Source organism: Nocardioides sp. YR527 (assembly GCF_900101045.1).
Classification (GTDB): Bacteria; Actinomycetota; Actinomycetes; order Propionibacteriales; family Nocardioidaceae; genus Nocardioides.
This window is the reverse complement of record NZ_FNFN01000004.1, coordinates 1-461373: the sequence shown is the minus strand read 5'-3', so window position 1 is coordinate 461373 and position 461373 is coordinate 1. Positions and strand designations below refer to the sequence as shown.

422 protein-coding genes, 2 tRNA genes and 3 pseudogenes (1 of these 427 only partly in view) are annotated in these 461373 nt (G+C 70.0%); 163 read left to right on the top strand and 264 right to left on the bottom strand.

Translation table 11 applies throughout. The annotated features are described in order from the left end of the window. The 5 genes from BLT25_RS14785 to BLT25_RS14765 all read right to left on the bottom strand — a co-directional run. Positions 1-1557: the 5' portion of a bifunctional acetate--CoA ligase family protein/GNAT family N-acetyltransferase gene (locus BLT25_RS14785; protein ID WP_091047211.1), read on the bottom strand. The gene continues 1083 nt to the left of window position 1, outside the view; the window shows 1557 of its 2640 coding nt (coding positions 1-1557); its start codon is at positions 1555-1557; the stop codon falls past the left edge of the window. Positions 1558-1560: 3 nt separating this feature from the next. Further along, positions 1561-3915, bottom strand: coding sequence for a phosphoenolpyruvate synthase (gene ppsA / locus BLT25_RS14780; RefSeq protein ID WP_091047208.1), 2355 nt, complete (start codon positions 3913-3915; stop codon positions 1561-1563). Between the two features lie 10 nt (positions 3916-3925). Further along, positions 3926-4513, bottom strand: a complete 588-nt coding sequence (locus tag BLT25_RS14775) for a hypothetical protein (protein ID WP_091047206.1) — start codon at positions 4511-4513, stop codon at positions 3926-3928. Positions 4514-4814: 301 nt separating this feature from the next. Then, positions 4815-5762, bottom strand: coding sequence for a universal stress protein (locus BLT25_RS14770; protein WP_091047203.1), 948 nt, complete (start codon positions 5760-5762; stop codon positions 4815-4817). 103 nt (positions 5763-5865) lie between these two features. After that, positions 5866-6573 (bottom strand): hypothetical protein, encoded by a 708-nt coding sequence (locus BLT25_RS14765; protein WP_143033754.1) that lies wholly within the window; start codon positions 6571-6573, stop codon positions 5866-5868. A gap of 161 nt (positions 6574-6734) precedes the next feature. Here BLT25_RS14765 and BLT25_RS14760 point away from each other — a divergent pair, with 161 nt between their 5' ends. Then, complete coding sequence (locus BLT25_RS14760; protein WP_091047199.1) at positions 6735-6998, top strand: SHOCT domain-containing protein; 264 nt, start codon at positions 6735-6737, stop codon at positions 6996-6998. Between the two features lie 19 nt (positions 6999-7017). Here the strand turns inward: BLT25_RS14760 and BLT25_RS14755 are convergent, their stop codons facing one another. The 7 genes from BLT25_RS14755 to BLT25_RS14730 all read right to left on the bottom strand — a co-directional run bounded on the left by BLT25_RS14755 (position 7018) and on the right by BLT25_RS14730 (position 14537). Beyond that, entirely contained in the window at positions 7018-7452 is a 435-nt protein-coding gene (locus tag BLT25_RS14755) for a hypothetical protein (RefSeq protein WP_091047198.1), read from the bottom strand. Then, a complete protein-coding gene (locus tag BLT25_RS29910) occupies positions 7449-7613 on the bottom strand; it encodes a hypothetical protein (protein WP_176883911.1) in 165 nt (54 codons plus the stop codon). The genes BLT25_RS14755 and BLT25_RS29910 overlap by 4 nt, the downstream gene beginning before the upstream one ends. A 40-nt stretch (positions 7614-7653) precedes the next feature. Next, the gene (locus BLT25_RS14750) at positions 7654-8601 is read right to left on the bottom strand and encodes a universal stress protein (RefSeq protein WP_091047195.1); all 948 of its coding nucleotides are present in this window, start codon (positions 8599-8601) and stop codon (positions 7654-7656) included. Between the two features lie 113 nt (positions 8602-8714). Then, on the bottom strand, positions 8715-10373 hold the full coding sequence (locus BLT25_RS14745; protein ID WP_091047192.1) for a SulP family inorganic anion transporter: 1659 nt from the start codon (positions 10371-10373) through the stop codon (positions 8715-8717). A 56-nt stretch (positions 10374-10429) separates the two neighbouring features. Next, entirely contained in the window at positions 10430-11548 is a 1119-nt protein-coding gene (locus BLT25_RS14740; RefSeq protein ID WP_091047191.1) for a HAMP domain-containing sensor histidine kinase, read from the bottom strand. Continuing rightward, on the bottom strand, positions 11545-12282 hold the full coding sequence (locus BLT25_RS14735) for a response regulator transcription factor (RefSeq protein ID WP_176883909.1): 738 nt from the start codon (positions 12280-12282) through the stop codon (positions 11545-11547). Before BLT25_RS14735 ends, BLT25_RS14740 begins: the two co-directional genes overlap by 4 nt. A 35-nt stretch (positions 12283-12317) precedes the next feature. Beyond that, on the bottom strand, positions 12318-14537 hold the full coding sequence (locus BLT25_RS14730) for a copper-transporting P-type ATPase (RefSeq protein ID WP_091047659.1): 2220 nt from the start codon (positions 14535-14537) through the stop codon (positions 12318-12320). A 125-nt stretch (positions 14538-14662) separates the two neighbouring features. Between BLT25_RS14730 and BLT25_RS14725 the strand changes: the two genes are divergently transcribed. The 3 genes from BLT25_RS14725 to BLT25_RS14715 all read left to right on the top strand — a co-directional run bounded on the left by BLT25_RS14725 (position 14663) and on the right by BLT25_RS14715 (position 17531). Continuing rightward, complete coding sequence (locus BLT25_RS14725) at positions 14663-14890, top strand: SHOCT domain-containing protein (protein ID WP_091047185.1); 228 nt, start codon at positions 14663-14665, stop codon at positions 14888-14890. 23 nt (positions 14891-14913) lie between these two features. Next, the gene (locus BLT25_RS14720; RefSeq protein WP_371113342.1) at positions 14914-16410 is read left to right on the top strand and encodes a multicopper oxidase family protein; all 1497 of its coding nucleotides are present in this window, start codon (positions 14914-14916) and stop codon (positions 16408-16410) included. A gap of 62 nt (positions 16411-16472) precedes the next feature. Then, complete coding sequence (locus tag BLT25_RS14715) at positions 16473-17531, top strand: alcohol dehydrogenase catalytic domain-containing protein (RefSeq protein WP_091047183.1); 1059 nt, start codon at positions 16473-16475, stop codon at positions 17529-17531. Positions 17532-17535: 4 nt separating this feature from the next. On the opposite strand, the gene BLT25_RS14710 is transcribed toward BLT25_RS14715, so the two are convergent. From BLT25_RS14710 to BLT25_RS14700, 3 genes are all read right to left on the bottom strand, one after another. Next, positions 17536-19287: a sensor histidine kinase gene (locus tag BLT25_RS14710; protein WP_091047181.1), complete on the bottom strand. Its 1752-nt coding sequence runs from the start codon at positions 19285-19287 to the stop codon at positions 17536-17538. A 42-nt stretch (positions 19288-19329) separates the two neighbouring features. After that, positions 19330-19998 (bottom strand): response regulator, encoded by a 669-nt coding sequence (locus BLT25_RS14705; protein WP_218131343.1) that lies wholly within the window; start codon positions 19996-19998, stop codon positions 19330-19332. A gap of 94 nt (positions 19999-20092) precedes the next feature. Next, the gene (locus tag BLT25_RS14700) at positions 20093-20845 is read right to left on the bottom strand and encodes a DUF4389 domain-containing protein (protein ID WP_091047178.1); all 753 of its coding nucleotides are present in this window, start codon (positions 20843-20845) and stop codon (positions 20093-20095) included. Here BLT25_RS14700 and BLT25_RS14695 point away from each other — a divergent pair. Continuing rightward, positions 20844-21518: a flavodoxin family protein gene (locus BLT25_RS14695; protein ID WP_218131342.1), complete on the top strand. Its 675-nt coding sequence runs from the start codon at positions 20844-20846 to the stop codon at positions 21516-21518. The genes BLT25_RS14700 and BLT25_RS14695 overlap by 2 nt on opposite strands. 1 nt (position 21519) lies before the next feature. Continuing rightward, positions 21520-22503, top strand: coding sequence for an Acg family FMN-binding oxidoreductase (locus tag BLT25_RS14690; RefSeq protein WP_091047175.1), 984 nt, complete (start codon positions 21520-21522; stop codon positions 22501-22503). A gap of 11 nt (positions 22504-22514) precedes the next feature. Here the strand turns inward: BLT25_RS14690 and BLT25_RS14685 are convergent, their stop codons facing one another. Beyond that, positions 22515-22937 carry an Hsp20/alpha crystallin family protein gene (locus BLT25_RS14685; RefSeq protein WP_091047173.1) on the bottom strand — a complete coding sequence of 141 codons (423 nt, stop codon included), beginning with the start codon at positions 22935-22937 and terminating at the stop codon, positions 22515-22517. Positions 22938-23116: 179 nt separating this feature from the next. On the opposite strand from BLT25_RS14685, the gene BLT25_RS14680 reads away from it, so the two are divergent. Together BLT25_RS14680 and BLT25_RS14675 are read left to right on the top strand one after the other, a co-directional pair. Then, complete coding sequence (locus tag BLT25_RS14680; protein ID WP_091047171.1) at positions 23117-24088, top strand: 1-phosphofructokinase family hexose kinase; 972 nt, start codon at positions 23117-23119, stop codon at positions 24086-24088. Between the two features lie 168 nt (positions 24089-24256). Then, positions 24257-25309, top strand: coding sequence for a DUF2157 domain-containing protein (locus tag BLT25_RS14675; RefSeq protein WP_176883907.1), 1053 nt, complete (start codon positions 24257-24259; stop codon positions 25307-25309). 69 nt (positions 25310-25378) lie between these two features. Here BLT25_RS14675 and BLT25_RS14670 read toward each other — a convergent pair whose 3' ends face one another. The 6 genes from BLT25_RS14670 to BLT25_RS14645 form a co-directional block, all read right to left on the bottom strand. Continuing rightward, on the bottom strand, positions 25379-26377 hold the full coding sequence (locus BLT25_RS14670; protein WP_256328609.1) for a zinc-dependent alcohol dehydrogenase family protein: 999 nt from the start codon (positions 26375-26377) through the stop codon (positions 25379-25381). Next, positions 26377-29094, bottom strand: a complete 2718-nt coding sequence (locus tag BLT25_RS14665; RefSeq protein WP_176883905.1) for a bifunctional acetate--CoA ligase family protein/GNAT family N-acetyltransferase — start codon at positions 29092-29094, stop codon at positions 26377-26379. The genes BLT25_RS14670 and BLT25_RS14665 overlap by 1 nt, the downstream gene beginning before the upstream one ends. 157 nt (positions 29095-29251) lie before the next feature. After that, positions 29252-30415 (bottom strand): ABC transporter permease, encoded by a 1164-nt coding sequence (locus BLT25_RS14660; RefSeq protein WP_091047164.1) that lies wholly within the window; start codon positions 30413-30415, stop codon positions 29252-29254. Beyond that, on the bottom strand, positions 30412-31587 hold the full coding sequence (locus tag BLT25_RS14655; RefSeq protein WP_091047161.1) for an ABC transporter permease: 1176 nt from the start codon (positions 31585-31587) through the stop codon (positions 30412-30414). The genes BLT25_RS14660 and BLT25_RS14655 overlap by 4 nt, the downstream gene beginning before the upstream one ends. Positions 31588-31589: 2 nt before the next feature. Then, on the bottom strand, positions 31590-32579 hold the full coding sequence (locus tag BLT25_RS14650; RefSeq protein WP_091047159.1) for an ABC transporter ATP-binding protein: 990 nt from the start codon (positions 32577-32579) through the stop codon (positions 31590-31592). Continuing rightward, positions 32576-33478, bottom strand: coding sequence for a universal stress protein (locus BLT25_RS14645; RefSeq protein WP_091047157.1), 903 nt, complete (start codon positions 33476-33478; stop codon positions 32576-32578). Before BLT25_RS14645 ends, BLT25_RS14650 begins: the two co-directional genes overlap by 4 nt. A gap of 220 nt (positions 33479-33698) precedes the next feature. On the opposite strand from BLT25_RS14645, the gene BLT25_RS14640 reads away from it, so the two are divergent. After that, positions 33699-36296 carry a cation-translocating P-type ATPase gene (locus tag BLT25_RS14640; protein WP_218131341.1) on the top strand — a complete coding sequence of 866 codons (2598 nt, stop codon included), beginning with the start codon at positions 33699-33701 and terminating at the stop codon, positions 36294-36296. Positions 36297-36394: 98 nt separating this feature from the next. On the opposite strand, the pseudogene BLT25_RS30715 reads toward BLT25_RS14640, so the two are convergent. Together BLT25_RS30715 and BLT25_RS14630 are read right to left on the bottom strand one after the other, a co-directional pair. Continuing rightward, positions 36395-36793, bottom strand: a pseudogene (locus BLT25_RS30715) (cation-transporting P-type ATPase); the annotation flags it as partial. Between the two features lie 5 nt (positions 36794-36798). Continuing rightward, the gene (locus tag BLT25_RS14630) at positions 36799-37698 is read right to left on the bottom strand and encodes a carbamate kinase (RefSeq protein WP_091047153.1); all 900 of its coding nucleotides are present in this window, start codon (positions 37696-37698) and stop codon (positions 36799-36801) included. A 283-nt stretch (positions 37699-37981) separates the two neighbouring features. On the opposite strand from BLT25_RS14630, the gene BLT25_RS14625 reads away from it, so the two are divergent. The 3 genes from BLT25_RS14625 to BLT25_RS14615 are packed head-to-tail and all read left to right on the top strand — an operon-like array spanning position 37982 to position 39715. After that, complete coding sequence (locus tag BLT25_RS14625) at positions 37982-38581, top strand: CBS domain-containing protein (protein ID WP_176883903.1); 600 nt, start codon at positions 37982-37984, stop codon at positions 38579-38581. Positions 38582-38588: 7 nt separating this feature from the next. Continuing rightward, positions 38589-38795, top strand: coding sequence for a hypothetical protein (locus BLT25_RS14620; RefSeq protein ID WP_091047149.1), 207 nt, complete (start codon positions 38589-38591; stop codon positions 38793-38795). Continuing rightward, complete coding sequence (locus BLT25_RS14615) at positions 38792-39715, top strand: universal stress protein (protein ID WP_091047146.1); 924 nt, start codon at positions 38792-38794, stop codon at positions 39713-39715. The genes BLT25_RS14620 and BLT25_RS14615 overlap by 4 nt, the downstream gene beginning before the upstream one ends. A gap of 40 nt (positions 39716-39755) precedes the next feature. Here the strand turns inward: BLT25_RS14615 and BLT25_RS14610 are convergent, their stop codons facing one another. The 5 genes from BLT25_RS14610 to BLT25_RS14590 all read right to left on the bottom strand — a co-directional run bounded on the left by BLT25_RS14610 (position 39756) and on the right by BLT25_RS14590 (position 45806). Continuing rightward, on the bottom strand, positions 39756-40625 hold the full coding sequence (locus BLT25_RS14610) for a carbohydrate ABC transporter permease (protein WP_091047144.1): 870 nt from the start codon (positions 40623-40625) through the stop codon (positions 39756-39758). Continuing rightward, on the bottom strand, positions 40625-41590 hold the full coding sequence (locus BLT25_RS14605) for a carbohydrate ABC transporter permease (protein ID WP_256328608.1): 966 nt from the start codon (positions 41588-41590) through the stop codon (positions 40625-40627). Before BLT25_RS14605 ends, BLT25_RS14610 begins: the two co-directional genes overlap by 1 nt. Before the next feature lie 2 nt (positions 41591-41592). Next, positions 41593-42960 carry an ABC transporter substrate-binding protein gene (locus BLT25_RS14600; protein WP_176883901.1) on the bottom strand — a complete coding sequence of 456 codons (1368 nt, stop codon included), beginning with the start codon at positions 42958-42960 and terminating at the stop codon, positions 41593-41595. 30 nt (positions 42961-42990) lie between these two features. Continuing rightward, a complete protein-coding gene (locus BLT25_RS14595; RefSeq protein ID WP_091047139.1) occupies positions 42991-44670 on the bottom strand; it encodes a glycoside hydrolase family 13 protein in 1680 nt (559 codons plus the stop codon). Positions 44671-44786: 116 nt separating this feature from the next. Then, positions 44787-45806, bottom strand: a complete 1020-nt coding sequence (locus BLT25_RS14590; protein ID WP_091047137.1) for a LacI family DNA-binding transcriptional regulator — start codon at positions 45804-45806, stop codon at positions 44787-44789. Positions 45807-45895: 89 nt separating this feature from the next. Between BLT25_RS14590 and BLT25_RS14585 the strand changes: the two genes are divergently transcribed. From BLT25_RS14585 to BLT25_RS14570, 4 genes are all read left to right on the top strand, one after another. Beyond that, positions 45896-46585 carry a FadR/GntR family transcriptional regulator gene (locus BLT25_RS14585; protein WP_091047134.1) on the top strand — a complete coding sequence of 230 codons (690 nt, stop codon included), beginning with the start codon at positions 45896-45898 and terminating at the stop codon, positions 46583-46585. Beyond that, positions 46582-47343 carry a creatininase family protein gene (locus BLT25_RS14580; protein WP_091047132.1) on the top strand — a complete coding sequence of 254 codons (762 nt, stop codon included), beginning with the start codon at positions 46582-46584 and terminating at the stop codon, positions 47341-47343. Before BLT25_RS14585 ends, BLT25_RS14580 begins: the two co-directional genes overlap by 4 nt. Before the next feature lie 106 nt (positions 47344-47449). Then, a complete protein-coding gene (locus tag BLT25_RS14575) occupies positions 47450-48424 on the top strand; it encodes a CE1 family esterase (RefSeq protein WP_091047129.1) in 975 nt (324 codons plus the stop codon). Positions 48425-48429: 5 nt separating this feature from the next. After that, positions 48430-49971, top strand: coding sequence for an AbgT family transporter (locus tag BLT25_RS14570; RefSeq protein ID WP_091047127.1), 1542 nt, complete (start codon positions 48430-48432; stop codon positions 49969-49971). Positions 49972-50002: 31 nt separating this feature from the next. Here BLT25_RS14570 and BLT25_RS14565 read toward each other — a convergent pair whose 3' ends face one another. The 12 genes from BLT25_RS14565 to BLT25_RS14510 all read right to left on the bottom strand — a co-directional run bounded on the left by BLT25_RS14565 (position 50003) and on the right by BLT25_RS14510 (position 61673). Then, complete coding sequence (locus BLT25_RS14565) at positions 50003-51070, bottom strand: aromatic ring-hydroxylating oxygenase subunit alpha (RefSeq protein ID WP_091047125.1); 1068 nt, start codon at positions 51068-51070, stop codon at positions 50003-50005. 3 nt (positions 51071-51073) lie between these two features. After that, complete coding sequence (locus BLT25_RS14560; RefSeq protein ID WP_091047123.1) at positions 51074-51304, bottom strand: recombinase-like helix-turn-helix domain-containing protein; 231 nt, start codon at positions 51302-51304, stop codon at positions 51074-51076. A gap of 37 nt (positions 51305-51341) precedes the next feature. Beyond that, positions 51342-52304 carry a PDR/VanB family oxidoreductase gene (locus tag BLT25_RS14555; RefSeq protein ID WP_218131340.1) on the bottom strand — a complete coding sequence of 321 codons (963 nt, stop codon included), beginning with the start codon at positions 52302-52304 and terminating at the stop codon, positions 51342-51344. After that, entirely contained in the window at positions 52301-54004 is a 1704-nt protein-coding gene (locus tag BLT25_RS14550; RefSeq protein WP_091047121.1) for a thiamine pyrophosphate-binding protein, read from the bottom strand. The genes BLT25_RS14555 and BLT25_RS14550 overlap by 4 nt, the downstream gene beginning before the upstream one ends. 10 nt (positions 54005-54014) lie before the next feature. Beyond that, complete coding sequence (locus tag BLT25_RS14545; protein WP_091047119.1) at positions 54015-54800, bottom strand: SDR family oxidoreductase; 786 nt, start codon at positions 54798-54800, stop codon at positions 54015-54017. An 11-nt stretch (positions 54801-54811) separates the two neighbouring features. Next, positions 54812-55552 carry a 3-oxoacyl-ACP reductase family protein gene (locus BLT25_RS14540; RefSeq protein ID WP_091047117.1) on the bottom strand — a complete coding sequence of 247 codons (741 nt, stop codon included), beginning with the start codon at positions 55550-55552 and terminating at the stop codon, positions 54812-54814. A 3-nt stretch (positions 55553-55555) separates the two neighbouring features. After that, entirely contained in the window at positions 55556-56080 is a 525-nt protein-coding gene (locus tag BLT25_RS14535; protein ID WP_091047114.1) for a cupin domain-containing protein, read from the bottom strand. A gap of 54 nt (positions 56081-56134) precedes the next feature. Then, a complete protein-coding gene (locus BLT25_RS14530) occupies positions 56135-56938 on the bottom strand; it encodes an alpha/beta fold hydrolase (protein WP_091047112.1) in 804 nt (267 codons plus the stop codon). 8 nt (positions 56939-56946) lie between these two features. After that, positions 56947-57741: an aspartate dehydrogenase domain-containing protein gene (locus BLT25_RS14525; protein WP_091047111.1), complete on the bottom strand. Its 795-nt coding sequence runs from the start codon at positions 57739-57741 to the stop codon at positions 56947-56949. Then, positions 57738-58703: a VOC family protein gene (locus BLT25_RS14520; RefSeq protein WP_091047108.1), complete on the bottom strand. Its 966-nt coding sequence runs from the start codon at positions 58701-58703 to the stop codon at positions 57738-57740. Before BLT25_RS14520 ends, BLT25_RS14525 begins: the two co-directional genes overlap by 4 nt. Before the next feature lie 106 nt (positions 58704-58809). After that, positions 58810-60300 carry an aldehyde dehydrogenase gene (locus BLT25_RS14515; RefSeq protein ID WP_176883898.1) on the bottom strand — a complete coding sequence of 497 codons (1491 nt, stop codon included), beginning with the start codon at positions 60298-60300 and terminating at the stop codon, positions 58810-58812. Beyond that, entirely contained in the window at positions 60297-61673 is a 1377-nt protein-coding gene (locus BLT25_RS14510) for an MFS transporter (protein WP_091047106.1), read from the bottom strand. The genes BLT25_RS14515 and BLT25_RS14510 overlap by 4 nt, the downstream gene beginning before the upstream one ends. 159 nt (positions 61674-61832) lie before the next feature. Here BLT25_RS14510 and BLT25_RS14505 point away from each other — a divergent pair, with 159 nt between their 5' ends. From BLT25_RS14505 to BLT25_RS14490, 5 genes are all read left to right on the top strand, one after another. Continuing rightward, positions 61833-62393: a MarR family winged helix-turn-helix transcriptional regulator gene (locus BLT25_RS14505; RefSeq protein ID WP_091047103.1), complete on the top strand. Its 561-nt coding sequence runs from the start codon at positions 61833-61835 to the stop codon at positions 62391-62393. 86 nt (positions 62394-62479) lie between these two features. Next, positions 62480-63298: a sulfurtransferase gene (locus BLT25_RS14500; protein ID WP_091047101.1), complete on the top strand. Its 819-nt coding sequence runs from the start codon at positions 62480-62482 to the stop codon at positions 63296-63298. Positions 63299-63383: 85 nt separating this feature from the next. Continuing rightward, on the top strand, positions 63384-63605 hold the full coding sequence (locus BLT25_RS14495; protein WP_091047098.1) for a hypothetical protein: 222 nt from the start codon (positions 63384-63386) through the stop codon (positions 63603-63605). A 10-nt stretch (positions 63606-63615) separates the two neighbouring features. After that, positions 63616-63768: a hypothetical protein gene (locus BLT25_RS29905; protein ID WP_176883896.1), complete on the top strand. Its 153-nt coding sequence runs from the start codon at positions 63616-63618 to the stop codon at positions 63766-63768. Positions 63769-63827: 59 nt separating this feature from the next. Further along, the gene (locus tag BLT25_RS14490) at positions 63828-64703 is read left to right on the top strand and encodes an NAD(P)-dependent oxidoreductase (protein WP_091047096.1); all 876 of its coding nucleotides are present in this window, start codon (positions 63828-63830) and stop codon (positions 64701-64703) included. Here the strand turns inward: BLT25_RS14490 and BLT25_RS14485 are convergent. Both BLT25_RS14485 and BLT25_RS14480 read right to left on the bottom strand, forming a co-directional pair. Continuing rightward, positions 64692-65108 (bottom strand): VOC family protein, encoded by a 417-nt coding sequence (locus BLT25_RS14485; RefSeq protein ID WP_091047094.1) that lies wholly within the window; start codon positions 65106-65108, stop codon positions 64692-64694. The two genes, BLT25_RS14490 and BLT25_RS14485, sit on opposite strands and share 12 nt — an antisense overlap. 62 nt (positions 65109-65170) lie before the next feature. Beyond that, positions 65171-65884, bottom strand: coding sequence for a TetR/AcrR family transcriptional regulator (locus tag BLT25_RS14480; protein ID WP_371113341.1), 714 nt, complete (start codon positions 65882-65884; stop codon positions 65171-65173). Positions 65885-66238: 354 nt separating this feature from the next. Between BLT25_RS14480 and BLT25_RS14475 the strand changes: the two genes are divergently transcribed. The 5 genes from BLT25_RS14475 to BLT25_RS14455 all read left to right on the top strand — a co-directional run bounded on the left by BLT25_RS14475 (position 66239) and on the right by BLT25_RS14455 (position 75255). Next, a complete protein-coding gene (locus BLT25_RS14475) occupies positions 66239-67627 on the top strand; it encodes a hypothetical protein (protein WP_091047090.1) in 1389 nt (462 codons plus the stop codon). Between the two features lie 428 nt (positions 67628-68055). Then, positions 68056-70113 carry an adenylate/guanylate cyclase domain-containing protein gene (locus tag BLT25_RS14470; RefSeq protein ID WP_176883894.1) on the top strand — a complete coding sequence of 686 codons (2058 nt, stop codon included), beginning with the start codon at positions 68056-68058 and terminating at the stop codon, positions 70111-70113. After that, the gene (locus BLT25_RS14465) at positions 70110-71522 is read left to right on the top strand and encodes a mechanosensitive ion channel domain-containing protein (RefSeq protein ID WP_091047086.1); all 1413 of its coding nucleotides are present in this window, start codon (positions 70110-70112) and stop codon (positions 71520-71522) included. The genes BLT25_RS14470 and BLT25_RS14465 overlap by 4 nt, the downstream gene beginning before the upstream one ends. Before the next feature lie 9 nt (positions 71523-71531). Beyond that, entirely contained in the window at positions 71532-73415 is a 1884-nt protein-coding gene (gene nhaA, locus BLT25_RS14460; protein ID WP_256328607.1) for a Na+/H+ antiporter NhaA, read from the top strand. A gap of 565 nt (positions 73416-73980) precedes the next feature. Then, positions 73981-75255 (top strand): HNH endonuclease signature motif containing protein, encoded by a 1275-nt coding sequence (locus BLT25_RS14455; protein ID WP_091047083.1) that lies wholly within the window; start codon positions 73981-73983, stop codon positions 75253-75255. Here the strand turns inward: BLT25_RS14455 and BLT25_RS14450 are convergent. Beyond that, on the bottom strand, positions 75252-76640 hold the full coding sequence (locus BLT25_RS14450; protein WP_218131339.1) for a hypothetical protein: 1389 nt from the start codon (positions 76638-76640) through the stop codon (positions 75252-75254). The genes BLT25_RS14455 and BLT25_RS14450 overlap by 4 nt on opposite strands. Before the next feature lie 452 nt (positions 76641-77092). Further along, the gene (locus tag BLT25_RS14445) at positions 77093-77638 is read right to left on the bottom strand and encodes a DoxX family protein (protein ID WP_091047078.1); all 546 of its coding nucleotides are present in this window, start codon (positions 77636-77638) and stop codon (positions 77093-77095) included. Between the two features lie 91 nt (positions 77639-77729). Between BLT25_RS14445 and BLT25_RS14440 the strand changes: the two genes are divergently transcribed. After that, a complete protein-coding gene (locus BLT25_RS14440; RefSeq protein ID WP_091047075.1) occupies positions 77730-78596 on the top strand; it encodes a hypothetical protein in 867 nt (288 codons plus the stop codon). A gap of 23 nt (positions 78597-78619) precedes the next feature. On the opposite strand, the gene BLT25_RS14435 is transcribed toward BLT25_RS14440, so the two are convergent. The 10 genes from BLT25_RS14435 to BLT25_RS14390 are packed head-to-tail and all read right to left on the bottom strand — an operon-like array spanning position 78620 to position 91424. After that, positions 78620-80269, bottom strand: coding sequence for a PucR family transcriptional regulator (locus tag BLT25_RS14435; RefSeq protein WP_091047074.1), 1650 nt, complete (start codon positions 80267-80269; stop codon positions 78620-78622). 42 nt (positions 80270-80311) lie between these two features. Then, positions 80312-81433 carry an o-succinylbenzoate synthase gene (menC, locus tag BLT25_RS14430; protein WP_091047637.1) on the bottom strand — a complete coding sequence of 374 codons (1122 nt, stop codon included), beginning with the start codon at positions 81431-81433 and terminating at the stop codon, positions 80312-80314. Between the two features lie 11 nt (positions 81434-81444). Then, entirely contained in the window at positions 81445-82251 is an 807-nt protein-coding gene (locus tag BLT25_RS14425) for a hypothetical protein (protein WP_091047071.1), read from the bottom strand. Beyond that, positions 82248-83396 (bottom strand): M20 family metallopeptidase, encoded by a 1149-nt coding sequence (locus BLT25_RS14420; RefSeq protein WP_091047069.1) that lies wholly within the window; start codon positions 83394-83396, stop codon positions 82248-82250. The genes BLT25_RS14425 and BLT25_RS14420 overlap by 4 nt, the downstream gene beginning before the upstream one ends. Then, the gene (locus BLT25_RS14415; RefSeq protein ID WP_091047067.1) at positions 83397-84782 is read right to left on the bottom strand and encodes a serine hydrolase domain-containing protein; all 1386 of its coding nucleotides are present in this window, start codon (positions 84780-84782) and stop codon (positions 83397-83399) included. Beyond that, a complete protein-coding gene (locus BLT25_RS14410; protein ID WP_091047065.1) occupies positions 84782-85522 on the bottom strand; it encodes an ABC transporter ATP-binding protein in 741 nt (246 codons plus the stop codon). Before BLT25_RS14410 ends, BLT25_RS14415 begins: the two co-directional genes overlap by 1 nt. Further along, positions 85519-87372, bottom strand: coding sequence for a dipeptide/oligopeptide/nickel ABC transporter permease/ATP-binding protein (locus BLT25_RS14405; RefSeq protein ID WP_091047063.1), 1854 nt, complete (start codon positions 87370-87372; stop codon positions 85519-85521). The genes BLT25_RS14410 and BLT25_RS14405 overlap by 4 nt, the downstream gene beginning before the upstream one ends. Further along, on the bottom strand, positions 87372-88379 hold the full coding sequence (locus BLT25_RS14400; RefSeq protein WP_091047060.1) for an ABC transporter permease: 1008 nt from the start codon (positions 88377-88379) through the stop codon (positions 87372-87374). The genes BLT25_RS14405 and BLT25_RS14400 overlap by 1 nt, the downstream gene beginning before the upstream one ends. Before the next feature lie 11 nt (positions 88380-88390). Then, positions 88391-89998: an ABC transporter substrate-binding protein gene (locus BLT25_RS14395; RefSeq protein ID WP_091047058.1), complete on the bottom strand. Its 1608-nt coding sequence runs from the start codon at positions 89996-89998 to the stop codon at positions 88391-88393. Positions 89999-90035: 37 nt separating this feature from the next. Continuing rightward, positions 90036-91424 (bottom strand): serine hydrolase domain-containing protein, encoded by a 1389-nt coding sequence (locus tag BLT25_RS14390; RefSeq protein WP_091047056.1) that lies wholly within the window; start codon positions 91422-91424, stop codon positions 90036-90038. A 117-nt stretch (positions 91425-91541) separates the two neighbouring features. Here BLT25_RS14390 and BLT25_RS14385 point away from each other — a divergent pair, with 117 nt between their 5' ends. Continuing rightward, positions 91542-93002, top strand: coding sequence for an amidohydrolase family protein (locus BLT25_RS14385; RefSeq protein WP_091047053.1), 1461 nt, complete (start codon positions 91542-91544; stop codon positions 93000-93002). Positions 93003-93019: 17 nt separating this feature from the next. On the opposite strand, the gene BLT25_RS14380 is transcribed toward BLT25_RS14385, so the two are convergent. After that, positions 93020-93652, bottom strand: coding sequence for a TetR/AcrR family transcriptional regulator (locus BLT25_RS14380; RefSeq protein ID WP_091047050.1), 633 nt, complete (start codon positions 93650-93652; stop codon positions 93020-93022). Between the two features lie 149 nt (positions 93653-93801). Between BLT25_RS14380 and BLT25_RS14375 the strand changes: the two genes are divergently transcribed. Genes BLT25_RS14375 through BLT25_RS14365 form a run of 3 tightly spaced genes read left to right on the top strand, consistent with a single transcriptional unit; the run spans position 93802 to position 97269 of the window. Then, positions 93802-94584 (top strand): SDR family NAD(P)-dependent oxidoreductase, encoded by a 783-nt coding sequence (locus BLT25_RS14375; protein WP_091047049.1) that lies wholly within the window; start codon positions 93802-93804, stop codon positions 94582-94584. Between the two features lie 2 nt (positions 94585-94586). After that, on the top strand, positions 94587-95720 hold the full coding sequence (locus BLT25_RS14370; RefSeq protein ID WP_091047046.1) for a DUF5938 domain-containing protein: 1134 nt from the start codon (positions 94587-94589) through the stop codon (positions 95718-95720). A gap of 10 nt (positions 95721-95730) precedes the next feature. Then, positions 95731-97269: an acyl-CoA synthetase gene (locus BLT25_RS14365; RefSeq protein ID WP_091047044.1), complete on the top strand. Its 1539-nt coding sequence runs from the start codon at positions 95731-95733 to the stop codon at positions 97267-97269. A gap of 97 nt (positions 97270-97366) precedes the next feature. Here BLT25_RS14365 and BLT25_RS14360 read toward each other — a convergent pair whose 3' ends face one another. Genes BLT25_RS14360 through BLT25_RS14345 form a run of 4 tightly spaced genes read right to left on the bottom strand, consistent with a single transcriptional unit; the run spans position 97367 to position 100723 of the window. Continuing rightward, on the bottom strand, positions 97367-97876 hold the full coding sequence (locus BLT25_RS14360; RefSeq protein ID WP_091047042.1) for a pyridoxamine 5'-phosphate oxidase family protein: 510 nt from the start codon (positions 97874-97876) through the stop codon (positions 97367-97369). Between the two features lie 50 nt (positions 97877-97926). Next, a complete protein-coding gene (locus BLT25_RS14355) occupies positions 97927-98316 on the bottom strand; it encodes an acyl-CoA thioesterase (protein WP_091047039.1) in 390 nt (129 codons plus the stop codon). Further along, positions 98313-99500 (bottom strand): fumarylacetoacetase, encoded by a 1188-nt coding sequence (gene fahA / locus BLT25_RS14350; protein ID WP_091047037.1) that lies wholly within the window; start codon positions 99498-99500, stop codon positions 98313-98315. The genes BLT25_RS14355 and fahA overlap by 4 nt, the downstream gene beginning before the upstream one ends. Continuing rightward, on the bottom strand, positions 99497-100723 hold the full coding sequence (locus tag BLT25_RS14345; RefSeq protein WP_091047034.1) for a homogentisate 1,2-dioxygenase: 1227 nt from the start codon (positions 100721-100723) through the stop codon (positions 99497-99499). Before BLT25_RS14345 ends, fahA begins: the two co-directional genes overlap by 4 nt. A 105-nt stretch (positions 100724-100828) precedes the next feature. Between BLT25_RS14345 and BLT25_RS14340 the strand changes: the two genes are divergently transcribed. Both BLT25_RS14340 and BLT25_RS14335 read left to right on the top strand, forming a co-directional pair. After that, complete coding sequence (locus tag BLT25_RS14340; RefSeq protein WP_091047031.1) at positions 100829-101224, top strand: hypothetical protein; 396 nt, start codon at positions 100829-100831, stop codon at positions 101222-101224. Between the two features lie 372 nt (positions 101225-101596). Next, on the top strand, positions 101597-102871 hold the full coding sequence (locus tag BLT25_RS14335) for an HNH endonuclease signature motif containing protein (RefSeq protein WP_091047030.1): 1275 nt from the start codon (positions 101597-101599) through the stop codon (positions 102869-102871). A gap of 59 nt (positions 102872-102930) precedes the next feature. On the opposite strand, the gene BLT25_RS14330 is transcribed toward BLT25_RS14335, so the two are convergent. Continuing rightward, on the bottom strand, positions 102931-103335 hold the full coding sequence (locus BLT25_RS14330; protein WP_143033753.1) for a hypothetical protein: 405 nt from the start codon (positions 103333-103335) through the stop codon (positions 102931-102933). 141 nt (positions 103336-103476) lie between these two features. Between BLT25_RS14330 and BLT25_RS14325 the strand changes: the two genes are divergently transcribed. After that, positions 103477-104046, top strand: coding sequence for a Uma2 family endonuclease (locus BLT25_RS14325; RefSeq protein ID WP_091047024.1), 570 nt, complete (start codon positions 103477-103479; stop codon positions 104044-104046). Here the strand turns inward: BLT25_RS14325 and betT are convergent. From betT to BLT25_RS14310, 3 genes are all read right to left on the bottom strand, one after another. Next, positions 104027-106174, bottom strand: coding sequence for a choline BCCT transporter BetT (gene betT / locus BLT25_RS14320; protein WP_091047021.1), 2148 nt, complete (start codon positions 106172-106174; stop codon positions 104027-104029). The genes BLT25_RS14325 and betT overlap by 20 nt on opposite strands. A gap of 71 nt (positions 106175-106245) precedes the next feature. Next, complete coding sequence (gene betA, locus BLT25_RS14315) at positions 106246-107982, bottom strand: choline dehydrogenase (protein WP_091047020.1); 1737 nt, start codon at positions 107980-107982, stop codon at positions 106246-106248. A 3-nt stretch (positions 107983-107985) separates the two neighbouring features. Next, complete coding sequence (locus tag BLT25_RS14310; protein ID WP_091047017.1) at positions 107986-109479, bottom strand: aldehyde dehydrogenase family protein; 1494 nt, start codon at positions 109477-109479, stop codon at positions 107986-107988. 168 nt (positions 109480-109647) lie between these two features. Here BLT25_RS14310 and BLT25_RS14305 point away from each other — a divergent pair, with 168 nt between their 5' ends. The 3 genes from BLT25_RS14305 to BLT25_RS14295 all read left to right on the top strand — a co-directional run bounded on the left by BLT25_RS14305 (position 109648) and on the right by BLT25_RS14295 (position 112529). After that, positions 109648-110220: a TetR/AcrR family transcriptional regulator gene (locus tag BLT25_RS14305; RefSeq protein ID WP_091047016.1), complete on the top strand. Its 573-nt coding sequence runs from the start codon at positions 109648-109650 to the stop codon at positions 110218-110220. A 93-nt stretch (positions 110221-110313) separates the two neighbouring features. After that, positions 110314-111492: an NAD(P)/FAD-dependent oxidoreductase gene (locus tag BLT25_RS14300; protein ID WP_256328605.1), complete on the top strand. Its 1179-nt coding sequence runs from the start codon at positions 110314-110316 to the stop codon at positions 111490-111492. A gap of 89 nt (positions 111493-111581) precedes the next feature. Next, positions 111582-112529: an RNA polymerase sigma-70 factor gene (locus BLT25_RS14295; RefSeq protein WP_256328604.1), complete on the top strand. Its 948-nt coding sequence runs from the start codon at positions 111582-111584 to the stop codon at positions 112527-112529. A gap of 184 nt (positions 112530-112713) precedes the next feature. On the opposite strand, the gene BLT25_RS14290 is transcribed toward BLT25_RS14295, so the two are convergent. The 3 genes from BLT25_RS14290 to BLT25_RS14280 form a co-directional block, all read right to left on the bottom strand. After that, the gene (locus tag BLT25_RS14290) at positions 112714-114045 is read right to left on the bottom strand and encodes an MFS transporter (RefSeq protein WP_091047009.1); all 1332 of its coding nucleotides are present in this window, start codon (positions 114043-114045) and stop codon (positions 112714-112716) included. Positions 114046-114134: 89 nt separating this feature from the next. Next, a complete protein-coding gene (locus tag BLT25_RS14285; protein WP_091047008.1) occupies positions 114135-114995 on the bottom strand; it encodes a shikimate dehydrogenase in 861 nt (286 codons plus the stop codon). Between the two features lie 132 nt (positions 114996-115127). Then, the gene (locus BLT25_RS14280) at positions 115128-115751 is read right to left on the bottom strand and encodes a TetR/AcrR family transcriptional regulator (protein ID WP_091047005.1); all 624 of its coding nucleotides are present in this window, start codon (positions 115749-115751) and stop codon (positions 115128-115130) included. 82 nt (positions 115752-115833) lie between these two features. Between BLT25_RS14280 and BLT25_RS14275 the strand changes: the two genes are divergently transcribed. Then, positions 115834-117636, top strand: coding sequence for a bifunctional sugar phosphate isomerase/epimerase/4-hydroxyphenylpyruvate dioxygenase family protein (locus BLT25_RS14275; RefSeq protein WP_091047003.1), 1803 nt, complete (start codon positions 115834-115836; stop codon positions 117634-117636). A gap of 116 nt (positions 117637-117752) precedes the next feature. Here the strand turns inward: BLT25_RS14275 and hppD are convergent, their stop codons facing one another. After that, entirely contained in the window at positions 117753-118958 is a 1206-nt protein-coding gene (hppD, locus tag BLT25_RS14270; RefSeq protein ID WP_091047000.1) for a 4-hydroxyphenylpyruvate dioxygenase, read from the bottom strand. 119 nt (positions 118959-119077) lie between these two features. Between hppD and BLT25_RS14265 the strand changes: the two genes are divergently transcribed. From BLT25_RS14265 to BLT25_RS14235, 7 genes are all read left to right on the top strand, one after another. Continuing rightward, complete coding sequence (locus BLT25_RS14265; RefSeq protein WP_091046997.1) at positions 119078-119548, top strand: Lrp/AsnC family transcriptional regulator; 471 nt, start codon at positions 119078-119080, stop codon at positions 119546-119548. Between the two features lie 65 nt (positions 119549-119613). Continuing rightward, positions 119614-120765 (top strand): 4-oxalomesaconate tautomerase, encoded by a 1152-nt coding sequence (locus BLT25_RS14260; RefSeq protein ID WP_371113340.1) that lies wholly within the window; start codon positions 119614-119616, stop codon positions 120763-120765. Continuing rightward, entirely contained in the window at positions 120762-121799 is a 1038-nt protein-coding gene (locus BLT25_RS14255; protein ID WP_091046993.1) for an amidohydrolase family protein, read from the top strand. The genes BLT25_RS14260 and BLT25_RS14255 overlap by 4 nt, the downstream gene beginning before the upstream one ends. Positions 121800-121909: 110 nt before the next feature. Beyond that, positions 121910-122593 carry a 4-carboxy-4-hydroxy-2-oxoadipate aldolase/oxaloacetate decarboxylase gene (gene ligK / locus BLT25_RS14250; protein ID WP_091046990.1) on the top strand — a complete coding sequence of 228 codons (684 nt, stop codon included), beginning with the start codon at positions 121910-121912 and terminating at the stop codon, positions 122591-122593. A gap of 3 nt (positions 122594-122596) precedes the next feature. After that, positions 122597-123508, top strand: a complete 912-nt coding sequence (locus BLT25_RS14245) for an amidohydrolase family protein (RefSeq protein ID WP_091046988.1) — start codon at positions 122597-122599, stop codon at positions 123506-123508. After that, positions 123501-124862 carry an MFS transporter gene (locus BLT25_RS14240; protein WP_091046986.1) on the top strand — a complete coding sequence of 454 codons (1362 nt, stop codon included), beginning with the start codon at positions 123501-123503 and terminating at the stop codon, positions 124860-124862. Before BLT25_RS14245 ends, BLT25_RS14240 begins: the two co-directional genes overlap by 8 nt. A gap of 14 nt (positions 124863-124876) precedes the next feature. After that, positions 124877-125899: a VOC family protein gene (locus BLT25_RS14235; protein ID WP_256328602.1), complete on the top strand. Its 1023-nt coding sequence runs from the start codon at positions 124877-124879 to the stop codon at positions 125897-125899. Positions 125900-125905: 6 nt separating this feature from the next. Here the strand turns inward: BLT25_RS14235 and BLT25_RS14230 are convergent, their stop codons facing one another. After that, a complete protein-coding gene (locus BLT25_RS14230) occupies positions 125906-126316 on the bottom strand; it encodes an ArsI/CadI family heavy metal resistance metalloenzyme (protein WP_091046983.1) in 411 nt (136 codons plus the stop codon). A gap of 82 nt (positions 126317-126398) precedes the next feature. On the opposite strand from BLT25_RS14230, the gene BLT25_RS14225 reads away from it, so the two are divergent. After that, entirely contained in the window at positions 126399-126752 is a 354-nt protein-coding gene (locus BLT25_RS14225) for an ArsR/SmtB family transcription factor (protein ID WP_091046980.1), read from the top strand. A 7-nt stretch (positions 126753-126759) separates the two neighbouring features. Here BLT25_RS14225 and BLT25_RS14220 read toward each other — a convergent pair whose 3' ends face one another. Together BLT25_RS14220 and BLT25_RS14215 are read right to left on the bottom strand one after the other, a co-directional pair. Next, the gene (locus tag BLT25_RS14220) at positions 126760-127845 is read right to left on the bottom strand and encodes a sensor histidine kinase (RefSeq protein ID WP_091046978.1); all 1086 of its coding nucleotides are present in this window, start codon (positions 127843-127845) and stop codon (positions 126760-126762) included. A 10-nt stretch (positions 127846-127855) separates the two neighbouring features. Beyond that, positions 127856-128521, bottom strand: a complete 666-nt coding sequence (locus tag BLT25_RS14215) for a response regulator transcription factor (protein WP_091046976.1) — start codon at positions 128519-128521, stop codon at positions 127856-127858. 87 nt (positions 128522-128608) lie between these two features. Between BLT25_RS14215 and BLT25_RS14210 the strand changes: the two genes are divergently transcribed. Together BLT25_RS14210 and BLT25_RS14205 are read left to right on the top strand one after the other, a co-directional pair. Beyond that, complete coding sequence (locus BLT25_RS14210; RefSeq protein WP_091046973.1) at positions 128609-129739, top strand: lipid II:glycine glycyltransferase FemX; 1131 nt, start codon at positions 128609-128611, stop codon at positions 129737-129739. A gap of 81 nt (positions 129740-129820) precedes the next feature. Continuing rightward, on the top strand, positions 129821-130393 hold the full coding sequence (locus BLT25_RS14205) for a VanZ family protein (RefSeq protein ID WP_256328601.1): 573 nt from the start codon (positions 129821-129823) through the stop codon (positions 130391-130393). Here BLT25_RS14205 and murF read toward each other — a convergent pair. Beyond that, positions 130349-131677 carry a UDP-N-acetylmuramoyl-tripeptide--D-alanyl-D-alanine ligase gene (murF, locus tag BLT25_RS14200; protein WP_256328600.1) on the bottom strand — a complete coding sequence of 443 codons (1329 nt, stop codon included), beginning with the start codon at positions 131675-131677 and terminating at the stop codon, positions 130349-130351. The genes BLT25_RS14205 and murF overlap by 45 nt on opposite strands. Positions 131678-131898: 221 nt before the next feature. On the opposite strand from murF, the gene BLT25_RS14195 reads away from it, so the two are divergent. Genes BLT25_RS14195 through vanX form a run of 3 tightly spaced genes read left to right on the top strand, consistent with a single transcriptional unit; the run spans position 131899 to position 134565 of the window. Continuing rightward, positions 131899-132894, top strand: a complete 996-nt coding sequence (locus BLT25_RS14195; protein ID WP_176883955.1) for a D-isomer specific 2-hydroxyacid dehydrogenase family protein — start codon at positions 131899-131901, stop codon at positions 132892-132894. Beyond that, on the top strand, positions 132887-133939 hold the full coding sequence (gene vanA / locus BLT25_RS14190) for a D-alanine--(R)-lactate ligase (protein WP_091046969.1): 1053 nt from the start codon (positions 132887-132889) through the stop codon (positions 133937-133939). Before BLT25_RS14195 ends, vanA begins: the two co-directional genes overlap by 8 nt. Beyond that, positions 133936-134565, top strand: coding sequence for a D-Ala-D-Ala dipeptidase VanX (gene vanX, locus BLT25_RS14185; protein WP_091046966.1), 630 nt, complete (start codon positions 133936-133938; stop codon positions 134563-134565). The genes vanA and vanX overlap by 4 nt, the downstream gene beginning before the upstream one ends. 1 nt (position 134566) lies before the next feature. Here the strand turns inward: vanX and BLT25_RS14180 are convergent, their stop codons facing one another. Continuing rightward, positions 134567-135418 carry a CHAD domain-containing protein gene (locus BLT25_RS14180; RefSeq protein WP_091046965.1) on the bottom strand — a complete coding sequence of 284 codons (852 nt, stop codon included), beginning with the start codon at positions 135416-135418 and terminating at the stop codon, positions 134567-134569. 10 nt (positions 135419-135428) lie between these two features. Beyond that, the gene (locus BLT25_RS14175) at positions 135429-136415 is read right to left on the bottom strand and encodes a hypothetical protein (protein ID WP_091046962.1); all 987 of its coding nucleotides are present in this window, start codon (positions 136413-136415) and stop codon (positions 135429-135431) included. Between the two features lie 111 nt (positions 136416-136526). Between BLT25_RS14175 and BLT25_RS14170 the strand changes: the two genes are divergently transcribed. Continuing rightward, a complete protein-coding gene (locus BLT25_RS14170) occupies positions 136527-137150 on the top strand; it encodes a TetR/AcrR family transcriptional regulator (RefSeq protein WP_176883892.1) in 624 nt (207 codons plus the stop codon). 57 nt (positions 137151-137207) lie between these two features. Here the strand turns inward: BLT25_RS14170 and BLT25_RS14165 are convergent, their stop codons facing one another. The 6 genes from BLT25_RS14165 to BLT25_RS14140 all read right to left on the bottom strand — a co-directional run bounded on the left by BLT25_RS14165 (position 137208) and on the right by BLT25_RS14140 (position 142520). Then, a complete protein-coding gene (locus BLT25_RS14165) occupies positions 137208-137702 on the bottom strand; it encodes a class III extradiol ring-cleavage dioxygenase family protein (RefSeq protein ID WP_091046957.1) in 495 nt (164 codons plus the stop codon). Continuing rightward, positions 137699-138559 carry a dihydropteroate synthase gene (gene folP, locus BLT25_RS14160; RefSeq protein ID WP_091046955.1) on the bottom strand — a complete coding sequence of 287 codons (861 nt, stop codon included), beginning with the start codon at positions 138557-138559 and terminating at the stop codon, positions 137699-137701. Before folP ends, BLT25_RS14165 begins: the two co-directional genes overlap by 4 nt. After that, positions 138559-139473 carry a glucosyl-3-phosphoglycerate synthase gene (locus BLT25_RS14155; RefSeq protein WP_091046952.1) on the bottom strand — a complete coding sequence of 305 codons (915 nt, stop codon included), beginning with the start codon at positions 139471-139473 and terminating at the stop codon, positions 138559-138561. Before BLT25_RS14155 ends, folP begins: the two co-directional genes overlap by 1 nt. Positions 139474-139567: 94 nt before the next feature. Continuing rightward, positions 139568-140080 (bottom strand): DUF3830 family protein, encoded by a 513-nt coding sequence (locus BLT25_RS14150; RefSeq protein ID WP_091046950.1) that lies wholly within the window; start codon positions 140078-140080, stop codon positions 139568-139570. Beyond that, on the bottom strand, positions 140077-141528 hold the full coding sequence (locus BLT25_RS14145) for an amidase (protein ID WP_256328599.1): 1452 nt from the start codon (positions 141526-141528) through the stop codon (positions 140077-140079). The genes BLT25_RS14150 and BLT25_RS14145 overlap by 4 nt, the downstream gene beginning before the upstream one ends. After that, a complete protein-coding gene (locus tag BLT25_RS14140; RefSeq protein ID WP_256328598.1) occupies positions 141525-142520 on the bottom strand; it encodes a D-2-hydroxyacid dehydrogenase in 996 nt (331 codons plus the stop codon). Before BLT25_RS14140 ends, BLT25_RS14145 begins: the two co-directional genes overlap by 4 nt. A gap of 95 nt (positions 142521-142615) precedes the next feature. On the opposite strand from BLT25_RS14140, the gene BLT25_RS14135 reads away from it, so the two are divergent. The 4 genes from BLT25_RS14135 (at position 142616) to BLT25_RS14120 (ending at position 146408) form a co-directional block, all read left to right on the top strand. After that, positions 142616-143326, top strand: coding sequence for a maleate cis-trans isomerase family protein (locus BLT25_RS14135; RefSeq protein WP_091046946.1), 711 nt, complete (start codon positions 142616-142618; stop codon positions 143324-143326). Then, positions 143323-144042, top strand: coding sequence for a maleate cis-trans isomerase family protein (locus tag BLT25_RS14130; protein WP_091046944.1), 720 nt, complete (start codon positions 143323-143325; stop codon positions 144040-144042). Before BLT25_RS14135 ends, BLT25_RS14130 begins: the two co-directional genes overlap by 4 nt. 169 nt (positions 144043-144211) lie before the next feature. Further along, on the top strand, positions 144212-145585 hold the full coding sequence (locus tag BLT25_RS14125; RefSeq protein ID WP_091046941.1) for an MFS transporter: 1374 nt from the start codon (positions 144212-144214) through the stop codon (positions 145583-145585). Between the two features lie 163 nt (positions 145586-145748). Next, positions 145749-146408, top strand: coding sequence for a GntR family transcriptional regulator (locus BLT25_RS14120; RefSeq protein ID WP_091046939.1), 660 nt, complete (start codon positions 145749-145751; stop codon positions 146406-146408). 14 nt (positions 146409-146422) lie between these two features. On the opposite strand, the gene BLT25_RS14115 is transcribed toward BLT25_RS14120, so the two are convergent. Further along, positions 146423-147889, bottom strand: coding sequence for an NAD-dependent succinate-semialdehyde dehydrogenase (locus BLT25_RS14115; protein WP_091046937.1), 1467 nt, complete (start codon positions 147887-147889; stop codon positions 146423-146425). A gap of 108 nt (positions 147890-147997) precedes the next feature. On the opposite strand from BLT25_RS14115, the gene BLT25_RS14110 reads away from it, so the two are divergent. Together BLT25_RS14110 and BLT25_RS14105 are read left to right on the top strand one after the other, a co-directional pair. Further along, complete coding sequence (locus tag BLT25_RS14110; protein ID WP_091046935.1) at positions 147998-149251, top strand: aspartate aminotransferase family protein; 1254 nt, start codon at positions 147998-148000, stop codon at positions 149249-149251. A 35-nt stretch (positions 149252-149286) separates the two neighbouring features. Beyond that, positions 149287-149472, top strand: coding sequence for a hypothetical protein (locus BLT25_RS14105; protein WP_091046932.1), 186 nt, complete (start codon positions 149287-149289; stop codon positions 149470-149472). Between the two features lie 30 nt (positions 149473-149502). On the opposite strand, the gene BLT25_RS14100 is transcribed toward BLT25_RS14105, so the two are convergent. After that, a complete protein-coding gene (locus BLT25_RS14100) occupies positions 149503-150249 on the bottom strand; it encodes a DoxX family protein (protein ID WP_176883890.1) in 747 nt (248 codons plus the stop codon). Between the two features lie 41 nt (positions 150250-150290). Next, entirely contained in the window at positions 150291-151400 is a 1110-nt protein-coding gene (locus BLT25_RS14095; RefSeq protein ID WP_091046927.1) for an FAD-dependent monooxygenase, read from the bottom strand. A gap of 17 nt (positions 151401-151417) precedes the next feature. On the opposite strand from BLT25_RS14095, the gene BLT25_RS14090 reads away from it, so the two are divergent. Both BLT25_RS14090 and BLT25_RS14085 read left to right on the top strand, forming a co-directional pair. Next, on the top strand, positions 151418-151888 hold the full coding sequence (locus BLT25_RS14090) for a hypothetical protein (protein ID WP_143033752.1): 471 nt from the start codon (positions 151418-151420) through the stop codon (positions 151886-151888). A gap of 35 nt (positions 151889-151923) precedes the next feature. Further along, the gene (locus tag BLT25_RS14085; RefSeq protein WP_091046921.1) at positions 151924-152310 is read left to right on the top strand and encodes a nuclear transport factor 2 family protein; all 387 of its coding nucleotides are present in this window, start codon (positions 151924-151926) and stop codon (positions 152308-152310) included. 6 nt (positions 152311-152316) lie between these two features. Here BLT25_RS14085 and BLT25_RS14080 read toward each other — a convergent pair whose 3' ends face one another. Genes BLT25_RS14080 through nhaC form a run of 3 tightly spaced genes read right to left on the bottom strand, consistent with a single transcriptional unit; the run spans position 152317 to position 155023 of the window. Continuing rightward, positions 152317-152628 (bottom strand): hypothetical protein, encoded by a 312-nt coding sequence (locus BLT25_RS14080; protein WP_256328597.1) that lies wholly within the window; start codon positions 152626-152628, stop codon positions 152317-152319. A 56-nt stretch (positions 152629-152684) separates the two neighbouring features. Next, entirely contained in the window at positions 152685-153593 is a 909-nt protein-coding gene (locus BLT25_RS14075; protein ID WP_091046918.1) for an META domain-containing protein, read from the bottom strand. After that, the gene (gene nhaC, locus BLT25_RS14070) at positions 153590-155023 is read right to left on the bottom strand and encodes a Na+/H+ antiporter NhaC (RefSeq protein WP_176883888.1); all 1434 of its coding nucleotides are present in this window, start codon (positions 155021-155023) and stop codon (positions 153590-153592) included. Before nhaC ends, BLT25_RS14075 begins: the two co-directional genes overlap by 4 nt. 331 nt (positions 155024-155354) lie before the next feature. Between nhaC and BLT25_RS14065 the strand changes: the two genes are divergently transcribed. Then, positions 155355-156314 carry a calcium/sodium antiporter gene (locus BLT25_RS14065; RefSeq protein WP_091046915.1) on the top strand — a complete coding sequence of 320 codons (960 nt, stop codon included), beginning with the start codon at positions 155355-155357 and terminating at the stop codon, positions 156312-156314. 8 nt (positions 156315-156322) lie between these two features. Here the strand turns inward: BLT25_RS14065 and BLT25_RS14060 are convergent, their stop codons facing one another. The 5 genes and pseudogenes from BLT25_RS14060 to BLT25_RS30440 all read right to left on the bottom strand — a co-directional run. Beyond that, positions 156323-157603 carry an extracellular catalytic domain type 1 short-chain-length polyhydroxyalkanoate depolymerase gene (locus BLT25_RS14060; RefSeq protein WP_091046913.1) on the bottom strand — a complete coding sequence of 427 codons (1281 nt, stop codon included), beginning with the start codon at positions 157601-157603 and terminating at the stop codon, positions 156323-156325. A 131-nt stretch (positions 157604-157734) separates the two neighbouring features. Continuing rightward, positions 157735-158358: a flavin reductase family protein gene (locus BLT25_RS14055; protein WP_091046910.1), complete on the bottom strand. Its 624-nt coding sequence runs from the start codon at positions 158356-158358 to the stop codon at positions 157735-157737. Between the two features lie 55 nt (positions 158359-158413). Further along, positions 158414-159688, bottom strand: coding sequence for an HNH endonuclease signature motif containing protein (locus BLT25_RS14050; RefSeq protein WP_091046908.1), 1275 nt, complete (start codon positions 159686-159688; stop codon positions 158414-158416). Positions 159689-160067: 379 nt separating this feature from the next. Next, the gene (locus BLT25_RS30445) at positions 160068-160364 is read right to left on the bottom strand and encodes a DUF6508 domain-containing protein (RefSeq protein WP_256328619.1); all 297 of its coding nucleotides are present in this window, start codon (positions 160362-160364) and stop codon (positions 160068-160070) included. Positions 160365-160454: 90 nt separating this feature from the next. After that, a pseudogene (locus tag BLT25_RS30440) lies at positions 160455-160958 on the bottom strand (O-acetyl-ADP-ribose deacetylase); the annotation flags it as partial. A gap of 283 nt (positions 160959-161241) precedes the next feature. On the opposite strand from BLT25_RS30440, the gene BLT25_RS14040 reads away from it, so the two are divergent. After that, positions 161242-162633: a purine-cytosine permease family protein gene (locus BLT25_RS14040; protein ID WP_091046903.1), complete on the top strand. Its 1392-nt coding sequence runs from the start codon at positions 161242-161244 to the stop codon at positions 162631-162633. A gap of 33 nt (positions 162634-162666) precedes the next feature. Here BLT25_RS14040 and BLT25_RS14035 read toward each other — a convergent pair whose 3' ends face one another. From BLT25_RS14035 to BLT25_RS14015, 5 genes are read right to left on the bottom strand one after another with little or no spacing between them, the layout of a single operon-like run. Beyond that, on the bottom strand, positions 162667-163584 hold the full coding sequence (locus BLT25_RS14035; protein WP_091046902.1) for a LysR family transcriptional regulator: 918 nt from the start codon (positions 163582-163584) through the stop codon (positions 162667-162669). A 20-nt stretch (positions 163585-163604) separates the two neighbouring features. Then, the gene (locus BLT25_RS14030; RefSeq protein ID WP_091046899.1) at positions 163605-165053 is read right to left on the bottom strand and encodes an aspartate ammonia-lyase; all 1449 of its coding nucleotides are present in this window, start codon (positions 165051-165053) and stop codon (positions 163605-163607) included. Beyond that, positions 165050-166189 carry a M20 family metallopeptidase gene (locus tag BLT25_RS14025; protein ID WP_091046898.1) on the bottom strand — a complete coding sequence of 380 codons (1140 nt, stop codon included), beginning with the start codon at positions 166187-166189 and terminating at the stop codon, positions 165050-165052. The genes BLT25_RS14030 and BLT25_RS14025 overlap by 4 nt, the downstream gene beginning before the upstream one ends. Next, positions 166189-166857 carry a DUF1028 domain-containing protein gene (locus tag BLT25_RS14020; protein WP_091046895.1) on the bottom strand — a complete coding sequence of 223 codons (669 nt, stop codon included), beginning with the start codon at positions 166855-166857 and terminating at the stop codon, positions 166189-166191. Before BLT25_RS14020 ends, BLT25_RS14025 begins: the two co-directional genes overlap by 1 nt. Beyond that, on the bottom strand, positions 166854-167306 hold the full coding sequence (locus BLT25_RS14015; protein ID WP_176883886.1) for a RidA family protein: 453 nt from the start codon (positions 167304-167306) through the stop codon (positions 166854-166856). The genes BLT25_RS14020 and BLT25_RS14015 overlap by 4 nt, the downstream gene beginning before the upstream one ends. 168 nt (positions 167307-167474) lie before the next feature. On the opposite strand from BLT25_RS14015, the gene BLT25_RS14010 reads away from it, so the two are divergent. Beyond that, positions 167475-168734: a flavin-containing monooxygenase gene (locus tag BLT25_RS14010; protein WP_091046893.1), complete on the top strand. Its 1260-nt coding sequence runs from the start codon at positions 167475-167477 to the stop codon at positions 168732-168734. A gap of 508 nt (positions 168735-169242) precedes the next feature. Here the strand turns inward: BLT25_RS14010 and BLT25_RS14005 are convergent. From BLT25_RS14005 to BLT25_RS13995, 3 genes are read right to left on the bottom strand one after another with little or no spacing between them, the layout of a single operon-like run. Next, positions 169243-171294 carry an oxidoreductase gene (locus tag BLT25_RS14005; RefSeq protein WP_091046891.1) on the bottom strand — a complete coding sequence of 684 codons (2052 nt, stop codon included), beginning with the start codon at positions 171292-171294 and terminating at the stop codon, positions 169243-169245. Further along, positions 171291-172805, bottom strand: coding sequence for an APC family permease (locus BLT25_RS14000; protein WP_091046889.1), 1515 nt, complete (start codon positions 172803-172805; stop codon positions 171291-171293). Before BLT25_RS14000 ends, BLT25_RS14005 begins: the two co-directional genes overlap by 4 nt. A 28-nt stretch (positions 172806-172833) precedes the next feature. Next, complete coding sequence (locus BLT25_RS13995) at positions 172834-174318, bottom strand: aldehyde dehydrogenase family protein (RefSeq protein ID WP_256328596.1); 1485 nt, start codon at positions 174316-174318, stop codon at positions 172834-172836. A gap of 99 nt (positions 174319-174417) precedes the next feature. Here BLT25_RS13995 and BLT25_RS13990 point away from each other — a divergent pair, with 99 nt between their 5' ends. Next, positions 174418-175071 (top strand): TetR/AcrR family transcriptional regulator, encoded by a 654-nt coding sequence (locus tag BLT25_RS13990; RefSeq protein ID WP_176883884.1) that lies wholly within the window; start codon positions 174418-174420, stop codon positions 175069-175071. A 2-nt stretch (positions 175072-175073) separates the two neighbouring features. Here BLT25_RS13990 and BLT25_RS13985 read toward each other — a convergent pair whose 3' ends face one another. The 4 genes from BLT25_RS13985 to BLT25_RS13970 all read right to left on the bottom strand — a co-directional run bounded on the left by BLT25_RS13985 (position 175074) and on the right by BLT25_RS13970 (position 177937). Then, positions 175074-175667: a GNAT family protein gene (locus BLT25_RS13985; RefSeq protein WP_091046881.1), complete on the bottom strand. Its 594-nt coding sequence runs from the start codon at positions 175665-175667 to the stop codon at positions 175074-175076. A gap of 47 nt (positions 175668-175714) precedes the next feature. Then, on the bottom strand, positions 175715-176263 hold the full coding sequence (locus BLT25_RS13980; RefSeq protein WP_176883882.1) for a PIN domain-containing protein: 549 nt from the start codon (positions 176261-176263) through the stop codon (positions 175715-175717). Positions 176264-176274: 11 nt separating this feature from the next. After that, entirely contained in the window at positions 176275-176631 is a 357-nt protein-coding gene (locus BLT25_RS13975; RefSeq protein WP_256328595.1) for an excisionase family DNA-binding protein, read from the bottom strand. Positions 176632-176734: 103 nt separating this feature from the next. Further along, positions 176735-177937 (bottom strand): MFS transporter, encoded by a 1203-nt coding sequence (locus BLT25_RS13970; protein ID WP_176883880.1) that lies wholly within the window; start codon positions 177935-177937, stop codon positions 176735-176737. Between the two features lie 48 nt (positions 177938-177985). Here BLT25_RS13970 and BLT25_RS13965 point away from each other — a divergent pair, with 48 nt between their 5' ends. The 9 genes from BLT25_RS13965 to BLT25_RS13925 all read left to right on the top strand — a co-directional run bounded on the left by BLT25_RS13965 (position 177986) and on the right by BLT25_RS13925 (position 186571). Then, entirely contained in the window at positions 177986-178642 is a 657-nt protein-coding gene (locus BLT25_RS13965) for a FadR/GntR family transcriptional regulator (RefSeq protein WP_091046872.1), read from the top strand. Between the two features lie 51 nt (positions 178643-178693). Then, positions 178694-179572 (top strand): DUF1295 domain-containing protein, encoded by an 879-nt coding sequence (locus tag BLT25_RS13960; protein ID WP_218131338.1) that lies wholly within the window; start codon positions 178694-178696, stop codon positions 179570-179572. Then, the gene (locus BLT25_RS13955; RefSeq protein ID WP_091046869.1) at positions 179569-180687 is read left to right on the top strand and encodes an FAD-dependent oxidoreductase; all 1119 of its coding nucleotides are present in this window, start codon (positions 179569-179571) and stop codon (positions 180685-180687) included. The genes BLT25_RS13960 and BLT25_RS13955 overlap by 4 nt, the downstream gene beginning before the upstream one ends. Before the next feature lie 165 nt (positions 180688-180852). Beyond that, positions 180853-181536 (top strand): sensor histidine kinase, encoded by a 684-nt coding sequence (locus BLT25_RS13950; RefSeq protein ID WP_091046867.1) that lies wholly within the window; start codon positions 180853-180855, stop codon positions 181534-181536. 65 nt (positions 181537-181601) lie between these two features. Continuing rightward, positions 181602-182369, top strand: coding sequence for a GAF and ANTAR domain-containing protein (locus BLT25_RS13945; RefSeq protein WP_218131337.1), 768 nt, complete (start codon positions 181602-181604; stop codon positions 182367-182369). A gap of 49 nt (positions 182370-182418) precedes the next feature. After that, the gene (locus BLT25_RS13940; RefSeq protein WP_091046864.1) at positions 182419-183033 is read left to right on the top strand and encodes a chemotaxis protein CheB; all 615 of its coding nucleotides are present in this window, start codon (positions 182419-182421) and stop codon (positions 183031-183033) included. Then, positions 183033-184937, top strand: coding sequence for a CheR family methyltransferase (locus BLT25_RS13935; RefSeq protein ID WP_091046862.1), 1905 nt, complete (start codon positions 183033-183035; stop codon positions 184935-184937). The genes BLT25_RS13940 and BLT25_RS13935 overlap by 1 nt, the downstream gene beginning before the upstream one ends. Before the next feature lie 28 nt (positions 184938-184965). Then, the gene (locus tag BLT25_RS13930; RefSeq protein ID WP_091046860.1) at positions 184966-185814 is read left to right on the top strand and encodes a GAF domain-containing protein; all 849 of its coding nucleotides are present in this window, start codon (positions 184966-184968) and stop codon (positions 185812-185814) included. A gap of 46 nt (positions 185815-185860) precedes the next feature. Next, positions 185861-186571: a hypothetical protein gene (locus BLT25_RS13925; protein WP_091046857.1), complete on the top strand. Its 711-nt coding sequence runs from the start codon at positions 185861-185863 to the stop codon at positions 186569-186571. On the opposite strand, the gene BLT25_RS13920 is transcribed toward BLT25_RS13925, so the two are convergent. The 8 genes from BLT25_RS13920 to BLT25_RS13885 form a co-directional block, all read right to left on the bottom strand. Further along, on the bottom strand, positions 186568-188649 hold the full coding sequence (locus BLT25_RS13920) for a DUF4185 domain-containing protein (protein ID WP_176883878.1): 2082 nt from the start codon (positions 188647-188649) through the stop codon (positions 186568-186570). The genes BLT25_RS13925 and BLT25_RS13920 overlap by 4 nt on opposite strands. Before the next feature lie 127 nt (positions 188650-188776). Next, a complete protein-coding gene (locus BLT25_RS13915) occupies positions 188777-192364 on the bottom strand; it encodes a TIM-barrel domain-containing protein (RefSeq protein WP_256328594.1) in 3588 nt (1195 codons plus the stop codon). A gap of 75 nt (positions 192365-192439) precedes the next feature. Further along, the gene (locus tag BLT25_RS13910) at positions 192440-193291 is read right to left on the bottom strand and encodes a class II fructose-bisphosphate aldolase (RefSeq protein WP_091046852.1); all 852 of its coding nucleotides are present in this window, start codon (positions 193289-193291) and stop codon (positions 192440-192442) included. Position 193292: 1 nt separating this feature from the next. Further along, the gene (locus BLT25_RS13905; protein ID WP_091046850.1) at positions 193293-194201 is read right to left on the bottom strand and encodes a 1-phosphofructokinase family hexose kinase; all 909 of its coding nucleotides are present in this window, start codon (positions 194199-194201) and stop codon (positions 193293-193295) included. Further along, positions 194198-195118, bottom strand: a complete 921-nt coding sequence (locus BLT25_RS13900; RefSeq protein ID WP_091046848.1) for an ROK family protein — start codon at positions 195116-195118, stop codon at positions 194198-194200. The genes BLT25_RS13905 and BLT25_RS13900 overlap by 4 nt, the downstream gene beginning before the upstream one ends. Then, a complete protein-coding gene (locus BLT25_RS13895) occupies positions 195118-196038 on the bottom strand; it encodes an SIS domain-containing protein (protein WP_091046846.1) in 921 nt (306 codons plus the stop codon). Before BLT25_RS13895 ends, BLT25_RS13900 begins: the two co-directional genes overlap by 1 nt. Before the next feature lie 90 nt (positions 196039-196128). Beyond that, complete coding sequence (locus BLT25_RS13890) at positions 196129-196911, bottom strand: DeoR/GlpR family DNA-binding transcription regulator (RefSeq protein WP_091046844.1); 783 nt, start codon at positions 196909-196911, stop codon at positions 196129-196131. A gap of 45 nt (positions 196912-196956) precedes the next feature. Further along, positions 196957-200766, bottom strand: a complete 3810-nt coding sequence (locus BLT25_RS13885) for an endo-alpha-N-acetylgalactosaminidase family protein (RefSeq protein ID WP_256328593.1) — start codon at positions 200764-200766, stop codon at positions 196957-196959. Positions 200767-200907: 141 nt separating this feature from the next. On the opposite strand from BLT25_RS13885, the gene BLT25_RS13880 reads away from it, so the two are divergent. After that, positions 200908-202698: a glycoside hydrolase family 35 protein gene (locus BLT25_RS13880; RefSeq protein ID WP_091046839.1), complete on the top strand. Its 1791-nt coding sequence runs from the start codon at positions 200908-200910 to the stop codon at positions 202696-202698. Positions 202699-202927: 229 nt separating this feature from the next. Next, positions 202928-204268 carry a PQQ-binding-like beta-propeller repeat protein gene (locus BLT25_RS13875; protein ID WP_176883874.1) on the top strand — a complete coding sequence of 447 codons (1341 nt, stop codon included), beginning with the start codon at positions 202928-202930 and terminating at the stop codon, positions 204266-204268. A gap of 15 nt (positions 204269-204283) precedes the next feature. Here the strand turns inward: BLT25_RS13875 and BLT25_RS13870 are convergent, their stop codons facing one another. After that, positions 204284-205099, bottom strand: coding sequence for a TIGR02452 family protein (locus BLT25_RS13870; protein ID WP_091046834.1), 816 nt, complete (start codon positions 205097-205099; stop codon positions 204284-204286). A 143-nt stretch (positions 205100-205242) separates the two neighbouring features. Here BLT25_RS13870 and BLT25_RS13865 point away from each other — a divergent pair, with 143 nt between their 5' ends. Further along, positions 205243-205617: a DUF4345 domain-containing protein gene (locus BLT25_RS13865; RefSeq protein ID WP_256328592.1), complete on the top strand. Its 375-nt coding sequence runs from the start codon at positions 205243-205245 to the stop codon at positions 205615-205617. Between the two features lie 144 nt (positions 205618-205761). After that, entirely contained in the window at positions 205762-206199 is a 438-nt protein-coding gene (locus BLT25_RS13860) for an NUDIX hydrolase (RefSeq protein ID WP_256328591.1), read from the top strand. A gap of 42 nt (positions 206200-206241) precedes the next feature. On the opposite strand, the gene BLT25_RS13855 is transcribed toward BLT25_RS13860, so the two are convergent. Together BLT25_RS13855 and BLT25_RS13850 are read right to left on the bottom strand one after the other, a co-directional pair. Continuing rightward, entirely contained in the window at positions 206242-206463 is a 222-nt protein-coding gene (locus BLT25_RS13855; RefSeq protein WP_091046830.1) for a PLDc N-terminal domain-containing protein, read from the bottom strand. 662 nt (positions 206464-207125) lie between these two features. Then, positions 207126-207863, bottom strand: coding sequence for a TetR/AcrR family transcriptional regulator (locus tag BLT25_RS13850; RefSeq protein WP_091046828.1), 738 nt, complete (start codon positions 207861-207863; stop codon positions 207126-207128). Between the two features lie 192 nt (positions 207864-208055). Here BLT25_RS13850 and BLT25_RS13845 point away from each other — a divergent pair, with 192 nt between their 5' ends. Continuing rightward, positions 208056-209318, top strand: coding sequence for a hypothetical protein (locus BLT25_RS13845; RefSeq protein ID WP_091046826.1), 1263 nt, complete (start codon positions 208056-208058; stop codon positions 209316-209318). Here the strand turns inward: BLT25_RS13845 and BLT25_RS13840 are convergent. Both BLT25_RS13840 and BLT25_RS13835 read right to left on the bottom strand, forming a co-directional pair. Continuing rightward, the gene (locus BLT25_RS13840; protein WP_091046824.1) at positions 209296-209673 is read right to left on the bottom strand and encodes a nitroreductase family deazaflavin-dependent oxidoreductase; all 378 of its coding nucleotides are present in this window, start codon (positions 209671-209673) and stop codon (positions 209296-209298) included. The two genes, BLT25_RS13845 and BLT25_RS13840, sit on opposite strands and share 23 nt — an antisense overlap. A 1-nt stretch (position 209674) precedes the next feature. After that, positions 209675-210130 carry a nitroreductase family deazaflavin-dependent oxidoreductase gene (locus BLT25_RS13835; protein WP_176883951.1) on the bottom strand — a complete coding sequence of 152 codons (456 nt, stop codon included), beginning with the start codon at positions 210128-210130 and terminating at the stop codon, positions 209675-209677. Positions 210131-210209: 79 nt separating this feature from the next. Here BLT25_RS13835 and BLT25_RS13830 point away from each other — a divergent pair, with 79 nt between their 5' ends. The 5 genes from BLT25_RS13830 (at position 210210) to BLT25_RS29495 (ending at position 216383) form a co-directional block, all read left to right on the top strand. Beyond that, a complete protein-coding gene (locus BLT25_RS13830) occupies positions 210210-210593 on the top strand; it encodes an MmcQ/YjbR family DNA-binding protein (RefSeq protein ID WP_091046818.1) in 384 nt (127 codons plus the stop codon). Between the two features lie 310 nt (positions 210594-210903). Beyond that, positions 210904-211734, top strand: coding sequence for a Hachiman antiphage defense system protein HamA (locus BLT25_RS13825; RefSeq protein WP_091046816.1), 831 nt, complete (start codon positions 210904-210906; stop codon positions 211732-211734). Beyond that, positions 211731-214700, top strand: a complete 2970-nt coding sequence (locus tag BLT25_RS13820) for a DEAD/DEAH box helicase (RefSeq protein ID WP_143033751.1) — start codon at positions 211731-211733, stop codon at positions 214698-214700. Before BLT25_RS13825 ends, BLT25_RS13820 begins: the two co-directional genes overlap by 4 nt. 622 nt (positions 214701-215322) lie before the next feature. Continuing rightward, positions 215323-215826 carry a DUF433 domain-containing protein gene (locus BLT25_RS13815; protein WP_176883872.1) on the top strand — a complete coding sequence of 168 codons (504 nt, stop codon included), beginning with the start codon at positions 215323-215325 and terminating at the stop codon, positions 215824-215826. Continuing rightward, positions 215826-216383, top strand: coding sequence for a hypothetical protein (locus BLT25_RS29495; RefSeq protein WP_143033750.1), 558 nt, complete (start codon positions 215826-215828; stop codon positions 216381-216383). Before BLT25_RS13815 ends, BLT25_RS29495 begins: the two co-directional genes overlap by 1 nt. A 537-nt stretch (positions 216384-216920) precedes the next feature. On the opposite strand, the gene BLT25_RS13805 is transcribed toward BLT25_RS29495, so the two are convergent. The 3 genes from BLT25_RS13805 to BLT25_RS13795 all read right to left on the bottom strand — a co-directional run bounded on the left by BLT25_RS13805 (position 216921) and on the right by BLT25_RS13795 (position 218795). Continuing rightward, positions 216921-217568: a hypothetical protein gene (locus tag BLT25_RS13805; protein WP_091046806.1), complete on the bottom strand. Its 648-nt coding sequence runs from the start codon at positions 217566-217568 to the stop codon at positions 216921-216923. A 261-nt stretch (positions 217569-217829) separates the two neighbouring features. After that, entirely contained in the window at positions 217830-218162 is a 333-nt protein-coding gene (locus BLT25_RS13800) for a hypothetical protein (protein ID WP_091046803.1), read from the bottom strand. 126 nt (positions 218163-218288) lie between these two features. After that, positions 218289-218795 (bottom strand): hypothetical protein, encoded by a 507-nt coding sequence (locus BLT25_RS13795; RefSeq protein WP_143033749.1) that lies wholly within the window; start codon positions 218793-218795, stop codon positions 218289-218291. Positions 218796-219026: 231 nt separating this feature from the next. On the opposite strand from BLT25_RS13795, the gene BLT25_RS13790 reads away from it, so the two are divergent. From BLT25_RS13790 to BLT25_RS13775, 4 genes are all read left to right on the top strand, one after another. After that, positions 219027-221024, top strand: coding sequence for a tachylectin-related carbohydrate-binding protein (locus BLT25_RS13790; protein ID WP_143033748.1), 1998 nt, complete (start codon positions 219027-219029; stop codon positions 221022-221024). 61 nt (positions 221025-221085) lie between these two features. Continuing rightward, positions 221086-221493, top strand: a complete 408-nt coding sequence (locus BLT25_RS13785) for a hypothetical protein (protein ID WP_091046795.1) — start codon at positions 221086-221088, stop codon at positions 221491-221493. Beyond that, entirely contained in the window at positions 221490-223373 is a 1884-nt protein-coding gene (locus BLT25_RS13780) for a caspase family protein (RefSeq protein ID WP_091046793.1), read from the top strand. Before BLT25_RS13785 ends, BLT25_RS13780 begins: the two co-directional genes overlap by 4 nt. A 127-nt stretch (positions 223374-223500) precedes the next feature. Then, positions 223501-224103 carry a hypothetical protein gene (locus BLT25_RS13775; protein ID WP_091046791.1) on the top strand — a complete coding sequence of 201 codons (603 nt, stop codon included), beginning with the start codon at positions 223501-223503 and terminating at the stop codon, positions 224101-224103. Positions 224104-224167: 64 nt separating this feature from the next. Here the strand turns inward: BLT25_RS13775 and BLT25_RS13770 are convergent, their stop codons facing one another. Both BLT25_RS13770 and BLT25_RS13765 read right to left on the bottom strand, forming a co-directional pair. Further along, entirely contained in the window at positions 224168-224929 is a 762-nt protein-coding gene (locus BLT25_RS13770; protein ID WP_143033747.1) for a hypothetical protein, read from the bottom strand. Positions 224930-224967: 38 nt separating this feature from the next. Further along, positions 224968-227859, bottom strand: a complete 2892-nt coding sequence (locus BLT25_RS13765) for a metallophosphoesterase family protein (protein WP_143033746.1) — start codon at positions 227857-227859, stop codon at positions 224968-224970. A 235-nt stretch (positions 227860-228094) separates the two neighbouring features. On the opposite strand from BLT25_RS13765, the gene BLT25_RS13760 reads away from it, so the two are divergent. Then, positions 228095-228424 carry a hypothetical protein gene (locus tag BLT25_RS13760; protein ID WP_091046784.1) on the top strand — a complete coding sequence of 110 codons (330 nt, stop codon included), beginning with the start codon at positions 228095-228097 and terminating at the stop codon, positions 228422-228424. Between the two features lie 8 nt (positions 228425-228432). Here the strand turns inward: BLT25_RS13760 and BLT25_RS13755 are convergent, their stop codons facing one another. The 4 genes from BLT25_RS13755 to BLT25_RS30620 all read right to left on the bottom strand — a co-directional run bounded on the left by BLT25_RS13755 (position 228433) and on the right by BLT25_RS30620 (position 231631). Further along, positions 228433-229281 carry a hypothetical protein gene (locus tag BLT25_RS13755; RefSeq protein WP_091046779.1) on the bottom strand — a complete coding sequence of 283 codons (849 nt, stop codon included), beginning with the start codon at positions 229279-229281 and terminating at the stop codon, positions 228433-228435. A gap of 3 nt (positions 229282-229284) precedes the next feature. Then, positions 229285-229908 (bottom strand): hypothetical protein, encoded by a 624-nt coding sequence (locus BLT25_RS13750; protein WP_143033745.1) that lies wholly within the window; start codon positions 229906-229908, stop codon positions 229285-229287. A 70-nt stretch (positions 229909-229978) separates the two neighbouring features. After that, entirely contained in the window at positions 229979-230569 is a 591-nt protein-coding gene (locus BLT25_RS13745) for a hypothetical protein (protein WP_091046774.1), read from the bottom strand. Positions 230570-230719: 150 nt separating this feature from the next. After that, positions 230720-231631, bottom strand: coding sequence for a LysR family transcriptional regulator (locus BLT25_RS30620; protein WP_091046772.1), 912 nt, complete (start codon positions 231629-231631; stop codon positions 230720-230722). Positions 231632-231746: 115 nt separating this feature from the next. Here BLT25_RS30620 and BLT25_RS13735 point away from each other — a divergent pair, with 115 nt between their 5' ends. The 3 genes from BLT25_RS13735 to BLT25_RS13725 all read left to right on the top strand — a co-directional run bounded on the left by BLT25_RS13735 (position 231747) and on the right by BLT25_RS13725 (position 235251). Further along, entirely contained in the window at positions 231747-233027 is a 1281-nt protein-coding gene (locus BLT25_RS13735) for an MFS transporter (protein WP_176883868.1), read from the top strand. Next, a complete protein-coding gene (locus BLT25_RS13730; protein WP_091046767.1) occupies positions 232985-233788 on the top strand; it encodes an alpha/beta fold hydrolase in 804 nt (267 codons plus the stop codon). The genes BLT25_RS13735 and BLT25_RS13730 overlap by 43 nt, the downstream gene beginning before the upstream one ends. A gap of 245 nt (positions 233789-234033) precedes the next feature. After that, positions 234034-235251: a tachylectin-related carbohydrate-binding protein gene (locus tag BLT25_RS13725; protein WP_091046764.1), complete on the top strand. Its 1218-nt coding sequence runs from the start codon at positions 234034-234036 to the stop codon at positions 235249-235251. 19 nt (positions 235252-235270) lie between these two features. Here BLT25_RS13725 and BLT25_RS13720 read toward each other — a convergent pair whose 3' ends face one another. After that, complete coding sequence (locus BLT25_RS13720) at positions 235271-236644, bottom strand: pyridine nucleotide-disulfide oxidoreductase (protein WP_091046762.1); 1374 nt, start codon at positions 236642-236644, stop codon at positions 235271-235273. A 50-nt stretch (positions 236645-236694) separates the two neighbouring features. After that, a complete protein-coding gene (locus BLT25_RS13715; protein ID WP_091046760.1) occupies positions 236695-237108 on the bottom strand; it encodes a DUF309 domain-containing protein in 414 nt (137 codons plus the stop codon). Positions 237109-237190: 82 nt separating this feature from the next. Between BLT25_RS13715 and BLT25_RS13710 the strand changes: the two genes are divergently transcribed. Beyond that, on the top strand, positions 237191-237736 hold the full coding sequence (locus BLT25_RS13710) for a YciI family protein (RefSeq protein WP_091046758.1): 546 nt from the start codon (positions 237191-237193) through the stop codon (positions 237734-237736). Between the two features lie 60 nt (positions 237737-237796). On the opposite strand, the gene BLT25_RS13705 is transcribed toward BLT25_RS13710, so the two are convergent. Beyond that, on the bottom strand, positions 237797-238000 hold the full coding sequence (locus tag BLT25_RS13705; protein ID WP_091046756.1) for a cold-shock protein: 204 nt from the start codon (positions 237998-238000) through the stop codon (positions 237797-237799). Between the two features lie 215 nt (positions 238001-238215). After that, a complete protein-coding gene (gene putP / locus BLT25_RS13700) occupies positions 238216-239724 on the bottom strand; it encodes a sodium/proline symporter PutP (protein WP_091046753.1) in 1509 nt (502 codons plus the stop codon). Between the two features lie 164 nt (positions 239725-239888). On the opposite strand from putP, the gene BLT25_RS13695 reads away from it, so the two are divergent. Beyond that, positions 239889-241397 carry an aminobutyraldehyde dehydrogenase gene (locus BLT25_RS13695; RefSeq protein ID WP_091046751.1) on the top strand — a complete coding sequence of 503 codons (1509 nt, stop codon included), beginning with the start codon at positions 239889-239891 and terminating at the stop codon, positions 241395-241397. Between the two features lie 30 nt (positions 241398-241427). Here the strand turns inward: BLT25_RS13695 and BLT25_RS13690 are convergent, their stop codons facing one another. From BLT25_RS13690 to BLT25_RS13650, 9 genes are all read right to left on the bottom strand, one after another. Next, positions 241428-241931 (bottom strand): flavin reductase family protein, encoded by a 504-nt coding sequence (locus BLT25_RS13690; protein ID WP_091047611.1) that lies wholly within the window; start codon positions 241929-241931, stop codon positions 241428-241430. Positions 241932-241948: 17 nt separating this feature from the next. Next, positions 241949-242701, bottom strand: coding sequence for an alpha/beta hydrolase (locus tag BLT25_RS13685; protein ID WP_091046749.1), 753 nt, complete (start codon positions 242699-242701; stop codon positions 241949-241951). A 35-nt stretch (positions 242702-242736) separates the two neighbouring features. After that, a complete protein-coding gene (locus tag BLT25_RS13680; protein WP_091046746.1) occupies positions 242737-243864 on the bottom strand; it encodes an LLM class flavin-dependent oxidoreductase in 1128 nt (375 codons plus the stop codon). 14 nt (positions 243865-243878) lie between these two features. Continuing rightward, positions 243879-244922 (bottom strand): ABC transporter ATP-binding protein, encoded by a 1044-nt coding sequence (locus tag BLT25_RS13675; protein ID WP_091046745.1) that lies wholly within the window; start codon positions 244920-244922, stop codon positions 243879-243881. After that, the gene (locus tag BLT25_RS13670; protein WP_091046742.1) at positions 244919-245974 is read right to left on the bottom strand and encodes an ABC transporter ATP-binding protein; all 1056 of its coding nucleotides are present in this window, start codon (positions 245972-245974) and stop codon (positions 244919-244921) included. The genes BLT25_RS13675 and BLT25_RS13670 overlap by 4 nt, the downstream gene beginning before the upstream one ends. Then, on the bottom strand, positions 245961-246839 hold the full coding sequence (locus BLT25_RS13665) for an ABC transporter permease (RefSeq protein ID WP_091046741.1): 879 nt from the start codon (positions 246837-246839) through the stop codon (positions 245961-245963). The genes BLT25_RS13670 and BLT25_RS13665 overlap by 14 nt, the downstream gene beginning before the upstream one ends. Then, positions 246836-247864 carry an ABC transporter permease gene (locus BLT25_RS13660; protein ID WP_218131334.1) on the bottom strand — a complete coding sequence of 343 codons (1029 nt, stop codon included), beginning with the start codon at positions 247862-247864 and terminating at the stop codon, positions 246836-246838. The genes BLT25_RS13665 and BLT25_RS13660 overlap by 4 nt, the downstream gene beginning before the upstream one ends. Beyond that, positions 247861-249432, bottom strand: coding sequence for an ABC transporter substrate-binding protein (locus BLT25_RS13655; protein WP_218131333.1), 1572 nt, complete (start codon positions 249430-249432; stop codon positions 247861-247863). Before BLT25_RS13655 ends, BLT25_RS13660 begins: the two co-directional genes overlap by 4 nt. A gap of 66 nt (positions 249433-249498) precedes the next feature. After that, entirely contained in the window at positions 249499-250845 is a 1347-nt protein-coding gene (locus BLT25_RS13650) for an NtaA/DmoA family FMN-dependent monooxygenase (protein ID WP_091046736.1), read from the bottom strand. Positions 250846-251012: 167 nt separating this feature from the next. Between BLT25_RS13650 and BLT25_RS13645 the strand changes: the two genes are divergently transcribed. Further along, positions 251013-251909, top strand: coding sequence for a LysR family transcriptional regulator (locus tag BLT25_RS13645; protein WP_091046734.1), 897 nt, complete (start codon positions 251013-251015; stop codon positions 251907-251909). Continuing rightward, the gene (locus BLT25_RS13640) at positions 251909-252442 is read left to right on the top strand and encodes a cupin domain-containing protein (protein WP_091046731.1); all 534 of its coding nucleotides are present in this window, start codon (positions 251909-251911) and stop codon (positions 252440-252442) included. The genes BLT25_RS13645 and BLT25_RS13640 overlap by 1 nt, the downstream gene beginning before the upstream one ends. Before the next feature lie 10 nt (positions 252443-252452). On the opposite strand, the gene BLT25_RS13635 is transcribed toward BLT25_RS13640, so the two are convergent. From BLT25_RS13635 to BLT25_RS13620, 4 genes are read right to left on the bottom strand one after another with little or no spacing between them, the layout of a single operon-like run. Further along, complete coding sequence (locus tag BLT25_RS13635) at positions 252453-254093, bottom strand: L-lactate permease (protein ID WP_091046729.1); 1641 nt, start codon at positions 254091-254093, stop codon at positions 252453-252455. 43 nt (positions 254094-254136) lie between these two features. Then, positions 254137-255465 (bottom strand): glycolate oxidase subunit GlcF, encoded by a 1329-nt coding sequence (gene glcF, locus BLT25_RS13630; RefSeq protein ID WP_091046727.1) that lies wholly within the window; start codon positions 255463-255465, stop codon positions 254137-254139. A gap of 5 nt (positions 255466-255470) precedes the next feature. Continuing rightward, on the bottom strand, positions 255471-256643 hold the full coding sequence (locus tag BLT25_RS13625; RefSeq protein ID WP_256328590.1) for an FAD-binding oxidoreductase: 1173 nt from the start codon (positions 256641-256643) through the stop codon (positions 255471-255473). A 56-nt stretch (positions 256644-256699) separates the two neighbouring features. Beyond that, positions 256700-258160, bottom strand: a complete 1461-nt coding sequence (locus tag BLT25_RS13620) for an FAD-linked oxidase C-terminal domain-containing protein (RefSeq protein ID WP_256328589.1) — start codon at positions 258158-258160, stop codon at positions 256700-256702. Between the two features lie 232 nt (positions 258161-258392). On the opposite strand from BLT25_RS13620, the gene BLT25_RS13615 reads away from it, so the two are divergent. Together BLT25_RS13615 and BLT25_RS13610 are read left to right on the top strand one after the other, a co-directional pair. Beyond that, positions 258393-259988 (top strand): ABC transporter transmembrane domain-containing protein, encoded by a 1596-nt coding sequence (locus BLT25_RS13615; RefSeq protein WP_091046720.1) that lies wholly within the window; start codon positions 258393-258395, stop codon positions 259986-259988. Continuing rightward, a complete protein-coding gene (locus BLT25_RS13610; protein ID WP_091046717.1) occupies positions 259985-261745 on the top strand; it encodes an ABC transporter ATP-binding protein in 1761 nt (586 codons plus the stop codon). Before BLT25_RS13615 ends, BLT25_RS13610 begins: the two co-directional genes overlap by 4 nt. Positions 261746-261867: 122 nt before the next feature. Here BLT25_RS13610 and BLT25_RS13605 read toward each other — a convergent pair whose 3' ends face one another. Further along, positions 261868-262416 (bottom strand): hypothetical protein, encoded by a 549-nt coding sequence (locus BLT25_RS13605; RefSeq protein ID WP_143033743.1) that lies wholly within the window; start codon positions 262414-262416, stop codon positions 261868-261870. Positions 262417-262641: 225 nt separating this feature from the next. On the opposite strand from BLT25_RS13605, the gene BLT25_RS30710 reads away from it, so the two are divergent. After that, positions 262642-263172: a substrate-binding domain-containing protein gene (locus tag BLT25_RS30710; protein ID WP_091046712.1), complete on the top strand. Its 531-nt coding sequence runs from the start codon at positions 262642-262644 to the stop codon at positions 263170-263172. Here BLT25_RS30710 and BLT25_RS13595 read toward each other — a convergent pair. The 6 genes from BLT25_RS13595 to BLT25_RS13570 form a co-directional block, all read right to left on the bottom strand. Beyond that, entirely contained in the window at positions 263100-263918 is an 819-nt protein-coding gene (locus BLT25_RS13595) for an SDR family oxidoreductase (RefSeq protein WP_218131332.1), read from the bottom strand. The genes BLT25_RS30710 and BLT25_RS13595 overlap by 73 nt on opposite strands. Continuing rightward, the gene (locus BLT25_RS13590; RefSeq protein WP_218131331.1) at positions 263905-265113 is read right to left on the bottom strand and encodes an NAD(P)/FAD-dependent oxidoreductase; all 1209 of its coding nucleotides are present in this window, start codon (positions 265111-265113) and stop codon (positions 263905-263907) included. Before BLT25_RS13590 ends, BLT25_RS13595 begins: the two co-directional genes overlap by 14 nt. After that, positions 265110-265313 carry a ferredoxin gene (locus tag BLT25_RS13585; protein ID WP_091046710.1) on the bottom strand — a complete coding sequence of 68 codons (204 nt, stop codon included), beginning with the start codon at positions 265311-265313 and terminating at the stop codon, positions 265110-265112. The genes BLT25_RS13590 and BLT25_RS13585 overlap by 4 nt, the downstream gene beginning before the upstream one ends. 14 nt (positions 265314-265327) lie before the next feature. Continuing rightward, positions 265328-266557, bottom strand: coding sequence for a cytochrome P450 (locus tag BLT25_RS13580; protein WP_091046708.1), 1230 nt, complete (start codon positions 266555-266557; stop codon positions 265328-265330). Positions 266558-266661: 104 nt separating this feature from the next. Beyond that, positions 266662-267345: a response regulator transcription factor gene (locus BLT25_RS13575; RefSeq protein WP_091046705.1), complete on the bottom strand. Its 684-nt coding sequence runs from the start codon at positions 267343-267345 to the stop codon at positions 266662-266664. Positions 267346-267511: 166 nt separating this feature from the next. Beyond that, positions 267512-267586 (bottom strand) — tRNA-Val (locus BLT25_RS13570). A gap of 110 nt (positions 267587-267696) precedes the next feature. Between BLT25_RS13570 and BLT25_RS13565 the strand changes: the two genes are divergently transcribed. Next, on the top strand, positions 267697-268494 hold the full coding sequence (locus BLT25_RS13565) for an alpha/beta fold hydrolase (protein WP_176883866.1): 798 nt from the start codon (positions 267697-267699) through the stop codon (positions 268492-268494). Here BLT25_RS13565 and BLT25_RS13560 read toward each other — a convergent pair. After that, entirely contained in the window at positions 268491-268844 is a 354-nt protein-coding gene (locus BLT25_RS13560) for a nuclear transport factor 2 family protein (RefSeq protein ID WP_091046700.1), read from the bottom strand. The genes BLT25_RS13565 and BLT25_RS13560 overlap by 4 nt on opposite strands. 100 nt (positions 268845-268944) lie before the next feature. On the opposite strand from BLT25_RS13560, the gene BLT25_RS13555 reads away from it, so the two are divergent. Then, entirely contained in the window at positions 268945-269814 is an 870-nt protein-coding gene (locus BLT25_RS13555; RefSeq protein WP_091046698.1) for a LysR family transcriptional regulator, read from the top strand. Here the strand turns inward: BLT25_RS13555 and BLT25_RS13550 are convergent. Further along, positions 269796-270461, bottom strand: a complete 666-nt coding sequence (locus BLT25_RS13550; RefSeq protein ID WP_091046696.1) for a DUF3159 domain-containing protein — start codon at positions 270459-270461, stop codon at positions 269796-269798. The genes BLT25_RS13555 and BLT25_RS13550 overlap by 19 nt on opposite strands. A 157-nt stretch (positions 270462-270618) precedes the next feature. Here BLT25_RS13550 and BLT25_RS13545 point away from each other — a divergent pair, with 157 nt between their 5' ends. Together BLT25_RS13545 and BLT25_RS13540 are read left to right on the top strand one after the other, a co-directional pair. After that, positions 270619-272340 carry a PHP domain-containing protein gene (locus tag BLT25_RS13545; protein WP_091046693.1) on the top strand — a complete coding sequence of 574 codons (1722 nt, stop codon included), beginning with the start codon at positions 270619-270621 and terminating at the stop codon, positions 272338-272340. Then, the gene (locus tag BLT25_RS13540; protein ID WP_091046690.1) at positions 272337-272879 is read left to right on the top strand and encodes a hypothetical protein; all 543 of its coding nucleotides are present in this window, start codon (positions 272337-272339) and stop codon (positions 272877-272879) included. Before BLT25_RS13545 ends, BLT25_RS13540 begins: the two co-directional genes overlap by 4 nt. Before the next feature lie 3 nt (positions 272880-272882). On the opposite strand, the gene BLT25_RS13535 is transcribed toward BLT25_RS13540, so the two are convergent. Beyond that, positions 272883-273512 (bottom strand): trimeric intracellular cation channel family protein, encoded by a 630-nt coding sequence (locus tag BLT25_RS13535; RefSeq protein ID WP_091046688.1) that lies wholly within the window; start codon positions 273510-273512, stop codon positions 272883-272885. Between BLT25_RS13535 and sepH the strand changes: the two genes are divergently transcribed. Continuing rightward, positions 273415-274737, top strand: coding sequence for a septation protein SepH (gene sepH, locus BLT25_RS29490; protein WP_143033742.1), 1323 nt, complete (start codon positions 273415-273417; stop codon positions 274735-274737). The two genes, BLT25_RS13535 and sepH, sit on opposite strands and share 98 nt — an antisense overlap. A gap of 158 nt (positions 274738-274895) precedes the next feature. Continuing rightward, positions 274896-276578 (top strand): alkaline phosphatase D family protein, encoded by a 1683-nt coding sequence (locus BLT25_RS13520; RefSeq protein ID WP_091046684.1) that lies wholly within the window; start codon positions 274896-274898, stop codon positions 276576-276578. A 143-nt stretch (positions 276579-276721) separates the two neighbouring features. Here BLT25_RS13520 and BLT25_RS13515 read toward each other — a convergent pair whose 3' ends face one another. From BLT25_RS13515 to BLT25_RS29900, 7 genes are all read right to left on the bottom strand, one after another. Next, positions 276722-277378: a thymidine kinase gene (locus BLT25_RS13515; protein ID WP_091046681.1), complete on the bottom strand. Its 657-nt coding sequence runs from the start codon at positions 277376-277378 to the stop codon at positions 276722-276724. Between the two features lie 10 nt (positions 277379-277388). Next, positions 277389-278012, bottom strand: coding sequence for a CGNR zinc finger domain-containing protein (locus BLT25_RS13510; protein ID WP_091046680.1), 624 nt, complete (start codon positions 278010-278012; stop codon positions 277389-277391). Positions 278013-278041: 29 nt separating this feature from the next. After that, complete coding sequence (locus BLT25_RS13505) at positions 278042-278656, bottom strand: pyridoxamine 5'-phosphate oxidase family protein (RefSeq protein WP_091046677.1); 615 nt, start codon at positions 278654-278656, stop codon at positions 278042-278044. A 110-nt stretch (positions 278657-278766) separates the two neighbouring features. Further along, positions 278767-279885, bottom strand: coding sequence for an alkaline phosphatase family protein (locus BLT25_RS13500; RefSeq protein WP_091046675.1), 1119 nt, complete (start codon positions 279883-279885; stop codon positions 278767-278769). A 7-nt stretch (positions 279886-279892) separates the two neighbouring features. After that, the gene (locus tag BLT25_RS13495) at positions 279893-280492 is read right to left on the bottom strand and encodes a DUF5998 family protein (RefSeq protein WP_091046672.1); all 600 of its coding nucleotides are present in this window, start codon (positions 280490-280492) and stop codon (positions 279893-279895) included. A 33-nt stretch (positions 280493-280525) separates the two neighbouring features. Continuing rightward, the gene (locus tag BLT25_RS13490) at positions 280526-283228 is read right to left on the bottom strand and encodes a bifunctional acetate--CoA ligase family protein/GNAT family N-acetyltransferase (protein ID WP_091046669.1); all 2703 of its coding nucleotides are present in this window, start codon (positions 283226-283228) and stop codon (positions 280526-280528) included. Between the two features lie 49 nt (positions 283229-283277). Next, a complete protein-coding gene (locus BLT25_RS29900; protein WP_176883863.1) occupies positions 283278-283505 on the bottom strand; it encodes a type II toxin-antitoxin system VapB family antitoxin in 228 nt (75 codons plus the stop codon). Between the two features lie 178 nt (positions 283506-283683). Here BLT25_RS29900 and BLT25_RS13480 point away from each other — a divergent pair, with 178 nt between their 5' ends. Next, positions 283684-286161: a DNA gyrase/topoisomerase IV subunit A gene (locus tag BLT25_RS13480; protein WP_091046666.1), complete on the top strand. Its 2478-nt coding sequence runs from the start codon at positions 283684-283686 to the stop codon at positions 286159-286161. A gap of 58 nt (positions 286162-286219) precedes the next feature. Here the strand turns inward: BLT25_RS13480 and BLT25_RS13475 are convergent, their stop codons facing one another. Genes BLT25_RS13475 through BLT25_RS13450 form a run of 6 tightly spaced genes read right to left on the bottom strand, consistent with a single transcriptional unit; the run spans position 286220 to position 292235 of the window. Beyond that, positions 286220-287206: a cyclase family protein gene (locus BLT25_RS13475; protein WP_091046663.1), complete on the bottom strand. Its 987-nt coding sequence runs from the start codon at positions 287204-287206 to the stop codon at positions 286220-286222. Continuing rightward, positions 287203-288375, bottom strand: coding sequence for an alpha/beta hydrolase family protein (locus tag BLT25_RS13470; protein ID WP_091046660.1), 1173 nt, complete (start codon positions 288373-288375; stop codon positions 287203-287205). The genes BLT25_RS13475 and BLT25_RS13470 overlap by 4 nt, the downstream gene beginning before the upstream one ends. Positions 288376-288402: 27 nt before the next feature. Continuing rightward, entirely contained in the window at positions 288403-289119 is a 717-nt protein-coding gene (locus tag BLT25_RS13465) for an SDR family NAD(P)-dependent oxidoreductase (protein ID WP_091046658.1), read from the bottom strand. Continuing rightward, on the bottom strand, positions 289116-290105 hold the full coding sequence (locus tag BLT25_RS13460; protein WP_091046656.1) for a fumarylacetoacetate hydrolase family protein: 990 nt from the start codon (positions 290103-290105) through the stop codon (positions 289116-289118). The genes BLT25_RS13465 and BLT25_RS13460 overlap by 4 nt, the downstream gene beginning before the upstream one ends. A gap of 10 nt (positions 290106-290115) precedes the next feature. Next, a complete protein-coding gene (locus tag BLT25_RS13455; protein WP_091046652.1) occupies positions 290116-291081 on the bottom strand; it encodes a VOC family protein in 966 nt (321 codons plus the stop codon). A gap of 26 nt (positions 291082-291107) precedes the next feature. Further along, a complete protein-coding gene (locus BLT25_RS13450) occupies positions 291108-292235 on the bottom strand; it encodes an FAD-dependent monooxygenase (RefSeq protein WP_091046650.1) in 1128 nt (375 codons plus the stop codon). Positions 292236-292351: 116 nt separating this feature from the next. On the opposite strand from BLT25_RS13450, the gene BLT25_RS13445 reads away from it, so the two are divergent. The 6 genes from BLT25_RS13445 to BLT25_RS13420 all read left to right on the top strand — a co-directional run bounded on the left by BLT25_RS13445 (position 292352) and on the right by BLT25_RS13420 (position 300390). Beyond that, the gene (locus tag BLT25_RS13445) at positions 292352-293278 is read left to right on the top strand and encodes a LysR family transcriptional regulator (protein WP_091046647.1); all 927 of its coding nucleotides are present in this window, start codon (positions 292352-292354) and stop codon (positions 293276-293278) included. Between the two features lie 121 nt (positions 293279-293399). Then, the gene (locus BLT25_RS13440) at positions 293400-294590 is read left to right on the top strand and encodes an MFS transporter (RefSeq protein ID WP_091046644.1); all 1191 of its coding nucleotides are present in this window, start codon (positions 293400-293402) and stop codon (positions 294588-294590) included. 17 nt (positions 294591-294607) lie between these two features. Beyond that, complete coding sequence (locus BLT25_RS13435) at positions 294608-295807, top strand: MBL fold metallo-hydrolase (RefSeq protein ID WP_091046642.1); 1200 nt, start codon at positions 294608-294610, stop codon at positions 295805-295807. Between the two features lie 43 nt (positions 295808-295850). Further along, positions 295851-297938 (top strand): glycoside hydrolase family 2 protein, encoded by a 2088-nt coding sequence (locus BLT25_RS13430; RefSeq protein WP_091046640.1) that lies wholly within the window; start codon positions 295851-295853, stop codon positions 297936-297938. Positions 297939-297967: 29 nt separating this feature from the next. After that, positions 297968-298675 (top strand): LppX_LprAFG lipoprotein, encoded by a 708-nt coding sequence (locus BLT25_RS13425; protein ID WP_091046638.1) that lies wholly within the window; start codon positions 297968-297970, stop codon positions 298673-298675. After that, positions 298672-300390: an MFS transporter gene (locus BLT25_RS13420; RefSeq protein ID WP_176883861.1), complete on the top strand. Its 1719-nt coding sequence runs from the start codon at positions 298672-298674 to the stop codon at positions 300388-300390. The genes BLT25_RS13425 and BLT25_RS13420 overlap by 4 nt, the downstream gene beginning before the upstream one ends. Before the next feature lie 3 nt (positions 300391-300393). On the opposite strand, the gene BLT25_RS13415 is transcribed toward BLT25_RS13420, so the two are convergent. Continuing rightward, positions 300394-300942 (bottom strand): DUF4188 domain-containing protein, encoded by a 549-nt coding sequence (locus BLT25_RS13415; RefSeq protein WP_091046635.1) that lies wholly within the window; start codon positions 300940-300942, stop codon positions 300394-300396. A gap of 88 nt (positions 300943-301030) precedes the next feature. On the opposite strand from BLT25_RS13415, the gene BLT25_RS13410 reads away from it, so the two are divergent. After that, positions 301031-301663 (top strand): MerR family transcriptional regulator, encoded by a 633-nt coding sequence (locus BLT25_RS13410; protein WP_091046633.1) that lies wholly within the window; start codon positions 301031-301033, stop codon positions 301661-301663. Positions 301664-301687: 24 nt separating this feature from the next. On the opposite strand, the gene BLT25_RS13405 is transcribed toward BLT25_RS13410, so the two are convergent. The 3 genes from BLT25_RS13405 to BLT25_RS13400 all read right to left on the bottom strand — a co-directional run bounded on the left by BLT25_RS13405 (position 301688) and on the right by BLT25_RS13400 (position 303231). After that, positions 301688-301936 (bottom strand): hypothetical protein, encoded by a 249-nt coding sequence (locus BLT25_RS13405; RefSeq protein ID WP_091046631.1) that lies wholly within the window; start codon positions 301934-301936, stop codon positions 301688-301690. 85 nt (positions 301937-302021) lie between these two features. Then, positions 302022-302165 (bottom strand): GPGG-motif small membrane protein, encoded by a 144-nt coding sequence (locus BLT25_RS29895; RefSeq protein ID WP_176883858.1) that lies wholly within the window; start codon positions 302163-302165, stop codon positions 302022-302024. Between the two features lie 103 nt (positions 302166-302268). Next, positions 302269-303231 carry a glycosyltransferase gene (locus BLT25_RS13400; protein WP_091046628.1) on the bottom strand — a complete coding sequence of 321 codons (963 nt, stop codon included), beginning with the start codon at positions 303229-303231 and terminating at the stop codon, positions 302269-302271. A gap of 164 nt (positions 303232-303395) precedes the next feature. Between BLT25_RS13400 and BLT25_RS13395 the strand changes: the two genes are divergently transcribed. The 3 genes from BLT25_RS13395 to BLT25_RS13385 are packed head-to-tail and all read left to right on the top strand — an operon-like array spanning position 303396 to position 304740. Further along, positions 303396-304190, top strand: coding sequence for a sigma-70 family RNA polymerase sigma factor (locus BLT25_RS13395; RefSeq protein ID WP_091046627.1), 795 nt, complete (start codon positions 303396-303398; stop codon positions 304188-304190). Between the two features lie 59 nt (positions 304191-304249). Next, positions 304250-304474, top strand: coding sequence for a hypothetical protein (locus BLT25_RS13390; protein WP_091046624.1), 225 nt, complete (start codon positions 304250-304252; stop codon positions 304472-304474). After that, a complete protein-coding gene (locus BLT25_RS13385) occupies positions 304471-304740 on the top strand; it encodes a hypothetical protein (protein ID WP_091046622.1) in 270 nt (89 codons plus the stop codon). The genes BLT25_RS13390 and BLT25_RS13385 overlap by 4 nt, the downstream gene beginning before the upstream one ends. Positions 304741-304819: 79 nt before the next feature. On the opposite strand, the gene BLT25_RS13380 is transcribed toward BLT25_RS13385, so the two are convergent. The 4 genes from BLT25_RS13380 to BLT25_RS13370 form a co-directional block, all read right to left on the bottom strand. Next, entirely contained in the window at positions 304820-305146 is a 327-nt protein-coding gene (locus tag BLT25_RS13380; RefSeq protein WP_091046619.1) for a plasmid stabilization protein, read from the bottom strand. Between the two features lies 1 nt (position 305147). Further along, a complete protein-coding gene (locus tag BLT25_RS29890; protein WP_176883856.1) occupies positions 305148-305291 on the bottom strand; it encodes a hypothetical protein in 144 nt (47 codons plus the stop codon). A 30-nt stretch (positions 305292-305321) separates the two neighbouring features. Then, entirely contained in the window at positions 305322-305861 is a 540-nt protein-coding gene (locus tag BLT25_RS13375; RefSeq protein ID WP_091046616.1) for a sigma-70 family RNA polymerase sigma factor, read from the bottom strand. Between the two features lie 195 nt (positions 305862-306056). After that, positions 306057-306677 carry a helix-turn-helix transcriptional regulator gene (locus BLT25_RS13370; protein ID WP_256328587.1) on the bottom strand — a complete coding sequence of 207 codons (621 nt, stop codon included), beginning with the start codon at positions 306675-306677 and terminating at the stop codon, positions 306057-306059. 338 nt (positions 306678-307015) lie between these two features. On the opposite strand from BLT25_RS13370, the gene BLT25_RS13365 reads away from it, so the two are divergent. After that, on the top strand, positions 307016-307216 hold the full coding sequence (locus tag BLT25_RS13365; protein WP_091046612.1) for a hypothetical protein: 201 nt from the start codon (positions 307016-307018) through the stop codon (positions 307214-307216). Positions 307217-307219: 3 nt separating this feature from the next. On the opposite strand, the gene BLT25_RS13360 is transcribed toward BLT25_RS13365, so the two are convergent. Continuing rightward, entirely contained in the window at positions 307220-309241 is a 2022-nt protein-coding gene (locus BLT25_RS13360) for a M3 family metallopeptidase (protein WP_091046610.1), read from the bottom strand. Between the two features lie 61 nt (positions 309242-309302). Between BLT25_RS13360 and BLT25_RS13355 the strand changes: the two genes are divergently transcribed. From BLT25_RS13355 to tuf, 5 genes are all read left to right on the top strand, one after another. Then, positions 309303-309800: a beta-class carbonic anhydrase gene (locus BLT25_RS13355; RefSeq protein WP_091046608.1), complete on the top strand. Its 498-nt coding sequence runs from the start codon at positions 309303-309305 to the stop codon at positions 309798-309800. Between the two features lie 133 nt (positions 309801-309933). Then, positions 309934-310719 carry an ABC transporter ATP-binding protein gene (locus BLT25_RS13350; RefSeq protein ID WP_218131330.1) on the top strand — a complete coding sequence of 262 codons (786 nt, stop codon included), beginning with the start codon at positions 309934-309936 and terminating at the stop codon, positions 310717-310719. A gap of 65 nt (positions 310720-310784) precedes the next feature. Beyond that, complete coding sequence (locus BLT25_RS13345) at positions 310785-313415, top strand: ABC transporter permease (RefSeq protein ID WP_256328586.1); 2631 nt, start codon at positions 310785-310787, stop codon at positions 313413-313415. Between the two features lie 10 nt (positions 313416-313425). After that, a complete protein-coding gene (locus BLT25_RS13340) occupies positions 313426-315705 on the top strand; it encodes an FdhF/YdeP family oxidoreductase (RefSeq protein WP_091047592.1) in 2280 nt (759 codons plus the stop codon). 360 nt (positions 315706-316065) lie between these two features. After that, entirely contained in the window at positions 316066-317253 is a 1188-nt protein-coding gene (gene tuf / locus BLT25_RS13335; RefSeq protein WP_091046605.1) for an elongation factor Tu, read from the top strand. 41 nt (positions 317254-317294) lie between these two features. Here tuf and BLT25_RS13330 read toward each other — a convergent pair whose 3' ends face one another. Both BLT25_RS13330 and BLT25_RS13325 read right to left on the bottom strand, forming a co-directional pair. Then, entirely contained in the window at positions 317295-317747 is a 453-nt protein-coding gene (locus BLT25_RS13330; protein WP_256328618.1) for a PaaI family thioesterase, read from the bottom strand. Positions 317748-317772: 25 nt separating this feature from the next. Beyond that, positions 317773-318720 carry an NAD-dependent epimerase/dehydratase family protein gene (locus BLT25_RS13325; RefSeq protein WP_091046599.1) on the bottom strand — a complete coding sequence of 316 codons (948 nt, stop codon included), beginning with the start codon at positions 318718-318720 and terminating at the stop codon, positions 317773-317775. A gap of 81 nt (positions 318721-318801) precedes the next feature. On the opposite strand from BLT25_RS13325, the gene BLT25_RS13320 reads away from it, so the two are divergent. Further along, a complete protein-coding gene (locus BLT25_RS13320) occupies positions 318802-319707 on the top strand; it encodes an RNA polymerase sigma-70 factor (protein WP_091046598.1) in 906 nt (301 codons plus the stop codon). Between the two features lie 47 nt (positions 319708-319754). On the opposite strand, the gene BLT25_RS13315 is transcribed toward BLT25_RS13320, so the two are convergent. The 3 genes from BLT25_RS13315 to BLT25_RS13305 all read right to left on the bottom strand — a co-directional run bounded on the left by BLT25_RS13315 (position 319755) and on the right by BLT25_RS13305 (position 323605). Next, complete coding sequence (locus tag BLT25_RS13315) at positions 319755-321104, bottom strand: acetamidase/formamidase family protein (RefSeq protein WP_091047589.1); 1350 nt, start codon at positions 321102-321104, stop codon at positions 319755-319757. 87 nt (positions 321105-321191) lie between these two features. Then, positions 321192-321602: a hypothetical protein gene (locus tag BLT25_RS13310; RefSeq protein WP_091046595.1), complete on the bottom strand. Its 411-nt coding sequence runs from the start codon at positions 321600-321602 to the stop codon at positions 321192-321194. A gap of 8 nt (positions 321603-321610) precedes the next feature. After that, positions 321611-323605: a DNA gyrase/topoisomerase IV subunit B gene (locus BLT25_RS13305; RefSeq protein WP_091046592.1), complete on the bottom strand. Its 1995-nt coding sequence runs from the start codon at positions 323603-323605 to the stop codon at positions 321611-321613. A gap of 449 nt (positions 323606-324054) precedes the next feature. On the opposite strand from BLT25_RS13305, the gene BLT25_RS13300 reads away from it, so the two are divergent. Then, complete coding sequence (locus tag BLT25_RS13300) at positions 324055-324261, top strand: DUF7455 domain-containing protein (RefSeq protein ID WP_091046590.1); 207 nt, start codon at positions 324055-324057, stop codon at positions 324259-324261. 87 nt (positions 324262-324348) lie between these two features. Next, entirely contained in the window at positions 324349-324834 is a 486-nt protein-coding gene (locus BLT25_RS13295; RefSeq protein ID WP_091046588.1) for a DUF456 domain-containing protein, read from the top strand. Positions 324835-324960: 126 nt separating this feature from the next. Here the strand turns inward: BLT25_RS13295 and BLT25_RS13290 are convergent, their stop codons facing one another. The 3 genes from BLT25_RS13290 to BLT25_RS13280 all read right to left on the bottom strand — a co-directional run bounded on the left by BLT25_RS13290 (position 324961) and on the right by BLT25_RS13280 (position 329361). Then, positions 324961-326928 (bottom strand): N-acetylmuramoyl-L-alanine amidase, encoded by a 1968-nt coding sequence (locus tag BLT25_RS13290; RefSeq protein ID WP_091046586.1) that lies wholly within the window; start codon positions 326926-326928, stop codon positions 324961-324963. A 140-nt stretch (positions 326929-327068) separates the two neighbouring features. Further along, the gene (locus BLT25_RS13285; protein WP_091046584.1) at positions 327069-328643 is read right to left on the bottom strand and encodes an RNA polymerase sigma factor; all 1575 of its coding nucleotides are present in this window, start codon (positions 328641-328643) and stop codon (positions 327069-327071) included. 139 nt (positions 328644-328782) lie between these two features. Continuing rightward, positions 328783-329361, bottom strand: coding sequence for an HhH-GPD-type base excision DNA repair protein (locus BLT25_RS13280; protein WP_091046582.1), 579 nt, complete (start codon positions 329359-329361; stop codon positions 328783-328785). A gap of 122 nt (positions 329362-329483) precedes the next feature. Between BLT25_RS13280 and BLT25_RS13275 the strand changes: the two genes are divergently transcribed. Both BLT25_RS13275 and BLT25_RS13270 read left to right on the top strand, forming a co-directional pair. After that, complete coding sequence (locus tag BLT25_RS13275) at positions 329484-330704, top strand: glycosyltransferase (protein ID WP_091046579.1); 1221 nt, start codon at positions 329484-329486, stop codon at positions 330702-330704. Positions 330705-330799: 95 nt separating this feature from the next. After that, positions 330800-331285 carry a hypothetical protein gene (locus BLT25_RS13270; protein WP_256328585.1) on the top strand — a complete coding sequence of 162 codons (486 nt, stop codon included), beginning with the start codon at positions 330800-330802 and terminating at the stop codon, positions 331283-331285. A 7-nt stretch (positions 331286-331292) separates the two neighbouring features. Here BLT25_RS13270 and BLT25_RS13265 read toward each other — a convergent pair whose 3' ends face one another. Beyond that, positions 331293-332216 carry a DUF4192 domain-containing protein gene (locus BLT25_RS13265; protein ID WP_176883853.1) on the bottom strand — a complete coding sequence of 308 codons (924 nt, stop codon included), beginning with the start codon at positions 332214-332216 and terminating at the stop codon, positions 331293-331295. A gap of 137 nt (positions 332217-332353) precedes the next feature. Here BLT25_RS13265 and BLT25_RS13260 point away from each other — a divergent pair, with 137 nt between their 5' ends. The 3 genes from BLT25_RS13260 (at position 332354) to BLT25_RS13250 (ending at position 337081) form a co-directional block, all read left to right on the top strand. After that, on the top strand, positions 332354-333664 hold the full coding sequence (locus BLT25_RS13260; protein ID WP_091046575.1) for a DNA polymerase IV: 1311 nt from the start codon (positions 332354-332356) through the stop codon (positions 333662-333664). A 149-nt stretch (positions 333665-333813) separates the two neighbouring features. Then, positions 333814-335928, top strand: coding sequence for a S9 family peptidase (locus BLT25_RS13255; RefSeq protein WP_091046572.1), 2115 nt, complete (start codon positions 333814-333816; stop codon positions 335926-335928). Between the two features lie 205 nt (positions 335929-336133). Beyond that, a complete protein-coding gene (locus BLT25_RS13250) occupies positions 336134-337081 on the top strand; it encodes a sigma-70 family RNA polymerase sigma factor (RefSeq protein WP_091046570.1) in 948 nt (315 codons plus the stop codon). Positions 337082-337238: 157 nt separating this feature from the next. Here the strand turns inward: BLT25_RS13250 and BLT25_RS13245 are convergent, their stop codons facing one another. The 4 genes from BLT25_RS13245 to BLT25_RS13230 are packed head-to-tail and all read right to left on the bottom strand — an operon-like array spanning position 337239 to position 341400. Next, positions 337239-338378 (bottom strand): DNA polymerase IV, encoded by a 1140-nt coding sequence (locus tag BLT25_RS13245; protein WP_091046567.1) that lies wholly within the window; start codon positions 338376-338378, stop codon positions 337239-337241. A 35-nt stretch (positions 338379-338413) separates the two neighbouring features. Continuing rightward, a complete protein-coding gene (locus tag BLT25_RS13240) occupies positions 338414-339751 on the bottom strand; it encodes a glycoside hydrolase family 3 N-terminal domain-containing protein (protein ID WP_256328584.1) in 1338 nt (445 codons plus the stop codon). A 42-nt stretch (positions 339752-339793) separates the two neighbouring features. Then, positions 339794-340384: a dephospho-CoA kinase gene (gene coaE, locus BLT25_RS13235; RefSeq protein ID WP_091046562.1), complete on the bottom strand. Its 591-nt coding sequence runs from the start codon at positions 340382-340384 to the stop codon at positions 339794-339796. Between the two features lie 41 nt (positions 340385-340425). Then, entirely contained in the window at positions 340426-341400 is a 975-nt protein-coding gene (locus tag BLT25_RS13230; protein ID WP_091046559.1) for a helix-turn-helix domain-containing protein, read from the bottom strand. A gap of 89 nt (positions 341401-341489) precedes the next feature. On the opposite strand from BLT25_RS13230, the gene BLT25_RS29885 reads away from it, so the two are divergent. After that, positions 341490-341633, top strand: coding sequence for a hypothetical protein (locus BLT25_RS29885; protein WP_176883851.1), 144 nt, complete (start codon positions 341490-341492; stop codon positions 341631-341633). Positions 341634-341699: 66 nt separating this feature from the next. On the opposite strand, the gene rpsA is transcribed toward BLT25_RS29885, so the two are convergent. Continuing rightward, on the bottom strand, positions 341700-343181 hold the full coding sequence (gene rpsA / locus BLT25_RS13225; protein WP_008361841.1) for a 30S ribosomal protein S1: 1482 nt from the start codon (positions 343179-343181) through the stop codon (positions 341700-341702). Between the two features lie 363 nt (positions 343182-343544). Between rpsA and BLT25_RS13220 the strand changes: the two genes are divergently transcribed. Next, positions 343545-344345, top strand: coding sequence for a class I SAM-dependent methyltransferase (locus BLT25_RS13220; protein WP_256328583.1), 801 nt, complete (start codon positions 343545-343547; stop codon positions 344343-344345). Between the two features lie 89 nt (positions 344346-344434). Here the strand turns inward: BLT25_RS13220 and BLT25_RS13215 are convergent, their stop codons facing one another. After that, entirely contained in the window at positions 344435-345397 is a 963-nt protein-coding gene (locus tag BLT25_RS13215) for a cell envelope lipid trafficking protein PgfA (RefSeq protein ID WP_091046557.1), read from the bottom strand. A 110-nt stretch (positions 345398-345507) separates the two neighbouring features. Here BLT25_RS13215 and BLT25_RS13210 point away from each other — a divergent pair, with 110 nt between their 5' ends. Both BLT25_RS13210 and BLT25_RS30430 read left to right on the top strand, forming a co-directional pair. Then, positions 345508-347418, top strand: coding sequence for a hypothetical protein (locus BLT25_RS13210; RefSeq protein WP_143033741.1), 1911 nt, complete (start codon positions 345508-345510; stop codon positions 347416-347418). Next, positions 347418-348473, top strand: a pseudogene (locus BLT25_RS30430) (acyltransferase family protein); the annotation flags it as partial. The gene BLT25_RS13210 and the pseudogene BLT25_RS30430, both read left to right, overlap by 1 nt. A 14-nt stretch (positions 348474-348487) precedes the next feature. On the opposite strand, the gene BLT25_RS30705 reads toward BLT25_RS30430, so the two are convergent. Further along, positions 348488-352717, bottom strand: coding sequence for an alpha-(1->3)-arabinofuranosyltransferase domain-containing protein (locus BLT25_RS30705; protein WP_091046550.1), 4230 nt, complete (start codon positions 352715-352717; stop codon positions 348488-348490). Then, on the bottom strand, positions 352684-353469 hold the full coding sequence (locus BLT25_RS13195) for a class I SAM-dependent methyltransferase (RefSeq protein ID WP_091046548.1): 786 nt from the start codon (positions 353467-353469) through the stop codon (positions 352684-352686). Before BLT25_RS13195 ends, BLT25_RS30705 begins: the two co-directional genes overlap by 34 nt. A 180-nt stretch (positions 353470-353649) precedes the next feature. Between BLT25_RS13195 and BLT25_RS13190 the strand changes: the two genes are divergently transcribed. Then, positions 353650-354762 (top strand): glycosyltransferase family 4 protein, encoded by a 1113-nt coding sequence (locus BLT25_RS13190; protein WP_256328582.1) that lies wholly within the window; start codon positions 353650-353652, stop codon positions 354760-354762. 85 nt (positions 354763-354847) lie between these two features. Here the strand turns inward: BLT25_RS13190 and BLT25_RS29880 are convergent, their stop codons facing one another. Both BLT25_RS29880 and BLT25_RS13185 read right to left on the bottom strand, forming a co-directional pair. After that, positions 354848-355003: a hypothetical protein gene (locus BLT25_RS29880; RefSeq protein WP_160024268.1), complete on the bottom strand. Its 156-nt coding sequence runs from the start codon at positions 355001-355003 to the stop codon at positions 354848-354850. A gap of 20 nt (positions 355004-355023) precedes the next feature. Then, entirely contained in the window at positions 355024-356727 is a 1704-nt protein-coding gene (locus BLT25_RS13185; RefSeq protein ID WP_143033740.1) for an MmpA family trehalose lipid delivery protein, read from the bottom strand. Between the two features lie 156 nt (positions 356728-356883). Here BLT25_RS13185 and BLT25_RS13180 point away from each other — a divergent pair, with 156 nt between their 5' ends. Further along, positions 356884-358149 (top strand): lipopolysaccharide biosynthesis protein, encoded by a 1266-nt coding sequence (locus BLT25_RS13180; RefSeq protein ID WP_091046541.1) that lies wholly within the window; start codon positions 356884-356886, stop codon positions 358147-358149. A gap of 217 nt (positions 358150-358366) precedes the next feature. Here BLT25_RS13180 and polA read toward each other — a convergent pair whose 3' ends face one another. Next, the gene (polA, locus tag BLT25_RS13175; protein ID WP_091046539.1) at positions 358367-361054 is read right to left on the bottom strand and encodes a DNA polymerase I; all 2688 of its coding nucleotides are present in this window, start codon (positions 361052-361054) and stop codon (positions 358367-358369) included. A gap of 102 nt (positions 361055-361156) precedes the next feature. On the opposite strand from polA, the gene BLT25_RS13170 reads away from it, so the two are divergent. After that, a complete protein-coding gene (locus BLT25_RS13170) occupies positions 361157-361627 on the top strand; it encodes a hotdog fold thioesterase (protein WP_091046536.1) in 471 nt (156 codons plus the stop codon). A 56-nt stretch (positions 361628-361683) separates the two neighbouring features. Here the strand turns inward: BLT25_RS13170 and BLT25_RS13165 are convergent, their stop codons facing one another. After that, on the bottom strand, positions 361684-362928 hold the full coding sequence (locus BLT25_RS13165; protein ID WP_256328581.1) for an ABC transporter substrate-binding protein: 1245 nt from the start codon (positions 362926-362928) through the stop codon (positions 361684-361686). Between the two features lie 326 nt (positions 362929-363254). Here BLT25_RS13165 and BLT25_RS13160 point away from each other — a divergent pair, with 326 nt between their 5' ends. Next, on the top strand, positions 363255-363824 hold the full coding sequence (locus BLT25_RS13160; RefSeq protein ID WP_256328580.1) for a GNAT family N-acetyltransferase: 570 nt from the start codon (positions 363255-363257) through the stop codon (positions 363822-363824). A gap of 79 nt (positions 363825-363903) precedes the next feature. On the opposite strand, the gene BLT25_RS13155 is transcribed toward BLT25_RS13160, so the two are convergent. The 5 genes from BLT25_RS13155 to BLT25_RS13135 form a co-directional block, all read right to left on the bottom strand. Further along, entirely contained in the window at positions 363904-364683 is a 780-nt protein-coding gene (locus BLT25_RS13155) for an ABC transporter ATP-binding protein (RefSeq protein WP_091046529.1), read from the bottom strand. Further along, a complete protein-coding gene (locus BLT25_RS13150; RefSeq protein WP_256328579.1) occupies positions 364680-365630 on the bottom strand; it encodes an ABC transporter ATP-binding protein in 951 nt (316 codons plus the stop codon). Before BLT25_RS13150 ends, BLT25_RS13155 begins: the two co-directional genes overlap by 4 nt. Before the next feature lies 1 nt (position 365631). After that, complete coding sequence (locus BLT25_RS13145) at positions 365632-366624, bottom strand: branched-chain amino acid ABC transporter permease (RefSeq protein WP_091046524.1); 993 nt, start codon at positions 366622-366624, stop codon at positions 365632-365634. Positions 366625-366632: 8 nt separating this feature from the next. Then, positions 366633-367973: an ABC transporter permease subunit gene (locus tag BLT25_RS13140; RefSeq protein ID WP_091046522.1), complete on the bottom strand. Its 1341-nt coding sequence runs from the start codon at positions 367971-367973 to the stop codon at positions 366633-366635. 168 nt (positions 367974-368141) lie between these two features. Next, a complete protein-coding gene (locus BLT25_RS13135) occupies positions 368142-368771 on the bottom strand; it encodes an ANTAR domain-containing response regulator (RefSeq protein WP_091046519.1) in 630 nt (209 codons plus the stop codon). A gap of 72 nt (positions 368772-368843) precedes the next feature. Between BLT25_RS13135 and BLT25_RS13130 the strand changes: the two genes are divergently transcribed. Both BLT25_RS13130 and BLT25_RS30180 read left to right on the top strand, forming a co-directional pair. Next, positions 368844-368929: transfer RNA gene (locus BLT25_RS13130), tRNA-Leu, on the top strand. Positions 368930-369150: 221 nt separating this feature from the next. Further along, positions 369151-369312 carry a hypothetical protein gene (locus BLT25_RS30180; RefSeq protein ID WP_218131328.1) on the top strand — a complete coding sequence of 54 codons (162 nt, stop codon included), beginning with the start codon at positions 369151-369153 and terminating at the stop codon, positions 369310-369312. Here the strand turns inward: BLT25_RS30180 and pyk are convergent. The 8 genes from pyk to trpC form a co-directional block, all read right to left on the bottom strand. Beyond that, the gene (gene pyk, locus BLT25_RS13120; RefSeq protein WP_091046517.1) at positions 369309-370778 is read right to left on the bottom strand and encodes a pyruvate kinase; all 1470 of its coding nucleotides are present in this window, start codon (positions 370776-370778) and stop codon (positions 369309-369311) included. The two genes, BLT25_RS30180 and pyk, sit on opposite strands and share 4 nt — an antisense overlap. A 316-nt stretch (positions 370779-371094) precedes the next feature. Continuing rightward, a complete protein-coding gene (locus BLT25_RS13115; protein ID WP_091046515.1) occupies positions 371095-372561 on the bottom strand; it encodes a glutamate synthase subunit beta in 1467 nt (488 codons plus the stop codon). Positions 372562-372629: 68 nt separating this feature from the next. Then, the gene (gene gltB, locus BLT25_RS13110) at positions 372630-377186 is read right to left on the bottom strand and encodes a glutamate synthase large subunit (RefSeq protein ID WP_091046512.1); all 4557 of its coding nucleotides are present in this window, start codon (positions 377184-377186) and stop codon (positions 372630-372632) included. A gap of 277 nt (positions 377187-377463) precedes the next feature. Beyond that, entirely contained in the window at positions 377464-378423 is a 960-nt protein-coding gene (gene lgt, locus BLT25_RS13105; protein WP_256328578.1) for a prolipoprotein diacylglyceryl transferase, read from the bottom strand. 28 nt (positions 378424-378451) lie between these two features. Further along, a complete protein-coding gene (locus tag BLT25_RS13100) occupies positions 378452-379060 on the bottom strand; it encodes an SCO family protein (protein ID WP_091046508.1) in 609 nt (202 codons plus the stop codon). After that, positions 379057-379854, bottom strand: coding sequence for a tryptophan synthase subunit alpha (gene trpA / locus BLT25_RS13095; protein ID WP_091046506.1), 798 nt, complete (start codon positions 379852-379854; stop codon positions 379057-379059). The genes BLT25_RS13100 and trpA overlap by 4 nt, the downstream gene beginning before the upstream one ends. Then, complete coding sequence (gene trpB, locus BLT25_RS13090) at positions 379851-381095, bottom strand: tryptophan synthase subunit beta (RefSeq protein WP_091046504.1); 1245 nt, start codon at positions 381093-381095, stop codon at positions 379851-379853. Before trpB ends, trpA begins: the two co-directional genes overlap by 4 nt. An 8-nt stretch (positions 381096-381103) precedes the next feature. After that, positions 381104-381886, bottom strand: a complete 783-nt coding sequence (trpC, locus tag BLT25_RS13085; protein WP_091046501.1) for an indole-3-glycerol phosphate synthase TrpC — start codon at positions 381884-381886, stop codon at positions 381104-381106. 147 nt (positions 381887-382033) lie between these two features. On the opposite strand from trpC, the gene BLT25_RS13080 reads away from it, so the two are divergent. Next, on the top strand, positions 382034-382369 hold the full coding sequence (locus BLT25_RS13080; protein ID WP_091046500.1) for a DUF4190 domain-containing protein: 336 nt from the start codon (positions 382034-382036) through the stop codon (positions 382367-382369). A 63-nt stretch (positions 382370-382432) separates the two neighbouring features. Here BLT25_RS13080 and BLT25_RS13075 read toward each other — a convergent pair whose 3' ends face one another. The 3 genes from BLT25_RS13075 to hisI are packed head-to-tail and all read right to left on the bottom strand — an operon-like array spanning position 382433 to position 383579. After that, on the bottom strand, positions 382433-382633 hold the full coding sequence (locus BLT25_RS13075; RefSeq protein ID WP_091046498.1) for an HGxxPAAW family protein: 201 nt from the start codon (positions 382631-382633) through the stop codon (positions 382433-382435). A 44-nt stretch (positions 382634-382677) separates the two neighbouring features. After that, positions 382678-383226 carry a Trp biosynthesis-associated membrane protein gene (locus BLT25_RS13070; RefSeq protein WP_176883849.1) on the bottom strand — a complete coding sequence of 183 codons (549 nt, stop codon included), beginning with the start codon at positions 383224-383226 and terminating at the stop codon, positions 382678-382680. Then, positions 383223-383579 (bottom strand): phosphoribosyl-AMP cyclohydrolase, encoded by a 357-nt coding sequence (gene hisI, locus BLT25_RS13065; protein WP_091046494.1) that lies wholly within the window; start codon positions 383577-383579, stop codon positions 383223-383225. Before hisI ends, BLT25_RS13070 begins: the two co-directional genes overlap by 4 nt. Positions 383580-383752: 173 nt before the next feature. Here hisI and BLT25_RS13060 point away from each other — a divergent pair, with 173 nt between their 5' ends. Beyond that, a complete protein-coding gene (locus BLT25_RS13060) occupies positions 383753-384010 on the top strand; it encodes a CD225/dispanin family protein (RefSeq protein ID WP_091046491.1) in 258 nt (85 codons plus the stop codon). Continuing rightward, positions 384007-384423 carry a DUF2752 domain-containing protein gene (locus BLT25_RS13055; RefSeq protein WP_143033738.1) on the top strand — a complete coding sequence of 139 codons (417 nt, stop codon included), beginning with the start codon at positions 384007-384009 and terminating at the stop codon, positions 384421-384423. The genes BLT25_RS13060 and BLT25_RS13055 overlap by 4 nt, the downstream gene beginning before the upstream one ends. An 11-nt stretch (positions 384424-384434) precedes the next feature. On the opposite strand, the gene BLT25_RS13050 is transcribed toward BLT25_RS13055, so the two are convergent. Both BLT25_RS13050 and BLT25_RS13045 read right to left on the bottom strand, forming a co-directional pair. Beyond that, positions 384435-386252 (bottom strand): ABC transporter ATP-binding protein, encoded by a 1818-nt coding sequence (locus tag BLT25_RS13050; RefSeq protein ID WP_091046487.1) that lies wholly within the window; start codon positions 386250-386252, stop codon positions 384435-384437. After that, positions 386249-388033 carry an ABC transporter ATP-binding protein gene (locus BLT25_RS13045; RefSeq protein WP_091046484.1) on the bottom strand — a complete coding sequence of 595 codons (1785 nt, stop codon included), beginning with the start codon at positions 388031-388033 and terminating at the stop codon, positions 386249-386251. The genes BLT25_RS13050 and BLT25_RS13045 overlap by 4 nt, the downstream gene beginning before the upstream one ends. Before the next feature lie 87 nt (positions 388034-388120). On the opposite strand from BLT25_RS13045, the gene BLT25_RS13040 reads away from it, so the two are divergent. Beyond that, positions 388121-388744 carry a TIGR03085 family metal-binding protein gene (locus tag BLT25_RS13040; RefSeq protein ID WP_176883848.1) on the top strand — a complete coding sequence of 208 codons (624 nt, stop codon included), beginning with the start codon at positions 388121-388123 and terminating at the stop codon, positions 388742-388744. A 94-nt stretch (positions 388745-388838) separates the two neighbouring features. After that, positions 388839-390266, top strand: coding sequence for a YncE family protein (locus BLT25_RS13035; protein WP_091046482.1), 1428 nt, complete (start codon positions 388839-388841; stop codon positions 390264-390266). 19 nt (positions 390267-390285) lie between these two features. Here the strand turns inward: BLT25_RS13035 and hisF are convergent, their stop codons facing one another. The 12 genes from hisF to hisD form a co-directional block, all read right to left on the bottom strand. Further along, positions 390286-391047: an imidazole glycerol phosphate synthase subunit HisF gene (hisF, locus tag BLT25_RS13030; RefSeq protein ID WP_091046480.1), complete on the bottom strand. Its 762-nt coding sequence runs from the start codon at positions 391045-391047 to the stop codon at positions 390286-390288. Then, positions 391044-391793: a bifunctional 1-(5-phosphoribosyl)-5-((5-phosphoribosylamino)methylideneamino)imidazole-4-carboxamide isomerase/phosphoribosylanthranilate isomerase PriA gene (priA, locus tag BLT25_RS13025; RefSeq protein WP_091046477.1), complete on the bottom strand. Its 750-nt coding sequence runs from the start codon at positions 391791-391793 to the stop codon at positions 391044-391046. Before priA ends, hisF begins: the two co-directional genes overlap by 4 nt. A gap of 79 nt (positions 391794-391872) precedes the next feature. Beyond that, entirely contained in the window at positions 391873-392592 is a 720-nt protein-coding gene (locus BLT25_RS13020; RefSeq protein WP_091046474.1) for a VOC family protein, read from the bottom strand. A 29-nt stretch (positions 392593-392621) separates the two neighbouring features. Continuing rightward, on the bottom strand, positions 392622-393092 hold the full coding sequence (locus BLT25_RS13015; RefSeq protein WP_091046472.1) for an SRPBCC family protein: 471 nt from the start codon (positions 393090-393092) through the stop codon (positions 392622-392624). Between the two features lies 1 nt (position 393093). Continuing rightward, on the bottom strand, positions 393094-394200 hold the full coding sequence (locus tag BLT25_RS13010) for an isochorismatase family protein (protein ID WP_176883846.1): 1107 nt from the start codon (positions 394198-394200) through the stop codon (positions 393094-393096). Positions 394201-394232: 32 nt separating this feature from the next. Further along, positions 394233-394736, bottom strand: coding sequence for a DinB family protein (locus BLT25_RS13005; RefSeq protein ID WP_091046468.1), 504 nt, complete (start codon positions 394734-394736; stop codon positions 394233-394235). 5 nt (positions 394737-394741) lie between these two features. Beyond that, complete coding sequence (locus tag BLT25_RS13000) at positions 394742-395176, bottom strand: DUF1801 domain-containing protein (RefSeq protein ID WP_091046466.1); 435 nt, start codon at positions 395174-395176, stop codon at positions 394742-394744. A gap of 9 nt (positions 395177-395185) precedes the next feature. Continuing rightward, positions 395186-395518, bottom strand: coding sequence for a hypothetical protein (locus tag BLT25_RS12995; RefSeq protein ID WP_091046464.1), 333 nt, complete (start codon positions 395516-395518; stop codon positions 395186-395188). After that, positions 395519-396163, bottom strand: a complete 645-nt coding sequence (gene hisH / locus BLT25_RS12990; RefSeq protein WP_091046462.1) for an imidazole glycerol phosphate synthase subunit HisH — start codon at positions 396161-396163, stop codon at positions 395519-395521. Then, positions 396160-396771 (bottom strand): imidazoleglycerol-phosphate dehydratase HisB, encoded by a 612-nt coding sequence (hisB, locus tag BLT25_RS12985; protein WP_091046460.1) that lies wholly within the window; start codon positions 396769-396771, stop codon positions 396160-396162. The genes hisH and hisB overlap by 4 nt, the downstream gene beginning before the upstream one ends. Further along, complete coding sequence (locus tag BLT25_RS12980) at positions 396768-397862, bottom strand: histidinol-phosphate transaminase (protein ID WP_091046458.1); 1095 nt, start codon at positions 397860-397862, stop codon at positions 396768-396770. Before BLT25_RS12980 ends, hisB begins: the two co-directional genes overlap by 4 nt. Next, positions 397859-399154, bottom strand: coding sequence for a histidinol dehydrogenase (hisD, locus tag BLT25_RS12975; protein ID WP_091046455.1), 1296 nt, complete (start codon positions 399152-399154; stop codon positions 397859-397861). Before hisD ends, BLT25_RS12980 begins: the two co-directional genes overlap by 4 nt. A gap of 73 nt (positions 399155-399227) precedes the next feature. Here hisD and BLT25_RS12970 point away from each other — a divergent pair, with 73 nt between their 5' ends. Beyond that, a complete protein-coding gene (locus BLT25_RS12970) occupies positions 399228-399890 on the top strand; it encodes an LON peptidase substrate-binding domain-containing protein (RefSeq protein WP_091046453.1) in 663 nt (220 codons plus the stop codon). After that, positions 399890-400414 carry a Cys-tRNA(Pro) deacylase gene (gene ybaK / locus BLT25_RS12965; RefSeq protein ID WP_091046451.1) on the top strand — a complete coding sequence of 175 codons (525 nt, stop codon included), beginning with the start codon at positions 399890-399892 and terminating at the stop codon, positions 400412-400414. The genes BLT25_RS12970 and ybaK overlap by 1 nt, the downstream gene beginning before the upstream one ends. A gap of 46 nt (positions 400415-400460) precedes the next feature. Here the strand turns inward: ybaK and BLT25_RS12960 are convergent, their stop codons facing one another. The 3 genes from BLT25_RS12960 to dnaE form a co-directional block, all read right to left on the bottom strand. Further along, entirely contained in the window at positions 400461-401981 is a 1521-nt protein-coding gene (locus tag BLT25_RS12960) for a hypothetical protein (RefSeq protein WP_143033736.1), read from the bottom strand. A gap of 88 nt (positions 401982-402069) precedes the next feature. Beyond that, positions 402070-402699 carry a hypothetical protein gene (locus BLT25_RS12955; RefSeq protein WP_143033735.1) on the bottom strand — a complete coding sequence of 210 codons (630 nt, stop codon included), beginning with the start codon at positions 402697-402699 and terminating at the stop codon, positions 402070-402072. Then, positions 402684-406268, bottom strand: coding sequence for a DNA polymerase III subunit alpha (gene dnaE, locus BLT25_RS12950; protein WP_091046445.1), 3585 nt, complete (start codon positions 406266-406268; stop codon positions 402684-402686). The genes BLT25_RS12955 and dnaE overlap by 16 nt, the downstream gene beginning before the upstream one ends. A gap of 138 nt (positions 406269-406406) precedes the next feature. On the opposite strand from dnaE, the gene mmuM reads away from it, so the two are divergent. After that, positions 406407-407291: a homocysteine S-methyltransferase gene (gene mmuM, locus BLT25_RS12945; protein WP_091046442.1), complete on the top strand. Its 885-nt coding sequence runs from the start codon at positions 406407-406409 to the stop codon at positions 407289-407291. 62 nt (positions 407292-407353) lie between these two features. On the opposite strand, the gene BLT25_RS12940 is transcribed toward mmuM, so the two are convergent. The 22 genes from BLT25_RS12940 to mraZ all read right to left on the bottom strand — a co-directional run bounded on the left by BLT25_RS12940 (position 407354) and on the right by mraZ (position 429991). Continuing rightward, on the bottom strand, positions 407354-407794 hold the full coding sequence (locus BLT25_RS12940; protein WP_176883843.1) for a GNAT family N-acetyltransferase: 441 nt from the start codon (positions 407792-407794) through the stop codon (positions 407354-407356). A 4-nt stretch (positions 407795-407798) separates the two neighbouring features. Then, positions 407799-408740, bottom strand: a complete 942-nt coding sequence (locus tag BLT25_RS12935; protein WP_091046438.1) for an RluA family pseudouridine synthase — start codon at positions 408738-408740, stop codon at positions 407799-407801. Continuing rightward, a complete protein-coding gene (lspA, locus tag BLT25_RS12930) occupies positions 408737-409324 on the bottom strand; it encodes a signal peptidase II (RefSeq protein ID WP_256328577.1) in 588 nt (195 codons plus the stop codon). Before lspA ends, BLT25_RS12935 begins: the two co-directional genes overlap by 4 nt. After that, entirely contained in the window at positions 409297-409725 is a 429-nt protein-coding gene (locus BLT25_RS12925) for a TraR/DksA family transcriptional regulator (RefSeq protein ID WP_091047579.1), read from the bottom strand. The genes lspA and BLT25_RS12925 overlap by 28 nt, the downstream gene beginning before the upstream one ends. A 465-nt stretch (positions 409726-410190) precedes the next feature. Further along, on the bottom strand, positions 410191-410958 hold the full coding sequence (locus BLT25_RS12920) for a DivIVA domain-containing protein (RefSeq protein ID WP_256328576.1): 768 nt from the start codon (positions 410956-410958) through the stop codon (positions 410191-410193). 152 nt (positions 410959-411110) lie between these two features. Next, positions 411111-411596: a cell division protein SepF gene (locus BLT25_RS12915; RefSeq protein ID WP_008363014.1), complete on the bottom strand. Its 486-nt coding sequence runs from the start codon at positions 411594-411596 to the stop codon at positions 411111-411113. Positions 411597-411635: 39 nt separating this feature from the next. Then, entirely contained in the window at positions 411636-412340 is a 705-nt protein-coding gene (locus tag BLT25_RS12910; protein WP_091046431.1) for a YggS family pyridoxal phosphate-dependent enzyme, read from the bottom strand. Then, entirely contained in the window at positions 412340-413050 is a 711-nt protein-coding gene (gene pgeF, locus BLT25_RS12905; RefSeq protein WP_091046428.1) for a peptidoglycan editing factor PgeF, read from the bottom strand. Before pgeF ends, BLT25_RS12910 begins: the two co-directional genes overlap by 1 nt. Before the next feature lie 8 nt (positions 413051-413058). After that, positions 413059-414297, bottom strand: a complete 1239-nt coding sequence (ftsZ, locus tag BLT25_RS12900) for a cell division protein FtsZ (protein WP_091046426.1) — start codon at positions 414295-414297, stop codon at positions 413059-413061. 197 nt (positions 414298-414494) lie between these two features. Next, complete coding sequence (locus BLT25_RS12895; protein WP_091046423.1) at positions 414495-415409, bottom strand: cell division protein FtsQ/DivIB; 915 nt, start codon at positions 415407-415409, stop codon at positions 414495-414497. 17 nt (positions 415410-415426) lie between these two features. Next, a complete protein-coding gene (gene murC, locus BLT25_RS12890; RefSeq protein ID WP_091046419.1) occupies positions 415427-416845 on the bottom strand; it encodes a UDP-N-acetylmuramate--L-alanine ligase in 1419 nt (472 codons plus the stop codon). Then, complete coding sequence (murG, locus tag BLT25_RS12885; protein WP_091046418.1) at positions 416842-417918, bottom strand: undecaprenyldiphospho-muramoylpentapeptide beta-N-acetylglucosaminyltransferase; 1077 nt, start codon at positions 417916-417918, stop codon at positions 416842-416844. The genes murC and murG overlap by 4 nt, the downstream gene beginning before the upstream one ends. A 13-nt stretch (positions 417919-417931) precedes the next feature. Beyond that, a complete protein-coding gene (ftsW, locus tag BLT25_RS12880) occupies positions 417932-419224 on the bottom strand; it encodes a putative lipid II flippase FtsW (RefSeq protein WP_091046415.1) in 1293 nt (430 codons plus the stop codon). A 147-nt stretch (positions 419225-419371) separates the two neighbouring features. Continuing rightward, positions 419372-420820, bottom strand: a complete 1449-nt coding sequence (gene murD / locus BLT25_RS12875; protein ID WP_218131327.1) for a UDP-N-acetylmuramoyl-L-alanine--D-glutamate ligase — start codon at positions 420818-420820, stop codon at positions 419372-419374. After that, on the bottom strand, positions 420820-421938 hold the full coding sequence (gene mraY / locus BLT25_RS12870) for a phospho-N-acetylmuramoyl-pentapeptide-transferase (RefSeq protein WP_091046410.1): 1119 nt from the start codon (positions 421936-421938) through the stop codon (positions 420820-420822). The genes murD and mraY overlap by 1 nt, the downstream gene beginning before the upstream one ends. A gap of 138 nt (positions 421939-422076) precedes the next feature. After that, on the bottom strand, positions 422077-423537 hold the full coding sequence (locus BLT25_RS12865) for a UDP-N-acetylmuramoyl-L-alanyl-D-glutamate--2,6-diaminopimelate ligase (RefSeq protein WP_256328617.1): 1461 nt from the start codon (positions 423535-423537) through the stop codon (positions 422077-422079). Positions 423538-423663: 126 nt separating this feature from the next. Continuing rightward, positions 423664-425379, bottom strand: coding sequence for an MFS transporter (locus BLT25_RS12860; protein WP_091046405.1), 1716 nt, complete (start codon positions 425377-425379; stop codon positions 423664-423666). 56 nt (positions 425380-425435) lie between these two features. Beyond that, on the bottom strand, positions 425436-425867 hold the full coding sequence (locus BLT25_RS12855) for a MarR family winged helix-turn-helix transcriptional regulator (RefSeq protein WP_256328575.1): 432 nt from the start codon (positions 425865-425867) through the stop codon (positions 425436-425438). A 75-nt stretch (positions 425868-425942) separates the two neighbouring features. Next, positions 425943-427736: a peptidoglycan D,D-transpeptidase FtsI family protein gene (locus BLT25_RS12850; RefSeq protein WP_091046401.1), complete on the bottom strand. Its 1794-nt coding sequence runs from the start codon at positions 427734-427736 to the stop codon at positions 425943-425945. Next, positions 427736-428314 (bottom strand): cell division protein FtsL, encoded by a 579-nt coding sequence (locus BLT25_RS12845; protein WP_091046398.1) that lies wholly within the window; start codon positions 428312-428314, stop codon positions 427736-427738. Before BLT25_RS12845 ends, BLT25_RS12850 begins: the two co-directional genes overlap by 1 nt. After that, positions 428311-429333, bottom strand: coding sequence for a 16S rRNA (cytosine(1402)-N(4))-methyltransferase RsmH (gene rsmH, locus BLT25_RS12840; protein ID WP_091046395.1), 1023 nt, complete (start codon positions 429331-429333; stop codon positions 428311-428313). The genes BLT25_RS12845 and rsmH overlap by 4 nt, the downstream gene beginning before the upstream one ends. A gap of 244 nt (positions 429334-429577) precedes the next feature. Then, a complete protein-coding gene (gene mraZ, locus BLT25_RS12835; protein ID WP_231380332.1) occupies positions 429578-429991 on the bottom strand; it encodes a division/cell wall cluster transcriptional repressor MraZ in 414 nt (137 codons plus the stop codon). Between the two features lie 263 nt (positions 429992-430254). Here mraZ and BLT25_RS12830 point away from each other — a divergent pair, with 263 nt between their 5' ends. Genes BLT25_RS12830 through BLT25_RS12820 form a run of 3 tightly spaced genes read left to right on the top strand, consistent with a single transcriptional unit; the run spans position 430255 to position 434846 of the window. After that, the gene (locus BLT25_RS12830; RefSeq protein WP_256328574.1) at positions 430255-431232 is read left to right on the top strand and encodes an AAA family ATPase; all 978 of its coding nucleotides are present in this window, start codon (positions 430255-430257) and stop codon (positions 431230-431232) included. Positions 431233-431253: 21 nt separating this feature from the next. Then, positions 431254-432558 carry a DUF58 domain-containing protein gene (locus BLT25_RS12825; protein WP_091046393.1) on the top strand — a complete coding sequence of 435 codons (1305 nt, stop codon included), beginning with the start codon at positions 431254-431256 and terminating at the stop codon, positions 432556-432558. Then, positions 432555-434846, top strand: a complete 2292-nt coding sequence (locus BLT25_RS12820) for a transglutaminase TgpA family protein (protein WP_091046391.1) — start codon at positions 432555-432557, stop codon at positions 434844-434846. The genes BLT25_RS12825 and BLT25_RS12820 overlap by 4 nt, the downstream gene beginning before the upstream one ends. On the opposite strand, the gene BLT25_RS12815 is transcribed toward BLT25_RS12820, so the two are convergent. The 5 genes from BLT25_RS12815 to BLT25_RS12795 all read right to left on the bottom strand — a co-directional run bounded on the left by BLT25_RS12815 (position 434843) and on the right by BLT25_RS12795 (position 438594). Next, a complete protein-coding gene (locus BLT25_RS12815; protein ID WP_091047573.1) occupies positions 434843-435211 on the bottom strand; it encodes a DUF3040 domain-containing protein in 369 nt (122 codons plus the stop codon). The genes BLT25_RS12820 and BLT25_RS12815 overlap by 4 nt on opposite strands. A 145-nt stretch (positions 435212-435356) precedes the next feature. Next, complete coding sequence (dinB, locus tag BLT25_RS12810; RefSeq protein ID WP_091046389.1) at positions 435357-436562, bottom strand: DNA polymerase IV; 1206 nt, start codon at positions 436560-436562, stop codon at positions 435357-435359. A gap of 33 nt (positions 436563-436595) precedes the next feature. Beyond that, a complete protein-coding gene (locus tag BLT25_RS12805) occupies positions 436596-437321 on the bottom strand; it encodes a methyltransferase domain-containing protein (RefSeq protein WP_091046387.1) in 726 nt (241 codons plus the stop codon). A gap of 49 nt (positions 437322-437370) precedes the next feature. Continuing rightward, on the bottom strand, positions 437371-437832 hold the full coding sequence (locus tag BLT25_RS12800) for an SAV_6107 family HEPN domain-containing protein (RefSeq protein WP_091046384.1): 462 nt from the start codon (positions 437830-437832) through the stop codon (positions 437371-437373). Between the two features lie 168 nt (positions 437833-438000). Further along, a complete protein-coding gene (locus BLT25_RS12795) occupies positions 438001-438594 on the bottom strand; it encodes a hypothetical protein (RefSeq protein ID WP_091046381.1) in 594 nt (197 codons plus the stop codon). A 268-nt stretch (positions 438595-438862) separates the two neighbouring features. On the opposite strand from BLT25_RS12795, the gene BLT25_RS12790 reads away from it, so the two are divergent. Together BLT25_RS12790 and BLT25_RS12785 are read left to right on the top strand one after the other, a co-directional pair. Beyond that, positions 438863-439498 (top strand): DUF4126 domain-containing protein, encoded by a 636-nt coding sequence (locus BLT25_RS12790; RefSeq protein ID WP_091047571.1) that lies wholly within the window; start codon positions 438863-438865, stop codon positions 439496-439498. Beyond that, positions 439495-440817: a phytoene desaturase family protein gene (locus tag BLT25_RS12785; protein WP_091046379.1), complete on the top strand. Its 1323-nt coding sequence runs from the start codon at positions 439495-439497 to the stop codon at positions 440815-440817. Before BLT25_RS12790 ends, BLT25_RS12785 begins: the two co-directional genes overlap by 4 nt. Here BLT25_RS12785 and metF read toward each other — a convergent pair. Then, entirely contained in the window at positions 440814-441704 is an 891-nt protein-coding gene (metF, locus tag BLT25_RS12780; protein WP_091046377.1) for a methylenetetrahydrofolate reductase [NAD(P)H], read from the bottom strand. The two genes, BLT25_RS12785 and metF, sit on opposite strands and share 4 nt — an antisense overlap. 34 nt (positions 441705-441738) lie before the next feature. Here metF and BLT25_RS12775 point away from each other — a divergent pair, with 34 nt between their 5' ends. Further along, entirely contained in the window at positions 441739-442824 is a 1086-nt protein-coding gene (locus BLT25_RS12775) for a polyprenyl synthetase family protein (RefSeq protein WP_091046374.1), read from the top strand. A gap of 116 nt (positions 442825-442940) precedes the next feature. On the opposite strand, the gene BLT25_RS12770 is transcribed toward BLT25_RS12775, so the two are convergent. Beyond that, on the bottom strand, positions 442941-443618 hold the full coding sequence (locus BLT25_RS12770) for an anti-sigma factor (protein WP_091047569.1): 678 nt from the start codon (positions 443616-443618) through the stop codon (positions 442941-442943). Then, positions 443608-444210 (bottom strand): ECF RNA polymerase sigma factor SigK, encoded by a 603-nt coding sequence (gene sigK, locus BLT25_RS12765; RefSeq protein ID WP_091046373.1) that lies wholly within the window; start codon positions 444208-444210, stop codon positions 443608-443610. Before sigK ends, BLT25_RS12770 begins: the two co-directional genes overlap by 11 nt. A gap of 101 nt (positions 444211-444311) precedes the next feature. On the opposite strand from sigK, the gene BLT25_RS12760 reads away from it, so the two are divergent. After that, entirely contained in the window at positions 444312-445844 is a 1533-nt protein-coding gene (locus BLT25_RS12760) for a molybdopterin-dependent oxidoreductase (protein WP_091046370.1), read from the top strand. On the opposite strand, the gene BLT25_RS12755 is transcribed toward BLT25_RS12760, so the two are convergent. Genes BLT25_RS12755 through BLT25_RS12745 form a run of 3 tightly spaced genes read right to left on the bottom strand, consistent with a single transcriptional unit; the run spans position 445845 to position 447097 of the window. Next, entirely contained in the window at positions 445845-446267 is a 423-nt protein-coding gene (locus tag BLT25_RS12755; protein WP_091046368.1) for a barstar family protein, read from the bottom strand. It abuts the gene before it with no gap. A gap of 7 nt (positions 446268-446274) precedes the next feature. Beyond that, complete coding sequence (locus BLT25_RS12750) at positions 446275-446691, bottom strand: guanyl-specific ribonuclease (protein WP_091046366.1); 417 nt, start codon at positions 446689-446691, stop codon at positions 446275-446277. 34 nt (positions 446692-446725) lie between these two features. Next, complete coding sequence (locus BLT25_RS12745) at positions 446726-447097, bottom strand: Rv2175c family DNA-binding protein (RefSeq protein WP_091046363.1); 372 nt, start codon at positions 447095-447097, stop codon at positions 446726-446728. 113 nt (positions 447098-447210) lie between these two features. Here BLT25_RS12745 and pknB point away from each other — a divergent pair, with 113 nt between their 5' ends. The 5 genes from pknB (at position 447211) to BLT25_RS12715 (ending at position 454063) form a co-directional block, all read left to right on the top strand. After that, a complete protein-coding gene (pknB, locus tag BLT25_RS12740; protein ID WP_143033734.1) occupies positions 447211-449346 on the top strand; it encodes a Stk1 family PASTA domain-containing Ser/Thr kinase in 2136 nt (711 codons plus the stop codon). Positions 449347-449348: 2 nt separating this feature from the next. Further along, the gene (locus BLT25_RS12735) at positions 449349-450254 is read left to right on the top strand and encodes a deoxyribonuclease IV (RefSeq protein ID WP_256328573.1); all 906 of its coding nucleotides are present in this window, start codon (positions 449349-449351) and stop codon (positions 450252-450254) included. 239 nt (positions 450255-450493) lie between these two features. After that, entirely contained in the window at positions 450494-451411 is a 918-nt protein-coding gene (locus BLT25_RS29875; RefSeq protein ID WP_176883841.1) for a hypothetical protein, read from the top strand. Between the two features lie 8 nt (positions 451412-451419). Further along, positions 451420-451887 carry a GNAT family N-acetyltransferase gene (locus tag BLT25_RS12720; protein WP_091046355.1) on the top strand — a complete coding sequence of 156 codons (468 nt, stop codon included), beginning with the start codon at positions 451420-451422 and terminating at the stop codon, positions 451885-451887. 133 nt (positions 451888-452020) lie between these two features. Next, positions 452021-454063, top strand: a complete 2043-nt coding sequence (locus BLT25_RS12715; protein WP_091046354.1) for a beta-N-acetylhexosaminidase — start codon at positions 452021-452023, stop codon at positions 454061-454063. A gap of 58 nt (positions 454064-454121) precedes the next feature. On the opposite strand, the gene BLT25_RS12710 is transcribed toward BLT25_RS12715, so the two are convergent. Beyond that, positions 454122-455462, bottom strand: coding sequence for a class II 3-deoxy-7-phosphoheptulonate synthase (locus BLT25_RS12710; RefSeq protein WP_091046351.1), 1341 nt, complete (start codon positions 455460-455462; stop codon positions 454122-454124). 110 nt (positions 455463-455572) lie between these two features. Continuing rightward, positions 455573-457036, bottom strand: coding sequence for an APC family permease (locus BLT25_RS12705; protein WP_091046348.1), 1464 nt, complete (start codon positions 457034-457036; stop codon positions 455573-455575). 144 nt (positions 457037-457180) lie between these two features. Here BLT25_RS12705 and BLT25_RS12700 point away from each other — a divergent pair, with 144 nt between their 5' ends. From BLT25_RS12700 to BLT25_RS12685, 4 genes are read left to right on the top strand one after another with little or no spacing between them, the layout of a single operon-like run. Next, positions 457181-458023, top strand: a complete 843-nt coding sequence (locus BLT25_RS12700; protein ID WP_091046346.1) for a DUF1028 domain-containing protein — start codon at positions 457181-457183, stop codon at positions 458021-458023. Further along, positions 458020-459489: an FGGY family carbohydrate kinase gene (locus BLT25_RS12695; protein WP_091046344.1), complete on the top strand. Its 1470-nt coding sequence runs from the start codon at positions 458020-458022 to the stop codon at positions 459487-459489. The genes BLT25_RS12700 and BLT25_RS12695 overlap by 4 nt, the downstream gene beginning before the upstream one ends. Further along, positions 459486-459968 carry a hypothetical protein gene (locus BLT25_RS12690; RefSeq protein ID WP_143033733.1) on the top strand — a complete coding sequence of 161 codons (483 nt, stop codon included), beginning with the start codon at positions 459486-459488 and terminating at the stop codon, positions 459966-459968. The genes BLT25_RS12695 and BLT25_RS12690 overlap by 4 nt, the downstream gene beginning before the upstream one ends. After that, the gene (locus tag BLT25_RS12685) at positions 459965-460837 is read left to right on the top strand and encodes a metallophosphoesterase (RefSeq protein WP_091046340.1); all 873 of its coding nucleotides are present in this window, start codon (positions 459965-459967) and stop codon (positions 460835-460837) included. The genes BLT25_RS12690 and BLT25_RS12685 overlap by 4 nt, the downstream gene beginning before the upstream one ends. Positions 460838-460845: 8 nt before the next feature. Here BLT25_RS12685 and BLT25_RS12680 read toward each other — a convergent pair. Further along, positions 460846-461373: HNH endonuclease (locus tag BLT25_RS12680; RefSeq protein WP_143033732.1), on the bottom strand; the 528-nt coding region annotated here is incomplete at its 5' end.

Sequence of the window (461373 nt, the reverse complement as noted above, 5' to 3'; positions counted from 1 at the left end):
GTTCTGTACCGACGGGGCCCCCGGGACGATCTCCCGGATCCGGGCGAGCAGCGATTCGCTCAACGTCGCCGGACGCAGCCCCTCCACCAGGCAGGCGTCGGCAGCCAGGACCGCGGGACCGCCGGCGTTGCTCACGATGCCGACCCGGCCCCCGAGCGGCAGAGGCTGGTTGGCCAGGACGCTCGAGGTCTGCAGCAGCTGCTCCAGCCCCTCGGCGCGGATCACACCGCACTGCCGGAAGAGCGCATCGACCTCGACGTCGAAGGCCGCGGCACCGCCGCTCCCCCCGATCAGCGCGACGATCGGCTTGCGGCGAGACAGCAACCGGGCGACGCGGGAGAACTTTCGCGGGTTGCCGAAGGACTCCAGACAGAGCGCGACCACCTCGGTGGCGTCGTCCTCGGCCGCGTACATGAGCAGGTCGTTGCCGCTCACGTCGGCCTTGTTCCCCGCCGAGATGAAGCACGACAGGCCGACACCGAGGTCCGCGGCTCGGCGCAGCGCGGCGATGCCGACGGCACCCGACTGGGCCATCATCGCGATCCGGCCGCGGTGCAACGGCGTGGCGGAGAAGGTCGCGTCCAGGCGTACGTCCGGGTCGGTGTTGGCGATGCCCAGACAGTTGGGGCCGACCAGGCGCATGTTCGCGGACCGGGCCGCGGCCAGCACCTCGTCCTGCAACCTGGCTCCCTCCGGGCCGGACTCGGCGAAGCCGTCGGCGAGGATCACCAGGTCTCGGACGCCGCTTCGGGCGCACTCGCGGACCACCCCGAGGACCTCGACGGTGGGCACCGCGATCACTGCCAGGTCGACCACCTCGGCGATCTCGCGGACCGAGGAGGCACACGCCAGGCCGAGCACCGTCTCGCAGTGCGGGTTGACGGGGTAGATGCTCCCGGTGAAACCCGCCTGCAGCAGGTTCTGCACGACCAGGTGTCCCGGATGGTTCTCCCGCCTGCTGGCTCCGACCACCGCCACCGACTGTGGCCTCAGCAACGCCCGGACGGAGGAGGCGTCGGCACTCATCTCCCGCGCAGTCGCCGCTGCGATCACACCCTCGATCGGCCAGACCGGGATCCGCACCTCCACGGTCTCGCGGTGCGGGGTCGAGGCGAGCACGAAGCCGGAGTGCCGCAGGACGTCGAAAGCGGAGGCGTCCTGGGCCAGGACGTGGGCCACGAACGTGGAGACGCCGGCCCGACGCGCGGCCAGCGCCAGGTGCTCGAGCACCAGGGTCTCCAGACCGCGCCCGGTGTAGCGGTCGGCGACGACGACCGCCAGCTCGGCCTCGCTGTCGCGCACGCCCAGTCCGCTGGCGAGGGCGACGGCTCGGTCCTCGACGATCGCCACCTCGGCGACCGCCTCCCCCGCGGTCAGTGCCGACATCAGGTCGTCGACGAAACGGGAGGCGTCGGTGCGGCCGAGGTGGAAGAACCGCAGATAGCGCCCACGGTCGGAGAGACCTTCGTGGAGTGCGATCAGGGCGTCGCGGTCGTTGACGTCGACATCGCGGACGTGGGCGATGGTGCCGTCGCGGAGCAGCACGTCGCCGGCCACGGCTCAGCCCTCCGCGGCCAGGACCGTCCGGGTGACGGCGAGGACCGAGTCCGGGGTGACGCTGATCGAGTCGATCCCCAGCCCGACCAGCGCACGGACGACCTCCGGGTGGTCTGAGGGGGCCTGGCCGCAGATGCCGGAGTGGATGCCGTTGCGGCGACAGCCCTCGACTGCCAGGCGGATCATCCTCTGCACCGCCGGGTCACGCTCGTCGTAGTCGAAGTCGACCAGCTCGCTGTCCCGGTCGACCCCGAGGGTCAGCTGCGTCAGGTCGTTGCTGCCGATCGAGAACCCGTCGAACCTCTGCGCGAAGTCGTCGACGAGGATGACGTTGGCCGGGATCTCGCACATCGCGTAGACCTTCAGCCCGTGCTCGCCGCGGCGCAGCCCGAGCTCGGCCATCCGGGCCAGCACGCGGTCGGCCTCGTCGAGCCGACGTACGAACGGCACCATGACGACGACGTTCTCCAGGCCCATCGTCTCGCGCACCCGGCGCAGCGCGGCGCACTCGAGGGCGAAGCCCTCGGTGTAGGCGGGGTGGGCGTAGCGGGCGGCACCCCGGAAGCCGAGCATCGGGTTGGCCTCGGCCGGCTCGAAGGCCGCGCCGCCGAGAAGTGCCGCGTACTCGTTGGTCTTGAAGTCGGAGAGCCGAACGACGACGGGCTTGGGGTGGAACGCGGCCGCGATCGTGCCGATCCCCTCGGCGAGTCTCTCGACGACGTACGCCGCGCCGTCGCCGCCGACGAGGCGCTCGACCTCGGCCCGTTGGCGGGCGTCGGCGATGCGCTCGGGGTGGAGCGCGGCGATCGGGTGCACGCGGACGTGCTCGGCGAGGACGAACTCCATCCGTGCCAGCCCGACCCCGTCGTTGGGCAGGAAGGAGGACTCGAACGCGATCCCGGGGTTGCCGAGATTGAGCATGACATGCGTACGTGGGCGCGCGGTCATGTCGCCGGCGACCTCGATCGTGCGGAAGTCCGCCCGGCCGCGGTAGACACGGCCGTCGTCCCCCTCGGCGCAGGAGACCGTGACCAACTCGTCGTCGGTGATCGTGCGGGTGGCGTCTCCGGTGCCGACCACGGCCGGGATGCCGAGCTCGCGGGCGACGATCGCGGCGTGGCAGGTGCGGCCGCCGTGCTCGGTGACGACCGCGGAGGCGATCTTCATCAGCGGCTCCCAGTCGGGGCTGGTGCTGGGTGCCACCAACACGTCGCCGGGCATGAAGCCTTCGTCCTCCCCGGCGCCGCGGACGATCCGCGCCGGTCCGGCCGCGACCTTGGCACCGACCGCGCGGCCGGTCGTGAGCAGGTCGCCGTGTGCCTCGACCACATAGCGGGTCGTCGCTGCCGGCCGTCTCCTGGCGGCGACCGTCTCGGGCCGCGCCTGGACGACGTACAGCAGCCCGTCGGTGCCGTCCTTGGCCCATTCGATGTCCATGGGTCTGCCGTAGTGGCGTTCGATGGTCATGGCCGAGCCGGCCAGCTCGAGCACCTCCTCGTCGGAGAGGCAGAAGCGGCCGCGGTCGCGCGGCGGGGTGGGCTCCTCCCGCACCGGCTCGGTCTCCCCCAGGACCATGCGCACCGCCTTGCTGCCGAGGTGTCGGCTCAGCACGGCGCGGTGGCCGGCGGCGTAGGTCGGCTTGTGCACGTAGAACTCGTCCGGCTCGACCAGGCCCTGGACGACGTTCTCCCCCAGGCCGTAGGAACCGGTCACGAACACGACGTCCCTGAATCCCGACTCCGTGTCGAGCGTGAAAGTGACTCCCGAGCAGGCGAGGTCTGACCGCACCATCTTCATCACCCCGACCGAGAGCGCCACCGAGAGCTGGTCGTAGCCGTGCCGGGCGCGGTAGTCCACTGCCCGGTCGGTGAAGAGAGAGGCGAAGCAGCGGCGTACGGCGTCGAGCAGCGCCTCCTCATCCTGGACGTGGAGGAACGTCTCGTGCTGTCCGGCGAAGCTCGCGTCCGGCAGGTCCTCGGCGGTCGCCGAGGAGCGGACGGCGAGCGCGACGTCATGGCCGTACTCCTGCTGCAGCGCCTGGTAGCCCGCCACGATCTCCTCGGCCAGGTCCCGGGGAAGCTCCCCGTCGAGCAGCAGACCCCGCGCCCGGGCCGACCGCTCGGCGAGGTTCTTGCGGTCATCGACGTCGAGATCGGCGAAGACCGTCACCAGCGAGGAGCCGATCCCCGACTCACCCAGGAAGTGGCGATAGCCGTCGGCCGTGACGGCAAACCCGTCCGGCACCCGGATATCGCGATCTCGGAGGCGTCGATACATCTCACCCAGAGAGGCGTTCTTGCCGCCGACGAGGGGAACGTCGTCGATGCCGATCTCGGCGAAGGTACGCAGGTGGCTCATGATCCGGCCGTCATCGCAGCCATCCGTGATGCATCACGACCGGTACCCGCGCCCACTGCTTGCCGAAGCCCCAGGTGTCCCCGGCGTACGTCAGCGCCAGCACGCCGACGGTCAGGGCACCGAGCAGGTGGTCGTCGATGATCGGGTTCTGCTCCAGCGGGAAGCTGGAGAACCACATCAGTGTGTACATCGCCGCGCCGGCGATGGCCCCGACCCGCATCCCGATCCCGAGCGTGAGCGTGAGGCCCACCCCCAGCAGGCCGATCATGAACAGCCAGTCGACCCACCACACACCGGCCATGTCGTTCCACATGCCCTGCAGCCAGTTGTGCTCGGGCACGTTCGACAGGTAGCCCTCGGTCGGGCTGCCCCCGTTGATCCAGGCCTGGCCCTCGGCGAAGAAGTCGATGCCGGTGCGGGTGCCCGCCTCGTTGGTGATCGCGCCGGTGTGGAAGCCCAGCGCGAGCAGCTTGTCGAAGAAGGCCCACAAGAAGGTGAGCCCGAAGGCGATCCTCAGCACCGCCAGCAACCGAGCCGCGGGCATCGGGTAGTGCCCGGGCAGCGTTGTCGCCGAGCCTGGTGTGGAGATTGAAGTCATGGTTCCTCCCACGGTCACGCCGGCCGGTCGTGGCCGGACGCCTTCAGCCAACCTCCGCCGAGGCCGTCGCGGCGAGGGAACGGGGTCCGCCCAGGGCAGGCCCTTCGTCCCCGGCGCCTCAGGACGGTCGACCTCCACGTGTGCACGAGGACGGGATCGCCGCCAACCGCTCGGCAGGGACCGATGCGTAAACAGTCCCTACCGAGCGCCTTCCCCGGGTCCGGCCCACCCCCTGTGGCCGGCTCTCCGGAGGCTCTTCGGCCACTCACATGCTCGTCATCGCCACACTCCAGGCGCCGATTCAGCCGCCTCGGTCGACCGGGTCGGAGTGACAGGGCACCACGGCGACAGGCACCTCGGCGTTGTGGATCACCTCGCGCGCGACCGGACCGAGGCCCCAGGTGCCACGCGCGTCATGGCGTCGTCCGAGCACGATCAGCTGAGCGCCGATCGACCGGTCCGAGATGATGCCGGCGGCGTCGCCACGGTCGCGCTCGATCGTGACCCGGACCTGCGGATACTCCTCTTGCAACGGCTTGATCTCCGCCTCGAGATCCATGCTGCTGCGTTCCTGTCCGTCTCGTACGAGCGGTGCGTTGACGGTCGGGTCCCACACGAGCACGGGATGCAGGTTGACCGAGTGCATCACCACCAGCTCGAGCTGGTCGCGGCGGGCGCGCTCGAACGCGGCGCGCATCACCGGCTCATGGAGACCGTCCGGGTCCACGCCGACGACGACCGGTCCTCCGACGTGGTCCGCAGGGCTCCAACCGGGTGGCACGACCACCACTGTCCCGAGGGCCCGTCCGGCGACTCTCATCGCCGTCGATCCGACCTGGAACCGATGAGAGCCCCCGAGACCACGCTTGCCGACGACCAGCAGATCCTCCACGTCCGCGTATCCGAGCAGCGCCGGCACCGGGTGGTCGAACTCGATCAGCGACACCGTCCGGACGTCGGCATGGGCAGCCTCGACCTGGCGCTCGATCCGCCCCAGCACGGGCCAGAGGCGCCCGTCAACAGCGCCGTCCTGGTGCCGCACCGGATGCCGAACGGCGCCGATCGGCACGAGCGGCCGGCCAGAAGCTGCCACCTCCGCGATCGCGTAGGACACCGCGGCCCGGTTGGCCTCGGAGCCGTCCACGCCGACCACGACCCTCGGTTCCAGCGGCAGTGGTGGATGGGCCAGTCGACCCGAGGGCTCCCCACTCACAGTGGTCGGCCAGCCCGGACTCGAGGTCGCGGTCATGTATAGGTCCCTCCATCGCGTGATCGCTCCTGTGGTCTCAAGCGAATCCCGCACGTGCGCGCGGGGCCAGGGACGTAGGTCGGGCAGGTCGGGTCGAAGGTCCTCAGGCCTGAGGCTCGGTGCGCGCTTCGTCACCACCCGGCGCCGCACGCCGGAGAAAGCGCTCCGGGCCACCCGCCGCCCGGGCACCGGAGCGGAACCACGCCTCCAGTCCTCGCGCGTCTCGCCGCTCGAGCTCGTCGAGGAGCACCTCGCGGATCTCGACCGCGCGCAGCTTCGCGCGCAGGTCCGTGACCCGGTCGAGGGCGACGTAGCTGGATCGCCAGGCCCTGCACAGGTCTGTGTCGGTCAGCCCGTCGGTGACCGCCAAGACGGCCTCCACCGGGTCGACCGCCTGGGGTCCGACGGCTTCGGCCACCGGTCCTGCCACCGGTCCTGCGCGCGACCTCCGCCCGGTGAACCGGTGGCGGCTCTTCGGCAGTCGATCGGTGCGCGGCGGCCAGCCGAGCCATCCCAGTTCCCAGGCAGAGGCCAACCCCGCCGTCATCACCAGCAGTGCGCTGGTCAGACCGAGCGCGAGGACGAGCCCTGCGGCGGCCAGCGCGGCGCTCGGCCACAGCAGGCTCCTGCTGAGCAGGGCGGGCCACGGGATCGACCTCTCCTCGGGCCCGAGGCACATCAGCATCGTGAAGGTGACGAAGCTCCCACCCGTCCACCACCCGAGGGTCATGGGCACCGACCACGCCATCAGCGCGGCCACACCGCAACCGACCACCAGGCCCAGCACAGCGGCCCACACCCAACGTCTCATGAGGTCACTTTCCCGGCAGGCCGGGGCCGGGCGGAGGGGCCACGATTCCTCCCGGTCCGGGACCAAGGCCCCGACACCGTCAGTCGTTGGCCACTCGCTGGGTCTCCCCCGCAGGGCGCACTGTCGGGGCATTCGGTTCGGAGGCGACGAAGGAGCTCGCGATGATGTACTGGTACGGCTCGGGAATGAACGGCTGGGCCTATGCCCTGATGACCATCAGCATGATCCTTTTCTGGGGATTGATCATCGCCACGGCCATCGTGGTCGGTCGTAGGCTCCTCCGCGACGAGCGGCCGCCGGCCGGAGCACCGAGCACGCCCGAGGATGTGCTCGCGATGCGCCTGGCGCGCGGCGAGATCGACGAGGACGAGTACGAACGGCGCACGGCGACACTGCGGGCACGGCAGATCGCCGGACCACGCTGACCGCCTCGACCTGGCCGGCTCAGCTCGGCGCCGGCCGGCCCGTCATGCCCGATCTCCGGGCGCTCGACCACCCGATGCCGACCAAGGACGCCGCGACGACCGCCATGACTCCCTGAAGCGGGTCTCGCCCGACGAACGGCAGCTGGACCATCAGCTCGACAGCCAGCAGTGAGCCGGCTCCGATCGCCGCGGGCCCCATCCACCTCGACCGGCGCCAAGACAGGACAGCGGTGGCGGCGCACGGAACCGCGACACTCGCCGCCAGCGCCAGTCCAGGCAGCGCCCACGAGTCCAGGCCCAGCGGTCTCAGGTCGCTGACGGGTGGTGTGAAGGTGCCGGTGAGCAGCTGGACCGATCCGACCGTCGCCGCAGCGGCGGTCAGCCCGGCGAGGACACCCGTCGTACGCCGCCACGCCGGCATCTCGACGCTCGCACCGTCGCCCGGCCCACTCACCTGTCTCGCCTCGACACCGTCGCCGCGTGCGCTCCGGCGAGATCGAGGGCGACCGCCAGGATCAGGGTGCCCGTCCACACATTGACCGGGTCGGCCTGGAGCGGCTCGTTCGCGCCCACGTTGTTCGCGATGAGCCAGATGATGAACCAGATGAACGTCATCGAGATCCCGCCATCCTGGTAACTAACACCATGGGTCTGTTCAGACGACGGAGGCCGGGTCCGCGCCGGCCCTCTCGAATCGACCCTCGCGCTCGAGGACGAGGTCCTCGACCGTCAAGACGTCGGGGGTCGGCGGCTGGACCTCCACCGGGCAGCTGCTCTCGCGGATGACCGCGCGGCCGGTGCTGCCCAGATGACCCAGAGGGAAGGAGTGGCGGCGGCGGCCGATGACCAGGAGATCGGCATTCCTGGTCTCCTCGGTGATCTCCCTGGCCGGCTGGCCGTGGCGGACCTCGATCCGGACGTCCACGTCCGCGGAGTGCGGGACCCGGCCACGGGCGCTACCCAGCGCGTCGTCCAGAGTGCGGCGGGTGGTGTCCTCCCAATCGCTCATGTCGAGGTGGGCCACGGTCATGTCGTCGTAGACCGTGTCGAGCTGCCAGGCATGGAGCACGACCAGCTCTGCGGCCCGGTCAGCCGCGTGCCTCAGTGCCTGGGCGAGCAGCCCGGCCGAGCTCCTGCAGTCCTTGACCGCGACGACCACCCTGCGAGCCGGATACTCGGCCGACCAGCCGCTGGGCACCACCACGACCGGGACCGGCGCATGGCCCGCAACCCGGTTCGTGACCGACCCGGTCATGATGCGCTCCAGGCCCTTCCGGCGATCGTCACCGAGCACCACCAGCCGGGAGGCGGCAGCGCAGTGGACCAGACCGGGGACGACCGAGCTCTGCAGGAGGGTGGCCGTCACGCGCTCGGATCCGACATAGGCGACGGCTTCATCGGTGGCCCTCTTCAGCAGCTGGTTCCCGGCCCGGCGGACCTCGTCGCCGAACATGGAGTACGGATAGACCGGCGCCGACGGGGTCGCGTGGACGAGCCAGAGATCAGCGTCGTCCAAGCCCGCCTCGGCAGCCGCGTACGCGATCGCGGCCCGTCCGCCCTCTCCCCCGTCGATGCCCACCAGGATCCGGTTGTCCTCGTTCATGTCGTCTCCTCACGGCACGACGCACCCCGCCGTCCCTCGAGCCCAGTCTCATCGGCCCCGAGGCCGCGGGGCAGGGACGTCGGAGGTCGATCCCGAGGACCTTGGTCCACCCATCACCGCTCGCGCTCCCGGAAGGCCTCGACGGCGGTGGGGAGCGTCGGGAAGAGCCGCTCCTCGCCGATCCGGTCCAGGATGCCGGAGGGGGCCAGCGAGTCGCGCAGGTCCTGCTTGATCCTGGCGATCGCCAGAACGATGCCTCGCTCGCTCAGCGAGGTGCGCAGCGCCTCCAGCGCGTCCACCGCGGTGACGTCGACCTCGGTGTTCGCCTCGGCGTTCAGCAGGAACCACTCCACCCCCTCTGCAGCCTCGACCGCGGCGAGCGCGCGGGTGCGGAAGTCCTCGGCGTTGGCGAAGAAGAGCGGCGAGTCGTAGCGGTAGACGAGCAGGCCGGGCACCTCCTCGGCGTCGGGATAGTCGTCCACGTCGTGCATCCCCGCCAACCCTGGTACGTGGCCGAGGACCGCGTCGTGCGGGTGTGCGACCCGGCGCAGCAGGTCGAGCACGGAGAGTCCGACCGCGATCAGCACGCCCCACATCACGCCGGCGACGAGCACGGCCACCGTCGTGACGAGGGCGAGGACGAGCTCGCTGCGCCGGAAACGGGCGAAACGACGCAGCTCGCCCACCTCGACCAGCTTGGTGGCGGCGTAGACCACCACGGCTCCGAGCGCGGCCTCGGGGAAAGCCTCCAGCACCGGCGCCAGGAGCAGCACCGCGGCCACAGTGGTGGCCGCGGCGACGTACGAGGTCAGCTGCGTACGCCCGCCCACGGCGTGGCCGATGGCGGTCCGGCTGCCGCTGCTGCTCACCGGGAACCCGTGCACGAGCGCCGACCCGAGGTTGGCCCCGCCCAGGGCGAGCAGCTCGCGCCGCGCGTCGACGCGTTCGCCGCGGCGGGCGAAGGCGCGGCCGGTGAGGATGTTGTCGGTGTAGCCCACGAAGGCGACGCCGAGCGCCGGGCCGAGCATCGATACGATGGCGTCCGGGTCGAGCGCCGGGAGGCCCGGGGCGGGCGGCCGGCTCGGGATCTCGCCGACCAGCCGCAACCCGGAGTCCTCGCCGAGCAGTGCCACCAGCGCGGCGGCGGCCAGCATCCCGATCAGCGCGACCGGGGCACGCGGGGCGAGCAGGGAGCCGGCGATCATCGCGGCGGCCGCGCCGCCACCGAGCAGCAGCGTGGGTATGTGGACCTGGTCGAGGTTGCCGAAGAAGCTGCCCAGCTCCGCGAGCACCCCGTCGCCGGTGACCGTGACGCCGGTGAGGTTGTCGAGCTGGGAGATGACCATGAGCACCGCGATCCCCGCCATGTAGCCCACCAGCACCGGCCGCGAGAAGAGCTCGGCCAGCACCGAGACCCGCAGGAACCAGCCCACCACGCAGATCGCGGCGACCACGAGCGCGAGCGTGGCCGCGAACGAGGCGGGGTCCTGGGCCGCGGCCGGGATGGCGCCGATCGCCGCCGCCGTCATCAGCGCGGTGGTCGACTCCGGCCCGACCGAGAGCAGCCGGGAGGTGCCCAGCAGCCCGTAGACCACCATCGCCCCGACGCACGCCCACAGCCCGGTCTCGGGAGGGAGGCCGGCCAGCTCCGCGTACGCCATCACCTGGGGCACCAGGTAGGCGGTGATCGTCACCCCGGCGAGCAGGTCGAGCCACAGCCACCGCCGCTCGTAGCCGCGGGCCCACGGCGGCATCATGCGGCGTACGTCCATGGCAGCACTGTCCCACGAGCCACCGGTCCGGCGGCGCGGTCAGGATGAAGGACCTCTCACCGGCTCCGTGAGGCGGGGAGGGTCAGGACCAGCGACGAGCCGGCGCCGGGTCCGCCGCTGGTCGCGTCCAGACTGCCGCCGTGGGCGGTGGCGATAGCTCTGCTGATGGTGAGGCCGATCCCGGAACCCTGGTGCTCACGATCGCGGGCGCTGTCGCCTCGATAGAAGCGTTCGAAGATGTGGGGCAGCTGGACGGCGGGGATGCCGTCGCCGGTGTCGGTGACGCGGATCGCGACGCGCCGGTCCGCATGCTCCCGGTCCATCTCCCAGGCGATGCTGACGCTGCCGTGCTCCGGCGTGTGCCGACGGGCGTTGTCGAGCAGGTTGGTGAGTACCTGGAGCAGTCGGGACTCGTCGGCGTCGATCACGACGGGTGGTCCGCCGGCGACGCCGAGCGCGACACCCTTCGCGGCGTACGCCCCTTGCTGGGCTCGAACGGCCGTCCGCACCAGGTCCGCGACCGCAACCGGCGCCAGGTGGAGACTCAGGCGGCCCTCCTCCGCACGAGACACCGCATCGATGTCGCCCGCCAGGCGGTCGAGGCGGTGCACCTGGTCGGCCAGCAGCGCGCGGGTCTCCTCGTTCCACGGCGTGACGCCGTCCTCGAGTCCCTCGAGGTAGGCGGCGAGCGTCGCCACGGGGGTGCGCAGCTCGTGAGCCAGGTCCGAGAGCAGCCGGCGCCGGGTGTCCTCGGTCCGGGCGAGCTCGCCGGCCATCGAGTTGAAGGCGACGGCCAAGGAGTCCATCTCGGGGCCGGCGTCCCCGACCGGGACCCGGGCGTCGTACCTGCCGCCCGCCATCGCGGTGGCGGCGCGGGTCATGTCCGTGAGCGGGGTCTGGAACCGGCGGGTGAGGTACCAGGTCACGAGCAGGGCGATGAGGAGGGCGGCGGCGACCGCGAGGCCGAGCGAGATCGCGCTGGCGGTGCGATAGGCCTCCTCGACATGCATGCGCTCGGACGGGTCGGGTGCGCGGTCGGCCCGACGCATGTGCGCGTTGAAGGTCGGCGGCCCGACGAGGGCGGCGATCACGGCCGCTGTGAGGATCGCGGCGACCAGGACGAGCGCCTGCGCCAGGAGCAGGCGCGTGCCGATCCGCCAGGTGTGCCGCTTCATCCGCCGGCCTGTCTCGACGGCTCGGCGATGAACCGGTAGCCGACGCCACGCACGGTGTCGACGTAGCGCGGTGTGGCCGGGTCGTCGTCGATCTTCCGGCGCAGGTGGGCGACGTGGACATCGACGATGTGCGCGTCGCCGCCCCACCCCTCGCCCCAGACCAGGTCGACGATCTGCTGGCGGCTGAAGACGCGACGGGGATGCTCGGCGAGGGAGGCGAGGATGTCGAACTCGGTGCGGGTCAGCGCGACCGGTACGCCTGCCCGGGTCACCTCACGGGCGGCGGTGTCGACCGTCAGCCCGTCGAAGATCCACCCGTGCTCGGCATCGGACGCGGCCGGGAGCCTGCTGGCGCGCGGTCGTCGCAGGGCGGCCTGGACGCGCGCCACCAGCTCGCGCAGGGAGAAGGGCTTGGTGAGGTAGTCGTCGGCGCCGACACCGAGACCGATCAGCTTGTCGATCTCGTCGTCGCGGGCGGTGACCATGATGATGTAGCAGTCGGAGAAGGTGCGGATCTCGCGGCAGACCTCGACGCCATCGAGTCCTGGCAGGCCCAGATCGAGGACGACGAGGTCCGGGTCGAGGGCACGGGCGGCGCTGACACCGTCGGGACCGGTGTGGACCTGGGTCGCGTCGTAGCCCGCCGCGGCGAGGTAGTCCGCGACGATCTGTGCGAGCGGGCGTTCATCCTCGACGACGAGCACCGGGCCGCCCGACGAGGCGCGAGTGTGCATGGGTCCAGTGTGGGGGGCAGTGCGGCCGGACATTCTCAGCCGATGCGCTCGGTGCGTAGGCGCAGGGCGTTGGTGATCACGCTCACCGAGGAGAGCGCCATGGCCGCCGCGGCGATGATCGGTGAGAGCAGGAGGCCCGTGAACGGGTAGAGAACGCCCGCCGCGATCGGGATCCCGGCGACGTTGTAGACGAACGCGAAGACCAGGTTCTGCCGGATGTTGCGCATCGTCCTTGCGGAGAGGCGGCGGGCTCGGGCGATCCCCATAAGGTCGCCGTTGAGCAGGGTGACCCCGGCCGACTCCAGGGCCACGTCGGTGCCCGAGCTCATCGCGAGGCCGACATCGGCGGCGGCCAGGGCCGGTGCGTCGTTGACACCGTCGCCGGCCATCGCGACGACCTTGCCCTGCGCCTGGATCCGTTGGACGACCTCGGCCTTGCGGTCCGGGAGCACACCGGCCTCGACGTGCTCGATCCCCAGCGTACGGGCGACGGCCTCGGCGGTCGTGGGGTTGTCGCCGGTCAGCATGACGACCTCCACACCCTGGCTCCCGAGATCGGCCACAGCGGCGGGCGTGGTCGCCTTCACCGGATCGGCGATCGCCAGGACGGCGGCCACCGTCTCGTCCACGGCGAGGAAGATCGCGGTCGCTCCCTGAGCGCGGAGCTGCTCGGCCGCCTCGGCGAGCGGGCCGACATCGACATGCTCGCCGCCCAGGAAGTCGGAGCTGCCGAGCCGGATCGTGCGGTTCTCGACGGTTCCGATCACGCCAAGTCCGACGGATGAGTCGAAGTCGGTCACCTCCGTCAGGGTCAGGTCGCGGGCCCGCGCGGCCTCGACGATCGCGCGGGCCAGAGGATGCTCGGAGGCGCGCTCGACCGCAGCAGCCAGACGCAGCAACTCCTCGGCCGAGGGACCGCTCGGATCGGCGACCTCGACCGCCGTCACTGCCGGCCGGCCCTCGGTGAGAGTGCCGGTCTTGTCGACCACTACGACCTCGACCTTCTCCATCCGCTCCAACGCCTCTGCGTTCTTGATGAGGACGCCGCGCTCGGCGCCACGGCCGACACCCACCTTGATGCTGATCGGGGTGGCCAGCCCCAGCGCGCATGGGCAGGCGATGATGAGGACGGCGACGGCGGCGATCATGCCGTGGGCGAACCTCGGGTCCGGTCCCACCAGGAACCACACCGCGAAGGCCAGTAGCGCGATCACGATCACCGCCGGCACGAAGATCCCAGCGACCCGGTCGGCGGTACGCTGGATCGGGGCTCGGGAGCGCTGGGCCTCCGCCACCAGGACCACGATGCGCGACAGCACCGTGTCAGCCCCGACCCGCTGGGCATCGATCAGCAGCGCACCGGTGGTGTTGATGGTGCCACCGATCACCACGTCGCCGGCCGCCTTGGTCACCGGCATCGACTCGCCGGTCACCAGCGACTCGTCCAACGCCGAACGACCCTCCAGGACTGCACCGTCGACGGGGACCTTCTCACCCGGGCGGACCCGCAGCCGGTCACCGATCTGGACCTCGCCGAGGCCGATCTCCTCGTCGGTGCCGTCGGCACGCACCCGGCGTGCGGTCTTCGGCGCCAGGTCGAGCAGAGCACGGATGGCGCCGGAGGTCTGCTCCCGTGCCCGCAGCTCCAGCACCTGTCCCACCAGGACCAGCACGGTGATGACGGCCGCCGCCTCGAAGTACACATCGACCGCACCGTCCATGCCCTCGGCCATGTCCTTGCGGAAGGAGGCGGGAAAGATGCCGGGCGCGACCGTGGCGACCACGCTGTAGAGCCAGGCCACGCCGGTGCCCATCGCGATCAGGGTGAACATGTTGAGGCTCCGGGTCCGCACCGAGGTCCAGGCGCGGACGAAGAACGGCCAGCCGCACCACAGCACCACGGGCGTCGCCAGCACGAGCTGAATCCAGTTCGACGTCTGGGGCGGGACGAGATCCCCGATGGCCGAGATGAGGTGGCCGCCCATCTCCAGCACGACCACCGGCACGCTGAGCAAGACACTGATCCACAGCCGGCGGGTCATGTCGCGCAACTCCGCGCTCGGACCGTCGTCCAGGCTCACCGTGACCGGCTCCAGCGCCATCCCGCAGATCGGGCACGCTCCCGGACCGGGCCGCCGGATCTCGGGGTGCATCGGGCAGGTCCACTCGGAGGCCTCGGCGGACGACCTCCTGATCCGTTCCGCGGCGGCAAACGGCGTCGAGCCCCCTGCGGGTCCGTGCTCGTGGCTGCTCATGAAGCCATGCTCGCGCACCGCCGACCGCCGGTCGAGTGATCCGCTGCTCGCGAGGCCAACCTTCGTCAAACCTTCATGGAACCTCCCGGAGACCTCAAGAACCCAGCGACAGGATCGAACTCGTGATGGGCATGGGCGGCATGTGGCTGTGGACGACCATCGGCCTGATCGGACTGATCGGCCTGTGGGTGCTGGTCGCGTGCGCGATCGCCTGGGTCGTCGGACCACGGCGCACCGGCGCCGCGCCGGACGCGCTCGAGGTGCTCGAGGTGCTCGAGGCCCGGCTTGCCCGCGGCGAGATCACCGCCGAGGAGTACCGCCGAATCCGCCGGCTCATCGCCACCGGCCACTGACCCGACAGGAGAGGACACCGACCATGACACCGACCATGAACGTGTCCAGGCGAACCCTGCTCCGCGGCGGCCTCGCCGTCGCCGCCGGAGGCCTCGTCGCGGCCTGCTCCGGCAGGCCCGGCGGGAACGGGATCGTGGTGCCCGCACCGACTGCGCTGACGCCGAGGCCCGGCCAGAGCGTGGTCGCCAAGACCCTGACCGCACGGCCCACCACCCTCGACCTCGGCGGGCCCACCGTTGCCACCTGGGCGTACGACGACATCGTGCCGGGACCCCTGGTGCGGGCGACCGCGGGCGACCTGGTGCGGATCACCCTCGAGAACCAGCTGCCCGACGAGACGAGTGTCCACTGGCACGGGATCGCCCTGCCCAACGCCGCCGACGGCGTGCCCGGCCTCACCCAGAAGGCCACGACCAGCGGGCAGAGGTTCACCTACGAGTTCGTCGCCCCCGATCCCGGCACGTACTTCTACCATCCGCATGTCGGCGTGCAGCTCGACCGTGGCCTCTATGCCCCGCTCATCGTCGACGACCCCCACGAGCCGGGTGCCTACGACGCGGAATGGATCGTCGTCCTCGACGACTGGATCGACGGCACCGGAACCACCCCCGACGAGGTGCTCGCCGAGCTCATCGCCTCCGGACGGTCCTCCGGCGGGATGATGCACGACATGGGCGGCATGGGTGGCATGGGCGGCTCATCCTTGGGGGACGTCGGCGACGTCACCTACCCACACTTCCTGATCAACGGTCGCCTCGGCACCGCGCCCGACGTGCTGCGGGCCGAGCCCGGGCAGCGGGTCCGGATCCGGGTCATCAACGCCGCGGCCGACACCGTCTTCGCCGTCGCGTTGGGCGATCACCGGATCACGGTGACCCACACCGACGGGTTCCCTGTCCTGGAGCAGGAGGCGGGTGCCCTCTACATCGGGATGGGTGAGCGATACGACGTCGTCGTGACCTTGGCCGACGGCGTCTTCCCGCTCGTGGCCAGGCCGATCGGCAAGGAGGGCACCGCTCTCGCCGTGGTCCGCACCGGCTCGGGCCCCGTCCCGACCCCGGAGCGCGCGGCGGCGTCGAGGGAGCTGACCGGTCCGGTGCTCCTCGGCTCCCGGCTACGGCCCGCCGACTCCTCCCGCCTCCCGGACAAGGACATCGGTCAGAGCGTCGATCTCGCCCTCAGCGGGCGGATGAGCACCTACGAGTGGGCCATCAACGGCGCGCCCTACGGCGAGAACGAGCCGATCGCGATCGAGCCCGGCAAGCGGGTTGCGGTGCAGATGACCAACATGACGATGATGACCCACCCCGTGCACCTGCACGGCCACACCTTCGCTCTGTCCAACGGCCTGCGCAAGGACACCGTCCTGCTCACACCCATGCAGCGGATGGTGGTCGAGCTCGAGGCCGACAACCCGGGCAACTGGGCCGCGCACTGCCACAACATCTACCACGCCGAGGCAGGGATGATGGCCGCTCTCGTCTATGAGGACCAAGGCCCTCTCACCGGTGGCCGATGACCACTCCTGCACAGGCCCGGTCAGGCACAGGATCGAGGCAGACCAGACCTGTGGAGGGAACCATGAAAGCACTCGTCTACGACGGCCCGGGATCCCGAAAGTGGACCGAGGTCCCCGATCCCGTCATCACGGACTCCGAGGATGCCGTCATCCGCGTCGACGCCGTGACGATCTGCGGCACCGATCTGCACATCCTCAAAGGTGACGTGCCGAGCGTCTCCCCTGGCACCGTGCTCGGCCACGAGGCCGTCGGGGTGATCGAGCAGACCGGGGCCGGCGTTCGCGACTTCGCGCCCGGTGACCGCGTGCTCATCTCCTGCATCAGCAGCTGCGGGCGCTGCCGCTACTGCCGGTCCGGCAGCTACGGCCGGTGCATAGGCGGCGGTGGCTGGGTGCTCGGACACCTGATCCACGGTACCCAGGCCGAGCGTGTCCGGGTGCCGTTCGCCGACCACTCGCTGCACCACCTGCCCCGCGAGGTCGACGACGCGACGGCTGTCCTGCTGGCCGACATCCTGCCGACGTCCTTCGAGGTCGGCGTACGCAACGGCTCGGTGGGGCCCGGTGACACCGTCCTGATCGTCGGGGCCGGTCCCATCGGGTTGGCCGCGGTCGCGACCTCACGGCTCTATGGTCCGCTGCGCATCGTCGTGGTGGACCCGGCCCCGACCCGACGCAAGACCGCCGAGGTGTACGGCGCCGAGGTGACCCTGGCCGGTGCGGAGGAGGCGCGCGCCTGGGTCCGGGACAACACTCCCGACGGCGTCGACGTCAGCATCGAGGCCGTGGGCGTTCCCGAGACCTTCGAGCTGTGCGCCGAGCTGGTCCGCCCCTGCGGACGGGTCGCGAACGTCGGTGTCCACGGCCGCAGCGCCGTCCTCAGCCTGGAATCGCTGTGGGACCGGGACGTCACGATCACCACCGGCCTGGTCGACACCAGCTCGACACCGATGCTGCTGTCCATGGTCGCCGCGGGGCGGATCACGCTGCCCGACCTGGTGACCCACCGGTTCGGGCTGGGTGAGATCCAGGAGGCGTACGACATCTTCGCCGACGCCCAGGAGACCGGTGCGATGAAGGTCGTGATGCTCGGCGACGAGGCCGACCTCAGCAGAGCGTGACCGGTCAGCCCAGCGGAACCGACCACTCCACCAAGGTCCCCTTCGGGGTCGCCGGCTCCACGGTGCACCGGCCCCCGTGGACCTCGGCTCGATGGCGCATGTTCGCCAGACCGCTCTCCATCGCGTCCTCGGGAATGCCTCGCCCATCGTCGCGCACGCGAAGCACGAGGTCGTCGGCGGCGGAGAGCGACACCTCCACCTCGCTCGCGTCCGCGTGACGCACCGTGTTCGACAGCGCTTCGCCGAGGACGGCGACGACGTCCTTGGCCAGCTCGGGTGAGGTCCGCAGCCGGATCGGACCGCGGAAGTCGAGGCGCGGGCGGAACTTGAGGGATGCCGCCGCCCGGTTGACCAGATCGGTGACCTGGGACTGGATGTCACCGCTGTGGGCGGGGGCGCCGAGCTCGAAGACCGCTCGCCGGAGATCGCGGATGGTGTCGTCGATGTCCTCGACCGCCTGGTCCAGGCGGGCGCGCAGCTTCGGGTTCTCGGCCAGGTTGAGGCCACCCTGGAGACGTAGGCCGATGACGAAGAGCCGCTGGATCACGATGTCGTGCAGGTCGCGACCGATCCGGTCACGGTCGTCGTAGACGGCCAGTCGCTGCCGCCCCTCACGGTCCTGAGCCAGTCGGATGGCCAGCGCCACCTGGCCCGCGAACGCGTCAGCGACGGCCAGGTCGATGTTCTGGGCCTGCTCGGCGTTCGCCCGCCGCCACGTCAGGGCGAGGACGCCCACCGCGTTCATCTCCTCCGACGGGTCGGTACGTCCCAGCGGCACGAGCACGCCGGGGCCCAGGTCGCTCATGTCGATGACCGCCGCGGCACTTCCACCCGCGGCGGCGCTCGCGATGTCCTCCACCACCATCGGCACGCCGTCGCTGATCGCCCGTCCCGCGACCGACTCTCGCAGCGGGGCACGCTTCAGCTCGTCGACGTCGACATCGGTGCCGGAGACCACCTCCACCCGCAGACGGTCGGCAGCGGGCCCCGTCACGATCCAGGCGACGTCGGCGCCCGAGATCTCACGAGCCCGGTCGACCACGAGCTGAAGGGCGGTGCCGCGGTCGATGTCCCCCATGAGTGCATTGGTGATCTCGGCGCGCGCATCGAGCCAGCGACTGCGGCGCGCGGCCTCCTCGGCCAGCAGGGCGTTCTCGATCGCGACGCCGGCAGCCGCTGCCAGGGCGACCACGATGCTCTCGTCCTGGTCGGTGAACTCCGCGCCGTCGGTCTTCTCGGTGAGGTAGAGGTTGCCGAACACCTTCTCACCGATGCGGACGGGTACACCCAGGAAGGAGCGCATCGGCGGATGGTGCGCGGGGAACCCGTAGGAGGCCGGATGCTCCTCGATGTCGTGCAGACGGACCGGCTCCGGATGGTCGATGAGCAGGCCGAGCAGACCGTGCCCGGTGGGCAGGTCTCCGATCCGGAGCTCCTGCTCGGGGGTGAGACCGCGGGTGATGAACAACCGCAACCGCCGCTCGCCGCCGCTCGCCAGGACCCCGAGCGCCGCGTACTTCGCCCCGGCCAGCGCCTTGGCGACTTCCACGATCCGGTTCAACAGGTCGTCGATCGACAACCCGGCGCCCATCGTGACGATAGCGTCGAGCAGCAGCCTCCACCGCACCTGCTCGTCTCGAGCGACGGTGACCCGGTCGAGCACTTCGGTCAACAGCTCGTCGAGCGGTGTGTTGCTCAGCGTCTTCTCTGCCGCGTCATCTCGTGGACGGCGTGGCCGTGGTGGCGTACGTCCCACGTCGACCCTCCACGTCCCATGAGTGGTACACCTCTTAACGTATCAGCCCTGCAACGTCTTGGTGACAAGTATCGCGGCCTGTGTTCGGCTCTCCAGACCCAGCTTGGCGAGCAGGGAGGAGACGTAGTTCTTGACCGTCTTCTCCGCCAGATGCATCTCCTTGCCGATCTGCCGGTTGGTCATGCCCTCGCCGATGAGCTCGAGGATCCGGCGCTCGTGGTTGGTCAGGTGCTCGAAGACCGAGTTGGACTTCGGCCCGCTGCGGATCCGCTCGAGGACCTGTGCGGTGACCGCAGGGTCCAACGTCGATCGGCCGGCGGCGACCTGGCGCACGGTCTCGACGAGGTCGGCGCTGCGGATCTGCTTGAGCAGGTAGCCGGCCGCGCCGGCCATGATCGCGGAGAACAGCGCGTCGTCGTCGTCGAAGGAGGTGAGGATGAGCGCGGCGATGCTGGGGTCGACCGAGCGGATGTCGCGACAGACATCGATGCCCGACCCGTCGGGAAGCCGGCCGTCGAGGATCGCGACATGGGGACGCAACGCGGGAATCCGGTGCCGGGCCTCCTCGGCGAGCCCGGACTCGCCCACGACGACGATGTCGTCCTCGTCCTCGAGGAGATCCTTGATCCCCCGGCGGATCACCTCATGGTCGTCGAGCAGGAAGACCCGGATGGGCTCTGCTGCGCTCTCGGGCTCTGCAGATTCGGTCACCTGCTCAACCTACGACCGATGACGGCGCTCGCCAATGCTCGTCTTACCCGTGCGCCGAGGACCAAGGTCCCGCGACGCACCCTCGGGAGCGCGCTCACGGCTGCCTGGTTCCGACCGGGTCATCGACGGGCTGCGACACCAGTGCCTCACCCGTCGGCGCGGACGGTTCCGGCGGGACGAGCCCGACCGGGTCGCTCCCGCCCTGGTCGAGCCGGAAGGGCGGATAGCTGTCGGTCATCAGGAAGACGTACGCCCCGACCCGGGCCGCCCACCGGTCCATCCCGAGGACGAGGTCGAAGATGCCCCGTGGGTAGCCGCGCCCGAACAGCAGCGCCACGCCGGCGAAGAGGACCAGAAGCCCGACGATCCCGCTCCCCCAGGCCCAGGTGGCGGGATCATCGCTGCCCTGCGCCACGTACAGGCCCCCGCCCAGGAAGAAGCCCAGGAGCAGCATGTGCGGGATCGCCAGCAGCCACGACTTCACCAGCACCAGACCGCGCGAGAGCCGCTCGGGGTAGGCGATGTGGAGGCGGGCCGGGTATCCGGGGACGTCCTCGAGCGTGAACGGCGGGTAGGCGTCGGTGCCGAGCGCGGCGTAGCCGTAGTAGTCCACCCGCCAGGTCCAGCGCAGGACGCCGAGGTTGAAGTCGAAGATCGCCCGCGGATAGCGGGCGGTGAACAGGATCGCGAACCAGGCGACGACGGTGAGCACGCTGAAGGCGATCCAGAGGAAGAGCAGGATGATGTAGTGCGGGATCAGCAGCAGCCACTTGACCAGCCACAGGGCTCGGCTGACCCGGGTGTCGAGCTGCCCCTCGAGCACCACCGGGGAATCGGATGAGTTCATGTCTTCAGCCTCCGCGCGGCCTGCCACGACGGCATCGGACCAAGGTCCTCTGGTCGGGGACGTGTGCCACTGCCTGCGTGCGTACGTTCGGCCGCAGCGTGGTGCCAACGGCACCGCGCAGGGGGCGCGGCGCCGACGGAAGGACGTGAACAAGATGCGAGCAGCCGTCGTCTACGAGTCGATGTTCGGCAACACCGCGACCATCGCCACCTCGGTCGCCAACGGTCTGCGCAGCGCCGGCGTGCACGTCCGGGTGATCCCGGTGACGGCGGCCGGCGACGACGTGCTCCGCACCCACGATCTGGTCGTGATCGGCGCCCCGACGCACGCGTTGGGCCTGAGCAGGCCGAGCACGCGCGCCGACGCCGTCCTGCGCGGCGCCCCCGCGGAGGTCGAGGCCCGCGGTGTCCGCGAGTGGCTCGAGGATCTCCAGGACGCGCACTCGGTACGCATCGCCGTCTTCGACACGCGGGCGCGGGCGATGCGCCACCTCCCCGGCTCGGCCGCCCGGCACGTCGCCCACCTGCTCCGCCGGCGGGGCTACGACGTCGCCCCCTCGACGAGCTTCTACGTCGGCGGCACGGAGGGACCCCTGGGCCGCCACGAGGAGGCCCGCGCCGGTGACTGGGCCACCGATCTCGGCCACCAGATGATGCGGCAGGTCGTGGTCTGAGATGTCGCCGCTCCCCGACGAGACGACCCTGCGGACGATCCTGGCGCTGGCGTGTCGCGCACCGTCGGTCCACAACACCCAGCCCTGGGCATGGGTCGTACGCGACCGGATGCTGTTGCTGCGCGCCGATCCGCATCGCAAGCTCCTCCACGCCGACCCGAACGAGCGCGATCTGGTGATGAGCTGCGGCGCTGTGCTGCACGAGCTCGTCGTGGCCGCGGCGGGCACGGGCTGGCACTGCGAGGTGCGCCGCACCCCCGAGGGGGGCCGCACCGATCTCCTCGCCGTGGTGACCTTCGCACGCCGCGAGCCCGACGTCGCCGATCTCGGCAGGCTCGCCGCCATCGAGCAGCGGCACACCGACCGTCGTCAGGTCTCGTCGTGGCCGGTGCCCCCCGAGCGCCTCGATCATCTCTCCGGTCTCGTGCGTGAGTACGGCGTCGTGGCCGGCACCGTTCCCGACTATCTGCGCCCGGTCGTCCTGGCGGCGCTGGAGAGTGCCCGTGCCCGACAGAGCACCGACGAGGCCTACCTGGCCGAGCTCTACTCTTGGACGCGCGGAGGCAGCGAGGACGGGATCCCGGAGTCCAGTCTCCTGACCGCGGACAGCGACCCAGCCTCCTTCACGCGGTTCCCGAGCGGCACCCTGGACGACGGCCACCGCGACACCGGTCCGTCCGCCGAGGAGTGGCTCGTCCTGGCGACCGCCTCGGACGACCCGGGCTCCTGGCTCCGCGCCGGTGAGGCGCTGGACGCGATCTGGCTCTCCTGCACCACCTCGGGGCTGGCCCTGGTGCCCTACACGCAGCCGATCGAGATCGGCACCACCCGGCGTACGCTGCAGCACGACCTGCTCGGTGACAACTCCTGCCCACAGGTCCTGGTGCGGATCGGCTGGCCACAGCGCCGGCAACCATCGCTGCCGCCGACCCCGCGGCGCTCGCTCGACGACGTCCTTCACCACGAGAGCGCCGCCTCTTCGTGAACGGACCCCGATCAGCTGCCGTTGTGCTCGATGGCGACGCGTGTGGTCTTCGGCTCCTCGATCGCGTACGGCACTCGGACCTCCAGCACGCCGTTGATGTAGGTGGCCCGCACCTCCTCGGGCTTGGCACCGGCCGGCAGCGGAAGCGTGCGCTCGAACGCGCCGTAGTGCAGCTCGCTCCGGTTGCGGGCGTGCTCCTCCTCCCGGCGCTCACCGCTGATCGTCAAGAGGTCACCGGCGACGTCGATCTGGATGTCCTTGTTCGGGTCGACCCCGGGCATCTCCGCGCGAATGACGTAGTTGTCGTCCTCGATGAAGTCCTCGACCCTGATGTAGGGCGTCGCACCGAATGAACGCATCGCCGCCGACTCCGACTCCAGCCAGCCCAGCAGGTCCGCGAGCGGGTTGGCCGGGCGCTTGATGATGGTGCTCATCTTCTTCTCCTCGGTCTGCGGGCGCCCGTGCGGCAGCCCGTGCGATCCCCAGTCTTGTTCCGATCGAGCCCGGCCTCACGAGACGTTGGTCATCTGTTCCGGGACCTCCGCCACCTGCCTCGTCCAGCCCGCGATGGTTGCCTGGGAAGGCAGCCCCGACGACAGCAGGAAGGTCCCTGATGCTCGCCTCATCCGACGTCGTGACCATCACCCTGAACCCGGCACTGGACGACTCCTTCTCCGTTCCCCGACTGATCCCGGGCAACAAGATGCGGTGCAGCTCACCCCGGATCGACCCCGGCGGCGGCGGCATCAACGTGGCCCGGGTGCTGCACGTGCTCGGGATCCCCACCCTGGCCGTCTTGCCGATGGCAGGCCATATCGGCCGAGCCCTGAGCGAGCTGCTCGAGATCGAGCGACTTCCGTTCGCAGGGGTCGAGGTGCCGGGCGAGACCCGGCTGAGCCACCACGTGACCGAGCTCGAGACCGGGTTGGAGTACCGATTCGTGCTACCGGGGACGGCGCTCTCCCGCACCGACCTGGATCGCTGCCTCCAGGTGGTGCGGCGCGAGGGACGCCACGCGGCGTACGTCGTCCTCAGCGGCAGCCTGCCGCCGGGAGTCTCCGCCGACGTCGTTCCTCGGGTGCGGTGCCTCAGCGATGCCCTCGGCGCCCGGCTCGTCGTGGATGCCTCCGGCGGCGCCCTCGCCCAGGCTCATGGGGCCTATCTGATCAAGCCGAGCGTGCGTGAGCTGGCGGAGCATCTCGGACGCGACCTGGACACGATCGCGGAACAGGTGGCGGGAGCACGGCAGCTGCTCGGTGCCACTGGCGCGAACGTCGTCGTTCTCTCCCGCGGTCACCTCGGGGTCGCGCTGGTGACCCCGACGGGTACGCAGCTGCTCCCCGCGGTCGCCGGAGATCTGGTCAGCGGCGTGGGTGCCGGCGACGCCCTCGTCGCCGGGATCATCGCCGGACTGACCCATGGCTGGGACCTGGCGAGGGCTGCTCGGCTCGGCCTCGCCTGCAGCGCGGCGATGATCGCGACCGCGGGCACCTCGATGTTCTCCCGCGACGATCTCACCGCGTTCACCGACGTCCTCCCGGACCAGATCGTCGGAGGGCGTCCAGCCCGGCTCGACGCGGTCTGAGCCCGGTGGCTTGATGCCCCACCTGCGGGGACCTTCGACACTGATCGGGAAGGCGTGGACGACGAAGACTGGAGGGCAAGAAAGGGGTTCGGCATGTCTCGCCACGCCGCCACACGAAGGTCCACCTCCCCTCCCCCGAGGCCCGGAGGCGACCGGCCCGGGCAGGCAGTGCCCCTGAACTCGCTGCTCGAGACGTGGGTCGCGGATCAGCTCATCACCTCCGAGCAGGCCGACAGGATCCTCGTCCGGGGTGACGTTCTCGTCCGGACACCCGCTGCGCGGCGGGAGCGCCCGCACGAGGAGCGTTCCTCGCTCGTCACCGAGGCGCTCGGCTATCTCGGCGGTGTCATCATCCTGGTCGCTGCGATCCTGATCGCGTCGCTGTACTGGGACCGGGTCGGCACGACCGCCAGGCTCCTCATCGCGGGCGGCGTCGCGGTCCTCCTGCTCGCCGCAGGGTTCGCCGTCCCTGAGCGTATCGGCGAGGTCGGGACCCGGCTTCGCTCGGTGCTGTGGCTGGTCTCCACCGGCGCGCTCGCCGGCTTCCTGGGTCTGCTCGGCACCGACGCTCTGGACCTGGCCGGCGAGCACGTGTTCCTGCTGGTCAGCTCGGGTGTCACGGCCTACGCCGCCGGCCTGTGGCTCATCAGCCGCACACTCGTCCAGCAGCTGGTCATGATGGCGGGCACCATGCTGACCGCGGCGGCGCTCACCAACGAGCTCGGGGTCGGTGACGCGCTCCCAGGTTTCGCCGTCTGGGGCGTCGGCCTGATCTGGATGGTTCTCGGCTGGGGTGGCGTACTGCGGCCGAGACAGCTCGTCATGGCGTTCGGGGCCGCCGGGGCGTTCGCCGGCGCGATGACGACGATCCCGACGTATGCCGGCATCGCCCTGGCCCTGGTGACCTCGGTCGCCGTCGTCGCGACCGCGGTCCTGTGCCGCGACCTCCTGCTGCTCGCCGTCGGCGCGCTCGGAACGCTCTTCGCGCTGCCCTCGGCGGTCATCGAGCTGTTCCCCGGCGACCTGGTGGCACCGATCGTGATGCTCGTCGTGGGCGCCCTGCTCCTCGGAGCCGGGTTGTTCATCGCGCGCCGCCGGCACACGGGGCCGCGGACGACGGCCCGGGGCCTCCCCGCAGGCACGCCCGCTGCCGCGATCAAGGCGGCCACGGTGGCCGGAGTCGTCGTGGCGGCCGTGATCGTGACCCTGGCCGTGACCTGAGACGCCGCCGCGTCCCGGCGCGCGGCCGGGCTGCTACCGGTGTCGACCGCGACGGCTCTTCGGCGTTCGTCATCGGGTCGCGTCCAGGACCGCGACGCCACGCACCCGGTCCTCGGCGAGGTCGGTCAGCGCCCGGTCGGCCTCACTCATGGCGTACGAAGTGACCTCGGCTCGCAGGTCCAGCCGGCCGGCGAGCCGGAAGAGCTCGGCCCCGTCGGCGCGTGTGTTGGAGGTGACGCTGGTGAGTGTTCGCTCGCGGAAGAGATGGCGCTGGTAGTCGAGAGGTGGGAGGTCGGAGAGGTGGATGCCGGCGACCGCGCAGGTCCCGGAGGGGCCCAGACCGGCGAGCGCCTCGCGGACGACCTCGCCCGCCGGCGCGAACACGATCGCGGAGTCGAGCGGCGGGACTGCACCGCCGGGCGCGACCGCGGAGGCCGCGCCGAGGTCGAGCGCGAGCCCGCGTGCCACCTCGCCGCGGCTGACGACGTGCACCTCGGCTCCCTGACGGATCGCGATCTGCGCGGTCAGATGTGCGCTCGCCCCGAACCCGTACAGCCCCAGGCGGCCTCCCGGTGGGAGGGCCGAGCGCCGCAGGGCCCGGTATCCGATGATCCCCGCGCACAGCAGGGGCGCCGCCTGGCTCGGTTCCAGCGAGTCCGGGATCCGGTAGAGGTACGCGGTCGGGGCGACGGCGTACTCGGCGTAGCCGCCGTCGGCGTCCCACCCGGTGTATCGGGACTGCTCGCAGAGGTTCTCCGCGCCCGTCCGGCACCAGCGGCAGTGCCCGCAGGTGGAGCGCAGCCACGGCACTCCGACCCGGGTGCCGATACGCGGCCCGCCGGCGTCATGGTCGAAGCGGACCAGCACGCGGCCCACGATCTGGTGCCCCGGCACCACCGGGCTGCGGCGCGCGGGAAGGTCGCCGTCCACGACATGGAGGTCGGTCCGGCACACACCACACGCCTCCACCCCGATCAGGACCTCGCCCGAGGTCGGCTCCGGGACGACGAGCTCACCGATCGACAGGCGGCCGTCGCCTCTCGTCCGCCACCCCCTCATCGTCGTCATCAGGTGTCCTCACCGGGACCGACGGGCGGGAGCAGGCTTCTCAGGGCGGGCTCCGAGACCGGCGGCACCGGTTGCAGCCGGACCTTCGCATCGACGACCGAGACGCCACGCTCGTGCACGATCAGGGGATTGAGGTCGATCTCGGCCACCTCGGGCAGATCGTCTGCGAGACGCCCGAGGGACACCAGGAGATGCTCGACGGCGGCGGCGTCCGCCGGCGGTGCGCCGCGGTATCCCGCCAGCAGCGGCGCGGTGCGCAGGTCCCGGAGCGCGGCAGCGGCATCGGAGCGGCTGAGCGGAGTCAGCCGGAAGCTGCGGTCGCCGATCAGCTCGGTGTAGGCGCCGCCGTATCCCACCATGACCAGCGGCCCGAAGAGCTCGTCCTGGGTGACGCCGGCGATCAGCTCGACGCCGGCGGCGACCTGGCGCTGGACGATCAGGCCCGGATGCTCGACCCGGACGCCGAGGAGCGCGTGCGCGGCGACGCGTACCTCGTCGGGACTCCTCAGACCGACGCGAACGCCACCCACATCGGTGCGATGCGCGATGGCGGGGTCGGCGACCTTGAGCACGACCGGGTAGCCCACCCACTCGGCTGCGTCGACGGCTTCCTCGGCACCGTCGGCGAGCACGCTCGGCAGGACCCCGATCCCGTACGCAGCCAGCAGCTGACGCGTGTCCGGCTCGGCCAGCCGGCCCCCTTCCGGGCTCACCCGCAGCGTCCGGGCGATCACATCGCGAGCAGTCGCGCGGCTACCAGGAGGCGCCTCGGTGACGGGGGTGTGGGGCCGGGCGCGCCAGTCCGCATACCTGACGATCGGGCCGAGGGCACGCGCGGCATCCTCCGGGAACGCGAAGACGGGTACATGGCCGCTCCCGACGCTGATGGGTCGGCCCGGACCGTGCGGGTCGAGCATGACGGCCACGGTCGCGACCGGCGGTGCGGTCTGTTCCGGATCGGCACGCACCGCGGTGCGCAGCGCACGCGTGAAGGCTGCGTACGGGAGAGCCGGCAACGGTGTACGCAAGGCGATCAGCATGTCGACCTCGCCACTGCGGGTGAGCGTCGAGAGCACCTCGGAGTAGGCCTCCCAGCCGATGCCGGAACCGAGGTCGATGGGCATCTGGACCGACGACGCGTCGGGCACGATCGCCCGGATCGCGGCCATGGTCTCCGCGCTCAGCGTGGCGAGCCGCAACCCTTCGCTCTCGCAGGCGTCGGCGGCCAGGACGCCCGGCCCGCCGGCATTTCCGACGATCCCGACCCGGCGCCCACCCGGCAGGGGCTGGTTCGCGATCACGCTGGTGGTCTGCAGCAGCTGCTCGAGGCTGTGCACGCCGATCACCCCGCACTGCCGGAAGAGCGCGTCGACCGCCTCCGCGGACGTCACCGCCGAGGCGGTGTGGCCGACCGCCGCCCGCCGGCCGGCTTGGCTGCTGCCCCCGACCAGGGCGACGACCGGCGTGTGGTCGGCCAACCGCCGGGCCAGGCGCGAGAACTTGCGCGGGTTGCCGAACGACTCCAGATAGAGCGAGACCACCTCGGTTGCCTCGTCCTCGGCGGCGTACATGAGGAGGTCGTTGCAGCTGACGTCGGCCTTGTTGCCGGCGGAGATGAACGCCGAGAGCCCCACGCCGAGCTCGTCGGCCCGTTGCAGCGCGGCGATCCCGACCGCCCCGGACTGCGCCATCATCGCCACGCTCCCGCGACCGGTCGAGGTGGGCGAGAAGGTGGCGTCCAGGCGGACGTCGGGGTCGGTGTTGGCGATCCCGAGACAGTTGGGCCCCACCACGCGCATGCCCGACTCGCGGGCGACCGCCAGGACCTCGTCCTGCAGGCGTCGCCCGTCCGGGCCCGCCTCGGCGAAGCCGCTGGAGAGGATCACCAGGTCGCGTACGCCGCTGCGGGCACACTCCTCCACGACCTTCAGCACCTCGGCCGCGGGCACCGCGACCACGGCCAGGTCCACCGGCCCGACGTCGAGCACCGACGGGTGGCAGCGCTGTCCCAGCAGGAAGTCGCAGTGAGGGTTGACGGGGTGGACGGTGCCGGCGAACCGCGCCCGCAACAGGTTGCGCACGACCTGGTGGCCGGGGTGGTCCGCGCGCCGGCTCGCGCCGATCACGGCCACCGAGCGCGGCCGCAGCAGCGCGGCGACGGAGTCGGCGTCCGTCCGCTGCTCGCGGGAGATCATCGCCTCCAGCACGCGCTCGGTGAGCCGCACCGGGAAACGTACCTCGACGGTGTCCTCGTGCGAGGTCGAGGTGAGGTCGAACCCTGCGTGCCGCAGGACGTCGAACGCGGGGGCGTTGTCAGCCATCACGTACGCCACCAGGTCCGTCACGCCCGCTCCGGTCGCCGCGACGGCCAGGTGCTCGAGGAGAAGAGTGGCCACGCCGTGATGGGCATACCGGTCGGCGACGACCAGGGCCAGCTCGGCCTCCCCGTCCGCGCCCGTCCTCGTGCCGCTCGCCAGCCCGATGATGCGGCCCTCGACGACGATCACCTTGGCGACCGCCTCGCCCGCGGCCAGCCGCGGCAGCAGATCCTCGACGAAGCGGAGGCCGTCGAGCTCCCCGACGTGGAAGAACCGCTCGTAGCGATGGCGCTCGGAGAGCAGGTCGTGGAGCTCGACCAGCTGGTCCCGGTCCCCCGCCACTGCATCGCGTACGCGCGCGATCGTGCCGTCCCGCAGGAGCACGTCCTCCCCGGTCATCCTTACCTCCTGCTGTCGTTCTCCGCGCAGTGCCATGTCGTCGGGTAGTGCCATGGGCACCAGCGAACCGCCTGAGGACCGCCCGCCGTGAGAGAACGGAGTCCGAGGGCTCGGGGCCGTACGTCCTCCGCAATGGGGACGTTCGGCCATCCGAGCCTCACCCGGTGAGGATCCGGCGGCGAAGTGCCCACGAGCCGACCCCGAACAGGACCGCCGCGAACGTGGCGAGCACCCCCAGCTCGGGCAGGACGTCGAGCACCGTTCCGTCGTGTCGCACCAGCGTCGCGAAGCCGTCGGCGGCCCAGGCGTGCGGGGTCAGATGGGCGATGGTGAGCATCGTGGGCGAGTAGAACTCGAGCGGCATCATCGAACCGCCGAGAGCCGAGATCCCGAGCCCGGCCAGTAGGCCGATCGCGACGGACTGCTGGGTGTTTGCGGCGGCCGCCCCGAGCACCAGCCCGGCTCCTCCCGCGACGGTCGCGAACGACAGCAGCATCAGCGCAGCGGCGACCGGGTCGCCCCACGAGACGCCGAACAGCACGGCGGCGCCGACCATGATGACCAGACCCTGCACGACCGCGATCGCCACCCGGCCGAGAGCCTCCCCCGCCACGATCGTGGAGACCCGGGTGGGAGTGGCGAACATCCTGCGCGCGACTCCGAGCCGCCGGGTCTCGATCAGTGACGCCGCCGTCGTCATGGACGTGACGAAGGTGAACAGCAGCAGCTGGCTGCTCGCGCCGAGGTCGAAGCGGCCGAGGTCCTCGGGGAGCGGCGCGGACCCGACCGTGGTGGTCGACACGGCCACGTCGGCGACTCGGCCCGCGAACGCGTCCCCGCGGACGAGATTCTCATCGAGCCCGCCCCCGAGCTCGCGCTGCAGGGTTCTGGCCACCCGGTACCGCCCGGCCTGGTCGTCGACGACGGCACGGACGATCATGCCGATCTGCTGGGCGTTGCGGTCTGCGCGCGAGAGGTACCGCACCGCGGTGTCCTGTCCGTCCTCGAGCCGGGTGTCGTACGTGTTCGGGATGAGGACCGCGGCCTCGAGGCCTCCGTCCTCGACCGCCTCGACCGCCTCGGCGCGGCTCTCCACGCGGCGTACGTCGATGCCCTCGGCGTCCTCGAGAGCCACGACCAGATCACCCGCGAGCGCGCCCGTCGCCGGTGACACCACCCCGACCCGGGGCTCGTACCCGCCACCGAACGCGACACCCAGGACCGTGATCATCAGCAGAGGAAAGAGCACGAAGAAGAAGGCACTGGTGCGGTCCTGCAGGGAGCGGCGGAGGTTGGTCCACGCGATCATGAGCGCGGTCACGGCGCCACCGTCCGCCCGATCCGCAGCAGCGCGACTCCCGTGGTGACCGCGGCGATGCCCAGCAGGACCGCGACCGACGGGAGCGCCCCAGCGGCCCCACCGCCGCCCGCGAGGTCGCCCAGACCGCCCAGGAACCAGGCGTGCGGCGTCACCAGGCTGAGGTTCGCGATCACCGCACCTGCCTGCCGCACCGGGAAGAACGCGCCGCCCAGGAGGCCCAGGGTCACGGCGACGACTGCCTGCCAGGTCCCGGCCTGCTCGGAGGTTCTCGCCAACGAGGCGATGACGGAGGTGATGCCGGTCCCGGCCAGCACCCCGGAGACGACCAGGAGTCCGACGCCGAGCGGGTCGCCCCAGCGGGCACCGAGCATCGCCGCGCTGGCCACCAGCAGGACCGTCAGGCTGACGATGCCGAGGACCACGCTGGTGAGCAGCTTCCCGGCGAGGATCTCCCAGCGGCGTATCGGTGCCGCCAGGAGGCGGGCCAAGGTGCCCTCGCCACGCTCGTCGATCAGCGAGGAGACGCCGAACTGGACCGTGAACAGCAGGAAGAAGACCGCCATCGCAGCCGCGAAGTAGGTCTTCGCGTCGAGCACCCGCGCGGTCGCGGAGACATCCTCGACCACCACCGGCGAGACGTCGTGCACGGTCTCCTGCGCGACCCGCTCGATCTCGGCGGGGGTCAGCGCAGGGCGCGCGGCCCGGACCGCGGCCACCGCCACCCGGGCCGCGTCGAGGCCCTCGACGTAGGACCGGGCGACCGAGCGCGCCACGACGGTCGCCGTGGGTGAGTCGGCGCTGCCGATCACCCGCAGCTCGGCGGGACGTGGGCTCGCGACGTCCGCGGCGAACCCCGGCGGCAGCACGAAGGCGGCGTCCAGGTCGCCGTCCCGAACGCCGGCCCGGGCCTCCGGCTCGTCGACCTCGCTCACCTCCGCGACGCCCTGTGCCTGCAGTGCACCGAGCACGTCGACCGTGAAGGCCCGCGACGCGGCGGTGCCGTCCAGATCGACGACGGCGTAGTCGAAGGCTCGTGGGGTGGCCGCAGGCCCGAACAGCAGGCTGAAGACCGCGGCCAGCACGAAGGGAACCACGATGGCGAGCAGGAAGGCGGACCGGTCGCGGGCGCGCTGCCTCAGGTCCTTGGCCGCGATCTGCAGGCTGGGGTGCATCGTCAGTCACGCAGCCGCTTGCCGGTCAGGCGGAGGAAGACCGTTTCCAGGTCCGGCTCGTCCACGCTGACCGAACGCACCGTGCCCTGGGCGGCGGCGACCTGGATCACCTGCGGGAGTGCCGACTCGGCGTCCGGCACGAGCACGTCGATCGCATCGTCCGTCGCGGTCGCACCGGTGACGCGCGGGAGGTCACGTAGGGCGGCGACCGCACGGGTCGAGTCACCCTCGAGGGTGAGGCGGATGTGCTCGGAGTCACCCAGCCGCGCAGTCAGCTGCCGAGGCCTCCCCTCGGCGATCAGGCGCCCGAGGTCCATGATCGCGACCCGGTCGCAGAGTCGCTCGGCCTCCTCCATGTAGTGGGTCGTGTAGAGAACCCCCATCCCCTCGGTGCTGAGCCGCTCGACGCTGCCCAGGATGGCGTTGCGGCTCTGCGGGTCGACGCCCACCGTGGGCTCGTCGAGCACCAGAAGACGGGGTCGGTGGATCAGGCCGACCGCGATGTTGAGCCGACGCTTCATTCCTCCCGAGTACGTCTCCACCCGGTCGCTCGCCCGCTCGGTCAGCCCGACGATGTCGAGGACCTCCGCGACCCTGCTCCGGGCCCGGCGGCGACCGATCCGGTACAGCGAGGCGAAGAAGAGCAGGTTCTCCCGACCGGTCAGGTCGGGGTAGAGCGCGACGTCCTGGGGCACGTACCCGATGGCCGCCTTGGCCGTGAGGGCACCGGGATGCATCTCGACACCGTCGACCAGCACCGAACCCGAGTCGGCCTCCAGTACGCCAGAGACCATCGAGATCACGGTCGTCTTGCCGGCCCCGTTCGGGCCGAGGAGGCCGTACGTCTCCCCTGCGTGTATCCGGAACGAGACGGCGTCCACCGCCTGGACCGCTCCGAAGGACCGGCGCAGATCGGTGCACCGCAGCACGTCCCCCACCGCCGTCGGCGGCGCGACCTCGGCCGCGTGCGTCGAGGAGGTCTCGACGTTCATGGTGTCGAAGAAACCGGAGGAACGACCTCGACGGGACATGCGGACTCACGCAGCAGAGCATGGCCGGTGCCGCCCAGGCGGCGCAGCGGGAACGCGTGCCCGCGTCGGCCGATGACCAGCAGGGCTGCCTTCTTCGTCGCCTCGGCGACCACCCGGGCCGGCTGACCCCGGCGTACCTCGATCCACGCGTCGACCCCGGCAGAGTTCGGAACCAGCTGCCGGGCACGTTCGAGGGTCTGCATCAGCTGATGACGCGCGTCCGCCGCCAGGCCTGCCGCATCCAGCTGCCCCAGCGTCGACTCGTAGTAGACGGCCGGGACGTCCCATCCATGGACGATCACCAGACCGCCACCACGGTCCACCGCCTCTGCGAGGGCTCGGGCGACCAGGTCCGTGGAGGTGTCGCAGTCGGCGACAGCCACGACCACCATGCGGGCGTCGCGGGCCTCGCGGGCGTCGGGCCAGGCGGCCGGCACGATCACGACGGGTACCGGTGCGCGTGAGGCGACCCGGCCGGTCACCGAGCCCGTCACGATGCGGGACAGGCCGTGGTGGCGCTCGTCGCCGAGAACGACCATCGTGGAGTCGGCCGCCGCGTGCACGAGCTCCGTCACCACTCCCCCGTCCAGGAGCGTCGTGGTCACGTTCTCCGCCCCGACGAGCTCGGCGGCTTCCTTCTCCGCGTGCTCGAGTGCGGTCGCCCCGGCCTCGCGAATCTGGTCCGCGAGGCCCGAATAGCCGTAGGGGTAGAAGACGCCCGTCGCGATGGCGAGGTCGATCACATGGACGAGCCACAGTCCGGCACCGCTTCGACCGGCTCGCTCGGCGGCATGCCGGATCGCGGCTCGGCCGCCCTCTCCCCCATCGATGCCGACCAGGATCCGGTCGTGCTCGGCCATCTTCCCTCCTGCGGGCTCAGTGTGTGCGTCGGGTGTTGCTCCCAATCTCGCCGGGCCTCTTCACGGGTGTCAGGGCCATCGGTGCCGCGAGTGCGGGACCTAGGTCCGGCAGCAGGACGGATGTCCGGCCGGCCGAGGACCAATGGACCTGCGGCAGTGCACCTGGGTCGGCAAGAGTCGGGCGGAGGGGCTCGAGCGAAGTCCCGCGGAGGAGGCGACCTTGACCGCCGGGCAGGCCGAGGGCGACGTCGTGGACGAGGAGAACGGTGGGCTGAGCTCCGCCGAGGCCGCGGCACAGCTCGACCGGTTCGGGCCGAACGAGCTCGCACGCCCGCCACGGCGCCCCTGGTGGCGGCTGCTCGTCTCCCAGCTCACGCACTTCTTCGCGCTGCTCCTGTGGGGTGCCGCGGCCCTCGCCCTGCTGGCCGGGATGCCGACCCTGGCCGTGGCCATCGCGGTCATCGTCCTGCTCAATGGCGTGTTCGCCTACGCCCAGGAGCATCGTGCCGACCGGGCCGCCCAGAAGCTGGGCTCCCTGATGCCCGCCAGCACGCGCATCCTCCGCGACGGCCGGATGCAGGAGGTCTCGGCGGCCCAGGTGGTCCCCGGCGACGTCGTGCTGCTCGAGGCGGGCGACAGGGTGCCCGCCGACGGGACCCTCCTGCGCAGCGAGGAGGTCGCCGCCGACGAGTCGATGCTCACCGGCGAGAGCGTGCCGGTGCACAAGCCCGTGGGCACCGAGATCCGTGCTGCCACGTTCCTGGTCCAGGGAAGCGGCCGCGCCCTCGTCACGGCGACGGGCGCACGGACCGAGGTGGCTTCGGTCGCAGGCCTCATCTCCAGCGCCCGAAGGCCACCGAGCCCGCTGGACCGCGAGCTCGACCGGCTCGTCAGGATCATCGCCGCCGTCGCACTGACGGTGGGAGTCGTCCTGGGCGTGATCTCGCTGCTGCTCGGCGGGACGGCGACCGGCGCGCTGCTCTTCGCAGTCGGGGTCAGCGTCGCCCTCGTCCCCGAGGGGCTGCTGCCCACCGTGACCCTGTCCCTGGCCCGAGGTGCCCAGCGGATGGCGGAGAGCAAGGCCCTGGTGCGGCACCTGGAGGCCGTCGAGACGCTCGGTTCCACCACGTTCATCTGCACCGACAAGACCGGCACGCTCACGCGCAACGAGATGACGGTGGTGGAGATCTGGACGCCGGCTGGACGCGTGGTGCCGCAGGGCGTCGGCTACGAGCCCACGGGCAGCGTGTCGGGCGAGCAGGCCGCGGTACGTACGGCAGCCGAGGCCGCAGGCGCCGCACGCGCCTGCGTCACCGGGCGTGCCGTCCTCGAGGACGGGGCGTGGCACCCCGCGGGGGACCCGATGGAGGTCGCCATCGATGTCGTTGCGGCTCGCTTGGACACCGACCGCACGGACCCGAGGATCCGGGTGCCGTTCGTCACCGAGCGGCGCTTCAGCGCCGCCGTGGTCGGCGGTCGCGGTTACTTCCTCGGGGCCCCTGAGCGGATCCTGCCCGGGTGCGGTCCCCCGGGTGAGGCCGCTGCTCCGGTCCTGACGGCCTACGCCGACGAGGGACGGCGGGTGGTCGCCGTGGCCAGGTCCGGCACCCGTCGAGAGCCCAGCACGTCCGCGGAGCTCGCCGACCTCCTGGAAGGTCCGATGGAGCTGCTCGCTCTGCTGGCCATCGAGGACCCACCGCGAGACGGCGTACGCGAGGCCCTGGAGTCGTGCCGGACGGCCGGGATCCGGGTGGCGATGATGACCGGTGACAACGCCCGTACGGCCGCAGCCATCGCCACGGAGGTCGGCCTTCTTCGACCGGGCGGTGTCGTCGTGGAGGGTGCCGGGCTTCCTGCGGAGGACGCGGCGCTGGCGGACCTCCTCGACGACGCCAGGGGCGCTGTGGTCGCCCGGGTCACGCCCGCCGACAAGCTCAGGATCGCGAACGCGCTGCGGCTGCACGGCCACGTGGTCGCGATGACCGGCGACGGCGTCAACGACGCCGCCGCCCTCCGCGGCGCGGACGTCGGCGTGGCGATGGGGCTCGGGGGCAGCGACGTCGCCCGGGACGCGGCCGACCTGGTGCTGCTCGACGACCACTTCGCCACGATCGTCAAGGCGATCGAGCTGGGCAGGGCGACGTACGCCAACATCCGCCGGTTCCTGACCTTCCACCTGACCGACAACGTGGCCGAGCTCGCGCCGTTCGCGGTGTGGGCGCTCTCGGGCGGCTCGATACCGCCCGCGCTCGGTGTGCTCCAGATCCTCGCGCTCGACATCGGAACGGACATGCTGCCCGCCCTGGCTCTGGGGGCGGAGCCTCCCAGCAGGCGGACCATGGACGGTCCTCGTCCGCGGGAGCGGGTGGCCAGTGGCTCGGTGCTGCACCGCGCGTTCCTGGTGCTCGGGCCTGTCGAGGCCGTCGCCGCCGTCGCCGCCTTCGTCTGGGTCCTGACCGGTGGCGGGTGGGAGCCCGGTGCGACACCAGGCGCCACCTTGCTCACGCAGGCCTCGGGGACCGCCTTCGCGGTGATCGCGATCAGCCAGGTCGCCAACGCGTTCGCGTGCCGCAGCGAGTCGCGACCGGCATGGCGCGTCGATCCGCGCCGCAACCCGCTGGTGCTGGCCGCCGTCGCGGTCGAGATCGTGCTGCTCGCGGCCTTCCTCGGTCTGCCGTGGCTCTCCGAGATGCTCGGCGGCAGCTGGCCCTCCGCCGAGGGCTGGTGGTGGGCGCTCGGCGCGGGGTCGGCCCTGCTGCTCGTCGACCGGGTCCACAAGGCCTGGCGCAGCATCCGCCGCCGATCGACCACGGCTTGAGGACCAGGTCGGAGATTCGGGTCAGCCGTCGTGGCGGCGGGACAGGTGTCCGATCGGCCGTCCCACAGCGATCGCGAGTCCCGGCAGGCCGGGACGGCGTCGCCCGCCTCGAGACGTACAACGTCGCCCCGCACCAGCTCGGCCGCGTCGACGTCGCTCACCCGTCCGTCCCTGAGCACCTGGGCGCGCGGAGCCGCCAGCCTGCTCAGGGCCGCCATGGCCTGCTCGGCACGCCGCTCCTGCACGACTCCGATAGCGGTGTTGACCACGACCACGACCGCGATGACGCTCGCGTCCGGCACATCTCCCAGGGCGAGGACCACCACGAATGCGGCCCCGAGCAACAGGATCATCGGGTCCCGCAGCTGCGTCACGACCCGAGCGGCCAACGTGGTCGGCGGAGCCGCAGGCACCGCATTGGGGCCGTCCCGCGCCAACCGGAGCGCCGCCTGCGCGGCCGTGAGCCCACCGGACCGAGGGTCTGCGTGTGTCGGCACCGGCCTCAGCTCCGCACCTGAGTGCCCGCCGTGCCCGCGAGCACTCCGTCGACCTCGTCGAGACCCCCGATGGCCGCGCGTCGACCGGTCCGACGGGTGAAGGCGCAGACGGCGGCCACCTTCGGTCCCATCGATCCTGCGGGGAACCGCATCGAGGACAGCTCGGCAGGACTCACCTCCCGCAGCAACGTCTCGGCGGGACCGCCGAAGTCCCGGAGCACGCCCTCGACGTCGGTGAGGACGAGCAGCAGGTCGGCATCGAGCGTCTCGGCGGCGAGGGCCGCGACGTGGTCCTTGTCGACCACCGCGTCGACGCTCTCGTATCGATGGTCACGGACCACGACAGGCACTCCGCCGCCGCCGGCGAGCACGACGGTGACGCCCGCGTCGAGAAGGCGCTCGGCCACGGGGAGCTCGACGATGCCGCAGGGAAGCGGAGACGCCACGACCCGTCGCCAGCCATCCTGGACGGCTCGGAAGGCCCAGCCGTGGCGGCCTGCGAGACCGCCGGCCGCCGACTCGTCGTAGAACTGGCCGATGAGCTTGGTCGGCTCCTGGAACGCCGGGTCCTCGGGGTCGACGACGGTCTGGGTGACCAGGGTCACCACGTCGCCCGCGCCCTCATCGACGAGTGCCTGCTGGAGCCAGAGTCCGATCAGGCCCTGGGACTCAGCGACGAGGTCGGCGAGCGGATAGGGCTCGGACAGGCTCGTATCGGCACCGCTCTGGAGCGCGAGCAGTCCGACCTGGGGTCCGTTGCCGTGAACCACCACGAGCTCGTGCTCGCGGGCGATCCCCGCGAGCGCGGCCGCAGCAGTCGCCACGTGCCGGCGCTGGGGTGCGGCGTCCGGCCGCTCACCTCGCCGCAGCAGGGCGTTGCCGCCGATGGCGACGACGATCCTCATCTCATCTCTCCTCAGCCGGCAGCATCAGCCATCACCAGGGGTCTTCCGTCATGGATCGCGACTGCTCCAGCACACTCCTGACCGCGACCCGGCAGGAGTGCCGGGTGGTCCGGACCGTGATGACGTTCGTCCGTCGGCTCGATGACGAAGGTCCTTCCGTCGGGCCGAAGGTCTTGTGCCGACGGGACCTTGCACTCATGACCGCTTTCGCCCTGCTCCACGAGGCTCTCCCCATAGCAATCGAAACCTTGCCACGGAGTTGATCATGCTGGTCCGAGAGATCATGACCTCATCGCCCGTCACCGCACGGAGAGACACTCCCGTCCGGGAGGCGCTCGCGCTTCTTCGTGACCATCACATCACCGCGATGCCGGTGGTGACCTCCTCGGGACAGGTCTGCGGCGTCGTCGCCGAGATCGACCTGATCCGCGACCGTGTCCTGCCGGACCCGCGCGCCCACCTGCTCTCACCGGATCCGGTGACCGAGCTGCCCCCCGCGTACGTCGAGCGGGTGATGAACCCGGTGACGGTCGCCGTGCGCGATGGCTCGGAGGTGTCGGTCGCCGTGGACATCATGGCCGAGCGGGCTCTGAAGAGCCTGCCGGTCCTCGATGACGACGACGTCCTGGTCGGTGTGATCAGCAGAAGCGACGTGGCGGCCGCCCTGGCCCGCGACGACGACACGCTGGATCAGGAGCTCACCACGCTCATCACCAAGCTCGGGCACCCCGACTGGCTCGTCGTGGTCGCCGACGGGAGTGTCGTGATCAGCGGGCCGAACACGCCGAAGGACCGCGCCCTGGCCGAGTCCGCCGCGGCGACGGTCGCCGGAGTCACCCGGGTGCGGATCGACCAGCCGGAAGCCTTGAACACCGAGGAGTGACCTCACCATGAGACGCCTCGCCATCGTCGTGGTAGCGGCGGCAGCCGGCACCGCTCTCCTCCTCCCGACAGCAGCCGCTGCGGCAGACGGGCGTGAGTTCGGGCAGCATGTCGTCCACTACACCCAGGCCGTCGGTTTCGACGGCACGCACAACCCGGGCATGCACCAGGGATTCCACGGCTTCACCGCCGACCACGTGTGCGTGATGACATGACCACCCCGGCCGAGCCCGTTCCCGCCGCGCCCGTCCTCGTCGGCATCCTGGACCCGTCGACACAGACCGCGCTGCTGGAGCATGCCGGTCGCCTGGCGGCGACCGGCGGACACCCGCTGCGTCTGGTGTACGTCGTCCAGGCCAATGTCCTGTTCGGGGATCCGATCCTCGGGCTCCCCGGCGCGATGGAGCCGCGGTCGATGATCATCGACGACTCCGCGGTCGGACGGCTGGCCGAGCAGCGTCTGTCCGAGGCGACCGCTCGCATCCGAGACATCGTCGACGGCGCGGTCGAGGTCACCGGCGAGCTGTTGCGCGGCCATGCGGCGCACGTCCTGATCAAGGAGTCCGAAGGCGCTCACCGGGTCATGCTCCAACGCCGGGCGATCTCCCGCGTCCGCCGGGTCTTCACCGGGTCCGTCTCCGCCCACGTCGCCGCGCACGCCCACTGTCCGGTCACCGTCGTCCCCGAGGGTTGGTCGGCCGATGGACGCACCGGCGTCGTCGTCGGCGTCGGCAACGACAAGACCGACGACCAGGTGCTGGCTCATGGCCTCGACGAAGCGAGCCGCCTGGACGAGCCGGTGACAGTTCTCCACGGTCTCGACCTGATGGCTCTCCACGGCGAGTTCGCCGACCACGTCACGACCCACGAATGGAAGACACGCGCCGAGCGATACCTGGCGGACCTCATCGAGAGAGCTCGGTCGCAGGCGCCCGAGAACGCTCGGACATCGCTCGAGGGCCGGGTCCTCGCCGAGGCACCTGCCGATGCGCTGGTGGCAGCCGGGGACGCCGCCACCCTCCTCGTCGTGGGACGCGCATCGCACCTTCTTGCCTTCCCACATCTGGGTGGCGTCACCCGGGCCCTGCTGCGTGAAGCTGCCTGCCCGGTCGACGTGCTTCCGCTGCCGGGGTGACGGACTCGACCGTCCCGAACCGCAGGCCCGATCGCTTGGCCTATCCCTTCACCGCCCCCTCGAGCCCCTCGCTGTGCAGGAAGAGCCGCTGGAAGAGGAGGAAGAAGAGGATCGGCAGCGCCGCGGAGATCGCCATCGCGGCGAGCAGGACGGAGAGGTCGGTGGTCGGGGCGATGGACGGCAGCCGGACCGCGATGGGCTGCTTGGCCGGGTCGGGCAGCACGATCAGGGGCCAGATGAAGTCCTTCCACGCGGCCAGGACGGCGAAGACCGACACCACACCGAGCACCGGCCGCGACATCGGCAGGACCACCGACCAGAAGAGCCGGTACGGCCCGGCGCCGTCGATCCGCGCGGCGTCCAGGATCTCGCGGGGCAGGCTGTCGAAGAACCGCTTCATGATCACCACGTTGAACGCCGAGGCGCCCGCGGGCAGGAAGGCGCCTGCGTACGTCCCGACCAGGGACCAGTGCACGACCGGCAGGCTCAGCACGGTGAGGTAGAGCGGGACGAGCAGCAGCACGATCGGCACGAACATGGTGGCGAGCACGGCTGCGTAGATGATCCGTCCGAACCGCGGCCGAAGCACCGAGAGCGCATAGCCCGCGGTCGTGGCGACCAGCACCTGGACGGCCCAGGACCCGGCGGCGATGACCACCGTGTTGACCAGGTAGGCCGACAGGCCGAGCTCGGTCCACGCCTGCGTCACGATCGAGAGGTCCGGCCCGTTCGGCCACAGCGAGATCGGCGAGCGCAGCGTGTCCTGGGTGGGCGTCACCGCCGACTTCGCGAGCCACAGCAGCGGCCCGAGACAGACCACCACCAGTGCGAGCAGCATCGCCGCCTGCACACCGCGGAGACCCCAGCGCACCGACGTACGCCGCCGGTCGAGGGAGGAGACGAAGCTCATCAGTCGCTCCAGCCGCGAGTCAGCCGGAAGTAGATCCACGACAGCAGCGCCAGCCCGACCGCCATCATCAGGCTCAGCGCGGTCGCCGGGCCGTAGTCGCCGCCGCCGGTGGTGCTGCCGAAGGCGTACTCGTAGATCAGGAGCAGCAGCGTCAAGGACGCGTGCGAGGGACCGCCGCCGGTGAAGAGGTAGGGCTCCAGGAAGACCTGGGCGGTGCCGATGATCTGGAGGATCAAGGTGATCAGCAGGACCGGGCGAAGGTGCGGCAGGGTGACGTGCCAGACCTTGCCGAGCACGCCCGCGCCATCGGCCGAGGCGGCGTCGTAGAGCTCCTGCGGCACCGTGGTCAGCGCCGCGAGATAGATGATCACCGTGCCGCCGGCCGCGGCCCAGGTCGCCTCCATCACCAGCGAGGGCAGCACCCAGTCGGCCGACTCCAGCCACGGCACCGGCCCGAGCCCGACCCAGCCCAGGACCGTGTTGAACACTCCCCCGGACCCGGCGTCGTAGAAGGTCTTCCACAGCAGCACCGCCACCGCCGGCGGCACCACGACCGGCAGGTAGGCCAGGCAGGCGTAGAGGCCGCGCAGCTTCCGCAGCGAGCTGAACACCACCGCCATGACCAGCGGGATCGGGTAGCCGAAGACGAACGCGATCGCCGCGAAGACGGCCGTGTTGCGCAGCGCCACCGGGAGCAGCGGGTCGCTGAGCACGGTGCGGAAGTTGTCCAGGCCCACCCATGCCGCGGGCCCGACGAGGTTGGTCTCCTGCAGGCTCATGACCACGGTCCGGGCGATCGGCCACCACGAGAACAGCCCGAAGACGAGGAGCATCGGCAGCAGGAAGACCACGGTCGCCGCGCTGCCGCGCCACCACCTCGCGAGCCCGGAGACGAAGGACGTACGCCGGCGAGCCGGCCCTCTCACGAGGGCCGGCCCACTCACGCGGGAGATGTCGACGGCCACCCTCACCCCTTGTCCAGGATCTGCTGCACCGAGGCGTCGGCGTCCTTCAGCAGCGCGGGGATGTCTGCGTTCTCGTCGCTGAGCACCTTCTGCACGACCGGGTCGAGCGCGCCGTACACGGCCTGGGTCTGGGCGGGCGGCTCGGCGACCAGGGTGAGGTCGAACATCCGCGAGGTGTAGCCGGTCATCTGGTCCAGCGGCACGTTGACGTAGTCCTTCACCCAGCCCTGGTAGGTGGTGTAGGAGGTCTCGTCGAAGATCGGGAAGGTCGGCGTCCCCACGGGCTGCTCGGCAGCGGTCTGGGTCTTCGCGTCGGCGACGGCCGCCGACTCGTCGGTGTACTTGCGGACCCGGAAGAAGTCCGCCCAGGCCACGGCCGCCTCGGCCTCCGCCTCGCTCGCCTTGGCGCTGACGACGTTGACCGAGCCGCCGCCGAGCGCGCCGGCGTCGGCCGAGTCCCCCATCGGGACCGCGGTGAGCCCGTACGACTTCGGGTCGATCGCCGCGGTGGTGACGAGGGAGTTGTAGACGTCCGAGCCGCTGATGAACATCGCGACCTTCCCCGCCGCGAACGCCTGGTTGATGCTGTTCCAGTCGTAGGCCGTGCTGCCGGAGAAGGACTTGTCGGTCCAGCGCATGTCGTGCAGCAGCTGGAGCGCCTCTTCCGTCTGCGGGTTGTCGACGGTCGCGGTGAACGTGTCCCCGTCCTGCGTCTCCATCCGGCCGCCGAGGGCGTAGGTGAGGGTCGTGAGGATCCAGCCACCGGTGTTGCCCGTGGTCATCTCGGCATAACCGGTGGCACCGGTCCGCTCGTTGATCTGCTTGGCCGCGGCCCGCAGCTCCTCCCACGTGGTCGGCGGCTTGTCGGGGTCGAGGCCGGCCTTCGTGAACAGGTCGCGGTTGTAGTGGAGCGCGTTGGCGTAGACGTCGGAGGGCAGCCCGTAGACCTTCCCGTCGGTGCCCTGCGCCGCGGCCAGCACCGTCGGGTTGAGCTGGTCGAAGTAGGGCAGCTCACGGACCTCCGCGTCGACGTCGGCGACCTGCTTGCGCTCGACGAGACCCTTGGTGTCGGTGAACGGCACCCGGAACGAGATCGGGAGCGTGCCGCCGGAGAGCTGGGCGGGGAAGGTCTGTGCGTTCCACTGCCACTCCACCGGTTTCACGGTGATGTCGGGATGCTCCTTGTTGAAGGCCGCCGCCTGCGCCTTGACGGCGTCGATCGTGGCCTGCTTGTCGCCGGGGCGCCAGCCCTCGACGGTGATGGTGACGCCGTCGCCGTCGTCCGACGTCTCGCCGCAAGCGGCGAGCGAGCCGAGCACGACAGCCGCGACCGCGGCGAGCGCGACGCTGCGCAACCGAGTGGTTCTCATGGTCTGTCTCCTGGATGTTGTGGTGGGGTCTCAGGTCGTGGGCCGCAGCCAGACCGCGGCATCGGGAAGGAGCCGGCCCGCCTCGAGCGGCGAGCTGGCGAGCCAGACGTGGTCGCTGCTCGGCAGCTCCACGGGGGTGTCGGTCAGGTTGACCACGCAGGCGAAATGGGCGCCGCGGCGGAAGGCGAGGATCCCGGGGGCGGTGTCGATCCAGCTGAAGTCGCCGGTGACGAGGTCGGGGTGCGTACGCCTGATCAGCAGCGCCATCCGGTGCAGCGAGAGCATCGAGCGCGGGTCGGCCGACTGCGCCTGCGCCGTCCGCTGCGCCCAGCCCTCGGGCTGGGGCAGCCAGGTCTTCACGCCTGCCGGGCTGAAGCCGTACGGCGGCCGGTCCCCGCTCCACGGCAGCGGCACCCGGCAGCCGTCCCGGCCGGGGTCGACGCCACCGCTGCGGAAGTGCATCGGGTCCTGGATCCGGTCGGGCGGGATGTCGGCCTCGTCCAGGCCCAGCTCCTCGCCCTGGTAGAGGTAGTACGCCCCGGGCAGCCCCATCGCCAGCATCGCCGCCGCGCGTGCCCGCCGCTCGCCGAGAGCTCGGTCGGTCGGGGTGCCGAAACGCTTGGTCTCGAAAGCGAACGCGGTGTCCGCGCGGCCGTAGCGGGTCACCGGCCGGGTGACGTCGTGGTTGGAGAGCACCCAGGTGGCCGGCGCATCGGCCTCGCCGTGCACGCGCAGCGTCGTCTCGATGGAGGTACGCAGCGCCTCGGCGTCCCACGGCGCGGTCATGAAGTCGAAGTTGAACGCCGCGTGCAGCACGTCGGGGCGCAGGTAGCGGATGAACCTGGCGGTGTCGGGGAGCCAGACCTCGCCGATCAGGGCGCGGTCGGTGCCGTACTCCTGGGCGATCCGGCGCCAGCCGCGGTAGATCTCCTGGAGCTCCTCGCGGTCGACGTAGGGGTGCTCGCCCGGTCGCGGGTCGGCGGGGACGTCGGGGAGGTCCGGGTCCTTGGCGAGCAGGGCGGCGGAGTCGATCCGGATCCCGGCGACTTCCCGGTCGAACCAGAACCGCAGGATCTCCTCGTGCTCGAGGCGTACGTCCTCGTGCTGCCAGTTGAGGTCGGGCTGCTCGGCGGAGAAGAGGTGCAGGTACCACTGCTCGGGGACGCCGTCGGGGGTCGTCAGCCGGGTCCATGGCGTGCCGCCGAACTCCGAGGTCCAGTCGTTGGGCGGCAGCTCGCCATCGGCGCCGCGGCCGTCTCGGAACCAGAACCGCTCCCGCTCGGGTGCCCCGGGCCCGGCGGCGACCGCGGCCCGGAACCATCGGTGCTGGTCCGAGACGTGGTTGGGGACGATGTCGATGATCGTGCGGATGCCGAGCTCGAGGGCGTCCCGGATCAGCGCCTCCGCCTCGGCGAGGTCGCCGAAGACCGGGTCGATCGCACGGTAGTCGGCGACGTCGTAGCCCCCGTCCGCCATCGGCGAGGGGAACCACGGGGTGAACCAGATCGCGTCGACCCCGAGGTCGCGCAGGTAGGTCAGGCGGGCCCGCACCCCGGCCAGGTCACCGGTGCCGTCGCCGTTGGCGTCGGCGAAGCTGCGCGGGTAGATCTGATAGATCGCCGCGGAGCGCCACCAGTCGGCGGGGCGCTCGGTGAAGACCGGGAGCGACGCCGGTGCCGGCTCGCTCCGTCGAGATTCCGTGGCGGTCACGGGCACTCCGTTCTCGGCAGTTCACACTCATGTGATCGCCATCACCTTGACGGCGTGCAGCGACCGTAGAGCCAGCCACAGAAGGAGCGCAAGAACTTGACAGTGCGTAATTAATTTCAGGACTTTGCGCGCCGGCTTGCGGGTCCGGTAGACCGCCGGACCACCAGCTCGCCCTCGAAGAGCAGCTCGTCGACCGGCCCGAGGGTGCCGTCGATCTGGCTCACCAGGAAGTCGACCGCCGCCCGGCCCATCGCCTCGATCGGCTGCCGGATGGTGGTCAGCGGCGGGTCGGTGAACGCCATGAACGCCGAGTCGTCGAAGCCGATCACCGACACGTCCGCAGGCGTCGAGAGCCGGGCCCGGCGCACCGCCCTGACCGCGCCCAGCGCGAGCGGGTCACTGGCGCACACGATGCCGGTCGCGCCCTGCTCGACCAGGCGCGCCGCAGAGGCCTGTCCGCTCTGGAGCGAGTAGAGGCTGCGTACGACCAGATCCTCGTCGAACGGCACCCCGGTCCGGTCGCAGACGGCGCGGAAGGCAGCCAGCTTGCGCTCGGAGGGAACGTGGTCACGCGGGCCCAGTACCAGCCCTATCCGCTCGTGCCCGAGCGCGATCAGGTGCTCGGCGGCCTGCTCCATCGCATCGGCGTCGTCACAGACCACGCGGGGAAACGGCAGGTCGTCGATGGCCGCGTTGATGAGCACGACGGGAAGGTTGCGGCCGGCGAGACGGTCGTAGTGGGCATGGCCCGCGTCCCGCTGCGCGTAGGCGCCGCCGGCGAAGACGACCCCGGCCACCTGCTGCTCCAGGAGCAGGTCGACGTACTCCGACTCGGTCACACCGCCGGCGGTCTGCGTGCACAGCACCGGGGTCAGCCCCTGCTGGGCGAGGTGGGCGCCGAGGACCTCGGCGAGCGCCGGGAAGATCGGGTTCTGCAGCTCGGGCAGCACCAGACCCACCAGCCTGGCGCGCTCACCGCGAAGCTTCACCGGCCGCTCGTAGCCGAGCACGTCGAGCGCGGTCAGCACCCGTTCGCGGGTCGCCTCCGAGACCCCCGGCTTGCCGTTGAGCACCCGGCTCACGGTCGCCTCGGAGACCTTGGCGCGGGCGGCTGCGTCGGCAAGACGTCTACTCATGAGCGCAAGAATATAACCGCTTTACGCAAGCTGTCTGCAAGCGTCGTCGCCCTTGACGCGTAATTCAATAAGTGATTTAGTCACTTCCTGTGACCAGCAACACATCATCGCTCTCTGAACGCATCGCCGACGGGATCGTCGCCATGATCGAGGCCGCGGGCCTGGAGCCGGGCGACGCCCTGGCCTCCTCCCGCGAGCTGGCCAAACGGTTCGAGGTGACCACACCGACGATCCGGGAGGCGCTGCGCCGCCTGGAGGCGACCGACGTGATCCGCTTCCGGCACGGATCGGGCACCTACGTGAGCGGCGGTGTGAACCGGCGGCTGCTGGTCAACCCGCATGTCTCGGAGTCGCGCAGCGAGTCGGTCCTCGAGCTCCTCGACGCCCGGATCGTGCTCGAGCCGCCGGTCGCGGCGGCCGCGGCCGCGCAGCGCACCGACGAGGACCTCACCGCGCTGACCCTCTCGGCCGACAACTCGCTCAAGCCGCAGTACGCCGACGAGCGGCCCGAGCTGCACTTCCACGTCGCGCTCGCCGGCGCCTCGGGCAACCTGCTGCTGCGCGAGACCGTCGAGGCGCTGCTGCAGGTGAGGGCCCGCGACCAGATCGAGATCCGGCACCGCTACACCGACCGCGACCGCGACCACGCCGACCACCTCCGGATCGTCGAGGCCGTACGCGACGGGGACGCCGACGCTGCGGCAGCTCTGACCCGCGAGCACCTGGTCGCGATCCGCGAGGCGATCGCCTCCACGCTCGGACCGGAGCAGGCCCGATGACCGCGAAGCTCGCGGAGATGACCACCCTCGAGGCCGCGGCGGCCGCCGAGAGCGGGACGGTCGTGGTCATCCCCGTCGGCGCGTTCGAGCAGCACGGTGCCGGACTACCCCTGGCCACCGACCAGATCCGCGCCGAGGCCCTCGCCGACGCGGTGGCCGAGGCCCTCCCCGGCAAGGTCGTCATCGGTCCGGGCGTACCGGTCGGCGTCTCGCCCCACCATCAGGCCTTCGCCGGCACGGTGAGCCTGCGCCCGGCGCTGTTCGCCGCCGTCGTACGTGAGTACGTCGAGTCGCTGGCCGCTCACGGCTGGCGCCGGTTCCTGGTGGTGACCGGGCACGGCGGCAACAACGCCACCCTCGGCACCCTGGCCCAGGAGCTGCTGCGCGACCGCCCCGAGCTCGAGCTCGCCTGGGCGCCGGTCACCGTCCTGGCCAGGGACGCCGTGGCCACGATGGAGCTCAGCCCGGTCTCCGGTCACAGCGGCGAGGCCGAGACCGCCCAGATGCTGCACATCGCCCCTCATCTCGTACGTCAGGAACTGCTCGCCCCGGGCACGACCGCGCCCGACCAGCTCGACCCGTTCGCCCGGCTGGCCCGCTCGGTGAGCCATCCCGCCGTGGCGCTCCCCTACGACCGGCTCTCCCCCACCGGTGTGCTCGGCGACCCGCGTCGCGCCACCGCCGAGGACGGCCGCGCGATCCTCGCCGAGGCGACCGACCGCCTCGTCGCCTTCATCAAGGAGTGGCTCGACACCTAGGCCACCCGCCCCTCCAGCTCGGGACCCGACCGGGACGCGCACCGCGTCGCCGGGCGATCCAGCACACCCTCATGCCCCCCAGATGATGCCCCGAAAGGAGCACGACATGTCCCCACGACACCTCCGCCTGCTGGCGCCGGCAGCCGCGGTCGCCGCCGTGGCCGCGCTGTCCCTGGCCCCGACCGCGACCACCGCGCTGACCTCGACCTCGGCCCCGGACCGTGCGGCCGGCGAGACGACGCGCTGTGCCAAGCCCACGGACCAAGAGCCCGACAGCAGCCAGAAGTACGAGCTGACCAGCGGAGACCTCGAGCGCAGCTACGTGCTGCGCCTGCCCGAGGGCTACGACCGCCGCGACGACTGGCCGCTGATCCTCGCCTTCCACGGCCGCGGCAGCACCGGCGTCGAGGTCGAGGGCTTCTCCGAGCTCTCCGACCTCCCGGCCGTGGTCGCCTACCCCGACGGTGCGATCGGCACCGGGTCCGGCTACCGCAAGGCCTGGCAGGGCGCACCGTACGAGGCCCCGGACGTCGACGACGTCGCCTTCACCCGCGACCTGCTCGCCGCGATCGAGGCCGACCACTGCATCGACACGACCCGCGTCTATGCCACCGGTAAGTCCAACGGCGCCGGCCTGGCCGCACTCCTCGCCTGCCAGCTGCCGGACACCTTCGCGGCCGTCGCCCCGGTCGCCCCGGCGCTCTACCCGGGCACCCGGACCGGCTGCGCAGAGGCGCCACCGACGCCGATCCTGGAGATCCACGGTGTCGCCGACGCGACCATCCCCTACGCGGGCGACGCCGACCGGGACCTGCCCGCGATCCCCGAGTGGGTGCAGGGCTGGGCCGAGCACAACGGCTGCACCACCTCCACCACCCGCACCCGCCGCGACATCGCGACCACCCGGTGGACCGGATGCGACCAGGACGCCGAGGTCCAGCACGTAGCCGTCGCCGGCGGGGGCCACGTCTGGCCGGGCGGCGACATCTACTCCGGTGGCGGCCACGTCACCCACACCATCGAGTCCGCGACGGTGATCTGGGACTTCTTCTCCCGCCACCGCCTCACCAGCGAAGGGTGACTGACATGACCAGCACCGCAACCCCCACCAGCAGCGAGAGACTGCCCTGGATCATCCGCGCCATGGGCGTCGTCGAGCGCGTCGGCAACGCCCTCCCCCACCCGTTCTGGCTCTTCTGGATCCTCGCCGCGATCCTCGCCGTGATCAGCGCGATCTGTGCCGCCGCCGGCGTCTCGGTCATCTCCCCCAGCGACGGGGAGGAGGTCGTCGTCCAGAGCCTGCTCAGCGGAGAGGGCCTGGCGATGGCGGTCTCGACGATGGTCTCCAACTTCGCCGAGTTCCCGCCGATGGCGACCATCGTCGTGGTCATCATGGGCGTCGCCGTCGCCGAGCGCACCGGTTTCCTCACCGCCGCGATGAAGACCGGCATCTCCCGGGTGCCCGTCGGCTGGGTGGTCTTCGCCGTCGCGTTCACCGGAACCGTCGCCCACGTGGCCTCGGCCGCTGCGTACATCATCCTGGTCCCGCTCGGCGGGCTCGCCTTCCGGGCCGTGGGGCGCTCGCCGATCCTCGGGATCGTGGTCGCCTACACCGCGATCGCCAGCGGGTACGACGCCAGCCCGATCCCCACGCCCAACGACGCGATCTTCGCCGGCATCACCACCGCCGCGGCCCAGATCGTCGACGAGAGTGCGTACGTCTCCCCCGTCAGCAACTGGTTCTTCAACATCGCCTCCTCGCTGCTGCTGGCCGCGGTGATCACCCTGATGACCAAGTTCGTCCTCTCCAAGCGGCCCGACCTCGACGCCGACGAGGATGCCGACGACGGCGACTTCGGCACGCTCGAGCTCGACGGCCGCGAGCGCCGGGCGCTGCGCTGGTCCCTGGTGAGCCTGCTGGTCGCGATCGTGGTCGTCGCCGCCGTCGTGATCCCGCCGTCCTCTCCCCTGCGCGGCGAGGACGGGTCGCTGACCGAGTCGCCGTTCCTCACCGGCATCGCCGCGATCGTCGCGGTGCTCTTCGGCCTCGCCGGCACCGTGTACGGCACGCTGTCCGGTTCGATCACCAAGGCCGGCGACGTACCGGCGCTGATGGGCCAGGGGATCAAGCAGATGGCGCCGGTGCTCGTGCTCTTCTTCGCGATCGCGCAGTTCCTGGCGTACTTCGAGTGGTCCCACCTCGGTGACGTGCTCGCGGTCAACTCCGCCGAGGCCCTGGAGACCAGCAACATCCCGGTGTGGGTGGTCTTCCTGCTCGTCCTGGCGCTGCTCAGCGTCGTCAACATCATGGTCACCAGCGGCTCGGCGATGTGGTCCATCGCCGCGCCGGTCCTGGTGCCGATGCTGATGCTGCTCTCGGTGCCGCCGGAGACCACCCAGGCGCTCTTCCGGATCGCCGACTCCGGCTCCACCGCGATCACCCCGATGAGCCCGTACTTCGTGATGGCCCTCGGCTTCCTGCAGCGCTACCGCAAGGACGCCGGCATCGGCACCCTCGCCTCCTACACGCTGCCGCTGGCGATCGCGATGAGCCTGGCCTGGACTGCCCTGTTCTTCCTGTGGTGGGCGCTCGGGATCCCGCTCGGGCCGGGCGCTCCGGTCCGCTGATCCCTCTCCGGCAGGGCCGGCCGGGCTCGCCTCATGCGCGCCCGGCCGGTACCGGCTCAGGTGACGGTGAAGGCGAAGGCGCGAGTGCTGCCGCCTGCTCCTCGGCGAGCTTCTTGTAGAGCCGCCGCAGCCGGACCACACCGAGGTCGTGCTGGTAGAGGTTCTCGGCCTGGTCGGCGTCCTCGGCCATCGCCTCGAGCATGACCCGGTCCTGCTCGAGCACGTGCCAGTGGCGGGCCTCGAGCTTGGTCCGGTAGAGGAAGCGCCACACGTCGCGCTCCCAGCCGCTGACCTTGCGGTAGCGCCAGAAGAACACCGCAGTGGTGCCCGCGTCGATCGGGGTGCCCATGCCGACGATGCCGAACGAGCCGCCGGGGCCGGCGGTCGGCGGGTACGGGATGGAGAGGTCGACCCAGTCGATGCCGGTACGGCAGAACTCGACCCAGTCGAAGTTCACGCCACGCTGGTCGGTCTTCTCGAAGAAGAACCCGCGGTCGGTCTCGCGGATCCGGAACCTCGCCTCGACGTCACCCCCGAACATCGAGTGCGACTCGCGGTGCAGGAAGGCCCCGTGCATCGGGTCGAGGAGGTTCTCCATGGCGTAGCGCCACGGGGTGTCCCACTCGGCGTAGCAGAGGAAGGAGGAGATCTCCTCGTCGACCAGCGGGTCGGGCAGCGCGACCGGGGCGGGGTCGGGGTGCTGCTCGTCGCCGATGTAGGCGAGGATCGCGCCGCCCAGCTCCTGCAGCGGCGGGCTGGGGACCAGCGTCTTGCCCTCCAGGTTGCAGCCGGGCAGGCCGGGCACCGAGACGACCTTGCCGGTGCCGTCGACCTGGACACCGTGGTAGGCGCAGGCGATCTTGCTACCGAGGTGCTGGCCCTGCGAGAGCGGCGCGCCGCGGTGGGGGCAGCGGTCCTCGAGCATCCGCAGGGTGCCGTCGGACTCCCGGAACAGCACCCAGTCGATCCCGAGCCGGCGCACCTTGTGGACGCCGCCCTGCGGCACCATCTCGGAGGGGCAGATCGCGTACCACTGGTTGCGCAGGCCGGTCGCGAGGATCTGCTCCGCGCTCAGCTGTCGTTTCACCATCGGTCCCATGGCTCAGTCCTCCTGCTTCCCCGCCGCGGCGAGCTCGGCGATCGCTGTCGTGAATCCCTCGGCGGTCCACTGACCGCCGCCGGGGGCCGGGATGCCGAGCTCGTTGAGCCCGTCGACGAGACCCGGCAGGTCGTGCCGTCCGCCGCCGAAGACCTCTTCGATGGCACCGGCGAGCTTGGTCTCCCACGGGGTCGTCTCGGTGACGGCCGCCTGGATCGGCGCTAGATAGCCCATTGCTGTGTTCTCCCTCGTGTGCAGTCGATGCGGCGCGTCAGATGTCGAGCGCCAGCTCGGGGGTCCGCGCCCGGGAGACGCAGATCATCATGGTGGTTCCGGCCGCCTGCTCGGTGTCACTGAGCAGGGAGTCGCGGTGGTCGGGGGTGCCGGCCAGCACCTTCGTCTCGCAGGTGCCGCAGATGCCGTCGCGACAGGAGCTCGAGACCGTGATCCCGGCGCCCTCGAGGGCGTCGATGACCGGTACGTCGGCAGGCACCTGTACGACCCGGCCCGAGCGTCGGCAGTCGACGGCGATCGGCTGCTCGCCGTCGGGGTCGACGTCGATCTGCTTGGCCTTGAAGCGCTCGACCTGGAGCGTCCCTTCGGGCCAGCCGGCGGCGTGCTCCTCGACGGCGGCCAGCAGCCCCTCGGGTCCACAGCAGTAGACCAGCGTGCCCGGGTCGGGCGTCGGCAGCGCGGCGGCGAGGTCGAGCCGGCCGTGGGTCTCCTCCGGGATGACCCGCACCCGGTCCTTGTACGCGGCCAGCTCGTCGAGGAACGCCATCGAGTCCTCGCGGCGGCCGCCGTACCACAGCTCCCAGTCGGTGCCCTGGCGCTCGGCCTCGGTCAGCATCGCGAGCAGCGGGGTGATCCCGATGCCTCCGGCGACGAAGACGTACCGCTTGGCGGGCAGGAAGTCGAAGTTGTTGCGGGGGCCGACCACCCGGAGGCGGTGGCCGGGGCGCAGGCCTTCGTGGACGTACTCGGAGCCGCCGAGGGCGGCCTGCTCGCGCAGCACCGCGACCCTGTAGCCACTCCGGTCGGCGGGGTCGCCGCACAGCGAGTACTGCCGCACCAGCGACCCCTTCAGGGTCAGGTCGACGTGGGCGCCCGGGCTCCATTCCGGCAGCTCGTGGCCGTCGGGGTGGACGAGCCGCAGCGACAGTACGCCGTCGGCCTCCAGGGTCATCTGCTTGACCAGGAGCTCCAGCTCCTGCTCCTCGGTGGCGGCACTCATGACGACCTCCTCGTGGTCGGGTCGGGAACCTTGACCGGCGGTGTGAACGGCCGCGGCATCGGGCCGAAGGAGGCCAGGTCGACCTCGACCAGCACCGGTCCGCGCCGGGCGACGGCCCGCTCGAGCTCGGTCGCGGCCTCGGCGGCGGTGCCGATCCGCTGGTAGTCGAGCCCGAGAGCGCCGGCGAGCGCGGCGAAGTCGGGCGTAGTGAGGTCGACTCCGGCCCGGTCCACGCCGCGCGCCTCCTGCATGTTGCGGAGCACGCCGTAGCCGCCGTCGTTGAAGACCAGCAGCACCAGCCACGGCCGTTCCTGGGCGAGCGTGAGCAGCTCACCGAGATGTACGGCCAGGCCGCCGTCACCGGCGATCACCACGGTCGGCTCGTCGGGACGGCCCATCGCGGCACCGAGTCCCATGCCAAGCCCCTGGCCGATGCCGCCGCCGCGCGGGAAGACGTTGTCACGGGGGTCGTAGACCTCGAAGAGTCGGTTGCCCCAGGACGAGGACGCGATGGTGACGTCGCGGGCGAGCACCGACCGGCGCGGCAGCGCGGAGCGCAGCGCGTCGGCGAGCACGGCGTGGTCGCCGAGCCCCTCGCGCTGGGTGGTGCGTACGTCCTCGCGTGCCCGCGTCACCCGGGCCCGCCACTCCCCCGCGACCGCGCCGCGGCGGCGGACCGCGGCGGTGAGGGACGGGAGCACGTCACGGGCGTCCGCGGCCACCCCGGCGGCGATCGGGAAGACGCGTCCGAGCGCGGCCGGATCGAGGTCGACCTGGACATGCACCGCGGGCAGGACGAGGTCGTAGTCGCGGGTCTCGTTGGAGCGGAAGTGGGTGCCGATGCTGAGCAGCAGGTCGGCCTCGGCGAGCAGCACACCGCCACCAGGGGTGGCGCCGTAGTTGCCCACCACGAGCAGGTGGTCCTCGGGGACCGCGCCGCGGCCGGAGTTGGAGGTCAGCAATCCCGCGCCCCAGGCGTCAATGAGCTCGGTGAGTGCCGCCCCGGCCTCGGCGACGCCGCCACCGGCCCAGATCAGCGGGCGTTCGGCGGCGACGACAAGGTCGATCAGCTCGTCGATCCCCGCGGGAGCGCCGGGGCCCGGCTCGGCAGAGGACTCCTCGACCAGGGTGACGACCTCACGCTGCGGCAGGTACTGCAGGTCGATGGGCCACTCGACGCTCACCGGGCCACCGGCCCGGCCGGGACCGCCGAGGGCCCGGTCGACGGCGGCGCGCAGGATGCCGGCCGACTCCTCGAGCGAGGGCACGCAGACCGCGTCGAGCGAGACCGCCTCGAGCATGCCGAGCTGGTCCTTGGTCTCATGGATGAAGCCGCGTCCGGAGCCGAGGTAGGCCGACTCGACCTGCCCGGTCACGTGCAGCACGGAGGTGGCCGAGCTCAGCGACTCGACCAGCGAGCCGGCCGCGTTGCCCGCGCCGGTGCCGGTGCTGGTCAGGGCGCAGCCGAGGCCGCCGGTCGCCCGGGCGTAGCCGTCGGCGGCGTTGACGGCGCTCGCCTCGTGGCGTACCGGCACGAACCGCAGCTCGCGCGAGACCGCCTCGACGAGCGGCAGGTTGTGCACGGAGATGACGCCGAAGACGGTGTCGACGCCCACCTCGCGGAGCACCGCGACGAGCAGGTCGCCGCCGTCGGCGTAGGTCACCACATCGGGTGCGGGGGCGGTGGTCAGGTTGGTCATCTCGGTCTCCTCAGGCCACATAGCGGGCAACGCCGCCACACACGTCGAGCGCCGCACCGGTGACGTACGAGGCGCGGGGGGACAGCAGGGTCACGACCATCGCGGCGACCTCCTCGGCCCGGCCGAATCGGCCCAGCGAGATGCCGCGGTCGTCGGCGAGCTCACGCTCGAAGGCCTCGTACGAGTCCGCGTGCTCGTCCGTCTCGAAGCGCCGACGCCACTGGCCGGTGTCGATCAGCCCGAGGCAGACGCTGTTGACGCGGATGTCGGGTGCGTACTCCGACGCCATCGACTTGGTCAGGTTGAGCAGCCCGGCGCGCGCGGCCGAGGTGGTGACCAGGCGCGGCTCGGGCTGGCGGGCGAGCACCGCGTTGATCGTGACGATCGCGGCGGCGTCGGAGGCACGCAGGTGCGCAAGCGCGGCGCCGGTCACGTTGAGGACACCACCGAACTTCAGGTCGAGCTCGTCGCGGAAGTCCTCGACGGTCGCCTTGTCCAGCCCGAGCATCCGGGACTGGCCGGCGTTGTTGACCAGCCCGTCGATCCCGCCGAACCGGGCCACGCCCGCCTCGACCAGCGCGTTCACCTGATCGGCGTCGCGTACGTCGCAGCCCATCGCGAGCACCCGGTCGGCCGGCGCGCCGAGGTCGGCGAGCGCCTTCTCGAGCACGTCGAGACGGCGGGCGCAGGTGATCACGTTCGCGCCCTCCTCGAGGAGGGCGGCGACGGTCGCGAGGCCGACGCCGGAGCTGCCGCCCGTGACGAGCACGGTGCGATCGGCGAGGTGGAGGTCCATGGTGTGTCCTGTCAGTGGAAGACGAAGCCGCCGTCGACGACGAGCTGCTGGCCGGTGATGTACGCGGCCTCGGGGCCGAGCAGGAAGGCCGCGGCCCCGACGACGTCGGCGGGCTCCTGGTCCCGGGTCAGCGCCCGGTTGTCGCGGTAGAGCTGGTGGCGGTGCTCGGGGATCTGCTGCGCGGCCTCGGTGGTCGTCAGACCGGCAGCGAGGGTGTTGACGGTGATCCCGTACGGGCCGAGGTCCCGGGCCATCGCCCGGGTCAGCGCCGCCAGACCGCCCTTGGAGGCGATGTAGTGGGCGAGGTTCGCCGAGCCGTAGAGCGCCGAGTCCGAGCCGATGTTGAGCACCCGGCCGCCGCCGGCCTCGATCATCCCCGGGACGACCTCGCGGCTGACCAGCCACGGGCCACGCAGGTTGACCGCCATCAGCGAGTCCCACTCGGCGGGGTCGATCTCGTGGACCGGCTTGCCACCGACCCCGTCGGCGCGGGCGGCGTTGTTGACCAGGCCGTGGACCGGCCCGGTCTCCTTCACCATCGCCCGCACCGAGGCGTGGTCGGTGACGTCGACCGGGACGGTCGAGACGTCGTGGCCCTCCTCGCGGAGGGTGGCACCGGCCGTCTCCAGCCAGTCCTCGCGGATGTCGGCGAGCCACACCCGGGCCCCGGCCTGGGCCAGGCGCCGGGAGATCGCCAGCCCGAGGCCGCGACCCGCGCCCGTGACCAGAACCGGTGCACCGTCGAGACTCATGGGTCAGTCCCGGGTGACGCCGTGCATCGCGGAGGTCTCCGGGTACGTCGGGACCTGCGGCTTCTGGGCACCGATGATGACGCAGAAGAGCGCGTCGGTGTCGCCGTTGTTCTTCAGGCTGCGCGGCACCCCGGCCGGCACCACGATCATGTCGCGGTAGCCGAGGGTGCGCTTGACGACCTGGCCGTCTCGGTGCACGCCGACCTCCACCTCGCCCTCGAGCACGAAGAAGGCCTCCTCGGCGTCGTGGTGGGTGTGCTCGGGGCCCTCGCCGCCCGGGGGCAGCAGCATGTTGGAGAAGGTGAAGCCCTGGGACTTGATGGTGCGGTTGTCGTTCTCGTGGTTGCCGGTCGCGCCGGAGCCGACGTAGCGGACCTGGGCACGCTTGAACTGGTCGCCCGCCTTGGCCTGGAAGCCGAGGGTGTCCCAGTCCTCGTGGCGCGAGGCGCGGGTCAGGATGATGGAGTCGGTGAACTCCTCCAGGCTCTCGGCCGTCTCGTACGTGAGGGGCTGCTGGGTGATCGACATGGGGTCGTTCCTTTCGTGCGGTGTTCGTTTTCGGTTCGGGGTGGGTGAGGACCGTCAGCCGTAGAGGCGCTCGACGATCCCGACGAAGGAGGAGAGCCAGGCGTTGAACGCCTCGGGCGACTCCTGGTTGGCCAGGTGGCCGGCGCCGCGCAGCGTCACCAGGACCGCGTCCGGGATACCGCCGGCGAGCGCCTGCGACTCGGTGATCCCGGTGACCTGGTCCTGGTCGCCGCAGAGCACGAGCGTCGGGGTGTCGATCGCGCCGAGCTCGGCGGTCAGGTCGGTCGCCGCCATCGACTCGGCGGCCAGGGCGTAGCCCGGGACCCGGATCGAGTCCCGCATCGTGGCGACCACCCGGTCGACCAGCTCGCCCGGGGCATCCGGACTCACCAGCCGCGGCCCGCGACCGCTCGCGAAGCCGGCGCTGCCTGCGGCATCCAGCTCGGCGGCCCGCGTACGCATCGCCGCAGCCTTCTCCGGCGACGTGCCGGAGCCGCGGCTCGCATCGGCGAGCACGAGGCTGCGGACCAGCTGCGGGTGGCGGGAGGCGAGCCGGACCGCGATAACCCCGCCCCAGGAGACACCCAGGACGTGGACCGGGCCGGCTGCTGCGTACTCCTCGATGACGGCGGCCGCCGCGTCGGCGAAGCCGTCCAGGTCGAGCGCGGTCTCGGGGTCGGCGGAGCGGGCGTAGCCGGGTGCGTCCCAGGCCAGCAGCCGGAACTCGCCGGCGAGCGCCGCGACCTGGGGTGCGAACGAGGCCGAGCTGGAGCCGATGCCGTGCAGGCACAGGATGGTCGGGCCGCTGCCGGTGTCCTCGACGTGGACCCCGGTGGCGCGGAGCGTGGTGGTGGTCATCGCGGGCCTCAGATGATGCTGACCGCGCCGACCGGGCGGCCGACGAGCATGGACAGGGACCGGACCACGGCACGCGAGACGACGCCGCTGGTACGCGGGTTGGCCGCCGAGGGGTGGTTGCGGATCTCGAAGCGGTAGCTGCCCGCGTCCGCGTCCGCCTCGATGACATGGCTGGTCAGCGAGGCGGCCGGGTCGGCGACAAGGCGCACCTCGACCAGCTCCAGATCGCCCACGGCCAGCCCGACGGTCGCCGCGACGTTGAGCGAGCGCGGGAAGTAGAGCGCCGCCTCGGCGGCGGAGCCCTCGAAGATGGTCGTCGGCCCGCTGGTGGCGCGGATCCGCTCCTGGGTCTCGTCGTCCATCCACGGCTGCAGCAGGGTCGCGGGCAGCTTGGTGGTCGTCACCGACGCCCGCTTCACGGCACCGTGGCTGGCAGCGCTGACCAGCAGGTCGATACCGCCGATCGCGCCGGAGGTGATGAACATCCGCCCCGGACCAGCAGCCTTCAGTGCGCCGACCAGCTCCTGGTCGGCCAGCGCTCCCGCCGAGGTGATCAGCAGGTCGCGACCGGCCTCGAGGATCTCGACCCCGTGCCGGGAGACGACCGCCTGACCGGCGCACTCCACGATCACGTCGCTGCTCTCGATCGCCTTGGCGAGCCTGATCTGCGGCACCGGGCACTCGCCGACCGGGGTGTCGTTGACGACTCCAACGACCTCGACGTCCTCGACCGCGCCGGCCACCAGGGCCTCGATCACGGGCCGACCGATGGCGCCGGCGCCGATGATGCTGACCTTCGTCATCGGGCCACCTCCGCCAGCTCGCGGGCCGTCGCCGGGGCGTAGGCCGCGGCCAGCTCGGGACGGTCGGCGAAGACGCCCGCGTCCTCGATGCCGGCCATGTGGCTGCGTACGTCCTTGGACGGCGGGCCCGCGGTCCCCCACAGGTCGGACAGCTCGGGGACCCGGCGCCACACCTTGCACAGCCACTGGTCCTCGACGACCTGGGCGACGTCGGAGGTGTACTCGCACACCAGCCCGGCGGGGTCGGCGAAGTAGGAGAAGGTGTTGTTGCCCGGACCGTGGCGGCCAGGACCCCACAGCGGGGTGACGCCCTGCTGCTTGAGCGAGCCGATGCCCCGCATGAAGTGGTCCATGCTCGGCATCTCGTACGCCACGTGGTTGACCGAGGTCCACGCCGCCTGGTTGAAGGCGATGCTGTGATGGTCGGTGTTGCAGCGCAGGAACGCCATCTGGTGCTCGGACCAGTCCGAGACCCGCATCCCGAGGACGTCGGTGTAGAAGGCCACCGCACGGTCGATGTCGACCGTGTTGAGCACGACGTGCGTCACCCCGATCGGGACCGGACGGTCCCGGTCGAGCGGCTTCACGGCGTGGACGTCGGCGACGAGCTCGATCACCCTGCCCTCGGGGTCGGCGAAGCGGATGCCGTAGCCGCCGCCCGCCTGGTCCAGGGCACCCGGCTCGGTGAGCATCGGGATCCCCCGGAGAGCGAGCCGGCGCGCGGCCTCGTCGACCTCGGCCGGCGTACGCACCGCGAACGAGATGGCGCCGAGGCCGTTGCGTGCTGCGCGGGTCAGCTGGAGGACGTGGTGGTTCTCCCCCGTGCCCCGCAGCCAGGTGTCGTCGTGGTCCTGCTCGATGACCGAGAGGCCCCAGACCTCGGAGTAGAAGTCCGTCGACTCGGTGAGGGTCGGCACCTGCAGCTGGACGCTGCGCAGCGAGTGCAGTGTTGCGATCGACATTCCGACTCCTTTCTCTTTGTGGTTAATATTTAAGTGCTTAGTCTTTTTCGTGTCAAGAGGAACCCATGACCCAGGTCACCTTGCGGAACCCCTTTTTGGTGCCCGGTCAGCCGGCCCAGGGGTGCGGCGCCTCGTCGAGTCCCCAGTAGAGGCTCTTTTGGCGCGTGTACTCCGCGATGCCGCGACGACCCTTCTCGGTGCCGAGGCCGCTCTCCTTCATCCCGCTGAACGGGGTGGAGATGCTGAACTGCTTGTAGGTGTTGATCCACACCGTGCCGGCGTCGATCCGACGGGCCACTCGCCAGGCGGTCCGGTAGTCACCGGTCCACAGGCCGCAGGCCAGCCCGTAGACCGAGTCGTTCGCACGGGCGACCAGGTCGTCCTCGTCGTCGTAGGTGAGCACCGAGAGCACCGGCCCGAAGATCTCCTCCTGGCAGGTCGGCGAGGAGTTGTCCAGGCCGGCGATGACGGTCGGGCGGTAGTAGGCACCGGCTTCGTACGCCTCCCCGTCGGGGACTTCACCACCGACCAGCACCTCGCCGCCGGCCGCGCGGGCACGATCGACGTGGCCGGCCACGCTGTCGCGATGCCGGTGATGGACCAGCGGCGCCACCTGGGTGAGCGGGTCGAGCCCGTGGCCGATGCGCAGGCGCGCGACGGCCTTGACCAGGCGTTCGAGGAACTCCTCGGCGCGGGCGGAGGGCAGGAAGAGCCGCGATCCGGCGATGCAGCTCTGCCCGGAGCTGGAGTAGATGCCGAACAGGATCCCCGCGATCGCGGCCTCGACGTCGGCGTCCTCGAACACGATGGTCGGGGACTTGCCGCCCAGCTCGAGCGTGACCGGCATCAGCTTCTCGGCCGCGGCGTGCGCGATGAGGCGGCCGGTCGTGGTGCCTCCGGTGAAGGAAACCTTGCCGACGCCGGGGTGGCGCACGATCGCGTCGCCGACGACCGATCCCCGGCCGGGCAGCACCGAGACCAGGCCGGAGGGAAGCCCCGACTCGGTGATGATCCGGCCCAGGGCGAGCGAGACCAGCGGGGTCCACTCGGCCGGCTTGAGCACGACCGCGTTGCCGGCGGCGAGCGCGGGCGCGATCTTCTGGGCGTCGCTGGCGATCGGCGAGTTCCACGGGGTGATCGCGCCGACCACGCCGATCGGCTCGTGGACGCTCATCGTGAGCGAGTGCCCACGCGGCGCGGTCAGCTCCTCGTCGAAGGTCTCCAGCGCGGCAGCCAGGTAGCGAAAGGTGCCCGCAGCGCTGGCGACCAGCGCCGAGGTCTCGGTCAGCGTCTTGCCGGTGTCCCTGGTCTGCAGCCGGGCGAGCCGCTCGGCCGAGCCCTCGATCCCCTCGGCGATCCGGTGCAGGTGGCGCGCCCGCTCTTGCGGGAGCAGCCTGCCCCACGCGGCGGCGGCCTCCGCTCCGCGGGTGACTGCCTCCTCGACATCGGCCTCCGAGGCGTGGTGCACGGTCGTGATCACGCCGCCGTCGGCGGGGTCGATGCTCTCCGACCCCGATCCGCCGCCGCGACGCCACTCCCCCGCGACCAGGATCTCGTCGGCCGGGACGACCGTGTCCGTCAGGTCCGGAGCACTCACTGGGAGATCTCCTCCAACGTACGCTCCCGGGTCTCGACCGCGAACACGACCGTGGTGAGCGCGCCGACGACGGCGACCGCACCCATCACGATGAACACGTCGGCGATCGAGAACCCGCGGCCGATCAGGCCGCCGACGACCAGCGGGCCGACGATGATGCCGAGACGGCCGAACGCCCCACCGACACTGACGCCCAGCGCCCGCATCCGGGTCGGATAGAGCTCTGCGGTGTAGACGTACAGCGCGAGGTTGACCGCGAAGATGAACATCGCCGAGGCCGCCGACCAGAACAGGACGGTGCTTGCGCTGGTCGCTCCGGTCGAGGCGAGCACGAACAGGGTGGCCGCACTGCCCAGCATCGCGACCGTGATCGCCGCTCGGCGACCGACGATGTCGATGGTCAGCGCGATGACGATGCAGCCGAGGATGCCGGCGACGCTGGTGGCCACGCTGTAGCGCAGCGCGGTGTCGACGTCGAGATGGAAGACCCGGCCATAGATGGTGGGCAGCCAGGCGGCGATGCCGTAGTTGACGAAGTACGCCGTGAGCCAGGCCGTCGCCAGCATCAGCGTGCGCCGCAGATAGACACCCTGGAACAGCTCCGAGAGGCGGGCCCGGCCCTGCCGGACCGCCTGCGTCGCGCTGGTCGCAGGGGCGGGCAGCTCACCCTTCTGCGCGGCGACCTCCGCCTCGATCCGGCGCGTCGCCTGGTCGGCCTCCTCCAAGCGACCGCGGGCGGCGAGCCAGCGGGGCGACTCCGGGACGCGACGCATGAACGGCACCAGGATCAGCGGGATGGCGCCGAGCGCGAACAGCCAGCGCCACCCGAAGGCAGGCACGACCCAGGCCGCCACCAGCGCCGAGGCGACCAGTCCGGCCGGGAAGATCAGCTCGTAGATCAGCACGAAGCGACCGCGGCGGTGGGCGCGGGTGATCTCACCGATGTACGTCGCCGCGACCGGGACCTCCGCACCGAGCCCGAAGCCCTGGACGAAGCGGAGCACCAGGAAGATCCACAGCGTGGAGGTGCCCGCCATGAGCAGGCTCATGACGGCGTACAGCACCAGCGAGCCGACGAGGACCGGCACCCGGCCGACCCGGTCGGCCAGCCAGCCACCTGCCAGCGCGCCGAGCAGCATGCCGATGCCGCCGATGGCGATCGTCCAGGCGATCATGCCCGGGTTCAGACCGAAGAACGGGATGAGCACCGGCAGCGCGTAGGCGATCATCAGCTGGTCGAAGCCGTCGAAGAAGGTGGCCACGCCGACGAGCACGCGGGTCTTGACGTGCCAGCGCGAGAGCGGCAACCGCTCGAGCCGGGCACTGATCTGCTCGGCCGTGACGGCCGGCGGCACCGGGGTGATGTTGACCATGTGAGGGTACTTTCGGTTCGCAGCACTCTACAGACGAATAATCCCTAAGTGCTTAATCGTTAAGTGCTTAGAGTGTGCGGTGCGTCACGATCCGCCGTCAACCCCCTTCGTGTTAACTTCCTGTCTCGCGGAGCCCGAGTCGGCTCGTACACTGCGACCATGAGTCACACCGGATCCAGCGTCGATCAGCCCTCGGGCGGCGATGACGCGGTCGACGCGATCGTCTCCCAGTGGACACACGAGCGCCCCGACCTCGACCCCTCTCCCATCGCGCTGTTCGGGAGGGTGCACCGGATCTACCTGCGCTACCAGTCGGTCCTGACCACGGTCTTCGGCCGCCATGACCTCAACTCGGCCTCGTTCGACGTCCTTGCCGCGCTGCGCCGCGCGGGCGCGCCCTACCGCAAGACCGGCCGCGAACTCGCGAACGGATCGCTGCTCTCCTCGGCAGGCGTGACCTTCCGGCTCGACCGCCTCGAGGCCGCCGGACTCATCACCCGCCAGCGCGACGCGGAGGATCGCCGCGTCGTCTACTCCCAGCTCACCGACCAGGGCCTCGAGGTGATCAACCGCGCGATCGAGGACCACCTGCGCGCGGAGAACGCACTGCTCCACCACCTGACCAGGGAGGAGCGCGACGAGCTCGCCAGGCTGCTCAGCAAGCTCGAGCGCTCCATCGTCGAGGCCGACTTCGACACCGACGGCGAGGTCGCCTCCTGAGACGTCCCCGGCCGTGAGCGAGGCCGATGCCTGCGTGGACCAGCAGGCCGGCCCGTACCTGACCGGTTTCCTGAAAGACTTCACCCGTGAACGTACTCATCAGCGCCGACGAGCTCGCGACCGCGCTCGCCTCCGACCGGCCCCCGGTCCTCCTCGACGTACGCTGGCAGCTCGGCGGCCCTCCCGGACACGAGTCCTACCTCGGGGGCCACCTCCCTGGCGCCGTCTACGTCGACCTCGACACCGAGCTGGCCCGCCACGGCGCGCCGACCGACGGCCGCCACCCGCTCCCCGAGCTCGCGGACCTGCAGGCCGCCGTCCGCCGCTGGGGCATCTCCGCAGATGACACCGTGGTCGCCTACGACGCGGTCGGGAACACCTCCGCCGCCCGCGCCTGGTGGCTGTTGCGTTGGGCGGGCGTCGCCGACGTACGCCTCCTCGACGGCGCCCTCGGCGCCTGGACCTCCGCCGGGCACCCGCTGGCCACCGACGACGTCGTGCCCGCGCCCGGCACGGTGACGCTCACTCCGGGCCACCTGCCCGTGCTGCCGTTCGAGCAGGTCGAGGCGTACCAGGGTCTGCTGCTCGACGCCCGCGCCGCCGAGCGCTACCGCGGCGAGGTCGAGCCCGTCGACCCGAAGGCGGGACACATCCCGGGTGCGGTCTCCGCCCCGACGGCCGACAACCTGGGTCCCGACGGCCGCTTCCTGCCCGCCGATGAGCTCCGGGCCCGCTTCGCGGCGCTCGGTGTCGAGGCGGACTCCCCCGTGACCGCCTACTGCGGCTCCGGCGTCACCGCCGCCCACCAGATCGCCGCACTGGCGATCGCCGGCCACGACGCCGCCCTCTTCCCCGGCTCGTGGAGCCAGTGGAGCAACCACGACCTCCCGGTCGCCACCGGCTGACCCACAGGCCCGCGCGATGCGGGTCATGGCTCGCTCACAGGTGGCGGGGCGACGGTGGGAACACCGACACCCCACAGGAGCCCCGATGCCCGACCACCTCGACACGTTCGCCCTGACCATCTCCACAGGCACCGCGCCGACGCTGATGCCGCTCGGTGCCGGCTCGGCCGACCTCACCGCGCTCACCACCGCCGTCCTCTTCTACGACGCCGGCGACCCGGCCACCGCGGCGGAGGTCGAGTGGGCGACCGCCGACGGCACCCTCCAGCACGCCGTGCTCAGCCACGACCTCGTCTCGCTCGGCTGAGGACGGCACCGTGTCCGAGGACCCCGACACCCCGGCCAGCTCGACGCCGATCACCCGACGCAGGCTCCTCGGCGTCGCCGCGCTCGCACTCGGCGCCGGTGCCTTCGCCGGCGCGATCGCGGCCAACGACGCGGAGCTCACCGAGGCGACCGAGCTCCCTTGACCTCAAGTCGGCTTCATCTTCGACCATGAAGACACACCGACGAGAGATGGAGCTGCACCATGACGGAACCCAACGACCGACCCGCCGTCACCGTGATCGGGATGGGAAACATGGGATCGGCGCTCGCCCGGGCCTACCTCGAGCGCGGCTATCGGACCACCGTCTGGAACCGGACCGCCGACAAGGCCGAGGCGCTCGCCGACGCCGGCGCCGTGGTCGCCTCGACCGCCGCGAAGGCGGTGACGGCCAGCCCGATCACGATCCTGAGCCTGCTGGACAACACCGCGGTCGAGGACGTGCTGGATTCGGTCGGCGAGGCAGCCGCGGGGCGGATCCTGGTCAGCCTGACCAGCGGGTCCCCGGCCCAGGCGCGTGCCAACGACGCCTGGGCGGCCGGGCACGGGGCGGCGTACGTCGACGGGAAGGTCATGGGTGACCCGCCCGACGTCGGCACGCCCAGGATGTCGCTGGCGTTCAGCGGGAACCGCGACGCGTACGAGATCGCCCGGCCGGCGCTGCAGGAGCTCGGCTCCGTCCTCTACCACGGCCCGGACGCGGGGTATGCCGCTGTCGAGTTCAACGCCCAGGTCGCGATGGGCTACGAGTTCCTGATCGGATACCTGCACACTCTCAGCCTGGTCGAGGCCGAGGGCATGGACCTGGAGGCGTTCACCGAGCGGCTGGCCGGGTCGCTGAACGGCTATGCCGGGCTGTTGCAGCTGATGGCCGGCGCCATCAAGAGCGGGACGTACGGCCCCGACCTCGGCGACCTCGACGTCCAGGCCGCGCTCATGGCCGACCTGATCGGGCACCGGGAGTCGACCGGCGTCGAGGCCGTACGGATGCGGGAGGTGAAGGCGCTCATGGACCGCCGGATCGGCCAGGGCCACGGCGACCAGGGGTTCTCCAGCATGTATGAGCTGCTACGCCCCTGACGTCTGTGCCTCCCAGGCGGCGACCTCCGCCTCGGAGCGCAGCACGCAGAGCTGGTTGCCCTCGGGATCGGCGAAGATCACCCAGCCGGTCCCGGGGCCGTACTTCCCGCGGTGGTCGGCGATCTGGGTCGCGCCAAGCTCGAGGAGCCGCTCGACCTCCTCGTCGCGGGTGCCGGTGCGCGGGCGCAGATCGAGATGGATCCGCTTGGCGGGCAGTTCCTCGGCGGGCACCTCGATGAACAGCAGTCGGTGGCCGGTCTCCGGGTCGAGGATCATGCACTCCTCGTGACCGGGGAGGTTCGGATCACCCTCCACGTCGACGTAGCCGAGCAGGGCCTTCCACCACTCCGAGAGCGCGTACGCGTCGTGGCAGTCGATGGTGGTGTGCGAGACGAAGAGGGTCATGCCCACATCGAAACGTACGCGCACACCCGAGTCCACCGGTTATGACGGTCACACAGGCGGGGTCAGGCGGGCTCGACGACCTTCTCGTCGATGAACTGCGGGAGCAGCTCGATGGCGATAGGCGCGGCGGCGTCGATCTTCTCCTGCGGCACGTCGCAGATCCGCAGGCAGGTGGCGGCGATCGCCCAGGCCTCGCGGCACGGGATCCGACGGGTCGGGTCCTCGGTGCGCATGTTGATCACGCCCTCGACCTGCTGGATGAGCAGGTCACCCAGTTGCTTGCGGCTGACCGTCGAGCGCACCGTCTTCGAGGCGATCTCACCGGCCAGGTGGGCGTAGTGCCCGGCCAGCTCCGCGTGCTCGTTGCGGAACTCGTCGTAGACCTCGCACTTGGCCACGTCGGGGAGCTGGTAGAGCATGCCGACGTTGTGCGGAACGTCGGCGAGGGTGCGCACGTCGACGAGGACCAGCAGGTAGAGCGCGGTCTCGTAGTCGAGCGGCGGCACCCGGTCGAGGATCTTCTCGACCTTGTCCGTGGTCGGGCGGACCGACCGGCGGAGCAGCTCGCCGAGGATCTCGTCCTTCCCCGCGAAGTGGTAGTAGAGGGATGCCTGGCGGATGCCGACCATGTCGGCGATCTCGCGGGTAGACGTCGCCGCGAAACCCTGGGAGACGAACAGCCGCGATGCGGCATCCAGGATCTGGTCGCGCGGTGAGGTCGTACCTGAATCGGGAACATGCCTAGGGCGGCCGGGCCGAGAACGCCTAGTTGTCATGTTGCCCATCTAACTCCCATCCAGACTTTCAAGGAAGACTTGAAAGGACTTTATCCTCTACAAAATATGAGCCATAAGACCTATAGGACATAGTTCGATCGGGCTATGTCCACGATGTGCGTGTTTGCGTCCGCCAACACCCGGACACATACGCCGGAAGCCCCCATGCACGGCAGGCACCGGGTCGCGCCACTCGGTTCGGCGCTGTCATCCGGCTGTTACCCACCGTCAGAGTGGCTAACGACGATGTGGGTGACAGGTCACGCATCTGTTGGACATTCGTGTAACGCCTGTGGCGACCACCACATGATCTTCGAGCGACCCGCTCGACTTACTCGTGCTTAGATCCTCAGCATGATCCGCCGGACCGCGCCCGCCACCGTCCTCTTGGCCCTCGTCGTCCTCGTGACCGGCCCCACGGCCGGTCCTGCGGCCGGCGCGGCGATGCCGCCGAACCCGTACGCCGGGCCGGACGGCACCTGGAACATGCACGGCGACGCCGGAGCCTCCGACACGACGCCGTTCGAGGGCCCGGGCGCCGACCCCTCCCCCGCGCAGCCGGTCCCGCTGCCCGCGGTGTGCCCGACGATCCTCAGCGGAGCCGACGGGATGGTGCAGGCACTGTGCACCGAGTACATCGACCGGGCGCCCAGCCTCTACCTCCTCGACCCGACCACACTCCTCCCCGTCGCCCGGCGCCATCTCTCCGCCGGCTCGCTGCTCGGTGGTGTCTATGCCTACATCGACGACGAGTCGCGACTCGTCACCGTCGACGGATCCGGCTCCCTGCTCTGGCTGGCGCACTCCAGGTCGGGCCTCGGCTGGTCGATCGACGTGGAGCGCGAGGTGCCGCTGACCCTGCCCGAGGGCGACGCGGTCACGACCGTCGGACCGGGTTACGACGCCAACGTCTGGTTCGCGACGGCCCAGGGCCGCGCCGGGTACGTCACGCCCGATGGCGACGTCGTCACCGCGAGCCTCGGGACCGGCGAGGAGAAGGTCGCCAACTCCATCTCCAGCGCCCCCAGCGGCGTCGCGGTGACGACCGACCACGCGACGTACCTCCTGCGCGCCGAAGGCGACGAGGTGCGGACCGTCTGGCGGCAGGCCTACGACCGCGGGGAGGCCCGCAAGCCGGGACAGCTCAGCCACGGCAGCGGGTCGACGCCGACGTTCTTCGGGGAGCGTACGGGCGCCGAGCTCGTGGTGATCACCGACAACGCCTCCCCGCGCGAGAGCCTTCTCGTCTACCGGGCCCGCGACGGTCGGGAGGTCTGCCGGCTGCCGATCCTCACCGAGGAGAGCAGCGGCACCGAGAACTCGCCGGTGGCCTGGGGGAACTCGGTCTACATCGCCAGCACCTACGGCTACCCCTATCCGGCGCAGGCGACCGAGGACGCAGGCGAGTCCGTGCCTGCGAAGGCGGACTTCGCGGGCGGCATGGAGCGCATCGACGTCGATGGGCGCGCCGGCACCTGCACGTCGGTCTGGCGCAACGAGGTGCCCTCGGCCGCGGTCCCCCGGCTCTCCCGCGGCGAGGACGTCCTCTACACCGTCACCCGCCGCGGCAGCGGGCTGACCTGGCGCCTGGCCCGGATCGACCCGGCCGACGGCGAGATCCTCTCCGAGACCTTCCTCGGCCTCGGACCGCTGGCCAACACCCTGCAGATGGTCGGCACGATCCTCCCCGACGGCACCCTGCTCCAGGGCACGCTCGCCGGACTGGTCGCCGTTCGACGCTGAAACCTCCGGTTCCGGTCCTGATGCTTCGCGAAACCCTCGGAAGCGACCATATCGATCGGATCGCTGCGATTTGGCTTCGGTCACATGTACGCTCGCACGAGCGGCACAGCCGGTCGTGTCGCGCAGAGGCAACAACTCCCCCACACACCGACAAGTGAAATCTCACGGTGCCTGTAGCACCCGTCTCGGGACTCCCCCGCCACGGGTGCGCACCGGCAGGGGGAACGCACATGGGGCAGAGCGACGCGGTCGTCCGGCGGATGGGCGGCCACGCGAGTGCGGCGCAGACGCAGGCGCCGCCGGCAACCGACCAAGTAGGATCCGCACTCGGCGGGAACGGTGATCCCGATGGTCCGGAGCAACCACTCTCGACCCGGAGACGCGTCAGTAGGCGGGGCTTCGGCAGCATTCAGTCCAAGCTGCTGCTGATGCTGGTGCTGACCAGCGTGCTGTCGACGATCGTGGTGGGCTACTTCGGCTATCGCAGCGGTACGCAGGCGCTCGAGGACTCCACCCGCAGCCGGCTCCAGGACGTGCTCGACGAGCGCGCCTCGCGGGTCTCGGCGATGATCAACAACGTCTCCGGCGGCGTGACTCTCGACAGCCAAGGCGTCGGACCCGAGTCGATGGCCGACTTCAGCTCGGCCTACGACGAGCTGGCGCGCGGCACGGTGAACCCGGCCGACACGGCGGCGCTGACCCGCTACTACAACGACTACTACGCACCTCATCTGCAGGAGAACCTCGGCGGTGAGATCAACGCCGAGGCGTTCATCCCGACCTCCCCCGCGCGGACCTACCTGCAGGCGCGCTACACGGTCGAGGCGACCACCGAGACCGACACCTCACGTCCAGTCTCCGACATCGACGACGCCGGTGACGGCTCGGCCTGGACCGCGGCCAACAAGAAGTGGAACCCCTACTGGCGGGCCGTACGCGACTCGCTCGGGCTCGACGACGTGATGATGATCGACACCGACGGACGCATCGTCTACACGACCGACAAGGGTTCCGACCTCGGCAGCGACGTCGATACCGGCGAGCTCCGCGACGGGGCGCTGGAGTCGCTGTGGCGCGAGGCGCTGAGGTCCAACAATCGCGACTACGTGGCGATCTCGGACTACGAGAGCTACCAGCCGGCGTTCGGCAGGCCACGGATGTTCGTCGCCTCCCCGATCGGCACCGGCGGCGACGCGACCGGCGTGCTGGTCTACGAGGTCTCCTCCAACGCGATCACCATGCTCACCACCGGGTCCGGCACCGCCGAGAAGGTCACCGGCCTCGGCGAGACCGGCGAGTCCTACATCGTCGGCACGGACGGCGTCCTGCGCACCAACTCCCGCCGGCTGCTCGCCGATCCGAAGGCGTTCGCCGGGCAGATGCGCGAGAACGGCGCCAGCGAGGAGACGGTCGACAAGATGCTCCGGATGAAGCTGGCCGTCGGGCTGCTCTCCGCGGGGCCCGACATCTCCGCGGTCGCGAAGGACGGCAGCACCGGCGTCGCTGAAGTGACCGACTACGCGGGCAAGGAGGTGCTGGCGGCGTACGAGCCCCTCGATGTCGAAGGCCTGGACTGGTCGCTGGTCGCGACCATCGAGACCGAGGAGGCGCTCGCGCCCGTGCAGGGGTTCGCCCGCAACGTACTGGTGGCCACGGCCGCGGTGATCCTGCTCGTGTGTGCCATCTCGATCCTGCTGGCGCGGGTCTTCACCCGCCCGGTCGGGCGGCTGATGCGCGGGGTCCGCGCCGTGGCCGGCGGTGATCTCGGCGCTCAGGTGGACGCCGGGTCGCGCGACGAGTTCGGCGACCTGGCGACGGCGTTCAACGACCTCAGCGCGAACCTGGCCGCCAAGCAGGAGCTCGTCGACGCCCAGCAGGCGGAGAACTCCCGCATCCTGCGGTCGCTGATGCCCGAGGCCGTCGCCGACCGCTATCAGCACGGGGAGACCACGATCTCCGCCGAACATCAGAACGCCTCGGTCGTCTACACCGAGATCGACGGCTTCGACGCGTTCGCCGGCAAACGACCCGCCGAGGAGTCGCTGGCCATGCTCAAGGAGCTCTCCGCCGGCTTCGACGCGGCCGCCCACCGCGCCGGGATCGAGAAGGTACGCAGCGTCGGCACCGGCTACATCGGCAGCAGCGGCCTCATCGTCCAGCGCGTCGACCACGTCCGTAGGGTCGCCGACTTCGCCGTCGACGTGGCGCGGATGGTCGAGCGCTTCAACGTCACCAACGGCGCCAACCTGGTCCTGCGCGCCGGGGTCCACACCGGTGACGTACGCGGTGGGCTGGTCGGTCAGGGCGACATGGTCTACAACCTGTGGGGCGAGGCGGTCGACCTCGCCTACCGGGTCCGCACCATCGCCGGCGAGGCCGGCATCTACGTGACCGACGAGGTCAAGAACCAGCTCTCCTCGGCGTACGACTTCGAGAAGGTCGGCACCATCGACGACCGGCCGGTGTGGCAGGTGGTGCTGTCATGACCCACATCGTCGACGTCGGCGGCACGTCCTGGTTCGGGTGGGCGATGGCGCTCATCGTCGGGCTGCCGATCCTGCTGCTGGTCCTCTCCGAGGTCCACCTGCGCCTGGTGCGCCGCGGCAGCGGGCTCGCGGCCCCTGTGAACCGGCTGCGGCTATGGCTGCTGCCCGGAGCCGGGCTGCTGGTGCTGCTCACCCAGGTGGGCAGCCTGCCGGCCGACAACAACGGCGTACGCATCGTGGCGACGGTCGTCGGGGTGCTGGCGGTGAGCATCGCGCTCGGCGCCCTCAACGCGCTCCTGTTCGACAACGCCGACCGGGGCAGCTGGCGCGAGCGGCTGCCGGGGATCTTCGTCGACCTCGCCCGGCTCGTCCTGGTCGTAGCCGGCGCCGCGATCGTGGCCTCGATGGTGTGGGGCTTCGACGTCGGCGGGCTGTGGGCGACTTTGGGTGTCGGGTCGATCGTGATCGGCCTCGCGCTGCAGAACGCGATCGGCAGCGTCGTCTCCGGGCTTTTGCTCCTCTTCGAGCAGCCCTTCCGGCTCGGCGACACCCTCGACGTCGCCGGCGCCAGGGGCCGGGTCGTCGAGATGAACTGGCGCTCCACCCACCTCGACACCGGCAGCGGGGTCCAGGTCATCCCCAACTCCGCGCTGGCCGCGGCCTCGTTCACCAACGACAGCCGTCCCACCCGCGCTCACGACCACACCTTCAGCCTGGACTTCGGGGCGGCCGACCCTCCGCACGAGGTCGTGGAGACGGTGACGACGACCGCCGCGGCGCTGCCGTCGCTCCGGCCCGGGTCCGTCGCGACGGTGCGCGCCACCGGTGGCGGCGCCTATGACGTGACCCTGCCGCTGGCCAGCGCCTCCGAGGCCGGCATCGCGAGCTCGACGCTTCGCACGCAGCTCTGGTACGCGGCCCGCCGGGCCGGCCTCACCCTCGACGGCGTCACCCCGGTGACCCGCCCGACGGCCGATGTCGAGGCGGCGCTCCGGTCGGTCTCGACCACGCTCGAGCTCACGGATGAGGAGGTCGAGGCGCTCGCGCCGCAGTGCCGCCTGAACACGTTCGGCGCCGGCGAGCACATCGTCCGCCCGGGACGAGTGCCGACGACGTACGGGTTCGTGGCCAGCGGCGTGGTCGAGGTGACCGCTCCCGCCGGCTCCTCGGGTGGCTCCGGCGGCACGGTCGTCGTGGCGCGCCTCGACCGGGGCCAGGTCGTCACCGCCGAGGCGCTCCTGGGCGAGAGCGCCATCCTGACCGCGACGGCGCTCACCCTGACCGAGGTCCTGGAGCTGCCGCTCGTGGTGGTCGACCAGCTCGTCGTGGCCAAGCACGGCGTCGCCCGGCGGCTCAGCGAGGTGGCCGAAGCGCGGCGCGCCAACACGGCGGATGGTCAACGCGCCTAGGATCCCCCTGTGGGGAAACAGCAGACGAAGTGCCGGCGTGACGACGACCTGACCGGGCAGCTCGGCACCAGGCTGCGGCACTTCATGCATCTGGAGTCGACCAGCGCCACGCTGCTGGTCATCGCCTCGCTGCTGGCGCTGGCCTGGGCCAACTCGCCGTGGTCGCACGGCTACGAGCACCTGTGGGAGACAGTGGTCTCGGTCCGGTTCGGCGACGTCGGCCTCTCGATGAGCCTGCACCACTGGGTCAACGACGGCCTGATGGTGGTCTTCTTCTTCGTCGTCGGCCTGGAGGTACGCCGCGAGCTCGCCGTCGGCGAGCTCACCGACCGTCGCCGCATGGTGGTCCCGCTGATCGCAGGCGCGGGCGGCCTGCTCCTGCCGGCGCTGATCTACGTGCTGCTGAACCCCTCCGGTGAGGCGGCCCGCGGGTGGGGCATCGTGATCGGCACCGACACCGCGTTCCTGCTCGGCATGCTCGCGCTGGTCGGGCCGGCGGTCTCCACCCAGCTGCGGATCTTCCTGCTCACGCTGACCGTCATCGACGACATCGTCGCGGTCAGCGTGATCGGCGTCGCCTACACCGAGCAGCTCGAGATCGGGCCGCTGGTGGTGGCCGGGCTGGCCCTCGTCGGGATCTTCGTGCTCGACCGGGTGAAGGTATGGCGGGCCGGGCCCTACGTACTGCTCGTCCTGATCGCCTGGGTGGCCACCCTCGGCGCCGGCCTGCATGCCTCGATCGCCGGGATGCTGGCCGGTCTGCTGGTGCCGGCGGCGGAGCCGACCCGGGCCCAGATGGAGGTCGCGACCTCGCGGTTCCGGGCCTTCCGGCAGTCGCCGCTGCCCACGCTGCAGCGGGAGACCCGCGACGAGCTGACCCGCACGATCTCGGTCAACGAGCGGCTCCAGGAGACGCTGCACGTACCGACGAGCTATTTCATCGTGCCGGTCTTCGCGCTCGCCAACGCAGGCGTCGACCTGCGCGACGGCGTGCTCGGGGAGGCGCTGAGCTCGCCGGTGACCTGGGGCGTCGTGGCCGGCCTGGTCCTGGGCAAGACGCTCGGGATCGGCGGCGGCGCACTCGTGGCCACGCGGCTGCGGCTCGGGCAGCTGCCCCAGGGCGTCGGCGGCGGCCATGTTCTCGGCGGCGCGGCGCTGTCGGGGATCGGCTTCACCGTCGCGCTGCTGATCACCACCCTCGCCTTCGACTCCGAGACGCTTCAGCGCGATGCGATCGTCGGCGTACTCCTCTCCGTGGTGCTCGCCTCCGCGCTGGGCTGGGTGATCTTCCAGCTCTCCGCGCGCTTCCTCGGCCAGCGCGACGCGGCGCTGCCGAAGGTGCTCTCGACTCCGGTCGACCCGGAGCGCGACCACATCTACGGGGCCGAGGACGCCGAGATCACCCTGCTCGAGTACCTCGACTACGAGTGCCCCTTCTGCGCCCGCGCCACCGGCACCGCCAACGAGGTCCGCGACTACTTCGGGCCGCGGATCCGCTACGTCGTACGCCACCTGCCCCTCCCCCAGCATCCGCACGCCGAACTGGCCGCGGTCGCCGCCGAGGCCGCGGGACGGCAGGGTCGGTTCTGGGAGATGCACAAGCACCTCTTCGACCACCAGAACGAGCTCGAGCACCAGGACCTGGCCGGCTACGCCGGAGCCCTCGGGCTCGACGTCGAACAGTTCCTCCGCGACCTCGAGGACCCGGACCTGGCCGAGCACGTCCGCGAGGACATGGCCTCGGCCAACGACAGCGGCGCCCGCGGCACGCCGACGTTCTTCGTCGGTACGCACCGCCACGAGGGTCGCTACGACGCCCGCACTCTCATCGCCGAGCTCGAGCGCTCAGCTACCGGCGAGACCGCTCGGCTCGGGATCCGCTCGCGCCGCTGAGGTTCTGCCTCGCTCCCTCGCTGGTCTCGCCGCGCTCCATCGCTGGTTGAGCGGCGCTCCATCGCTGGTCGAGCCGCCCGCCCCGCTGGTCGAGCCGCGAGCGCCAGCGAGCGTGTCGAGACCAACACGGTCGCTTCCGGGTCTGGTCGGGGTGTTTCGACCTTGTTGAGTTCGTTCTGGCAGTTGTCGGGGACTGTTTCTTCGGGGGACCGTGGGCCGCCGACCCTTTCTGGAGGGTGTTCTCGATCTGGTCCGGCGTCAAGGACGCCCTGCGGGCGCCGGCTTCGCCGGCCGCTTCGCGGTCCTGGACTCCGGACCAGATCGAGAAAAGATTTGGCTGGCTATCGGGGCGGCGGCCCGGGTGTGGCGCGGAAGATTCTTGATGGGATTGGTGGGGCTTGTAGGGGTGGAGGGGTGGCCCTTCGGGCCACTTACCATCCACAGAAACGAGGCCGTTCGCTCACCGCGAAACTGGCATCTGACCTGCACCTATAGGTGGCTAGGTATCCCCTCGCGGGCGTAGACTCAGACCCATCACAACACACCTCTGAAGGGAGGGATCACGATGAGTCTCGAGCACGACCTCGACCACTGGGGCAGCCACCCCGGTGATGCGATTGACGCTGCTCTGGCTGTCATTGAGTCCTCCCTCCGCGACCTGCTCGCCACCGACCCCACCTACTGGCGAACCTCGACCAAGAAGGACCTGCTGGCCCGGCTGGAGACCATCCAGACCCAACAGGCCGCGCTGAAGCTCCGGGTGTTGGCCACGGCCGGCGATATCGCCCAGGAGACCGGCGACAAGGACGCCTCCGCCTGGATGCGCGCCGAACTCTTGGTCGACAAAGCCGTGGCCCGATCCCAGATCAAACTCGCCACCAAGATCGCCAAATACGAGCTCGTCGCCGACGGTCTCGCGGCCGGTGTCGTCTCCCCGGACAAGGCCCGGGTGATCACGACGGCCCTGGACAAGATCGAGGCCGACCCGGTCGCCAGCGCCGAAGACTTGGTCCTGGCCGAGAAGCTGCTGGTCGACTACGCCACCCGGCTCACCGCGAACGAACTGGCGATCGTGGGCCGGAAGATCCTGGCCGAGATCGACCCGGCCCGGTTCGAGAACGCCGAAGCCCAAGCCCTCCTCGCCGAGGAAGAACGCGCCCAGCAGAAGACCGCGCTCCGGGTGTGGGACAACCACGACGGAACCGTCGGGTTCGACGGGGTGCTGCCGGTCTCGATGGGGTTGAGGTTCAAGCGGCTGGTCGAGGCCTACGCCCAGCCCCGCAAGCAACAGCTTGTCGAGAAGGGCGCGGGACTGCCGCCCTGGGAACGGTTGATGGGGCAGGGGTTCTCCCGCCTGTTGGAGACCCTCGACCCCGCCGCGCTGCCCCGCCACGGCGGCGACGCCACCACCCTCAATGTGGTGATCTCGCTCGAGGAGCTCCGCAAAGACCTCGGGATCGCCAGCCTGGGCTACGACGAGGCCAACGGCACCGCCATCAGCGCCGCAGAAGCCCGGCGGATGGCGTGTAACGCCACCATCATTCCCTGGGTGTTGGGCAGCGAGGGCGAGGTCCTCGACGCCGGCCGAGCCAGCAGATTCTTCCAACCCATCCAACGCAAAGCGCTGCGGCTGCAGGCCAAGTGCTGCCAAGCCGAAGGGTGTGACATGCCACCCGAATGGTGCGACGCCCACCATCTCAACCCGTGGGCGGCCGGCGGCAAGACAGACCTCAAAGACGGCGCACTGCTCTGTCTCCATCATCACCGCCTAGCCCACGCCCCGGCGTACCTCCATGAACGCCTACCGGACGGCACCATCAGATTCACCCGCCGCCCCTAACCAGCCGGCAGAGCGGTGCGCTCCGCAGGCGGGGCCATAGCAGTACGACCCCGCAGGGCGAGCCATCCCGCGAGCGCGACGACGAGGAGCATGGACACGTTGTGGGCGTACTTCGGGCCTACCGCGACATCACCGATGAGGGGGAAGTAGGTGAACGCCAGCAACCCCCGCTCGAGCAGGAACGCAGCACCGACCGCCGCGGTGTGCCGGATCGTCCAGGCTCGCGTCTGGGCGGCAAGAAGGAGCAGCACTCCGACCGTCGCCGTCGCGGTCGCCGCGCCGATCACGCCCAACCAGGTCGCAGGCATGAGATCAGGAATGAGCGCGAGGACGAACGCGACACCGAGGACCAACCAGATCGAGACGCCAGGCTTCCCGGGACCGGCGTGGTCCTCCTGGTGGCGCCGACCGACGATGACGGCGAGGATCACCAGAGCACCGACCAGCCCTGCCATGGCGAGCAGCTGAGCCTTGCTCCCCGACCGTGACTCCGGGTCGGTCACGATCAGCACGGCGGCGACGGCGTACGCGATCGCGGCAAAGGTGATGCCGACCGGACCCAGCCACGGCTTCCTGGCCCGTGCGGGCACCCATGCCTCAGCCAGTGCAACAGGCGCGGCGAAGCTGAAGATCACGTGCCCGACGATGAAGGAGTAGGCGTTGTAGCCGCTGAGCCCGACGGCCGGGATGAGGGTCGGCTCACGGTTCTCCTCCCAGCCCTCGTAACCGCCGTAGTCGACGCTGAACAGCGACTGGTCGATGAGGCCGGCCTGTGCCGTGCCCAGAGCTGCGAAGATCAGCAGCAGGCTCGGCCAGCCCCAGCCGAGGCGGCGCACCAGGTCTCGGGCGAGCAGCGCCGGCGCTCCGTAGAGCGCGCCGAAGAAGACCAGCGCGAAGGCGATCCCTCCCGGGTCCCCCGTGCTGTCCCCGTACGCTGCCAGCAGCTCGGCTCCGATCCCGCACAGCACCAGCAGACCCGTGACCTGGAGTACTTTGCTCCGGTCACGGCGAGGTCGCTCACCGGCTGTCCCCACCGGCGACCGTCCTGCCACCAGCCGCCGGACCAAGGCGTACGTCGCGGCAGCCAGCCCCACCACCTGGACCCAGCGTGCCACGGCAACCGGCAGCCCGCGGTCACCGACCAGGTCCGACCCGAGTCCGGCGCCGATCGAGGCTACCGTCACGACGGCGACCGCGACCACACCGAGGACGGCGCCGGCACTCCCCCGCCACCACCAGCTCACCCCTGCCGCGACCAGCAGGATCGGCAACCCTGGCGTGATCCGGATGCCGCCATCCGCCGTCGGCGGGCCGACGACACCCAGTCCGAGCAGACCGACCGCGGCGACCAGGAGCGCTACCGGGACCATCTGTTGCCGACGCATGAATCCAGGCTAGGAACGAGCCGGCGTCGCGGCATCGTCCTTCCGTCGCGACCTCGCTCGACTTTGGTCGCGCCGAGTCGGCTCATCCTGACCGACTCCCCCGCCGAGTCGGCTCATCCTGACCGACTCCCCCGCCGAGTCGGCTCATCCTGACCGACTCCCCCGCCGAGTCGGCGCGTCATGACGAGCCGACTCGGCGTCGGACCTCGTCAGTTTGCGCCGACTCGGCGTCGGGCCTCGTCAGTTTGCGCCGACTCGGCGTCGGACCTCGTCAGTTTGCGCCGACTCGGCGTCGGGCCTCGTCAGTTTGCGCCGACTCGGCGTCGGACCTCGTCAGTTTGCGCCGACTCGGCGTCGGACCTCGTCAGTTTGCGCCGACTCGGCGACGGGCCTCGTCAGTTTGCGCCGACTCGGCGTCGGACCTCGTCAGTTTGCGCCGACTCGGCGACGGGTCAGGCGTCGTCGGCGGGGGCTTCGTCGGCGGGGGCTTCTTCGGCGGGGGTGTCCTCGCGCTGCGGGCGCCAGAAAGCGGCGAGGAGCAGGGCGGTGCCGGCGACGCCGCCGCCTAGCGCTACCGCGCCGCCAACCCAGCCGTCGTAGACGATGTCGAGGGACGCATCGAGCGAGATCGTCCCGGGTCCTGTGACGCCGAGCACGACTGCGACGACGGCCAGGATCATGACGTACTCCCAGCCGTCCTTGAAGACGAAGAACCCGTTGGGGCGGTGCGCCAGCAGCGCGGCCACGAGCATCACCGCGACGACGGCGGCTGCGGCCAGCGGCGTGATCAGGCCCAGGATCAGGAGTACGCCGGCCCCGATCTCGGTCACCACGCTGGCCCACGCCTGCAGGGTGCCGTGGCGAAGGCCGAGGCTCTCGAACCAGCCTGCGGTGCCGGCGATCTTGCCGCCTCCGCGCCAATGGTTGACGCCGTGGGCGATCATCGTGCCACCCACCGCGAGCCGGAGAAGCATCAGAGCCAGGTCGACGGGGTCCATCACAGAGTTCCTCGGTGTTGTGGGGTTGGAGTGGCCCACCCTAGGAGTAGTCCGGTCATGATCCGCGCAGCGACGCCGTAGGCTCACCCGAATGCTGCTGCTCGGAGTCGTTCTCGCCCTGGGCTCGGCGATCGCCCACGCAGCCTGGAACACGGCGTCGAAGACCATCGCCCCCGCGGGGAGACCGGCGCTGTGGGCGGTTGCGATCGTGGAGAGCTGCCTGGTCGTCACGGTCACCTCGGTGGTGATGATCGTGCGCGGGCACGGCATCGCGGTGTCCTGGGAGCTCCTCCTGCTCTCGCTCGGCAGCACCGCGATGCACGCGCTGACCATGGGCCTGGTCCAGGTCGCCTACCAGGACTTCGACGTGAGCCAGATCTACCCGCTCTCCCGCGGCCTGGCCCCGGTCGTGGTGGCGCTCACCGGCATGGTGGTGCTCGGGCAGTGGCTGAGCTGGGCGCAGTGGGGTGGCGTACTCCTGATGGCGGCGGCGGTCGGGGCGCTGCTGTTCGAGACCGTCCGCACCAGGGGCTCACTGCAGGCGAAGCCGCTGCTGTGGTCGGGCTGCATCGCCGTATCGATCGCCGGCTACACGACCTACGACGGCTGGGTGGTCGTCGAGCGCGGCCTCGACCCGATCGCCTACTACGCGGTCGGCACGGTCATCCAGGTGGTGCTGTGGAGCGTGATCGTGCGCGGCAAGTACGCCGAGGGGCTGCGCCAGGCGAGGATCCATGCCCGGACCGTGGCCGTGCTCGCGGTGCTGATCCCTACCTCGTACGTCCTCAGCCTCTACGCCACCTTGCACGCGCCGGTCTCGCTGGTGGCGGCCGTCCGCAGCTCGAGCCTGATCTGGGTCGCGCTCTCGGCAGCGTTGGTGCTGCACGAGCCGATCGGGAAGGTACGCATCGCCGCCACGGTCCTCGCCGCGGCGGCCGTGGTCGCGATGGTGGTCTGAGCGGGACCCGTCGGTGCGGAGCCTCAGCGCAGCGCCAGGAGTCGCAGCTGGAGCGCCGCCCCGAAACGTTGCTCGGGGTCGGCGAGGTCCAGGCCGCTGACCTGCTCGAGCCGGCGCAGCCTGTAGCGCAGCGTGTTGGGGTGGATGAAGAGGGCGGCGGCAGCGGCGCGTACGTCGCCGTTCGCGTCCAGCCACGCGTCCAGGGTCTCGGCAAGACCGGAGTCGTTGCGCTCGTCGTAGTCGAGGAGCAGCGCGATCGGGCCGACCGGACGCTCGTCCCGGGCGGCGGCGAGGTCGCGGAGCTCGAGGAGCAACGACTGGGTGTAGACGTCGGCGAGCCGCGCCACCGAGCGCGTCTCGCCGCCCGGGGCGACGCCGTCGCGAAGCACCCGCATGGCCCGGGTCGCGGCCTCGCGGGAGGCGACGATGGCGCTGATGTCCGAGCCGGCACCACCGACGCCGACGACGACCGGCAGCCGCGTGCCGAGACGCTCGCAGAACTCCCCGGCCAGCCGGGCGGCCCGTTCCTCGGGCTCGGAGCCGTCGCCGGGGAGCGGGACCAGGGCATGGACGATGCCGCCGACGACCGCGACCGCCGAGGCCGGCACGGCGGCCGAGAGGTGCACCGCCAGCGCGTCGGCGGCACGCTCGAGCGTGCTGGCGCCGCCCGGGTCGGGTTCGTGATCGTGCTCGGCCGACGGCTCGTGCCGCAGGGCCAGGGCGAGCACGACGACCGGCCGCCCGGCGAGGCCGAGCCGGCCCAGCGCGTCTCGAGCACCGGCCGCGCCCTCGAGGACCGAGCTGACCAGATCCGTACGCAACCGCCGGTGCACATCGGCGCCGGCCCGCACGCGCAGCATGTGGAGCGCGACCAGGCTGGCGGCGTCGCGCAGCGCCGCGCTCCGCTCGGGCGTGACCTCACCGTCCATCGCCGCCCAGATCGAGCCGAGGACCTCGTCGCCGGCACGGACCGCGATCGCGACACGCTGCTTGCTGATCCTGTCCTCGTCGAGCCGGGCCGGGTCGACGACGACGGGGCGGTGCTCGCGGTAGAGCTCGCGGAAGACGCCTAGGTCGGTGAGCATCCGGGCGTAGCGTTCGGGAACCTGGCGGCCGATGACCGTCTCGACCCGCGAGGCGTCGGCCTCGTCCTGACGGCCGGAGAAGGCCAGCACCCGCGAGCTGCGGTCCTCGATCGTCACCGGCGCGTCCAGCAGCGCGCCGATCGCGTTGGCGACCGCGAACAGGTCGCCGGAGGGCAGACCACCGAGCGTCTCCGCCTCAGCCGGGCCGATGTCGCCCTCGGCGAGGAGCGAGCGCAGCAGTGCGGTCAGCTGCGCCCAGGTCGCGCCGCGGCGCAGGCCGAGCAGGGCGGTCCGGCTCTCCTCGACCGCGGCAGCCAGGGCATCGGTCAGCACGACGGGGGCGCGGACGACCAGCCCGACCGCCCCGCGGCGGCCCACCTCGCGAACGAGCTCGGGCAGCTCGCCCGACCGCACCCCGACGGCCAGCACCAGCGCCCCGGCGGGGTGCACCGGCTCGTCGTCGGGATCGTGGATCACCACGCCGCCGATCTCACCGTCGTGGGCCGGGTCGCCGGCCAGCAGCTCCAGCAGGGTGTCGCCCAGGTCGTCGAGAACGCGGCCCAGACTCGCGCGCGGACGCTGGCTCACGCCCGGAATACTAGTGCCGGATCCCAACACGACGCATCAGGGCTACGCACCGAGCGGGATCCATTCGGTCGAGGTGGTGAACGACTCCAGGACCTCCGGGATCGGAGTGACTCCCAGCCCCGGTCCGGTCGGGACGCTCATATGGCCGTCCTCGATGGTGAGCGGCTCGGTGATGTCGGTGCGATAGAACCGGTCGGAGGCGGAGATGTCCCCGGGCAGGGTGAACCCCGGCAGCGCGCCCAGGGCAGCGTTGGCGGCGCGCCCCAGCCCGGTCTCGACCATGCCACCGCACCAGACCGCGAGTCCGTGCGCGGCGGCGAGGTCGTGGATGCGTACGGCCTCCAGGTAGCCGCCCACGCGGCCGGGCTTGATGTTGATGATCGAGCAGGCACCGAGCGAGATCGCGGCGGCGGCCGTCTGTGCGGAGACGATCGACTCGTCCAGGCACACCGGGGTGCGGATCTCGCGGGCCAGCTTCGCGTGGCCGAGGACGTCCTCCTCGTCCAGCGGCTGCTCGATGAGGAGCAGGTCGAACGGATCCAGCTTCGCCAGGTGGCGGGCGTCGCGCAGCGTGTAGGCGGTGTTGGCGTCGACCTGCAGCGGGATGTCGCCGAACCGCTCCCGGACCGCGGCCACCGGCTCGATGTCCCAGCCCGGCTCGATCTTGAGCTTGATCCGCACGTAGCCCTCGTCCAGGTAGCCGCCGACCACGTCCAGCAGGTGGGGTACGGAGTCGAAGATGCCGACCGAGACACCGCTCGGCACCCGGTCGTGCACGGCGCCCAGCTCGCGGGCCCAGGACCTCCCGGCCGCGCGCAGCTCCGCGTCGAGCAGCGCCATCTCCAGCGCCGCCTTCGCCATCCGGTGTCCCTTGAACGGGTGCAGCACCTTTCCCACCGCGCACGCCCCGTGCCGCTCCAGCTCACCGCCGGCCGCGGCCAGCGCGGGGAGCAGGAACCGACGGAGCACGTCCGCGGTCGCCTCGACGTACTCGGAGGAGTAGAGCGGGTCGGCCATCGCGACGCACTCGCCCCACCCCTCGCTCTGCGAGGTCACCGCGCGCAGCAGCAGGATGTCGCGCTCGTTCTGGGTGCCGAAGGACGTCCGGAAGGGCGACACCAGTGGCATCGACACCCGTCGCAGCTCCATCCCTTCCAGCTTCATCCCTTCCAGCTTCATTCGGTTCCTTCCTTCGGGGCTGTGCCGGTGAGCAGATATCCGTGGTCGCGGTCGAAGCCGGCGACCCGGCCCGACTCCAGCCCGCTCAGAAGCTGGTCACGGACCTTGGTACGCCACGCCCTGGCCTCGCCGGGGTCGGAGAGGCGCATCGCCTCGATGTCGCGGGGCACCTCGACCCAGGACGCACCCGGCCCGGCGGCGGCCGCAGCGACCTCGGCGATCTCGACCGGGCTGCCGTCGCACGCGGACGCGACCTGTGGCGAGTCCAGGTCCCAGTGCACCAGGATCCGGTCGCTGGCGTCCTCGGCGTCGTTGATGCCGTCGCCCATCGAGCCGTAGAAGTCGGGGAGATACTCCGCGACCCGGGTGCCGAGCTTGGCCAGGTTGAAGTAGGCGTTGCGGGCCACGAGCGGGTCGAAGGTCCACTCCATCAGCGTGATCCCACGTTCCAGGCACCAGGCCCGCTGGTGGAGCTTGAGCGCGAAACCCGCATGCCGACCGGCCATCTCCGGGACCACGCCGGCGATATGGCTGTGCATCGTGCGGGCGGCCGGCACCGAGTGGAACCCGACGCAGACGCCGACCATCTCCCCGCCGGCATCGTCGAACGCGCCGGCGACGTAGCCCTCGGCCTTGCGCATCGCGCGCATCAGCTCGGACCCGAGCGGCGGATTGTCCGGAACACCCCAGATCCCGCCGAGCACCTTCTCGGCCCGCTGCAGCTCGGCGATCCCGTCGAGCTCGCGGACGGTGACCCGGGCGGCCTCGGCGGCCCGGACGTACGCCCCCCATGCCCGCGTCACGGCCGGCCTCTCGATCCGTCGGCCGGACCGCCGGCCACCTGCTCCTCGAGCAGGTCGTGCAACAGCCCGTGCAACAGCAGCGTCCGGTCGATCAGCCGGTCGACGAGCACGTGCTCGTCCTCGGCGTGCGCCCCGCCGCCGACCGCGCCGAGCCCGTCGAGCGTCGGGGTGCCGACCCCGGCGGCGAAATTGCCGTCGGAGGCCCCGCCGACCGCGGCCTGACCCGGCACCGGCAGCCCGAGCCGGGTCGCGACGGCGACCGCCCGGTCGAACAGCCGCGCCGACATGGACTCCTCCAGCGGCGGCCGGTTGATCCCGCCGTGCACGACCAGCTTCGCGCCGTCGAGCGCCGGCTCCAGAGCACGCATCCCGGCGTCGACCCGTTCCTGCTCGGCCGCGCTCCAGGCGCGTACGTCGACCGTGAACCGGGCCGCGCCCGGGACGGTGTTGAGCGTGGTGCCTGCGGATGCGGACGTCGGGGTCACCGTCGTGCCCGCGGACGGGTCGGCGAGTGCGGCCACCGCGGGCACCTGGTGGGCCAGCTCGATGGTGGCGTTGACGCCCTTGTCGGGCTCCAGGCCGGCATGGGCGGCACGTCCGACGACCTCGACCTCGTACATCGAGGTGCCTTTCCGGGCCGTCTTGAGGTCTCCGTCGCCCACCGATGCCTCCAGCACGAGGACCGCGGACGCCTCTCGGGCCTCGGCCTCGATCAGCGCGCGCGAGGACGGCGAGCCGAGCTCCTCGTCGCCGGTGACCAGGAGGCAGATCCCGTCGGGAGCCGGCAGTGCGGCGACCGCGTGCAGTGCCATGACCAGACCGGCGAGCATGTCGAAGCAGCCGGGGCCGCGCAGGACACCGTCGGTGACGGCGTACGGCATCCTCTCCAGCGTGCCGTGCGGCCACACCGTGTCGTGGTGGCCGAGCAGCAGGACGTGGGGTCCGGGCCCGAAGCGCCAGCGCAGATGGGTGACCCCGTCGACGACGATGCGCTCCGGGGGGACGCCGAGATGGGCGGCGCCGAGGCGGGCCACGACCTCGGCCGAGCGCGCCACGGCGCCCAGGTCGGTGGAGGGCGACTCGGTCTCGACCAGCTCCCGGATGTCGTCCAGGAGCCGGTGGAGATCGATCTGAGGTCGACGCATTCAGGCCTTCTTCGGGGTCGCGCGGGCGCCGAAGTGGAGGTATCGCTCGCCGGTCGGCAACGTGTAGAAGCGTACGGGGAAGTAGGCCGCGGACTTGTCGGGCTTGACCGCGAAGATCGCCTCCGCGACCGGCACCAGCTCGTGCACCTCGGGCTCGGAGGCACCTTCGAGCTCGGCGACGGGTCCGGAGACGGTCGTCCGCATCACCGGCTTGCCGTCGAGGACCAGGACCTCCTCCAGCACCGACTCGCGCGAGTACTCGCCGAGGAAGGGGGTGATGTCGACCTCGGGCGCGTCGTCGGGGATCTCGAAGCGGTCAGGGAGGCGGACGTCGGCGAGCTCGGCGAAGATCTCCTCGAAGAGGTCCTGGTAGAGCGCGATGGCGCTGGCGACGTTGGTGTTGAGCGAGACCGCGATGCCGGCCTCGGGAAGCAGCCTCAGGAACGCGGCCTGCCCGATGGTGTTGCCGTCGTGGCCGATCGCACGCGCCCCGTGCCAGTCGCAGCGGAACCAGCCCAGGCCCCACGAGTCGCCGAGCAGGTCCTTCTCCGGACAGTCGACCTGGAAGTCGGCCATCGCCGCCACCGACTCGGCGGAGAGCACCCGGGTGCCGTCCTTCGCCACTCCATCGCTCAGGTGCATCCGGGCGAAGGCGAGCACGTCGGCAGCGGTCGCGGTGATCAGACCGGCCGGGCCGCACGAGCGGGGCAGCCCCCATACCGGCGCCGGAGCGATCTCGTCGCCGGTGCCGAGGTGGCCCATCGCCAGCGCGTGGAGCATCGCCTCCTCGGGCAGGGTGCCGGTGTGGGTGAGGCCGAGCGGCGTGAAGAGCCGCTCACGCATCGCCTGGTCCCAGGTCTGACCGGTGACGACCTCGATGACCCGTCCGAGCAGCACGTAGCCGGAGTTGCAGTAGGACCAGGTCGCGCCCAGCGGGTGGTTCTGGGCGGCCTCGCCGAGTCGGGCGACGTACTTCTCCAGTACGTCGTCGCCGCGTCCGGTGTCGGTGAAGACGTCACCGTCGATGCCGCTGGTGTGGGTGAGCAGGTGGTGGATCGTGACCTTCTCGGTGACCTCGGGGTCACGCAGATCGAGATCACCGATGATCTCCTTGACCGGGGTGTCGAGGGCGAGCCTGCCCTCATCGACCAGCTGCATCACCACGGTCGCGGTCCAGACCTTGGAGATCGAGCCGATCTGCCACACGGAGTCGGTCGTCGCGGGCTGGCCGGTGCCGAGGTGGAGCACGCCGGTGGCGAGCGTGACCTGCTCGTCCTCAGCGCCGTCGCGGCCGACCCGGAGGATGCCGAGCTGGGCCCCGGGGACGCCGTGCTTCTTCGTCAGCTCGGCGAGCCGGGTCTGCCAGTGAGCGGAATCGATGGTCATCAGGTCTCCTTGGTGAGGGTGTTCGAGGTGCCACCGGGGACGGCGGCGAGAAGCTCTTGGGTATAGCGATGACTCGGGTTCTCCAGTACGTCGGCCGCCGGCCCGTGCTCGACGATGTGTCCGTGGCTCATCACCGCGACCGTGTCGGCCACGTAGCGCACCACGGCCAGGTTGTGGGAGATGAACAGCATCGAGAGGCCGAGCTCGCGCTGCATCTCGCGGACGAGGTTGAGGACGGCGCCCTGGACGGAGACGTCGAGCGCCGAGGTGATCTCGTCGGCGATGAGCACCTGGGGCCGGCCGGCCAGCGCGCGGGCCAGGGCGACCCGTTGCCGCTGGCCGCCCGAGAGGCTCCCCGGGCGCTGGCCGGCGCGGCCCGGGTCGAGATGGACCAGCCGGAGGAGGCGGGCGACCTCGCCGGCCCGTTCTGACTTCGAGGTCCGTCCGGGGATCGCCTCGGCGATGCTCTCGCCGATGCTCATCCGCGGGTCGAGGGAGGAGTAGGGATCCTGGAAGACCATCTGGACCCCGGATCGCCGTCCGGCCGGGACGCCGTCGACCAGGACGCGACCGGTGCTGACCGGCACCAGCCCGACGGCGGCCCGGGCGAGCGTCGACTTGCCCGAACCGGACTCCCCCACCAAGCCCATGATCGAGCCGTCGGGCACTTCCAGACTCACCTCGTGGAGCACCTGGGTGCGCCCGAACCGGACGCTGACCTGCTCGAACCGCATGCTCATACGCTCACCTGCTTCGTCTGCTCCATCGGGAGCGGGTCACCCGCACGCCAGCACGCGACCCCGTCGAGGAGCGCGGGCTCCTCGCTCAGGCACTGGTCGGTCGCGAGCGGGCACCTGGCGGCGTACGCACAGCCCGGGGGAAGCGCGGCGGGGTCGACCGGCTGGCCGGGGATGGTGGCCAGCGGCTCGTCCCGCGATGTGCTCATCGACGGAACCGCCGCGACCAGTGCCCGGGTGTAGGGGTGCCGGGCGTCGCCGTGGAGGTCGCCGGCGGCGATCTCCTCGACGATGCGCCCGGCGTACATCACCAGCACCCGGTCGCAGATCTCGCCGATGACGGACACGTCGTGGGAGATCAGCAGGATCGCGGTGCCGTGCTCGCGGCGTACGTCCTCCAGGAGCGCCAGGACCTGCTTCTGGACGGTGACGTCCAGGGCGGTCGTGGGCTCGTCGGCGATGATCAGCCGCGGCGTGCCCATCAGGCCCATCCCGATCATGGCGCGCTGACGCATGCCGCCGGAGAGCTCGAACGGGTACGCTTGGGCCGCCCGCTCCGGGTCACGCAGCCGCACCGCGCGCAGGCGGTCGACGGCGCGGGCCAGCGCCGCACGCCGGCCGAGGCTCTGGTGGAAGCGGCTCACCTCGGCGAGCTGCGGGCCGACCCGCATGGCCGGGTTGAGCGAGGTCATCGGGTCCTGGAAGACGACCGCGAGCGAGGTGCCGAGCAGGTCCTCGTGGTGGCCGCCGTCGTTCAGGTCGGTGCCGCAGAGGGTGACCTCGCCGGTGACCCGGCCGGGTTCCTCGACGAGCTGGGCGATCGCGAGCGCGGTGAGCGACTTGCCCGACCCCGACTCCCCCACGATCCCCACGGCCTCACCGGAACGCAGCGAGAGGGAGACGCCACGGACCGGGGTGACCGGGGCCGACGGGCCGGGGAAGGCGACAGCGAGATCGCGTACGTCGAGCACCAGGTCCTCTCCCTGCGCCGGCGACCTCGCCGGAGTCGAGCGAGCCGGCACCGACCAGGCCCGTGGCCCGACGACCGGCGTCACGCCCAAGGCACCGGCGACCGCCTCGCCGGTGAGGTTGAAGGCCAGGCCGGCGATGACGACCGCGATCCCCGGCGCGAGCGCGGCGAGCGGGTGGAGGTAGACCCCGGCCAGACCGTCCTGCATCAGCCGCCCCCAGTCGTAGGCGGGCGCCTGGACGCCGAGGCCGAGGAAGGAGAGGCCGGCGAAGGCGAGCAGCGCGCTCCCGGCGCCGATGGTGGCGTTGACGACGAGCGGCTCCGCGACGTTGGGCAGCACGTGCCGCACCAGGATCCGGATCCGGCCGAGGCCGGCGATCTCGGCCGCGGCGACATAGTCGCGAGCGGCGATCCCGGCGATCAGCGTCTGGCAGAGGCGGGCGAACGTGGGCGCACCGGCGAACCCGATCGCCAGCACGGCCCCGCGGGCACCGACTCCGAACACGGTGGCCAGGGAGAGGACCAGGAGCAGTCCGGGGAAGGCGACCAGGATGTTGACCAGCGCCGTCACCGGTCGCCCGAGCCGTGGGCCGAGCAGCCACGGCAGCGAGCCGAGCACCAGCCCGGTGAGCACCGCGATCGCGGTCGCCAGCAGCGCCAGGGTGATCGAGAGCCTGGTGGCGACCAGGACCCGCAGGAACAGGTCGCGGCCGGCGTTGTCGGTGCCGAACCAGTGCTCCGCCGAGGGCCCGGCGAGCAGGTTGTCGGTGTCGACGGCGGCCGCCCCGTCGCCGAACGCGACCGGAGCCAGGACGGCCAGCAGCAGCACCGTGGCGAGCAGGCCCGCGCCGGTCGCCCCCACCGGCGTACGCAGCGCCCTCATCACGCCTCCCCCACCGTCGAGCGGGGATCGAGCACGGCGAGCGCGACGTCGACGAGCGTGTTGACCAGCAGCACGATCACCCCGTAGACGAGCACGGTGCCCTGCACGACCGGATAGTCCTTGGTGACGATCGAGGAGACGATGGTGCTGCCGAGCCCGGGCCAGGCGAAGACGTTCTCGACCAGCACCGTGCCGGCGACCATCGAGGCCAGCAGCATCCCACCGAGGGTCAGCGTGGCGGTGACCGCGTTCGGCAGGGCGTGCACCAGGTGGATCCGGCGTGCCGGGAGCCGCTTGGCCCGTGCGGTGCGGATGTAGTCGGACTCCAGCACGGAGATCATCTCGACGCGGACGATCCGGGCGAGCATCGCGGCCGGGCCGATCGCCAGGGCGAGGACCGGCAGGACGTAGGACGCGGCCCCGTCCTCGCGGCCCGCGACCGGGAGCCAGCCGAGGCCGACCGCGAAGACCGCGACCAGCACCACGCCGATCAGGAAGTCGGGGATCGAGCCGATCACCACGCTGCCGGAGGCGAACCCCAGCGACGTACGTTGGCGGCGCCCGCGGCGCGTCGCGACCGCGACGCAGACGCCGAGCGGTACGGCGATCAGGAGAGCGAGGACGAAGGCGATCAGGCCGAGCGAGACGGTGGCGCCCAGGCGCCGGCCGATGGTCTCCCCGACAGGCAGCTGGGTCTGGATCGACTCGCCGAGGTCACCGCGGAACAGGCCGCCGAGATAGTCCAGGTACTGGGTCAGGAGCGGGTCGTCGAGGCCGAGCGCGTGCCGCCGCGCCTCGACGAGCTCGGTCGGCGCGGTCATCCCGAGCGCGGCCCGCACCGGGTCGCCGGGCACCAGATGGATCATCAGGAACGATGCGGTGACCAGCACGAACAGCGACACCAGCAGCCGGCCACCGCGGCGCAGGGCGAACTGGGTCCACCGCCCGCCCAGGGTGCCCGGCGCCCCCGTCGTCGGAGGCGCAGGCGCCGCTGGTGTCGCTGTCATCGACGCCTGCCTCAACCCAGCATCCGGATGCTGGTCGGGACGACACCGCCGACGACCTCGAGCTCGGCACCCTGGGAGAAGAACGGCAGCAGGTTGTTGGCGAACGGCACCACGTCGTACGACTCGAACAGGCTTGCCTCCGCGGCCAGCCAGTCGGCGCAGCCCTCGGCGCCGTTCTCGGCCATCGCGGTCTTCACCGCTGCGTCGTAGCCGGTGTTGGCGATGCCGGCGAAGTTGTTGCCGCCCTCGGCGGGCGCCGGCCCGGAGAGGAACGGGACGATCTGGTCGGGGGTGTTGATGTTGACCGGCTCCCAGGCGACGTCCCAGTCCCCCGTGCCGAACATCGCGGTCTGGATGGCGGTCTGGTCCAGGGACGTGGCCTTGGCCTCGATGCCGACCTTCTTCCACGCCGCGACGGCCAGCTCGGCGGCGGCGGTGCCGGGCGCGCCGAGCGAGGAGTCGTAGACGAACTCGACCACGAGCGGCTTGCCGGCCTTGGTGCGAACGCCGTCGGCACCTGCGGCCCAGCCGGCATCCTCGAGCGCCTTCTCGGCGGCAGCGGTGTCGTTGTCGGCGAGGTTGCCTTCGACGGAGGAGCCGGTGCAGCCGGCGGGCTCGACGACGGCGAGCTGGGTCGCCGGACCACCCTTGTCGGCGGTGATCACCTTCTGCAGCTCGGCCAGGTCGAGCGCCTGGGTCAGCGCGGCACGTACCGCGGGATCAGCGGTCGGGTGGCCCTCGTTGTGGTTGAACCACTGCTCGCCGACCACGGCCTGCGCGTCGACCCGGTTGAGCTTCGCGGCGTCCAGCCGGGCGGCGTCCTGACCCATGATCGAGGCGGCGTTGAGCTCCCCGGAGAGCAGCTGGTTCGCGACCGTGGTGTCGTTGGCGACGATCTTGGCCTCGATGGTGGCCGGGGTGCCCTCCGCCGCGGTGGTGGCGCCGTCGGGGCCCCAGGTGTAGTCCTCGCGGACCTCGTAGGTGTAGCGGTCGCCGGGAACGGCGTCCTTCAGCACGTACGGGCCGGTGCCGGCGGTCCCGGCCTTCAGGACGGCCCGGTCCGCGAGGCCGCTGTCACAGATCATCGGCAGGCTGGAGAAGGAGGACAGCACGAAGGGCGCGGGCGCAGCCAAGGTGACCGTCACGGTCTGTCCGGACGCCGTCGCGGTGGCGCCGGCCGGGATGAAGACGCCCAGGTAGGGGCTCTTGTTCTTCGGGTCCTCGACCCAGCTGATGTTGTCGACGACGGTCTGCGCGGTGAACTCCGAGCCGTCCGAGCAGGTCACGTCGTCCTTGATGTCGAAGGTGACAGTGGTGCCGTCCACGCTCCACTTCTCCGCGAGCTGCGCCTGCACCTCGCCGTCGCGGTCGACGCTGACCAAGGAGTCGTACGCGAACCGGCTCAGCTGCAGCAGGGTGCTCGTCACGCCGCCGTGCGGGTCGAGGGCACCGGGGTCGGAGGCGATCGCCATCGTGAAGGACTCACCGTCGACGTACGCCTCGGACCCGGTGCCGCCGCCCGATCCGGAGCCGCACGCGGCCAGGCCCGCGGCGGCCAGGGGAAGGGTCAGCGCCGCGAGGGCGGGTCTCAGGGCTGCTCTGGCTCGGCGCTGGTTCATGGGACGTACCTCTCTCGGCAAGGTTCTGGGGGGATGGTCAGTCGGCGCGCGCGACGACGCGGCCGTAGTGGACGTACTTCGCCGGGGCGTCCGCCTCGCCGAGGAAGGCGAAGACGACGTGGATGCCGCGGACGGGCTCGGTGGCGATGAAGGAGTCGCCGTCGAGGTGGACGAGGGAGAACCGCATCGGCTGCTCGCCGATCTCGGCGATGACGTCCTTGGGGGTGCGGTCGAGGACGAGCCCACCGGCGCCGTCGGCGGTGACCTCGATGTCGTAGATCGTGTCCGCGTAGTGCCCCAGGAACCTGTCGACGTCGACCGTCGCCGGCGCGACCGGTGGCGTGGGCCGTTCGGGAAGGCGTACGCCGCCGAGCTCCTCGAGCAAGCGTGCGACGGCCGCGTTGAAGAGCCCGAATACCTCGCCACCGTTGGTGAGGAGCGCGACGGCCAGCCCGTGCTCGGGTACGACCCGGAGGAACGCTGCCTGGCCGATGGTGCCGCCGTCGTGCGCGATGACCGTGCCCTGCGGGGTGTCGATGAGCTCCCAGCCCAGGCCCCAGGCGCTGCCCATCCCAGAGAGCAGCGGCAGCTCGACCTGGCGCTCCCGCATCGCCGCGACGGCCGCGGCGGAGAGGACCTGGGTCCCGTCGGGTGCGGTGCCGCCGCTCAGGTGCATCCGCACGAAACCGAGCAGGTCGCTCGCCGTCATCGCGAGCATCGAGCCGGCCGGCGCGTTGGACCTGGCCAGCGCCCAGGTCGGCGCCGCCTCCGGGGCACCGTCCGCCCCCGGCATGTGACCGGTGGCGGCACGGTGCAGGATCGCCTCGTACGGACTCGGGGAGACGCTGGCGAGGCCGAGCGGTCCCGCGATCCGGTCGAGGAGCACCCGGTCGAACGGAGCCTCTCGCAGCACCTCGACGAGGCGACCGAGCACGACGAAGCCGGTGTTGTTGTAGGAGAACGTCTCACCGGGGGCGAACAGCTGCGGCAGGTCGGTGAGGGTCGCGACGTAGCGTTCGACCGCGTCATCGCCGCGTCCGGTGTCGGTGAAGATGTCACCCTCGAACCCGGCCGTGTGGCACAGCAGCTGGCGGGTCGTGATCCTCTCGCCTGCCGCGCGGTCGCCGATGACGAGCTCGGGCAGGTAGTCACGCACCGGCCGGTCCAGATCGAGGAGACCGTCGTCGACCAGCTGCATCACCAGCGTCGTGGTCCAGATCTTGGTGATCGAGCCGATCTGGAAGACCGTCTCGGTGTCGACCTCGACCCCGGTGGCCAGGCTGGTCGTGCCGGCGGCGGCGGTGATCACCTGGTCGCCGGTGAGGACGGCGATCGACGCACCGGGCACGCCGTGCTCGGCGACGAGGTCGGCGAAGCTCTCCTGCAGGAACCGGGCGGCGTCCGGGCGGGTCTGGTCGTGGGGCATGCCGAAACCGTAGGGAGTCCCGACGGGGTCCGTGTTCGTCGTATCGGACAGTCAACAGGCCGTGCTGTTGTCCGATCGGACAATGGCCCGCCATGGCCGGGACGGTTTGATGGCGGGATGCTGATTCTCCGTGGTGGCCTGGTCGTCGACCCCCGAGCAGGGACGGAGCAGGTGGCCGACGTCGCCGTCTCCGACGGGTCCGTGGTGGCCGTCGGGAGCGTGCCCGACGATCCGGCCGCCGAGGTGATCGACGTGACCGGGCTCGTCGTCGGCCCCGGGTTCGTCGACCTGCACAGCCACGTCCACTCGATCGCCGGCCAGCGACTCCAGGCGATGGACGGGGTCACCACTACCCTCGACCTGGAGTCCGGGCTGCTCCCCCTCGACCTCGCCTACGAGCGAGCCGCGGCCGACGGCCGGGTGCTCCACTACGGCTTCTCGGCGTCGTGGGGCGATGCCCGTGCCGTCGCGCATCTCGGGATCACGCCGGCCGCCGACCTCGAGACCTCGTTGTCGATGCTCGGCGACCCGGCGTGGCAACGTACGTCCTCGGCCGCGGAGCGGCACGCCTGGCTCGAGCTGCTCGAGTCCGAGCTGGCCGCGGGGGCGCTCGGGATCGGGGTGCTGATGGGCTACGCCCCACGCTCGGACCCCGCCGAGTTCCTCGACGTCGCCCGGCTCGCTGCCCGCAGCGGAACCGCGACCTTCACCCACGTACGCGAGATCGTCGAGGCCGACCCCACCACCCCGGTCGACGGCTCGGAGGAGATCACCCGCGCGGCCGCCGAGACGGGCGCACGGATGCACCACTGCCACGTCAACAGCACCTCTCGCCGCCACGTCGACCGCGTCCTCGGCCTGCTCGACGATGCCCGCACGGCCGGGTCCGACGTCACCGTCGAGGCCTATCCGTACGGCGCCGGATCCACGGCCGTCGGCGCCTTCTTCCTGGCACCGGAGCGGCTCGGCGCCTGGGGCCTGACGCCGTCCTCGATCACGATGGTGACCACCGGCGAGCGGATCGCGTCGGTCGCGCGCCTGGCCGAGCTGCGGGCCACCGACCCCGGCGCCGTCTGCGTGGTCCACTTCCTCGAGGAGGACTCCCCCACCGACGACGCGATGCTGCAGCGCGCCCTCGCCTTCCCCGACGCGATCGTGGCCAGCGACGCGATGCCGGTGGAGTGGACAGGCGGGGTCACCGACACCCGGGAATGGCCGCTGCCGCCCGGCGGCCAGACCCACCCGCGGACGTCAGGCACCTACGCCCGCTCGCTGCGCCGCATGGTCAGCGAGACCGGCGCCTGGACCTGGCCGGAGGCCTTCCGCCGCTGCTCCTACCTTCCGGCTCAGGTGCTCGCCCCGTTCACCCCGGCCATGCGCAGCAAGGGCTACCTCGCGCCCGGCGCCGACGCCGACCTGGTCGTCCTCTCCCCCGACCGGATCACCGACCGGGCCACCTACCTCGACCCCACCCGGCCCTCGACCGGAGTCGTCCACCTACTGGTCGACGGCACCTTCGTCGTACGCGACGGCAGCCTCGACCCGGCGGCGTACCCCGGCCGGCCGATCCGCCGCTGACAGGGGCCGACCGGGCTCTACCGCTTGGGCGCCAGCAGCATCGGCATCAGCCCGACGACCTGGTCGCGCAGGTCGTCCAGTGCCCCGTCACGGCCGTTGAGGTAGCCCAGCAGGGCCTGCTGGAAGACGCCGTCGAACATCCCGTAGGCGACCGGCGCCGGGATCGCGGGCTCGGTGTCGGCGAGCTCGGCATAGCGGTTCACGACCCGCGCGATCATGTCCTCCAGGCTCTGGTCGATCTGGGTGACCGCCTCGCGCAGGCTCTCCTCGAACATGGACTGTGAGCGCAGGTCGTACCAGAGTCGGTGCATCGGCGCTTCCTCGACGATCGTCTCGACGAGCTTGTCGCCGAACCGGGTGACGAGGTCGTCCGGGGAGGTCGCCTCGGCGACGACGCCGTCGTAGCGGTGGACGCAGGTCTGCTTGTAGTAGCGCACGCAGTAGACGATCAGCTCGAGCTTGTCGTTGAAGTAGTAGTGCACGACGCCGTGGCTGAACTCGGAGTTGTTGGCGATCTCACGCAGGCTTGCCCGCGCGTAGCCCAGCTCCCCCAGAGTGCGCAGCGCCGACTCGGCGAGCGCCTTGCGGCGTTCGTCGTGCTTGTCGGCGGGCGTGCGGCGGGGCGACTTGGGTGCGGCGACCTGGGTCATGGGCGGCACGATACCCCCTCCCGTGCGTCGGCCGATGCCATCCATGCCAATTTCTGGTCAATCGTCAAGAAAACTCTTGACACTCGTCAAGATTCGCGATTGCCTGTGAGCCGGATCACAGCGACATCACAGCGACGAAGGAGTCACAGATGACCGATCTGAGCGGACGTACGGCACTCGTCACCGGCGGGGCCCAAGGCTTGGGCGAGGGGATGGCCAGAGCGCTCGCGGCAGCCGGCGCCAAGGTGGCCGTTGCTGACCTGAAGGACGACCAGGGTGTGAAGGTGGCCGAGTCCATCGGCGGCACCTTCGTGCACCTCGACGTCACCGACGACGCCTCCTGGGAGGCCGGCGTCGCCGCCTCGGTCGACGCACTCGGCGGCCTCGACATCCTGGTCAACAACGCCGGTGTCGAGATCACGAGCCTCGTCACCGAGCTCGACCCGAACGACGTGAAGAACATGCTCGAGGTCAACGTGCTCGGCACCGCCCTCGGCCTCAAGCACGGGCTGCGTACGATGCGGCCCGACGGCGCCGCGGGCAACGGTGGCGTGATCGTCAACGTCGCCTCGGTCGCGGCCACGATCGCTTTCCCCGGCATCTCGGTCTACTCGGCCACCAAGAGCGCCGTCGACCGGCTGACCCGCGTGGCGGCGATGGAGAGCGGCAAGCTCGGCTACGGCGTACGCGTCAACTGCGTCTACCCCGGTCTGGTACCGACCGAGATGGGCGCCGGCCTGGCCAACGACGTGGCCCAGCTCGGTCTCTTCGAGTCTCCGGAGGCGGCGGTCGGCGGGGTCGTCGAGCTGACCCCGTCGGGCCGGCTCGGCACCGTCGAGGACATGTCCGACGCGGTCGTCTTCCTCGCCTCCGACCAGGCGAGGTTCATCAACGGAGTCGGCCTGCCGGTCGACGGCGGAATGGGGATGTGAGCATGAGCGAGAACAAGCCTGTCGTCGTCTACGGTGCCTCCGGCTACACCGGCCGGCTGGTCTGTGAATACCTGCGCGAGCTCGGGGTGCCGTTCGTGGCCGCCGGCCGCTCCAAGGACAAGCTGGTCGCCTCGATGGCCGCCCACGTACCCGGCATCGAGACCGCCGACTACGAGATCGCCGAGGTCGAGCACACCGTCGAGGCGCTGACCGAGCTGCTCACCGGCGCCCGTGTCGTCCTAAACACCGTCGGCCCGTTCTCCCAGTACGGTCCCGAGGTCGTGGAGGCCGCGCTGGCCGCCGGCGTCCACTACACCGACACCACCGGTGAGCAGGACTGGCTGATCACCTGCGACGAGAAGTACGGCGCCGACTACGCGGCCAAAGGGCTGCTGCTCGCACCGGGCATCGCGCAGATGTACACCACCGGCGAGATCGCGGCCGAGATCTGCCTCGAGCAGCCCGGCCTCGACACCCTCGACATCGCGGTCTTCTGGGGTGGCTCCCCCACGATCGCCTCGACCCGCACGATCCTGGTCAACGCCGCGACCTCGAAGGCGCACTACCTCGAGCAGAACGCGTACGTCGAGTTCGACCCCACCGCCGGGCTGGTCCCGCTCGTGGTGCCGGGCCAGCACGAGCTGGCGCTCTCGCTGCCATGGGGCGGCACCTCGCACCCGGTCTGGTACCGCCGCGACCCGAAGGTGGCCACCTGCAAGGCCCAGGGCGGCGTCTTCAACGCCGCGCTGATGAACGGCGTGCCGCAGATCGTGGCGGCTGCGCTGGAGGCGACCAAGGACATGGACGCCGAGCAGCGCGACGAGGCGCTGACCGCCACGGCGGCCCAGGTGATGAACCAGATGCCGCCGCGCGAGAACCCGCGCCTGAACAAGTCGCTCGACTCGGTCCACGCCTCCGGCCCGCTGGGGCGTGCACACTGCGTCATCCACGGCAACCAGAACTACAAGCAGACCGGGCTGATGCAGGCGTACGTCGCGTACTCGCTGCTGCAGCAGCCGCCTCGCCGGGTGGGCTTCGCCTCGGGCTGCCAGGCGTTCGGTCACCGCGAGCTCCTCGGCCAGCTGCAGGCCTTCGGGCTGGTCTCGGAGCCGGTCGTGACCCGGCAGCGCGGCTGAGGGCGGCCCGATGCAGCTCGTCGACTATCTGGACAAGGGTGCCTCGCTGGGGGGCGACGCGCCCTGTCTCGTCTGCGGCGAGGACACCTGGTCCTACGCCGAGGTCGTCGATCTCTCGGTGCGTGTCGCCGCGGGCCTCCGGGCCCGCGGCGTCGCCCCGGGCGACAAGGTCGCCATCCTCTCGGCCAACGACCCGGTCGCCTTCGCCTCCGTCTTCGGGATCAGCCGCGCGGGGGGCGTCTGGTGCCCGATCAACCCGCGCAGCGAGGCCGCCGAGAACCGTGAGCTGCTGGACCTGTTCGGCTGCTCGGCGCTGATCTTCCAGTCGGCCTTCGCCGGCCTGGTCGACCAGATCCGTGGGGATCTGCCGGAGCTGACCACCTTGGTCTGCCTCGACGCGACCTATGAGTGGGCGATCGGCTGGGACGACTTCCTCGGCTCCGCCGAGGAGGTGTTCGAGCCCGTCGAGGTCGTGGACGACCTGGCCATGGTCGTCGGCACCGGCGGGACCACGGGGCGTCCCAAGGGCGTCATGCTCACCGGGACCAACCTGGAGACGATGTCGGCGATCACCCTGATGGCCTACCCGTGGCCGGGGGCGCCGGAGCGCCCGACCTACCTCGCGCTGGCCCCGCTGACCCATGCCGCCGGGGTGCTCTGCTTCCCGGTGCTGTGCCTGGGCGGCACGATCGTGGTGATGCGTACGCCCGACGTGGGTGCGTTCCTCGAGCACATCGAGCGCCACCAGGTCACCCACACGTTCCTGCCGCCTACGCTGATCTACCTGGTGCTGGACCACCCGGCGCTGAAGTCGACCGATCTCGACTCGCTGCGCTGCTTCTGGTACGGCGCGGCACCGATGTCGGCGACGCGCCTCGAGGAGGCGCTGACCCGGATCGGCCCGGTGATGGCGCAGCTGTTCGGGCAGACCGAGGCGCCGATGATGATCGCCACCATGGCGCCCGCCGACCACTTCCACGAGGACGGCACCGTCGCCGCCGAACGGCTCTCCTCGGCCGGTCGTCCGGCGCCGCTGGTGACCGTGTCGATCATGGGCGAGCGTGGCGCGATGCTCGGCTCCGGTGAGCGTGGCGAGATCGTCGTACGCAGCTCCCTGGTCATGCGCGGTTACCTCGACAACCCCGAGGCGACCGCCGAGGCGAGCGCGCACGGCTGGCACCACACCGGCGACATCGGCTTCCTCGACGAGGAAGGCTTCCTGCACATCGTCGACCGCGCGAAGGACATGGTGATCACCGGTGGTTTCAACGTGTACTCGACCGAGGTCGAGCAGGCGCTGATGACCCATCCGTCCATCGCCGACTGCGCCGTCGTCGGCCTGCCCGACGAGAAGTGGGGCGAACGCGTCACCGCCGTCGTCCTCCCCCGACCCGGCGCCTCGGTCGACGTCGCCGACCTCAAGGCGTACGTCAAGGAGCGGATCGGCGCGGTCAAGACCCCCAAGCAGATCGAGGTCTGGCCGGACCTGCCGCGCTCGAAGGTCGGCAAAGTGCTCAAGACCGAGATCAAGAAGACGCTGACTGACTAGTCAGCCTCGTGGTGCCGAGTCGGCGGATCTGCCCCCGTGCCTCGCGAAGCGAAGCGAGCGAGAGGGGGCGGATGCGCCGACTCGGCAGTAAGTATGTTCAGCCCACCGGGAACAAGGCTGCGTCCGCGGCGTACGCGACCATCCAGCTCGGCTCGATGGTCGCGTAGACCACGCCCGGCCCTTCCCAGGTCTGCGGGTCCGAGCCGTAGAACTCGGTGAAGTAGGCGTTGTGGGCGTCGAACTCGGGTCCTTCGGAGACCACGTGCGCGGCGCCATGGGTGAAGAAGCCGATGCGCTCCCCGTCGACGTGGGTCGCGCTGACGGCCGGGCGGGCGAGCATGTGCTTGGCCTTGACGGCGGTAGGAGAGGTCCCGAACAGCCAGCGACCGTGTACGAAGTGGCCGTCGACGCAGCTCGTGCGCGGCTCGCCGCGGGCGGTCACGGTGGCCAGCACCAGCACCTTCATGCCCGTCAGCTCGGTGACGAGCTGACGGGCGTTCAGGCGGTGTTCGTCGTTGACGATGCCGGTCAGATGGCCGCTCGCGCGCCCGATCGAGGCGTCCAGGAGGCGTTGCAGGTCGGCGATCTCTTCGTCAGTCTCGAGCACCCGACGAGTCTCACACCCGAGATCCCCCGCTCGCTTGACCGTTCTTGCGGCTATCCGAGCGCAGCGGCGATCTCCGACGGGACGGCGGTCGAGCCCGAGCCGTCGGCGGCGACGACCACGTAGACGACCGAGACGGCGCAGGTGACCTCCTCGCCCCGACGGAACTCGAACTCGAGGGTGAAGCTCTTGGTGCCGATCCGGGTGGTGCGCACCGGCACCTGGACCCGGTCGCCGAAGCCGATGCCGGCCTTCCAGTCCAGGTCCGCGTGGACGAGCTGGACGTCGATGCCGAGCTCCTCCCAGCGCGGGTAGGGCACCCCGCACGCATCGATGAAGTGGTTCATCGCCTCGTCGACGTAGGCGAGATACCAGCCGTTGAACATCACCCCCTGCATGTCGACCTCGAGGTAGCGGGGCGTGAACTCGTAGACCGTCGTCATCGGCGCTCCTTCGCGGGCAGGATCCGTCCGCTGACCTCGCCGAGCGCGATCCGGCCGCCGCCCGGCGCCGGCGCCGTCGCGGTGATGGTGACCTCGTCGCCGTCCTCCAGGAAGGTACGGGTGGAGCCGTCGTCGAGCTTGAACGGCTCGGCCCCGGACCAGCTGAGCTCGAGGAACGAGCCGCGCTGACCCGGATCGGGTCCACTGATCGTGCCGCTGGCGAACAGGTCGCCCACACGGAGCGAGGCGCCGTTGGCGGTCATGTGCGCGAGCATCTGCGGGGCGGTCCAGTACATCGTGGCGTAGGGCGGCTCGGAGACCAGCGAGCCGTTGAGCCTGACCTCGAGGGCGAGGTCGAGCGCCCAGGGTTCGAGCGCCGAGTCGTCGAGGTAGCCGGTCAGCGGAACGTCACGTTCCGGCGGGCTCACCCGGGCCGCCTCGAGCGCCGCGAGCGGAAGAACCCACGGCGAGATCGAGGTGGCGAACGACTTGCCGAGGAACGGGCCCAACGGGACGTACTCCCAGGCCTGGATGTCACGCGCCGACCAGTCGTTGAGGAGCGTGATCCCGAAGATGTGGTCGGCGGCCTCGGTGAGCGGGACCGGAGTGCCCCGGTCCGAGCCGACCCCGACCACGAAACCCATCTCGGCCTCGATGTCGAGCCGGATCGAGGGACCGTCGACGATCCCGTCCGGCGTCTTCCGCAGCCCGGTCGGCCGGACCACCTCGGTGCCGGAGACGACCACCGTGCCGGAGCGGCCGTGGTAGCCGATCGGCAGGTGCTTCCAGTTGGGCGTCAGCGGCTCGGAGTCGGGGCGGAACATCTTCCCGACGTTGGAGGCGTGGTGCTCGGAGGCGTAGAAGTCGACGTAGTCGGCCACCGTGAACGGCAGCAGCAGCTCGGCCTCCTCGATCGGCACCAGGTGCGGTCGCACGTCGGCCTCGCTCGCGGGGTCGCTGAGCAGCCGGGTCAGCTGGGCGCGTACGTCCTTCCAGACCGCCGGCCCGGCGGCGAGCAGCGCGTCGAGGCCGCCTTCGCCGACACCGGTGACCGCGGCGACGTCGAGCACCAGGTCACCGATCCGCGCCCCGAGCCGCGGCGCGGGGTCCGCGGCGGTGCGGAAGGTGGCGTACGGAAGCGCCTCGAGGCCGAACTGACTGTCCTTGATGTCCAGCCAGGTCACTGGCGACCTCCCGCCCAGGTCCAGGCGTACTTGCCATCGTCGACCGCGGCACCCGCCTCGCCGACCTCGAGCGGCCGGAAGGTGTCGACCATGACCGCTAGCTCGTCGAAGAACTCCGCGCCCAGGCTGCGCTCCGTCGCGCCGGGCTGTGGGCCGTGGGCGTGGCCACCAGGGTGGAGCGTGATCGAGCCGATGCCGATCCCGGAGCCCTTGCGGGCCTCGTAGTCGCCGCCGACGTAGAACATGACCTCGTCGGAGTCGACGTTGGAGTGGTAGTAGGGCACCGGCACCGCGAGCGGGTGGTAGTCCACCTTGCGGGGCACGAAGTTGCAGATCACGAAGTTGTTGCCCTCGAAGACCTGATGGGCAGGCGGCGGCTGGTGCACCTTGCCGGTGATCGGCATGTAGTCGGCGATGTTGAAGACGTAGGGGTAGAGGCAGCCGTCCCAGCCGACGACGTCGAACGGGTGGTGCGGGAGGACGTGGACCGAGCCGGCGATCCCGCCGGCGCCCGGGCCCCGGTGCTTGATAAGGACCTCAAATCCTTGGGCCTCCGCCTCGCTCTCGTCGACCGTCCGCGGATCGGTCGGGAGCCGGAGGTCCCGCTCGCAGTAGGGGGCGTGCTCGAGGAACTGGCCGAACCGGGAGAGATAGCGCTTCGGCGGGGCGATGTGGGAGTTCGCCTCGATCGCGTAGACGCGCAGCGGAGCCGTGTCATCCGACGAGCCCCTCGGCACCCATCGGTGGGTGGTGGACCGCGGGATCACCACGTAGTCGCCCTCTCCGACCTCCAGGTCGCCGAAGACCGTCTCGACGACCCCACTGCCGGACTCGACGTAGACACACTCGTCGCCGATCGCGTTGCGGTAGAGCGGCGAGGCCTCCCCCGCGACCGCGTAGTGAAGACGTACGTCGCTGTTGCCGAGAACCAGCCGGCGACCGGTCACCGCGTCGTGGCTCTTCCATTCTTCGGCTTCAAAAAGATCGTGAAGCCCCAGGTGCATCGGGCGCAGCGGATGGTTGGGGGTGGTGCCGTGGTCGGGCAGCTCCCAGACGCGTACGTCCTTCACCGCCGAGGGGATATGGCGGTGGTAGAGCAGGGACGAGTCCGAGGAGAACCCCTCCTCGCCCATGAGCTCTTCGTAGTAGAGATTCCCTTCTCCGTCGCGGTGTTGGGTGTGCCGCTTGGGCGGGATGTGCCCGCGCTTTTGGTAATGCGCCATACCTCGGATCGTACGTGACCTGGACCACACCGATCACTGGGGCCGAACGTCCTGACTTTGTCTCAGATACCGGGTAGGGCATGCTTCCTCCCCTAGGCTCCGGAGATGCCCTCCGACACCCCCGAGACCCTCTTCGTCGCGCACGCGACGGGTCGTCTCCTGCATGTCCGGGCCTGCCCCCAGCTCCTCGGTCTCGACGCCCCGATCAGGGCCACCGCCGAGCAGATCGACTCCTTGGGCATGTGTGCCTGGTGCGCGAAGGAGCTCTCCGAAGACGGCCGAAGATACTTCGACTCCGTCGAGCAGGCCGTACGCACTCTCGACCCCTCCGACGATGCCGTTCGTGCCACGGAGGTGGCCTTGGGTGGTGTCCCCTATGACCTCGTCTGGGTGCCGCCGAGCTACTCGTACATCGCTGTCGGGGACAAGGAGCATGCTGTTGCCTGGATCGGGCGAGGGTGTGTCATGCATGCGGATGGGCGGCTTGTGGACTTCGCCTGACGGTTCTTCGTGGTTGGGGTGGGCCGCCGACCCTTGCTTGAGGGTCTTCTCGACGGGCCCCGGAGTAAAGGACGGCCTTCGGCCGCCGGCTTCGCCGGCCGCCTTCGGCGGTCCTTGACACCGGGGACCGTCGAGAAAGATTTGGCTGGCTATCGGGGCGGCGGCCCGGGTGTGGCGCAGCGGAATCCTGCCGGGATCAGTGGGGGTTGGTGGGGCGGAAGGGTGGCCCTTCGGGCCACTTACCATCCACAGAAGCGACGCCGTTCGCTCGCCGCGAAACTTGCCTCTGACCTGCACCTATAGGTGGCTAGGTATCCGTTCGAGGCGTAGAATCAGACCCATCACGGCACACCTCTGAGGGGAGGGATCACGATGAGTCTCGAGCATGACGTCGACCACTGGGGCAGCCACCCCGGCGACCCGATCGACGCTGCTCTGGCTGCCATCGAATCCTCCCTCCACGACCTGCTCGCGAGTGACCCCGCCTATTGGCGCACCGGCCAGAAGAAGGACCTGCTCACCAGGTTGGAAGCCATCCAGACCCAACAGGCCGCGTTGAAGCTCCGAGTATTGGCCACGGCCGGTGACATCGCCGCAGAAAGCGGCGACAAGGACGCCTCCGCCTGGATGCGCGCCGAGCTCTTGGTCGACAAAGCCGTGGCCCGGTCGCAGATCAAGCTCGCCACCCAGGTCGCGAAGCACGAGCTCGTCGCCGAGGGTCTTGCCGCCGGTGTCGTCTCCCACGACAAGGCCCGCGTGATCACCAAAGCGCTGGACAAGATCGAGGCCGACCCGGTCGCGAGCGTCGAGGACCTGACCTTGGCCGAGAAACTCCTGGTCGACTACGCCACCCGGCTCACCGCCAACGAACTGGCGATCGTCGGGCGGAAGATCCTGGCCGAGATCGACCCCGCCCGGTTCGAAGAGGCCGAAGCCCAAGCCCTCCTCGCCGAGGAAGAACGGGCCCAGCAGAGGACGGCGTTGCGGGTGTGGGACAACCACGACGGCACAGTCGGGTTCGACGGGGTCCTGCCGGTCTCGGTCGGGATGAGGTTCAAGCGACTGGTCGAGGCCTATGCCCAACCCCGCAAACAACAACTGGTCGAGAAGGGTCCGCCGCTGCCGCCGTGGGAGCGGTTGATGGGCCAGGGGTTCTCCCGCCTGGTGGAGACCATCGACCCTGCCAGCCTGCCCCGCCACGGTGGGGATGCGACCACCCTCAACGTGGTGATCTCGCTGGAGGAGCTCCGCAAGGACCTCGGCACCGCCACGTTGGGCTATGACGAGACCAACGGCACCACGATCACCGCAGCCGAGGCCCGTCGGATGGCCTGCAACGCCACCATCATCCCCTGGGTCCTCGGCGGAGACGGCGAGGTCCTCGACGCCGGCCGCGCGAGTAGGTTCTTCCAGCCCATCCAACGCAAAGCACTCCGGCTGCAGGCCAAATGCTGCCAAGCCGAAGGGTGTGACATGCCACCTGAATGGTGCGACGCCCACCACCTCAACCCCTGGGCCGCCGGCGGCAAGACAGACCTCAAAGACGGCGCACTGCTCTGTCTCCACCATCACCGCCTGGCCCACACCCCGGCGTACATCCATGAACGACTACCGGACGGCACCATCCGGTTCACCCGCCGCCCCTAGACCCAGCGGGTCACGACCACGTCACCAGAGTCAGCCATCGCAGCGCGCGGCGGCCTGCGCTACTCCTCGGTCAACGACGGTATCTGTGCGTGCCGCTGCTGACCCCAACCGACCGAGGTCTCACAGAACCAGTCTTCGACCCACCCGCCCAAGTCGAACGCTGCCTGCCTGACGACGTCCAGGTCGTCGAGTTCCCCGGCCGCGCACAGTCGCCACTGCGCAACCTCGCCACTCGGACGCAGCTTGAACTTCACCCATACCCACCACAGCGTCCCGTCCCGGCGCGCGGTCTCCTCCCAGGCTCCGCCGTCGCCGGCTCGCAACTCCAAACCCCAGATGAGCGACACACACAGGCCCCTGCGCTCCTCCTCGGTGAACACGCTGCTCACGATCGGCTCGACAACCCGGTCGCCGACCCAGTCGAGATCTCGTTCACCCATGACACAGATCATGCCCGTCAGCAACGACCAGGCCTCAGGGTCTTCGCAAGGTGTCATCGGCTTGTGTTGCGACGTGACCAGACCCCAAGCCCGTACCCAACCAAAGCCTCCGCGCGCCCTAACGAGACCAAGCCAGCCCCAGCGATCAGGCGGTATCCTCGAAACATGACCGCGTTGCCCGACTGGATGCACCCTCCCCGCGAGGAGGGTTGGTACTCCGAAGACCTCGACATGCTCGTCGAGGCGCCGCGTCATACCGAACTCATCGACGGAGCCCTGGTCTTCAATATGTCACCGCAGCGCCGCTGGCACAGTCGGCTCGTCACGGCCCTGACCAACGCGCTGACGGCGCAGGCGCCCGACGGGTTCGAGGTCGATCGGGAGCTGACGGTGGTGCTCGACAGGCGCAACCGGCCGGAGCCGGACGTGCTGGTGAGCACGACCCGGATCTCCGACCAGGCCTCCTTCTACGATGCGAGCTCGGTGGCACTCGTGGTCGAGGTGGTCTCGCCGGAGTCCGAGCACCGCGACCGGGCGGTGAAGCCGCAGAAGTACGCAGAGGCGGGCATCGCCCACTACTGGCGCATCGAGAACGAGGACGGCGCGCCCGCGATCCATGTCTACGAGCGCGACGACCTCACCAACACCTATGTCCCGATCGGGATCTTCCGCGACCGGCTCGACGTCCCGGTGCCGTTCCCGGTCAAGATCGATCTCACCGATCTGCTTCGCTGAGGTTCGCCACCGGCACCTCGGGCACCTCAGCCGGCTGCTGCTCCTGCTGGACGAGGTGGAGGTAAGAGAGGTGGCGCTCGTACTGGTCGAGGACGTCACCCGTCAACTGCTCGCGTGAGTAGCCGTTGACGTCGTAGCCCTGGGTGCCCTCGGCGAGGTGGACCTCGGTGCGGAAGTAGAACTCGCCGGTGACGCGGCCGACGGCGAACGTCGGGGCGGGGCAGGGCTGCGGGGTGAGCTTGTAGACGAACGCCGGGGCATCCTCGAGCTCGGTGTGCAGCTGGACGCCGTGGACACCGCGTACGGCCTTGGTCTCCGAAACCACCGAGGAGAGCCCGTGGGAGCAGAGCTCGGCGGCGACCTCCTCCAGGACCGGCGTCGCGACAGTTTCGATGAACCGCTCGGTGTCCCGTGCGGTCGGGTAGGTGACCGAGCGGCGCAGCCGCTGCGACAGCGAGGGACGTACGCCGCCGTCGGCCGCCCCGGCCAGGCGCGCCGAAGAGATGGCGGCAGGCAGGGAGTACCGCGCGCTGTCGGTCTTGAACGACTCCAGCCGTAGCGAGCGGTGGAGTCCGACGGCGACCAACGCCAGCACGATCGAGAACGGCAGTCCCATGATGATCGTGGCGTTGGTCAGTGTGGTGAGCCACGCGTCTCCGCCGGCGAACATCAGGGCGAGGGTCAGGGCGCCGATCGCGAACGACCAGAAGATGCGTACCGGGATCGAGCAGTCCGCCATCGGGTGCGGCAGGCGCGAGGTGAAGTTGCCCATCACCAGGGCGCCGGAGTCGGCGGAGGTGACGTAGTAGAGGAAGCCGGTCAGCGTCGCGAGCGCGGCCAGTGCGATCGCGCCCGGATAGTTGTCGAGGAAGGCGTAGAAACCCTGTGCGTAGTTGGCGTTGGTCATCTCGCCGAACTCGGCGTCGCCGCCACGGATCCGACCGATCGCGCTGTTGCCGAAGATCGAGACCCACAGCAGGATGAAGCCGAACGGAATCATCATCACCCCGACCAGGAACTGCCGGATCGTCCGCCCGCGCGAGATCCGCGCCAGGAACAGCCCGACGAACGGCGACCAGGCCACCCACCAGGCCCAGAAGAAGAGCGTCCACAGGTTCTTCCAGACCCCCACGTCGGGGTTCTCCACGGTGTCGTACGGCATCGTGTCGAAGCTCATCCCCGGCAGATGCACCAGGTAGTCGCCGAGGTTCATCACCAGCGAGTTGAGCAGGAACGCGGTGTTGTCGGAGAAGAGCACGTAGAGCATCAGCGCCAGGGACAGCAGCACGTTGAGCTCGGAGAGCCGGCGGATCCCCTTGTCGACCCCGGAGACCGCCGAGGCGGTGCCGAGCAGCACGGCGACCACGACCAGGCCGACCTGCGCCCCGCGGCCCTCGGGGATGTCGAAGAGGACGTTGAGCCCCGCGTTGAGCAGGGCGATCGAGATGCCGAGCGAGGTGGCGATGCCGAAGATCGTGCCGAGCACCGCGGCCATGTCGATGCCGTCACCGATCCGCCCGTGGACCCGCTTGCCGAAGATCGGGTACAGCGCCGAGCGGATCGAGAGCGGCATCCCGTGACGGAAGGAGAAGTAGCCCAGCGCCATGCCCATCACGGCGTACATCGCCCAGCCGGAGAGGCCGTAGTGGAACAGCGTCCAGGTCACCGCCTGCTCGGCGGCGGCGACGGTGCCGCCCTCGCCGGTCGGCGGGGTGAGGTACTGCGAGACCGGTTCGGCCACCGAGTAGAACATCAGGTCGGCGCCGATCCCGGCCGCGAAGAGCATCGCGGTCCAGGTGAACATCGAGTACTCCGGCCGGGACTCCTCCGGGCCGAGCCGGATCCGCCCGTGGCGGGAGAGGCAGATGAAGAGCACGAAGGCGATCAGTGCCGCGGCAAGCGCGAAGTACCACCAGCCGAAGTACTTCGAGATCCACCCGACCACGTGCCCGATCGCGGTCCCGGCGGTATCCGGCGCGAGCAGGGCGAAGAGAGTGAACGCGACGACCACTCCGGCGGATCCGAAGAAGACGGTCTTGTTCAGCTCCGGTTTCGTCGAGGGAATCTCGTTGGGGGCCGCGGCAGGTTCGCCCAAGGGCGTACGCGACGGATCGATGGTCTCCGGCATGAGCTGTCTCCTCCGGTTGGGGTGCCCGGCAGGCTAGTCCGCCCGGCGCCGGTGTGGGTCACGATCGGGTTTCAGAGCAGGTTGCGCGGATCTCCGGGCGGCCACAGCGGCGAGTCGTCGCGATGGCGGTAGTAGGGAGCGTCGGAGGGCGCCAGCGGGGTGTTGCCCGCGATCAGGTCGGCCGCCTTCTCGGCGACCATCATCACCGGCGCGTAGATGTTGCCGTTGGTGACGTACGGGAAGACGCTGGCGTCCACCACCCGCAGTCCCTCGGTGCCGTGCACCTTCATCGAGGCCGGGTCGGTCACCGACATCTCCCCGGTGCCCATCGCCGCGGTGCAGGACGGGTGCAGCGCGGTCTCGGCGTCCTTGCGGACCCACTCGAGGATCTCCTCGTCGGTCTCCACCGACGGCCCCGGCGACATCTCGCCGGCGTTGAACGGCGCGAAGGCGGGCTGGTTGAGGATGTTGCGCGCCACCCGGACCGCCTCCACCCACTCCTTGCGGTCGGTCGGTGTGGAGAGGTAGTTGAACAGCATCGAGGGGTGCTCGAAGGGGTCCTCGGACCTGATCCGAACGTGGCCGCGGGTGTCGGCGTACATCGGGCCGATGTGCACCTGGTAGCCGTGCTGGCCCTTCTCCTGCCCGGGCGCCATCGAGCCGTCGTAACGGATCGCGATCGGCAGGAAGTGGAACATCAGGTTCGGCCAGTCCACGTCCTCGTTGGACCGGGCGAACCCGCCGCCCTCGAAGTGGTTGGTCGCGCCCAGGCCCTTCTTGCCGAAGAGCCACTGCCAGGCGATCTTCGGCCGCTGGTGCCACACCAGACCGGGCGCGATGGAGACCGGCTGCTTGGAGGCGTACTGGATGTAGACCTCGAGGTGGTCCTGGAGGTTCTCCCCCACCCCGGGCAGATGGTGCACGACGTCGACGCCGTGCGAGCGCAGCAGGGACTCCTCGCCCACACCGGATAGCTGGAGCAGCTGGGGCGTGTTGATCGCGCCGCCGCAGCAGATGATCTCTTTCGCCTTGACGGAGTGTGGCTTGCGGGCCCGGCCGACGCCGCGTACGTAGTCCACACCGGTTGCTCGCGGGACGTCGCCGGAGGTGTCGAAGCGGATCTTCGTCGCATGTGCGAAGGTCTCGACGGTGAGATTGGGACGATCCATCACAGGGTGCAGGTACGCCCGGGCGGCCGACCAGCGACGGCCGTTGTTCACGTTGCGGTCGAAGGGCGCGAAACCCTCCTGGCGGTAGCCGTTGACGTCGTCGGTGAGCGGGTAGCCGGCCTCCTGAGCGGCCTCGAAGAACGCCGAGAAGAGGGGGTTGGAGGCCGGTCCGCGCTCGAGGTGGAGCGGGCCGGAGCCGCCGCGCCACCGGTCGGCGCCGGAGGTGCCGTCCTCGAGGAAGCGGCTCTCCATGCGCTTGAAGTAGGGCAGGCAGTGGCGGTAGTCCCAGCTCTCCATGCCGGGGTCGGCCGCCCAACGCTCGTAGTCCATCGGGTTGCCGCGCTGGAAGATCATCCCGTTGATCGAACTCGAGCCGCCGAGCACCTTGCCGCGGGCGTGGTAGACCTTCCTGCCGCCCAGGTGGGGCTCGGGATCGGTCTCGTAGCCCCAGTCGTAGAACTTCGACCCGATCGGGAACGGCAGCGCGGCCGGCATGTGGATGAACGGGTCGATCTTGAAGTCGCTGTGGCCGGCCTCCAGCACCAGGACCTTCGTGGACGGGTCGGCGCTGAGCCGGTTCGCCAGCGCTGAGCCGGCCGATCCACCGCCGATGATGACGAAGTCGTACGTCGCGGGCATCGCTCACTTCTCCTTCGGGCTGGTCTCGCCGGGCGCGAACCAGTGCTGGGGGCTCGGGTCGATGTTGTGCCAGATGTGCTTCGTCTCGCGGTACTCCTCCAGCCCGGCCCGGCCAAGCTCGCGCCCGATGCCGGACTGCTTGTAGCCGCCCCACTCGGCCTGGGCCACGTAGGGGTGGTAGTCGTTGATCCAGACCGTGCCCATCCGCAGCCGGGCGGCGACCCGCTCGGCGCGGCCGGCGTCGCGGGTCCAGAGGGCGCCGGCGAGCCCGTAGATGGAGTCGTTGGCGATGCGGACGGCGTCGTCCTCGTCGGTGAAGGTCTCCACGGTGAGGACCGGACCGAAGGACTCGTCCTGGGTGACCGACATGTCGGTGGTGCAGTCGTCGAGGATCGTGGGCAGGTAGTAAAAGCCCTCGGCGAGGGCGGGGTCGTCGGGGCGCCTGCCGCCGGTGCGGAGGGTCGCGCCCTCGGCGATGCCCTTCGCGACGTACGCCTCGACCTTGTCGCGGTGGGTGCTGCTGGTCAGCGGGCCGGTCTCGGCATTCTCGTCGAAGGGACCGCCGAGCCGGATCTGCTCGGCACGCGCGACCAGCTCGTCGACGAAGCGGTCCTTGATCGACTCCTCGATGATCAGCCGTGCGCCGGCCGAGCAGACCTGGCCGGAGTGCAGGAAGACCGCGGTCAGCGCGAAGTCGAGCGCCGTCTCCAGGTCGGAGTCGGCGAAGATGATGTTGGGGTTCTTCCCACCGAGCTCGAGGGCGACCTTCTTCACCGTCGTGGCGGCGTTGGCCATCAACCGCTTGCCGGTGGCGAGACCACCGGTGAAGGAGACCAGGTCGATGCGGGGATCCTCGGACAGCGGTGCACCCGCGGTCGGACCCTCACCGAGGACCAGGTTGCCGACACCCGCCGGGAGCCCCGCCTCCTCGAGCACCTTCATCAGGTGGATCGCACTGTGCGGCGTGATCTCGCTGGGCTTGAGCACGAAGGTGTTGCCCGCGGCCAGACACGGCGCGACCTTCCACGCCACCTGGAGCAGCGGGTAGTTCCACGGGGTGATCAGGCCGCAGACCCCGACCGGCTCGTGCACGATCCGGCTCTTCACGGCGGCGTTCCCGGTGTCGATCACGCGGCCGGCGTCCTCGGTGGCGACGTGTCCGAAGTGGCGGAACACCGAGACCACGTCGGCGACGTCGTACTCGCTCTCGACCAGACGCTTGCCGGTGTCGAGCGACTCCGCCCTGGCGATGATCGCGGTGTCGCGCTCGAGCAGGTCGGCGACCTTCAGCAGCAGGTCGCCCCGCTCCCGCGCGGGCGTCGCCGGCCACTCGCCGCTGTCGAAGGCGTTCCGTGCTGCGGCGATCGCGGCCCGGGTGTCGTCGGCTCCAGCCTCCGCAACGGTTCCGACCACCGCGCCGTCGGCGGGACAGCGGATCTCCCGCTGTTCGCCCGACCGGGCGGGCAACCAGCGCCCGTCGATGTAGATCTGGCTCATGCAACCTCCAGCGTCGGATTGCTCAACAGGCAACCGCGGATGAATTGCAGATGATCCTGCGCGGACATAAAGGGCCAGGTCAAGGGCTTCGAGGACAAAATTGTTGCAAGTGGTACAAATTTGTTCCAGCTGGTACAACTGACGTCAGCCAGTTGTTACAGTCACCGCATGACGATCGCGAGTGCCGCGCCCGCCAAAGATCCGCAGCGCCGTGCTGCCTGGGCCGAGCTGGCGACCGACTATGTCCACGACCACGGCCTGATCGGCCTGAGCCTGCGCCCGCTGGCGGCCGAGCTGGGCACCAGCAACCGGGTCCTGCTCTACCACTTCGGCACCAAGGACCAACTGGTCGCCGACGTACTCCGCACCTCCAACCAGCGGTCGGTCGCCGAGGTCGCCGCGCTCGAGCCCTCCAAGGACCTGCGTTCCGCGGTCCATGACCTCTGGGCGGTGATGGAGGGCGACCGGTGCAGCAGGATCTATGTGGAGGCGGCTGCGCTCGGCCTCTTCGGCAGGGAGCCGTACGTCGCGGCGGTCCAGGAAGCCAATACGCTGTGGATCGCCGGGCTCATCGCGCATCTGGACAAGTCCGGCGTGGATCCCGCCGTCGCCGAGCGGGCAGCCCATGTCATCGACGCCGCCTTCATGGGGTTCCAGCTCAGCCAGGGTCCCGACGGCCACTTCCCCGAGCGTGCCCGGTCCGTCGATGATCTGGCGGACGCCGTCGCCGCGCTGGCCTGACCCACGCGGTTCCCGTTCGGCTCCACCGACCTGTCACGGATCGGCGACCGCCGGTGTCCCATGGGTATGAACCTCGACAAGCAGGAGGAACCCATGAGCAAGCCCCGCGTGGTGGTCGTCGGTGGCGGGTACGCCGGCGTGATGGCGGCCAACCGGCTCACCAAGCGCGACGACATCGCGATCACCCTGGTCAACCCGCGCGAGCACTTCGTCGAGCGGATCCGGCTGCACGAGCTGGTCGCGGGGTCCTCGGAGGCCGTGGTGGCCTACTCGGACGTCCTGGCCGAGCGGGTGGGTCTGGTCGTCGACACGGTGAGTGCCATCGACGCGGGCGCACGGACGATCGCGCTCGGGAGCGGGCAGGAGATGGCGTACGACTACCTGGTCTACGCCGTCGGCAGTGCCGGCACGACCCGCGCCGCGGGGGCGGCGGAGCACGCCTTCGGGATCTCGACCTACGAGGAGGCGACCAGGCTGAAGGCCGCGCTGGAGACGGCTCCCGCCGACGCTCCGGTGGTCGTCGTCGGTGGTGGCCCGACCGGGATCGAGGTCTCCTCCGAGCTCGCTGAAGCCGGCCGCAACGTCTCGCTGATCTGCGGAGACCGTCTCGGACCGTGGCTGCACGAGAAGGGTCGGGCCGTCGCCGAGCGCGACCTGCGCCGCCTGGGCGTCGGCATCATCGAGGGCGCCCGGGTCGACGAGGTGCTGGACGGTCGCGTACGCCTCGACAACGGCCGGGAGCTGACCAGCTCGGTGACGATCTGGACCGCCGGGTTCACCACGCCGGACCTGGCGCGCCGCAGCGGGCTGTCCACCGACGACCTCGGCCGGCTGATCACCGACGAGACGCTGACCAGCGTCGACGACGACCGGATCGTCGCGACCGGCGATGCCGCGGCGCCGTCGGGGCTGGCGTACCGGATGAGCTGCCAGGCCGCCAACCAGCTCGGGCCGCTGGCCGGGGAGACGGTGCTGGCCCGGCTCGCGGGCGAGACCCCGGAGCCGGTCAGCATCGGGTTCGTCGGCCAGTGCATCAGCATCGGCCGCGGCCTGGGGCTGGTGAACCTCGCCCGCCGTGACGACTCCGCGGTCGCCGGGCGCATCCGGGGCGTGCCGGCGGCGAAGGTCAAGGAGCTGGTCTGCCGCAGCACGGTATGGGTGCTGAGGATGGAAGCACGTCGCCCGGGATCCGCTTTCGGCCTCAAGGACCGCTCGCGCGCCGCACGAGTCCAGGCGGCGGCCACGCCGCTGGTCCGGGAACCCAGCCGGTGAGCCTCGGCTGAGGTCGCGATGTCACACTCCCGGGCGCTGTCTCGTCCCAAGATGGAAGATGTCTACCGAGCCTGGAAATGAGGACGACCGTGACGCCTGAGAACGAGATCGAGTTCGAGGAGCTGCGCCCGCTGCTGTTCTCGATCGCCTACCGGATCCTCGGCAGCGTGACCGAGGCCGAGGACGCGGTGCAGGAGACCTGGATCCGGCTGGAGGGGGCCTCGACCGAGCCCGAATCGCTCAAGGCCTACCTCTCGACCGTGGTCACCCGGATCTCCCTCGACGTGCTGCGCTCCGCACGCGTGCGGCGGGAGACGTACGTCGGGCCGTGGTTCCCCGAGCCGCTGCCGACCGACACCCACACCGCCGAACGTGACGACATCTATGCCAGCCCGGAGCGCGCGCTGGAGCTGGCCGACTCGGTGTCGATGGCGGCACTGCTGCTGCTCGAGCGGCTCAGCCCGCTGGAGCGGGCGGTCTTCGTGCTGCGCGAGGTCTTCCACTTCGGCTTCGCCGACATCGCCGCGGCGGTCGATCGCTCCGAGGCGGCCTGCCGTCAGCTCGCCTCGCGGGCCCGTCGCCACATGGACGACGGCAAGCCGCGGTTCGAGGCCGATCGCCACAAGCGGGTCGAGCTGTCGGACCGGTTCTTCGAGGCGTTGCGCGACGGCGACGTCGACCGGCTCCAGGCGCTGCTGGCCGCGGACGTGGAGACCGTCAACGACGGTGGTGGAATGGCTGGTGGCGTGGGCGGCCGGTTCGGTGCGGCGAAGGCCGCGCGCATCCTGATCGCGGCCGTGCCGCCGTTGCTCGCCATCGGCGCCCGCCTGGAGCAGCGCGAGCTCAACGGCGAGCCGGGAGCCATCCTGCGGGACGCCGACGACGCCATCCTCGGCACCTGGACCCTCGACATCCTCGACGGCCAGATCCAGCGGATCCGCTCGGTCACCAACCCCGAGAAGCTGGGCCACCTGGGCCCGGTCGCCGACCTGAAGGACGTCGTCCGCCGCCGCAACCGCCACCGCCGCGGGCACTGACACCGCTGACCGATCCGCGCCGAGTCGGCTCCTCCTAACCAAAACCGACGCCGAGTCGGCTCCTCCTAACCAAAACCGACGCCGAGTCGGCTCCTCCTGACCAAAACCGACGCCGAGTCGGCGCGTCATGACGCGCCGACTCGGCAGGTTTCAATGTCAGGATGCGCCGACTCGGCGGATCGGGTCAGGCGACGGCGCTCTGCGGGGTCGGTGACGGGCGCAGACCGAGGTCGGCGGTGCGTACGTCCTTGGTCTCGCGGGCGGTCAGGGCAGCGATCGACGCGACGAGGCAGACGACCGCGGTGTAGCCCGAGGTGACGACCCACCCGCCCTCCTGCACGCCACCCAGAGCGGTGACGATCGACGGCGTGAACCCGGCCAGCAGGAAGCCGATCTGGGTGCCGATCGCGACGCCGGAGAACCGCACCGGGGTCGAGAACATCTCGCCGTAGAACGACGGCCAGGTCGCGTTCGCGGCCGCGTAGCCGAACGAGAAGGTCACGATCGCGAGCGCGAAGACGAGCAGCTCGCTGCCCTGGCTCATCGAGAGCAGGTAGAACGGCATCATCACCGCGCTGGCCACGGCCCCGTAGATGAAGACGGGCTTGCGTCCGATCCGGTCCGCGAGCCGGCCGAACATCGGCTGGGTGAACAGCGCGACGACGTTGGCCGCGACGACCAGCCACAGCGTGATCGAGTCGACCATGCCGACCGCGACACCGTAGGCGATGGCCAGGTTGCCGAAGACCGTCGAGACGGCCGCGATGAAGGCGCAGCAGATGACCCGCAACACATCGGTCCAGTGGTCACGCAGCAGCACCGCGAGCGGCAGCTTGGCGACCTCGTTGTTGGCCTTGGCCTCCTCGAACTCCGGGGTCTCGTTGAGGCGGCTGCGGATGAAGAACGCCACCATGACCACGATCGCGGAGAGCCAGAACGGGATCCGCCAGCCGATGCTGTACTTGATGTCGTCCGGCAGCGCGACGACCGGAATGAAGACGAGCGCGGCCAGGATCTGACCACCCTGGGTGCCGGTGAGCGTCCAGGAGGTGTAGAACGAGCGCTTGTCGTCGGGGGCGTGCTCGAGCGTGAGCGAGCTGGCGCCGGCCTGCTCGCCGGCGGCCGAGAGCCCCTGGAGCAGACGGCAGAACACCAGCAGCGCGGGCGCGAGCCAGCCGACCTGGTCGTAGGACGGCAGGCAGCCGATCAGGAACGTGCCGCCACCCATCAGCAGCAGGGTGAACAGCAGCACCTTCCGGCGGCCGATCCGGTCGCCGAAGTGACCGACGAAGACCGCGCCGACGGGCCGGGCGACGTACGCGAAGGCGAAGGTCGCGAACGACATCACCAGGGCTGCGTCGCCGGCCGTGGGGAAGAAGACGTGCGGAAAGATCAGCGCCGCGGCAGAGCCGAAGATGAAGAAGTCGTAGTACTCGACGGCACTGCCCATGAAGCTGGCCAGCGCGGCCCGGACCGGGGTCTTGCCTTCTTGGTTCTCGGTGTCAGGTCCCGCCATCGGGTCCTCCTCGGGTAGGCCCGCGGTTCCTGACCGCGGACGGGTGGGGGGGTGGAGTTTGTCTGGCTCTTCGATTTCTTGGGGAGAGGTCAGCCGGCCGCGGCCAGCTCGCGCAGGTGGGCGAGCATCCGCTCGGCATCGGGGTCGATGCCGGTGATCAGCCGGAAGGCGTCGACGGCCTGGTAGACCGCCATGTGACCTCCGTGGAGGGTCCGGCAGCCGACCTCACGCGCTGCCTGCAGCAGCGCGGTGTCCAGAGGCCTGTAGACGATGTCCGCCACCCACAGCTCGGGGCGGAGGAGGCTCGTCTCCAGCGGCGTACCGGGGTGGTCGGCCATGCCGACCGGGGTGCAGTTGACCAGTCCGTCGGCGTCGGGGACGAGCGCCGCCAGCTTGTCGACGTGGCTCGCCTCGACGGTGCTCTCCGGGTGGTGACGCCGGATCTCCTCCACGCGCGCCTGGGCGCGGTCGAGGTCCATGTCGGCGATGACCAGCCTGTCGACGCCCTGGCTCACGAGCGCGTGAGCGACGGCCGAGCCCGCCCCGCCCGCGCCGAGCTGCACGACGGTGTCAAGCTTGGCATCCGGCATCCCGGTACGCAGTGCGTGCCCGAACCCGGTCGTGTCGGTGTTGTGGCCGACCGCCTCGTCGCCCTCGAAGACCACGGTGTTGACCGCACCGAGCCGGGCCGCGGTCTCGTCGAGCCGGTCGAGGTGCTCGATCACGAGCTCCTTGCACGGGTGGGTGATGTTGAGCGCGTCGAAGCCGAGCCGCCGGGCGTCCCTCATCAGGTCGCCCACACCCTCGGCGGGGATCCCCAGATCGGTGATGTCGAGCGTCTTGTAGACGTAGGACAACCCGTGCTCGAAACCTTCGCGCATGTGCAGCGCCGGACTCAGCGAGGGTCCGACGCCCGCGCCGATCAGGCCGACAAGAAACGAAGACTTCATCTGGGTGATCCTTAATGTACGAACTAGTACGTTACGAGAGTGAAGGGGATCACATCCCGCCCCGGCCCGTCAACCCCCAGACGGCAAAGAGCCCGTCCCCGCGGCGCGGGGACGGGCTCTTCGGTGGCTGTGTCAGCGAGCGGTGAGCCAGCCGACGACGATGTCGCCGAGGATGCGGCGGTGACGCTCGCGAACCTCGGGGGCGAGCATGTCGCGGCCGAACAGGAAGCCGAAGGTGGCACTGTTGGCGACCTGGAAGACGCAGTAGGCGCTGATCATCATGTGCACGTCGACCGCGTCGACGTCGGCGCGGAGCTCACCGGACGCGCGACCGCGGGCGAGGACCTCGTCGAGAACGCTGGCGGCCGGGGCGCCGAGCTCGCGCAGCGACTCGACCTTCTCCATGTGCCGGCCACGGTGGATGTTCTCGACCGAGACGAGGCGGATGAAGTCGGGGTGGTTGACGTGGTGGTCGAAGGTGAGCTCGGCGATACGACGGATCGCGTCAACCGGCTCGAGATCACCAGCGTGCAGGCTCTGCTCGAGCTCGCGGATCCGGCGGTAGGCAGCCTCGAGCACAGCCAGGAACAGCCCCTCCTTGCCGCCGAAGTAGTAGTAGATCATCCGCTTCGTGGTGCGGGTGCGCTCGGCGATCTCGTCGACCCGGGCGCCCGAGTAGCCCTGCTCCGAGAACACCTCGGTGGCAACCTCGAGCAGCTCGGACCGGGTGCGTTCGGCATCACGCGACTGAACCATGCCCCGAGCCTAGAGCACGATCCACTTCCCAACACGCGACAATGTATGTACCGTTTCGTACATTAGCCACGAACGGAGAACCATGCGCACCTCGATCGCCACCGTCTGCCTCAGCGGCGGCCTGGTCCAGAAGATGTACGCCGCGGCCGAGGCGGGATTCGACGCGATCGAGATCTTCGAGCCCGACCTCATCGCCGCACCCCAGTCCCCCGAGGAGATCCGGGCGCTGGCCGACCGGCTCGGGCTCACCCTCGACCTCTACCAGCCCTTCCGCGACGCCGAGGGCGTCGACGAGTCCACCTTCGGCGACGTGCTGCACCGGGCCGAGGCGAAGTTCCGGCTGATGCGCCGGCTCGGCATCGACCTGATGCTGGTGTGCAGCAACGTCGGCACCGCGACCGTCGACGACGACGAGGTCTCCGCGGGGCAGCTGCGGCGGCTGGGCGATCTCGCGGCGACGTACGACATCCGGCTCGCCTACGAGGCGCTCGCCTGGGGACGGTTCGTCGACGACTACCGGCGTTCGTGGCGCATCGTGGAGCTCGCCGACCACCCCAACGTCGGGATCTGCCTGGACAGCTTCCACATCCTCTCCCGTGGCCACGACCCCAAGCAGATCGAGGACATCGCGGCCGAGAAGATCTTCTTCCTCCAGCTCGCCGACGCGCCGGCGCTCAGCATGGACGTGCTCTCCTGGAGCCGTCACCACCGGCTCTTCCCCGGCGAGGGCAGCTTCGACCTGCCGGCCTTCCTCGGCCACGTGCTCCGTGCCGGCTACGACGGACCGCTCTCGCTGGAGGTCTTCAACGACACCTTCCGCCAGACCGACCCGGTCCGCACCGCGCGCCAGGCGCAGCGCTCGCTGCGCTGGCTCGCCGACCGCACCGCCGACCTGCTCGGCGAGGAGGCCGGCCACCAGGTCGGCCCGCTCCCCCGGCTGCCGGAGGTGGCCGCGCCGGAGGCCTTCGACTTCGTGGAGATCAAGGCGCCGGACACCTCCGGCGTCGAGGTGCTGCTCGAGCAGCTCGGCTTCGACTTCGGCGGCCGCCACCGCAGCAAGCAGGTGCGGCTGTGGACCTGGGGCTCGGCCCGGATCGTGTGCAACGACGTGCCGAGCGCCTCCCCCGAGCCCAGGATCGCCGCGGTCGGCTTCGACGTCGCCGACTCGGACCCGGCCGCCGAGCGCGCAGCGCGACTGATGGCGCCGCCGGTCCACCGCAGGACGTACGCCGGCGAGCAGGCGCTGCGCGCCTTCACCTCCCCCGACGACACCGAGGTCTTCCTCTCGCACGCCGAGGACTGGATCGGCGAGTTCGACGGCGGGGCCTCGAGCAGCGACCGGCATGGCGCCCACATCGACCACGTCAACCTGGTCCAGCCCTGGCACAGCTTCGACGAGGCGGTCCTCTTCTACACCAGCGTGCTGTCACTGACCCCGCAGCCGACCCAGGAGGTCGCCGGCCCGTCCGGCCTCGTCCGCAGCCAGGTGATGAGCTCGCCGGCCGGCGGCGTACGTCTTCCGCTCAACCTGCTCCCGACCGGGCAGCTCCCCCACGACCAGCAGGGCCCTGCCCAGCACGTCGCGCTCGCCTGCCACGACATCATCGGGGTCGTCGCGGCCGCCCGCGAGCGCGGTCTGCGGCCGCTGAAGGTGCCGGGCAACTACTACGACGACCTCGTCGCCCGCTTCGGCCTCGCCGACGACCTCGTCGCCACCCTGCGCGGGCTCGACCTGCTCTACGACCGCGACGCCGAGGGTGAATACCTGCACTGCTACACCGAGACCGTCGGCGAAGTCTTCTTCGAGCTCGTCGAGCGCCGCGAGCGCTACGACGGCTACGGCGCCGGCAACGCCCCCGTACGTCTGGTCAGCCAAGCCAGCTGACCCAAGACCCGCCGAGTCGGCTCGTTCTGACCAGAAATGCCGCCGAGTCGGCGCGTCATAACGCGCCGACTCGGCGTGGAGTTCGGTCAGGACGAGCCGACTCGACGAGCGATGGCTCAGAAGTTGCCGCGGCGCTCCTGCTCGCGCTCGATGGCCTCGAAGAGGGCCTTGAAGTTGCCCTTGCCGAAGCCGAGGGAGCCGTGGCGCTCGATCAGCTCGAAGAAGACCGTGGGGCGGTCGCCGATCGGCTTGGTGAAGATCTGCAGCAGGTAGCCGTCCTCGTCGCGGTCGACCAGGATGCCGCGCTTCTGCAGCTCCTCGATCGGCACGCGCACCTCACCGATCCGGGCGCGCAGCTCGGGGTCCTCGTAGTAGGAGTCGGGGGTGTTGAGGAACTCGATCCCGGCGTCGCGCAGCGCGTCGACGGTGGCCAGGATGTCGCCGGTGGCCAGCGCGAGGTGCTGGGCGCCGGGGCCGCGGTAGAACTCCAGGTATTCGTCGATCTGCGACTTCTTCTTGGCGATGGCCGGCTCGTTGAGCGGGAACTTCACCCGGTGGTTGCCGTTGGCGACGACCTTCGACATCAGCGCGGAGTAGTCCGTGGCGATGTCGTCACCGATGAACTCGGCCATGTTGGTGAAGCCCATGACGCGGCCGTAGAAGTCGACCCACTCGTCCATCTTGCCCAGCTCGACGTTGCCGACGACGTGGTCGAGGGCCTGGAACAGGCGCTTCGGGGCGCCCTCGGGCTTCTTCAGCGTCGAGGTGCGGGTGACGTAGCCGGGCAGGTAGGGACCGTCGTACGCCTTGCGGTCGACGAGCGTGTGGCGGGTCTCGCCGTAGGTGGCGATGGCGGCGATGCGTACGGTGCCGTGCTCGTCGCTCACGTCGTGGGGCTCCTCCACGACGCGGGCGCCCTGCTTGCGGGCGTGCTCGATGCAGCGGTCGACGTCGGGCACCTCGAGGGCGATGTCGACGACGCCGTCACCGTGGCGGGCGTGGTGGGCGATGATCTCGCTCTCCGGCGCGACGCCGCCCTTGATCACGAACCGCACTCCCCCGCTGCGCAGCACGTAGGAGTGGTGGTCGCGGTTGCCGGTCTCGGGACCGGAGTAGGCGACCAGCTCCATGCCGAAGGCGCTCTGGAAGAAGTGGGCGGTCTGGGTGGCGTTGCCGACAGCCCACACGACCGCGTCCCAGCCGGTGACCGGGAAGGGGTCGGAGGTGTCGTCGTAGGCCACCAGGCCGACGAGCTGCTCCAGCTCGGCCAGCCCGAGTCCGGCGAGCTTCTCTTGGTTGGTCAGGGTGTCTGCAAGCGTCATGCGGGCAAGTCAAGTGTGCCGAGTCACACCAAACAAGTTGACCACTGGGCACTGGTCAATCTGTCAGATCGGACCAGCATTAACCGAAGACGGATAGACAATCTGACTACTATCGATGCATGAACCTCGATGACCTCGACGTCACTCTCCTGGAGACCCTGCACGCCCACCCGCGAGTCGGCGACCTCGAGCTCTCCCGGGTCGCCGGCGTCGCGCGCGCGACCGTGCAGAGCCGGCTGCGCAAGCTGGCCGAGGCGGGCGTGATCCGCGACTGGGCGCCGACGATCGACCCGGCCGCCGCCGGCCACACGGTGCAGGCATTCGTGACCCTGGAGATCTCCCAGGGAGCCCTCGAGGACGTACGCCGCGACCTCGCCGAGATCCCCGAGGTGCTGGAGGCGTACGTCACGACCGGCTCCTTCGACGTCTTCTGCAAAGTCGCGACCGGGTCGCACGCGAAGCTCCAGGAGGTGCTCGTGCGCATCGACCAGTCTCATGCCGTCGTCCGCTCGACCAGCGTGGTCACCCTCTCCACCCTCATCGAGCCGCGCACGCTCGACCTGCTGCGCACGGGAGCCACGCCGCGCTGACCACCCGCTGAGACTTTTGTCGACGAGATTGCTAACAATCTTGTTGATGATCTATCGTCTGTGACGTGCGTCATGCCCCACACCCCCGAACCCAGACACCCGTGCGGTGTCTCCTCATGCGCGGCGGGACCTCCCGCGGCCCGTTCTTCGACGCCCGCGACCTGCCGGCCGACACCGCACAGCGCGACGCGGTGCTGCTGGCGGTGATGGGCTCGCCCGACCCGCTCCAGGTGGACGGGCTAGGTGGCGGTCACCCGCTGACCAGCAAGGCGGGCATCGTCGCGCCGGGGAGCGATGGCATCGATGTGGAGTGGACCTTCGCCCAGCTGCAGCCCGACTCGGACCGGGTCGACACGACGCCCAACTGCGGCAACATGCTGGCCGCGGTGCTGCCGTTCGCGATCGAGACCGGCATGGTGATCCCCGACAGCGACACCACCACGGCCCGAGTCCTCACCCGCAACACCGGCGCGGTCGCCGAGATCACCGTGCAGACGCCTGCCGGCCCGGACGGGCAGCGCTTCGTACGCTACGACGGCGAGGCCCGCATCGACGGCGTCCCCGGCACGGCGGCGCCGGTGCGGATCGGGTTCCTCGACACGGCCGGCTCGGTGGCCGGGAGCCTGCTGCCGACCGGCAACGTACGCGACACCCTCGACGTCCCCGGCCTCGGCGCGATCGACGTCACCCTGATCGACAACGGCCAGCCGCTGGTGGTCGTCGACGCCCGAGACCTCGGCGCGACCGGCGCCGAGAGCCCCGAGAAGATCGACGCCGACGACGCGCTCCGGGCGCGGATCGAGGCGCTGCGGATCGTCGCCGGCCACGCGATGGGCCTGGGCGACGTCACCGAGAAGAGCTATCCCAAGATGACGCTCGTCTCCGCCCCGAGGCACGGCGGCGCGATCGGCACCCGCAGCCTGATCCCCCACCGCACCCATCGCTCGATCGGCGTCCTGGCCGCCGTCACCGCCGCGACCGCGGCTGTGCTGCCTGGCTCCGTGGCCCATGACCTCGCGGAACTGCCGGAGATCACCGGCGACGAGACGACGCTCAGCGTCGAGCACCCCACCGGCGAGTTCAGCGTGACGCTGGGGCTCGACCCGGACGACCCGACCCGCGTGACCCGATCCGCCCTGCTGCGTACGGCTCGGCTGATCATGGCCGGCCGGGCCATGGTCCCGAGCTTCCTCTGGACCCAGGAGACCCCCGCATGATCATCGACGTCCACGGCCACTACACGACCGCGCCGGCTCCGCTGGGCGAGTGGCGCGACGCGCAGGTCGCGGCCCTGACCGACCCCAGCGCCACCCCGGACCCGGCCGGACCGCGGATCTCGGACGACCAGATCCGCGAGACCATCGAGGCCAACCAGCTGCGCCAGATGGACGAGCGCGGCATCGACGTGACCGTCTTCTCCCCGCGGGCCTCGTTCATGGCCCATCACATCGGCGACCTGGAGACCTCCACGGCGTGGGCACGGATCTGCAACGACCTGTGCGCCCGGGTGGCCGATCTCTATCCGGACCGGTTCGCGGCGGGCGCCATGCTCCCGCAGTCGCCCGGTGTCGACCCGGCCACGACGGTCGCCGAGATCGAGCGCGCCGTCACCGAGCTCGGTGCCGTCGCGGTCAACGTCAACCCCGACCCGTCCGGCGGCCACTGGACGGCGCCGCCCCTGACCGACAGATCCTGGTACCCGATCTGGGAGAAGCTCTCCGAGCTCGACGTACCGGCGATGATCCACGTCTCCACCAGCTGCAACCCGGCCTTCCACACCACCGGCGCCCATTACCTCAACGCCGACACGACCGCGTTCATGCAGCTGCTGACCGGCGACCTCTTCGCCGACTTCCGCGACCTGCGCCTGGTGATCCCGCACGGCGGCGGTGCGGTCCCCTACCACTGGGGCCGCTTCCGCGGTCTCGCCCAGGCTCTCGGCCGCCCGGATCCGCGGGAGACCCTGATGCGGAACGTCTTCTTCGACACCTGCGTCTACCACCAGCCGGGGATCGACCTCCTCCTCGACGTCGTCCCGCACAGCAGCGTCCTGTTCGCCTCGGAGATGATCGGCGCCGTCCGCGGCATCGACCCGGACACCGGCCACCACTTCGACGACACCCGCCGCTACGTCGAGACGTACGCCGCCGATCACGGCCTCCCCGAGGCCGACCTGGCCGCCCTGACCGAGACCAACGCCCGCCGCGTCTACCCGCTCTTGGACCGGCGACTCGCCGACCAGGGCCGCTGACGCCTCCCCTGTAACACGTCGTTCGTAGGACTACTCGCCCTATCTGAACGACCGGATAGTCCTACGAACAGCGTGTTACACCGCGCGAACCCAGCAAGGAGATCAACACCGTGCACGAGCTCGGAGTAGTTCACACCAACATCAAGCGCGCCGACCGCGCGGCGGTCGACGCCCTGGCGCAGTTCGGCGTCGCCACCATCCACGAGGCGATGGGACGGCTCGGGCTGCTGCGGCCGTACATCCGACCGGTCTATGAGGGCGCGAGGCTGTGCGGCACGGCCGTGACCGTACTGCTCCAGCCCGGTGACAACTGGATGCTGCACGTCGCCGCCGAGCAGGTCCAGGAGGGCGATGTCGTCGTGGCCGGCTGCGTGACCGAGTCCGAGGACGGCTTCTTCGGCGAGCTGCTGGCCACCTCGCTCCGCAGCCGCGGCGCCCGCGGGCTGGTCATCGACGGCGGCTGCCGCGACGTCGACGAGCTGCGCGAGATGGACTTCCCGGTCTTCTCCCGCGCGATCAACGCGAAGGGCACCGTCAAGGCGACCCTCGGCTCGGTCAACGTCCCGGTCGTCGTCGCGAACGCGCTGGTCAACCCCGGAGACGTCGTCGTCGCCGATGCCGACGGCGTGGTCGTCGTGCCGGCCGCCCTCGCCGCCGAGGTCGCCGAAGCCGCCGGCCGCCGCGAGGACGCCGAGGCCGGCAAACGCACCCGCTTCCAGGCCGGAGAGCTCGGCCTCGACATCTACGACATGCGCCCGAAGCTCGCCGAGCTCGGCCTCACCTACAAGGACTGATCGATGGTCACCCCCGGCTGGCTGCACTGGTTCGAAGGACCCACCGAGCCCACCTTCACCCTCCCCGAGGGCGCGGTCGACGCGCACTGTCATGTCTTCGGCCCGGCCGACGAGTTCCCGTTCGCGCCGGAGCGCAAGTACACCCCGGTCGACGCCTCCAAGGACCAGCTCTTCGCGCTCCGCGACCACCTCGGCCTGGCCCGCAACGTCCTCGTCCAGGCGACCTGCCACGGCGCCGACGACAGCGCCCTCGTCGACGCGCTCGCACACTCCGCTGGACGAGCCCGCGGGGTGGCGACGGTCCGCGCCGACATCACCGACGAGGAGCTGGACCGGCTCCACGAAGCGGGCGTGCGCGGCGTACGTTTCAACTTCGTCAAGCGCCTCGTCGACGTCACCCCGACCAAGACGCTGGAGACGATCGCGGCCCGGATCGCCCCGCGAGGCTGGCACGTCGTCATCTACTTCGAGGCCGCCGACCTGCCGGACCTGAAGGACTTCTTCGCCGGTCTCCCGGTGCCGCTGGTCGTCGACCACATGGGCCGTCCCGACGTGACCAAGGACCCCGACGGACCCGAGTTCGCGGAGTTCCTCGACTTCGTCGCGGCCAACGACGTGTGGGTCAAGGTCTCCTGCCCCGAGCGCCTCACGGTGACCGGCCCCGCAGCCCTCGACGGGCAACGACACGCCTATGCAGACGTCGTCCCGTTCGCCCGCAAGGTCGTCGAGCGCTTCCCCGACCGCGTGCTGTGGGGCACCGACTGGCCCCACCCCAACCTGAAGGACCACATGCCCGACGACGGGCTGCTGGTCGACCACATCCCGCACATCGCCCCCACCCCCGAGCTGCAGCAGGCGCTGCTCGTGGACAACCCCATGCGCCTGTACTGGCCCGAAGGAGAGCACAGTGCCTGACCTCACCCCCACCAACGCAGCCAACCGGCTCGACCGGCTGCCCATCTCCAGGTTCCACAAGCTCGCCACCGTCGCGCTCGCGTTCGCCTACTTCTTCGAGTTCGCCGACATCAACACCTTCGCCACGACGGCTCCGGTGATGCGCGAGCAGTGGGGCGTGACGATCAACCACATCGCGTACGTCACCTCGCTCTCGTTCGTCGGCATGTTCCTAGGGTCCGTGGTGGCCGGCGGCCTGGCCGACCGGCTCGGCCGGAAACGTACGCTCGTGGCGACCACCATCTGGTTCTCGGTCTGGTCCTTCGCCAGCGTCTTCGCCTGGGACATCGTCTCGATGGGCGCGTTCCGGGTGATGACCAGCGCCGGGCTCTCCGCGATGACCGTGGTGGCCGTGGTCTACATGAACGAGCTCTTCCCGCGCGCCAAGCGCGGCAAGTTCCAGGCGTACGTCATCATGATCGGCATCTGCGGCACGCCCGCGACCAACCTGATCGCCTCCGCGGTCGTGCCGATCGCCGACTGGACCTGGCGCCTGGTCTTCCTCTGGGGTGCCTTCGGTGTGCTCTTCCTCTTCTTCGTACGCCGTCTGGTGGAGTCGCCGCAGTGGCTGGAGTCGCGCGGTCGCCATGCGGAGGCCGAGGAGATCCTGGTCGGCCTGGAGCGCGACGCGGCCGCCGAGCACGGCCCGCTCCCCGCGGCGCTGGCACCGGTCGAGGGTGGGCCCGTCACCAGGGCCGGGCTGGCGATGCTGAAGGACAAGCGGTTCCTCTACCCGACGATCCTGCTCTCGGTGCTGTGGATCTCTCAGACGATCGGCTTCTTCGGCTTCTCGTCCTGGGCGCCCACCCTGCTCGCGGCCGAGGGCGTCAGCGTCGAGGACTCGATCTTCTACGTCGCACTGACCACCATCGGCGCCCCGCTCGGCTCCTTCCTGGCCTCGCTGGTCACCGACCGCTACGAGCGCAAGTGGTGCCTGGTCGTCTTCGGCCTGATCATCGCCGGTTCCGGTCTGCTCTACGGGCTGACCTTCACGCCGCTGCTGATCGTCGCCTTCGGGTTCCTGGTGAACCTGTTCGAGCGTGGCTACACCGCGCTGGCCTACGCCTACTCCCCCGAGCTCTACGACACCAGGGGCCGCTCGCTCGGCACCTCGCTCTCCTACGGTCTCGGCCGGCTCTCCAACGCCGCCGGCCCGCTGATCATCGCCGGCCTCTACAGCGGGCTGGGCTACCAGGCCGTCTTCTACTTCATCGCCGGCACCTGGGTGGTCGGGGCGCTCGCCCTGGCGATCTTCGGCCCGGCGACCCGCAAGGCCCGCCTGGCCGCCGAGGCCGGCGCCGTCCCGGTGCGCTGACGGAAGGACCGATCATGCCCAACCCTGTTCCGGAGAACCTGACCTCGCTCAAGCAGATGGTCGCCGACACCCCCACCCGCCCACCGCTGGGCGACGTGGCGCACATCGGCCACGCGCAGCTCTTCACCCCGACGCCGGCCGAGACCGTCGGATTCTTCACCGACTTCCTCGGCCTGACCGTCTCGGCCCAGGAGGGCGACCACACCTACCTGCGCACCTGGGACGACTACGAGCACCACAGCATCGTGGTCACCCGGCGGGACACACCCGGCATCGGACGTACGGCGCTGCGCTGCTCCTCCCCCGAGGCGCTCGAGCGCCGGATCGCCGCGGTCGAGGCGACCGGCGCGATCGGCGAGTGGACGAACGACGAGCCGGGCATCGGGCCGCTGTGGGTGACCCAGGACCCCGACGGGCACGAGTTCGCGCTCTACCACGAGACCGAGTACTGGGAGGCGCCGGACGAGCTCCGCCCGGGCCTGAAGAACCAGCCCCAGGCCAAGCCCGGCCACGGCGTCGCGGTGCGGCGCCTGGACCACATCAACTACCTGGCCCGCGAGGTCGAGACGACCACCGGCTTCGTGATCGACGCCCTCGGTGCCCGCCCCACCGAGCAGATCCGGCTCGACGACGGCCACATCGGTGCCCGCTGGTCGACCTTCACCCAGAAGTCGTACGACCTCGTCTACACCGAGGACTGGACCGGCTCGACCGGCCGGCTGCATCACCTGGCCTTCGCCACCGACACCCGCGAGGACATCCTGCGGGCCGCCGACCTCGCCCTGGACACCGGCGTGTTCATCGAGACCGGGCCGCACAAGCACGCGATCCAGCAGACGTTCTTCCTGTACGTCTACGAGCCCGGCGGCAACCGGATCGAGCTGTGCAACCCGCTGACCCGACTGGTGCTCGCCCCCGACTGGCCGCTGATCACCTGGACCGAGGCCGAGCGGGCCAAGGGCCAGGCATGGGGACTGAGGACGATCTCGTCCTTCCACACCCACGGCACCCCGGTCGTCGACGCCCCGGTCGACTGACCCGTTCTAGGCGCAACAGGGCGATGCCCCGGTGCTGTCGCACATCACCGGGGCGTCGCCGAGGACGGTGTAGACCTCCCAGCGCTCCCCGTTCGGGGTCCCCTCGACCCAGAACTTGTCCTGCTTGGCGTAGCAGCACTCGGTGCCGCGCTCGTCGATCGAGGCGAAGCCGGCTTCGGCGAGCCGGGTCTGCTCGGCGTCGACGGTGTCGGTGTCGGAGACCTCGACCCCGAGGTGGTTGAGCGAGCCGCCCTTGCCCGGGTTCTCCATCAGGACGAGCTTGAGCGGCGGCTCGGCGACGGCGAAGTTCGCATAGCCGGGACGGATCTTCGCCGGCTCGGTGGCGAAGAGCTTGGTGTAGAAGGCGATCGACTCCTCGAGGTCGTCGACGTTGAGGGCGAGCTGGATACGTGACATCGGGTGCCTCCTCAGGCTTTACATAGACGAATGTCTATATCTGCAGATTGCCACTCGCATCGATATCCGTCAATATAGATACATGTCGAAATCCGAGGCGGTCCTGGAGCTCACCCCCGTCGGCGAGGCGCCCTGCTGCCCGCCGCTGACCAAGCAGCCCCTCACCGCCGACCAGGCCGCGTCCGCGGCCCCGATGCTCAAGGCGCTCGCCGATCCCGTACGCCTCCGGCTGCTCTCGCTCGTCGCTGCCCACCAGGACGGCGAGGCCTGCGTGTGCGATCTCAACGACGCCTTCGAGCTCTCCCAGCCGACGATCAGCCACCACCTCAAGGTGCTCCACGGCGCCGGTCTGCTCGACCGCGACAAGCGCGGGACCTGGGTCTACTACCGCGTCCGCCGCGACGCGCTCGCCGGCGTGGCCGCCTTGCTCGGCTGAGCGAGGGTCAGGAGGCGCGGGGCAGCTCGACCGAGACGCGTAACCCGCCGCTGGGGCGGGCCAGGACGGCGAGGTTGCCGTCGTGGGCGCGGGTGATGCTCTTGACGATCGCCAGGCCGAGGCCGACACCGGCCTGGTCACCGTGGATGCGCTGGGTGCCTCGTTGGAACGGCTCGGTGAGCGTGGCGACCAGCTCGCGGGAGAGCACCTCGCCGGTGTTGGCGACGGCGAGGACCACGCTGCGCTCGTTGGCGGCGATGGTGACCGACACCGACCCGTCCTCGGGCAGGTTGTGGACGATCGCGTTGTGGATCAGGTTGGTCGCGACCTGCAGCAGCAGGGCGGGCGAGCCGTTGACCGACGCCTGATCGCCGGAGGTCTCGATCCGCACGCCACGCTGCTCGGCCAGCGGCAGGAGTGCCTCGACCGCCTCCTCGGCGACCAGCGACAGGTCGACCGGCTCCCGGACGAAGGAGCGCTGGTCGGCGCGGCTGAGCACGAGGAGCGCCTCGGTGAGGTCGATCGCCCGGGAGTTGATCAGGCGCAGCCGGTCGAGGAGCTGGTCGACATCGCGGTTCGGGTCCTTGCTCGCGACGTCGAGGAGCGTCTGCGTGATGGCGAGCGGGGTGCGCAGCTCGTGGGACGCGTTGGCCGCGAACCGCTGCTGCTCGGCGACCTGCGACTCGAGCTTCGTCAGCATGTCGTCGAAGCCGTCGGCGAGCTCACGGAACTCGTCCCCGGGGCCCGCGAGCTCGATCCGGTGCGAGAGCGACCCGTCCGCGGCCGTACGTGTGGCCTCGGTGATCTTCGTCAGCGGCGCCAGCATCCGGCCGGCGAGGATCCAGCCTCCCACCAGGCCGAACACGAGGAGGAACCCCATCATCGTGGCCGCCCGTGGGACGAAGGCACGCTCCAGGTCCGAGCGGTTCGGGACGAAGGGCGCACTCGGCCGCCCCGGCTGCTGCGGCCACTCCATCCACACCCCGTCGGGGACGTAGCGCAGCAGGAAGACCCACACGACGGCGAGCAGCAGCACCCCCGTGACCACGATGACCCCGGCATAGCTGAGCGTCAGCTTGAGCCGGACACTCATCCCGGGACGTCTAGGAATCGACATCGATCCGGTATCCGACGCCCGGCACGGTGGCGATGATCGCGGGCTCGCCCAGGCGTTTGCGCAGGGCGGAGACGGTGATGCGTACGGCATTGGTGAAGGGGTCGGCGTTCTCGTCCCAGGCCCGCTCCAGCAGCTCCTCGGCGCTGACCACGCCGCCCTCGGCGGCGGCGAGCACCTCGAGCACCGCGAACTGCTTGCGGGTCAGCGCCACGTAGCGGCCCTCGCGGTAGACCTCGCGCCGGAACGGGTCGACCCGCAGGCCGGCGATCTCCCGCACCGGGGGCCGGTTGTGGGCGCGCCGCCGGTCGAGAGCCCGCAGCCGCAGCACCAGCTCACGCAGCTCGAACGGCTTGGTCAGGTAGTCGTCGGCGCCGAGCTCGAACCCGGAGGCCTTGTCATCGAGGCGATCGGCCGCGGTGAGCATCAGGATCGGCATCCCGGTACCAGAGGCGACGATGCGCTTGGCGACCTCGTCCCCCGAGGGCCCCGGGATGTCGCGGTCGAGCACGGCGATGTCATAGGCGTTGATGCTCAACAGCTCCAATGCCGTGTCGCCGTCGCCGGCGATGTCGGCGGCGATCGCCTCCAGCCGCAACCCGTCCCGGATCGCTCCAGCCATCAACGGCTCGTCCTCGACCACCAGCACCCGCATGCCCTGATCCTAGGCGTCGTCGACATATCGCCGACGTATCCGAAAGGCCATACGCCCTGACGACATCGGCGCGGGTTGACTGGCACGGTGACCTTCACTGTCCGACCGATCAGCCCCGCCGAGCACCTCGACCACGTCCGGTCGCAGCGATCGGTCAGCTTCCTGCAGACCCCGGCCTGGGCCGAGGTGAAGACCGAGTGGCGCAGCGAGTCGCTGGGTTGGTACGCCGGCGGCCGGCTCGCCGGGACCGGGCTGGTACTGCACCGGCCGGTCCCGCGGCTGGGCTACACGCTGGCCTACCTGCCGTGGGGCCCCGACATCGACTGGGCCGGTGCGCTCACCGTCTGGTTCCCGCCGCTGGTCTCCTACCTGCGCTCGCAGGGCGCGTTCGCGATCCGGGTCGCTCCACCGGTGCCCACCCACACCTGGGACGCGGCCCAGGTCAAGGAGGGCGTCGCCGACCCCGACGTCCTGCGGCTCACCGACCTCCCGGGGCAGCCCGATCCGGTCGGCACCGAGGTGACCCGCTTCCTGCGCGAGTCCGGCTGGATCCCGCAGAACCCCGAGGACGGGTTCGGGGCGGGACAGCCGCAGTTCACCTACGAGATCCCGCTGCGGCACCCGGACGGGACCGCCCGGTCCGAGGACGACGTGCTCGCCGGGATGAACCAGCTCTGGCGGCGCAACATCAAGAGGGCCGCCAAGGCCGGCGTCGAGGTCACCACCTCCGCCGGCGGCGAGGACCTGAAGGCGTTCCACGACCTCTACGTCCACACCGCCGAACGCGACCACTTCACGCCACGGCCCTTGGCCTACTTCGACAAGATGTTCGCCGCGCTGTCCGCCGAGGACCCGGGACGGATCACCCTCTACCTCGCCCGCCACGACGGCGACCTCGTGGCCGCGACGATCTATGTCCGTGTCGGCACCCACGCCTGGTACGTCTACGGCGCCTCCTCGACCGAGAAGCGGGACGTACGCGGCTCCAACGCTCTCCAATGGGCGATGATCCGCGACTCGCTGGCCGCCGGGTGCGACGTCTACGACCTGCGCGGCATCACCCCGACCCTGTCCGCCGACGACCCGCACGTCGGGCTGATCCAGTTCAAGGTCGGCACCGGCGGGCAGGCGGTCCGGTACGTGGGCGAGTGGGACCTGCCGCTGCGACCGATCCTCTACCGGGCGTTCGACCTCTACATGACGCGGCGCGGACGCTGACACAGCGCGAGCACAGCGCGTACTCACGGAACGGCCGGCTCCGGCGGCTACGTTCCACACCACGAAGGAATGGGGAAACGGATGATCGTGAACGAATCGGGCACGCTGACCGAGACGGGCGTCGTCCTGCTGACGATGCTGGCGTTTCCGGTCGCTGTGCTGGCAGTCCCGGTGCTGGCGGCGCTGCGCCGGATCTTCGGGGTCGCATGGCGCAGGGCCTGGCGCCACTCGTTGGCGGAGGTCGCCATCGTCTACGGCACCGTGCCGGGTGTGCTGCTGACCCTGTTGCCCGGAAACAACGGCATCCTGTCGGGCAACGTGAGTCTGGTGCCCTTCGAAGACATGTCGACGATGGGCCCCATCGGGCTGTACGGCAACCTGCTGATCTTCGCCGCGCTGGGCTTCTTCGGCCCCATCCGCTTCCCGGCCCTGCGCTCGGTGTGGCGGGTACTGGTGCTGGCGACCGCCGCCTCGGTGTCGATCGAGGTCCTGCAGCACCTGCTGCCGATCGGCCGGGTCTCCTCGGTCGATGACGTGATCCTCAACGCCGGTGGCGCCACCGTGGCCGCGGTCCTGTCGTGGCCCTGGTGGCGCCGTCGCCGCCAGATCTCAGCCGAGCGCCCCCGCGACCTGGTCGAGGCGGGCTCCGCGTGAGGCCTTGACGAGCACGACGTCGCCGGGAGCGAGGTGGCTGCGGAGCCACTCGATCGCGGCGGCGTTGTCGGGCAGGGCCACGGCCCGCTGTCCCGCGCCGTCCGCGATGACAGCAGCGGCCTCGCCGACGGTGATGACCAGGTCGGCCCGGGCGGCGGCGTACGTCCCGATCTCGTGGTGCGCGGCGCGGCTCGTCTCGCCGAGCTCGAGCATCTCGCCGAGCACGGCGATGCGGCGTCCGGCCTCGATCGAGGCGAGCGCGTCCAGACCGGCGCGGGTCGACTCGGGGTTGGCGTTGTAGGAGTCGTTGAGCAGGGTCGCGCCGTTGGACAGGGCGCGCAGCTCCATGCGCCACTTCGAGATCGAGGCGGTGTTCAGCGCGGTCGCGGCCTGCTCCAGCGGAACCCCGGCGGCCAGGCCGGCCGCTGCCGCGGCCGCGGCGTTGAGCGTCCAGTGGGCACCGACGAACGGGAGCGCGACGACGGCCTTCTCCTCGTCGTGCTGCAGGGTGAACGTGGGCCGGCCGAGCCGGTCCAGGGCGAGGTCGCGCACGCGTACGCTCGCCCGCTCGCCGGCACCGAAGGCCAGCACCGGACCGTCGGTGAGCTCGCCCATCGCGAGCACCCTCTGGTCGTCGGCATGGAGCACCGCCGAGCCGCCCGGTGCCAGGCCCCGCACGAGCTCGCTCTTGGCCACGGCGATGGCCTCGCGCGACCCGAACTCACCCAGGTGGGCCTGGCCGACGTTGGTCACCACGGCGACGTCCGGCGCGACCAGACCGGTCAGCTCGGCGATGTCGCCGATGTGGCGGGCGCCCATCTCCAGGACCAGGAATCTGGTGGTGGCCTCGGCGCGCAGCATCGTGAGCGGTACGCCGAGCTCGTTGTTGAACGAGCCGGAGGTCGCGACGGTCGGTGCCGCGCTCGCCAGCACCGCGGCGATCATGTCCTTGGTGCTGGTCTTGCCCTGGGAGCCGGTGACCGCGACTACGGTCATGTCGTCGCGCAGCAGCGCGACGACATGGGCGGCCAGCCGCTGCAGCGCGGCCCGCGCGTCGTCGACGACGACGGTCGGGAGCGCGGTCGGGCGAGAGCCGAGCACGGCGACGGCACCGGCCTCGGCCGCCTGGGGTGCGTACTCGTGGCCGTCGGTGTGCTCGCCCGCGAACGCGACGAAGAGGCCGCCCGGGTCGGCCTCACGGCCGTCGATCACGGCAGGGGCGTTCACGGTCACCGAGCCGTCGCCGACGACCTTCCCGCCGACCAACGAGGCGATTTCGTCCAAGCTGAGGGGAATCATCCCCTCAGTCTTCGAAATCCCACGTTGCCGGCGTGTATCCGCTAATCGATATGCGGACGATAACTCTGCCCGAAACGGCCAAGCGATTCAACGCAGCCACCTATCGTCGGCATATCGGAAATTCCATACGGGACCGCAACCGCTTCTGGGGTTTGCTGGCCGAGATGATCTACCACGAGCCTTCCCTGACGGCACCGACCGAGCCGATGGAGCAGACCGCGATCTCGCCGACCACCGGGATCACGGTCTACGGCTGCGCCCCTGATGAGAGCCGCATTTTCGACTCCTTGGCGCCCGCTCTCGGGGTCTCGCTGAGGACCACGGCCGAGCCCGTCTCCGAGGAGAACGCCGCCCTCGCGGCCGGAGACCGGTGCATCAGCGTCAGCCATAAGTCGCCGATATCGAACGAGACGCTTCTCGCTCTGCAGAGAAGTGGTGTCCGCTATATCTCGACGCGAAGCGTCGGTTTCAACCACATCGACGTCGACTTCGCGACAAGCATCGGGATAACGGTCGGAAACGTCTCCTATTCACCCGACTCCGTGGCCGACTACACCTTGATGCTGATGCTGATGTCGCTGCGCCGGGCGAAGTCGACGATCCGGCGCACGGATGCCCACGACTACCGTCCGGCGGCCACGCGTGGCCGCGAACTGCGCGACCTGACCGTCGGCGTGGTCGGGACCGGACGGATCGGCGCTGCGGTCATCGACCGGCTGCGGGGCTTCGGCTGCGACGTACTCGCCTACGACATCCGGCCCCGCCCGGCGGCCGAGGGGGCGGAGCACGTCGATCTGGACACGCTGGTCGAGCGCAGCGACATCGTCACGCTGCACGCGCCGCTCAGCCAGGAGTCGCACCATCTCCTCGACCGGCGGCGCATCGACCGGATGCGCCCCGGTGCGTACGTCGTCAACACCGGTCGCGGCGCGCTCGTCGAGACGCCGGCGCTCATCAGCGCGCTCGAGGAGGGCCGGCTTGGCGGTGCGGCGCTGGACGTCATCGAGGGTGAGGAGGGCATCTTCTATGCCGACCTCCGGGGACGCGAGCTCCCCAACCGCTGGCTGGAACGGCTCCAGGAGATGCCGAATGTGCTGGTCAGCCCACATATCGCCTACTTCACCGACCATGCCCTCATGGACACGGTCGAGAACTCCATCATGAACTGTCGCGAATTCGAAAGCAGGTTTCCGCATGTCTGAGCTCAAGGTCGGCATCATCTTCGGTGGCGTCTTCGAGGAGCACCCCGTCTCGGTGAAGTCGGCACAGGAGGTCGCCAAGAACCTCGACGCCGACAAGTACGAGGCCTACTGGATCGGCATCACCAAGAGCGGTGACTGGCGCCTGTGCGACGGCCCCGAGGCGAGCTGGGAGGACGGTGCGCACCGCCCGGTCGTGCTCTCCCCCGACCGCAGCGTCCATGGGCTGCTCGTCCTCGACGAGGGCAACGAGGGAGGCAGCTACGAGACGATCCGGCTCGACGTCGTGCTCCCGGTCCTGCACGGCAAGCTCGGCGAGGACGGCGCGATCCAGGGGCTTCTGGAGCTCTCCGGGATCCCGTACGTCGGCTGCGACGTGCAGAGCTCGGCGCTGTGCATGGACAAGTCGCTGGCCTACACGGTCGTCGGCGAGGCCGGGATCCCGACGCCGAACTTCTGGATCCTCGGCCCCGGCGAGTCGGTCGACCCCGACGTACTCCCCTATCCGGTCTTCGTGAAGCCGGCCCGCTCCGGGTCCTCGTTCGGTGTCAGCAAGGTGACCTCGGCCGCGGAGCTGGCAGAGGCGGTGGCGACGGCGCGGCAGTACGACGACAAGGTGCTCGTCGAGGAGGGGGTCGTCGCCGAGGAGATCGGCTGCGCGATCCTCGGTAACGGTGCCGAGCTGGTCACCGGCGAGGTCGACCACGTCGCGCTCTCGCACGGTTTCTTCAAGATCCACCAGGAGGACGCCCCCGAGACCGGCTCGGAGAACGCGACCTTCATCGTGCCCGCCGACATCCCGGCCGAGGCGCAGGAGCTGGTCAAGACCGAGGCGCAGCGGGTCTACCGCGCACTGGGCTGCCGCGGTCTGGCTCGCGTCGACATGTTCCTCCAGGCCGACGGCACCGTGGTGCTCAACGAGGTCAACACCCTGCCCGGGCTCACCTCCTACAGCCGCTACCCGCGGATGATGGCCGCGGCCGGGATCTCGATGACCGAGTTCCTCGACCGCGCGGTCACGCTCGCGCTCGAAGAGTCCCCGCGATGAGGGACGGCTTCGGCTTCGTCGACGAGCTGGCGCCGGGCATCCGCTGGGATGCCAAGTACGCCACCTGGGACAACTTCACCGGCAAGCCGGTCGACGGCTATCTGGTCAACCGCATCGTCGGGACCCGCGAGCTGTGCGCCGCGCTCGCCGAGGCGCGGGACAAGGCCGCCGCCCTCGGGTTCGGCATCCTGCTGTGGGACGGCTACCGCCCCCAGCGCGCCGTCGACGCGTTCCTCCGCTGGGCCGAGGAGCCCGCGCCGGACGACGACGGGCGCAAGCGCGTGCACTATCCCGCGATCACCCGCCCGGAGATGTTCGAGAAGGGGTACGTCGCGACCAAGTCCGGCCACAGCCGCGGCAGCACCGTGGATCTGACCCTCTTCTCCCTGGCCTCGGGGGAACTGCTGGACATGGGTGGCGACCACGACCTCATGGACGAGATCTCCCACCACGGCGCGGCCGGGGTCTCCGAGGTCGCGGCGCGCAACCGGTCGCACCTGTGCTCGGTGATGGAGTCGTGCGGGTTCAGCCGCTACGAGAACGAGTGGTGGCACTACTCGCTGATCGAGGAGCCCTACCCGGACACCTACTTCGACTTTCCGGTCGGACAGGGCCCGATCGGCTGACTCAGGGGCCCAGCCAGCCGTGGACCTTCGAGCGGTTCGTCTTCTTCCACACGGAGGCGAACCGCTCCTCGGCGTCTGAAGCCGTGGCTTCCTCGGCTTCACGGAGCATGCCGAGCGCCTCGTCGCGGGCCGGGATCTCATCGACCGTCCGGATCATGACGGCGGCGTCGTTGAGGTCGCCGAGGGTCGTCTGGATCGACTTCGCGGCTGCCGCGAGACGCTCGGCGTCGTTGCCGAAGATCTCTCGCAGCGACTCGGCCGCGTAGCGGGTGCGCTTGGCCTTCTTGCGGACCTCGTGGAGCCGGCGGCGACGCTCGTCGGGAGCACCAGCCTGCTCGGCGGTGGCGACCGCAGCCGCCAGCCGTCGCCAGTCGCGGCGGACCCGCTTGCGCAGCGCCTTCTTGCCCGGCTCACCTCCTGACCAGGGGAGATCGTCGGTGGCGGCGAGAGCGGCGGTCAGGGCGCGGTAGCGCTCACCCTCCAGCTCCGGCAGCAGCCGGGCACGCGCCTCGGCCTGGCGCTCCGCGAGCGTGGCGCGGAGCGCGTCGACACCCGACGGGCCCGGACCGTGCTCGGCCGCCCAGCGGCGGAGTCGTCTGCGGAGCACCTCTGCGTCGCGTACGTCTCCCAGCAGGGCGCCCAGCCACGCCAGCTCCTCCCGGAGCGGCTCGGTCCGCGAGGAGTCGAGAAGCGGGCGGTAGGTCGCCAGGACGCTGCGCAGCCTGCGTACGGTCACTCGCATCTGGTGGACCGAGCCGTCCTCGTCACGCAGCACGAGCCGGCCCCAACGGTGGAGCGCGGCCACCTGGCCGCGCCACCACTCGCCGACCGGCTCGTGCGAGGAATGACTCATCCCCACAGTTCTACCGTGCGACGGGCTCGAGGTCACCCGCCTTGTGCTCGACCTCGGAGTCGGCCTTCTCACGGTGCGGGAGCAGCGTCAGGAGCAGACCGGCACCGGCCCAGCAGGCGAGCACGATCAGCGGGGTCGTGGTGCCGGCGCCGTCGAAGAAGGACAGGCCACGAAGCGCCGATCCGGTCGCCCCCGGGGGCAGGAGCTGGCCGAGCCAGCCGAGCGGGATCATCTCCGGGGCCGAGGAGATGCCGGAGAGCGGGTTGCCGACCAGCATGACCAGCAGGGCGATGATCCCGACGCCGGCCATGCCGATGAAGTGGCGCAGGCCGATGATCGGGAGCGCGACCGCGAGGATGCCGAGCGCGACGACGCCCGCGTTGACGAGGTAGTTGCCCTCGAGCGCGCCGAGCCAGCCCTGGATGACTCCGGTCATCGCCAGGCCGCCTCCGATCGCGATCAGGAACGCGGCGGCTACGCGGTCACGGGTGCGCTTGAGCGCCAGCGAGGTGATCGCGCCGGCCATGATGCCGCCGAGCGCGAGCGGCAGCGCCGCGGTGCCGAAGACCAGTCCGCGGGGGTCGTCCTCGGGGGCGGCCACGACGTCGGTCACCGTCGGCGCGGTGCCGGTCTCGGCGCCCATCGCCGTTGCCATCGCGGTGAGCTGCTGGGCGACGTTGGCGCTGGCGGCAGACGCGGTCAGCACCTCCTGGCCCTCGGGGCCGACGACGATCGCGCCGTACACATCACGGTCCTCGATCGCCTCGACCGCCGCGTCCCGGTCGGCGACGGCGGTGATCTCGAAGGCGTCCTCCCCCGCGGTGGCGGCGAGCTGGGTCTCGATCTGGGCGACTGCCTGCTCCGGGCCGGCGACGGCCAACGGCAGGGCGCGTGGCTCGATCTCGCTGGAGGGCCAGGCGAATGCGGTGATGAGCAGGGTGAGCAGGGTGACCAGACCGAGGCTGACCCCGATCACGGCTTTCACTGACTTGGACATGTCGGTTCCTTCTTGAAAAACGAATGTTCATTCTCTTTGAGAGAAGACTCCTCCTTCCTCCGGGATTTATCAAGAATGAATATTCGTTTTCTTTTGAGGTATGCTTCGGGAATGCCGAAGATCAGCGACGAGCACCGCGCCGAGAAACGCCAGCAGATCATCGCGGCCATGCTCCGCTGCGTGGAGCGCGACGGCTTCCACAAGACCACGATGGCAGCGGTCGTCGAGGAGTCCGGCCTCTCCGCCGGCTCGGTCTACACCTACTTCCGCGGCAAGAACGACATCATCCGGGCGATCGCCGAGTCGGGCCTGACCGGCATCTCCGCCGCGATCCAGCGGCTCATCCCCGAGAAGGGCTCGGACCAGACCGCTCCCCCGCCCGAGCAGGCGATCGAGGCGGCCACCCAGCACCTCCTCGACCTCGCCGAACACCTCGGTGTCGACCTCCCCCGGATCGCCATGCAGACCTGGGCCGAGGCCGCCCGCGACCCGGAGATCCACGCGGTCATGGCACCGGAGGCCCGCCGCATCCGCGCCTCGTGGCGGACCTACGCGGAGAGCGCCATCGACTCCGGCCTCGTCCGCAGCGACGCGGACCCCGAGCGGATCGCGATGGTCCTCACCGGCCTGCTGCCCGGCTTCATCCTGCAGCGGATCATGCTGGGAGACGTCACCCCGAAGGTCTACGCGGCCGGACTCGCCGACCTGCTCAGCGGACCCGGGGTAGTCCGGTAGCGAACTGCCTATTATCCGCCAGTAAATGGGCAGTTCGCTACCGGACTACCCCGCCCCTCACTCCCAGCGAGCCACCCAGTAACGCACGCCGTAGGGGTCGTCGTCGTAGTCGACCGCGACCGTCGCCACCCGGCTCAGCAGGTCGGCCGCCTCCACGATCGGGCCGACGTCGGCCCACAACTCACCAGCGAGCCCGAGATCGAGCGCACGGAGGGCATCGGGGTCGGGCTTCTCCAGGGATCTGCCCAGCGCCTCGTCGAACTCGGCGGCACGTGGGTCGAGGTGACCCGGCGCCTTCTCGGTGCGGCGGGCCGAGCCGTTGCCGACGATGAGGTAGGCCGCCTCGCCGCTGGTCACCGGAGCGGTGCCGACCTCGGCCAGCAGCGAGGCGGCCACCCGGGCTCCCTGCGCACCGGCGATGACGCGTACGTCCTCACCCAGCCAGGCCACGGCGGCCAGGCAGGCGGAGCGAAGCTCGTCGACGGGGTCGTCGAGCGAGGCGTGCTCCGGCAGCAGGGCCAGACATCCCGGAACCAGCGCCACTCGAGTCACTGCAGCCCCCTGATCGCTCGCTTCGGACGCCGCCGGCCGGCGATCGTCCAGGCCATGTCGACGGTCTGCCGGGTCTCCGGCACCTGGTGGACCCGGTAGATCCGGGCGCCGGCCATCGCGCAGACGGTCGTCGCGGCCAGGGTGCCGAGGAGACGCTCTCCGACCGGCAGGTCGAGCGTCTCCCCCACGAAGTCCTTGTTGGAGAGCGAGACCAGCACCGGCCACCCGGTCGCGACCATCTCTCCGAGCCGGCGGGTGATCTCGAGGGAGTGGAAGGTGTTCTTCCCGAAGTCGTGGGCCGGGTCGATCACGATCGATTCCTTGGCGACGCCGGCGTCCAGGGCGCGCTGGGCGTAGCCCAGGGTGTCGTCGATCGCGGCACGGACCACGTCGTCGTACTCGATCCGGTAGGGCCGTGTCCGTGGCGTCACGCCTCCGGTGTGGGTGCACACGATCGCGGCGCCATGGGCCGCGGCCACGTCGACCAGCTCCGGGTCGGCCCCGCCCCAGGCGTCGTTGAGGAGGTCGGCGCCGGCCGCGCACGCCGCGTCGCCGACCTCGGCGCGCCAGGTGTCGACCGAGATCACCAGCGCCGGGAACTCCTCGCGCACGCGGGCGACGAAGTCCACCACGCGGGCCTTCTCCTCCGAGGCACCGATCTCGGCTCCGGGAGCCGCCTTGATCCCGCCGATGTCGACGATCTCCGCGCCCTGGGAGGCCACCAGGCGTACGCGCTCGAAGGCCGCGTCCTCGGCCCAGGTCGCTCCCTTGTCGAAGAACGAGTCCGGGGTGCGGTTGACGATCGCCATCATCAGCGCGTCGTCGTCACCGAAGGCATGTCGTCCCAGGCGCAGCATCAGGCGACCCTATCGTCCGAGCCGCCGCGCAGCGGCGGCCGCTCCACAAGGCTCACGGACCGGTCGACGACCTTGGTCGACCCGTCGATCGGGATGTACTGCCGCAGCTCGACGTCGTCGCCCGCCGGGCCGGTGCCGAGGCGACGCGACATCATGCCCACGATCTGGGTCGCCATCAGGCCGAGGTCGAAGAGGTCCTGGTGGCTGTGGTCACGCCGGCCGAGGTCGACCTGGGCGATCGCGTCCATCCCGCGCATGTCCAGCGTGTCGACGAGGGCGGCGAGCTCCACGCCGTAGCCGGTCGGGACCGACAGCCGCTCGAACAGCGAGCGCCGGATCGACCACTCCCCCGCAAGCGGCTGGATCAGGTCGCGCAGCGGCGTGCGGTGGAGGGCCAGCAGCGGTCGGGCGACGAGCTCGGTGACCCGGCCGCCGTCGAGACCGTGCTCCCCCGGGCGCCGGTAGAAGCCCTTGACCAGCTCGATCGTCGGATTGTTGACAAGGGGGCCGACCAGGCCGCGTACGAAATGGGTGTCCCAGTCGGTCAGGTCGGCGTCCATGAAGACGATCAGCTCGCCGGTGGTCACGAACTGCGACTTCCACATCGCCTCGCCCTTGCCGGGGTAGGAGCCGAGCTCGGGCCGGATCGCCGCCGAGGCGTAGACGTCGGCTCCGGCGTCGGCGGCTATCCGCGCGGTGTCGTCGGAGGAGTCCGAGTCGATGACGACGAGCTCGTCGACCAGATCCGAGGTCTCCATCAGGCTGGTACGCAGCTTGTCGACCAGGCCTCCGACAGTCGCTGCCTCGTTGCGCGCGGGCACCACGAGGCTCACCCGCTGCCCCTGCTTGGCCGCGACGAGGTCGGCGAGCGACCAGTCGTCCCAGTGATGGGTGTTGCTCTGCGACCACGACATGCCCAAACCCTATCGACGGCGTCCTCGAACACCGGATCGATACCCGGTCCGTACGGCTGATCCGTACGGCTGATCCGTACGGCTGGGCCGTCGGCTACCGCGCGTCCTCGTGCGAGCGCGCGAAGGTGAGGGTCTCGTCGGTGGCGCCGTTCATCCAGACGTCCTGGCAGGCCTGCGCCATCTCCTCGAGGCCGTCGACGACGGTGCCGAAGACATTTCCCGGCACCCACCCCTGGTCGCCGTTGATGAGGAGGTTGTTGCGGCCGTAGAAGAGGGCGAGGTCGACGATCTCGGTCATCGCGCCCGGCCCGCGGTCCTCCGGGTAGCCGTAGGAGGGGTTGCCGAGGTCGTCGGAGGAGAAGGCGAAGTAGCACAGGTCGCCGGGGATCGGGGTGACCGTCGTGTTCTCCTTGCCGGGCTCCTTCGCGGCGAAGGCGGGCACGAGGTTGTAGATCTCGTTGCGGGCGTACTTGCCGTGGAAGACCTGGCCACCGAGCGGCAGTGCGTCCCACACGGCGCCGGCGGTGCGTGGTGCCTCTTCGTCGAGCAGGCGGGCGAGGCAGGAGACACCGCGGCGCTCGAGGGTGACGGTGATGTAGCGGCTCATCGGTCTCCTCGTGGATTGTCGACAGGTCGGACGAACAGCTCACCGCTGGCCCGCTCGTATGCCCGCGCCGCCCGCAGCACCCGGGCGTCGTCGTGGCGGGCACCGACGATCTGGAGGCCGACGGGCAGTCCTGCCTCGGTCGTGCCGCAGGGCACGCTCGCCGCCGGCTGCTGGGTCATGTTGAAGGGGTAGGTGTAGGGCGTCCAGCTCGGCCACCACTGCGAGGGCCAGCCCTCGGGCGCCTGCAGCCCGCGCTCGAAGGCGGTGATCGGCATGGTCGGGGTGACCAGCAGGTCGTACGTCTCGTGGAACCGCCCCATCAGCCGGCCGAGCTCCATCCGGACCGCGGTGGCGTCCAGGTAGTCGGCAGCGGAGCCGCGGCCCTTGGTCTCGATGCCTTCGCGCAGCAGGGGGTCGATCCTGTCGATCGCTCCGGACGGATAGGCGTCGATCACCTTCGCCGCGCCGCAGAACCAGAGCACCTCGAATGCCTCGACCGGGTCGGCGAAGCCGGGGTCGACCTCGTCGACCCGGGCGCCCTCGGACTCGAGCACCGCGACCGCCTCGCGGACCAGCCGCTCGACCTCCGGGTCGCTCTCGACGTATCCGAGGGTGGGCGAGAACCCGATCCTCAGCCCTGCGACCCCGTCGTCCAGGCCGGCCAGGAAGGAGACCTCGGGTGTCGGCATCGCCGACCAGTCGCGGGAGTCGAAGCCGGCGACCACGTCGAGCAGCGCCGCCGCGTCGGCCACGGTCCGGGTCATCGGACCGGCGTGCGAGAGGGTCCCGAAGGGGCTGGCGGGATAGAGCGGGATCAGTCCGTAGGTCGGTTTGATGGTCACCGTGCCGGTGAACGAGGCCGGGATCCTGACCGAGCCCCCGCCGTCGGTGCCGAGCGCCCACGGGCCCATGCCGAGACCGACCGCCGCGGCGGCACCGCCGCTGGAACCGCCCGAGGTCAGACCGGGGTCCCAGGGGTTGCCGGTGGAGCCGTACCGGAGCGAGTCGGTGACGCCCTTCCAGGCGAACTCGGGAGTCGTCGTCTTGCCGGTGATCACGGCACCGGCCTCGCGCAGCCGTGCGACCGCGGGAGCATCCTCCGGCCAGGGCCCGGCCTCGTCGATGAGCCAGGTGCCGCGGATCGTCGACAATCCTGCGGTCCACAGGATGTCCTTGACCGAGGTCGGTACGCCGTCAGCGCTGCTCAGCGGATGCCCGGCCCGCCATCTCTCGGTGGACGCGGTCGCCTGAGCCAGCGCGCCATCGGGGTCGACCCGGACGAACGCGTTCACCACGGGGTTGCGCTCCTCGATCGTGTCGAGCACCGACCGCGTCACCTCGAGCGGTGTGAAGGCGCCCGAGCGATAGCCGGCCACCAGCTCGGCGGCAGTCAAGGCGCTCAGCTCGGGCTCGGACGCGGCCCTTGGGTCGGCCATCGGGTCGGTCATGGCCTCTCCCCCCGCTCCGCGACGACGAAGCCGCGCCGCTTGTCGACGACGTTCAGCAGCGGCCGGCCGCTCAGCCAGCGCCGGGCGTTGTCGACGAACTGCTCCGCCAGCGCCTCTCGCCAGCCCTCGTAGTCACCGGACATGTGTGCCGAGACCGCGACGCCCGGCATCGTCCACAACGGGCTCTCGGCCGGAAGCGGCTCGACCTCGAAGACGTCCAGGGACGCCGCCTCGACCGGGCCGTCGCGGAGCGCGGCGACGAGCGCGCCCTCGTCGACGATCTGCCCGCGCCCGACGTTGACCAGGTGGCTGCCCGGCTTCATCGCCGCGAGCACGTCCTCGCTGATCAGGCCACGGGTCTCGGCGGTCAGCGGGGCCGTGATGACGACATGGTCGGCCCAGCCGACGTGTGCGGCCAGATCGGTGCTCGCGAGGACCTCGCCGAAGTCGGGATCACCGGTGCGGGCGGTGCGGCCGGCGCCGCGTACGTCCATCCCGGCCGCGCGCAGCAGCCGGGCCGTCTCGCGACCGATCGCGCCGGTGCCGACCACCAGCGCGGTCTCGGCGCTGATCAGCCGGGTCTCACGGCGCAACCACTTCCGGGCCGACTGCAGGTCGTGGCTGAGGTGGATGTCCTTGGCCACGGCCAGGATCGAGCCGAGCACGAACTCCGCCATCGCCCGGTCGAAGATGCCGCGGGCGTTGGTGACGACCACGTCGGAGGCGACCAGCTCCGGGAACAGCAGCTTGTCGACCCCCGCGGCGGCGACATGGATCCAGCGCAGCGAGCCGGTGCTCGGCCAGGCGTCACGGACGGCCTCGGAGAAGAAGTCCCACAGCAGCAGCGCCTCGGCTCCGCGAAGCGCGTCGGCCAGGCCCGCGGCATCGGTGAAGACGAGCTCGGCATCCGCCTCCAGGCGCTCCACGTCGGCGGGTCTGCCGCCGGCGGACGGACAGAGGATCGTGATCACGGGGCGCCGGGACGTCTCCAAGAAGAATCCTCCGTCGCATCGACACACCTCCGCAATAATCCGAGACTACGCTAGGAGCGCAGGTTGAAGATTGTCAACAATCCTAGCGAGGTGCGATGTCTCCGACAGTACGCATCGCCGTGGTCGTTCCCCATGACATGGTGCTCGACCACGAGCTGTGGCGGTGGGCGCCGCCTGACACCAGCCTGCTCTTCAACCGGACGCCCTACACCGACCGTGCGGTCACCCTCGAGATGGCCGAGGAGATCAGCGAGACCGCGGTCCTCGAGCAGGCGGTGCGCGACCTCTCGGCCGCCGATCCGCACGCCTACGTCTACGCCTGCACCTCCGGCAGCTTCGTCCACGGCCGGCACGGCGAGCGCCGGTTGGCGGCGGCGATGAGCCGTGCCGGCGGCGCTCCCGCGATCACCACCTCCGGCGCCTTGCTGGAGTCGCTCTCCACGCTCGGTGTCTCCCGGGTCGCGGTCGCCACGCCCTACGACGTCGCGCTCGCCGCCCGGTTCGGCAGCTTCCTTGCCGAGGCCGGGGTCACCGTGGTGAGCACCGGCGACCTCGGGCTGGGCCACCACATCTGGGAGGTTCCCTACGAGACCACGCTCGAGCTGGTGCGGGCGGCCGACGACGACGCTGCCGAGGCGGTCGTCGTCTCGTGCACGAACCTCGCGACGTACGACATCATCGGCCGGCTCGAGGCAGAGCTCGGGAAGCCGGTGATCTCCGCGAACCGGGCGACCATGGAGGCCGCGCTCCGGATGGTCGGGCGCACCCCGCCGGCCGCCGAGGACCTGTTGGGGCATGCCTCATGACCCGGCCACCGGTCGTCGGACTGCTCTATCCCGGCTACGCGGCCGAGGACGACTTCCCGGCGCTCGAGAACGCGCTCGGCGGTGCGATCTGGCTGCCCCTGGTCCATACCTCCTTGGGTCGTGACGAGCACACCGTCGAGGCTCTCCTCGACACCGGCTCAGCGACCCGGCTCGCGCAGGGTGCCGACGCGATCGCGGCCCACTCCCCCGACGCGGTGATGTGGGCGTGCACGTCGGGCAGCTTCGTATACGGCCAGGACGGCGCCGCGGCACAGGCGGCCGCGATCAGCGAGCGCCTGGGCGTACCCGCCTCGTCGACCTCGATCGCGTTCGTCGAGGCGGCCCGCGCGCTCGATCTCGCGAAGGTCGCCGTCGCCGCCTCCTACCCCGAGGAGCTGGCCGTACACTTCAGCTCCTTCCTCGATGCCGGCGGGATCGACGTCGTCTCCTTCGGCGCCAGTGGGATCTTCTCCGCCGTCGACGCCGGCCGCCTGGGCCCGGACGCGGTCTTGGAGATGACCCTGGCCGTCGACGTCCCCGAGGCCGAGGCCGTCTTCGTCCCCGACACCGCGCTGCACACGCTGACCTGTATCGATACGTTGGAGAAAGCCCTCGGGAAACCCGTGCTGACTGCCAACCAGGTGACCGTGTGGGAGGGCCTGCGACTCGCCGGGAGCCCCCTCCCCCTGCCCGGGCTCGGAGCCCTCTTCAGGTAGCGTCGCGGCTTTACCTAAACCTTCCGTCACACCCCGCGCCACCTTCAGCGCGCCTAGCCAGGGCGCGCAGAGAGCGCTAACGTGGCGCGAATTGTTGACAAACCTACTGTCGACACTGCGGGTCAAACGCGGTCCCCAGCCATCAATCACACCGAATAGGTGAGAAGAAATGTCCGGAACCCCAACCATCCCCTCCGACGAGGCACAACCCGACAAATCGAAGCTTCGAAGAGCCATCACCGGCTCAGCGGTCGGCAATGCGACCGAATGGTTCGACTACGGCGCCTTCGCCTACGTCGCCACCGAGATCACCGCCAACTTCTTCCCGGAGACGGGCTTCGCCGGCACGGCTCTGACGTTCGCGATCTCGTTCATCCTGCGACCGCTCGGCGGCATCTTCTGGGGCCCGCTCGGCGACCGCATCGGGCGCCAACGCGTCCTTGCGATGACGATCATCCTGATGGCCGGCGCGACCTTCCTGGTCGGCTGCCTGCCGACGTACGACTCGGTCGGCATCTGGGCCGTGGTCCTGCTGGTGCTGCTCCGGGTGATCCAAGGATTCTCGACCGGCGGCGAGTACGGCGGCGCCGCGACGTACATGGCCGAGTGCGCACCCGACAAGAAGCGCGGGTTCTACGGCAGCTTCCTGGAGTTCGGCACCATCGTCGGCTTCACCGCCGCCATCGCCGTCGTCTTCACCACCGAGTCGATCATCGGTGACGCGGCGATGACCGAGTGGGGCTGGCGCATCCCGTTCCTGATCGGTGGTCCGATCGGCCTCATCGGCCTCTACATCCGGACCAAGCTCGAGGAGACGCCGGTCTTCCAGGAGCTCGAGACGCAGGACGCCATCGAGGGCGGCGCCGGGGCAGCACTGAAGGATCTCTTCGCGCTGTTCTGGAAGCCGATCCTCACCCTGATCGGCCTGGTCGCCGCGCTCAACATCGCCAACTACACCCTGCTGGCCTACATGGCGACCTACCTGCAGGAGGAAGCCGGCTTCAGCAGCTCCGATGCCGACCTGCTGGTCATCTTCGGACAGATCGCGATGCTGGTCTTCCTGCCGATCGCCGGATCGCTCTCGGACAAGGTCGGCCGCAAGCCGATGTGGGGCGGTTCCTTCATCGGGCTGATCGTGCTGTCGGTCCCGATGTTCCTCCTGATCGGCCAGGGATTCTGGCCGGCGGTCCTCGGGTTCACCGTGCTGGGCATCGTCTACGTCGCCCAGCTCGCGACGATCTCGGCGACCTTCCCGGCGATGTTCCCCTCGCAGGTGCGCTACGGCGGCATGGCGATCGGCTACAACATCTCCACCGCCGCCTTCGGCGGCACGGCCCTGTACGTCAACAACGCGCTGATCGATGCCACCGGCGACGTGCTGATGCCGGCCTACTACATGATCGCCGGATCCGTGGTCGGCCTGATCGCGCTGTTCTTCGTCGTCGAGACCGCGGGCAAGTCGATCCGGGGCACCGAGATCCCGGGTACGCCGGAGTCCGAGGCGGAGCTCGCCGAGCTCGACAGTCTCGACAAGACCGTCTGACCGGCGGCCGCGAACAAGCGGGCCGGGAGCATCTCACGCCCGGCCCGCTCGCGGTCCATCCGCTCGCCGCCGACCCGGCCACATGCAATGATTGTCAACAATCAAACTCTTTCTCGGTGACCCATCGGAGACCACGTTGACAGTGACATCGAGCTTCGAACCCGTGCACAGGGAGTCGACGGCCTCGGTCATCGCTCGCCAGCTGCGTACGGCGATCATGGAGCGCACCCTGCAGCCCGGTGCACAGCTGAGCGAGACCGCGCTCTCGGCCCAGTTCGGCGTCAGCCGCGGCCCGCTGCGCGAGGCGATGCAGCGCCTGGTCCAGGAGGGCCTGCTCCGCAGCGAGCCCAACCGCGGGCTCTTCGTGATCGAGCTGGACGAGGCCGACATCCGTGACATCTACGTGGCGAGGACAGCCGTCGAGGGTGCCGCCGCCACGATGATCGCCAGGGCACGGGTCCCCGCGGCGCTGCGCGAGCTCCGCGCCGCCTGCGATGCGATGACCACGTCGCTCGAGCTCGGCGACCCGGCCGCGCTCAGCGATGCCGACTTCCACTTCCACGACGTGCTCGTGCAGTGCTCCGGCAGCAGGCGCCTGGTCCGGATGCACCAGACCCTGATCGTCGAGACGAGGATGTGCCTGACCGCGCTGGAGGGCACCTACCAGCAGCCGCTGGAACTGGTCGAGGAGCACAACCAGATCGTCGCCGCCATCGAGGCGGGCGACGTGAAGCTGACCCTCAAGCGCGTCGAGCTGCACATGGACGAGGCGCTGCGGCGCCTCATCCACGCCGAGGACGACGACAACCAGGCCTACATCTAGGCCGACCTCTGGGCCTACATCGCGATCCCGACGTACTTGGTCTCGAGGAACTCCTCGATCCCCGTACGCCCGCCCTCCCGCCCCAGTCCCGAGGCCTTGACGCCGCCGAAGGGCGCCGCGGGGTTGGAGACCACGCCCTGGTTGAGCCCGACCATGCCGGACTCGAGCGCCTCGGCGACCCGGAGGCCACGGCGCAGGTCGTTGGTGAAGAGGTAGTTGACCAGGCCGTACTCGGTGTCGTTGACCGCCGCTACCACCTCGTCCTCGGTGTCGAACGGGGTCAGCGGCGCGACCGGCCCGAAGATCTCCTCGCTGCCCATCTTCGCCGACGCGGGGACCCCGGTGAGCACGGTCGGTGGGTAGAAGTAGCCCGGCCCGCCGGGAGCCGTGCCGCCGGTGAGCACTCGGGCGCCGCCGGCCACCGCGTCGTCGACGAGGGTCTGCACCTTCTCCCTGGCCGCCTCGTCGATGAGCGGCCCGACGCGTACGCCCTCCTCGACGCCACGGCCGACAGGCAGCTCGGACATCGCCTTGGCGAGCCGGTCACCGAACTCCTCGATGACCGAGCGCTGCACGTAGATCCGGTTGGCGGCCGTGCACGCCTCGCCCGTATTGCGCATCTTCGCGGCCATCGCGCCCGCGACCGCCTCGTCGATGTCGGCGTCGTCGAAGACGACGAAGCCGGCGTTGCCGCCGAGCTCCATGGACGTACGCAGCACCTTCTCCGCGCTCTGGGCGAGCAGTACGCGCCCGACTGCCGTGGAGCCGGTGAAGGAGAGCTTGCGGATCACGCCGGAGCGCAGCAGCGGCTCGGTCAGCTCCCCCGGCCTGGTGGTCGGCAGAATGTTGACAACCCCCTCGGGCACGCCTGCCTCGCGCAGGATCTCGCCCAGCGCCAGCATCGAGAGCGGCGTCTGCTGGGCGGGCTTGACGATGCTCGTGCAGCCGGCTGCGATCGCCGGCCCGATCTTGCGAGTGCCCATCGCCATCGGGAAGTTCCACGGCGTGATCAGCAGCGCTGGACCGACCGGCTGCTTGGTGATCAGGAAGCGGGCGCCGCCGGCGGGCGCGGTCTGATAGCCACCCTCGACCCGCACGGCCTCCTCGGCGAAGTGTCGGAAGAACTCCGCGGCGTAGGCGATCTCGCCCTTCGCCTCGGCCAGCGGCTTGCCCATCTCGAGCGTCATCAGCAGCGCGAGGTCGTCGATCCGCTCGTGGAGGAGGTCGAAGGCTGCCATCAGCATGTCCGCCCGGGCCCTCGGCGCGGTCGCGGCGAACTCCTTCTGGGCTCCCGCCGCGGCATCGAGCGCTCGCCGCCCGTCCTCGGGGGTGGCATCGGCGACGGCGCAGAGCACTTCCCCCGTCGACGGGTCGAGCACGTCGAAGGTCTCGCCCCCGCTCGCATCCACCCACTGACCCGCGACGAGGAGGCTCTTCGGCACCCCTGCCACGACCCGTGCCTCGTTCGGTTCTCCACCCATGCCGTATCACCCTCCAAGGGTCAGCATCCGGCCGTCCGGCTGACAGCCAGCCAACGCTGGCCTAGTGTAGTAGCGGGTCAGATTGTCAACAATCGACAGGAGTCCACGGTGGCCAAGCTCTCCCCGATCCTCAAGCAGGCAACTCCGGTCGTGGCGGCTCGCGGCGAGGGCGTCCAGCTCTTCGACGAGGACGACCGCCGCTATCTCGACTTCACCGCCGGCATCGGCGTGACCAGCACCGGCCACAGCCACCCGAAGGTCGTCGAGGCGACCCAGCGTCAGATCGCCAACCTGATCCACGGGCAGTACACGACGGTCAGACACCGCCCGCTCCTCGAGCTGGTCGACCGCCTCGGCCCCGTCCTCCCGGCCGGCCTCGACAGTCTCTTCTTCGCCAACTCCGGCTCGGAGGCCGCCGAGGCGGCGATCCGGCTGGCCCGCCAGGCCACCGGCCGGCCCAACATCGTCGTGTTCCACGGCGGCTTCCACGGCCGGACCGTCGCGGCCGCCTCGATGACCACCTCGGGCACCAAGTTCCGCGCAGGCTTCAGCCCGCTGATGGCCGGCGTCGTGGTCTCCCCCTTCCCCGACGCACCCCACTTCGGCTGGCCGCAGGAGCAGGCCACCGAGTTCGCGCTGCGCCAGCTCGACTACACGCTGCAGACCCAGAGCGCCCCGGCCGACACCGCCGCGTTCCTCGTCGAGCCGGTCCTCGGCGAGGGTGGCTACGTGCCCGCGGACAAGTCCTTCCTCGACGGCCTGCGCGAGCGCGCCGACCGGCACGGCATCCTGCTCATCATCGACGAGGTACAGACCGGCTTCGGCCGCACCGGCGAGTTCTGGGGACACGACCACTTCGGCTCCCGGCCCGACATCATCATGAGCGCCAAGGGCCTGGCCTCCGGGTTCCCGCTGTCCGCGATCGCGGCGAGCGAGGAGCTGATGTCGAAGGCCTGGCCCGGCTCGCAGGGCGGCACCTACGGCGCCAACGCCGTCGCCTGCGCCGCAGCCCTGGCCACCCTCGACGTCATCGAGGAGGAGGGCCTGGTGAAGAACGCCGCCGAGCGCGGCGCCGAGCTCCGCTCCGCCCTGGAGCAGGTCGCCAGCAAGCACGAGGCGATCACCGACGTACGCGGCCTCGGGCTCATGCTCGGCAACGAGTTCCGCACCCCCGACGGTGAACCCGACGGCGCCACCGCCACCGCGGCCCAGCAGGAGGCCGCCAAGCGGGGCCTGCTGCTGCTCACCTGCGGGGCCTGGGGTCAGGTCGTGCGGTTCATCCCCGCCCTCGTCGTGGACTCCGCGGCCGTCGACGAGGCCGCCGGACTCTGGGCCCAGTCCGTCGACGCCGTCCTCGGCTGAGCGCACGGACCACACGGGCCACCCGGACCCACCCGATGACGTACGACCTCGAGCGTCTGCTCCGCTGGGAGCAGGCCGGCGCGACCTGGGAGGCGATCTGGCCGCGCGCCGGCGAAGTGACGATCGTGCTGTGCACCTGCGACAGCGGCGAGGAGGTCGACCGCTACACCTCGGCAGCGGCCGACCTGCTCGACCACGTCAGGAGTCACTCCGAGGAGTGACATCGGGTCCGCCGCCCGGCGTGACCCGGCTCAGCGCAGGAAGCAGAAGACGAAGACGGCCACGCACATGACCAGTGACAACGTGGCGTTGAGGGCGAGGTTGCGGCCGAAGTCGCGGGCCCGGACGTGCGCCGAGACGGCGCAGACGAAGTAGACCACCAGCGCCGCGCTGGTCAGCGCCCCGACGTACGGCACCCACAGCCCGGCGACCAGGCCGGCGGTGGCGGCGACCTTGACCCACGGCATGACCGGCCACAGCGCCCGCGGCAGCCCGACGTCGGTGAAGCACTGGGCGATGAAGCCGACCGGCTTGAAGCACATCGCCGCGTCACCGATCTGGATCACCGCGAGCACTACGACCGGCCACCACGGGTCCGGCAGATCGTTGACGTACGCGGACACGACCCCGCCGAGATCGTCCCGCCCCGCCGCCCACGTGGCGGTGACGAGGAGCGTCGCCGACGCCAGCGCGAGACCGGCCACGGCACGCCCCAGGCTACGGTCCCCCACCCGCACGTGCGCCCCGATCGCGAGCACGAAGAGGGCCACGAAACCCGCGGCGGCGACGATCCCGACCGCCGGCACCGCCACCCCGACAAGCAGACCGAGGAGGCCCAGGGCGTACGCCACCCCGATCGGGAACCTCAACCATTCCATCGGCACCGAGAGCCGTTGGGCCTCGGTCACCGGTATCCGGTGACCGGTCAGGTTGAGCACCGCCCCGCCGAGCGCGGCGATCGAGGCGATCAGGGTCACAGTGAGATAGGTGGTCGTCATGGCCATCAAGACACCGGTGGCCCCACCGCTGTGACGCGGACCTACCTGCTCAGCAGCCCCGCGATCGCGCCGAGGCCCGCGATGCCGGCATCACGCACCGCCACCACCGGGCCGTTCTCGACCTGACCGAGCACCCCGACGAGCCGGGATGCCCGCACCAGCCGCTGGGTCGCGGGCCGCCGGGTGCGGTCGTAGGCCACCAACGCACTTTCGATGCGGGCGTGGCCGGCGAGCTGCGCGGCCAGCACCGCGGCATCCTCGATCGCGGCGCAGGCACCCTGGCCGAGGTTGGGGGTCGTGGCGTGCGCGGCATCACCGAGGAGCACGACCCGCCCGTGGTCGAACCGCCTCAGCGGCAGCCGAAGATCGCAGATGTCTCCGCGGAGCACGGCGCTCGGCGGAGTCGTCGCCAACAGCTGCGGGATCGGCTCGTGCCAGTCGCCGACCAGCGCGGTGACGTCGGCGTGGTGGTCCCCGCTCGTCTCCCCCGCCGGCCGGTTGGCGGTCACGAACCAGTAGGTCCGGCCATCCACCAGCGGGACATGGCCGACGCGCACCCCGGTCCCCCAGGTCTCCCCGCCCGTGGTCGAGGCCTCTCCCGGAACCGGCTCCGCGGTCACGCCGCGGTAGGCGGTGTAGCCGGCATAACGTACGTCATCGCGCTGGTGCAGCTCGTTCCTGATCGTGCTGCGGATCCCGTCGGCGGCGACCACCACGTCGGCCGGGCCGCGGGCGTCGATGTCGTCGAGATCAGCCAGACAGGTGACCGTCACCCCGGTGCGTACCTCTATCCCGTCGCGCGTCCCCAGCTCGGCCACCAGTGCCTCGTGCAGCCGGGCCCGGTGCACCATCACCGGGGTCCGCTCGGCGGCGTCGGCACCCACCTTCGCCAGCCAGCGCCCGTCGGGCCGCCGCAACCCCGCCTGGATCGCCGGCCGGGTCCCGTCCACGAGGCGATCCGCGACCCCGAGATCGGCGAGGATCTTCCACGCCCGCGGCCAGATCGAGAGGCCGGCCCCGACCTCGCCGAGCTCCGGCGCGCGCTCCAGCACGCTCACCTGCCACCCCACCCGCGACATCGCGAGCGCCGCGGTGAGCCCGCCGATCCCCGCACCGACCACCAGAGCACGCCGACCCGCTGAGCTGTTCACGCCTCGAATCTAACCGGATGAGTATTCGCACTCATGCGCCCGGCGTCTCGATCGGGGAGGCTGGAGACATGAAGCTCCTCGTACGTCTCGCCGCGATCCTCGGCGCCAGCCTCCTCTACTCGATCGTGATGACCAACTTCTTCCCGACCGAGGACGCCGACATCGGTGCCGGCCTGATCTACTTCGCGGCCCTGATCGTCGTCTCCGGGGCCTGGGGTCTGTGGGACGGCTACCACTCGACCGTCCTGCCGCCCGTGTTCGTGCGCTGGGCCGTGGTCGCCCTCGTGGTCGGCCTCAGCGGCCCGCTCAAGATCTGGTTCGAGGAGGGCCGAGACGCCGGCGTCCTGTTGAGCGACCTGCGGTACCTGACTCCGTTCGTCGCCGGCCTGGTCCTCGCTCCCGCGGCGGTCGGGATCGCGCTCGGCTACGCCCTAGACGGCCGGGACCGGAGCCTGCCGCAGAGCACCTCGCGCCACCCGTCCCTCTAGGCTCTCCTCCATCACCCGACCCAGGAGGAGCCCAGATGACCACCTTCCGCGAGGCGATCGAGGCCAAGGACATGGACGCCGTGGAGGCGATGCTCGCCGACGACGTCGTGTTCACCAGCCCGGTCGCGTTCAAGCCCTACCCCGGCCGGGCGATCACCGCAGCGATCCTGCGTGCCGTGGTGAAGGTGTTCGAGGACTTCACCTATGTCCGCGAGATCCACGACGGGGCCCACCACGCCTACGAGTTCACCGCCAAGGTCGACGGTCTCGACCTCAACGGCTGCGACTTCCTCACCTACGACGAGGAGGGCCGGATCGTCGACTTCAAGGTGATGGTCCGCCCGCTGCGTGCCGCCGAGGCCCTCGCCGCCCGGATGGGTGAGCAGTTCGAGGAGATCAAGGCCGCCGCGATGCGGGGCTGAGACCAGCTACTCGGCCGATCGGCCCTCGCGCCGCTCCTGCTGCCTCTGCTGTGCCTCGGGCAGGAACTTCAGGCACGGCGCGTCCGCCTCGGGATGCTTCTGTGTCAGGTGGAAGATCCAGCGGTCCATCGCCGCCATGAAGCCGTTGTCCTCGCCGGCGCGATAGGTCGCCCACTTGATCCTGTCCCTGACGACGCACTCGGTGCAGGTGATCTTGTAGACGAACTGCTCCTGCGCGTCGAGGTCGATCTTCACGGTGGCCAGGGGCCCGGCCTGCGCGGCTGCCTTCCGCTCTCGAGCGGACCTGCTCGCCGTCATGCTGCACCTCGTTCTCGTCGGGAGATGAAGCGTACGTCAGCTACGCCGGACAGGCGTCAGCGGATCTGGAAGACGAGCCCCTTGTCGCCGACGGTCACGATCAGCACGTTCCCGTTGAACTCGACGTGGTCGGTGGTCTGGTCGTCGACGACCGCGAGGACGGCCTCCTCGTTGAGTCGCGCGGCCCCTTGGCACCTGCCGCGTGTCACGGTGGCGGGGCCGAAGGCGATCTGGTCGTCCACGACCCGCACTGTCGTGCGTCCGCTGTTGCATCCGGTGAAGAGGCGGGAGAGCCCATCCCCACCGACGGTCAGCCACGGGCGGCGCGTGTTCACCGGGAGTCGCGCGGTGGCACCGTCGGCGATCGTGCCGACGACCGTCCAGACCTTGCCGAGCAGGGTGTCGAGCGGTGGGGCGGAGGTGCTGGCGAGCTGGATCGTGACGGTTCCGCTGGTCAGGGTCAGGGTGGGCCCCTCGCCCGTGCCCTGCATCCCGTTGGTGAACAGGTCGGTCAGCCAACGATCCTGCTCGTCAAGCTCCGGTGAACAGGCCATCATCGAGCTGGCTGGTGGCTCGGTCCAGGCGAGCGTCCCGTCGGTCGCGGCGTACGGGCCGAACAGGGTGTTGCACCCGGCCGAAACCGACATCGTGTCGTCCTCGAACGCCACCTGGATGGTCGACCCCTCGACCAGGTCGTGGCCCTCGACCGAAGTGGACTCGTATGTCTCTCCCTCGAGGGCCGCTGCGTCCACGGCCGCCGGCGACGACTCGCTCGCCGTAGTCGGATCGTCGCCCGACGTGTCACCGGAGCCCCCGCAGCCGGTGAGCACGCCGAGAACGAGGACGAGGACGGCCCCGAGCACCAGGACGTCCATGCTCCGCCGGCCGGCCATCTGAACGTCACCGGGTCGCGGACGGCTCATCTTCGCGACGGCCGTCGGCGCCGTGTCAGTCTTCGTGCTCATTCCTTCTCCTCGAGTTGTGTCGGATCGGTCTTCTCGACGCGGAAGCCAGTCACGCCGTACAGCACGCTCAGCGCGGGACTGGCGTAGCAGAAGACGGCGTACGGGAGGTACAGCAGCGTGGAGACTCCGAGAGTTGCGCCCATGAAGGCGCCGCAGGAGTTCCACGGGACGAGTGGAGAGGTGACGGTGCCGCTGTCAGCGGCGAGCCGGGACAGGTTCGTCGGCGCGAGCCCACGGCGGGCGAACTCGGCACGGAAGATCCGGCTGGGCAGCACCAGCGCGATGTACTGGTCACCGGCGACCACGTTCAACCCGAAGGCGCAGGCGAACACGGTGAGGAACAGGCGCCCGGTCGACCGCGCGGCCCGGATCATGGGCTGCACCAGTCGGTCGATCAGTCCGAACTCCTCCAGCAACGCCCCGAACGTGACCGCCCCGAGAATCAGCCAGATCGTCAGCAGCATGCTGTCCATGCCGCCGCGCGAGAGCAGCCGGTCGACGTCGGGAATGCCGGTGGCGATCGAAAAGCCGTTTGCCATCGCCAGCCAGACCGCCTTGACCGACTCCACGACGACGTTCCCGGCGCCGGCAACGAAGTCGGCGTACACGTCGGGCTGGAGGAAGGCGCCGAGCACTCCGGCGAAGAGGGTGGACGCGAGCAGGGCCATCGAGGCCGGCACCTTCCGGATCGACAGATACCCCAGCAACACCATGGGCAGCAGCGCGAGCGGCGTGATCCAGAAGACCTCGTCGAGGCGGGACAGGTCGGAGTCGGTCTCGGCCTGGCTGACCGTGTCTGATCCGGTGATACCGAGAACCGCGAACACGACGAGCGCGATGAGGAACGCCGGCACCGACGTCCAGACCTGGCGGCGGATGTGCTCGTGTACGTCGACACCGACGATCTGCGCGGTCAGGATCGTCGTCTCCGACAGCGGTGAGGTCTTGTCGCCGAGGTAGGCGCCGGAGATCACCGCGCCGGCGGTGATCTCCGGGGACACCCCGATCAGGCCGGCGATGCCGACCAGTCCGACGCCGATCGTGGCCGCGGTGGTCCACGAACTGCCGATGCACAGCGCCACCACGCCGCAGATGACGGCGGTGGCGACGTAGTACCAGCCCGGGGAGAGGATCTGGATCCCGTAGTAGACCAGCGTCGGGATGGTGCCGCTGAGGTTCCACACGCCGATCAGGGCGCCCACCGCCAGCAGGATGAAGATCGCGCTGGTCACCGAGGCCAGTGCGCCTCGGCCGGTCTCCTGGACGGCGGCGAAGTCGTGTCCGTTCTTCATCGCGATCAACGCAGCGATCGCGCAACAGAGCATCAGCGCCACCTGGATCGGCCCGTCAAGGGCGTCGAGGCCGAACAGCGTGAGCGCTCCGCCGATCAGGAGCGCCAGGGCCGCCAAGGGCAGAAGCGAATCGATCAAGGAGGGCTGGCGACCACCGACGACGCGTTCCTTCGACACTGAGCTCACCCCCAGGGATCCCAGACTGTGCCCGGCGGCGCGGTCTCGTGGGTGTGGATGCAAGCCTCACCAGAGTCGAGGACTTGACGTGCCGCGCTGATGCTGTATGAGCATAAACCAGGTCGCACTGAAAATTGAGGAAGACGACTTTCGCCCATTCGGTCGCAGAACTCGGCCCCAATAGTTGAGTTCGACGGTCACGACGCCGGGCTGGAGTGGCGGCGCAGCACGGTCGCGGTGTGCTAAGGATTGTTCATGGCGAACTGTTCCAGACGCACTCGCTGGCCCGTCAATGTCTGACGCCCTGCTGGTCATCGGTGGGCTCCTCGCCCTTCTCGGAGGTGCAGAGCTCGTCGTCCGTGCCGGGACCGGTCTGGCCACCAGGCTCTCAGTTCGCCCGATCATCATCGGGCTGACTGTCGTGTCGGTCGGCACGAGCGTGCCCGAACTCGCCATCGGGATCGACGCGGCGGTGAACGACAGCCCCAACCTCGCGGTTGGCAACATCGTCGGCACCAACCTCCTCAACTTTCTGTTCATCCTCGGACTCAGCGCCCTACTCATCCCGATCGCGATCGACCGGAGGACGCTCAAGTTCGACCTGCCCGCGATGATCGCCTCGACGCTCGTCCTCTACCTCATGTCCCTCGACGGCATTCTCACTCGTCTCGACGGCGCCCTCCTCGTGGCGGGCGCAGTCGCCTACACCTTGGGTCTGCTGCATGTCAGCCGCCGTGAGACAACCGAGGTCCAGGAGGACTACACAGACACTGTGTCGGCGTCCTCGGAGCATCGGCTGACACGCATCGGTCTGTCACTCGTGCTCGGGCTCGCGTTGGTCGTCCTCGGTGCCGAACTGCTCGTCGAAGGGGCCGTGTCCGCTGCCCATGCGTTAGGCATCAGCGACGCGGTCGTCGGACTCACGATCATCGCGATAGGCACGTCTGCACCCGAACTCATCACCACCATCATGTCGACCGTTCGGGGTAACCGGGATATCGCGATCGGCAACCTCCTTGGGTCAAGCATCTATAACATCGCGGCCGTACTGGGTCTGACCGTCCTGATCGCACCCAACGGCGTTCCAGTCTCCGAGGAGGTGCTCAACGCCGATCTCGTCCTCCTCGTGGCCGCCATGGCGGCCGCGTTGCCAGTTCTCGTGAGCGGCGCCCGGATCACTCGAGTAGAGGGCGGGCTGTTCGTCGCCACCTACGTCGGTTACCTGGCGTGGCTACTCCTGACACGTACCTGATAGGTACGTCAGCACCCCGTGATCACGTCGAAGCGGCCGCCGGCCGACTCCTGGAGGGTCGTGACGGTCGCGTCGCCCTGACCCAGGTAGTCCTCCGAGACCTCGGCGTAGAAGGGGTTGTAGGGGTTGGTGCCGTACGAGTGGGCGCGCCCGGCCGCCTCGTGCTGGGCGTTGGTCGCCGAGCCGCAGTAGAGGCCCGGCTCGGTCGGTGGGTCGGTCGGCTCCTCCGTCGGCGGATCCGTCGGCGGGTCGGTCGGCTCGGTGCCCCGCTCGACCCGGCGGTTGTTGTCGAAGAAGAAGTCGGTGACGTACGCCGGGTAGTCGATCGAGTTCGTCGTGACGTACGAGCCACCGGGGCCGCCGCCGGCCGGCCAGTTGTGTCCCATCCCGGTGTTCTGGACCAGCGAGACGCGCGGGCCGCTGCCGTCCGACCAGAGCGTGCCGGAGCCTGCCTTGTTGTTGCCGGCCAGGCCGGACAGGGAGAAGGACGACTGCGACCCGGCGCCGTAGATCCCGGCCATGACCTGCGCGTTCAGGGTGTTGTAACCGGGCGCGACGGTGGTGTCGTTGGAGCCGTAGATCACCGAGGTGAGCTGGCTGCCGAACCCCGAGGAGGCGGAGCCGGCGAAGGTCCGGCAGGTGTTGGTCACCTGCGACTGGGTCACCGCCACGGACCCGATCTGCCCCGAGGTCGTCCCGACCGAGGGGCCCGCATTGATCCCGATCCCGGCGAACACGTCGGGCGCGAGGCAGCCCATCACCATCGTCTCGCCGCCGCCCGAGGACAGCCCGGACAGATAGACCTGGTCGGGGTCGATGTCGAGCGCCGGGTCGGCCAGCAGGTCGCTGACCAGCTGGAGGAGGTTGTCGTCGTGACGCCCCGGCGAGGTCCGGGAGTGGTTGCCGTCGTAGTAGTCCCAGCACCCGAGGAGTACGCCGCCGTTCGGTGCCGCAGGGATCGCCACGACCATGCCGCGCGCCTCCGCGGTCGCTGCCCAGTTGCCGCCGTCGCGCAGGGCCGCCGAGGTCTGGACGCAGCCGTGGAGATTGACCATGAGCGCACGCCCGTTGCCGAGCGTCGGCGCGGTGCCGGGGACGTACAGCTGGGTCGTCATCCCACCTGCTGTCCGAGCCGACCACGTGCCCGCCGCGGCCGTCGAGCTCTCGGCCGAGGCGACCGCCACGACCGCTCCGCCCGCCAGCACCAGTCCGAGGCCCGCGATCGCGGCGCCGATCCGTTGCTGCCGTAGCTGCCGAAACCTGGACGAGATCCGTGACCCGAGACGCATGACCGATCCTCCTGTGGGAGCCCCGCCCGCCGCCTCCCGGCAGGCAGATCGACGGTAGATGTGACGGTCACCACAGGTCTATGTCGACCCGCACCACATTCCTGCGCTCGGACGTGTCGGTCCGGCGCCGGTCACCGGTAGAGCTCCTCGTCGATGCTCGCCAGCCGCGACGGATGGACCCGCTCCCCCAGCCCGTAGAACTGCTGAAAGCTCATCACCAGCGGCCGCCAGCGATCCGGGTCGATCCGGTGGGGATGACCCTCGAGGCGCAGATCGGGCGCAACCCGCACCGCGGTCACCGCGACCTCCACCGCCAGCAACTTCGGCTCCCCGAGCTCGTGCAGCGCTCGCACCGTCCCCTCGATGTGCACCGGACACTCCGCGACCGACGTCGGCAGCACGGTGTCCGAGCCGTACGCGGTCAGCCCGGCGTGTGCGTACTTGTCCGACACGTGCACGTATCCCCGCTCCGCCTTAGCCGCCGACATCGCTGCGTTGCCCGTGCTCAGCGCGAGCCGGTCGACCTCGGTGACCAGGTCGACGCTCGGGAGGTTGAGCACGATCTCCGGCCGCTCCCGCACGTTGAGCGCCGTCTGCGACGACGCCCCGATCCCGAGCACCGCCGTACGTCCCAGCCAGAAGACCGACGACATCGGCATCAGGTTCGTGGTGCCGTCCTCGTTGAGAGTCGAGAGCACCACCACCGGCGTGCCGAAGTAGAGGATGGCCGGATCGATGTCGACGTGCGTACTCATGCCTCGAACCTAGGGCGCGACGCGGACGACTTCCGGCGGGTATCCGACGGCGCAGTCAGGGGCGACGCGTGAACCGGATCGTGCCATCCGGCAACCGCTCATGGACGTACGCCGGGGCGTGCGCCAGACGGTGATGATGCGAACACAACAACGCCCCGTCCTTGAGATCGGTCTTCCCGCCTGCAGCCCACGGATCCAGATGGTGGGCGTCGCACCACTCGGGTGGCACGTCACAGCCCTCGGCCTGGCAACACTTGGCCCGCAGCCGCAGCGCCTTGCGCTGGATCGGCTGGAAAAACCTGCTGCCTCGGCCGGCATCGAGGACCTCGCCCTCGCTGCCCAACACCCAGGGAATGATGGTCGCGTTACACGCCATCCGCCGGGCCTCCGCGGCGCTGATGGCGGTGCCGTTGGCCTCGTCGTAGCCCAGGGTCGCGATCCCGAGGTCTTTGCGGAGCTCCTCCAGGGAGATCACCACGTTCACGGTGGTCGCATCGCCGCCGTGGCGGGGCAGCGCGGCGGGATCGATGGTCTCCAACAGCCGCGAGAACCCCTGCCCCATCAACCGCTCCCAGGGCGGCAGTCCCGCGCCCTTCTCGACAAGCTGTTGCTTGCGGGGCTGGGCGTAGGCCTCGACCAGCCGCTTGAACCGCATCCCGATCGAGGTCGGGATGACCCCGTCGAACCCGACGGTGCCGTCGTGGTTGTCCCAGACCCGGAGTGCGGTCTTCTGCTGGGCGCGTTCCTCTTCGGCGAGGAGGGCTTGGGCTTCGGCGTCGTCGAACCGGGCTGGGTCGATCTCGGCCAGGATCTTCCTGCCGACGATGGCCAACTCGTTGGCGGTGAGCCTGCTGGCGTAGTCGACCAGGAGCTTCTCGGCCAGGGCCAGGTCCTCTGTGGTGGCGACCGGGTCGGCCTCGATCTTGTCCAGGGCCGTCGTGATCACCCGGGCCTTGTCCGGGGAGACCACACCGGCCGCGAGACCGTCGGCGACGAGCTCGTACGTGGCGATCTTGGTGGCGAGCTTGATCTGCGACCTGGCTACCGCTTTGTCGAGGAGGAGTTCGGCGCGCATCCAGGCCGAGGCGTCCTTGTCGCCCGTCTCCTCGGCGATATCACCGGACGAGGCCAGCACCCGCAACCGCAGGGCGGCCTGCTGGGCCTGGATCGCCTCCAACCGGGCCAGCAGATCCTTCTTCGTCGAGGTCCGCCAATAGTCAGGGTCGCTGGCGAGCAGGTCGTGGAGGGAGGACTCGATGGCCGCAAGAGCGGTGTCGATCGCATCACCAGGGTTGGCGCCCCGGTGGTCAACGTCATGCTCGAGACTCATCGTGATCCCTCCCCTCAGAGGTGTGCCGTGATGGGTCTGATTCTACGCCTCGAACGGATACCTAACCACCCATAGATGCAGGTCAAACGGCGTTTTCGCAGTGAGCGAACAGCATCGCTTCTGTGGATGGTAAGTGGCCCGAATGGCCACCCCTCCACCCCCACAAGCCCCACCAATCCCATCAAGAATCTTCCGCGCCACACCCGGGCCGCCGCCCCGATAGCCAGCCAAATCTTTTCTCGACGGACCCCGGTGTCAAGGACCGCGATAGCGGCCGGCGAAGCCGGCGGCCGAAGGCCGTCCTTGACTCCGGGGACCGTCGAGAACACCCTCAGAAACGGGTCGGCGGCCCACCCCAACCACGAAACAACAGTCCACCTCAACAGCCACCCTGACCAACCCACACCCGCAACCGACGGACGATCGCGTCAACAGAACCATCCTGAACCGCCCGCCCGAACACACCATCGTTGAACCTCTCACCCCGGACGTACACCGTCGCCAACCGAGCAGCATCAGCAACCGGCGCGCCGGCAAGCAACGAAGGATCGGAGACCAGCGGATTCCCGCGCATCCACTTCATCCAGTCGACCGACGCCCCCGGAAGCGATCGGTAGAGCCTGCGGACGCGGTCGGGGTAGACAGGCCGGGCGACGTCACGGTCCTCGTCCGTCAGCGCATCAGCAGCGTCGAAGAGCTCGAGCCACGTCGCGTCGGGCAGGCTCCGCAGCCAGGCCTCGACCTGAGCGTCCGAGGGATCGAGGGCCTCGCGGGCGCGGTCGAAGGTGTCGTACGCCTTCTGGTCGAAGAGCACCAGGCGAACCTCCTCGACAGACGTCGGTGTCCGGGCGAGGGTCCACAAGGAGACGCAGGCGGCCTCCTCGAGCGGGTAGCGGTAGACGCCGGTCGAGATCGCCGGGAACGCCACCGTACGCGCCCCGAGCTCGTCGGCCACCCGGAGCGATTCGCGAAAGCACGAGGCCAGCGGGCCGATGTTGTCCTGGCCGTCGGTGTGGACCGGGCCGACCGTGTGGATGACCCACCGCGCGGGCAGGTCACCGGCGGTCGTCGCGACGGCCTCGCCGACCGGCAGCCCACCACCGAGGTGCCCCGCCCGTAGCCGTCGACACTCCTCGAGGATCGCCGGGCCGCCTCGCCGGTGGATCGCCCCGTCGACCCCTCCCCCGCCCAGCAGGGAGGAGTTGGCGGCATTCACGACCGCGTCGACCTGCTGCTCGGTGATGTCGCCGCGTACGACCGTGATCCTCACTCCGTCAATCTAGATGACGGCGGCCGGTCCAGTCGGCGGCTGTCTGTGCGCTGCCACCGCAAGCGACGAAGGTGTGCGATAGCGCTTTGGCCTAGTGGTTGTCGCACAATTGGCGCTCCTCCGGTAACCAGGAGTTCGGGGCACCGGAGCGATGCAGCCGGCCACCTCGTTCCGGCAGTCATCGATTCTGCCGATGCATTACGCCAAAAGGATTCGTTTGCCAGAGGAACCCGAGGGTCACGACCATTGGTGGTGCGCCTCACACCCTTTGGAGAATGAAAACATGCCAGACCAGCCAGTCGTCGAGAAGCACACCATCGGCTACGTCCCACCCGAGGACCGCCATGGCAAGGTACGCGACCTCTTCACCCTGTGGTTCGGGACGAACATCGCTCCCCTGCCCGTCGTCACCGGTGCCGCCGGCGTCACCGTCTTCGGGCTCGATCTGTTCTGGTGCGTCGTCGCCATCGTGGTCGGCCACCTCGTGGGCGGCGTCTTCATGGCGCTGCACTCGGCCCAGGGCCCGCAGATGGGCATCCCGCAGATGATCCAGAGCCGCGGCCAGTTCGGCTCCTACGGGGCATTGATCGTCGTGGTGATCGCGGCCGTGATGTACCTGGCCTTCTTCGCCTCCAACATCGTCCTCGCGGGCCAGTCTCTGCACGGCATCGCCGACCCGATCCCGGTCGAGGCGGGCATCGTCCTGGGGGCGCTCGGCTCAGGCCTGATCGCGGTGATCGGCTACAAGGTGATCCACTCGCTCAACAAGGTCGCCACCTGGGTCCTCGGCATCGGCATCGTGCTCGGCACCGCCGCTATCTTCGTCGCCGGCGTGCCCGCGGGCTTCTGGACGCAGGGCGGCTACAGCACCGCCGGGTTCCTCGCGACGGTGTCGCTGGGTGCCCTGTGGCAGATCGCGTTCGCGCCGTACGTCTCGGACTACTCGCGCTACCTGCCGGCCAGCGTCGGGGTGAAGGCGACCTTCACCGCCACCTACCTCGGCTGCACCCTCGGCTCGATCCTGCCGTTCGTCTTCGGCGCGATCGTGGCGCTGGCGATGAAGCCGGGCGTCGAGGTGATGACCGGGGTCCGCGACACCACCGGTGCGTTCGGTACGCCGCTGCTCATCCTGTTCCTGCTCTCGGTGATCAGCCACAACGCGCTCAACCTCTACGGCACTGTGCTCTCGATGATCACCTGCGTACAGACCTTCCTCGCCAGCTGGATCCCGACCGCGCGCAGCCGCGTGGTGCTGTCGCTGCTGGTGATGGCCGCCTCGACGTACTTCGCCATCGGGGTCTCCGGCAACTTCATCTCGCACTTCGTCGACATCGTGCTCGCGCTGCTCGTCGTGCTGGTCCCGTGGACCGCGATCAACCTGATCGACTTCTACCTGATCCACCGCGGCAACTACGACCTCGACTCGATCTTCGCGGCCGACGGCGGCATCTACGGCCGCTTCAACGGCCAGGCGATCCTCGCCTACGTGATCGGCATCGTCGTCCAGATCCCGTTCATGGCGACGCCGCTCTACACCGGCCCGGTCGCTGACAAGCTCGACGGCGCCGACCTGAGCTGGATCATCGGACTGGTCGCCACCGCGCCGATCTACTACCTGCTCGCGCGCGGCCGCAAGCTCGCCCCGAGCGAGCTGGCGCTCGCCTCGCACGCCTGAGGCACCCAGCACTCCCACGGCGGGGAGGTCGCGTCAGCGGCCTTCCCGCCGTCGTGCTGCCCGGCCCGAGGAGCGGACGAACGCCTGGGCGCGGGCGGTGAGGCGTACGCCCTTCATCGAGGCCAGCACGACCTCGAGCGGCTCGACCGGATCGCTGATCTCGAGGGTCACGATCTGCGCACCGTCGTACGTGGTCTCGCTGGCCGGGCGCTGGTTGAGGACCGACCACCCCTGGCCGTTGGCGACCATCGCCCGGACGGTCTCGAAGCCGGCGCTGCGGTGGCGGATCTGCGGGCGGAAGCCGGTGGACTCGACGAGCCGCTCGAAGTACTGGCCGCTGTGCGGCAGGTCCAGGAGCACCATCGGCTCCTCCTCGAGCTCGGCGAGGGCAACCTTCTTGCGGCGCGCCAGCCGGTGGCCCTTGCCGACGAGGACGTACGGCGCCGCGAGGCCGACCTGGACGTGGTCGATGTCGTCGTCGAGGTCGTAGCCGTACATGAGCGCCAGCTCGCAGCTGCCCGAGCGCAGCGCGTTCTTGAGCGCCGCGTGCTCGTCCTCGACCACGGAGACGTGGATGCCGGGGTGGTCGGCCTCGCAGGCGGCCAGCAGCCGCGGCAGCTCGAACGGGCCCAGAGTGGTGAAGCAGCCGATCGTGAGGTCGCCGACGAGCGCCTGGCCGGCGGAGCGCGCCACCTCGACCAGCTCGCTGGTGTGCACGAGGTAGCTGCGCAGCTCGCGGTAGAACTCCTCGCCGGCCGCCGTCAGGGTCAGCCCGCGCGCGTGGTGGCGGAGAAGGAGCTGGACACCCAGCTCCTTCTCCAGCTGCGCGACAGCCGTCGAGACGGCCGATTGCGAGACCACGAGCTGCCGTGACGCGGCGGTCATGGAGCCCAGCTCCGCAGCCGCGGCGAAGTAGCGCAGCTGTGTCAGGGTGAAGGACGGCTCGGCCATGCGAGCCATCCTGCCCGAAGTCACTCCCGTTTCGCCCCGTTCGCCCCGTCGGCACCGGAGGCGTCGAGGTTGGCGAGCGTCTCGGGACGCAGCAGCGCGTCGAGGACCGCGGGGTCGAGACCACCGGCCGCGAGCGCGAGATCCCGTACGGCGCCGGCACCGCTGAGCGCGGCCTTGGCGATCTCCGCGGACTTGGCATAGCCGAGCAGCGGGGTCAGGGCGGTGGCGAGGCCGGCGTTGCCGGCGGCAGCGGCGGCGAGCTTGGCGGCGTCGACGGTGATCCCCTCGACGCACATCTCCCGCAGCGAGTCGAAGGCCGCGGCGGTCCAGGTGAAGCCCTGGAGCAGGCCGTGGGCCATCACCGGCTCGAACGCGTTGAGCTGGAGCTGGCCGCCCTCGGCCGCCATCGTGACGGTGAGGTCGTTGCCGATCACCCAGAAGGCGACCTGGTTGACCATCTCCGGGATGACCGGGTTGACCTTGCCGGGCATGATGCTGGACCCGGCCTGGCGGGCGGGGAGCTGGAGCTCGGCGAGCCCGGCCTGCGGACCCGAGCTGAGCAGCCGGAGGTCGTTGCAGATCTTGGAGGCCTTGACGACGATCCGCTTCAGCACGCTGGAGACCTGCACGAACGCACCGGTGTCGCTGGTCGCCTCGACGAGGTCTCCGGCGCCGACGACCGGCAGCCCGGTGATCTCGGCGAGGTGCTGGACGGCCAGGCGGCGGTAGTCGGGGTGGGCGGTGATCCCGGTGCCGATCGCGGTGGCACCGAGGTTGATCTCGCACAGCAGCACGCGCGAGTCGGCCAGCCGGGCCAGCTCCTCGCGCAGCGTGATGGCGAAGGCGCCGAGCTCTTGGCCGACCGTCATCGGGACGGCGTCCTGGAGCTGCGTACGGCCGATCTTGGGGACCGCGCGGAACTCGGCCGCCTTGCGGGCGAACGAGTCGGCGAGGGCCTCGGTGGCCTCGACCAGGCGGTCGATCGCGCCGACCAGGGCGAGCCGGACCGCGGTCGGGTAGACGTCGTTCGTCGACTGGCAGCGGTTCACGTGGTCGAGCGGGTGGATCTCGTCGTAGCTGCCGAACGGCAGACCGAGGATCTCGAGGGCCCGGTTGGCGACGACCTCGTTGGCGTTCATGTTGGTCGAGGTGCCGGCGCCGCCCTGGATCACATCGACGACGAACTGGTCGTCGAGGGCGCCGTCGCGGACCTCCTGCGCGGCGGCCACGATGGCGTCGTGGCGGCGGTCGTCGAGGAGGCCGAGCTCGTGGTTGGCGCGCGCGGCGGCGACCTTGACCGCACCGAGGGCGGCGACGAGCGAGCGGTGGCGCCCGACGGTGGTGCCGCTGATCGGGAAGTTCTGCAGCGCGCGGGCGGTGTGCACGCCCCAGTACGCGGTCGCCGGGACCTCGAACGGGCCGAGCGAGTCGTGCTCGGTGCGGGTCGGTGGGGCGTCGAGGGTGGTCATCGTGCGGTCGCCTCCTCGGCGACGTCGAGCGCGGTCCAGGCCAACGCGGTCGCAGCGTCGAGGAGCGCCTTCTCGGCGTCCCCGCCCACGCAGTGCGCGGCGAACTCGGGCTGGTGGTTGAGGGCGGTCCCGGAGTTGATGCCGACGTAGGGGTGGATCGCGTTCACGACCTGGGAGACGTTGCCCATGTCGGTGGAGGCCCGGTTCATCCGGCGAGCGGGGGTGCCCGGGTCGAAGACCCGGCCGATCTCCTCGGCATTGCGCCGGTACGCCGCAAGCGCGGGTGTGAAGGTGCGGAACTCGGCGTACGGCTTGCTCTCCGGTTCGACGGTGAGCTTCGCGCCGGTGGCGAGCGCACCGGCCTCGAAGCAGCGCCAGACCTTCTCCTCGGTCTCGGCGAGCTGGGCCAGGCTCTCGGCGCGGACGTACCAGCGGCCCTCGGTCCGCGCGGGGATGGCGTTGGGCGCCTCTCCCCCGTTGGTCATCACGCCGTGCACGCGCACGGTCGGCGGCAGCTGCTGGCGGAGCAGACCGATCGCGACCTGGGCAATGGTGAAGGCGTCGGCGGCATTGACGCCCTGCTCGGGATAGGCGGCCGCGTGAGCGGCCTTGCCGCGGTACTCGACGTGGGAGTGCGACACCGCGAACGGCTCCGCCTCGGCGACGTCGACCGGCGCCGGGTGGGCCATCATCGCCAGGTCGAGCCCGGCGAAGGCACCCCGCTCGAGCAGCTCGATCTTGCCGCCCCCGCCCTCCTCGGCGGGGGTTCCGTAGACCTCGATGGTCAGGCCGGCGGCGTCGGCCAGCGGCGCGAGCGCTCGGGCGGCGCCGACCGTGATCGCCGAGATCAGGTTGTGGCCGCAGGCGTGGCCGAGACCGGGGAGGGCGTCGTACTCGGCGCAGAGACCGAGCCGGAACGGGCCACTGCCGAAGGTCGCCAGGAACGCGGTCTCCAGGCCGAGATAGGCCGGGGTCAAGGTGAACCCGGCCTCCTCGAGGGACTCCGCGACCCAGCGGGAAGAGTTGTGCTCCTCCCAGCCGGTCTCGGGGTTCGCGTGCAGCTGCTCGGAGAGCCGGATCAGGCGCTCGGCGTCGCCGCGGACGGTTGTTGCTGCGTACTGCTTCGAGGTGGTCATCACTCGTCCCCGGGGACCCCGTAGGACGGGGCGGCGGTGGGGTCGAGGCCGCGGGTGACGTAGTCGTCGCGCTGCGGCAGCCAGACCTTCAGCAGGTCGCGGAGCTCCTCGACCGGGCGCTCGCTCCAGTCGACGCGGAGGTCGGTGACCCGCCAGGCGACGTCGCGTACGACGGACAGGCCCGCCGAGTGCAGCGGTCCGGCCTCGCCGCCCGCGGCCAGCCCGGCCTCGAGCGCGGCGAGCAGCCGCTCCTCGAGGTCGCCGGTGGCGGCCTGGAAACCCGCGACGACGGCGTCGACGACCTCGGTGCCGGCCAGCATGTTGCCGGCGGCGACGACCTGGGGTGCGACGGCGTGGTGGTGGATGCCGAGCGACCCGGACCCGCTGTACGCAGCACCGGCGCCGTCGAGCGACAGCACCGTCAGCTGGCGGTGCTCGATCAGGTCGCGGCCCTGGGTGACCGACGCGAGCGCTGCCCGGGCGTCGAGGCCCGAGGCGAGAGCGTCGAGCAGCTCGGTGCCCAGGCGCGGGTCGGTGATGTTCTGCGAGGAGGCGCCGCCGACGCCGGGACGCAGGTGGATGCAGCGCGCGGCGACGGCCGGGCTGGAGGAGGTCACGGCGATGCCGACGGCGCCGTTGCCGTCGGTGGCGAGGACGGAGAAGGTCACTTCGTCACCTCGGGGATGACGGCGATCGCGTCGACCTCGACCAGCCACTCCGGGCGGGCCAGGGCGGAGATCACCAGACCGGTGGAGATCGGGTGCACGCCCTTCGTCCAGCGGCCGATCGTCCGGTAGACCGTCTCGCGGTAGCGCGGGTCGACGATGTAGATGGTGAGCTTGACCAGGTGCTCCATCTCGGCACCGGACTCCTCGAGCAGCATCTTGATGTTGGCCATCGCCTGCTCGGTCTGCGCCTCGACATCGCCGATGCCGACCGACTCGCTGGTGTCCAGGTCCTGCCCGATCTGACCGCGCACGTAGACGGTGTTGCCGGCGACGACGGCCTGGCACAGGTCGTTGTCGAGGTTCTGCTCGGGGTAGGTGACGCTGGTGTTGAACGGGCGGATCCGGGTGTGTCCGCCGACGACGATGCTGCTGGGTTTGTTGGTCTCCACGACGACCAGTCCACCTCGTCGCCGAGCATGTGTCCAACAGATGTTTCCGCGGACTACCGTCAATGAAACAGATGCAATGGCGGCGACGACGATTGCATCGGTTGATCCGATCGGTAAGGCCAACAACATCTGTTGGACACGAGCAACGTGGCGGCTCAGGATCTGAGTATGTCCAACGAACAGATCGAGGTCCTCGTCGTCGGCGCCGGTCAGGCCGGCGTGGCGATGAGCGAGCACCTGAGCGACAACGGCGTACCCCATCTCGTGCTGGAGCGCGACCGGATCGCCGAGCGCTGGCGCACGATGCGCTGGGACTCGCTCGTCGCCAACGGCCCCGCCTGGCACGACCGGTTCCCGGGCCTGGAGTTCCAGGACGTCGACGCGGAGGCGTTTGCCACCAAGGACCAGGTCGCGGCCTACTTCGAGGCGTACGCCGAGAAGATCGCCGCTCCGATCCGGACCGGCGTCGAGGTCACCTCGGTGACCCGCCACGAGGGCCGTCCGGGCTTCCGGGTCGAGACCTCCGACGGCGTCATCGACGCGCGGTTCGTGGTCGCCGCGACCGGCCCGTTCCAGCGGCCGGTCTACCCGCCGATCGTCCCCGACGGCGCGGTCGCCCTCCAGATGCACTCGAGCGACTACCGCAACCCCGACCAGCTTCCCGAGGGCAACGTCCTGGTCGTCGGCGCCGGTTCCTCCGGCGTCCAGATCGCCGACGAGCTGCAGCGCTCGGGCCGCCAGGTCCACCTCTCGGTCGGCCCCCACGACCGGCCCCCGCGCAGCTACCGCGGCCGCGACTTCTGCTGGTGGCTCGGCGTCCTGGGCCTGTGGGACCTCGAGACCCCGGCCGCCGGCGCTGAGCACGTCACGATCGCCGTCAGCGGCGCTCGCGGTGGCCACACCGTCGACTTCCGCGCCCTCGAGGCGCTTGGGATCCAGCTCGTCGGGATGACCGACCGGTTCGACGCCGGCACGCTCACCTTCCGTGAGGACCTGGCCGAGAACATCGCCCAGGGCGACGCCAACTACCTCGCCCTCCTCGACGCCGCCGACGAGTACGTCACCCGCAACGGCATCGACCTGCCCGAGGAGCCCTCGGCCCGTGACCTCGGCCCCAGCCCTTCAGCCGCGACCACGCCGCTGCTCTCCGTCGATCTGGCCGAGGCCGGCATCACCACGGTGATCTGGGCGACCGGCTTCGCGACCGACTACGGCTGGCTCCAGGTCGACGCGCTCGACGAGAACGGCCGCCCCGCCCACCGCCGCGGCGTCTCCACCGAGCCCGGCGTCTACTTCGTCGGCCTCCCCTGGCTCTCCCGCCGAGGCTCGTCCTTCATCTGGGGTGTCTGGCACGACGCCAAGCACGTCGCCGGCCACATCGCGACGCAGCGCAGCTACGCGGCGTACGACCGCCAAGCGCACTCCTGACCGACCTCGGCTGACCAACGACGCTCAGCCGGCGTCACCCCGATGGCCCGGATCCCGCCAGGGATCCGGGCCATCGTGCATCGCGTCCCACCCCACGCCGAGTCGGCCCGTTCTAACGCGCCGACTCGGCGCTTGGAGTGGATAGAACGAGCCGACTCGGCACGGGACCGGCGACGACCAAGCCAACCCACATCGCGCCTGACTCGCCCGCGCCGAGAGGTCGCCCCCGTCGGCCGACACGTCACGTAGGTCGGTCGAGACGTCACATACGTCGGTCGAAACGTCATCTCGTGCCAACTCGGCCGACGCAAGCGCCAACTCGGCCGACCCAAGCGCCAACTCAGCCGACCGCAGCGACGTCTCGGCCGGCGCCGAGTCGGCTCGTTCTAACGAGCCGACTCGGCGCTTGAACCGGTCAGGACGAGCCGACTCGGCGGGGCATGCACCGCACCCCGGGCTCACGAGGAGACCGGGGTGCGGATCTGTGCCCAGCTGACGTGGTTGCGCCTCAGGCCAGCTGGGTGACCTCGCGCCGGAACGGCACCTCGTCGTTGGAGGGCAGGACGGCGTCGAACTCCTCGGCGGCGCGGCGACCGGACCAGACCGCGGCGGCGATCGTGGCGGGGGCCCAGGAGTCGCCGATGCCGCGTACGGAGGCGATCTCGCCGGCGTCACGGCGGGCCACCAGGTCGAGGTAGAGCTCCTCCTTCGGCAGGCGGGCGGTGACCATGACGACCGCGTCGCAGTCGAGCTCACGCTCGATGCCCGCGTAGGTGTCGCGTACGGTCACGCCGCCGAGGCCGACGGCCGTCACCGCGTGGTCGGTGACCCGGGTGATGCCGTTCTCGATCAGGCGACGCTGGATCCGGTTGACCTCGAAGGTGTTGTTGGTCCACGACGAGACCTGCGAGCCGGTGGTGACGATCGAGACGTCGTAGCCCTTCTGCGCGAGCAGCTCGGCGAGGACACCGCCGAGGTAGTAGTGGTCGTCGTCGTAGACGACGACCTTCTTGCCGTCGGGCAGCCGGCCGGCGAAGAGGTCGTCCGGTCCGAGCACCTGGGCGCCCTCCGCAATCGGCATCGGCGTCGTGTGGAACCGCGCGACGCCATCGGTGCGCCAGGTGGCCCCGGTCGCGGTGATGACGTGCTCGAAGCCGAACTCGACGATGTCCGCAGCCGCCATCGGGCTCTCGCGGTAGATCTCGACGTTGGGGAGCTCGGCGAGGACGGCCTCGCGGTACTCCTTGACGCGACCCCACGCGGAGAGACCCGGGAGCCTCGACTCCGCGGTCACCCGGCCGCCCAGGTCGCGGCCGGCCTCGGCCAGCACGACGTCGTAGCCCCGGACCCCGAGCGCCCGCGCCGCCTCCAGGCCGGATGGACCGGCACCGACGACGAGGATGCGGGAGTCGCTCTCCTTGGCGCGGATCTTCTCCGGGTGCCAGCCGCGGCGCCACTCCTCCCCCATGCTCGGGTTCTGGGTGCAGCGGATCGGCGACATGGTGAGGTCACCGGAGACGCAGATGTTGCAGCCGATGCACTCGCGGATCAGGTTGAGCCGGCCATCACGGATCTTGTTCGGCAGGAACGGGTCGGCGATCGAGGGACGCGCGGCACCGATCAGGTCGAGGATGCCGGCCTTGACCTGGCGCACCATCGCGTCGGGCGAGGTGAACCGGCCGACGCCGACGACGGGCTTGGAGGTCAGCTTCTTCAGGCCGGCGACGAACTCCTCCTGGCGCCCCTCGGGCGCGAACCGGGAGGTGACCGAGTCGCCCTCCCAGCTTCCCATCGCGAAGTCCCACAGGTCCGGCAGCTCACCGAGCTCGCGCAGCACACCCTCGATGTCCTCGCGGGTGATACCGCCGTCGATCTCCTCCTCGACCGTGATCCGGCAGGCCACCGCTGCCCGGCCGGCGACCTCCTCGATGGTGTCCTCGAGCAGCTCGCGCAGCAGCCGCATCCGGTTCTCCAGCGAGCCACCGTACGCGTCGGTGCGGTTGTTGTAGCGCCGGGAGAGGAAGTGGTGCGGAGTGCCGTAGCCGTGGGCCCCGTAGACGTAGACGACGTCGTAGCCGGCCTCGAGCGAGCGGCGTACGGCGTTGCGGTGCCAGCGCCGCAGGTCCTCGATGTCCTGCAGCGACATCGCCCGGGCCTGGACCGGCGCGATGGTGTCGGGCGCGACCGGGAGGTGCGCGGGCCCGAGCGGGGTCTCGCGGCTGAGCTGGTTCGGCGCGTTCATCCCGTTGTGGGCGAGCTCGATGCCGGCCAGGCCGCCGCCCTCGTGGATCGCGTCGGCGATCCGCTTGAGCGCGGGCAGGTCCTGGTCGTCCCAGATCCGCAGCTCGATGAAGGGCGCGATGTCGGAGGTCGCGTGGATCTCGACCTGCTCGGTGCACACCACCGACCAGCCGCCCTCGGCCTTGATCTTGCGCATCGCCGCCTGGGCGCTGGGGTCGCGGTAGCCCATGCCGTTGCAGTGGGGCACCTGGTAGAAGCGGTTCTTCGTGGTGAACGGCCCGATCTGCACGGGCTCGAACAGGATGTCGTACGAGCTCATCGGGTGGTCTCCTCGGTGGGAACGGACGGGACGGGGGCGCCGACCTCGGCGCGGACGCGGGCGCCGCGGACGTACCCGACGGCGCAGAGCAGCAGCAGGCAGGCGAGGGTGCCGAGCGTGAAGACCTCGAAGGTCAGCTGGCTCACGCCCCAGATCTCCTTGAACGGGTACGCCTCGCCGAACAGCCGCTCGAGGGTGCCGGGGAACACCGCGACCCACGACCCGAGCAGGACCCAGGCGAAGGCCAGCCAGCCGAGCACCGCGAAGCCGCGGTCGGAGACCGGCACACGGAAGGGGCGCGGGCGGTCGGGGTAGCGGGTGCGCAGCCGGATCGCGGCCGGGATGACCAGCAGGTAGCTGAGCAGGAAGGTCGAGATCGAGATGGTCAGGACGACGCCGAAGATCGAGGCGCCGTCGCCGGTCACCTGCATGGCGACGAGCAGGAAGACGGTCGCCACGACGCCGGAGAGCATGTTGACCCGCACCGGCGTACCGAGGCCCTCGTGGAAGCGGCCGAAGAACCCGCCGAAGAACGCCCCGTCGGCCGCGGTCATCGCCTGCATCCGGTCGGAGATGATCATCCACGCCGCGCCCTGGCTCATCAGGATGTAGACGAAGACGACGGCGGTGAGCGTGAGCAGCGGCTCGGCCGCGGCCCCGTAGACGGAGTAGACGGTGCCGACGGCGTCGAGGAGGCCGCCGATGCCGGTGATGTCGTCGCTGGGGACGACGAGCAGGATCGCGAAGATCGGCACCAGGTAGCAGACCGCGGCGGTCGCACACGAGCGGAAGATCGAGACCGGTACGTCGCGGGCCGGGTTCTCCATCTCGCCGGCGGCGCTGTTGGAGGACTCGAAGCCGAGGTAGGCGAAGAGCAGGATCGGAACCGACCCGAACAGGCCGAGCAGGGTCGGGCTGAAGTCGCCGCCGCTGAGGTCGACGACGCCGTTGTGGGTGGCGTAGATGATCGTGGTCAGCACGAAGAACGCGAGCAGTCCGACCTTGAGGATGGCGCCGCTGGTCGGCAGCCACTTGCCCTTGGCCAGGCTGGCGATCGCCGCGACCACGGTGATCCAGATGAACACGATCTTGAAGAGGTAGTCACCGATCGAGCCGTGCTCGAGCGGGGTGATGTAGGTGCTCACCGTCTCGGCGGCGAGAAAGGCCATCGAGCCGCCGACCCACACCGGCTGGGTGATCCAGGTCAGGATCGCGGCGACCGCGGCGGCCGGGCGCCCGAAGGCGTCCCGGACCCAGGTGTAGGCCCCGCCCTCCTCGCTGAACGCGGCGCCGGTCTCGGCGAAGATCAGGCCGTACGGCACGAGGAAGAAGACCGCGAGCACGAGAGCCCACGTGAACGCCTCGGCGCCGTAGAGCGAGACCTGCCCGAGGGTCTCGAGGCCGACGACGGCGGCGATGAGCAGGAAGACGATGTCGAAGCGCCGAAGCGTCTTGCGGAGATGTGACTGTTGCTCGGCCGCGAGGGCGGTCGGCTGGTTGGTCTGCGTCATGGTTGATGTCCCTGTTGGTGCGGGCAGGTCAGTGGTTGATCCAGACGGTCTTGAGACCGACGTACTTGTCGAGGGCGTGCAGCGAGAGGTCGCGCCCGAAGCCGGAGCCCTTGAACCCGCCGAACGGGGTCCAGGCGCTGAAGGCGTCGACGCCGTTCACGGTCACGGTGCCGGCGTGGATCCGCTCGGCGAGCCGGTGCGCGCGGCTCAGGCTGCCGGTCGAGACGGAGGCAGCCAGGCCGTACGCGGTGTCGTTGGCGAGCGCGACGGCCTCGTCCTCGGTGTCGAAGGCAGTGACGGCCAGGACCGGCCCGAAGACCTCCTCGCGGGCGAGGGTGGAGGCCGGGTCGACGCCGTCGAAGACGGTGGGCTGGACGTAGCAGTCGCTGCCGTCGCGGGTGACCCGCTCGCCGCCGGTGACCAGGCGCGCTCCGGAGTCGCGGGCGCCGTCGACGAACTCCATGATCCGGTCGGTCTGCTCGGGCGAGACGATCGCGCCCATCCCGGCGGCCGGGTCGAGCGGGTCCCCGGGGGCGTACGCTGCGGACTCCTTGGCGACGAGGTCGACGAACTCCTCGTGGACCTCGCGCTGGACCAGGACGCGGGAGTGCGCCGAGCAGACCGCGCCCTGGTTGAACCAGATGCCGAAGGCGGTCTGTCTGGCGGTGGTGGCGAGGTCCTCGGCGTCGGCGAAGACGACGTGCGGGCTCTTGCCGCCGCACTCGAGCCAGACCTGCTTGAGGTTCGACTGGCCGGCGTACTGCAGGAAGTACGCACCGACCTCGGTCGAGCCGGTGAAGGCGAGCACGTCGACGTCGGGGTGGAGGCCGAGCGCCTTCCCGGTGGTCTCGCCGAGCCCGGGGACGACGTTGAGGACACCGTCGGGGATCCCGGCCTCGACGGCGAGCTCGGCGATCCGCAGGGCGGAGGACGGCGACTGCTCGGCAGGCTTGAGCACGACACTGTTGCCGGCGGCCATCGCCGGGGCGACCTTCCACGCGAGCATGTCGACGGGATAGTTCCACGGGACGACCGCGCCGACGACACCGAGCGGGACACGGCGGATCAGCGCCGTGGTGCCCGGCGGGGTCGGTGCCACCTCGTCGTTGATCTTGTCGATGGCCTCGGCGTAGTAGCGGAACAGGTTCACCGAGAACGGCAGGTCGAGGTCGTACGCATCCACGACCCGCTTGCCCATGTCGAGCGCGTCCAGGACGGCCAGCTCGGCCGCGTGGTCGGCGAGGAGGTCGGCGAAGCGGAGCATCCGCTCGCGACGGAATCCGACCCCCGCCCGCGACCACCCGCCGTCGTCGTACGCAGACCGCGCGGCACGCACGGCCGCGTCGACACCCGCGGCGCCGGCGTCGGCGACCTCGGCGAGCAGGGTGCCGTTGGCGGGGTTGCGGTTCTCGAAGGAGCCCTCCGCGGTGTCGACGGAACGGCCCCCGACGAACGGTTGTGTCCGAGGGCGGACCTCGGCGGCTAGATCGAGCCAGTCCTGGTGGGTTCGCACGTGCAAGTCCTTTCTTTGCGCTTCACCGCAAATATGAGCCCCGCCACACCAGGTGTCAATCATCCGCCCGCAGATTTCACATACGCGTTACGGTTGAGCATGGCTCGACGCAAGGACCAGGCCGCTCGGCGCGAACACCTGACCGCGGCAACGCTCACCGTGATCGGCACCCACGGCCTGGCCGGCGCCACGATGAAGAACATCGCCGCCGAGGCCGGCATCTCGCCGCGCCTGATCGCCTACTACTACCCCGAGCTCGACGGCCTCATCGAGGCCGCCCACCAGGCCGCGACCGACCGCTACTACTGGTCGCGGCAGCGAGCGATCGAGGGCGACCTCTCCCCCGCCGAGAAGCTCGGCAGGCTGATGTACTCGGGTCTTCCCCGAGGTGAGGACCTGCTGCTAAGCCAGGTTCTCGACGAGATCTCGGTCAACGCGAGCCGCAGCCCGATGCACGCCACCTTGATGACGCTGCTCTTCGACCGCGAGGTCTCGCTCTACGTCGCCGTGCTCGAGGTCGGACACGCGACCGGCGTCTTCACGCTCACCGACTCGGCCGAGGCGATCGCCCGCAACTTCGTCGCCCTCGAGGACGCCTTCGGCCTCCACCTGCTCGCCCACAACTCGTCGCTGACCCTGGAGCGGGCCGAGCAGCAGCTGGCCAGCTACGCCCACTCCGCGCTCGGCGTCAGAGTCACGCCGATCGACCCTGAGTTGCCCAAGAACGCAAAGAATCCTGGCGTACGACCCTGACCTCAGGCAGGCTCGACGGTCTTCACCATGACACAGTTCTTCAAGCCCTTGGGCCGGTCGTAGGTGAACCCGAGCCGCTCGTAGAGCCGACGGGTGCCGTTGTAGAGGAACGACGACGACATCTTCTTGGTCTGCTCGGTCAGGTCGTGCGGATAGCTCTCGACCCGCCCGCCACCAGCCTGGGCGATCTGCTCGAGCGCACCGTTGATCGCCAGCTCCGTCACGCCCTGTCGCCGGTGCCGCTTGTCGACGAAGACACAGGTGATCCGGTAGTCGGGCTCCGAGGTCTTCGTGGCGTCGTACTGCTTGAGGTGGTGGAGCGTGGGCAGTTCCACCGGGGTCCCGTACTCGGCCCAGGCGATGGCCTCCTCGCCGTCCATCACCAGCGCGGCGTGCGCCTCGCCCTTCTCGACGTAGGCCTTCTTCAGCGCGCGGTTCGCCTCCGCGCCCTGGCCACGCTCCGGTCCGTCCGGATGGAACCAGATGCACCAGCAGCCGCCGAAGATCCCGTTGTGACGCTGCACCAGCGCATCGAACGCCGGCCAGGTCTCAGGACCGAGTGGCTCGATGGTGTACGACGACAGCCCGGTAGCCATGCCACCCACGGTATTCGATCCCGGCCGGTCGATCCTCGAAACGGCGATCAGTCCTCGGCGAGCGCCCGACGGACCGCCATAGCCGCAGAAGGTCCAGCGCATCGCGCCAGCGTGTCGAGCAGGTCCTCCTGGTCCTTCTTCGAGTGCCGCAGCGTCATCTCGTGCGCTGATCGAATCTTGCCAGGCATCGATTCAGCGAGATGGATGATCAGATCCCCGGACCCGATCAGCTCGATGCCACGCTCGTCCATCCACGCCTTCGGAAAGTGCCGGATGTTGTCGGTGAGCAAGATGTCGGCGTCCGCCGAGAGCGCGGCAGCCAGGACGTGTCGATCCTTCGCGTCCATCTCGACCTCTGCGGCCTCACTCTCCGCTTCGTCACTCACATCCACGAGGGCGAACTCCAGGTAGGCGTTCATCAGCCGTTCGAGGCGGTCGGTGTCCTCGATCTCGAGTCCGATGCTCGCGCGCAGGTTACGTGACATCTCATCCAGGATCTCCTGAGACCAGTGGAGTTCGATGGCGCCCAGATCCGCGGCGTACAGGAAGTAGTCCCGCAGCGTTCGAGAAAAGAGGATGTTGGCATCCGCGAGCACAACGCTGAGAGTCAATCGACGAAGCCGATCTCGTTGGAGAAGTCAGCCAGCGCCTCTGCTGCCTTCGCCCGCCGAGCCCGTCTCGCCCGCTCGAACGCCACCAGCGGCTCAGCTGGGATCCGATGATGGGAGCCAACCATGACGTGCTCGACGTCGCCGGCGGCGATCAGCTTCATCAGGGTGGGACGCGAGACCCCGAGGAAGCTGGCTGCCTCGGTCGTCGTGAACGCCTCCTTGATCGGCACGACGACCGCGCCGGACGTACGCTCCGCATCCAGGAGGGCGAGCACCTTCTCAGCGCTGGCTCGCGGCAGGCTCAACGAGACATGCACCGTCTCGTCCGCGTCGTCGAGTGCAGCACGAAGCATCCGAACGTCGTCATTCAGCATCTCTGACATCTCAGCGTCTCCCTACGCACATCTGAAGCCAACTGAAGCAAGTGTAACCCGAATATCGAGCGCTGCCGAGAGTTCAGTCCTCGGCGCCGGCTCCGATGGCGACCGGGCGGCCCGCGACGTACCCGGCACAGATCTGGACGACCGCGAGGCCGAGCAGGAGCGCGATCGGGACCGACCAGGAGCCGGTGGACTCACGCAGCAGGCCGACGAGGAACGGGCCGCCGGCGGCGAGCAGGTAGCCGATGCTCTGCGCCATCGAGGACAGTGCGGTGGTGCCGGCGGTGGTCGCGGTGCGGATGCTGAACAGGGTCAGCACTACCGGGAAGACCGCGCCGCCGATGCCGATCAGCACCGCCCAGAGCCAGGCGCCGGTGACCGGAGCGAGCCAGAGCCCGGCGAACCCGATCGCCAGCAGCGCGGTCAGGACCGCGACCAGGTGGCCCTGCTGGGGCGACCGGATCGCGAGCGTCGGCGCCAGGAAGAACACGGGTACGCCGACCAGGATGCTCACCGCGAGCAGCAGCCCCGCCGTCGCGTGGCTGAAGCCGGCGTCGGCGTAGATGCTCGGCAGCCAGCTCATCACGACGTAGGCGAACAGCGACTGGGTGCCGAAGACGACGGTCACGGCCCACGCGACCGGCTCCCGCCACAGCGACACCCGGGCTCCGCCGTCGCGGCGCCGGCCGTGGTCGCGCAGGTGCGGCACCCACGCCAGCAGGGCCAGGACAGCGAGCAGCGCCCAGACGCCGAGACCGACCCGCCAGCTCCCGGCAGCGTGGGCGATCGGCACCGTGACCCCGGCCGCGATCGCCGCACCCAGGGACATCACCGCGCTGTAGGCACCGGTGACCGCGCCGACCCGGTTCGGGAAGCCCTCCTTGACCACGGCGGGAAGCAGCACGTTGGCCAGCGCGATGCCGGCACAGGCGACGAACGTGCCGAACAGGAGCAGCCAGGGGTCACCGATCACCCGGACCAGCAGACCGGCCACCAGCAGGCCGAGCGCGACGCCGATGCCACGGTGCACGCCGAGCCGGCGCGCGAGCGTCATCCCGGTCGCGCCGACGACCGCGAAGCACAGGACCGGCAGCGAGGTCAGGAAGGATCTGGTGCCGGCCGAGAGCCCGTCGAGACTGTCGAGCAGGGCACCGAGGGACGTGATGCCCCCGCGCAGGTTCGCGGCCACCAGCAGGACCGCGATCAGCAGCCACATCGTCGACCGAACGGCGGTGTTCGACGGCGGTGACTCGGGGCGGGACTGGAGACGCGACTTCACGCCCACTAGGATGCCAGACATCGGATGATTGGATGAAAGGACGGCATCGTGCCGCTCTCCACCACCACGCCTCGCTCCCTGGTCGACCAGGCGATCGACGGCATGCGCGAGCTCCTCGCCGACGGCGAGTGGGCCGTCGGCACCCGCATCCCGCCCGAGCCGGAGCTCGCCGCCGCGCTCGGCGTCAGCCGCAACACGGTCCGCGAGGCCGTAAGGGCACTGGCCCACACCGGGGTGCTGGAGGTGCGGCGCGGGGACGGGACGTACGTCGCCGCCTCGAACGAGGTCGCCGCGATGATGCGACGCCAGGTCGGCCGGGTCGACCTGGCGCACGTCCTCGAGGTCCGTCATGCGATCGAGACCCGCGCCGCGGCGCTTGCCGCCGAGCGTCGCTCCGAGGACGACCTGCGATCCCTGACCGCCATCATGGAACGCCGCGCAGCCTCCGTCACAGCAGGGGACGCCGACGCCTTCGCGGACGCCGACGCGGAGTTCCACCTCGGTGTGGTCACCGCGACCCACAACCCGCTCCTCATCGAGCTCTACGCCGGCTTCGAGGACACCCTTCGCGCGACCATCCACCTCGACGACGAGACCGCCGAGATCGCCGACGAGCACCTCGCCGTCTTCGACGCGATCCGCGCCCAGGATGCCGCGGCCGCCGCGACCGCGGTCACCGGCCTCCTCCACACGCTCGCTCACTGACACCAGCTAGAACATGTTCCAATTCTTCGAAAGGTCCACTACCTTCGAGCGGTGAGCAAGAGAGAGTCTCTCGTCCGCGTCGCCGCGGCGTACGTCATCGCCCTCGCTGTGGCTTCGGCTTGGCTGATCTGGGGACCCGACACGCCTCACCTGTGGCTCGACGCCCTGATCGCAGACGTCCTCGCGACGCTTGTCATCTTCGCTGCAAGCCGGTTGCACAAGAACTCCAGCTTCTACGACGCCTACTGGAGCGTCGTTCCTCCACTTCTCCTTCTCTATTGGTGGGCCTCGGCCGGCGAGGACGTCCCCGACGCCCGCGTCATCCTCGTAGCTGTGGTGGTCCTCGGTTGGTCGATCCGGCTGACCGGCAACTGGGTGTACTCGTTCCCCGGGCTCCATCACGAGGACTGGCGCTACCCGCTGTTTCGCGAACGTGCCGGCAGATTCGCGTTGATCGTGGACCTCGTCGCGATCCACCTCGTCCCGACCCTCCAGGTCTTCTTGGGATCCTTGCCGATCTACCTCGCGGTCACCCACACCGGTCAGGACGTCGGCTGGCTCGACATCGCCGCCTGCGCGCTGGGCCTTGGTGCCGTGGCCCTGGAGTTCGGCGCAGACCTTCAGATGCACCGGTTCACCCGCGAAAGCCAACCGGGCCAGGTGATGGACCGCGGACTCTGGGGCTGGTCGCGGCACCCGAACTACTTCGGAGAGATCGGCTTCTGGTTCTCCCTCGCTCTGTTCGGCCTGGCCGCCTCGCCCGACGACTGGTGGTGGCTCTTCGCCGGCACCGTCGCGATGACGGCGATGTTCCTGGGTGCGAGCATCCCGATGATGGAGAAGCGCAGTCTCGCGCGGCGGCCCGCCTACCAGGACGTCATCGACCGGGTGCCCCGCCTCGTGCCGAGACCACCCAAGGCGGCAGGGTGAGGCGCAAGCGGGTCGTCATCGCGGGGCTCGGCGACACGGGTGTCCTGACAGCGGTACGCCTCTCGAAGCACGCCGACGTCGTCGGGATCTCCACCAAGCCAGGGCTGATCAGCGGCCAAGAGCTCGGCGCTCGAATCAGCAGACCGGCCGAGTGGGAGCGCGACTACCGGATCTCGTTCGACCGGTTCCGCGGACTTGATCGGGCCGATGCCATTCACGGCACTCTCGTCGGTCTCGACCTTGCGCACCGGGCCGTCCATGTCGAGCGGCCGGACGGCACGACCTGCCCTGAACCGTACGACCTGCTGGTGATCTCGACGGGGGTCACCAACGGGTTCTGGAGAAAGCCGGGCTTCCAGACGGACGACCAGATCGATGCCGACCTGCAGCATGTCCACCAACAGCTGCGGAGAGCGGCCTCGGTGATCGTCGTCGGCGGTGGCGCAGCGGCTGTCAGCAGTGCGGCGAACATCAGCGGCACGTGGCCCGACAAGCAGGTCGACCTCTACTACCCGGGCGAGCGCGCCCTCCCCCAGCACCATCGAAAGACGTGGCAGAGCGTGGAGAGACGTCTTGTCGAGAGAGGCGTCGGGCTGCACCCGGGCCATCGCGCCGAGCTTCCGCGCGGCTTCGTCGGGGACGAGATCACCAGCGCCGCGGTCACGTGGAGCACCGGCCAACCACCGTCGAAGGCCGACGCGGTCCTCTGGGCCATCGGCCGCGTGCACCCCAACACCGGCTGGCTTCCCGCGGAGATCCTCGACGACCGCGGATTCGTCGTGGTGGATCCGAATCTCCAGGTCAAGGGCCAGAACGGCGTCTTCGCGGTGGGCGATGTCGCGGCCACCGACGAGCTGAGATCCTCCGCGAGGAACCGCGCCGACCGGCTCCTCGCTCGCAACATCAAGGCAGTTCTCGACGGGAGGCCGCTCGACAGCTACCAGCCACCCCGTCGCCGCTGGGGATCGGTGATCGGCGTTCAGCGAGACGGGCTCCAGATCTTCGCGCCCAACGGACGCCCGTTCCGCATCCCCGCGTGGACGATCAACGCCGTCCTGCAGCCTTGGATCGTGCGTTGGGGCATCTACAAGGGAGTACGCCGCGGCCGCGGCTGAGTCACCGGGCTGCTCCACACGCTCGCGCACTAGTCACCGTGTCTGTGTCCATGGCGTCGCCCGACTGATAGCCTGCTGTTGACCTCGTGATTCCGCCGTGACCACGAGTAATGCCCCTGACCCCGGTAGTCGATCCGTCATGTCTCGGCTCTCAGGGGAGCAGCGATGTCAGCAATCACCGCGGCCAGCGGTGCTGGCCGAGACCTTCTGCAAGAGCGCGAGCGCATCGCCGACGAGCTTCGGGATGTCGCGATGGCGCGTCTACTCACCCTCGGCTTCAAGCTCGTCTCGATCAACACCTCGGTCCAGGGACCCGCCGGGGACCGGCTCAGAGACGCTGTCGGCGACATCGACGACATCATCCGGGGTCTTCGCAGGCTGGCGTTCGGACTCGACCGACGCGACAACTACGAGGACCACGAGGCGAACGGACTCATCCTGCAGACACTGCTCGACGCGAGCACCGACCTGGCGGCGCCCGGCGCGAGCGTCTCGGTGCACGGCGACCTCGCCCGGCTTCCGGCGACCGTCGCCCGAGGCCTGGGCGAGCTCCTCGGGGGTGTGGTCGTCTCGGCGGCCGCGAACTCGGGCCGGAGCCGGCCCGACATCACGATCGCGATCGGCGAGCACGCCATCGACGTGATGGTCTCCGACGGCGGCGCCTGGCAGCGCCGTGACGGTGCCGGTCTCGACCTCGTCGGAATGCTCGACCGCGCCCAGCACCTCGGTGGACGCTGCACCTTCACGCTCGACCCGGACGGCGCCTCCGTCGCGCACTGGGATATCCCGTTCACCCCGGTGGACCCCACCTCGATGCCTGCTCCGCGTGCCGACCACCCGGCCCGGTGATCACGTAGCGGGTAGCGCGACGCGTCCTGACGGGGCATGATCAGGGCGAGGGGAGGGACACGAGAGTGAGCACCCCGGAGATGCCCTGGCCAGACCTGAGCGACCTTGTCACCGTGCTCGCTGCCGGCGAGTCACCGTCCAGCGACCTGGACGTGATCACCGCAGCGACGTGCCGTCTCCTCTCCGTCGACGGGGCGGTGCTCAGCGACGCCCACGACGCCGTGCTCTCTCGGGCCACACCCCGGCTCAGCTCGCTGGGAGACCTCCCTGTCCCACCGCTGCTCGGCGACCGCCTCCTGGCGATAGCCGACACCCGCACGGCCACCGTCGCCGTGGTGCAAGACCTGCGCGACGTTTCCGTCACCGACGCGGTGGTGACCGCCGAGCTCGAGGTCGCAGACCGTCTCGGCATCCGCACCATGGCGCACGTCGTCCTCCCCCTCGGCCAGGAGGACGGCGAAGGCAGCCTCACCCTCTACTCCGGACAGCCGCATCACTGGAACGAAGAGGATCTCGGTCTCGCCGGCTTCATCGGTGCGCTGACGTCGGCGTGCCTGACCTCGGCGACGCGGTTGGCCCAGGAGAAGGACACCGTCGGCCAGCTCCAGCACGCACTCGACTCCCGGGTCGTCATCGAACAGGCGAAGGGGGTCCTGGTCGCCAGCGAGTCGATCGGCGCCGACGAGGCCTTCGGCAGGCTCCGCGACCAGGCGCGCCGCCGGGGAGTCACGGTGAGAAGCATCGCTGAAGCAGTCGTGAACAACGGATATCGGCCAGGCCCACAGCGGTCGCCGATACCCCCTCGGCCACGCTCCCCGCGTACGCCAGAATAGATGTTCCGGACACCATGCCGGAGGCCCTCTATCACACGGCTCCTCGGCTATGCTCGATAACGTGTCTGCGGCAGCCCCAGCGCGATCCACAGCGTTCGATGTCATCGCGATTGGCTCCTCAGCGGGCGGGGTCACCGCATTGGGTACGCTGCTCGCTGGTCTCGCTGCGGACCTACCCGTCCCGCTCCTCGTCGTCGAGCACCTCGACCGGCGCCACAAGACCGTCATCGCCGACGTTCTGCAACGCCGGTCCCGGCTGCACGTCAAGCTCGCCGAGGATGGCGAGAGCGCAGCACCGGGGATCGTCTACATCGCGCCGCCCGACCGCCACCTCCTGGTCCGCGAAGGCGGCGTGCTGACCCTGACCGAGAGCGAGCTGGTCCACTTCGTGCGTCCCTCGGCCGACCTCTTGTTCGAGTCGGTCGCCGCGACGTACGGCGACCGCGCGATCGCCTGTGTGCTGACGGGCACCGGAGTCGACGGCTCGATGGGGGTGACAGCGGTCAGCGACCGTGGCGGTACGGTGATCGTCGAGGACCCGCGGACGGCTGAGTTCAACGGGATGCCCGAGGCCGCAGCGACCACCGGGGCGGGCGACTTCGTCCTCCCGCTCGACGAGATCGCCAGCGTCCTCGACGGGCTGGTCAGGCAGCGGGGAGCATGATGACAGACGACCAGGACCCCAAGGACCAGGATCCCCAAGACCGGGGCCTACGCGCCGAGTCACCGATCGATGAACAGCTCGAGGAGCTGCTGGTGTTCATCCGTGACGCGCGCGGGTTCGACTTCACCGGTTACAAGAGGTCCTCGCTTGCGCGGCGGATCCAGAAGCGAATGGCTGACGTCGGCGTCGGGAGCTGGACCGACTATCGCGACCGGCTCGAGATCGACGCCGACGAGTTCAGCTTCCTCTTCAACACCATTCTCATCAACGTCACCAGCTTCTTCCGTGATGCCGAGGCTTGGACGTACCTCCAGGATGAGATCATCCCGAAGATCCTCGCCTCGGTCGAGGGGGACGAAGAGATCCGGATCTGGAGCGCCGGCTGCTCCAGCGGCGAGGAACCGTACTCGCTCGCGATCGCGTTCGCCGAGGCCATGGGCCTCCAGGAATGTCTCGACCGGGTGAAGATCTACGCCACCGACCTCGACGGGGAGGAGCTGCAGCGGGCGCGGGCGGGTATCTACGGTGCGCGAGCGCTGAAGAATCTGCCCGAGGAACTGCGGGACCGCTACTTCGAGCACAACGGCACCAGCTACGGCTTCCGCGCGGACCTTCGTCGCAGAGTGATCTTCGGGCGCCACGACATCACTCGGGATGCGCCCATCTCCCGGCTCGACCTGCTGGTGTGCCGCAACACGCTGATGTATTTCAACGTCGAGGCCCAGCGCGACATCATCGACCGGTTCAACTTCGCTCTGAGCGAGGGTGGCTTCCTCTTCCTCGGCAAGGCCGAGATGCTCACCTCGAGCGACCGGTTCAGTGCCGTGAACATCCGTCAGCGGATCTTCCGACGCACCAGCCGCCACGCCGGGGGAAGGTCGCCGTCGGTACGGCAACGAACCGATTCCGCTCACGCCGAGGTCAGCACTGGAGCCACCAGCCGAAAGCGACAGCTGCGTGACATCCTGATCGACGTCGCGCCGTACGCCGTTCTCGGCATCGACCACGACGGCATCCTGGTCTCGGCGAGCAGCGCCGCACGGACCCAGTTCGGGATCGGGGTGCACGACATCGGCCGGCCGTTCCGCGATCTCGAGATCTCCTACCGACCGGTGGAGGTGCGCTCGGTCATCGAGCTGGCGACCAACGAACGTCGAATGATCCGGCTCACCGGGGTGGAGCGCCGCAACGCCGACTCCACCGAGTCCCAGTTCTACGACGTCGTCGTGCAGCCGTTGATCACCGGCGGCGGCGAGCTGCTCGGCGCCTCGATCTCGTTCATCGACTGTTCCACTCTGGTGCTGCTCCAGCAGGAGGTCAAGCGCGTACGCGAGGACCTCGAGACGGCCTACGAGGAGCTGCAGTCCACCAACGAGGAGCTCGAGACCACCAACGAGGAGCTCCAGTCCGGGATGGAGGAGCTGGAGACCACCAACGAAGAGCTCCAGTCCACCAACGAGGAGCTCGAGACCACCAACGAAGAGCTCCAGTCCGGCAACGAGGAGCTCGAGACGATGAACGAGGAGCTCCAGATCCGCTCGAGCGAGCTCGATGAGACGCGCACCTTCTTGCAGAGTGTGCTCTCGAGCATCGGGCTCGCGGTGGTCGTGCTCGACGACCGGTTGACCGTACGCAGCTGGAACACCGCCGCTGAGAACATGTGGGGGCTGCGCGCGGACGAGGTGCGGGACGAGGCGTTCTTCAGTCTGGACTTCGGGCTGCCTCTCGCCGAGATCCGCAGCATCGTCGAGCAGGCCCGCGCGGACGACGTCCGCACCGGCCCGGTCGAGGTGCCGGCGATCGACCGCAAGGGCCGCGCCCTGGGCTGTCAGATCACCTGCTCCCCGCTCGTGGGCGAGGCCGGCGGCGTCGTCATCATCATGGAGCCGATCGACCGGTCCTGACCCGCCGGCAAGGGCGTACCCTGGACGGGTGGCCCGCTCCGGTCGATGGGATGTCAACCTGCTGCTGACGCGTGCGACCGCCGAGGACACCCGAGCCGACACGGCGGCTGCACACGCCGCCGAAGCCGAGCTGCGCGCCACGAGGTGCACTCCGGAGATGCACGAGCTCCACGTCGCGGCCGCGAGCGTCCACCGTCGCAACGAGGCGCTCCACCGCGCCACCGCCCGGCTCCACCGGTCGCTTGCACGCCGAGTCACCACCCAGGCCGTCGGCGCGTCTGTCGTCATGGCCATCTCGGAGGAGACGGAGGCACCCGACGTCGCACTGCTGCTCCTCACCAGCGACGGGGCAGCGGCGGGTTCTCAGGCCACCGACGGACTCGGCGAGACGGCGCAGGACCTGGAGCTCGTGCACGGGGAGGGCCCGTCGCGCTCGGCCTGGAGCTCGCGGCAGCCGGTCCAGAACGAGGGCGACGAGATCGTCCATCACTGGCGCCACCTCGGACCGCCGCTGCGCGGTCTTGGGATCAGCACGGTCCTCGCCGTCCCGATCCGCGCTCGCCACGGGGTGCTCGGCGCGCTCACGCTCTACAACCCTCCCGCCCGGATGCTCGGCGGCAGCGCACTGCAAGGGACCGCCGACGCCTTCGCACTCCTCCTGGCCCGCACGATCGATGTCGGCCAGACCCCGGACTCCATCGACCTGGCCGACATCGATGGCGTCAGCCGGCTCCACCGAGCGGCCGGCGTCGTCGCGGTCGACTGCGACTGCAGCATCGACGACGCGCTGGCACTGATCCGCGCGCGTTCCTTCGTCGAGGACTGCGCCACCGGCACCATCGTCACACGCGTCCTGAGCGGCGACCTGCGACTCTGACCCGATAGCCCAGGAACGAGTGCCTCCGGCGCTCTAGGATCGCCGCATGATCGAGTTCGTCAAGCTCATCGTCGACGTGGTCCTCAAGGCCGTTCCGGGGATCGTGAGCAGGAACGAACGCGACAAGGCGGCCTACCTGGGGGCTGACCTGTTCCTCATCTACGTACAGATCAACGACGTGCTGGTGCGGGCCGAGCAGATCGTCACCCAGATGGAGCGCTACGACCGGGCCTCGGACCACGAGGCGGCCACCGCGCGCGGAGATCTGCTCCAGCTGGTGCCGGAGCAGATCTCCGACATCAAGGCGATCACCGAGCGTCTCCAGGCGCTGAGCTGGGAGCTCCAGGTGCTCGACGGCCAGTCAGTCGTCGCCCTCGACTTCCTCCTCGGCATCAAGAGCTCGGCGTTGGACGCGCTCTCCTATGCGCTCACGCTCGACCATCTTCCACTCGGAACGACGAGCGTCGAGGTGGGCGAGGAGGGAGTCCGGTGGCCGGATATCCGGCCTGCGTGGGACGCACGCTGGATGGTGCTCCACAGCTTGCGCGAAGAGCTCGGCGGGGACAACCCCACCCGAGAAGACGAGGCACGCCGCATCCGCGCCTATCTCGAGCACCGGCAGCCGCGGGAGGAGATGCGGGCGATCCGGGAGAACCTGGAGAGGCTGCGCGAGGCGATCGCAGCCAACTTCACCATCCAGGACATCCTGATCCGGGCGGGCGACCCACGCCTCGAACGCAGGCGTGGGCGGCGCTAGCGGCCGGGGAGGTCGACCCGGATGAACTTCGGCCGGTAGAGCAGCGGGTCGCGCAGGACCGCACCGAGGTCGGTGCTGTTGCGGCTGTAGGAGACGATCACCGAGCCGGGTTGCTCGAGGATGTCGGGATGGGCCAGTGGCATGTAGCGCAGCTCTCCACGTGCCACCCCGGAGGGAAGGGTGCCGACCGGAGGCTGTGCCCGGAACGGTCCCGTCGGTGACGAGGAGGTCCAGAAGACCAGGTCGTCACCGAGGAACTCGTTGCTCTTGCTGAAGGCGTACCAGCGTCCGTCGCGCTCGAAGACGCTCAGTGTCTGGGAGACGCCGTCGGTCGCGGGGATCAGCTCGGCCGAGGCCGCTGCCCGCTTGGTCCAGGCGGTGCCGTCCCAGTAGGTCCAGCGGTCGGGGTCCGCGACGTGGTCCGGGGCCACCCGGGCGACGTGGAGCGCGAAGCCGGTGCCGAGCTCCGGGTCGGGCTCGCGCGCGGTGCCGTAGAGGTAGAGCCACTCCCCCGAGACCGCTGCCGCGGCGCCCCACATCGGCCGCCTCGTGTCGGCGTCGTCGGCCCCGATGTCGGTGACGGCGATCAGCTGCGGGACTCCCCCGTCCGGGACCACGAACTGGGCGATGGCCGGCCCGAGCGCCTCGAAGCCGAACACGTCGTCGGAGTCGGTGGTACGCACCCGCTGCGCGGCCACGACGACGAGCGCGTAACCCGGCTTGTCGAGCGAGGTCACCGACATCGGCCAGTAGCCCACGCCGTCCTCCCGGTCGGGGATGACGGCACCGCCGGACTCCGGGAGCACGACCTGCAGGCAGTCGGGCTCGACGAGCAGCATCGAGTTGCGTACGAAACCGGCGCCGGGAAGCTTCTTGTCGCGCAAGGTGTCGCCGAACATCCAGATGCTCCGCCCGTCCCCCAGCGTGGCGCTGACCCCCACGTCACCGCCCTGGAGGGCCGGCTCGGCGCGCAGCCTGGTGATCCGGTTGAGGTCGTCGACGTCCTCGACCGGACCCGAAGGTACGCACTGGGTCGTCGAGGCGAGACTGGCCAGCGGTCGTGGCACGGCCTCGCCGTGCAGCGCGGAGGTCAGCGCGGTCGCAAGCACCGTGAGGCAGGTGGCCGAGACCAGCACCAGGCCGAGGGCCCTGCGCCACCCTCCCACTGAGACCTGAGCGTCCTCGGGTGCGGCGAGACCTCGCACCAGCCATCGGGTCGCCACCAGCACGACCAGACCGAGCAGCGCCGAGCCGGCGATGGTCACGATCGGCTGGACGATGCCGTCGCGACCGGCTCCGGACGCGGCCCAGAGCAGAGCCTCCGCGGCCCCCGCGATCGTCCATCCGGCGCCGGTCGACCACGGCTCGGAGAGGAGCAGCCGATCACCGGCGAGGACGAGGGGCAGCGGCCCGGCGAGGATCAGCGCCGCTGCGAACAGCAGGCCCGGCAGTCCGCCGACGATCTCGCAGGCGAAGGTGAGGGCACCCGCGGCGACCACCGTGGCAGCGAGGACCAACCCGACCGGCACCGACCCGGCGAGCAGCCAGCCGAGGACGCCCGCACCCACCGCCAGCGCGGCGAGGGCGGTCAGTCGCGCCAGTAGCCGAGGAAGCGTACGTGCCAGCGGTCCCCACACGAGCGAGACCACACACACCAGCAGGAAGCCGGCCAGGGCCGTCGCGAAGGTGATCGGCGAGAAGGACCGCGCCTCGTGTCGGTCAGCGGAGGAGGAGACGAGCGCGACGCTCCTCCCCCGCGTCTTCTCGATCCGCGCGACCTCCGCCCGGATCGCACGAGCGAGCGCCGGCCGATGAGCGGTGGCCAGCCGCAGCTGGTCCTGCGTGCCGGAGAGATCGAGCTCGAGCACCGCGACGACGTCTCCGCTCGCCAGCAGCTCCGCCGCCTCGGCCGGGTCCTCGACCGCGCCGGCCGAGAACGGCCGCCCCGGCACCGCGCTGGCCTGCTTCACGAGCGGCGCCGTGACGACGTCGGGACCGACCAGCACCACCGGAGCCTCGTGCAGCTCGCCGGAGTCGGCGCGGAGCCCGGTGAGGATCCACCCGAGGGCGATCAGCACGAGGACAGCGCAGAGCGCCACCTCACGACGACTCCCCGGCCGCACCTCTCACCACCCTCCCCGCTCACCGCACGACGCGGTGCCTGAGGGTCATGTAAGCAGTGCGACCGGGGTGCCCGCCACCGCCCTAGTTCGGCGTGGCGCGCCAGCGCTGGGACCCGGTCGCGCTGTCGGTCTGCTGGATCACCAGCCCCTCGGCGCCGGCGGTCAGGCTGAGGCCGCTGTGCTTTGCCGCGATCTTCAGTGCCGCGCCGTCGGCCGCGATCACCCAGCGTTGGTTGGGCGTGCCGGTGCAGGTGTACTCCACGACCGGGTCGCCGCTCGTCGTCGAGCTGTAGGCGACGTCGGCACACAGACCCGTGCCGGCGTTCTTCAGCTGATAGCTGCCGTCGTCCTCGTTCCGGGTGACCACCCACTTCTGCGAGGCCGCCGCCCCGACGGCCGACGTGGTCAGCTGGCCTTCGGTGGTCGCACCGGCGGCATCGAGCGCGAGCCCGGAGGCGACGTTGCCGAGCGAGTACTGGCCGTCGGCCAGGGCCGGCGGAACGACCTCCTCGTCGCCGACGGTCATCGCGAACACGTGCACGGCGGCGTTGGCGGGCAGGGTGACCGCGGCGATCTCCTTGGCCGGGTCGGTGCGCAGGGTCTTGGTGAACAGGCGGTAGGAGACCGTCGGGTACGCCGGTCCGTTCGGGGTGTTCTTCCCGAGCGTGGTGACGGCCACCTCGGCGCCGTAGCTGTCGGTCGCCGCACAGCACCAGTTGGGGAAGCCGAGCGTCCCGGTGCCGGAGGTGCCGTCGGTGTAGTGGACGGTCGCCTTCGCGGAGGCCGAGAGGCTGGTGCCGGTCCCCAGGAAGGCCAGCGCGTTGCCCCGGCCGTTGATCCGGATGGTCTCGCCACCGGAGGCGACGTTGTCCTGGGTGCCGGGCTCCGAGTCCGGCCAGGTGAAGTCGAAGCCGTTGGCGCTCACCGTCGCGCCGGGAGTGACCCCCTTCTCGGCGAGCTTGTCGGCGAGGAAGCTGCTGCCGCCGCCGTCGATGTCGCCGGGTCCGGGATCCTCGGCCCTGGTGACACCCACGTTGTTGAACGCCGAGGCCAGGTCCGGGTGGGCGAGCGTGGTCGTGGCCGAGTCGGTCACGGCATACGTCCGGTCGTGGGCCACGTAGGTCGCGGTCGTGTCGATCTTCACCCGGCCGGGTGAGGCGTCCGCCGGGGGCGTGACGCTGAACGTCGCGGTGCGGGAGGCACCGGGCGCGAGCGACCCCGACACCGCGGCACCCGGGCGTACGTCCCAGCCCTCGGGGGCCGTGGCCGTGATCGACTGGAGCTTCACGCGGGAGCCGGTGTCGTTGGTGAAGGTGGCGCTGACCTCTCCGGCCTCACCGGCGACCGCGATCGCGGAGGTCGCTGCGTCGAGGCTCACGTCGCGGTCGCCCGGGTGGGCACCGCCGACCGCCGAGGACCCGTTCAGCGCGACCACGGCCGCTGAGGACGTGGGCAGCTTCCCGGTCTTCACCGACGTGATGCCGGTCGTGGAGTCGTGGAACCATCCGGTCGCCGCGCCCTCGAGCTCCTCCTTCGAGGCCCGCTGCGGCAGCTCGTCTCCGCCCAGCTCCACGCTGCCCGGCTCGGCATCGGCGTGCACGCTGAGTCCGTACGCACGCGAGGCGGGCTTGCCGGCGTAGGAGCCGTCGACCTCGCCCAGCCGCACCACGACGCGGCCGCGGCCCTGCTCGGGGGCGTCGACCTCGAACTCCTGGGTGGCGGACTCGCCCGAGGCGTGCGCCTGGCTGCGCCCGTCGTCCTCGTAGTTCACGAACGAGGAGGATCCCTGCGGGTAGATGTCCAGATCGAGCCGGCCCGACTTCTTGCCCTGCTGCCAGTCGAGCGTGCCCTCGGGGAACTGCGGCACGACCGCGCCGGCGCGTACGAACAGCGGCAGCGTGTCGAGAGGGGCCTTGTAGCCGTCGATCGTGGTCGGTCCCTGGTGGACCCGGCCGCTCCAGTAGTCGACCCAGGTGCCCTCGGGGAGGTAGATCCCGTCGCGGGTCGTGGCGTCCTCGTAGACCGGGGCGACCAGGAAGTCGTCACCGGCGAGAAACTCGTACTTGACCTCGTCGCCCCAGGTCTTCGGGTCCTCGGGGTAGTTGAGGTAGAGCGGCTTGACGGCACCGACACCGTTGCGGTTGGCCCGCATCGTGTGCGTGTAGAAGTAGGGCAGCAGCCGCTCGTGGAGGCTCAGGTACTTCCGGTTGATCGACGTGTACGGCTCGCCGTAGCGCCACGGCTGCTTGTCGGAGGCCGCCCAGCCGCTCATCAGGTAGGTCATCGGCAGGAACATCTTCCACTGCATGTCGCGGACGTACGTCTCCGCGCTGCCGCCGAAGATGCCGTCGACGTCGCCGGTGGCCAGGTGCTGGCCGGACATGGTGGAGCCGGCGTACGTCGGGATCTGCCAGCGGATGTAGTCCCAGCTTCCGGACTGGTCGCCGCTCCACACCGCGGCGCAGCGCTGGGTGCCGGCCCAGCCCTCGACGGTGAGGACGGTCGAGCGGTCGGCGCTGTTGGTCTCGATGCCGTCGCGGGCCTGCTCGCAGGCGTCCAGCGCGAAGCGGTAGCCCGGGCCGACCCAGGCGACGTCGGTCTTGCGAACCCGGACGCCGGCCTTGACCTCGGTCTCCTGCTCGGTCAGGTCGTCCTCGGTCCACAGCCCCAGCTCGGCGCCGTGGTCGTTCAGCATGTCGCCGGTCTCGGCCAGGTCCTCGTAGCCGCAGCCGTAGCCGTCGTTGACGAGCATCCAGCCCAGCGGCAGGTCGTGCTCGGCGTAGCCCTCGGCGATCGCGGTCGAGTCGCGCAGGGTCTCGCGCTCGCCGCGGTTGGCGTTGTGGAGGTAGCAGTCGGCGTCGCCGACCTCCAGGGCGTACATCGGGACCGCGACCGGGCGGCCGGTCAGCTCGGTGTAGGAGTCGATGACCCGCTCGGCGTCACCGACGAAGTAGTAGGCGTCGAAGCGCTGCTCGTCGTGGGTGGTGGTGGTCGGCGCCCCGAAGTCGTAGCTGCCGGCCGCGAAGGTGTTGCGCAGGACCCCGTAGCCACGGGAAGAGAGGTAGAACGGCACCGCGTTCGGGTTGCCGCCGTCGTTCCAGTTGAAGTCGCGCGAGATCTTGATCGTCTCGCCACGGTGGCTGAACCGCCCGTTCTGCATGCCGCCGCCGAAGAACTGCTCCTCGGCGCCGCGTTCCAGGTGCTGGGCGGTGCCCTGGTCGTCCCAGGTCAGCGGTGAGGCCTCCGCCATCAGCACCTTCCCGGCCGGATCGGTCAGGCGCAGGGTGATCGGCTGCTTGGTCACGGTCAGCACGGCCTTGGCGGTGCTGATGACGTACGCCGCGCCGCTCTCCTTCACCTCCGACCGCCCACCGGGATAGTCGCGCTTGACGACGATGTCGGCGTCCGGAGCCCCGGGCTCGGTGGGGTCGTCGTTGGCCGGGTCGTCGAACTCGCCGTTCGGGGCCAGGCGTACGCGCACCATGTCGGCGTCCTCGAAGGTCACGCGCAGCGCGGCCTCGCCGGACTCGAAGGTGTAGCTGTCGCCGTCGCGCTCGAAGCCGGTGACGCCGCCGAGCTCGCTCGTCGCCTCGGCGGCCACGGAGCTGACCGGGCTGAGTGCGACCAGGCCCGCAGTCAGCGCGACTCCCGCGACCAGCGCCCGTCTCAATGATTGATTGAACATGATCACATCACGCCCTAATTAGTCAGAATCAATCGAAGTCGAGGGCGACTGTAACGTAGGTCACACAGCCCGGTCCACCCTTGGTCCACCGATGAGCGCGAGCAGTCGCGCAGCCTCGCCGGCGACCGCGTCGCGGCCGACGCCGAGGTACTTGCGCGGGTCGACCAACGCCCCGTCGCTCAGCGCCGCGCGGACGGCACGGGTGAAGGTCGCGTTGAGATGGGTCGCGATGTTGACCTTGGTCATCCCCGCGGCGATCGCCGCGACGATGCCTTCGTCGGGGACCCCGGAGGAGCCGTGCAGCACGAGGGGCACCTCGACGGCAGCGGCGAGCCGGGCGATGAGGTCGTTGTCGAGCGAGGCCGTACGCGTCGTCATCGCGTGCGAGGAGCCGACCGCGACCGCGAGCGCGTCGACCCCGGTGGCCTCGACGTACGCCGCGGCCTCGGCCGGCTGGGTGCGGACCCCTGGCGCGTGCACACCGTCCTTGCCGCCGACCTCGCCGAGCTCGGACTCGATGGAGGCGCCGCGCTCGTGGCACCAGGCGGCGACCTTGGCGGTAGCGGCCACGTTCGAGTCGTAGTCGAGCTTGGAGGCGTCGAACATCACCGAGGGACAGCCCAGCTCGACGGCCTCTTCGACGAGCTCGACCCGGGTCGCGTGGTCCAGGTGCACGCACACCGGGACCGTGGCGCGCTCCGCGATCGCGATGGTGGCGCGCAGCAGCGGCGCGAGGGCGCCGCGGTAGTCGGCGGTGTTCTCGGAGATCTGCAGGACGACGGGACGGCCGGCCTGCTCGGCGCCGGCCACGATCGCCTCGGCCAGCTCGAGCTGGATGACGTTCATCGCGCCCAGCCCACGTCCGGTCCCGCGGGCGTCGTCGAGCAGGAGGGACATCGGTACCAGGGGCATGTCAGGGCTCCTTGCGGTCGATTCGTCTGACCCTGACCTCCGCCAGGAACGACGGGTACGCATCGGGGTCGATCTCTCCGGCCACCGGCGCGACCACCGCGCCGGCACCCAGGGCAGCGGCGTCGCGCAGGATCTCGGGCCACGGCCGGCCCCGGGCCAGACCGCGGGCGATCCCGGCGGCGGTCGCGTCGCCTGCGCCGGTCGGGTTCCCGCTCACCCCGGCGGGCGGGCGCACCTGCCAGCAGCCGCCGTCGGCGTAGGCGACCAGCCCGTGGTGGCCGCGGGTCAGCACGACCGGGCCACCGTGGCGGGCGGCGAGCTCGGTGACCGCGGCGGCGGGGTCCTCGAGGGCATGCCCGAGCAGGCGCGCGGCCTCGTCCTCGTTGGGGGTCAGGACGGCGCCGGTGCCGACCGCGGCGGCCAGCGCCGCGTCGTCGAGATCCAGGAGAACCGGTACGCCGGCGGCGGCCGCGATCCTCGCGATCCGTGCCGGGAGGTCGGCGGGCACACCGGGTGCCAGGCTGCCGGAGACGACGACGGCCGTCGCGGCCGGGATCCGGTCGGCCAGGAGGTCGAGCAGCCTGCCGTCGGCACCGGCGGCCGCCTGTTGGCCCGGCTCCCACAGCGAGGTCGTCGACTCTGCGACGACGACCAGGGTGCGGCGTACGTCCTCCAGCTCGGGCAGGAAGGTCGAGGGCAGCTCCTTCGCGAGGGCGTCGGCGAAGGCCTCGTCGGCGAGGCCGACGGCGTGGGTCGGCTCGCCCAGCTGGTGGAGCACCCGGGCGACGTTCACGCCCTTGCCCCCGAGCCGGGTGCTGACCTCGGCGACCCGGTGGACCTCGCCAACGGTCAGCCGTGGGAGCCGGTAGGTCACGTCGATCGCCGGGTTGAGGGTGACCGTGATGATCATGCGCGCTTCCCCCGGGACTCCGGCCCCGTCGCGGCGAGTGCCAGTCTGGCGGCGCCGATCAGGCCGGCCCGGCCGCCGAGCGAGGAGAGGCGCACCGGCGGGACCGCGGTCACGCCGGCGCGCTCGCGCATCCGGTCCCGCAGCGGGTCGAGCAGGTCTCCCCCGGCCTCGGCGACGCCGCCACCCAGGATGATCTCGCCGGGCGCGAGCAGCGCTCCTACGGCGAGGAAGCCGTCGGCGAGGGCGGTGATCGCCTCGGACCAGACCTGGGCGGCGAGCGGGTCGTGCCGAGTCCGCGCGACCAGGTCGGCGACGCCGGTGACCCCGGTGTCACCGCCCCGCGATGCGTACGTCTCCAGCATGGCGCGGGCGCCCGCGCGCGTCTCCACGCAGCCGCGCAGCCCGCAGACGCACGGCGGCCCGGCCGGGTCGACCACCAGGTGGCCGAGCTCTCCGGCCTGCCCCGAGACACCGACGACCGCCCTCCCCTCGACGTACGTCACCGCGGCGACGCCCGTCCCGAGCACGGCGACGAGCGCGGAGGCCGGTGACCCGGCGTCCGCCCAGATCGCGGCCGCGGCGGCGGCCGTGTCGTGCGCGACCGTGACCGGGAGGCCCAGGCGCTCGGCGAGCGGGGCCGCCACGAGGGTGTCGACGAGACCGAGGTTGACGGCCCTGCGGGAGATACCGGCGTCGGTGTCGACGAGACCGGGGAAGGCGATTCCGACCCCAGCGACCCCGGCCCGGGCCGTGGGGCTCAAGCCGGCGAGCAGTTCCTCGCCCATCCGCCCGATGTCGTCGAGGACTGCTGGACCGGGTCGGGTGGCGACCCGCGACTCGGCCAGCACCACGTCGGCGGCGCCCACCACGGCTCCGCGCACCGAGGTGCCGCCGACATCGAAAGCGAGGGCGAGCATCACGCGGGCGGGGCGTCAGCCGGGCTGAGGATGATCGAGCGGGTGAGGTTGCGCGGCGCGTCGGGGTCGAGGCCGGCGCGACGGGCCCGCGCCAGGCAGAGCAGGTGGACGCGCACCAGGTCGGCGAGCGGGTCGATGTCGGCGTGCATCAGATCGGCGCCGGTGACCGCGACGTCCTCGGCGAAGCCGGGCACCAGGTCGCCGAAGGCCCACACGACCCGGCCGGGGGCGCTGATCGAGAGCGGACCGTGGCGGTATTCCATCATCGGGTAGGACTCGGTCCACAGCTGTGCGGACTCCCGGAGCTTGAGCGCCGCCTCCTGTGCCACCCCGTTGGTCCAGCCTCTGCCGACGAAGGTGAACTGGTCGGCGCTCAGCGCCGGACCGAACGCGCTCTCGCCGGCCTCGATGATCCGCTGGGCATGCTCGGCGGCCCGGCTCAGGTCCTCACCGAGGTGCCAGCGCAACAGCGCGAGCGTCGTGGTCGCGAAGCGGGTCTGGACCACCGACTTCTCGTCCACCTCGGGCATGAGGATCGGCTCGGCGACCTCGAGCGCCGGAGTGCCGGGCGAGGAGGAGATCACCGTCGCCGGGATCCGGCCCGCCACCTGGGTGAGCAGGTCGACGACCTCGGTCGTGGTCCCGGAGCGGGTGATCGCGAGCAGCCGGTCGTAGCCGCGGCCGATCCGGGCCTCGGTGGGCGTCCAGGCGTCGGTGATGCCGTGGCCCTGCTCCTCGCGCAGCGCGGCGTAGGCCTGCGCCATGTAGAGCGAGGTGCCACAGCCGACGACCGCGACCTTCTCCCCCGCCTGCGGCAGGGAGGCGGTGAAGCGCTCGGCGGTCTCCCGGGCGGCCAGCCAGTTGGCAGGCTGGCTCGCCACCTCGGTGGCGAGATGCGTCGTCGGTGCGGATGCGGTCATGCGTCGGGTCACTCTCCGATGTGTTGCCGGCTGGAGCCGAATCATCCAACGTGCTGCGCGTTTTTGTCAATAAAGCGTGTCAAATGATCATTATCGCTCACTTGCGATCACGATCTCCGCCCCACCGTCGGCCAGCGCCTTCGCGAGCGGCTCGGGCACGGCTCGGTCGGTGACGAGCATGGAGACGGCGGAGAGGTCGCGGATGCGCGCGAAGGTCGGATGCTCGAGCTTGGTGCTGTCGGCCACGACGATGGTGCGCTGGGCGGCCGCGATGAAGTCGGCGCTGATCTTGGCCTCGGCCGGGTGGATCGTGGTGAGTCCGGCCCGGGTGCTGATGCCGTCGACGCCGAGGATCGCGGTGTCGATGTGGATCTTCGACAGCACCCCCTCGCTCAGCGGACCCACCAGCTCGTAGGACTGCGTGCGAGCGGCCCCGCCGGTCACCACGATGTTGACGTTGGGCCGGATCGAGAGCTCGTAGGCGATGTTGAGCGCGTTGGTGACCACGGTGATGCTGTCGTCCTCGGCCAGGTCGGGGTGGCGCCCGATCGCGCGGGCCACCTCGCTGGTGGTCGTCCCGCCGTTGAGCGCGACCGTCTCGCCCGGCACGAGCAGGTCGGCCACCGCGGTCGCGATCGCCCGCTTCGCGTCGGCCTGGCGACCGATCTTGTACTGCAACGGCAGCTCGTACGCCGAGCCGAGCGCGGTCGCGCCGCCATGTGTCCGGGTGACCAGCCGCTGGTCGGCGAGGTGCCCGATGTCGCGGCGGGCGGTCGCCGCCGAGACACCGAGCGCGCTCTCCACCTCCGCGATCGACACGTGCCCGTGCTCGCTGATCAGCTCGAGCAGCTGGTTGAGTCGCTGTTGCCTCATGGGCCCCCTTCCTGGGTCCCGGACAGCCTACGCAGTTCCGGCCCCTCAGGACCCGCAGTGGAAGGTCGCGTCGGCCCAGTCGGCATGGTCGTTGCCGTTTCCGTCGCCGGCATCGCCGACCACCAGGTCGACATAGTCGGCACCGGTGACGTCGGCGGTGATCGTCTCGGTGGCGCTGGTGGGCCCCAGGGTGCCGGTCTCGGTGACCGTGGTCCCGTCCGCGACGACGGAGAACCTCACCGAGCCCCGCGAGGTCTGCACATCGTCCACCCCGACGTCGGCCGTGAAGCTGGTGCAGTTGCCGGCCAGGTAGTAGCGCACCTTCGCGACCGCGTGCGTGCCCAGCCCCTTGGCGTAGACCTTGCCGGCGAGCGTGATCGGCCCACCGTCACCGGCACCGCTCTCCCCCACGCTGGTGTCGCGCTCCACCGGTCCCCAGCCGTTGGTGGCCGAGATCCAGCCGAGGTCGCTGGCGTAGGTGTCCGCGGTCGGCGGGGGCGGCGCGGTCTGCACCGTGACCGAGCGGGTCACCGTGCGGGTCTCACCGCCGAAGTCGTACGTCGCCGAGCCGGTGAGCGGATAGCTCGACTCGGCCGCGTCGGCCGGCGGCGTGACCTTCCAGGTCACCGAGTGGCTCTTCCCGGGGGCGAGCGATTCGAAGGTCTCCGGCGTGGTGGGCTCGGCCGTCCAGCCCTCCGGCACCTCGAGACCGACCGTCCCGGCGCCGGTCTCCGACGCCTCGTCGCTGGTCAGCGTGGTGGTGACCTCGCCGGCCGCGCCCGGCAGCAGCTTCTCCTCGCCGGCGTCGACGGCGAGGGTCGCGCAGGCCGGCAGGTCGCCGGCCGCACCGAGGTCCTCGACGGTGAGGTCGTCAATGCTGATGTCGCCGTTCGCGCCATTGTCGTCGGCGGTCCGCAGACCGACCCAGTAGTCGCCGCAGCCGCCGGCCACGAACTCCTCGCTGAACCGGTCCGTCTCGACCTGCTTGCCGATCGGGCGGGCACCGACCTCGACCGAGCGCGGGTCGCCACTCGCGACCGAGTCGTAGCCGGTGACCCACTCGTAGTCGTCGGCCCGCTCGGTCTGGTGATCGAAGGAGACCCGGTAGCGGTGGCCGGGCTCGAAACGTACGGTCTGCGGGACGGTGCGGTAGACGAGGCCGCCGTTCTCGGCATGCGACTTGAGCGACCAGTCGCCGCTGATCACGTCGTCGGTGACCTTGCCGTTCCAGCCGCTCTGCGTGTACGGCTGGTGCCGCTCGGCCAGATGGGTGCGCGGGTCGGTGACGCCGCCCGAGGTGCCCTTGACGAAGGGCGACCAGCCCTGGACGACCTCCTCGAAGTCCTCCTGCGCGATGACCTTCGCACCGGGCGCGGCCGGCAGGTCGCGCTTGACCGCGACGACGCGTACGTCATCGAGACGGACCTTCGCCGCGCCTGCCGCGGCGGAGACCTTCACGGTCGCGGTCCCGTCGCCGCCGGCGTCGAAGGGGACCTCGACGCGCTGGAAGTAGGTGCTGTGCAGCTCGTCGGCGGCGACCATGTTCTTCGCGGTCGAGCGCTCGACGCGGTTGGTGTAGGTCTTGCCGCCGGAGGTGACGGAGACCGTGGTGGCGCGACTGCGGCCGGGTTCGACCTCCACCCAGATCCCCAGCGCGTTGCGCCCGCTCCGCAGGCCGCTCAGTCGCTGGCTGATCGTGGCCCGCCCGCCGGCACCGAGGACGGCGACCTGCTGACCGGTCGAGGTCCGACCGGTCGTCGCCGGGCCGCTCGGGTGCCACGCGTCGAGGTCGCCGGCGTTGAAGCCGGGGTCGGCGACGTGGCTGCCCTGACCCCACTGCGGCGCGGCCGACCTGCCGGGAGCCTTGGTCAGGACGTACGCCGTTCCGGCCTTCGCATCGAGGGTGACCTTGCCGCTACGAACCGGGACGCTGCCCGCCGCGACCCGGCCCTGCTCGGTGAGCTCGTAGACGTTGAGCCGCGTGCTGGTGCTCCACGCGTCGGTCAGGTCCCAGGTGGTCCGGCCGCCGTCGGTGTTGTGGTGGTAGAGCTTCGTGTCGTCCTTCCACGGGAGGAGGTACGCGTCCCCGTCGAGGACGAGGTCACCGTCCTGGTAGATCTTCCGGGTCGTCTCGGTGGTGCCCGTGTTGACCACGCGGACGCCGCCGTCCTGGACGATCTCGTCCGCGCTCCAGCGCAGGATCGGGTTCTGCTGCAGATACTTGGTCGGCAGGTTCGTGCGCCAGATGTTGTCGTAGAAGGCGTCGACGTCGTTCTCGCCGGTCCACCCCTCGAACTCGACGATCTCGGTGTGCCCGAGCAGCTTGTCGGGATTCCAGGTGTCCTTCTGCCCGTTGCGTACGAACCGGATCAGCTGGCTGTTGAGGCCCTTGTTGGTGGCACCGCCGTAGGACTCGTCGTTGGCCCAGTGGGACCAGAGCGCGTCCTCCTCGAAGTGGTAGGACCACTCGGTGCCGATGTTCCAGCCCTGGCCGCGCAGCTCGTGGGCGAGGCGTTCCTGGAGCCAGCCGTAGGAGTAGTAGACGTCGATGTAGAGGAAGTCGAGGTTCGGGTGCGTCTCGCGGCGCAGCTGGGCGAAGCGGTCGACGATGTTCTTGGTCGCGAGGTCGGTGCGCTGGTCGATGTAGTAGGACTGGTCGATCCAGTCCCAGCCGGGGCTGTCCTCGTCGACGAGCGTCTCGTCGAAGGTCTTGGCCTCGGGGTACGCCTCGGTCGCGTTGACGTGGACGCCGAAGTCGGCGCCCCACTTCTCGCCCTCACGGGCCAGCGTGTTGAGGTCCTCGAGCCCGCCGGCGCGGGTGTTGTAGTTGCCGCCGTAGTCGGGGTGCGCGGAGTCGTGGCCCTCGGAGCCGTACCCCTTCAGCACCGCCAGCTGCCCCAGCCCGTCGGTGGCCAGCGAGACCCGCTTGACGTCGTCGAGCGTACGCAGGAACGGATGCGTCGCCTGGCTGGCGAAGTTGAACGGGATGTGGGTGACCACCCGCTCGGGGGTCTCCTCCGCGCCGTTCATCGGCCGCTGGATGTCGCGCAGCGCGATCGCGCCGTCCTGCCAGTCGACGGTCTGGTCACCGTTGGCGTCGGGGGTGATGGTGACCTTCGCCCACGGGAGCTCCTCGGTGTAGGGCGAGCCCGTGGCCCGGTAGGTCCACTGGCCGCTCCACAGCCCGACCCGGCGGCCGTTGTCGGTGGCGCTCACGCGGCGCCAGATGCGGCCGCGCTCGTTGGTCGCGTCGCCGCCGCTCTGGTCGTAGACCGAGTTGGTCTCGATCGCGGCCGCCACCTGGTCGGTGTCGACGATGGCGTACGCGGATCCGACCGGCGTCTCGGTCGTGGCCAGGTCGGGAGTGACCTCGGTGTGGGTGTCGCCGCTCTTGGTGCGGTCCGCGCTGACGACGGCGGTGTTCACCGTCGCCCCGGCCTGGTCCGAGCTGACCGAGAGGAGATCGTGACCGGGGATGTCGAGAGTGCCGACCCGGTGCTCGGCGGTGTCGGTCACCTTGGTGACCGCGAAGGTGACGACGTCGCCGGCCACCTCCAGCTTCGCGTCGAGCTCGATGCCGGGCAGGTCGGCGAAGGTCAGCCGGTAGGTCGCGGTGTCGGCGTCGACCTGGCTGCCGGTCACGGTCGCCGTGTGCGCCGTGCCGTTGATCCGCACGGCGGTCGGTGTTGTCGCGGCGCCGCCGATCTCGCCGCCGGCGGTGTGCCGGTAGCCGAGCACGGCGGGGAAGTCGTCGGCCACCCGCACGCTCAGCACGGGCGAGGTCAAGGTGAAGCCGCCCGCGGGGGCGGCATGGCTTTCGGGCGCGATGGCAACCATGCCGGCAAAGGCCGTCACGGACGCGAGGAGGGCTGTGGGGAAACGTTTCGGCATCGTGACTCCCGAGGGTGGGGGTGGGCCTGACGAGGTCCGACCATCATGCAGAGTTTTGCGCGAATTGGCTACGTTGTGAGCAAAAGTTGTCATACCCTTCGGCGAGTGACTCCCACCTTGGCCTGGCGTGACGGCGAGTTCCTGAAGCACGGCGTCCCCCACCGGATCCTGTCCGGATCCATCCACTACTTCCGCATCCACCCGGACCTGTGGGAGGACCGGCTGCGCCGGGTCGTCGCCACCGGGTTCAACACCGTCGACACCTACGTCGCCTGGAACTTCCACGAGCCGGACGAGGGGTCCCCGGACTTCACCGGACCGCGCGACCTGGCCCGCTTCGTCGCCATCGCCGGCGACCTCGGGCTCGACGTGATCGTCCGCCCCGGCCCCTACATCTGCGCCGAGTGGACCAACGGCGGGCTGCCGTCGTGGTTGACCGCGCGCACCCGGGCACCGCGCAGCAGCGATCCGGTCTATCAGGACGCTGTCTCGCGCTGGCTCGACATGCTGCTCCCCCAGATCGTCCCGCTCCAGGCAGGTCACGGTGGGCCGGTCGTGGCCGTGCAGGTGGAGAACGAGTACGGCTCCTACGGCGACGACGCCGCCCATCTCGCCTGGCTCCGGCAGGGACTCCTCGACCGCGGTGTCACCGAGCTGCTCTACACCGCCGACGGCCCGACCGAGGTCATGCTCGACGCCGGGATGCTCGAGGGCACGCTCGCCGCGGCGACCTTCGGGAGCCGCGCTTCGGAAGCCCAGACGATGCTGCAGTCACGACGGCCCGGCGAGCCCTTCCTGTGCGCCGAGTTCTGGAACGGCTGGTTCGACCACTGGGGCGAGAACCACCACGTACGCTCCCCCGAGAGCGCCGCCGCGACGCTGCGCGAGATCGTCGACCTCGGTGGCTCGGTCAGCGTCTACATGGCCCACGGCGGCACCAACTTCGGACTCTGGGCGGGCGCCAACCACGACGGCCGCCGCATCCAGCCCACCGTCACCAGCTACGACTCCGACGCCCCGGTCGGCGAGGACGGCCGGGTCTCGGAGAAGTTCCGGCTCTACCGCGAGATCCTGGCGCCCGCCACGGGGCGCACGGTCGACGAGCTCCCCGCGCTGCCGCCCGCTCCTGCTCGCCTCGGGTTCTCCTCGGCGCCGATCTCGCCCGGCATCGACCTGCTGTCGCTGGTGACCCGCGGGGCGGCGACCCGCGCCGCTCAGCCGCTGAGCTTCGAGGAGCTCGGCATCGAGGCCGGGCTGGTGACGTACCGGTCCTCGGTCACTCTCCCCGGCCACGACGTCCATCTCACCGTGCGCGGGCTGCACGACAGGGCGTACGTCTTCCTCGACGGGGACGCGCTCGGCATGCTCGAGCGCGACGACGCCAAGGCTTCGGTGCTGACGCTTCCCGGCCTCGACACGGTCGCCGAGCTGACCCTGGTCGTGGAGGCGCTCGGCCGGGTCAACTACGGCCCGCTGCTCGGCGAGCACAAGGGGATCCTCGGCGGCGTCCAGGTCGACCGGCGCCTCGTCCACGGCTGGGACCACCACCCCGCTCCCCTCGACCGCTGGGACGCCCTCGACGGCCTCCCCCGCGCCACCTTCGACATCGACGCCCCCGCCGACGGCTGGCTCGCGGTCCCCGGCGGCGGCGACCGGTTCGTCTGGCTCAACGGCACCCTGCTCGGCCGCTTGTGGGCCCGCGGCCCCCAACGACGCCTGTACGCCCCCGCTCCCCTGTGGCGCCCCGGCGCCAACCACGTCGCAGTCCTAGACCTCACCGCCCCCGCGACGCACGTCGAGGTCCACCCGGACCCCGACTTCGGGCCGACCGAGGAGTACGTCGAGACGCTGCCGACCGGCGTCGACGATGTGGGCGAGGCCGCACCAACGGACTGACGCGCGCCCGCGTCGCCGAGAAGCCCGTGAACCTGGGGAGGGTTGTCCGAGCCGGGTTCGGACAACCCTCCCCAGGTTCACTGGGATGCCACCGCCCAGCTGGCTTGACCATCCCGGGTCGACCCTTTACGTTGCGCCAGGGGCACGCTGGATGCCTACGGTTACGTTCTCGGGGGATCAGATGCGTGGGTTGGCTTTCAAGATCGGCGGAGGTCTTGCCGCACTGGCGATGGCGGTCAGCGCCTGCGGTTCGACCGGTTCCGGCGACTCCAGCGGCGACGAGGCGTCGGCATCGAAGCAGGCCAAGCCACGCGAGTCGCCGGAGTACGAGGAGGTCGCGGATCTCGCGGCCATGAAGGTGGTCAAACAGCAGTACGTCTTCGGCGACACGCTCTACCTCGACGACTCGCTACTGCTGATCCAGGCCCGGCCACATCCCAAGATCAACTACCTCAGCGTGGTCACCGGCATCGACCCGACGAACGGGAAAGTCAAGTGGGAGATCGACGAGAGGGACCTCCCCACCTCGGTCGTAGAGTCAGGCGTCTTCATGGGACGCGGTCGTCTGCTTGCCTCGGACGGGATGGCGTACGTACCTCTCAGCTCCTCGGCCGGCACCGAGAGCTACTACGGCTTCGTGGCGCTCGACGGCGAGACCGGCGAAGCAAAGTGGGTTGCGCGGCACCCTGTCTGGGAGCCGAAAGGGACCGGACCTGACGGCCGAAGCGCCAGAACGGTCGTCGACATCGTGGGCGCCGTAGGCGACACGGTCGTCTACTCGGCGCACAGCTATTGGTCCGACGGCGACCTCTCGGGGCTCAACGATCCGAACGACAGGATGAAGCCGAACATCCTTCACCGTGCCGAGACAGTGGCGCTGGACGCCGAGACCGGCAAGGTGCGCTGGAAGAAGAACGGCTTCCTCGGCAGGTACGTCACCCGGAGTCACGTGATCGGGACCATCCCGGCCAAGCAGGAGGCGCGCCGCAACAAGCCTTTGGCGGCAGTCGAGGCGGGCACCGGCAACGACGCGTGGAAGACAACCTGGAAGTCCAACGTCGCGGACCTTTCCAAGGACTGGCTGCTCGTTCGCCAGTCGGCCTCTCCGGACATCGGCCCTCACGACGGCGTCTACGAGGCAGCCACCGGCCGACTGGTCGCGAAACTGGATGCCGATACCCCACCCCTCCTGGGCGCGGCCTGGGTCAACGAGATGCCGGAGGCCAAGGGCCATGGCGTCGCCTGGATCGTCACCGAACAGGACAAAGACGGCCCTCAGACGCTGTACGTCGCCAAGGACGGTGAGTCCGAGCCGCGCAAGGTCGCCTTCCTACCGAACGACAGGCTCGAGATCGGCCACCCGATGGTCACGGAGGACGATTACGTGATGGTCCAGTCGGCGGCGATCGATCCCATCGGTCAGCAGTTTGCAGACCTGGAGAATGGCGAACTCGACTTTCCGGTCGATGCGACCGAGGACGACCGCGAGCCGATCACGTACTCCGATAGCTACCTCATCACCGGCGGACTCCACGTAGAGGAGACCATCCTCTACAAGCGCGTGCCCTGACGCCCTGTCGAAGTCCTACAGCAGGTCCGTCAAGGCATCCTCGAACGCCTGCCGGACGCCTGCTCCCGGCGTACGGTCCAGGATCCCGAACACCACCTGCTCGAAGGTCCCCTCGAACCGGCCGCCCGGGCCGAGCAGGTCCCGGAACGACCCGGCGACCATGGCGGGGTCGTTCTGGAACACCCCGCATCCCCAGGCGCCGAGGACGAGGCTGCGATAGCTGTTGGCGGCCGCGGTCTCCAGGACCCGGGCCGCCCGGCCTGCGAGCACGGCCGGGATCTCGTCCATGCGCTCGGGAGCCTTCCTGCGGATGACGCCTGCGTTCGGCGCCGGCGAGGTCAGGAAGCCGACCTCGGCCGGCTCGTCGAGAAGCTGGCCGCGGTCGTCGCGAAAGACCGGCACGCCCGGCGAGTGGATGACGCGGTCGCTGTAGAACGGGTCACGCATCGCGCGATGATGCACGTAGTAGGCGGGCGCCTCCAGCAGGCAGGTGTAGAGCGCCGATGCCCGGCACAGCGCCTCCTCCTGCGCCTGGGCTCCGTTGACGTACCCGCCGCCGGGGTTCCTCGCCGAGGCGAAGTTCAGCACCGCCACCGATCCCGGCAGCCGCCGCGCCTCCCACAGGCTGCTCCCGCCGGTGACCGCGAACCGGGTCTTCACCGGCTCGGTCGCAGGCACCTCGACCGGCTCCGGCCCATAAAGCCGGGTTCCTTCTCGCGCCGCCCGGACGGCCTCGCCGATGACCGCCTTCGTGCCATCCGTACGCCGGTAGTACCCGGCCTCGATGAGGTGCTGGTTCTCCCGCGCGAGCGCGCGCAGCCGCGCGCTCATCCGGTCACGCTCGTGGTGACCGCCGTCGCCCCTGCTACGGAGCGTTCGATCTTCTTCACGGTACGCATCGTCCGACCCTCGAGGTTTCCATCGCAACCAGGTTAATTCGACGGCGCGGTCGCCAGGCACGTCATGATCGTTCGGTGAACACCGTGGCCACCCCGACCATCGCCGTCATCGGCGTCTTCTTCCTCGCTATGGGGACGTACGCACTGATCTCCCCGGGCGCCCTCGTCGCCCCGTTCCGCCTCTCGGCTCAGGCGCCCGAGTCCCGGTCGGAGGTCCGCGCCGTCTACGGCGGGTTCGGCATCGCGATGGCCGGCGTGCTCGGCGCCGCCGCGCTCGACATCGGCGACATCCGGTCCGGCGCCGTCATCACCGTCGGCCTCGCTCTGATCGGGATGGCCGGCGGCCGACTCGTCTCGCGACTGCTCGATACCCCCGTAGGTTTCTATCCGATCTGGTTCTACTTCTGGATCGAACTGGCGGCCGGGACAGCCCTGTTTCTTTGCGCTTGACCCCGACTGTTTTCGGCTATGCTCGCCACCGTGGGATCTCGGCCGACACTAGACGCGTCTGTATATCCGCCGCGCCCTCGCTCCCCTGAGGTGAGCAGCACGGGCCGACGAGTCGACTGGCACAACGATCCCTCGGCGCCCGAGGTGAACACCATCAGGCCGAGCGCCGGCGTCTTCGTACTCGACGACCCGGGCCGGATCCTGCTGGTACGCCGCGACGACACCGGCAACTGGACCATGCCCGGCGGCGCGATGGATCCGGGCGAGTCACTCACCGCCTGCGCGGTCCGCGGGACGCTCAAGGAAACCGGCATCACCACCGAGGTGATCGGCCTGGTCGGCATCTGGACCGACCCCCGCCATCGCATCGAATACACCGCCAACGGCGAAGTACGCCAGGAGTTCAGCATCATCTACGCCGGCCGCTACCTCGCCGGCGAGCCCACCCCCTCGGCCGAGAACACCCACGCCGAGTGGCTCTATCCCGAGATGGTGCCCAGCCTCCAGATGGACCGCAGCCAGCGCGTACGGATCGACTGGGCCCTCAACCGCAACTTCCCCCACCTCGACCCCAACCCCTGAGCACGTCAGGGCAGGGTCACCGTCGGAGCAGGTCGGCCAGGACTACGGGGCCGCTCGCCGCCCCCAAAGGAAATAGATCACCGGTCCCACGAAGTTCACCGCGATGACCGCAGCCCACTTGCCCTTGTTCCCGTTGACCAGCTCCGGTTTCCGAACTGCCAGGTCGGTCCACGCTGTCGCAGCCAACGACAGTTGAATCGAGGCCAGAACCAGGACGGCTGCCTGCTGGCGATTGCTCAGCTCGCTCCACCGTTTCAACTCCATCACTTCCTTCCGAACGCAGGGGGCGCTCCTCGATGTGGTTCAGCCGACGTGGCGGGTCGCGCTGTTGACGTAGGCGTGGGTGGCGCACAAGGCGCCGAGGGCGGTGTTGAGGGCCGCAGGCAGGTGGAGCTTGGCGTAGTTCTCCTTGCCCTTTCGGCGGGTGGTGCGTGGTTCATGGGGTCTCTCCGCGATGGTGCTGGTGGCCCGGGCAGGCTGGCGGTGAAACGACCGCGCCCGGTCGACGACTCACCACCAGCCTGCCGACCGTCGGCCGAGCGGTCGTAAGGTCGTTGTGCCCGACCTGCAAGTCCTTGGTCACACTGATCGACGCGACCCATCGCAAGCCCGACGGGGGCCGAGAACCACGGAGCTTGGGTATGGCGTGCCCGCCCCCAGATGAGTAGACAGGGAACAACCGGCGGTGCCGGTCCGGGGCGAGTGCTTCCGAGTCAACTGCAGGGTGACCTCGACGCCATGGCGGAGACCTTCCAGGTCGGGATCTGGCCGAACCGCGAGCGACGCCAGCGGCGAGATCGTCGACGTGCACGAGTTCGACCTCGCGTGCGCGCACCTGCATGTCCCCGAGATGGCCTGAGGTCCACATCTCTTCGCCGAGCCCGCCCAGGCCGGCTCGGCGAGCATGAGGGGTCTCCGCGCCAGGTTCAGCGTGCGTCGCTTCGCCGCATAAGGTCGGCACCCACGCCCCATGCGTTCCATAAGAGGTCGTCGGCCGTGGTCGTTGCGCGTACAACCCTCTCCTGAGGTGCACCACATATCCGCAGACAGGTCGCCGCGATCGCTCGCGTCTGCGCAGGTGTGACATCCTCACCGCGAGACCGGATCCGGATCACCACCTCGACCACCTGGATCAGTAGGCCACCCAGCTGGTCCATGCTCACCGTGGCAGCGACAGGGCCGCTGACGACGCCAGCACCCAACCGACCGTACGCATCAGTCAGCTCCTGCAGTGCAGGCTGGAACTCCTCGAAGACCTCGCTGTTCCTGACATCGGGCATCCGGTAGAGCTTGCCGATGTTGTGCGGCACGGTCGCAAGGGTGTCCGCGTCGACCAGCGCGAGCAGGTAGAGCGCCGCCTCCGGGACGTCGGCCGGGCACCCCAACTCGATCCTCTCGACCTTCTCGAGACTGGGCCGCACCGAGAGCTCCAGGAGCTCGGCGAGGATCCCGGGCTTGCCCGCGAAGTGGTAATAGAGCGACGCCTGCCGGATCCCGACCTTCTCCGCGATATCCCGGGTCGAGGTCGCCGCGAACCCACGGTTGACGAAGAGCTCGGCCGCCACGTTGAGGATCTCGTCGCGGGGCGCTGCTGCGCTCGCCGCGCGCGGGATCACCCGAGGCCGGCCTGGCCGGGTTGCGGTAGCGAGCGCGTACTGGCTCATCGCGATCCTTTCGTCCGGAGTCCTGTCTCGTTCACGATCGCCGCGGACGGGCACGGGCAGGAGAGAGCAACTAGGGAGCATCGCCGTTGATCCCAGTGGTCCCCCGCTCTGCGGACTTCGTTGTTAGGTTTGTGCGAGTCGTCCCGTCGCCTCGGCACGCGCGACGAGACACCGAACGCATCGGGAGGCCGGATGGCTGAGCAGTGGCACGAGAGGCTGGTACGTCTTCAGGCCGCCAAGGGCTGGAGCAACCGGGAGACGGCGATGCACTACATCGCGCTCTCGCCGTTCCACGAGGAGACTCAGCTGGACTCGGTCATCGCGACGTTCAAGCGCTACCGGCGTGGGGAGATCGCCAACCCCTCGCCCGAGACTCAGCAGGCCATCGCAGCGATGTTCGACCTGCCGGTCGCAGACTTCTTCGCCCAGCGCCCGCTCGCGAACCAGAACGTCCCGGACCGGTTGAGCCCGACCGAGTTCACCGACCTGGTGGCCGCGCTGCGCATGCCGAAGGTGGGCGAGGCTCATCTAGCGCAGGCCGAGGCGGAGGTCGAGCGCCTGTGCACCGCCTACTCCGCCCAGGACGCCCGATCGCTGACCGTCGAGGTCGACGACTGGCTCAAGGAGCTCGCCTCTCTCGTACACGAAGGGCGGGTGTCCCTCGCCGGCCACGAGCGCGTCATCCACCTCACCGGCTGGCTCTCGCTGCTCCGGGCGTGCCTGATGTGGGATCAGGGCGACGAGCAGGCCACCCACCAGGCCCGCGTCGCGGCCGAAGGCTTCGCTGCCGACTTGGGCGACAACGTGATGGCCGCCTGGACGTGGGAGATCCGCGCCTGGATGGCGCTCACCCAAGGCGACATGCCCAACGTGATCGCGGCCGCCGACGCCGGCATCCGCTGCGCCCCCAATGCGTCGGTCGCCGCGCAGCTTCACGCGCAGAAGGCCAAGGCGTACGCCCGGATGAAGGACAGCCACAAGACCGAGGTTGCGCTCGATCGAGTCCGCGAGGTCCTCGATAGCAACGACCTGCCGTCGAACGTACGCAACCACTTCAACGTCGACCCGACCAAGGCCTCCTTCTACGCGATGGACGCCTACCGCACCCTGCACGGCCGCGAACGCATGGCCGACGCCATGGCCGACACCGTCATCGCCACCAGCGTCCGCCCCGACGGCGCCGTCATCAGCCCGATGCGACTCGCCGAGGCGCAGCTGACCAAGGCCGTCCTCGCCGCCCGCGACGGGCAGCCCAGTAACTGCACTCGAGCTCGCCGAAGCGGCGCTCAACCACGAGCGGCGATCGCAACCCAGCCTGTTGCTCGTCGCCGGCGAGGTCGCCCACGAGCTCGAGTACCGCTCCCCCGCCGACGGCGCCGACTTCCGCAACCACCTCCGCGCCCTCAGCGCATCCGGCAGCTCGCCCAGCTGATCAGGACGTACGCAGCAACCTGAACTCGTGGCGCTGCAGCACCTGCAGAACCAGCTTGGCCGGATAGCCGAAAGCGTCCCGGCCTGCGTCGGACGGATAGGGCTCGATCGCGGACACCTGATGCCACTGGCCGTCGACCAGCACCTCACAGCCGCCGGCGGCGACGATGTTGCGGTACCAGTTGACGTCCTCGCCGTAGGTCAGCTCCGCGATGAACCCTTCGGGCACCCGCGCGACCATGATCGGCGTCTCGTACGTCTTCCCCGACTTCCGCCCCACGTGACGCACGAGCGAGAACGGGCCGTGGCCCGAGCGGGCCACCCGGGTCGTCACCCGGTTGAGCGTGTTCTTGATCAACCACAGCCACCTGCGACGCATCTCAGTCTCCTTCGAGCTTCAGGTTCACCGTCGGCAGTCCCTCGACCTCGTGGCCGACCGCCGCCTCGATCGCGCCGCGCAGTCGCTGCCAGGCCTTCGGGTGTGCCTGCTGATAGCGACCCAGCGCAGCGGCAGACTCCTCCTCCGTGAGGAACCGCGCCCTCGCCGCGACGCCGTTCCGCGTCCCGATACTGACGCGACAGGCGGGGTCGGCGCGAAGGTTCTGGTACCACTGCGCGCCGGTGCCGAAGCCGCTCACCACCACGATCTCGTCCGCGCTCGGCCGCTCGACGACCTCGAGGCACACGTACCGCGGCGCCCCTGACCGGCGGCCAATGTGTTCGAGCATCAGCATCCGGGAGCCGAAGAGCCACCCGGCGTGGTGTCGATAGAGCCAGATCGGCGCACGTACGACGGCGCGCGTCCGCAGCAGCCGGGATGCGATCGAGTCGATCATCGACGTCACGCCAGGGACCTTACTCACCCACTCGGCCGATCCGGTTCAAACCAGCAGATCCAAGAGCTACGCTCCGAAGATGGCAACCCTCGAAGACCTCGCCCGGGTCATCGGCGAACTGCCGGAGGTCACCGAGGGCGAGCGCCACGGACACCAGACCTGGTCCGTACGCGGCAAGGGCATCGCCTGGCTGCGACCGTTCAGCAAGGCCGACCTCAAACGCTTCGGCGACCAAACTCCCCCGGACCCTCCGATCCTCGCAGTCAACACAGCCGACTTGCACGAGAAGGAAGGCGTCCTCGCCGCCGGCATCGACGGCGTCTTCACCATCGAGCACTTCAACAACTACCCCGCCGTACTCATCGAGCTCAACGTCATCGCGCCAGGAGACCTCCGCGACCTGCTGGTCGACGCCTGGCTGGCCGTCGCTCCAGCCGACCTAATCGCGGCGTTCGACGGCTGAGGCACTGGCTCCTCTCGCTGAGATTGCGGCGAACCAGGCGCGACATACCGCCCACATTGACGCGGTCCCTGTTACGAGACGGAACGCGTTTGTCAGGTCATCAGCGCCACCGGCTTCCGCCCAGCAAGTCGGTGGTTGGGACACGCGCAGTGACGGTCTTACGTTCGCCCGCGGGAACTTGGTTCGTTCAGACTGACGGTGAAGTAGCGCTGGCAGCAAGAGAAGCGAAAACTCCAAACGCTGAGCGCCGCAGTCGGTACTCTCTCCTCGTCGGAGTTGAACGGACCGCAGTCAAGCGGGGGCGGAGGCCATGGAAGTGCTTGGCCTTGACCTCGCAGAAATGTCCACGCTCCTGGTCGAGACAGCTCAGGAACACCACCTGCTCGTCGAGGTCTCGACCGACAGCGTCGATGCGTGGGCGACCCGCCTGGGCGTGCCGGTGCGAAGATGCTACTTCGCCGACGAACACCTTGAGGCTCGTGCCGCAGCAGGCATCGATGCCGGCGCATTGGCCGGTACTTACGTCCCAGACAACCCGTCGGTGATGTCTGGAGACTTTGGCGAGATGCTCGCCGCGTTCTACCTGGCGTCGAAGCAAGCCGAAGCAATCGATCCCCTCAAGTGGAGGTTCAAGAACGATCGAAACCAGTCGGCTCCCAAGTCCGACGTTGTCAGGTTCTCCCTACCGACCTGGCCGGCCGCCTCGGGCGAGGACAGAATCGAGTGCGCTGAGGTCAAGTCTAAGGCCAGTCGCGGGAACTCGAAGCCGATTGCATCAGCGCTCAAGGACTCCGCAACCGACCGTGGCGGACGTCTCGACAAGACACTCAACTGGCTGAAGGAACTGGCCATCAAGGGAGAGTTGACGCAGTTGACCGTCGAGCAGCTCGAACGTTTCATCACTCCGACCGACTCTGTCCACGGGCCGTACAGCAGGGACTTCAAGGCGATCGCTGTAATCGACGCCAAGTACGTCGCAACGGAAACGGAGAACATCCCCGGAGTTCCGGATCAATGCACCCTGATCGTTCTGTCCGTGACTGACCTCATGCAGATCTACACCGCGACCTTCACCGAGGTAGTCACCAGTGCCGAGACGCATGTCTCGGCTCTTGGCGCCACTCAAGGCGGGGCGTCGTGAGAGACGAATTGCGCCATTGGATCGCGGACGCGGATACCCGAGGAAACGCCGAGATCTTCGCTCTCAGCGAGCTGATGCCTGACCTCGCGTACCAGGAAGGCCGGGACTCGGATCTGCAGTCCTCCTTGACGGGCGAACTCTTCGACCTAATTCGCACCGGCCCCGCTGACTCCAGGGACTGGGGAACGGTGGCCAATGGATTCACCCGACTCGGGCGCAGACTGCAGGGACCAGGTCGATCTGACCTGCTGCTCTACGCTGCGGCTGCCTTCTACCTCGGAGGCTTCTCCGCATCTGCGTATCTAACGATGCGTCAAGCCACCCGAGATCACCTTGAGACCGACGTCTACGATGCGTGTTACGACCTCCTGGCCCGACCAACAGCTGTGCGGTCCGAGCAGGTCGCCGAACTACTCGACGCGCTGCGCTCGGGAGACCAGCTCACTATCTTGCAAGCACGGGACGCCGCTGCCGAGGCCGTCGCGGACGCACGTGCCACCGGGCCGGATGCCTGGGTTTCCTCAGTCCTGCTTGCAGCACTGCTGCAGACGTTCGTCGCAACGAACGTGCGGGCTGTCCTGCCCAACGGCGAAGACCGGTCTTGGGACCCGCTGGTCGAATCGTTCATCAGCAGGCGACCACCGGTATGGGACTTTTTTCCCTCTCAGCGGGTCGCGATCGAAGCCGGCCTTCTCAACCATCAAGAGACCTACTCGCTGCAGATGCCCACCGGGGCGGGGAAGACAGCCCTAACTGAAACGCTCATCTTCAGCCACTTGAACCGGCAGGAGGGGCACGACCTTGCGGTCGTGCTGGTCCCGTTCCGGTCGCTAGGCACTGAGCTACGGACATCGCTTGGCGAGAACCTTACCTCTCTCGGCTACCCGACCCGGACGATCTACGGCGGCATCGTGCCCTCGCCAGAGGAGACGGATGACCTCGATGCTGTACGAGTCATCATCGCGACCCCGGAGTCTCTGACGGGGCTCCTTGATAACACCCCGGAACTTTCCGATCGGCTTAGCATGTTGGTTTGCGACGAGGGCCACCTGCTGGACTCCAAGGGCGGCCGAGGCGTCGGTCTTGAACTACTGCTTGCGCGGTTCCGCGCCCGCGAAGAGCCGCCGCGCATCGTGTTCGTCTCCGCGATCGTTCCCAACATCGACGAGATCAATGCCTGGCTTGGCGGCACCGACGAGACCGTCGTACGCAGCGACTTCCGGCCTGCCGACGCCGAGTACGCAGTCCTGCGCCCCAGCAAGAAGACAGGTCGGTCATTACGAATCAACCTACGGATGCATGCCCCGAGCGACACCAACCTACCCTCACGGGTCCTTCCGGGGTTCCTGACCGCAGATGACTTCGACTACGTGAACCCAGCGAACGGACGACACAGGATCTGGCCCAACGCCTCGATCAAGGCCCACGCAGTCGCGGCCGCCAGAAAGTCGCTGCTGCTCGGCTCGGTCGCCGTGTTCGCCACAGCGAAGACTGGCAACCAGGGAGTCCTCAGCCTCGCTGAGGAACTCATTGCGCAGCGGGCCGCCGGCCTGCAGTTGCCGGACCCGGCCGACCTGATGCCTGAAGAATCGCAGACCCGCGTCTCTGAAGTCGTCGAATACCTCACCCAGGAGTATGGGCCAACCTGGACGGGCACCCTGGCCGTTGAGAATGGCGCTGTCGTACATCACGGCGACATCCCGCAGGAGACACGTGAAGTTCTGGAAGGGCTCCTGCGCGGCAAGCACATTCGACTCGTGTTCTGTACGAGCACGCTCGCGGAAGGAGTGAACCTGCCCATCCGCACACTGGTGCTCTACTCGACGGAGCGCATGGAGGGCAGAACCCGCGTGCGCATGCTGACGCGAGAGATCAAGAACTTGGTCGGCCGAGCCGGCCGAGCCGGAACGGAGACCAAGGGCCTCGTGATCTGTGCCAACCCCGACAGCTGGGCCGCCGTAAAGGCGGTTGCTGACGGGGCGTCCGGGGAACGCGTCAACGGCGCTCTTCTTACGCTCATCCAGGAGGCGAATCGGAGTACCGGAACTCGTCTCGACAACCAGCTGCTCGAAACCGAGGAGTCCTGGTTGGCCGTAACCGACGGCATCGACGCCACGCTTCTCGAACTCCTCAGCGACGAGCTTGGTCGTGACGAGTTCATCGAGCTCGCGCGGGAACTTGCCGACAGCACCTTCGCTTACCAGTTGGCGAACAACCATGCCCGGGACAACCTCGAGCAGGTCTTCACTCTGCGAGCCCAGCGTCTCATAGCCCTGCGCGCTAATGGCAGACTATCGCTCTCGACCGGGACCGGTGCCCGCGCACGGCTTCTCGACAGTGTCTTGGACGACCTTCTCCCGCGGTACGACTGGACAGCAGCCGAGGCCGCCATCGACGGGCCCCTCCTTCGTGCGATCCTGGAGTGGGCTTGGACGCAGAGCGAGATGCGCCGGTCCCTGATTATGAGCTACCCACAACCGGGACGCGACCCGGTGCTCCCGCCCGTCGATGATCTTTACGACCAACTCGTCCCCTGGTTGAGCGGCGACACATTCGCGGAGATCGCGCGAAGACACAAGTATGATCTCGATCGCATCCTGCGGATTCACGCTGGCGTCGTGTCTTTCACACTGGCGACCCTCGTCGAGCAAGCCATCGCCGTGCTGGTCAGGTACTTCGAGCAGACTGGCGAGGAGATCGCGCCAATAATGACTCTCCTGCCGGACTTCCTCCGGTACGGAACATCTGATACCGACGCCCGAGACCTCCTGGCAAACGGCATGCGCCACAGGCGAGCCGCGGTCCTGCTCGGGGCCGAGTTTGTCCATGACCTCGACACCTTCCTGCTCACGCCGACCGAACAGGCAGCGCGAATCATCGAGGCCGATTCTGACCGCTGGCACGAGACTCTCGGCTCGTTCGTATTTGCCAGGACTGTGAACGATGTTGGCGCCGTTCTGGCGTAGGTATGCCGCGGGCAGAGTGGAGACAGTGCTCGACTTGATCCGTGCCATCTGCGCTTGCCGGCGCCACACGCGACTCCGCCAGAGCACTTCGATACGGCTGAACGAGATTGTTCAGGTCGTGACTGTGCAGCGTGACAGTTCGGAGCATGGTCGTGCGGCTCCGCCTGTCGGCGCGACCTCGAAGCGAGCGCCCGCGTTCGGGGCAACTTCACGATTCTGTCGAGAATCGTGCGACGTCGCCACGGAACTGAACTAGGCCTGCGAGTCGGGCCACCCTGCTGAAGGTCGGCAACCGAACTACCGGGAAGCTCCCGAGCCCCTTTCGGTATCGCCGGGACGTGTCGCTGCTAGCGGGTAAGCCTGGAGTTGCGCACCGCGAACATGCTTCGGAACACGCTGGAGGTGAACTCCGTACATGCCAAAGGAGAACTGGGGCATACTCGGGACCATGTCTCGCTTCCCTGTCGGCTTAGCCGCCGCGTCGGCTGGTTGCTATGAAGCGTCTCGTGCCGCTGCACTGTCTGGGGTTCCGACGCGGACCGTTTACGACTGGGCGAGCAAAGGGATCGTTGTGCCTAGCGTGTCTCCGGTACAGGAGAAGCTTTGGTCATTCGCTGACCTCATGTCGCTGCGGATAGTGGCGTGGCTCCGCAAGCCCAAGGGCAGTGAGGACGATCGGCTGCCCGCGAGTCCGATGACGCAGGTGAGGTTGGCGCTAACGCAGCTCGCACAGATGAACATCGACTTGTGGAGCGAACACGAGCCAGGAAACGCGTCCCTCGTTGTCGATCAGCGAGGCGACATTTTCCTTCGCATGCCGACTGGCTTCGCCGACACGAGGGGCAATCACGCACTGCCCCACGACAAGCACTTCGGACTTCTCGATCCATTCGAGTTCGAGGGGCACACCGGCCCCGACCTCGTACGCCCTCGATCACACTTGCGGATCGTCCCCGAACGTGTGGCCGGCGAGCCGCACGTGGAGAACACGCGGCTCACGACTCAGACGCTCGCCGGTCTAGCTGCGCGCGGGTACAGCATCGCGAAGGTCGCAAGCATGTATGAGGTGACCGAGGACGCGGTCTGCGAGGCAGTCGACCTAGAGACGACACTCGGCGCCGCCTGATGTCAGAGTCAGTGCTAAGGCTGGTACTGGACCAGAACTTCCCTCAGCCCCTGCTCAGAGACGTAAGGGAATGGATCCCCCCGGAGGTCGAGATCGTCCACCTCGGCAATCTTGATGATCGGCTCCGCACAGTAAGCGACCGCGAACTCTTCATCGCACTGCACCAACTCGGGTATGACGGGCTGATCACGAGCAATTGGAAGATGCTCAACATTCCCATGGAGGTGGCCGCGATCATCGCCACAAAAGCAGTTGTGATCGCGATGAGGAGCATGGGCCATGACCCGATTAGAGCAGCCGGAGCCCTCCTGCTCGAGCTACCGGGATTGGTTGATCGAATACGCCCAAATCGCGCCAACGTCTTCTTACTTCACTACGAGCGCCGCCGACCCGAGGACGCCTGGGAGTACCTCAAGCGAATAGCAGATCGCGAATCTCTCTCCGCTCAGGATCTGCTCGAGCGTGTCCGGGTAACCAGCGATGAACTCGCGAACCCAATCCTCCAGCGACCCCGATCAACAGCAGCATCAGGAGTTCCTCGAATCGGCGCCGACTAGCACGCGGCATGGCGTTCAAGTCGGGAGCGACCAATGACCAGGGCAAGCACAGCAAGACAACCAGCGACAACTACCGTGAAAGCCAAACCCAGCGTCACTACATGCAGTACGCATTAGAGACCGTATGGACGGCCGCAGCGGGAGCAGCAGGCGGGCGCTGGCTCTCCTGAACCAACGAGGCGCCGCCCAGTGGTCCTGCACTTTTCGCCGCGTGCTGGCGGTCAACTCGAACTGACGACGGCAAGGATCGTACCGAGCGCGCCCGCGGACGCACCGAGGATCACCAAGGTCAGACCCCACCGAGAGTGGCGCTCAGACGTGGAGATGGAGAAGGTGCCCGGATCGGGCTCCTCAGATAGCTTCGCGGCCCCATGATGCACGAGGATTGCGCCCAGTACACTGGTCAACCAGCCTGCGGCGGCCAGGATGAGCAAGGTTGTCTCTAGCACGTCCCAGTTCTACATCCTGTGCGATTTCTGCCGTCGGGCAGGGTGGCGCATCATCGCTCGCAGGCTGGTTGCTGGCCATCCGCGCAGGCTATTCGTCGTTGGCGATGCGGAGCCGATCTCGGTTCTTGAAGTCGCGCCTGATCCATTCTTCTTGGGCGTCGTCCGCTTCGGCGATCTCTTGCGCGAAGTCGCTGCGCCGTTCGTCAAAGTCGTCCTCAAGGGCAAGCTCGTACTGTTCCGCGATGGGTGACAGGTTTGGACTTGGGCGGCCGCGTAGGAACGCGGAAAGCTGCATCTCGAGTTCGATCTTGCAGTTCTGAAGGATCGTCGGCTGGCTTTGCCAGTGGTGACCTGTACCGAGTCGGCCGGGGGCGAGTTCATCTGCGTGGTATGCGACGTCGGCCAATAAGCGCACGTGGCCGGCGAGATCATTGGGCAGATACAACGCCTTCTGTTTCAGCTGGTTGTACAGGTCGTATCGTTGCTCGGCAGGCGATGGGGAGATGTCCTCGGTCATCAGTCGTGTTGCCTCGATGGCTTCGATGAACCGCGAGAACAGAGTGAGGATCTGTTCGGCCACTCCGTGTTGGCGGTCGCGTTCCGATCTGGTTTTCTCGCGCGTTTCGGCGCGTGCTTCTTCACGGGACTTGAAGTAGTTGGTGACCACGGCACCGACTATGCCTGTGACCACGGAGATCGCGCCGCCGGCGAGGACCAGCCACACTTCCTTGCTCACTAGCTTGCTCCTCACACGACGCGGGCTGTTTACACCAACCTATCTGCTGCTGGGGGCTCGCATGGCGGGAAGCCAAGCCTCCAGCGGAGCATCGGGCTCAGCCTCGCCGCACACACACTGGAGTACGCCTCCAGGGATCTCACTGCGACATCCATGTAGCTAGCGTCTGAGCCCGAACCAGGATCGCGTTGCGTCGCGAGCGCGCGCGGTACATCGCCATGGGCCGCCCAAAAAGGGGCGGGCTGTCGAGGTGCCCCTTTCCTATGGCGTCGTCGTGGCGAGGAGACGTCGTGCACGACGGCCCAGGTCGCTCAGATCCACCCGACCCTCCTCAGCCGCGGCCGCCAGACGCGCGGCGAGGTCCATTGCCACGTCGAGCTCGGGTGCGGTGACCGCGGATTCCTGGCCCATATCGCGAAGGATTGTGATCTCGGTTCTGGAGGCGATCAAGGGGTCGGTGACCCCGTCGATCCAGACTCGAGTGCGGCGGCCATCGCCGCGTTCCTCTCCGGTGATGCGCTCCAGGGCGAAGATGCGGTCAGCGCGCGCGAACTTTCCGAAACCCAATGCCACCATCCGGGAGTCCGATGCCATGTAGTCATCTTGCCATTACGCATCGAACTTTGATCTGGCGTGCAACCCCGGCTGAGAGAAGGCGTCCCGCGTCATACCGCGCGAGCGGGACACGCTGGAGTGGGTGCGTACGCCCATGCCTGAAACCTACGACGAACTGGGGTCGACCCTGTCGATCAATGCTGTCCATCCGAGAACAATCCAGGCCACGCCAAGACAGGTGAGCGGAACCTCCAGCAGCCGCTCGTCGAGCTCGGGCAGGATCCCTCCGACCAACAGTGCGGGCACCGTGACCGCGCCGATCCACCACGCGAGGGGAGCCGGCGGGTGGCCGCGCCGTGGGAGCAGCAGCAGGCCGATCAGCAACGCGATGGAAGAGATCGCCAGCGCCATACCAGCCACCTCGCCGACCAGCTCGCTGACAAGCGCCACGAGGCCGGCGATAACTGAGACTGCAGCGAGCCCCAAAGCGGCCGTGCGCCGTCGGCTCGGCGGCAGTGTCGAGTACGCGATGCTCAGCAATGCGACGCCGAACAGCATGGGAGCGACCTCGAAGAGCAGCGGCGGCTGGTCACCTCCGCCAAGGATCACCGTGCCCTTCACCGCCCATGCCAACCCACCCACGAGCGCCGCCACCCCTCCGAGGCGGGCCACGTTCCTCCGTCCAACGTCGTCGGCTGCCGTACGCTCTGGCACGCTTCCAGGATCCCACCGACGACATCCAGGTAGCCAGCGTCCAAGTTCCCACCTCCATCGCCGGCGTCCGACCGCTGAGCAGGGACACGTCCACTTCGCCCAGATAGGGCATGACTCCGCACATCAGCGGCAGTTCCATGGGTTATGGCCTTCTTTCCTGCGTCTTTGGCCGACTTCGGCCACGGCTCCATGACTCTGGGCGACGGGACGAAGGCTCTGGGCAGTCGTCCGCTGATGGCCCTTCTTGTCGACTGGGACAGCAATCCGAGCAAGATCGCGAGTTTCCATGGGCTCGGCTACTACGAGCAGTTGGCATTCGGCAACCCGGCGCCGCCGTTCTCGACGGCCAACCCGGTCAACCCGGCCAGCCTCTCCGACTACTTTCGGGAGAACAGCCTGGGCCGCTTCGGCTACACCCGGGTGGGCCTGTTCGAGGTCACGATGGGATCAACGATTCCGGACGGGGTGCCGTCCAAACGCTGCAGGCAGGTGCTGGAGAAGTTTCCGCCCAACATGCTTGCGCAGCACAACGTCGACGCTGACGCCATGCTCGAGGAGAGCGAGCTGAGCATCGTGATGGTGGAGAACTTCGCCGGCGCCTTGCCGGGCATCGCCTTCAACGAGGTCTTCACCCTGACCGGCAGCACCACCCCTTTCCTCCCTGACGGCATCCAGGTTCGGATCCGATTGGCGGGAGGCGGCCCCCTGACACCCTTCTATCAACTGGCCCACGAAACTTCCCACCTGCTGCGCACGATCGACATGTACAACATGGGCCAGCAGCCCAACAACGGCAACGTGCTGATGACGCTGATGAGCTCCTTCTCGTTCACCAGTGACGATCAGGTCATCGTGCACCTCGACATGTGGCACAAGATGCAGCTCGGCTGGGCGGAACCACGCCGGTTCGCGCTCAAGAGCCAACGGTCCGAGGACGTACGCGACGACACCGCCGACGGGGCCTTCATCCTCTGGGACGAGACCCGGCAGGACAGTGAGTACTTCCTGGTCGAGCGCCGCAGGTCCGCCGGGCCGGCCCGGCGCTACGACGCTGACTTCCCCGGTGACGGTGTCTGCGTCTGGCGAGTGCAGAAGTCGACCCCGAACGGACCCATCGTCCAGAACCTGCGCCCGCCGGACCTGCTGGCCGGCGTCCAGGGAGTCTGGCAGGTGGGCCAGGAGACGCCCCCACTTGCCTGGTCCGACGGGACGACGACAAACGTGACCCTCAAGTTCGCCGCGGCCCCGGACGGCCGCGTGCGCGTCTCCTGGGGTGAGGCGCTGACCCACACCAGCTCGGTACGGCACCTACGGCTGTTCCACGGAGGCAACGGCTCCGACGGCGTCGGTGGTCTCACCCGGCAAGGGGTCTTCTTCGGGGTGACGACCGAAGGCAACCTGGAGTGGAACCGCTACAACGGCCAGGGCGAGCAGGCCGGTGACCCGCTGGCTCTGCAGTCGTGGTCCCCCAACACCGGGAACCTGATCGGCCGCGGGTTCACTCACCTGAAGCAGGTCGTTGGCGCCGGGAACGGGGTGATCCTGGTGGTCCACCCCGACGGGACGCTGCGCTGGTTCGGCTACGACGGCAACGGCGAGCCCGACATCACCGGCGCGGCGGGGTTCGTACCGAACTCCGGCAACACCATCCGCAGCGGGTTCGAGAACGTGACCAAGATGTTCGTCGCCCCGCGCATCGGCATCGGCATCCACGGAATGAACGTCTTCACCGTCGAGACCGATGGCTTCCTGCGCTGGTACCGGTACACGGGCAACGGCGAGCACGACCCGGGCGGCACGATGGGCTGGCACCCCAACTCGGGAAACATCGTCGGGCAGGGCTGGCAGGGCGTACGCCTGGTGTACGCCTCGGCGAACGTGTTCTTCGTCGTCACCGAGGACAACCTGCTGCGTTGGTACTCCTACTCCGGCAACGGTGAGGAGGACCCATCCGGCGTACTGGGCTGGGCCTCGAACACCAGCAACCCGATCGGCCGCGGGTTCGGTGATGTGGTGCACCTCTTCGGCGGAGTCACCAATCAGGGTGGCTTCGGGCACAGCATGTTCGCAGTCAACCGGGCCGGGGACCTCCGCTGGTTCCACTACCGAGGTCAGGGCGAGCGGGACGAGACCGGCGCGAGCGGGTTCATCGCTCGCTCGGGAAACGTCATCGGCACCGGCTGGTGACGAGCCCCCGGTCTAGGAGGACACTGACCATAAGGGAGTCCTTTGAAGCGAGGAGCCGAGGATGAGTCGCCAGATGACCATCACGATCCACGATCCTGATGTGGAGCGTCTCGATGAGCTCAGTTCGGTCTTGCGCCGGGAGCTGCTGGACCTCGGCGTCGATGATGTCGAGCGCGCGAGCGCGGGCGAGGCGCCTGCTGGCGCCCGTGGCATCGACGTCGGGGCGATCGGAGTTCTGCTCGTGGCCTTCCACGAGCCGCTGGTCGCCGTGACCGCCATCGTGGGGGTGATCCGGGGGTGGGTGTCCTCTACTCGCGGGGCCCGCGCGGTCGAGCTCACCATCGGCGACCAAACACTCAAGATCGACTCGGCGTCGCTGGAGCAGCAGGATCGACTCATCGATGAGTTCGTCGCGGCCCTGCACGCTTCAGGGGAGCCGGACCCACCTGCTTCCTCACCGGTGTCATGACTGCGGGGCGGCGCAGCGCCCTGGTGGTGGCCAACGACACGTACCACGACCAGCGGTTGAGCAGGCTTCGCGCGCCCGCCAGCGACGCCGAGCAACTGGCAGGCGTGCTCCGGAACGCCGAGATCGGGGGCTTTGATGTCGAGGTGTCACTCAACGAGCCGGAGCATGTGGTCCGACGCAAGGTCTCGACCTTCTTCGATGACCGCGGGCCTGACGATCTCCTCCTGCTGCATCTTTCGTGCCACGGGGTGAAGGATGAGGACGGGAGGCTCTACTTCGCTACGCCGGACACCGAGATCGATCACCTCGACGCCACGTCCCTGCCCGCCGACTACGTGAACAGGCAGATGACGAGGAGTCGATCCCGGCGCATCGTGCTGTTCCTGGACTGCTGCTACAGCGGCGCGTTCGCGCGTGGGATGATGAATCGCGGCGACGAGCGCATGGACATCATGGAGCGTTTCGATGGCCGCGGGCGGATCGTGCTGACGGCGTCGAGCGCGATGGAGTACTCATTCGAGGGCGACCAGCTTGCCGGCCAGGGCAAGCCGTCGGTGTTCACCTCGGCTCTGGTCGAGGGTCTGGCCACTGGCGAGGCGGACCTGGATCGTGACGGTCTTGTGTCAGTCGACGAGCTGTACGAATTCGCCTTCGACCGGGTGCGGACCGTCACGCCGTCGCAGACTCCGGGCAAGTGGGTCTTCGACGTCCAAGGAGACTTCTACATCGCCCGTAGCAACCGCCCACCTGAACCGGTGGACCTGTTGGCCGATCTGCGTGGTGCCATCTCGAGCCCCTTCACCAACGTACGTCTCGGTGCGGTGGAGGAGCTGGCCGCGTTGCTGGACGACGCGGACTCGGCTCGCGCCGCCGCGGCCCGCATGGCGCTGGACGACATGGCTGAGCACGACACCGAGCGTCTCGTACGAGGGTCGGCCGAACGAGCTCGCCGACCCGCCGAGCCGCCGCCTCCACCGCCGCCGCCACCCGACACACCCCCACCGGCGGCCGAAGCCGCTGTCGCGCGCGAACCCGCGCGCGAGCCCGAGCCCCGCCCGCGGCCGGTGGCGGCTACCGAGCCCCAGCCCGCCGCGTGGGTTCCCGCCGTCGCGTCACTCGCTGCCGTGGGGCTGCTGGCCGCGATTCCGTTGCCGTTGCTGGCCGAGGCCCCGACGTCCTGGAACTCGTTCGCGGTCGTCACGCCGTTCGAGGTCGCGCTTGCTGCCCTTGCTCTCCTCGTCGCTGCGAGTCAGCTCCGCCGTCAGCGGCTGGCCGCCGCCAACGCAGCGGGACTGTTCATCGTGGTCGGGATCCTCCTGGGCGCCGCCGGGATCGGACTGGTGAAGTTCTCCCTCGAGGACATCGGCGCCGTCGGTGTCGTACTGAGTCTCCTTGTCGTGTGCGGCGCAGCGGGGGCTGTCGTGGCAGGCCGGGCGTGCCTGAGCGTGTCGTCGAGGGATCGCGACCTCGGTCTCGTCGAGCCCGTCTGGCTGGTCGTGGCCTTGGCGGGCGCCGGACTGGCCATCGTCGCGCTGTTCATCCCGTACGACGGCTTCAGTTCGTACTGGACCGAGGTCGAGGAAGGCGCAAGCGCCGAGTACATCTTCGAGCCAGCGGCAGTGGTCGGTTGCCTGGCCGTCGGCATGCTGTCGCTCTCCTCCCGTCGTCGGTTCGCCACCGCCGTCCTGATCTCTACCGGCGCCCTCACCGCAGTCCACTACGTCGGGGTCGTCATCGCGTCCTGGCAGGCGATCGGCGAGGAAGGCGAGGTGGGTTCCGCCGGGTGGGCCGGCATCGCCGGAGGCCTGCTGGCCGCCTTCGCCGCATGGCAGATCCAGCAGTCGTTGACACGGGGCGGCGCGGGGTCTGGCACGACCTGACCCGGATTCGCCGAGGTGGGGCCGGGGACCGACGAACGGGCTATTGCATCCTCGCGTCGGAGGGCGTAGGCAGGGAGTAACCGGCAGTGCCGGACCGGGCGCTGCCCCGTTCCGAGAGGAGTGGGCCGTGTACGCGCGTTCCACCACATTCCAAGGCAGGCCCGCCAACATCGACGCGGGCATCACGTTCGTCAACTCCGAGGCCGGGCCGATGCTCGACCAGACCGAGGGCTGTCGCGGTCTCTCGATGCTGGTCGACCGCGAGACCGGGCAGTGCATCGCAACGAGTTCCTGGGACGACGAGGCGACCATGCGCGCCAGCGACGAGCGGCTTCGCCCGCTCCGCGACCGCGGCCGAGACATCCTGGGCGGCACCATGCAGGTCGACGAGTGGGAGATCGAGGTCATGCACCGCACCCACCACGGCGAGTGCTGCCGAGTCAGCTGGGTTCAGGGCGACCTCGACGCCATGACGGAGACCTTCCGTGTCGGCATCCTTCCCGAGCTCGAGCAGACTCCCGGATTCTGCAGCGCCAGCCTGCTCCTGAACCGGTCGACCGGCCTGGGTTGTGCGACCACGGCCTGGGAGACCCGCGCCGCGATGGAGGCCAGCCGTTCGGCGACCGACGAGATGCGCAAGCGGGCCGCCAGCGACGCCGGCGGCGAGATCGTCGACGTGCACGAGTTCGACCTCGCCTACGCGCACCTGCACGTCCCCGAGATGGCTTGAGGACGACCGCCGGCTGACCTACCGCAGCAAAGCTGAGCGGTAGGTCCGAGGCGTCACAATTTCGCTAGCGGAAGACCGATCGAACGTGGTCAGGAAGCCCACTGGCGGCCTGGATCGCGGATGTGAGTGCCTGGGGAGTGAGATTGTTCTGCGCGAGTCCTTGGAGCCCTCCTCCCACATCTGCGACTCCGCCGATCAGTCCGGCAAGCCCCCGGAGCCGGCGCGTGGTCAGGTCGGGGCCGAGCTCGAGAGTCCCCGGCAGCTTGGTGAACCAGTCGAAGGTGCGCACGGCCACCGATAGAGCAGTGACGATCAGGTCCTCGACCTGCGCCGGCGCGATGTCGTGCCGAGCTTCACCGGCCACGACGTCCGCGACCATCCACTGTCGGCTGTCGCCGACGTCCACCGCGAGAAGGAGCCTTCGGCTGAGATCGCCCGACGTACTCGCTTCGAACATCGAGTAGATGTCAGCCCAGTCTCTCCTCAGGATGTCGGCGAGGGCATCGCCGTAGTCGCGTCCCGAGCGCACCTGAAACAGAGACTCCGGAGCGTCATTGATGCATGCCGCCAACAGTTCGAAGTCCGTGCCGACGACCGGCATGCGGTTGATGCACCACCAGGTGTCGATCGGTTGGCCTTGGCGATCGGAGTAGCGTCCGACGATCTCAGCGAACCAGGGAAATGAATGCAGGTTGATGCCATCTTCGACGTGGGTGACGTCGCCCCGCGGTGTGTATGCGTCCAGGGCGACGAACTGGAACCGAGGCATGCCCGGCTCATCTGGAGACAACACGATGGGATTGCATACGCTGTCGCGTCGGTTCACGTCGACCTCCTGAACGTTGAGTGGTGACACTCGTCGGGCTACATATCCGATGTGCGCGTCTCGCGCGGCTGGGAGCGATCAGTCACGTGCGGGGCCATATCCGTGAGACTGATCCTCGCTACCTCCTCGATCTCGACCGGCTGGTCTCCGCGTACGCGGTGGATGTTCACCACGACCTCGGTGGGTGAGGTCTCGAACTCGAGGAAGTGCTTGAAGAACGGCGGCTCGTCCAGCGAGTAGATCTCGGAGACGAATCTCTGGATCGGCCCGAAGGGCGGGTTCAGGCCGGGGAAAGCGATCTGCGCGCGCCGTCTGGTGCGCCGATCGACGCCCTCGACGACGGCGGGTTCGCCACCCATCTCCTCCTGCTCTGCCTCGATGATGGACGTCGCGTCCGCCTCGCTGATGAAGTCGAACGGAGTCGGGCCACCCGGGCGGTAGCGGGGACTCACCCACGCCTTGGGGTCCGCGATCAGCAAGTAGGCGCCGACGAACACCAGGTGAGCGAGGAGGACAGCCGCGCCGACCGCGACGACGGTGAAGAGGGCGCCGCCGACCGCCACGGCCGGCCACCACGTCCTGAGGTCGTCGGCGAGGCGGCCCGGATCCTCGAAGCCCAGAACGTCGAGCAGGCCCGGCTCCGCCGCTCCCAGCAGAAAGCCCCCGAGGGCCAGGACGGCGACGATCATCAGCGGTGCGTACAGGAGCTCGTGCTCCCGGCGTACCCAGTCGATGACCAGGAGGCCGATCGCTGTCACCGTGATGAGCGTCGGCAGGGCGAAGGCGGCTCGCATCCAGTCCGAGTCGAGGGCGCCGGCGGCCCACGCCCAGAGCACCAGCGTCACGGGCGCGGCAAGGAACACCAGGGGCTGAACCATCCAACGCCGCCAGCTGAGCCAGGCCTGCGCACGGCGTACGGGATCGTCTCGCAGGTGGCGGGTCAGGAGATCCGGGGCCAGAAGCGCTGCGAGCACCACCACCGCGATCACCGCCAGCGGCACGAGTCCGAGCAGGCCGCTGAAGAACAGCAGGGTCCGGCCCTCGCCGCTGAGCACGCGCAACATCTCGCCGAACACGACGGCCGCCTGCGCGAGCACGGCCCACGCGACCGATCGCTCGAGCCAGCTCGCCGCTCTCGCGCCGTTCACGGTGGTGACGATCCGTCTGCGCCACCCGACGATCCCCACGATGGCGTAGATGCCGACCGCGACGACCAGGAGCCAGGGCACCGTACGTCCGTCGTCCGAGCCTCGTCCCGCCAAGGCCCACGGCACCAGAGCCAGGACCACGAGAGCCGCCAGTACGCACCCGAACGCGACGTGATGCCAACGGGAGACCGTCTCGACAGGGCTCCACCATCTCGACCAGCGCATGCACCAGGCGTTCAGGCAGATCCACAGGGTGCACGACCCGTACAGCGCCAGCAGCGCTCCGGACGCATCAGGCAGGTACTGGTGCAGGAACAGCGAGGCCAACACCCCGATGACCAGCGCTTCAAGACACACGAGCAGGCGGCGTACGAAGCGGCTGCGGCCGGGACGTTGCGGCAGCTGGTGCAGCAGCATCAGCACCATCATCGCGGCGATGGCCACTCCCCCGGCGCCGGCGAGCCACGGGCCCAAAGCCACGCCAGCTCCGAACAGCACGACGGTCAGCAGCAGCCGCCAGATGCTGGGGACCAGCTGCTGGGCGAAGTACGACAGCGACTCCGCCGACCGTGGGAAGAGCTTGGTCGGCCGGAATCGTAGATCGGCTCGCGCGTCCGCGGCGGCCGTCCGGATGGGATGGGTGGCGTGCGTGTACGCGCCGCCGCCACCACTGACGAAGTGCCACAGGCCGTCGCGCGAGCTGCCCTCGCTCTGCGGGTCGTACAGCTGGAAGTTGTGCGTGTCACCGCCCAGCGTCGCGACGTAGCGGCGCTTGGTCTCGGCTACCACGTCGTAGACGGTCTTGCCGGGTCGTCCGGAGACATCACGCTTGTGGCGCTCACCGTTGACGAGCAGCGGCTTGCCGGTCATCAGGATCTTCGGGATCTCACCACGCAGCGAGCTCAGCCAGTCGAACTGCGGCCCGTCGATCATCCCGTCGATACCGGTGTCGATGCACACCAGGTCCACATGCTCGGTCTCGATGACGAAGTACGGCCCTGGCTGCAGCCGAGCCTCTTGTGCCGGGCGGCCCTCGTCGGCCGGCTCTCCCCATCGCGCCGGCGCGGTGGTGCCGGCCGGTTCGCTGGGCGTACGCCACATGCTCCGGCCGAACCGGTCCCGGATCAGGCGCCGCGGCCCGAGGGTGTCGTCGAACGACGGCGCCAGGAGATCGCTGGGCCAGGTCGGAGGTTCGTTCGCCGCGTACAGGAACTGGTGGGCGAAGCCGTAGAGGCCGTCGTACCAATCGTGGTTGCCCGGAATCGCGTAGATCGGAACGCTCTCGGGAAGCGCGAACCTGTCCCGCACGTCGACGGGCGCCCGCAGGCCCTGCACCCGGTTCGCCCGGTACGGCTTGTAGAAACCGTCCACGTAGTCGTTGACGTTGCCCGACGGGTAGATCACGTCGCTCAGGACGAGCACGAAGCCGGCTTGTCGCTGTTCCACGCGCCCATGCCGGTCCACGCGCTCGGCCGCGGCTCGGGCCAGGGCGGGCGCGACCACGTACTGGGACGGGTCCTGCTCGCCGGTGTCGCCGATGACCAGGAACCTCGAGACCCCCGGGCGACGTATCGTCAGGTCCTCGTCGTTCTTCGTCCAGTGCGCACGCAGGTTCTCGACGAGCCCTTGCGTACCTCGCCCCAAGATGTCGTTGACCGAGTCGACGAGGGAGCGTGCAGTGATCCAGGAGAGGCTGTTCCACTTGGTCGGGTCGCTCTGCAGATAGGCCTTCGTAAGCCCCCAGTCCGTGGTTCCGGTCTCGGTGTCATCGCCCTGAGCCATGGACATCCCTTCCGTAGGACGGAACTGGTCGGTGTGGACCCCGCGCGACCGCATGCAACAGGTGTAGACAGATCGCCACCCGGCAGATCGGTAGCGCGTGGGACTCCCCCAGATTGGCGTATGACAACACGTAGACGCCGGACAGATGATGAAAATCCAACCCCCGAACGCCAACCGAATCTCGGTGCCACGGCAGGTCAGGGTCAGGGGCACCGAAGACGGAAGGACAGAGGTCATGAAGCTGTTGATGAAGAGCTGTGCCATCGCGGCGGGGCTCGTGCTGGCAGGGGCCGGGGCCGCGAGCGCGGCAGAAGTGAACGGCAACGGCGAGGACATCCCCGCGCCGGAGCGCGCCTCCTCGGAGTGCGTCTTCTCGGGTCAGGACACCGCAGACTCCATCGAGGGCAACCCGCCGGGCTTCGACGACGACGCCCTGGCCGTACGAGGCAACCAGAGCCCCGCCGGCGTCGACCGCTACAACGGGGTGCAGAGCTACGGCATCTTCGTGCGCGCCGGACTCAAGGAGTTCGTGCCGTCGCCCGGCGAGGCATGCAGGGGCCACTGACGCTCACCTCAGTCCGGTGGGGAGTTGCGGAACTGGAACTGGACCCGTACATCATCGTCCAGTCGGACCATGATGGTGGTGCCGCCTGCGCTCCAGGTGTCGGGCACGAGGAACATCCGGTCCTCGCCCTGGATCAGGAGTCTCAGTCGCCAGTAGCGGAAGCGGTACTCGTCCTCACCGGCTTCGGCTCGGACGGCCTCCTGGACGCCGGCGCCGGCCGGGATGTAGAGCCGCTCCTTGGTGTCGAGGACGACGCTGGGCAGGCTGCGTAGGTTGCGGGCCTGCTCCATCGCCAGGCCACGACCGGTCCACTGCGCGGTCGTGGCCGTCGCCCAGATCACGCAGGCGGCCACGCCCACCCAGAGCAGCACGATGCGAGGTTCGAGCCTGCCGCCCAGCCGCAACCGCAGGGCGTACGCCACCAGGGCCGCGCCACCACCGAGCAGGACCGGCGTCACCAGCGAGTAGTAGGCCCAGCCGCCGACGAGGGTGAACCCCGCCAGCAGCACCGTCCCCGCCGCCAGCAGGACCAGCCCGGCGCCGAGGACGGCCGTGACCAGCCGGCGGAACCACCCCTTCGTGGCATGTCCGCGGACCCAGCGGTGAAGGGCCACGACCGCGACGCCACCCAGCACCAGGACCAGCATCGGGGTCAGCAGCGGCTGCGGGCTGCGCATGACGTAGGCGCGGGTGCTGAGCCCGATGACGTCGACGTCGAGGCCGAAGTAGTCGTACTGGGCGCGGGCGGCGACGTACCCGAAGTAGAAGAGGACGGCGCTGATCACGGTCACCGGCGCGACGAAGCTCGTCGCCAGGCTCACCCAGCGATCGACCCCTGACGGCGGCGTCTCGGACATGACTCAGCCGGATTCGGGCGAGTCCGTGGCGTCCGTCGACTCCGACTCGGTGGACTCGGTGTCGACCTCCGGCGCATCCAGGAACACCTCGGTGTCGCCGCCCTCGGCGTCCTCGAGCACACACGGCACGGCATCGCAGGTCATCTCACCGCTGAGCCGGAGCACGGCGTCCTCGCCCTCCTGCTCATCGGTCCACGGAACCAGGGAGAGCATCGCGACCTGACAGCTGAGCGAGTCGGCGGTGAAGACGAATCCGTCCAGGCAGGACGCGCCGTCGCAGGCCGCGTCGGCAGGCTCGAAGACCTCCGGGTCGACGACGTAGCCGGTGACCAGGACCGAGACGCCCTCGGGGACCGCCGGGTCGTCGCTCGGCCAGAGCCAGCTGACGTCGGCGCAGACCACGCCGGGAGTGCCGTCGAGCGGGTAGGACCCGCCACCGATCGGGAGCGTCGGCACGGCCACCACCGGGTCGTCGGGATCGGTCGGGTCGTCGGGATCAGGATCGACCTGCCCGTTCGTCGCAGAGCTCGCGTCCGTGACGTCCACCTCCGACCCTTCGTCGGTCGAACCACAGGCGGAGAGGAGCAGCAGTGTGCTGGCGATGACAGCGAGGAGTGAACGACTCATCCACATGATCAACACCTCCTGAGAGTTAGGAGGTGTTGCCGCCGACCGCTGATACGGCCGGGCAGGGCGCTCATGACGGCCCGATCGGGCACCACCAGTCGGGGGCCGAGGTGCCGGCTTCGAGCAGGCCGGGATCCGCGAGGACCTCGTCGCGCCGCAGCCCGGGCACGACTCGGAAGTCGATCGATCCCGGCTCGCTCACCAGCGCGAGCACCCTCCACAGAGACCGGGCGTAGTGCTCGGCGCGGTCGGCTCCGTCCCACTCGTAGATGCCGCGGTAGCGGCCCTGCTCGTCGGCGGCGAGCCAGAGCTTGGAGACGAATCCCGGAAACCCCACGAACAGCGGGGTGTTGAGCCAGCTCTCCCACCGGAACAGGACGTGCCCGCGGCCGCGGACCAGGCGGAGCCGGAAGCACACGACCAGCAGGCACGCCTCGTGAGGTGCCCGTGAGACCGCGGTCTCTCGATACACCTCACCGGTGGTCCCGTCCGCGAACCGCAGTCGGCGGCCGACGTTGATGCGTGGCCAGTGCACCGCCCGAGAGGTCAGCATCCGCACCGACTCGACGACGCAGCGAGCCACTGCGCGCCACGCGGTCGAGTGCGGCAGCGGACCTGATCGTGCGCCGACGGGGGTCGAGCTCGGACTGTCCGTGTTCATCGGCGGATCCTCTCGTCCGGCGGGTGGGACGTACTGCTTCCAACACAACGCCACGACGACGTGGCCGACGAGGGGCCTTCGTCCCCTCGGTGTGTGACCGACGCCCGTCACGCCGCTCGCTTGGTCGAGGCGACCGGTCCCTCCGGCAGATCAGGAGCTCAGGAGCAAGGCCCCGTCGGGCACCGTGGTCCAGCCCTGCGCCTCGGACAGCGCGCGTGCGCAGCGCCTCAGCACGTCGAGACCGGGGTGGTCCAGATCCGCACGCCAGCGCATCGTCCAGGGGAACAGCGCGACGGGCTCGACGAGCGGACGCATGACGAGGCCCTCGACCGGCGGCTGGCTCTCCAGGGCCAGGCCCGGCGCACCGTGCAGCCGCAGGTGCGCGCCCAGCTCGGCGCCGCCGAGGACATGGGGATGCCCGTCGGTCGGGTCCACGCCGAACGGCGCGAGCAGCTGACCCATCGCGCGGGCCCATGCCGGAGTCACGTGGTCGCCGGAGCGCGTGCACACCTGGGCCGTCCGGAGGGCCTCGAGCGGGACCGCGTCGAGCGCGGTGAGCTCGTGGTCCTCGGGCAGCAGCACGATGATCCGCTCGTGACATACCGCCTGCCGGCGCGGGGCCGAGGCGCCCTGCGGGGTGGCGCCGAAGCCGACGTCGGCCCCGACCACCGTGTCCGCGGATCCGCCGCCGTAGCGGACGATGAACTCGATGTCGGGGGCTGCTCGCCGAGCCGCGTCCAGTACGCGGGCAGGCGTCGTTCCCGGCGCGACGGCGTCGACGACGAGGCTGCCGGTATCGGCACGCAGGTCGCGTACGGCACGGTCGTGCAGCGCGATGAGCTCGCGCGCCCGGTCCAGGAGACGACGGCCCTCCGGCGTGAGTGCGACCCGGCGCGAGGAGCGGTCGAGGAGGCGGACACCTGCGGCGTCCTCGAGCCGGCGTACGTCTCGACTGAGCGCCTGCTGGGCGATGAAGAGCCGGTCGGCGGCACGCCCGAAGTGCAGCTCCTCCGCGACCGCCACGAAGCGGCGCAGGAGCCTGATCTCGAGGTCGCCCGCCACGGGCCCATTCTGTCCGGTCGGCCGTCCGGGCGAGAGCGGATCGACAACAGAAGTGCGTCGATCCGCGCTTCGCCGGTGTTGGACGCGCGTCCGGAGCCGCGAGCAACCTGGAGGCATGTCCTCGTCGAGCCCCGCGCCGGAAAGCCCTCGCGTGATCACCGCGCTGCACGGTGGGGTGGGCATGCTCGTCGCGGTCTGGGGCGCGGGGCTTCCCGTCCTCGACGCCCGCGTCGATCTCGGCCCCACGCGACTCGGTTTCCTGCTCCTCGCCCTCGCGCTGGGCGCGGCGATCGCGATGCCGTTGGCCGGACATCTCGCCCACCGCTGGAGCGACGCCGCCGTGCTCCGCGTCGCCCTCCCCACCGCCGCGCTCCTCCTCGCCGCGATCGGCGCGATGCGTGCGGCCGAGCCGATCATCGCGCTCGCCGGCGTCTTCGGCCTCTGCTGCGGCGCCATCAACGTCGGGCTCACCTCGCGAGCCACGGCCGCCGAGCGCGCAGCGGGCCGACCCGTGATCGCCCGGATGCACGGATTCTGGACGCTCGGCGCCGTCCTGGGTTCCTCGGCACTGGCAACGGCGCTGCGCGCCGGCGGGGCCAGCCTCCTGCTCCTGCCCGCCGCCGCGCTGAGCGCCGGCGCCATCCTCACTCTGCTGGCGCTGCGGCTTCCGGTCGGCCGCACCGGCACCGATCCGGGCGACACCGCCGACCAAGACGCTTCTCCGGGGCCGACCCGCGCGGCCAACCCGGTCCTCCTCGGCGCCGGCGCCGTGGCTGCCGCTGCCTTCGTGGTCGAAGGTGCCGCCACCGACTGGGCGGGGATCCACACCACTCGCGTCCTCGGCGCGGAACCGGCCGCCGGAGCGACGATGTACGCCGTCTTCTTCGCCGCGATGACCGCGGTCCGCTTCGCCGGAGACCGTCTGCGCGACATCGTCGCCGCACCGATCCTCGTGGCCGCGGCCGCCGGAGTGACGATGCTCGGATTCGTACTCGTCCTCCTCTCCCCCGTCGTCCCCGAGGAGTCGCGGGTCGTGGTCGCGACCGGCGGATGGGCGCTCGCCGGCGCGGGCACGGCCCTCGTCTGGCCGATCGTGATCGGCAGCCTGGGCGCCACCCGGATCGACCCGCGGCGACTCTCGCTCGTCACCACGATCGGCTATCTGGGCGGGTTCGTAGGCCCCGTTCTCATCGGCGGACTCGCCGCCGGGGTGGGGCTGGCCGGCGCGATGGTGCTCCCTGCGGTGCTCACGGTCCTGCTCGCGGTCGCCGCGCCGCCGCTCGTCTCCCGGCTCCTGCGCCCAGCCCAGACCCGCCCACTGTCATCACCGATAGCGACACCGAGGAGAACGCCATGCACGCACCCGTCCAGATCGACCTGCCCGAAACACGCCTGAGCTACCAGCTCCGCGGATCCGGGCCTGCCATCGCGCTCGTCGGATCGCCGATGACCGCCGAGGAGTTCGCGCCGCTCGCCGAGGCGCTGGCCACCGGCCACACCGTCCTCACCCACGACCCCCGAGGCCACGGCGGGAGCGTCCTGGCCGACCGGTCCGTCGGCTCCACTCCCGAGCAGCGCGCGGACGATCTCGCCGAGCTCGTACGCCGCACGGGCCTCGGACCCGTCGCGATCCTCGGGTCCAGCGGCGGTGCCGTGACGGCCCTCGCCTTCGCCCAGCGGCACCCCGAGCTCGCCACGACGGTCGTGGCGCACGAGCCCCCGCTGCTGGAGCTTCTCGACGACCGGGAGCAGCAGCGCACGCTGACGGACGCGATGAGGCGTCGTCACGCCGACGGCGACGTGATCGGCGCGTGGGGCATGTTCTTCGAGCAGGCGAACATCGTCGTGCCGGACGGCATGCTCGAGGCCATGTTCGGCGGCGAGCGCAGCTCGCGCGCCCTGGCGGAGGAGGCGTTCTGGTACGCCGACGAGCTGCCCGCGTCGGTGCGGTGGGAGCCGGACGAGGAAGCGCTGCGCCGCGCCCCGCGGATCGTCCTCGGCATCGGCGAGGAGTCGGCCGGTCAGCTGTGCGAGCGTACGACCGAGGCGCTCGCCGCTCGGCTCGGGCTCACCGCGACGCGGTTCCCCGGCGACCACACCGGTTTCGTGGACCATCCGGAGGCCTTTGCCGCGCGGCTGAAGGACGCGCTCGTCTGACCGAGCGGCGTCCCGGCGTCGTTCGGTGGTGTGGGCGGCCGCCGCCAACCCTGGCGGCCCCGCCACCGTGACCTCGCGCCCGTGCTCGGCGAGGCGCTTCAACCAGGGCTTCATCGGGTTGAAGTGGCCGGCAAGGGTCTTGACCTCGCCGGAGCGACACTTCCTCGATCTGAGCGATGCCGACGAGCGCCGCCACTGACACGCTGACGAACGAGCGAAGGCAGCGGGCGATCGGAGGCCGACCCATGCGACACATCTTCTACACCGGTAACGGCACCGCGCCCCCGGGCGTCGCGCGCCCCCACGTCGGCCGCTTCTTCACGGTCGAGGACGATGGTGCTCTGCGCTACTTCCGATACGACGGGTTCGGCGAGCTGGACCCGACGGGCGCGAACGGCTTCGTGGGAAACGGCTCGGGCAACCAGATCGGCCGAGGCTTCGACCACTTCCTCCACGTCCTGGGCGGCGGCAACGGCATCATCCTCGCGGTCGCGCCGAACGGAGACCTCACCTGGTTCAGGTACACCGGAGCGGGCGAGCACGACCCGTCCGGAACGAACGGCTTCGTGGAGAACAACCCCGCCAACGTGATCGGCAACGGCTTCCACAGCTTCCGCCACCTGTTCGTCTCTCCCCGTGAAGGACAGAACATGGCGACGACCATCTTCGCCGTCGCCGAGAACGGTGATCTGCTCTGGTTCCGGTACGAGGGCCACGGCGAGCACGACCCCACCGGGGTTCGCGGATTCCCCGGACCCAACCAGGGCAACCAGATCGGCAACGGCTTCCTCGGCTTCCGCCGCATCGTGGGCGTCGGCGACGGCGCGTTCATCGCGGTCCGGGACAACGGCGACCTGATCTGGTTCCGTTACACAGGCAACGGTGAACTCGATCCGTCCGGGACGAACGGGTTCGCGGAGAACAACTCGGGCAATCAGATCGGCAACGGCTTCGGCACGGTGCGCCACCTGTTCGGCGGGCTGACCGACCGCCCCGGCCTCGAGGGTCAGGCAGCGCCTGCGCGCGTCTTCTACTTCGTCGACGCGAACGGCGACCTGCGCTGGCTCCGCTACGGCGGCAACGGCGAGCAGGACCCAACCGGGTCGTTGGGATTCGACGGACCCCATCAAGGCAACCAGATCGGCAACGGCTTCTCCGCCAGCAGGATGGACACGACCAACATCCCGCGCGACCCGGTGGATCGCCTGGGATCAGCCATCGAGTCCGCCAACCAGAAGTGGGAGGCGTTGCCGGAGGAGGAACGGCACGAGCCCGAGTCGCTGCCCGCGCCCCAACCGCTGGCAGTCCTGTGCTCGCAGTACAAGGAGTCGGCCGCCCTCATGCACGCCGAGGCCCGCAGCGCCAGCCAGGCCGGGTTCGCTCAGCTCGCGGAGGTCGCCACCGAGCTCGCGCACGAGTACGACGAGTTCGTACGCATCGCCTGTCCCCCACCGGTCGAGTGACCCGAGCCCTCCCGTCGGCTCAGATCGAGCCGGCCAGCTCAGCGAGCCGGGCGAGCGCGGGCTTGGTGTGCCTCGCCAGGCGCTCGCGCGCGTCGTCGAGGGCCGGGGATCCGGGATGTCCGGGCGGGATCCGAGCCGGGTTGAGCGCGACCCCGTCCGACCAGGCCTTGATGTCCGGCTCGGACGAGAACGACATGGCCGCCTGGGTGCCCAGGAGGTTCATCAGCGCCCAGGTCGCCATCGAGTCCGGGAACGGACTCGGCGGGCAGAGCCGGTTCTTCTGGGCGTCGGTGTCGCGGGTGGCCTCGACGTAGCCGGTGACCGCGGCGCCGAAGCAGGGGAAGCCGGCACGGATCGGCTGCAGCGTGATCGCCTCGGGGCGCCAGACCGGGAGCAGGGGCGGATACTTCAGGCCGTCCGCGGCACAGTGCACGACGAGGGCGTCCTCGGCGACGGCGACGGATCCGTCGACGAAGGTGAGGGACCCGCGGTCGACCTGCTGGATGTGGCCGCGGCGTACGACGTTCTCGACCGTACGCAGCTTCTCGAGCTCCCACGTCGCCAGCGTCGGCGCCTTGGCCATCGTCGGCATGACCGACCGGTCGATGCGGAGCATGATGCCGGCGTCCTCGAGCCCGAGGAACAGGTCCTCGGGCGAGGTCGACTTCTCGGCGACCTGCATGGTGTCGGCGGCCATGCCGAGGAAGATCGCGGGATCCGGCTGGATGAGGGCACGGTTGAGCATCCACGGGTCACGTGGCCGCACCCAGCAGATCGCGTCGGGGTCGACGCCATGCGCCAGCAGCCAGATGCACGCGTCGGTCGCGGTCTTGCCGGAGCCGACGACGACATACTGGCTCGGCGTCTCCTCGAGCCGAGCGAGATCGTTGACCGGCAGCACACGGGCGCCGTCGGCGACCCCGAACGGCGTCGGCTTCTCGGCCGGGATGCTGGGGGCCAGGTAGCGGGCATCGACGATCCGGGCGCCGGGCATCTCGAGCCGCTCGCCGGAGATGCGCGAGACGACGGTGCCGTCACCGACGTAGTCGCTGTTGGAGAAGAACTCGACGTTGCCCGACTCCACCATCCGCTCGAGGATCCGCGCGTAGTAGGCGCAGATCTCCGGCTGGTTGGCCCGCTCCTGAAGGCCCTCCTCGGGTCCGCGCTGCTGCAGCTGCCCGCCACCGAGCAGGGTCGAGGCGACGCCGTAGAAGGCGGAGGCCTGATGCAGACGGACGAACGGGTACGCCTCCAGCCAGTGCCCGCTGACACCGTGGCGCCGGTCGACCAGCGCCACCCGCACGTCGGCGTGGTCGATCAGAGCGTCCGTGAACGCCATCCCCATGGCGCCGGCACCCACCACGAGATAGTCGACCTCGACCGTGCGGCTCATATCTCCACCCAAGCACGGCGCCGAGGTTCAGGGTCAATAGGCAGATGGAGCTATACCCGGTCTCGGGCACACGCGACGAGCGCTCCGAGGTCGAGCCCGTACGTCGGGCCATCGCCCCGCTCGTACGTCTCCAGCCGCCGCGCCGCCCGCTCGATCAGTCGCGCGGCACCGACGGCGTTGCCGCGCTCGTGATGGGTCAGGCCGACGCACAGCTGGGCGAGGCCCTGCCACAGCTCGCGCTCCTCCTCCGGGCACGACTTCCACCGGACCTCGAGGGCCTCGTGGGCGGCGAAGGGGCGCCCCTCGTCCAGCAGCCTGCGGGCGTACGCCAGGGTCTCCGCCGGCGGGAGCGGCTCCTCGGAGATGGGCCCGACACCGACCTCGCCGTACGGCAGCGGGCGGCCGAGCGCGTCGCGGGGTCGTGCCTGCTGTGCCCGTCCCTGCTCGTTCCGGTCGCGATCCATGTCAGCCCTCCTCGGCTCCCACCCTACGGACCCGCCGAGATATCCGATTGCGCGGGACGGCGGGGCCGGTGAGTCTCAGCCCATGGAGTTCTTCTGCTACCACCGCGACCGCCCGGGGTCGACACCGTTGCGCACCCAGATGGTGGAGGAGCATTGGAGCTACATGGACCGGTTCGCGGCGACGATGATCGCCCGAGGACCGACGTTCACCGACGACGAGACCCTGACCGGGAGCGTGCACATCCTCGACCTTCCCGACACCACCGCGGCTCGCGCGTTCGCCTTCGAGGAACCCGGCTACCAGGCCGGCGCCTACCGCGACGTGCTGCTGCGGCGGTGGCGCAACACGCTCGGTCGCACCATGTGGGACTTCGGCGACAGCCGGCCGGACGACACCCGCTACCTCGTCCTCGGCTTCTGCGAACCGACGACGGACGACATCGATCTGCCCGACGGCGAGGAGCTGATCGCCTGCGGACCGCTCCTGTCCGACGACGGAGCCGTGGTGGTCGGAGCGGCAGTGCTGCTCGCGGCCGCTTCGGCGGACGACGCACACAGAGCCCTCTCCCCCGCTCGCTTCACGACGATCGAGGTCCACCAGTGGGACTTCGGCGGGCGCCCCGCATAAGCGGCCCCACACGCACGAAGTGCCCCGACCGCAGCTGCGGTCGGGGCACTTCGTGGTCAATCAGGAGACGCGGACGTTCTCAGCCTGCGGGCCCTTGGGGCCGGCGGTGACGTCGAACTCGACCTTCTGGTTCTCGTCGAGCGACTTGTAGCCGTTGCCCTGGATGGCGGAGAAGTGAACGAACACGTCCTCACCGCCGCCGTCCTGCGCGATGAAGCCGAAGCCCTTGTCAGCGTTGAACCACTTGACGGTTCCCTGAGCCATGATCTTTTCCTCTGTTCGGTGCTAGGGACACCGTGCCCCTAGCCGCTGAAGACATCCATCTGTGCTGATGTCCAGCGAACCGAAAACCAGATAAGAGATACAAGCCGCAACGTGGTGTGCGGCCAGGACGGCTTACAGAGCCGTCCCTTCAACGAGACCAACCTTAAGCCATCGGGCCCGGGATCATGGTTTCCCGAGATCCCGGGTCCGTCGGATCAGACCCGCGCCGGCTCCTCGCGCGATCCGGCAGGGTCCAGCAGCCGGATCGCCTCGTCGAACTCGGCCTCGATGTCCGGGTTCTCCTTGTAGGTGGCGAGGCTGACCACCACCGCGACGATCGCGTTCAGAGCGAAGCCCGGCACGATCTCGTACATCTGCGAGCTGAGCGCGTCGATGTTGCCCCACACCACGACGGTGACGGCACCGACGACCAGACCAGCCAGCGCGCCGGCCGCGGTGAGCTTCCGCCACCACAGCGCCAGCAGGATGATCGGGCCGAAGGAGGCACCGAAGCCGGCCCAGGCGTACGCGACCAGGTCGAGCACCGTGCCGCTCTTCGGCCACGCCAGGACGGCAGCCACGATCGCGATCCCGAGCACCGCGAGCCGGCCGAACAGGACCAGCTGGCGGTCGGAGGCGTCGTTCTTGAAGACCGCCTTGTAGAGGTCCTCGACCAGCGCCGAGGAGGTCACCAGGAGCTGGGAGGAGATGGTGCTCATGATCGCGGCGAGCACCGCGGCCAGCATGATGCCCGCCACCAGCGGGTGGAAGAAGATCTGGCCCAGGACGATGAAGACCGCCTCCGGGTCGTCGAGCTTCTCGCCGGGGTTCTGCTGGTAGTAGGCGATGCCGACCAGGGCGGTGCCGACCGCGCCGAAGAGGCTCAGCAGCATCCAGCCGATGCCGATCCGCCGCGCGGAGGCGGCCTCCCCCGCCGTACGCAGGGCCATGAACCGGACGATGATGTGCGGCTGGCCGAAGTAGCCCAGGCCCCACGCGACCGCCGAGATGACGCCGAGGGCGGTGGCGCCCTCGGTCATGCTCAGCCGCGAGGGGTCGACGGCGCGGATGCTGTCCAGGGTCTCGGCGGGGCCACCGGTCACGAAGACACCCACGACGGGCACCAGTACCAGCGCGAGCAGCATGATCGCACCCTGCACGAAGTCGGTGTAGGAGACCGCGAGGAAGCCGCCGAAGAGCGTGTACGCCACCACGACCCCGGCGACCACGAGCATGCCGGTGTGGAAGTCCGTGCCGAAGGAGCTCTCGAAGAAGACGCCGCCGGCGACCATGCCCGAGGAGACGTAGAAGGTGAAGAACACCAGGATGACGGCCCCGGAGGCCATCCGCAGCAGCCGCGAGGTGTCCTTGAGCCGGTTCTCCAGGAAGCTGGGCACGGTGATCGAGTCGCCCGAGACCTCGGTGTAGGTCCGCAGTCGCGGCGCCACGACCTTCCAGTTGAGCCAGGCGCCGACGGTCAGACCGACAGCGATCCAGCCCTCCATCAGCCCGGTCGCGTAGATCGCGCCGGGCAGGCCCATGAGCAACCACCCCGACATGTCGGAGGCACCCGCGCTCAACGCACTCACCATCGGGCCGAGATCGCGCCCGCCCAGCATGTAGTCGTCGAGGTTCGAGGTGCGCCGGTACGCCCAGGCGCCGATGCCGAGCATGGCGACCATATAGGCCACCAACGCCAGCATTTGATAGGTCAGGTCTGACATCGAGAGAACTCCAAGATCGGGGAAATGCCGCCGCAGAACCTAACCCGTAGACCGCGTTTGCCTGCGATCGCCGCCCGCTCGGAGGTTGGACACCCGATTGTGTGATCTGTGATCACAATCTACGGTGTGATCAGCCCCACTCTTCCGACGACGAAAGCGATCCGATGACCCTGACCGACCTGAAGCCCGCCACCGTCCAGCGCGCCACCGGCGACAGCCTGCTCACTCCCGCAGATCTCCCGCCGGCCGGACACTTCATCGACGGCTCGTTCGTGACGTCGGAGGCGGCCGACACGACCGAGGTCGTGGACCCCTCGACCGAGCGTGTCATCACCCAGGTGGCGAACGGCACCGCGGACGACGTAGACCGCGCGGTGACCGCCGCGCGGGCCGCCCAGCCGGCGTGGGGTGCGCTCCTGCCCAAGGCCCGCTCGGAGCTGCTCCACCGGGTCGCCGACCGGATCGCCGAGCACGCCGAGGTCCTCGTACGCCTCGAGTCCGCCAACACCGGCAAGCCACTCTCGGTCGCCCAGGACGACGTCGACGGCACCGTCGACACCTTCCGCTTCATGGCGGGCGCGCTGCGGGCGACGACGTCGATGGCCGCCGGAGAGTACGCCGAGGACCACCTCTCCCTGATCCTGCGCGAGCCGCTCGGTGTGGTCGGGGTGGTGACGCCGTGGAACTACCCGCTGCTCATGGCGGCCTGGAAGATCGCCCCGATCCTGGCCGCGGGCAACACGCTGGTCATCAAGCCCTCGGAGCAGACCCCGCTGTCCACGCTGAAGCTCGCCGAACTGCTGGCCGACATCGTCCCCGCAGGCGTCCTCAACGTCGTCACCGGCCTCGGCCCCGTCGTCGGAGCCGGCCTGACCGCCCACCCGGAGGTCGACATGGTCGCCCTGACCGGATCGGTCAACAGCGGACGCGCGGTGGCACGCGGGGCGGCCGAGAGCCTCAAGCGCGTACACCTCGAACTCGGCGGCAAGGCACCCGTCGTCGTCTTCGCCGACGCCAACCTGAAGGCGACCGCCGAGGCGCTGCGCGTCGCCGGCTTCTACAACTCCGGACAGGAGTGCGGCGCGGCGTGCCGGGTCCTGGTCGAGGAGTCGGTCGCCGACGAGTTCGTCGCCCTCTTCACCGCGCAGGTGCAGCAGATCGTCGTCGGCCAGCCCGGCGCGGGCGACGACGTCGAGGTCGGTCCGCTGGTCTCCAGGGCGCACTACGACCGGGTCACCGGCTTCCTCTCGCGTGCCGCGGAAGCCGGTGTCCGCGCCACCGTGGGCGGCGCCGCCCTCGAAGGGACCGGCTACTTCATCGCCCCGACGGTCCTCGTCGACGTACCGGAGGGTGCCGAATGCGCCCGGGACGAGATCTTCGGGCCCGTCGTGACCGTCGAGACCTTCTCCACCGAGGACGAGGCGATCCGCCGCGCGAACGACACCCCGCTCGGCCTCTCCGCCTCCGTCTGGACCGAGAGCGGCCGCCGCGGCCACGACGTCGTCCGCAGGCTCGACGCCGGAACGGTGTGGGTCAACGCCCACCTCGTCCTCGCCAACGAGGTCCCCTGGGGCGGCTTCAAGGGGTCCGGCTACGGCCGCGACCTCTCCCTCTACGCCCTCGACGACTACTCCCGCACCAAGCACGTCATGCACAACCACGCCCGCTCCTGACACCGGCCGCGGCCGGCATTGCACCCCGGATCAGGCGGTGTCTGCGAGTCTCCCGAAGCCGCTGCGGTGAAAGATGAGGGGGTTGCCGGTGCCGGGGTCGGTGACGGCGTGCAGCTGCAGGAGCACGATGATGTGGTCACCTGCCTCGACCTCGCGGTAGACGGTGCAGTCGAACTGCGCGACCCCCTCGTCCAGGCCGACCGCGCCGTTCTCGGAGATGCTCACGGCGATCCCGTCGAAGCGGTGATCGACCGGCCCGGCGAGCTGACGGCAGACCTCGTCGTGATGGTCGGCGAGCACGCTGACCCCCAGGTGCGAGGAGCGACGCAGGTCGGGCCAGGTCTTCGATGTCGTGGCGACCGAGAACGAGACCAGCGGCGGATCGAGACTCACGCTGGTGAACGAGCTGGCGGCCAGGCCCGTCAGCGCTCCGTCGACCTCGGCGGCGACGGCGACCACCCCGGTGGGGAAGACGCCGAACGCCTGACGAAGGGCGGCAGGGTCCAGGTCCTGGTTCGTCCGCAGGGTCGTCATGACGCCTTCCGGCGTGGTCACGGTGCGTCCGATCGGGTCGGTTCGTCGGCCGCGTAGACGATGGCGGGCAGGTCGCTGCCGAGCTTGAGGGACTCGAGGAAGAGGATGATCGTGGCAGCGACCGACCGGTGCGAGAGGTCGTTGAGGATGTCGTGGCGCCCACCGGCGACGAGACGGCGGCGCACGCCGGGCGCGTCGGCGTACGCCTTGGTGACCTGCTCGACCGGAGTGACCGGATCCGCATCACCGTGCACGACCAGCACCGGCTTGTCGGGGACCGGGAGGGTCAGGTCGGACCATTCGCCACCGAGGCCGCTGGACAAGGTCCCTCGGCCGAAGGCCCTGTCTTGTCCGATCACCTGGCGGTGTACGGGACATGCGCTCCTGGCGTCGATCTCCTCCTCCCAGCCATCGATGGCGGCGGACTCGGGCAGCACGATGCCGGCGATGACCGCGGCATCGGCGGCAACCTGGTCGACCAGCGTCGCGGCGAGGGTGGCACCCGTGTCGCTGCCGACCAGGACCTTCGGTGCGGGCAGGGCCGCATCGGCCAGGTGCTGTTCGATCTCGGCGCGCGCCGCGGTCACGTCGTCCAGGTCGGCCTCGACGAGACGTACCTTGTAGGCGTCCGCGGAGATCCGCCTGCCGAAGCGCTGGTAGGTGGCCGCGGTCTCACCGCGTCCGGTCAGCAGGATCAGGGTGCCGCGTGGCGTACCGCCGGGCGGCTCGTCCCAGCCGCTCGCCGTGCTCGCCTCGGAGGTGATGGTCATGTGTGCTCCAATCGGTGGTACGGGTCGGACTCGGATCAGACCGCGACGCTCGGCCGGGCCGCGGCGCGGTGGGCGAGTTCCTGGCGGACCAGCGGGAGCAGGTCGCGGCCGTAGTCGATGGCGTCCTGGAGCGGGTCGTAGCCGCGGATGAGGACGGTGTTGACCCCGATCTCGACGTAGTCGAGGATCGCGGCGGCCACGGTCTCCGGTGAGCCCACCAGGGCGGTGGAGTTGCCGCCGCCACCGACCGCTGTGGTGGTGGGGGTCCACAGGCAGCGGTCGTGCAGGTCGCCTGTTTCGGCGACGGCGAGCAGGCGCTGGGACCCGGCGTTCTCCGGGGCCGAACCCTGGGGGTGAAGTTTGTTGACCTTCTGCTTGAACTGGGCGCCGACCTCGCCGTTGATCGTGTCGAGGATGCGGTGAGCGCGCTCCCAGGCCTCCTCGTCGGTCCTGCCGAGGATCGGCCGGAAGGAGACCGAGACCCTGGGGCGCTGCGTACGTCCGGCGGCGGTGGCCCTCTCGGTGATGGTGGCGATCTGCTCGCCGGTCTGCTTCAGCGGCTCGCCCCAGAGCATGTAGGTGTCGGCGTGCTTGGCCCCGACGCCGTACGCCGCGGGTGAGCTGCCTCCGAAGAAGAGCTCGAGGTGGCGGTCGGCGTAGGGGAAGACCTGCGGGGTGAATCCCTCGAAGCGGTAGTAGGTGCCGTCGAAGTCCCGTGGACCCTGGGTGTCCCAGGAGGCCCGCAGGATCTGGAGGTACTCGTCGGTGCGGGCGTACCGCTCGTCGTGGGGAACGTAGTCGCCCTCGCGCCGCTGCTCGACATTGCTGCTCCCGGTCACGATGTTGAGCGCCACCCTGCCCTGGGTGAACTGGTCCAGCGTGGTGAAGGTGCGCGAGGCGAGGGTGGGGTGGACGACCCCGGGCCGGTGGGCGATGAGCAGGCCCAGGCGCTCGGTGTGAGCGGCCGCGTACGCGGCCACCTGGGTCCCCTCGGACCAGCCGGAGCCATAGCCGATGAGTACGCGGTCGAAGCCGCCGTCCTCGTGTGCCTTGGCGAAGCGGGCGGTGTAGTCGGGGTCGATGACGGTCCCGTCGGACGGGCGGATCTCGGAGGCGTCGGCGGTGCCGATCATGCCGAGGATCTCGACGTCGTCGTAGGTCATGCTCGGTCCTTTCGTCAGCCGGCAGCTGCCGGTTGGTCTGCGGCGGTGGAGGTGGAGGTGGTTGCGATCTGGCTGGGCCATGTGGTGGCGGCGTGGCAGGCGGCGGTGCGGTCGGCGGTGCCGGGAAGCGGCGTCGTGAGCGGCTGCTGGTGGCAGGCCTCGTGCGCGAACCGGCATCGGGCCAGGAACACGCAGCTGTCAGGACCGCCCTTCGGCGGCTCGGCGCCCTGTTCGAGGCGGAGATCGGCCGGCCGGAGCCGGTCCTCGTGGGCGACCGAGGGAGCGGACGCGGTCAGCAGCCCGGTGTAGGGGTGCGCCGGCCTGGTCAGGACCTCCTCGACCGGTCCGCTCTCGACCAGACGGCTGCGGTAGAACACCGCGATCCGGTCCGCGACGCCGGCCAGCGAGGACAGGTCGTGAGCGATGATCACGACCGCGAGGCCGAGCTCGCGGCGAAGCCGGTCGAGCAGGCTGAGGACGAGGTTCCGGTTGGAGACGTCCAGGGCACTGACCGGTTCGTCGCAGAAGAGCAGCTGGGGGCGGGTGACGATCGCGCGGGCGAGCGCGATGCGTTGCCGCTGGCCGCCGGAGAGCTGGCGTGGGAGCCGGTCGTGGATGGTGCTCGGGTCGAGGCCGACGAGCCCGATGGCCTCCTCGACCCTGACGCGCTGCTCGCTGCGGGGCACCCCGGCGATCGCGAGCGGCTCGGAGACGAGCTGGCCGACGGTGAGATCGGGGTCGAGAGAACGCAGCGGGTCCTGGAAGACGAGCTGGACCTGCCCACGTCGGCGGAACCCACGCAGCGCGGATCCTTGGAGGCCGCCGATGTCGACACCGTCGAACGTGATGGTGCCGGTGGCGGGGGTGACCAGGCCGACCGTGGCTCTGGCCAGGGTGGTCTTGCCGGATCCGGTCTCCCCCACGATCCCGAGGATCTCGCCGGCGCGTACGTCGAGACTGACCTCGCGCAGCGCGGCCCCGGTGCCGAGTCCGGTGCCTCGACGTGGGAGCGCGTAGCTGACCGAGAGGTCGGTGATGCGCAGCAGCGGTGTGCTCATGCGGTGGCCTCGATCCGGTCCTGGACGAGAACGGCACCGGGCTCGGTGTCCAGCTCGTCGAGACGTACGCAGCGAGCGCTGCGCCCCGGGCCGATCTCGGTCGTCACGACCGGGGCGCTGACGCACGCCTGGGTGGCGTAGCGGCAACGCGGCGCGAACCGGCAGCCGGGCATCTCCTCCCCCGCCGAGGGCGGCTGGCCGGGGATGACGTCGAGGGTGCGGCGCGTCCAGTCCCCGATGGTGGCGACCGCGAGCAGCGCACGGGTGTAGGGGTGCCGCGGGTCGGTGAGCACCTGCTCGGTCGGGCCGGACTCGACGATCTCGCCGCCGTACATGACCAGGATCCGGTCGCAGGTCTCGGCGACCACGGCGAGGTCGTGCGTGACCAGCAGCAGGGAGAGCTCGTGATCGCGACGCAGCCGGGCGACGAGCTCGAGGATCTCGGCCTGGATCACGACGTCGAGGGCGGTCGTGGCCTCATCGGCGATGAGCAGCTCGGGCTCGCAGGAGATCGCGATGGCGATCAGGACGCGTTGGAGCATGCCGCCCGAGAGCTGGTGGGGGTAGAGCTGGAAGACGCCGGCGGGATCGTGGAGACCGACCTCCGTGAACAGGCCGACCGCTCGCTCACGGGCCTCGGTCCTGCCGAGACCTCCGCGTACGCGGAGCTGCTCGACGAGCTGGCGGCCGACGGTGATGCCGGGATTGAGGTAGGAGCCGGGGTCCTGGAAGACGGCGCCGATCCGGGACCCGCGGACGCGGTCCCAGACGGTGCGCCCTGCCGCGATGAGGTCGACACGGTCATCGCTCTCACCGAGCACGATGGACCCGCGGTCGACCTCGCCGGTCTCCGGCAGCAGCCCGAGGACGGCTCGGCAGGTGAGGGTCTTGCCGCTACCTGACTCACCGACCAGGCCGACGGCCTCGCCACGGCGGAGCTGGAAGGAGACGCCACTCACGGCGACGAGATGGTCACCGACGCTGACGTGCAGGTCCTCGACCTCGAGGGTGCGGGGGCTGGCGGCGTACGCGTCGTGCTCAGGCTGCGACATCGATGGTCTCCTTCCGGTGGAGCCTGGCGACAAGGCCGGGCCGGCGGCGGCGCGGGGATCCGGCGTCGCGGATGCCGTCGGCCAGGATGTTGAGGGAGCCGACGGTCGCCATCATGAGCAGCGCCGGGAAGATCGGAGCCCAGCTCTGCTGGGCGAGGTAGCCGAGGTCGGCCGAGAGCATCCCGCCCCAGGTCGGCGTAGGTGGCTGCACTCCGATCCCGAGGAACGAGAGCGACGCGACCACGAGCAGGCTGGCGCCGGTGGCCTGCGCCGCGGCCACGGCGACGTTGGGAAGCACCTTGCTCCAGATGTGCTTGCGCAGGGTCCACCACTGGGTGGCGCCCATCAGCTCGGCCGCCTCGACGTACTGCGTCCTTCTCAGACCGAGCGCCACCGCCCGGGTGACCCTGAAGAACATCGGGCTGATCAGCACCCCGACCGCGACCATGGCCTGCTGCAGGCCGTTGCCGATGGTGCCGGCGACGGCGATCGCGAAGACGGTGAACGGCAGGATGATCAGGGTGTCGGCGATCCGCAGCGAGACCCACTCGCCGATCCGGCCCATCCATGCCGAGGCCAGCCCGGACGGGACGCCCAGGACCGCGGCGATCACCACCGCTTCCAGGGCTCCGACCACGGAGAGCCGGGTCCCGGCGAGGAGCCGGGAGAGGACGTCGCGACCGACGTAGTCGGTGCCGAGCAGGTGCTTGGCCGACGGTCCTTGGAGGACCTCGTCGCTGAACTGCCGCAGTGGGTCGTACGGAGCGACGGCACCACCGAAGACGACCAGGAACGCGATCACGCTCAGGATGGCGAAGGCGAAGCGGCTGGCGGGCTGCGCCCACAGAGCCTTCAGGGTCCTCATCCGAGACCACCCTTCGCCGGCTCACGGCGGGAGGCCGGGTCGAGAGCGGTCTGGGCGACGTTGACGACCAGGCTCGCCAGGACCACCACGACGGCGGTGACCAGGAGAGTGCCGAGAACGACCGGGACGTCCCCCTTCTCCGAGGCCTGCAACGCCAGCTGGGCGATCCCCGGCAGCCCGAAGAGCTTCTCGGTCATCACGGCGCCGCCGATGACCAGCGGGATCGCGAGGCCGATGACGGCCAGGGCGGGAGCAGCGGCGTTGCGGAGAACGTGGCCGAAGAGGACTCGCCTGCGGCTGAAGCCGCGCATCTGCGCACCGATCGCGTAGTTCTCCCGCAGCGCACCGACCAGCGAGGTACGCAGCTGCCGGGCGATCGAGGCGGCCACGTCGAGACTGAGCGCGAAGGAGGGAAGAATGGCGAAGCGCAGCCATTCGGCGGGGTCCTCCTGGATCGGGACGTACCCGCCGGCCGGGAGCAGGTCGGCCTTCACCGCGAAGACCACGATCAGAGCCATCCCGATCACGAACGGCGGCAAGGTGCCGAGCAGCGAGCAGACGATGGTGACCGTCCGGTCGAAGATGCCGCCGTTGCTCAAGGCCGCGCCGATCCCGGCGGCTCCTCCGATCAGGATCGCCAGCACGATCGCGAGCAGCGCGATGGACAGGTCGACGGGGAGCGCCTGGGCGATGCTGTCGGAGACCGGGACGGTGGTGAACCAGGAGACCCCGAGATCACCTCGCACCGCGGAGCCGAGCCAGTCGGCATACTGGACCACGAGCGGCCGGTCCAGACCGAACTGGCGGTCGAGCCTGGCGATGTCGGCCTCGGTCGCGGTCTCACCGAGCACCGCGGCAGCCGGGTTGGTCTTCGCCATCGCCCCGAGCGCGAAGGTGATGACCGAGGCCAGCAGCAGAACCGCCGCGGTGATCGCCACCAGGTTGAGGATCCGCCGCACCCAGCTTCCGACGGCATCGGCCGACGGCCGTGCCACGACCGGATTCGTGGCCTGAGCCACGCTCACGAGGTCGTCACTCCCTCGAACCGCTGCAGGCTGGGCGAGGCGGGCAGCTCGGAGACCTTCTTGCGGACGATGATCCGCGGAGCGTTGTAGAGGAAGGTGTTGGGGAAGCTGGTGATCGCGATCTTCGTCGCCTCCTGCAGGATCGCCGGGTAGGCGGGGTCGTCGGTCGGCGTCGCCCGGACCTTCTTGAGCTGCGCCTCCAGGGCGGGGTCGGTGCGGCGGCCGGGGTTCATCAGCCCTTCCTTGCCGAAGAGGACCTGGAACGCCTGCACCGGCGACTCGCGACCGGCGAAGCCGTCGTAGGTGAGCGCCTGGGAGTGCTCGATGTAGACCAGCTGGGTGTGCTGGGTCGCCGGGATCGACTTGATCGTGAGCTCGATCCCGACCTCCTTGAGCTGGGCCTGGATGAGCTCGACGGCGGCCACGGGCTGTGCGCTGGTGAACTCGCCCTTGACGGTGCCGGTGTGGCCGGCCTCGGCGAGGACCTGCTTGGCCTTCTCCGGGTCGTAGTCGTAGATGCCCTCGAGCTCGGGGTTGTAGCCGACGTACCCCTTCGGGAAGGGCTGGTAGTTGACGTCACCGATGTCGAAGTTGGCGACCTTCTTGATCTTCTCGCGGTCGATGCCGTACTTGAGCGCCTCGACGACGGCGGGGTCGTCGAAGGGCTTCATCCCGGCATGAACGTCGAGGCACGAGACGAACATCGAGTCGAGGATCTGGACGTCGAGGCCGGCCTGCTCGGCCTGCTCGACCTGGGCACCGGAGATGCGGGCGACGTTGTACTGGCCGGACTGGACCGAGGCGACGGCGGTGGCCGGGTCGGGCTGGGGGTAGAGGTGGAACTCGTCGACCTGGATGTCCTCGGCGAGCTGGAAGTGCGAGTTCTTCACCAGCTCGGCGTGGTCGTTCTCGACGAAGGTGGTCAGGCTGAACGGACCCGACCCGGCCGGTGCGGTGGCCAAGGACGCGGGGTCCTTCTCGAAGGCGGCCGGGTTGACGACCATCCCGGTCTTGCCCGCGAACAGCGCGGGGATCTGGTAGTCGACCTCGGCCAGGTCGAGCACGACGTCGAGGTCGCCGGAGGCGGTCACCGTGGTGATCCCGATCATCTGCGGTGCGATCAGCGACCCGTCCGCGGTCCGGCCGCGCTCGATCGACTTGGCCACCGCGGTGGCGTCCAGCGGGGTGCCGTCGCTGAACCTCAGGTCCTTCTTCAGCGTGAAGGTCACCTGGGTGCCGGCTGGGTCGTACGTCCACTTCTCGGCCAGCCACGGCACCGGGTTCCCCTTCTCGTCCAACCCGGTGATGCCTTCGTAGACGAGAGCCAGCATCTGTACGTCGGAGCCGGCCGAGGAGGTCACCGGGTCCCAGGTGGTGGGCAGCTGCCAGGCCCAGGTGATCCGGCCGCCGGCGGCGCTGGCACCGCTCTCGGACCCGCAGGCCGCCAGCGCGAAGGCGGCCGCGGCGCCGAGGCTGATCCCGAGCAGGCCCCGCCGGGTCATGGCCACAGCGGGGGTCGGGGACGATGCGGTCGGGTTGTCGGTCCGGGTGAGTGCCTTGTTGGCCATGGGGTGATCGATCTTCCTGTGTGTCTGACGGTCAGGTACGTGTCGTGGCGCCCGAGCGCGTCGGGGTCAGCTCGGCTGAGCGCGGCGAGCGACCGTGTGGCGGTTCTCCGGGATCGGCAGGCCGAGATTCCCGCGCAGGGTGGTGGCTTCGTACTCGCGACGGAAGACGCCCCGCTCGGTGAGGATCGGGATGACCTCCTCCACGATCCGCCGGAAGTTGGCGGGGTGATCGACGCCGATGTTGAAGCCGTCGCAGGCTCGCGCCTCCCACCACTCCTGCAGCTTCGTGGCGACGGTCGCGGGGCTGCCGACGAACTCGGACTTGCGGAAGACCCGGGCGGCCTCCACGGTCTGCCGAAGCGTCCAACCGTTCGCGACCGCACGCTCGGTGATCCTCGTGGCCTGGGTGAAGAAGGACCGCTCGCCGTGCGCGAGCGCCTGGGCCGGGAACGGCGCGTCGAGGTCGTACTGGCCGAAGTCGTGCCACCCGAAGGGCCGGCCGAACTCGGCCAGCGCCTCCTCGAAGCCGTGGTCACGCTCGTGGTTCGCGGCCTCGATCTCCCGGGCCTCCTCGTCGGTGTCGCCGACGACCACCTTCACGCCCGGCATGATCACCAGCTCCTCCGGATCGCGGCCGAAGCTCTTCGCCCGCGTCTTGAGGTCGTCGTAGAAGGCCTTCCCGCTGGGGACGTCGGGGGCGTGGGTGAAGATCCCCTCCCCCACCGAGGCGCCCAGGTTGCGTCCTTGGTCGGAGTCGCCGGCCTGGAAGATGACCGGATGACCCTGCGGGCTGCGCTGCAGGTTGAGCGGGCCGGCGACGTCGAAGTAGGTGCCCTCGTGGTTGAGGGCGTGCTGCCTGGCCGGGTCCAGGAAGGTCGCGGTCTCACGGTCGCGTACGAACGCGTCGTCCTCGTAGGAGTCCCACAGTGCCCGGGCGAGCTCGACGTACTCCTGGGCGCGGCCGTACCGGGTGTCGTAGTCGTAGTGCTCCTCGAGCCCGTAGTTGGTCGCGGTGCCGGCGTCACCGGTGGTGACCACGTTCCAGCCGGCGCGACCGTGGCTGATCAGGTCGAGGGACCCGAAGCGGCGCACGAGGTTGAACGGGCTGTTGAAGCTCGTGGTCGCGGTGCCGACCATGCCGAGGTGGCTGGTGTGGGTGGCGACGGCGGAGAGCAGGGTGAGAGGTTCGAGCCGGTTGAGGTAGTGGGGCGGGCTGTGCGGGGTGATGAACTGGCTGTCCACGATGAACATCAAGTCGAAGCGGCCCTGCTCCGCGAGCTTCGCGGTCTGGATGAACCAGTCGATGTTGACACTCGCGTCACCGGGGATCTCCGGGTCGAGCCAGAGCCGGTGCTGGCCCGGACCGCCGGTGCCGTACGGAACGGCGCCGAGCTTGATCGTCCGTCGCGACATGCTGCCTCCCTGATGGTCGACCGCGGCCTGATGCCGGCCACGGCAGCCCTCCGTTTCAGAGAGCCTTATGTCTATGAGTTTGATAGACAAAACGTGCTCGGTCCAACGACGTTCCACGATGTTGAACCATCACGAACGCTCATCAATTGTGTATTAGTCTGATCGACATGAGTCAGAATCTGGATATCGCCCCGCTGCGCAGCCTCGTCGCTGTCGCAGACTTCGGCGGATTCCAGCGCGCCGCCACCGCCCTGCACCTGACCCAGAGCGCCGTCAGCCAGCACGTACGCCGCCTGGAGTCCGTGATCGGCCGCCCACTGGTCGAGCGACACGGCCGCGGCTCACGGTTCACCGCCGACGGCGAGCTGCTGCTCACCCAGGCACGCCGGATCATCACCCTGCACGACGAGACCGTCGCGGGATTCCTGCCCGATGGCGTCAGCGGCCCGACGACCATCAGCATCGGGTCGACCGAGCATGCCGCCGCCCAGCTGCTCCCCAGCCTGTCCAACGCTCTGACGCAGTCGGTGCCGAAGCGGGACTTCCGGTTCCGGATCGACCGGGGCAACAAGCTGCGCGACGGCCTCGCCTCCGGGAGCGTCGACCTGGCCCTCCTTCTCCAGCAGGCCGACGACTCCAAGGCCCTCTACGTGGGCGACCTGACCCTCGCCTGGTTCGCCTCCCCCCTCTGGCGGCGCCCCACACCCTCCGAGCCGGTCCCCGTCGTCGCGTTCGACGAACCGTGCGCGCTCCGGAGCCGAGCGCTCGACACCCTCGCCGAGCACTCGATCCCGGCAGCCATCGGCGCCGAGGCCTTCCAGCTGGCAGGCGTTCAGGCGGCGGTCGGCGCGGGCCTCGGGGTGGCGCTCATGGCTACGCTCGGAGAGGTTCCCGACGGCCTGGCACCGGTAACGGACCTGCCACCGCCGGACCCGCTCCCCCTCTACGTCTGCGCCCGCCCGGGCCTGCCCAAGGAGACGGCGACGCAGGTCGCCTCCGTCCTACGGCCACTGCTCACCACACCCAGAAACGACACCGTCCTCACACTCGCAAAGGGAGCCTGATGCCCGCGATTCACATCCCCGCCGGATCCTCGGACGGCGAGCACATCCGGACCCCCAGCGGCGTCCTGGTCCCCGCCGAGATCGACCCGTTCCACCGGCACCTCCACCACATCGCCCCCGCCGGTCTGGTCGACCAGACCGGGCAGACCTCGGGGATGAGACGCCTCGAGGCGGTCAGCGGCAACACCGTCGGCGCGAAGAACCTGTGGATGGGCCAGACCCACGTCCCGGCCTCGACCGCCTCGGCCAACCACCACCACGGCGCCTCCGAGACCGCGATCTACATCGTCTCCGGAAACCCGGTCTTCGTCTTCCTCGACGTCGAGGGCGAGGAGCCCGTCGAGACCCGCGTGGAGACCAACCCCGGCGACTACATCTTCGTCCCCCCGTGGGTCCCCCACCGTGAGGAGAACCCCGACCCGGACTCCGAGGCCGTCGTCGTGATCGCCCGGACCACCCAGGAGGCGATCGTCGTCAATCTCGACGGGCTCGACTGGTCCGAGGTACGCCTCACCGAGGACGCGCAGCCCTAGAACCCCGTCCTCAGGGGACCATCCAGCCGAGCACCGGGGTGGACTGCAGGGCGACCAGGACGCACATGAAGGCCAGCATGGCGATGCTCCAGCCGAAGACCTTGCGGAAGATCTCGCCCTCCTTGCCGGCCATGCCCACCGCCGCCGCGGCGATGGCGAGGTTCTGCGGGCTGACCATCTTGCCGAGCACGCCGCCGGACGAGTTCGAGGCGGCCATCAGGACCTGGTCGAGCCCGGCCTCCTTGGCGGTGGTCACCTGGAGGAGGCCGAAGAGAGCGTTGGAGGAGGTGTCGGAGCCGGTCACCGCCACGCCGAGCCAGCCGAGGATCGGCGAGAGGATGGCGAACGCGCTGCCGGCGCCGGCCAGCCAGGCGCCGATCGAGCCGGTCTGCCCGGAGAAGTTCATGACGTACGCCAGGCCGAGGACCGCCATCACGGTGACGATGGCGGTGGCGAGCTGCCGATAGGTGTCCCGGTAGATCGCCGCGACCGCACCGAGCCGGATCCTCAGGCAGATCGCGGTGATGATGCCCGAGAGCAGCAGCATCGTGCCGGCGGCCGGGAACCAGTCGAACTTGATGCCGCCCTGGGCGCCGGCGACATCGCCGAGCCCCGGGAAGACCACCGTCGGGGTGTAGTCCGTCCCGGAGAGGGTGAACGGCCGGTGGGCCAGCGCGTCCTTGACCGCGGGGATGCTGACGATCACGAAGATCACGATGATGATCGCGTACGGCAGGAAGGCCTTGAAGATCTCGCTGCTGCTGTCCCGCACCTCATGCGCCTCGGCGCCCGGTCCCGAGCCGGCGCCGACCAGCGACTCGGCACGGATCTTCTCGCTCGGCTGCCACACCCGCAGCAGGCCCACGATCACCACGGCCGAGAAGAGCGAGGCGACGATGTCGGCCAGCGGGACGGAGATGTAGTTCGAGGCCACGAACTGCGCGATGCCGAAGCTGACGCCGCAGAGCAGCGCCGGGATCCAGGTCTGCCGGAGACCACGCTTGCCGTCGACCACGAAGACCAGGATGAGCGGCACCACGACCGCCAGGATCGGGGTCTGGCGACCCACCATCGCACCCAGCGTGTCGACGTCGAAGCCGGTCTGGGTCGAGAGCGCGTTGATCGGAGAGGCCATCGCGCCGTACGCCACCGGGGCGGTGTTGGCGATCAGCGCGACCGCGGCCGCCTTGACCGGCTTGAAGCCCATCGCCATCAGCATCACGACGGTGATCGCGACGGGCGTACCGAACCCGGCCAGCGCCTCCAGCAGCGCTCCGAAGGAGAAGGCGATGATCAGGGCCTGGATCCGCTGGTCGTCGCTGACCTTGCTGAACGCCCGGCGCAGCACGTCGAAGTGGCCGGTGTGCACGGTCAGGTTGTAGACGAAGACCGCGTTGATGACGATCCACATGATCGGGAAGAAGCCCGAGAACAGGGCACCTTGGGCGCTGGACAGGATCGCGTCGTCGACCGGCATCTCGAAGAGGGCGACGGCGACGACCAGGGCGACGCCCAGGGAGATGAGGCCGGCCAGCCAGGCCCTCATCTTGAGGCCGCCGAGAAGGACGAACATGGTGATCAGCGGTAGGGCGCCGCACAGGGCGCTCAGGACGAGCGAACCGCCGACCTGGTCGGGTACTGGCTCAAACATGGCGACTCCGAGAGTGTGGGGGATTGTTGAGCTGTCGGGTGGATCAGATGGTGCGGTGGCGCAGCCCCTCGGGTGAGGAGCCGCTGATCGAGGCGTCGAGCACCTCGACGAGATGGGCCATGCCGAGCTGGTGCCCCTGTGCGGTGATCGCGGAGGCGACCTGGAGCAGACAGCCCGGGTTGGCGGTGACGAGCACGTCGGCGCCGGTGGCGACGATGTTGCGCGCCTTGCGCTCGCCCAGCTCGCGGGCGGGCTCTGGGTTGAGGATGTTGTAGATGCCGGCCGAGCCGCAGCAGATCTCGCCCTCGGCGATCTCGCGCAGCTCGATGCCGGGGACGGCCTTCAGCAGGGCCCGCGGCTGGGTGCGTACGCCTTGTGCGTGGGCCAGGTGGCAGGCGTCGTGGTAGGCGACGGTGAGGTCGAGCGGGTGGCGCTCGGCGACCGGGCCGAGCTCGTCGAGGATCTCGGCGATGTCGCGGACCTTGCCCTCGAACTCCTCGGCCTTCGCGGCGTAGAGCGGGTCGTCGGCGAGCAGCCGAGCGTAGTCCTTGAGCGTCGAGCCGCAGCCGGCGGCGTTGATGACGACGTGCTCGACACCGGCGTGCTCGAACGCGTCGATGATCCGGCGAGCGTAGGTCTGGGCCTCCTTCTCGCGGCCGTTGTGCACCGAGAGCGCGCCGCAGCAGCCCTGGCCGGGCGGGATGACCACGTCACAGCCCTCGGCGGCGAGCACCCGGGCGGTGGCGGCGTTGACGCCCGGGAAGAACGCCCCCTGGACGCAGCCGGTGAGCATGCCGACCACCGCACGCCGCTCCCCCGCCGCGGGCACGAGCTCGGGCAGCGGGGCCGCCTCGGTGATGGTCGGGGTGAGCCGCTCCATCGCGGCCAGGTGCGGCGCCATCCTCTCGAGCAGGCCGGTCTGCCGCAGGCGCCGGTCCAGGCCGGTGCGCTGAAGCAGCCTGAGCGGACCGCGCATCGCCCGGAGGCGTTTGGGGTGCGGGAAGATCGCGAAGATCAGGCTCCGCAGCGCCTTCTCCCGGGGCGTACGCGGATGGTTGCGCTCGACCTGGGCGCGGGTCTGCTCGATGAGGGTGTCGTAGCGGACGCCGGAGGGGCACGCGGTCACGCACGACATGCAGCCCAGGCAGTTGTCCCAGTGCTGCACCATCGAGTCCGACATCGGCTCGCCCTCCAGGCCCTCCTTCATCAGGTAGAGCCGCCCGCGCGGGGAGTCCATCTCCTCACCCCACAGCAGGTAGGTCGGGCAGGTCGGCAGGCAGAAGCCGCAGTGCACGCAGTCGTCGAGCAGCTGCTGGTCGGGTGGGTGCTGCTCGTCGAAGGCACCCAACTGCCGGATGTCGATGTCTGCCATGTCGGCTAGATCCCTCCTACGAAGCGGCCCGGGCTGAGCCGGTGGTCGGGGTCGAACTCGTCCTTCACCCGGCGCATGAGATCCACGGCCGGGACCGGTCCCCACAGGTCCAGCTGCTGCTTGACCGCGCCGGGAGCGTCGAGGACGACGGCGCTGCCGCCGTGTCGTCCGGCCGTCTCGCGGAGCCTCGCGAGCGTCGCCCGGATCTCGGTGATGTCGCGATCGGCCGGGACGGCGACGTACGCGACTCCGACGCCGGCCGAGCCGCGCAGCCCGTGCTCGCCGGCGGCCTCGACGACGTCGGCCAGGCCGGAGAGCCGGAAGGTCACCTTGATCCCGAGGTGCTCGTCGGCGGTGTCCTCCCATGGATATCGACCCCAGCCGGCGGGTGCCCGCTCGTCGACCTCGGAGCCCGGGAGCAGGTCGGTCAGGACGGCCGTACGTCCCGCCACGCCCTCCGGGCGTCCCTCGACCAGGACATCGACCCGCACCCCGCCGGCGGTGACGTCCACCTCGAGGCCTGAGGGCACCGTCTGGGAGTGCAGGACCGCCTGGGTGAGCTCGGCGGCGTGCGCGGCATCGCGCGCGTCAAGACTGACCCAGCGAGAGGTCTGCGGGACCGGGTGGAGCCGGAACGTCGCCTCGGTGACCACCGCGAGGGTGCCCATCGAGCCGACCAGGAGCTTGCCGACGTCGTAGCCGGCGACGTTCTTGACGACCTTGCCGCCGGCCTTGGCGACCACCCCGTCGGCGCGCACCATCGTCACGCCGATGAGCAGGTCGCGCATGGTGCCGGCGAGCATCCGCAACGGGCCGCTGGTGTTGGTGGCCAGGGTGCCGCCGACGGTCGCGCCGGAGATCGTCTCGTCGAGCGCGAGGCGCTGGCCGGCGGCGGCGACGTGGTCCTTCAGCCGGGCCAGGGGCGTCCCCGCCCCCACGGTGGCGATCAGGTCACCGGAGGCGTGCTCGCTGACCTGGTCGAGTGCGGCGAGGTCGAGCAGGATGTCGGCGGAGGTGGGCGGGTTTCCCCAGCCCAGCTTGGTGCCCGCTCCGGTCGGGACGACCGACTCCCCCGCGGCCGCCGCCGCGCGCATGACCTCGGCGACCTCGGCGGTGCTCGTCGGGCGCTCGATGCGGCCGGGGCGTACGCCGGAGATGGACTGTGTTGGTCTCGACACGCTCGCTTCGCGAGGGTCTGAACGGAGTGGCCCTCGACCAGCGAAGGAATCGCTCATCAGAAGACCTCCGCCACGCCGGCCTGCTGCAACGGGTGCGCTCCCTGCCGCCGCCCCGGTCGCTCGCCGCACAGCCGCGGGGTCGGGAAGATCTTGCCCGGGTTCGAGATCCGGTCCGGGTCGAAGGCGCAGCGGACCAGCTGCATCGTGTCGAGGTCGTCGGGGGCGTACATCTTCGGCATGTGGGCGGCCTTGTCGGCGCCGACCCCGTGCTCGCCGGTGATCGAGCCGCCGTGGCGCAGGCAGAGGTCGAGGATCCCGCGGCTGACCTCCTCGGCGGCCTCCCCCGCCCCGGGGACGGCGTCGTCGAAGAGCACCAGCGGATGCAGGTTGCCGTCGCCGGCGTGGAAGACATTGGCGACGCGTACGCCGGAGCGATCGGAGAGCTCCGCGATCGCGCGCAGCACCTCGGGCAGGGCGGTGCGCGGGATGACTCCGTCCTGGACGATGTAGTCAGGGCTGATCCGGCCGACGGCGGCGAAGGCGGACTTGCGGCCCTTCCAGATGAGGACCCGCTCCTCGGGGGTCTTGGCGGTGCGGATCTCGAAGGCGCCGGTCTCCTCGCAGAACCGGACCACGTCGGCGTACTCCGCGTCGACCTCGGTGGCCGGGCCGTCCAGCTCGATGACCAGCACCGCGCCCGCGCCCGCCGGGTAGTCGCAGTGCACCGCGGCCTCGGCCGCCTCGATCGCGAGCGCGTCCATCATCTCGATCGCCGCCGGTACGATGCCGGCCGCGATGATCGCGGACACGGCGGCACCGGCGCGGTCGGTGGAGTCGAAGCCCACCAGCAGGGTGACCACCTTCTCCGGCAGCCGGACCAGCCGCACCGTCACCTCGGTGACGATCCCGAGGGTGCCCTCGGAGCCGACGACGGCGCCGAGCAGGTCGTAGCCGGGGCTGTCGGGCGCGTCCCCGCCGAGGCGTACGCGGTCGCCGGCGGCGGTGACGAACTCGGCGGCGAGCACGTGGTTGGTCGTGAAGCCGTACTTGAGGCAGTGGGCGCCACCGGAGTTCTCCGCGACGTTGCCGCCGATCGAGCAGACCTGCTGGCTGGAGGGGTCCGGCGCGTAGTAGTAGCCCTCCGGCGTCGCCGCGCGGGTCACGTCGAGGTTGATGACCCCGGGCTCAACGACGGCACGCTGGTCCGCCCGCCGGACCTCCTTGATCGCCCGCAGCCGCGAGGTGACCACCAGCACGCCCTCGGCATGGGGCAGGCTGCCGCCGGAGAGCCCCGTGCCGGAGCCTCGCGCGACGTACGGGATCCGCTGCTCGGCGCAGCACCGCACGATCTCGGCCAGCTGCTCGGCGGTCTCCGGGATCACGACCAGCGCCGGCGTCACCCGGTAGTGGGCCAGCCCGTCGCACTCGTACGTCCGCAGCCGGGCGCGGTCGGTGATCACGCCCTCGTCGGGGAGGAGCGCCCGCGCCCGCCGGATCAGAGTCTCCAGTGGTGCCACACCGGCCCCCGTATTCCGTATCGTGGAAGCGATCTTCTACCCCCTGGAACTTTAGAGGACAGGGTCGCGAAGGGCAATGGATTCGTGTGACTCAGGTCACCGAAATTCCGCGCGCGTCGCTCGCGTTCGAGGCGGGCCGTGCCACCCGGCGCTCGGCCTGATCGCCGCCGAGGCACGCGCACTACTTAGGTGAGGCTAACCTGGACCCGCGTCCTCCCCCAGAAAGGCCCCGATGGTCACGTCCGTCCCCGTCCCCGGCAGTACGAAACGGGAGCCACTGCGCCGCGAGATCCTCCGGCGGCAGCGGCCCCGGGTCGTCGGCTCGGCCCTGTGTCTCGTCGGGCACCAGTCGTGCGAGGCCCTCGTGCCGGTCGCCATCGGTCTGGCCATCGACGCGGCCGTGGTCAGCGGGAGCGTGCCGCTGCTGACGCTCAGCCTGGCCGGCATCGCCCTGCTCTTCACGGTCCTCACGATGTGCTACCGCTGGTTCGCGCGGCTCGCGCAGGGGGCGGTGATCGACGAGAGCCACGCGCTGCGCGCCGAGCTCGCCAGGAAGGTCCTGACTCCTGGCGCGAGCCGGCGCAAGCACGGGGAGCTGCTGGTGATCGCCTCCTCCGACGCCGACCAGTCGGCGGACAGCATCATCTGGGTCTCCGGGCTCGTCGGCGCGAGCGCAGCGCTCGCCGTCAGCTGCGGCGTACTGCTGAGCATCGACCTGCGGCTCGGCGCCATCCTGATCGCCACCGCGGTCGTGGTCACCCTCGCGCTCAACGCGCTCTCGCCGCTGATCTCGCGTCGGGTCGGAGACCAGCAGGAGAGCCTGGCCGGTGCCTCCGCGCTGGCGACCGACCTGATGGCAGGACTGCGGGTCCTGCACGGCCTCGGAGCCCAGGACAACGCGACCGCCCGCTACCGGACGGTCAGCCACGCGGCCGAGGTCGCGGGGATCCGCGCCGGCATGGCGAAGTCGCTGCAGCAGGGTGCGAGCGTGCTCGCCGGGACGATCGTCCTCGCCGTCTCCGTCGGCGTCGCCGGCCTGCTCGCGCTCGACGGGGCGATCACGGTCGGCGCGTTCGTGGCCGCCGTCGGCGCCGCCCAGTTCATCGCCGAGCCGTTGACGGCGATCGGTCTCTACCTGCAGGTGGGCGCCTCGGCCAAGGCGAGCGCGGGCCGGATGGGCGCGGTGCTGGCCGAGTCACCGGCACCCGCGGTCGAGCAGCCCTCGGAGGACAGCCGGATCGACCTCAAGCCCGGTGAGTTCGTCGGGATCGTCGCCGAGCCGGGCGACCTGGACCGGGTCGCGGCGGCGCTGCGTTCCCCCGACGGGGCCCGGATGCACGTCGAGCCGCACCGGGCCGACCTCTTCGCGGGATCCATCGCGGAGAACCTCGCCCTCGGCCGCGCGGACACCGACCCCAGCGACCCCAGCGACGCCGTCGACGCTGCCGGGGCCCGCGAGTTCATCGACGCCCAGCCCGCGGGTCTCGACGAACGTCTCCGCGACCGCGGGCTGACCCTCTCGGGCGGCCAGCGTCAGCGGCTCGCGCTCGCTCGGGCCCTGCACACCGACCCCGAGGTGCTCGTGCTGGTCGAGCCGACGACCGCGGTCGACTCGATGACCGAGAACCTGATCGCCGACGGGATCCGAGAGCTGCGCCACGGCGAAGCTCGGCCGGAGCGCACGACCGTGGTGGTCACCAGCAGCCCGGTGCTGCTGGCGAGGACCGACCGCGTGATCATCCTCCGCGCCGACGACGACCCGATCGACGGCACCCACCACGAACTGCTCGCGAGCCACGACAGCTACCGCACGAGGATCCTCGGATGACCGCCACCGAACCGCAGCACGTACGCCTGCCCCTGGCCACCGCGGGCGAGGTACGCCAGGCCCTGCGGCACTACGTCCGATCCCATCGGGTGCTCACCGCCACGACGATCGTGCTGGCCGCGGCCGCCGCGCTCTCCGGCCTGGTCGCCCCGTGGGCGATCGGGCTCATGGTCGACGCGGTCCTGAGCGGCGGCGAACGGAGCGAGATCATCACTCTCGCGGCCTGGGTCGCCGGGGCCGGCGCGCTCAGCGCCGTGCTCACCGCGGTCAGTGCCGCGCTCGTCGCCCGAGTCGGTCAGCGGGTCCTCGCCCGGATGCGCGAGGACGTCGTGTCCACCGCACTACGGCTGCCACCCGGACAGCTCGAGGAGGCCGGGCGCGGCGACCTCGCCAGCCGTGTCGGCGACGACGTCGGCGTCGTCAGCGAGGTCATCGCGAGCCTGCTGGCGCCGTGGGTCGGCGCGGCCCTGACGGTCGTCCTGACGATCGCCGGTCTCGGTGCGCTCAACCCGTGGCTGGCGCTGGCCGGCCTGGCCTCGATCCCGGTCTACGTACTGTCCCTGCGCTGGTACCTCCCCCGCGCCGCCCCGCGCTACAGCGCCGAGCGCGCCGCCTTCGGCGACCGCGCCGAGGCGCTCGTATCGTCCCTGGACGGCCGCCAGACCGTACACGCCTACGGCGCCGAGGACGCCCACGTCGCCACGATCACCGCCGCCTCCGACCGCGCGCGGAAGCTGTCGCGCGACGTACTCTGGTTCGCCACCGGCTGGGGCAAGTGGATGAACATCGCCGAGGCCGTCGGGCTCGGCGCGATCATCGCCACCGGCTTCGTGCTGGTCTCGACCGAGGCGGCGACCGTGGGTGCGGTGACCGCCGCCGCGCTCTACTTCCACCGGCTCTTCAACCCGCTCGGCCTGATCATCTTCAGCTTCGACGAGATGCAGTCCGCCGCCGCCAGCCTGCAGCGGATGATCGGCGTCATCGAGGCCGGCCGGTCCCTGGAAGCCGTCCCTCCGGTCGCCGAGAAGCCGTCCGGCACGATCGAGGGCCGCCGGATCACCCATCGCTACGGCGACCACGAGGTCCTCCACGAGGTCTCCATCGAGGTCGCCCCCGGCGAGCAGATCGCGCTCGTCGGCCCCAGCGGCGCCGGAAAGTCGACGCTCGCCACGATCCTCGCGGGCCTGACCGACCCCGACGAGGGCGCCGTCTCCGTCGGCGGAAGCCCGATCGAGCGGTACGCCCGCACGCACCCCCGCCCGGTCGTGCTCGTCTCGCAGGAGGTGCACGTCTTCGCCGGGCCGCTCGTCGACGACGTACGCCTCGGCCGCGCCGACGCCACCGACGAGGACGTCTCGAAGGCGTTGACGTTGGTCGGCGCGGACGGGTGGGTCGCGGCGCTGCCCGAGGGCATCCACACCCCCGTCGGCGAGCTCGGCCACGCGCTCACCGCCGAGCAGGTCGCGCACGTGGCGCTCGCCCGCGCCGCCCTCGCCGATCCCGCCGTACTCCTTCTCGACGAAGCCACCGCCGAGTCCGGCAGCCGCGGCGCCTCCCGCCTCGAGTCCGCCGCAGCCGCCGTCCTCGCCGGCCGCACAGGACTCGTCATCGCCCACCGCCTCCAGCAGGCGCAGCACGCCGACCGTGTGCTGGTCATGGCCGACGGAGCGATCACCGAGACCGGCACGCACGAGGAGCTGCTGGAGGCCGACGGCGTCTACGCCCAGATGTGGAGCGCCTACGACTCCGGCCGCTGAGGCATCCGCCGAGATAGTCCCAGACGTTCCAGCCCCTCTACCGAGCGGTAATGGGCCGGACCGTCTGGGACTACTCGATCCCTATCCCTGCAGCGAAGCCATGTGCCGACGGATCCCCGCCGTCACTGCTTCTTCACTCGCAGCGTCGCGAACACGTCGTTCGCCAGCTTCGCGCACTTCTTCTCTGAAAAGAACTCGCCCCGGCACTCGACGACCGTGTTGATGCCGGCGGCCTCGTTGCCGCCCTTTCGCATGACAACCCCGACGTACTCCCATCGCCAGGTGTCGATCTTGCCTCGCTCGTCTTTCCACGACGACTCCTGGCCCGAAGCGATGACGTCGTAGACCACACCGTCCTTGGTGATCGACGGCTTCTGAGCCACCGGGCCTCCACCCTCCCGGATGTCCAAGGCGATCTTGACGACCTCGCGACGCATGTAGTCGACGTCGAGGTCATTGCCCTCGGCGTGCGGGTCGTAGCTGTGGATCTCCAGACTGACCGTCGCCTTGCTCTTGCGGCGGTCGGGATCGCTGTCGTCGTAGACGAGGGCGGCGCTCTTGGAGATCCTTTCGTCCAAGGCTCCTGCCGGCATCACCGCCATGTCCTCGCCCTCCGGCACCGCCGTCCACCCCTTCCCCGGCAGTCTGACGGCGGCGGACTTGTAGGACAACGTGGACAGCGCCGGCCATACGTCGGGCGTGGGCGACCCCGACGGTCCCCGAGAACAGGGCACCGACCAGGAGAGGCATCCCTCCTCCGACGGACTACTCGACGGGCTGCTCGTTGGCCCGCCCTTGCCGGCCGCGGCCTCCTCGCCCCCTTGGCATGCCGTCGCGAACAAGGAGAGCGTGACAATCGTCGCCGCTACTCGCCATGACTTGAACTTGGCCACCCGATTGACCCCTTCACAAGCGCTCATGTATGTAAAGCCGATTCAATCCGCGGTCGAACTGATGGTCAAGCACAGACCTGCACCTGCCCGCCCTCGAGGTCCTCGGCGACGACCGTCCTTCGACTCGGCATCGACCTCGACGAGGCGACGGCAGCACTCGACGACCTCGGCTCCACCGGATTCGCAGTCGCCTCCTACAACAACGACGTCGCCACCGCGCTGCTGTCTGCGGCGACCCTGCGGACCTGGCGGGTGCCCGAGGACCTGGCACTCATCGGCATGGACCACACACCACTCGGCCAGGTCACGGTGCCGCCCCTGATCACGATCTCCTACGACCGTGCAGCGACCGCGCGATCCTCGACCGCGCACGTGCTCGCCGATCTCGGGCTCCGCGACCCCGAGAACACCCCGCGCCGCCGGAGTTCACGATCGTGCAGGGCGGCACCACCTGACCTGACCTATCCCGCCATGTGCCAGCGGATCCAGGCGGCTTGGCCGCCGTCGATGAGCAGGTCGGTGCCGGTGACGTAGCGCGACCCGGCGCCGGCGAGATAGGCGACCGCCTCGGCGAGCTCGCCGGTGGAGCCCATCCGGCCGATGCCGCAGGCGTCCAGCATGCCGAGCATGTGGCCGCCGGATCTCGAGGCAGCCTCGGCGCGGGCCATCGCGGTGGAGATGACGCCGGGGCTGACGGTGTTGATCCGCGCTCCCCGCCTGTTCCAGGCCAGAGCAGCGGCCTGGACGCGGAGCTGGTTGGCCCGCTTGGCCAGGATGTAGGCCTGGGTGGGGTCGGCGAGCGCGCGGACGAACGGAAGGGTGGCGAGCTCCTCGGTGGGCGCGGTCGCCAGCTGCCGTTCCTCCTCCGCGCTCAGCTGCGCGTAGTGGCCGGCCATGCTCGCCACGCACACCAGCGACGTGCCTGGGGTGGCGACCGGCTCGAAGGCGTCGATCACGTGGGCGGTGCCGACCAGGTCGACGGCGACCATCTGGTCGACCCCGGCAGTGGCCGCGGACACGCCGGCCGTGTGCACCACGGCGGCGATCCGTCCCCGCTCCTCGGCAGCTCGGGCGAGCTCGTCCAGCGCCGCTCGGTCGGAGACGTCGGTGACTCTGCCGTCAACGGCGTACCCCTGGTCCCGCAGGCCTGCGACCACGCGGTCGAGGGCCTCCTGGGAGTAGTCGGCGAGGAGTACGTCGCGACCGCTGCCGATGCGGCGTACGACCGCCTCTCCCATCCCGCCCGCTCCGGTGACGACCAGCACCTCATCGTGTGCCACTGCTGACTCCCTCCTCGACGACGTCCGTCAACGCCTGCTCCCAGGTCGCCGCGTCGGCCACCTTCTTGCGCCACTCGCGCAGCGTGCGCGGCGTCGTTCCGATCCCGAGCACACCGACGAGCCGATCGCCGGTACGGTAGGCCGCGACGAAGCGACGCTCGTCGAGATTCCCGTCGACGATCCTGACCTCGTCGTGGCCACGCAGATAGCCGTAGGCCTGGATCCTCATGTCGTACTGGTCGGACCAGAAGTACGGCACGGGTGCGAACGGGCGGCGCCGGTCGGGGTCGAGGATGGCGCGGGCCACGGCCAGGCCCTGCTCGGCGGCATGGGTACGGTGCTCGATGCGCATCGAGGTGCCGAACAGGTCGTTGTGCCAGCGGGCGACGTCGCCGACACCGTAGACGCCGGGCGCGGCCTCGCAGTAGCGGTCGCAGACCAGGCCGTCGTCGACCGGGAGGCCACCGGCCGCGAGCCAGCCGGCGTTCGGGACCGACCCGATCGCGACCAGGACCTCGTCGGCCTCGACCTCGGTCCCGTCGGCCAGCGTCAGGCCGCCATCGTGCACGGCGCTCACCCCGGTGCCCGTACGCAGATCCACCCCGTGATCGATGTGGGCACGTGTCAACATCGCGCCGATCTCGGTGCCGACCGCATGGGCCAGCGGCACCGGGGCGGGCTCGATCATGGTGACCTCGCACCCCAGCCTCCGCGCGACCGCGGCCACCTCGGCACCGAGGAACCCGGCGCCGACGACGGCCAGGCGCGTCCCGGGACGCAGCCGGTCCCGCAGCGCGACGGCGTCCTCGAGGGTGCGGAGCACATGTCCCTGACCGCCCGGCAGCCGCCGGGCCCTCACCCCGGTCGCCGCGACCAGGGCGTCGAACCCGATCTCCTCGCCGGAGTCCAGCACCACCACCCGACGCCCCAGATCGACGCCGGTGGCCGTGGCGCCGAGCCGGAGGTCGAGCGAGAGCGCCTCGATGTCGGCCGATGGCCGCAGCGGAAGCCGGTCGAGGTCCCACTCCCCCGCCAGGAGCTCCTTGGAGAGCGGCGGCCGGTCATAGGGAAGGTGCGGCTCGTCACCGACGAGCGTGATCGTCCCGTCGAACCCACCGCGACGCAGCGCCTCGCCGGTCGCCAGCCCGCCGGCGGAGGCACCGACGATCACCACCTGCCGCAACGACGACGTCACGAGCGGACCACCCGCAGCGCAGCGGCCGGACACACGGCTGCCGCCTCCTCCACCTCGTCGAGCAGGTCCTCGGACGGCGTCTCGTCCAGCACGATCGCGACCCCGTCCTCGTCGCGCTGGTCGAAGACGTCCGGCGCGACCATCACGCACTGACCGGCCGCGACACACTTCGGCTCGTCGAACTCGATGCGATACGTCATCACAGCCTCCCCGTTCACCAGGTCACCGGAAGCGAGCGCAGCCCGTAGGCGACGCCCTCGAACGCGAACTCCACCTCCGCGGCCGGCACCGCGAGCGCCAGATCGGGTACCCGGGTCACCAGCGCCCGGAAGGCCTCCTGGAGCTCGACCCTGGCCAGGGTCTGGCCGAGGCACTGATGGGCGCCGTACCCGAAGGCGTGATGGGTCCGCGCATTGCCGCGGGCCAGGTCCAACCGCTCGGGCACCGCGAACCGGGCGGCGTCCCAGTTCGCCGCGGCGACGTCGAGGACGACCCCGTCCCCGGCCTTGATCACGGTGCCACCGACCTCGATGTCCTCGCTCGCGATCCGGCGTACGCCGGTGTGCACGATCGTCAGATAGCGCAGCAGCTCCTCGACGGCGACCGCCACCTTCTTCGGCTCGTCGGCGACCGAGCGCAGGTAGTCGAGCTGGTCGGGGTTCTGCAGCAGTGCGAGGGCGCCGAGCCCGATCATGCTCGCGGAGGTCTCGTGGCCGGCGATGAGGATCGCGGTCGACATCGTCAGCGCCTCGTGCGGCGACATCTCCCCCGCCTTGACCAGCGCAGCGAGCTCCGACATCACATCGTCGGCAGGCTCGGCCAACTTGGCCTGCATCGCGGCCCCGATGTGGCCGCCCAGGACCGCACCGGCGGCCGCGGACTCGTCCGGGGTCGCGTCGTGGCTGACCAGCGTGTGGCTGGCGTGCTGGAAGTCCTCGCGGTTGTCGTAGGAGACGCCGAGCATGTCGGTGATGACGATGGTCGGCACCGGCAGCGCGAAGGCCTGCACCAGATCCACGGGGCGCGGCCCGGCGAGCATCTCGTCGAGCAGCTCACCGACGAGCGACTGGATCCGCGGCCGGAGCGCCTCGATCCGCTTGACCGTGAACGGCAGGTTCACCATCCGGCGCAGCCGGGTGTGCTCGGGGGCGTCGGTGTTCGTGATCAGCGGTGGGGTGTGCTTGGCCGACTCGCTCCGCCCGCGCGTCATGTGGGGATAGCCCTCGCGTGTTTCGTCGATCGAGAGACGCGGGTCGGTCAGCAGCGCGTGCTGGTCGGCGTACTTCGAAACCAGCCACGGCGTGGACCCGTCCCAGATGCGGACCTTGCCGAGCGGAGCGTCCTCACGCGTTGTCGAGAGTACGTTCTCGGGCTGGGCGAACGGACAGCTCAGGTCGCGCGGCGAGGGATAGAGCGGATAGTCGTCGAGGATCGTGTCGGTCACGAACGGCCTCCTGTGATCGGGTGTCCCCCATCACAGCAGCCGGTTCTGACACCACCCGGACACGAACCTGACGGCAACCTGACAGTTGCCCCTGCCGCCGGAGATCACCCTCTGACCAGCGAGTATCCGAACCCGCGCTGCGTACGGATCAGGGCCGGATCCTCTCGGTCGACCTTGCTCCGCAACCGGGAGACGAGCCGCTCGATGGCGTTGTCGTCGCGCGAGTTGCCCCACACCCGGGCCGCGATCTGCTCCTTGGAGAGCACCAGACCGGGGTTACGGGCGAACTCACGCAGCAGGCGGTACTCGGCGGGGCTCAGGCCGAGCTCGCGATCCCCTCGCCAAGCCCGGTAGGAGCTGTCATCGATCCGCAGCTCACCACGCTCGAGCACCGACCGGCGCGCGGCCGCGACCCCGTCGCGCACCAGGAGATGGACCCGGGCGAGGAGGTCGGAGACCCGGAACGGTCTCAGCAGATAGTCCTCGCCACTGAAGCCGACTTCGTCGAGGAGGCCCGTGAACCTCTCCTCGGTGGCCAGGAACAGGATCGCCGCCTCCCGCTCGGCGGACTTGAGCCGCGGGATGTGCACGAGCCCGGGCGTGGAGATGTCGACCACCAGCAGGTCGATCGCCTCGGCCCGCATCCGGGCGACGGCCGCCTGGCCGGACGGCTCGTGCGAGGCGTCGTACCCGGCCAGAGTGAGCGTGCTCAGCAGCAGGTCGACGAGCTCTTCGTCGGCCGCGACGACAAGAACCCGTCCTTCCCCGCGCGCCAACTCTGCTGCCATGCCCGTCCTCCCGAGAACCGTCGCCCGAGTGTAGCCAGCCAGACAGGGCGAAGGCGCCCAGGAGAGCAGTCGGAAGCCTGGCCCAGCGGACACGTGGTTGGCGCAGGAGGAACTAGACAACTATCGCCTCTGACCTGTTATTCCAGGTCAGAGGCGATATCTGAGGTGGTGCGTGATACTGGGTTCGAACCAGTGACCCCTTCGGTGTGAACGAAGTGCGCTACCACTGCGCCAATCACGCGTTGCGGGTGAAACATTAGCGCATGCGCTTGCCGGACCCACATTCGGGACATGCCGGGACGTAGGCTCGCGGCCACCGGGCGACACCCGGATGCGACCGAAGGAGCGAGGATGCTCGCGTACGAACGGACCGGCAGCGGGGAGCCACTGCTCCTGATCCACGGCATCGCACACCGCAGGCAGGCGTGGGCACCGGTGGTGGAGCGGCTGGCCGGGGAGTTCGAGGTGATCACGGTCGATCTGCCGGGGCATGGTGAGTCGCCGGCGTTCGAGCTGGCGGGGCGTACGGTGCGGGAGGCGGTGACCCACGAGCTGAACGCGCTCCGAGAGGAGCTCGGGATCGAGCGGCCGCACGTCGTGGGCAACAGCCTCGGCGGGCTGCTCGCGCTGGAGATGGCCGACGCGGGGCACGCGCGGTCGGTGACGGCCCTCTCCCCCGCCGGCTTCTGGGTGAACGATCTCGACTACCTCTACGTCCGGGGTCTGTTCGCCGGGATCCAGGCGGTCGCGCGGCCGCTGGCGCCGGTGGCGGGGACGGTGCTGCGGTCGAAGGTGGCGCGTACGGTCGCGATGGGCTGCTTCTTCGCCCACCCGGACCGGATCGACCCGGCGACGGCAGCCGCCGACACGGCCAACATGGTCGCCTCGCGGGAGGGGATCAAGACGTTCTTCACCAGCGCCTACCGCTACCCGGGGGCGACGCGGCGCGACGTACCTACCACCGTCGCCTGGGCCTCCCGCGACCTCACCCTCCTCCCCTACCAGGCCATCGTGGCCGAGCGGCGGCTACCGCACGCGACCCACCGGTGGCTGGCGGGCTGCGGCCACGTACCGATGAACGATGACCCCGACCTGGTGGCCGGGGTCATCCGCGAGACGGCAGGGGCTCAGCAGGCCCGCCAGGACTAACCGCGCGCGGCGAGGATGCCGCGCGGGTCGAAGGCGACCCGGATCTCGGTGATCAACCCGTCCTCGACGCGCATCCAGTTGGCGGTCGGGGCGGGCTCGGCGACGGTGGTGTGCAGGTCGAACCAGGTGATCACGCTCGGCCCGTCGGCGAGCCGCTCCTTCACCTCGATCTTGTCGAGCACCTGCGCCATTCCCTCCAGGCCGGCGACGCAGCCATCGGCGCCCTCGATCGTGGCGAGCGGGCCGGCGAAGCTCACATCCTCGTCCAGCAGGGTGCGCAGGTGGGCGAAGTCGCGCTCCTGCCAAGCAGTGAAGTACGCCTCGGCGAGCTCGGCTGCGGTTGCGGTCATCGGGATCTCCTCAGGTCTGTCGGGCTTTCACCGTCCAGCCTGACTCCGATCGACTGAACACTCAAACAGATAGTTCTGCTGGTTGCTAGCATCAGAGATTATGGAGATCGGACAGCTCCGCTATTTCGTCGCCGTCGTCGACCACGGCTCGTTCACCGCCGCCGCGCAGCGGCTCCACGTCAGCCAGTCGGGCATCAGCGCCCAGATGGCCAAGCTCGAGCGCGAGCTCGGCCACGACATGCTCGTCCGGGGTCCCCGCAGCGTTCGGCTCACGCACGCCGGCGAGACGCTTCTTCCCCGTGCACGCGACGCGCTCCGAGCGATCGAGGGAGTGCGCCAGAGCGCGGACGAGCTCAGCGACCTGATCCGCGGTCACGTACGCCTCGGGATGATCGCCGGCTGCACCATCCCCGGCTTCCTCGACGCCGTCGCAGCCTTCCACCGGGAGCATCCCGGCGTCACCGTCGAGCTGGTCGAGGACACCTCCGACCGTCTCCAGCAACGTACGCTGGCCGGCGAGCTCGACCTGGCGCTGATCTCTCACGCGGGTCCGGTCCTCGACGGCCTGGCCACCGAGTCCGTCAGCGACGAGCGGCTCGCGGTGATCGCGCCAGCCGATCACCGGCTCACCGGCACCCGGCCGCGGCTCGCCGACCTCCAGGAGGAGACGGTGCTGTGCATCCCGCCGGGGACCGGCGTACGGACGGCTCTGGAGCAGTCGTGCGCCCGGGCGGGAGTTGCACCGAAGGTCGACCTCTCCGGATCCAACCCGGAGACCCTGCTCGGGCTCACCGCCCGTGGGCTGGGGGTCTGCGTGCTGGCCGAGTCGATGGCGGCCGGGACCGACCTGGTCGCGACGCCGATCGTGGATGCCGACGTGCGCGCTGGGCTGGCGCTGGTGATCCGGGATGGCGACCAGCAGCGCGCCACGCGCCGGCTCCACGACCTGCTTCAGGCCGCGCTGACCTGAGGGCTGACCTGAGGATGCCGCAGCCCGGGATGATCCTCGGGCAGCGAGCGCCGCAGGACGACCCAGCTCACCAGCAGGCACAGCGCGACCAGCGGCCAGCTGAGCGCGACCCGCGCGATCGCCAGTGCGAGCACGTCGCCGGACCACCACAGCGGACCGAAGATCGCCACCCGGATGACGTACTGGCAGACCCAGACCCAGCTCGCCAGCGAGTAGCCGCGCAGCAGCGCCGGGTCGCGTCGCCAGGCGCCGCGCTGGCGCAGGATGAGGCCGACCACGACCCCCAGCAGCGGCCGGCGGAAGGCGATGCTGACGACCCAGACCAGGGCGCTGGCCGCGTTGGCGGCGAGCTGGACCACGAAGAAGTCCTCCGCCCGGCCCGTACGCAGCGCGATCATCGCCGCGACCGCGACCCCGGCCACGCCCAGCAGCACGGCGCGCGGCTTGCGGCCCTTGCGCCACTGCCAGAGCGCGACGATCGCGGCCAGCCCGAGCGCCACCACGGTCGCGACCCACAGCTCTCCGCTGACCAGCCAGCCGGCCACGAACGCGACGGGCGGGACGGTGGCGTCGATCGCACCTCGCGCGCCTCCGAGGAGGTCGGCGAGGGTCTCGGCGTCGTCGTTGCGGCGGTCCGTGGTGGTCACGTGAGTAAGGCTAGCCTTACTTCGGTTACGACGTCAGCCCGCCTCCGTTCACCTGTCGGGCGACCTCGTGACGTACCCCGGCCACCCGGTGCCGATTGGCTCGGAGCGCCGCTGCTCGGGCACGCGGAGACGCCTTATCTCACGCGGAGGTTTCAACGTGTCACACGAGCACCACCCCCACTCGCACGCTCATCCCCACACTCACTCCCATGAGGTCGACGAGATCACCCTCGCCGCCTCCTCGGACGCGTCCGACAGCGACCTGCGTCCCGCCGAGGTCACCCGGCGCAACCTGCTCCGCGCCGCCGGCATCGCCGGCGCCGTGACCGCCGGGATGGCCGGCATGACCGGCGTGACCCCGGCGATGGCCGAGACCGCCACCACGGCCACCGCGAAGAGCGGCAACCGGGCCACGATCCGGCACTGGCTCGCCGGCGACCACCACATCCACACCCAGCACAGCTCGGACGCGATGTACCGGGTCATCGACCAGGCGCAGCACGGCGCCGCGTACGGCCTGGACTGGCTGGTCATCACCGACCACGGCGGCGCGACCCACGCCAAGCTCGGCGTGGACCTGGTCAACCCCGACATCGTGGCCGCGCGCAAGGTCCTCCGCGACACCCTGATCTTCCAGGGTCTGGAATGGAACATCCCGGCCGCCGAGCACGGCACCGTCTTCGTCGCCCCCGGCGCCAACGAGGTCGCGGTGCTCAAGCAGTTCGAGAACGACTACGACGGCTCGGTCAAGGGGGCCAGCGGGAACTCCCCGGAGAACGAGGCGCTCGCGGTCGCCGGCATCCAGTGGCTCGGCAAGCAGGTCGACAAGCGCCGCGTCGCGGACGCGCTCTTCCTGGCCAACCACCCCGCGCGCAACGGCATCGACAGCCCCCATGAGGTACGCGCCTGGCGCGACGCCGACCCGCGGATCGCGATCGGCTGGGAGGGCGCTCCCGGACACCAGGCGGCGGGGCTGCCCGCCGGCTACGGACCCGGCAGCGCCCGCGGCTACTACGGCAACTCCGCCGGTCCGAACTCCTTCCCCGGCTATCCCGCCGAGTCCTACCGCTCCTGGGGCGGCTTCGACTGGTTCACCTCGACCGTCGGCGGCCTGTGGGACTCGCTCCTCGCCGAGGGCAAGCCGTGGTCGATCAGCGCCAACTCCGACTCCCACGTCAACTGGGGCACCACCTCGCGACGCCCGGACGGATCGGACTCGGCCTACTTCAACGCCAACGGCCGCTACAGCGACCCGGTCTACGCCGGCTCCCTCAACACCACCGCCGGCGACTTCTGGCCGGGCTACTACAGCCGCACCCACGTCGGCGCCTCCGAGCGCAGCTACGGCGCGGTCATGAAGGGCCTGCGCAACGGTCGCGTCTGGGTGGACCACGGAGCCCTGGTGAAGTCGGTCGACGTACGCGTCGTCTCCTCCGACGGCGGCTCGGAGAGCCTCGGCGGCACCCTGAAGGCGAAGAAGGGCAGCCGGATCTCGCTGGTCGTCACCATCGCCGCCCAGGACGTCCCGAACTGGTCGCAGTTCCTCCCGAGCCTCAACCGGGTCGACGTGATCCGGGGCGCGGTCGACCCGACGTACGTCTCCGACCGCGACACCTGGAAGGCGCCCGACACGAAGGTGATCGAGCAGACCGACACCTCGGGCCGCACCGGCACCTTCCAGCTGCGCTACGACCTCGGTCGCGTCGAGGAGGCGTTCTACGTGCGTGTCCGCGGCACCGACGCCAACCGGTCCCAGCCCGGCTACCTCGGCGCGGGCATCGACCCGGCCGGTCCGGCCATCGACGTCGTCGGCGACGCCGACCCGTGGGTCGACCTGTGGTTCTACACCAACCCGGTCTGGGTCGTCCCGACTCGATGACCACCGCACGCCTGGCCGTCGATGCCGACGCCCGGGACCTCGCCGCCGCCGAGCACCTCGTCCACCGACTGGACGAGGTGCTCGGCGCGGGCCAGCCCGAGGATGCGTACGTCATCAGCACCCACGTCGTCCGCGAGCCGACCGCCCGCTTCGTCGCCGTGCTGGACTGGCCCGGCGGCCCGGCGGTCGAGGAGCTGACCGCACTCCTCGCCGACCGGCTCTCCCACGCGTACGTCTCCCACGACTCGCCCGCGATCGAGGAGGCCGCCGACCGCACGGCCGGGCGGCTGGCCCGTTATCCGGGACGCACCAGGATCGAGACCGTGACCACGGTGGCGGCGGTCGAGGCGGACAGCGTCGTCGACGACGTCGAGGGCCTGGCCGGGATCGAGCTCGAGCCGGGCGACACCCTCGATCTCACCGGGTTCGCGCGGCCGGTGTGGCGCGCAGGGCGCTGCGTACTCCTGGTCCAGCGCTCCGCCACCGGTCTGGTGCCGTTCGAGGTGCGCAACCAGATCCGGTGCTGCTCGGACCACTGAGGTTCAGACCGACGCGGAACCCCGCGGTAGCGGCGCCTCCCAGTGCTGCCACATCGCCAGCAGTCGCCAGCCGGCACAGACGGCGAAGGCGGCAGCCATCACCAGCGGCTGCGGCAGCGTGAGGAACAGACCGAACGCCACGATCGCCGCACCTGCGAAGGCGGGGATGGCGTAGAAGACGCTGCGGCGCAGGATGATCGGCACCTGGCCTGCGAGCACGTCGCGGATCACGCCGCCGCCCACGCCGGTAGCCAGCCCCATGACCGCGGCCGCCAGCGGGGAGAGTCCGAAGTCGAGGGCCTTGACCGCCCCGGCGATGACGAACAGGCCGAGGCCGAGGGCGTCGAAGACGTTGATCATCGGCCCGAGCCGGCCGAGCGCGGGATGGAAGTAGAAGGCCAGCAGACCGGCCGCCATCGGCACCACGAGATAGCGCCAGTCGGAGAGCGCGGCGACCGGCGTCGCACCGATGGCCATGTCACGCAGGAAGCCGCCGCCGAGACCGGTGACGCAGGCGAGGACGATCACGCCGAAGATGTCGAGCTCCTTGCGGACCGCCATCAGTCCGCCGGAGATCGCGAAGACGAAGCACCCGACCAGGTCGAGCACGAGGAGTGTCAGCGTCTGTTCCACGGCCAAATGGTCGCCTCGTTCGTCCCGAAAACCCCAAATGCCACGGCCACGCCGCACGGCCACCCAATACGATGCAGGTCTGTGGCGTAGGGTCGTCACAACCGTATCTAGAATTGAGAAGAGGATGTCAGCCGAAGGATTGCCCCTGACTCCGGGCCAGCTCGAAGAGCAGGCACCGGATGAGGCTGGTCCCGTCCTTCTGCGGCTCATCTCGGTCAGTGACGATGGTTTACGCATGCTTCTCGTCGATGACGAGGACCGTGAATACACCGCCGACATCGACGACCGTCTCCGTGCAGCACTCGAGGCTGTGTCGACCCGCCGATCGGAGCAAACCGTGAACAAGACCCCGAGCAGCAGCCTGCGGCCCCGTGACATTCAGACCCGTATCCGTTCGGGCGAGAGTGCCGAGGAGGTCGCCGCTGTCGCCGGCACCACGGTCGAGAAGATCTTGGCCTTCGCCGGTCCCGTCCTCGCCGAGCGCGAGCACATGGCACAGCGCGCCCAGCAGGCTTCCGTGCGCCGTCGGCCCGGTGAGGCCGCCAGCACCGCCCGCACCCTGGGCGAGGCGGTCAGCGCCCATTTCCAGACGATGTACGTCGACCCCGAGTCGGTCAACTGGGACTCCTACCGGCGTCCCGACGGGCGCTGGAAGCTCACCGGCGAGTACGAGACCCCCGAGCGCTCCGGCATCGCCGAGCTGACCTACGACGCCCCCGGCAACTTCGTCGAGATCGACAACGACGACGCCCGCTGGCTGACCGGCGAGAAGCTCGAGGCCCCGGTGCCCGAGCCCGAGCCGATCACCGACGACATGCTCGCCGCCCGGCGTCGTCGCGCACAGAGCTCGACCCCGTCGACCCCGGCTGCGCAGGCTCCGGCAGCGCCGGCCCCGCCCGTCGAGGCGCCGGCTCCGGTCACTCCTCCCCCGGCTCCCAAGCCGGTCAAGGAGGCCAAGGCTGCCACGACGGCTCACGTCGATGTCGACACCCCGCTCGAGGCGTTCCTGGGCGACGAGTCCCCGACCGGCAAGCAGGCACCGGTCCCGGCAGAGCCCGAGCCCGAGCCAGCGGTCGTCGAGCCCGCGGCCGCCGAGGCACCTGCCGAGCCCGAGCAGCCCGACGAGGCTCAGCCGAAGCCGGCCAAGAAGTCGTCCGCGCGCCGCAAGCGCGCCTCGGTCCCGAGCTGGGACGAGATCATGTTCGGCGGCGGCAAGTCGGAGTGAACCAACTGGTGTGAACCCGTTCACGGACCGGCCATCGGCCGGTCCGTGATACGTCGGCGACCCGACCCGACAGAGTCGGTAGCGGGTCAGGCGCAGTTCACGCGCCCCCGATGAAGTGAGTGGTGGCAAGCACTTCCACCCTTCTCGGAGGCCCCCCGATGCTCCTGCCCGACTCGCTGAGCCGACGCTCCCTCCTCTCCAGCACAGCCACGACCGGCTTCGCCGCATCCGCAGCCATGCTGCTCGGCACCGGCTCGATCCCCGCCGACGCGGTTTCCGTCAAGGGCGCCACGTCGCTCTCCGGATACCCGTTCACCATGGGCGTCGCCTCCGGCGACCCGCTCCCCAACTCCGTCGTCCTCTGGACCCGTCTCGCCCCCGAACCGCTGGCCGCCGACGGTCTGGGCGGCATGCCGCAGGAGCCGGTCAAGGTCCGCTGGCAGATCGCGGAGGACCCCGGCTTCCGCAAGGTCGTGAAGTCCGGAACCGTCACCGCGACCCCGAACTTCGGCCACTCCGTCCACCCCGAGGTCTGGGGCCTGCGTCCCGGCCGCGACTACTGGTACCGCTTCCTGGCCGCCGGCGAGGTCAGCCAGACCGGCCACACCCGGACCGCCCCGGCGTACGGCTCCTCGCTCTCGCAGATGAGCTTCGCCTTCGCCTCCTGCGCGCTCTACAGCCACGGCTTCTACACCGCCTACCGGCATCTGGCCGACGAGGACGTCGACGTCGTCTTCCACCTGGGCGACTACCTGTACGAGTCCGGCGTCACTCCCGAGAACAACTGGCGCAACACCACGGTCTCCCCCGCCGTCGCCGGGGAGACGCTCGACCTGGCGCGCTATCGCCTGCAGTACGGCCTCTACAAGTCCGACCCGGACCTGATGGCCGCCCACCAGTCCCACGCGTTCGTGGTCGCACCCGACGACCACGAGGTCGAGAACAACTGGGCCGACGAGACCCCCGAGGAGCGGAGCCAGTCCCAGGGCGAGCTGTGGATGCCGCGACGTACGGCCGCCTTCCAGGCCTACTACGAGCACCTGCCGTTCCGGGCGAGCGCGCTGCCGGAGGGGCCGGACATGCAGATCTACCGGCACCTGCGCTACGGCGACCTGGTCGACGCACATGTGCTCGACACCCGGCAGTACCGCGACGACCAGGCCTACGGCGACGGGTCCGACCCCGCCTCCCCGGAGCTGACGCCGGACATCTACGACCCGTCGCGCTCGATGATGGGCTTCGACCAGGAGAGGTGGCTCCAGCGCAACTGGCGCCGGTCGACCGCCCGCTGGCAGGTGCTCGCCAACCAGGCGCCGATGGCCGAGACCGACCTCGACGAGACCGAGAAGAAGACCCTCTACATGGACCCGTGGGACGGCTACGTCGCCAACCGCAACCGGCTCCTCGAGGGCGCCCGGACCAGCGGGATCGAGAACCTCGTCGTCATCACCGGCGACCGGCACCACAACTACGCCAGCAACCTGCTGGCCGACTACGACGACCCCGAGTCGGCCGTCGTCGGTAGCGAGTTCGTCGGCACCTCCGTGGCCAGCGGCGGCGACGGCGCCGACATGACCACCGGCGGCGAATCCCTGCTCCGCGCCAACGACCACCTGAAGTTCTTCAACAGCCAGCGCGGCTACGTCCGGGTCACGGTCACCCCCGAGGAGCTCTCCAGCGACTTCCGGGTCGTGCCGTACGTCCAGCGTCCAGGCGCCCCGATCTCCACCCGCGCGACCTATGTCGTCGAGAACGGCCGCCCCGGCGTCCAGCTCGACACCCAGAGCACGCCCGTCGGAACGAGGTACGCCGACGTGCCGATGCCCTCGCTCAACCGCTGACCCCCGTCGGTCGAGCCGCCGGAGCCGCTAGGCGAAGGCGTGTCGAGACCAACACGGTCCCAATCCCATCGAGCGCCGACGGGACCGTGTTGGTCTCGACACGCTCGGCCGCAGGCGGCCTCGCGGCTCGACCGACGAGCGAGTCAGCCGAACGGCAGCGGCTCGGGCACCAGTGAGACCGACTGGGCCCGGGCCGCGGTCAGCCGGCGGCGGTGGTGCTGGCGGCAGAGGACCTCGTAGGAGACCGCGCTGGGTGCTGTGTCGGATTCACGGTCGGTGTCGCCGACGACGACCTGGTCACCCTCGGTGACCATGACCCCGTCCTCGACCCGGGCGTTGTGGGTGGCCCGCTTGCCGCACCAGCACAGCGCCTCGACCTGCAGCACCTCGGTCCGGTCGGCGAGCTCGACCAGACGAGCGGCGCCGGGAAAGAGCCGGGTGCGGAAGTCGGTGAGGATGCCGAAGCAGAAGACGTCGATCTGCAGCTCGTCGGTGATCTTGGCCAGCGCCTCGATCTGCTCGGGCGTGTAGAACTGCGCCTCGTCACAGATGAGGTAGTCGATCCGGGCGCCGTGGGTCAGCGCGTCGACGGCGTGACGCCAGAAGTCGAAGTCGTCGGTGACCTCGATCGCGTCGTGGGTCAGACCCAGCCGCGAGGTGACCACCGCCTCCCCGCCGCGGTCGTGGACGGTGAAGATCAGCCCCACCCTGCCGCGCGCGGCGTGGTTGTGGTTGGTCTGCAGCGCGAGGGTCGACTTCCCCGCGTCCATCGTCCCGGTCCAGAAGGTCAGCTCAGCCACTCACGGAAGCCTAGTGGTCCGCGTCGCGGCTCGTGGCGGGACCCTCGTGGCTGGACTTGTTCCGCCGATGGTGGCGCGCGACCCGTGCCCGGTTGCCGCAGCCCGCCGAGCACCACTCGCGACGGGGATGGTCGCGGACGAAGTAGAGGACACAGCCCGGGCCGCCGCACGCCTTCAGCTCCTGGGTCAGCACCTCGGCACCCTCCAATGCGACCAGATTCAACTCCCGCTGCAGGCCGGAGCAGTCGGTCAGCCACTCGCGTGCATAGCCGCCGCCCCGGCGGTGGCGCAGGACCGGCGTGCAGCGGGAAGCGAACTCGTTGAGCACCGCCAGCGCCATCTCGGCGCTGATCCCCTCCGGGATGCTGTGCGGCCTGCTGTCGCCGGTCACGTCCGCGGCAAGCCGGCGCAGAGCGTCCCGGAGGGCCCGAGCCCTGGCCAGGTCGTGGTCGTCGACGTCCTGGTGTCGCCCGAGACCCGCTTCCTCGGCCCAGGCCCGCAGGTGCGCCACGCTCCCCAGGGAGTCGTGGACGGACCTCCGGTCGGCCCAGATCGTGTTCATGAGGCGTACGGCCCGAGGCTGGGTCGGGTACAGCACCGGCACCTGCAGCTCCACGGGCATCTCCTCCGTCATCGATCTAATGGCAGTCTAGGTCTCGGTCGTTACATGGCCTCGCGCGCGGCGGCCAGCTGGGCCTCGAGCTCGCTGATCCGCTCGGTCAGCTCCGCGACGGTGTGCCGGGCAACCGCCAGGGGCACCAGCTGCGGGATGTGCTGCTTGCAGTTCCAGTCGTACGCCTCGACGTCGATCAGGATCGCCCGCTCGACCCGCACCGGATGGCCGACCGGCGCGAGCGAGTCGACCAGCTCGGGATCGTCCTCGGGCTCGACGACCCGCGCGCGTCCGAAGATCTTCATCCTGGCCTGCAGCTGGTAGTCGATCAGGAAGAGCGAGACCCGCTCGTCGTGGTCGAGGTTGCCGCGGGTGATGTACTGCCGGTTGCCGCGGAAGTCAGCGAAACCCAGCGTGGTCTCGTCGATGACCTTCAGGAATCCGGGCGGCCCGCCGCGGTGCTGGACGTAGGGCCATCCGGTCTCGCTGACCGTGGCCAGGAAGAAGCTGTCCCGCGACGAGATGAACGCGGCCTCGGCCCTGCCGATCCGGTCCGGCACGCCGTCGACGTCCGCCATGCGCGCGTACGCCGCCGCGCTCCCGTGAATCGACTGCTGCTCCGCCACCAGCGGCGTGAACGCGACCTGTCCGTAGTGCCCGGTCATCGCCGGCCCTCGACCCTGTGCTCACCCATGACAACCCCTTCCCGCCAGACTCGGCGAGTCTCTAATGGTTATAGAGGTTCTAACCGTTAGAGCCGGGAATCATTCCCCGATCAGGAGACAAGCAGGGGGATCAGCATCTCGTCCGGTGTCAGAGAACCGTGCAACCCGACCAGAGTCGTCTCGTACTGGAACAGGCTCGTCGAGACGACCGCGTGCTCGCCGTGGGAGGCGACGATGACGTCGCCGAGCCGCGGCAGCACCGACGGGGTGACCGGCCCGAACCAGCCGCGGCGGATCGCGGTCTCCCGGGTCATCACCTCAGCCTTGTCGCCCAGGGTCTCCGACCAGGTCGCGACCACGTCCTCGACCGCGCCGCGCGAGCAGTAGAGATGCCGGAAGCGGGCCTCGCCGCCGACCAGGGCGACCCCGTCGCGCAGCTCGGGGAAGTCGTCGATGTCGGTGCGGGAGGTGGCGGGCGAGTCGACCATGCCGTGGTCGGCGAGCACCAGCAGCCGTACGGACGGATCCAGGGCGTCACGCAGCTGCTCGGCCTCGGCGTCGATCATCGAGAGCTGCTGCAGCCAGGGCGAGGAGGCGACACCGTACTTGTGGCCGGTCCAGTCCAGGTCGCCGTCGTAGAGGTAGGTCAGCGACCCCGGCACCCGCGAGAGCGCGACCGCCGAGGCGATCCGCTCCCCGACCCGGTCGGCGCCGACGAACTCCGCACCCCGGTGGGCGGCGATGGTCAGGCCCGAGCCGCCGAAGGCCCGCTTGTTGATCACCGTGACCGGCACCCCGGCCTCGCCCAGCCGCTGGAAGACGGTCTGGTTGGGCTGCCACTCGACCGGGTCGACGTCCTTGCGCCACTGCAGCGCGTTGAGCAGGTGCTCGGTGCCGGGGATCCGGGAGGTGTAGCCGACCAGCCCGTGCCCACCGGGCGTGAGCCCGGTGCCGAAAGAGGTCAGGCTGGTCGCAGTCGTCGAAGGGACCCCGGCCGTACCGTCCTTCTGGTTCTCGCTCAACGAGGCCAGGAACGGCGCCGCGTGAGCGTAGCGGCGCAGCAGGTTGGTGCCCATCCCGTCGACCAGGAAGACGACGTACGCCGCAGCCGAGGGCAGCTCGAGACCAGGTCGCCCGTTGCCCAGCGGGATGTCCATGGCAGCCGCGACCGCCGGCAGGACATCACCCAGTGAGCGCTCCCCGTAGGCGGGGGCGAGAAACCCGGTCACCGCTCCGTCACCGGTTATGGGTGCGAGCCGAGAGCGATTCCGCGAAGGAGAGCAGGCGGGCGACCGAGTCGTGACCGTCGGCGGCGGCCGAGACGCGCAGCGAGAAGTCGTCGGGGGTGAGCACCCCGGTGTAGCCGTGGTCGGCGTCGCAGTTGGGGTCGGAGCAGCCCGCGGGCTCGAGGTCGACGCGGTTGACGCCGCCCCAGCCGATGGTCATGACCACCTCGGCCGGCTTGCTCGAACCCTTGGTCGGGTTGGTGATCATCCGGGTCACCACCACGGAGTTGACCGAGTCGATGCGTACGGCCTCGGTCGAGGTCGAGGTGTAGGGCTCGGGCAGCAGGTCGTCGCCGGCGTGCTCGTCGGTGTGGGCCAGGATCAGCCGCGTCGGGGTCAGCACCAGCACGGAGAGGTGGCGGCGCACCTCGTCACGGTCGAAGGTCGGCTCGTGGTGCAGGAAGAAGGAGGACACCTTCTCCCCCGCCACTGCGGAGGCGACGCAGTCGGCCACCACCTCGGGGTAGTAGCCGGTGCGGTCGATCTCGGCGCGCAGGTCGTCGGCGCGGTCGGCCGAGTCCGAAATAGACGGATCGGTGCGGGTGCTCATGGCGCCCATCCTTCCATGGGGTTCCACGGTGGCCTAGCCGGGCAGGGTGTCGCCCACCGCAGGGTTGAGGCGGCGTACGAACCAGTCCGAGCGCGGATCGGCGACCAGGTCGACCCTGGCGCCGGCGGTGAGGACGGCGGATCCCTCGAGCCCGACGAGGACCAGCGAGAGGTCGAGGGAGGAGATCTGCGGCAGATCGTTCTGCAGCTGGGCGACCCTGAGCACGAGCCGCTCGATCTCGTCGACGTCGACCATGTCGCCGCCGCGGTAGCCGAAGAGCATCGGCGCGGCCTTGATCTCACGCACCATCGAGGCGGCGTCGCGCTCGGACAGCGGCGGGATCCGGTAGGCCTTGTCGGCCACCAGCTCGGTGATCGGGCCGGCGATGCCGAAGGAGACCACGGGGCCGAACAGCGGGTCCTCCATCGAGCGGATCGCGACCGGCACGCCCGGGGGCGCGGTGCGCTGCACCGTGAACCCACCGGTCTCGGGCGGGATCCGGCTGGTGATCAGCTCCCAGGCCTCGGTCATCTCGTCGACGTCGTCGATGTTGCGTACGACATGGGCCTGGTCGGGGCGCTCCCGGACGCTCTCGACGGTCGCCTTGAGGACGACACCCCAGCCGAGGTCCTCCGCGGCGGCGGTCGCCTCCTCGAGGGTGCTGACGCTATGGGTGTTCCACAGCTTGATGCCGTAGGCGGCCAGGACCATGCCCAGGTCCTCGCGGCTCAGGTCGCCCCCGGCCGGGCGCGCGGCGAGCACGTCGGTCACGATCTTGCGCGCCGTGCGCGAGTCGCACTCGTCGGTGCTGAACCACGGGGTCTCGCCGTCGGCGGAGCGCAGCCACACGGCGTACTCCACGACCTTGGCCAGAGCGCGTACGGCCGACTCCACCGAGGAGTAGGACGGCACCGAGCCGCGACCGGCGGTCGAGCCGGCGACGTCGGGGACGCGGAGCAGCTCGGGGACACCCTCGGCACCCAGGAAGCTGGTGACCAGCGGCTTGTCGGACTGCTCCCCCACCGCGGCGAGCACGTTGGCGATCTCCTCGCCGGAGACGTTGAGCGGCGGGATGTAGACCGAGATCACCGCGTCGACCTCTGGGTCGTCGATGGCCGCGTCGAGCGCGTCCTCGAAGTCCTCGGCACTCGGCTCGGTGGGGAGCGGGACCTGCTTGTTGACCTGCAGCCCCGCCGAGACGGCGGCGTCGGCGGCCAGCAGGCCCAGGGCGTCGGAGTTGCCGACGATGGCCACCCGACGGCCGCGCGGAAGCGGCTGGTGGGCGAGGAGCTGGGCGACGTCGAACATCTCGTCGAGGGTGTCGACCTGGATGATCCCGGCCTGGCGGAACATCGCGTCGACGGCCGCCGGCGGGGCGCTGATCTTGCGGACCGCGTGACCCATCGGCACACCCTGGGTGGTGCGGCCCGAACGGACCGCGACGATCGGCTTGCGCAGCGAGACGCGGCGGGCGATGCGGGAGAACTTCCGCGGGTTACCGATCGACTCGAGATACATCATCACGACCTCGGTCGAGACGTCCTCCTCCCAGTACTGCAGGAGGTCGTTGCCGGAGACGTCGGCGCGGTTTCCGGCGCTCACGAAGGTCGACAGGCCCAGGCCCCGGTTGTTGACCTTCTCCAGGATCGCGGAGCCGAGCGCACCGGACTGGCAGAAGAAGCCGGCGCGGCCGCGCGGCGGCATCGTCGGGGCGAGGCTGGCGTTGATCTTGACCTGCGGGTCGGTGTTGATGACACCGAGCGCGTTGGGCCCGATCAGCCGCAGCCCGTAGGAGCGCGACAGGTTCACCAGGCGCCGCTGCCGCTGCCGGCCCTCCTCACCGGTCTCGGCGAAGCCGCTGGAGATGACCACGAGCCCGTGCACACCCTTGGCGGCACAGTCGAGCACGACGTCCTGGACCGCATCGGCGGGCACCGCGACGATCGCCACGTCGACGTCGTCGGGGATGTCCTGGACGCTCTTGTACGCCGGCATCCCGCTGACCGCGGTGGAGCTGGGGTTGACCATGTAGACCCGGCCGGTGAAGTCACCGATCACCAGGTTGCGGACCAGCGCCTGGCCGATGGTCTCCTGTCTCCGGCTGGCGCCGATGACCGCGACCGAGCGCGGGTTGAAGAAGCGGTGGATCGAGGCGGACTCGGCCTCGTGCTCGCGCAGGGCGAGGCGGCCGACCGCGGTGTCGGTGACGTCGATCCCGAACTGCAGCGAGATGACCCCGTCCTCGTAGACGCTGGCGACCTTGTAGCCGGCGTCTCGGAAGGTCTGGATCATCCGCGCGTTGTCGGGGAGCACGTCCGCGGTGAACTTGGTGACCCCACGCTCACGCCCGGCCTGGGCGAGGTGCTCGAGCAGGATCTGCGCGATCCCCCGGCCCTGGTAGTCGTCCTCGACGAGGAAGGCGACCTCGGCCTCTCCGGGCTTGACCACGTCGTAGCGCCCGACCGCGATCATCCGGCCCCGCAGGGTCAGGATGAACGCCACCCGGTCCTTGTGGTCGACCTCGGTGAAGCGCGCGACATCACGCGCGGACAGGTGCGGCATCGGCGAGAAGAAGCGGTAGTACTTCGACTCGTCGCTGACCCGGTGGTCGTAGAAGTCGACCAGCAGGTCCTTGTCCGCCGACCGGATCGGCCGGATGTGTGCCGTCCGCCCGTCGCGCAGCAGCACGTCCGCCTCCCAGTGGGAGGGGTACGGCGGGGTCTGCTGCGCGGTCACGAGAGAAATCTAGCGGGAGACGCCAGCCCCTCGCGCGCAGCAGCCGCCGTCAGTGACGTACGACGTTGGCGCGGTCGCGCTCGTTGAGCACCCGCCAGCCGTCATAGTCCCAGTTCCGAGCCAGCTTCTGGGCGTGCTTGGGAGCGTCGCCCTCATGGTTGCGGAGGACGAGTTCGCGCACGGCGAACTCCACCGCCTCCTGGGGCGTGGTCGCGCCGGAGATCCGCTGGATCTCGGCGAGCAGCTCGTCGTCGATCTCGATCTGGGTGACAGCCATCTTCAAGCACCTCCATGTGCGTTGAACCGGTGACTCCTGGACGGTTTGTTCTCTACAGCCAATGTACGCGGATGTGCGGCGTACGGAAGACCGACCGGGCTCGGATCCGATCCCAGAATTCGGCACAGTCGGCGAGCCCGATGTCGCACTCGCACAGGGATTCGAGACAATGCCCCTTATGGCACGCGGCAAGACCACCCAGGACGTACCCGACGACTTCGAGGAGCACATCCTCGACACCGACATCGGGGACGAGATGCGGTCCTCATTCCTGGAGTACTCCTACTCCGTCATCTACTCCCGGGCACTGCCCGACGCCCGCGACGGCCTCAAGCCCGTGCAGCGCCGGATCCTCTACACGATGAACGACATGGGCGTACGTCCCGACCGCGGCCACGTGAAGTGTGCCCGCATCGTCGGTGAGGTGATGGGCAAGCTGCACCCGCACGGCGACGGCGCGATCTACGACGCCCTGGTCCGGATGGCGCAGCCGTGGGCGATGCGGCTGCCGATGATCGACGGGCACGGCAACTTCGGCTCCCCCGGCGGCGACGACCCGGCGGCAGCGATGCGATACACCGAGGCCCGGATGGGTCCGGCGGCGCAGGCGATGACCGATGACATCAAGGAAGACACCGTCGACTTCCGGCCCAACTACGACTCGCGGGAGATGGAGCCGAGCGTGCTCCCCGCGGCGATCCCCAACCTGCTGGTCAACGGCGCCACCGGTATCGCGGTCGGCATGGCCACCAACATGGCCCCGCACAACCTGATCGAGGTCATCTCCGCCGCGCGTCACCTGATCAAGCACCCCGGCGCCGAGCTCGACACGCTGATGAAGTTCATCCCCGGCCCCGACCTCCCCACCGGCGGCACCATCGTCGGCCTGGACGGGATCCGGGATGCGTACGAGACCGGCCGCGGCTCCTTCAAGATCCGCGCCACCACGCGGATCGAGCCGTTCGGGCGCCGCAAGGGCATCGTGATCACCGAGCTGCCGTTCAACATCGGCACCGAGAAGATCATCGAGCGGGTCAAGACGCTGGTGCAGTCCAAGAAGATCCAGGGCATCGCCGACCTCAAGGACCTCACCGACCGCGAGCACGGCACCCGCCTCGTCATCGAGGTCAAGAACGGGTTCGTGCCCGAGGCCGTCCTCGAGCAGCTCTACAAGATGACGCCGCTGGAGGACTCCTTCGGGATCAACAACGTCGCGCTCGTCGACGGACAGCCGCGCACGCTCGGCCTCAAGGAGCTGCTCGAGGTCTTCCTCGGACACCGCTACGACGTCGTCCGCCGCCGCAGCCAGTTCCGCCGCGACCGGGCCGCCGAGAGGCTCCACCTGGTCGACGGGCTGCTGATCGCGATCCTCGACATCGACGAGGTCATCCAGCTGATCCGGTCCTCCGACAACGCCGGCGAGGCCAAGGAGCGGCTGATGTCGGTCTTCGACCTGAGCCAGCCGCAGGCGGAGTACATCCTCGACATGGCGCTGCGCCGGCTGACGAAGTTCTCCAAGATCGAGCTGGAGAAGGAGCGCGACGACCTGCGCTCGACGATCGAGTACCTCGACTCGATCCTCGGCGACGACGAGATGCTGCGGAAGGTCGTCTCCGACGAGCTGGGCGAGGTGTCCAAGACGTTCGGCACCCCGCGGCGCACCGTGCTGCTGGCCTCCGCCGGCACCCCGGCGCTCGAGGCGATGAGCCTCGAGGTCGCCGACGACCCGTGCTTCGCGCTGCTCTCCTCGACCGGACTGCTGGCCCGCTCCTCGGACGCCGAGCCCTTCTCGACCAGCTCTGCTGGTTCTGGGGGGAGCCGCGCCAACCACGACGTGATCGCCTCGGTGGTCCCGGCGACCGCCCGCGGCCAGATCGGTGTGCTCACCTCCCGCGGCCGTCTCGTACGCCTCGGGGTGCTCGACCTGCCGGCGCTGCCGCCGACCCACGGCGACCCGAACCTGTCCGGCGGCCTGCCGCTGTCCGCGCTGCTCTCGCTGGAGTCCGACGAGCGTGCGCTGGCGCTGACGACGCTGGCCACCGACGGTCCCGGCATCGCGCTCGGCACCAGGCTCGGCGTCGTCAAGCGGGTCAACCCCGAGGTGCTGCTCAACAAGGACGAGTGGGAGGTCATCAAGCTCGCCGACGGCGACGAGGTGGTCGGCGCGGCCCAGCTGCGCACCGGCACCGAGTCGCTGGTCTTCGTCACCTCCGACGCCCAGCTCCTGCACTTCCCGGCCGATGTCGTACGTCCCCAGGGCCGCAGCGCCGGCGGGATGGCCGGCGTCCGGATGGCGCACGGGTCCAAGGTCGTCTTCTTCGGCGTCGTCTCCCCCGACGCGCCCGAAGGGGCCGCGGTCGTGACCGTTGCCGGGTCCTCGAGCGCTCTGCCCGGGACCGAGACCGGCTCGGTGAAGACCACGCCGTTCAGCGAGTACCCGGCCAAGGGCCGGGCCACCGGCGGCGTACGCGCGCACCGGTATCTCAAGGGCGAGGACTCGATCGTCTTCGCCTGGGTCGGTGCCGCTCCCGCGATGGCGGCTGCGGCCTCCGGGGCGCCCATCGACCTGCCCGAGATCGACCCGCGCCGCGACGGCTCCGGGATCCCCCTCGAGCAGCCGATCGACGCCGTCGCCGGGCCGGTGGCCAACAGATAGCCATCGCTGGTCGAGCCGGATTCGTGAGGAACGAACGAATCCGGCTCGACCAGCGGGGTCAGCGCAGCGCGATGGGGTTGACCGGCGCGCCGACAGCTCCGGTGACACGCAGTGGTGCCGCGGTGAGCAGGAAGTCGTAGCGACCGTCCTCCGCGCACGCTGAGGCGAGGCCGTCGAGGTCCCACATCTCACCCAGGAAGAGCCCGAGGTGCGGGATGGCGACCTGATGGAGCGGCTGGAAGGCGTCGTCGAACTCGTTGGGCCGGACCTCGAAGCCCCAGGTGTCGGTGGCGATGGCGGCGATCTCGGTGCGGTGCAGCCAGTCTGCGGTGGTGAACGACAGACCGGGAGCCGAGCCTCCGGCATAACCGCCCCAGCCCTCCCCCGCGGCGACGCCGCGGCGGGCACGGGCGAGCTGCCCGGTGCGTACCACCACGATGTCGCCCCGTCCGACGGCTGCGCTGGCGCCTTGCGCAGCGATGGTGCGCTCGAGGTGCTCCTCGGTGATCGCGAAGCCGTCGGGGAGCTCGCCGTCGGTCCCGACCGCGCGGCCGACGTCGAGCAGCACGCCCCGACCGCAGACCACGTCGGCGACCGTCTCGATGCCGGTGACACCGTCGCCAAGCGAGGTGACGACCGACTCGGCCGGGCGGCCGTTCCAGGCGCGCCCGTGGTCGAAGATGTGGCCGAGCCCGTCCCACTGGGTCGAGCACTGCAGCGGCATCGCGATGACGTCGTCGGCTCCGCCGATCCCGTGCGGGAAGCCCTGGATGCCGGTGACCGCGTCGGTGCCGGTGTCGAGCATGGTGTGCACCGGGTTCGTACGCCGCCGCCAGCCGTTCTGCGGCCCGTCCATGTCGAAGGGCAGCGAGAGGGAGTAGGACCGACCGGTCCGCACCAGACCCGCGGCCGCGACCCGGCTCGCGTCGGTGAGGAAGTTCATCGTCCCGCGGACGTCGTCCTCGCCCCAGCGCCCCCAGTTGGAGACCCGGGCGACCGTCTTCGCGATCTCGCCTTCGGGGTCGGTGCGATCCAGGGTCGTCACGAGGCGTCCAGCTCGGCGAAGGTGTCGGCGACCCAGTCGGCGATGAAGCCGATGACGTGCGGGAAGTGGTCCAGACCGATGTGCTCGGTGGCGCCCTCCTCGGGCGTGAAGATCCGCAGCTCGCGCTTGGGGCTGTTGACCGCCTGGTCGTAGGAACGATGCGCGTAGGCGAGCGGGATCTGGCGGTCGTTCTCACCGTGGGCGATGAGGAACGGCACGGTGATCTCCTCGACCACGCCGTCGAGATTCACGTCCTCGGCGAAGTCGATGAAGGTGTCGATGTCGGGCTGCCCCCAGACCCACAGCACGTGGTCCCAGTAGTGCGGCACCGGGTTCTCGCCCTCACGCTGCAGCCGGCGCTTCTGCACCGCACCCCAGTCGTGGTTCGCACCCCAGGCCACACACAGCGCCAGCCGCTTCTCGTACGCCGCGGCGCGAGGCGCGTAGTAGCCACCCAGCGACCAGCCCACCAGCCCGATCCGGTCGGCACGGACGTCCGAGCGCGTCTCGAGCCAGTCGACACAGGCCGCGGCCCAGGCCTCGGTGTCGACGCGCGCGGTGAGCCCGTCGAGACGCAGCGCCTCGCCGGCACCGCCGCAGTCGACCATCAGCGTCGAGATGCCGCGAGCGGCGAGCTCGGTGTGGACACCGGCGCCGACCATCATCTCCTTGGTCGAGTCGAGCCCGTTCCACACGATCATGACCGGCGTCGCCTCGCCGTCCCGACCAGCCGGGTGGAAGTAGGCGGGCAGGCTGGTCTCGCGGCCGTTCTCGACGTACGGGATCGCGACCTTGACCGTCGGCTGGTCGAGCAGCTCGAAGGAGCGGACCAGCAGGTCGACGCTGCGCTGGTACTCGGCGTTGCGGCCCGGGTCCTTCGCGCTCTGCATCCGCTCGGCCTGGGAGACGTAGACCGAAGCACGGAAGAGCTTCTGCCCCGCCGTACGCCGGTGGCCGGCCTTCTCGGCCTCGCCCGCCTGCTCCTCCAGCTGATCGGCGACACCGCGCCAGGCGGCCATGAACTCGGCGGTGCCCACGTCAGAACCCTGCGCGGCCAGTTCCTTCAGCGGCCGGCAGGCACGGTCGACCTCGTCGATCAGGCCGCCGGAGTTGAGCGTGGCGACCACGCCCAGGTTCCACACGTAGTTGCCGGGAAAGTACTCGAACATCTCTTGTCCTCTTCTGATGGATGGATCTCAGCGCAGCGCGTCGGAGACGGCTTTGGCGCCGGCGTGCGAGGCGACGCCTCCGTCGACGGGGATCTCGGCGCCGGTGACGTACGCCGCTTCGTCACCGAGCAGGAAGACCACGACCGACGCGACCTCCTCGGGCGTGCCGACGCGGCCGAGCGGGGTCGAGGCCACCGAGGCCGCCCGGAACGCATCCGGCGCGGAGGCGGTCATCGCGGTCTCGATGAAGCCCGGGTGGACGGCGTTGACGCGGATCCCCCGCTCCCCCAGCTCGAGCGCCGCGGTGTGGGTGAGTCCGCGGACGGCCCACTTGCTGGTGGTATAGGCCACCGGGTAGTGCCCCTGCAGTGCAGCGAGCGACCCGATGGTGACGATCGACCCGCCGGCCGGCATCAGCGGCGCCAGCGCCTGGATCCCGAGCAGCGGCCCGAGCACGTTGACGTCGTGGGCGTCGCGCATGTCGGCGACGCTCACCGCGCCGACGCGGGCCCGGCGGGTCACACCGGCACAGCTCACCAGCCCGTGCACCGGGCCACCGAGCTCGCCGACCAGCGCGGCCCAGGCATCCTGGTCGCGGACGTCGAGCGTCCGCACGCCGGGCGCCGGCTCTCGGTCGACGCCGACCACGGTCCCGCCCGCGGCGGTGACGGCGGCAGCGACCGCCGCCCCGATGCCCGAGGCGGCGCCGGTCACGACGACCGTACGTCCGGCCAGCGAGCTCATCGGGACACATCCCGGGCGGCTGCCCGGGCGGCACCGTCGCGGCGGCGTACCGGCGGCAGCTCGGGGGCGGGCGGCGCGACGCCGACGGTGTTGGTGAGGGTGCCGATGCCCTCGACCTCGAGGGTGACCACATCACCGGGCTGCAGCGGCTTCGGCTCCTGCGAGCCATGACGGCCCCACAGCTCGGCCAGGCACCCACCGTTGCCGACGGTGCCCGAGCCGAGGACGTCGCCGGCGACCACGCAGGAGTCGCGGGAGGCGTACGCGATCATCGTCTCGAAGGTCCAGCCGACGTTCGAGAGCCGGTCGCGGCCGACCTCGACGCCGTTGACCGACACCGTGCACAGCAGGTCGAGGAAGCCATCCTCGTCGCGGTGGGGCTCCAGCTCGTCGGCCGTCACGATCCACGGCCCGAGCGTGGACGCGAAGTCCTTGCCCTTGGCCGGCCCGAGGCCGACCTGCATCTCGCGGCCCTGCAGGTCACGCGCGGACCAGTCGTTGAGGATCGTGTAGCCGAAGACGTACGCCCCGGCCTCCTCCGGCGGGACCGACCGGCCCTCGGCCCCGACGACCGCGGCGACCTCCAGCTCGAAGTCACGAGCCGCGCAGGCCGCCGGGAACGGGACCTCCGCCCCCGGCCCGAGGATCGCGTGCGGGTTGGTGAAGTAGAAGGTCGGGGCGTCGTACCAGGCGTCGGGGACCCCGCTGACGCCGTCGACCGAGCGGCGTACGCCCTCGACGTGCTCCTCGAAGGCGACGAAGTCGCGCACCGAGGCCGGCTCCAGCGGCGCCAGCAGCTCGACCTCCGCGAGGTCGATGGCCGCCGCTGCCCGGGCATGGTCGGCGGCACGGTCGAGCACGTCCCGACCGCCGGCGATGAGCGAGCGCATCGAGTGCCGGACGGCGAACGGATGCAGACCTTCGTCGGTGACCAGACCGACGCGCGGCGCCCGCAGGTCGCGGTCGAGATAGGTGGCGAGCTTCATCGAGTCCTCCTCAGACCGGCGGGGCGACGAAGACGCCCTTGTCCGGGTCGTTGAACGACTTGCCGGCGACCAGCTCGTCCATCGGGTTGGCGGTGCCCCACTGGTCGGTGACGTTCGGGTCACTGAAGTCGTGCAGGTGCGGGTGCCAGCTGTCCTCCTCGAGCTCCTCGAGCTCGGTGGTGTACTCGATGGTGTTGCCGTGCGGGTCGAGGAAGTAGCTGAAGGTGTTGTTGCCGGCGAGGTGGCGACCGGGCCCCCAGATCTTCTCGACGCCGGCGCGCATCAGCCGCCCGGTGCCGCGCATGTACTCGTCCAGCCCGCGCATCTCGAAGGAGGCGTGGTGCAGCGCGACGTGCGGACCGCGGGCGATCGCGAGGCTGTGGTGGAACCGGTTCGTACGCAGGAACCACATCATCGAGCCCATCCGCGGGTGCATCAGGGTGTCGGAGAGCGCGAAGCCGAGGTGGCGCTGGTAGAACGCCACGGTCTGCTCGGGGTTGGGCGAGTTGATGACGACGTGGGAGAGCTTGACCGGGACCGACTCGCCCTCCTCGATCTTGCGATGCTGCCGCACGGCGACGTCGCAGGAGACCTCGACCGTACGTCCGTCGTTGTCGAAGAAGCGGAAGCCGTAGCCGCCACCGGGCGTCAGGACCGGGCCCGGCTCGCTGACGAGCTTCACCCCGGCCCGGCCGAGCCGCTCGGCCATCGCGTCCACGTCGGCCGGGCTGGCCGCACCGAACGCGATCAGGTCCAGGCGCTTGTCGTCGGCGCGGCGCAGGCGGACGGAGTAGTGCTCCGGGGAGCCCTCCGCGGCCAGGAACGCCAGCCCGCTGTCGGTCGTCTCGGCCTTGAGCTTCCAGGTGTTCGTGTAGAACTCCAGCTGCCGCTCGTAGTCCGGCACGGCCAGGTCGACGTGGCGCAGGTGGGTGATCAGCCGCTCGGCGGGCGGGGTCTCGATGATGGTCTCGGTCACGGTGTTCTCCTCGTGAGTTGGGGTGGTCAGGCGGGCTGGGTGACGAGGGCGGCGACGCGGGCCATCAGCCCGGGTACGTCACCGCGCTCGTGCGCCTTCAGCCAGGTGCAGAGTTGGAGCGAGGCCTCGACGACGGCCCGCGCGCGGGGCAGCCGGCGCTCGGTCAGCGCAGGCCAGACGGCGGCCAGATCGTCGGCAGCGGCGAGCAGCTCGGCGAGCACCGCTGCGTCCTCGAGCGCCTGGGCGGCGCCCTGGGCGAGGGTCGGCGGGCAGCTGTGCGCGGCGTCGCCGATGATCACGACCCGGCCGCGGTTCCAGGGGCCGTCGACGACATGGCTCTCGAAGTGGGTGTGGTTGACCCTCGTCGGGTCGGTCAGCGATCCACGGATCTCGTCCCAGGGCCCGTGATAGGCCTCCGCGAGCTCACGCATCACCGCGAGTCCCTCCTCGGCCGACAGCCCGGACCGGTCCTGGGCGGGCTCGACGATGTAGGCGTAGAGGCTCTCCTCCGAGGTCGGGCAGTAGCCGGCGATGTAGGACGGTCCGCCGTAGATCAGGTCGGTGCGGGTGACCGAGGCGGGCCGGCCGGTGAAGGCGCGCCAGATGCCCATGCCGACCGGCTCGGGCTCGACGTCGATACCGATCGCCCGGCGCGTCCAGGACCGCACCCCGTCGGCGCCGACGACGACGTCGTAGCGCCCGCTCGACCCGTCCGCGAAGGTGACCTCGACGCCGCCGTCGTCCTGCGAGAGCGCGGTCGGGACGACCCCGAAGCGCACCTTGGCGCCGGACTCGACCGCTCTCTCGAGGAGGATCCGGGCGAGGGTCGGGCGGTACATACCCATCGTCGCGGGCAGGTCCGGGCCGCCGGTGCGATGGTCCTCGAGCTCGACCAGCAGCGTGCCGGCCGGGTCGGGAGCGCGCAGCCCGAGGGTGTCGTAGCCGTAGCCCTCCGCGCGCACCTGCTCCCACACGCCGAGGTCGCGCAGCACCCGCAGCGCGTTGCCCTGCAGGGTGATCCCGGAGCCGAGGGCGGAGATGTCCGGCTTGGCCTCGACGAGGTCGACCGAGACGCCGCGCTCGGCGAGCAGGATCGCGGTCGCCGTCCCGGCGGTTCCGGCACCTATGACGAGAACCGAGGTGATGGCGGGCATGAGGTCTCCCTGATGTGCGAGGTGGTGGAGTGACGAGCACCACTCTGACTCGCGCCCAACTATTCGGGAAGAGCAGATTTCCTATCCCGCTTATACACCACGTTTATACTTGGACCATGGCGACCGATCCGCTCCGCAACCTCGATCTCAACCTGCTGCTCTCCCTGGACGCGCTGCTCGAGGAGCGCAACGTGACCCGGGCGGCGGAGCGGCTCGGGCTGAGCCAGCCCGCGGTCTCGGCCGCGCTGCGGCGCCTTCGGCGTCACTTCGGCGACGAGCTTCTCGTCCGCACCGGCAACCGCTACGACCTCACTCCGCTGGCCACACAGCTGCGCGGGACCACCACGACAGCACTGGCCGGCGTACGCCGCGTCTTCGAGGCCGAGCCGAGCTTCGACCCGGCGACCTCGACCCGGGAGTTCACCGTGGTCGCCTCCGACTACTCCACGACCGTGCTCGGCGACCACCTCGCCACCGAGCTGGCCCGCGAGGCCCCCGGCGTACGCCTCCGGTTCCAGATGCAGACCCACGACGACGTCGACCAGGCACCCGAGTCGCTGCGACACGTGGACGGGATGGTGCTCCCCCACGGGTTCCTGCAGGATCTGCCGGCCGTCGAGCTCCACACCGACGGCTGGGTGCTGGTCGTCTCGGCCGACAACGAGGCCGTCGGGGACACGATCACGATGGCAGAGCTCGCCGAGATGCCCTGGGTCGTCACCCACCACGCCCCGACGGCCTTCACCCCGGCCGTACGCCAGCTCAGCATGATCGGGGTCGAGCCCGACGTCCACGTCGTGACCGAGAGCTTCCTCCCGGTCCCGTTCCTGGTCGCCGGGACCCCTCGGGTCGCCCTCCTGCAGCGGCAGCTCGCCAACCGGCTGGCGGGAGCCGCCGGCGTACGCACGCTGGAGTGCCCCTGGGACGTCGTCCCGCTGAAGGAGGCGTTCTGGTGGCACCCCGCCCATCGCGCGGATCCGGCGCACGGCTGGCTGCGCGGGATGATGACGCGCGCGGCCGCGCGACTGGAGCAGTCGGACTGACGTCTGACTATCGACGGGGCTGATACCCGGCAGAAGCAAGTTTGGCTTCCGCAATACCTCCTGGATCTCCCACGATGCTGTGACTGCTGTCACACCCTCTCGGCCCGACCATGGAGAACCCATGCCCGACACCCTCTCGCCCGTCCGGCGAGCCGGACGCCCTCAGGGCTTCCTGCTGATGTTCATGAGCTGCCTGCCGATCCTCGGCGCGGTGCTGCTCGCCCCGGTCCTGCCACGCATGCAGGACCACTTCGGGGACGGCGGCGCGGCCACCGCGCTCGTCCCGCTCTCCCTCACGGTCCCGGCGTTGATGATCGCGCTGCTGGCACCGTTCGCCGGCCGCATCGTGGACAGGTTCGGGCGCAAGCGGTTGCTGCTGACCGGCCTGGCGGTCTACGCCGTGTTCGGCACCGCGCCGCTGTGGCTGGACGGACTGGCCGCGATCGTGCTCAGCCGGGCGGGTGTCGGAGTCGCCGAGGCGGCGATCATGACCTGCTGCACCACGCTGATCTCCGACTACTTCTCCGGCACCGAGCGCGACCGCTGGCTCGGCATGCAGACCGTGTTCGCGTCGTTGTCGGCCACGGTGTTCTTCGCCCTCGGCGGGGCGCTGGGCGCCCAGGACTGGCGCACCCCGTTCTGGCTCTACGCCTCCAGCCTGGTCTTCCTCGTCCTCGCCGCAGCCCTCATCTGGCAGCCCGCCGGCGAGACCGCCACGACCGAGGAGCACGCCCCGCTCCCGCCGCTGCCCACCCGCGCCCTCGCACTGCCGTGCGCGGTCACGGTCGTCGGCGGCATCGTCTTCTACACCCCGATCGTGGAGCTCCCCTACATGCTCGACTCGGCCGGGATCACCGCCGTCCCCACCATCGGCGCGTTCACCGCGCTCGCCTCGCTGGCCACGGCCGGCGGTGCGTACGCCTTCGGCCGGGTCTCCCGCCGCGGCACCGCCACGCTGCTGCCCATCGCCTTCGGGCTGGCCGGGACCGGTCTGGTCGTGCTCGGCGCCACGTCCCTGGTGCCGGTCATCGTGCTCGGCGCGGTCATCGCCTCGGCCGGCACCGGCCTGATGCTGCCCACCCTGCTCGTCTGGGCCCAGTCCGGCCTCACCTTCGAGCAGCGCGGTCGCGGCACCGGCCTGTGGACCGCCGCGCTGTTCCTCGGCGAGTTCGTCTGCCCGCTCCTGGTCGTCGCCTTCACCGGTGCGCTCGGTGGTCTCGGTGCCGCCGTCGTCCTCGTCGGCGTCATCGCCGTCGTCCTCGCCCTGCTCACCCGCCGCGTCCTCACCAGTGACGCAGCCGTCACCGCCTGACCCAGGAGCCGATCCACATGTGTCATGTCCTCAACGAGGCTGTCGCCTCGATCCCCTCGACCGACCGGCGCCGGCTGCTGTCGATGATCGGCCTCGGAGCCGCCGGCGCGGTGACGGCGACCGCCGTGGGTTCGCCGGCGGCGGCAGCCACGCTCGCTGCCGGGACCGCGCGCCGCTCCAAGGCACGGACCCGTGTCGTGCTGCTCGGCACATCAGGTGGCCCGGCCGTGCTCGACGGCGGCCGGCACGGGGTGTCGACCGCGATCGCGTTCGAGGACAAGGTGTACGTCGTCGACCTCGGGGTGGGCGCCTTCGGCCGCCTGCAGCAGAGCGGCCTTGCCCCGGACACCGGCCTGGGGTCCGCCCTCTCCTGGGTGCGCGGCATCTTCTTCACCCACCTCCACAGCGACCACACTGTCGACTGGCCCACGACGTACGCGATCGGGTCGATGAACATCGTCGGGCGCTCCGGCGGGCCGGTGCAGGTGTTCGGCCCGGCTCCCCGGGACACCCTCAGCCGGGTCTTCCCGCCCACCCGGCCAGCACCCGCCGTGGTCAACCCGGACGAGCCGATGCCCGGCATCTCCTCGATGACCAGGCATCTGCGCAACGCGTTCGCCCAGGACTTCAACGACCGACTGCGGGACAGCAACTTCCCCGACCCGGACACGCTCTTCGACGTCCACGACATCGACCACTCGGCGGTGTGGTCGATCGATCCCGAAGGCGTCCCGCCGCGGCTCGAGGCCCCGATCCAGGTCTGGAAGGACGGCGAGGTCACCGTGACCGCGACGCTGGTCGATCACCACCCCACCGCTCCGGCCTACGGCTATCGCTTCGACACCCCCGACGGGTCGGTCGTGGTCTCCGGCGACACCTGCGTGAGCCCGAACCTCATCGATCTGGCGCGCGGCGCGGATGTCCTCGTCCACGAGGTGATCGACCCCGAGTTCGTCGATCGGCTCACCGCGGCGCTACCGTCCGACACCGCCGAGGCGCTCCGCAAACACCTGCTCGAGTCGCACACCACCATCGAGCAGGTCGGCCGCGACGTCGCCGAGCCTGCCGGCGTCAGCACGCTCGCCCTCTCCCATCTGGTGCCCGGCAACAACCCCTCCGCACGCTGGCGCAAGGCCCAGCGAGGCTTCTCGGGAGAGCTCGTCGTCGGCGAGGACCTGATGGTGATCCCCGTCGGCCGTGCGCACCGAAACCGCTGACCGTCTGCCCCTGCCCAGCACGTCCGACCCGAGAGAAGCCATCATGCACTCATCCGACCGTCTGCTGCCGAACGTCACCGCCGACCGCCGCCGATTCCTCACCATGGCCGGCGCTGGTGCCGCCGCGGCCGCTGCCCTGCCGGCTCTCGGGCCCGTACCTGCCGAGGCCACGCCTGCTGCCGCGTCGGCGCGACGTAGCGTCGAGGTCTCGTCAGGGTGGTCCTTCCACCTCGGGGAGGATGCCGAGGGGGTGAGGTGGGAGCGGGTCGATCTGCCGCACACCTGGAACGCGCTCGATGCCCAAGACGGCGGTGGGAACTACCACCGCGGCACCGGCTGGTATCGCCGCCACGTGCGGGTGCCCGCGGAGATGCGCGGCCAAGAGCTGTTCCTCGAGTTCGGCGGGGCGAGCCAGGTGGCCGAGGTATACGTCGACGGCACCCTGGTCGGGACGCACGCCGGAGCGTTCGGCAGGTTCCGGCTCGACGTCACTGAGGCGCTCCGGGACGGTGGGACGGTGGCGGTGAAGGTCGACAACGCGTTGCGCGCGGATGTGGCTCCGCTGGCCGGCGACTTCAACGTCTACGGCGGCCTCTACCGCGGCGTACGCCTCATCGGGACCGCCCGATCCCACCTCGATCTGCTGGACTCGGGCGGGCCCGGGGTGATCATCCGGCAGCGCTCTCTGACCGATGCCCTCGCCACCGTCGAGGTCACCTCGCGGGTCGTGAACCCGGTAGGCACCGAGGTCATCACCCGCGTGGTCGACCGACGCGGGCGCACCGTTGCGACGAGCAGGAAGTCCGCAGCAGCGACGGTCCAGCAGATCGTGGACATCCCGAGGCCGCACCGCTGGGACGGTCCGGCGGATCCGTATCTCTATACGGTCGACGTGTCCATAGTGCGTGGTGGGAAGGTGCTCGATGCCGTCGCGGAGCCGTTGGGACTGCGTACGATCGATGTCGACGCCAACCTCGGCCTGCTCCTCAACGGCCGCCCGTACCGGATCTACGGCGTCAACCGCCATCAGGACCGGGCCGACCAGGGCTGGGCGATCTCGCAGGAGCAGACCGTCGAGGATTTCGCGCTGATGCGGGAGATGGGCGTCACCGCGGTACGCCTCGCCCACTATCCCCAGGACGACTTCGCCTACGCCCTCGCCGACCGGTACGGGATCCTGCTCTACTCCGAGGTGCCTTATGTCGGGGGTGTACCGAGTCCGACTGGATCGAACGACAGCCCGGAGCTCACCGCCAACCTGGTCGCCCAGGCGCGGGAGATGGTGCGCGGCCTCGGCAACCATCCCTCCGTCGCCTGGTGGAGCATCGGTAACGAGCTGGGCGACACCGCCGACGTCAACGCCAACCTCGCCGCGATCCAGGAGACGATCAAGGCCGAGGACCCGAGCCGACACACCTCCTACGCTCACCTCAGCGGCCTCTACCCCGACGAGTCCGGCGTCCTCGACCACGCGGATCTGTCCGGCTACAACCGCTACGACGGCTGGTACGCCGGCACAACAGCCGACTTCGGCCGCTGGGCAGACGAGCTGCACGCCACCGATCCGGCCCGCCGCCTCGGCATCACCGAGTACGGCGCCGGCGCGAGCGTGCGGCAGCACCAGGAGTGGCCCGGCGTGGCAGGCGGCCTGGACACCAGGGCGCCACACCCGGAGGAGTATCAGGCCTACCACCACTCGCAGCTGTGGCCGCAGATCGCGGCGCGGCCCTTTCTGTGGGGCGCGTTCGTGTGGGCCATGTTCGACTTCGCCAGCGACGCCCGGCACGAGGGCGACGCCCATGGTCTCAACGACAAGGGCCTGGTGACGTATGACCGTGGCACTCGCAAGGCGGCCTTCTACTACTTCCGCTCGGCCTGGACCCGCACACCCACGCTGCGGCTGGTCGAGCGCGGGTGGACCGAGCGGTCCGAGGCGGCGACGACCGTGCATGTCTTCTCCAACGCCGATGAGGTGACACTGCGCCTGAACGGCAGGGTCATGGGCACCACGAAGGTCGAGAACCACACCGCCGCGTTCCCCCTCAACCTGCGTCCTGGCGCCAACCGGGTCGTCGCCACCGCGGTAACCAACGGCCGGAGAATCAGCGACGCAGCGACCTGGACACTGTGAGGGTTGCGGGGCGTGGCATTCTGACCCGCATGCCCATGAGCCTGCCACGCCTCGCCTTCGCTCTCCTCGCCCTTCTGGCCGCGCTTCTCGTGATGACCTCCTGCGGGGACGAGGACCCGGCCAAGGGACGTACGCCGCAGCAGGTGCTCGCGGCGGCACAGAAGAACCTCGACGAGACGAGCGGGATCAACTTCTCGATCGCCTCCGACGACCTGCCCGAGGGCATCACGACGCTGAAGGCCGCGACCGGGACGCTCACCCGCGAGCCCGCGTTCCAGGGCAAGCTGACCGTCCCGGTGATGGGCGCGGAGGCCCAGGTCGAGGTGGTCTCGGTCGGTGGCGTCGTCTACGCGAAGCTGCCGTTCACGACCGCGTTCCAGGAGCTCGACCCGGCCGACTACGGCGTGCCCGACCCGGCCGCGCTGATCGCGCCGGAGACCGGCATCTCCTCGCTGCTCTCGGCGACCCAGGACGTGAAGATCGGCAAGTCGGTGCGCGGCGGCGCCGACAACGACGAGATCCTCTCGACCTACACCGGCACGCTCCCGGACACCGCGGTCCAGAAGATCCTCGCCGGCGCGACCGGCGACTTCGACGTCACCTACATCATCAACGACTCCGACGAGCTCACCGAGGCCACCATCGAGGGCAACTTCAGCGGTGAGGGCGAGGCGGCGTACTCCTACACGATCGACGTGACCGAGTACGGCGTCGAGAAGGAGATCACCAAGCCGTGAGGGCCGTCCTGTGGTTGGCGGCCGTCGCGGTGGCGTTCGCCGCCGCGGACACCTATGTCGTCGTGCTGGCGCTGCCGGACATGATGGCGGGCGTCGGGCTCTCGATCGAGGAGCTGCAACGGGCCGCCCCGCTGATCTCGGGCTTCCTGCTGGGGTACGTCGCGGTGCTCCCGCTGATCGGACGCCTCGCCGACCTCCTCGGGCACCTGCCGGTGCTCGTCGGGGGTCTCGTCGTCTTCGCGTTCGGCTCGTTCCTGACGGCGCTGTCGTGGGACCTGGCCGCGATGGTGGTCGGCCGGTTCTTCCAGGGACTGGGCGGCGGTGCGCTCGTGCCGGCGACCCTCGCGCTCGTCGCGGCGCTCTATCCCGCCGAGCGCCGTGGGGTCCCGCTCGGGCTGGTCTCGGCGGTCCAGGAGCTCGGCTCGGTGCTCGGGCCGCTCATCGGTGCGGCCGTGCTCGCCGTCGCGGACTGGCGCGCGATCTTCGCGCTCAACCTCGTGGTGGGCCTCGTGCTGGCGGTGGCGATCCGGCGTCTGGGCCGCTCTGACGCCGCGCGGGATCGCCCACGACGGCCGGACCTGATCGCGCTGCTGCTGTTGCTGGTCGCCGGCGCCGCGTTCGTGCTGCTGGCGATCGAGCCGACCGCCCTGGTCCAGGACCTGACCTGGGGCGCGCTCTACGTGCCCGGGGCCGGGTCGACCCGCTGGCTGACCCCGCTGGGCCTGGTCACGATCATCGCCACGCTCGGGTTCCTGGTGAAGTGCGGCCTGCGGCCGGGCGTACGCCGTGTGCTCGGCCGGATCGCCGACGAGGTCGACCTCCTCGGGGCGCTGCTGCTCTCGTTCGCCCTGGCCGGGGTGATCCTGGCCTTCGCGACCGCCGACCCCGAGGTGGCGGTCTTCTCCGAGCAGGGCACCTGGTACCTGGTCGCCGGCGGGCTGGCGCTGCTCGGCTTCGTCTTCCACCTGCGCCGGGCGCACGACCCGATCGTGCCCCGCGGCGCGTTCGCCCGGACGCCGGCGTGGGGCTCGGTGCTGATCTCGTTCTTCGTCGGTGCCGCGCTGGTTGCGGCGCTGATCGACGTGCCGCTATTCGCCCGCACCACGATCTACGGCGACAGCCAGCTGAAGGCCGCGCTGGTGCTGCTGGAGTTCCTGGTCGCGCTACCGGTGGGTGCCGTCGCGGGCGGCTTCCTCACCCGGCGGCTGCCGGCGGGGGTGATCGCGGGTGGCGGGATGCTGCTGGCCGCGGTGGCGTTCGTGTTCATGGCGCGCTGGGACGCCGACGCGCTGCGCTCGCTGTCGGCGACCGTCGTGCTCGTCGCAGGCGGCCTCGGCTTCGGTCTCGCCCTGGCGCCGGTCAACGCGGCGATCCTGGCCACGACCGAGCAGTCGATGCACGGCCTGACCACGTCCTTCACCGTGGTGGCCCGCATGGTCGGGATGCTTGTCGGCATCTCGGCGCTGACCACGATCGGCCTGCGCAGCTACTACGCCGCCCAGGCCGACCTGCCGTCGCTGTCGTCGGTGTGCACCGGCGGCGGCATGTGCGAGGACTATCAGGACCTGCTCATCGGCGCCGCCATCGCCCAGGAGCACACCGTCTTCGCCGGCGCCGCGGTCTGCGCCGGGATCGCCGCACTGCTCTCGGTGGTGCTGCTGTGGGGCGCTCCGACACGCGCGCTGTCGCCGAGCGCGACGGTCACCGCGCTGTAGGGGTCACGTCTCCACGTACTCCGGGCGGGTGGATCCCATCCGCGCGTGGGTCTTGTTGCGCCGGCCGGCGGACCGCTCGACGACGCCGAGCGCTGCCCCGAGGCCGAAGGCGGGCATGTTGCCGTAGAGGGTCTCGACCTGGTCGGCGGGGACCCGGTAGGTCTCGTGCCAGATCCCGATGTCGCCGGTGGACGCCGCGCGCCGGTTGAAGGCGGCCCACGCCGGGGCGTGCGAGAGCGCCGGGTCCTTGGCGAACCTGCCGAGGTCCTCCACGCTGCGCCAGTACTGCACCGTCAGCAGCGACCGTCCCGACCAGTAGCTCCGCGCCGAGAGCAGGCCGAGGTCGGGGTTCTTGGCGAGCTCGGCGAGCATCCGCGGCATCGCGACGAACGTCGGGAACCAGCTGCGCACCTTGTGCCAGCGGTGGATGTGCATACCGATCAGGAACACGACGACCTCGTCCGTTCCGACATCGGCGACGCTGTGCCCGGGCGTGACGCCGTCCGGCACGTTCTTCGGGGCCTCCCGATAGGCCCGGGCGATCTTCGACATTCCCGTCCCCCTAACTGGATAGCGATAGTATCTAGGATAGGATAGTGCTCCTATCCAGCACTGCTGTCAACCAGTCCACGGAGGAACGATGCGGATCTCCGAGCTCGCCGACTCGACCGGCGTGAGCGTCGCGACCATCAAGTACTACGTCCGCGAGGGCCTCCTCTCCCCCGGCAGAAAGCTCTCCGAGCGCCTGGCCGACTACGACGACCAGCACGTACGCCGCCTGCGCCTGCTCCGCGTCCTGCGCGATGTCGGCGCCGTCCCCGTCGGAGCGCTCAAGGCGCTCGTCGACGCGACCCAGGACCGGAGCGCGTCGGTGCACGACATGTTCGGCGAGGCCTGCGACGCGCTCCGCACCGAGACGACCATCCCCGGAGTCCGCGACGACCACACCCGACACCTCGCCGACCAGATCGTCGACCAGGCGGGGTGGACGAACGTGCGGCCGGACGCCCCCGAGCGGAACCACCTGGCCGGCATCATCAAGGTCATCCTCGACAGCGGACTCCCCACCGACCCCGAGGGGGCGGCGACCTACCTCCCCCTCGTGGACGCGATCGCCGGCTACGAGCTCGCTCAGATCGACGACACCCAGGACCGCGAGGCGATGATGGAGCAGATGGTCCTGGGTCAGGTGGTTCTCGGGGAGTTCCTGCTCTGCCTGCGCCGGCTGGCCCACGAGCACCACAGCGCTCTGCGATTCGCCGAGCGCAGCTGAGCGATCCGGCCGGGGCGTACGCGCTCAGGAGCCGCTGGTGACCCGGTCGCGCACGCCCGTCACGCCGAACGAGTGAGCACAGTGGGCACAGCAGAACATGTGCTCCTCGTTCTGCACCCCGTGCCCGAGGATGCGGCTGCCGCAGTTGACGCACACGGGCGCGATCACCGACACGGCGCACTCGATCGAGTCGAAGACATGATGCTCGCCCGAGGCCGTCGTCACCTCGAAGCTCTCGTCGTAGTCGTTGCCGCACGTGGCGCACTTACCCATGGTTCGTTCCCTTCCTTCGCTTCGTACCGGACTTCGACCCGGACGCCATGCGGCCCGGGCCTCGAAGGCCCGGGCCGCATGGTGTCTAGGTGAAGATGCTCACCCCACCGGGGCCGACCAGCAGGCCGACCACGATGAGGACTGCTCCCCACAGGATTTGGCCTCGAATCAGCGCCAGGATGCCGCCGATGACCAGGACTGCCGCGATCAGCCAGAGAAGTAATGCCATATGGATCTCACCTCGGTGTGTGTAGTTGTTCCTGCACTCGGTACCCATCAGGCGCCGGTTCAAACCTCCGAGATGCGCTGAGCTCGTCCGGGATCGTCCGAGATCACGGTGCGGTCCCCGCGACGACCGTGCGGAGCACGTCATCCCACTCATCGAGGAACCGGTCCAGGCCGTAGCGTCTTCTCGCGTGCCGGCGCCCGATCAGCCCGGCCTCCTCGGCGACGTCGGGATCCTTCATCAGATGGCGTACGGCCGGGACGATCTCGTCGCGTCGGGTGGTGACGTAACCGGCCTCGTGCGGCACCGCGAGCGGAGTCTCGGCGGTCGCCAGCGCGACCACCGGCATACCGAGATGCATCGCCTCGATCAGCGAGAGGTCGAGCGAGGTCCAGCGGTTGAGGTGGACATAGACCCGGCGTCGCGGGAGGTGGTCGTGCAGGTCGGGCTGCGGCAGGTTCTCGTACGTCCGTAGGCCCCGGTACGCGGGCAGGTGCCCGACGCGCATGCCGAAGACGTCGGCGCCGACGCCCTCGGCCAGCGGCGGGATCAGGTCGGCGCCGACCGAGCGGCCGCGGCGTACCGGATCGTTGACGACCATCCCGGCACGCTCGATGTCACCGGTGTAGCGGCGACCCGGGTCGAGGATGCCGTGCTCGATCACGGTGGTCGGGGAGCCGGAGCAATCCCAGAGAAGGTCGTTGAAGCCGGTGACGTGCACGATCAGGACATCGTCGTCCGCCATCGGGTGGCGAGTCTCAGGGACAGCACCGGCCGGGGTGTCGTGCTCCAGGTAGACCGCGGGTACGTCACGCCCCGGACGGCGGCCGCCGAGCCACTTCTCGGCCAGCTCGACCTCGTGCGGCCGCTGCAGGAGAACGACGTCGACCTCCTCGTCCGCCAGGGCCTCGGGAGAGACCTCGCGCGCTGCCGCGGGCCACTCGCAGGTGCGGGCGCGTCCTCGCCCGTCGGGGCCCCGGTCCGCAGTGGTCGGGAGGAGGTAGTCATGGCGACCGTGCACGAACGCCGTCGTCCAGGCCGCGCGCACGTGCCAGATCAGGATTCTCATTCCCTCTCGGTGCCCGGAAGGGCCCGCCAGGATGCGGAATCGCCGGACAAAACTCTTCTGACATTCACCCGAAGGGGTGGTTGCGGCTACGAAGTCGCACACCCGCAGGGGTGAAGTTCGCTCTGGAGCCGTTGGAAGGCGGTCGAGACCGGCACTACCTACACATGACGACGACAACTTTCGAGACAGACCTACCCCGAGCCGAGCGACAGCGTCTGACCTCGGAGCTGTTGGCGAAGGCACACAGTGCCGAAGGAGAGGAGCAGGACCGGATCCTCGAGGAGGTGATTTTGCTCAACGCCGCGGTCGCCCGCTCGATCGCGCACCGCTACACCGGCCGAGGCATCCCCCGTGCGGACCTCGAGCAGGTGGCGTACACCGCCTTGGTCCGGGCCGCGAAGAGCTTCCATCCCGATCGCGCCGATGATTTCCTCACCTATGCGGTGCCGACGATCCGCGGTGAGGTGAAGCGCTGGTTCCGCGACCACGGCTGGACGGTGCGGCCGCCGCGCCCCATCCAGGAGCTGCAGAGCACACTGCTGCGGATCGGGTCGGAGCGAGGCACCCTGCCCACCTCCGAGCTGGCCGAGATCGCCCAGGTGCCGGAGCAGAAGGTACGCGAGGCGCTCGATGCCCGTGGCTGCTTCACCCCCTCCTCGCTGGACGCCCCGCTGCGCCCCGGCGAGGCCCCGTCCTCGGCCGCGGCGACCATCGGCGACATGCTGCCCGGCACCGACGGCGGGATGGCCGACTGCGAGACCCGACTGGCACTGGAGCAGGCGATCGAGTCCCTGTGCCCGCGCGATCAGATCGTGGTGAGGCTGCGCTTCGTCGAGGACCGTAGCCAGGCTGAGATCGGCGAGGCCATCGGAGTCACCCAGACCCAGGTCTCCCGGATCCTGACCCGGGTCATCGATGAGCTGCGTGGGCAGCTCGAAGGCGTAGGAATCGCCGCATGACCTGCACCCTCGACGGGTACGGGACGAGAAGAGCCGACCCCGACACAAGGAGATCTGGCATGACGTACTCAACGATCACCGGCGAACGCACCGACACCGCCCAGCGCTCGCTGTGGAACGGCACGACGCCCAAGACCACGTGGCAGGAGTCGTCCTGGGGCAAGCGGATCGCGGCTATCGCCGCGTTCGCGGTCCCGATCGTGATGGCCGTCGCCACCACCGTCATCCGCAAGAAGGGCACCGATGCCGTGCTGCGACGGATCAAGGGAGGCAAGAAGAAGTGAGGACCAAACGGAACCTCTTCACCTTCGCGCTGGGTGGGGTGGCCGGCTACCTCGTCGGCCGCTACCCCCGCGAGACCCTGGAGAAGGTACGCGGCGGTGCCGGCATGACCGTTGGCCTGGCCCGTGAGCGGATCGGCATGATGTCCCAGGCCCTCCCGTTCGCACGGGCCGGCGACCACCGCGCCGTCACCACGCAGCCCCCGGAGACCGGCGACGACGTCGTCGATCGCACCTCGACCGCGTACGTCTCTCGACCTCACCCCTGATTCCGCAGACAAAATGTGCCGCCGACCCTGTCCTTGACGGGGTCGGCGGCCCACTCCCCCACGGGGAGCCAGGTGGGAACTAGCGCCCCACGGCCTTCTCGAGCTCGGCCTTGTTCATCTTCGAACGCCCCTTGACGCCCTTGTCCTTGGCCTCTTCGTACAGCTGGGCCCTGGTACGCCCGCCCGGGCCGCGGTGACTGCGCAAGCCACCGCGGCGGCCTGAGGAGATGTCGTTGGTCGAGGTGCGGCTGCGTTCGCGGGACTCTCCCCCGCGGGCGCGCTCCTTGTTCACCGTACGAGCCGCGATCTCCTCGGCGGTGTCCTCGTTCTCACCGCGCTCGAGCAGGCCTTCCTTGATGTGCTCGTACTGTCGTTCTCGCTTCTTGCTCCAGGCGCGCTGCGGCATCTCAACTCTCCCTTCTCGGCTGGTCGAGACGTTCATCGTCCTCGGCCACGTGCTTGTTGCGGCGGGCGTCGAGCGCCCAAGCCGCGATACCGACCATGACGACGACCAACCCGATCACACTGAAGATGACAACTTGGGTGCTCATGGTCTCTGCGGTACCCAGAACGCCTCCGGCCTACGCGGCAACGACCACGCGCATCCGGCGGATGATCCGGGCGAGGGCGCGGGAGACCTGGGCCTGCGTGGCGCCTATCCGCTCACCGATCTCGGCCTGGCTGAGGCCGTCGACGAAGCGCAGTCGCACGATCGTCCGGTCTGCCTCGTCGAGCCGGTCGATCGCCTCCTCGACCATCACCCGCGCCTCTGCGTGCTCGAAGCCCGGGTCGGGCGCACCCAGCTGCTCGGCGAGCGGCCCCTGGGTGTCGTCGTCGAGGTGCTGCGTACGCACGCCGCGGGCCAGGTCACGGAAGCAGTGACGCATCTCGCCGTTGGCCATCGGGACGGCATAGCTCAGGAACTCGCCCTGCGAGGGGTCGTAGCGGCGCGCGGCCTTCACCAGGCCCATTCTCGCGGCCTGGCGAAGGTCGTCGATCTCGATGCCGCGGCCCGCGTAGCGGGCGGCCAGGGAGCGCGCCACCGGGAGGTGGCGTACAACCAGCTCCTCCTGCCGTTGCAGCGGCACCTGAACGGCTGCTGGGTCCTGTGTCGTGTCCATGACCCGAGTCTGCCGAACGAACCGGTCAGAAGCTCCGTCTCAGAGAAGAATTGGCCCCCAGGGGTGAGCTCAACCCCCAACAGCACCGGCACGCTCACCCCTGAGGGTTAGAACCGCGGTCCCGGGTCCGTTGCCGAGACCGCGGCACCGACAGCGCGCATCGTGGTGTCAGCCCGCTGCCGTGGCAGACGGAAGTCACCCAGACTGCTCTGTCGATACGGCATCGGTAACCATCCGGGCGCCGACCGATGCGCCCGACTCCACGGAATTCTCGTCGGGCGGCGCGAATCCGTGCGTGATCGCCCAGCTGACCGCCTGGCTGCGGGTGGTGACCTCGAGCTTGCGGTAGGCCTGCCGGATGTGGCTCTTGAGCGTGTTGACGCTCACGACGAGCTTGGCGGCGATCTCGTTGTTGGAGAGCCCTTGGGCGATCAGCGCGATCACCTCGACCTCCCGGGTGGTGAGCCCGGCGACCGTCCCCAACCGGTCCTGCTGCTCGCCGATCGGCTCGCCCGCGGCGGTGAGCTCGATGCTGCGTACGAGCTCTCCGGCGTGCACGCTCATCGAGACCCAGGCCTTCGCCCCGAGCGAGTAGGCCTTGGCCCGAAGGTCGGGGCGCATGTCACGGCTGAAGATCAGCACCTTGGCGTCGGTCTCGTGCAGCAGGTGCTTGAGATCGGACCCGTCGGTCAGGTGCAGTCCGAGGGTGTCGTAGAGGATCACGTCGACACCGGATGCCCGGCTGCGTACGGACGGAAGAGCGGTCACGACCAGGCGGTCCGGATAGTCGGCGAGCATCGTCGTGAGCCCGCGCATGACAACCTCCTGTGGGCTGACCACCGCTACCTGCAACACCCCCACCCTCATCATGCTTGAACCTTCTCAGATCGGTGGTCGGTTGGACAGGTGTACGGGGATGACACACCCCGGGTACCAGGGGTCCACACAGATCTCTGAGACGGGAGCAACCCATGTCCCACGTGACCGAAGCCCTCACGAGGGCTCCACCGGATCCGTGCCCAGCAGCTGGCCACCATGCCGTTCCACTCCATCGTCGACCGGGTCAAGGACGCACTGAGCCGAACGTGACGTGGCACAGTGGATGCCGAACGGCATCGACGACAGCACCGAAGTCCTCAGATGGGAGTGGAACCATGGAAAACAACAACACCCGGGATGACGACGTGACCGGCGCGGACGAGAACGCCGAAGGCACCATCCCTGCCCCGACCCCGGAGTTCGTCAAGGAAGCGGCCTCCGACTACGACCCGCAGGACGAGACCGAGGAAGAGACCTTCCCCGCCAGCGACCCGCAGTCCAGCTGGGCCGGCCCTGCGGACCCTCGGGACCGTTGAGGCTCAGGCCAGGCCCCGGCGCTCCAGCAGCGGAGCGATCGGGGCCGGTCGACCGCGCCACTCCGCATAGGACTCCAGCGGATCCCGGGTGCCGCCGATGCCGATCACATAGCGTACGTACGTCTCGCCGTTCTCCCTGGTCAGGCCGCCGTTCTCCTTGAACCACGCGACCGTGTCGGCGTCGAGCACCTCGGACCAGATGTAGGAGTAGTAGGCCGAGGCGTAGCCGCCGAAGATGTGCTTGAAGTACGCCGTGTAGTAACGCGCCCGCACCGCCGGGTTGTCCAGGCCGACCGCCGCGAGCGTGGCCGCCTCGAACTCCTCGACCGCCTCGGGCGAGGTCGGCACATCGGCCGGACCGAGCTCGTGCCACGCCAGATCGATCAAGGTGGCGGCGAGGTACTCGGAGGTCGCGAACCCCTCGTTGAACGTGGCGGAGGCCTCGAGCTTGCCGAGCACGTCGGCCGGGATCGGCTCACCGGTCTCGTGATGCACCGCGTAGTTGGCGAGCACCTCGGGCCAGAGCATCCACATCTCGTTGACCTGGGAGGGGTATTCGACGAAGTCGCGGTAGACCGAGGTCGCCGCGAACCGCGGGTACGTCGCCCGGGCCAGCAGCCCGTGCAGCGCATGCCCGAACTCGTGGAAGAGCGTGTTGACCTGGTCGAAGGTGAGCAGGGTCGGCTCCCCCGGCGCCGGCTTGGGCACGTTGAGGTTGTTGGTCACGATCGCCGACGGCTCGCCCAGCAGCGTGTTGGCGGTGACGTAGGAGTTCATCCAGGCACCACCCTTCTTCGAGTCCCGGGTGTAGAGGTCGAGCAGGAAGAGCCCGATCGGCTCGCCGTCGCGGGAGACCTCGAAGACGCGTACCTCGGGGTGGTAGCCCTGCAGGTCGGGGCGCTCCTCGAAGCTCAGCCCGTAGAGCCGGCCGGCAGCGAAGAAGACTCCGTCGCGCAGCACCCGGTCGGCCTCGAACCACGGCCGCAGGACGGCCAGGTCGACGTCGTACTCCGAGACCCGGACCTTCTCCGCGTAGTAGGGCCAGTCCCAGGCTTCGATGCTGGTCCCGGCGGAGGCCTCGAGCGCGGTCTGCTCGGCGCGGGCGTTGCGAGCCGCCGGCGCGGCCAGCCGCTCCAGCATGTCGCGTACGGCCTTCGGCGTGCCGGCGGTGTTGTCGGCGGTCACCAGACCGGCGTAGCTGTCGAACCCGAGCAGCTGTGCCTTCTCGGCCCGCAGCCGCAGCGCGTCGAGTGCGATGCCGCGGGTGTCGTTGGCGTTGCCGCGCGAGCCGCGGGCGAGCTGCGCCTCGAACAGCCGCCGGCGAAGCTCTCGGTTCTCCAGCACCGACAGGTAGGGGTGGGCAGTGAACAGGGTCAGCGTGATCAGGAACTTGCCCGCCAGCCCCCGGCCCTCGGCGGCCGCCGCGGCCGCGGAGATCTCGCCCGGCGTCAGCCCGGCGAGCTCCTCGACGGTGTCGACGACCACGGCGAGGTCGTTGGAGTCGGCCTGCGCCGCCTGCCCGAAGGCCGCCTCCAGGCCGGAGATCTCCTGGTTGAGCTCGCGCAGACGCGCCTTCTGCTCCGCGCCCAGCGCGGCGCCGGCGAGGACGAAGTCGCGGTGGTAGCGCTCGACCAGATAGCGGTCCTCCCCCTCGAGGTCCTCCCTCTTCTCGTAGACCGCGTTCACCCGGGCGAAGAGGGTGTCGTCGAGGAGCAGCGCGTCGTGGTGGGCCGCCAACCGCGGAGCGTACGCAGCATCGAGCTCGTCCAGATCGTCGTCGGAGTCCGCGGAGAGCAGCGAGAAGAAGACCCGCAGGACGCGGTCCAGCCGCTCGCCGGACCGCTCCAGGGCGACCAGGGTGTTCTCGAAGGTGGGCTCCTCGGTCGAGGAGGTGATCGCGGCCAGCGCCGCCAGCTGCTCGGCCATCCCCTGCTCGATCGCCGGGCCGTAGTCCTCGATCGAGATGTCCGCGAAACGCGGCAGACGGTGGGGCAGGTCGCTGGGCTCGAGTAGGGCATCGATCACATCGCGCACGCTATCTGACACAGGTCGAGGTCGTCGTCGCGATATCGGATACCTTGGCGTCATGGCCGATTTCGATGACCTGCTTGCTGCGAACCGCGACTATGCCGAGAAGTTCGACGACGGAGGCTTCGACGGCGTCGCCCACGCCGGGGTCGCCATCGTGACCTGCATGGACTCGCGCATCGAGCCGCTCGCCCTGCTTGGCCTGAGCCTCGGCGACGCCAAGATCTTCCGCAACCCCGGCGGCCGGGTGACCCCGCAGGCGATGGAGGCGCTGGTGCTCGGCGTGCATCTCCTCAACGTCAAGCGCATCCTGGTCGTGCCCCACACCCGCTGTGCGGTCGCCTCCAACTCCGAGGCCGAGCTGCGCGCCAAGCTCGCCGAGTCGGCCGGCCAGGACGCCTCCTGGCTCGACCTGACCGTCGTCGTCGACGACCAGGTCCGCGCGCTCGCCGAGGACGTCGCCAAGGTCCGCTCGCACCCGTTCGTCCCCGAGGACGTCAAGGTCGGCGGGTTCATCTACGACGTCGACACGGGTCTGCTCAACCAGAAGATCTGAGTCCGAGCCTGCGACCCTGCGAGCGAAGCGAGCAGGGTCGGAACGCGAGGAGATCGAGCGAACCCGCGAAGCGGGTCGAGATCCACGCCCGAAATGCCATGCGCCCCAACCACCCATAGGCAAGAGTTGAGGCGTGAGCCTCACAGACCCGGCACAGCGCGAGATCGCCGCCCAGGCGATCGACCTGCACAAGACCTACGGCAAGGGCGCCGCGGAGGTCCGCGCGCTCGACGGCGTGAGCGTGGACCTCTACGCGGGTCAGTTCACCGCCATCATGGGCCCCTCGGGCTCGGGCAAGTCGACGCTGATGCACTGCCTGGCCGCGCTCGACAAACCCACGACGGGCGAGGTGATCGTCGGCGGCCGCAAGCTCGGCAAGCTGCGCGACCGCCGCCTGACGTCGCTGCGGCGCGACAAGATCGGGTTCGTCTTCCAGGCGTTCAACCTGGTGCCGACGCTGACCGCGCAGGAGAACATCCTGCTGCCGCTCTCCCTGGCCCGGAAGAAGCCGGACCCGGGGTGGTTCGACCAGGTCATCGACACGGTCGGCCTGCGGCCTCGGCTCTCGCACAAGCCGAGCGAGCTCTCCGGCGGTCAGCAGCAGCGGGTCGCCTGTGCCCGGGCGTTGGTCTCCAAGCCCGACATCGTCTTCGCCGACGAGCCGACCGGCAACCTCGACTCCACCTCGGCCGCCCAGGTGCTCGACTTCCTGCGCCACAGCGTCGACGACCTGGGCCAGACCATCGTCATGGTCTCCCACGACCCGGTGGCCGCCTCCTACTGCGACCGGGTGATCTTCCTGGCCGACGGCCGGATCGTCGACGAGCTGGCCAAGCCGAGCCGCGAGGAGATCCTGGCCCACATGGCCGACCTGCAGGCTCGGGCGATGGGCCTGGCTCCGATCGGTGACGGTGCCTGAAAAGTGGACGAGCGTCAGCGAGTGAACCCAACGATCGGCACGCCGCCACGTCCTAACTCTGGCGCTTGCGCAACGGGGGTGGCGGCGTGCTCCGGCTGACGCTGCGCAACCTCGCCGCGCACAAGGTGCGCCTGCTCATGTCGACGCTCGCGATCGTCCTGGGGGTGGCGTTCCTGGCCGGCGTACTCACCTTCTCGCACGGGCTCGACCGCACCTTCTCCGGAATCATCAACGGCTCCACGCCCGACGGCCAGGTACGCCCGACCAACAGCGCCAGCTCGGCCGAGGCCAGCCGTCCCGGAGCCGGCGGCGCGGCCACGCTGGAGCCGGAGGCCATCGAGAGGCTGCGTACGCTGCCGGAGGTCGCTCGCGCCGACGGGGTGGTCCAGGGTGCGGGGCTCTATGTGCTCGACACCGACGACAAGCTGGTCAGCAGCTCGGGTGCGCCGACGCTGGCCTTCAACCACACCGGAACCCCCAACCTGCTCGGCGAGCCGTCGCTCGAGCTCATCGAGGGAAGCTGGCCGACCGGGGAGAAGGAGCTCGTCCTCGACGAGGCGACCGCGGAGAAGGCCGGCTACCGGGTGGGCGACTCCGTCACCCTGATCGCGCCCCAGGGCGAGACCCGCCGCAAGGTCACCCTCACCGGTACCGCCTCCTTCAACGGCGGTGGCACGGCCGGCGCGCAGCTGCTGATCTTCAGCACCGCCGGCGCCCAGAGCCTGTTCACCGAAGGCAAGGACGTCTACTCCGGGATCTCGTTGACCGCCGCCCCCGGAGTCAGCCAGAAGGAGCTCGTCGCGGCGGCGAACACGGTGGTACCGAAGGGTTTCGAGGCCGTCACCGGCGACAAGATGGTCGAGGAGTCCGAGGACGCGATCGGTGAGTTCCTCGACGTGATCTCGGTCTTCCTGATCGTCTTCGCGGTGATCGCGGTCATCGTCGGCGCCTTCATCATCGTCAACACCTTCTCGATCCTGATCGCGCAGCGCTCCCGCCAGCTGGCGCTGCTGCGCGCTCTGGGCGCCTCTCGCCGCCAGGTCACCACCTCGGTGCTCTTCGAGGCGCTGGTGATGTCGCTGGTCGCGGCCACCATCGGCGTCCTCGCCGGCTGGGGGCTCGCCCATGCCCTGGCCGCCGCCTTCCGTCAGGCCGGTCTGGAGATCGCCTCCGACGTCCTCGTCCTCACCCCGCGCACCATCTGGATCTCCTACGCCGTGGGCGTCCTCGTCACCCTCGCCGCGGCGCTGCTCCCCTCCCGCCGGGCCGGGAAGGTCCCGCCGGTGGCGGCGATGCGCGAGGACACCCAGCCTCCGGCCAGATCCACCATCCTGCGTACGTCGGTGGGGCTCGTCCTGCTGGCCGCCGGGCTCGCGATCGCCGCGGTGCCACGGATCGGGGTTCCGGAGATCAGTCTTCCCGGCGGGTTCGACGTGCCGACGAGCCCAGCGCTGTGGGTGGGTGTCGGGGCCGGGATCTCGATCCTCTCGGTCGCCTGGATCAGCGCGTTCCTCGGCCGCCCGGTCCTGGCGGCGCTGCGTACGGTCTCGGGGGCGCTCTTCGGGATGACCGGCAAGCTGGCCGGCCAGAACGCGATGCGCGACCCACGGCGCACCGGCGCCACCGCGTCGGCGCTGATGATCGGGCTGGCGCTGGTCTCGCTGATCGGCGTGCTCGCCGCCTCGATGAACGCCTCGATATCGGACGTGGTCGAGGAGCAGTTCAAGCCCGACCTGGTCGTGCAGAGCCCGACCTTCACCCCGTTCCCGACCTCGATCGGCGACGAGATGGAGAAGGTCGAGGGCGTGGCCACCGTCTCGCGTTCGCAGATAGCCCAAGCCGTCGTCGGCGAGGTGGACCTGCAGAACCCGAAGAAGAACGAGGTCGCGTTCCTCTTCGGCGTCGACGAGCACCTGTCGCAGGTCTACGACCTGGACGTGCTCGAGGGCAGCGAGGACCTCAAGCCCGGCCAGGTGCTGGTCACCGACGAGGCCGCGAAGGAGCACGACTGGCGCCTCGGCGACCGCATCGACCTCACCTTTGTCAGCGGCCGCCAGCAGCACCCGCAGATCAGCGGGATCATCGCCCGCACCCAGGTCACCGGCGACATCACGATGCGCATCGAGGACCTCGTCACGGCCAAGGTGCCGCGCGAGGACGCCTCGCTGAGCATCATGCTCGCCCGCGGAGCCGACCCCGCCGTCGTCCACGAGCGTCTCGACAAGCTCGTCGAGGATCGCCCGGTGGTCGCGGTGCAGGACAAGGACGAGTTCGCCGAGTCGATCAAGGGGCAGGTCAACCAGCTGCTCTACATGATCTACGGCCTGCTCGCGCTGGCGATCGTGATCGCCGTGATCGGCATCGTCAACACCCTCGGCCTCAGCGTGATCGAGCGCACCCGCGAGATCGGGCTGCTGCGCGCCATCGGCCTCTCCCGGGGCCAGCTGCGCCGGATGATCACCCTGGAGTCGGTGACGATCGCGGTCCTCGGCGCGGTCCTCGGGCTCGTCCTCGGGGTGCTCTTCGGGGTGCTGCTGCGCGACGCGCTGCGCGAGGACCTCACCAGCCTGTGGGTGCCGCTCGACCAGCTGGCCGTCTTCTTGGCGATCGCCGTCGTCGTCGGCGTCCTGGCCGCGCTCCTACCCGCCATCCGCGCAGGAAGGGAAGACGTCCTCAAGGCCATCGCCTCGGAGTAGTGTGCTTCGGGTGAGCACCGAGCACACCACAGACCTGCCCGAACCCACCCTCCGCGTCCACGAGCCGGAGACGGCCGCGGTGGGGATTCCCGGGGTGGCCCACTCGATGGAGTACGCGCTGCGCGAGATGGGCCCCAGGCGCAGCCTGCAGACGCTGCTCCAGGTCAACCAGGTCGGCGGCTTCGACTGTCCCTCGTGCGCCTGGCCGGACCCCGACCACCGCAAGGCGGCCGAGTTCTGCGAGAACGGCGCCAAGGCGGTGGCGTGGGAGGCGACCCGCAAGCGGGTCGGCCGCGACTTCTTCGCGGCCAACTCGGTCTCCTCGCTCAACGAGCGCGACGACCACTGGCTGGAGTCGCAGGGCCGGCTGACCGAGCCGATGTACATCGCCCCCGGCGAGACCCACTACTCCCCCATCACCTGGTCCGAGGCGATCTCGCTGATCGCCGATCGCATGCGCGCGGCCGACCCCGACCGTTCGGTCTTCTACACGTCGGGCCGCGCGTCCAACGAGGCCGCGTTCGTCTACCAGCTGCTCGCCCGCCAGCTCGGCACCAACAACCTGCCCGACTGCTCCAACATGTGCCACGAGTCCAGCGGCACCGCGCTCGGCGAGGTGATCGGCATCGGCAAGGGCACGGTCACCTACGACGACCTCGCCGAACACTCCGACCTGATCTTCGTGGTCGGCCAGAACCCCGGCACCAACCACCCACGGATGCTGACCGCGCTGGAGTCCGCCAAGGAGAACGGCGCCAAGATCGTCTCGATCAACCCGCTGCGCGAGGCCGGGATGGGGCGGTTCCGCAACCCCCAGACCGTACGTGGCGTCAGCGGCGTCGGCACCCAGCTCGCCGACGTCCACGTGCCCGTGCAGGTCAACGGCGACCTCGCGCTGTTCGCCGGGATCAACAAGCTGCTCGTCGAGCGCGACGCCGTCGCGCACCCGTTCCTCGAGGAGCACACCGACGGGTTCGAGGTCGCGGCGCAGGCCTGGGCGGCGATGGAGTGGGACGAGATCACCCGGCTCAGCGGCATCTCACGGGAGGAGATCGAGTCCCTCACCGACCTGGTCGAGTCCCGCGAGCGCGTCATCGTGTGCTGGGCGATGGGCCTGACGCAGCACAAGAACTCGGTTGCCACGATCCGCGAGATCGCCTCGTTCCTGCTGCTGCGGGGCAACATCGGCAAGCCCGGCGCGGGCGCCTGCCCGGTCCGTGGCCACTCCAACGTGCAGGGCGACCGCACCATGGGCATCTGGGAGAAGCCGCCGGCGCGGTTCCTGGACGCGATCGGTGACGAGTTCGGCATCACGCCGCCGCGCGAGGACGGTTTCGACGTCGTCGCCGCCATCGAGGCGATGCGCGACGGCGCCGTCGACGTCTTCCTCGCCCTGGGCGGCAACTTCGCCGCCGCGACCCCCGACACCGCCGTCACCACGGCGGCCCTGGCCAACGTCGGCCTCACCGTCCAGGTCTCGACCAAGCTCAACCGCAGCCACCTCCACCACGGCCGCGAGGGCCTGATCCTCCCTTGTTTGGGCCGCACCGAGCGCGACGAGACCGGCGGCCGCGAGCAGTACGTCACCGTCGAGGACTCGATGGGCATGGTCCACGCCTCCCGCGGCCGCCTGCTTCCGGGCTCCAAGGAGCTGCGCAGCGAGGTCGGCATCGTCTGCGCCATCGGCGAGGCGCTGTTCGGCTCGGCCCAGGGCATCGACTGGGCCACGATGGGCGTGGACTACTCCCGGATCCGCTGGCACATCTCCGCGGTGGTCCCCGGGTTCGAGGACTTCGAGACACGGCTGAAGTCGCCCGGAGGCTTCGCGCTTCCGAACGGCCCGCGCGACTCGCGCACCTTCGACACCGCGACCGGACGAGCCCGGGTCACCGCCAATCCGCTGACCGCGGTCTCGGCTCCCCCGGGCCACCTGCTGCTGCAGACGCTGCGCTCCCACGACCAGTTCAACACCACGGTCTACGGCTACAACGACCGCTACCGAGGCATCAAGGGCGGGCGCCACGTCGTCTTCGTCAACCCCGAGGACCTCCGCGAGCTCGGCATCGCCGACGGCGACACCGTCGACATCGTCTCGGTCTGGACCGACGGCGAGCGCCGCGCCGAGGGCTTCCGCGTCGTCGCCTACGCCACCCCTCGAGGCTCGACCGCGGCGTACTTCCCCGAGACGAACGTCCTCATCCCGCTCGACTCCTACGCCGACGGCAGCCGCACCCCGACCTCGAAGTCGGTCGTGGTTCGCCTAGCCCCGCGCCGAGTCGGCTCATCCTGACAACAAACCCCGTCGAGTCGGCGCGTCATGACGCGCCGACTCGGCGATGAATCACGTCAGTTCGCGCCGACTCGGCCGACAGGAATTACTTTGCCGCGGCCGACGTTGATGCCTATCGTGATCCGCATGTTCCGCGTGGTTTCCGAGTTCGACCTGTCAGGCAAGAGCCTGACGGGCGCTCCCACGTGGGCTCCGTCAGTCGATTGCACCGGCGCTCGAAGCTGACCCTCCTCCTGCCTCGCAGGACCCGCGGAGGAGGGTGGCCCGCACCGGCCCCCTCACCGCGGTGACAGCGCTGTGAGGGCTTGCCGGAGGGTCCTGGCTCACCCCGAAACCAATTGATCAGACAAAGGAACACTCATGGCCAAGGGCCAGTTCGTGCGGACCAAGCCGCACCTCAACATCGGGACGATGGGTCACGTCGACCACGGCAAGACCACCCTGACCGCCGCGATCACCAAGGTGCTCGCGGAGCGCGACCCGAGCGTGAACCGCTTCATCGCCTTCGACGGCATCGACCGTGCTCCGGAGGAGCTGCAGCGCGGGATCACGATCAACATCTCGCACGTCGAATACGAGACCGCGACCCGGCACTACGCGCACGTCGACATGCCTGGGCACGCCGACTACGTGAAGAACATGATCACCGGCGCCGCCCAGGTGGACGCCGCCATCCTGGTCGTCTCCGCGCAGGACGGCGCCATGCCGCAGACGCGTGAGCACGTGCTGCTCGCGCGCCGGGTGGGTGTGCCGTACCTCGTGGTCGCGCTCAACAAGGCCGACACCGTCGACGACCCCGAGCTGCTCGACCTGGTCGAGCTGGAGGTCCGTGACCTCCTCTCCGAGTACGGGTTCCCCGGCGAGGACGTACCTGTCGTCCGGGTCTCCGGACTGAAGGCGCTGGAGGGCGACCCGGAGTGGACGGCCGCGATCGGTGACCTGCTGGACGCGGTCGACGGCTACGTGCCGGTGCCGGAGCGCGAGCTCGGTGAGCCGTTCCTGATGCCCATCGAGAACGTCGTCACCATCACCGGTCGCGGGACGGTGGTCACCGGTGCCGTCGAGCGCGGGTCGCTGAAGGTCGGCGACGCGGTCGAGGTCGTGGGCCTCGGCGCGACGCTCACCAGCACGGCGATCGGCCTCGAGACGTTCGGCAAGTCGCTGGAGTCCGCGGACGCGGGCGACAACGCAGCGGTGCTGCTGCGTGGCGTCAAGCGCGACGAGGTCCGTCGCGGCCAGGTGGTGGCGTTGCCGGGCAGCGTACGTCCGCACCGGAAGTTCCGGGCGAACCTGCACGCGCTGTCCACCGCCGAGGGTGGCCGGCACACCCCGTTCGCCGCGGACTACCGGCCGCAGTTCTACTTCCGGACCACGGACGTGCCCGGCGGGATCGACCTGGGTGAGATCGCCCTGGTCATGCCCGGCGACACGATCGAGCTCGGAGTGGAGCTGGAGAAGCCGATCGCGATGAACGTCGGACTCGGCTTCGCGGTCCGCGAAGGCGGTCAGACCGTCGCCGCCGGCACCGTGACCGAGCTTCTCGACTAGAAGATGGGACGGCCCTCACCTGGTGGGGGCCGTCTCCCATTTCAGCTGCGAGGGCGCCAGCGCTTCCACAGCGCCTCGCCCTCGGCGCGGACCTTCCCGTCCCACTCCAGCCGCACCAGCGAGGTGATCTGGTCCTCGCTGGCGTCCTTCGTGGACGCGACGAGCGTGACCGGCTCCCGCAGCGGTGCCGGCCGTCGGTAGCGTACGTCGATCCCGGCGGTGACGTAGGCCAGGGATTCCCCCTCGGCAGGCATCCAGCCGTTGAGGAACGCCTCTTGGTGCACCGCTGCGGCGCTGTGGCAGTCGAGCACGGTCGCGATGATCCCGCCGTTGAGGAACCCGCCGCCGTTGTCGTGCTGCGGCCACGGCTGGAAGGTCGCGGTCACGCTCCCGTCCAGCTGCGGATAGCTCTTCAGCTGGAGCCCCTGGGCGTTGGCCGGCCCGCACCCGAAGCAGGTCATCGTCGGCCACCACTCGTCCTGCAACGCGATCATCTTCACCGCGCCACCATAACCACGATCAGCCGATCCCGGTCCGGAAGCCCTCGCGCCAGGTGGCGTAGGACGGCGTCCAGCCGAGCTCCCGCTTCGCCTTGGCGTTCGAGGAGCCGCGCACCGAGGTCATCAGCGCGACCCCGAACTCGCCGATCAGCGGCCGGGCGAGCCAGGCGGGAAGGCGCATCGGGTTCCGGCCGCCGACCTGCTCGGCCAGGAACGGCATCCACTGGTTCACCGGTGCCGGCTCGTCGTCGACGATGTTGTAGATGCCCGGGGCGCCGCGTTCGATCGCCGCGGCGGTCGCGGCGCCGACGTCGTCGATGTGGACGAACGACCACACCCCGGTACCGCCGCCGACCACCGGCATCTTGCCCGCACGCAGGAGCTCGCCGATGGCGCCCTCGCGCGAGGCGGCGTTGCCGGGGCCATAGAAGTTCCCGTAGCGCAGCACCAGCCCCTCGAGGTCCGACGCCGACGTCACTGCGTCCTCCAGGTGACGGATCGCCGCGAGGCTGCTCCGCGCCTCCTTTCCGGGGTCGCCGATGAGCGGGGTGGTCTCGTCCTTGACCCAGCCACCGGTGCGCTCGTAGGTCCAGCCACCACCGAAGCTCTGCGCGACGAACCGCCGCACCCCGGCGGCTCGGGCCGCCGACAGCAGGTGGTCGGTGCCCTCGGTACGCAACCGGTTGGTCATCGCGAACTCCTGGTCCCACTTCTTCAGGTTGCCGGTGAGACCGGCCAGCGCGGTGAGCTGGTGCACGATCACCTCGGGCTCGACCTTGGCGACGGCGTCGTGGACGCTCTGCGCGTTCAGCGGGTCCATCACGATCCCGGTCGCGCCCATCCCGGCCAGCGCCTCGCACCCGGTCTCGTGGCGGGTCGAGCCGTAGACCTCGTGCCCGGCAGCCACCAGCAGCGGCACCATCCGGATCCCGACCGCGCCGGTTCCGCCTGCGATGAAGATTCGCATTTCCTTGTCCTCTCCTCGTTGTTGCCCCCACCGACGAAACAACCTGCGCTCCTGTGACAGCTGGCGTAAGGTCCTGCGATCGTGGACCTCGCAACCGCCCATGACGGGCTCCGCCCGCTGATGTTCTCGATCGCCTACCGGATGCTCGGCAGCGTCGCCGAGGCGGAGGACGTCGTGCAGGAGGCGTTCCTGCGGATGCACCGCAGCACGCAGGTGACCGGGGACGTCGAGAACCTCGATGCGTACGCCACCACCGTCACCACCCGGATCGCGATCGACACGCTGCGCTCCGCCCGCCACCGCCGCGAGCAGTACGTCGGACCGTGGCTGCCCGAGCCGATCCTGGTCTCCGACGAGGACCCCGCGCACCGCTTCGAGCTCGACGAGACCGTCAGCACCGCGTTCCTGGTCCTGCTGGAGTCGCTGACACCGGTCGAGCGTGCGGTGTTCGTGCTGCGCGAGGTGCTGGGCTACGACTACGAGGACATCGCGCCCGTCGTCGACAAGAGCGCGACCAACTGCCGCCAGATCTTCACCCGTGCCCGCAAGCGGATCGCCGACGGCACGCCTCGCTTCGACCCGTCCCGCGAGCGCCGCGACCAGCTCGCCTCGCAGTTCGTCGCCGCGCTGTCAGCGAGCGACATCGCCGGCCTGGAGCGGCTGCTCGCCGACGACGTCGTGTTCGTCGCCGACGGCGGTGGCCGGGCTCCTGCCATCCAGAAGCCGATGCTGGGCGCCGTCGCCGTCGCCCGCTTCCTGCTCGGGCTCATGCGCCAGGGCGAGCGCTTCGGCGTACGTCTGGAGCTCTCCTACGCCAACGGTCAGCCGGCGATGCTCACCCGCGGTGCCGACGGCGCCCTGCTGGGCGTCATCGCGCTCGACGTCGACGGTGGCCGGATCGTGCGCATGCACAACGTCCTCAACCCCGACAAGCTCGGCCACCTGGGTGAGGTCGGCGACCTCTTCGCCCTGCTGGCCGAGCGCTGACCGACGAGGTCACCCGTCCCCACTGCCGAAGCGTTGTGACGCCTCGGTCAAGAGATGTCGGCCTTGCTGATGATCCCGTGCACCCCGACCGTGCGGTCGACGACCTGCGAGACCACGAAGTCAGAGGCGGCGGAGAGGTAGGCGTACGCGATCGCCCGGTCCAGACCCATGTCGTGCTCGAGGAAGTCGAGGGCGTTGACGACCGCTCGCCTCATCGCGACATCGAGATCGCTACCCTGGCCGCCGACCGACCCGTCAGGGTCGGAGAGGCCGATCGGGATGTAGGCGCTGTCCGTCTCGGCGAACGGGTAGTCGTAGGCCACCGATGGAGCCTCACCCGACCCGGGCTTGCACACCGTCAGCCGGAACGTGCCCCGAAGGGAGCCCTCCAGCGCCGTGAGCGCGACCTCGCCGTTGCCCATGGCCATGTGCGGGTCGCCGACGTAGAACAGCGCTCCCTCGGCCTTGACCGGGAGGTAGAACGTCGAGCCCACCCCGAGCAGGTTGATGTCGATGTTGCCGCCGCCGAGCGTCGGCGGGATCGAGTTCGCCTCCGGAGCGGTCAGCTCGGTCGTCTCGGCGTAGGCCACGCCCATCGTTCCGAAGAAGGTGTTCACCGGAAAGCTCACCCGGGACCTACCGGCGCCCATCCTCACCTTGTCGCCATGGAGCTCGGCGAAGACCGACACGTTTCCGTACGCCGTGGGCTCCCCGGTACCGCGACCGTCGGTCGCCACCGGCGGCATCACCTCGTCCAGCGTGATCCCCGCGGGCGCAACTCCGTCCTTGGTGAGCGCGAGCGCGCCCTTGCCGTGACGCGAGGAGACGATCCCGTACGGCACCCGCGGCGCCGCCTCGAGCGTCTCGATCTTGAGCACGTCGCCGGGCTCGGCGCCCTCGACGAAGACCGGCCCGGTGATGACATGAGGCCCGTCGACGTCGAAGTTGCGCCGGGTACGGTCATAGGAGGCGGCGACCTCTACCGCGTCGCGGAGCACGTCTTTGCTGCGTACTCCGTGCTCACCGAACCACGCGACCGGGTCGCGGCCCTGATCCTCGAGAATGCCCTCGTGGGAGATGGAGTCGATCGTCACCGTACGCCCGGACCGCACCCGCGCCACCGCCGTGGCGTGCACCGAAGGGACGTAGCCCCACAGCACGTCGTCCGGCTCCGAAGGCAGATAGACGTCGCCTGCGATCCGGCCCTCTCCCGGCTGCAGGATGCCGCCGAAACGTCCTGGCTTCCGCGGGGCCGCGGAACCATGGGCGTGAGCCGCGGCCGGAGCACCGACCGCTGCCGCACCGGCACCGGCGACGCCCAGCGCCGCCTGCACGAGCCTCCGTCGTCCCAGACCCGCTGCCAAGTGCTCGGCAGCTCTGCGTCCATCATGGGTCATCATCGTCTCCTCAACGTCGGCTACAGCGAGCCTGACGCTAAGGAAGCCGCATTTCGGACCTGTGACACCCGCGGGTCAGCGACGTGTCTACTCCTCCAGGAAGGTGCGCAGCGACTGGTCGACCAATGGACGACCCAGCTCGCCCGAGGTCAGCGCCGCCCCGAGGGCACTGACCGAGTCGAGGCGACCGACGAGCTCGACCAGCTCGCCGACCTCGTCGGCCAGCTCGGTGGGTGTGGCCGCACCCAGCGGCCGGTCGAGCAGCAAGGGACAGTCGACCGGACCGCCCTCGGGCTCCGGGTGGCCGAGGGCGGCGACCCAGCAGCCGATCTCGAACTTCAGCGGGGCGCTCGGTCCGGCACCCTGGGCGCGTAGGTCGACGTACCAGACGATGTCGTCCTTCTTCGGGTCACCGAGCCGGTGGTGGCCTTTGCGCAGCGGCATGCCACCGGCCTTGAACGCCTTCGTCGCCGCTGTCCGTGCTGCCTTCTGATCCACCGTGGCGCCTAGAAGTCGAGGTCGGTCTCGGAGAGCTGACCGCCTCCGGCGACGATGAACTCCTTGCGCGGAGCGACGTCGGAGCCCATCAGCAGGTCGAAGACCGCAGCGGCCTCGTCGGCGTCGTCCAGCGTCAGCCGGCGCAGCGTCCGGTGGCGCGGGTCCATGGTCGTCTCGGCCAGCTGGTCGGCGTCCATCTCACCCAGACCCTTATAGCGCTGCACCGGGTCCTTCCAGCTGACGTTCTTCTTCTTCAGCTCGGCGAGCTTCCGCTGCAGCTCCGGGTCGGAGTAGGTGTAGATGTACTTCTCCATCCCCTTCTTGGGGTTGGAGATCTCGATCCGGTGCAGCGGCGGGACCGCGGTGTAGACCTTGCCGGCGGCGATCAGCTCGGGCATGTACTTGAAGAACAGGGTCGCCAGCAGCGTACGGATGTGGGCGCCGTCGGAGTCGGCGTCGGCCATGAAGATGATCTTGCCGTAGCGCGCCGCGTCCAGGTCGAAGCCCCGACCGGTGCCCGTCCCCACGACCTGGATGATCGAGGAGCACTCGGTGTTCTTCAGCATGTCGCCGACCGAGGCCTTCTGGACGTTGAGGATCTTGCCGCGGATCGGCAGCAGCGCCTGGAACTCGGAGTTGCGGGCCACCTTGGCGGTGCCGAGCGCGGAGTCACCCTCGACGATGAACAGCTCGGCGCGGTCGTCGGTGGTGCGGCAGTCGGCAAGCTTGGAGGGCAACGCGGAGGACTCCAGAGCGTTCTTGCGCCGCTGGTTCTCCTTCTGCTGGCGCAGCGAGAGCCGGGTCTTGGAGGCGGCGTACACCTTCTCCATCACCAGCTTGGCCTGCTGCTTCTGGGCTCCGCGGGACTCGGTGAGGAACGCCTTCATCTCCGCGGCGACGACCTTGCGCACCACGCTGCGAGCCGCCGGGGTGCCGAGGATCTCCTTGGTCTGACCCTCGAACTGCGGCTCGGCCAGGCGCACCGTCACCACCGAGGTCAGCCCCTCGAGGACGTCCTCCTTGACGATGTCCTTGTCGTTGACCTTGAGCACCTTGGCAGCGCGCATGGCGTCGTTGAACGTCTTGGTCAGCGCGTTCTCGAAACCGCTGACGTGGGTGCCGCCCTTCGGGGTGGCGATCACGTTGACGAACGAGCGGATCTCGGTGTCGTAGCCGCTGCCCCACCGCACCGCGATGTCGACGCCGAGCTCACGCTCGACGTCCTGCGGGGTCATGTGGCCCGCGTCGTCGAGCATCGGCACGGTCTCGGTGAAGGTGTCCGAACCCTGCAGACGGAGTACGCCGCTGACCGGCTCGTCCTTGGCCAGGAAGTCGACGAACTCGGCGATGCCGCCGTCGTGGCGGAACTTCTCCTCGACCGGGCCCTCGGCGCCGGTGCCGGACTGATCGCGGATGACCAGCTCGAGCCCCGGGACGATGAAGCTCGTCTGCCGGGCCCGGCCGAGCAGCCCCTCGAGCTCGAAGCGGGCGTCCTTGGTGAAGATCTGCCGGTCCGGCCAGAACCTGACCCGGGTGCCGGTCTTGCCCTTGGCGACCCGCTTGCCCTTGCGGGTCAGACCGCTCTGCGGCGTGAAGCCGGCCGTCGGGCCGTCGCCGTCGAACACACCGGGCACACCACGGCGGAACGACATCCCCTGCTGGGCCGGCGAGCGGTCCACGTCGATGTCCATCCGGCTCGAGAGCGCGTTGACGACCGAGAGGCCGACACCGTGCAGACCGCCGGTCGCGTTGTAGGAGCCACCGCCGAACTTGCCGCCCGCGTGCAGCTTGGTCGCGACCACCTCGACGCCGGGCAGCCCGGTGCGGGGCTCCTTGTCGGTCGGGATACCGCGGCCGTCGTCGTAGACCTCCACCGAGCCGTCGGGGTGCATCGTCACCTCGACGTGGCCGGCGACTCCGGCCAGCGCCTCGTCGACGCCGTTGTCGATGATCTCCCACAGGCAGTGCATGAGGCCGCGGGTGTCGGTCGAGCCGATGTACATACCGGGACGCTTGCGCACCGCCTCCAAGCCCTCGAGGACGAGGAGGTGCGCGGCGTTGTAGGTGTTGTCAGAGATGATCGGCTCCTGCGTTACTGCGTTGTTCGCGGGGGTGTTGCGTGGGGGGTGTTGCTCGGATGAAATCTACCGTGCGACACGCCCGGGTCTCACGCAGGCACGCGGCAACCGGCCATGCGCCATCGGGCGGCACATGTACGTCGTGATCGGTCCGTTACGTGGAACTTGCGGGTTTCGATGCACGAAATGGTCGGTCGACAGGTAAGAATGTCTGTCACGGACAGCGATGTCCCGCGGGGTAGGTCCGACCCGGATCCCCAACCCGGAGCGACAACTGCAAGGATTAGAGGTGCGACCGCGGTAAGAGGCCAGGGAATCTTCTTGGACTCACGTACGTTATCCCGGCGCAATCATGATTCAGAAATGAGGCCGATGTGACCACTGCCGTTGCCACCAGCTCGCCGCTCACGTCCGAGGACCGTTGCGACCGGTGCGGAGCGCAGGCCTACGTACGTGCGGAGCTCCACTCCGGCGGCGAACTGCTGTTCTGCGCCCACCACGCCCGCGAGCACGGTGAGAAGCTCAAGGAGATCGCGAGCTCGATCACCGACGAGACCCACAAGCTCACCGAGAAGAGCTGACCCCACCCATCTACTCCCCGAAGGCCCGGACCCCGACGGTCCGGGCCTTCGGCATGTCTGCGGGATCACAGGGCTAGGGTTCGCTCCGTGAGTCTCGTCGAAGTCCTCGTCGCGCTGGTCATCGCCTTCGGCATCGCCGGCATCATCGTCCCTGTCCTCCCCGGCGGCGCGCTGCTAGTCGCCGGCGCGATCCTCGGCTGGGCCATCTGGCTGGGAGAGTCCACCGGATGGGTGATCTTCGGCATCTCAGCCGTCTTCATCGCCATCGGGCTGATCACCAAGTACGCCATCCCCGGCAAGCGCCTCAAGGACTCCGGGATGCCGCTGTCCACCCAGATCGTCGGCGCGATCCTGGCCATCATCGGCTTCTTCGTGATCCCCGTCGTCGGCGTCTTCGTCGGCTTCCCCATCGGCGTCTTCCTCGCCGAGCTCCGCCGTCACGGCGGTGACGTGGGTGAGGCCTGGACCTCCACCTGGACCGCCCTGAAGGCGATGGGCCTGTTCATCCTGATCGACGCCATCGCCGCCACCCTCGCCACCATCACCTGGGTCGTCGGGCTCATCCTCACCTGACCCCGACCCCGCCCGGCCGAATCGGCAGTTGTGGCGAGCCGAGAATGTAGTTGTGGGCGACGAAGCTCGAATTTCGTCGCCCACAACCACATTCTCGGCCGCCGTTTCTGCGGTCTCGGCCGAGGGTCAGCCGTCGGTCACCGTGACGTCGTCGGCCTTGACGTACGCGATCCGATGGTTGAACCAGATCTGGTAGTAGGTCGTCTCGCCGCTGATCACGATGCAGTCGGGGACGCCGTCGACGGTGGCGCAGTTGAAGTTGTTCGCCTTGTAGTAGTCGGTCGGGATCCTGGCGTCGGCCAGGACGTACTTCTGACCTGCGGGGATGGTGTACTGCAGCGGCGCGATCGTCCGCGGCGTCACGCCGGCGGGGTAGTCGCTCGCCTCCGTGGGATAGGCCGTCCCGTAGATCTTGGCGGTGGTGCCGGCCTTCGGCGTGACGACCTTGCCGTCGGAGGGCAGGAGTACGTCACGGGGGTTCTGGATCCAGCCCTGCTTGCCGCCGAACCAGACCCCCCACCACGTCGGGCGGGTCCGGTCGTTGACGACGACCTTCTGCCCGGCCGCCAGGCGCGGGCCCCAGTTGGAGACCTTGGCGGAGCCGCCGACGACGGTGTCCGGCAGCAGCGGAGCGTCGGTGGAGGGCTCGGCATAGACGTTGACGAAGTTGGTGCCCCGGTCGCTCGGGCACGGGACGCCCGCCTCCGTGCAGCCGGTCATCACGTTGCCGGTGTTGGTGTCGAAGTCGGGGTTGACCGTCCAGATCTCGCTGCGTGAGTGCCGGTCGGGCTTGATCGGCGACCGCAGCAGGTCGAAGTAGTGGCTCCAGTCCCAGTAGGGGCCCGGGTCCCAGTGCATCCCGGCGACATTGGCCGGCGCGACGCCCTGGACCTGGTCGTGGCCGATGATGTGCGCCCGGTCCAGCGGGACCTCGTAGCTCGCGGCCAGGTAGCGGACCAGGGTGGCCGAGGTCTGGTACATGGCTTCCGTGTACCACGCGCCGTCGGCGGCGTAGCCCTCGTGCTCCAGCCCGATCGAGTGGCTGTTGACGTACCAGTTGCCGGCGTGCCAGCCGACGTCCTTGCCGGGGATGTGGTGCGCGACGTGGCCGTCGACCGAGCGCAGCGTGTAGTGCCAGCCGAGGTAGGTCGGGTCCTGGACCAGCCTCACGGTGCCGTCGTAGGAGGTCTCGGTGTCGTGGATGACGATGTAGTCGACCGAACCTTCCTCGGGCCGGCTGCCGAGGTCGTGGTTGCCGTAGTCGCCCACCGTGTCGCCGGTCTGTTCGTAGGGCGCCGGCAGCGACTCACATCCGAGCACCGCCGGGCACTCGACCGTCCCCGCCCCCGCCGTCGCGGCCTCGGCGAGGTCGAGCCGTCCGATCGCCTCCTCGCTGGCGGTGACCGGCTTCGCGGCCAGGGTGACCCGGTGGCCGTCGTTGGTCGTACGCGACTCCCCCGCGCTCAGCGTCGCGAACACCTGCCGCGCGAACTTGAGCGCGGTCGCCTCGTCGGCGGCTCCGCTGTAGCGACCGACTGCCGCAGTCCAGTCCGCGAGGCTCTCCGCCCCGCCGGCAGCCTCCTGGTAGTCGGCCAGCACGGCGGCGCCACCACAGATGTTGGCGACCGCGTCCTCGCGCAGATCGGCGACCGGGATCCCCGTGATGTCATTGGCCGTACGCAGCGTCTCGACCTCACCCAGCCTGACCGACTCCTCGCGCTGGCGAGTGGTGCGGGCCTGGTTGGAGCCGTCGCCCTTGCCGAGCGGGTCGGGATGAGCCTCGGTGTCCTTCGCCAGGGCCGGCAGGTCGGTCAGATGCATCGGTCCGTAGCCGCCGGACGTGCTCGGCGCCTCCCCGTGGGCATCCCAGCGCGACTCCATGTAGGAGACCGCGAGCAGCACGTCGGCCGGCACCCCGCTGGTCTCGGCTGCCCGATCGAAGACCGCCTCTCGGTCGGTCGTGCCCTCCAGGCAGGCGCTCCAGTCGGGCTCCGACGCGGAGGCAACCGCCGTGATCGGCACCGCGACGAGCAGACCGCCGAGCAGTGCTCCGGCCGCGGCCAGAGCCGGCCGGTGTGGACGTGAGAGACGCATAGGCACGAGAAACCTCCCGGGACGCGGAAAACCGACCCGTGCAACCTAGCCGACTCTGCAGTTGTGGCGGGCGAGTCTGCAGAAATGGCGAACGCCCTCCCAGAGATCCGGGAAGGCGTTCGGGGTGATCTTAGCCAGGTTCAGTCGAGATAGTCGCGCAGAACCTGCGATCGGGACGGGTGTCGCAGCTTCGACATCGTCTTGGACTCGATCTGGCGGATTCGCTCGCGGGTGACCCCGTAGACCTTGCCGATCTCGTCTAAAGTCTTCGGCTGACCATCGGTCAGGCCGAAACGCATGCTCACGACGCCGGCCTCACGCTCGGAGAGCGTGTCGAGCACCGCGTGCAGCTGCTCCTGGAGGAGCGTGAAGGAGACCGCGTCGGCCGGGACGATCGCCTCGGAGTCCTCGATCAGGTCGCCGAACTCGGAGTCGCCGTCCTCACCCAGCGGGGTGTGGAGCGAGATCGGCTCGCGGCCGTACTTCTGGACCTCGATGACCTTCTCCGGGGTCATGTCGAGCTCCTTGGCCAGCTCCTCCGGGGTGGGCTCGCGGCCGAGGTCCTGGAGCATCTGGCGCTGGACGCGCGCGAGCTTGTTGATGACCTCGACCATGTGCACCGGGATACGGATGGTGCGGGCCTGGTCGGCCATGGCGCGGGTGATCGCCTGACGGATCCACCAGGTGGCGTACGTAGAGAACTTGTAGCCCTTGGTGTAGTCGAACTTCTCGACCGCACGGATCAGACCCAGGTTGCCCTCCTGGATCAGGTCCAGGAAGAGCATGCCGCGGCCGGTGTAGCGCTTGGCCAGCGAGACCACCAGTCGGAGGTTGGCCTCGAGGAGGTGGTTCTTGGCGCGCTTGCCGTCCTCGGCGATCCACTCGAGCTCGTCGAGGATCTTCGGGGTGATCTTGCCGCCCTTGCCGAGCTTCTCCTCCGCGAAGAGACCAGCCTCGATCCGCTTGGCGAGCTCGACCTCCATCTCGGCGTTGAGCAGCGGGACCTTGCCGATCTGCTTGAGGTAGTCCTTGACCGGGTCGGCGGTCGCGCCGGCGACCATGACGGTCTGCTCGGGCTCGTCGGTGTCGTCGGAGGTGGAGACGACGAAGCTCTGCTTCGAGGCCTCTTTCTCGTCCTCCTTGATCGTGGGATCGGCGGCGACATCCTTCTCGAACTGCTCGTCGGGGATGTCGGGCAGGACCTTCTTGCCGTCGGGACCGAGCTGGATGACCGGGGTCTCCTCGTCGGTGTCGTTGTCCGAGTCGTCGTCCTCGATGTCGTCGACATCGACCTCGACGTCCTCGAGGACGATCTCCTCGCCGTCCTCGTCGATCTCGGTCGTCTTCTTCGGCTGGGGCTCGTCGGCCTTCTTCGCCGCGACCTCGGTGGCCGGCTTCGCGGGCTCAGCCGCCGCCTTCTTGGCGGCGGCCTTCTTCGCCGGCGCCTTGGCCGTGGTCGTCTTGCGGGTCGAGGTCGTCGCCGCCGCGGCACGGCCGGTGACGGCGGTGCCGAGGTCCACCGAGATGCCGAGCGTGCTCAGGTGACCGAGCAGTGCCTTGAGGTGCCTGGGCTCGACCGCAGCATCCTCGCTGGCCTGGCGGACCTGGTCGGGACTGACCCGTCCGGTTGGCTTGGCCTGGTCGATCAGTGCCTTCACGGCAGGGTGGGCGAGTACCTCAGCGGGTATCTTGCGCGCGTTCGAGGACACGAACACCTCTCCGTCGAACTTGGTCGAGACTTAACAAAAACTGAGTTTGGGCGCGGCAGGGCCCGGGGTCGTCAAGAGCCGCAGATTCATTCTGCCACGATGGTGGTGAACATTCCCCATCCGGGGCATCATGTCCCCCAGCAACTCATCCGGCTGCTTTGGCTGCGGCTTTCTTCTGCTGTTTGTAGTCGCGTACCTTCTGCAACGACGCAACGTCGACGACGTCAGCCACAGAACGGTAACCATCGAGTGCGTAGTCGCCGACGGCCTCCTGCCAGCCCTCGGGCCGCACTCCGAGTTGCTTGGCCAGCAGCGAGACGAAGATCTGCGCCTTCTGCTTTCCGAAGCCCGGGAGCGCCTGGATCCGCTTGAGCAGTTCCTTGCCGCTGGTGGCCTCGGTCCACAGCCGGGTGACGTCGCCGCCGTACTCGTTGGTGACGATCGTCGCGATGCCCTGCACCTTCGCCGACATCGAGCCGGGGAACCGGTGGATCGCCGGCGGCGTCGAGGCGATCGCCTTGAACTCCTCGGGGTCCATCTCGGCGATCTTGGCGGGATCCAGATGGCCGAGGCGGGTCACCAGCTTGTGACCTCCCTTGAACGCATCCTCCATCCGATACTGCTGATCCAGGGCCATACCCAGCAGCAGCGCGAACGGATCCTCGGAGAGCAGCTTGTCGGCGGCCTCGTCGCCGGTGATGTGGAGAGAAGGCATAAGGGACATCCTGCCTCATCCGGGGAAGCAACACGCGGTCGAAGCCGAAGGCAGCAGTCGGGGAGGCGATACGGTTTCGCGCAGGCGGCACAACGGACGTGAGACCACCTGCGTCCAGGAAGGACGTTTCGATGGCGACCGTGCTGTTCTGTCCGGTGACCTTCAACCTCGCCGAGACCACGCGAATGATCCAGGTCGCTCGCGCGTTGAGTACGAGCCACCGTGCCGTGTTCATGGGCTATGAGGATGACTACGTCGACCTCATCCGCGATGCCGGCTTCGAATACATCTCGCAAGCTCCTGCGTTCACGCGCCGGGAGCGCGAGCAGCTGATCGCGTTCGATCAGGGCAAGACGTTGAAGAACCCCTTCACCGAGCGGGTGGTGGCCGACCGCGTCTCGATCGAGCGCCAGGTCATCCGCGAGCAGAGCGCTTCGGCCGTCGCGACCGGATCGAACCTGACGTCCTACATCTCCGCCCGTGCCGAAGGCGTACCGCTCTACTATCCGGTCCCGTTCGCACTGACCGAGCCGCAGGTGAGGCAGGCACGGCACCTGTTCCTCGTGGCGAGGAGAGGGCGCGCGGCGCGATTCGCGGATCGGTTGGCCACGGCCGCGTTTCGGTGGATCTACACCAAGGCACCGCTCGCCCCACGCTCGTTCACGACCGTAGCGGTCGCGAACGGCGTGTCTCCGATGCGGACCATCTCCTCGCTCCTGACCGCTGATCGCAACCTGATCACCGAGATGCCGTGGGAGCTCGACGGCTTCACGCTGCCGGAAGGCTTCGAGCGCGTCGGGCCGATATTCGCCCACATCGAGGTGCCGATGCCGTCGATCGTCGAGGAGCTGGCGGCCGCATCGCGGCCGCTGGTCTACCTCGGCCTGGGCTCCTCGGCCAACCGTCGGCTCGCCGTCGCCGCGGCGCACGCACTCGGCACACTTCCGGTGAACGTGATCGCCTCGATCTCCCACTACCTGGACGGTGGGGAGAGCCTTCCACCGAATGTTCACGTGACCGGACTGCTGCCCGCGCACCGGCTCGGTGGCCTGGTAGACGCGGCTGTGCTGCATGGCGGACAAGGCACGATCCAGACGGCCTGTGCCACCGGTATCCCTTTCGTCGGAATGGGGTTGCAGCCGGAGCAGACCTGGCACGTGCGTATGTGCGAACAGCGCGGAAACGCAATCGCGGTATCGCCGAAGCGCGTCGGGTCACCTGAGTTCGTCAGGGCCGTACGTCGCATTCTCGCCGACCCGGGCATCCGCGCCGCCGCCTCGGAGGTTCAGCGGGCGTACGTCGGGGCGGATGGTGCCGCGGCGTCCGCCCGGATCATCGAAGCCGGGCTCTGAGCCGGCCGGGCGAACCCAAGGACGTCACGCGTCTGTGGTCCGGACCCTGTGGAAAGACGGTCGCGGGAATCCGGCATCCGTTGCACGCTGGGCCCATGGCCTCCATGCCCACTCTGTCCGAGACGTCCGTCGAAGGGCTGCACGAGCCGCTCTCGCCAGTGCTCGAGAAGCGGCTGCGACGTGCTGTGCTCGACCACACCGCCACTGAGCACCGGCGCTCGTTCCTTGCGCTCGTCCATCTCGGCATCCCCGGCGGCAAGGAGGTCGCGCACGCGCATCGCGAGGACGAGCCCACCGACCAGTGGCTGCGAACCGACATCATCCACAGCATGCGCCGCCGAGTCGGCGTGCCCGACCCGATCGTGTGGCTGACTCGCTCGACCGCGGCGACGCCCGAGGAGATCGGTGCCGGCCACCTGGAGATCGAGGACGTCGACCTCCGCTGGCTCTCCGCCGCCCGGCAGGCGTTCCGGGAGATCGGGGCACCCCTGACGTACGTCGTGGTGACCCGCAACGCGTGGCTCGACCCGCGCTCGGGGCTGAGTCGCCGGTGGAAGCGGCTGCGCTACCGCAACGGCTAGGCAACGACTAGGCGGGACGGTCCGACCGGAGCGCCTCCTCCCAGGCCGTCGGAGGAACGGCACCTTCGAGCATCTGCGCGACCAGCACCCCGAGGCCGTGGTGACGCTCGCTCGCGAAGCACCTGTCGAGGGCACACCAGGCGAGCGCGCCGTCACCGCCCAGCCAGGCGGCGAAGGCCAGCACCGCGGCCGGGTGGGCGACGTGGTCCTCGGGGCTGCGGCGTACGACATCGGTCCACAGACGTACCTGAGCCCTGGCCTCCTCCCGGGTCATCCCACCCCAGGCGGCGTCGCGCCGCTGCGGGTCGCGCAGTGCGAGCAGCAGCGAGGCGATCTGGCCGGCCGACAGCACCGTCCCGGCGACCGCGTCGTCGACCAGCCGGCCGACCTCGTAGATCTTCATCGACGCCGCCTGCCCCAGCGCGGCGTCGGTCTCGGCGACGGCCGTTGGGACTGCCGCGATCGAGGCGGCCAGCTCGGTGCGCGAGCGGCGCACCAGATGGCCGTCGTAGACCGCCTGGGCGCGGAACGGATGCGCACCGACGTCGAAGGGCACGCCGTCGTCGGGAACGCCGTGGAACCCGAGCGGGTCGAACCATCGGCCGTCCTGCACGCGCAGGCACCCGATCAGGTCGATCTCGCACTCGGCGAGCCTTTCGGCCAGACGGCGGGCGAGCTTCATCCCGAAGCGCGGGCCACTGTCGTAGAGGACGAGCAGGACACCGCGAACCTGGTGGCGGACGGCGGGCAGCAGCAGGCTGTCCAGGCAGCCCTCGACCTCGTCCGGCGGAGGTAGGTCGATCCTGCCGTGGACCTGATGCTCACCGCCGAAGGTCAGCATGACGAGCGACTTCTCGGGCTGGAAGCCGAGCAGGACGGGGACTGCCGCCAAGACGTCCTCGGGACGGGCGATGGAGAGTTTCGTGGTCATGCGGACCACGATCGCCGCGACCCACCGACAGTTTCGGCGCCAATAACCGTGCCTGTGAACAACCGCCTCCCCAACCATTGCTGTGGATGGTCAACGGCCCGAAACAGACTGTCCCCGCCGCCAGATAGGTTGCCACCATGAGAGCGCACGCGTCGGTGATGCATCTCGACCTGGACGCGTTCTTCGCCTCGGTCGAGCAGCGCGACAAGCCGTCCCTGCGCGGCAAGCCGGTGGTCGTGGGCGGCATCGGCGGACGCGGCGTGGTCAGCACCGCCTCCTACGAGGCCAGGACATTCGGCGTCCGCTCGGCGATGTCGACCCGCGAGGCCCGTGCGCTGTGCGGCCATGCCGCCTTCCTCTACCCGCGCTTCCACGCCTATAAGAAGGTCAGCGAGCAGGTCTTCGGGATCCTGCGCGACCTGTCCCCGCTGGTCGAGCCGCTCTCGCTCGACGAGGCCTTCGTCGACCTCGCCGCTGCCGACCTCCCCGACCTCGAGGTCGAGACCGTGACCGAGACCGCCTCGAGGATCCGCGAGGCGGTCGCCGAGGTCACCGGTGGCCTGAGCGCCAGCGTCGGTCTGGCCAGCTCGAAGTTCATCGCGAAGATCGCCAGCGACCTCGACAAGCCCGACGGCCTGGTCGTGGTGGCGCCCGGCACCGAGCTCGACCTGCTCCGCCCGATGAACGTCAAGGTGATCCCCGGCGTCGGCCCCGCCACCGCCGAGCGCCTGCGCCGCGCGGGCATCCACACGGTGGCCGATCTGGAGCAGGTCAGCGTCGAGGAGCTCGTACGCCTGGTGGGCAGGTCGCACGGCACCAACCTCTACCAGCTGGCCAGGGCCCAGGACGACCGCCGCATCGAGCCCGAGCGCGAGACCAAGTCGGTCAGCGTGGAGGGCACCTACGACACCGACCTGACCGACCGGCCGCTGATGGAGCAGATCCTCACCCGGCAGTCCGGCGAGGTCGCCGCCCGGCTGAAGAAGAACGGTCTCTCCGGTCGCACGATCACGATCAAGGTGCGGCTCTACGACTTCACCACGATCAACCGCTCCTCGACCCTGCCGGCCCCGACCGACCAGGCCGGCACCATCGCCCGCCTGGCCAGGACCCTGCTCGGCGAGCTCTTCACCGCGGGCGAGACGGCCGGGGGCGTACGCCTGCTCGGGGTCGGCGTCTCCGGGCTCGCCGACTGGATCCAGGAAGACCTCTTCGGCGACGACACCGACGAGGACGCCGAGCCCGACCTCCCCCTGCCCGAGCCGGTGCGGCGGCCGACCTGGGCGGCCGGGATGGACGTCGTCCACGCCGAGATGGGCCGCGGCTGGGTCTGGGGCTCGGGGCGCGGCGTCGTGACCGTGCGCTTCGAGACGGCCGAGACTCCCGCCGGGCCGGTGCGGTCCTACGCGGCCGACGACCCCGATCTGCAGCCGTTCACCGAGTCCTGAGGCCCGCCCCCCAGCTCGATGGTGCCGTCGCCGCGTGCGGGTGCGGTATCGCGCCAGGCGGCGAAGGTGTGCGATAGCGCGCACCGATGCACCCGGCGCGTCCCTCCTGTGCTCGGGGCTTCGAGGGTGGCGGGGATAGGGTCTCGTTCATGTCTGCCGCCCTTCCCTCGACGCCCTGGCCGATCGCCCCCAAGAAGCCCTCGTCCAAGCAGTTCCACGGCCTGACCCGGGCCGATGACTACGAGTGGCTCCGGGAGAAGGAGAACCCCGAGGTCATCGCCTACATCGAGGCCGAGAACGCCTACACCAAGGAGCAGACCGACCACCTCGCCGACCTGCGCACGCAGATCTTCGAGGAGATCAAGGCGCGCACGCTCGAGACCGATCTGAGCGTCCCGACGCGGTCGCGTGGCTACTGGTACTACGGCCGCAGCTTCGAGGGGAAGCAGTACGGCGCCAGCTGCCGGGTGAAGGCCACCGACCCCGACGACTGGACCCCGCCGAACCCCGACGAGGTGACCGGCGAGGAGGTGCTCCTCGACCTCGACGCGCTCGCCGAGGGCCACGACTTCTTCAGTCTCGGCGGCTCCTCCGTCAGCCCGTCGACCACCCTCCTCGCCTATGCGACCGACGTCGCCGGCGACGAGCGCTACACCGTACGCGTCAAGGACCTCACCACCGGCGAGCTCCTCGAGGACGAGCTCACCAACGTCCACGGTGGCGCGACCTGGGACCGCGACTCCTCGGCGCTCTACTACACGACCGCCGACGAGTCCTGGCGCGCCGACAAGATCTGGTGCCACCGCCTCGGCACCGGCCAGGACCAGGACGAGCTGGTCTTCCACGAGACCGACGACCGGTTCTGGGTCGGCGTGGGACGGACCAAGTCCGACCGGTTCATGTTCATCGGCACCGCCGCGAAGATCACCGCCGAGTACCGCTTCCTCGACCTCGACGACCCCGACGCCGGCTGGCAGATCTTCGCCGCCCGCGAGGAGGGCGTCGAATACTCCGTGGAGCACGCCACCATCGCCGGCGAGGACGTCTTCCTGGTCACCCACAACGCCTCTGGCCCCGACTTCGAGATCGCCACCGCGCCGATCGCACCGACCCCGCGGACCGAGTGGCAGCCGCTCCTCCCCCACACCCAGGGCGTACGCCTGGAAGACGTCGATGCCTTCGCCGGCCACCTGGTCGTGCACCAGCGCAGCGACGGCCTGACCCAGGTCCGCATCCTCGAGCTCGGCGAGGACGGGGTGGCCGACGACTACCTGGTGAAGTTCGACGACGAGCTCTACACCATCGGATCCGGCTCCAACCCCACCTTCGAGAGCCCGGTCGTGCGGCTCGGCTACACCACGATGCGCACCCCGGCCTCCGTCTACGACTACGACGTACGCAGCCGCGAGCTGACCCTGCTCAAGCAGGCCCCGGTCCTCGGTGGCTACGACCGCGACGACTACGAGGAGCACCGGCTGTGGGCGACGGCCGGGGACGGCGTACGGGTGCCGATCTCGATCGTGGCGAAGAAGGGGCTCCACGAGTCGGGGCCGATCCCGGTGCTGCTCTACGCCTACGGCTCCTACGAGGCCAGCATGGACCCCTACTTCTCCATCGCCCGGCTGAGCCTGCTGGACCGAGGGATCGGGTTCGCGATCGCCCACATCCGCGGCGGCGGCGAGATGGGCCGGGCCTGGTACGACGACGGGAAGATGCTGAAGAAGCAGAACACCTTCTCCGACTACATCGCCTGCGCCCGCCACCTGGTCGAGTCGGGCTGGTCGACCCCGTCCACGATCATCGCGGAGGGCGGCAGCGCCGGCGGCCTGCTGATGGGCGCGGTCGCCAACCAGGCGCCGGACGCCGTGGGCGCGGTCGTCGCCGCGGTGCCGTTCGTGGACGCGCTGACCACGATGCTCGATGCGACGCTGCCGCTGACCGTCACCGAGTACGACGAGTGGGGCAACCCGGAGGCCGACAAGGAGACCTACGACTACATGTCCTCCTACGACCCCTACACGAACGTCACCGCCCAGCACTATCCGCCGATCCTGGCCGAGACCAGCATCAACGACACCCGCGTCCTCTACGTGGAGCCGGCGAAATGGGTCGCCAAGCTGCGCGCGACGGCAGAGAATCCTGGTGACGTACTCCTGAAGACGGAGATGGCGGCCGGACACGGAGGAGTCTCGGGACGCTACAAGGCGTGGGAGGACCGGGCGTTCAGCCTTGCCTGGATGATCGACCAGGTGAGCTCTTCGTAGGGCATATCTGCGGGAATCTCGGGGTACTCCATGAGAAACCCCTGAGATTCGCCTCATGATGCAACTTATCGCCCGCGGCGTACGTCGAACCGGACAAGAGATCGAAGACGGATTCGATGACAAGGCGCTCTACCAGGGAACACCTGGGAGGGGCGAAGCGTTGAAACCACCGTGAGGCCACAAACCTCACCGTGAGGAGGTTCCCATGGCGACACGCACCGCCACTGCCACCCGAGAGATCGAGGGCCGTGACAGCGTCGGGCTGTATCTCGACGAGATCGCCCGCAACGAGCTCCTGGATGCTGCCAAAGAGGTTGAGCTGTCCAAGGCGATCGAGGCCGGCCTGATGGCCGAGCACCTCCTTGCCGAGGGCCGCGTCGGCCGCAAGAAGGCACCCGGTGGAGCCACCCGAGCCGAGTTGGAGTGGCTGGCCGAAGAAGGCCACCGCGCGACCCGTCAGTTCATCAACGCCAACCTGCGACTGGTGGTGTCCATCGCGCGGAAGTACGGCCGCGCGCAGATGCCGATGCTCGACCTGATCCAGGAAGGAAACACCGGCCTGATCCGGGCCGTTGAGAAGTTCGACTACACCAAGGGCTACAAGTTCTCGACGTACGCGACGTGGTGGGTGCGCCAGGCGATCACCCGTGGCATCGCCCAGCAGGCGCGTGTGGTCCGGCTCCCGGTCCACGTCGTCGAGGAGCTCAACCAGGTCGGCGGCGCCCGCCGCACCCTGGAGCGTCAGCTCGGCCGCGACCCGGAGCCGGAGGAGATCGCCACCGAGCTCGGCATGGACATCGACCGCGTCCTCGACCTCCTCTCCTGGGGCCGTGACCACGTCTCGCTCGACACGCCGATCGACGAGGACGGCGACACCTCGCTGGGTGACCTGATGGCTCAGGAGTCCTCACCGTCGCCCGACATGGACGTCATCGACGTCGAGTCGCGCGAGCGGCTCAACTCGCTGGTCGGTCAGCTCGACGAGCGTTCCGCCGACATTGTCCGCTCCCGCTACGGCCTCACCGACGGTCGTCAGCACAAGCTCGCCGACATCGGCGTCAAGCACGGCATCTCCGCCGAGCGCGTACGCCAGCTCGAGCGCGAGGCCCTGCAGAAGCTGCGCCGCTTCGCCGACCCGGATCTCGCGGCGTAGCCGCTAGATCCCGGTCGCGTCCCGGTCAGCGATCCCAACCGATGACTCGGCGCCCCTCCTGGAGGGGCGCCGAGTCTTTTTCTGCCGAGACGTCACTTGCGTCGGCCGAGTTGGCACCGCGGTGCCAACTCGGCCGACGCAAGTGACGTCTCGGCGGTCAGTAGCCTTCCGGCGGCGGAGCCATCTCCAGGCGTACGCCGATGAGGCGGACCGGGCGGTCCTTCTCGACCCGCTCCAGGAGCGCCTCGGCCTCGTCGGCGAGGCGGTCGGGGTCGAGGGTGGGCTCGGGGAGCTTGTGGCCACGGGTGACGGTGAAGAACGGTTTGAGCCGCACCTTGATCTCGACCCTGGTCACCGGGCGGCCCTCCTTCACCACGTCCACCAGGCACTCGCCGCACAGGCGGCGGGTCGCGGCGACGATGTCGGACCACTCGACGAGGTCCTGCTGGAAGGTCTCCTCGTGGCCGTGGCCGCGAGCGACCCACGGCGAGGGGTCGACGGGGCTGGTGTCGGCGCCACGGCCCAGACGGCGCAGCCAGGGGCCGGTCGTCGGGCCGATCTCGGCGGCCAGACGCTCCGCAGAGGCCGCTCCCAGGTCGGCGACCGTCTCGATCCCGAGCCCGCCGAGCCGCTTCGCGGTCTTCGCCCCGATCCCCCACAGCGCGTCGGTCGGGCGATGGCCCATCTCGGCGTGCCAGCTCTCGTGGGTGATCCAGTAGACGCCGGTCCCCCGCGGCTGACCGTCCGGACCGGGCTCGTGCCCGCCCGCCCCGGCCTCACGCGCGAGGGCACCGTCGACCCGCTGCTTGGCGAACCCCGTGGCGAGCTTCGCCTGCAGCTTGTTGTCACCGACACCGACGCCGCTGCGCAGCCGGGTGCGTTCGAGCACGAGGTCGCGTACGTCCTGGGCGAAGGCCACCGGATCACCGAGGTCGCCGTGGTCGGGGCCGGGTCCGAGGAACGCCTCGTCCCAGCCGAGGACCTCGACCAGGACCGGTGGGCCGCCCCACTCCAGCGATCGCAGGGTGTCCATGACGCCCGCGGAGGCCTCGTCGTAGGCCACGTGGTCGACCGGCAGCAGCACGGCGTCGGGACACTTCCGTACCGCCAGCCGCAGCGGCATCCCCGAACCCACCCCGTGCGCCCGCGCCTCGTAGGAGGCGGTCGAGACCACCGCCCGCTCGGTCGGGTCTCCGCGTCCACCGACGATCACCGGCTTCCCGGCCAGCTCGGGCCGGCGTAGTACCTCCACCGCCGCGATGAACTGGTCCAGGTCGACGTGCAGCACCACGCTCATGCCCCGATGGTGCCACGAACAGGCGCGGCGAGGGGTCAGCCCTCGGAGGCGGCCTCCGAGAGAGCCGCGGAGGCCTGCTCGGCCTGCTCGCGTACGTCACCGGGAACCGGCACCTCACCGGCGGTGCGCTGCTGCCACATCTGCATGGCCACGACCTTCGCGGCGGCGTCCTCGACAACAGCGCGGTCCAGGCGACCGGAGCGCATGGCCTTGACGACGCTGCGGTGCGCGGCCCTGGAGTTGGCCGGCATCAGCAGCAGGTCGGCGCCGGCCTCGAGGGCGGCCACCGAGGGCTTCTTGGTGGTGGTCGTGACCGCACCCATGCCGAGCGAGTCGGTGACGGCCACGCCCTCGAAGCCGAGGTCGTCGCGGAGCAGGTCGTAGATCGGGGCGGCCATGCTGGCGGGCTTGCCGGGAGCCACCGCCTTGACGTCGACGTGGCTGATCATGACGGCCGGCGCGCCGGCGTCGACCGCGGCGTCGAACGGAACCAGGTCACGCCGCTTCAGCTTCTTCATCCTGAAGTCGAGCTCCTGGAGCCCGAGGTGGGTGTCACCGGTGACCGCGCCGTGGCCCGGGAAGTGCTTGGTGGTGGAGACCAGGCCGGCGGCGTTGTAGCCCTGCACGGCCGCGGAGACCGCCGTCGCGGCGATCCTCGGGTCCTGACTCGGGGAACGCGAGCCGATCGTCGGATCGGCCGCGCCGACGGTCACGTCGGCCACCGGCGCGAACGCCCAGGTGAAGCCCAGATCGCGCAGCTCGAGCGCCGTCGTCCGCGCCGCCTCGGTCGTCGCCGCGACGCCCTTGCGCGGCTTCGCCTCGATGGCGTCCCCCGTGCGCTCGAACTCCGGGAACTCGGTGGCCACGCCGCGCAGGTGGGAGACGACGCCACCCTCCTGGTCGACGCCGATCACCGCGGGGAACGAGCGGCCGTCAGCCGCCACGGCACGGGAGACCGCGGCGGTCGTCTCGCGCACCTGGGCCTCGTCGACGACGTTCTCGCCGGTCACGCTGACCCCGGCGAGGTGGAGCTTGCGCACCATCTTGGCCGCCTTGGCCGGGTCGGTGCCGTGGTATCGGCCGACGATCACCTGTCCGGCGAGCTGCTTCTCGTTCCAGCCCGCCACCAGCTCGCGGGCGGTCGCCAGCTCTCCGCGCGTCGGCCCCCAGGCCAGCGGCGTGGTGTCCTTCTTCGGGTCGGTCCTCGTGGTGGCGGCTGCCGGCTGGTTCGGCTCTTCCTCGGCCCTCGTCGGCATTCCGACGGTCACCGCCGCCGCACCCGCGCCGGCCGCCAGGGCCAGCACGGCCCCGGCGATCACCGGTCGCATCCAACGCCTCGGACGACGCTGCTGGTCCTCTGAATCGGTGTGCATGCCCCCAGTCACGCGGCCGAGTATGTCAGCAACCCCCGCCCATCACCGCGTTCCGGCGAGTGCGTCGTAGATCTCCCGCACCCGCTTGCGCAGGTCGTCGAGGGTGCCGGTGTTGTCGATGACGTACGTCGCCGCGGCGAGCCGATCCTCGCGACTGGCCTGCGCGGCGATCCGGGCGCGGGCGTCGATCTCGGTCATCCCGCGTGTGATCGCCCGCTCGACCTGGGTCTCGACCGGTACGTCGACGACGATGACCTCGTCGAAGAAGGGCGCGTAGCCCACCTCGACCAGCAGCGGGATGTCGTTGACGACCAGCTTGCCGGCCGCCCGGCCGGCCTCCTCGAGCTCCGTGGAGCGCGCCCCGACCAACGGGTGCACGATCGCGTTGAGCCGCCCGCGGGCACCCTCGTCGGCGAAGACGATCTCCCCCACCTTCGCCCGGTCGAGCGCACCGGACTCGGTCAGCACCGTCGGCCCGAACTCCGCCACGACGTGGGCGAGCCCCGGCGTACCCGGCTCGACGACCTCCCGGGCGATCTTGTCCGAGTCCACGATCACCGCCCCGAACCCGGCCAGCAGCTCCGACACCGTGCTCTTCCCCGAGGCGATCCCGCCGGTGAGTCCTACGCGCATGGCCCCAACTTAGTGGGGCCGCTGTCGGCGCCCGGCGCCGCCTAGGCCGGCATGGCCGAGTCGAGGCTGTCGCTGCAGGCGAACCGGCGCCGGTAGGCCTGCGGGGAGAGCCCCCGCACCCGGGTGAAGTGGTGGCGCAGGGCCGCTGCGTTGCCGAAGCCGACCTCGCCCGCGATCCACTCCACCGACCGGTCGGTGCGCTCCAACAGCTCCTCGGCCCGGCGTACCCGCTGTGCGGTGATCCAGGCATAGGGTGTCGCCCCGGTCTCGGCGCGGAACCTGCGAGCGAACGTACGCGAGGACATCAGCACTCGATGGGCCAGCGAGTCCACGTCGAGGTCTTCGTGGAGGTTCTCCACGATCCAGGCCAGCAGCGGGCCGAGCGTCTCGGCGTCGACCTCCGGCACGGGGTGGGAGATGAACTGCGCCTGGCCACCGTCACGCTGGGGCGGCACGACCATGCGGCGGGCCACGGCGGAGGCGACCGCCGCGCCGTACTCCTGGCGCCAGATGTGCAGGCACGCGTCGAGCCCGGCAGCGGTGCCGGCGCTGGTGATGATCTGCCCGGTGTCGACGTAGAGCACCTCGGGCACCACCTTCGCCTCGGGGAACCTCGCCGCGAGCTCGTCGGTGTACTTCCAGTGGGTGGTGCACTCACGCCCGTCGAGCAGACCCGCCGCACCCAGCGCGAACGCCCCGCCGCAGACGGTCAGGATCCGGGCACCACGCTGATAGGCGCGCAGCAGCGTCTCGGCCACCTGAGGCGGCACGGGATCGCCCCGGCGCATGGCCGGCACACACACCAGGTCGGCCTCGTCGGCCCGCTCGAGACCGTACGTCGCCTCGATCCCGAAGCCCAGGTTCGTGCGCACCAGGCCGGGCTCGAGCGAGCAGACACCGAAGTCCAGCAACGGCACCCCGTCGTCGCGCCGATCGAGCCCGAAAGCCTCGCACACGACCCCGAACTCGAAGGGGGCGACACCGTCCCAGATCACCGCAGCGACGTTCCTAAGCACCTCAGAAGGGTGCCAGTTGGCAGGAAATCACGCAACTTAGGCATTTCTGCCAATGTGGCAGGAATACCTGGTAGCGAAGAATTACTGCCATGACCACAGCACTGATCCTCATCGCACTGTTCGCCCTCGTCACCTACGCCACGCTCGCCACCGTCCACGGCGACCGCCCCAAGGCCGCTCCCCGGTCCCACGACGTCGACCCCGACTTCTTGCCAGCGGTCAGACTGCCCTAGACGCCGAATGCCCGGCCCCTCGAAAGGGGCCGGGCATTCGTGCGTTTCAGAGCATCAGCTCCGCGTTCACTGACCGCCGGTCAGCTTCTCGCGCAGAGCCTGCAGCGCCTCGTCGGAGGCGAGGGAGCCGCCCTCGTCCTCGGAGACGGTCTCGTCGACCGAGCCACCCGAGGAGTAGGAGGTGGCCTCGCCGGCCTCGGCAGCCTTCTCGGCGGCCTCCTGCTGCTGCTTGATGTGGGCCTCCCAGCGGGCGTGGGCCTGAGCGTACTGCTCCTCCCACTTCGCGCGCTGCTCGTCGTAGCCCTCGAGCCACTCGCCCGTCTCCGGGTCGAAGCCCTCGGGGTAGATGTAGTTGCCCTGGTCGTCGTAGGTCGCCGGCATGCCGTAGAGCGTCGGGTCGAACTCCTCGACGTCGGTCGAGGTGACCGTCTCGTTGGCCTGCTTGAGCGAGAGCGAGATGCGACGACGCTCGAGGTCGATGTCGATGATCTTGACCATGACGTCGTCGTTGACCTGGACGACCTGCTCGGGGATCTCCACGTGGCGCTCGGCCAGCTCGGAGATGTGCACCAGGCCCTCGATGCCCTCCTCGACACGGACGAACGAACCGAACGGCACCAGCTTGGTGACCTTACCCGGGACGATCTGGCCGATCTGGTGGGTGCGGGCGAAGTGCTGCCACGGGTCCTCCTGGGTCGCCTTCAGCGACAGGGAGACACGCTCGCGGTCCATGTCCACGTCGAGAACCTCGACGGTGACCTCGTCACCGACGGTGACGACCTCGGACGGGTGGTCGATGTGCTTCCAGGACAGCTCCGAGACGTGGACGAGACCGTCGACGCCGCCGAGGTCCACGAACGCACCGAAGTTGACGATCGAGGAGACGACACCCTTGCGGATCTGACCCTTCTGGAGCTGGGTCAGGAAGCCGTGGCGAACCTCGGACTGGGTCTGCTCGAGCCAGGCACGGCGCGAGAGGACCACGTTGTTGCGGTTCTTGTCGAGCTCGATGATCTTGGCCTCGAGGGTCTGACCCACGTAGGGCTGCAGGTCGCGGACGCGACGCATCTCGACGAGGGAGGCCGGGAGGAAGCCACGCAGGCCGATGTCCAGGATGAGACCACCCTTGACGACCTCGATGACCGCGCCCTCGACGACGCCGTCCTCCTCCTTGACCTGCTCGATCGTGCCCCAGGCGCGCTCGTACTGCGCGCGCTTCTTGGACAGGATCAGGCGGCCTTCCTTGTCCTCCTTCTGGAGCACCAGGGCCTCGACCTTGTCGCCGACCTCGACAACCTCGGACGGGTCGACGTCGTGCTTGATCGAGAGCTCGCGCGACGGGATGACACCTTCGGTCTTGTAACCGATGTCGAGCAGGACCTCGTCCCGGTCGACCTTGACGATGACACCGTCCACGATGTCGCCGTCGTTGAAGTACTTGATGGTCTCGTCGATCGCGGCGAGGAAGTCCTCTTCCGACCCGATGTCGTTGATCGCGACCTGAGGCGCGTCGTAGTCGGGAAGAGGAATGTTGAGCGTGCTCGTCATAAGGGAGGTGGTTTCCTTGGGTGGACAGATATCGTCGGGTCACACACGGCTCAAGTCTCGGGTCGGCAGCCCCTCACCGGCACCAGCACAAACAGGCTTCGTCGCCCGGCGTGAACCGGCGGTCGAGGTAGCAAGCCAAGGTCCACTAGGTCTGGGACCCGGGCAGACTTCAGACGCAGTTTCTTAGCCTACGCTCCCGCCACAGGCTCCGTCCAACTGTCGACGTCACCGCGCTGGGCCTACGCTGTAGGGGTGGACCAAGCCATCAGCCCGGTCGTTCGACCGGAGGCGCCCATCGATCCCCCTTCGACAGGCTCAGGACATCGCTTCGGCGCGATCGAGACCTTCGAAACGTCCGGCCCCGTGGTCAGAGCCGAGCGGCGTACGGTCGGTGAAGCCGAGTCGCGCCACGCGAACGGCCCCGACTGGGACCGCTATGCCGACGAGTACCAGGCGACCCACGGACCGTTTCTCGGCGAGGCCGGGTTCGTCTGGGGCCCGGAGGGCCTGACCGAGGCCGATCTCGGCATCCTCGGCGACGTCGACGGCTCAGACGTGCTCGAGCTCGGCTCCGGGGCGTGTCAGTGCTCCCGCTGGGTGAACACCCAGGGCGGGCGCGCGATCGGCCTGGACCTCTCGGGCCGCCAGCTCCAGCACTCCCGGCGCCTCGACGAGCAGACCGGCGTGGTCGTCCCCGCGGTCCAGGCCACCGCGACCGACCTGCCGTTCGCGGACGGCTCCTTCGACGTGGTCTTCTGCTCCTTCGGCGCGCTGCAGTTCGTCAGCGACATCGCCCACGCGATCGCCGAGACCGCCCGCGTCCTGCGGCCCGGCGGCCGCTTCGCGTTCTCGATCACCCACCCGACGCGGTGGATGTTCCCCGACGACCCCGGCCCCGAGGGCCTGATCGCCGCGCAGTCCTACTGGGACCGCACCCCCTACGTCGAGGTCGACGACGAGACCGGCAAGGTGTCCTACGTCGAGCACCACCGCACCCTCGGGGACTGGGTCTCGCTGCTGGCCGGTGCCGGGTTCACGATCACCGACCTGGTCGAGCCCGAGTGGCCCGAGGACCACGAGCGGGTCTGGGGCGGCTGGTCGCGCACCCGGGGACTGTTGACCCCCGGGACCGCGATCTTCGGCGCCGACCTGACGCGCAGCTAGGCAGAGCCGGCTCCGACGAAAAGCCGAGCGCGGACCCGGGGGCTGTCAGCCTCCGGGTCCGCGAACGTCTATGCCTGTGTGATTGACCGTCAGGCGTCAACCAGCGTCTTGTCGTCCGCGGCGGCGTGGGAGCCACCGTTGGGCTTGCGGCCGCGCAGGACCAGCCAGAGGCCGATCAGCAGGAAGATCAGCCCGGCGACGAGGCCGACGACGGGAATCCAGACCCCGATCAGGTTGAGCTGGGCGATGTTGCCCTTCGCGTCCTCGGCGTTGTTGGAGACGGTCTCGTCGGAGTAGCTCATGTCGGCGTCGATCAGCACCATGCCGGTGCTGGTGACCATCTTCTGGGTCGCGCTCTGGTCGATGTAGGAACCGGTGGTCGGCTCGACGTAGATCGTCTGGGTGGCCTCGTAGGTGCCCCGGATGTCGTCCTCGGTGTCCTTGACCCCGTCGTCTCCCGCCGAGAGCGACGCGTCGTCCTCGGAGGCCGAGACCTCGAACTGGTAGGTCTTGACGCCCTTGACGTCGACGTCGTCGACGTAGGTGGCGATGACGGTCGTGCCGAGCGTGTCGTCCCAGTACTCGTAGTCGTGACGCTCGGTCTCGAACGGGAACTTGCCGGCCAGGCCGGTCATTCCCTCGACGGCGCGGTCCTCACCGACGTACTTGGCCTGGTCCTCGACGACCTCGGAGGTCTTGCGGTCCATGGCGTAGGCGCGCTCGGTCGTGGTCACCACCCGGTCGTCGTCCTCGGCGCGGGCACACGGGGGCGTGTCGCCCTCCTGGATCATGATGCAGCCGGCCTCGACGAAGACGACGACGTCGTCGGTCGACTCCTTCGGAGCCGCCTCGGTGGTCCGGGTGTATTTCACCGGAACTGGGGTATCCGACTTGGCCAGCGCACCGCTGGCGGTGCCGTCCAGCACGGTCGTGGTGTTGACGTTGAGCGGCACGGTCGCCGCGGCGTCCCGGCCCCAGAAGCCCGCTACCGCGGCAGCGACCAGCGCAAACGCGCCGACCAGCAAGAAGACGTAACCAATCACTCTTCGCATGTTTTTGCCCCTCCCAAGGCCTCGGGTCCCCCCTCGATCCGCGAACCGTAGCAGCAATACCGGGAGAGGTGTGCAACGGGTCACAAACCACTGTGCGACACTTCCTCTTCGTGTCACACCCCCACACCACCTCCACCGCTGCCGAGCCCGCCGACGGGCCGGCCGGCGACGGCATCCTGGCCACGCCGGGCAAGGTCGTCGCGGTAGCGCTGGCGATGATCGCCGCCCAGCTCGGCTTCCGCGCCTGGGCGCTGAGCGGATCGTGGTACCGCTTCGACGACGCCAACTTCATGTCGAAGCTGATGTCCGACGGGCTCTCTGCCGACCTGCTCTTCCACGGCTTCGCCGGACACCTGATGCCGGGTGCGTTCGCGCTGACGTCCTACAACTTCAGCCTCGACCCGTACGCCTGGGTCTACCCGGCCGCCGAGCTCCTCGTGCTGCAGGCGATCGCGAACCTGGGCGCACTGGTCTTCCTTTGCTCCGCGTTCGGGAAGCGGGCCGGGATCCTGCCGCCGCTGGCGCTGTTCCTGTTCAGCTCGATCAGCCTGCCGGCGTTCCTGTCCTGGGGTCCCGGGATCACCCAGCTGCCGTTCCTCGCCGCGATCTTCTGGGGGTCGTGGGCGCACCTCAACTACCTGCGTACGCGGCGGTTCGGCTGGGCGCTGCTGACGATGCTCATCACGCTGGCCGCCATCGCCTTCGGCGAGAAGGCCATGCTGCTGTTCTGGCCCTACGCCGTGCTGGCGCTGGGCTGGTTCGCCAGCGGTGACATCCTGACCCGGCTGCGGACGATCCTGGGCCGCTATCTGCCCGGTGTGCTCCTCTACGGGGTCGTCTCGATCGGCTCCGTGGTCGCCTACCTGACGCTGGGCGCGGGATCGTCGAAGGCGTCGGGCAGCTCCGACGCCAACGGGTTCGCGCTGGTCGCGCAGCGGTTCCTCCTGGAGTCGTGGGCGCCGGGCGTGGTCGGCGGGCCGCTGCGCTGGAAGTGGATCGAGGGCAACTCTGCCGGCTGGGCCGAGCCGGGCGCGGTGGTCTCGGTGCTCGCCGTCGGCGTGCTGGCACTGCTGAGCTACGAGCTCGCGCGCACCCGCTCGATCGCGCTGCGGGCCTGGTGGCTGGTCGGCGGGATCCTCGTCATCGACATCGCCCTGATCACCGCCATCCGGGCCGGCGGGGTCGGTGCCGACATCGCACTCGCCTACCGCTACCTCACCGACACGATCGCGGTCACCGCGATGGCGCTCGCGCTGGCCACGCTGCCGCTGCGCGGGGCGGTGGAGACGCTCACCCCGACGCGTACCTCGCCCTTCCTCGACGTCCCCCAGCGGGTCGCGGTGGCGACCGCGGTCGTCACCGCGCTAGGGCTCTTCTCGTCCTACTCCTACGCCCAGGGCTGGCACGAGGACGACAACACCCGGCGCTACGTCGACACCGTCCGCGCCGACCTGGCCGACGTCTCAGAGCCGCTGCCGATGGCCGACGGGCCGGTGCCCGAGTGGATGGTCTGGGGCGCGTCCTACCCCTACAACCAGGTGAGTCGGGTGCTCCGGCCGCTGTCGGACAAGATGGCGTTCCCCAAGGCCAGCACCGACAATCTCTACCTGGTCGACAAGGACGGTCACATCCGGCCGGCGCTGGTGGACCCCGAGCGACGCTCGGTCGGCGCCGTCGACCCGACGCCGAGCCTGGACAAGTGCCCGCTGCGGGTGCGGCAGACACCGCTCGAGGTGAGCCTCGACGGTGGCGTCGACGGCGCCGGGTGGTGGATCCGGGTCGCCTACGTGGCTGCGGCCAAGGACTCGGGCCGGATGCGGGTGACCGCCGGCGACCATTCCTACGATGTCGAGGTCGAGCCCGGGTTCCGCAGTCTCTACCTGCGTACGGGCGAGGGACGTTTCGACACTGTCGGCTTCCAGAGCCTGACTCCGGGATCGAAGCCGTGCCTGGGTGGCATCGAGGTCGGCAGCGTGGTGCCGTTCGGCGACCCGATCTCAGGGCCTGAGGAGGATGGCTGATGGCTGACCAGAGCTACCTGGACCGCCGGTTCCTCACGCTCGACGCGCTGCGCGCCGTCGGGGCGCTGATGGTGGTGCTGACCCACGTCGCGTTCCACACCGGCCGCTACCCGCGGGGCTGGACCGGGGCGATGCTCGCCCACTTCGACCTCGGCGTTGCGCTCTTCTTCGTGGTCTCCGGGTTCCTGCTGGCCAGGCCGTGGTTCGCCGCCAGCGCCGCCGGAGCTCGGCCGCCGAGCACCGGTCGCTACCTGTGGAAGCGGGCCCTGCGGATCCTGCCGCTCTACTGGGTGGTCGTGGCCGTATGCCTGATCGCCGCGCCCGCGAACTCGGATGTGGGTGTCGGGGGCTGGATCGCCAACCTGACCCTGACCCAGATCTACACCCAGGACACCCACGCCTACGGCCTGGCGCACATGTGGAGCCTGTGCACCGAGGTCGCCTTCTACCTCGCGCTGCCGCTGGTGGTGCGGCTGCTGACGCCGCGGGACCGCCTGGATCTGCGCCGCGTGCTGGTGCTCTGCCTGCTGCTCTCGATCGGCGGCGTGGTCTTCGCAGCCGGCGCCCGGACCTGGTTCGACCAGCCGTTCGCGGCCGAGTGGCTGCCGGCGTACCTGCCGTGGTTCCTGGCCGGCACCGCGCTCGCGGCCTGCTCGGTCGACGCCCGGATGCGGGCACGGTTGGACGCGGCCGCGCGCGACCTGGCCGGCTGGTGGCTGCTGGCGCTGGGTCTCTTCGTGGCGGCCTGCACGCCGATCACCGGCCCGACCGGGCTGGTGGACGCCCCGACGCCGGCCGAGTCCGCGCTCAAGTGCGTGCTCTACGGTGCGGTCGCAGTGTGCGTCATCTTCCCGCTGGTCTTCGGGCCCGAGCTCGAAGGACCCGTACGCCGGTGGCTGGCCCGTCCGGTGCCCAGCGCGCTGGGCGAGATCTCCTACGGCGTCTTCTCGATCCACATGTTCGTGCTGCTCATGGGCATGGAGCTGCTCGGGTTCGGCACCTTCAACGACCGTTTCTGGACGGTGCTGGGGATGACGCTCGCGGTCACCATTCCGATCGCGGCGCTGTCCTACGTCCTCTTCGAGCGCCGGGTGATGCGGCTGCGCAGCTGGCGTCCTTCCGGGCGCCGGCCGAAGCGGCGGCCCGAGGCCGCGCCTGCTTCTGAGTCCGCTCCTGAGTCCGCCTCCGAGCCCGGTGTCACCGAGGCGGCCGCGGCAACCAGCACGATCGCGACCAGCGAGAGCGCCTGAGCCGTCCAGGCGGGCGGGTCCCAGGGCAGGTCCCAGGCGGTCGGGAGGATCTCGACGGCCAGGGCGCCGGCGAGCAGCGCTGCTCCCGACCCGGCGGCCAGGAGGCGTACGAGACCCGGCCGGCGGCCGGTCAGGCGTGGCAGCAGCCAGGCGACCACGGCCGCCAGCGCGCCCCACCAGCCGGCCAGCAGGCCGGCCACGAGGACCAGCAGCCCGGCGTCGTACCACCGCCACGGCGCGGCCACCGGGAACAGCTCCAGGCTGTGCGGCGTGCCGCGGCGGCGCCATGAGGTCACCAGCGCGAGCGCCAGGACCAGCGCCACGCCGCCCGCACCGGCGATCAGCCCGGCACGGTAGGTGCCTTCGGGCGCGAAGCCGAAACGTACCTCTCCCCCGGCGCCGGCGGGCACGATCCAGCCCTGCTGCCAGCCGTCGACCCGCTGGGCGCGCAGGACCTTGCCGTCCAGGGTCGCGGTGGCGCCGGTGTTGATGTTCTGCGGGAGCACGAGGACCCGGTCGTAGGCCTCGGCGGAGACCGTCGCCGAGACCGCCGCGTCGCGCTCGTCGCGGTCCACCTCGACCGCCTCCGGGGACTCCGCGTCCGCGATCACCTCCGCACTGAGCTCGAGGCTGTCGACACGGAGGGCACCCACGGGATCTGCCAGCAGCGTGTTCTCACCGGCGCTCAGGTTGATCGGGGCCGTACCGCAGACTCTCAGAGGCACCTCGCCGCCGCGCAGCAGGTCGGAGAGCGACCCAGTGACCGACGTACGCAGCACCCGCTCGCCCACGCGGATGTGGGGCCCCTCGGCGCAGCCGGCGCGGAGCGTCCCGTCGCCGAGCGGACGGCCGTTGACCTCCAGCTCGGAGATGCCGGCGGGCAGCTCGGTCGCGTCGGCCCTGCTGGAAGGCTGGTCGTAGGCGGCGTCGGTCTCGGTGATCCGGATCCGGAGCCGGTCGGTGCGCCAGCCGCTGGGCACCGCGACGTCGCCGTCGGCGTCGACCTCGCGGGTCACCGTGCGCTTGGGGCGGCGCAGGTCGGTGATCTCGACCTCGGTGGGGATGCTGACCGGGGCGGCCTCGTTGACCGCGAGCCGTAGCGACCTGATCCGCTGCCGCTCGGGCAGCCGGAGGCTCACCGTGGCCGGCTCGGTCGACGGCGCCCGCCAGGAGGTGCCCTCGTCACCGTCGGCCATCGCGAGCGCCGACTGGGCGATGTCTCCGCTGCTCGGTGCGGTGATGTCCACGCCGGCGAGCTCGGCGGCGGCCGCGGCGTAGGCGTGGTCGCGGCGCAGCGACACGGTCCCGGTGACGTCGAACGTCTGCCCGCGGGTGAGGGTGATGAGCCGGTCCAGGTCGTCTCCGTCGTCGCCGGTGCCGGCCAGGAACGGCTCGCAGTAGAGCACCCCGTCCTGGCTGATGCAACCGCTGCGATCGGCGTCGCGACCGAGCCGGATCTTGCGGATCGTGGCGTCCTCCGGTGGCACGGGGAGCGCGACCAGGCGCTGGGCGTCCACGCCCTCGATGGAGAGCTCGCTGATCCCCCAGGGGCCGTAGGCGGTGGCTCCGCGGGCGGTGATCGTCAGGTTGCGCGCACTGAACCCGGTCAGGTCGTACGTCGCCTCCTCCCCCGGCTGCGGGGCGTAGACCTTGCGCATCTGGGCGCCGGCGACGAGCTCGAGCCGCTCGACCCCGACGACGTTGCTCGGGAGCGAGATCGTGATCTTGCCGAGGTCGGTCTCGTCCTCGAACCTCACCCGGAACCAGGCGCCCTCGGGGTTCTGGTCCCATCCGGTCTCGGTGCGCCACGCGGTGTCGGGGTCGCCGTCCAGGGCCGCCGAGGGCGCCCGGCCGCGATCGACCGGGACCTCCTCCGGGGTCGCCGCCGAGCTGGAGGCCTCCACGGCCTCGACCCCGCGCCAGACCATCGTGCTCTGCCACCGCTCCTGGTCGGCCAGGTAGCGGTGGAAGTTCTCGGGCTGGTCGGAGTCGACGCCCTCCTCGGCGGTGCGGGTCGCGGAGGAGTTGGCGCGGACGCCGGAGAAGAGGGTCGTCCGCCGCCGCTGGCCGTCGGTCAGGATGACGTCGGTCGACTCCTCGGAGGCTCGGGTGTCGTCGGCGGTCAGCACCGCCGGCGCCCCGCTGGCGGGCTCGCCCGGGTCGCCCATCACGGTCGTCTTCGCCGGGATGAGGGTCCCGTCGGAGGTGGCGTCGTCGACCTCGTAGATCTCGATCGGCGGGTACTCCCCCGCCAGTCCCCCGTCGACGAGGACACGGGTGCCCTTCTCGCGGTGGTAGGTGGTGTTGCCGAACTCGGTGCCGAAGCTCGCCTCCCGGGTCAGGCCCGGTGACTGGGCGAGGGTGGCGTGCACCAGGGAAGGCGGCGGGGCGCCGGTGGTGCCCCAGTGCAGGTCGTTGCGTACCAGCAGCCGGGTCACGCCCGCCTTGGCCAGCATCGGCGCGAGGTCCGCGCTGGGCGTGCCACGCTCGATCTCCTCGGTGACCCGGTCGAGCCAGACGACGTTGCCGGGCTCGGCCAGCGGCACCACGCCGCGTACGGCCCAGCGGGAGTCGGCGTAGGGCTGCAGGACCTCGTCGTGGGTGCTGCCCCACAGGTAGTCGCCGAAGCGGGCGGCCGGGACCACGAGCGTGACACCGCCGTCGTCGTTCTCGGAGAGGTAGTCGGCGGCGTCGGTCCAGAAGCCCGGCACGTTCTCGATCGACCCGGGCGGCGGCACCTGGCCGCGCACCCAGGGCACCGCGAGGCCGGCCAGCGCGGCCACCACAGCGATGACGAACACCCTCCTGAGCCACTGGGCGGCCTTCGTGGCCGTCCCGGAGGTGCGCGCCAGCTCGGCGCGGAAGAGGATGGTCTCGACGGTGAGCACGACGCCGGCGGCGAGACCGAGGCGGAGCACGGCGTCATACTTGTGGCTGTTGCGCACCGCGGCCAGCGCGCCGTCGACGAGGTCCTGACGGGCCTCGGCTCCCCAGCCGGCCAGCGCGCCGGTGTAGCCGATCCCGACCAGGACGGCGCCGGCCAGCACGCAGCCGATCAGGAACCGGGTCTCGGGGTGGCGCCGCGCGCGGCCCACCCCGGCCAGACCGGCGAGCCCGATCGCGACGACGGCGGCCGCGTCGAGGACCAGGTAGGGCGTGGCGTGCAGGCTCTGCCCGGCCGGGTAGTAGAGCGGGTCGGCGTAGGCGACCCAGTCGGAGGTGCCGAGCAGCGTCGGAAGCAGGCCGGTGGTCGAGGCGGTCACCGCGGCGGTCTCGATGTAGTCGAGGAAGGGCGGGATGTAGCGGCCCTGGAGCACCAGCGGGATGGTCCACCACAGGGTGGCGAGGACGGTGAACACGCCCCACAGCGCCAGCGCGGCGAACCGCCGGGCGCCGGTCCTGGTCAGCAGGAAGACCACGCCCGGGACCAGCACCGCCGAGACCGCCGTCGCGTTGACGCCGCCCGCGCAGGCGACCGCGAGGGCGGCCACGGCACACCAGCGCGCCAGGTCCTTCGTCGTGGTGGTGCCGCTGGCGCGGATGACGGCGAGCAGCACCCACGGCGCGATCGCGGTCGGCCACAGCTCGGCCGAGTTGGCGCCGAGGATGGTCATCACGCGTGGCGTCAGGACGTACGCCGCCGCACCCGCGACCTGCGCCCACGGCCGCCCCAGCTGCAGCTCCCGGGCGACCATCAGGACTCCCAGGAACGCCAGGTTGAGCAGCAGCGCCCACCACAGCCGCTGGATCACCCACTCCGGCAGCTGGGCCAGCTGGCCCAGCCCGTAGAAGGGACCCATCGGCCACAGGTAGCCGATCGCCTGGTTCTGCACCTGGCCGAAGGCGCCCTGGGCGTCCCACATGTTCAGCGACCGGGCCAGGAAGGCCCACGGGTCGGCGCTCAGGTCGAACTTGGTGTCCGCGACGATCCGGCCCGGGGCCTGGGTGAACGTGATCGCGGTCAGGATCGCGACGTACGCGATGAGCCTGAGCTTGGAGGTGGCGGAGGGTGGGGTCACGTCTTGCGCAGCACGAGCAGGAGGTTCCATGAGAGCACCTCCCTCACCACCGGGACCCGCATCAGCCACGCCGCCCACGCAGGGTGGTAGCGCGGAACCGCAGCCAGGATCTCGGCGTTGCCGGCCCTGCGCTGAGCACGCGCCCAGCGCAGCCCCGCGGATGCGGTCGCTGCGTACATCGACTCGCCGAACTTGTTCTTGGGCTCGTGGCCGTGCTTGCGCTGGTAGCGGCGGCGCGCGAACCGGCCGCCGAGCAGGTGCCACGGGCTGGTCTCATGGCCGCCCCACGGACCCCACCACAGTGTGTAGGAGCAGAAGACGACGCCGCCGGGCTTGGTCACCCGGAGCATCTCGTCGAGCATCGCGGTCGGGGTCGGGACGTGCTCGAGGACGTTGGAGGAGTAGCAGGCGTCGACACTTCCGGTGCGGACCGGAAGCCGCATCCCGTCGCCGAGCATGCTCCCCTCGGCGACGATCCCGGCTCCCTGCATCTCGCCGGCGTCGGCGTCCAGTGCCAGGTAGGTCGCGCCGGCCTTCATGAAGGCGTCGCGGAAGTAGCCAGGGCCACCGCCGACGTCGAGCAGGACGGTGCCTTCGAGGGTCTCTCCGTCGGTGTAGTGGGCCAGCTGGCCGACCGAGTCGGCCGCCAGGGCGGTGTAGAAGCGCGCCGGATCGGTCTGCTCGACCCGGAAGTCGCTGAAGAGACGTACGGAGCGCCGCAGCGTCGCGCTCCAGCCGCCGCCGGTCGGGGCGTCGCGCTGGGAGTCGAGGAGGTTCGGCACGGCGGGAACCCTAACCGATTACCCCAACGGGTGTGCATTCCATCACGAAATGTCCTACTCTCCAGTAACTGCGTGACCCTGGGGAGGGAGCGCTCAGCAGCGGGGAACTGCGAGATTGCAGGGGAGCACTCTATTTTGCGCGCTACGGAGGGAGCGCAGCTGAACGGCAGCCATGTGGCCGTGTTCAGCTGGCGCGATTCTGACAACCCTGAAGCCGGTGGTGCCGAGCACTACCTCCATCAGATCACCGCCGGTCTGGTGGGCGCGGGAGCGCGGGTCACCGTGTTCACGGCCGCCTATCCCGGTGCGCCTGCCCGCGAGGAGCGCGACAACATCCGCTACGTACGCCGCGGCGGCAAGCTCAGCATCTACCTGTGGGGCGTGCTGCTGCTGGCGCTGGGGCGGCTGGGTCCGATCGGCCGCGTCGACGCGGTCATCGACGTGCAGAACGGGCTCCCGTTCTTCTGCCCGCTCGGCACCAGGGCACCGGTCACGGTGCTCGTCCACCACGTCCACCGCGAACAGTGGCCGGTGGTCTACCCCGGCCTGTCCGGGCGGGTCGGCTGGTGGGTCGAGTCGTGGCTCGCGCCGCGGCTCTACCGCCACAAGCAGTACGTCGCGGTCTCCCGCGCCACCCGGGCCGAACTGGCCACCCTCGGCGTCGACCCCGCCCGGGTCGCGGTCGTGCACAACGGCGCCGCGCCGGCGCTGAGCGACCGGCCGGCGAAGACCGAGCACCCCTCCATCTGTGTCGTCGGGCGGCTGGTGCCGCACAAGCGGGTCGAGCTCGCCGTCGACGCCGCGGTGGCGCTGCGGGCCTCCTACCCGGACCTGAGGCTGAGCATCGTGGGCGGCGGCTGGTGGGCCGACGAGCTGGCTGCGTACATCTCCCGGGTGGGGGCCGAGGACTTCGTCGAGATGCTCGGGCATGTCTCGGAAGAGACCAAGGAGGCCGTCTACGAGCGGTCCTGGCTGATGGCGCTGCCGTCGCTGAAGGAGGGCTGGGGGCTGGTCGTCACCGAGGCCGCCCAGCACGGCACCCCCACCGTTGCCTTCCGCGACGCGGGCGGGACGACCGAGTCGATCGACGACGGCGAGTCCGGGGTGCTGGTCGACGACCAGCCCGGCTTCGTGGCCGCGCTCGACCACCTGCTCGGCGACGAGATCCGCCGCAAGGAGCTGGCCGAGGGTGCCCGGTGGCACGCCCGCAAGCACACCTGGGAGCAGAGCCAGCTGAACTTCAACGCCGTGCTCGCCTCGGCGCTTCAGGGGCACGTGGTCAGCGCGGACTGACTGCTCTGCACGGTCGTAGAACTGTCGTAGAGACGGAGAAGAGGCCCGGCGGATCACCGCCGGGCCTCTTTCAGCTTTGTCTGGCTCAGTCGTTGGTGCCGTACTGAACCGTCGACTCAGAGACGCTCGGAGGATTCTCGACGGTGTTGTCCGTGCTGCTGGTGACGACTCCGACGATGGTCGCTGCGGCGACTCCGCCGCCGACAAGAATGCTGGCGACGATGGCAATGATGTTGCCCATGGATATGTGACCTCCCTCTCCTAGTCGCGAACATTAGCAGCCGGCCGGCGAACAATACTGATCAGTAGCAGAACTGTTGATGTTGTGGCTCCCAGCCAGGCCACGCCGTACGCCACCCATGCCACGGCCATCGCCGTCAGCCTCACCGGACCCATGGTGTAGGCCGCCGGCCGGGTCGCCTCTTCCGGCAATCGCTGCAGGAGCAGGTCGCCGCTGTCGTGGACCGTCTCCCCCGCCAACGGCGGCGCCTCGCCCGCAGTGCGGTCGGTGATGACGTACCCGATCCCGAGGCGGCTCAGCTCGGCTGCCCGTGCGCTGGGCTCCGGTGCGGCGAGAGCCTCGGCGGCCGCTGCCGCGCGCGGGTCCTCGCCCGCGATCTCGGTGCCGCCGATGACGAGGTCGCCGTTGATGACGCTCGCCCTGGGCAGCATCCTCGGCAGTGGGTCGAGGACGGGACGACGTCCGTTCCACGCCGGGGCTCGGTAGGCGGACCAGGGCAGGACGAGTACGTCGCCCGGTGCCGTCTCCTCGGCGAGCGCCGCGCCGGCCTGATGCCATGACGCCGGGTAGTCGGCCGTGCCGATGCCGCCGGCGAGACCCCAGGCCGCGTCGGGAAGGACGGCGATCGGGGCGAGGGCCAGGACGACCGCAGCGGCCCATCGGGGCGCGGTGCCGCGAAGCCGCTCGCGCAGGGCGTCGACCCCGGCCGCGACGGTCAGGACGAGCAGCGGCAGGCACAGCGGTAGCAGGCGGCTGCTGTCCCGCATCAGCGCTAGACCGGGGATGTTCTGGGCGAGGCCGTCGAGGGTCTGTGGTGCGGCCCAGCCGAGGATCGCGATCGCCATCCCCGCGACCCACAAGCCCAGGATCGCGATCCGTTGGCTGTCGCCGACCCACCATCGCCGGAGTCCGGCCCCGACCAGCCCCACCAGGAGCGCCAGAGCCGCCCAGGCCTGCCAGCCCTCGCGGCTGGCGGGGATGACCGAGGTGTTCCAGATCCCGCCGAGGGTGAGGGCTGCCAGCGGGGCGGGCAGGGCGTCGCCGCGCAGCGCGAAGACCTCGAACCCGGTGGCCGACGCCGCCTCCCCCGCATGGGTCAGGCCGGCGACCACCCAGGGCGCGTTGACCGCGGCGACCATCGCGAGCAGCAGGACCGGACGTCGGCCCCGGCGCAGACCGGTCGCGAGGACCACCGCTGCCGACACGATCCCCGCACTGGCGCTCAGGCTCCCGACGAGCAGGATCGGGAGCATCCACACCGGGCCACGCCCCACCGGCCCGCGCTCGACCGGACCGGGTCCGGCCGCGGCCCACCGGCGGCCGGCCAGCACCAGCCAGGGCACCGCGGCATAGGCCAGCAGCATCGGCCAGTGGCCCATCCACAGCCGCTCTGCGACGTACGGGCTCCAGACGGTCAGGCTCACCACCACCAACCGCGCGGCGAGCGAGCGCTCACGCACCAACTCCGCGGCACCCGCACCGGCGAGCACGAGCGCTCCCACCAGCACGAGCTTCTGCAGCACGAGCCCCGGCACGACCTCGTCCAGCACCGCGATCACGGCGTCCGAGGGCACCGCCCGCGGCAGCCCCGACCCCAGACCGAGCACATCCCGGGTCAGCGCGAGATCCGGCACCCACACCATGTCGTAGCTGAGCACGAACCCAGCCCCCAGCGCCGGCCCCAGCATCAGCACCGCGAGCACGCCCGCCCACACGGTAGGCACCACCCGATCCCTCACCCGGCCACCCTAGAACCCCGCCCCGCCGTGAAGGCACTTACGTCGGCCGAGACGGCAGTTGTGGCGAACGAGTTTCGATCCTGGGCGGATGCCGGTGCCGGCATGTGACCCGCCGCGCCCTAGGCTTTCCAAGTGCCCACGATGACCGCCAGCCCGATCAGCGCCCGCCGGCGCAGGCTGTCCGCGCTCATCCGCAGCAGCGGCTTCCTGGCCCTCTGCATCATGGTCACCAACATCGCGACCTACGGCTTCCAGATCATCGCCGCGCGGATCCTCGGACCCGGACAGTACGGCGGCGTCGCCGCGATGATGTCGCTGCTCCTCGTGGTCGGCGTCGTCCAGCTCGGGATGCAGGCGACGGCGTCGCGCCGGGTGACCGGGAGCCCCGGGCAGGAGCGGCCCATCGAGCGGACCGTGCTGCGAGTGACCTACCGGGCGGCCATCTTCGTCGGTGTGGTGATGCTCGCCGCCTCGCCGCTCGTATGGCGGGTGTTGCGGCTGGACTCGATCTATCCCGCGCTGCTGGTCGCGGTGTGTGCCGTGCCGCTGACGATCATGGGCGGTCAGGCCGGGGTGCTGCAGGGCGAACGCCGTTGGCTCGCCCTGGCGTTGGTCTACCTCGCGCTCGGCATCCCCCGCGTCATCGTCACCACGGCCGCGATGTGGATCCGCCCCACCGAGGGCGCCGCCATGGCCGGGGTCGCCCTGGCCCAGTTCGCGCCGGCTGTCGTCGGGTGGTGGGTGCTGCGACGGCGTACGTCTGCGGTCGATGCGGCGCCCCGGAGACACGGCGCAGGGGTCGACCGAATGCGTCCGGTCGTCGTCGAGATGCTGCACGGCTCGTTCGCGCTGCTCGGCTTCTTCGCACTCTCCAACGTCGACATCCTGATCGCGCGCAACGTGCTCTCCGACCACGTCTCCGGCCTGTACGCAGGGGGCCTGATCCTCACCAAGGCGGTGCTGTTCCTGCCACAGTTCGTGGTGATCATCGCCTTCCCGTCGATGTCGGCCGAGGCGAGCCGTCGCTCCGCGCTGATCAAGTCCCTGGCCTTGGTCGGCGGGCTCGGCGTCTGCGCGATCCTCGGCTCCTGGCTGCTGTCGGGGCTCGCGGTGGTCTTCATCGGCGGTGACAAGTACACCGAGATCCAGGACCTCCTCTGGGTCTTCGCGATCCTCGGCATGGTGCTGTCCGTGCTCCAGCTGCTGGTCTACTCGGTCCTGGCCCGGCGCAGCCGGCTCTCGGCGTACCTTCTCTGGATCGCCGTCGCCGCCGCCCTCGCCCTCGGCGCGATGCAGACCACCGTCGAAGGCCTCGTCTGGGCCGTCCTCAGCGTCGACGCCGTCCTCGCCGCCGTCCTCCTGGCAGTCACCTTCTGGCGACTCAACCAGACCCCTCACCGCAGCTGACCCCAGCCGAGGCGTCAGCCGCGTCGGCCGAAACGTCACTTCTGGCGGTCGAGACGTCACTTACGTCAGCCGAAACGGCAGGTATGGACGACGAAGGTGGAGTTTCGTCGCCCACAACGACCGATTCGGCCTTCCAGAACTGCCATCTCGTACGCCACAACTGCCGCCTCGGCCGACGCGAGTGACGTCTCGACCGACGTACGTGACGCCTCGGCGATCAGTGGGCGGCTTCGTGCCAGGACAGGCCGGTGCCGACGGAGACGTCGAGGGGGACGTTGAGGTCGGCGGCGGAGCCCATCTGCTCGCGTACGAGCGCCTCCAAAGCCTCCCGCTCCCCCGCGGCGACCTCGAAGACGAGCTCGTCGTGGACCTGGAGGAGCATCCGGGAGGAGAGGCCGGCCTCGTCGATGGCGGCCTGGACGCGGAGCATGGCAACCTTGATCAGGTCGGCGGCCGAGCCCTGGATGGGGGCGTTGAGCGCCATCCGCTCGGCGGTCTCACGCCGCTGACGGTTGTCGGAGAGCAGGTCGGGCAGGTAGCGGCGGCGGCCCATGATGGTCTCGGTGTAACCGGTGCGCCGCGCCTCCTCGACCAGGCTGCGCAGGTAGTCGCGGATGCCGCCGAAGGTCTCGAAGTACTCCTCCATCAGCCCGCGCGCCTCGCTCGGCTCGATCCCGAGCTGCTGGGAGAGGCCGAAGGCGGACAGGCCGTAGGCCAGGCCATAGTTCATCGCCTTGATCTTGGCCCGCTGCTCCACCGAGACCGCGTCGGGGTCGACGCCGAAGACCCGCGCGGCGGTGATCGAATGGAAGTCGCGTCCGGAGCGGAACGCCTCGATGAGCAGCTCGTCCTCGGACAGGTGAGCCATGATCCGCATCTCGATCTGCGAATAGTCAGCCGTCATCAGCGACTCGAAGCCGTCGCCGACGATGAAGCCCTTGCGGATCCCGCGACCCTCTTCTGTGCGCACCGGGATGTTCTGCAGGTTGGGCTCGGTCGAGGAGAGCCGCCCGGTGGCCGCGATGGTCTGGTTGAAGGTGGTGTGGATCCGGCCGTCGTCCTGCACGGTCTTCAGCAGTCCCTCGATGGTGACCCGCAGCCGGGTCACGTCGCGGTGGCGCAGCAAGGCGAGGAGGAACGGGTGCTCGGTCTTCACGTAGAGCTGCTGCAACGCGTCGGCATCGGTGGTCCAGCCGGTCTTGGTGCGCTTCGTCTTCGGCATGTCGAGCTCGTCGAAGAGCACCACCTGCAGCTGCTTGGGCGAACCGAGGTTGATCTCCTTCCCGATCACGCCGTACGCCTCGTCGGCCGCCTGTTTCATCTGGCCGGCGAAGTGTCGCTCCAGGGCGTCGAGGTGCTCGGTGTCGACCGCGATGCCGGTCTTCTCCATCCGCGCCAGCAGATGCAGCAACGGAAGCTCGACCTCGGAGAGCAGCCGGTGTCCGCCGGCGGCCTCGACCGCCGAGTCGAGCTCGACGGCGAGGTCGATCACGGCCCGGGCGTAGAGCATCGAGGTCCTGGCCACGCCGTCGCCGCCGACCTCGTCGTCGCCGAAGAGCGACTCCTGGCCGCCGTCGTCCTCCTGCTTGAGCTCACGCTTGAGATAGCGCAGGGTCAGGTCGGCGAGGTCGTAGGAGCGCTGGTCGGGCGCCACGATGTAGGCCGACAGCGCCGTGTCGGTCACCAGCCCGCCCAAGGTCCAGCCGTGGGCGTCGATCGCCAGCTCGGGCCCCTTGGCGTCGTGCATGATCTTCGGCCGCGAGGGGTCCGCGAGCCAGGCCGCCAGCGCCGCCTCGTCCTCGGGGGTGAGCTCCTCCACCCCCACGTACGCAGCCCGCTCCTGCGTCGCGAAGCCGAACCCGTCCACGCGGCCGGTGCCGGAACCCCAGGTCCCGCGCACATGCACCCCGACAGGCGTGGCGCCGAGCTCCTCGAGGAAGGCCGCGACGGCACCTGGAGCCAGCGTCGCGCCCTCCAGCGCGAACCCGCTCTCGTCGACCGGGACGTCGTCCTCGGGAGCGAGCACGTCGGTGATCCGGGTGCGGATCTCGCCACGGAACTCGAGCTCGTCGAGGAGCTCCAGCGCGGCTGCCCGATCCCACTCGACCCGCCCGAAGTCCGCCGGCCCGACCTCCAGGCTCAGGTCCCGGACCAGCGCGTTGAGCCGCCGGTTGCGCATCACGTCGCCGAGGTGGGCGCGCAGGTTGTCGCCGGCCTTGCCCTTGACCTGGTCGGCGTGGGTGATCAGGTTGTCGAGGCCGTCGTAGGTGTTGATCCACTTCGCCGCGGTCTTCGGGCCGACGCCCGGGATGCCGGGCAGGTTGTCGGAGTCCTCCCCCACCAGCGCGGCGAGCTCCGGATAGCGGTGCGGCGGGACCCCGTACTTCGTCTCGACGGCCTCCGGCGTCATCCGCGCCAGGTCGGAGACACCACGCATCGGATAGAGCACCGTCGAGGACTCGGTGACCAGCTGCAGCGAGTCGCGGTCACCTGTCAGGATCAGCACCTCCATCCCGGCCTCGAGCCCCTGGGTCACCAGGGTCGCGATGATGTCGTCGGCCTCGTAGCCCGCCAGGGACAGATGGCGGATGTGCAGCACGTCGAGCAGTCGCTGGATCAGCGGCAGCTGCGACTTGAACTCGTCGGGGGTCTTGTTGCGCTTGGCCTTGTACTCGGAGTACTCCTCCAGCCGGAACGTCTGCCGCGACAGGTCGAAGGCGACCGCCACATGGGTCGGGGTCTCGTCGCGCAGCACGTTGACCAGCATCGAGGTGAAGCCGTAGACGGCATTGGTGTTCTGCCCCGTGACGGTCGAGAAGTTCTCCACCGGCAGGGCGAAGAAGGCCCGGTAGGCCAGCGAGTGTCCATCGAGAAGGAGCAGTCGGTCACGCGTCACGTCAGGCACGGTCCGACTCTATCCACGACCACCGACAACAGCGCGACCGCGGGTCGAGACCCGCGCGTCCCCTGTGCTCAGACCCCGCGCAGCACATGCGACGATGCATCTATGACCGATGCATCGACCACCGACCAGCCCGTCTCGCCGACCGACAAGACGGCAGGCGAGACGTTCTTCGCCTCGCTCCCCCACGGCATGGGTGGCCTCAACGACAAGATGGGCGTCAAGATCCTGGAGATCTCCGCCGAGAAGGTCGTCGGCACCATGCCGGTCGAGGGCAACACCCAGCCGTACGGGCTGCTCCACGGCGGCGCCTCGGTCGCGCTCGCCGAGACGCTCGGATCCACCGGCTCCGGCATGCACGCCGCGTCCTTGGGCAAGATCGCCGTCGGCGTCGACATCAACGCCACCCACCACCGGTCCGCGACCTCCGGCATCGTCACCGGCACCGCGACGGCCATCCACCTCGGCCGCAGCTCGGCGGCCTACGAGGTCGTGATCACCGACGAGCGCGGCAAGCGGGTCTGCACCTCGCGGATCACCTGCTCGCTCATCGACGCCGACCGGATCTCGATGTAGGAACGTACGTAGAAGGGCCCCGGAGCGTGTCGCTCCGGGGCCCTTCACTGGGTGGATCAGACTTCCCCAGCGATGTACTTGACAGGGGCGTAGGTCGCCTTGTCGTTGTACTGGTAGATACCGATGGACGCGGCCGTCGGGCTACCGGTCTCGCCGAGCTCGATCGGACCGGACTTGCCGTCGTAGTCGATGTCCTTGCCGTCCTCGATGAGCTTGACGCAGTCCGCGTACGTCTCGCACTTCTCACCACCGGTGGTGATGTCGACGATCTCCTCGGCGATGGCCTCGCCGGCGTCGCTGTCGGCCTGCACCGCGGCCAGCGCGGAGACGATGGTGGCGTCGTAGGACTCGGCGGCGTAGGAGTAGTCGGCCAGCTTCGGGTCGACCTTCAGCAGCTGCTCCTTGAAGTCACCAGTGGTCTCGGCGCCCGGGAGGGTGCCCTTGACACCCTTGAGCTCACCCTTGGTGAAGTCCTTGGAGTAGTCCGACAGGTTGCCGTCGACGAAGTACGTCGGCAGCTTGGCCGGACCGGCACCCGCGGCGATGAGCTGCGGGATGAGCTTCTTGGTCTCCTCGAAGGCCACGACGACGACGGCGTCGGCACCCGAGCCGGCGACCTCGTTGATCTGGGCGTCGAACGAGGTGGCGTCCTCGGAGTAGAACGCCGTGGTGGCGACCTTGGAGCCGGCACCCTCGAGGTTGGCCTTGATCTCCTCGGCAAGCGTCTCGCCGTAGGCGTCCTGGCGGGCCAGGATCGCCACGTTGGTGCGCTTGTCCTCGAGCAGCAGGTTGGCCATGACGGCGCCCTGCAGGATGTCGGACGGAGCCGTGCGGAAGTAGAGGTCCGCCTTCGCGAAGTCACCTTCGTCGAACTCGGTCGAGGTGTTGGCCGGGGAGAACATCACGGTGCCCGACGACATGATCTTGTCGATCACGGTCATCGACACGCCCGAGGACGCGGTGCCGACGATGACGTCGGACTTGGCGTCGATGAGCTTGTCGGCCTCGGTGGGGGCGATCGCGGAGGTGGTGTCACCGGAGTCCGCTACGACAGGCACGACGTCCTTGCCGAGCACACCGCCAGCGGCGTTGATGTCCTGGATCGCCAGGTCGGATCCGGCGAACTCGGGCGGGCCGAGGAACGCGAGGCTGCCGGTCTGCGGGAGGAGCTGCCCGATGGTGAGAGTGCCGTCGCCCTTGGCGGCAGCCTTCTTCTCCGGCTCCTCGGAAGCGGTCTCGCCACCACAGGCGGCGAGGGTGAAGCTGAGCGCCAAGGCGCCGGCGCCTGCGGTCAGCTTCATCCAGGTAGAGGATGATGAGTTCACTGCTTTAGTCCCTCTTTCGTATGGGCTGGCCCGGCTCACGTCGGACCTTGCGGAGACACATTAGAGACGCTCGGAGGGCGAATCACCCGAGGGACCTGTCTTTTCACCAATCCGTTACATCTCCCCCATGGCATCATTGCCTGGGTTGCCGCCATCATCGGCTCCGTAAAGTCGGGGCCGTGGTGACATGATCACTCGGGAAACCCGATTCCGCCCGGGAACAGCCACGATCGTGGAGGAATTGTGATGATCTGTACGCACGGCACCCTTGGAGGACGGACTCGATGAGGGTGCCGGTGACGATGCGAGAGGCACGAGCCGATGACGCGCTCTTCCTCCTCGGCATCTGGCAGGACGCGCTGCGGATGGCGGACGCCCAGGAGCAGCTGGGCGACCTGGAGACGATCATCGGCGCCGCCGACGCCTCCCCCGACCAGCGCCTCCTGGTCGCCGAGTGCGGCAGCGAGCCCGTCGGAGCGGTCTACGTGCGCGCGACCACCTTCGGTCCGCTCAACCTGGAGCCGACGGTGCAGATCTTCGCGCCCCACGTCGTTCCCAGCTTCCGCCGCCGAGGTGTGGGCCGGATGCTGATGGAGGCGGCCGTCGCCTTCGCCGAGGAGCGCGGGATCAGGACGATCGCGGCCGCGGCCTCCGCCGGTGGCCGTGACGGCAACCGGTTCCTCGCCAGGATCGGCCTCGGCGCCCAGGCCGTCATGCGCGTGGCCCCGACCGCGGTCGTACGCTCCCGGCTCAACGTCTTGGGCCGGGCCCTGCCCCACGCCCGCCTGCAGCGCGGCCCGAAGCAGTCCAGCGCCGTCGGCGAGCTGCTCGCCGCCCGGCGCTCCCAACGACGCTCGCACACCGTCGCCTGACCACCGACGGCCAGGGCCCCGGAGCATGCTGCTCCGGGGCCCTGGCCGTTTCAGGACGTACGCCCGGTCTTGGCGCTCCTCAGTCCTCCTTGGCACCCAGGGTGCCGAGGTAGAGCTCGATCACCTTCGGGTCGTCGGCGAGCTCACGCCCTGCCCCGGTGTAGGCGTTACGACCCTGGTCGAGCACGTAGCCGCGATCGCAGATCTGCAGGCAGCGACGGGCATTCTGCTCGACCATCACGACCGAGACACCCGCCTGGTTGATCTTGCGGGTCTGCACGAAGACCTCGTCCTGCATGACCGGCGAGAGCCCCGCGGAGGGCTCGTCGAGCAGCAGGACCGACGGCTCCATCATCAGCGCCCGGCCCATCGCGACCATCTGACGCTCACCGCCGGAGAGGCCACCGGCGCGCTGCTTGCGACGCTCGCCGAGGGCCGGGAAGATCCCGGTGACGAACTCGAACCGCTCCGCGAACTTCTTCGGCGCCTGGTAGCAGCCCATCTCGAGGTTCTCCTCGATGGTCAGGCTCGGGAACACGTTGTTGTTCTGCGGAACGAACCCGATACCCCGCGAGACCAGCTCGTCGGCACGCTTGCCGGTGATGTCCTCACCCTTCAGCTTGACCGTGCCCTCGTGGATCTTCACCAGACCGAACAGAGCCTTGAGCAGGGTCGACTTGCCGGCGCCGTTGGGGCCGATGATGCCGACCAGCTCGCCGGGCTGGCAGTAGAGGTCGGTGTCGTTGAGGATGTTGACCCCGGGAAGGTAGCCGGCGATGAGCCCGTCGGCGCGGAGCACCGCACCCTCGGCCTCGCTCAGGTGCTTCTCGCGGAACTCCTCCGCTTCGGTGGAAGTCACTTCGAGTCCTCCTCTTGGACGATGTCGCCCTCGAGCTCCGCCTCGACCTCGGCCTCGAGGACCTCTTCGTCGAGCTCGCTCAGGTCGGTGTCGTGGTGGGCCCCGAGATAGGCGTCGATGACACGCTGGTCGGCCATGACCGAATCAGCAGTGCCCTCCGCGACGATCTTGCCCTGGGCCATCACGATGACCCAGTCGGAGATGTCGCGGACCATGTCCATGTCGTGCTCGACGAAGAGGACCGTGCGGCCCTCGTCGCGCAGCGACTTCACATGGCCGAGCAGCGACTGCTTCAGAGCGGGGTTCACACCCGCCATCGGCTCGTCGAGCATGACGACCTCCGGGTCGACCATCAGCGCGCGGGCCATCTCGAGCAGCTTGCGCTGGCCGCCGGAGAGCGACCCGGCGAAGTCCTCGCGCTTCTTGTCGAGCAGGAACCGGGCCAGCAGGTCGTCGGCCTTCTTGGTGACCTCGTCCTCCTGCTTGCCCCACAGGAACTTGAACGGCGCGGCCCAGAACCGCTCACCCTTCTGTCCCGTGGCGCCCAGCCGCATGTTCTCGATCACGGTGAGCTTGGCCAGCACCTTGGTGAGCTGGAAGGTGCGCACCATCCCGAGGCGGGCGACCTTGTAGGGGGCGACGCCCTTGAGCGACTTGCCCTCCAGGCTCCACGATCCGGTGTTGGGCTGGTCGAAGCCGGTCAGCAGGTTGAAGAACGTCGTCTTCCCGGCTCCGTTGGGGCCGATCAGCGCGGTGATCGCACCACGCTGGATCTCGACGTGGTCGACGTCGACGGCGGTGAGTCCTCCGAACGTACGCGTGATCTTGTCGGCGACGATGATCGGGTCGGACTTCTTGCTGCCCGGCTCCGTGCTCGCCCCGACCAGGCCCGCGGGGCCGGTCTTGCTCGCAACGGCGTTCGTCTCGGTGCTCGTCTGGTCTGTCATGTCAGCGTCCATCGATCGCGATCTCCCTACGGTCGCCGATGATCCCCTGGGGTCGGAAGATCATCAGCAGCATGATGGCCAGCCCCAGCATGATGTAGCGGATCACACTGGCCTGGGTGTCGGTCATGATCACCGTCGGGATCCATCCGCCCTTACCAGCTGACTGGCTGAAGAACGAGCCTAGCCCCGCGATCAGGAACCAGAACAGGACCGAGCCGATGACCGGGCCCATCACCCGGCCCGCGCCGCCGAGAAGCAGAGCGGCGAAGGCGTAGAACGTCATCAGCGTGGAGTAGTCGCTCGGCACGACCGAGGCCTGCTTGAGCGCCAGGAACATGCCGCCCAGACCACCGATGACACCACCGAGGGCAAGCGCCTGCATCTTGTACGCGAACACGTTCTTGCCCAGTGAGCGCACCGCGTCCTCGTCCTCACGGATGGAGCGGAGCACACGGCCCCACGGGCTGCGCATGAGCGCCCACACCAGCAGGCAGCACAGCGCGACCAGGACCCAGCCGACGGTCAGCGACCACAGGTCGTTGCGCCCGAAGGAGATGAACCCCAGATCGATGCCGCTGCTGTAGGGGTTGGCGTCCTGGAACGGCCCGGCGTACCCGTTGAGGCCGTTGGAGCCACCGAAGGTGTCCTTCATCTCCACCGAGCCGAAGACGAACCGCAGCACCTCGGCAGCGGCGATGGTGACGATCGCCAGATAGTCGGCGCGCAGACGCAGCGTCGGCACACCCAGGATCACGGCGAGCACCAGCGGGGCCACGATCGCCATGGTGATACCGAGCCAGAACGGCGCCCCGAAGGTGACCACGGAGACGGCCAGACCATAGGCGCCCACCGCGACGAAGCCGGCCTGGCCGAAGTTCAGCAGCCCGGTGTAGCCGAAGTGGATGTTGAGGCCGATGGCGGCCAGGGCGAAGACGATTGCCTGCGGGCCCAGTGCCTGCTGCAACGCCGCCCGGAGAATGTCGAGAATATCCATTGTCTCTCCTACCCGAGCCGCTCTTTGCGACCCAGGATGCCCTGGGGCCGTACCAGCAGGATCACGATCATGATCAGCAGCGGGCCGATCTCCTTGATCGAGGTGGGTACGCCGAACAGCGGCCCGAGCTCGTAGACGAGCCCGATCACCAGCGAGCCGACGAGAGCACCCCAGATCGTGCCGAGACCACCGAGGGTGACCGCGGCGAGGATGACCAGCAGGATCCGCATGCCCATGAAGGCGTTGACCTGCAGCTGCATCGCGTAGAGCACACCGGACAGCGCGGTCAGCGCTCCACCGATGACCCACGCGTTGGTGATGACGCCGTCGACCCGCAGGCCCGAGGAGGCGGCCAGTGCCGGGTTGTCCGAGACCGCACGCATCGCCTTGCCCATCCGGCTCTTGGCCAGCCACAGGCAGACCGCGGTGATGGTGACGATCGAGATGAGCACGATGATCGCCTCGCGGTCGGCGAGCGAGAGCCACAGGTAGTACCAGTGCTGCTCGCGCTGCTGGCCGTTGTACTGCGACAGCGACCGCGTCGAGGAGCCGTAGAAGTACTGGAACAGGTAGCGCAGGAAGATCGCCAGGCCGATCGAGACGATCATCATCGCGATCAGGCCGGTGCCGCGCCGGCGCAACGGACCCCACAGGATCTTCTCCTGCGCGAAGCCACCCAGGCCACCGAGAAGGACCGCGATGATGCCGGCGAGGAGCACCGAGACCGAGGCCAGGGCACCGGTCTTGAAGACCTGGTCGAAGGTCCAGGCCATCAGCGCACCGAAGGTGAGCATCTCACCGTGGGCGAAGTTGGACAGGCCGGTCGTGCCGAAGATCAGCGAGAACCCGAGGGCGGCCAGGCACAGGACCAGGGAGAAGACGATGCCCGCACGCAGGTTCTGGGCGAGGTCCTTGCCGAAGTTCGACTCCTCACCGGCGGTGACCCCGATCGGGAAGATCGCCCGGTTGTTGGGTCCCTGGAAACGTACCTGGACCGTTGCCTCGCCCTTGGTGTTCTCGTCGAGGACCGTCCCTTCGGGGAGCGTCTTCTCGTCGAGGGTCACGGTGTACTTCCCGAGCTCATCGACGACGATGATCGCCACACCCTTGTCGTCGGTGACGCCCTCGCCGGCCTTCTCGCCGTCCTTGCTGACCTCGAGGGTCACTCCCGGGATCGGTTTCGGATTGCCTTCGGCATCCTTGTTGGCCTCGTCCTGAAGCGTCACCTGGATCGCGGTGGCGTCCGGCGGTGGGGTCTCGGTTGCCTGTGCGGCACCCGGGCTCCCAACCAACAGCACCATCAGCGCACCGATGAGCGCGACGAGGACTCTGTAGAGCCGCTTGCGCACGTGGGTACTCCTGCCTGTGTGTCCTAAAAGACGGGTCCTGACACCAGCTGAATACGCTGGTCAGCCGGATCCGCGCGGGCAGTCTAGGCCGACATCACCCACGAACAAGCCACAGGTTGACCCTCATCAGAGACCGCAACCGATCTGTGACGTGCCGTTTACACGGATTCAGGTACGCGGGCCGCTCACGCCGTGCTCGATAACGCCCTCGGCGACCTGGCGCATCGAGAGTCGCAGGTCCATCGCGGTCTTCTGGATCCACCGGAAAGCCTCGGGCTCGCTCAGCGTGAGACCCTCCTGCAGGATGCCCTTGGCCCGGTCGACCGCCTTGCGGGTCTCCAGCCGGTCGGTCAGACCGGCGACCTCCCGCTCGAGCTGGGCGAGCTCTTGGAAACGGCTCACCGCCAGCTCGATCGCGGGCACCAGGTCGGTGATGTTGAACGGCTTGACGAGGTAGGCCATCGCACCCGCGTCGCGGGCCCGCTCGACCAGGTCGCGCTGGGAGAACGCGGTCAGCATGACCACCGGGGCGATCCGGTCGCGCGCGATCGCCTCCGCAGCGGCGATCCCGTCGAGCACCGGCATCTTCACGTCGAGGATCACCAGGTCGGGTCTGTGCTCGGTGGCGAGCTCGATCGCGGCCTTGCCGTCGCCCGCCTCGCCGACGACGTGGTAGCCCTCCTCGGTGAGCATCTCCTTGAGGTCCATCCTGATCAGGACCTCGTCCTCCGCGATGACGACGGTACGCCGCGCCTGGCTCTCCGGGGTGCTGCTGGGGTTGCTCTCCGTCACGAGCACAGACTAGGCCATCGAAGGTACGTCCCGGTGCAGTGATTCCGCCCACGGTCCGGTAGATTTTCTTCCGATCCAGCCGGATTGGCGGAACGGCATACGCGGCGGTCTCAAACACCGCTGCCCGAAAGGGCTTGTGGGTTCGAATCCCACATCCGGCACCAAGATTGTCGGTGGTCGCGCGCATGATGCTCGCATGCCGCACGTACGTCCTCAGTCGGTCGTCGATGGCGCCGGCTCTACCAACGTCGCGGGATCGTCCGAGGCCAGACCCATCTCGCGCCGCCATGTCCACGATGCGACGGAGCGGACCTTGACGAGGCGGCGTACGCAGAGCTTCGTGGCTGGTATCTCGGGGACGGACACATCAGCGAAGGCCGCCGCAGTGTGTTCAATCTGCACATCCTCCGACGACATCCGCGGTCTGTGCACCTGGGCACTCGACCTGGTCGGGATCCCATGGCGTCAGTCCAGCTGGAAGACGATCAGCGCCTCGCGCCGCGAGGCGGTCGCGGCGCTCGAGGCGCTGATCGGACCGAAGACCTAAGCCTTGCGCTCGTAGGCGGGCGCGACCTCGTTGATCGCGTCGCCGATGCGGTGGATGCGCAGGGCGTTGGTGGAGCCGGGGATGCCGGGAGGCGAGCCGGCGATGATGACGACGAGCTCGCCCTCCTCGACGCGACCGAGCTTGAGCAGGTTCTCGTCGACCTGGCGGACCATCTCGTCGGTGTGCTCGACCTCGTCGGTGCGGAAGGTCTCGGTGCCCCAGCTGAGCGCGAGCTGGCTGCGTACGGCATCGGAGGGGGTGAAGGCGAGCAACGGGATCGCGCCGCGCAGCCGCGAGAGGCGGCGGGCGGAGTCGCCGGAGGTGGTGAAGGCGACCAGGTATTTCGCACCGACCCGGTCGGCGACCTCGGCGGCGGCCTTGGCGATGACGCCGGAGCGGGTGTGCGGGTCCCAGTCGATGCGGGTGAGCTCGGCGGCGGCGGAGCTGTCCCGGGAGAGGGCGTGGCGCTCGGTGGCGGCGATGATGCGGGCCATCGTCTCGACGGTGTGGATCGGATACTCCCCCACGCTCGTCTCGGCGGAGAGCATCACCGCGTCGGCGCCGTCGAGGACGGCGTTGGCGACGTCGTTGGCCTCGGCGCGGGTGGGCGCCGGGTTGGAGATCATCGAGTCGAGCATCTGGGTGGCGACGATGACCGGCTTGGCGTTGAGGCGGGCCAGCTCGATGATCCGCTTCTGCAGGAACGGCACCTCCTCGAGCGGGCACTCCACACCGAGGTCACCACGGGCCACCATGAACATGTCGAAGGCGGCGATGACCTCGTCGAGGTTGTCGATCGCCTGCGGCTTCTCGATCTTGGCGATGACCGGGACGACGCGCCCCTCCTCGTCCATGATCTTGCGGACGTCCTCGTAGTCCTTCGCGTTGCGCACGAAGCTGAGCGCGATCATGTCGACGCCGAGCCTGAGCGCGAACCGGAGGTCCTCCTCGTCCTTCTCGGACAGGGCCGGCACGGAGACGGCGACGCCGGGCAGGTTGATGCCCTTGTTGTTCGAGACCGGCCCGCCGACCAGCACCTCGGTGTGGACGTCGGTGTCGTCGACCGCGGTGACCCGCAGGCGCAGCTTGCCGTCGTCGATCAGGATCGGGTCGCCGACCTTCACGTCACCGGGAAGCCCCTTGTAGGTCGTCCCGCAGATCTCGTCGTCACCCTGCACATCGCGCGTGGTGATCGTCCAGGCCTGGCCGCGACGCAGGGTCGCGGAGCCTTCCTTGAACCGCTCCAGGCGGATCTTGGGCCCCTGCAGATCAGCGAAGATGCCGACGCTGTGACCGCTCGCAGCGGCCGCCTCGCGCACCAGCGCGTAGTTGCCGGAGTGGTCGTCGTGGGACCCATGGCTCATGTTCATCCGGGCCACGTCCATGCCTGCGTAGACGAGCTCGCGGATGCGACGCTCCGTCCCGACGGCGGGTCCCAGGGTGCAGACGATCTTCGCTCTTCTCACGGGAGCCCAGACTACCCCTCTGGAACGTTCAAACCAGCACCCGGCCGCGTCCTGATCAGGCCGTTCATCCAAGGTTTGCGCCGTGGTCCGGGTCAGATGCGGTCACTCCGCGCTGGGCCCGGCGTGAGGTCGCCGTCGGCTAGCCTCCCGCCGCACGCTCGGGCAATGGACGTGTGCCACAAACTCCGCGCCACAAGTGTGTACGAACACCGTCGGATCCTACGATCCGATGGCTGAGACCCGACTGGCCCGACACCTCCGGGATGGAGGTGCCGGGCCAGTGGTCGGCACGCCGTTGTGCCTCAGCCTGTAGGCCTCAGACCATCAGCTGCCGGTCCGTCGGGCGGATCGGCGCGGGCAGGTTGGTCGAGCCGGTGAGGAAGGTGTCGACGGCGGCCGCGGCGGCGCGACCCTCGGCGATCGCCCACACGATCAGCGACTGTCCGCGACCCGCGTCACCGGCGACGTACACGCCGGGGACGGAGGTGGCGAAGGAGTCGTCGCGGGCGACGTTGCCGCGAGCGTCGTACTCCACACCCAGCTGGGTGAGGAGGCCGTCCTTCTCCGGGCCGGTGAAGCCCATCGCCAGCAGCACCAGGTCGGCGGGGATCTCCTTCTCGGTCCCCTCCTTCTCGGTGAGCTTGCCGTCGATGAACTCGACCTCGACGAGCTTCAGAGCGCGTACGCGGCCGTCCTCGGTGCCGAGGAACTCCTTGGTGGAGACGGCGTAGACCCGCTCGCCACCCTCCTCGTGCGCGGAGGCGACCCGGTAGGTCATCGGGTAGGTCGGCCACGGCTGAGCGTCGGGGCGCTCCTCCGGCGGACGCGGCATGATCTCGAGCTGGGTGATCGACTCGGCGCCCTGGCGGATCGCGGTGCCGAGGCAGTCGGCGCCGGTGTCACCGCCACCGATGATGACCACGTGCTTGCCCTCGGCCAGGATCTGGTCCTCCACGGCCTCGCCGATCGAGGACCGGTTGGACTGGGGCAGGTACTCCATCGCCTGGTGGATCCCGGCGAGCTCGCGCCCGGGGACCGGCAGGTCGCGGCCGACGGTCGAGCCGTTGGCCAGCACGATGGCGTCGTAGCGGTCCCGGAGCTGCGCGCCGGTGATGTCGGTGCCGACGTCGACGCCCGGGCGGAAGACCGTGCCCTCGCGGCGCATCTGCGCCAGGCGCTGGTCGACCTGCGACTTCTCCATCTTGAACTCGGGGATGCCGTAGCGAAGCAGCCCGCCGATCTTGTCGGCCCGCTCGTAGACGGCCACGGTGTGGCCCGAGCGGGTGAGCTGCTGGGCGGCAGCCAGGCCAGCGGGGCCGGAGCCGATGACGGCGACCGCCTTGCCGGAGAGCCACTCGGGCGGCTGCGGCTTGACGTGGCCCGCGTCCCAGGCCTTGTCGATGATCGCGACCTCGATGTTCTTGATGGTCACCGCGGGCTGGTTGATGCCCAGCACGCAGGCGGCCTCGCACGGAGCCGGGCAGAGGCGACCGGTGAACTCGGGGAAGTTGTTGGTCGCGTGCAGGCGCTCCGAGGCACCCTCCCAGTCGTTGCGCCAGACCAGGTCGTTCCACTCGGGGATGATGTTGCCGAGCGGGCAACCCTGGTGGCAGAACGGGATGCCGCAGTCCATGCAGCGCGAGGCCTGGGTGTTGATGATCGGCAGCAGAGCCTTGCCGATCTTGCCCGGGTAGACCTCGTGCCAGTCCTTGACCCGCTCATCGACAGGACGACGGGTCGCGACCTCGCGACCGTTCTTCAAAAAGCCCTTGGGGTCAGCCACAGTAGGCCTCCTTCTTCACCTCAGCAGGGTCAGCCATGCTGTGTTGGATGTTCATGGACTTCGCAAGCTCATCCATGAAGTACCTCCATAATCCGAGCGGCTGCCTCGTCCTCGTCGAGACCCTCCTCGAGGGCCTCCTCCTGGGCTTCGAGCACGCGCTTGTAGTCACTGGGCATGACCTGCGTGAAGCGGGTCAGTGAGTTCGGCCAGTCGGCCAGGAGCGCCTCGGCGACGGCCGAGCCGGTCTCCTCGAGATGGTCGCGGACCAGCTGCTCGAGCTCGGCGGCGTACTTCTCCTCCACCGCGGTGGCATCGTCCAGCTCGCTGTTGAGGCGCTGCTCCTCGAAGTCGAGGACCCAGGCGACCCCACCGGACATGCCGGCTGCGAAGTTGCGCCCGGTCGGGCCGAGCACGACGACACGACCGCCGGTCATGTATTCGCAGCCGTGGTCGCCGACACCTTCGGTGACGATGCTGGCGCCGGAGTTGCGGACCGCGGCCCGCTCCCCCACGCCACCGCGGATGTGGATCCGTCCGCTGGTGGCGCCGTAGGCCAGCGTGTTGCCGGCGATGATGTGCTCCTCGGCCTTGAACCCGGCCGTACGCTCCGGGCGGATGACCACCCGGCCGCCGGAGAGGCCCTTGCCGACGTAGTCGTTGGCGTCGCCCTCCAGGCGCAGCGTCAGGCCGCGCGGGATGAACGCGCCGAAGGACTGGCCCGCCGACCCGGTGAAGGTGATGTCGATCGTGCCCTCGGGCAGGCCCTCACCGCGGTAGCGCTTGGTGATCTCGTGACCGAGGATCGTGCCGACGGTGCGGTTGACGTTGCGGATCGGCAGCTGGGCGCGTACGGGCTCGCCGCGCTCGAGCGCCGGGGCCGCGAGCGGCACCAGCTCGTTGATGTCGAGCGACTTCTCCAGACCGTGGTCCTGGCCCTTGGTGTTGAAGAGGGCCTGGTCGGCGAACTGCTGCGGCGACTCCACGCGGGTGAAGATCGGCGAGAGGTCGAGCCCGGAGGCCTTCCAGTGGTCGATCGCGTCGCGGGCGTCGAGCGCCTCGGCGTGGCCGACGGCCTCGTCGATGCTCCGGAAGCCGAGCTCGGCGAGGAGCTCGCGGACCTCCTCGGCGATGTAGCGCATGAAGTTGACGACGTACTCCGCCTTGCCGGTGAACCGCTCGCGCAGGACCGGGTTCTGGGTGGCGACGCCGACCGGGCAGGTGTCGAGGTGGCACACGCGCATCATCACGCAGCCGGAGACGACCAGCGGCGCGGTGGCGAAGCCGAACTCCTCCGCACCGAGCAGCGCGGCGATGACCACGTCACGGCCGGTCTTGAGCTGACCGTCGGTCTGCACCACGATCCGGTCGCGCAGGCCGTTGAGGAGCAGCGTCTGCTGCGCCTCGGCGAGGCCGAGCTCCCAGGGACCGCCGGCGTGCTTGAGCGAGGTCAGCGGGGAGGCACCGGTGCCTCCGTCGTGACCGGAGATCAGGACCACGTCGGCGTGGGCCTTGGAGACACCCGCGGCGACGGTGCCGACACCGACCTCGGCCACGAGCTTCACGTGGACACGAGCGCTCGGGTTGGCGTTCTTGAGGTCGTGGATCAGCTGAGCCAGGTCCTCGATGGAGTAGATGTCGTGGTGCGGCGGCGGTGAGATGAGGCCCACGCCCGGCGTCGAGTGACGCGTCTTGGCCACCCATGGGTAGACCTTGTGGCCGGGCAGCTGGCCGCCCTCACCGGGCTTGGCGCCCTGGGCCATCTTGATCTGGATGTCGTCTGCGTTGGTGAGGTATTCGCTGGTGACACCGAAGCGTCCCGAGGCCACCTGCTTGATCGACGAGCGTCGCTCGGGGTCGTAGAGGCGCTCGGGGTCCTCCCCGCCCTCGCCGGTGTTGGACTTGCCGCCGAGGATGTTCATCGCGATTGCGAGCGTCTCGTGAGCCTCCTTGGAGATCGAGCCGTACGACATCGCGCCGGTCGAGAAGCGCTTGACGATCGCCTCGACGGGCTCGACCTCGTCGATCGAGATCTTCTGGCGGCCCAGCTCCTCGGCGCCCTTGAGCTTGAAGAGTCCGCGCAGGGTCATCAGTCGCTCGGACTGCTCGTTGACGCGGTCGGTGTACTGCTTGAAGACGTCGTAGCGGCCGCTGCGGGTGGCGTGCTGGAGCCGGAAGACCGTCTCCGGGTCGAACAGGTGCGGCTCGCCCTCGCGGCGCCACTGGTACTCGCCACCGATGGGCAGCGCACGGTGGGCGTTGGCGACGCCGTCGCGCGGGTAGGCGGTGGCGTGTCGCTTCGCGACCTCCTCGGCGATCACGTCGAGGCCGATGCCGCCGAGCTTGGAGGTGGTGCCGGTGAAGTAGCGCTCCACGACCTCCTTCGAGAGGCCGACGGCCTCGAAGATCTGCGCGCCGGTGTAGGAGGCGACCGTGGAGACGCCGATCTTCGACATCACCTTGAGGACACCCTTGCCGAGCGCCTTGATCGTGTTGGCCATCGCCTTCTCGGCATCGGCCTTCACGTAGTAGCCCTCGTAGGCGAGGTCCTCGACGGACTCCACCGCCAGGTAGGGGTTGACCGCGGCGGCGCCGTAGCCGATCAGCAGGGCGACGTGGTGGACCTCGCGTACGTCTCCGGCCTCGATCAGCAGGCCGACCTGCGAGCGGGTGCGCTCGCGGACCAGGTGGTGGTGGACGGCGCCGGTGAGCAGCAGCGACGGGATCGGCGCCATCTCCTGGGTGGAGTGGCGGTCGGAGAGGACGATGATGCGAGCGCCGTCCTCGATCGCCTGGGAGACCTCGGCGGAGATCTCGTCCAGGCGCGCCTGCAGAGCCTCGGCTCCTCCGTCGACCTCGTAGAGGCCACGGACGATGTGGACCTCGAAGCCCGGCATGTCGCCGTCACGGTTGATGTGACGGATCTTGGCCAGGTCGTCGTTGGAGATGACCGGGAACGGCAGCACGATCTGGCGACACGAGGCCGGCCCCGGGTTGAGCAGGTTGGACTCGGCGCCGATGGTGCCGTTGAGGCTGGTGACCAGCTCCTCGCGGATCGCGTCCAGCGGCGGGTTGGTGACCTGGGCGAAGAGCTGGGCGAAGTAGTCGAACAGCATCCGCGGCTTGTCGCTCAACGCCGCGATCGGGCTGTCGGTGCCCATCGAGCCGATCGGCTCGGCGCCGGTGTTGGCCATCGGCGCGAGCAGGATCCGAAGCTCCTCCTCGGTGTAGCCGAAGACCTGCTGGCGGCGGGTCACGCTCGCGTGGGTGTGGACGATGTGCTCACGCTCGGGGATGTCCTCGAGGCGTACGAGACCGGCGTGGAGCCACTCGTCGTAGGGGTGCTCGGCGGCGAGCTCGGACTTGATCTCGTCGTCCTCGATGATGCGGTGCTCCGCGGTGTCGACGAGGAACATCTTGCCCGGCTGGACCCGGCCCTTGCGGACCACGGTGGCGGGGTCGATGTCGTCGAGCACACCGGCCTCGGAGCCGAGCACGACCAGGCCGTCCTCGGTGACCCAGTAACGGGAGGGGCGCAGACCGTTGCGGTCGAGGACCGCGCCGATCTGGGTGCCGTCGGTGAACACGACGCTCGCCGGACCGTCCCAGGGCTCCATCAGCGAGGAGTGGAACTCGTAGAACGCCTTGCGGGCGGAGTCCATCTCCTCGTGCTTCTCCCACGCCTCCGGGATCATCATCAGCATGGCGTGCGGCAGGCTGCGGCCGGCCAGGTGGAGGAGCTCGAGGACCTCGTCGAAGGAGGCCGAGTCGGAGGCGCCTTCGGTGCAGATCGGGAAGAGCCGCTCGAGGTCGCCGGGGATCAGCTCGGACTCGAGCAGCGACTCGCGCGCCTTCATCCAGTTGCGGTTGCCCATCACGGTGTTGATCTCGCCGTTGTGGGCGATGAACCGGAACGGGTGGCTCAGCGGCCAGCTCGGGAACGTGTTCGTCGAGAACCGGCTGTGGACGACGGCGATCGCGGAGGCGACGCGCTCGTCGACCAGGTCGGGGAACACCTCGGCCAGCTGGGGCGTGGTGAGCATGCCCTTGTAGACGATGGTGCGGCTCGACAGCGACGGGAAGTAGACGTCGGTCTCCTTCTCCGCGCGCTTGCGCAGGCAGAAGGCGAGCCGCTCCAGGGCCAGGCCGGTCACGCGCTGCTTGCCGCCGGCGACGAAGAGCTGGCGGAAGGTCGGCATGACCGCCTTGGCGGTGGCGCCGAGGGAGTCGGGGTTGACCGGTACGTCGCGCCAGCCGAGGACGTCGAGGCCCTCCTCGGTCGCAATGTCCTCGACCAGCTTGATGGTGCGCTCGACCTGGTCGACATCGCCCGGGATGAAGGCGGTGCCGACGGCGTAGGCACGCTCGGCCGGTAGGTCGAAGTCGACGACCTCACGCAGGAAGGCATCGGGGACCTGGAGCAGGATCCCGGCGCCGTCGCCAGAGTTGGTCTCGGCGCCGGCGGCGCCGCGGTGGTCGAGATTCACCAGGGCACGGATGCCCTGCTTCACGATGTCGTGGCTGGCGACGCCGGTCAGTGTTGCGACCATGGCGACGCCGCAGGCGTCCTTCTCGAACCTAGGGTCGTAGAGGCCCTGGGGGGATGGATACGAGTGCTCGTACGGCACCGGGATCTCCCGTCTGTCCGGGCTCAGGCACGCACCGACCGACGCAGCCCGATAGCCCCGGATTTCCGACTCTGCTTCGAGTCGGGTCCGGAGTGAGGGATGTCTGCGACGAGTGCGCGCGCCCTTGCGGGGATGAAACTGGCAATCTGCAGGGGACAGCGTTGGCCCGCGCGAGTGCGGCTAGGTTACCACTGTGTCACGCGTAGGTTGCGAACGAGGGTCGATCGGCGGACACCCTCCCGGCAGGCGCTACGTTGCGCCTAAAATCTGCTCCTGATCAGGCCTTTGTCGAGGATTCCTCGTCGCCGGTCCCGTTCTCGGCTGCGTCGCCGTCGGTGTCGCTCGCGGGCTCGTTCTCGATGTCGTTCTCGGTGTCGTCGACGTCGTTCGCCGGGGCCTTGGCAGGATCGCTGTAGACCTCCTCCTCGACACTACCCCGGCCGGTGACGGTGGCGTACGTCCACCACGCTGCCGCCAGGACGAACAGGATGATCGACATCCACTCGCTCCAGCGCAGACCGAGCACGTTGACCAGCTGCACGTTGTCGATGCGCAGGGTCTCGATCATGCCGCGGCCCAGGCAGTAGGCCATCACGTAGAGAGCGACGACGCGGCCACCACCCAGACGCAGCTTCTTCTGCAGGTAGACGATCACGAAGAAGGCGAGGATGTCCCAGCAGAACTCGTAGAGGAAGGTCGGGTGGAACGTGGTGCCGACCGGGAACTGGCTGGGACCGTCGGGGAAGCGCGAGGGATCGATCTCCAGACCCCAGGGCAGGTCGGTGGGCCTGCCGAAGAGCTCCTGGTTGAACCAGTTGCCCCAGCGGCCGATGCCCATCGCGAGCAGGCAGGTCGGGGCGATGGTGTCCAGCAGCGGGATGATCTTGATGCCCTTGGTCTTCGCGCCGATGATCGCGCCCACGGCGCCGAGCGCGATCGCGCCCCACACACCGAGCCCGCCGCGCCAGATGTAGAGCGCCTCGATCGGGCTGCCGCCGTCGCCGAAGTAGAGCTGCCAGTCGGTCATGACGTGGTAGATCCGGCCGCCGACCAGACCGAACGGCACCGCCCACAGCGCGATGTCCTGGATGTCCCCGGCCCGTCCGCCGCGGGCCTGCCAGCGCCGCTCGGAGACCCAGACGGCGACGATGATGCCGAGGATGATCGCGAAGGCGTAGCCGCGCAACGGGACCGGCCCGAGCCAGAGCACACCTTCGGCCGGGCTGGGGATGGACATCGGGAGGATCATGCGGGGCCCTTCTTGGCTACTTCTGAGTGAGAAGGCGGTGGATGTCGTCGGCGAACTGCTTGGGAGAGGTGTTCATCGACCACACCACGCTGGCCTGTCCCTGGGAGACGGCCGAGACATGGGTGTCGTGGACCCCGAGATCGTAGCCCCCACTGGGTAGCCGGTCGGCCTCCCCCATGTAGAGCCGCATCGACTCGGCCAGGGTGACGACGTCCTTCATGTCACCGGTCAGGCCGATGAAGTCCTCGTCGTAGCGGTCCAGGTACTTGCGCAGAACCTTCTGCGAGTCACGCGCGGGGTCGGTGGTGACGAACACGACCTCGACCTTGTCCCGGTCCGCGTCGTCGAGGCGGGTCAGTGCCGCGGTCAGGCTCGACATCACCAGCGGGCACTCGTCAGGGCAGCTGGTGTAGCCGTAGAAGACCAGCGTCAGCGGCTTGTCGGCATCGGTGGCCAGCGAGAACGGCTCGCCCTCGGTGTCGGTCAGCGCGGTGTCGGAGAGCTGGTAGGGAGTGTGCTCCTGGCCGGTCATCGCCGAGGCCGGCGCCTGGCCGGTGCCGGCAGCACCGCAGCCGGTGAGCACTGCGACGAGGACGAGCAGGACAGGAAGAGCCAGGAACCTCAACGCGAGCGGACTCCCGCGGCCAGGTCCTCGGTCAGGCTCGCCAGCGCCTTGAGCGCCGCCTGCTCGTCGGAGCGGTTGTCCAGCAGCGTACGCACGAAGGCGGAGCCGACGATGACCCCGTCGGCGTAGGCAGCCATCTCGGCGGCCTGGGCACCGTTGCTGACCCCGAGGCCGACGCCGACGGGCAGGTCCGTGGTCTGTTTCGTCCGGGCGACCAGCGGTGCGGCCAGGTCGGAGGTCTTGGCGCGGGCGCCGGTGACGCCCATGACCGCGGTGGCGTAGACGAAGCCGCGGCAGGCGGCCGTGGTCATCGCGATCCGCTCGTCGGTGCTGCTCGGCGCGACCAGGAAGACCTTGTCGAGGTCACGGGCATCGGCGGCCTCGATCCACTCCGGCGCGAAGTCCGGGGTGATGTCGGGCGTGATCAGCCCCGCGCCGCCCGCGTCCTGCAGCTGCTGGGCGAAGCGGTCCACGCCGCGGCGCTCGATCGGGTTCCAGCTGGTCATCACCAGGGTCGGCACCCCGGTCGCGGCCACGGCCTCGACGACGCGGAACACGTCGTCGACACGTACGCCGCCGTCGAGCGACTGCTGCACGGCATCCTGGATGGTGGGGCCGTCCATGACCGGGTCGGAGTAGGGCAGCCCGATCTCGATGATGTCGCAGCCGGCCTCGACCATCGTGGTCAGCGCCTCGATCGAACCGTCGACCGTGGGAAAGCCCGCCGGGAGGTAGCCGACCAGGGCGGCGCGGCCCTCGGCCTTCGCCTTCTCGAACGCAACCGACGTACTCACTTCTCGTCTCCCAACCCGAAATACTCGATGGCCGTGCCCATGTCCTTGTCGCCGCGACCGGACAGGTTGATCAGGATCGTGGCGCCCTCGCCGTGGCGCTCCTTGATCTGCGGAGCGATCTTGATGGCACCGGCGATCGCGTGGGCCGACTCGATCGCCGGGATGATGCCCTCGCTGCGCGAGAGCAGCGCGAAGGCGTCCATCGCCTCCTTGTCGGTGACCGAGGTGTAGGAGGCGCGGCCGGACTTGGCCAGCCAGGCGTGCTGCGGGCCGACCCCGGGGTAGTCGAGACCGGCGGAGATCGAGTGGGACTCGATGGTCTGGCCGTCCTCGTCCTGGAGCACGTAGGTGCGGGCGCCGTGGAGCACGCCCGGGTCGTTGGCCTGGATGGTCGCGGCGTGGCGACCGGTCTCGAAGCCGTCTCCCCCGGCCTCGAAGCCGTGGATCTCGACGTCCTCGTCGTCCAGGAACGCGGTGAAGAGACCGATGGCGTTCGAGCCACCTCCGACCGCGGCGAGAACGGCGTTCGGGAGGCCGCCGAACTGCTCGAGGGACTGCGCCCGGGCCTCGTCGCCGATGCCGCGCACGATGTCCCGGACCAGCGTCGGGAACGGGTGGGGCCCGGCGGCGGTGCCGAACAGGTAGGCGGTGTGGTCGACGCTGGCGACCCAGTCGCGCAGCGCCTCGTTGATCGCGTCCTTGAGGGTGCCGCTGCCGGAGGGCACCGGAACGACCTCGGCACCGAGCAGCCGCATCCGGGCCACGTTGAGCGCCTGGCGGTCGGTGTCGACCTTGCCCATGTAGACGGTGCAGTCGAGACCGAAGTAGGCGGCCGCGGTCGCGGAGGCCACCCCGTGCTGGCCCGCGCCGGTCTCGGCGATGACCCGGGTCTTGCCCATCCGCTTGGTCAGCAGCGCCTGGCCGAGGACGTTGCGGATCTTGTGGGCGCCGGTGTGGTTGAGGTCCTCGCGCTTGAGGAGGACGCGGCAGCCGAGCTGCTCGGAGAGCCTCGTGGCGTGGTAGAGCGGGCTCGGCAGGTTGGCGTAGTCGCGCAGGATCGCGTCGAACTCGGCCACGAACTCCGGGTCGGCCTTCGCCTTCTGCCAGGCGTCGTCGAGCTCGATGAGCGCCTTCATCAGCGCCTCGGGCATGAAGCGGCCGCCGAATCCCTCGGCCTCGCCGCCGAACCAGCCGAACTCGTCGGCGTCGTAGCTCGTCGTCTCGTGGATGTGAGTTGTCATGGCTGGTCCTAGCCTTGGATTCCGGTGAACTCGGCGACCGTGCCTTGCGGGTCGCCATGCTTGACCAGCGCCTCGCCGACCAGGACCGCGCGGGCCCCTTCAACGACGTGGCGCTTGACGTCGGTGGCGGTGAAGATGCCCGACTCGGCGACCTTCACCCGGTCCTCGGGGATGAGCCGCGCGAGCCGTCCGAAGACGTCCTGGTCGATCTCCAGGGTCTTCAGGTTGCGGGCGTTGACGCCGATCAGCTCGGCACCGAGGTCGACCGCCCGGGCGACCTCGGCCTCGTCGTGAGTCTCGACCAGCACGGTCAGCCCGAGCTCACGAGCCTGGTCGTAGAGGCTGCGCAGCGTGTCGTCGTCCAGCGCGGCCACGATCAGCAGCGCCAGGTCGGCGCCGGCCGCCCGGGCCTCCAGCAGCTGGTAGGGCTCGACGATGAAGTCCTTGCGCAGCACCGGGGTGTCGACGGCCGCGCGGACGGCGCGCAGGTCGGCGAGGGAACCGCCGAAGCGGCGCTCCTCGGTGAGCACCGAGATCGCGGCGGCACCGCCGGCGGCGTACTTCTGGGCCAGCTCGGCCGGGTCCGGGATGTCGGCCAGGGCACCCTTGGAAGGGCTCTTCCGCTTCACCTCGGCGATCACGCTGCTGCCCGGCGCACGGAAGTGCGGCATCGGGTCGCGAGGCGCGTCGACGTCGGCGAGCCGGGCCCGCAGATCCGCCTCGGACACCGTCGCCTGGCGCTGCGCCAGGTCCAGACGTACGCCGTCGATGATCTTTTCGAGCACCGACATGTTTAAACCTCTCGTTTCCGGGTAAGACCCACGTGCAAAGCCTCTCACCCGAACCGTGACACGCCCGATTTGGCGCCACAGTGCGGGCGGGAAACGTTAAGTTTCTCCCATCTCAACCCAACTCGCCTGACTTTGGAGGTCAGACACATGAGCTACGGAACTCCGCCGCCGCCGCCCCCGTACGGTTCGCCGGCACCCGGGCAGCCCGGCCAGCCTGCGGGCAACAACAAGAAGGCGATCTGGGCACTTGTCCTCGGCATTCTCGGTTGTGTCTGCTGTGGTTTCTTCACCGGTATCCCGGCGATCATCCTCGGCAAGATGGCCCAGAACGAGATCGACGCCTCCGGCGGCGCGCAGAGCGGGCGTGGCATGGCCACCGCCGGTTTCATCCTCGGCATCGTCGCGGTCGTCTTCGGCATCATCGGGATCATCCTGAACCTGTCCGGTGCGCTCGACTTCAGCGGCAGCGCCACCACCTACTGAGCCCGGCTCAGAAATCAGCGAGGCCCCCGGCGGATCCGCCGGGGGCCTCGCTGTCTCACAGGCTCAGTGTGACTCGACGTTGAAGCCGAGCTTGGAGAGCACGATGAAGAGCAGGCCGCCCACGACGGTGACGGCGACGCCGATCCAGAAGACGAACCAGCTGATCGGGTCGAGCATCATGGCGACGCTGCCGATGAGGAAGCCGAGGAGACCGACCGCGACTGCGATCCAGGCTGCCGGGGTGTTGCCGTGGCTGGCGGACATGCGATGACTCCTCTACGAGTTCTTTGTGCTTGGCTGCAGTGTATTCATTGGTCGCCCGTTGTCGGGTCCCGACCCTCGTCCAACGACTTCCAGACATCGATCGTGGACTGCTCCTCCAGCGGCTTCTGCTCCGGCGACGCTGCCGCCGGGGCGTCGTACCGGCGTCCCATCTCGGGCCACGAAGGAGCAAGGCGTACGGCCGCGACGGCCGCCGCGACGGTCAGGACCGCGCCGAGCAGCGCGAGGTAGGGCCAGGGGGTGGTGGCGTGTTCGGTCTCACCCCACACGACCTCGGAGTCGATCGCCCGGCCGAGCGCGTCGATCCCGGCATGGCCGAAGAAGGTGACGATCACGCCGATCCCGGCCAGGCCCGCGAGGGCGGCCACCAGGCGACGTACGAGGCCACGGGTGACCAGGACCACGCCCCAGGCGGCGAGGGCGACCAGGGCCAGGCCCGTGGTGGCCGGGGAGTCGTTGAGGTCGGTCGGCATCTGGGCGGGGGCGGTCACCTTCACCCACTCGTTGGAACCTGCCCAGGCGGCCAGAGCCGCTCCGGCGAGACCGGCGGTGACGGTCGGTCCGAAGGTCTTCACGAGATCAGGCCGGCGTCGAAGCAGGTGTGGTCGCCGGTGTGGCAGGCCGGGCCCTCCTGGTCGACCTTGAGCAGGATCGTGTCGCCGTCGCAGTCGAGGCGGACCTCCTTGACGTACTGGTGGTGGCCGGAGGTCTCCCCCTTCACCCAGTACTCCTGCCGGCTGCGGGACCAGTAGGTCGCCCGGCCCGTGGCGAGCGTGCGCGCCAAGGCCTCGTCGTCCATGTAGCCGAGCATCAGCACCTCGCCGGTGTCATGCTGCTGCGCCACCGCGGGCACCAGCCCGTCGGGGTTGCGCTTGAGCCGGTCTGCGATGGCGGGGTCCAGTCCCTCGCTCGTGGGTCCAGTAGTCACGGCTCCAGTATCCCGCTGGGCAACAGTACGGACACAACTGGCATGTCGCGGCGATATTCCGGGGCTGCCGAAGCACCGGGCTGGCACACTCGCCCGGTCATCTGGGCCGGTCTCGGTACGGCCCTGTCAGCCGACCCCACAGGTCGACTATTCAAACTGGAGAACACCGCACCATGGCTAACCCCACCCCGCAGCCGGCACCGGCGAAGCAGACCGACACCGGCGCCCTCGTGATCGGCATCCTGGTCACGATCTTCTGCTGCCTGCCCTTCGGCATCGTCTCGATCGTCAAGGCCGTCCAGGGCGACGCCGCGGGCGCCAAGAAGTGGGGCATCATCGGTGCCGTCACCGGCGTCGTCGTGATCGTCATCTACATCATCGCCTCGGTCGTCCTCGGCCTCGGCATGGCCGCCCAGTCGGGGACCATGTGACCACACCCTCACGGGTGCGCGCGGGGCTCGTCCCACTGGCCGTCGTGGCCGGAGGGGCGGGCCTCGCGGCCGTCTTCACCACTTCTCCCGGGCTCGTCGCCTACGTTCCGCCCTGCCCGATCCACGCCCTCACGGGCATCGACTGCCCCGGCTGCGGGATGACCCGCGGCACGATGTCGCTCCTCTCGGGCGACCTCGTCGGCGCGATCGGCCACAACGCGCTGATGTTCCTGCTCGGGCTGCCGCTGCTCGGGCTACTCTGGTTCTTCTGGCTCCGCGACCGCGTCGGCGGCCGCCCCGCCCCCGGCTGGGCCCGTTCCCGCGCCGCGCTCTACACCTGGCTGGCGCTGACCGTCGTCTTCACGGTCGTCCGCAACCTCCCCTGGGCGCCGTTCACCGCTCTCGCGGCCTGAGACCGCTTCGCTCAGCTGCCCTGTTGGGCGACCCAGGAGGCATGCAGGCGGGCGTAGGTGGATCCTGCCTGGGCCACCAGCTCGCTGTGCGGTCCGCGCTGGGCGAGGTGACCGGCATCGACGACGATCACCTCGTCGGCGGCCTCGGCGGTGGAGAGGCGGTGGGCGATGGTGACCGAGGTGCGTCCGCTCATCAGGCGCTCCAGCGCCCGGTTGATCCGCATCTCCAGGCGCGGGTCGACGGCGGAGGTGGCCTCGTCGAGTACCAGCAGGTCAGGGTCGGCGAGCTGGGCGCGCAACAGCGCCACGAGCTGGCGCTCCCCCGCCGAGAGCGACTCGCCGCGCTGCCCGACGCTCGTGCGTACGCCATCGGGGAGACCGGCGAGCCAGTCGCCCAGGCCGAGCACCCGGGCAGCCTCCTCGATCTCCTCGTCGGTCGCGTCCAGCCGGCCGTAACGGACGTTGTCGGCCAGCGTGGAGTCGAAGAGGAAGCCCTCCTGCGGGACGAGGACGACGCTGGTGCGCAGCGAGGCGTTGCCGATCTCGCGTACATCGACGCCGTCGAGGCGCACCCTGCCCTCGGTCACGTCCATCACCCGGGTGAGCAGCTTCGCGATCGTCGACTTCCCCGACCCGGTCTCGCCGACCACGGCGACCCGGCGGCCAGGGGCGATCTCGAAGGAGATGTCGTGGAGGACCGGACGGCCGCCGGGGTAGGCGAAGGTGACCGCGTCGAACTCGATCGAGAGCGGGCCTCGGGGCAGAGCCGTGCCCGCGGCGCCCGGGTCGACGAGGTCCGCGGGCGTGTCCAGGATCCCGATCGTGCGCCGCCAGGAGGCGATCGCGTTCTGCGCGTCGGTGAGGATCTGCGTACCCATCTGCACGGGACCCACGAAGAGCGTCACCAGGAACGCGAAGGCCAGGATCTCGCCGACGGTCAGTGCGCCGCCGGTGCCCCGGTAGGCGAGCGCCAGCAGGACGCCGCCGACGATCACGCCGGCGTTGGCGAGGCCGCCCGAGAGGCCACCGAGGCTGAAGAAGACCGAGGTGTAGGCCTGCGCCTTGATCTGGGCGGCGCTGGTCGCATCGATCTCGCGGTCGATGCGCTCCTGGGTGCGGTCCTCGACCGCGTACGCCTTCACCACGGCTGCGCCGACGACCGGCTCGGAGACGGCGGAGAGCATCTTGGCGACCTGGCGGCGGGAGAGGGTGTAGGCCGCGGACAGCTTGCGCTGGAAGAACCGCAGGCTCAGGAAGAGCGGGCCGAAGCAGAGCCAGACCAGGATCGCGAGCTGCCAGGAGTAGATCACCATCACGACGGTGGCGATCAGCATCTGCCCGATGCTGACGATGAAGAGCAGACCGCCGAAGACGATGAACTGGCTGACCTGGTCGACGTCGCTGGTCACCCGTGAGACCAGCGCCCCGCGGTGTTCGGTCGACTGGGTGAGCATCGGCAGGTCGTGGACGTGCCGGAAGGCTTTCGTACGCAGCGTCGCCAGGCCCCGCTCGGCGGCGGTGAAGAGCCGGCTCGTCATCAGGAACGACGCCACGCCCGTGACGGCGATGGCGACCACCGCGATGAGACCGGCGCGCAGGACGTAGCCGAGGTCGGGGCCGTCCGGACCGCTCAGGCCGTTGTCGAGGGTCTGCTGGACGACGACAGGAACGACGACCTGCCCGACGCTCGCGATCACGGCCAGCGCGAAGGTGCCGCGGATGCCCTCGACCAGCTCCGGGGAGTGCTTGATGCCCCGGCGGATGGTCTCGATCGCGCCGAGCTCCTCGCCGCTGTCGACCCGGGTCTGGGGTTCTAGGGTCGCCGTCACTGGATGGCCTCCGGGGTCTCGTAGGCGTTCACCAGGCGGGCGTAGGACTCATCGCGAGCGAGCAGCTCGGTGTGGGTGCCGCGGTCGCGGATGCGGCCGTCCTCGAGGTGCACGACCTCGTCGGCGAGCGCGATCGTGGCCTTGCGGTAGGCGACCACGACGAGGCTGGTGTCACCGCCTCCGTCACGCAGCGCGGCGAGGATGCGCTGCTCGACCTCGGGGTCGACCGCGGAAGTGGCGTCGTCGAGGATCAGGAGTCGTGGGCGGCGTACGAGTGCCCTTGCCAGCGCCAGGCGCTGGCGCTGCCCACCGGAGAGGCTCGCACCGCGCTCGCCGAGGGTGGTGTCGAGGCCGTTGGGCAGTGCGGTGACGAAGCCGTCGGCCTGAGCCGCCTTGAGCGCTGACCAGACCTCGTCGTCGGTGAGGTCTGCGCCGAGGGTGACGTTGCCGCGTACGGAGTCGTCGAAGACGAAGGCCGTCTGCGGCACCAGCGCCGCGACCCGGGCCCACTCCCCCACGTCCAGGTCGCGCAGGTCGGTGCCGTCCAGGGTGATCCGGCCGGACTCCGGGTCGACGAGCCGCGCGAGCAGCATGGTCAGGGTGCTCTTGCCGGCGGCCGTCTCGCCGACGATCGCGACTGTACGCCCCGGCTCGACCTCGAAGTCGACGCCGTCGAGAAGCGGCGGACCGTCGGCGTAGGCGTAGGCGACGCCGTCGACCCGGACGCGAGCGCCGGCCGGTTCGCGGCTGGTCTTCGCGGTGCCGTAGGCCAGGCGTCCGGTCGCGTCCAGGACCCGCTGGACCCGCCGGTAGCCGACCACGCTGCGCGGGAACTCCCCCAGAAGCCAGCCGAAGGAACGGATCGGGAAGGCGACGATGGTGAGCAGGAAGGCGATCTGGACGACGTCACCGGGCGCGGCGGATCCGCTGGATACGCGGCCGACGCCGACGGCCAGGACGGCGAGGACCCCGACGTTGGGCAGCGCGGCCAGGATCGGGTCGAAGGCGGCGCGGAGGCGGCCGGCGCGGATGTTGACGTCGCGCAGCTCCTGGGCCTTGTCCTGGAAGCGGGTGGTCTCCTCCGCCTCGCGGCCCAGGGTCTTGACGACCAGGGCGCCGTCGAAGGACTCGTGGGCGATCCCGGAGAGCTCCGCGCGCAGCTGCTGGGCGCGGGTCATCAGCGGCGAGGAGAAGCGCTGGAAGACCAGGTTGGCGACGACGACCGCTGGAAAGACGAGGATCGCGACCGAGGCCAGGACGACGTCGGTCCAGAACATCTGCCCGATCGCGATCACCATCATCGCGAGGGTGCCGACGGCCATCGGCAGCGGCGCGATCGGCGCCCAGGACGCCTCGACGTCGGAGTTGGCGTTGGAGAGCAGCTGGCCGGTCGGGTGCCGGTGGTGCCAGGCGAGGGGAAGCGCCAGGTACTGCCGGGTGACCGCGCGGCGCGAATGGGCCTGCATGCGGTACTGCATCACCCCGGCGCCGAGCCGCCGTGCCACCACCCCGACGGCCCGCAGGATCGCGACGCCGACGAAGAGCCCCACCACGGCCCACAGCCAGCCGGCGCCGATCTCGCCGTCGCGCAGCGCCGGCACCAGCACGTGGTCGGTGGACCAGCCCAGCACCCAGGCGTCGGCGACGGTCAGCGCACCGAAGAGCGCGGAACCGAGGGTCGAGAGCGTGAAGACCGCCCACTCGCGCCGGATCGCGACTCCGAGAACCTTGAACCCGTCGGTCGTCGTGGCCCGCTGGGGTATCAGATCCTCGTCGCTCATCTCGAGGTAAAGCCTAGGTCAGCGCCGTTCCTGCGACGAATTTTTTTGGAACCACCCAGCGCCCGACGGCTCGATAGAGTGCAAGCCGTGGCTTCCTTCGCGCGCTCCGAGCGCATCGCCCTGTGCGACACCGCCGTCTCTCTCGGGCCGACGGCCCCCACGCTCTGCGAAGGCTGGGAGGTCAAGGACCTGCTGGTGCACCTGCTCGTCCGCGAGCGCCGCCCCTGGGCAGCGGCGGGCAACTTCCTCACACCGCTCGCGCCCGTGCTGAGGAAGGCGGAGGCCGCCTACGCCGCCCAGCCGCTCGAGGCTCTCGCCGACCGCCTCCGCGACCCGAAGGGCACCCCGTTCGCGCTCGGACCGATCGACAAGGCGGTCAACACCGTGGAGTTCTTCGTCCACCACGAGGACCTCCGCCGCGCCCAGCCGGGCTGGGCGCCGCGTACGCTCCCCGCGGCTGCCGAGCGCGAGCTCTGGCGCACCCTGAAGCTGTTCGGCAGGAGCCTGGTCCGGTCCGCCGACACCCCGCTCGTGGTCAGCAACGGCACCGACACCGCCACCCTCCGGGCCGGCGAGGAGCCGGTCACCATCACCGGCCCCGTCAGCGAGCTTCTGCTCTTCTGCTTCGGGCGTCACCAGGTGCGGGGGCTCTCCTTCGACGGGCCGGCCGAGCAGATCACGCTGTTGGAGAACGCGAGCCTCGGCTTCTGACCACGCCGACCCACCACGCCACGTACTGCCCGTAACCTCCCCGGGTCTCGAGACGTTGTGTCTCAGATAACCGAATCCCCCAGGAGGTCCCGCGATGCGTCGTGCGGCAGCAGTCACCGTCGCCATGCTCTTCGTCTTCTCGCTCACCGCAGCCGCGCCGGCGATCAGCGCGAGCGCGACCCCGGAGCTGCGGGACGTGATGGTCGTGGGCAACAACTGGGACGGGACGGCCTCGATCGTCGACGCCCGCAGCCTCGAGGTGCTGCGCAAGGACATCGACCTGGTGCCCGACAAGAAGCAGGAGATCGCCGAGATCCACCAGGATCCCGAGCGGCTGGCGATGTACTACCTGGTCCGCTACGGCCCCGGTGAGGGCAACGACCAGCTCGTGGACGACATGTTCACCACCCGGGACGGCAAGCTGCTGGCGGTCTCGCGGCCCAGCCTCGCCGACGTGGTCTGGATCGACATCGAGAAGGCGCTCGCGGGCGCGCCGGACTCCGTCGTGGTCGAGCAGCAGATGGACGGCCACCGCACCGACCACATGGGCCTCTCCCCCGACGGCACCAAGCTGCTGGTCTCGGACTCGACCTCGCGCTCGGTGCACGAGTACTGGATGGGCGGTGCGGGCGACCCGCGGACGGGTGAGCGGCTGCGTACGTTCGAGTCGGGCGAGACGCCCCACGAGAACAACTACTCCGAGGACGGCTCGCGCATCTTCCACGCCTCCATCGGCCGCGTCTACCTGCCCGGCGACCAGAAGGAGATCTCCCTCGAATCGCTGCCGCTGATCAACCTCGACCAGCTCGGACTCGGCACCATCCCCGGCACCGACCTGCTCCCGCCGATCAAGATCGGCCCGATCCACGACGCGATCAAGGGCGACCGCTGGTTCGAGATCGTCGAGGAGGCCTCGTTCGGGATCGAGAAGCGCTGGGAGATGGGCAAGGAGCTGGAGGAGGCCGGCTACCCCTCGATCTCCTCAGCCGTACGCCCCATGGCGGTCGCGCCCGGCGAACGGTTCATCTACTTCCAGATGTCGTTCCTGCACGGCATCGTCGAGTTCGACACCCAGGCCGCCGACATCGACGGGAAGGTCGGCTACTCCACCGGCGCCTTCGAGGAGCCCCGCACCGGCGCCGTCACCCGCGTCATCCAGCTTCCCAAGCACACCCAGCTGCCCCGCGAGCTCTACGTCAACGACTCCGCCCACCACGGTCTCTCGATCGACTCCAAGGGCGAGACCCTGTGCGCGGCGGGCACGATGGACGACTACGTCGCGATGGTCGACCGCTCCAGCGGCGAGCACACCATCCTCGACGAGGAGACCACCGGCCACTACTACGGCAAGCCCTACTGGACCACCGAAGGCCTCGGCAACACCTGCTGGGCATCACTCTCGGGCGCCGACGCGGTCGCCGTGATCGACTTCCGCACCGGCGAGGAGCTCGCCTACCTCGACGTCGGCAACCACCCCCAGCGCGTACGCCACGGGCAGATCCCGAGCTCGCTGCTGAGCTAGCGGGCGGCGCCCGGGGGCGTCAGCGAACGGGCGCGCCGGCGCCGGAGAGCGCCTGCTTGACCTCGCCGATCCGCACCTTGCCGAAGTGGAAGATGGTGGCCGCCAGGACGGCATCCGCGCCGGCGTCGACCGCGGGCGGGAAGTGGTCGGCCCTGCCGGCGCCACCGGAGGCGATGACCGGGACGGTGACCTCGCTGCGTACGGCCTTGATCAGGTCGATGTCGAAGCCGTCCTCGGTGCCGTCGGCGTCCATGGCGTTGAGCAGGATCTCACCGGCACCGAGCTCGACGGCCCTCGCCGCCCACTCGATCGCATCCAACCCGGCGGACTTGCGGCCGCCGTGGGTCGTGACTTCGAAACCGGAGTCGGTCCCCGGCGCCCGGCGGGCGTCGACGGAGAGCACGAGCACCTGGTTGCCGAACCGGTCGGCGATCTCGGCGATCAGCTCGGGGCGGTCGATGGCCGCGGTGTTGACCGCGATCTTGTCCGCACCGGCACGAAGCATCCGGTCCACGTCGTCGACGCTGCGGATGCCGCCGCCGACCGTGAGCGGGATGAAGACCTGCTCGGCGGTGCGGGTGACGATCTCGAGCGTGGTCGCCCGCCCCTCATGCGAGGCGGAGATGTCGAGGAAGGTGAGCTCGTCGGCGCCTTCCTTGTCGTACGTCGCGGCCAGCTCCACCGGGTCGCCGGCGTCGCGAAGCTCCTTGAAGTTGATCCCCTTGACGACGCGACCTGCGTCGACGTCGAGGCAGGGGATGACGCGTACGGCCAAGGTCATGACTGGTCCCCGCGCGGTCGCCCCAGGGTGAGGTCGAGTGCCTCGGCGAGGTTCAACGAGCCGGTGTAGAGCGCCGTCCCGGCGATCGCACCCTCCACGCCGACCTCGACCAGGCCCATCAGCGCCTCGATGTCGTCGATCGTGGTCACTCCCCCGCTCGCCACGACCGGTCGGTCGGTGGCCTCGCAGACCGCGCGGAGCAGGTCGAGGTTGGGGCCCTGGAGCATGCCGTCCTTGTTGACGTCGGTGACGACGTAGCGCGCGCAGCCCTCGGAGTCGAGGCGAGCGAGGGTCTCGTAGAGGTCGCCGCCGTCCTTGGTCCAGCCGCGCGCGGCGAGGGTTCGGCCGCGTACGTCCAGGCCCACCGCGACCCGGTCGCCGTACTCCGCGATCGCGGCACGGGTCCACTCCGGGTTCTCGAGCGCGGCGGTGCCGATGTTGACGCGACGGCAGCCGGTCGCCATCGCGGCCGCGAGGGACTCGTCGTCGCGGATCCCGCCGCTCATCTCGACCTTGATGTCGAGCTTGCCGACGATCCCGGCGAGGATCTCGCGGTTGTTGCCGTGGCCGAACGCCGCGTCGAGGTCGACCAGATGGATCCACTCGGCGCCGGTCTCCTGCCACCTCAGCGCGGCCTCGAACGGATCTCCGAACCGCTTCTCCGACCCGTCCACGCCCTGGACCAGCTGCACCGCCTGCCCGCCCTTCACGTCGACGGCCGGCAGGAGCTCGAGGTAGTCACCCATGGGGACGATCCTATGTTCTGTACGCCGCCACTCCTGCCCCGCCGTCCGGCTGCGAGACGGTTCCTCCGTCAAGACACGCTCAGCGAGGCGCCAGCAACGTGAACTCGTACGCGTCCGGGTCGGTCATCCTCGCCCACCGCCCGTCCCCGTACGTCTCCTCGACAACGGTCGCACCGAGACCGACGAGGCGGCTGATCTCGGCGGCGGGACCGGTGTCCTCGGGCGCGATCAGGTCGAAGCGGAACCGGTCCCGCGGCCCGCGCGGCACCGGCGGCGGCCCGCCCCAGGCGATCTTGGCGCTGCCCGACGGCGTCGCGACCGCGGTCTCGCCGTCCTGGTCCCAGACCAGCGGCCAGCCGAGCGCCGCGCTCCAGAACACGCCGGTCTCGCGCGACCCGTCCGCGGCGACCTCACCCAGCAAGCCGGTCCCGGCGAGCCAGCTGTTGCCGGCCGGGATCACGCACAGCTCGTTGCCCTCCGGGTCACCGAGCACGATGTGGTCCTCCTCGGGCAGCTGGCCCACATCGAGGTGGGTGGCGCCGAGGCCGAGCAACCGGTCGACGGTCCGCTGCTGGTCGTCCGGAAGCGTGCTGGTCAGGTGGAGGTGGTGCGGGTTCTCCAGCGACTTCGGCGCGTCCGTGGCCAGGAACCGCATCCGGATGTCGTTATCCGTCCGTGGCAGCAGCCGCACCTCCTCGCCGACGGCCTCGATCTCCCGGCCGAGCACCGCCGCCCAGAATCTCGCGACCCGCTCCGGGTCGTTGGCGTCGATGCAGATCCCGAACCGCCGAGGTGTCATGCCCGGCAACCTAGGTCGCGCCGGGCTTCCTACGCAATCGGATTCGGGCCCGCTGTCGCGGTCGCCAGGTTGGCGAGCCCCTTCTCCATGTCGGGCGCGATCGCCTTCTCCATCGAGTAGAACCTGGCCATTACGCCCATCACGCCGCTCACGGACCCGGCATGGGTCCAGGTCAGCCGGGTGCCGTCGACGACGGTGGCCAGGTCGAAGCTCACCGTGCTGCGGCTCTTGAACGGCTTGAGGAACTCCAGCGCGACCTCGATGTGCTCGGGCGTCGACTCGGTGATCTCCATCGCACCGGCCCCCGCGCGCTTGTTGCCGGACCAGGCATAGCGCGCGCCGACACCGGAATCGGCACCCGAGTAGGTGCGCGACATGTCCGGGTCGAGCCCCTCCCAGGGTGACCAGGAGGGCCACTCGCGGAAGTCGTCGATCAACGCGTGGACGCGCCCGATGTCACCCGGCAGGACTGCGGACCTGGAGACCTCGTAGTCGGTCATGTCACGACAGTACGCCTGCGGCGAGGAGTTCGAGGACGTCTTCGGTGCTGCGTACGTCCCCGAAGGTGCGATAGATCGTCGTCAGCGTCGCATTGTGGGACTCGTCGTCGCGGCCCGCGGTCGCGTCAGCGACCAGGAGCGTGCGATATCCCAGCGTGGCCGCGTCGCGCGCCGTGCCGGCGACGCAGACCTCGGTGAGCGTGCCGGTGACGACGACGGTCTCGATGCCTCGGTCCTGGAGCTGTTCGTGCAGCGTCGAGCTGCCCGGGAAGAGCGCACTGGTCGCGGTCTTCTCGACGAGGAGGTCACCATCGCGCGCCTCGAGACCAGGCCCGAGCCGACCCGCGACCGGCCCGGTCCCACCGCTACCCCGGAACATCTCCGCCACCTCCTCCCCGCGGAACTCCCGCGCCCACTTCATCGGCCCGGGGTCGCCCGGAACGACCCACGCGACCACGCCGCCCGCCTCACGAAGCGCAGCCGCCAGCAGGCCTACGTTCGGGGTGATCGCGAAGCAGGTCGCATTCGCCTCATAGAAGAACGGGACCAGGTCGACGACCAGCAGCGCCGTCCTGGCCGGGTCGAGGGACTCGTACGCATGGCGCCTACCGCGCCGAGCCTCCTGCCGCGCGTACTCCCGCTCGGGGATCGCCCACCTGTGCACCGCAGGTGCCGACAGTCGCATCTGGGTGGATCTGCTGCGTTCCTCGTCGACCTCGAAACCGAGCCGTTCATAGAGGCTCCGTGCGCGGGGATTGATGTGGAGGACCCGGAGCACAACGTCCTGGCCGGCCAACGCAGCACGCGCGGCGACCAATGCGACGGCCGCGCTGCCGAGACCACGACCCTGCTGGTCCGGTTCGATGGCGAGGTCTCGGAGGGTCAATGCCGTGCCGTCGTCGGTGACGCGGATGAAGCCGACCCGTTGGCCGTCATCGTCGACCAGGGCGGAGAACGATCCGGACTCAAGCCCGGCGACCTGTGCCGCGTACAGCTCGCTCTCGGGACGCCCGGTGACCTCGACCTGATCGGGCAGGAGAGTCGTCCGATAGAGGTCCCAGACCCAGTCGATGTCGTCCGTCGTCAGCGAAGAAGCGCGGAGGGCCACCGTCGCGACGCTACACGTGAGACGCGACTCGGCTAAGTGGCGCTCCCGGGATTGACGCCCACGGAGCCGTCGATGCTCTCGCGGAGGATGTCGGCGTGGCCGGCGTGACGGGTGGCGTCGCAGAGGCGGGCGGCCATGACGTTGAAGAGCATGACCTCCTCGTCCCACCACGGTACGTAGCCGGGGGCGTCGATCGGGAGCGCCTCGATGGTGGCGTCGACGTGGGACCAGACGCGGTCGGCGAGGTCGAGAACGTCGCTGCGGCTCTCGTGCTCGCCGGCCCGGTGGGTGGCGTCCCACCAGCCGGCGGTGTCCCACGGCGGTAGGTCGAGCGGCGGCGTACGACCGAAGACCTCGCCGAAGTAGCGGGCGTCGGAGAGGGCGTTGTGCTTGACCAGCCCGAGCAGGTTGGTGCCGGTCGGGGTCATCGGACGACGGACGTCATCGTCCGAGAGCCCCTCGAGCTTCCACACCAGCGCGTCGCGGACCCCGCGGAGCTTGTCGTGCAGGTGGGCCTTGGCGAAGTCGTCGATCACGACGCTCATCCCTCTGCGGCGCGGTTGCCGTAGGTGCCGCTGGTCAGGGTGGCGTACGAGCGTCGGACGATCTCTTCGAGGATCTCCAGGTCGACCGCGTCCAGATCCTTGAGATAGAGGCAGCCGACGCCGTTGGTGTGTGGGCCGAGGCGGGCGAGGAGGTTCTCGTGGGCCGAGATGCCGTCGTTGAGGTAGACGACCGAGGCGGCCTTGCGCGGCGAGAAGCCGGCCGCCGGGGCATCGCCCTCGGTGCCACTGGCGTACTTGTAGTGGTACTCGCCGAAGCCCACGATCGCGGTGCCGAACATCCGCGGCTCCGCACCGGTGACGCGTCGCATCAGCTCCAGCAGCACAACCGCGTCCAGGCGACGCTTCTGTGGCGAGACAGCCTCGATGAAACCCACCGGATCGGCGTCGGTCCAGGTCGTCTTGGCTGCCATCGGGCCACTCTAGCGGCGGAACAGCAGCGTGTAGACCACAGGCGCGACCAGCACCGACGCGATGGCCGCGAAGACGACCGTGCCGACGTCCTCGGTGACCAGGTAGACGAGCGCGTTGAGGAGGAGAAGGACGACGATCAAGATCCGTACGTTGCGCCGCCGGCGCTCCGCGAGCGCACTGACCGGCCGGGACCGGCGAGCCGGAACCCACCTGGCCAACCGCTCACGGCGCGCTCGGCGCTCGGCGGACCTGGCCGCCCGGGCGGCCCGCTGCTCGGCGGCCTCAGCCGCCAGCCGCTCGCGCTCGGCACGGGCCTTCGCCCGGGCTCCGGTCTGGGCCACCTACGCCGCCTTCAAGGAGAGCACCCAGTTGCGCAGGACCGCGGCGCCGGCGTCGCCGGACTTCTCCGGGTGGAACTGGGTGGCGCTCAGCGGGCCGTTCTCCACGGCGGCCACGAAGCGGTCGCCACCGTGCTCGGCCCAGGTGACCAGCGGCGCGACGGTGCGGTCGTTGGTGACCAGGGTCCAGTCACGCACGCCGTAGGAGTGCACGAAGTAGAACCGCTCCTTCTCGACACCCGCGAACAGGGACGTCCCGGACGGTACGTCGAGAGTGTTCCAGCCCATGTGCGGCACGATCGGCGCCTGCAGACGCTCGACGACACCGGGCCACTCACCGCAGCCCTCGGTCTCGACACCGTGCTCGATGCCGGTCTCGAAGAGGATCTGCATGCCGACGCAGATCCCCATGACCGGACGGCCGCCGGCGAGCCTGCGGGCGATGATCCGCTCGCCGCGGATCGCCCGAAGCCCCTTCATGCAGGCCTCGAACGCGCCCACGCCCGGCACCAGCAGCCCGTCGGCCGCCATCGCGGCGTCGAGGTCACCGGTCAGCTCGACCGAGGCACCGGCACGCTCGACGGCGCGGACGGCGGAGCGTACGTTCCCGGATCCGTAGTCGAGCACCACCACCGACGGCCCAGTCACAGGGCACCCTTCGTCGACGGGATCCCGGTCTCGCGCGGGTCGTAGGCGATCGCGTCGCGGAAGGCCCGCGCGAACGCCTTGAACTGGGTCTCCACGATGTGGTGCGGCTCGCGCCCGGCGAGCACGTTGACGTGCATCGTCAGGTGGGCGTGGTGGGCGATCGAGTCGAAGACGTGCTGGGTCAGGGAGCCGAGGTAGGGCACCCCGGAGCCGCCGAGCAGCACGTACTGCTGGCCCTCGGGCTCGCCGGTGTGAACCGAGTAGGGGCGCCCGGAGACGTCCACGACGCATCGCACCAGGGCCTCGTCGAGCGGGACGGTGGCATCGCCGTAGCGGCGGATGCCCTTCTTGTCCCCCAGCGCCTCGCGCAGCGCCTGGCCGAGCACGATCGCGGTGTCCTCGACGGTGTGGTGGGCGTCGATGTGCACGTCGCCCTCGGAGTGCACGGTCAGGTCGACCAGCGAGTGCCGGCCGAAGGCGGTCAGCATGTGGTCGTAGAACCCGACGCCGGTCGCGACGTCCACCCGTCCGGTGCCGTCGAGGTTCACCTCGACGACGACCTTCGACTCCGAGGTCTCCCGCTCGATCCGCGCGGTGCGTGCGGTCATGCTCGTTCTCCATTCACATCGGTCAACGCTTGCTTGAAGGCGGCCATCTCCTCGGGGGTCCCGACCGAGACCCGAAGCCAGCCGTCGGGGCCGGTCTCGCGGATGAGCACGCCGTGGTCGAGCAGCCCCTGCCACACGGCGTGCCGGTCGGCGTAGCGGCCGAAGAGCACGAAGTTGGCGTCCGAGTCGGCCACCTCGAGACCTTCTCCGCGCAGCCAGGTGACGAGGGAGTCCCGCTCCCGGCGAAGCGAGGCCACGTAGCCGAGCAGCTCCGGCGCGTGCCGCAGGGCCACGCTCGCCGCCGCCTGGGTCACCGCGGAGAGGTGGTAGGGCAGGCGTACGACGCGGATCGCGTCACAGATCGCCGGGTCGGCAGCCAGGTAGCCGAGCCGCAGCCCGGCCCCGGCGAACGCCTTCGACATCGTGCGGGTGACCACCAGGTTGCGGTGCTCGGAGAGCAGCTCCAGCGCCGAGGGCACCCCGGTCCGCCGGAACTCGCCGTAGGCCTCGTCGACCACGACGATCCCGCCGTCACCGACCGCCTCGCACAGCACCGTGACCGCCTCCAGCGGCAGCGCGGTGCCGGTCGGGTTGTTGGGGCTCGGCAGGAGCACGACGTGCGGCCGGGTCTCCTCGACCAGCGCCCGCGCCTTGTCGAGGTCGATCGCGAAGTCCTGCTCGCGGTGGCCCACCAGCCACTCGGTGTTGGTGTCGCGGGCGTACTCCGGATACATCGAGTACGTCGGCGCGAAGCTGATCGCGGTGCGCCCCGGGCCACCGAAGGCCTGCAGCAGCTGCAGCATCACCTCGTTGGACCCGTTGGCCGCCCACACCTGCTCCGGCGTGATCTGCGCCTCCACATCCGAGGAGAGGTACGCAGCCAGCCCCTCCCGCAGCGCGACGAACTCGCGGTCGGGATAGCGGTTGAGCGTTCGTGCCGCCTGGCCGACGCTGGCCGCGATGTCGGCGATCGTCTCGGCGGAGGGCTGGTAGGGGTTCTCGTTGACGTTGAGCTGGACCGGGACGTCCAGCTGCGGAGCGCCGTAGGGCTCGATCCCGGCGAGCTCGGCACGGATCGGCGGCCAGCTCACGGGAACCTCACCGACACGGCCGCGCCGTGGCCCGGCAGGTCCTCGGCCTCAGCGAGGGTGACCACGTGGTCCTTGACCGCGGCCAGCCCCTCACGGGAGTAGTCGACGACGTGGATCGACTTGGTGAAGGCCCGCACCGAGAGACCCGAGGAGTGGCAGGCACAGCCGCCGGTGGGCAGCACGTGGTTGGAGCCGGCGCAGTAGTCACCCAGCGACACCGGAGCGTAGGAGCCCACGAAGATCGCGCCGGCGTTGCGGATCCGGCCGGCCACCCGTGCGGCATCGGCGGTGTGGATCTCGAGGTGCTCGGCCGCGTACGCGTTCACGACCTCGACGCCCTGGTCGACGTCGTCGACGAGCACGATGCCCGACTGCGCACCGGTCAGTGAGGTACGGATCCGCTCGACGTGCTTGGTCACGGCGACCTGCTTGTCGAGCTCGGCCTCCACGTCGGCGGCGAGGGTCTCGGAGTCGGTGACCAGCACCGAGGCCGCGAGGGGGTCGTGCTCGGCCTGGGAGATCAGGTCGGCGGCGACGTAGGCGGCCTCGGCCGTCTCGTCGGCGAGGATCGCGATCTCCGTCGGGCCGGCCTCCGAGTCGATCCCGACCTGGCCCTTGAGCAGGCGCTTGGCGGTGACGACGTAGATGTTGCCGGGTCCGGTGACCATGTCGACGCGCTCGCACGGCTCGACGCCGTAGGCGAACATCGCGATCGCCTGGGCACCACCGACGGCATAGACCTCCTCCACGCCCAGCAGCGCGCACGCGGCCAGGATGGTCGGCTGCGGGAGCCCACCGAACTCCTTCTGCGGCGGCGAGGCCAGCGCGATCGAGGGCACCCCGGCGACCTGGGCGGGGACGACGTTCATCAGGACCGAGGAGACCAGCGGAGCCAGACCACCGGGCACATAGAGCCCCACACGCCCCACCGGCACCTTGCGGTGCGTCACCCGGGCGCCGGGCGCCAGGTCGGTGACCGCGTCCTGCTCGAGCTCGGCGGCACAGGTCGTACGCAGCCGCGCGATCGACTCCTCGAGCCCGGCCCGGATCGCCGGGTCCAGCTCGTCGAGCGCCTTGGTCAGCGCCGCGGCCGGAACCCGGATGTCGTCGACACGCACGCCGTCGAACTTCTCGGAGAACTCCGCGATCGCCTCCTGGCCGCGCTCACGCACGGCCTCGATGATCGGCTGCACCGCATGCGTGGCCGCCTCGATGTCGAACTCGGCGCGCGGCACGGCGGCGCGGTAGTCAACGGTGGGGTCGGCACCCCTGAGGTCGATGCGGCGAATCATGATCGCAATTCTAGGCGCGTCGATGACCAGACCCCGACTCGCGACGAGTGCCGGACCGGTATGGTCTGGCCTGATGACAGACCGGCTGCCGATGTTCCCGCTCAACGCGGTCCTGTTTCCCGGCGTGACGCTTCCGCTGCGCGTCTTCGAGGACCGCTACCGGGCGATGGTGCACCACCTGCTCCGCCAGGAAGAGGAGGACCGCCACTTCGGCTCCGTCGCGATCCGCGAGGGCTACGAGGTCGGTGAGACCGGCGCCCAGTCGCTCTACCGCGTCGGGGTCAAGCTGCTGATCACCGAGGTGGAGCGGCACGACGACGACTCCTTCGACCTCGAGGTGCTCGCGGTCGACCGGATCCGGATGGACAGCCTGGTCAGCTCGGGCGACTTCCCCGTCGCCGATGTCGAGGACCTTCCCGAGGACCACGTCTCGGTCCCGAACGCCATCGTCGACACCGCACGCGCGACCTTCACCGCCTACCGGGCCGCGCTGCTGGAGTTCCGCGACGACCCGTTCACCGGCGCGCTCCCCAAGGACCCGGAGTTCCTCTCCTGGACCATCTCGGCCACCACTCCCCTGCCCATGCCCGACCGGCAGGCGCTCCTGGAGGCACCCGACGCCGGCGTGCGCCTCGGCATGGTCACCGACCTGCTCCGCTCCGAGCTCAAGGCGATGAACGTCATCCCCTCGCTGCCCGCGACCGAGGTCGCCCGCACCAAGTGGTCCCCCAACTGATGGCGAAGAGACAGCCCGGAAAGCAGCCCGGAAAGCAGGCCGGGAAGCGGGCCGGCGGCGGCACGCCGGCGACCGTCGCGCTGACCCAGGCCGGCATCGACTTCACCCTGCACCCCTACGAGCACGACCCGCGTGCGGAGTCCTACGGCCTCGAGGCCGCCGAGGCCCTCGGCGTCGAGCCGGAACGGGTCTTCAAGACGCTGATGGCCTCCCTCGACGGCAAGCTCGTCGTCGGCATCGTCCCGGTCACCGGCCAGCTCGACCTCAAGGCACTCGCCCGTGCGCTGGGGGGCTCGAAGGCGCAGATGGCCGAGGTGACCGCGGCCGAGCGTGCGACCGGCTACGTCGCCGGCGGGATCTCACCCGTCGGCCAGAAGCGTCCCCACCCGACCGTGGTCGACGAGTCCGCGACGGCGTACGACTCCGTCTACGTCTCCGGCGGGCGACGCGGTCTGGACATCGAGCTCTCCCCCGCCGACCTGATCGAGATCACCTACGCCACCGCGGCCCCGATCGCCCGCTGACCCCGCCGAGTCGGCGCGTCATGACGCGCCGACTCGGCTCGGCAGGTCAGTCGACGGTGATACGAGCCAGGGCTCGCGAGGTGTCGCCGTCCTGGTAGGCGCTGAAGCCGAGCTGACCGAGCGCCTCGATGTCGTCGGCGACCTCGGGAGCCTCGGCCGTCACCAGCTCGTCGAGACCGTCGAAGTCGACGTAGACCACCCCGGAGGCATCCTCCGCGTTGGGGACCGCGTTCTTGAACTTGTCGGTCTCCGCCAGGCCACCGTCGGCGAGCAGCTCCTTGCCGTAGTCGCCGATCCCGACGGAGGTCACCTCGCCCTCGCTGTCGACGCTGACGATGCCCTCGGCACCGAAGCCCGCAGTGAGGCCCTCGACGAACTTCTCGACGTCGGCCGAGTCGGCACCATCGAGCTTGATGCCGATGTCCAGGGAGTCCGGAGCGCTCAGGTCGATCTCGCCGGCCGCGATCGCGAAGCTGTCACCGAGGAGCTTCTCGAGGTCACCGGGAGCCATTCCGAGCATCTGGTCGAGCTGGTCGCCCGCACCACTTCCGGCCAAGCCGGTCGTGAGCCAGCCCTCGGCCGGGTTGGCCGCGATCACCGCGGTGGTGTCCTTCGGCAGCGTGCCGGCGAGGGTGCCGGCCTCCATGGACTCGGCCTGCTCGCCCATCGAGGAGGCGGCCTCGAGCTCGAAGGCGTTCTCCTCGGCGCGCACGGTGAAGGCGGCGCCACCGAAGTCCTTCGTCGCCGACCGGATCGTCTCGGCCAGCGCGGCCGGGTCGGGCAGCGGCGCGATCCCACCCATCGGGTTCTCGGCAAAGTCACCCTCGGCCTTGTCGAACGCGCCGTTCTCAGCGGCCTCGGCGATGGCGTCCGGCAGCTCCTTGGCGGCGTACGCCGTGATGAACCCGGTCCCGCCGACGTCACCGGTCCACTTCTCGAAGCCGGCGTCTTCGGCCAGGGTGCCGGCGGCCACCGCCTTCTCGATCACGGCGAGGTCGTCCTCGGTCTCCGCGATGAGCGCCCACCCGTCGCCGACCGACCAGGCGGACTCCGACCCGCCACACTCGGCGAGCTTGGGAAGGCCGGCCTCGGCGTCGGACTCGTCGGTGACCTGCAGGGCGAACGCGAGCACCGGCTCCGCGTCCGCGGGGACTGCGCCGACGGCGGCCTTGTAGCCGATCCAGGGCTCGATGTCCTTGGCGAAGTCGAGGTCGTCACAGGCGTCGGCGAACAGCGCCTCGCGCGGGTCCTCGCCCTCCTCGAGGCCGAGTTCCTTCTCGATCGAAGGCAGCTTGCGCAGCGTCGGCAGGGCGTCCTTGGCCTCGGTCAGGTCGATCTCGGCGTACGCGAGGGTCGAGGCGGGGAATGCCTCTGCCGGGGACCCGCCGGCGTTGCTCAGCGCGACTGCGGTGAGGGTGCCTGCGGTCGCCAGCGCAGCGACGCCCACGACGGCTGCCGCCCCGATGATCAGCGGCTTCCTGCTCTTTGTGGCAGAGTCCCCGCCGAGTTCGAGGATCTCTGTCGCCTCCGGTCCGGACGGGTTCTGACCGGGAGTGATTTCTGACATCAGTGACTTTCAGGTTCTGTCGGTCAGCACCGCGCCGACCGTCCAACCTGTTGAATCTACGCCGACCAGGGACGACTGTCCGCCGAATTTACCTTTCGGTCGCGACCTGCTGACCGTCGAGCTCGTGCTCCTCGCGAGGGTGCGGGGCCCACATCAAGAAGATCACCATCAGCGCCAGCATCGCCGAGCCCGGGACGAGCAGGACCAGCCATGGCGACGCCAGCTGGAAGCTGTCTTGCAGGACGGTGCCGTCGGCGGCGCCCTTGGCGAGCGGGTTGGGGTCCTCGGGTGAGAGCAGCGAGGTGACCAGCAGCATCAGACCGCCACCGATCGCACCACCGATGATCACCGCGCCGAGGGTGACCAGCTCGGAGCGGTTGAGCCAGACCGCGGCGGCGATGCCGACCAGCAGGCCGAGCACGATCGCGCAGACCGAGAACCAGGCGGTCGCGGCGAAGACGCCCTGGTCGATGTTCTGCCCGATGGCGGGCGGGTCGATCGAGATGAGCCCCCGGTACCACTTGTCCTCGAGGACCATCCCGGTCGGCGGGGTCCACAGCGTCGCCGCGGCGAGACCCGCCGCGAGGCCGCCGACGATGAAGGCGGCCACGATGATGGCCACCTGGACCAGCACCGGTCGGGACAGGTCGGGGCGGGCGGAGCGGTGGCCGGTCGCGTAGAGGCTGGGCGGCGGCGGCACGATCAGATTGTCAGGCATCCTGGTCCGAGGAGTTGTTTGAGGTCGGCGAACAGCTCGGGAGTCGGTGCCACCCGCAGCCGGTCATCGAGCTTCATGACCCGGGTCGCGTCCCGTGTCATCAACCGTAGCCTGACCTCGGCTACTCCGGGATAGGTGGTCAGTACGTCACGCAGCGATGCGATCACCTGCGGCGTGCACCGCGTCGACGGCAGCGAGATCACCACCGGCCCCCCGGCGGCACCCGGACCACCGGTCAGGTCGGGGACGGTGACCTCCTGGCCGCGCAGCTCGGGCTGGTCCTTGTCGCGGGAGAGCTGGCCCTTGACCCGGATGATCGAGTCCTCGACCAGATGCGGCGCGGCCAGCTGGTAGGACGACGGGAAGAGCAGCACCTCGACCGAGCCCTCGAGGTCCTCCAGGGTCACCGTCGCCCAGGCGTCGCCCTTCTTGGTGATGCGCCGGTTGACGTTGGTGACCAGCCCGGAGACCGTGACGGTGGTGTTGTGGGGCCGCGTCTCATCGGTCATCAGCTGTCCGATGGTGCAGTCGGTGCCGTTGGCCAAGACGTGCTCCAGGCCCATGAGCGGGTGGTCGGAGACGTAGAGGCCGAGCATCTCCCGCTCGTGGCCGAGCAGGGTCATCTTGTCCCACTCGTCCATGTCGGGGATGGCCACCGAGACGCCGAAGCCGTCTCCGCCGTCCTCGTCGAGGCCGCCGAAGAGCGAGTCCTGGCCGATCGCCTCGTTGCGCTTGATGTCGATGTACTGGTCCACCGCGGTCTCGTGGATCGCCACCAGCGCGCGGCGGCGGTGCTTCATGTCATCGAAGGCACCGGCCTTGATCAGCGACTCGATCACGCGCTTGTTGCAGGCCCGCTCGGGCACCTTGGAGAGATAGTCGTTGAAGTCCTCGAACCGGCTCTTGGCCGTGCGGGCCTCGACGATGCCGTCGACCACCTGGGCGCCGACGTTGCGCACGGCGGTCAGACCGAAGCGGATGTCGCTGCCGACGGCGGTGAAGTCGTGGGCGGACTCGTTGACGTCGGGGGGCAGCACCGCGATCTTCATCCGGCGACACTCGTTGAGGTAGATCGCCATCTTGTCCTTGTCGTTCTTGACCGAGGTCAAGAGCGCGGCCATGTACTCCGTCGGGTAGTTGGCCTTGAGGTAGGCGGTCCAGTAGGTGACCACGCCGTAGGCCGCCGAGTGCGACTTGTTGAAGGCGTAGTCGGAGAACGGCAGCAGGATCTCCCAGATCGTGTCGATCGCCTTCTGGGAGTAGCCGCGCTCGAGCATGCCGGCCTGGAACCCGGCGTACTGCTTGTCGAGCTCGGCCTTCTTCTTCTTGCCCATCGCGCGCCGCAGGTTGTCGGCCTGTCCGAGCGAGAACCCCGCCAGGACCTGGGCGATCGACATCACCTGCTCCTGGTAGACGATCAGGCCGTAGGTCTCCCCCAGCACATCCTCGAGCGGCTTCTCGAGCTCGGGGTGGATCGGCACGATCGGCTCGCGGCCGTTCTTGCGGTGGGCGTACTTGTTGTGGGAGTCGGCACCCATCGGGCCCGGCCGGTAGAGCGCGGAGACCGCGGTGATGTCGGCGAACCGGTCGGGCAGCATCGAGCGCAGCAGCGCCCGCATGCCACCACCATCGAGCTGGAAGACGCCGAGCGTGTCGCCGCGCTGCATCAGCTCGTAGGTCGGCTTGTCGTCGAAGGGGACGTCCTCGAGCACCAGGTCGATGTCTCGGTTGGCGCGGATGTTGCCCAGCGCGTCCTCGAGGGTGTGCAGGTTGGAGAGGCCCAGGAAGTCCATCTTGACCAGGCCGAGCGACTCACAGGTCGGGTACTCGAACTGGGTGACGACCTGACCGTCCTGCTTGGGCTCCATCAGCGGGACGACGTCGATGATCGGCTCGGAGGCCATGATCACACCCGCGGCGTGGATGCCGGTCTGCCGGATCTGGCCCTCGAGACCGAGCGCGGTCTCATAGATCTTGCGGACGTCGGGGTCGGTGTCGTGCAGGGCGCGGAAGTCGCCGCCCTCGCCGTAGCGCTTGTGGTCGGGGTTGAACAGCTCCTTGAGCGGAACCCCCTTGCCCATCACGTCGGGCGGCAGCGCCTTGGTGATCCGGTCGCCGATCGCGAAGCCGTGGTCGAGGATGCGGGCGGCGTCCTTGATCGCCTGCTTGGCCTTGATCCGCCCGAAGGTGGCGATCTGGGCGACCTTCTCCGCGCCGTACTTCTCCGTGACGTACTTGATCGTCTCGCCGCGGCGGTGGTCGTCGAAGTCGATGTCGAAGTCGGGCATCGAGGGACGCTCGGGGTTGAGGAACCGCTCGAAGAAGAGTCCGTGCTCGAGCGGGTCGAGGTCGGTGATCTTCAACGCGTACGCCACGATCGACCCGGCACCCGAACCACGACCCGGGCCGATCCGGATGCCGTTGTTCTTCGACCACTGGATGAAGTCGGCGACCACGAGGAAGTAGCCCGGGTAGCCCTTCTGCAAGATGACGTCGATCTCGAACTCGACGCGGTCGCGGACCTCCTGGGTCGTCTTCTCCCCGGGGTAGCGGATCTCGATGCCGCGCCAGGTCTCCTTGCGCAGCCAGGACTCCTCGGTCTCCCCCTCGGGGATGTCGGCGAGCGCCATGTAGCCACCGGTCGACTCGGTGAACTGCACGTCGCAGCGCTCGGCGATCAGGAGGGTGTTGTCGCAGGCCTCGATCAGGTCTTGTCGACCCCACAGCTCGCGCATCTCGGCAGCGGTCTTGATGTAGTAGCCGCTGCCCTCGAACGCGAACCGCTTGCCGCCCTTGGAGTAGGGCGGCTCGTTCATCCGGCTGCCCGACTGCACACACAGCAGCGCCTCGTGGGCGCTGGCGTCCTCGGGGTTGTTGTAGTGGGAGTCGTTGGTCGCCACCGGCGGGATGTTCATCGCCTTGCCGAGCTTGAGCAGGTCGTCGCGGACCCGCTTCTCGATCGAGATGCCGTGGTCCATCAGCTCCAGGAAGACGTTCTCCTTGCCGAAGATGTCCTGCAGCTCGCCAGCCTCCTTGAGCGCCTCGTCCCACTGGCCCAGCCGCAGCCGCGTCTGGATCGCGCCACTGGGGCAGCCGGTGGAGACGATGATCCCCTTGGAGTGCTCGGCGAGGATCTCCTTGTCCATCCGCGGCTTGAAGTAGTAGCCCTCGAGGCTGGAGCGGCTGGAGAGCCGGAAGAGGTTGTGCATCCCCTCGGTGCTCTGGGCCCACATCGTCATGTGGGTGTAGGCGCCACCACCAGAGACGTCGTCGCCGCCCTCCTGCGCCGCGTCGCCCTTGCCCCACCGCACCCGTTTGCGCTCGCCGCGTGGGGTGTTCGGCGTGATGTAGGCCTCGATGCCGATGATCGGCTTCACGTCGTGGGCCCGCGCCTTCTTCCAGAAGTCGTAGGCCCCGTGCATGTTGCCGTGGTCGGTCATCGCGATCGCCGGCATCTCGAGCTCGCTGGTCCGTTTGAACAGACCGTCGAGGAGCGAGGCACCGTCCAGCATCGAGTATTCGGTGTGGACGTGCAGGTGGACGAAAGAGTCCTTGGAGCCGGCCGCCATTGGCGTGGAGCCCTCCTCGAGGTCGAACGGATGGAGCGGGCGCAGGGGCCCGCGCAAACGGACGACCTGGGGGAAGGACTACAGACTATCTGGCGCCACCGACAGTTTTTCGGGCGGCTGGCCGTACAGTCTTGAGTTGTGGTGACGATCATCGACGGCGGCCTGTCCAACGCGCTGGAAGCCCGCGGCCACGACGTCTCCGGCGCCCTGTGGACGGCCCGGCTGCTGGACGAGTCCCCCGCGGAGATCGCCGCCGTCCACCGCGCGTACTACGCCGCCGGCGCCGATGTCGCCACGACCGCGAGCTACCAGGCCAGCGTGCCCGGTTTCGTGGCGGCCGGGATGACCGAGACGTACGCCACCGAGCTCCTGCGCCGCAGCGTCCGCGTCGCGCGCGAGGTCGCCGAGGAGGCTCCCGGGCGCCTGGTCGCCGCCTCGGTCGGACCCTACGGCGCCTATCTGGCCGACGGGTCCGAGTACCGCGGCCGCTACGGGGTCTCCGCAGCCGTCCTGCGTGACTTCCACGCGCCCCGGCTGGCGCTGCTCGAGACCGAGGACCCCGACCTCATCGCGGTCGAGACCATCCCCGACATCGAGGAGGCCGAGGTGCTCGTCGACCTCCTCGACGACATCGGCCTACCGGTGTGGTTCTCCTACTCCTGCGCCGGCACCCGCACCCGTGCCGACCAGCCCCTGGCCGACGCGCTGGCGCTGGCCGCGGGCATCCGCTCGGTGGTCGCGGTCGGCGTCAACTGCTGCGACCCGGCCGACGTACCCGCCGCCGTCCAGCTCGCCACCGCCACCGGCGAGCCCGCCGTCGTCTACCCCAACACCGGGGAGGTCTACGCCGACGGCGCCTGGACCGGCACCCCTCACTTCCGCCCCGGCGAGGCCCTCTCCTGGATCCGTTCCGGAGCCGCGTACGTCGGTGGCTGCTGCCGCGTCGGCCCGCGCGAGATCGCCCTCATCGCCGCCGAGGCGTCACGTACGTCGGTCGAAGCGTCACTGCCGTCGGCCGAGTAGGCATCGACGCGCCATCTCGGCCGACGCGAGTGACGTCTCGGCCGACGCGGCCGAAGGCTCGGCTAGGGCCAGGCCATCCGTACGTCGGGAGTCTTCTCCTGGTTGGCGGAGCCGTCGGTGCGCTCGACCTCGCGCAGCCCGTGGCGGGCGTAGAAGGCCCGCGCGGGGGTGTTCATCTCGAAGACCCAGAGGCCGAAGCCGTCGGGGGCCAGCGACTTCACCAGATCGAGCAGCATGGTGCCGAGGCCGGTGCCCTGGGCGCGGGGGTGGACGAAGAGGTCGTCGAGCCAGGTCGGGGTGAAGGCGACGAAGGCCGAGACGGCGCCGGCGACCTCCGTGACCCAGACCTGCGACCCCTGCTGAGGCGCCAGGACCTTGACCGCGAGCCACTCCCGGATGTCCGACTCCGGGTAGATCGGCGCCGGCATCGGCGCGGCTGCACGGGCCTCGACGTAGGTGCGGACGATCTCGGCGATGTCCTCGGGCTCCGCGGGACGGAGCACCGCCTCAGTCGGAGTCGCGGATGACATCGAGCGCGTGCTGGAGGTCGTCGGGGTAGGTCGACTCGAAGGTGACGTACTCGCCGGTCTCCGGGTGCTCGAAGCCGAGCTGCACCGCGTGCAACCACTGCCGCTCGACCCCGACGCGCCGCGCCAGGGCGGGGTCGGCGCCGTAGGTGAGGTCGCCGACGCAGGGGTGCTTCAGCGCCGACATGTGGACGCGGATCTGGTGGGTGCGCCCGGTCTCGAGGTGGATCTTGAGCAGCGAGGCGAACCGATGCGCCTCCAGCGTCTCGTAGTGGGTGATCGAGTGACGCCCGTCCGCGCGGACCGCGAACTTGTAGTCGTACTTCGGGTTGCGCCCGATCGGTGCGTCGATCGTCCCCTCGAGCGGGTCGGGGTGGCCCTGGACCAGCGCGTGGTAGGTCTTGTCGACCGTACGCTGCCGGAACGCGTTCTTGAGGACGGAGTAGGCGTGCTCGGACTTGGCGATCACCATCACGCCGGAGGTGCCGACGTCGAGGCGCTGGACGATGCCCTCGCGCTCCTTGGCCCCTGAGGTCGAGATCCGGAAGCCGGCCGCGGCCAGGTGGCCGACGACGGTCTGCCCCTGCCAGCCCGGCGAGGGGTGGACGGCCACGCCGACGGGCTTGTCGATCACCACGAAGGCGTCGTCGTCGTAGATGATCTTGATGCCCTCGACGATCTCGGGCTTGATCTCCAGCGGGTCCGCCTGCGACGGGATCGTCGCGTCGAGCATCGACCCGGCGCTGACCCGGTCGCTCTTGGCCACCACCGAGCCGTCCACGGTCACCAGGCCATCGGCGATCAGCTCCGCCGCGCGGGTGCGGGAGAGGCCGAACAGCCGCGCCATGGCGGCATCGACCCGCTCCCCCTCCAGGCCGTCCGGGACGTGCAGCGTGCGCTGGTCGGCGTGACCGAAGTTCACTTCTTCTCGCCCTCGGACTCGCCGTCGGACTCGTCCGCAGCGCCGCCGTCGATCGACCCGTCCAGCCCGATGCCCTTGAAAGAGAAGATCACGATCAGCACCGCGGCCACGTTGATGCACATGTCGGCGACGTTGAAGATCGGCCAGTTGGGCAGCTGGAAGAAGTCGACCACGTGCCCGACGTAGAAGCCCGGCTCACGCAGCAGCCGGTCGACCAGATTGCCGCTGATGCCGGCGATCAGGATGCCGAGCGCGATCGCCCAGCCCCGGTGGCGCACCCGGCGAGCGAACCAGAGCACACCGATCGTGGCCACGATCGAGAGCGTCGTGAAGACCCAGGTGTGGCCGGTCCCCGTCGAGAAGGCCGCTCCCGGGTTGCGGATGATGTTGAGCTGGAGCACCGAGCCGATCAGCTCCTGCGGCTGCCCAGGAACGAGCGTCGCGACCGCCCAGAGCTTCGTGATCTGGTCGATGACCAGCAGAAACACTGCGACGGTCGCGAACTCTGCCCACCGAACAGGGCGCACGTCGGACTCAGGACCGGTATGTGCGTCGCTCAGCGACGCTCCTCGCGCTGCTTGCATGTCATGCACAGTGTGGCACGCGGGAACGCCATGAGCCGCATCTTGCCGATCGGCTCCCCGCACGACTCACAGATGCCGTACGAGCCATCCTCGAGGTATCCCAGGACGCGCTCGATCTGGGCGAGCTTGTCCTTCTCGCTGTTGACCACGGTCAGCTCGTGGTCACGCTCGAAGCTGGTCGCCCCCATGTCCGCCTGGTCCTGGCCGGCGCCGTCGCCGGAATCCTTCATCAGGCCGGAGAGCTCGGTCTCGAGAGCGGTGAGCACCTCGAGGCTGTGAGCCCTCATCTCGTGAAGCTCGTCGATGACCTCGTTGAGCTCATCCTTGGTCCACGGGTCCTCGCCGTCCTTGACCTTCAGCTGGTCAGGAGAGACGACGGTCTTGGTTGCTTTCTTAGGCACGGCACTCGCTTTCTGGTGTGTGACACGGCCCCCCGGGCCGCAGGGTGGTCAGGTTTGGCTAGGCGCTCGCCATGGCGCTTCGGACAGCCATGACGTAGGAGCTGGTATTCCCAGAAAGCTCGGGCGTCGTCACCTGGACGCGCCCGACTGCCGCGCTGGCGCGACACCTCATCGGTACAGACATGGAGTCCCCTTTCTCCTGCCGTCACTTCGCGCCGCCGAGTCGGTGCGGAGTGCGTGCCCGGAATGTAGCCCGGGAATCGGCTCCGCTCAACTAACACACCGAAACTGAACGCATATTGGTCCGCAGCGCGGAAAAACTCCGAAATCCTCTTACAGGACCCGTCTCACCTGCTACAACGCGTTTCTGCCTCAGCCGGCGGACCGGGACAGGAAGCAGCGGACATACGCATCGGCCGGCCCCGCGATGCGGGACCGGCCGACGGAAGCCTGACTACGAGGGCCTCAGCCCTCGTCCTCCCCCAGGATGGAGCGCAGACGCTTGGGCGCCGGGCCCGACTCGTTGACGGCGGCCGCCATCACGGGCGCCTGTGACTCAGCCGAGTTGTTGAGCGCGTCGAGCTGCTGCGTGAAGTAGCTCTTCAAGCGGGAGCGGTACTCACGCTCGAAGTTGCGCAGGGTGTCGACCTCGGTGGTCAGGTTGTCCTTCTCGCGCTCGAGCTCGCCGAAGAGCTGCTGGCGACGCTCGGCGGTCTCGCTGTCGAGCATCTGCGCACGAGTGCGCGCATCGGCCTCCATGCGGTCGGCCTTCGACTTCGACTCGCCCTCGAGGCGCTCGGCCTTGGTGCGGGCCTCGCCGACGATCTTGTCGGCGTCGTTCTTGGCCGTGTCGATGAGCGCGTCGTGGTTGCGCGTGGCCAGCTCGAGCAGGCGCGCGGCGGCGTTGGACGCCTCCGGCACGGTCTCGACCCGGATCGTCTCGATACCGCCGGTCTGCGGTGGCTCCTGATACATCGGCATCTGGTGCGAGACCGGCTCAGGAGCCGGCATCGGCTCAGGAGCAGGCGGCTCGGGAGCCATCGGGAAGGACGGACCCCCACCCGACTGCGCAGATGCCAACTTCCCGCGAAGGTCGTCGTTCTCCCGGGTGAGACGTGCCAGTTCGGCCTCGACCTCGTCGAGGAACTGGTCCACCTCGCCCATGTCGTAGCCCTCGCGGAGCCGGACGGGAGTAAAGCGCTTGTTGCTCACGTCCTCTGGCGTCAGCGGCATGACCTCACCCATTCATTACTCGGTTGACTCAGACGTACGGACTGCACCGCCGGGGGGCGGCATCAGGTAATGCTGTCGAAACTCTAGCGCCTGTCCGTAGACATGCCAGATGCGGACCGCATCCAGGCACCCACGAGCAGGTGTCGAAGGCCTCAGCTCTGGTTGAAGAAGCCGCCCTCAACGATCCTCTGCTTGGCCTCAGCCGTGACCGAAACGTTCGCAGGTGAGATAAGAAACACCTTGTTGGTGACCCTCTCGATGTTCCCATAGGTAGCAAAGATCAGGCCCGCGGCAAAGTCGACAAGCCGTTTCGCGTCGGCATCGTTCATCTCGGTGAGGTTCATGATCACCGGCGTGCCGTCGCGGTAGTTCTCGCCGACTTGACGCGCTTCGTTGTAGGACGTCGGGGTCAGCGTGATGATCTTGGAAAGCTCGGCCACCGCAGGCACCACCGTTGCTCGTCGCCGCTCGGAAAGGTCGGCCACCGGGGCCGGACGCGACTGCTTCGACCGCACCGGCGCCTTGACGGCCTGGTGGGAGCGGGTCTCGTCGTCGTCGCCCTCGTAGACATCGTCGTCGTACCCGGTGTCCTCGAGCAGGCCGAGGTATTCACCGAACCTGCGCATCGCGCCGCTCATGTGTGTCCCACCTTCCCCAAAGTATTGCTGTCCGAGACATTACTTGACAGTTGGCCTCTGTCCGAGGACCGCAGACCCGACACGTACGTGTGTCGCGCCATGGGCAATCGCCTGCTCCAGGTCGCCGCTCATCCCCGCCGACAGCACCGTCGCCTCGGGATACTCGACCAGGAAGTCCTCGCGGATCCGCGCCAGCCGGACGAACGCCTGCTCCGGCTCCTCACCCAGCGGCGCGACCGCCATCAGGCCCCGCAGCCGGAGCCCGTCGGTCGCCTCGACCTCGGCAGCCAGGTCGCGTACGTCACCGGGATCCGCCCCGGCACGACCCTCGCGACCGGGCGGGTCGAGGGAGACCTGCAGGAGCACGTCGAGGATCTGGCCGCGCTCCCCCGCGCCACGGCTGAGCCGGGGCAGCAGGGAGGAGCGGTCGACGGACTCGACCACGTCGGCGTATCCGGCCACGGCCGCCGCCTTGTTGGACTGCAGCCCGCCGACGTAGTGCCAGCGCAGCCCGAGGTCGGCGCACTCGGCCGCCTTGGCCGCCGCCTCCTGGTGGCGGTTCTCGCCGACGTCGGTGACGCCGAGACCGGCCAGGATGCGTACGTCGGAGGCGGGGAAGAACTTGGTGACCACGACCAGGTGGACGTCGTCGGCGGGGCGACCGGCGGCCTTGGCTGCCACCGCGATCCGCTCGCGGGTCTCGGCGAGCCCCGCGGCGATCTCATCGGCGCGATCGGTGGCCATCAGGCACCACGCAGCCGGATCAGGGCACCCAGCGACATGCCGGCGCCGTCACGGCGGTAGGAGTAGAGGTCCTCGGACTCGCGGGTGCAGCGGCTGGCGTCGACCGTCTCGACGCCCTCACGGGCGAGCTGGGCGAGCACTCCGGCGCCGACGTCGAGGCTCGGGGTGCCCCAGCTCGTGGTGGCACGCGTGGCCGGCTCGACCGCGGCGATCTCCTCCTGCATCTCGGCAGGCACCTCGTAGCACTTGCCGCACACGTGCGGTCCGACCCAGGCGGTGATCCGCGTCGCGCCGAGCGCGCGCATCCGGGCGATGGTCTCGGGCACGACCCCGACCGCCATCCCCTTGCGTCCGGCGTGCGCCGCGCCGATGACCCCGGCCGCCTCGTCGGCGAACAGCACGGGTACGCAGTCGGCGGTGCGGACCAGGAGCACCAGGTCACGCTCGGTGGTGACGATCCCGTCCGCCTCGGGGCGGGTGCCGCACGCCGCGTCGACGACCGCGTTGCCGTGGACCTGGTAGAGGTCGGCGTAGGGCGCACCGTCGGCGAAGTCGGCCAACAGCAGCCGATGGTTCTCGGCCTTCGCGTCGGCCGAGTCCGAGCCGCTGACCGCCAGGTTGAGCTCGGCGTACGGAGCGAGGCTGACCCCGCCGTACCTGTCGGTGAACGCCAGGTCGACGAGGCCTGCTGAGGCTCGGAACGAATACAACCGGGGACCTACTTCAAGAAATCGGGAACGTCGAGCTCATCATCGCTGAACTGGACGCTGGGAGCGGGCTTCTTGGCGACCGGGGCGGGCTCGGCCGGCGGAGCCGCGGGCGGAGGCGTGGCCGGGGCCGGCTGGGCGGGCTTGGCCGGCGCAGCGGCAGGGGTCTCCTCGGGCTCCTCGGCGCGACGGGTCGCGACCGCGGTGGCCACGGCGGCGGTCTCGCCGTTGCCGGCGGACTGGGCGCCGCTGGAGCGGCCCTGCACGCTGCCGAGCGCCGAGGCGCCCTCGCGGCGCTTGGGCATGCCGCCGTCGAAGCCGGCGGCGATCACCGTGACCCGGACCTCGTCACCGAGCGCGTCATCGATGGTCGCGCCGAAGATGATGTTGGCCTCCTGGTGGACCGCGTCGGCGACCAGCGCAGCAGCCTCGTTGATCTCGAAGAGGCCGAGGTCGGAGCCACCCGCGATCGAGAGCAGGACCCCGTGGGCGCCGTCGATCGACGCCTCCAGCAGCGGCGAGGAGACGGCCATCTCGGCAGCCTCGACGCTGCGGTTGTCGCCGCGCGCCGAGCCGATGCCCATCAGCGCCGAGCCGGCGTTGGACATGACCGACTTCACGTCGGCGAAGTCGAGGTTGATCAGGCCGGGCGTGGTGATCAGGTCGGTGATGCCTGAGACACCCTGCAGCAGCACCTGGTCGGCCTGGCGGAACGCGTCCATCACCGACACGTTGCGGTCCGAGATCGACAGCAGCCGGTCGTTGGGGATGACGATGAGGGTGTCGACCTCCTCGCGGAGCTTGCTGATCCCCTCCTCGGCGGAGTTGGCGCGACGACGGCCCTCGAAGGCGAACGGGCGGGTCACCACACCGATGGTCAGGGCGCCGAGGGAGCGGGCGATGCGGGCCACGACCGGAGCACCGCCGGTGCCGGTGCCGCCACCCTCGCCGGCGGTCACGAAGACCATGTCGGCGCCCTTGATGACCTCTTCGATCTCGTCGGCGTGGTCCTCGGCGGCGCTCTCCCCCACGCTCGGGTTGGCGCCGGCACCGAGACCGCGGGTCAGCTCGCGACCGATGTCGAGCTTGACGTCGGCGTCGCTCATCAGCAGCGCCTGGGCGTCGGTGTTGATGGCGATGAACTCGACCCCCTTGAGGCCGACCTCGATCATCCGGTTGACAGCGTTGACGCCGCCGCCACCGATGCCGACGACCTTGATGATCGCCAGATAGTTCTGTGCAGCTCCCACGGTGGTCGCCCCTTCGATCGCTGGTTGGTCCTACGGTGGTTCTTAACCCTTACCCTCAACCTGAGGGTTATAGTTATGTCAACCTCGCCGTTCTCAGAACAGTAGGCAGACGTACGTCCTCAAACTGGCGCGACACGCGGACGCGGATCAGTTGTGCCCATCCGTTGCCGTCCGGTAGGGGAGATCCCTACGCAGGATCAGCCGACGGTCTTGCTGGTGACCGGCTGGCCGGGCACGGAGACGTCGTAGCGGGCCACGTCGGGCTCCGCCTTCATCAGCGCGACCAGCACCTCAGCCTTGGTGTCGGACTGGGCGCTGCTCCCCCACACCACCCGCTTGTCGTTGCGCAGCTCCAGGGAGATCGAGTCGACGGTGGTCACCTCGACGTGGTCGACCCTCTTGGCCAGGTCGGCCGGGAGCGCCGAGGCCACCGCGGCGGCCTCGCGGAGCGCGTCGGAGTTGGTGCCGGTCACGGTGTTCACCATCGGTAGGCCCGAGGGCGCCTTCTTGTAGTCCCAGAAGACGGTGCCGGTCTCGTCGAGCGCGCGGAGCCGGCCGCCGATGGAGACGACGGCCACCGGCGTACGCTCGGTGACGTCGACCCGGATCTTGTCGGGCCACTCGCGCGAGACGTTGACCGAGCGCACCATCGGCAGCCCGTTGAGCACCCGCACCTGCACCGCCTCGAGGTCGGCGGTGGCCAGCGGCTCGCCGACCGGGACCGCCGCGAACTCGACGACCTGCTTGGCGCTGGTCATCTTCATCGAGCCGTGCACCGAGGTGCCCTTGACCTGCAGCCAGGTGGAGAAGTAGACCGCCCAGATCCCGCCGAGCAGGAGGGCGATGACCAGGGTGCCGACGATGAGGTAGCGCCAGGCGAGCCAGCGCCGACGCCACTGGCGCCGGGCGAAGGCCTTGCGGCTCTTCAACGTCGCCGGATCGACCGCGGCAGGCTCGTCACCAGACTCCTCCGGCTCCGGTTCGGTGCTCGACTCCGCCCCGGCCTTGGCCTCCTCCGACGCAAGGTCGATCTCGCGCTCCGCGGACGCCGACCGGGCGATCTCCAGAGCCTCGGCGATCTCGGCGTCCGCGCCCGGCCCCTTCTCCGCCATGCTCGCCTCCCCCAGCGTTACTGCTCTGCCTTACGTAGCCTGGCGAGCACCATCGGGCCCACCTCGGTCACGGTACCCGCCCCGAGGGTGAGAACCAGGTCACCCGGTCGGGCGCGGCGGGCCAGCTCGGCGGCGGCCTCCTCGAGCCCGGCGACGCTGACGACCCGGTCGGGCGGCAGCGGCACCGCGTCGGCGACCAGCTTGCCGGTGACCTCGGGGTCGTAGTCCTCGCGGGCGAGGTAGACGTCGAGGACGACCACCTCGTCGGCGGCGCCGAGCACGCGGCCCATCTCCTCACCGAAGATCCGGGTGCGGGAGACCATGTGCGGCTGGAAGGCGACGATGAGCCGCCCCTGCCCCGCCACGGACCGGCCGGAGACGAGGTCGCCGGCGATCTCGGAGGGGTGGTGGGCGTAGGAGTCGTAGACGCGTACGCCTGCGGCCTCGCCCTTGCGCTCCATCCGCCGCCGGGTGCCGGTGAACGACTCCAGCCCCGCCTTGAGCAGGTCGAAGGAGTGACCCAGGCGCAGGCCGACCGTCAACGCGGCCAACGCGTCGGCGACGTAGTGGCGCCCGGGGATCTGCAGGGTGATCCGGCCGAGCTCGTCGAGTCCGTCGACGACGGTGAAGGAGGAGGTGGTGCCCTCCAGGACGACGTCGACGGCGCGTACGTCGGCCAGCTCCGACTCACCGACGCCGATGAAGCGGCGGCCGAGCGAGTGGGCGACGTGGCGCAGGTCGGCGGCGCCGGGGTCGTCGATGACCGCGACCAGGAACCCGTCGGGAGCCAGCCGCCCCACGAACTGGGCGAACCCCTCCCGGTAGGCCTCCTCGGTCCCCCACTGGTCGAGGTGGTCGGCCTCGACGTTGGTGACGACCGCGGCGTAGGGCTTGTAGACCAGGAAGGCGCCGTCGGACTCGTCGGCCTCGGCCACGAACAGGTCGCCCGAACCCTCGGCGGCGTTGGTGCCCGAGGCGGCCAGCTCGCCACCGACGGTGTAGGTCGGCGCGGCGCCCGCGGCCTGCAGGGAGACGGTCAGCAGCGAGGTGGTGGTGGTCTTGCCGTGGGTGCCGGCGACGGCGAGGACGCGGCGGCCCTCCATCACCGAGGCCAGGCCGGCCGAGCGCGGGTAGATCCGCAGACCCTTCTCGACGGCCGCGACGTACTCGGGGTTGTCCTCGCGGATCGCCGTGGAGACGATCAGCGTGTCGACACCCTCGACCTGCTCGGCCGCGTGGCCGACGTGGACGGTCGCACCCTCCTCGCGCAACGCGGCGACCATCGAGGAGTCGGCGCCGTCGCTGCCGGAGACCTGGATCCCGCGGGCCAGCATCACCCGGGCGATCGCCGAGAGGCCCGCCCCACCGATGCCGATGAAATGGACCCTGCCCAGCTGCTCGGCGGGAAGGATGTGCTCGGGAACCGGAACTCTCATCGGGAACCTCCTTGCGCGGTCTCCATCACGATCCGTGCCAGCCGCTCGTCCGCATCCCGCGGCACCAGGTCGCTGGCGGCCTTGGACATCGCCTCCAGCCGGGCGCGGTCGGTGACGATCGGGGGTACGTGGCTGCTGACCCACGCGGCGCTCATGTCGGCGTCGGAGACCAGCATCGCGCCGCCGGCGTCGACGACGGCGCGCGCGTTGAGCGACTGCTCGCCGTTGCCGATCGGGAGAGGTACGTAGACGGCCGGGACCCCGACGGCACTGGCCTCGATCACCGAGTTGGCGCCGGAGCGGCAGATCATCAGGTCGGCCGCGGCCAGCGCGAGGTCCATCCGGTCGACGTAGTTGAGCACGTGGTAGCCGGGGCCGGGCGAGGCCAGCTCGTTCTTCGGGCCGATCACGTGGAGCACCTGGATCCCGTTGCGGGCCAGGGCCGGGTAGGCGCCGGAGACCGACTCGTTGATCGTCCGGGCGCCCTGCGAGCCGCCGGTGACCACGATCGTGGGGCGGTGCTGGTCGAGCCCGAAGAAGCTGCGCGCCTCAGCGCGCAGCGCCCAGCGGTCCAGCGTCGAGATCATCCGGCGGATCGGCAGCCCGATGTATTCGGCCTTGGGCAGCTTGGTGTCCGGGAAGCTCACCGCGACCCGGTCGGCGACCCGGGCTCCCGCCTTGTTGGCGAGACCCGGCATGGCGTTGCCCTCGTGCACGACGATCGGGATGTGGCGCCGCTTCGCGGCCAGGTAGGCCGGCATCGAGACGTACCCGCCGTAGCCGACGACCACGTCGGGCTTGACCCGGTCGAGCACCTCGTAGGTCGCGTCGACCGCGCCCTTGAGGTTGGCCGGCACTTTCAGCAGGTCGCTGCTGAGCTGGCGCGGCATCGGGACCGGCGGGATCAGCTCGAGCGGGTAGCCGGCGGCGGGAACCACCTGGTTCTCCAGGCCGCGAGGCGTACCGAGGCAGGTCACCTCCACGCTGGGATCCAGACGGCGCAGGGCATCAGCCGTGGCGAGCAGGGGGGATGTGTGTCCGGCGGTGCCACCACCGGCGAGGAGGGCCTTCATGATGCGTCCGAACTTATCGGTTGCGTTGAGCGGACCGGTAAGCGGCTGCCTGACGTGCCCGATCCTTTGCCAAGGCTTTACGCTGCTTCAGCGCCGCGGCTGCCGCCGGTTCACGACGGGCGAAGCCGATCACGACGCCCAGCGCCACCATCGACGGGATCAGCGCGGAGCCGCCGTAGGAGACCAGCGGCAGCGGGATGCCGATGACCGGCAGCAGCGCGAGCACCATGCCCACGTTGATGATCATCTGGCCCAGCAGCCAGACCAGCACGCCGAAGCTGAAGTAGCGTACGAACGGCCGGTCGGTCTGGCGCGCGACCTTGACCAGGGCGAAGGCGAGGGTCAGGAAGAGGCCGACGACGAGCAGGGTGCCGACCAGGCCGAGCTCCTCGCCCAGCACCGCGAAGATGTAGTCGGTGTGGGCCTCGGGCAGGTCGCCCCACTTCTGCTGCGACGCCCCGATCCCCTGCCCCAGGACACCGCCGGAGCTGAGTGCGTAGAGACCGTGGGAGGGCTGCCAGCCCTGTCCGTGGTAGTCCTTGAACGGGTCCACGAAGCTGGTCAGCCGGGCTAGCCGCTCGGTGTCGGTGCTGATCAGGAACAGCACCGAGACGCCGATGATCGAGATCGCGATCCCGAAGAGCCGCCCGGGCGCCCCGACCACCCACAGCATCCCGAGCACGATCGCGAAGAAGACCAGGGCGGTGCCGAGATCGCGGCCGGCGAGGACGAGCCCGGTGGCCAGCGCGATGCCGGGCAGGACCGGCATCAGCACCTCGTGGAGACTGTCGAGCCGGCGCTCCTTGAGCGCGTAGACGTGGGCCGCCCACAGCACGATCCCCAGCTTGGCGATCTCGCTCGGCTGGATCTTGACCGGGCCGGCCCCGATCCAGTTCTGCTGGCCGTTGACGTCGTGGCCCAAGAAGATGGTCAAGAAGAGCAGCACGCAGGCGATGACGTACCCCGGCCAGGCCAGCCGTCGCAGGTGCTTGGGTCGGATCCTGGAGGCGATGAACGCGCACGGGATGCCGATGAGCACCCAGAGCACCTGCCGCCCGACGATCGCATAGGAGTTGCCCATCTGGGTGTAGGCCCACACGCTCGAGGCGCTCAGCACCATGATCAGCCCGATGGTCAGCAGCAGCGCTGTGCTGGTGAGCAGCAGGTAGTAGGCGGCCAGCGGCCGGTTCAGCGCAACCCGGAGCGCGTGGAACCAGGCCTTGAGGTAGCCGAGGACCGACTTCGGGTACGCCTTGGCCTGCTCGGCCGAGCCGGTACCGGTCTGGTCGGGGCTGGTGGTCGTCACTGCCTACCTCCCAGTTGCGGTGCGACGTACGTCGATTACATTCTCGCCGCCGCCTCGGCGATCGCCGCGCATCTCCCCCGCGCGTGTCGCCCTCACGCTGGTCGAGCCGCCGGAGCCGCTAGGCGGAGGCGTGTCGAGACCAGCGAATCACAGCTGGCGGCGTACGGCGTCGGCGAAGGCGTCGCCGCGGGCCTTGTAGTCGCGGAACTGGTCCTGGCTGGCACAGCCGGGGGCCAGCAGCACGGTGTCGCCGGGCTTGGCCAGCGCGGCGGCGATCTCGACCGCCTCCGCGAGCGCGGACACGCCGTCGGGGTCGTCGAGCTCGACGACCTCCAGGTCACCCGCGTGGGCGGCGAGGGCGGAGGCGATGACGTCGCGGTCCTGGCCGATCAGGACGACGGCCCGCAGCCGGTCGTGGATGGAGGCGACCAGGTCATCGAACCGGGCGCCCTTGGCCAGCCCGCCGGCGATCCAGATCACCGGGTCATAGGCCTGCAGCGAGGCCTGGGCGGCGTGCGGGTTGGTCGCCTTGGAGTCGTCGATCCAGGTGACGCCGTCGGCCTCGGCGACGACCTCGATGCGGTGGCCGTCGGGGCGGAACGACTTCAGCCCGTCACGTACGGCGGCCTGGGAGACCCCGTGGGCCCTGGCGAGCGCGGCCGCGGCCAGCGCGTTCTGGACGTAGTGGGGCGCGGCGGAGGCGAGGTCGGAGATCTGGCACAGCTCCGCGGCCGAGGTCTGGCGCTCCTCGATGAAGGCCCGGTCGACCAGGATGTCCTCGACGACCCCGAGCTGACCCACCGCCGGGGTGCCGAGGGTGAAGCCGATGGCGCGGGCGCCCTCGACGACGTCGGCCTCCTCGACCAGGTGCATCGTGGCCTCGTCGGCGACGTTGTAGACGCAGGCCCGCTCGACGTGCTCATAGACGCGGCCCTTGTCGGCGGCGTACTCGGTCATCGAGGGGTACCAGTCGAGGTGGTCCTCGGCGATGTTGAGGACGACGGCGGCCTCGGCGCCCATCGAGGAGGTGTAGTGGAGCTGGAAGGAGGAGAGCTCCACGGCCAGGACGTCGTAGGGCTCGGGGTCCATCACGGCCTCGACGATCGGCAGGCCGACGTTGCCGACGGCGACGGACCGGAGCCCGGCCGTACGCAGGATGTTGTCGAGCATCTGCACGGTCGTGGTCTTGCCGTTGGTGCCGGTGACCGCCAGCCAGGGAGCGGCGTTGTCGGGGTCGCGCAGCCGCCAGGCGAGCTCGACCTCGCCCCAGATCGGGATCCCCCGCTCGCGCGCCTGGGCGAGCAGCGGCGCGGTCGGGCGCCAGCCGGGAGAGGTGACCACCACGTCGACGTCGTCGGGCAGCACGTGGGTGGCGCCCTCGCCGAGGCGTACGTCGGCACCCAGGATGCCGAGGAGCTTGGCCTTCTCCTGGCGCTCCTCGTCGCCCGGGGACTCATCGAGCGCGATCACGCTCGCACCGAGGTGCGTCAGGTTGTCGGCGGCGGCGAAACCGGAGACGCCGAAGCCGGCCACGACCGCCTTCACGCCTTCCCAGGAGTCGTTGCGGCCGAGCTCGTCGAGCTGCTCAGGAGACATCAGATCGTCGCCACCCATTCGGCGTAGAAGATTCCGAGGCCGGCCGCGACGCAGAGGCCCGTGATGATCCAGAACCGGATCACCACGGTGACCTGCTCCCAACCGAGAAGCTCGAAGTGGTGATGGATCGGTGTCATCCGGAAGATGCGTTTCGGGGTGCCGGTCAGGCGGCGAGAGAGCTTGAACCAGCTGACCTGCAGCATCACCGCGGAGGTCTCCATCACGAACAGACCACCGAGGATGATCAGCAGGAACTCGGTGTGCGACAGGATCGCGAACCCGGCCAGCACGGAGCCGAGGGCGAGCGAGCCGGTGTCGCCCATGAAGATCCGCGCCGGGCTCGCGTTCCACCACAGGAAGCCGATGCACGCGCCGCTGATCGCGGCGCCGAGGATCGCCATGTCGAGCGGGTCGCGCACCTCGTAGCAGGTGCCGATCTCCACGCTCGGGCGGCCGCAGCGCTGGTTGTTCTGCCAGATCGAGATGATCGTGTAGGCGGCGAAGACGATCGCGGCGGAGGCCGCCAGCAGTCCGTCGAGACCATCGGTGAGGTTGGTGGCGTTGGAGGTGCCGGTGACCATGATCCAGAAGACGGCCAGCAGCAGGGCGCCACCGAGCCAGTAGAGGATCCCGTCGCCGCCGAGGAAGTGCGGCCCGAAGTCGCGGATGAAGGAGAGCTGGTCCGCCGCCGGCGTGATGCCGTCGGCGTTGGCCAGGCCCGGATGGATCGCCACCACGCCGAAGCCGACCGCGACCAGTGTCTGCCCGACCATCTTGGACCAGGCACGCAGACCCAGGTTCCGCTGCATGAAGACCTTGATGTAGTCGTCCACGAAGCCGACGGCCGCCATGCCGACGAAGAGGAAGAGCAGCAGGTAAGCCGTCGCGCTCGGTGCGTCGCCGGTGAGCAGCTTGGCCACGACGTAGCCGACGATGACCGAGATCACGATCGCGACACCACCCATCGTGGGCGTGCCGCGCTTGGTGCGGTGGGTCGTCGGACCGTCCTCGCGGATCTCCTGGCCGAAGCCCAGCTTCGTGAACTGGAGGATCGCAAATCGAGTGCCGAGCAGCGAGAACAGAAGCGCAATCGCTCCGCTCAGCAAGATCGCTCTCATGTCAGCCGGGTGCCTTCCTTGCCATGCCGTTCCATGTCCTTGCCCCCGGGCCGGTGTGCATAGCGAAGACACCGGCCCCCGGCATTCTTCCCTACGGGTTCGCCGGCTCTGCGGCACCCCGCCGTATCAGCACATCGATCACTGTGACGCCAACGCCGCACGCACGACCTCGCGGTCGTCGAACGGGTGGGTGATGCCGTTGATCTCCTGGCCCGTCTCATGGCCCTTACCTGCGACAACGACGATATCCCCGGGTTCGGCGAGGTCGATCGCCCGGGCGATCGCGGCACGCCTGTCGCCGATCTCCTCGACGCTCGCGCTCCCGCCCTCGGTGCCTTCGAGGACCTGGCGCCGGATGCTCGCCGGGTCCTCGGTGCGGGGGTTGTCGTCGGTGACGATCACGTGGTCGGCCAGGCGTGCGCTGATCTCCCCCATGATCGGCCGCTTCCCGGTGTCGCGGTCTCCCCCGGCCCCGATCACGACGATCAGCCGGGACTCGGTCAGCGGGCGGAGCGTGCCGAGCGCGGCCTCGACCGCGTCCGGCTTGTGCGCGTAGTCGACCACGACGGTGAACGGCTGGCCCTCGTCGATCCGCTCGAGGCGTCCGGGGACGCCGGAGCCTTTGGCCAGGGCCGTCGCCACATCGCGTACGACGGACTCGTCCTCGTACGCCTGGTGGATGCTCGCCAGCGCGGCCAGGGTGTTGCTGACGTTGTAGTCGCCGGCCAGCGGGCTGGCGGCCGGGAAGACGAGCCCGTCGGGGCCGTGGACGGTGAAGCTGGAGCCGTCGGGGCGCAGCTCGACGTCGGTGGCGCGCCAGTCGGCGGTGTCGTCGTGCAGCGCGTAGGTGAGGATCGGGATCCTCGCCTCCGCGGCGAGTCGGCGGCCGTGCTCGTCGTCGATGTTGACGATGCCCAGCTTCGCCCGCTCCGGGGTGAACAGGTCGGCCTTCGCCGCGTAGTAGTCCTCGACCGTCTCGTGGAAGTCGAGGTGGTCGCGGCCCAAGTTGAGGAAGACGGCGACGTCGAAGACGACCCCGTCGACACGGCCCATCACCAGTGCGTGGGAGGAGACCTCCATGGCGCACGCCTCGGTTCCCTCCTCGACCATCCGGGCGAAGAGGCCGTGCAGGTCGGGAGCCTCGGGCGTGGTCAGCGGCGTCTTCACGTCGCGTCCGCCGATCCGGGTGCCGACGGTGCCGATGACGCCGGCGCGGTGGCCGGCGTCGAGCAGCGCGCTCTCGGCCAGCCGGGTGGTCGTCGTCTTGCCCTGGGTGCCGGTCACGCCGATCAGCCGCAGACGCCCCGAGGGGTTGCCGTAGACGCGGGCCGAGAGCGAGCCGAGCACCTTGCGGGGCTTCTCGACGAGCAGCACGGGCACGTCGGCGAGGCCCTGGGCCTCCAGCTCGGCGGCGCCGGCGGCATCGGTGAGCACCGCGACCGCTCCTGCCTCGACGGCACCGGCGGCGTAGCCGGCCCCGTGCGCCCGGCTGCCGGGCAGGGCGGCGTAGAGGTCACCGGGCAGCACCCGTTGGGAGCTCAGCGTGACCCCGGTGACGCGGGCCTCGCCGCGCACGTCCAGACCGAACTCGCCGGCCAGCTCGGCCAGCGTCACCGGCTCGGTCACTCGCGGGCGGGTCGGACTCTTCGGCTCCGCCGTCTCGTACGCACTGCTCACCAGGCGAAGGTTATCCGCCCGGCGGGACCAGGTCCCGCCGGGCCGACATCAGGCGTGGCGCAGCTGGGTCAGCGCCGCGGCGCTGAGCTCGTGCGGCTCCTGGCCGGGAACGACGAGCACGACGGGTACGCCGGCGTTCCGCACGACCGCTGAGGTGATCGAGCCGTCGGCGAGCTGCACGGCACGGCCCCGGGGCGAGGAGCCGATCGCGATCGTGCGGACCCGGGCCTCGTTGGCGTACCTGGCCAGCACCATCCCGGCGCTGGCGTGGTCGCCGACGCTGTGCAGCACCAGACCGGTGGCGGTCACCCCGCGGGCGGCGAGGCGGTCCAGGTGGGCACGTACGGTCGCGGCGGCCATCTCCGGCTCCTCCGCGTCGATGGCCAGCTCCTCGACGACCTCGGTCTCGCGGACGTGGACCACCTCCAGCGGCGCTCCCTCGGCGGCGGCCATCTCGGCGGCCCGGTCGACGACCTCGTCGGCGTCGAGCGTGGCGCCGACGGCGACGAGCACCGGCCGGCCCTCACCGCGAACCGGCCCGATGGGCTCGAGCGTCGGCGCGACGGGCTCGGCGGTCTGCGCCGACTCGGCGGCCGTGATCAGCTTGTGGCCGCTGGCCAGGACAGGGATCGCGATCAGGAACGCCGCGGCGCCGACGTAGAAGGCCACCGACTGGTCGGTCGCCTCGGCGATCTTGCCCGCGGCGAACGGGGCGAGGCCGCCGCCGATGAAGCGTACGAACCCGTAGGCCGAGGATGCGATCGGCCGTTCCACCGGGGAGACCAGCATGACCGCCTGGGTGGTCAGCGTGTTGTTGAGACCGACGAAGATCCCGGACAGGATCACGGCCACGATGACCACGGTCGGCGAGGAGACGCCCAGGCCGATGATGGCGAGCAGGGCGCCGAGACCGAGCAGGTTGACGTAGAGGGTCGGCGCGGTGCCGAAGCGGCGCTGCGCCCACGGCGCGCCCCACACGGCGAAGACGGCGACCAGGATGCCCCAGGCGAAGAAGACCCAGCCGAGCTGGAGCGGGTCGTGCAGCCCCATCGGGTAGGGCGCGTAGCCGAGGAGGGTGAAGAAGCCCCAGTTGTAGAGCAGCGCCATGATGCCCATCGTCAGCAGCCCGCGGTGGCGCAGCGCGGCGAGCGGTGCGAGCAGGGTGACCTTCTTCTCCGGCTTGGGCGTCGGTGGCAGGAAGACCAGGGTGGCGACCAGCGCGATCGCCATCAGCGCGGAGACGCCGAAGAACGGGCCGCGCCAGGAGATGCCACCGAGGACGCCGCCGAGGAGCGGGCCGACCGCGATGCCGAGACCGAGCGCAGTCTCGTAGAGGATGATCGCGCCCGCGAACCCTCCGGTCGCCGAGCCGACGATGACGGCGAGGCTGGTGGAGATGAACAGCGCGTTGCCGAGGCCCCAGCCCGCACGGAAGCCGACGATGCCGTCGACACCGTCGACGGTCCCGGCCATCCCGGCGAACACGACGATCAGGACCAGGCCGAGGATCAGCGTCCACTTCGCGCCGATCCGGCTGGAGACCCAGCCGACACCGATCATCGCCACGGCGGTCACCACGAGGTAGCTGGTGAACAGCAGCGACACCTGCGCCGGGGTCGCCTCCAGCTCCTCGGCGAGCACCGGCAGGATCGGGTCGACGAGCCCGATCCCCATGAACGACACCACGCATGCGAACGCGACCGCCCACACGGCACGTGGCTGCTTGAACGGACTCGCGGTAGCTGCCCTGTGTTGGGAGCTCATTCTTCTTGCCTCTTCTCAGACGTTTGTTTCGTACGCGTCGCCGGCAGGCCGGCGCGTCAGGAATCGAGCACGGCGTCGACGAGCCGGTCGAGAGCGGGCAGGGCCGCCGCGATGGCGGTCCGGTCGGCTCCGTCGAGGCGCTCCAGCGCCGCCTCGAGCACCTCGGCCCGCTGCGTACGCCTCGCGGTGGTGACCTCGCGACCGCGGTCGGTGGTCTCGACGAGGACTCCCCGGCGGTCGGCCGAGTCAGACGTACGCAGCACCAACCCGTCCTGCTCGAGCCGGTTGACCAGCTGGGTCATCGCCGGCTGGGACACCCCCTCGGCCCGGGCGAGGTCGGTGATCCGCTGCCCACCGAGGCGACCCAGCCGCGCGAGCACCGCGGCCCCGGTCGTGGAGACCTCTCCGGCCGTCGACACCTCTCGCACGAGTCGCACCAGTCGCTCCATGGTCGGTGCCAGATCTCGGCCGGTGACTTCTGCGCTCACCCCAACAACATAACACACTTATGTATTGGTTGCCAATTGAAATCTGGGTCCGCAGCGCGCGACGGCGCGGCGTACTCACCAACCAGTCGGCATCTTCGACGGCTCGGTGCCGGTCGGCGGGACGCCGTAGCGGCGCAGGGCGAAGGACATGATCTGGGAGAACACCGGACCGGTCACGGTGCCACCGCCACCACCGTTGCCGGGGTTGTGGATGGCCACGTAGACGGTGAACCGCGGGTCGTCGGTCGGGGCGAAACCGCCGAAGGAGACCGTGGTGGTGCCGTCGTAGCACTTGCACTCGGAGTTGACCCGCTGGGCCGTTCCGGTCTTCCCGGAGGCACGGTAGCCGTCCACTGCGGCCTGCGGGGCGACACCGTTGACCGGGTCGTTGATGACCCGCTCCATCATCTCCGCGGTCTGGGAGGCGGCCTCCTCGGAGACGACGCGTGTGCGCTGCGCGGTGTCGGTGCCGACCTCGGCGCCGGAGTTGTTGGTGGCGCTCCCGGCGATGAGGCTGGGGTCGATGCGTACGCCGCCGTTGGCGATCGTGTTGAGCGCCGCGGTCATCTGCACGGCGTTGACCGAGATCGACTGACCGAAGTCGATGCGGTCCTCGTCGGCCGGGTTCCAGCTCTCCGGCGAGGCGAGCAGGCCGGCCGACTCGGTGTCCAGGCCGAGGCCGGTGCGCCGGCCCTGGCCGAAGGCGGAGAGGTAGTCGCGCAGCTGGCCGTCCTCGTACTTGTCCGCGGCCATCACGGTTCCGATGTTGGAGGACTTCGCGATCACCCCGGCCAGGGTGAACCTCTCCGTGCCGTGCTCGTACCAGTCGTGGATGTCCGCGTCGCCCGAGCGGTAGGACCCCGGCACCTTGAGCCGGGTCGAGGGCGAGACGAGCCCCTGGTCGAGCAGGCCGGCGACCGTCAGCACCTTCTGCACCGAGCCCGGCTCGTAGACGTTGGACAGCGCGGCACTCCCACGCAGAGTCTTCGGCGAGGCCGCCGGGTCGCGTGCATCGAAGGTCGGGTAGTCGGCCAGGCTCAGGATCTCGCCGGTCCGGGTGTCCATGACCACGGCCATCCCCGACTCCGCGCGCGACTTCTGCACGGCGTCCATCAGGGTCTGCTGCACGTAGTACTGCAGGTCGCGGTCGATCGTGAGGGTCAGGTCGTGGCCGTCGACCGGGTCGACGCGGTTGTTGGTGCCCAGCGGCATCCGGGTGCCGCTGACCTGGCTGGTCGCGTCGTACTCGGCACGGCCGTCCTTGCCGGCCAGGTGCTTGTCGAAGGCAGCCTCGAGGCCCGCGAGGGGACCATCGTTGCCGACCCAGCCGACGAGGTTGGCCGCGACGTCGCCGTTGGGGTAGTTGCGCAGCGGGTCGCGGCTGGTCCACAGGCCCTGGTAGCCCTTGGCCTTCGCGCGCTCCACCACATCGGTGGCCTTCGTCGCGACGACCTGACGGTCGATGTACTGGAACCGGCTGCCGTCCTTGCGGAGCTTGGCGAGCGCGGAGGCGTAGTCGACCCCGAGCTCCTTGGCCAGGAACGCGGCGATCGCCGGGGCGTCCTTCTTCGTCTGCTTCGGGTCGGCCAGCACCATCAGCCCGTCGGAGGAGTCGGCCAGCGCCTCGCCGTCACGGTCGAGGATCTCGCCGCGCTCGGCCGGCAGCACGACATCGACGACGTTCTCCGCGGCCGCCATCGCGGCGTACGAGTGCGGGTCGATGCCCTGCAGCTGCACCAGCCGGCCACCGAAGACCGAGAGCACCATCGCCACCAGGATGAAGCCGACGCGGAGCCGGATGTGCACCGGCCCGCGGCTCCGCTCCTTCTGAGCGGGCCGCCGGGTCCGGCGCACACTCCGCTGAGCCATCAGCGAGCCTCACCCGAAGGCGTACGCTGCTGCTCCTCGGCCTCCTGCTTCTCTGCCATTTCTTGGGCGCGCGCCTCCTGGGCCTTCTTCTTCTCGGCGAGCTCGGCGGCCTTCTGCTCGGCGACCAGCACGCTGTAGGGCTTGGCGACCTTCGGGTGCAGCGGCGGGGTCGCGGAGCGGTCGGCCGGGGCCGCCTCGCCCTCGACCTTCGCCGCGGGGACCCGGAGCATGGCCGCGTTCTGCGGGACGACCATGCCGAGCTCCTTCGCCTTGGCGGCGATCTTGTGCGGGTCCTCCATCGTCTTCAGCTCGCCGTCGAGCGCCTGCTCGCGGGCGGCCAGGGTGGTCGCCTGCTCCTGGAGCTTCTGCTCCTGGAAGGCCGACTGCTGCATGGAGGTGTTGAAGACGAGCAGACCCACGACGCCACCGACGAGCAGCATCGAGACGAGCACGACGAACGGCAGCCGCGGAGCCGTCGGGCCCGGCAGCGGCGCCGGGACGGCGGTCAGGCGCGTCTGGGTCTCGGGGGCCCGGTCCGGGCTGCGCCCGGGCGCCTGTGGCGCGGCGGCGATGCTCATCTGGTTGCTCCAGGGTTCGGCTTGGCTGTGGTGGCTCTTGGGTGGTCTCTTGGGCTGTTTCGGCGCTTGACGCGCTCCACTGCGCGCAGTCGCACCGAGGCGGCGCGCGGGTTCTCCTCGATCTCTGCTTCGTTGGCCTGCTCGGCACCACGGGTGAGCAGGCGGAACGCCGGCTCGGCCTCGGGCGGCACGAACGGCATGTCCGGAGGTACGTCCAGCTTGGTCACCTCGGCGAAGGCCCGCTTGGTGAGCCGGTCCTCGAGCGAGTGGTAGGACTCGACCACCACCCGGCCACCGACGCCGACGGCCTCGAGCGAGTCCGGCAGTGCCTGCCGCAGCGCCCCCAGCTCGTCGTTGACCTCCATCCGCAGCGCCTGGAAGGTGCGCTTGGCCGGGTGTCCGCCGGTCCGACGGGCAGGTGCCGGGATCTCTGCGTAGAGGAGCTCCACCAGGGGCCCGCTCGTCGTGAACGGGACGTTCTCGCGGCGCTTGACGATGGCGTAGGCGATCTTCTTGGCGAACTTCTCCTCGCCGTAGTCCCGCAGGATCCGGGTCAGGTCCGCCGCGGAGTAGTTGTTGAGGACGTCCGCCGCGGTCTGACCCCGGGTGGCGTCCATCCGCATGTCGAGCGGCGCGTCCTCCGCGTAGGCGAAGCCCCGCTCGCGCTGGTCGAGCTGCATCGAGGAGACGCCGAGGTCGAAGAGCACCGCCTGGACCTCGTCCAGACCCTGCCCGGCCACCACGTCGAGGATCTCGTCGTAGACCGCATGGACGCCTGTCCACCGGTCGCCGAAACGGGCCAGCCGCTCCCCCGCGATGCCGAGGGCGTAGGTGTCTCGGTCGATGCCGATCACGCGTGATCCCGGGATCCGCTCGAGGACGGCCTCGGTGTGACCGCCGTGACCCGTCGTGCAGTCGACCAGGACGCCACCATCGGCGAGCGCCGGGGCGAGCAGGTCGACGATGCGGTCGAGCATCACCGGCACGTGCTTCTGGTTCGTCACCGCCTCGACCCCCATCGCACGGCTTCGTCTGGTGTGTGTTCTCCCGTGTCTCTGTGGCAGGGCCACGGGCTGACAACGCCACGGATCCGCAGAGCCAGGTCTCATGCCCGCTCCCTCACCACCGAGCGCCGTCCGGAACCGGGGAAGGTGCCCCGGATGGCTGGATGGGTGGAGCGGGACTGAGACCTCGTCCTGCGGATCCGCTGTTGACTTGTCTTGTTTCTGATCAGCTCTGTCGGTTTGTCGATCTGTCCCTTTATCAGTCCGTCGACTCGTCGAGGTCTGCGAACTTGGCCTGTGCACCCGCGGAGTACTCCGCCCACTTGGCCGGGTCCCAGATCTCGATCCGGTCCATCACACCGATCACGACCACGTCCTTGACGATCCCGGCGTAGTCGCGCAGGAGCGGCGGGATGCCGATCCGGCCCTGCTTGTCGGGTGTCGTCTGCTCGGCCCCCGCAAAGAGGACACGGGCGTAGTCGCGTGCGTCCCGAGAGGTGAGCGGCGTCTGCTGGGCCCGCTGTGCCTCCTGCATGAAGACGTCCTCGGGCCACACCACGAGGCAGTTCTCCTGACCTTGCGTCACGACAACCCCCTCAGCCAGTCGATCTCGGAACTTTGCGGGGAGGAAGATCCGGCCCTTCTCGTCGAGCTTCGGCGTGTACGTGCCCATGAAGAACATGTGCTCGCCCCCGCGGTCAGCTCAACGTGGATCGTTCCTCCACTTTGCCCCACCGTACCCCACAATCCCCCACATTCAAACCACCTTCCTCCCCCACGCGACGATTTCCCACCACTCCCCGCTCCCCCGTCCTGCGTGCGGCGGAAGCCGGCGACATACCGTTTGCAGGTCACAGTCGGGTCAATGCCACAGACGCCCGTAGGCGCTACCCCGTACGGTGTTCCCATAAGCAGGTTGAGTCGGAAGGACGCGACGTGACGACGCCGTTGGAGGCCTCATCGAATGGGGCAGAGATCGAGACATTGGTGCGGGTCGCGGGCCGCATTCGCGACAGCATCGAGAAGGTGATCGAGGGGAAGACCGACGTCGTCGACTCCACGCTGACCGTGCTGCTCGCCGAGGGACACCTCCTGATCGAGGATGTGCCCGGGGTCGGCAAGACCCAGCTCGCGAAGGCGCTCGCGCGCTCGATCGACTGCTCGGTCCGCCGCATCCAGTTCACGCCCGACCTGCTCCCGAGCGATGTCACCGGGGTGTCGATCTTCAACCAGAACACCCGGGAGTTCGAGTTCCGCCCGGGCGGCATCTTCGCCAACATCGTGGTCGGCGACGAGATCAACCGTGCCTCCCCCAAGACCCAGTCGGCGCTGCTGGAGTGCATGGAGGAGCACCAGGTCACCGTCGACAACGTGACCTACCAGCTGGAGTCGCCGTTCATGGTGATCGCGACCCAGAACCCGATCGAGATGGAGGGGACCTACGCCCTCCCCGAGGCGCAGCGCGACCGGTTCATGGCGCGGGTCTCGGTCGGCTATCCGCCGGTCGGCTCCGAGATCGCGATGCTGGCCAACCACAGCGCGGCCAACCCGCTCGACGACCTCGACCCGGTCACCGACGCCGTGGAGATCCGCAAGCTCGTCGGCGTCGTCAACCAGGTCTACGTCTCGGAGGCGGTCCGCCGCTACACCGTGGCCCTGACCGCGGCGACCCGCACCAACAACGAGCTCGCCCTGGGCGCCTCGCCGCGAGCGAGCCTCCACCTGCTGCGGGCCGCCAAGGCCCATGCCGCCCTGCACGGACGCGAGTTCGTCCTCCCCGATGACGTACGTAGGCTGACCGGTCCGGTCCTTGCCCACCGTCTCCTCCCCAGCGCCTCCGCGGCGATGCACGGCCGGTCGGTCACCGACATCCTCGAGGCCGTCGTGTCCGCCGTGCCGGTGCCACAGACCTGATCCACGAGGGAACCGTCCGATATGCGTGAGGCACTGTCCGGACTGACCGTGCGGGGCCGGGCCTTCCTGGCCGCCGGGATCACCGCGATCGTCTGCGGGGTCCTGCTGGACCAGTCCACGCTGTCCCGGATCGGGATGCTGCTGGTCGCGCTGCCGCTGGTCACCGCGGTGGTCGCCGCCTGGGGTCGCTACCGGCTCGCGCTCGTCCGCCACATCGAGCCGCACCTGACCGAGGCCGGCCAGCCCGCCAAGGTCGAGCTCACCATCGCCAACGAGGGCCGGATCCCCACCGGGACCCTGCTGCTGGAGGAGACGGTCCCCTACGCCCTGGGTGGGCGCCCGCGCTTCGTGGTCGACCGGATCGGGTTCGGGTGGCGCCACAAGCTCGGCTACCAGATCCGATCCGAGATCCGGGGCCGCTTCGACATCGGCCCGATGCGCGTGACCGTGGCAGACCCGTTCGGCCTGGTCGAGCTCAATCGCGCCTTCCAGTCCACCGTCCCGTTCACGGTCACGCCGAGAGTGATCGCGCTGCCCCCGACTCCCCTGACCGGCAACGCGACCTCGTCGGGAGACTCCCGGCCGAGGGCGTTCCTCGGTGGCAGCGCGGAGGACGTCACCGTGCGTGAGTACCGCCGCGGCGACGAGCTGCGGCGGGTGCACTGGCGCAGCTCGGCCCGCCTCGGCGAGCTGATGGTGCGCCGCGAGGAGCAGCCCTGGCAGGCCCGGGCCACCGTCTTCCTCGACAACCGGCGCTCGGTCCACCGCGGCCAGGGAGCGAGCTCCTCGTTCGAGCACGCCGTCGTGGTCGCCGCCTCGGTGGCGGTGCACCTGGTCGAGGCCGGCTACTCCGTGCGCCTGGTGACCTCCGGTGGCAGCACCCCCGGCGCCGCTTCGGCAGGTGGCGGTGAGCTCAACGCCGGCTGGCACGACCGCGAGGGCCAGGCCGACGCGGCCGCCCTGCTGGAGGCGCTCGCCGTGGTCGAGACCGTCCAGCACCACCGCATCGACGCCTCCTGGATCGGCGAGGCCGGACAGGGCGGGGTCACCGTTGCGGTGCTCGGCTCCCTCGACGAGGAGGACGCCGGAGTGCTTCGCCGGGTACGTCATCGCACCGGGGCCGCGCTCGCCTTCTCGCTCGCCGTCGACGGCTGGAGCGCGGTGCACCTGGCGCCCGAGCAGCGGCGGCCCAGCGGCGTACCACTGCTCATCCAGCACGGCTGGAAGGCGGTCGAGCTCGGCGTCGGTGACTCGGTGGCCGCGCGCTGGCGCGAGCTCGGCACCCGCGGCACGGCATCGGGCGCGGCGGCAGGAGCGGCGCGATGATGACGTCCCGAGACGCGCGCGGCGTCGTGCCCGCCATGGCGGTCCCGCTGACCTGCTTCGCGACCGTCCTGTTCGCGCTGTCGTCGTGGGGTTCGTTCACGAGCACCCGGTTTCCCTACCTCGGCCCGATCCTGGTCGCCGGCCTGCTCGTGGTCGGCACCGGGATCTCGGCGCGGCTGCTGCGCGTGCACGCCTCGGTCGTGGTCCTGCTTCAGGTGCTTCTCGGCACCATCGCGACCAGCCTCCTGGTCGTGCAGCACCCCTTCCCCGTCACCGGCGGCGGCCGGGCACTGGTCGCCGCCGAGATGGCCGAGGCGTACGTCGCGTTCAACCCGTTCGACCTGCCGATGTCCGGGGCGGGGGTGGCGCCCTACCTCATCCCGGGCGGTGTCGCGGCGGTGCTGCTGGCCGACATCCTGGCCGTCTCGCTGCGCCGGCCGCCGATGATGGGGCTCGTGGTGCTGGGGGTCTTCACGGTGCCGTTCAGCATCATCGGCGCCGGTGGCTGGGGCGGCGTCTCCTGGGTCGTCTTCGCGCTCACCGCGACCTCGTTCCTGGTCATGCTGCGCCTCGACCGTGCCCAACAGCTCGGCCGTTGGGGCCGTCGCCTCGATGACGATCTACCGGTGGTGCCCGCGGCCGGGCCGGCGGTCATCGGGGTCTCCGCGGTCGTGATCGCCCTGCTCACCCCGGCGTGGCTGCCCAGCCCGAACGTCTCTCTTCCCGGCCTGGGTCCGGGCGACGGCGACGGCCCGCTGCGAGTGATCAACCCGACCGTCGGGCTCTACGACGACCTGCGCCGGCAGAGCGACCAGGTGATGGTGTCCGTCACCCCCGTCTACGGCGACACCGAGACTCCCCCGTCCTATCTGCGGGTTGGGGCTCTGACCAAGTTCACCGGCACGGAGTGGACCTCGGGCAACCGTGACGTACCCTCCGACCACAGCGGGGTGGCCACCTTCGAGCCGCCGATGTCCGACCCGACCCTGCTGGGCGAACCCACGACCTACCAGCTGCGGGCGAGCGCCAAGTTCCAGTCGACCTGGCTACCGATCTTCACGCACCCTCTCGACGTCACTGCCAGGGGGCCGTGGCGCTACGACGACGACACCCTCGACTTCATGTCCACCGAGGGCAGGGACCAGACCGTGGCCGGGCAGAGCTGGCGGATGACCGCCGCCCCCGTCGAGCCGTCCCAGGAACGCCTCCTCGCCGCCGGCGACCCCGGCGTCGGTGCCCCGCCGGGCATGACCGACCTGCCGCTGCTCCCCGACGAGATCGAGGAGATCGCCCTGGAGCGGACCGCCGGCCAGGACCGGCCGTTCGCCAAGGCGGTCGCCCTGCAGAACTGGTTCCGCCACAGCGGCGAGTTCACCTACAGCCTGGAGCGTGACGTCGGCTCCGACAGCGCGGCCCTGCTGGACTTCCTGACCGACAACAAGATCGGCTACTGCCAGCAGTACGCCACGGCCATGGCCGTGCTCGCCCGCGAGCTCGGCATCCCGGCCCGGGTCGCCTTCGGCTTCCTGGGCGGCGACCAGGACGAGGACGGCGTGTGGCAGTTCCGCGGCCGCGACCTGCACGCCTGGCCCGAGCTGTGGTTCGAGGACATCGGCTGGATCCGCTTCGAGCCGACCCCGTCGGCCGCCGACACCAGCGAACCCGGCTACACCACGGGTGCGCTGAGCAATGCCAGCAACGAGCCGGACGCCCCTGTTCCCAGCGCCGGCACGAGCGTCGCGCCGGTGCCCAACCGGCCGCAGCGCGAGGAGCCGGACACGCCGGAGGTTGCCGACACCGGCACCGAGGAGTCCAACGCCGGCGCCGTCTGGACCGGTCTGGGGATCGTGACCCTGGTCGGCCTGATCGCGCTAGCAGCGCCGGCCGTCATCCGGCGCCGGCGGCGTACGACTCGGCTCGCGGGCGACGCCGAGGCCGGCTGGACCGAGCTGGGCGACACCGCGATCGACCTCGGTCTGCCCTGGTCCGGGACCCGTTCACCACGGGAGGAGGCCACCAGCCTGGCCCCGCATCTGCAGGGTCGCGAACCGATGCTCGCGCTGCAGCGGATCGTGACGGCCGTCGAGCGCAACCGCTACGCCGAGCATCGCGACGCCGCGGCGGTCGGGGACGACGTACGCCTGGTCTCGGCCACGCTCAGGGAGCACGCCGACCGGCGTGCCCGGCGCCGGGCACGCCTGTGGCCGGCGTCGGTCTTCCGCCGCCGGCCGGTGCCAGCCACCGACGGACCGGTTGCCCGGTCCGAGCGGGAGCTGATCTCCTCTTAGAGGTCGTTGTCGCGGCGGCGCTGCTTCCAGCGCTCGCTGGCCCGGTCGAGGAACGAGCTGCGGGGCGTGTGGTCCCCGTCGTCCTCCTCGACCGCGGCAGCACCACGAAGAGCGGTGAGCAGCACGGAGGTCGAGGCCAGCATCACCAGGAAGCCGACCACCCCGACGATCCACATCCGTGAGATCACACCGGTCATCAGCAACGCGACTCCACCGGCGAGCACGATGCCCGCGATGACCGCGTGTCGACGTTGGGCACGGCGCAGAGCCGTGCCTCGGAGGGCGGAGGCGAACTTCGGGTCCTCCGCCGAGAGCGCGCGCTCCATCTGCTCGAGCAGGCGAAGCTCCTCTTCCGAGAGTGGCACCGTACCTCCCATGTCCTGTTGGGGTGTCTCCAAGTCTAGGCTGGCCACCCTGAAGGCGGTAGTAAGCCCAGAAAATTCTTGCCCCTTGACGTTCTGCCCCATGGCACAACCAAGTCCGATTGTGTCAACCGAACAGGCAGGTGCGTCAACCCCGCCCCTGATCGAGCAGGCTCGCGCGGCGCACGAGGCTGGATCCGAAGCGTTCGGCGACCTGGTCGATGGCACGGTCGGCCTCGGACCAGCCGCGCTCGCGTTGGCCGAGCACCAGCTGCCGGTCGGTGCCTTCGCGGGCAACCAGATGCTCGACCCGGACCCCGACCAGCCGTAGGGCCCGACCCCTGAGGTCGAGCTCGTCGTAGAGGCGGACGGCGGTGGCATGCACCTCCTGGGTGACGTCGGTCGGATCGGGCAGCGTGCGGGAGCGCGAGATGGTCTTGAAGTCGGTGAACCGCACCGTCAGCGCGATGGTGCGGCCGACCGTGCCGGCGCGCCGCATCCGCCGGGTGACGCGGGCCGAGAGGCGCAGCAGCTCGCGGACGATGTCCTCACGGTCGCACAGGTCGTGGCCGAAGGTCTCCTGGGCGCCGGTGGACCGGTCCGGCAGGTCCGGGCCCAGCCGCCCGGTCAGCTCGCGCCGGTCGGTGCCGGTGGCGAGGCGGTGCAGGTGGCCACCGAGGCGCGGGCCGAGGATCTGGTGGAGGGTCGGCACCGGGGTGCGGGCGATGTCCCCCACCGTCTCGAAGCCGAGCCGCCGCAGCCGGGTCCTGGTGCTCGGGCCGACGCCGTAGAGCTCACCGACGTCGAGCGGGTGGAGGAAGCCGGGGACGTCCTCCGGCCGGACGACCACGATGCCGTCGGGTTTTGCCTTGCGGCTGCCGACCTTGGCCACGCTCGGGGTGGGCGCGACGCCGACCGAGCAGGTGATGCTCAGCTCCTCGGCGATCTGGCGGCGGATCCGCTGGGCGATCGCCTCGGGGCTCCCGAAGAGCCTGGTCGCTCCCCGCACGTCGAGGAACGCCTCGTCGACGCTGACCACCTCCACCAGCGGGGTGGCACGGCGGAAGATCTCACGGACCTGATGAGAGACCTCGGAGACCTCACCGAAGTCGAGTCGGACCGAGACGAGCTGAGGACACAGCCGTCTCGCCATCGAACCCGGCATCGCGGCCCGCACGCCGTAGGCCCGCGCCGGATAGTTGGCGCAGGTCACCACGCCTCGTGCATGACCCCCGACGACGACCGGCTGGTCCCACAGCTCGGGCTGGTGCCGGATAGCCACCGAAACGAAGAAGGCGTCCATGTCGACATGGAGGATCGGGGTGACCTCCGGAGCGCCAGCGGAGGAGGTCACCCCGATCCTCCAAGGACGCGGACCAGCGCGCCGTCAGCGAAGCGAAGCGAGCAAGTGCAGCTGCGAAGCGAACGGCAGGTAGTCCGGCCGCGTGGAAGCAGCTTGCTCGAGCTCGACCAGCGCCGAGGTAGCCGCCGGGTCGACATCGAGCAGCGACCCGGGAACGTGATCCACGAAGACACGTACGCCACGAACGTCCGTGACCTCGAAACCGGCCACGCCCAGCAGCCCGGTGACCTCGTCGAGGGCGAAGCGGCGACCGGAGCGTCCCTGCGGGGCGGTGTCGTCGAGGAGCTCGGCGGCCTGCGCGAAGTGGCCGGCGAGGGCACGGGAGAGGACCGCGGCGGTGCGCTGGGCGACCAGCAGGCTGAGCGTGCCACCGGGACGGAGGACCTCGCGGATCCCCGCCAGTGCGGCAGCTGGGTCGGGAACGACCTCGAGGACGCCGTGGCAGAGCACCACGTCGGCACCACTGGGGTCGGCGACGTCGGAGAGTGCGGACAGGTCGCCCTGGCGCGCGTCGACGGAGACACCGGCCTCACGGGCCCGGCGGTCGAGCGCGGCCAGCGCGTCGGGGCTGGGGTCGACGACGGTGACCCGGTGGCCGAGCGCGGCGATGCGTACGGCTGAGGTGCCGGTGCCGCCGCCGATGTCGAGGACGTCGCGCGGGCCGGAGGCCAGGACCGGGTCGAGCGCGTCCCAGACGGCGACGGTCCGGGCGCCTGCCCGGCGACTGGTGGAAGCGGAGCCAGCTGACATGAGGCCAAGCGTAGGCCCTGCTTCCCACCCTGCGTACGCCACACCTGAATCAGCCCACGAGGCGGTCGTGTCGCAGCCGGGTGGCCTGAGTGGTGTGGGCCATCAGCCCGAGCGACTCCTCGACGACGGCGAGGAACCGGTCGGCGTCCCGCACCTGCTCATCGGCCTCCTCCGCGGTGACCGCCCGGATCGAGCCGGCCTCCGCGGCGGCACGCTTGGCGGCGCCGGCGGCGAAGTAGTCGGCCCATTCGGAGAGCTCCGGCGCGACCTTCTTGAGCCGGACCCAGGCGTTCCACGGACGACGGCGCCCGGCGCGGCTCGCGGCCTCGACGGGGTCGGTGCGGGCGGCGATCAGCGCGGCGGCGGCCTGGAGGGCGGCGACATGAGCGATGGCGTACCTGCTCGGCACGTCGTCGGCCACGATCGCCTCCGCGAGGGTCTCGGTGGCTCGGAAGAGGTAGCTGTGCGTCGTGGCCGGCAGCAGATGCATCGGGTCGTCCTTCTCGCTCACGGTCGACCCCGCAGTGGACGGCTCCGACGGGCGTCGGGGGTCGAGGACGACGCCCGCCAGAGCCTGGTTGTTCGAACATCTGTTCGAACACGTGATCAAACTACACCCCGCCACCGACAGTCACAAGACGTTTCGGTGACGGGGCGTGTCGAGCCCTGCCGGGGTCGCTCAGTCGTCGGCGACGGCGCCGCGGATGAGGTGCGGCGGGTGGATGTAGCGGGTGTTGGCCGGCAGCCACATGACCACCAGCAGCCCCGCGGCGATGACGATCGCGATCGTCGTCAGCACACTGATGATCACCGGCGGGCCGGTCAGGATGCCACCGACGCTGGCCACCGCGGAGATGAAGACCAGGAACGTGATCACGATGCGGGCCCACTCGAAGCCGTTGCGGAGGAAGACCGTGAGCACGCCGAGCATGATGGCCATCACGCCGAACAGGGTGATCGCGGGGGCGATGAACGCCGGCGCGCTGACCCGGTTGTCGGTGGGCGGGTTGATGAGGGCCTCGAGCCCCTCGGTCTCCAGGATGCGCTTGGCCGAGGCGTTGCCCTCCGCCCACGCGCGCACCAGGTCATCGGAACGCAGCACCATCACCACGACCACGACGGCGCTGAACGCGATCAGACCGACGATCAGCCGAACCGCCCACGTCATCTCCCGCGGCACGGGCTCAGCAGCGAGGGCAGCCACCTCGACGGTGGTCTCCAGGTCCTCGTTCACGACCACACCTTCGTTCTCGTCGGGTGTCGTCATGGTCATCCGGTCTCCTTGCGACGTGGGGGAACTCTGCGTTGATCAGCCCATTCTGCCGCACGGGGCACAACGGAGGTAAATACGGGATCGCGTGCGCTTGGTCTCGGGCCGACGCGACTCGGTCTCGACCCGCTTCGCGGCTTCGCAAGCTCAGTCGCTGCGCTCGCTCGACCTCCTCCCGTGTGCGGCCGCGCTCGTTCCCTTCGACAAGCTCAGGACATCGCCTCGCGCGGTCGCAGGCTCGGATGTCGGTGCCGTACGCCAAGATGTCCCCATGGAATCTCTAGCGCTGACCTTCTCCAGCGGGTGGGCCAGTGGCATCAACGCCTATCTGGTCGTGCTGGTGCTCGGCATCGTGCAGCGCACGACCGGGGCCGAGGAGATCCCCGACGTGCTCGGCACCTGGCCGGTGCTGGCGGCAGCGGGGGCGATGTTCGCGATCGAGTTCGTCGCCGACAAGGTGCCCTACGTCGACTCCACCTGGGACTCGATCTCCACGGTGATCCGGCCCACGATCGGCGCGGTGATCGGCGTTCTGCTCGCCGGTGAGGCCGACTCGCTCAGCGCGGCCGTCGGCGGCGTCGTGGGCGGCACCTCGGCGCTGATGTCCCACCTGGTCAAGGCGAGCGAGCGGCTGGCGGTCAACTCCTCCCCCGAGCCGGTCTCCAACTCGGTGGTCAGCCTGGCCGAGGACGGCCTCGTCCTCGGCGTGGTCTGGTTCGCGACCGAGCACCCGTTGGCCGCCGCCGGCATCGCCGCGGTCCTGCTGGCGGCCGGTCTGGTGCTGATGTATCTCCTCCTCCGCGCCGTTCGCGGGGGCTGGCGCAGGCTGACCCGGCGCGGAAGACGGGGCGCGCCACCGTCGCAGGGCCCCTCCGACGGCACCACCAAGCCCTACCCCGTCCAGTGACGGGCGTCGTCGTCCTCGGGGGCGGGTACGCCGGGATGGCCAGCGCCGCCAGGCTGGCCAAGCTCGGCCACTCGGTGACCCTGCTCGAGGCCTCCGGTGAGCTCGGCGGCGCTCTGGTGCCGGTGCGTGAGGAGGGGTTCACCTGGGACGCCTCGGCGACCTCGACGCTGCTGCCCGCGGTGATGCGCGACCTGTTCCGCAAGTCCGGGCGGCCCGCGGAGCGTGAGCTCGAGCTGGTGCCGATGGACGTCGTCCGCGAGCACCGGTTCGCCGACAAGACCTCGGTCGCGGTGCCCGGTGGCACCCGCGGGGCGCAGCTGGCGGCCTTCGACGAGCTGGGCCCGGGCATGGGCCAGCACTGGACCGACTACGTCGCCAGGTTCAGCGAGGACTGGGAGGTGCTGCGCCAGCACTACTTCGAGGTCCCGTGGGAGCCCTCGGCACTGCCCTCGGCTGTCGCGGAGCGGTTCCGGTCGCGCGAGACCCTCCACAAGCGGCTGCGCAAGACCTTCAAGGACGAGCGGCTCCGGCTGGTCGCGGCGCACCCGTTCGTCGCGGCGGGGCAGGAGCTGCGTGACGTACCTGCCTGGGCGGGGCTCACCGCCTACCTCGAGCAGCGCTTCGGCGCCTGGCGGGTCGAGGGCGGGATGGGGGTGGTCGCGGAGGTGCTCGCCGCCCGGATGACCACCCGCCGGGTCTCGGTGCAGACCGCGACCCGGGTGGAGGACATCGTCGTACGCGAAGGACGAGCGGTCGCGGTCAGCACCACCTCCGGCGAGATCGATCTCGGCGCCGACGGAGCGGTCGTGGTCGCCTTCGACCCGCGCTCGCTGCCGGCCCTGCGGCCGCTGGTGGACCGCACGTTGCCGGCGATCCCGCCGATGACGTTCCACCTCGGGCTCTCCTCGCTGCCCGAGCATCTGGTCGATCTTCCCGACGAGCTGGTGCTCCACGGCGAGCCCACCCTGGTCGTACGCACCCGCGGGCTCGCCCCCGAGGGACAGCACGCCTGGACGATCCACTCCTACGGCAAGCTGATGGAGGACGTCCTGCTGGCGCTGGCGCGCCACAAGATCGACCTGCGCGAGCACGTCGTGCACCGCGTCGACCTGGGCGCCGCCGAGCTCGTACGCCGCTGGCGCGGGTCGCCGCTGGGTGTGAAGTGGGCGGGGCGCGGGACGGTGTTCCAGCGTCTCGGGCCGCGCACCCCGCTCCCCAACGTCTACGCCGCCGGCGCGCACGCCACCCCGGGCTCCGGGCTGCCGTACGCCGGCCTCTCCTCGGCGCTGGTCGCGCAGTCGATCGGGCCTGCTCGTTAGACCGTCACGTTGAGCTTGGCGAAGATCTCCAGCGTCGCCTTGGAACGGTTGAGCGTGTAGAAGTGCAGCCCGGGAGCGCCGCCGTCGAGGAGCTCCTGGCACAGCTCGGCGGCCACGACGATGCCCTCGGCACGGATGTCGGCCGCCTCGGGGCCGGCAGCACCGAGGCGCTCGACGATCTCCTCGGGGACCTCGGCGCCGATCAGCTCGCTCTGGCGCCGGATGGCGGCGAGGTTCAGGATCGGCATGATCCCCGGCAGGATCGGGATGTCGACGCCGCGGGCGCGGACGCGGTCGACGAGGCCGAAGTAGTCGGCCGCGCGGAAGAACATCTGGGTGACCGCGAACTCGGCGCCGGCTTTCGCCTTGGCGACCAGCACGTCGGCGTCGGCCTCGAGCGACTCCGCGCTCGGGTGGCCCTCGGGGAAGGCTGCGACGCCGATGCGGAAGTCGCCGCGCTCGCGGGCCAGCTTCACCACATCGATCGCGTAGTCGAGCCCGCCCGCGGTCGGGGTCCACTCGGCGCGCGGCCCCTCGGCGGGGTCGCCGCGCAGCGCCATCACGTGCGCGACTCCCTTCGCCGCGTAGGAGTCCAGGATCCCGGCGACCTCGTCGCGGGTGTGACCGACGCAGGTCAGGTGGGCGACCGGCAGCAGCTCGGTCTCCGCGGCGATCCGGCCGGTGATGGCGACCGTCTTGTCACGGGTCGAGCCGCCGGCACCGTAGGTGACGCTCACGAAGGTGGGGCGGTAGGGCTCCAGGGCGCGCACCGCGTTCCACAACTGCTCCTCGCCGGCCTCGTCCTTCGGCGGGAAGAACTCGAAGGAGAAGGAGCGCTCGCCTTGGTTGATCAGCTCCGCGAGGGAGCGTCCACGTCCAGTCACCATCGGGCCATCGTAGTGAGTGCCCTAGGCTCGGAGAGTGAATGAAACGTGGGACGCCGATGAATTCCGCCGTCGCGTCCAGGGGGCGCTGGACACCTTTCTCGAGACCCAGTCCGAGCGGCTGGTTCCGCTCGGCGACGAGGTCGAGCCGCTGCTGCGCCGGGCTCGGGAGTCGATGTCCGGCGGCAAGCGGCTGCGGGCGGCGTTCTGCTACTGGGGCTTCCACGCGGTCCGCCCCTCACCCTCGCCGGGAGAGGAGGAGTCGCTCGTGCGGGCGGCTGCCGCGCTCGAGCTGCTCCAGGCCTCGGCGCTCGTCCACGACGACGTGATCGACGACTCCGACACCCGGCGCGGAGCGCCGGCCGCCCACCGCGCGTTCGAGGCCGACCACGCCGCCGCGGGCTGGCCGGGCCGGTCCCGCGCCTACGGCGATGCCGCTGCTGTGCTCCTCGGGGACCTGCTGCTGACGTGGGCCGATGAGCTGCTGCGTACCGCTGGGTTCGGGGCACCCGAGACCGCCGCCGCGCTGTCGGTCTTCGACCACACCCGCAGCGAGGTCATCGCCGGGCAGTTCCTCGACATCACCGTCCAGGCGCGCGGCGCGGCGGACGTGGAGGCCGCGATGAAGGTGGTGCGCTACAAGGCGGCCAAGTACTCCGTCGAGCGCCCGCTCCACGTCGGCGCCGCCCTGGCCGGAGCCTCCCCGGAGCAGATCGAGGCGCTCTCGGGCTACGGCCTCCCCGTCGGCGAGGCCTTCCAGCTCCGCGACGACCTCCTCGGCGTCTTCGGCGACCCCTCGGTCACCGGCAAACCCGCCGGCGACGACCTCGTCGAGGGCAAGCGCACCGTCCTGGTGGCCCTCGCCCTGGCCGGGTCGACCCCTGAGGACGCCGACCTGTTGGACCAGGCCCTCGGCCAACCGCTCAACGCGGACCAGGTCGCGGCGCTCCGTGCGCTCATCACCTTCTCCGGCGCCGAGCAGCAGGTCGAGAAGACCATCACCGAGCTCGCCGCCCAGGGTCTCACCGCCCTCGACGACGCCAAGGCGTCAGGTGTCCTCGACGCGAACGCCGCCGAAGTCCTCCGCGCCCTCGCCACCGCCGCCACCCAGCGAACGGTCTGAGGCCGAGCCGTCACCCCCGTCGGCCGAAGCGTCACCTACGTCGGCCGAGTTGGCGCACTGATGCCAACTCGGCCGACGTAGGTGACGTCTCGGCCGACCTAGCTGACGTCTCGGCGTCAGAGGCTCTCGGCGGGCATCTGAAAGATGACGTTCGCCGACGGTTCGTCGGAGCCGCCCATGGGTTCCATGGTGACCATGAGATCCCCGTCCTCGACGGGTACGGCGACCGACATCTCCTCGTCGAGGACGCCGGCGGACTCCATGCCGGCCTCGGTGTGCCACCAGACCTGGTAGGTCATCCCGGCGGGGCGGTCGAGATCGGCGGTGTCGACGGCGACCATGCGCATCTCGTTAGACATCGCGACCATCAGCTCGCCGTCGGAGGTCTCCTCCTTGTGCATCCGCGCATCGGGGGCCGACATCACCTCGGCGGCGGTCATCGCGGGCGGGTCGTCATCGCCTACGACGACGCCGACCGTCACGCCGACACCGACGACCAGGGCCGCGACCGCGGCGATCACGCCCGCGATCCGGCGACGACGGGGGCGGCCCGCGGCGACGGCGGGCGGGAGCTGCGGAGTCTCCGAGGCCGTACGCATCACCCGGGCGCGCAGCGATGCCGGCGGCGTCTCGGCGACCTGACCGGCCAGCGAGGCGGTCGCCGACCGCAGCGAGTCGACCTCCTCCCGGCAGTCGGGGCAGGCAGCCAGGTGCGCCTCCACCTCCGCGCGCTCCTCGTCCTCCAAAGAGTTGAGCAGGTAGGCCCCGACCAGGCCATGCACGTCAGGCGCCATCCTGCACCTCCAGGCAGTCTCGAAGACGGATCAGCCCGTCCCGCATCCGCGACTTGACCGTCGGCAGCGGCCGGCCGAGCAGCTCGGCGACCTCGGGATAGGTGAAGCCCTGGTAGTAGGCCAGCCGCACGGCCTGGGACTGCAGGGGCGTGAGGGAGTCCAGGCAGCGGCGTACGCCCTCGTGCTCCGACGCCGTGACGACGGCGTCCTCCGGGCCGGCGACGTCGGTCGGCTCACGCCGGGCGGCGTGCTCCTCCCGAGCCCGCGAGGCCTGCGTGGAGCGCACGGTGTCGACCGCGCGACGGTGGGCGATCGTCAGCACCCACGTCCGGACGGAGCCGCGCGAGGGGTCGAAGCGGGCCGCCTGGCGCCACATCTCGGTGAACACCTCCTGGGTCACCTCCTCCGCCCGCGAGGGGTCGCGAACGACCCGCCGGGCGACGCCGAAGACGAGCGGAGCCAGGTCGTCGTAGAGCCGGCCGAAGGCATCGAGGTCGCCACCGGCGACCGCGGCGAGCACCGCCGCCGGGTCCAGGGCGTCATCGGGGTCCGGCGACGACTCCTCGCCCACGACCCGCAGCGCTCTTCGCATGCGCACCCCTTTCGACAGATGACCGATCTCGTCACGGGTTCGCAGCCGAAGAGTGGGAGGATTGGTCCCATCCGACCATCGATCGGCCACGAACCCACAGCATGACATCTCGCAATGTCCTCGGACGTCCTCCCTACGCCCCCCTCGCGGGGATCGCCGCCGGTGTGCTCGGCCTCGGCGTCGCCGAGCTCATCGCCGCCCTCGCCGGTGGTGCCTCGCCCCTGCTCGCGCTCGGCGACCGGGTCATCGACCTCACCCCGCGCTGGCTCAAGGAGGCGGCGGTCGCCACCTTCGGCACCGCCGACAAGCCGATCCTGCTCGCCTGCGTCGGACTGGTCACGCTGGTCCTGCTCGGGGTCGCCGGCGCCCTGGCCGTACGCCGCCCCGCCCTCGGCGTGGGCATGCTGCTGCTCCTCGGGGCCATCGACATCGCCGCCCTCCTGGCCGACCGGGCCGACAACGGGAGGACCGGGGTCATCGCGCTGGTGATCGGCCTCGCGGTCGGCATCACCGCACTGATCCTCCTCACCCGGACGCTGCGCGACACCGACGGTCCGGCCACCGAGGCAGAGGCACCCGAGGGCTTCGACCGTCGCAGGTTCCTGGTCGCCGCGGCGGCCGTGACCGCTGCGGGCGCGGCCGGCGGCGTCGGCGCCAAGGTGGTCACCGGACGCCGGCTCCCGGTGACGAACGTGGCCATCCCGGCAGCCGTCTCCCCCGCCGCGCCCCTCCCGGCAGGCGCGGAGCTCCGGATCGACGGGCTGACGCCCCACCTGACCCCCGTCGACGACTTCTACCGCATCGACATCGCCCTGCTCACCCCACGCGTCGACGTCACCGACTACCGCCTCAAGATCCACGGCCTGGTCGACAGACCGATCGAGCTCACCTACGAGGACCTGCTCGCGATGCCGCTCTACGAGCGCCGCGTGACGATCTGCTGCGTCTCCAACGAGGTCGGCGGCGACCTGATCGGCAACGCGACCTGGACCGGCGTACGCATCCGCGACGTCCTCAAGCGCGCCGGCCTCTCCCCCGACGCCGACGCGGTGAAGTCCACCGGTGCCGACGGCATCACCATCGGCACCCCGCTCGAGGCACTCACCGACGGCCGCGACGCCCTGCTCGCGATCGCCCAGGACGGCGAGCCGCTGACCCGGGACCACGGCTTCCCGGTACGCATGGTCGTCCCCGGCCTCTACGGCTACGTCTCGGCGACCAAGTGGCTCACCGACCTCGAGGTCACCCGCTTCGCCGACTTCCGTGCCTACTGGACCGACCGCGGCTGGTCCGCCGAGGGCCCGATCAAGACCGAGTCCCGCATCGACCTCCCGGGCGAGGACACGATGCCCGGCGAGGTGACCGTCGCCGGGGTCGCGTGGGCGCAGCACCGCGGCGTGAGCAAGGTCGAGGTACGCATCGACGACGGCCCCTGGCAGCCCGCCACGCTCGCCGCCGAGGACAGCATCGACACCTGGCGCCAGTGGACCTACCGCTGGGACGCGACCGAGGGCGAGCACCGGATCCAGGCGAGGGCGTACGACCGCACCGGGACTCCGCAGACCGCCGACGAGGCGCCGCCCGCTCCCGACGGAGCCACCGGCTACCCCACCCGCACGGTCAACGTCGGGTGATCAGCCCAGGTCGGTCAGGTCGGTGTCCGGACCGTCCCCGCGCAGCAGCACGGTGAACGCCGGCCGGCTCTCGGAGATCTCCGCCGACCGGTCCTGGAGCACCCGGACGATCTTGTCGAAGCCGGCACGATCCGCGTACGCAGCGCACCCCCACGTCTCCCACAGCAGCACCGTGGGCGCGGCGAGGTCACGAAGCGAGTCCCAGAGCGCGTCGAGGTTGCGGCCGAAGTGGGCCGGGAACCCCAGCGCGGCGCCGATGGCGCCGAGCACCTCGTCCTTGGTCTCGGCCACGTCGGCGATCTGCGCCAGCGACCAGCCGGCGCCGGTCACCGACTCGGAGAGGTCGGCCGCGGCCAGCTCGGTGTGCCAGCGATACACGCCGGGATCGACCTTGCCGGCCAGAAGCCCTGCCAGTCCACTCATGTCTCCATCACCCCCGGTCGATCCGTGAGAACGACTCGTAGTGGTCCTCGGTGAAGTAGAACTCCCCACCCTCGCCTGTGACGATACGCCGTGCGCCGCGGTCATCGGAGCCGGGCGTCGGCACGGTGTACTCCGCGTAGTAGCCCGACGCCTCCTGCGGCAGGATCCCTTCGCGGTTGCCGAAGGTGCTGCCGTCCTTGCCCGGGTAGGGGAACGGGCCGCCGGCGTCGATCAGCTCGAGCGTCTCCACGCCCTCCGGCGGCAGGTCGGCCTCCGCGATCCAGGCGAGCCCACTCTCGGGGTCGGTGCCGGTCCTGCCGCCACCTCCCGAGCCGGAGTCACCCCCGGAGCCGCCTCCGCATCCGGCGACCAGCGCCATCAGGACGGCGAGCAGCAGACCAACCAGGGCAGACTTCGACCTCACGAGGTTCCTCCGAGACGTACGGAACAGGCGGCCTTCAGAGTGCCATGGCCTGGGCCCGGCGCTTGACCTCCGACCCGCGGTTCTCCCGAAGCGCGTCGATCGGGCGACCGGGAAGGTCGTCGTCGAGGAAGAGCCAGGCGATGATCTCGCGGTCGTCGTAGCGTCCGTCGTGGAGCACGTGCAGCAGCCCGCTCAGGCCCTTGACCGGCAGTCCGTCCTGGATGAACAGGGCCGGGATGTGCTGGCCCTTCACCCCCGGAGGCACCGCCGCGGCGAGCTCGTGCTCGCGGATCATGGTGCGCACCTTCCCCACCGTCACACCGAGCTGCGACGCGGCCGTGGCCCAGTCGATCCACTCGTCCACCAAGACCCCAAGATCCTGCTCTGCCAGCCGCAACTCGCTCATAACGATCACATTACCGGCCCGGGTAGCCGGTCCGGAAAGTCGTGAGTGGGACCCGCTGGTCCGTACCATTGCCCGGTCCGGAATACTTCTCCGACCGGAGACAGGAGGATCGCGTGGCTAGTGAGGCGGACCCCCGTGACGACGTCATCGGGCGCCACGGCGGAGGCTCGGCTACCGCATCCGACCCCCTTCTGGGCAAGGTCTTGGGGATGCGTTACCGGATCGTCGAGAAGGTCGCGAAGGGCGGTATGGCGACGGTCTACGTCGCCCACGACATGCGGCTGGACCGCATCGTCGCCGTCAAGGTCATGCACCAGGACCTCGACGAGGAGGGCAACTTCGCCGAGCGGTTCGTACGCGAGGGCAGGTCGGCCGCGAAGCTCTCCCACCCCAACGTGGTCGCCGTCTACGACCAGGACGAGGACGACGGCGTCGCCTTCCTCGCGATGGAGTACATCGAGGGCCACACGCTTCGCGACACCATCGCCTCGCAGGCTCCGCTGGGCGCGGCGAAGGCGCTGGCCTACATCGAGCCGATCCTGAGCGCGATGACCGCCGCCCATGCGATCGGGATCGTGCACCGCGACATCAAGCCCGAGAACGTGCTCATCACCACCGGCGCCGCCTCGATCTCGCAGCGGGTCAAGGTCGCCGACTTCGGTCTGGCCCGGGTGATGAACAACAACTCCAACGACGCCACCACCGGCAACCTGGTCGGCACCGTCTCCTATCTCGCGCCCGAGCTCGTCACCGAGTCCAGGTCCGGGCCGCGCACCGATGTCTACGCCGCCGGCGTCGTCCTCTACGAGCTGCTCACCGGCCGCAAGCCGCACAGCGGCCCCTCGCCCGTCGAGGTCGCCTACAAGCACGTCCACGAGGACGTCCCACCGCCGTCGAAGGCCGCTCCCGGCATCCCGCGCTACGTCGACGCCCTCGTCGCCCGCGCGACCGCCCGTGACCCCGAGCTGCGCCCGGCCGACGCCGGCGTGCTGCTGCGCATGGTCAACCGCGTCATGGCCACCCTGTCCGCGGGCATCTTCGACGACCCCGACCTCACCGCCGACCTGGCACTCCCCAGGGCCGGCGCACCCGATCAGGGCGCCCAGGCCGGCGCCGACTCCCCGGCACGGTTCCACGACGAGTCCGGCTCCGAGACGACCGCGGTGCTGCCCGCGCTCGGCCTCAGCCCGTCAGGACCCTCAGGGCCTGCCGGACCGTCCGGTCCGCCGCCGGGTCGTCCCCCGGGTCCGCAGGGACCGCCCCCGGGCGTCGGACTCCCCGCGGGCGCTCGGCTCTCGCTGAGCGAGCCCGAGGAGAACGTACGCATCGCCCCGACCCCCACGCAGCCGAAGCAGCGCTGGAGCATGCCGGCGACGTGGAGGGGCCCGATCGCGATCGGCGCCGCCGTGGTGGCCGTCGCGCTGGTGGCGGGCGGGCTGTGGTGGTTCATCGACGGCCGTTACGAGCGGGTGCCGTCGGTGGCGGGCCTGAGCAAGGCCGCCGCGACCACGCAGCTGCAGGACGCCGGCTTCGAGGTCTCGGCCAACACCGAGTTCTCCGACACCGTCGAGAAGGGCGTGGTGATCGACTCCGACCCCGGCCGCGACGACAAGGCGCTGCCCGGATCGACGGTCGAGATCAGCGTGAGCAGGGGCGTGGAGGAATACTCGGTGCCCAAGGTCAAGGGCATGCTCGCCGACGAAGCCCAGGACGAGATCCGCGACATGGGTCTCAGCGTCGGCGACCCGATCGAGAAGTTCAACGACAACGTCCCCGAGGGCCACGTCATCAACTCCCAGCCGCGCCCCGGCACCCTGGTGCGGCCCGGCAAGGCGATCGTGCTCGTGATCAGCAAGGGCCCGGCCCCGGTCGCCATCGTCGACTGGACCGGCCGCAGCGCCGACCGCGCCAAGAAGTCGCTGGAGGCCGACGGTCTCAAGGTCGAGATCGAGGAGGAGGAGAGCCAGGAGATCCAGCCGGGCACCGTGCTCAGCCAGAGCCCCAACTCCGGCACCCTCCCCCGCGGCGAGACCGTGACCCTCGTGGTCGCCAAGGGCCCCGACTCCGTCCCGGTTCCCAACGTCGTCGGCAGCCACAAGGACGCCGCGAAGCAGGCACTCGAGGCCGCCGGGTTCAAGGTCAAGGAGGAGCAGGAGGATCTCTCGCTCGGCCTCGGCTACGTGACCCGTCAGGAGCCCGCCGAGGGCGAGGCGCCGTACGGCTCCGAGATCACGATCTGGCTGAACTGACCTTGACCCCTGCCACACGCAATCCGATCGGCACCCACGTACAGGTCGGCAAGGGCCTGGTCGCCGGTGCCCTCGCCAACACCGACGCGGTCGGCGGCGAGACCCTGCAGATCTTCGTCGGCAACCCACGCGGCTGGGCGCTCTCGGCCGGGAAACCGGCCGAGGACAAGGCGTTCCGGGCGGAGATCGAGCGACGCGGCATGCGTGCCTTCGTCCACGCTCCCTACCTGGTCAACCTCGGCTCGCCGACCCCGGCGACGTACGAGAAGTCGGCTGCCCTGGTCGCCCACAACCTCCGCCGCGCCGCCGACATCGGCGCCGAGGGGGTCGTCGTCCACACCGGCTCGTTCGTCTCGCCCGACGGCGATGCGAGCGAGAAGTACGCCGTCGCGATGAAGCAGGTGCGCGAGGCGCTGCTGCCGGTGCTCGACGACATCGAGGCCGAGACCGCGCCGTGGCTGCTGCTGGAGCCGACCGCCGGCCAGGGGCGCTCGCTGTGTGCGGGTGTCGAGGACCTGCCGGCCTACCTGGCGGCCGTCGACTTCCACCCCAAGGCCGGGATCTGCCTGGACACCTGCCACGTCTTCGCCGCCGGAGCCCCGCTGGACGAGCCCGGTGGCGCCACCGCGTGCGTCGAGCGGATCGTCGAGATCGGCGGCCCGGGCCGGCTCCGGCTGATCCACGCCAACGACTCCAAGGACGTACGTGGCAAGCACCTCGACCGCCACGAGCAGATCGGCCGCGGCCACATCGGCACGACGGCTTTCGAGGAGCTCTTCGCGCATCCGGCGACTGACGGAGTCCCCTTCATCCTGGAGACTCCCGGCTCTCGCGACGCCGACAACCCCGATATCCCCCTGCTCCGTGATCTGCGGGCATCAGCCCAAGGTCAAGGGCGGGTGACCTAGGCTTGGGAACGCACGGGAGTGATCTTCGACGCCATGGGGGTGGCATGAGCAGCTGCGCACAGTGTGGACACCGACTGTCCGATGAGGCGGCGTGCCCGATGTGTGGTCTCGAGGTTGCCGCGGAGCCCGACCGAACAGCCGAGGCTGACTCCACCGATGTAGAGGAAAGGACGCCACCCGTGTCCGCTGCTGAAGCGAAGCCCGAAGCCATCAACTCTGCTGAAGCGAAGCCCGAAGCCATGAGCTCTGCTGAAGACGAGCCCAACGAGGCCACCGTGATCCGGAAGCCCGTCGAGTCGACCGCCCCGGAGGCCGTCGAGGACGTGCCTGACGCGGAGCAGACCTCACTGAGCCTGCCTCGGATCAGCGCCTACGGCGACGACGACTTGCCGGGTCCGGCATCCTCGGCGGCCTCCACGGCCCCGAACGACGAGCCCACCGAACGCACCTCGCGGCGCCAGGCGCCCTCCGTCGAGGAGAAGCTCGACACCGACGACGAGCCCGACGGGACCACCGCGGTCCGCCCGGCGTACGCACCGCCGACCGCCCCGCCGCCGACCACTCCCCCGCCGGCACACGAGCCGGCCGTCGCGGAGCAGGCCGTGATCCCCGACCCCGAGCCCTCGCCCGTCCCGGACCCCTCGCCCTTCCCGGAACCGACCCCGGTCCCGGAGCCCGAGCCGGTCCCCGACCCGACCCCGGAGCCGGGTCCCCTTCCCGGGCCCGAGCCCGTCCCCGAGCCCGAGCCGGTCTCCGAGGCCACCGCCGAGGCGGCGTACCAGCCGTTCGTCCAGCCCTCCGGGATGCTCGTCCAGGAGTCGCCCAACGGGCGGGCCCGCCACTGGGCCCCGCCCGAGGAGCAGGAGACTGCGGCCGGGCAGATCTACGAGACCGAGCCCGCCTACGCGACCGGCTATGCGGAGGACGCCTACGCAGGCGAGGACGCCGGCGACTGGCAGACCGGTTACGGCTACGTCGGCGAGCAGGAGCCGATCGAGCAGGACTTCGGCGACTACGGCGCGCAGCAGGAGTACGTCTCCTCGCTGATGGCCGCCGAGGCCGAGGACAACCCCTCGACCTGGATCGTGCTGCTGTGGGTGGGCGCGATCTTCATGATCGTGATGCTCGTGCTCGGCATCTGGCTGATGACGCTGTAGCCGCCTAGATGCCGAGAATCATCGTCGCCGAGATCGACAGCGACGAGCAGCGCGCTCTTGCGCTCGACGTCTGGCAGGCAGCCAACGCCGCCCGCCGACGCACCGCCACCGAGGCCCGGATCCGCCGGGTCCGCGAGAAGCTGGACGCCGCCGAGCTGGCACTGCTCGCCCACTACGGCACCCGTCCGGCAGGGATGCTGGTGGCCGAGACCTACCTGGTCGAGGGCGTACCCCTGCCGGGCTACGGTCACATCTCGATGGTCTTCGTCGACCCCGCCGTCTGGGGCTCCCACGTCGGCACCGAGATGATCCGCGACCTCCAGTCACGCGGCTGGGAGGGCCTCAGCGTCTGGACCCGCACCGACAACCGGCGCGCCCAGCGCCTCTACGAGCGCACCGGCTTCACCGACACCAGCAACCGCAGCACCCTCCACGACGGCGACGAGATCATGCAGCTCGCCTGGGCACGGGGCTGAGTGCCGGGCAAGAATTAATTTGTTGAGCGAATTTACGAAAACCCTGTCGAGGGGCCGGCGCGTCACTACGCTCGCCCGGAGCAGCACAACTTCTTGATACTCGCCGCGTCGCCGCGGCAGAGAGGAATGTTGAATGTCTCGCTCGATACTCGCCGCAGCTGCCGCTCTGAGCCTCGCCGGCTGCCTGGTCGCCATGGCCCCGGTGGCCACCGCATCCACCCCCACCTCCGCCCCCGACTCCCCCGTCCCCGGCCTGGTCCCGCTCCCGGTGCAGGTGGCCGAGCAGTCCGGCCCCGACTTCGTCCTCACCCCCGGCACGCGCATCCTCGCCCGCGGGGAGGCCGCAGCGGTCGGGCGCCTGCTCGCCACCACGCTCCGTACGTCGACCGGCTATGCCCTGCCGGTCGTCTCCACGCGCCCGAAGCCCACCGATCTGCAGCTGGTCATCGACCCCGGTGCCGACTACGGCCAGGTGGCGGGAAACCCCGAGGCGTACGCCCTCTCCTCCGGCCGCTCGGGTCTGCGGATCAGCGGGGCGACCCGGCACGGGCTCTTCAACGGCACCCAGACGCTGCGCCAGCTGCTCCCGGCCTTCGCCAGTTCGCCCGTACGCGTGCACCAGAGGTGGAGCGTGCCGGCCGTGAAGATCCTCGACGCGCCCCGGTTCGGCTACCGCGGGATCATGATCGACGTCGCCCGGTCGTTCCAGACCGTCGACGAGGTCAAGCAGATCATCGACGCCGCCGCCTCCGCAAAGCTGTCGGTCCTGCACATCCACCTGGCCGATGACCAGGGTTGGCGCATCCAGATCACCAACGACGGGCGCGCGGCCGGCGACGACATCGACTACACGGCGCTGACACGGGAGTCGGGCGGCACGGCGGTCACCTCCAACCCCTACCAGGCCCTGGACGGCCACACCGGCTACTACACCCAGTCCCAGTACCGCGACCTGGTCGCCTACGCCGCCGAGCGCGAGATCGAGATGGTCCCCGAGGTCGACATCCCGGGCCACACCAACGCGGCGCTGCACGCGATCCCGCAGCTCAACACCGCGGGCTCGAGCCACACCGGCACGGCCGCGGAGCCGGTGGCGCCGGTCAACAGCACGATCGACGTCGGCTACTCCTATCTCGACCCGTACGCCGAGGTCAGCTACACCTTCGTCCAGCACGTCTTCGCGCAACTGGCCGAGATGACCCCCGGCGACTACCTGCACATCGGTGGCGACGAGTCGCATGCCATGACCGCCCGCTACGGCCACCAGGGCTATGTCGACTTCGAGAAGCGGGCCGTGGAGATCGTGCACGACCTCGGGAAGAAGACGCTGGGCTGGAACGAGTACTCGGAGACGACCCTCACGCCCGGCGACGGGGTGCAGTACTGGGCCGGCTCGACCGACTTCGCCAAGCGCGCCATCACCGAGGACGGCGCCAAGCTGCTGGTCTCACCGGGCAACAAGTCGTACCTCGACATGAAGTACAACCCCAAGACGCCGATCGGGCTGTCCTGGGCGTGCTCGGGCTCGTGCGACTTCCCGGACTACTACGCCTGGAGCCCCGAGAACGTCATCCCGGGGGTCGGTGACGACGACATCCTGGGCACCGAGGCGCCGCTGTGGTCGGAGACCGTCCGTGGCGTGAGCGATGCGGAGTTCATGATGTTCCCGCGCGCCCTCGCGCACGGGGAGGTCGGCTGGACCCAGGAGTCGCTGCGCGACGGGGCCGACTTCGCCCGCCGAGTCGCCGACGTCGGCACCCGACTCAACACCGCCGGCACCAACTTCTACGACGGCCCCCACGCCGCCTGGTCCACCGCCGTGACCGGCACCGATGCAGTCGTACGCCACGGCTCCCCGGCCACGATCGCGGCAGGTCTGCTCGCCGCACCGGGCACGAAGACGGACGGATCCACGGTCGCCGTCGACGCGGTCGACGACGCCGACGGCCTGGGCGGCTCCGCGCTCACGGGCGCGCTCGACGCGACGGTCCGCTTCGGTGACGGCACCCCCGGCGTACCCGCGACCTTCACCACGACCGCCCCGCGCGACGGGCTCCACGCCGCGGGCGTCTACCGGATCAGCGCCTCGCACCGCTACGCGCGACCGGGCACCTATCGCGGCACGGTGACGACCTCGGACGGTCGCACGGCCACCTTCACGGTCAGGGTCCGCTGACAGATCCCCGCAGCCGGCGCGTCCTGTCTCGCAGGACGCGCCGGCTCGGCGTGCGGGGCTACTTGTTGCGGAGCATCTCCGCGACCTGGAACGCCATCTCCAGCGACTGGACCCGGTTGAGACGCGGGTCGACGACGGACTCGTAGCGGTGCACGAGACCGGCCTCGTCGAGCTCCTCGCCGCCACCGATGATCTCGGTGACGTCGTCGCCGGTGTTCTCGACGAGGATGCCGCCGGGGACGGTGCCGAGGGCGTGGTGGACGTCGAAGAAGCCCTGGACCTCGTCGAGGACGTCCTCGAAGCGGCGGGTCTTGTAGCCGTTGGAGGTGGAGAAGGTGTTGCCGTGCATCGGGTCGGAGATCCAGGTGACGTTGACGCCTTCGGCGGTGATCTTCTCGACCAGCCCGGGCAGCCCGTCGCGCACCTTCCCCGCGCCGAAGCGGGTGATGAAGGTGAGCCGGCCCTCCTCGTTCTTCGGGTTGAGCTTGGCGGCCAGCGCGAGCGCGTCGTCGGGGGTCGCGGTGGGGCCGAGCTTGCAGCCGATCGGGTTGTTGAGGTGGCGGAAGTACTCCACATGGGCACCGTCGAGCTGACGGGTGCGCTCGCCGATCCAGACGAAGTGGCCCGAGACGTTGTAGGGCGTCTCGGTGCGGGAGTCGATGCGGGTCATCGCGTGCTCGTACTCGAGCAGCAGCGCCTCGTGGGAGGAGTAGAAGTCGACCCGGTGGAACTCCTCCGGGTCGGCGCCGATGGCCTCCATGAACGCGATCGCGCGCTCGATCTCGGAGCCCATCGCCTCGTACTTCGCGCCGACGGGCGAGTTGCGCACGAACTCGGAGTTCCAGGTGTGCACCTGACGCAGGTCGGCGTAGCCACCGGTGGTGAAGGCCCGCACGAGGTTCAGCGTCGAGGAAGAGGCGTGGTAGACGTCCAGCAGCCGCTGGGGGTCGGGGATGCGGGACTCCTCGGTGAACTCGAAGCCGTTGACGGCGTCACCGCGGTAGGCCGGCAGGGTCACGCCGTCGCGGGTCTCCATGTCGGAGGAGCGCGGCTTGGCGTACTGCCCCGCGAGCCGGCCGATCTTCACGACCGGGACCGAGGCGGCGTACGTCAGGACGACGGCCATCTGCAGCAGCACGCGCAGCTTGTTGCGGGTGTTGTCGGCGGTCGCCTCGGCGAAGACCTCGGCGCAGTCGCCGCCCTGCAGGATAAACGCCTCGCCGCGGCCGGCGGCGGCGATCGAGCTCTTGAGCTGGTCGCACTCCCCCGCAAAGACGAGCGGCGGCTGGTTCCTCAGCTTCTCGACCGCCGCAGCCAGCGCGGCCGGGTCGGAATAGGTCGGCTGCTGAAGGGCTCCGATGGCGTGCAGCTGCTCGAGGGAGGGGAAGGCGTCGTTCACGAGCCTCAGGGTACGCGGCTCACCCGGTTGTTACGAAGTCATCTCAGACACGACAGGGCCGGCGTACGTCCTCAGCAGAACGTAGGCCGGCCCTGATCGAGGTCACCCGGTTACTTGTCGTCCTCGGGGTTGACGTCCATGTGCTCGATGTCGCTGAAGTGCGGCGGCTCGTCGTCCTTGTTGGCGAACTTGTTGACGAGCCACGTGATCGCCCACAGGATCACGCCGATGACCATCAGGCCGCCGGCGATCTCGTAGACGATCCCGTCGCGGTCGACCCACGGGCCGGCCAGGTAGATGCACAGGATCGCGGCGATGGGCGGCAGCCACCTCGGCGCGGTGAAGAACGCCTTTTCGGTGTCGGCACGTCGGTTGCGCAGGACCACGCAGGCGATGTTGACGATCGCGAAGACGCACAGCAGGAGCAGCGCGGTCGTCGAGCCGAGGTTGGAGACGATGTTGCTGTCCGGGTCGCTGGAGACGTACCAGATCAGGCCGAGCGCCAGCACCGTGGTGAAGATGATGGCGATGTAGGGCGTGCGGCGGCCGGGTAGGACCGCGCCCAGCTGCTTGGGCAGAACCCGCTGCTTCGCCATGCCGTAGACGAGCCGGCTGGCCATCAACATGTTGATCAGCGCCGTGTTGGCGACGGCGAAGACCGCCAGGAACGGGAACACCTTGTCGATCGGGAAGTCGGGAGCACCCTTGGCGACCACCTCGAGCAGAGCCCGGCCCTCGGACTCACGGATGGTCTCGAGCTCTCCGGGGGTCAGGACGCTGACGACGGAGACCGCGACCAGGATGTAGAGGAGCGCGGCGGCACCCAGGCCCATGAACATGGTGCGCGGGAAGATCCTCTCCGGCTCCTTGGTCTCCTCGACCATGTTGACCGCGTCCTCGAAGCCGACCATCGCGAAGAAGGCGACCGAGGTCGCAGCGGTGACCGCGAAGACGACGCCCATGTTGGAGTAGTCGTCGAAGGAGATCAGCTCCGACATCTCCGCCTCGCCCTGGGCGATCACGTAGAAGCCGACGCCGATGACGATGCACAGGGCGACCATCTCGACGAGGGTGAGGACGATGTTGAACTTCACGCTCTCACCCACGCCACGCAGGTTGATCAGCGCGAGCAGGACCATGAAGCCCAACGCGACCAGAGTGACGACGCCCTCGCTGGGCGCATCCATCCAGCCGTTGATCTCCAGACCGCCGAAGAAGTTCTGCGCCAGCGTGTTGGCCGAGGTCGACGCGCTGGTGATGCCCGAACAGGCGACCGCGAAGGTCACCATGAAGGTGAGGAAGTGGATGCCGAACGCCTTGTGCGTGTAGAGCGCGGCACCGGCGGCGCTGGGATACTTCGTCACCAGCTCGAGGTAGGAGAACGCGGTCATGGTGGCCACCACGAAGGCGAGCAGGAACGGCAGCCACAGGATGCCGCCCACGTAGCCGGCCATGGTCCCGGTGACGGCATAGACGCCGGCTCCCAGGATGTCACCGACGATGAAGAGCAGAAGGAGCCAGGGCCCCATCACTCTCTTCAGCTCGGGTGCTTCTTCTTTCGCCAGGGTTGTCATGATGTCCTTCCTGGTCACGTTCGAAACTCAGTTCCGAAATTGGGATGAAGGGATCCCTCAATCAAAGCCCAAGCTCGCCGTCAGGTGTACGACAATTCGTCAACACGCCGTAACCGGACGAAATTTCGCGGATAGGGTCGCGCCATGACCTTCTCCATCGTCGCCAGAGCAGTTGATCCAGGCACCGGGGAGCCCACCTGGGGTGTGGCCGTCGCTTCGAAGTTCCTCGCCGTCGGATCGGCCGTTCCGGCCGCTGTCGCGGGGGTCGGAGCCATCGCCACCCAGGCCGAGGCCAACGTCGCCTACAAGGGTCTTGCGCTCGCCCACCTCGACGAGGGTGCGACCGCTTCGGTCGCCCTCGAGAGGCTGCTGGAGGAGGACGAGCGACGGGACCACCGTCAGGTCGGCATCGTCGACGTCGACGGCAACGCCGCGTCCCACACCGGATCCTCCTGCTTCGACTGGGCGGGCGGCCGGACCGGATCCACCGAGGATGGGGCGTACGCGATCCAGGGCAACATCCTCACCGGCCCCGAGGTGGTCGAGGCGATGGAGGCCGCCTGGCTGGCCTCCTCCCCCGAGGAGCCGCTGCAGCACCGGCTGCTGGCGGCCCTGGCCGCGGGCGACGAAGCGGGCGGCGACAGCCGCGGGCGGCAGAGCGCGGCTCTCCTGGTGGTGCGCGAGGAGGCCGGCTACGGCGGCAACGACGACATCGCGGCCGACCTCCGGGTCGACGACCACGCGGCGCCGATAACCGAGCTCAAGCGGCTCCTGGACCTCAGCGACTTCTACCTGACCGCCTCGACCGAGGCCGAGAAGGTGCAGGTCACCCCCGAGATCGAGGCCGAGGTGGAGACGTACGCCGCGGCGAACGGCGCTTCGGGCTTCCTCGCCTGGGTCGCCACCGAGAACTACGAGATGCGGGTGGCGGAGGACCTGTCCTGGATCGACCGGCGCATCCTCGACATCGTCAGGACGCCGAAGTGAGTGCGATCCTCGCCATCGACGCCGGCACCACCGGTGTCACCGCCCTGATCGTGACCGAGAAGGGCGAGGTCGCGGCCCGGGGCTATGAGGAGTTCGACCAGCTCTTCCCGAGCCCGGGCCGCGTCGAGCACGTGCCCGAGGGGATCTGGCAGGCGACCCTGGAGGCGTGCCGTACGGTCCTCGCGGCCCACGGCAAGGACGACCTCGTCGGCATCGGGATCACCAACCAGCGCGAGACGGTCGTGCTGTGGGACCGGGAGACGCTCGGCTCGCCGCGGCGGGCGATCGTGTGGCAGGACCGGCGCACGACCGCGATGTGCTCCTCGATGGCGGACCACGACGCTCGTGTCCGGGAGCTGACCGGGCTCCGTCTGGACCCCTACTTCAGCGCGACGAAGCTGGTCTGGATCCGTGAGAACGAGCCGCACACCTGGACGCACGTGGAGTCGGGGCGCTACGCGATCGGCACCGTCGACTCCTACCTCATCGCCCGGATGACGCGCGGCCTGCACCACGTCTCCGACGTCTCGAACGCGTCGCGGACGCTGCTGTTCGACATCAACACCAACGACTGGTCCGACGAGCTGTGCGACCTGTTCGGGGTGCCGCGCGACGCGCTGCCCGAGATCGGCCCCAACTGGGGCGAGGGCGTGGTCACCGACCCGCGCTCCTTCCTGGATCTCTCGCTGCCGATCGCCGGGGTGGCCGGGGACCAGCAGGCGGCGCTGTTCGGGCAGGCCGCGTTCGAGGTGGGCGACTCCAAGTGCACCTACGGCACCGGCTCGTTCGTGCTGACCAACACCGGCACCACGCCGCAGCGATCGGACTCCGGCCTGCTCACCTCCCCGGGTTGGATGTCGCCGTCCGGTGAGGTGACCTACGTCCTGGAAGGCTCGATCTTCGTGACCGGCGCCGCGGTGCAGTGGCTGCGCGACGGCCTGCAGATCATCGGCTCGGCCGCGGAGACCGAGGCCCTGGCGCGCACCGTCACCTCGTCCGAGGGCGTCGTGTTCGTGCCCGCTCTGACCGGTCTGGGCGCTCCGCACTGGGACCCCGACGCCCGCGGCACGATCATCGGCATCACCCGCGGCACCACCCGCGCCCACGTCGTGCGGGCGACCCTGGAGGCGATCACCTTCGAGGTACGCGACGTGATGGCCACCATGCCGACACCCGTCGCCTCGCTCAACGTCGACGGGGGTGCGGCCGCCAACGACCTGCTGTGCCAGCTGCAGGCCGACCAGCTCGGCGTCGACGTCTCCCGGCCCCGCTACGTCGAGACCACGGGTCTGGGCGCGGCCTTCCTCGCCGGCCTCGGGGTCGGCGTGTGGTCCTCCTTCGACGAGATCCGCGAGACCTGGGCCCTGGACCGCACCTTCTCCCCCGACGCCTCGCGTCGCGAGGCGGCCGATGAGGCGTACGCCTCCTGGACCAGGGCCGTCGAGCGCTCCCGGCAGTGGGCGTGAGCACATCACGGCGCACGCTCCCGTGGTGGGGGTGGGCGCTCGTGGCGGTCGCCGTGTTCGTGGTGATCACGGTGATCGGGCTCATCGGACTCGTCGGGCTGCTCGCCACGTTCGACTCGGACGTCCGCTCCTCGGCCGAGCCGACGAAGGCCGACTGTGCCGATCTCGCGCAGTCGGTCGGTCAGTCCGGCCTGCCGACCGGGACGTCGGCCGCGACCTGCACCTACCTCGGCTTCCAGGACTGGCGGATCGAGGGCACGATGACCGTCTCCCGCGCCGATCTCGACGCCTGGCTCTCGCAGCTTCCTGGCGCCCCGGTGCTGGGCGAGGCCGGCTCCATCGACGCCGACGCGGTCGCGTGCGTCCAGGTCGACCTCACCCAGGTCGGGGACGAGGTCGACGCTCACTACCTGGACGTCGCCGTTCTGAGCCAGAACGACGGCGTCGCCGAGGTCCTCATGGCAGCCTTCACCACGTGACCCGGATCCTGCATCTCTCCGACACCCATGTCTCCGCGAGCGGCGTCGACATGGATGGTGTCGATGCCCTCGCCGCTCTCGACGCCATCCTGCGCGACGCCCGCCACGTACCCGGCCTGGACGCCGTCGTCGTCAGCGGTGACATCGCCGACGATGGCTCGGCCGCCGGATGCGGCGCGGTGCTGGAGCGGGTGGGCGCGTTCGCGGCCGAGCGCGGCATCCCCCACCTCTACTCGACGGGCAACCACGATGCCCGCGGCCCGTTCCGCGAGGTGCTCGGCAGCGGACACCGGGACCCGGACGGGAGCGACCGCGGTCGCCTGCTGGACCCGGACTCGGACCTGTGCGCGGCGGTCAGCTTCCTGGGCGACCTCAGGGTCATCACCATCGACAGCCTGGTCCCCGGCAAGACCCACGGCTTCCTCGACGAGCACCAGCTGGCCTGCCTCACGAACGAGCTGGCCACTCCGACACGCGACGGAACCGTTCTCGTCCTCCACCATCCGCCCCTCCATCTCGCCTCGCTCCCCTACGTCGCCGATGTCGTCCTCCGAAACATCTCCGCCCTCGGCCGAGTGGTGCGCAGCAGCGACGTACGCGCCATCCTCACCGGACACCTGCACTTCCAGGTCAGCGGATTCCTCGCCGGCGTACCCGTCTGGGTGACCCCCGGCATCGTCACCCGCATCGACACCACCGCTCCCCCACATCTCGTACGCGGCGTGCTCGGTGCCGGCGCGAGCGTCGTCGACCTCGCCGACCCGGCCTCCCCCACCTTCCACGTGCTCTCCGCCCGCGACCCCCGTGCGGGTGAACAGGTCTACCTCTACGACCCCGCCTCCGGAGAGGACGTCGCCGACGAGCTCTGAGCGCTCGCTCAGGCCGCGGCCTCGTAGTCGAGCAGCAGGTCACGCAGCCCGAACTCTGCCCGGGACAGGGGTGGTGGGGATTGTGCCCAGGTGTCTGGTGGCGGGCTCGTATAGGTGTGGCCCGTGGGTGTGACGGTGGTGATGCTGCCGTCGGGTCCTGGTCTGGCCTGCCAGCCGAGGGCTTCCTTGGCTTGGTTGCACCTTTCGCACAGGCCCTGCAGGTTCTGGGCGCTGGTTTCGCCACCGTCGGCATGGCGTTCGATGTGGTCGATGTTGCGGATCGGGGCATCACAGCCGTTGGTGCGACAGATCCCGCCGTCACGGGTGGTGATGAACTCGGCCAGTCCGTCGGGTGCCTTCCTCGACTTCGACTCCATGGCGACCAGTTGCCCGGCCGGGTCGGCGAACAGACGCCGGACGAACACCTCGGCATCGGTGAGCGCGTCGCGGGCCCAGGCGGCGGGGACGGGTCCGTAGCCCTCGACCACGGCGGGCTGGTCGGCGTCGTTGGTGAGGGAGTCGGCGGTCATCACGAT

Coding starts and splice junctions, on each gene's coding strand:
- BLT25_RS14620 (WP_091047149.1), top strand. CDS start 38,589: ATGAGACGCCTCGCCATCGTCGTGGTAGCGGCGGCAGCCGGCACCGCT.
- BLT25_RS14600 (WP_176883901.1), bottom strand. CDS start 42,960: ATGAGAACCACTCGGTTGCGCAGCGTCGCGCTCGCCGCGGTCGCGGCT.
- betA (WP_091047020.1), bottom strand. CDS start 107,982: ATGCCCGCGACGTACGACTTCGTCATCATCGGCGGTGGATCGGCCGGC.
- BLT25_RS12700 (WP_091046346.1), top strand. CDS start 457,181: ATGACCTTCTCCATCGTCGCCAGAGCAGTTGATCCAGGCACCGGGGAG.
- BLT25_RS14115 (WP_091046937.1), bottom strand. CDS start 147,889: ATGGGTGGAGAACCGAACGAGGCACGGGTCGTGGCAGGGGTGCCGAAG.
- BLT25_RS14035 (WP_091046902.1), bottom strand. CDS start 163,584: ATGGCCGAGCCGTCCTTCACCCTGACACAGCTGCGCTACTTCGCCGCG.
- BLT25_RS13015 (WP_091046472.1), bottom strand. CDS start 393,092: ATGACCGACTACGAGGTCTCCAGGTCCGCAGTCCTGCCGGGTGACATC.
- BLT25_RS14415 (WP_091047067.1), bottom strand. CDS start 84,782: ATGACCATCGATTCCGCTCACTGGCAGACCCGGCTCGCCGAGCTGACG.
- BLT25_RS14155 (WP_091046952.1), bottom strand. CDS start 139,473: ATGTCGTGGTCGCAGAGCAACACCCATCACTGGGACGACTGGTCGCTC.
- BLT25_RS14485 (WP_091047094.1), bottom strand. CDS start 65,108: ATGACCCTCTTCGTCTCGCACACCACCATCGACTGCCACGACGCGTAC.
- BLT25_RS14455 (WP_091047083.1), top strand. CDS start 73,981: ATGAGTCTCGAGCACGACCTCGACCACTGGGGCAGCCACCCCGGTGAT.
- BLT25_RS14580 (WP_091047132.1), top strand. CDS start 46,582: ATGACCGCGAAGCTCGCGGAGATGACCACCCTCGAGGCCGCGGCGGCC.
- BLT25_RS14395 (WP_091047058.1), bottom strand. CDS start 89,998: ATGAACCAGCGCCGAGCCAGAGCAGCCCTGAGACCCGCCCTCGCGGCG.
- BLT25_RS14465 (WP_091047086.1), top strand. CDS start 70,110: ATGACCCACATCGTCGACGTCGGCGGCACGTCCTGGTTCGGGTGGGCG.
- BLT25_RS13905 (WP_091046850.1), bottom strand. CDS start 194,201: ATGATCATCACGGTCACCCTCAACCCGGCGATCGACGTGACCTACCGG.
- BLT25_RS13975 (WP_256328595.1), bottom strand. CDS start 176,631: ATGCTTCGTGCTGCACTCGACGACGCGGACGAGACGGTGCATGTCTCG.
- BLT25_RS14125 (WP_091046941.1), top strand. CDS start 144,212: ATGTCCGGAACCCCAACCATCCCCTCCGACGAGGCACAACCCGACAAA.
- BLT25_RS14525 (WP_091047111.1), bottom strand. CDS start 57,741: ATGACGAAGGTCAGCATCATCGGCGCCGGCGCCATCGGTCGGCCCGTG.
- BLT25_RS13555 (WP_091046698.1), top strand. CDS start 268,945: ATGGAGATCGGACAGCTCCGCTATTTCGTCGCCGTCGTCGACCACGGC.
- BLT25_RS14565 (WP_091047125.1), bottom strand. CDS start 51,070: ATGGGACCGATGGTGAAACGACAGCTGAGCGCGGAGCAGATCCTCGCG.
- rpsA (WP_008361841.1), bottom strand. CDS start 343,181: ATGACGAGCACGCTCAACATTCCTCTTCCCGACTACGACGCGCCTCAG.
- sigK (WP_091046373.1), bottom strand. CDS start 444,210: ATGCGAAGAGCGCTGCGGGTCGTGGGCGAGGAGTCGTCGCCGGACCCC.
- BLT25_RS13675 (WP_091046745.1), bottom strand. CDS start 244,922: ATGAGCACACCGCTGCTGCGCATCACCGACCTCTCGGTCAGCTACGCG.
- BLT25_RS13510 (WP_091046680.1), bottom strand. CDS start 278,012: ATGACGGAGGAGATGCCCGTGGAGCTGCAGGTGCCGGTGCTGTACCCG.
- BLT25_RS12920 (WP_256328576.1), bottom strand. CDS start 410,958: ATGCCGCTGACGCCAGAGGACGTGAGCAACAAGCGCTTTACTCCCGTC.
- lspA (WP_256328577.1), bottom strand. CDS start 409,324: ATGCAAGCAGCGCGAGGAGCGTCGCTGAGCGACGCACATACCGGTCCT.
- BLT25_RS14255 (WP_091046993.1), top strand. CDS start 120,762: ATGATCATCGACGTCCACGGCCACTACACGACCGCGCCGGCTCCGCTG.
- BLT25_RS14105 (WP_091046932.1), top strand. CDS start 149,287: ATGACGTACGACCTCGAGCGTCTGCTCCGCTGGGAGCAGGCCGGCGCG.
- BLT25_RS12960 (WP_143033736.1), bottom strand. CDS start 401,981: ATGTCAGAAATCACTCCCGGTCAGAACCCGTCCGGACCGGAGGCGACA.
- BLT25_RS14180 (WP_091046965.1), bottom strand. CDS start 135,418: ATGAGTCATTCCTCGCACGAGCCGGTCGGCGAGTGGTGGCGCGGCCAG.
- BLT25_RS13615 (WP_091046720.1), top strand. CDS start 258,393: ATGGTCACGTCCGTCCCCGTCCCCGGCAGTACGAAACGGGAGCCACTG.
- BLT25_RS14630 (WP_091047153.1), bottom strand. CDS start 37,698: ATGAGGATCGTCGTCGCCATCGGCGGCAACGCCCTGCTGCGGCGAGGT.
- tuf (WP_091046605.1), top strand. CDS start 316,066: ATGGCCAAGGGCCAGTTCGTGCGGACCAAGCCGCACCTCAACATCGGG.
- BLT25_RS14510 (WP_091047106.1), bottom strand. CDS start 61,673: ATGGTCAACATCACCCCGGTGCCGCCGGCCGTCACGGCCGAGCAGATC.
- hisF (WP_091046480.1), bottom strand. CDS start 391,047: ATGACCTTGGCCGTACGCGTCATCCCCTGCCTCGACGTCGACGCAGGT.
- BLT25_RS14735 (WP_176883909.1), bottom strand. CDS start 12,282: ATGCACACTCGCGCCTCGTCGGGCGGCCCGGTGCTCGTCGTCGAGGAT.
- BLT25_RS13725 (WP_091046764.1), top strand. CDS start 234,034: ATGCGACACATCTTCTACACCGGTAACGGCACCGCGCCCCCGGGCGTC.
- BLT25_RS12825 (WP_091046393.1), top strand. CDS start 431,254: ATGCGTGAGGCACTGTCCGGACTGACCGTGCGGGGCCGGGCCTTCCTG.
- ppsA (WP_091047208.1), bottom strand. CDS start 3,915: ATGAGCCACCTGCGTACCTTCGCCGAGATCGGCATCGACGACGTTCCC.
- BLT25_RS14085 (WP_091046921.1), top strand. CDS start 151,924: ATGACCACCTTCCGCGAGGCGATCGAGGCCAAGGACATGGACGCCGTG.
- BLT25_RS13470 (WP_091046660.1), bottom strand. CDS start 288,375: ATGTTCGAGTACTTTCCCGGCAACTACGTGTGGAACCTGGGCGTGGTC.
- BLT25_RS13400 (WP_091046628.1), bottom strand. CDS start 303,231: ATGAGAATCCTGATCTGGCACGTGCGCGCGGCCTGGACGACGGCGTTC.
- BLT25_RS13900 (WP_091046848.1), bottom strand. CDS start 195,118: ATGCTCGCCCTCGCTTTCGATGTCGGCGGCACCTCGGTGCGCGGAGCC.
- BLT25_RS12845 (WP_091046398.1), bottom strand. CDS start 428,314: ATGAGCATCGCCGCCGCGCCACAGGCGCCCGGGCGCAGCCCGGACCGG.
- BLT25_RS13215 (WP_091046557.1), bottom strand. CDS start 345,397: ATGCGAAGAGTGATTGGTTACGTCTTCTTGCTGGTCGGCGCGTTTGCG.
- BLT25_RS29910 (WP_176883911.1), bottom strand. CDS start 7,613: ATGACGTTCATCTGGTTCATCATCTGGCTCATCGCGAACAACGTGGGC.
- BLT25_RS13910 (WP_091046852.1), bottom strand. CDS start 193,291: ATGCCCCTGGTACCGATGTCCCTCCTGCTCGACGACGCCCGCGGGACC.
- BLT25_RS29885 (WP_176883851.1), top strand. CDS start 341,490: ATGACCACAGCACTGATCCTCATCGCACTGTTCGCCCTCGTCACCTAC.
- BLT25_RS13670 (WP_091046742.1), bottom strand. CDS start 245,974: ATGTCGCAGCCTGAGCACGACGCGTACGCCGCCAGCCCCCGCACCCTC.
- BLT25_RS12705 (WP_091046348.1), bottom strand. CDS start 457,036: ATGACAACCCTGGCGAAAGAAGAAGCACCCGAGCTGAAGAGAGTGATG.
- BLT25_RS14310 (WP_091047017.1), bottom strand. CDS start 109,479: ATGAGCCAGATCTACATCGACGGGCGCTGGTTGCCCGCCCGGTCGGGC.
- BLT25_RS30705 (WP_091046550.1), bottom strand. CDS start 352,717: ATGGAACCTCCTGCTCGTGCTGCGCAAGACGTGACCCCACCCTCCGCC.
- BLT25_RS29900 (WP_176883863.1), bottom strand. CDS start 283,505: ATGGCTGTCACCCAGATCGAGATCGACGACGAGCTGCTCGCCGAGATC.
- BLT25_RS13520 (WP_091046684.1), top strand. CDS start 274,896: ATGCTCCTGCCCGACTCGCTGAGCCGACGCTCCCTCCTCTCCAGCACA.
- BLT25_RS14445 (WP_091047078.1), bottom strand. CDS start 77,638: ATGGACCCCGTCGACCTGGCTCTGATGCTTCTCCGGCTCGCGGTGGGT.
- BLT25_RS13460 (WP_091046656.1), bottom strand. CDS start 290,105: ATGAAGCTCGCCACCTATCTCGACCGCGACCTGCGGGCGCCGCGCGTC.
- BLT25_RS13985 (WP_091046881.1), bottom strand. CDS start 175,667: ATGGCTACCGGGCTGTCGTCGTACACCATCGAGCCACTCGGTCCTGAG.
- BLT25_RS14205 (WP_256328601.1), top strand. CDS start 129,821: ATGATCGTGAACGAATCGGGCACGCTGACCGAGACGGGCGTCGTCCTG.
- BLT25_RS14575 (WP_091047129.1), top strand. CDS start 47,450: ATGTCCCCACGACACCTCCGCCTGCTGGCGCCGGCAGCCGCGGTCGCC.
- BLT25_RS14540 (WP_091047117.1), bottom strand. CDS start 55,552: ATGAGTCTCGACGGTGCACCGGTTCTGGTCACGGGCGCGGGTCGCGGC.
- mraZ (WP_231380332.1), bottom strand. CDS start 429,991: ATGGGCACGTACACGCCGAAGCTCGACGAGAAGGGCCGGATCTTCCTC.
- BLT25_RS14075 (WP_091046918.1), bottom strand. CDS start 153,593: ATGAGCACGAAGACTGACACGGCGCCGACGGCCGTCGCGAAGATGAGC.
- BLT25_RS13045 (WP_091046484.1), bottom strand. CDS start 388,033: ATGAGCGACGAGGATCTGATACCCCAGCGGGCCACGACGACCGACGGG.
- BLT25_RS12745 (WP_091046363.1), bottom strand. CDS start 447,097: ATGAGCGAGTTGCGGCTGGCAGAGCAGGATCTTGGGGTCTTGGTGGAC.
- BLT25_RS13000 (WP_091046466.1), bottom strand. CDS start 395,176: ATGGCAGCCAAGACGACCTGGACCGACGCCGATCCGGTGGGTTTCATC.
- dnaE (WP_091046445.1), bottom strand. CDS start 406,268: ATGGCGGCCGGCTCCAAGGACTCTTTCGTCCACCTGCACGTCCACACC.
- BLT25_RS14175 (WP_091046962.1), bottom strand. CDS start 136,415: ATGTCCAAGTCAGTGAAAGCCGTGATCGGGGTCAGCCTCGGTCTGGTC.
- BLT25_RS13760 (WP_091046784.1), top strand. CDS start 228,095: ATGAAGCTGTTGATGAAGAGCTGTGCCATCGCGGCGGGGCTCGTGCTG.
- BLT25_RS13800 (WP_091046803.1), bottom strand. CDS start 218,162: ATGGCATCGGACTCCCGGATGGTGGCATTGGGTTTCGGAAAGTTCGCG.
- BLT25_RS14520 (WP_091047108.1), bottom strand. CDS start 58,703: ATGTCGATCGCAACACTGCACTCGCTGCGCAGCGTCCAGCTGCAGGTG.
- BLT25_RS13640 (WP_091046731.1), top strand. CDS start 251,909: ATGCCCGCGATTCACATCCCCGCCGGATCCTCGGACGGCGAGCACATC.
- BLT25_RS12970 (WP_091046453.1), top strand. CDS start 399,228: ATGACAGACCGGCTGCCGATGTTCCCGCTCAACGCGGTCCTGTTTCCC.
- BLT25_RS13815 (WP_176883872.1), top strand. CDS start 215,323: ATGTCGCTGCGGATAGTGGCGTGGCTCCGCAAGCCCAAGGGCAGTGAG.
- BLT25_RS14275 (WP_091047003.1), top strand. CDS start 115,834: ATGCGCACCTCGATCGCCACCGTCTGCCTCAGCGGCGGCCTGGTCCAG.
- BLT25_RS29880 (WP_160024268.1), bottom strand. CDS start 355,003: ATGGGCAACATCATTGCCATCGTCGCCAGCATTCTTGTCGGCGGCGGA.
- BLT25_RS14170 (WP_176883892.1), top strand. CDS start 136,527: ATGCCGAAGATCAGCGACGAGCACCGCGCCGAGAAACGCCAGCAGATC.
- BLT25_RS14355 (WP_091047039.1), bottom strand. CDS start 98,316: ATGACGACGGTCTACGAGTTCACGCCCCGCTACCTCGAGGTCGACATG.
- BLT25_RS13080 (WP_091046500.1), top strand. CDS start 382,034: ATGAGCTACGGAACTCCGCCGCCGCCGCCCCCGTACGGTTCGCCGGCA.
- BLT25_RS13585 (WP_091046710.1), bottom strand. CDS start 265,313: ATGACGTATCGCATCGAGTTCGACGAGCCGAAGTGTGTCGCGGCCGGT.
- BLT25_RS14135 (WP_091046946.1), top strand. CDS start 142,616: ATGTCTCCGACAGTACGCATCGCCGTGGTCGTTCCCCATGACATGGTG.
- trpC (WP_091046501.1), bottom strand. CDS start 381,886: ATGTCGGTGCTCGAAAAGATCATCGACGGCGTACGTCTGGACCTGGCG.
- vanA (WP_091046969.1), top strand. CDS start 132,887: ATGTCTGAGCTCAAGGTCGGCATCATCTTCGGTGGCGTCTTCGAGGAG.
- BLT25_RS13060 (WP_091046491.1), top strand. CDS start 383,753: ATGGCTAACCCCACCCCGCAGCCGGCACCGGCGAAGCAGACCGACACC.
- metF (WP_091046377.1), bottom strand. CDS start 441,704: ATGGTGACTGGACGTGGACGCTCCCTCGCGGAGCTGATCAACCAAGGC.
- BLT25_RS13785 (WP_091046795.1), top strand. CDS start 221,086: ATGAGTCGCCAGATGACCATCACGATCCACGATCCTGATGTGGAGCGT.
- glcF (WP_091046727.1), bottom strand. CDS start 255,465: ATGGCAGACATCGACATCCGGCAGTTGGGTGCCTTCGACGAGCAGCAC.
- BLT25_RS12720 (WP_091046355.1), top strand. CDS start 451,420: ATGCCGAGAATCATCGTCGCCGAGATCGACAGCGACGAGCAGCGCGCT.
- BLT25_RS13240 (WP_256328584.1), bottom strand. CDS start 339,751: ATGCACACCGATTCAGAGGACCAGCAGCGTCGTCCGAGGCGTTGGATG.
- BLT25_RS29875 (WP_176883841.1), top strand. CDS start 450,494: ATGAGCTCTGCTGAAGACGAGCCCAACGAGGCCACCGTGATCCGGAAG.
- BLT25_RS14550 (WP_091047121.1), bottom strand. CDS start 54,004: ATGACCAACCTGACCACCGCCCCCGCACCCGATGTGGTGACCTACGCC.
- BLT25_RS14740 (WP_091047191.1), bottom strand. CDS start 11,548: ATGAAGCGGCACACCTGGCGGATCGGCACGCGCCTGCTCCTGGCGCAG.
- BLT25_RS14325 (WP_091047024.1), top strand. CDS start 103,477: ATGACCGCGTTGCCCGACTGGATGCACCCTCCCCGCGAGGAGGGTTGG.
- BLT25_RS12910 (WP_091046431.1), bottom strand. CDS start 412,340: ATGGCCACCGATCGCGCCGATGAGATCGCCGCGGGGCTCGCCGAGACC.
- BLT25_RS13840 (WP_091046824.1), bottom strand. CDS start 209,673: ATGCGTCGCAGGTGGCTGTGGTTGATCAAGAACACGCTCAACCGGGTG.
- BLT25_RS14340 (WP_091047031.1), top strand. CDS start 100,829: ATGCCCTCCGACACCCCCGAGACCCTCTTCGTCGCGCACGCGACGGGT.
- BLT25_RS13255 (WP_091046572.1), top strand. CDS start 333,814: ATGTCTGCCGCCCTTCCCTCGACGCCCTGGCCGATCGCCCCCAAGAAG.
- BLT25_RS13075 (WP_091046498.1), bottom strand. CDS start 382,633: ATGTCCGCCAGCCACGGCAACACCCCGGCAGCCTGGATCGCAGTCGCG.
- BLT25_RS13160 (WP_256328580.1), top strand. CDS start 363,255: ATGCGAGAGGCACGAGCCGATGACGCGCTCTTCCTCCTCGGCATCTGG.
- BLT25_RS12770 (WP_091047569.1), bottom strand. CDS start 443,618: ATGGCGCCTGACGTGCATGGCCTGGTCGGGGCCTACCTGCTCAACTCT.
- BLT25_RS14645 (WP_091047157.1), bottom strand. CDS start 33,478: ATGGCCGAGCACGACCGGATCCTGGTCGGCATCGATGGGGGAGAGGGC.
- BLT25_RS14195 (WP_176883955.1), top strand. CDS start 131,899: ATGGAGCAGACCGCGATCTCGCCGACCACCGGGATCACGGTCTACGGC.
- BLT25_RS14365 (WP_091047044.1), top strand. CDS start 95,731: ATGCAGCTCGTCGACTATCTGGACAAGGGTGCCTCGCTGGGGGGCGAC.
- BLT25_RS13680 (WP_091046746.1), bottom strand. CDS start 243,864: ATGACCTACGACGACGTCGAGATCCTCGGCATGATCGGCACCGCCGAC.
- BLT25_RS13290 (WP_091046586.1), bottom strand. CDS start 326,928: ATGCGTCTCTCACGTCCACACCGGCCGGCTCTGGCCGCGGCCGGAGCA.
- BLT25_RS13735 (WP_176883868.1), top strand. CDS start 231,747: ATGTCCTCGTCGAGCCCCGCGCCGGAAAGCCCTCGCGTGATCACCGCG.
- BLT25_RS13410 (WP_091046633.1), top strand. CDS start 301,031: ATGCGGATCTCCGAGCTCGCCGACTCGACCGGCGTGAGCGTCGCGACC.
- BLT25_RS13265 (WP_176883853.1), bottom strand. CDS start 332,216: ATGACCACGAAACTCTCCATCGCCCGTCCCGAGGACGTCTTGGCGGCA.
- BLT25_RS13935 (WP_091046862.1), top strand. CDS start 183,033: ATGACAGACGACCAGGACCCCAAGGACCAGGATCCCCAAGACCGGGGC.
- BLT25_RS13495 (WP_091046672.1), bottom strand. CDS start 280,492: ATGAGCACCCGCACCGATCCGTCTATTTCGGACTCGGCCGACCGCGCC.
- BLT25_RS13450 (WP_091046650.1), bottom strand. CDS start 292,235: ATGCCCGCCATCACCTCGGTTCTCGTCATAGGTGCCGGAACCGCCGGG.
- BLT25_RS14560 (WP_091047123.1), bottom strand. CDS start 51,304: ATGGGCTATCTAGCGCCGATCCAGGCGGCCGTCACCGAGACGACCCCG.
- BLT25_RS13835 (WP_176883951.1), bottom strand. CDS start 210,130: ATGATCGACTCGATCGCATCCCGGCTGCTGCGGACGCGCGCCGTCGTA.
- BLT25_RS13895 (WP_091046846.1), bottom strand. CDS start 196,038: ATGACCGCATCCGCACCGACGACGCATCTCGCCACCGAGGTGGCGAGC.
- BLT25_RS14555 (WP_218131340.1), bottom strand. CDS start 52,304: ATGAGTGCCGCCACCGAGGAGCAGGAGCTGGAGCTCCTGGTCAAGCAG.
- BLT25_RS14010 (WP_091046893.1), top strand. CDS start 167,475: ATGTCCAACGAACAGATCGAGGTCCTCGTCGTCGGCGCCGGTCAGGCC.
- BLT25_RS13435 (WP_091046642.1), top strand. CDS start 294,608: ATGTGTCATGTCCTCAACGAGGCTGTCGCCTCGATCCCCTCGACCGAC.
- BLT25_RS14615 (WP_091047146.1), top strand. CDS start 38,792: ATGACCACCCCGGCCGAGCCCGTTCCCGCCGCGCCCGTCCTCGTCGGC.
- BLT25_RS14715 (WP_091047183.1), top strand. CDS start 16,473: ATGAAAGCACTCGTCTACGACGGCCCGGGATCCCGAAAGTGGACCGAG.
- BLT25_RS29895 (WP_176883858.1), bottom strand. CDS start 302,165: ATGGCATTACTTCTCTGGCTGATCGCGGCAGTCCTGGTCATCGGCGGC.
- BLT25_RS14225 (WP_091046980.1), top strand. CDS start 126,399: ATGTCGAAATCCGAGGCGGTCCTGGAGCTCACCCCCGTCGGCGAGGCG.
- BLT25_RS14305 (WP_091047016.1), top strand. CDS start 109,648: ATGACGATCGCGAGTGCCGCGCCCGCCAAAGATCCGCAGCGCCGTGCT.
- BLT25_RS13665 (WP_091046741.1), bottom strand. CDS start 246,839: ATGAGGACCCTGAAGGCTCTGTGGGCGCAGCCCGCCAGCCGCTTCGCC.
- BLT25_RS13355 (WP_091046608.1), top strand. CDS start 309,303: ATGGCCGATTTCGATGACCTGCTTGCTGCGAACCGCGACTATGCCGAG.
- BLT25_RS13145 (WP_091046524.1), bottom strand. CDS start 366,624: ATGGATATTCTCGACATTCTCCGGGCGGCGTTGCAGCAGGCACTGGGC.
- BLT25_RS13650 (WP_091046736.1), bottom strand. CDS start 250,845: ATGTCGCGACGGACGATCAAGCTCGGCGCCGTTCCGTACGGCACCGGC.
- BLT25_RS13950 (WP_091046867.1), top strand. CDS start 180,853: ATGTCAGCAATCACCGCGGCCAGCGGTGCTGGCCGAGACCTTCTGCAA.
- BLT25_RS12755 (WP_091046368.1), bottom strand. CDS start 446,267: ATGAGTGGACTGGCAGGGCTTCTGGCCGGCAAGGTCGATCCCGGCGTG.
- BLT25_RS12760 (WP_091046370.1), top strand. CDS start 444,312: ATGACATCTCGCAATGTCCTCGGACGTCCTCCCTACGCCCCCCTCGCG.
- BLT25_RS13655 (WP_218131333.1), bottom strand. CDS start 249,432: ATGGCCAACAAGGCACTCACCCGGACCGACAACCCGACCGCATCGTCC.
- BLT25_RS13365 (WP_091046612.1), top strand. CDS start 307,016: ATGGAAAACAACAACACCCGGGATGACGACGTGACCGGCGCGGACGAG.
- BLT25_RS14145 (WP_256328599.1), bottom strand. CDS start 141,528: ATGACCGACCCGATGGCCGACCCAAGGGCCGCGTCCGAGCCCGAGCTG.
- BLT25_RS14005 (WP_091046891.1), bottom strand. CDS start 171,294: ATGAGCTCGTACGACATCCTGTTCGAGCCCGTGCAGATCGGGCCGTTC.
- BLT25_RS12820 (WP_091046391.1), top strand. CDS start 432,555: ATGATGACGTCCCGAGACGCGCGCGGCGTCGTGCCCGCCATGGCGGTC.
- BLT25_RS13275 (WP_091046579.1), top strand. CDS start 329,484: ATGGCGACCGTGCTGTTCTGTCCGGTGACCTTCAACCTCGCCGAGACC.
- BLT25_RS13635 (WP_091046729.1), bottom strand. CDS start 254,093: ATGTTTGAGCCAGTACCCGACCAGGTCGGCGGTTCGCTCGTCCTGAGC.
- BLT25_RS29890 (WP_176883856.1), bottom strand. CDS start 305,291: ATGAGCACCCAAGTTGTCATCTTCAGTGTGATCGGGTTGGTCGTCGTC.
- BLT25_RS14220 (WP_091046978.1), bottom strand. CDS start 127,845: ATGAGTGTCCGGCTCAAGCTGACGCTCAGCTATGCCGGGGTCATCGTG.
- BLT25_RS13270 (WP_256328585.1), top strand. CDS start 330,800: ATGGCCTCCATGCCCACTCTGTCCGAGACGTCCGTCGAAGGGCTGCAC.
- BLT25_RS14235 (WP_256328602.1), top strand. CDS start 124,877: ATGCCCAACCCTGTTCCGGAGAACCTGACCTCGCTCAAGCAGATGGTC.
- putP (WP_091046753.1), bottom strand. CDS start 239,724: ATGTCAGACCTGACCTATCAAATGCTGGCGTTGGTGGCCTATATGGTC.
- BLT25_RS13745 (WP_091046774.1), bottom strand. CDS start 230,569: ATGAACACGGACAGTCCGAGCTCGACCCCCGTCGGCGCACGATCAGGT.
- BLT25_RS12955 (WP_143033735.1), bottom strand. CDS start 402,699: ATGCCTGACAATCTGATCGTGCCGCCGCCGCCCAGCCTCTACGCGACC.
- BLT25_RS13440 (WP_091046644.1), top strand. CDS start 293,400: ATGCCCGACACCCTCTCGCCCGTCCGGCGAGCCGGACGCCCTCAGGGC.
- BLT25_RS13250 (WP_091046570.1), top strand. CDS start 336,134: ATGGCGACACGCACCGCCACTGCCACCCGAGAGATCGAGGGCCGTGAC.
- BLT25_RS14655 (WP_091047161.1), bottom strand. CDS start 31,587: ATGCACCCCAGCCTGCAGATCGCGGCCAAGGACCTGAGGCAGCGCGCC.
- BLT25_RS13715 (WP_091046760.1), bottom strand. CDS start 237,108: ATGGATCGCGACCGGAACGAGCAGGGACGGGCACAGCAGGCACGACCC.
- murD (WP_218131327.1), bottom strand. CDS start 420,820: ATGTCTCCTGAGCAGCTCGACGAGCTCGGCCGCAACGACTCCTGGGAA.
- BLT25_RS14745 (WP_091047192.1), bottom strand. CDS start 10,373: ATGGACGTACGCCGCATGATGCCGCCGTGGGCCCGCGGCTACGAGCGG.
- BLT25_RS14700 (WP_091047178.1), bottom strand. CDS start 20,845: ATGAACTCATCCGATTCCCCGGTGGTGCTCGAGGGGCAGCTCGACACC.
- BLT25_RS13990 (WP_176883884.1), top strand. CDS start 174,418: ATGGCTCGACGCAAGGACCAGGCCGCTCGGCGCGAACACCTGACCGCG.
- BLT25_RS14725 (WP_091047185.1), top strand. CDS start 14,663: ATGGGCATGGGCGGCATGTGGCTGTGGACGACCATCGGCCTGATCGGA.
- BLT25_RS13380 (WP_091046619.1), bottom strand. CDS start 305,146: ATGCCGCAGCGCGCCTGGAGCAAGAAGCGAGAACGACAGTACGAGCAC.
- BLT25_RS14065 (WP_091046915.1), top strand. CDS start 155,355: ATGTCTGACGCCCTGCTGGTCATCGGTGGGCTCCTCGCCCTTCTCGGA.
- trpB (WP_091046504.1), bottom strand. CDS start 381,095: ATGACAACTCACATCCACGAGACGACGAGCTACGACGCCGACGAGTTC.
- BLT25_RS13845 (WP_091046826.1), top strand. CDS start 208,056: ATGGCTGAGCAGTGGCACGAGAGGCTGGTACGTCTTCAGGCCGCCAAG.
- BLT25_RS14610 (WP_091047144.1), bottom strand. CDS start 40,625: ATGAGCTTCGTCTCCTCCCTCGACCGGCGGCGTACGTCGGTGCGCTGG.
- BLT25_RS14765 (WP_143033754.1), bottom strand. CDS start 6,573: ATGAGACGTTGGGTGTGGGCCGCTGTGCTGGGCCTGGTGGTCGGTTGC.
- BLT25_RS14040 (WP_091046903.1), top strand. CDS start 161,242: ATGCCAGACCAGCCAGTCGTCGAGAAGCACACCATCGGCTACGTCCCA.
- BLT25_RS14405 (WP_091047063.1), bottom strand. CDS start 87,372: ATGAGGGCGCTGCGTACGCCGGTGGGGGCGACCGGCGCGGGCCTGCTC.
- BLT25_RS14470 (WP_176883894.1), top strand. CDS start 68,056: ATGCTGGTGCTGACCAGCGTGCTGTCGACGATCGTGGTGGGCTACTTC.
- BLT25_RS13855 (WP_091046830.1), bottom strand. CDS start 206,463: ATGGAGTTGAAACGGTGGAGCGAGCTGAGCAATCGCCAGCAGGCAGCC.
- BLT25_RS12860 (WP_091046405.1), bottom strand. CDS start 425,379: ATGAGCTCCCAACACAGGGCAGCTACCGCGAGTCCGTTCAAGCAGCCA.
- BLT25_RS14440 (WP_091047075.1), top strand. CDS start 77,730: ATGCTGCTGCTCGGAGTCGTTCTCGCCCTGGGCTCGGCGATCGCCCAC.
- BLT25_RS13395 (WP_091046627.1), top strand. CDS start 303,396: ATGACGACGACAACTTTCGAGACAGACCTACCCCGAGCCGAGCGACAG.
- BLT25_RS14420 (WP_091047069.1), bottom strand. CDS start 83,396: ATGCGTCGACCTCAGATCGATCTCCACCGGCTCCTGGACGACATCCGG.
- BLT25_RS13370 (WP_256328587.1), bottom strand. CDS start 306,677: ATGCGCGGGCTCACGACGATGCTCGCCGACTATCCGGACCGCCTGGTC.
- BLT25_RS13415 (WP_091046635.1), bottom strand. CDS start 300,942: ATGTCGAAGATCGCCCGGGCCTATCGGGAGGCCCCGAAGAACGTGCCG.
- BLT25_RS13330 (WP_256328618.1), bottom strand. CDS start 317,747: ATGATCGCGTTGCAGGACGAGTGGTGGCCGACGATGACCTGCTTCGGG.
- BLT25_RS14720 (WP_371113342.1), top strand. CDS start 14,914: ATGACACCGACCATGAACGTGTCCAGGCGAACCCTGCTCCGCGGCGGC.
- BLT25_RS13750 (WP_143033745.1), bottom strand. CDS start 229,908: ATGAGTCGTTCACTCCTCGCTGTCATCGCCAGCACACTGCTGCTCCTC.
- BLT25_RS13710 (WP_091046758.1), top strand. CDS start 237,191: ATGGAGTTCTTCTGCTACCACCGCGACCGCCCGGGGTCGACACCGTTG.
- BLT25_RS13480 (WP_091046666.1), top strand. CDS start 283,684: ATGGCACGCGGCAAGACCACCCAGGACGTACCCGACGACTTCGAGGAG.
- menC (WP_091047637.1), bottom strand. CDS start 81,433: ATGAAGCTGGAAGGGATGGAGCTGCGACGGGTGTCGATGCCACTGGTG.
- BLT25_RS13690 (WP_091047611.1), bottom strand. CDS start 241,931: ATGACGACCCTGCGGACGAACCAGGACCTGGACCCTGCCGCCCTTCGT.
- BLT25_RS14545 (WP_091047119.1), bottom strand. CDS start 54,800: ATGGACCTCCACCTCGCCGATCGCACCGTGCTCGTCACGGGCGGCAGC.
- BLT25_RS14390 (WP_091047056.1), bottom strand. CDS start 91,424: ATGCCCCACGACCAGACCCGCCCGGACGCCGCCCGGTTCCTGCAGGAG.
- BLT25_RS14650 (WP_091047159.1), bottom strand. CDS start 32,579: ATGAACGTCGAGACCTCCTCGACGCACGCGGCCGAGGTCGCGCCGCCG.
- BLT25_RS14385 (WP_091047053.1), top strand. CDS start 91,542: ATGCTGATTCTCCGTGGTGGCCTGGTCGTCGACCCCCGAGCAGGGACG.
- BLT25_RS14775 (WP_091047206.1), bottom strand. CDS start 4,513: ATGACTTCAATCTCCACACCAGGCTCGGCGACAACGCTGCCCGGGCAC.
- lgt (WP_256328578.1), bottom strand. CDS start 378,423: ATGTCCATCCCCAGCCCGGCCGAAGGTGTGCTCTGGCTCGGGCCGGTC.
- BLT25_RS14680 (WP_091047171.1), top strand. CDS start 23,117: ATGCTCGCCTCATCCGACGTCGTGACCATCACCCTGAACCCGGCACTG.
- BLT25_RS14060 (WP_091046913.1), bottom strand. CDS start 157,603: ATGCGTCTCGGGTCACGGATCTCGTCCAGGTTTCGGCAGCTACGGCAG.
- BLT25_RS13730 (WP_091046767.1), top strand. CDS start 232,985: ATGCACGCACCCGTCCAGATCGACCTGCCCGAAACACGCCTGAGCTAC.
- BLT25_RS13890 (WP_091046844.1), bottom strand. CDS start 196,911: ATGAGGCAACAGCGACTCAACCAGCTGCTCGAGCTGATCAGCGAGCAC.
- hisD (WP_091046455.1), bottom strand. CDS start 399,154: ATGATTCGCCGCATCGACCTCAGGGGTGCCGACCCCACCGTTGACTAC.
- BLT25_RS14670 (WP_256328609.1), bottom strand. CDS start 26,377: ATGACGACGATGAGGGGGTGGCGGACGAGAGGCGACGGCCGCCTGTCG.
- BLT25_RS14100 (WP_176883890.1), bottom strand. CDS start 150,249: ATGACGACCACCTATCTCACTGTGACCCTGATCGCCTCGATCGCCGCG.
- BLT25_RS13305 (WP_091046592.1), bottom strand. CDS start 323,605: ATGTACATCGGCTCGACCGACACCCGCGGCCTCATGCACTGCCTGTGG.
- BLT25_RS14345 (WP_091047034.1), bottom strand. CDS start 100,723: ATGGCGCATTACCAAAAGCGCGGGCACATCCCGCCCAAGCGGCACACC.
- BLT25_RS13685 (WP_091046749.1), bottom strand. CDS start 242,701: ATGACCATCACCTCCGAGGCGAGCACGGCGAGCGGCTGGGACGAGCCG.
- BLT25_RS13390 (WP_091046624.1), top strand. CDS start 304,250: ATGACGTACTCAACGATCACCGGCGAACGCACCGACACCGCCCAGCGC.
- BLT25_RS14375 (WP_091047049.1), top strand. CDS start 93,802: ATGACCGATCTGAGCGGACGTACGGCACTCGTCACCGGCGGGGCCCAA.
- BLT25_RS13610 (WP_091046717.1), top strand. CDS start 259,985: ATGACCGCCACCGAACCGCAGCACGTACGCCTGCCCCTGGCCACCGCG.
- hisB (WP_091046460.1), bottom strand. CDS start 396,771: ATGACCGCACGCACCGCGCGGATCGAGCGGGAGACCTCGGAGTCGAAG.
- BLT25_RS13565 (WP_176883866.1), top strand. CDS start 267,697: ATGCTCGCGTACGAACGGACCGGCAGCGGGGAGCCACTGCTCCTGATC.
- BLT25_RS13425 (WP_091046638.1), top strand. CDS start 297,968: ATGCCCATGAGCCTGCCACGCCTCGCCTTCGCTCTCCTCGCCCTTCTG.
- murG (WP_091046418.1), bottom strand. CDS start 417,918: ATGAAGGCCCTCCTCGCCGGTGGTGGCACCGCCGGACACACATCCCCC.
- BLT25_RS14570 (WP_091047127.1), top strand. CDS start 48,430: ATGACCAGCACCGCAACCCCCACCAGCAGCGAGAGACTGCCCTGGATC.
- BLT25_RS14590 (WP_091047137.1), bottom strand. CDS start 45,806: ATGAGTAGACGTCTTGCCGACGCAGCCGCCCGCGCCAAGGTCTCCGAG.
- ybaK (WP_091046451.1), top strand. CDS start 399,890: ATGGCGAAGAGACAGCCCGGAAAGCAGCCCGGAAAGCAGGCCGGGAAG.
- BLT25_RS13825 (WP_091046816.1), top strand. CDS start 210,904: ATGGAAGTGCTTGGCCTTGACCTCGCAGAAATGTCCACGCTCCTGGTC.
- BLT25_RS13850 (WP_091046828.1), bottom strand. CDS start 207,863: ATGAGCCAGTACGCGCTCGCTACCGCAACCCGGCCAGGCCGGCCTCGG.
- BLT25_RS14080 (WP_256328597.1), bottom strand. CDS start 152,628: ATGACGGCGAGCAGGTCCGCTCGAGAGCGGAAGGCAGCCGCGCAGGCC.
- BLT25_RS14490 (WP_091047096.1), top strand. CDS start 63,828: ATGACGGAACCCAACGACCGACCCGCCGTCACCGTGATCGGGATGGGA.
- rsmH (WP_091046395.1), bottom strand. CDS start 429,333: ATGGGGGTCGAGGCGGTGACGAACCAGAAGCACGTGCCGGTGATGCTC.
- BLT25_RS13720 (WP_091046762.1), bottom strand. CDS start 236,644: ATGAGCCGCACGGTCGAGGTCGACTATCTCGTGGTGGGTGCCGGCGCC.
- BLT25_RS13280 (WP_091046582.1), bottom strand. CDS start 329,361: ATGTCCCTTATGCCTTCTCTCCACATCACCGGCGACGAGGCCGCCGAC.
- BLT25_RS13150 (WP_256328579.1), bottom strand. CDS start 365,630: ATGACAGACCAGACGAGCACCGAGACGAACGCCGTTGCGAGCAAGACC.
- BLT25_RS13925 (WP_091046857.1), top strand. CDS start 185,861: ATGATCGAGTTCGTCAAGCTCATCGTCGACGTGGTCCTCAAGGCCGTT.
- BLT25_RS14215 (WP_091046976.1), bottom strand. CDS start 128,521: ATGCGGGTGCTGGTGGTCGAGGACGAGCCGTTGATGGCTGGAGCGATC.
- BLT25_RS13765 (WP_143033746.1), bottom strand. CDS start 227,859: ATGGCTCAGGGCGATGACACCGAGACCGGAACCACGGACTGGGGGCTT.
- BLT25_RS13755 (WP_091046779.1), bottom strand. CDS start 229,281: ATGTCCGAGACGCCGCCGTCAGGGGTCGATCGCTGGGTGAGCCTGGCG.
- BLT25_RS12850 (WP_091046401.1), bottom strand. CDS start 427,736: ATGGCTCAGCGGAGTGTGCGCCGGACCCGGCGGCCCGCTCAGAAGGAG.
- BLT25_RS14050 (WP_091046908.1), bottom strand. CDS start 159,688: ATGAGTCTCGAGCATGACGTTGACCACCGGGGCGCCAACCCTGGTGAT.
- BLT25_RS13505 (WP_091046677.1), bottom strand. CDS start 278,656: ATGACCGGGCACTACGGACAGGTCGCGTTCACGCCGCTGGTGGCGGAG.
- BLT25_RS13560 (WP_091046700.1), bottom strand. CDS start 268,844: ATGACCGCAACCGCAGCCGAGCTCGCCGAGGCGTACTTCACTGCTTGG.
- BLT25_RS14230 (WP_091046983.1), bottom strand. CDS start 126,316: ATGTCACGTATCCAGCTCGCCCTCAACGTCGACGACCTCGAGGAGTCG.
- BLT25_RS14505 (WP_091047103.1), top strand. CDS start 61,833: ATGAGTCACACCGGATCCAGCGTCGATCAGCCCTCGGGCGGCGATGAC.
- BLT25_RS14535 (WP_091047114.1), bottom strand. CDS start 56,080: ATGTCGATCACCCAGCAGCCCCTCACGTACGAGACGGCCGAGAGCCTG.
- BLT25_RS13875 (WP_176883874.1), top strand. CDS start 202,928: ATGGCGGTCAGCGCCTGCGGTTCGACCGGTTCCGGCGACTCCAGCGGC.
- BLT25_RS14055 (WP_091046910.1), bottom strand. CDS start 158,358: ATGAGTACGCACGTCGACATCGATCCGGCCATCCTCTACTTCGGCACG.
- BLT25_RS12715 (WP_091046354.1), top strand. CDS start 452,021: ATGTCTCGCTCGATACTCGCCGCAGCTGCCGCTCTGAGCCTCGCCGGC.
- BLT25_RS13180 (WP_091046541.1), top strand. CDS start 356,884: ATGACCGCCAGCCCGATCAGCGCCCGCCGGCGCAGGCTGTCCGCGCTC.
- BLT25_RS13035 (WP_091046482.1), top strand. CDS start 388,839: ATGCGTCGTGCGGCAGCAGTCACCGTCGCCATGCTCTTCGTCTTCTCG.
- BLT25_RS14370 (WP_091047046.1), top strand. CDS start 94,587: ATGAGCGAGAACAAGCCTGTCGTCGTCTACGGTGCCTCCGGCTACACC.
- BLT25_RS13445 (WP_091046647.1), top strand. CDS start 292,352: ATGGCGACCGATCCGCTCCGCAACCTCGATCTCAACCTGCTGCTCTCC.
- BLT25_RS14000 (WP_091046889.1), bottom strand. CDS start 172,805: ATGACGCAGACCAACCAGCCGACCGCCCTCGCGGCCGAGCAACAGTCA.
- BLT25_RS14665 (WP_176883905.1), bottom strand. CDS start 29,094: ATGACCGGGGAGGACGTGCTCCTGCGGGACGGCACGATCGCGCGCGTA.
- BLT25_RS14150 (WP_091046950.1), bottom strand. CDS start 140,080: ATGAGCCGCTACATCACCGTCACCCTCGAGCGCCGCGGTGTCTCCTGC.
- BLT25_RS14335 (WP_091047030.1), top strand. CDS start 101,597: ATGAGTCTCGAGCATGACGTCGACCACTGGGGCAGCCACCCCGGCGAC.
- BLT25_RS14750 (WP_091047195.1), bottom strand. CDS start 8,601: ATGAACGAGGACAACCGGATCCTGGTGGGCATCGACGGGGGAGAGGGC.
- BLT25_RS13245 (WP_091046567.1), bottom strand. CDS start 338,378: ATGAGCGTGGTGCTGCACGTCGACCTGGACCAGTTCATCGCGGCGGTG.
- coaE (WP_091046562.1), bottom strand. CDS start 340,384: ATGCGCGTAGGACTCACCGGCGGGATCGCCTCGGGGAAGAGCACGGTG.
- BLT25_RS13575 (WP_091046705.1), bottom strand. CDS start 267,345: ATGGCAGCAGAGTTGGCGCGCGGGGAAGGACGGGTTCTTGTCGTCGCG.
- betT (WP_091047021.1), bottom strand. CDS start 106,174: ATGCCGGAGACCATCGATCCGTCGCGTACGCCCTTGGGCGAACCTGCC.
- BLT25_RS13870 (WP_091046834.1), bottom strand. CDS start 205,099: ATGAGCGCGCGGCTGCGCGCGCTCGCGCGGGAGAACCAGCACCTCATC.
- BLT25_RS14280 (WP_091047005.1), bottom strand. CDS start 115,751: ATGGTTCAGTCGCGTGATGCCGAACGCACCCGGTCCGAGCTGCTCGAG.
- priA (WP_091046477.1), bottom strand. CDS start 391,793: ATGGGTGACTACCTCGAGCTCCTGCCGGCCGTCGACGTGAAGGGCGGG.
- BLT25_RS12790 (WP_091047571.1), top strand. CDS start 438,863: ATGGAATCTCTAGCGCTGACCTTCTCCAGCGGGTGGGCCAGTGGCATC.
- mraY (WP_091046410.1), bottom strand. CDS start 421,938: ATGAGAGCGATCTTGCTGAGCGGAGCGATTGCGCTTCTGTTCTCGCTG.
- BLT25_RS14090 (WP_143033752.1), top strand. CDS start 151,418: ATGAGTATTCGCACTCATGCGCCCGGCGTCTCGATCGGGGAGGCTGGA.
- BLT25_RS13020 (WP_091046474.1), bottom strand. CDS start 392,592: ATGACACCTCGGCGGTTCGGGATCTGCATCGACGCCAACGACCCGGAG.
- BLT25_RS13540 (WP_091046690.1), top strand. CDS start 272,337: ATGACCACCGCACGCCTGGCCGTCGATGCCGACGCCCGGGACCTCGCC.
- BLT25_RS14265 (WP_091046997.1), top strand. CDS start 119,078: ATGAACCTCGATGACCTCGACGTCACTCTCCTGGAGACCCTGCACGCC.
- BLT25_RS13325 (WP_091046599.1), bottom strand. CDS start 318,720: ATGCGAATCTTCATCGCAGGCGGAACCGGCGCGGTCGGGATCCGGATG.
- BLT25_RS14495 (WP_091047098.1), top strand. CDS start 63,384: ATGCCCGACCACCTCGACACGTTCGCCCTGACCATCTCCACAGGCACC.
- BLT25_RS14400 (WP_091047060.1), bottom strand. CDS start 88,379: ATGACAGCGACACCAGCGGCGCCTGCGCCTCCGACGACGGGGGCGCCG.
- BLT25_RS14245 (WP_091046988.1), top strand. CDS start 122,597: ATGGTCACCCCCGGCTGGCTGCACTGGTTCGAAGGACCCACCGAGCCC.
- folP (WP_091046955.1), bottom strand. CDS start 138,559: ATGCTGCGCCTGGGACGACATGCCTTCGGTGACGACGACGCGCTGATG.
- BLT25_RS14380 (WP_091047050.1), bottom strand. CDS start 93,652: ATGACCCAGGTCGCCGCACCCAAGTCGCCCCGCCGCACGCCCGCCGAC.
- BLT25_RS13375 (WP_091046616.1), bottom strand. CDS start 305,861: ATGGACACGACACAGGACCCAGCAGCCGTTCAGGTGCCGCTGCAACGG.
- BLT25_RS13790 (WP_143033748.1), top strand. CDS start 219,027: ATGACTCTGGGCGACGGGACGAAGGCTCTGGGCAGTCGTCCGCTGATG.
- BLT25_RS13780 (WP_091046793.1), top strand. CDS start 221,490: ATGACTGCGGGGCGGCGCAGCGCCCTGGTGGTGGCCAACGACACGTAC.
- BLT25_RS14290 (WP_091047009.1), bottom strand. CDS start 114,045: ATGGCGGGACCTGACACCGAGAACCAAGAAGGCAAGACCCCGGTCCGG.
- BLT25_RS14480 (WP_371113341.1), bottom strand. CDS start 65,884: ATGACAACTAGGCGTTCTCGGCCCGGCCGCCCTAGGCATGTTCCCGAT.
- BLT25_RS14625 (WP_176883903.1), top strand. CDS start 37,982: ATGACCTCATCGCCCGTCACCGCACGGAGAGACACTCCCGTCCGGGAG.
- BLT25_RS14475 (WP_091047090.1), top strand. CDS start 66,239: ATGATCCGCCGGACCGCGCCCGCCACCGTCCTCTTGGCCCTCGTCGTC.
- BLT25_RS14695 (WP_218131342.1), top strand. CDS start 20,844: ATGTCTTCAGCCTCCGCGCGGCCTGCCACGACGGCATCGGACCAAGGT.
- BLT25_RS12795 (WP_091046381.1), bottom strand. CDS start 438,594: ATGACCATGACGACACCCGACGAGAACGAAGGTGTGGTCGTGAACGAG.
- murC (WP_091046419.1), bottom strand. CDS start 416,845: ATGAGAGTTCCGGTTCCCGAGCACATCCTTCCCGCCGAGCAGCTGGGC.
- BLT25_RS13645 (WP_091046734.1), top strand. CDS start 251,013: ATGAGTCAGAATCTGGATATCGCCCCGCTGCGCAGCCTCGTCGCTGTC.
- BLT25_RS14685 (WP_091047173.1), bottom strand. CDS start 22,937: ATGAGCACCATCATCAAGCGCCCGGCCAACCCGCTCGCGGACCTGCTG.
- BLT25_RS14130 (WP_091046944.1), top strand. CDS start 143,323: ATGACCCGGCCACCGGTCGTCGGACTGCTCTATCCCGGCTACGCGGCC.
- BLT25_RS14530 (WP_091047112.1), bottom strand. CDS start 56,938: ATGACCACCACCACGCTCCGCGCCACCGGGGTCCACGTCGAGGACACC.
- BLT25_RS14285 (WP_091047008.1), bottom strand. CDS start 114,995: ATGAAGTCTTCGTTTCTTGTCGGCCTGATCGGCGCGGGCGTCGGACCC.
- sepH (WP_143033742.1), top strand. CDS start 273,415: ATGTCGAGCTCCTTGCGGACCGCCATCAGTCCGCCGGAGATCGCGAAG.
- BLT25_RS13705 (WP_091046756.1), bottom strand. CDS start 238,000: ATGGCTCAGGGAACCGTCAAGTGGTTCAACGCTGACAAGGGCTTCGGC.
- BLT25_RS13165 (WP_256328581.1), bottom strand. CDS start 362,928: ATGAAGCTGACCGCAGGCGCCGGCGCCTTGGCGCTCAGCTTCACCCTC.
- BLT25_RS13695 (WP_091046751.1), top strand. CDS start 239,889: ATGACCCTGACCGACCTGAAGCCCGCCACCGTCCAGCGCGCCACCGGC.
- BLT25_RS14730 (WP_091047659.1), bottom strand. CDS start 14,537: ATGAGCAGCCACGAGCACGGACCCGCAGGGGGCTCGACGCCGTTTGCC.
- BLT25_RS14030 (WP_091046899.1), bottom strand. CDS start 165,053: ATGACCACCCTCGACGCCCCACCGACCCGCACCGAGCACGACTCGCTC.
- BLT25_RS14760 (WP_091047199.1), top strand. CDS start 6,735: ATGATGTACTGGTACGGCTCGGGAATGAACGGCTGGGCCTATGCCCTG.
- BLT25_RS13465 (WP_091046658.1), bottom strand. CDS start 289,119: ATGAGCTCGCTGGCCGGACGTACGGTCGTCGTGACCGGCGCCGCCTCG.
- BLT25_RS12805 (WP_091046387.1), bottom strand. CDS start 437,321: ATGTCAGCTGGCTCCGCTTCCACCAGTCGCCGGGCAGGCGCCCGGACC.
- BLT25_RS13940 (WP_091046864.1), top strand. CDS start 182,419: ATGCTCGATAACGTGTCTGCGGCAGCCCCAGCGCGATCCACAGCGTTC.
- BLT25_RS13170 (WP_091046536.1), top strand. CDS start 361,157: ATGACCGATGCATCGACCACCGACCAGCCCGTCTCGCCGACCGACAAG.
- BLT25_RS29495 (WP_143033750.1), top strand. CDS start 215,826: ATGTCAGAGTCAGTGCTAAGGCTGGTACTGGACCAGAACTTCCCTCAG.
- hppD (WP_091047000.1), bottom strand. CDS start 118,958: ATGACGCTTGCAGACACCCTGACCAACCAAGAGAAGCTCGCCGGACTC.
- BLT25_RS13260 (WP_091046575.1), top strand. CDS start 332,354: ATGAGAGCGCACGCGTCGGTGATGCATCTCGACCTGGACGCGTTCTTC.
- BLT25_RS14450 (WP_218131339.1), bottom strand. CDS start 76,640: ATGCGTCGGCAACAGATGGTCCCGGTAGCGCTCCTGGTCGCCGCGGTC.
- BLT25_RS14690 (WP_091047175.1), top strand. CDS start 21,520: ATGTCGCCGCTCCCCGACGAGACGACCCTGCGGACGATCCTGGCGCTG.
- BLT25_RS14025 (WP_091046898.1), bottom strand. CDS start 166,189: ATGACCACCTCGAAGCAGTACGCAGCAACAACCGTCCGCGGCGACGCC.
- BLT25_RS12915 (WP_008363014.1), bottom strand. CDS start 411,596: ATGAGCGGCGCGATGCGCAGGTTCGGTGAATACCTCGGCCTGCTCGAG.
- vanX (WP_091046966.1), top strand. CDS start 133,936: ATGAGGGACGGCTTCGGCTTCGTCGACGAGCTGGCGCCGGGCATCCGC.
- BLT25_RS13830 (WP_091046818.1), top strand. CDS start 210,210: ATGGCAACCCTCGAAGACCTCGCCCGGGTCATCGGCGAACTGCCGGAG.
- BLT25_RS14410 (WP_091047065.1), bottom strand. CDS start 85,522: ATGAGCATGCGGTTCGAGCAGGTCAGCGTCCGGTTCGGGCGCACCCAG.
- BLT25_RS13430 (WP_091046640.1), top strand. CDS start 295,851: ATGCACTCATCCGACCGTCTGCTGCCGAACGTCACCGCCGACCGCCGC.
- BLT25_RS12895 (WP_091046423.1), bottom strand. CDS start 415,409: ATGGCGGAGAAGGGGCCGGGCGCGGACGCCGAGATCGCCGAGGCTCTG.
- BLT25_RS14300 (WP_256328605.1), top strand. CDS start 110,314: ATGAGCAAGCCCCGCGTGGTGGTCGTCGGTGGCGGGTACGCCGGCGTG.
- BLT25_RS14770 (WP_091047203.1), bottom strand. CDS start 5,762: ATGACCGCGACCTCGAGTCCGGGCTGGCCGACCACTGTGAGTGGGGAG.
- BLT25_RS13405 (WP_091046631.1), bottom strand. CDS start 301,936: ATGGGTAAGTGCGCCACGTGCGGCAACGACTACGACGAGAGCTTCGAG.
- BLT25_RS13315 (WP_091047589.1), bottom strand. CDS start 321,104: ATGACCCATGATGGACGCAGAGCTGCCGAGCACTTGGCAGCGGGTCTG.